Origin of the sequence: Paenibacillus sp. sptzw28 (genome assembly GCF_019550795.1) — a bacterium.
In the GTDB taxonomy this organism is placed as follows: domain Bacteria; phylum Bacillota; class Bacilli; order Paenibacillales; family Paenibacillaceae; genus Paenibacillus_Z.
The window spans coordinates 5,588,872-6,050,244 of sequence record NZ_CP080545.1 but is presented as its reverse complement, the minus strand read 5'-3'; the positions used below and the strand labels follow the sequence as shown (position 1 = coordinate 6,050,244).

Below are 461,373 nucleotides of genomic sequence, written 5' to 3'. Positions count from 1 at the left end.
GTTTTACACTGACCGGACTCGTTATTCCGGCTGCGGTTCTACCGCCTCGGCCAACTGTCTCTCCAGCTCGGCCGCATTTGTTTTCCGTTCGTCTTCCGACCAGCCCAGAATTTCCGCCATCGCAGCGGTGACCGGTTCCTTCCACTTGCGGACCCCTTCAATATTGAAGAACAGGTCGCCGGTCCGGCGGATAAAGAAATCGACTGGCTTTACTGCCATCTCATTGGCGATGGCGTACATAAGCTGTACCGCCACCGGTAGCGGCAGCCCGTACTTACCGATCCGTTCACGCGCCTCCTCTGCCAGTTGGAAGAGTGCATCGACGTTAGAGCCATAGCGCTCCGTCAGGAATTTCGCTTCCGCCTCGGAGAAGCCGCGTTTCACGCCTTCCCTAATCCTGCCGCTGACGAAGCGGGGGAAGCCGCTCGAACCGCCAACGTCGCCCCCGGAAATCGGGATCGTCCTGGTCATGCAGCCGGGCTGTGAAACCGCGTTTCCTTCCTGCAGTAGAAGTTCCGCAAGTTTGTCGACTACTGTCTCGGCCATTTTGCGGTAGCCGGTCAGCTTCCCGCCCGCGATGGAGAGGAGTCCGGAAGGTGAGACGAAAATTTCGTCCCTCCGGGATATCTCGGACGGCGACTTGCCCTCCTGCTGGATGAGCGGCCGCAGTCCGGCCCAGCTGGACTCGACATCCGCTTCCGTCAGCTTCTGCTCCGGGAACATAAAATTGGCAGCTTGCAGCAAGTAGCTGCGGTCTTCGGCCGTCATATGCGGATTTGCCGTATCGGACTTGTAATTCGTATCCGTGGTTCCGAAATACGTTTTTCCGTTCCGCGGAATGGCGAACACCATCCTGCCGTCAGGAGTATCAAAGTAAACTGCTTGACGCAGCGGGAAACGAGAACCGTCGAACACCAGATGGACGCCCTTGGTCAGCCGGAGAGTCTTCCCGTTCTTGGAACCGTCCATATCGCGCAGTTCATCGACCCACGGCCCCGTTGCGTTGACTATCTTCGCGGCGCTTACGGTAAACTGCCTTCCGCTGAGCGTATCGCGAATGACAGCGCCTGTAACCCGGTTATTATCGTCGTACCGGAACTCCTCGACGCGGGCGTAATTGACGGCCAACGCGCCTAGCTTCACCGCTTCCTTCATTACTTCAATCGTCAGCCGGGCATCGTCAGTCCGGTATTCGACATAGTAGCCGCCGCCCTTCAGCCCGTCGCGCCTCAGGAGCGGCTCTTTGGCGAGCGTTTCCCGCGCGCTCAGCATCTTGCGCCGCTCGCTCCGCTTTACGCCCGCGAGAAAATCATATAGGCGGAGGCCGATCGAAGTGGACCACTTACCGAAGGTGCCGCCTGCGTATAGCGGCAGAAGCATCCATTCCGGCGTCGTGACATGCGGCCCGTTCTCAAATACGATCGCCCGCTCTTTGCCGACCTCCGCGACTACCCCGATGTCCAGCTGTTTTAAATACCGCAGTCCGCCGTGCACCAGCTTGGTGGAACGGCTGGATGTCCCTGCCGCGAAGTCCTGCATTTCCACCAGCGCGGTGCGCAGACCGCGGCTCGCGGCATCGAGCGCGATGCCCGCACCGGTAATTCCGCCCCCGATGATGAGTACATCCACAGGCTCGCGTTCGATCTCTTCCAGCAACTGCAATCTGTTCTGAGCGGCGAATGCGCCGCTTGCTTTATTTATCATATCCATACGCCTCCTGAGCGTGTAAAATCTGTTATTATTGCGGTCGCCGAACCGGATGCTGCCGTCAAAGCAAAAAACCACGAAAAGCTGCTTCGCGTCTCATAAAGAGGACGGAAGCGGTCTTCGTGGTTTCTCCTGGTCTCCAACCGATATTAACTTATGGCGTTATTATAACACGAAACGTCATACAAACGCCATGGCTGCTTTTACCGCACGCTGCCAGCCCCCGTAGAGCGCTTGACGTTTCCCCTCGTCCATGGCGGGCCGGAACAGACGCTCCACCTGCCTCAGCCGGGCGATTTGCTCACGGCTTTCCCAGAATCCTACCGCGAGCCCGGCCAGATATGCCGCCCCAAGCGCAGTCGATTCATTGATGACGGGGCGCTCGACAGGGACACCCAGCAGATCGCTCTGGAACTGCATGAGCAGGTTGTTGGATACTGCGCCGCCGTCCACCGAGAGCGTCTTGAGCGGAAGTCCCGACTCCTCCTGCATGGCGGACAGAACGTCTTTCGTCTGATAAGCGAGCGATTCCAGCACGGCGCGCACAAAATGCGCTTTACTCGTGCCTCTGGTCAGGCCGAAAACCGCGCCGCGAACATCGCTGTTCCAATACGGCGTTCCCAGACCGACGAAAGCGGGGACGACGTAAACGCCGTCCGTGCCGTCCACCTCGGAGGCGAGCTGCTCGGATTCCTCCGCCGAGGCGATCATCTCCAGCCCGTCGCGCAGCCATTGAACAGCGGCGCCGGCGACGAATACGCTGCCTTCCAGCGCATATTCGACGCGGCCATCCAGCTCCCAGGCAATTGTCGTCAGCAGACCCCGGCTCGAGGCTATCGCTTGGTCGCCCGTATTCATAAGCATGAAGCAGCCTGTGCCGTATGTGTTCTTCACGCAGCCTTGCTCGAAGCAGGCTTGCCCGAACAGTGCCGCCTGCTGGTCGCCGGCCGCTCCGGCAATCGGCAGCGGATGCCCGAACAGCGCCGGGTCCACATGCCCGTAAAGCTCGGAGGAAGAGCGTACATCAGGCAGCATTGCCCGCGGGATTCCCAAGAGAGCGAGCAGGTCATCGTCCCAGCGACGCTCGTGAATGTTATACATAAGCGTACGCGAAGCGTTTGACGCATCCGTTACATGCACGCGCCCGCCGGTAAGCTTCCAGATCAGCCATGTATCGATCGTACCGAACAGCAGCTCGCCCCGTTCCGCCTTTGCCCTTGCTCCATCGATCTTGTCGAGCAGCCAGGCAGCCTTTGTGCCGGAGAAATAAGGGTCGATCAGCAAACCTGTCCGTGCACGAAACAGGTCATCATGTCCGTCTGCCTGCAGCTTCTCGCATATTTCCGCCGTCTGCCGCGACTGCCATACAATCGCCCGGTGAATGGGGCGTCCGCTGTCCTTCTCCCAGACGACGGTGGTTTCACGTTGGTTCGTAATTCCGATGCCGTCGATACGGTCTGCGGATATGCCCGTGTCCTCGAGCAGCTTCTTAACGACGTAAATTACCGAAGTCCAGATCGCATCGGCATCCGCTTCCACCCAGCCCGGCTCCGGATAATGCAGCATCAGCTCTTGCCTGGCGATATGGAAGATAGCGCCCTCCCGGTTGATCAGCAGGGCGCGTGTGCTCGTTGTTCCTTGATCAAGAGCCAGCATGTAACGCTCCATGCCGTCCCCTCCCATCTGTATAGGGTCTAAATGGTGTTCCAAAGCTCCCGCCGCGAGGTCGTGATTGCCGACGCTCCTGCCGCGATGGCCTGCTCCACGTCGGCAGGCGTACGAATGAGCCCGCCTGCTATGACCGGAATGCCTGTGCGGGTCCGCACCTCTTGAATCATATGAGGCATGACTCCCGGCAGTACTTCAATATAATCGGGCCGGATTTTCTCAACAAGCGCATAGGTTCTCTCCAGCGCGTCCGAGTCAATCAGAAACAGGCGCTGAATGGCAAGCAGGCGATTCTGCTTCGTCTTCTGAATGACGGCCGCCCGCGTTGAAATAAGTCCGGCCGGCCGAATCGACTGGCACAAAAATTCCGCGGCATATTCATCGTTCTTCAAACCGTCGATAAGATCCGCGTGAAGCAGTATCTTCTTGTCATGGCTTGCCGCCAAATCGACAATGCTTTTCAATTGGCCGAGATGGCCGCCGAGCAGCACCACATACGTATAAGGGGAGGCGAGAAGCGCCTCCACATCCTTTAATTTATGAACGGCCGGCAGAATCGGCTGTCCTTTGAACGGTATCTCTATCACCTTGATTACCCCCGCTTCGGCGGTTCTCCGCTGCTCTCCCGGATGGTCAGCCTAGTCGGCAGCACGATCTTCTTCGCGATGTGGCGCTTGGCAGTGAGCCGGTCCGCGAGAAGCTCTACCGCCGTCTCGCCCATATGCTCCATATGCACCTTCACAGTCGTAAGCGGCGGCTGCAGAAAAGCCGAGATCGCAATGTCGTTGTACCCGACGATCGAGATGTCGCGCGGTACGCGAAGTCTCGCTTCATGCAGCGCGCGAAGTGCGCCGACAGCCATTGAATCATTCTCGATGAAGAAGGCCGTCGGAAGCTTCTCACCGGCCAGAGCCGATTTCATCAGCTTATAGCCGTCCTCGGAGTAAAGGTTTTCTCCCGTATACACGAGCTCCGGGTCGTAAATACCGCGGGAGGAAAGCCACTGTACGAAAACAAGCTCGCGCTCGTCCTGAACCCGCTTGTTGTTGATGATGTTGTGGCCCCCGATATAACCGATGGACGTATGGCCGGCCCGGGTTAAGTAATCGAGCACTTCACCGACCGATTTCCGAAGGTCGATTACGACGGAGTCGAACCGGTTGTCGTCCGGAGAAGAGTCGACAAATACGATGTTCTCGAGTTGAGGGGGAAACCGTTCCAGATCATCCTGCTCGAACCGTCCGATGGCCACAATGCCGTCAAGCGGCTCTTCGCGTCCCTCGGTGAGGCCGAAGCCGCCGGCGGTAACGAACAGCTTAACCAGCTCCATCTGGCGTTGGAAGCATTCCTTCTCCACGCCCAGCCGGATCGCCAAATAATATGGATCGAGCATTTCCTCCTGCTCGGAGTACCAGTTCACCAAGCCTATGCGGTAGCGTTCCTTGCCGGTTTGCCCGCTTCGCTCCCGCAATGTCTTGTAATTCAGCTCCTGCGCGATTTCAAAAATCCGTTTGCGCGTATCGTCCGCTACCGATATATTGGGATCATAGTTCAGCACCCGCGATACGGTGGCTATGGAAACGCTCGCCTTCTGGGCGATATCTTTTATTGTAGCCATGCTATATATCCTTCCTGCGAGCCGTAAGCACGCGAGCGGCGTGCGGCACTAGAATAAAGGCCGTCCGGCCTCTACAATCCTGCTCTCATAAGGATTCAGCCGTTGGCCTTGAAAACTTTGAGTGTCTCCGGTATGGTTCAGCACGAACCAGACTTTGCGCTCTCCCGATTCCCGAAGCACCACTTCGACGCCTTTATCACTCTTAATATGCCAGATATCCCGTTCGTTGACAATAGAACGCGTGATTCGGTCAAGAATCTCCTCGCCCATGCCACCACCGATGTAATAGACGGTTCCACTGCCGAACCGGTTACGGGTCACCGCCGCCTCCGGGAAGAACGGATCATCGTATCGGTACAGAACTTCAGCCGTAGTCGGGGTCAGTAAATCGCGCCATACCTCGCAGGCCGAAGCGGAATCCTGCGCTGCTTCCCAGCCCGCTGCCGCGGGTACGACAGGGACGCTGCAGCCTGCCGGAATCGCCTCCGAGCCGCGTATGACAACGCCGCTCATCTCCGCCGCGTACCCGGGCAGCTCCATGCCGAAGTACACGTTATTGTCCTTGTCCCGAATGCCGGTGCGGAAAGAGAACACGACCGTCCCGCCGTCTCTAGCGAAAGTGGCCAGCCGTTCGCCCAGCGCCTTGTCAATCATCTGCAGGGCGGGTACCACGAGCACTTTATAGCCGCCAAAATCCCGCGAGACCGGAATCACATCGATGCGGCAGTTCAAGCTGTGAAAAGGTGTATAGAGCCGCAGCAGTTCGTTCCGAAAATCAAAAGCCCCGCTCTGCCGCTGAATGCGCCACGACCAAATGTTGTCGTAATCGTACAGAACGGCGACGTCCGCCTTAATTTCCGATTGCAGTACGTCCGCGTAAGGCCGGATGTCCCTGAAGACGGACTGGACTTCCTCGTATTTACGTCCGCGGCGGTTGTCGTGATCGACGATACCCATGCAGAACTGCTCAGCTCCGCGCGTCATGGCGCGCCAGCTGAAATAGAGAAGGTCCGAGCAGCCATGAGCGAACGCCTGCATCGACCACATTCGCGCCTGATTGGGACGCGGCAGATACCCGATTACATCATGCCCCTGCGCGCCCATCAGCTCCTCCACGATCCAGAAATTCGCCCCTTTCAGCCCCCGGTTGAAATCGTGCCCGAGCGCGATGGCCGCAGGCGTGATCGGTTCGGCGAGCCCGCCCCAGACCGGATAATTGTCGTAAGAGACGAAATCCAGCGCTTCGGCGTGCTCGGCATGATCGTACCATTTGTCAAAAAATCCGCCCGGCAGATTGGTGGTCACGCTTTGATTCTGGCCTTTTTCTTCCCGCACAATGGCCGCCATACGGGCGCCGAAACGGTTCACGGAATAGGATCGAAACCTTGCCCAGTCAAGCTGAAGGGCGGGGTTGTGAACGGTAATCGTCTTTGTCGGAAGCGGAATTTCGCTGAAGGCGTTATAGGTCTGCCCCCAGAAAATCGTACCGTAAGTCTCGTTCAGCAAAGCGATATCGCCGCCGAATTTCCGCTCCAGAAACTGCTGAAATCCCGAATGGCACTGATCGCAGAAGCACATGTCGCTGCCTTCGTGGCCGAATTCGTTATCGATCTGCCAGGAGACGACCGCCGGTTCATCGCTGTAATGCGCCACCAGCTTTCGCGTAATGAGCGAGCTGTAGCGGAAGTAAATATCCGAGTTGAAGCAGTACTGCCGCCTTCCGCCGAAAGCTCGTACGCCGCCCGTCTCATCCTTGGACAGAATGGAGGGGTGCTTCTTCGCCAGCCACGCCGGAAAGGTCGCGGTGGGAGTGCCGAACATGACAGACAAACCATTATTCTTCAGCTTGGCGATGACCCCGTCGAAGAATGAGAAATCAAACGCTCCTTCTTCTTTCTCCATCAGATGCCAGGAAAACTCGCCGATCCGCACCATATTGCTGCCCAGCTTCACGATCCCGTCGATATCCTCATCCATCAGTTCGGCAGGCCAATACTCCGGATAATAATCAACGCCTACAAACATAATGCTGTCTCTCCTTCACCCGTTGACGCATGAGCCCGCGTCTTTATCTATTTTTCATCATCCTATTCTTTGACCGCCGTACCAAGCATTCCAGATATGAAATGCCGCTGCAGGAGCAGGAAGAAAATTATAATCGGACCGGTTGCAAGCGTAACGCCCGCCATCACCTGACCGTAGTCGATCCGCGACAAGCCGAACAAGCTCGACAGCGCGACAGGCAGCGTGTACATTTCTTTCGACTGGGCGGCGATGAGCGGCCACAGGAAGCTGTTCCATTGATACATGAATAAGAAAATGGCCGTTGCAGCCAGCGCCGGCTTTACGGAAGGCATAATGATCCGGGAGAAAAGCCCCCATTCGGAAATGCCGTCGATACGGCCTGCCTCCATGATGCCGTCCGGGACGGCGAGCATGTTCTGCCGCATCAGGAATATAGCGAAAGGATAAGCCAGATTTGGCAGGATAAGAGCTTGATACGTATCCAGCCAGCCCCATGCCGCCATCATTTTGAACAGCGGAATGACAAGCGCATGGAACGGCACCATCATCGAGAGGAGAAAGATGCCAAAGATGATATCGCGGCCCTTGAAGCGGAATTTGGCAAAAGCGTAGCCAGCCATCGTACATATAGTTAAGCTGAGCGCCGTGTAAATGACGACTACTACCAGGGAATTGAACATGACGCGTCCAATACCGATCGCATTGTTCAGATTGACGATATTTTCGATGAGCTTGCCGCCCGGCAGCAGCACAGGCGGTTTGGCGAACACCTTGCCGCTTTCGTTAGTTGCGGCTACCGCCGCCCAATAGAAGGGGAAGAGCGAGACCAACGCGCCGAGGGTGAGCGCGGCATACAGCAGCATCGAACGGATATTTAATGTTCTCATTATTTATCCCCCGTTACTTTAAATTGGATAAACGACAGAACCGCGATGAGCACGACGATTACATAGGCAAGCGTCGAAGCGTAGCCGAAATCAAAATAACGGAAGCCCGTTTGGTACAGGTACATCCCGATCGTGAGCGTTGCGTCGCTGGGTCCGCCTTTCGTCAGTGTATATGGCTCATCGAACAGCTGCAGCGTTCCGATCGTCGAGAGGATGGCAGTAAAGAGAATAACCGGCTTCAGCTGCGGAACTGTTATACTGAAAAATTGCTTGATGCGGCTGGCGCCATCGATGCTGGCGGCCTCGTACAAGGACTCTGAAATATTTTGCATTGCAGCCAAATAAATGACCATGTTATATCCGGTCCAGCGCCAGGTCATGGCTAGAATGAGCGCCGCTTTGGCCCAAATCGGGTCGGAAAGCCAGGGCACCGCGCCGATGCCGACCTGCGCCAGAAATTGATTGATAATGCCGTCACCCATCAGCATGATCGAGAAGATGATGGAGTACGCCACAAGCGAGGTGACAGCCGGCATAAAGAAAGATACGCGGAAAACGCCCTTCAAGCCTTTAACCGCATTAAGCAGCGCCGCCAGCACGATGCCGAGGAACAGCATCAGCGGCACCTGCGTAACCATGATCACAAACGTATTCTTGAGCGCCGTAAAGAAAATCTCGTCGCCGAACAGCCGGGTATAGTTGCTTATTCCGGCGAAAGTCAGCTCGCCGCCGACGCTGGTCTGGAAGCTGAGCAGAAAAGAATAAATAATCGGGTAACCCATAAATACCGCAAACAGCACGAGTGCGGGGGTCAGAAACAGATAGGGGACATAAGCCTTCGTCCGCATAATGCGCCTCCTTCACCTTGCTTGGAAAAGAGCGAGAGATTTAGGCTTCACCTAAACCTCCCGCGTTGTGGGTGTGCAATTTTGTTAATCTAGCCGTTGTTAACAGTGCGCTTTGTGCGGTCGGCAAGACGTTTAGCCGCTTCTTTGAGCGCGTCTGCCGGGTTCTTGCCGTTGAACGCGTCGGCTTGCGCCTTAACAGCTTCGTCCAGGCCGAGCGCATAGTCTTTTGTATAATACGGCGTTGGAATATTCTTCATCTCGTCGCTGAACAGCTGCCAAATTTTCTGGTTGCCGAAGAAGGCAACGTCGCTTGTGAACAGCTTGGAGCTGTAAACGGACTGCAGGGAAGGGAACAGGCCGTGCTTATCCATGGCGATTTCCTGAACCGCGTCTGTCGTTGCGAAGTATTCGGCGAATGCATAGGCTGCATCGGCGTTTTTCGAGGACGATGGAATCATCCAGCTGCTTCCGCCAAGGTTGGCCGCGCGGTTGCCGCCTGCTTCGAAAGCCGGCAGCTGGAAGACGCCCCATTTGCCGCTCGTATCCTTTGCTTGGTCGGTGATGGTGCCGTAGTACCATGCGCCGAACGGTATGGTCGCAACGGAGCCGTCGACCGTCGCGGATACGGTGCCGTCCCAGCCGTTGACGTCTTTGACAAGGCCGGCGTCGCCCATAGCCTTGATCGTTTCGAGCGCTTTAACCACTTTCGGGTTGTTGAAATCGATGTTGCCGTCTTTGTCGAAGTAGAAGACGCCTTGCTCATTCATCATCATGCGGAACAGCGCGTCGTCTTTGAATTTGTCCGCCGGGAGGGCGAAGGAGCCGGTTTTTTGCTTAATCGTTTTGCCGGCTTCAATGAATTGATCCCATGTTTCGATCGTATCCGGGTTCACGCCCGCCTTCTCGAAAATATCTCTGCGGTAGAACATGCCCGTTGGGCCCGCATCGAATGGGAACGCATAGAATTTGCCGTCTTTGGAAGCCAGTTCCTTCTTGAAGGCCGGGAATTGATCGGCTTTGCTGTCAAAGCCTTTATCCGACAGATTCAGGAAACCTTTTGGAAAAGCGTCAAGATAACCTTGAATCCGGTCGTCCTCGACGAGGACGATATCCGGCAGACCTGCCCCGCCGGCAGCCAGGCCGGTAGACAGCTTGTCGTATACGTCCAAACGACCGATGTCTTCGACCTTCAGATCAACGTTCGGATGGTCTTTCTTGTAGAGCTCGAGAGCGCTGTTCAGCGCGCCGACGTTAACGTTCCAAGCCCACGCGGTCAGCTGTACTTTCTGGTCGGCGCCAGCTTCGCCTTTCTTTTCATTGGCCTGGCCGCAAGCGGAGATGGCGATCGTGATGCCAAGAAGCAGGACAAGCAATTTTGAAACTTTGAACATGGATTGGTTCCCCCTTATTGGTCATGGCTGCAGGTAAAAGTTTCACATTTTACCTGCAATTAATGAAAGCGTTTTCGGTTGCTGATTAATATTTTACTCTTTTTTTAGTAAAAATCAAGCGTTTTACTTTAATTTTTTTACTGTTGCGTTGGCAATGCATTGTCATGGTGGGCGAGATAGCCCTATTATGTGCGTTTTATCCATGCTTCATGTAGGCGCGGCCTTCTCAATAAAAATTCTGATTTTCCATACGCGGTCATACCCATTAAAGTAAGGAATTCTGAAACTTCTACATTATTTCAACGAATGGTGGGATACGATGATAAGAATCTATATCGCGGATCATGAAGATACGCTGCAATCAATCGCAAGTAGACACCATCTCCGTATTGAGGAGCTTATTTCTTCGAATCCGCATATAGCTGACCCCGATCGGAATATCGCCGGGAGACAAGTGAATATCCCGCTGCCGGCATCAACAGCTGCGAGATCATCAGATCATACTTTGGTCATTAACACTGATATTGAGGCAGGCCAAATTAATAGAAATATTTACGGTCATTTCGCCGAGCATCTGGGCAGAGGTATATATGAGGGAATCTGGGTAGGCGAAAATTCACCGATTCCCAACACGTACGGCATTCGAAACGATGTGGTGGAAGCGCTGAGAAGAATCAATATTCCGGTTTTGCGCTGGCCTGGCGGATGCTTTGCGGATTCTTACCATTGGAAGGATGGTATCGGGCCGCGGGAGTATCGTAAACGAACGATTAACGTTTTCTGGGGTCAGGTTATTGAAACCAATCAATTCGGGACGCATGAATTTATGCGGTTATGCGAGATGCTGGAATGCGAGCCTTATATCAGCGCTAATGTGGGAAGCGGTACGGTACAAGAAATGCAGGAATGGATCGAGTATATGACATGCCCGGAGGAATCTTCGATTGCGCTGCTGCGGAGAGCTAACGGCAGAGCTCTGCCGTGGCGGGTGAAATACGTTGCAGTGGGCAATGAAACGTGGGGCTGCGGGGGGAATATGCGGCCGGAGTATTCCGCGGATCTTTATCGGCGATACCAAACGTTCATCCATAATTATGGGGATAATGTCATCTATAAGATTGCCAGCGGAGCCCATGACACCGACTATCGATTCACCGAGGTGCTAATGCGTGAAGCAGCGAATCTCATGCAAGGCTTGAGCTTGCATTATTATACGGTTACCGGTACATGGGAGCAGAAAGGTTCGGCAACTGAATTCTCGGAAGATGAATGGTTTATTACCATGAAAAAGGCTCTGCTGATGGATGAACTCATCACAAGGCATGCAGCGATTATGGATCAATATGATCCGGATAAGCGAGTAGGGATGATCGTAGATGAGTGGGGAACCTGGTATGACCCGGAGCCCGGAACGAACCCCTTATTTTTATATCAGCAAAACACTCTGCGTGATGCACTGGTGGCCGGCATTACTCTGAATATATTTAATAATCATAATGACCGGGTACAGATGGCCAACATCGCCCAAACGGTAAATGTGCTTCAGGCAATGATTCTAACCGAAGGAGAGAAGATGATTGTCACCCCGACTTATTATGTGTTTGAAATGTATAAAGTGCATCAGGATGCGCAGCGGCTCGATATCCGTCTAGAGAGCGCCAAGTACGCGCATCATGGAGAGCAGCTGCCTCAGGTAAGTGTGTCGGCGTCGAGGAATCCGGCAGGGGAAATTCATGTAAGCTTGTGCAATATCAGTCCCCGGGATGAAGCCGATGTGAATGTGGAATTGCGCGGAAGGCCGGCAAGAGCCGCCGTCTCCGGAGTAATTTTAACGGCTGGGGATATGCGTGCGCACAATACTTTTGAACAGCCTGATACTGTTAAGCCGTCTGATTTTACCGGAGTGGCTTTGACTGACGAAGGGTTTGCCGTCGTTCTTCCTCCTATGTCCGTGGTTATGATAACGATTTTCTGACAATGGAAAACCAGTAAGCAAATATGCAGCACGTTTAAACTTACCTCAGCCGGCGCTGAGGTAAGTTTTGTTTTGACAGAAGGTGATATACCTCGATTGTTAGTACAGTAAAGAAAAGGACCAATTCCCCTCCATGGGCTTATTGAGCAAGGAGGGGAGCTTGAGCTGCTTCGCGGCCTCCTCCAGATAGTCCCCCCGAAAATTCAAGGTGCTCGTAACATTGTTTTCCGCCAGGTTGCAGAGCGTCTTCAAATCCTTTGTATAAGCGGCTGCGTCCCATCGGACCTCAGAACACAGATTGGCAACCATCTCGAGCGGGAAGCCGGTCGAGCGGGAAATGATTTTCGCGGCCTTGACGGGAAAGCAGCGCATGACCTGATGGGCCCGCAAATGCGCCTTTAAATACGCGGTTACTGCCCAGTCGTTGGCTTGCATCCAGCGGTCTTGAGCGACCAGCCCGGTCAAATAATCGTCATTCCATTCTTGGTCAAAGTAAATCGATTCCGCACCCTGCAGACGAGCCAAGCTGACATAAGGCTCCCACATAGCGCTCGCGCCTACATGCTGCAGTGTAATGCTGTCAAGGCTGTCGTTCATCTCCCGGTGAATAATGTGGATGTGCTGAGTTTCCAATGAAGTGAGCAGGCGCTTTAAACGATGCCCTGCGCTCGAGTTTACAACAGTGGATATGGTCTGATCGGAGAGATCGGTTGAAGTGCGGATGGAGGAACCTCTGGGCACGACGATCGAAATCCCTTTGCTGCAGGTTGTTTTTCCATCGAAAGCAAGGAGAACCGGTCTGAAATTTGGTAGCATTTGGGCAAGCTGCAGACTGACAATAATAGGGTAGTCGCCTAGAGAGGCAAGCTGAATGCTGCCGGCGATCATGCCCTCGACAAGCTCCAGACCGTTTGCGGCATCGTGCCACCGAACCGTATACGGGCGGGAAGGCTCGGCAGCGGCGATTTCTTCCTCGAACAAACGCATTTCCTTCACGATCAGTGCGCTCCACATATGCGCCGTGCCGCTTTGGTAGCCGATCGTAATCGTTTCGTTGCACGGCTCCTGGCCGGCTCTTTGAGCAGCCGGATCCAGGATACGGGAGTGGGAACGAATCCACAGCTGAACGTCTTCTTTGTGAAAGTATATTTCTTTTCCGATCTTGACGAAAGGCATCCGCTGCTGCTTCCGCCAACGGTCAAGCGTCGACCGGCTTACTTCGAGCAGATCCATTGCTTCCTGCAATGTCAATAAGTTTAACCGCTTATCTAACATGTCCATCGCCCCGTTAGACTGAAATCAAACTTCCTATAATCTATATTAATTTAGCGATGATTTATGTGTCAATTATATGTCAAGAAATATAACATTTATAATTACATTATGTGGAAATATTCGTCGATATTCATCATTGATCATCATATATATACCATCATATGTTATGCTAATTGACATCAAATATGAGCGGGTGCTACAGTCGAAATAAGGAACTTCCTTAATCCATCTATGAAACAAGGAGGCGCGGAAATGATCAATACACGTGAATATGAAACGGATGTCCTTATCATTGGCGGGGGGACGGCCGGAACAATGGCGGCAATCAAGGCAAAGCAGGAAAATCCCGATGCTGAAGTTCTTGTCCTCGATAAAGCGGATATTCGCCGCAGCGGAGCGATCTGCATGGGGATGGACGGTTTGAACAATGCCATCGTGCCGGGCAAGGCGACGCCGGAAGAGTATACGCAGGAGATTACCGATTCGAATGACGGTATCATCGATCAACGCGCCGTTTACCGGCAAGCGTCCGAGTGCTATGAGATCATCAAGCTGCTCGATTCATGGGGGGTGGATTTTGAAAAGGATGAGCACGGAGACTTTCAGGTTTACCGGGTACACCGGAAAGGCAGGTACGTGCTTCCTATGCCCAAGGCGAGCGATCTCAAGCAAATCCTTGCCAAGCACGTCAAGAAGAGCCGGTGCAAGGTCGTCAACCGGGTCATGGCGACAAGGCTGCTTACCAAGGGCGACCAGGTAATCGGCGCGCTCGGAGTAGATGTGATGAACGGAGATTTTATTATCGTTCGTGCGAAAGCGGTCGTTTGCACCACCGGAGCAGCGGGCCGAATGGGAACGACGGATTCCGGTTATTTGTACAGCACCTATGAGAATCCGACCAATACAGGTGAAGGGTTTGTGATGGCCTATCATGCGGGGGCCGAACTGACAGGCATCGAATGCTATCAGATCAACCCGACGATGAAGGATTATAACGGACCCGCTTGCGCTTATGTGGCCGGACCCTTCGGCGGTTATACGGCGAATGCCAAAGGGGAACGCGTCACCGGCTGCGATTACTGGAGCGGGGAGCTCATCATGAATATGTGGAAGATGGCCAACAAAGGCCAATGGCCGTTATTCCTGCGGATGAGCCATCTGGATGACAGTGTCATATCGAAAATAGAAGACATCCTGCACCAGAATGAACGTCCGAGCCGCGAGCGGTTCCACCAGAACCGGGGGCTCGATTACCGCGACCAAATGGTAGAGCTTCACTTTTCCGAGGTGGGGCTTTGCAGCGGGCACAGCGCCTCGGGGGTGCTTGTCAACCATGAAGCGGAGACGTCGCTTAAAGGCTTGTACGCCGCCGGCGACATGGCGTGCGTGCCTCATCAATACCTGCTCGGGGCACTTACCTTTGGCAAAATTGCCGGCGAGAACGCTGCAAGGTTCGCGCGGACCCAAACGGAATACGAGCCCGATCCTGCCCAGATCGAAGCGGAGCGGGAGAGGATTTACGCGCCGCTCGGCAATCCGGGTGGAGTGCCTCATCAGCAGGTGGAGACGAAAATCCGCCGCATTGTCACCCAGTATTTGATGCCGCCCAAGATCACGAACAAGATGGAGATGGCTCTGGAGAAGATTGAGCATTTCCGCAAGGTCGATCTCAAGCAGCTCGGCGCGAGGGATCCTCACGAGCTGGGCAGAGCGCTCGAGGTGCACAGCATCGTCGATTGTGCGGAGATGATGGCAAGGGCATCGCTTTTCAGAAAAGAAAGCCGCTGGGGATTTTACCACTATTACCTGGATCATCCGGAGAGGGATGATAAAAACTGGTTGAAGCGGGTTATTCTGAGGCGCGGTGCGAATGGAGAGATGACGCTTGGCACGAAGGAACTGCCTCTCTACATTCTGAGACAGGAGTTGGTCGTAAATGAATAATTGGTCCACCAATGTCATTTCGCAGCGTGTCGAAGCGGGAGTCATTATCGATAAGGACAAATGCATCGGCTGCGACATTTGTGTTCAAGTATGCCCAATGGGCATTCTTGCGCTCGATGAAAATAAAAAAGCGTATATGAAATACGATGAATGCTGGTACTGCACGCCTTGCGAGGTGGATTGTCCGGTCGATGCGGTCACGGTAAATATTCCGTATTTGGTCAGGTAACGGCTGCAGGCCGAACCGCCGGCAGGAATCCGCCGGCGGTGGCGCCGATAAGGGGGGGGACGACGATTCATGCCCAGAAAATCCGCCATCATCGCTTTATTCCTGCTGATACTGTTGGCACTGGAGGGCTGCGTAAAGCCAGACGGGAGTTTGGGTGATAATCCGGCTGCTTCAAGTGCGGGCGGCAGCCCTGCCAAGACGGTTAAAATAACGATCGGTTATCAAAGTCCGACCGCCCAAACATGGGGCGCGCTTATAATGAAAGACAAAAAAATATTTGAAAAGTATTTAAAGGAGGCCGAGCCGGATACGTCCTTTGATGTGGAATGGTTCGACGCTTCGGCTGGAACCGTCCTTAACAACAATATGATCGGCGGTAAAATCCAGCTCGCTTTCATGGGCGATATGCCTCTGCTTCTTAACGGTGTTAAGGGTTTGACGCAGTCCAATTATCATTCGGTGTTCCTGGCATTCGACGGGAAAGGGGTTATGGGCCGGAATCAAGCCATCATCGTCCCGAAGGAAAGTGGCATAAAGGATATTAAGGATTTGGCCGGTCATACCGTATCGACGCCGATCGGGAGCAGCGCGCACCGCATGCTTCTTGATGCTCTGAGACTGAATGGCCTTCTGGATAAGGTCAAAATTGTCGATCAGGGCGTGACGGTCGGCATGCAGAGCATCGAGCAGAATAAAATCGCCGCCCATGCCACCTGGGAGCCTTACCCCGGCTTGGCCGTCCAGAAAGGCGCAGGCAAAATATTGTATGACGGAGCGCAAACGAATATCGATTACCTCGATGGGATCGTAGCGAACCAGGATTGGGTTCAAGGCAATAAAGCATACACCATCGCATTCATGAAAGCATTGATTGAAAGTCATGCGTTCATAGTGAAATCTCCGGACGAGGCGGCGCAAATCTTCGAGCGGGAGAGCGGCTTTCCCCTTGAAGTTTGCAAGGAGATGACCAAGTCGATCCGATTCGATGCAGCGGTTTATGACCGCGACCTGAAAACGTTGGAGGGAAGTATTGCTTTTCTGCGCTCTTTGGGAAAGCTCGAGGAGGATCTGGACCTGAAGACGTTCATTAATACCACGTACCTGGAAGAAGCGGCGGCATCGTTAAAACGGCCATATTTGACGGAAGAACAGCGTAAATCGGACTACATCGCCGGAATGGAGTACTAAACCATTAAAGGACGGAGGAGTGGAGCATGGAATCCGTTGGAGTATCGACAGTTGTGAAAGAAGAGGACAACATTGCGTCTTTGGGTCGACGGGAAATCAGAGAACGAAAGGTTCATCGGCTGCTGTTTGATAACACGAAAAGCTATATGCTGCGGGTCGGATCGGTTGCCGTATTTTTGGCGGTTTGGCATATTCTCTCCACTTTAAACGTCATGTGGCCCCTGCAGTTTGGCAACCTGCCTACCCCGATGGAGGTTCTGCGGAAATGGCAGGAGGTCGCCATGAGCACCAATTATTACGTCAATATTATGTACAGCGTCTACCGGGTCTCGCTCGGGATTGTGCTTGGTCTGGTCTCCGGCGTACTGATGGGTATTTGGCTTGGACTGTCGGCAAGGGCAAACAATTCGATGTTCCCGACTTTTGAAATATTCAGACCTATACCGCTTATCGCGTTTTTGCCGATTGCCATGCTGCTTTTCAATACAATCGAAGGGGGCATTGTGTTTATTACGTATATCGGCGCCTTCTTCCCCATCTTGATTACCACGCGCAGCGCCATCAAGCGGGTTTCCCCCACACTGATCAACGCATCCAAATGTTTAGGCTGTCCGCCTGGAAAGGCGGTATGGATGGTCTACCTTCCGGCTGCCGCGCCGGAAATTTTTTCTGCGCTTACCGTTGGCGTGGGAGCCTCATGGATGGGCGTCATCACTGCCGAGATGATGGCCGGACAATACGGCGTCGGCTATTATACATGGGAAGCCTATCAGCTGATGCAGTATGACGATTCGATCGTCGGTATGTTCACGATCGGCGTACTCGGCTTTCTCTTCTCCGCCTTGGTCCGGCTGTTCGAGAAGATTTTCGTCAAGTGGAAGAACGTTTGAATGGAAGGGCGGTGACGAGCGATGGAAGTGAAAATCATGGGTGTCTCCAAGAGCTATCAATTGGGCTCGGATGTTCAGGTTCAGGCGCTGCAGCTTGTTTCCGAGACCGTCATACACGGGGAATTTCTGTGCCTGCTCGGGCCGTCGGGCTGCGGCAAAAGCACACTCCTCCGCTTGATTGCGGGCATTGAACATACCGGTGCCGGCCAAATCCTGTGCGGCGGAATTCCCGTAACGGGGCCGGATCCGAGCAGAGGCTTTGTCTTCCAGGATTACGGCCTGTTTCCCTGGAGAACGGTACGCCAGAACATTCAATTCGGTTTGGAGCTGAAGAAGGTTCCAAGACGGGAGCGTAAGGAAATATCCGATTATTATTTGAATCTGATGGAGCTCTCACACGCGGAGAGTTTGTATCCGGAACAAATATCCGGCGGAATGAAGCAGCGGGTTGCCATTGCCCGGTCACTTTGCCTGCAGCCGGACGTACTGCTGATGGATGAACCGTTCGGCGCTCTGGATGCCCTGACCCGCCTTAAGATGCAGGAAGAATTAATGAGAATATGGCAGCTCGAGAAGATTACGGTCATCTTCGTTACTCACGATGTGGAGGAAGCCTTGTATCTGGCCGACCGGATCGTGATTATGGCTGCGCGCCCAGGCCGTGTCAAGGAGGTTGTGTCTGTCCCGATCGCAAGGCCGCGGAGCCGAACGAGTCAGGACTTCTTGCATATTCGGGCCCAAATATACGGTTTTATGGGACTTGATGCCGACCACACCAAAGCCGCGATCTAGCACAGAGAATGAAGGACATTCGGGAGGAATGGGGTGCCGCAATGTTATCGAAACAAGCCGTATTGGATGCTTTGGGCCACCTGGTGGAACCGGAATCGAAACGCAGCATGACGGAGCTGAATTTGGTGACGGACGTGGTGATTAAAGAAAAGGATGTATATATGACGATGGCGATGTCCGATTCCAATGAGGCTGCCGTCGGCCGGATCAGGGAAGAGGCCTCAAGCGCATTGCTGGGGATGGGCATAGACCGCGTTCACATCCGGTTCAGAGCGCCGGTCGTCCGCGAACGTCCCGGTCCGCCGCACATTGGGACCATGCACAAAACGCCGGCGGAGCCTGTGCCTGTTCCTGGCAAGGATACGATCTTTCTCACCATCGCCAGCGGCAAGGGCGGTGTCGGCAAATCGACGGTAACGGCTAATTTGGCGAGAGCGCTGGCGGGAAAGGGGAAGAAGGTCGGCCTGCTGGACGCGGATATATACGGCTACAGCATACCCGCGATAATGGGAATACGGGAGCGTCCTTCATTGGACGGAGAAATGATCATTCCTGTTGAGGCATCCGGGGTGAAGGTCGCTTCAATGGGTTTTTTCAGCGAAGACAATGCTCCGGTTGTTTGGCGAGGTCCTCAATTGGGCAAAATGCTGCGGACTTTTTTTACTCTCGTGAAATGGGGCGACCTGGACTACATGTTGATAGATCTGCCTCCGGGGACAGGGGACGTTCCTTTGGATCTGCATGCCATCCTGCCGCAAAGCAAGGAGATTATCGTGACGACACCTCATATCAATGCGCTTCATGTAGCAGTCAGGGCGGGTGAGTTAGCGAGAAAAACCAAGCATGAAGTAGTAGGCGTCGTTGAGAATATGTCATACATGATGATCGATGGGAAGAGGAAACATATATTCGGAACAAAGGGAGGGGAACGGTTAGCCGGCCAGCTGAATACGAAGCTGCTTTCCAGCATTCCGCTCGAGCCCTCCTATGAAGAAAGTCCGGAATTGTATATGGAGGGTACTTATCTGTTTCATGAGTCCAGTCAGGCGGGGCAGCTCTTTGGCAAGCTGGCCGGGGAATTGATTATTACCATGCCTACTTCAGTCTGAACATGAAAGGTTAATGAGGTTAAGAGAGATGGAATCACGAGCAAAAAGCCCAGCGGTCAGCGTCAAGGAACGGCTGGTGGCATCATCCGCGGGGTCAGTGTCAGGCGGAATCATTTTTACGTTTATTATAGCGTTAATGGGCTATGGACTTATGGCTGTACCGGGATTTATTTATATAGGACAGCTTGCTTGTGCAATCATTATTGCTGTGGCTTACCGTCAAATTTTCGGATATCCGGAAAGAGTCCGCGCCGGTATTCAGTTTTCATCGAAAATGCTGCTGCGGCTTGCCATTATTCTCTATGGCTTGAAGCTCAATATCCAAGTCGTTGTCCATGAAGGACTCGGCCTGCTCGTACGCGACGCGGGAGTTATTATTTTCTCTATTCTGGTTACCTTAATACTGGCAAAATGGCTCAAAGCAGATTTCACCCTTTCGCTTCTGCTCGGGATCGGCACCGGAGTCTGCGGAGCGGCCGCCATTGCCGCCGTATCGCCCATTCTGAAGGCGAAAGATGAAGAGACGGCCATAAGTGCAGGCATTATCGCTCTGGTCGGATCCGTCTTCGCGATTGCCTATACGATATTGAGGCCTTACATGGAATTGACGGACATTACATACGGGATTTGGTCCGGATTAAGCTTGCATGAGATTGCACATGTCGCCTTGGCGGCGGCTCCCGCCGGAGAGGACGCGCTGGCCGTTGCCCTGCTGTCCAAGCTTGGCCGGGTATTCATGCTTGCTCCTGTTTGTATGATCCTGATGTACTGGAGGAAACGGACAGGAAAGCTTCAAGCGGGCTCAAAGATTGAATTTCCCTGGTTTTTGATTGGATTTATGGTCATGAGTTTTATCGGCAGCTACATACTCGGGAAGCATATTATCCTTCCGGATGCCCTCATAAACGGCATATCGGCCGTAACAACGTTTGCATTAATGATGGCAATGGTTGGACTAGGATTAAATGTATGCTTTAGGGACCTTCGGACGAAAGCTCTGAGGCCTCTTGCTGCCATGTTGATCGCTTCAATTCTTCTATCCGCATTAACCTGGGCGGTTCTGGAGCATCCCCTGAAATAAAAAAACCGCACAAGAGCGCGGTTTGGCAGGGGCTTGGAAGAATCATGAAGCGCCGAAATGGATGAAGCAGCGACAAGGTCAACCGTGTAAACACTGCGCGTTTAGTTGTTGACTCCCCGCTGTTGCGCCGGGCAAATTATGCCGGCGTTTTTCTTGTTCTGCCGCTTCGTACGAGCCAACGATGTGTGAAGAGCTCGGTGACCGCCAGAAGCGCCCCTATCAGGATTGCTCCAAAAAACGTGACCATCGCACCGGCGAACCAATTGGACACAAAATACACAATGAGCACCGATGCCGCAAAATCCAACCATGTGCTGGTCGATACTGTACCTTTCTTTAGAAGCCAGTATTCCATCATTGTACCGACTACGGCCAATATTAAACCTACAACGATGGGCTGATACAAAGCTGTATATCGAACGTTTGGTAAGATCCAGGCGGAAACAATTACGGCGATTGGACAAACGAAGATCTTTAATAATAAGCTTGTCAACGATAACCTCCCGTCTTTGCTTGAAGAAGCCAACAGTTATCTTAATGCATTTACATTATCTCTCCGGGCAGTTAATTTTATTAAAAAGCATGTAAACTCCACAGTTCTGGAAAGTCGCGTAGCTGGTCCGTTCGATGGAAGGACGGTAGTAACCATAACTATCGAGCGGCAAGCGATAAACGCTCCCCGCATCGAAGGACGGTCGTAACCGTAACTATCGAGCGGCAAGCGATAAACGCTCGCCGTTTCAGGCACCGCTTCGGCACAGGTACGCCGCCCGCCTCCATTGCAGGAGGCGGGCGGCCCTTTTCAATTATTCCGGATGATTGCCGGAGTCGCGTCCAATCTGGTAAGGCGTACTCACGCCTTCGTACATCAAATGCATCGTCATGCCAATGGCAGCATGCTGCAGATTGTGGCAGTGATCCATCCACAAGCCGGGATTGTCAGCGGCGAAGGCGACCTCATACCTGTCACCCGGCTGTACGTCGAGCGTATCCGACCACCAAGGCGAACCCGTGGCGTCTTTCCCATTGCGGGACAAGACCAGTACATGATGGCCGTGCAAATGCATCGGGTGATCTACAGCGCTCCGGTTAATAATCGTCGTCTTGATCAGCTCGCCTTCCTGCACCATAAGCGAAGGAGTGTTCGGGAAAACTTCACCGCCCAGCGTATATAGCATATCGAACTGTCCGTCGAAAAAACCGACCTTATTATCGATCACCATCGTAAATTCCTGGTCATACGTAGAGTCGGGCCCGAAGTGAACTCGCTCCGGACGCCCGTAATGGAGCGGATCAAATGTGGAAACGGGCTTGATTTCGGGAATGGCTCCTTCTCCGTTTGGGCTAAGGAGCATGCCTATCGAACCGCCGTGTCCGGCACTCAAGTATACCGGATGTTCAGGCATTACAAAGGTAAGATCATATCGGCCGCCGGTCGTAAGGACGAGGCGCGCATTTTCCAGCTCTCCTGGTTCATTCAATTCGGTTCCGTCAATAGCGGCTACACGAAACGGCGTACCGGCCAGGTCGTATATCTGACGCACCCAGTCGTCGGTATTGATCAAACGCATTCGGACCGGAGTGCCGGGTGCGACGTTCTTCTTCTGCACAGTATCAAAGCTGCCAATCGTCATGCTCGCCCCCTCCCAGTTGTGAGTGATAACGGTAATATCCTCGCTTTGATCGCCGTCCGAATCTGCAGGCTCCACGACCAGCGCTCCAAACAAACCTTTGCTCACCGCTTCCTTTGAATTCTGATGGGAGTGGTACCAGAAGGTGCCGACCTGCTCCGCACGAAACCGGTATGTGTGCGATTTCCCGGGCATGACGGCATCCTGAGTAAGACCCGCTACGCCGTCCTCGGCATTCGGCACGTCCAGACCATGCCAATGGATCGTTGCGCCATCCTCGATATCTTTGTTGACGAGCGTCACCTCTACCAGTTCCCCTTCTTTGAACCGAAGCTCCGGGCCTGGGATTTGACCATTATAGGTCCAAGCGTCGACCGCTTTGCCTGAGCTGAGCTTCACCGTTTTCCGCTCGGCGGTCAAGGTAATGCTGCGGTCGGGTTTACCATCGCGGGGCCCGGTAAGCGAGGCAACCGATAGCGCCGCAACTGCGGGTTCGTCTTCGGAATCAACGGGATGTCCTCCGTGCGCCGAATGCCCGGCATGTACCGATGGAGCCGCGCCGTTCCCGTAATCAACCGGTCCGCTCATCATATCAAGCGAATCCGGAAGGCGGCTGTTCTGCATCGCGAGAGTGAATGGAACCGCCGTAATGGCAGCCACGACGGTGAGTGTTGCCGTCCGGCGCAGCAGACGCTGCCACAACGGACGAAGAGCGATACGTACGCCGGCCTGTCTTAAAGCCTCAGAACGTCTGGCAAGAACGAACCAGCTCCATCCGCACAGAGTGAGAAAGATCAGAACCGGGATGCCGGCACCACCCCATTCGAACGGAAACGGCGGCCGGAAGTTGAAAAAGAACGCGGCCAGCCCGCCCCACATCGTCCATTTGAAAGGTGCGGCCAGCGCCGGATTGCTTGCGTGCAGTGTCCATTCGAAAGCTAACCAGTCTCCGGCTGCAGCGCTTGCCTCCAGACGTCGCAGCCGCTGCAGCTTGGGAATGGACAGAGCCCAGACCGCGATGACGGGAAAGATAATTAGCGGTAGGTGCAGCAGCAGCCGGTCGATCCAGAAAAGGGGCTCATAAGCAAGAGAGTAGGCCATGAATATATTCGCTCCCGCAGCAAGAGCGGCGGTTAATGTGACGTATACGGCCCAAGAAAGCAGCTTGCGCGGTCTGCGGCGTGCCGATTCGGCAGCGTCGATGAAAGAAAGGCGGGAAGCTTTTCTTCCCCCGATCCAGGCGAACAAAACCAGAAACAATAGCGAAATCATCTCTAAATTAAAGCTTAAGGTATACATAACCAATCCCCCTGATCGACATTTGCAAGTTTATTGTATCCGGGTTCGCAGGCAGGCGGCACCGTCAAGGGGTGTATCTTTCACCATCCTTAAGTCGGGTTTGCTGACTGGACCCGGGTCGAAGCATATATCTGCCAAGTTAATTTGTGCGGAATAGGGGGTAATAGGGATGGGCTGAGAATGTTCACCAATTGTTCTTTGCAATTGCTTTTTATGAGGAGTATGATTCATCTCATAAGTTGTATTGTTAAATCGCTGAATTCCTGATTGGAAGCGGGGGAACCATCGCGGGAAATTGCTTTTTCCTGCAGGGGTGAATCATGTGTCTTGCACATGTAAGGCGACTCTCACGCCCGAATCCGACAGCTAACCTCGTAAGCGTCAAGAGGGAGGTACCGGTATGCTTTTTTGCGCATGGTTGTTTGTTGATGTTTGAGGAAGCCGTGAGGAGGGATCATATTCCACGGTTATTTGCCGTCCCAATTCTTGAAAGTTTACGTGAATGCGAATCCTGCAGCTAGTCATGTTGTTAAGTTGTGGAGGTAAAAAGTGATGACAACCAACGCTTTAAGACGGCTTTTTCTCGGCCGACCGCTCAAATCAAGCGAGGCGGAAGCCGAAAAGATGCCGATGTGGAAGGCATTGCCGATATTATCTTCCGATGCCCTGTCGTCCGTCGCATATGGAACCGAGCAGATCCTTCTTGAACTCGCGACCGTCGGAGCATTCGCATTTTCCTTTTCTTTACCCGTCGCTCTGGCCATTATTCTATTAATCGGAACTTTAATCTTAAGCTACCGGCAGGTTATTGAGGCCTACCCTCAAGGGGGAGGCGCCTATATGGTGGCAAAAGAGAATCTGGGGATGACATGGGGGCGTTTAGCGGGTGTATCGCTGCTTATTGACTATACTTTAACCGTAGCCGTGTCGATATCCGCCGGAGTTCTGGCTCTTACCTCGGCCTACCCGGCTCTAGCGCCGGATGTGGTTCCGATAGGGATTATATTCATCTGGTTTATGGTATGGATGAACCTGCGGGGAACGTCGGAATCGGGGAGTGTCTTCGCCCTTCCCACTTATTTGTTCATCTTCTGCATGCTGTCGCTCGTCGGAAAAGGCTTGTTCGATTGGATTACCGGCGCAAGCGATATTAACCAGGCCGTTACGTTCCCGACCGCCATTCCAACAGGGTTGACATGGTTTGTATTGCTTAAAGCATTCTCGTCCGGCTGCTCGGCCGTAACGGGAATCGAAGCGATTTCCAATGCCGTGCCGCACTTTCGGACTCCTTCCGCGCAGAATGCGAAGCGGACAATGGTTACGCTCGGATTATTGCTCGCCGTCATTTTCGGCGGGGTAACCGTTGTTGCACTGGCCTATAACATCCAACCCGACCCTACGGGAACGAGTACCGTACTGTCGATGGTAGCGCAAACCGCATTTGGCCGCGGAGGAATGTATCTGCTTATTCAGCTTTCAACGATGCTGATTCTGATACTTGCCGCCAATACCAGCTTCAACGGATTTCCGATCCTGTCCTCGATCATGGCGCAGGATAAGAATTTTCCGCGCATGTTCAGCAACCGCGGAGACCGTCTGGCTTTCAATTACGGCATTATTACATTAGGGCTTCTGTCGACCGGCCTGATTATTATTTTCCAGGGGCAAACCGATCTGCTTATTCCTCTCTATGCCATCGGCGTGTTCTTGTCGTTTACCTTGTCCCAGGTCGGACTTGTATTGAAATGGTACAGGGAACGCAATCATAACTGGGTGAAGAAGCTGATCATTAACGGGTTCGGCGCTCTAGTCACCTTCGTCGTCGTTATCATCTTCAGTATAACGAAGTTCACGGAAGGCGCGTGGCTGGTCGTCATATTGACGCCCGTACTGCTCTATGTTATCACCAAAATAAGCAAGCACTACGAGAATGTAGCGAAGCAGCTGAAGCTGGACATGGACCAGCCCTTAGTGAAAAAAGAAACGGTCGTCATCATACCCGTTGCCGGCATTCATCAAGTTGTAGCATCCACCATCGCGTATGCCAAAACCCTGACGCCGAATATCGCAGCCTTCTATGTAGCTTTCTCCGAGGAGGAGGCCAAGAAGATGGAGGAGAAGTGGGAGCAGTGGGATCCGGGTGTACGGCTGGTCGTATTTGTCTCACGGTATCGCACGATATCCCGGCCGCTTCTTGAGTTTATTGACCGAATTGACAATCATTACGACAAGAATCATGTCATTACCGTGCTGCTCCCGCAATTTATCACTCATAAGTGGTGGCATAAGCTGCTGCATAACCAATCCGCTTTACGGATTCGTTCCCTGCTACTGGCCCGCAAGGATGTTGTCGTCGCCACTGTTCCGTTTCATTTACAAGACTAATGCCCAATAGGAAGGAAGAAGCCCAAGCGGATCCGCTTGGGCTTCTTTTCTCTACTAGCCATTCGGCCTAAGCTGCCAAGCGGCGTAAACAGCCGCTGAATCGGCTCATGCTGCATCAGCAGCGTCAGTGCCGTTACATAGAAGAAGCTGACCGAAATTCGGGCAATAAACTGCTGGTGGTAAACGATAAGCTCTTTGAAGAACTGAGGCGAGACCACGTCGCCTCTGATATCACGCGAGCAACACTTTATACGTTGCCGGACTCAGAAGGAGTCCCCGGCAGAACCGATCCGGAGACGGTTGCAGGGATGCAGTTGACTGATTGGAACAAAGAGATGCTAGAGCAAGGAAAAAGCGCAGGTTATCTGAGTTCCAGAGCGGAAAACTATTATAGCGCTAAGCAGTCGCGCGAGCGCGTTATATTAAATCAGTCACAGCATGATGCTGAAAGATCAAACGCCTCAAAAAACCCTCCCGACTTCTTGCTTGAAGGGAGGGTTTTTTGATTCTCATGTTCAAAGACGACCAGTTTAAACTTCAGGATAATCTCCCCAAAGCTCAATTGCATTTCCATCGGGGTCGTAAAACTTAAACGACAATCCTTGATAGTCGGTTAATTTACCAACCTTGATACCTTTATCTTTGAATTGTTGGTAAAGTGAGGGAATATCATCGGACACAGTAAACCCATATGTCGCTTGAACACCATTTGAGTAATTCATATGCGATGTAACTCTGCCTTCGTCGTTTGGAATTAAGAATATTCTCACTCCTGTTTCCGTTCTTAATTCCAGACAAATAGGGTCTTCTACAGCTAGTGTAAAGCCCAGATGTTCCGAGAACCACTCCGCTGACTGTTGAAGATTGCTTACGGGTATGTATTGATAGCTCATGTTAATTTGCACAGATATCGCCTCCGCATTGTTGGCATTTTCAGGCTTTCCCATAACCCAAACTGTCTTACAGTTTGTACATTTCGAACTTAATCTCAAAAGGCGAGCTCCGTTAGCTCAGCAGCGAATTCTTTCAAGATAGAAAAGTCTGAAATCAGGGGTAATCAAACGTTCTTTAAAAGCTTTATATCCTAATTTTTCATATATGGCGATATTCTTTGCACTTTTACTACCAGTAACAATTCATAACGGGCTTTCGGAAAATTCCCTTCAATTGCATTCATTAACATTTTGCCTATTCCTTTATTTGCTGCTTTTGATTAACCATGAGCTTGCCTATGTAGCATGTACCGTCTGCGTAATTCGCCCTTACGGAACCAATGATAGCGTCGCCAACCACAGCTTTAAGTATAGTGTGATCTTCAAACTGTTTTTGTAGCTGTTCGAGTGTTTGGCTCAACTTATCCTTTCTCGTCTACCGAAGTTGTTGTCACTTTCTATCAGGACTATCGTTACCCGTTAGCATTCCTGTACAGCGGGAAATTTCCGCTTTGTAAAAAAAACGAGCGCCTCGGTGCGATGGGAGTACGCAACGGGTCATAGCCCTTAAAATCCCATCTAGGAGGACGCTCTACTATGAAGTTTAAATCGCAGGCTAGACAAAATCAACTGATAGAAAAAAATACCTCTAAGCATTCGGTCGACAAGATCAACATCGGCTACTCAGTCCTCTACAACATCAAGGCTGCTAAAGCTTTTAACAAGAACAAAAGCCTGTTCTATGGTCTGTTGCACGATATCAGCAGCAGCGTGATCTTTGGCTAACCTAAGACCCTGTCCCGCCCAGAGCGACATATACTCCGGGTTATTCGCTTTGGCTGCCGCCTGGCGAATGTCTCTCGTCATTACGTTCTGAATCGGGTAGGCGGGAATGGTTCCCGGATAAAGACGCATGTCGTTCATGAAATTCGTGAGAATGCCACGCGCGGCTTTGCCCGAATATGCATTCGTGATTTCGGTGGAGTCTTCGTTTGACGCAATGATTTTCCGTTTATGCGCTTCATGGGCACCGCTCTCAGGGCTCGCCAAAAAAGCAGTGCCCATCTGTACTGCAGAAGCCCCTAATGCGAGGCTCGCAATAAGCCCACGTCCATCCATGATGCCGCCCGATGCGACAACCGGGACCGAAACATGATCTACAATTTGAGGAACGAGAGCCATAGTACCGATGAGTGCGTCGGTAGTGCTTTTTAAGAACGTTCCACGGTGTCCTCCTGCTTCGCTTCCCTGAGCCACAATCGCATCTACTCCGGCGGCTTGCAGCTGTCTGGCTTCCTCGACCGTCGTTGCCGTGCCAATGACGACGGTCCCAAGCTGTTTCATGGCTTGTATTACGTCCAGAGGCGGTATACCGAAGGTGAAACTAAATACCGGGACATTTTCTTCCAGCAATATTTGCACCTGCTCCTCGAACGACTCTGTAAACTTCGGGATCGATGGGTCTGGAGCAATGCTTAGCTCCGCACGATATTTATTAAGATAGTCGTTCATACCGGCGATTGTTTCTTCCGATGTACTCGATTGCTCGGGTACGAATAAATTCACGCCAAACGGACGATCTGTTCGTTGTCTGATCTCCCGGATTGCGCTGCGGATTTGTTCCGGATTTAAGTAACCTGCCCCCAGGCTTCCCAGCCCCCCGGCGTTTGAAACTGAAGCCACTAAGTCTGGAGTCGTGGGGCCGCCTGCCATCGGTGCTTGAATAATCGGATATTTAATTTTCAGCTTGCGTGTTAATTCTGTTTCCATCATCTTCAATCCTCCTGTTTACCTACTCTATCGACGTGTAGTCAGGACCTAGTTTAGGTTTAGCAGCTTATCGATGTGTTCACAAAAATCAAGGGATTAAGGTGCGTTGATTAGAAATCATTATTAGCGAAATCTGCACGTTAGCGGTCGATGCTTCATTTGCGATGCCATTTCGGAAAGGATTCGTTATCTTGGGCCAGCCATGGTTGCCTATGGGATTGACCCAATCGTTTGGTTTCAATCATTATTTCGATCTTTCCCAACTATCCATCTGTTACGTTTAACACCAGAATTCCTCAATCTTTCAACAAGTTGTCCTGTATGATGCTGGGCATGTCTTATCATATGTAAGTATAATTCCATTCTGTTAAAGGGTAACCAATCAAACCCTGAATCCGCATTTAAATCATCTTGAGTTATTTGATTTGGTGCCTCTGCCTTAATCTTTTCAAGATACTCCATAAGTTCTACCTTTGTATAGCTGTGTTCAATCTTCGGTGTATAGTGTGGGGGCCATGGAACTGGTCCCATAAATTGATATTCGTTTCTGGCTTTTTCCCAAGGTTTAAACATGTTTACTGCAGGACTCAGGTAAAGATCTGTAAAGAATAATGTGTGATAAACAATATGCCAATACTTGTTCTCGTACTCTTGATCATCCCACAAGCTATCTGGGCAATTCTTGATTGCGTCTTGAAGCATAGTTAAGGACGCTAGTTATTGCCTTCCTCATAGAGAGCCCTCACTTTCCGTTTTCAATTCCACATAATTTTACCACAAAAAAGTTGAGCGTTACGCTGGTCTGCCCGTTGAACGTAGTGAAGCTGCCTATCGATCCCGCGGCAGCTTCATTGAGCTCTCGTTTCCGTTAACTCCACGTTTCCCTTTAGAATAGTGAGACCCTGGCTTGAGCAAGAAAGCATTTAAGGACTCGATAATCTGCGGGTTGAGTGATGGAGTAAACCAACCCCTTTTTCTGTTCTTAATTAATTTGTGATTCATAGCTGGCCTGTGCTGGTGGCTCACTTTTCAGCCATGCAAGAATTAAGTCCGCAGCCTAGCTTTTAATAAATCGGCTGTTGATGAATGGGATTTCACTCGCGAGAAATATGCCACATACGCAAACCTCGCTCTTTTTTATCTGGCCACTTCGGAAATAGGAAGCGCTAAATCTACCTCTACCGGTGTGAGCATCCTTTCCTATCAACCGGAGAAAACAAACTAAATCCTATTGCAATGAGAGTGGCACTGAAGAAGCCTCCAAAACCACTGTGAAAGCTGGAGCTGGAGGCTTCATTTTATTATCAGCGCTGTGCAGCAGGGCACAGGTATTTACCAAAACTGCCACCTTGCAATCTACGATATCGGAATCGTGAATTCCACAATACCTTCGGCCGTTGGCGTATTATCCATATATATAACAACAGAATTTCCGCGAAGGAAGAACTTCTGATCGGCTTGAATTGTTTTGAACGGAGCATCAAGAATAAAGCTCTTTTCCTTAATTTGCTTCTTGATTCCGGCATTGATGATCTGGATATAGTCAGGTTTGCCGCCGAACGCTTCTTTAAGGGTCAGCTCTTTGCCCGTACCAAGGTCGAACGTGTGCGAATCGGCCGTATACGAGCCGTGTGCTCCCCCGCCATCGGAATATATTTTGGTGTAAAGACTCAACTTGTTATTACGGTTGTACGTAACCCAAACGTTCACTTCGTACTTGGCGTATGCTTTGCTCCCTGATTCGGATATCAATTTACGGCCTTCCTTTACATACCGTTCACTGTCGGCCTTAAGAATTGCGTTGATTTTCGCTTGAACGTCCGCATTCTTAAGGTCTTCCAGCTTGGCATATTGAACGGAGAGAAGGGAGTTGCCTTTACTCTCCTTAACGATTTCCTTCACGATCTTCAAGTGATTTTCAGCAGCGGGGTTAACCGTTATTACTTTCGACTTCGCATCGAAACCGGTGGTGAATCCAGTTTCATCCAGCAGAAAACGAAGCGGTAAATAGGTTGCGCTCTTAATAATCATTGGCGCCTTCCCGTTAACTCGAAGACCGTCGACCATATAATCGCTGCTTTTATTTTTCATTTCGATCGATTTCCCTGATTTGCTCACCGTTATATTCCCCGTCTTCGAGTCCCACTTCGTCGTCATACCCAAATGACCGCTTAAAAAGCGCAATCCAACGAACGTTTCACCGTCGATATAACCGGTAGGGACATTGAGCGTTTTGCCGTCTACGATAATCTTCATTGTTTTTAATTGAAGCTGCTGTTTCACGATGTGTGTTGTGTGAACGGCTGCTGCTGCAGCCGTGCCCGGAACGGATGCGGCTCCAAGGAGCAGGGCAGCCGCCAGAGGCGCTGACAGTAAAGCATGTTTGATGCGCTGCTTCGAATGTTTCTGGCTATTACTGTTTTCCATGTAATGGGTAACTTGTTTGTTTTCCATATTATTTTAGCCTCCTAATCGTTTAATAAGGTCATTGTAGACCGAATGAATGATTAGAAGGTTACAAAATAGTTAAAAGAAACGGTTATCCCGATATTTTAGTTCTTTAGTTACATATGAAGAATAATCGGGGTGGTATCCCCGGTTCCAGCCACTTTCATGATACGGAAGGATTCATTTTCGTGAGGTCCGTTTAACCTAGCCTGCCGGGAGTGCGTTTAACCTCGAAGCCTGCCGGGTCGTTGTAGCTGGGCAAGGTGTTTTCGTAATTAGTCGGCACTTGATCATCTGCTGCTTCGGAAGGCGAGCTATTAGCCGTAGTCTCCGGCAGTTCCCAACTTGCTTTCTCGCCTCGCTTCTTTTCTTCAATCACTTTGTCTTCGGATTGGGACATATCGTTAACCTCCTCGGGTCGATGTACGGATGTATTTTCACTCGTATTGTATCTATTCCGATTGGAACTTATACTTGCAGCAGTCCGTATGACGACCTCGTTAGCTTAGACGTAAATCTGTTAATATTCATAAATGATAGCGTTTGTTTACCGGGTATCCGTAAGTACGGCGGGGGTCTAAATGTCCAAACTAATATATTTCCAATTCTATTAACTTCCTATAAAATGGATAAGAAACCATCGTAAAAGGGGGATTTCCGTGTCATTCCATTACGGTCAACCGGAAGAAGTCGGCATGTCTTCGAATCGGCTTCAAATCGTCGAACGAACGGCCGAGCGGCTGCTCAGGGAAGGTATTTCACCGGCGCAGGTCATTGCCGCCGCGCGCAGAGGAACAATGGTCCTTCACAAAGCTTATGGAGTATCGGGCCCGGAAGCCGAAGCGCCTCCGCTCACGCTTGAATCATTATTCCCCATTTGCTCTATCACCAAGGTATTTACAGCCGCTTGCATTATGATGCTTGTCGAGGACGGCCTGGTCGGTCTGAATCGTCCGGTATGCGATTACATACCCGAATTTACCGGTGACGGTAAGCGGGAGATCCGCATCCATCACCTGCTAACCCATACCTCAGGGCTTACTAACGAAAGCACACATGAGCATGTAGAACGCAAAAGGGCACTGATGCCCGGTTTAAGCGATGATAAACGTTCCGATGCCGATTTCATGCAGCTTAGTTATGATTCCCCTATCTGCCGTCCGCCGGGTCAGGCCATGGCCTATTGCGGGTATGGCTTTGAACTCCTCGGCGAAGTCATTTCCCGGACCAGCGGCATGACGTATACCGAATTTGCCCGGACGCGGCTGTTCGAGCCGCTCGGTATGGACAGCACTTATTTCATCGTTCCGTCGTCGGAGCGTTATCGTCTTGTGCGGCGGCCATCCGATGCACCATGCGCGGAATGGCTTGCGAATGAATCGTTCCTTCAATCAGAATCCCCCGCAGGAGGCGCAATCTCGACCGCGCTGGATTTGGCGAAGTTCGGACAGCTCTTTCTGAATCGCGGTGAATATAATAGAAGCCGGCTGCTTGGTCCGGCTGCCGTGAGCGAGATGGTGAAGAACCAGATTCCGGGTATTTCTTCTTCGTATCGGGATGAATATTTTCCGGAAGCTTACTGGGGTTATGGTTGGTCGATTAACGGTGACAAGCGAGACGGAGGTGACCTGTTCAGCCCTTCCGCCTTCTCGCATTGGGGGGCGGCAGGACCATTTCTGTGCGTTGATCCGGTCTATGAGACCGTACATGTCTATATGAATCGAGCTCAACCACGACAGACCTTTTAAAAATATGTACGCCGACCTTATCAACAACGCCATTCTGGCGGCGATAACGGAACACTGACGCACGGAGCGACAAGAACATCCCGACCCTCACTGATGAGAGGAACGGGATGTGCGTTCGAGCCAGGGCGAGGAGTATTTGCCGGGTTAACTCGGAGGAGCTCCCTAGCCAAGTGTTGTGCGGGGAGAGCATTGGCCGTGCTCTCCTTTTTCTATTGCAAGCCTGGCATAACCCATGTTAGACGTTTAAGAGTATTGCCCTGCTTGCAGCTTGCGCCTTGTTACGGCCATTCAGAATAACAACACACGATTTAAAATGATATTAAATGCCAGATATTCAAACTTTCCTGTAAAAAGTTGTTCAAAGAATAGCTGCGGATGGCATCCAGTCTATTGGAAGGCCGAAAAGAGCAGAACTCAGGCGCTGTGGAAGGATGGGTGAGTAGGTGTGGAAGGATCAGGGCAAGCGAATGTCGTTGCGATGCCGGGTCAGGAGGAACGGAGCCTGCGGGACCGCGAGCTCGCGGAACGGGCGAAGCTTGGAGACACCGAAGCGTTCGGAGAGCTGATTCATTCGCACAGAGCCCGCGCCCGGCGCTGGGCGGAAAATTTGACGCGCGACCCCCATCTGGCCGACGACGTTGTCCAGGAAGCTCTCGTCAAGGCGTTTCTCCATGTCGGTTCGCTGGCGAATACAAGCCGGTTCCTGCCTTGGCTGCACCGGATTGTGCAGAATCAGGCAAATATGAAGCTGCGCCGCGGAGGTCCGTTCCGGCGGGAGCGTCCGATTGGCGGATGGGGGGAGCGGGACTTTGAAGGTTCCGGTAATGTGGATTGGGAGAACCTGGACAGCATTTTGACCCATCTGACCAAGGCGGCCGCAATGTCGGCGGCTCATGAGACCGACCCGGCGGAGCTGCTGATACGGAAGGAGCTGTACGAGACGATCCATGCTCTGCTGCACTGCCTGAACCGCAAGGAGCGGGGGATATTCGAGGCGCATTTCTTTCGGCAGCTGACACCGGATGAGATTGCCGCCCTGTACCACACGACCACAGGGTCCGTCTATACCTACCTCCACCGGTCCCGGCGCAAGCTTCGCAAAGCTCACGTCCGCGTCCTGCTTGGTCTTCCAAGCGAGAAAGGAGGAGCGGGAATGAATCAGGCGAGAATGGTTACCATGCCCGAGTGGCCGCCGGCGAAGGCAGCTTTGACCACCTTCGTCGATCGAATCGGCCACATGCTTGCAGCGATCGGCGATGAAAGACCGATGAGTGAATTAATGGGACTGTCGGGATTTGCCTTTCGTTTGAAGATCTCCAACCGGACGACATTCGCAGATGGCATCTTCATCTTTGACTGGCGGGAAACCCTTCGTACGTTCATGGAGGAGCTCGGTTATGAGGTTACCATGATCTGCGGCCAGCTCTCCGAAGCGCCGGTCCCGCTGCTAGCCGCGGCGGAGCGTTTTCCCGTCGTACTGCCGATCGAGGAAGCGGTGCTCCCATTCATCCGCAGGTATGTGGAGCTGGGAAAGCCCGTGCTGTATTTCGATACGCTCGCGACGCAGCCGCATGTCCACGAATGGGCGCTCATCTACGGCTATGACGATGTGAAGAGAGAGGTCTATGTAACTGACCTCATGCGCCCGGAGGGGAAGACGCTGTCCTATGATGACCTTGTGGAGAACCCGCTGCGCTTTATGGCGGGAATCGACGGCGGGAAAGACAACGGGCTTGCGTACAAGAAGCCGCGAGAGGTGGAGACGGCGCTTCGGCAGCTGCGCTTCGCCGTGAAGTATGCCCGTACGGGCTGCGATTATAAGCCCATGACCGTCTATTTGTCTTATACCTCGGGACTCGCCGCATATGACCGCTGGATCGGATTCATGAACAACCCCTCTGTTCTCCCGAACAGGTACGGAATGGGGCATTTGGCTGCCGTATATGCCGAAGCGAGGCGGTATGCGGCGGAATACTTGAGGACGGTACCGCTGAAAGGAGAACCGATGCGTCTGGTGCTGCTTGCTGCGGAAGCGTATTTGCAGGCGGCGGAAGCGCTGCAAACGCTAAGCCAAAAAGTGCCCTTCATCAGGAGTTCCACAGCACTTCCTCCGGAGACTCTCGCCGAGTGTGCGCTGCTTCTGGAGAAGGCCAAAGAGTTCGAAACAGCCGGAGTCGGCTATTTGGAAAATGCGTTAAACTTATGGGACCAGGAGGAGAAATAAATGAGTAAAACACAATTGCGGTATTTGACTCAATTCGAGCATACGGGTCATCTCATGAAGGCGAAAGAGACCTTCGAAGCGGCGCATCCGGACGTGGAAATCGTCGTTGAGCAGGCGGCCGATAATTTTGAATCGATGCGGGTATTCCAAACGGAACCGCCGGACATTATGGATTCGGGCGGCTGGTGGTTGTTTAATCAGAAAGGCGTGTTCATCGATTTATTGCCGCTTGTAAAGGAGACCCCGGGATTGGAAGCCGATTTGAACCCTGGCGTTATGCGTGTGGCGACCAAGGACGGTACGCTTCCGGGGCTGCCGGTCGACGTGTCGGTGCCTCTAATTCTGTACAAGAAGCAGATGCTGGATGAGGCAGGCATTCCCTATCCGACGGAAGATTGGACATGGGATGACATGATGGCCATGGCACGCAAGCTGACGCTTCGTAACGAAGCCGGTGTCGCAACGCAGTTTGGCTTTGCCACCGGGCCGGATATCGAGAATTACGAGCCATTCATTATGCGGAACGGCGGGCGTTATTTATCACCGGACGGTTCGACGGCGCGGGGGTACATCGACAGCGGCGAAACTGTTGAGGCGTTTCGAAAGGTGATCGAGATGTACCGTGAGCATCAAGTGACACGGAAGCCGGGAGAGCCCTCGGAAGCCGGCGATCTGCATCAGGGCTTTGCGCTGGTGTTTGGTTTTACGTGGTTTACCGGCGGATTGGAAGCGAATGGACTCGGCGACCAGTATGGCGTCGTCGGGCTGCCAGGCATGCCGGGCGGTGAAGAGGCCAACATGATCTATATGGGGGCCAGCGGCGTTACGACGAAGGCGAAGCATCCCGAGCTTGCGTGGGCGTTTCTGAGGCACTTCATACTGGATCAGCCGGAGAGCTTCAGGCAGCCCAGAACGCTGCCGATTACCCGCACGCTGGCGGAACAAAGCGGCATGAGCGGGCACCGCCTGTGGAAGCGCTATTTGAAGGAGCTTGATTCCGTGCAGGCGAGCGGCTTCTACATCAGCGAGAAGTGGAACACCTCCCGCCAGTTAATCAACGAAGATATACATAAGATGATTGTGGACGGAGCGGACGTGCGGCAAACGTTGAAGTCGTGGACAAGGTTTGCGTAAGAGACCGCTCTAAGTGATCAAAGTTACTCAATAATCAAGAAGACAGCCCTGGCCCATGAGGTCAGGGCTTGTGTTTGCAATGGCGTATGTTAACATTTAAATGATACAGAGCGGGGGCATTCCGCCCAGTTCAATAACAGGAGTGATTATAAATCGATATTTCAGCACAGGAAGTAGCCGAGTGGATGTTGAATGAATTGAAATCGACGGGCATTTTATATCAAAGCGATGCTGTTCGGTACATCAAGAGTAATTACGGAGAAGCATTCGTCTATGTAAATGATAATGGCAATGAATCAATCTCCAAAGAAGTTAAGAAAGCATTCAAAAAGCTTCACGGCGGGAAAGCGGCATGGGAGAGGGATGGCTTCTTCTGGGGCTGGACATGAGCCTCGGAGATGCATCGCAGTAGAGTAGATGGGGAGGGGAAACGACGTGGCTATTTTCAAATATAACACGGAAAGGCCGTTACGGGATGACCCGGACTTGTATCTGCAGTACTGGGGTAAGGAGGATTGCGTTCCAGGCCATGCTGTAGGGCCGGGCGTACGCGATTTGTATAAGGTGCATTTTATCCACAAAGGCAGAGGTATTCTGCGTATCGGGGAGCGGACATATTCGTTGTCTCCCGGACAAGCCTTTCTCATCTACCCTCATGTCGTCACTTACTATGAAGCGGACGGGGAACACCCGTGGACTTATTCCTGGATCGCTTTCTACGGTACCGAGGTTGCGGCGGCGCTGTCCCGGACGAGGCTCTCACCCGAGAATCCGGTCTTCCCGATGGATTTGAAGGCAATGCCGGGCACGTACGATCAATTAACGGAAGCGCTGGATCGCAAAGGCAATCGGGATTTCCGTTTCAAAGCGATTATGTATGATTTTCTATGCGCTTTAGTGGAAGCGGTTCCGGCATCTGAGAACGGGCGATTAAGCCCCAAGAAGCCGGACATGTATGTACACCAATGCATGGAATATTTCCACGCCCATTACAGCGAAAATATTTCGGTACGGCAGTTGGCCGCTTCCCTCGGACTCGACCGCAAGTATTTATCGGCGATATTCAAAGAAGCTTTATCCGTCCCGCCCCAGCAGTATCTCCTGAATTACCGGATGGAGAAGGCTTCCGAGCTTCTTGCGAAGGGCTGCTATACCGTGGGGGAAGTGGCGCGGTCCGTCGGTTATCAGGACGCTTTGCTCTTCTCGCGGATGTTTAAGAAGGTTAAAGGTATATCCCCTAAACATTTCTCGGCAGAACTCCGATAATAACGACATTATTCCATAAATATCATCCTTATTGATATGGGCTTGTCTTAATCCCTCCGTTACAATGAATATATAAATCAAGAGGAGGAATTAGAAATGCCTTATACTGCAAGCTCAGAAAGATATGACAATATGATATATAATCGCTGTGGCAAGAGCGGGTTGAAGCTGCCTGCGATTTCCCTCGGCCTGTGGCATAATTTTGGAGGCGGCGACGTTCTTGAGAATGGCAGAGCGATGCTGAGGAGAGCGTTCGACCTTGGCATTACCCATTTTGACCTGGCTAACAATTACGGTCCGCCCGCCGGTTCGGCGGAAGAAACCTTCGCGAAAATCATGAAGGATGACTTCACACCCTATCGCGATGAAATGATCATCTCCACCAAAGCCGGTTATTACATGTGGCCGGGACCTTACGGGGAATGGGGCTCGAGGAAGAACTTGATCGCCAGTCTGGATCAAAGCCTGAAACGGCTTCAGCTTGATTATGTGGATATTTATTATCATCACCGCCCGGATCCGAACACGCCGCTGGAGGAAACGATGGCCGCACTTGATCTCATCGTACGTCAAGGGAAGGCGCTATATGTCGGCATTTCCAATTACCGTCCGGAAGAAACCCGCGAGGCGTCCCGCATCCTGAAGCAGCTCGGAACGCCATGCCTGATCCATCAGCCGAACTATTCGATGATGTCGCGTTGGATCGAGGACGGACTGCAGGATGTTCTGGATGAGGAAGGGATCGGCTCGATTGTCTTCTCGCCTTTGAATAAAGGAATTTTGACGGACCGCTATTTAAATGGCATTACGCCGGATTCGCGCGCTGCCGGCCCAAGTGTATTCCTCCGTCCCGAGGAAATTAACGAGGAGAAGCTGTCCAAGGTGCGGCAGCTGAACGAGCTTGCACTGCAGCGGGGGCAGAAGCTGTCCCAGATGGCTTTGGCATGGGTGCTGCGTCGCGGCAGAGTCACTTCCGCATTGATCGGGGCGAGCAAAGTAAGTCAGATCGACGATGCGGTGGGTGCTCTGAATATGCTGGAGTTCACCGACGAAGAACTGCGCCGGATCGATGCCATCCTGAAGTAGAGCGGAGAAGAAGGAGGATCCTAGGAATGACGGATATCGGTCCTTTCATCGAATGTGTAAGAGGCACTCTCGCTGCCCACCAAAGCAGCCAGTCCGGCGGCGTGTACTCCCGTTTTCTGCACAATGCGAACAAGGCGGCAGAACCGCCGGATGTATACGGAACTGCCGACGCGGTGAATATTTTGTACACACTGGGCGATCTGCCGGTTGATTCCGGTGAGAAGGAGACACTGAAGGCGGCGCTTCAGGGATTTCAGGACCCGGAAACGGGAATGTTCTATGGGCTTCATCACCACGAGCTGCATAGTGCGGCATTTGCGATATCGGCATTGGAGCTTCTTGACGCCAAACCGGTTTACGCGCTTAGGAAAATAGAAGCCTTTCGCGAGAAAGAGAATTTGATCGCTCTGCTGGACCAGCTGGACTGGGTGAATGAGCCGTGGGGAGACTCGCAGAAGGGTTCAGGCATTTACGCCTGTATGGTATTATCCGGCTTAGTGTCCCGGGAATGGGAAGAGTGGTATTATGACTGGTTATGGGACGAAGCGGATCCGCTGACGGGTTTATGGAGAAAAGGCTGCGTGCCGACCGCCTCATCGCAGCTGAAGGGCGCTCCGCTGTTTCATCATATTGCAGGCAGCTTTCACTATCTGTTCAACCTGGCTTACCGGAATAAACCGATCCGTTATCCCGAGACGATACTCGATACCTGCATAGGATTGTACCGTGATGGCGGCTGGAATCACAGCGGCGAAGCGCTCTCATTCATGGAAATCGATTGGGTGTATACGCTAAGCAGCTGTATGAAGCAGACGGCCCACCGGTATGAGGAAGGGCTTGAGGTTATCCGGGAAACGGCCGCACCGTTTATCCGTTATATCTCGAGGCTGGGCGAAGAATCGGCGGAGCCGTTTGAAGATCTGCATACACTGTGCGGCGCGATAAGCGGATTGGCGGTTATCCAGCAGACGCTGCCGGAGCTCGTCCGGACCGGGAAGCCGCTGCAGCTTGTACTGGACCGGAGACCTTTTATATAACTCCGTGAATATTCACTGTCAGTGAACGGAAGGAAGCGGCTGTCGCAGGGTTAACCGGCGGCGGCCGTTTTTGGTTTGAAGGCTTGTCCGTGATTTTATTCTTTTAGCACAACAATCAATAGGCCCGCAGCTTCTCGAACTATCGGAAGATATGCTGCAGTATGATGTAAATAAGAGCAAACCAGGAGAAATTTCATTTATAAAGAGGTGTGTACTTAATATAACTGTATTTAAGGGGAAGAATATTCATCATGGCTGCAAATGAGAAGACGCCGGAAACTTCCGGCAAGAAATCAACGAAGTCCGGTCGTCAACAAGTATTGGAATTTCTAAATGATCTGGAGCATCCCTTGAAGGAAGAAATCGAGGAAGTTCGAAAAATCATTTTAAGCGCGAATGATTCCATTACTGAACATATTAAGTGGAATGCGCCGAGCTTCTGTTTCAATAATGAAGATCGTATAACCTTCAATTTACAAGGAAAAGGATTTTTTCGTCTTGTTTTTCATTGTGGAGCCAAGGTTAAAGATCATGCAATGAATAAACCTTTGTTTGAAGACACTTCAGGTTTGCTGGGTTGGGTAACCGCCGACAGAGCGATTATAAAATTAACGGATAGGCTTGACGTAGAGTCTAAGAGAGCAAAGCTTACCGAAGTTGTAACGGAATGGATAAAATTCACGGACACTAAGAAAGTTGTGTAAAAAAAGGAGCTTCTCCAAAGTGAGAGCAGCCCCTTCTATTGCCCTTATTTAACTTCAGATCCCTTTGCCCCCGACCGGACGCACCTTTATCGGCTCCACGCCTGCAATTAACGGTCTGCAGCGCTGAATCAATTGCAATACATTCTCATTTTTAAGGGATTCGGCATGCGCTTCTGCATCTGACCATAGCTCCGTCACCCATATGACATCCGGATCGTCTTCCGATACATTGATGATATACAATTCGCAGCCTTCCATAGAATCCAACTGATCGGCCGCCTCCAGCATCATTTTTACAAGAGCATCTCTCTGGCCTGGGTGAGCTGTTAATTTTCCATACATTGCGAATTTGTTCATATCCACCATCCTTTGTTGTTTTATTGGCGAGTTGCCGGTCTCATCGATTTCTTAACCACTTGAATCGTCTCCTGATCAAAGTGTACACAATTATTACTGACATATACAGTCAGCAATTTTTCAACAATCACTTGATATATTCTGCAATTAAAAGCAGTTAAGTTCCTTAAATTGTTAAACACCTTATTTTCACAAACCTAGCTTGTGTTAAAATATATGGGATATTAACAGCGGGAACCGATCAGAGACCGGATCGCTAATATAGCTCTCCGGTCTCCGCCCGCTACTATCACTGTATTCCGGATATGCCTGCAATTTCATCCGGTTGAAACTGATAGCTCTTCCCGCAGACATGGCAGACGATTTCGATCGACCGGCCTTCTGCGTACGCATCCGTTAGCTCTCTCTTGTCCAAGGCACGCAGCATTGGAGTAAGCATGTCCTTGGAGCAGCCGCAGAACAATCGAACGGGCTCCTTGCCCACGGCTTGCATGTCTTCGAAATTCGAGAATAGCAAATCGTGTTTGATACGGTCAATGAGCTCGATGGGTCCCCCCGGAAGCAGTTGAGCCATGACGCCGCGGCTTCGAACGATACTTCCCGAATGATCCATTTCGATAGATAAAGAAAAGAAGGTGGGCGTTTGCTCGCTTTGCTGAAAATAATACGACAGGTCGTCGACGATATTTCCATATGGCATATCGGTGATACCGGTAAACGTGCCGCCCATACCGATATCCTTCGTAATTTGCAAGCTTCCTCTAGGGCCTATCATTTTCTCGAGCGAGATATGTCGCAGATACTCCTGAGGCGCGTTCAATAATTCATCGCTGATATACCCGCGCACATTGCCCCAAGAATCGGCATCCGCGAAGATTTTGTAATCCGGGTGGCTTGTTTTTATTTTCAAACTGACTCGTTGATTGTCCTTCAAAATTCCGGTTAGCAGGCTCGCAGCAGAGACGGTCCTGCTCAATGCGACTCTCAGCACCGGGTACATTGGACGAGGACGCAGATTGCATGCCGTCCTGACGAGTTCCGTATTTTCAGCAAATAAAAGCCGGGCCTGACTACGATAAGCCAGGGCTTTGACCAAATAATTTTCTTCGTACATGATCTTCCTTTCCTGCTTTCTTTATAAATTTGTGTGTTTCCCGGGATGGAATTCAGTATAACTCCTGACGTAACGTCAGGTTCAACACTTAATAACGCCTTCGGAGGAGAAAACATCATGAGCGGTTGTTGGAAGGTGGGGGAGCTCGCCAAACGTACGGGTACAACAGTTCGAACGCTCCATCACTATGACCGGATTGGATTGTTATCCCCATCCCGGATGACCGAATCCGGGCATCGTTTGTATACGGATGCCGACGTAGTGAAGCTCCATCACATATTGTCGCTGAAGCAATTGGGCTTTGCTCTAGAGGAAATCAAAGCGATGATTCATAGCCCTTCTTTCTGTCCGGAGGAGATATTGAAGCTGCAGCTTTCGCGCTTGAACGAGCAAATCGGCATACTGGTGGAACTGAAAGATCGTACACAGAACATACTTGATTGGCTGCACTCGGGTCAGCCGATATCCGGCGAACAGTTTATGCTCGTGATGCAAATGATAAGAATGATGCAAAGCCCCCATTTTTCGAAGGGACTTGCTGATGAGCTGGAAAGGCGGAGCAAACGGACCGGGCTTAAGAAGCTGGAGGAGATCAATGCGGAAGGACAGATTCTGATAGCCGAATTTCGCAGCTGTCTAACTGGGGGAAAGCCGCCGGATGATCCGGATGTTGCCGAGTTGGCAAGACGCTGGAAGGCGCAAATGGATGCTTACGCCCCAGCGGATGCAGCCTTTGTTCAGGCGGCAGAGCGTTATTACGGCGAGAATCCGGAAGACGCGGCTGCCCATGGTATGGACAGTAACCTTTACACTTATATCAAGACGGCCGTATCTTTGATTGAAGAACGTTAAGGAGATTAGAGAAAAGTGCCCACAGCGCAATAATAGACCTGCAGTCATCTGCTTCAGGTCTATTATCAGATTTGCGAAAGGAGAGAAAGGACTAGCTATTTATTAAATCCAAGACCCTTTGATTAACATTATCCTTAAGAATACCGCCATGATAACAAATCAAGTTGTCAATATCGTAAGCTAAGAACTTTTTCAATGACTCTCTAGCCAAAGCATCATCTGTACAGTTGTATGACTCCACCAAACGTCCATTTTCAATCATTAATGCATCTCCTGCAATGAGAGTCTTACTTTGATTATGGTAAAGACTGATATGTCCCGGCGTATGACCTGGGGTACTAATCACCGTGAAACCACCGAACATAGGAAGCTCTTCTTCGTCACCAATAATTCGATCTACATTAGCTTTTGGAGGATTTTCAAAAAAATCAAGGATAGCCTTGCGTCTGTCTTCAGGTAATTGAGGAGGGATCGAAGAACTGATTTCATTTATGAATTCGGGTGTTATTTTAAGCTGTTTTTGACTTCCCTCGATAAAAGGCTTCTCTTCTGCGGCAGCCAGAACCTCGACCTTATGCGTGAATGCATTCAAAATCTCCGGTAAACCTCCAATATGGTCCAAATCTTGATGGGTAATGATAATTTTACTGAGCTTTTCAAAGGGGATGCCTAATCTTGTCATAGCTTCTTTCAAAACCGGCAGTTGGCCTGGGATCCCTGCGTCTATTAAGACCGCTCCATCCTTATCCCAGATGAGTGTAGGGTGATACAATTCAGGTCTTCCTCTAAAATTAGTTTCTATTTCTATCGTTTCGACGCCCATTGCTGCTTTCATGTTAATCATCTCCTTTTCTTATATGAAGTCAGTTTATCGTTGATAACTCATAACGTCTAATTTATTATAATAATCATAACCATGATTTAAATTTATGGATGGGGCGATAATAGCGTGGAACTTACACAACTGGACTATTTTCTGACCGTAGCCCGGCTGCAGCATGTGACGAAGGCATCTGAAGAGCTTGCGATTACACAACCGGCTTTGAGTCATTCGATCTCCAAGCTGGAGGATGAACTAGGTGTTCCGTTATTTGAAAGAAGCGGCCGAAATATTATCCTGACTCGCTATGGGCAAATGTTTACGGAATCTGTTAAAAGGGCTCTATATGAGCTTAATATGGGCAAACAGTCACTTGAAGAATGGTCCAATCCGGAGTCGGGTTGTGTCGTTATCGCTTATTTAAATATACTTGGCGCTGAGCTCATACCGAAACTCATCCGCGGTTTTCATCTTGACAACCCGAAAATCCGTTTTCAATTAATACAAGGAAATCACACCTTGATCAGCGGGCAAATGGAAGAGGGTCTTTGCGATCTAATGATCTCATCCGCCAGGCTGGAGTCCGATGCGTATGATTGGATACCATTGAGGACCGTTCCATTATTTGCGGTAGTCCCGGGTACGCATCGTTTGGCGCAGCAGGAGGAGATCAGCCTAATGGAATTGCAAGACGAGCCCTTCATTGAAGTGAAATATCACTGTGGACTGAAAACGTCGCTCGAGACATGTTTTAATAAGGCTGGTTTCATTCCAACCACCGCTTACGAAGCGGAAGATTTGATGACCGTAGCCGGCTTTGTAGCTGCCGGGCTCGGAATATCGTTGCTGCCCAAGACTAATGGTTTGCTGCTGGAGGGCTTGAAATGGCTGCCAATCAAAGATGAAGGCAGCTTTTGTGAAATCGGACTTATACTAAAGCGGGGGCGCTACCTGTCACCGGCGGTAAATCGGTTTTTAAATTATGTGCAGGCGACCATCAAATAAAGCTCACCTCCGGCTTGCCCGGTCTTTATAACTTCGGGAGAACGAGAGTGAAGGAGCTGCTTCGTGCAGCTCCTTTTTATTATGGTTTGAAAGCTTAAGCCGAAGCCCAATTTCGATCATCTCCTCCAACTCGGATTTTTAAACAAACATCTCGGTATTTTACCTGTAAAAGAAAGAGAGATAAGGGTATTATCTGGTTTGAAAGCGCTTTAAAACGGGCGAAAAATGATCCCTTCCTGAAAGGAGAGGAGGAGCCTTATTTAAATCCGCCGCTTCGGCTGTCTGTCCGTAGTTAATGGGCAACAAAGGCATCTACTAATTGTTATGAGAGAGTGAGGTCTATCCGTAATATGCAAAAAAAAACCAAACGATCGTTATCGATCATGCTCGCCATTCTGATGTTGTGCTTGTCCGTTTTTCCACCCGGGGCGCTTGGGCTTGTACGGGCGGATGCAGAGCCGCTAACGCTTAATTTCGATTTCGGCACAAAGACAAGCCCGGTACTGCAAGGTTATAAAGGTGTGAACGAGGAGCTGTTGTATACGCCGCAGCTGGGCTACGGCCTTGATGTGAAGGTCGCTTCCCGTTACCGGACGGGGACGACGTACGACGACATGAACGCCGATTTTATATTAGGGCTTGCCTACACATTCATGGTGGATATTCCAAATGGAGAATATGACGTAACGGTTTATTCCGGGGATATACTTGCCGGTACGTCCAGCACGAGGACGAACGTAACGATCGAGGGCGAAGCGAAAGGATCGATCAGCAGCCGCCAGGCTGTGACGAGCGCAACATACCGCACCGTGGTAAGCGACGGTCAGATGACGCTCGCATTCAGCGGAAGCGGAGTCGGCGGCTATCTCAACGGCCTTAATATCCGGCAAGTGGTGCACGTTCCTCCGTCCTCTCCGGCCGGCTTGTCGGTAACGGGGGTGACGGCCAGCGATGTCACCCTTCAGTGGAACACCGTTACGGATGCGGTATATTATAACCTGTACCGCTCGCCTTCGCGCATAGATTCATACGGTAAAATCGCAACGGTTACGGGAACGGTATATACCGATTCGAGCGTCACAACGGGCAGCAGCTACGGGTACAAGGTATCCGCGGTCAATGCAGGAGGCTTGGAATCTGCCCTCAGCGAAGCGGTAACTGCCGAAGTGAACGCCCCGGCGACTCCGCCGGCAGCGCCGACGCAAGTCGCGGTTACCAAGGTTGAAAGCCAGGCGGTCAGCCTGCAGTGGGCGGCATCGCCGGGTGCAGCGGGTTATGCCGTATTGCGCTCCGGCACGCAGGACGGTATTTATAACGAGATCGGCCGTACCGAGACAGCACTATATACGGATACGACGGCGGATACGTCGGTTCCTCAGTATTATCAGGTGCGTGCGTATAACGACTTCGGTATGTCCGAACCGTCGAATGTGGCGGCAAGCTCTGTCTATTATGCAGCGGATCCGCTTCCGGAGGGTCCTGCGTACAAGCTTGACTTCGGTCCCGGCGCAGTAGCCGACGGCTATATCCGTGTAGCCTCTACAACAGCCTATTCGCCCGAATTGAAATACGGCTTTGCCGATCCTTCCAAGGTCGGCTCGGTCGACCGCAATACTGGCGATCCGCTGAAGAGCGATTTCAGTGTGCCGGCCGACACTTATTTTATGGTGGATCTGCCGATCGGCGATTATAACATAGCGATCATAGCCGGCGACGAGAATGCCGCGACAGATATCGCAATCACAGCTGAAACGATACAGAAAGTGAATCCGACAACGAAAGCGGCCGGCGAATATTTGGAAATGTCCTTCGACATCGCATTGGTCGACGGCCAATTGAGGCTTGATTTCGCGGGCAGCGCTCCCAAGATCAACGCGATCGTCATTACTAAGCTGCCGGAGCGCCAGTCTGGCGAAATGCCGACTGTCTATATCGCCGGCGACTCCACGGTGCAGACGTATGATGAGTATTGGCGCCCGCAAGCCGGGTGGGGGCAGATGATTCCGCGGTATTTCTCCTCGGATGTTGCGTTCAGCAACCAATCGATAGGCGGAAGAAGCTCCAAATCGTTCATTGTCCAGGGACGGCTGGATACGATTCTGCGAGCGATCAAGCCGGGAGACTATTTCCTCGTCCAGTTCGGCCATAACGACGCGACGATCAGCGTCCCGGAACGATACGCATCCGTTCCGGATTATAAGAATTATTTGAAAACTTACGTTATCGGCGCCCGTCAGCGCGGAGCGACTCCGATACTGGTGACGCCGATGGGACGCCGCGACTTTAACGCGGATACCGGCAAATTTAACGTCAGCTTCGCGGACTATGTGGCCGGGATGAAGGAAGTCGCCGCAGAGCTGGATGTGGCGCTCGTCGATCTTAGCGCGCTCAGCGTAGCTTATTACGATTCGATCGGCCCGGCTGCGACCCAAGCCGTGTTCCTGTACGTCGAACCGGGTATATATCAGGCGTTCCCGAACGGCGTTCAGGACAATACGCATTTCCAGGAGTATGGCGCGATTCAAATCGCCCGCCTGCTGTCCGGAGGAATCAAGAATCTGGGACTTCCGATTTCCGCTTCGGTCCTGGATATCGAGCCTCCTTCGCAAGTACCGGCCAAACCCGCAGGACTTACAGCGAGCAGCATCAGCAACGCCACGGCCGTGCTGAAGTGGAACGCTGTGGAAGGAGCGGAGATCTACCGGATATACCGGAAGCTGTCAACGGATGCCGATTATGCATTGATCGGTACGGCAACCGTCCCGACTTCCAGCATCGGCGGTATGCTGGACGGCAAGGAGTATAACGTCCGCGTGTCGGCGGTCAACGGCCGCGGCGAATCCGAGCTCTCGGATGAGCTCCTGATCAAGACGAAGGAAGCGTCAATGAAATATGATTTCGGGCTTCCGACAAGTCCTGTCGCTGAAGGCTATACGGCCGTTACGACAAAAACGCTTTATTCGCCGGAGCTTGGATACGGTCTCACCTCGCTTGATGGGATGGCCGGCCGCGACCGAGCCATCGGTAATGATCTGCAGAGGGATTTTATATTGCGCGGCGGCGGCTTTGAATTTAAAGTCGATCTTCCGAACGGGATTTACTCGGTGAAGACAATTATCGGCGAAATGCTGTCGACAGGGTCTGCCAGGACGGCTGTTGTCATCGAGGGCAAAGACTACGGAATTGTCAGCTCAGGCAGAGGCTCGACAGTCGAGAAGGTCTTCAATCCGATAGAGGTGAAGGACGGGCAGCTGAATTTCAACTTCGGCAATAGCAGCGCGAGCGTCAATTCGATTGTCAACGGGCTCGAAATCACGGCAATTCTTCAGGCGCCGTCCAATTTGAAGCTTGACGGTATCACGCTCGATCCGGAGCATCCCTCGGCTCAGATTTCCTGGACGCCGGTAGAGGAAGCGGCGGTGTACCGGATTTATCGGCAGGTAGAAGGCGCAGGCAGCGCGGAGCTGCTCGGCAGCGTGCCGGAAGCGGCTTACATTGATACAACTGCCGATATCGGCTTGGATTATACGTATACGGTATCAAGTGTCGATAATGCGGGACTTGAATCTGTTATGTCGCTCCCGCTCGTAGTATCCATGACGGATCCGTCGCAGCCGGTCCCTTCAGTGCCGATTAATCTCACTCTGACGTCTATTGGCAAGAACGAAGTGACGTTTGCCTGGGATGCCGTGCCTGAAGCAGGACTGTATAACATTTACCGGGCGAAGAAAGCCGGAGGTCCTTTCCAGCTGATCGGCAAATCGCGGGAGACGTCCTTCTCCGACACTTCTGTGCTGACGACGATTCCGTTCTACTACAAGGTGGCGGCAGTCGGGCTCGGAGGCGTATCCGGGCAGTCGGAAAGTCTCGTAACCGAAGCCGTTACCGTCTTGAAAAGACAGATGGAATATATCGACCGCGCCTTAGTGGCGGTGAAGTCGGATGCGGGCGTTTATGTCGGGTGGAGGATGCTGGGGCTCGATCCTGACGGCATTGCATTCAACATCTACAGGGATGGAACGAAGCTGAACAGCCAGCCGATTACGGGAAGCACCAATTTTGTAGACACATCGGGAGAGGCTCAGTCCAAATACCGGCTCTATAAGGTGTATAACGGTATTGAGCAGCCGGTATCCCGTGAGGTTTCAGTGTGGCAGAACAATTACCTGGCAGTACCGCTTCAGAAGCCGGCCGACGACCTGACTAAAGACGGTCAGCCATATACCTATTCCGCGGGAGACGCGAGCGTTGGGGATCTGGATGGGGACGGCACTTACGAAATCGTGATGCTCTGGTCGCCATCGATCTCCAAGGATAATTCGCAGGCGGGGTACACGGGAATCGTTTATATGGATGCCTATAAAATGGACGGCACGAAGTTGTGGAGAATCAACCTCGGTCGGAATATTCGGGCAGGCGCTCACTATACGCAGTTTATGGTCTATGACCTGGACGGCGACGGCAAGGCTGAGGTCGCTTTCAAGACGGCCGACGGCACCGTTGACGGAATCGGCAATGTTATCGGCAAAGCCGATGCAGATCACCGAAACAGCTCCGGTTATATTTTGCAAGGCCCTGAATATTTGACGATATTCGAAGGGGCGACAGGCAGGGCGCTGGCGACGACCGATTACGATCCGCCACGCGGCGACGTAGCCGCATGGGGAGACGGTTACGGCAACCGGGTTGACCGGTTCCTGGCTGGAATCGCGTATCTCGACGGTGAACGTCCAAGCCTGATTATGTCGCGCGGCTACTATACGAGAACCGTGCTGGCCGCCTACAACTGGCGCGACGGCCAACTGACCAAGGTATGGCGTTTCGATACGAACGACAGTGGTCAATCAGGTTACACCGGGCAAGGGAACCACGCCCTGAATGTCGGCGATGTGGACGGTGACGGCAAGGATGAGATCAATTTCGGCGCGATGACGATCGATGACGACGGGACGGGACTCTATACGACAGGGCTCGGCCATGGAGACGCGCAGCATTTCGGCGATCTGGATCCGACAAGGCCAGGTCTGGAGGTGTTCGGTGTCCATGAGAATACGAACTCTCCATACGGACTGGAAGTGCATGACGCGGAAACCGGCGAAATTCTTTGGGGCGTTTATACGGGAAAGGACACCGGACGCGGCATGTCGGCGGATATTGATCCGCAGTATCCGGGAGAAGAGGTATGGTCGGCCACGATTACGAACGAGCAGCACATCCCGATCACCGGACTGTACAGCATAAAGGGCGATCTGATCAGCCAAACGATTCCATCGTCGACGAACTTCGGCATTTGGTGGGACGGCGACCTGCTGCGGGAGCTGCTCGATTCCAACCGGGTCGACAAATGGGATTACGAGAATCAGACGACGAACAACCTGTTTACGGCAGCGGGCAGCACCTCAAATAACGGAACGAAATCGACACCGGCCATTCAGGCCGACCTGTTCGGCGATTGGCGCGAAGAAGTGATGTGGAAGGCGTCTGACAGCTCCGAGCTGCGCATCTACACGACGACGGCGCCAACCGATTACCGGATCAGGACTCTGATGCATGACCCGAACTACCGCTTGTCGGCAGCCTGGCAGAACGTCGGCTATAATCAACCGCCTCATCCGGGCTTCCATCTCGGAGCGGGCATGACGGCTCCGGCTGCGCCGAGCATCTACTATGTGAATGAGCCTATACTACCGGTATCGGCGATTCAAGTAACGGCGGCGGACAATCTGACCGGTATTACAATCGGAGATACGCTGCAGATGCACGCGGCCGTTCAGCCTGAGGAAGCTAATGAACAATCAGTGACATGGTCCGTAGTGAGTCCGGATGGAACGGCGACGAATATCGCCACCATTGATTCCGGCGGTTTACTCCACGCGGTGGCAGCGGGCGATGTGAAGGTAGTGGCTTCAGCCAATGACGGATCCGGAGTCAAGGGAGAGAAGACCATCCGGATCATTTCACCGGTGACCGTTACGAACGGCAGGATTATTGTGGAGACATTGCCAATCAGCGGGGCAGAGGTCGCTGCAATTACGGCGCAAGCTCTGGAACAAGCGATTAAAACCGTCGTTGATCAAACGGTTACGATTCAAGTGGTTGCAGGCGGTCAAGGCGATAACGTCAAAGTTGCCGTTCCTGCGGCACCGTTCCGGACAACGGCGGGAGCAATGATCGACAAGTTAATTGTGGATACCGGCCAGGCGATTGTGAGTTTCTCGAAGGAATCGCTCGAAGGCAAGGTCGGACCGAACACGGAAATGCTTGAGCTTACCGTTTCATTGGTTGACGGCTCAGCGTTCCCTGCAGATGTGGAGCAAGAGATTGGCGGCAGCAAGGTCTATGACATCGGCCTCCGTATAGACGGGAATGATGTGAACAGCCTAACCGTCGACAAAGCGGTACAGGTGAAAATCCCTTATACGTTGGAACAGGGAGAAGAAACGAGTACAATCATCGTGTACCGCTTGGATGATACGGGAATGAGGACGATACGCGGAGCGAGATACGATAAGCAAAGCGGCACCATCGTCTTTATGACTGGCAGCTTCGGCATTTTCGCAGCGGCGATTGATAAGAAGTAATCAGTTAATTGGGACAGGAAGCGAATGTGTGTTAGCATTCGCCTCCTGTTTTTTTGAAAATACTATACTCTTCTTATATCATTCCCTTTGAGCGGTTGGTGCGCAGCATAATCCATTTCTGCCGGGGGGGGCGTAGCGAACGCTCAGCAAGCTTTCAGTTGGCTTTCATATAGACTTCATCTGCAGCTTCTACAGTAATGGAGAATCAATGAATCTATGCTTTGGAGGCTGTATTCATATGAAAACGACAAGGAAGCTTCATTTATGGATTGGTATAATATCATCGCTGTTTATTCTCATTCAAGCGATAACCGGTCTCCTGCTATCGGAGCCATGGTTGATCGGCGGCGAGACGCGGGACGGCGTTCCCCAGGTGGGAATCAGTCAAGGAGCGACGAGTTCGGCTGTCCAGCCCGGTACCGGCACTTCCGCCGATAGATCCGGCGGTACGCTTGCCCCGAGTGCCAGTGCCGACTCGAATGCTGCCGCGCAGCAGCAAGGTAATGCAAGGCCCTCCTTTAACGGCGAAGGCGGAATAGGAGGGCCGGACCAGAAAAGCAGCGGCCTGTTGGGCTTTGTCAAAGGACTGCATGAAGGAATGATCGCCGGCGGCAGCTACAAAATTTACGTTGATTTAACGGCCATCAGCTTGATTTTTCTGACCTCGACCGGAATTTTCTTGTCCATCCGCGTACTTAGAGCGCAGAGTAAACAGCGCCGAAAATCAAAAACTGCACAGACTGTTCCATCTGCGTCCTGACCGGACGTTAATAGCGTAAATCTTTATATTCGGACGAAAACACCCCGATACTCGCTAAAAGAGGTACGGGGTGTTCATTTTTGCAGGTGACTTGGATGAGGTCAGCTTTACATAGCGCCGATGATCAAACCCGCTAACAGATACGATACCAAGTGGTAGCCGATTGTGATGAGGTATAGCTGTATTCCTTTACCCTCGAACAAGTAGTTCATCCCGATTTTCACGGAAACGCTGATGCCGATCAGTAAGCCAACCGTCAATCCCGCCGTCATTGTCTTTTCGTCCGCGAGCGTCAGCAGCAGCGCTAGAATAAATGCGCCGGCCAGTGCGGTCAACGCCGTAAGAATGTACGTCACCGGACCTCCTCCGGACATTTCCTCCATCTTCTTGCCCTGCAGCTTGACCCATGCATTGCCGAACAGTACCGGCGAATACCACAAGAAACCAAGTACCATCGTGACAACCGTTGCGGCAAGAACCGCTAAAACATTTACTTCTGTAAAATCAATCATTTCGAGAGCCCCCTATTTGTTCTAATCTAAGTTGAAGTCTATCACACCATCCGTTAATCACAAGACAAGTAATCAGACCAAGCGCTTTCAAAACCTTTACGAATACGTGCACCCGGTCAACCGCCAAGCCAGCTCACATAATTTTCCGGTTAATGTGAAATAGTACTTCTGTGGCAGAAGTATATCGCGCAAACAACCAGACAAATAAACACCTATCGAGGCGGTGAATGAGATCAGGAAACAGATTAATTGGATCGCAGCCTTGTGTGCAGCCTTACTTTTCTGTGTATCTGCGCATGCAGCGGCAGCAGGCGGCACGTTCCATTTTGGATTCAAGAAAAGCGTTGGCGGAAAGCTTCCTTCCATCGGCCAGGAGGGGTTCAAGGACATTCTTCAAAGGCATGGCGCCATCTTTCTGGGGGATACGACGAAGAAAGAGCTTTACCTTACCTTCGACAACGGGTACGAGAACGGATTTACCGCTAAGGTGCTCGATGTTCTGAAGGAGAAGAAGGTGCCGGCGATATTCTTCGTAACCGGCCATTATGTCAAGGACCAACCGGAGCTGGTTAAACGCATGGCGGCGGAGGGACATTTGATCGGCAACCATTCGTGGAGCCACCCCGATATGAGCGGGATCTCGAGCGGCCAGATCGGCAATGAATTGGTGAAGGTGAAAGACGGCGTCACTCAGCTAACCGGCCGGCAGGATATGCAGTATCTGCGTCCGCCGCGCGGCATCTTCAGCGACCGGGTGCTCGCGGTAAGCAAGGAGCAGGGTTATACAAGCGTGTTCTGGTCTGTCGCTTATAAAGACTGGGATACGAAAGCCCAGAGAGGGTGGAAGCACGCCTACGACAGCGTCATGTCGCAGCTACATCCGGGCGCGGTCATCCTGCTGCATTCCGTATCCAGAGACAATGCGGAAGCGCTCGGCAAAATCATCGACGATGCGCGGGTGCAGGGATACGAGTTCAAAAATCTCGACCAGCTTGCGGTCAAAAACTATTAACCAAAAGGCATCCGCGAGGGTGCCTTTTTGTATGATACGAAAGCATCTCCCGGCTTGGGTTAGTATGTGGTATATTTGGTGCAAATGAGCAGTAACCTCATAATCCGAAAGGGCGATTAACGGCATGAAATTATTAGAACATAAAATCATCAGTGAAGGCCTTGTTCTGAGCGACCAGGTGCTGAAGGTCGATTCGTTTCTGAATCACATGGTCGATCCCGAGTTGATGCTTGCCGTCGGCCAAGCATTTGCCGAGCGGTTCGCAGGCAGCCGTGTCGACAAGGTGCTTACCCTGGAATCCTCCGGCATCGCCCCGGCGATCATGACGGCGCTCACATTGAAAGTGCCGCTTCTGTTCGCGCGGAAGCACAAGTCGCTGACGCTGAAGGACGACATCTATGTAGAAACCGTGTACTCCTTCACGAAGCAGCAGCACAATGAAGTAACGATCTCCCGCAAATTTCTCTCCCCGGGAGAAAATGTGCTCATCATCGATGATTTCCTCGCCCATGGCGAAGCGGCGTTCGGTATGGCGCGAATCGTGGAATCGGCCGGAGCGTCAATAGCCGGTATTGGTATCGTCATCGAAAAGTCGTTTCAGAGCGGAGCCGGCAGGTTGAGGGAAGCGGGCTACCGCGTCGAATCGTTGGCCCGGATCGCTTCACTGACTGACGGCAGGGTTACATTCGTTTCCGAATAATGCGTCCGGCACTGTATAGGGCACGTTCCACCATCATGGAATGTGCCTTTTTTCTATGCTGCGAAAGGGAGGTATACCGGTAATGCCCGGATCATATTCATCATTAAACCGGTTTCATTACTTTCTGGGGAAACGTGCTTTATTTTTCATCGGCATTAACGAAAACTCAAAACGGGCATGACTGCCGGTTAATAAAACCGGTTTAATATAAAACTTGTACATAATGTAACTTTTAGCAGGAGGTGGGGGAATAATTGGCAACGATCGACGATGTAGCCAGAACGGCCGGCGTTTCGAAGAGCACCGTATCGAGTGTGTTCAGCCAGAAGCGTCCGATCAGCAGAGAGGTATCCGAACGCGTTCTGGCTGCCGCCCGGAAGCTGAATTATAAACCGAATTACTGGGCGAGAAGTCTTGCGAACAAAACTACCCGCATCATTGGACTGAATATGCCGGGGGAACAGGTCAAGTTTAGTCTGTTTCATCTGTCGCTTATGAACGGCGTCTTAAGCGAGTGCAGCCCGAGCGGCTACCGGCTGCTCGTCAATGCGCTGCCCCATTCCTATTTGAACGAGGTACCGAACCTGGCTTCGGAGCCTGTGGACGGAGATATTTTACTGGACCCGAAGGAAGGGGACAACCGCATTGCCGAACGGATCCGGCAGAACCTCCCTTTGGTAGTCGTCGGCAGGCCGCCGGACGATTTCGAATCGAAAGTATCGTACGTCGACAACGATAACGTCGCGAACGGCCGGAAGGTGACGGAATACCTGCTTCTACTTGGGCACAAGCGGATATTATTCCTCAATGCTTCTCAGGGCAAAACCGTATCATCGGACCGGGGCTACGGATACCGCCGCGCGCTCGAAGCTGCCGGTGTGCCGTTCGACCCGCAGCTTCTTACCTATAAAGATCCGGAAGCGACTTCGTCCGCATTCGGGTACTCCGCCTCCAAGGAAATGCTGGAAAAGCATCCGGACATAACGGCAATCATCACCGATACCGACAAAATGGCGCTTGGCGTCTACAGGGCTGCCGCAGAGCTGGGAATTGCAATCCCGGATCAGCTGTCGGTTGCCGCCTTCAGCGACGATTCGGTATTCGCTCCCGAATTTAAGCCGCCGCTTACAGGAGTGAAGCTGTTCAGTGAGGACCTGGGCCGTGAAGCGGCGAAGCTGCTCATCGAGCAGTGTTCATCGGAGCATCGCACAGTGAAAAGAATACTGATTCCGACGGAACTGGTGGAACGGGGCTCGTGCGCAGGGGCGCCACGGGAAATAACAATTCACAGGAGGGATGAAGGATGAACAAATGGACAACACGGATTATGGCCGCGTCGCTGACGGCGCTGGCGGTTCTCACATCGGCATGCGGAGACGGCAATCAGGGCGCGGGTAATAACGGAAATAAACAACCGGCTCCGGTTGTAAACGATTCGGGAACCAAAACGGAAACGGAAACGATCGACCCGTTCAGGATGCCGGAGCCGATTGAGATCACGACGTTCAAGAGCGTAAGCGCCGGTGCCAAGCTGAATGCCGGCGACACAGTGGAAGACAACCAATACACCAGATATATGAAGGACAAATCGAATATCAGCTTCAAAATTTTATGGCATGCCTCGGGTCCGGATTACGATCAAAAATCAAAACTCGCCATTGCCAGCGGAGACTTGCCGGATATGCTGCTTGTCGACGAGCCGACGTTCCTGTCTCTCGCCGAAGCGGATCAAATTGAAGATCTAAGCGGCGTATATGAGAAGTACGCGTCACCTCTGACGCAAGAGCTGTACGCCTCAACGAACAATAAGGCGCTGGACAAAGCCACCTACCAAGGGAAGCTGATGGCGATTCCGAACATCAGCGTTCAGGCGGATGCCGCCAGTCTGCTGTGGGTACGCAAGGACTGGATGGATAAGCTCGGGCTGAAGCCGCCCGCTTCAGTCGATGATATAGCGACGATCGCGAAGGCTTTCGTCCAAGGGGACCCCGACGGCAACGGAAAACCGGATACGATCGGGTTAACCGGTTCCGATAGCGCATTGTCCGCACCCGGAAAGGCCGGCCACCACAATTATAAAGGGCTGTTCATGGCATACAATGCATACCCTTCAAATTGGATCAAGGACGGCTCGGGCAATATCGTCTACGGCTCTATCCTGCCCGAAACGAAGGAAGCTCTTGGTAAGCTGTCGGAATTATACGCTGCTGGCCTTATCGATAAGGAATTCGCTTTGCGCAAAGATCTCAATCAACCGGTTATCGGCGGTCAAGCGGGCATGTTCTTCGGACCATGGTGGTCGGCAGGATTATTGGCCGATACGATGACCAACGATCCGAAAGCCGACTTCGAGCCCTATCTGATACCGGACGCCAAGGGCGAATACAACAACCTGATGGTGCCGGTGAGCAACCGTTTCATCGTCGTTAAGAAGGGGATGAAGTATCCCGAGGCGGCTGTCATTTACGCTAATACATTCATTGCCGCCCAGCGCAAAACCGACCCGGATGCATTGAAACTGGACTTTACCGTGAGCTCCGAATACTGGCCGATCGGCAACGCCACATATGATTATGCGGACGCTGTGGAGAGAAAATCCGATTTGCTAAGCAAAGCGTTGAGCGGTGAGATCAAGCCCGAAGCGCTGAACCCGGAGATGAAAGACATGTACGATAAAGCGGTCGCCGACAAAGCGAATCCAAAGGCTGACCTGAAGCTCTGGCGCGGATACTACGGATATACGAAACCGGCCGAGCTGCTGAAGCAGCCCATGAACAGAGCTTACAGCGAATTTACGGCAACAACCAAAACGATGGAACGGAAGTGGGAGAATCTGCAGAAGCTTGAGAAGGAAACCTTTTTGAAAATCATCATGGGCGAGGAGCCGCTCGATTCCTTTGACCAGTTCGTCACTGATTGGAAAGCGCAGGGCGGCGACGAGATTACGAAGGAAGTGCAGGAGGAAGTCGGCAAATTACAAGGAAAGTAAACAGGAGAACCCACAATATGAACATGAAATCGTACCGCAAGCATTATCATCTGATGCTGCTGCCGGGCGTCATCCTGCTTATTATTTTTCATGTCATACCGATGTTCGGCATCGTGATCGCCTTTCAGGATTTTAAAATCGGCAGAGGAATATGGAACTCCGAGTGGATCGGTCTGGAAAATTTCACGTACCTGTTCGAAATCCGCGACAGCGGAACCATATTCTTTAACACCGTGTTCATCGCATTATGTAAAATCGCAGCACACCTCATCGTTCCGCTCGTCTTCGCCCTGATGCTGAATGAAGTCCGGGTCATGGCAGTGAAAAGATGGGTGCAGACCGTCGTCTATTTGCCGCACTTCATATCGTGGGTCATCCTGGCAGGCATCGTCATCGACATGCTATCGCTGAACGGGGTTATCAATCAGACGCTCAAATCGCTCGGAACCCAGCCGATCATGTTTCTCGCAAGCAACACATGGTTTCCCGCGATCGTGGTGGGCAGTGATATTTGGAAAGAGTTCGGTTTTGCCGCGATCGTTTACTTGGCCGCGCTTGCCGGAATTAATCCGGCCCTGTATGAAGCGGCCGAAATGGACGGGGCCCGCCGGTTCCAGCAGCTGCTCTACATTACGCTGCCGGGACTCGCAACGACGGTCGTCCTGCTCGCGACATTAAGCATCGGCAACATATTGAATGCCGGCTTCGATCAAATCTTCAATCTGTACAATCCGCTTGTCTACGATTCCGGAGATATTATCGATACCTTCGTATACCGGGTCGGTCTTGTTCAAGCGCAGTATGGACTAGCGACGGCCGTCAGTCTGCTCAAGTCCGCGATCGGTTTTGTCCTGATCGTGATCTCATACCGGCTTGCCTACAGATATGCAAACTACAGGATTTTTTGAGAAAGCGGGTGAACTTGTTGGTCCGGAATCGATCGCTCACCGCCCGTTTGTCCGAAATGCTGCTGCTCGCAGTGATGCTTATCATCTCACTCCTTTCGCTCGGTCCCGTGCTGCATACCCTCGCAGTATCGTTCAGCGATAACGCAGCTGCGGCCGGAGGCTTCGTCAAGCTTTGGCCCAAAGGGTTCACCTTGGAATCGTATAAAAAAATTATGGAGGAGCCGCATTTCATTAATTCGTTCTTCGTTTCCGTGAAACGCGTTCTGATCGGCGGTGCCTTCAACTTCGCCTTGACCATCCTTATGGCGTACCCTCTTTCGAGAAGCGGCAGGGAATTTCCGCTTCGCAACGTATACATGTGGTTTATACTGTTTACGATGCTGTTCAGCGGGGGAATTATCCCTTTATACTTAACCGTCAGGACGCTCGACATGTTCAACACGATATGGGCGCTTGTGCTTCCGGGTGCGGTACCGGTGTTTAACGTGATTCTGCTGATGAACTTTTTCCGGAATATGCCCAAGGAATTGAGCGATGCGGGATATATCGACGGGGCGGGCCCTTGGTACATGATGACCAAGGTGTTCGTCCCCCTGTCGCTGCCTGCGCTTGCGACTGTGACGCTGTTCAGCATTGTCGGCCACTGGAACAGCTTCTTCGACGGTCTGATCTTCATGCGCAGCGTGGAGAACTATCCACTGCAAACCTATATCCAGCAGCTTGTCGTGCAGATCAATCTGCAGGAGCTGGATTCCACGCAGGCGGAACTGCTGCAGAAGGTATCGGAGAAGACGCTGAACGCTGCGAAAATTATCGTTTCCATGGTGCCGATCCTGGCGGTATATCCGTTTCTGCAAAAGTATTTCATTCATGGAATCATGCTCGGATCCGTAAAAGAGTAACGATCGGGGGACGGTGGAAGATTGATGGATATGACCGTGATGACGTTCAATCTGCGTTATATAACGCCTAATGACGGGGACAATTATTGGCCGAACCGGATTCGCCGGGCCGCGGCCATTATCAAGGAGCACAGCCCTCTCGTAATCGGTACCCAGGAGGGCTATCATTCGATGCTGCTTGATCTGGAGCCGCATCTAAGCGACTACGGCTGGGTCGGTGAGGGCCGTTTCGGCGAACATGAGAACGAGCATTGTGCGATTTTTTACAATAAACGGGAGCTGGAGATCGCCGGGCACGGGCAGTTCTGGCTCTCGGAAACGCCGGATGTCATCGCTTCGAAAAGCTGGGACAGCTGGTTCCCGCGCATATGCACGTGGGCGCGTTTCGCGAGGCGCGATACTGGCGCTGTATTTTATGTGTACAACACTCATTTCGATCACCACAGCCAGGCGGCGCGGGATGAAAGCAGCAGAGTCATTCTGGAGCGAATCCACCGTGAGCGCAAGCAGAAGGACGTTCCGGTGATCTTGATGGGTGATTTCAACAGCGCGCCCGGGGATTTCCCGATTCGCTTACTGCGGGGGGACGCAGGAACCAGCGACGAAGCGGATACCGGGTTGATCGACGCTTATTCCATTATGGCGGGGGATCCCGGTCTGACCGCGCACAGCTTTGGTGGCGGCGAGGAGGGTGAGCCGATCGATTATATTTTCGCAACGCCGGAATTTCGGTTCACGGACGTTCTCATCGACCGCCGCGAAATAGAAGGAGGCTTCCCGTCGGATCATTACCCGGTGGTAGCGAAGCTTACAATGATATGATTGAATGTATGATTAAGAAGATCGCCTGTTGCCGGCCATTCGCCAGGTAATTGGCGAAAATTGGCGATTTATTATTTTAACCGCAGATAAATAAACACCAGCATCCAAAAAATACACCCTAACATAATATGTATTCCGCTTTCGGGAATTTCGTTTCCATTCCCGCTCAGCAGTATACCGGAGAAGAAACCAAGCACAATACTCACTATAATTTCCAACAATTTAACCTTCAAAGCTGAAACCCTCCTAAAGCCTTTGTCACTTTATTTCAATGTATTAATAAACTCACCCAACTCCTTGCTTTCAATCAAGAATTGCGAATCGGGGTCTAAATGGCTGACGCCTGTTTCAAATGTTTCTCCGCCCCAGAAGCTAAAATGATGAATACTTCCGTCTTTGAATAGCAAATTGATTACCCCTTTAGGAGTAGGTCCACGTCCAATTCGATTACTTGCTTTATATCTTGCTTCAGCCAGTAAATTTCATTTCCTTTCTCGTTATCAGAGAAAGTTGTCCCTGTCCCCTCATAGCTTATCTCCAAGATGTTATCCGTTTTCAAAGCATTTTTATATTGATTCCAAAGACGCTTATCTTTTTGGTTATCACTATTCCAGTACATAAAGGCTGCAACGAAGGAGATAGATAAGGTAAATAGAATCGTGATTATTAATTTGAGCTTTTTCAATACAAGCAGTCCTTTCAGTTATATATATACAAGCTTATCACAATCATCAAAATAAAATTAAAGGCAATATTTTCTCTTGAAATAGATCATATCCGCTATATTGAAAGTTTATTGGGTAATCCCTAACTTGAATAAAACATTCGAATCGGTTAAGTTGGAATTAAGACGAAACTAAAGGGAGGCGGACGGTTTGAAAGAGGTGCCGATGCCTTACGTCAAGGCTAATCAAGCCGGAATCGTTTTGTTCGTTATTGCGGCGTTTATTTTGGGACAGCCGTGGATTATTGCCGCGCTGTGGGTTATCCAAACGCTAGGACAGCTGCTCGGGAGCAGATTTAATTTGTTCGTGCGGATCGCTAAACCATTCCTTCACGTGGAAGGCCGTGAAACACAGTCAGCTGAGCTGCAGCGGTTCAATAATACGCTCGCTGTCCTGTTCTTGACGCTCTCGCTTATCTCCTTTGCACTTGGCTGGATCGTTGCCGCATACGTGTTCGCGGCTTTGCTGCTGGTTGCAGCCGGCGCCGCGTTATTGGGCTATTGCATCGGATGCACCATCTACTACCAGTATAAGAAAGCGCTTGCCTCAAAGCGGTAGAACCGGCCTTAGTGCAGCATTGAAGGCAGGTTCTTGGGGGAATCAATTTAACAGGCTCTATGGTCCACCTGGACACCCTCGCCGGTGTCTTATTTTTTTGCGTCCGTAATAGCCAATATAAGCTATAATGTATGCTGGAGGTGAAGCCGGTGAATTCGCAGCTTGGGACGGCCAATTACCGAATTCCGCTATTCTGCATCGTTACGCTTATATTCTGGTTTTCCATGTATACATGTGTTCCGATATTGACCGCATACGTGAAGGACCTCGGTGCCTCCAACAAAATGGCCGGACTGATCGTCGGGATGTACGGGCTTAGCCAAATGCTTCTCAGGATTCCGGTTGGCGTCGTATCGGATCGTATCCATAAGAGAAAAATGTTCATCGTGCTCGGGTTGATCTTTTCCGTTGTGGCGGGTATCGGCATTCTGCTGACCGACCATCTCACCTGGATTTTGTTCCTTCGCATTATTGCAGGCGCGGCAGCGGCGACATGGGTGGACTTTACGATTCTGTTCGCCAGCTATTATGCGAAGCACGAGACAACCCGCGCTATGGGTAATATAACCGTATTCAATTCGCTGGGACAGATGTTCGGGATCCTGTGCGGCGGATGGTTCGCGGATCAATACGGATGGGAGTCGGCGTTTCTTATAGGCGCGGCCGTCGGACTCGCCGGAACGTTCGCAGCGTTCTTCGTGGTCGAGAAATTTGAAGAAAACGAGCAGGCGATAACGCTTAACGGCATTAAGGAAGTAGCCGGGGACCGTATTCTGATGACGGTATCGTTCCTGGCGATCATCCTGCAGATTCTAACCTTTGCGACGGTCTTCGGATTTACGCCGGTATATGCCCAGTCGCTCGGCGCAACCAAGCTCGATATGGGTCTGCTGACCTTCTTCTCGACACTGCCTATCGCTCTCGCGTCCTGGCTGGGAGGGAAATACGCATCCCAATGGCTGGGCGAACGAAATGTCATTGTGCTCGGGTTTATCCTAACCGGAGTGTTTACCGTCGTTATTCCGTTCACCGGCTCGTTATGGATGCTAATTGTTACACAGGCTCTCGCCGGATTTGGCCGGGGCTTCACGATGCCTGTCCTGATGTCCCTCAGCATCAAGCATATGGAAACCGGCAGACGCGCGACGGCAATGGGTTTTTATCAGGCCATCTATGGGTTAGGAATGTTTATTGGCCCATTGTTTATGGGACTCGCAGGGGACTTACTCACCTTGAAGGAAGGGTTTGTGCTGGTCGGGATGCTTGGATGCATCACTGCACTGCTCAGCCATGTACTGCTCTACCGGGTGATGACTCCGTCAACCGCGGTGAACAGCAGCATGTAGGAAGCTGGACACTGCTTCAGCGCTAAATTGGACTTTATTTGCGGGTTTCCAGAACTTACCTGCAACTATCTCTCATCTGAAACGTATTACTGGGGTTGGTCCGAAAATGTTCCGATAAGATATTAAGAGAGGAAGATCTATACAATATGTCTCATGCGGAGCAAAACGGATGGCGTAAAGACATCGCACCTTATGAAAAACCGCGAGCGAAAAACAGTATCTGGCAGATCATTAATACCGTGATTCCCTTCCTGCTGATCTGGTACGCCGCGTATCTGACTTTATCGATTTCTTATTGGCTGACGCTTCCGCTGGCTGTCGTGGCCGGTGGGTTTCTAATACGGATATTTATTATTTTTCATGACTGCTGCCATAAATCCTTCTTTAAAAATCGGATAGCTAATGAGATTGTTGGGACGATTACCGGCATATTGACCTGTGTCCCTTACCGTCAGTGGCGTTACAGCCATTCGGTTCATCACGCGACGAGCGGCAATCTGGATAAACGGGGGACCGGGGATATTTGGACGCTCACCGTGGAAGAATATTTATCGTCATCCTGGCTGCGGAGGCTGACTTACCGGCTGTACCGCAATCCGCTGGTAATGTTCGGCATCGGCCCGATCTATGTGTTTCTTATCGATTACAGGTTTAACCGGAAGCGTGCCGACTCGAAGGAAAGAATCAACACATATATCACCAACTTCGGGATAGCCGCTATTGCAGGTCTGCTTTGCTGGATTATAGGCTGGCAGGCGTTTCTCCTCATTCAGGGACCGATCTTTTTAATTTCCGGTGCGGCCGGTATATGGCTCTTTTACGTTCAGCATCAGTTCGAAGAGACTTATTACGAAGAGGAAGACAATTGGGATTATGTAAAAGCGGCGCTTCAGGGCAGCTCGTTCTACAAACTGCCGAGGATCCTGCATTGGATCACCGGCAATATCGGCTTTCATCATATTCACCACTTGAGCCCGCGGGTGCCTAATTATTATCTTGAAACGGTGCATAACAGCAGTGCGCGTCTGCGGGATGTTCCGACCATCACCTTCTTATCGAGTCTGCGCTCGCTCCGTTTCCGCTTCTGGAGCCAGCAGAGCGGTAAGTTCATCGGATTCAAGGAATTAAATCGGCGCAAGTTAAAGGTTAACAATAGAGCGCCAAAGGCAGCAGGGGAATAAACCTGGCTGCCTGTTTTTTTGATATAATAAGAAATGCCGTTAACACAGGAAACAGGATGTGCTGAATGATAGATATCATGTCATATATAACCGAAGACAATCTCAAGGAAGCCATGGAACGGTACCGGTCATTCGGACCGCTTCCCGGCATCCTCTTGACGTTTCTAAAGTCGTTTATCCCGCCACTGCCGACCATTGTCATTGTGGGGGTGAATGCCGCGGTTTACGGCTTATGGCCGGGCTTCTTTTATTCGTGGCTCGGTATTGTAAGCGGGTGCCTGACTACTTTCCTCCTTGTCCGCAAGATGGCTGAAACCGCTTATGTACAGCGCTGGGCCCGAAAGCCGAAGGTGGAGAAAAGGCTGGAGTGGGTGCGCCGGAATGCGTTCAGCTATGTCCTTGTGCTAAGCTTCTTTCCCGTCGGACCCTTTGTCATTATTAATATCGCGGCGGCCCTTGCGGGCATGCGGCTAAGGTCTTTCCTGATCTCGGTGACACTTGGAAAAGCGGTGATGGTATTTGCCGTTTCATATATTGGACACGACCTCGCGAGGTATGCAGAACATCCGCTTCAGATCCTGTATGTCCTGCTATTCATAGTCTTCTCCATTTATGCATGCAGGAAAATCGAAGCCTATTTCGGAGGCAAGCCTTCGAATGTACTGGAGCAGGCGGAGCAAATTACGGATACCGGCGGAAAATCGCTGGAATAAAGCCAAAAAAGCACCCGAAAGGGTGCTTTTTTGCATCGTTAATGTTGTGCCGTACTCAGCGTGCACTTAAAGCTCGGGCTCGATTTTCTCTTCTTCACGCTCGTTATCCTCGTTGTTGTCCCGCACCGTTTTCTGCAGGACGAAGGAGGACATCGTAAGGAACAGCGCGCAGACCGCATAATAGCCCTGCACCGAAAGAGGTTGATTCAGGTTGTAAATGCCGATAAACATGGCCAATAACGCAGTTGTGAAAGCGATCCATGCCATGAAAGTGAAAGCCGTTGTGTTTCGTTTGCGCGTCTCGTGCTCATCCTCCATATTGTCGCGGACGACCTTTTGCAGAACGAACGAAGCCATTGTTAAATATAAAGCGCTGACTGCGTAATAGCCTTTGACGCTGAGCGGTTCCTGCAAGGTGTAAATCCCAATGAACATTCCAAGGAGAGCGAGGATGAACGAAGCCCAGGATAGAAAAGTAAACGCCGGTGTATTCCTTCTGCTGCGAGCGGTTTGCATAACCGATTCCTCCGTATATTTGAGTTGTGTTTAAGTCCTCGTCTTATGACCAGGTCATAATCTTATTCTAGCCAAATTGCAGAAGCTGAGTAGTACTATCTTTCCGTAGTACCTTAAGCGTTTCGCGGCAGGCATCAAAAAAAGACACCCGCCGATTGGCAGGTGTTCTCTCTTGGAGGACAAACAGTTATTTACCGGCGCTAAGGCTGCCTAGATCGATGAATGGCGTTGCGCCGCCTGTCACGCTCGGCAGCTTGCCGTCCCACTTCTCCAGCGCTTTCTCCTGCACCTCGATCTGCTTAAGCTGCACGAGCTCCGGGGTTACCTCCAGCTTCTTAAGCTTCAAGGACTCGGCTTCCGCCTGGGCCTGCGCGACTTTCTGCTTCGCTTCGATTTGGACCCGTTTCAAATCGTTTTCCGCCTTTAGCGCTTGCTGCTGGGCAACCTGCTTCGCTTCGATCGACTGGTTGAACGCATCGGAGAATTTGAAATTCACAATATTGATGTCATTAACAATCAAGTCGTATTTGGCTAACCGGGTTGTCAGATGCTCCCGGACTTCTCCTGCCACGACGTCCCGCTTTGCTATTAAGTCTTCCGCCGGATACCGCGCGGTGACCTCCTTTACGATCTCCTGAATCGCCGGACCCACGATGATGCTGTCAAAAGAGCCGCCCACATTGTTCATCAGATTATATGCCGCCGCTTTGTTCACCGAGTAGTTTACGGCCACATGAGTGGAGACCGGCTGAAGGTCCTTCGAGGAAGCGGAAGTATCCGTCTCCGCTTTCGTCACCTGAGTATTGACTTGAATGATCGTCTGGATAAAAGGGATTTTCATATGAATGCCGGGAGCAAGAATGTTGTCGTTTAATTTACCGAATGTTTTGTAAAGCCCGACATTGCCGTACTGGACAGTCGCAAAGCCGTTGAAGCCGATGATAACGGCAATAACCGCAACGACAGCGAAGGTGATGAAAGGCTTCACGTTCAGTTTGTTTGTTCTTGGATTTGTTTCCGGATTCATTCATACCCCTCCAATAAGTAGTTATCTGCTAATTTATGTAATACTACGGAGTTATACGCTGGTTCCGCAAGGAGGTAACAAGAAAATTTTGTAAAAGGGAGTAGTTCAGAATTATTAACTATTATGTAACATTGAGGTTATATAATCTAACATTAAAAGTTGAAAATTAATTGTAACAACCACTTTTTCCTGATAAAATCCTTATAGGTTTACTAAATCCATAGGAGAGTGGAGTATGAGAAAAAGAATAATGTTAACTATTATTACATTTACTGCGATTGCCATAGCGGCTGGTTGCGGTGCCAGGACTGATAATGGAGGATCGAACACCCAGGGGGCCGGATCTGCCGGTAACGGTAACAGCGGCATAACGTACATGATTGGAAGCGATGCGTCTTATGAGCCTATGGAGTTTATGGACAAAGACAAGATTACCGGCTTCGATATCGATTTCCTTGCTGCGGTGATGAACGAGGCCGGGCTTAAGTATGAGGTGAACAATGTTGCATGGGATACGATGCTGGAGAGCGTGAAGCAGGGGAAAGAATACCAGGCGGGAATCTCCGCCATTTCGATAACGGATGATCGCAAGCAGACGTTTGATTTCTCAATCCCTTATTTTGAATCCACCAACGTAATTATGGTAAAGAAAGGAAGCGGTATTAAGTCCGCTCTTGATTTGAAAGGAAAGAAGGTTGCCGTGCAGGGCGCGACCACAGCCGATACCCTAATGACTGAAATAATGGGCAAGGGTAATACGGATTTGAAAAGGTTCGACAGCAATGCCGTAGCCCTGCTGGAAATGGATAAAGGCGGCGTTGATGCCGTTGTCGCCGATATTGCCATCGTGAACGATTACATCAAGAACAACCCGGGCAAGAAGTATGAAGATATTTTGGATCCGGAGCATTTCCATCCGGAATATTACGGGATCGCTTATCCGAAGGGGAGCGAACTCAAGGCTAAGCTTGATCCTGTGATCAGGAAGGTGATCGAGAACGGCAAATACGCTGAGGTATATAAGAAATGGTTCGGTAAAGAGCCGAATACGGAAAACCTGCTGAACGCGAAGTAAGGCGCGGCAAGCATGCGTAATCGTCATTTTGCGCATGCTTTTTTCAATTTTACAACCGGAAAGGAAGGGCTGGATGGACTTTAGATTCGACATTATATTTGATTATGCCCCTCTTCTGTTGAGAGGTACCCTTCTGACGATTGGAATTTCCATTCTATCCATTATTTTGGGCTCGATGCTCGGCCTTGGAGTCGGATTCGGCAAAATGTCGCGTCGGTGGTATTGGCGCCTTCCGATGAACGGATACATCAATTTTTTTCGTGGAACTCCCTTATATGTTCAAATATTAATCGTTCACTTTGGACTCATTCCCATGATCTGGGGCGGCACCAATCCTATTATCGCCGCGGTTACGGCGCTCACCTTGAATTCGGCGGCATATACGGCCGAAATATACAGGGCAGGCATCCAATCGATTGACGCAGGTCAAACGGAGGCAGCCAATTCGCTTGGCATGACACGCGCCCAAACGATGAGATACATAGTTTTGCCGCAAGCCGTCAAGCGAATGATCCCGGCCTTCGGAAACGAGTTTATCGTACTCGTGAAGGACTCCTCTCTCGTAGCCCTTATAGCGGTCCCCGAAATTATGTATTGGAGCAACGTGATGAAGGGTCAGTATATCCGCGTATGGGAGCCGTACCTGAGCGCGGCTTTCATCTATTTCGTTCTCACCTACTCGCTCAGCAAACTGCTCATCTACTTGGAAAGGAAGGTGTATTAATCGTGCATCCGGTTATCCAGGTAAGCGGTCTTACAAAATCATTCGGATCCAATGTCGTGCTTAACAATATAGATATCGATATATACGATCAGGAGGTGGTGGTCGTTATCGGGCCATCCGGGTCCGGCAAATCAACGTTTCTCCGCTGTTTGAACCTATTGGAGCGCCCGGACAGCGGGGATATTCGGATTGAAGGCCAGTCGCTGATGGACCCAAAGGCCCGTATAAACGAAATCCGCACCGAGGTAGGGATGGTTTTTCAACAGTTCAACCTGTTTCCCCATATGAAGGTCATCGACAATATTACCATTTCCCCGATCCGGGTTAGACAATGGCCGGCTGATAAAGCGCGGAATAAAGCTGCGGAGCTGCTGCGAAAAGTCGGTCTTGCGGACAAGGCGGATGTGAACCCCGCATCATTGTCCGGAGGTCAAGCCCAGCGTGTTGCGATTGCCCGGGCGCTGGCTATGGAGCCGAAAATCATGCTTTTTGATGAACCGACCTCAGCCCTCGATCCGGAGATGGTCGGGGAGGTGCTGGCCGTTATGAAGCAGCTCGCCAAGGAAGGGATGACGATGGTCGTCGTGACTCACGAAATGGGATTCGCCAGGGAGGTGGGCGACCGTATCATGTTCATGGAGCGAGGCTGTATTGTGGAAGAAGGTACGCCGGAGGAACTTTTTGGACGTCCCAAGCATGAGAGGACCGAAGCATTCCTGTCCAAGGTGCTTTGAGCAATACAGCAGAATCTAGCCGCTATTACCGCTTGAATTACATCGGTGCGAAAGAATGCTCCAGGTCCTCAATGTGAGGGCCCTTTTTGTGACGGTAACCGGATGATCGGAGCTGAGCATAAGAAATTATTATATGAAACCGAAAACGTTTTATCTAAATGTTATATGAATCCGTGAATCCTTTTCAAAACAGCATTGACAACGCATGGATGCCACTCTATAATCACGTTTGTAAGCATTTACATTTCCCAATAACCCTCGAAAAACGCGTTGTTAAACTAAGAAATCCGAATAATACCCGAATTTGCCGAAAACGTTTTCGAAATGCCGAGCATCAGAGGAGATTTAAGCCATTACATAATACAATTACATTGGTTAGATTAAGGGGGGAGCTGTCTTGCTGCGCATTTTACGCAAATATACCGTATCCATCATAGCCGTCTGTGCCCTTATCATCTTTATAATTTGGTGGAGCCAGGGTAGAGGGTTCGACGATCAGGCGATGGCGGGAGTGCCGGAGTATAAGGACGCCGGTGGGCAATCGATGCTGGAGGAAGAATCGTATTATTCGAAGCTGGAGCCTTCGTTCCTCAAGTATTACGAATCGATGCAGTCTGAAGGCGTTACGGATACGAAAGGAATTAATTTGGTCATTCCAGCATCCCTGTATTCGGACATCGCAGGCACAGGCGCCAGTAAACAAACCGGCATCGGCAAGGAAATGGGAGAATCACTCGTTTTGTCTGAAGAGGACAGCTGGGTGGAGTACACCGTGGATATTCCGCAGGACGGCTTTTATCAAATGGGCATGACATACTACGCGATGGAGGGCAAACGGTCCTCGGTCCTACGCGATCTGAGGATCGACGGCAAGTATCCGTTCATTCAGGCGAAGAAACTGGAGTTTATGCGGATGTGGAAAGAAGCGGGGCCTGTATGGAAGGATAATCAAGGCAACGAATTTAATCCGCGCCAGGAAGAGGTGTCCGGGTGGCAGTATGCCGACTTCCGTGACTCCGAAAGCAAAGTGTACGAACCGCTGCGGTTTCATCTGACCCAAGGCAAACACACGATCCGCATGACCGCTATCCGCGAACCTGCTGCCATCGGCGAATTGCGTATCTTTTCCCCGGTACATATGGAGACCTATGCAGATGTAGAGAAGAGCTATAAGGAGAAGGGGTATAAGGATTCGAAAAGGCAGCTCATCAAAGTGCAGGCTGAAAGCGCTGTCATCAAATCGAGTCCGACGCTGCGCCGGATTGAGAACCGCGACCCGGCGACCGAGCCTTTCAATCAGCAGGGCGTTGGACTGAATACGTTCGGGGGCAGCAGCTGGCGAAGCGGCGGTCAATGGGCGGAATGGTCGTTCGAAGCTCCTGAATCCGGCCTTTACGAAATCGGTATCCGCAATGGCAGCTGGTTTCTGGATGGCATTCCGGTACAGCGCAAAATTCTGATCGACGGAAAAGTACCGTTCCAGGAGCTTAATGCGGTTAATTTCGAGTACAGCGGCAATTGGCAGCTCAAGAAGCTTGGCGGGAGCGGCGGCGAGCCTTACTCGTTCTACCTGGAGAAAGGCAAGCACACACTGCGGATGGAAGTGCAGGTAGGCGCCCTCGGTCAAATTTTCGAGAATGTGCAGAGCGTTTCACAGCGCATGTCGATGCTGAACCGCGAGATTATTTTATACACCGGGACGAATCCCGACCCGAACCGCGATTGGGAGCTTGGACGAAATGTGCCGAATCTGGTGCAAAGGCTGCACATGATGGCGCGGGATCTCGATGATTCAATCCACATCATGTACGAGCTTGGCGTTAGACAAGGCAGCTCGCAGATCAGCCCGCTCGGCATTGCCAGAGATCAGCTGCTTAATATGGCGGCGGAACCGGATACGATTCCCGGCCGGTTGAAGCAGATGTCAGATACGCAGACCTCACTCGGCACATGGATTAACGGACTGAGTCAGCAAGCGCTGCAGCTTGACTATTTCGTCATCAAATCGAAGGATGAGGCCTGGCCGAAGGTGAATGCCGGATGGTTTTCCAAAACGATGACATCGGCGCATGATTTTCTGCTCAGCTTCAGCAAAGATTACCGCGGAGTCGGTAACGTGTACGACAATGACAAAACACTTGATGTGTGGGTGTCTTACGGACGCGACTGGGCGGCTATCATCAAACAGCTGGCCGATGAGGATTTTACCGCGAATACCGGCATCAAGGTTAATATCAACGTCATCCCGGCGGGAGACAAGAACAAGCTGCTGCTCTCGACGACAACCGGTTTGCAACCGGACCTGGCGCTAGGCGTCGACGGACAGGTGCCAATAGATTTCGCCATCCGCAACGCTCTCGTCAATTTGAACAAATTCCCGGACTATGCGGAGACTGCGGGACGGTTCCGTCCCGGCGCGCTTATTCCGTACAAGTACAACGGCGGCGATTACGCGCTGCCCGAGAACCAGAATTTCAATATGCTCTTCTACCGCAAGGACATTATGGAACAGCTTGGCGTAACCAAAATTCCGGATACGTGGGAGGATGTTATGGATCTCATTCCGCTGCTGCAGCAGAAAGGGATGGACTTCTACTACCCGCATGCTCCGCTTAATCCGGACCTGGCGATCAATGAATTCTCGCCGTTCTTGTATCAGAACGGGGGCGATTACTACAAGGAAGACGGCAAATCGTCGAACCTCAGCTCTCCGGAAGCGATGCAAGCGTTCAAAATGTGGACCGGCTTGTTCACGAATTTCAAGATCAATAAGGACGCTAACTTCTACAACCGGTTTCGGACCGGTGAAATGCCGATTGGCATTGCCGATTATTCCACCTACGTGCTGCTCTCCACGGCCGCGCCGGAGCTGACCGGATGGTGGGGGATGAAGCCGATGCCGGGCATCAAGCAGGCAGACGGGCAAATCAACCGTTCAACGGGCGGCTTGGCTCAGACGGCAATTATATTTCAGCAGTCCGATAAGCAGGAAAATGCCTGGAAATTTGTGAAATGGTGGACCAGTGCCGATGTGCAGGAGCAGTTCGGCACCGAGCTCGAGGCCCTTCTGGGTGTCGAAGCGCGGTGGAATACGGCAAACGTTGAAGCGCTCAAGAGGCTGCCGTGGCCTACCGAGGACATCGATTCGATCCTTGAGCAGTGGAACTGGTTTAAAGAGCGGCAAATCGTGCTCGGCGGATACTACACGACCCGTACCGTCGCCAATACATGGAACGAAATCGTGCTGAACGGAAAAAACCAGCGCGAAGCGATCGAGGACGGCGTAATCGCCATCGACAAGGAACTAAACAAGAAACGCGAGGAGTTCGGTCTCGATACCGCGGCAGACCCCTCGAAGAACGGTGAAGGGGGGAAGGATAAATGAGCGAAACGACTGCAGAAATGACGGGAGCGGCTGTCAAGACTAAGTCCGCCGCTTCCGGCAAACTCGCTATCTTGTGGCGGGAGATGAAGAACCATAAAGTTTCGTATCTGTTCCTTGCTCCGTTCCTGATCATATTCACTTTGTTTACGATCGTGCCGGTGGCCACGTCTTTCGTGCTCAGCTTCACTTATTACAACATCGTTGAGCCTCCCAGATGGATTGGGTGGTCCAATTACAAGCTGCTGTTTGTCGATGACGACGTATTCTTAAAAGCAATCGTTAACACGATTAAATTCGCCGTCATCACAGGACCGGTCGGTTATACGATGGCTTTTCTGCTGGCTTGGGTCATTAGCCAGATACCGGTCAAATACCGCTTCTTCTACACGCTTTGCTTCTATACACCGGCAATTACGAGCGCTATTGCGATATCGGTCGTCTGGCTGTACATGTTTTCGGGCGACCGTTACGGACTTATCAATTATTGGCTCATCAAGCTCGGTGTTTTCAACGAGCCGTGGCTCTGGCTGCAAAGCATCAAGACACAATTGCTTGTCATGATTATCGTGTCTCTCTGGATGAGTATGGGAATCGGCTTTCTCGCCTTCCTGGCGGGACTCCAGAATGTCCCGCGCGATTACTATGAGGCCGGAGCGATCGACGGTATTCGCAGCCGCTGGCAGGAACTGTGGTACATCACGGTTCCGTCGGTCAAGCCGCAGCTGCTGTTCGGGGCGGTCATGCAGGTTGTTTCATCGCTGCAGGTGTTCGACATCAGCATTCAACTGCTGGGGATGCCGAGTGTGCTGTATGCGGGTCATACCGTTATGACCCATTTGTTCGATTATGCGTTCATCCGGTTCGAAATGGGTTATGCCGCCGCAGTCGCCGTCGTCTTGTTCCTCATGATGGTCGGTCTGAACCGCGTTATATTCAAATGGCTGGGCAGTGAGGAGTGAGCTTGCATTGATAGGAAATACATCGATTGTCAAGGGAAAACGGTTCGATCTGGGCGGTATGGCCCTCTATTTTTTTCTGACCGCTCTGGGGCTGCTTATGCTTGCTCCGCTCGTTTATATGATCTCTTCGGCGCTTAAGCCGACGGCTGAGTTATTCTTGTTTCCGCCGCGATTCTTTGTGGTTAATCCAACGCTTAAGAATTTTAAAGATCTGCTGCTTGCGACAGGAACGTCGATTGTTCCGTTCTCGCGTTACATATTCAACAGTGTCGTCGTTTCGACGAGCATCGTTATCGGCAGTATTATCATTGCCGCGATGGCGGCATATCCGCTCAGCAAGCACAAGCGGCTGCCGTTTAAGAAGACGATCTTCAACCTCGTGATTTTCGCGCTCATGTTCGCGCCGCAGGTGACGCAGATCCCGCAGTTCCTCGTCGTCAGCAAGCTGGGGCTCATGAATACGTATGTCGCGCTTATCGTGCCCGCTCTGGCCGCGCCGGTCTCCCTGTTTCTGATGAAGCAGTTCCTGGATCAGATTCCCGATGCGCTGATTGAAGCGACGCGGATTGACGGAGGCACGGAGTGGACGACGTTCTGGCGTGTGGTCATGCCGATGCTGAAGCCTGCATGGGCGACGCTCTCGCTGTTCAGCTTCATCGGCGCTTGGAACGATCCGTGGTCGGCGAATATTTATACAACCACCGAGAATATGAAAACGCTGCCGCTAGCGCTGCAGACATTAAGCGGCGGATACGGCGTCGTCGCCCGGGTCGGAACGGTGGCGGCCGCCAGCCTGCTGATGGTTATTCCAACTATAGTCGTATTCGTCGTCACGCAGCGAATGGTACTGGAAACCATGGCCCATTCCGGGATTAAGGAGTGAACCGACAAATGAGATCGTTACGAACGATAAGACGTGTCATTTGGCTCCTATGCGTAATGACTCTTCTGGCACCGGCTGCTGCATATGCGGAAAACCCGTACTGGGGCTACATTTACAACGATGACGGCGATCGCCCGTCACTCAACGGTTATTTGTATCAAGGCTCGATCGACGGCTTCGGAACCGAGATTGGAGTGTTCAAATCACCGGAGGATTTGTTTGTTGCCGCCGACGATACGATCTACGTCGTAGACAGCGGTAACAATCGCGTTATTCATATGGATATCGAAGGAAAAGTATTCGGGGTTTACGGCGACAAGGAAGGAAAAGGATCGCTGAATGCTCCTAAAGGTGTGTTCGTCACCAAAGAAGGGGACGTCTATGTAGCTGATACCCAGAACCGGCGCGTCGCCTTATTTGACGGAAGCGGCAGGTTCAAGAAAGAGTTCGGCGTGCCAGGCAGCCCGCTGCTGGGCAAAGACTTCGTCTATTCGCCTTCGAAGCTGATCGTCGACAAGCGCGGTTATTTATTCGTTTCGAGCGACGGTTCCAGCCTCGGATTAATGCAAATCAGGCCGGACGGCACCTTCGGCGGATTTTTCGGCGCCAACCATGTACCCTTCAGCTGGACGCGAGTGCTTGTGAAGCTGATTGCTACCAAGGAACAGCGCGAGCAGCTGGCCAGCGCCCGGCCGCCGGAGTTCTCGAATTTATTCCAGGACAGTGAAGGGTTCATCTATACGACAAGCCTGGGCATCCCGAAAAATCAGGTGAAACGGCTTAGCGCCGTTGGTGTCGATACGCTGAACACCGGCAAGAGCACGCGGTACGGCGACCTGTTCATGGCACAGCAGGACTTTGAACCCTTGAGCGATGCAATGGTTGATGTGACGGTGAACAGCACCGGTCTCATTACGGCGCTTGATCAAACGAACGGCGAGCTGTATCAGTATGATAAGCTCGGCAATCTGCTGTTTATCTTCGGGGGAATCGGCGAGCAGAACGGACTGTTCAAGACCCCATCAAGCGTGGCGGAAACGTCGGACGGAACAATTCTTGTAACCGACCGGACCCGGGGCCGAATCGATTTGTTTTACCCGACTCCGTTCGCGGACAAAGTGCACGAGGCCTCCCAACTGTATGTCGATGGCAAATATGAGGATTCAATGAAGCCTTGGCAGGACGCGCTGAGAATGAACAGCAACTATGACCTGGCCTATACGGCAATCGGCAAAGCGCTGTACAGACAGCATGAATACAAGGAAGCCATGGATTATTTCAAAATCACGCGTAAGCGTTCGGATTACTCGAACGCCTTGGCTGAGTACCGTAAAGTCGTCTTCCGCGAGCATTTCGGGCTGATTGCCACGAGTGTGATCGTATTGTTTATTGCCTTTCAGCTGCTGTTACGATATTTCCGGAAGCGGAGAAAAGCAGCCAAGGTAAGGCTCGCGGCCGCCGCTGCGATCGCCGGGAAAGGAGAGGGAATCAGTGGAAACCTTTAAATTGATGAAGCAGTCCCTCTTTCATCCTTTCGACTTCTTTTATGATATACAGTTCAATAATCGGGCCAAAGTACGAACCGCGCTGCTGCTGATCGCGCTGGCGTGCTCTGCACGACTTATAAGCCTGATGCTCTCGGGATTCGCCTTCCGTACCCGCGAGGCGTTCCAAATCTCGGTGCCGCTCGAGATCGCCTGGATTATCATTCCATGGCTGACCTGGTCGGTGGCGAACTGGGCAGTCTCAACGATTATCGACGGGGAGGGAAAGTTCAAGGACATCCTTGTCAGCAGCTCGTACGTCTTTCTGCCCTATATCATCCTTATTATCCCGATTTCGCTCATTAGTAATGTCTTGACGCTCAAGGAGCTTTCGATTTATGCGGGCGTCATGTCCTTCATTTATTTATGGATGCTCTATATGCTCATTCTCCAGGTGAAGATCGTGCACGATTTCGAGCTTGGCAAGACGATCGGGATTACGCTGCTGACGATACTGGCAATGATCATCATTTGGTTTATCGTACTGCTTGTGTTCGGCCTGGTGAGCCAATCTGCGCAGTTCCTGGTCGATATCTTGAAAGAAATCAAATACAGGTCATAGCTGGAGATGATCGATGATGAATCGAAAGAAAACGCTCAGGAGGAGATCCCGTATGAAGCTAAGCCGCAAGAAGAACCTGCTCCTGGCGGCCGTCGTGCTTCTATCCGCCGTATCCGTTCCCCTGTTCTGGGGTTTAGGCACATCCGGCAAATCTCAGGAGACAGCATCCGCCGCTCCGGCTGGCAGCGCGTCAAAAGAGGGCGGCGAGAGTCCGGCTGCCGTGCCTGCAGCGACTGCTGCGCCAGCCGCAGCAGAGGCGGCTGTGAAGCCGGCCGCATCGGGTGCCTCCGGCGGCACGGATGTGAACACAGGATCGGCTGCTAAGGCAGCTCAGGCGAATAAAACGCCCGTAAAGGCGACAAAGCTTGCTGCCCAGAACGATAAATATGAACTATATGTCAGCGAATCGGACGGACAAGTGCGAGTCGTGAGCAAGCAGTCGGGCAAGGAGTGGTTCAGCGCCCCTCCGCTCGACAAAACGGTGCCTCCGAACAATGTGAGGCTGATCGAAAGTCCGGTGACGGTCCGCTATACACAAGGCAAGAACATCGAAACGACATACCCGTCGAAGGCGAAAGCGAAGACGAACGTCAAAGCTATAGAATCAGGTGTCCGATTCGAATACGACATGGCGGAGCTGGGGATCTCATTTGCGCTGGAATACCGGCTGACGGATAACGGATTCGAGGCGAGAATTCCGTTCGATTCGGTGAAAGAGACCGGCGCAATCCGGCTCACCAGCATTGAAATGCTGCCATTTCTCGAAGCGGCGGATCCGGGCGAGCGGGGCGCTATCTTCGTTCCGGACGGATCCGGTGCCATTATGGCGTTTAAACCGGTTCGCGAGGGAACCTTCGAATCGTACAGCCAGTTTATTTACGGCGGCGACTATGCGTTCCAAACGAACATTTACGAGAAAGTCGTCAAGGTGAAGGAAGAGATGATGGCCAAGCCGCCAAGCGAGAAGATTGCGCTGCCGGTATACGGACTCTATAAAGAGGATAAAGGCTTTCTCGGCATTGTCACTGACGGTGACAGCAACGCAAGAATCAATGCGACTCCCGCCGGTATCCGCAATATTAATCTGTACCGTGCTGCAGTCGAGTTTTTATACCGGAATGAAGATATCATCTTCGTCGGCAAATCCGGGGATATCCCAATGATCGAGAAAAGCTTGATCGAGGGCGACCGCGCCGTACGTTACGTGCTGCTGGAGGATGATCAAGCGAATTATGTCGGCATGGCCAAAGCGTACCGCCTGTACCTGACGGAAGATCAGGGGGTAAAGCCGATCGAGACGGACCGCTCGAAGCTGCAGCTGCAGCTGTTCGGCGGCGGCACCCGCGATGAAATCATCGGGAGCACGTTCATCCAAATGACGACATTCGAGCAGGCAAGAACGATCGTCGACGGGTTCCTGAAGAAGGGCGTGACATCGCTCGAGGTGACATACGACGCCTGGTCGGACGGCGGCAAGTACGGAGAGCAGCCTAAGCAGTTCCCGGCGGAGGGCAAGCTTGGCGGGAACAAGGAATTGAAGAAGCTGGCCGACTACTTGAAGGGCAAAGGCATTGCGCTGTATTTGAAAGCGAATTATGTGAAGCCTTATACGACGACCGATGAGGTAAAGGCTTCCCGGGATGCGGTCAGGGGCCTCAACAATGAAGTGATGAAGGTGTACCGCCCTTGGCTGGATAACCATCAAATGTCAGGCGATACGTTCTATTTGTTAAAACCGCAGCGCGTTTTTGATCACTACATTTCGGAAGAGGCGGACAAATATGCCCAGGTCGGCGCGGACGGCGTTGTGCTTGAAAATATGGGCAGCACCGTTTACTCCGATCATGCTCCGTTCCCGCCGTTCCGACGGGGGCAAACAATCGGCATTTGGCAGAAGTCTATGGAGCTGATGCGTGAGAAAACAGGGCATGCAGCGACAGATTACGGCTTTGCCTATGCTTTCGGCCGGGTCGACCGGATCGACGGAGCGCCGATCGATTCCAGTCAATTTGTATATATGGATAGGGCCGTGCCGTTCTACCAAATCGTCGTCCATGGACTCATTCCCTATACGGCGGAGCCGTTCAACCTGCAGGACGACCCGCGCGTTCATCTGCTCCGGCTGCTGGAATACGGCGCTATGCCGAGCTATGAGCTGACATACGCCGATCCGTCCGAACTGAAACGGACCCCGTTCGATTCCCTGTTTAGCGGCCGTTACGATGATTGGACCGATCAGGCGATTGATGTATACCGCATTGTTTCGGATGTTGTCGGAAAAGTATCGAAACAGGCCATCATTGGTCACGAGCAGCTTCAAAAGAACGTATACCGCACAACATACGAGGACGGAACTTACGTAACCGTCAACTATAACCGGAAGCCGGTCCAGGTAGACGGCATGCAGCTTGAAGCCTATGGCTATTCCGTAACGAAAGGAGGCGGCGCATGAGGAAACCGTTCTCGATGAAAACCCGGCACTATTTGGAAGGTTATGCATTCACTTTACCGTGGTTAATCGGGTTTCTGCTGTTCATGGCCGTACCGCTCGGTAAATCTCTTTATTACGCTTTTCAAAGTCTTGAAGTGAAAACGGAAGGTCTAAAGGCGACATATGTCGGCCTGGAAAACTTCCGAAGGGCATTTACGGTGGATGTCGACTTTACCCCTAAGCTTATCGAGACAGTCGCATCGCTGCTCATCCAAGTGCCGCTCATTCTGATCTTCGCGATGTTCAGCGCCCTGCTATTAAATCGCAATTTCCGGGGGCGTATGCTGTTCAGGGGTATTTTCTTCCTGCCTGTCATTATCGCTTCCGGATCGGTGCTTACAAAGCTGCGCGAAGACGGAGCCGCAACGCTGCCGATTTTCGCGCAGTACGATCTGGCCACCCGGCTCACCGATATCATCCCGGTTCAGATCCTCCTGCCGCTCCTTAAAGCACTGGACTCGCTGACCGTTTCGATGTGGGACTCCGGCGTTCAGATTCTGATCTTTCTTGCAGGCCTGCAGTCCATATCGGTTCAACTGTACGAAGCGGCCAAGGTGGATGGCGCGACGCCCTGGGAAAGCTTCTGGAAAATTACGTTTCCGATGATTACGCCGATGATCCTTGTTAACACGCTGTTCAGCATCGTCAACTCGTTTACGAAACCGGGCAACGGCGTCATGGAGTACATGCAGACGGTGGTATTTCAAAATTTACAATTCGGATACGGATCGGCGCTTGGCTGGATCTATTTCATTATCGCGTTTGCGGTTATCGGCCTGGTTCTGACGCTGTTCCGTAACAGCCTGAAGGGAAGGGGATGATGACGTGCAAGTTAGCGATAAACCGGCCGGGGCCCGGCTGCAAAGGTTGGAATTAAGCCGCAAGAGGGCATTGACGATGGCGCCGGCGGTCAAACGTCAGAGTCGCACTTTCTTCTCCGTATTGTTTCATTATGTGATGCTGTACAGCCTTTCGTTCGTCTTCCTGTATCCCATGCTTTATTTGATCAGCAAATCGCTTATGCAGTCCTCCGATCTGACGGATGCGGCAGTGCAGTGGATTCCGAAGGAGTTGTCGTTTGACAATTTCCAGTACGCATACATCGATCTGAAATATATGGGTGCCTTCGTCAATAGCGTAGTGACCTCGCTTGTACCGGCCATTATCCAGATTTTCAGCTGCGCGGTCATCGGTTATGGCTTTGCAAGGTACCGCTTTCCAGGATACTCGATCATGCTCGGGCTTGTGCTCTTCACATTTCTGGTGCCGCCGCAAACGATTATTGTGCCGCTGTATATGTTTTTCAGCGATTTGAACTGGATCAACACTTACTTCCCGTTTATCGTGCCGCCGGTTCTTGGGCATGGTCTGCGGGGGGCGCTGTTCGTCCTGATTTTCTTGCAATTCTTCCGAGGGCTGCCGCACCAGCTTGAGGAAGCCGCGCGAATCGACGGAGCGGGGGCGTTCCGCACATTCTGGTCCGTCATGCTGCCCTTGGCGAGGTCCGCCATGCTGGTCGTCTTTCTATTCTCGCTCGTATGGCATTGGAACGACCTGTTTCAGCCGAATCTGTTTACGATGCTGTCCGATAAATTCAATCTGATGCAAAATCTGGCCGTTATGGACGGGCAGGGCGAGCAGGAGATGCAGCAGGGGCTCGGTACGTTGACCGTAAACATGGTAGGACTGGCGCCGACCTTCGCTAACCGTGTCATGGCGGGTTCGCTTATTACTATTTTACCCATGCTGCTTCTCTACCTGTTCACGCAGCGTTACTTCGTTGAGAGTGTGGAGCGCGCCGGCTTGGCAGGCGATTAATGCTCAAAGCTTGCCCGCGGCGGCGGACGCTTCTATGAGAGGGGGTGAGGCGGAGACGGCGGCTGCATCCGAAACCGCGTCTTCATTGGATAGGGCAAGGCAGGCTGCGGATTTTATAATTGTTTCAAGAGGGGAAAGTCAGTACTTCCAATAAGATGAATGAGGTGGACGTATGAAAAAGAGCTTTGTACTTATGCTTGTTTTTGTTCTTTCGCTTAGTTTACTGCTCAGCGCTTGCGGCGGCGGCGGCAATAAAACCGAAGAGGGTTCCAAGCCGGCAGCGGAGGGCGACAAGACCAACGCGAATAAACCGGCTGCGGAGCCGGCCAAGGAAGAACCGCCGGCAGATGCGCCGAAGGAGCTATCCGGTGAGCTTACAATCTGGACGTTTGCTACGAACACGATGGAGCCGATGAATGCGGCTTTTACGAAGAAATACCCGAATGTCAAATTGAATTTCCAAATTCTCAGCTGGGACGATATGCAGAAGAATTTGAAAACATCAATCGCTGCGGGTAACGGGGGACCGGACGTTGCGATGGTCGAAGGTAGCTTCATGTCGACGCTTAATACAAGCGAGGGCTTGGAAGACTTGCTTCAGGCGCCTTACAACGCAGGAGATCTGAAGAATAACTGGACGGAAGGAAACTGGAACCGCTGGCTGTCGCTCGATGGACAGAAGCTGCTCGGTTTGCCGTGGGATATGCCTCCAATGGCGACTTTCTACCGCTCCGACATCCTGGAAGAGAACGGCTTCCCGTCCGATCCGAAGGAACTGGCGGATTATATGGCAAGTGAAGAGAACTTCCTTAACATGGCGCAAGCTTTGAAAGCTAAAGGGATTTACATACTTGAAGGCAACACGACGATTATGGACATCTATACAGCGGGCAATGGATTCTTTGACCGCAGCCTGAATTATGTCCGCAATACGGACGAATATGCTCATGGCCTTGACCTTGCCAAGAAGGTGAAACAGCTTGGTCTCTCATTCAATAACAGCGCGTTCTGGAGCGATCCGGGCAAACAAGCGGTAGCATCCGGCAAAATCGCAATGGTGTATTACGGACCATGGATTCTGGGTTCGATTCGCGATGCCGCTCCCGAATCGAAAGGCAAGTGGCGCACGACGTCTCTGCCTCTCGGAACAGCTGCCGGCAACGGCGGTTCTACGCTCTCGATCCTTTCGCAAAGTAAAAACAAAGAGCTTGCGTGGGAATACATCAGGTTTACCCTTGCTACCGACGAAGGGGTGCAGGCGAATGTCGACAACGGCGGTTCCCCGGGCTATATCCCGGCGTGGTCATTCCCGACCATCTTGAACTACACAAACGACATGCTGGGCGATCAAAAACCAAACGAGATCTGGAACCCGATGACGCAAAAAATTCAAAATATTTGGGTTCAAACGCCGCTTGATAAGGATGCAGGCGATGTGTGGAACAAAGGCATTACGGATGCAATCGACAAGAACAAGGATTCGAAGGCGGCCTTGCAGCAAATCGCCGACGACATCGAGAAGAAAGTGAAAGTCGCCAAAGACGAGTTGAAACAAAAGCTCGGCGTAAAATAAGTAATAATGGGAGGGTCGTCAAGTGAAGACGACCCTTTTCTATTCAGTTATAAGACAGTATAAATATTTGGGCTTTCGTCATACCTGCATAAAAGAAGTATAATGATAGGAAATGTATTTTGCAGTTATCTGATTGTTGAGGTGAAGTGATCCCATGACTTCGATTACCGATGTGGCCAAGCATGCCGGAGTCTCTGTAACGACCGTTTCCAAGGTCATTAACAATTACTCGGACGTCAGCGCGAAGACGCGAAAGAAAGTAAACGAATCGATCAACCTGCTCCGTTACGAGCCCAATGTTGTTGCCCGGGGTCTAGTCAAGAAACGATCTTGGACAGTCGGTATCCTGCTCTACAATATTATGACCAACCCATTTGTTTCCGAGCTCATGGCCGGTATGAAGAAGTCGCTGGAGTCGAGCGGCTACGATCTTTTGCATCTCTCGGCAGATTTCAATAACCCCGAATATTCCGTCATTCGCCATTGCTCCAGCCGGAATGTGGACGGCATGGTCGTGTTTGGCATCGGACGAGACAATAAAATGTTAACGGATTTAATTGAAGCCGAGATCCCCACCATGTTTGTCGATACCGATTTGATCGGGAGACGGGCAGGCTATATAACCGCGGATAACCGCAGCGGCATCATGCAAGTGATGGAGCATCTTACTGGGCTCGGACACCAGAAAATCGCCTTTGTATCCGGTAATCTCGGGTATGTGGCCGGCCGCTCACGGTTTGAGGGGTATCAACAGGGGCTGCAGCAGTTTAAGCTTCCCTATTATGCGAATTATTTGGAAATTACCAGCTTTAATATTGAAGGCGGTTACTCAGCTATGCAAAATTTAATGAAGCTGAAGGACCGGCCGACAGCTGTCGTATGCACCTCAGACGTGATGGCAATCGGGGTGATGAATGCGGTGCAGAATGCAGGCTTGAAGGTACCGGACGACATTTCTGTTGTCGGGTTCGATAATACATCTTTCGCATCCATTGTGAAGCCGGGACTGACAACCGTGAACCAGAAGATTTTCGCTATCGGTGAGAAGGTTGTGAACCAATTAATCGATATGATCCGTAATCCGAACATCCTTCCGCCGGTTCTGATAGAACCTGTAGAATTGGTCGTGCGCGAGTCGACGGCGCCTCCGAGAAACGGAGGGGCGGATCTGTGATTCTTAATGAGAAAATCAAAGCGTCGGAGGTTCTATTAACCGGATTGAACGGAGAGGATCTGGGAGTTGTGCCGACAAGCGAGGCGCTCGCGCTGGCCAAAAAACTGAAGGTGGACCTCGTGTGCACCTCACTGATGAGCAGCCCCCCTCCGTGCAAGCTGATAAGCAGGGGAGCGGCCAAGCAGAACTCCTTAGCGGAGAAGCGGGAAGCTCAAAGGAAAGATCAGCCCGCCAAGGTGAAGGAGATTCGGCTTACGGCGAATATTGAAGAACACGATTATGATACGAAGCTGCGGCAGTGCGAGAAGCTGCTGGCATCAGGGAATGCCGTGCAGCTCGTTATCCGCCTGCAGGGTAAAGAGGGGCCGAAGGCTAAAGAACTGCTGGAACGGATGCTGAAGCATCTGGCCGCCTCCGGCAAGAAGGATACGGGCATACAGGTAAGCGGCAAACAAGCGGCGGTGCGGGTGAATCCCTTGTAGAGACCGCTCATACCAAAAAACCAGCAGCGTGCAGCGATTTTGTTGCCGCAGCTGGTTTTTTTTTGAAACAATTCGGCTGCAAGGTAGGCACTAGCCGTTTCCGTCTCGATAGCTTCGTTCCTTCATGCGAAGGATTCTATCTTTTATAGGAGTCCGTTTCCTTATTATCCGGCTGCGGATCGCCTCCGAACGCCCGCTGTACGTTATCAACCATCTCCTTTACGGCGCCGCTGACCATATCCAACGGACTGGAATCTTCGCGTTCCTTCGGCGTATTAATTCCTGCATCTGTATTGGAGGTATCGTTATATATTTCGTTATTTTCGTCATGTTCCGTTTGATCCTTACTCATGTGATTCGCCGCCTTCATCGTATTGGGATTGTATTAGTTTACCCCAAATAATTGCTGGGAAAACGGCTTATAAGGCATAAATACCAACAGCCAACTGAGATGGAGAAAAAAGGGAAAATAATTGTTGACAAAGATTCTGAACGGTTATATAGTTAGTTACACAAGTAACTAACCAATGTGGTGGTGTGGTGATGGGATTAGTTATCGATGAAGGACGCCCGATTTTCATGCAAATTGCCGAACGGATCGAGGATGACATCATTGAAGGGATTTTGCCGGAGGAATCGCAGGTTCCTTCGACGACTCAATTTGCAGCCTTCTACCAGATCAATCCGGCTACGGCGGCTAAAGGCGTGAATTTGCTCGTGGATCAAGGTATTTTGTACAAAAAGCGAGGGATTGGCATGTTTGTGGCGGAGGGCGCCCGGGCGGAATTGATGGAGAAAAGGAAAGAGCTGTTTTTCGAGCAGTATGTCGTGACGATGATCCGCGAATCCAAGAAGCTCGGGATCACGGCGGAACAATTGACGGATATGATCAAGAGAGGGGATACATCACAATGAATAGTGTTGTCGAAGTGACCCGGTTAACTAAGTCATACGGAAGTGCAGCTGCGGTGAATGAGGTCAGCTTTACACTGGAGCCGGATAAAATTTACGGCTTGCTCGGTAGAAACGGCGCAGGTAAGACGACAATCATGCATATGCTCACGGCACAGCTGTTTGCCACAAGCGGAGAGCTGAAGGTGTTTGGCGAAAACCCATATGAGAATAACCGTGTACTCAGCCGGATATGCTTCATCAAAGAAAGCCAGAAGTATCCGGACAGCTTTCGCGTTGTTGACGTGCTTGAGACGTCCGCAATTTTATTTCCCAACTGGGAGCGGGACCTTGCATATTCGCTGGCTGATGAGTTTCGGCTTCCGCTCAAGCGCAAAATGAAGAAGCTGTCCAGAGGAATGCTCTCCTCGGTCGGGATTATCGTCGGTCTCGCCAGCCGATCGCCGCTTACTATTTTCGATGAACCCTACTTGGGTCTTGATGCCGTGGCCAGAAGCTTGTTTTACGACCGTTTGATCGAAGATTATGCGGAGCATCCGCGAACCGTCCTTCTGTCGACACATCTGATCGATGAGGTTAGCCGGATCTTGGAGCATGTCATAGTCATTGATAACGGCAGGCTGATCATGAACGAGGACGCCGAAGCGCTTCGCAGCCGGGCGTTTACTGTTATGGGGTCGGCACCCAAGGTTGATTCCTTCACAGCTGGCAAAGACATCATTGACCGCTCACTGCTTGGTGGAATGGCTTCAATTACCGTTATGGGGAATTTGGATGCGCTGGACCGGAAGGAAGCCGAATTGCTGGGTCTGGAGATCGCTCCGGTATCCTTGCAGCAGCTGATCGTCCATCTGACGAACGGAAATTCCGAAAGAAAGGCGGCGAATGTACGATGAATCGAGCGGCAGGCGTATTACAAATGCATCTTCGCGACAAGTGGATGTGGTTCTATATTCCTTCGATCATTTTAATGTCCAGCTTTCTGGTGAATCTGATAATCGGCTCGCTAACTGAAGAACCGATATATACAGGCGGACTTTTCTCGATTCTGATATATATGCTTGTCGCCGGTATTCTCACCTTGACGCAAACCTTCCCTTTTGCACTCGGTCTGAGTGTGCGTCGAAAGGATTTTTATATCGGAACGGCCTCGATGATTGTACTGGCCAGTGCGGCCACGGCGATTCTGCTGCTCATCTTATCGCTCATTGAGAAATGGACGGATGCGTGGAGCACTGAGCTGCATTTTTTCAACCTTCCTTATTTGAGTGATGGTTCGGCTCCCCAGAATCTGTTCATCTTCTTTATTTTATTGCTGCACGCCTATTATCTCGGGTTCGCCATATCCAGCGTCCACCGGCGGTTTGGCCGGCTCGGCATGTATGTGTTCTCAATTGGGTCATTTCTCATCTTCACAATTGCAGGGTATTCGATTACGTTCTTGGGTTGGTGGGACAATATATGGATATGGGTGGCGGATCAAAATGCATTCGGGCTTGCTCTGTGGTTGATTCCACCAGTTGCCGTATATGCATTGACTTCCTATTTACTGCTTCGTAAAGCGACTGCCTGATATATACGAAGGCTGTCCCCATTCGGATACTGACCTGCAGGTTGGTCAGAGGGGCGGCCTTTTTCTTTTGCCGCCGACATATTAAATTTGTATCGCAAGCAAGCGGTATGATATAATCACCAGCAAAAATGAACTATACCGCGGAGGCATTGATGCTTAGTTTTGAACAAAAGCTTGCGATTATCGAGACTTTTCCCGAGCTGCAGCGGCGGGACGTTTCGCTTGGACGCGTCAACTTCCATTATGAAGAAAGCGCACACGATAAGAAGATCGTTGTCTTTCATCTGCACCCGAACGGCAATGGCTTCGTTTATGCAGGGCTGCTGCGGGGGTATGAGACCGACGAGAAGGGCTTCGTCAACATCCGTGAATTGGACGCGGATGCTCTGCGTGAGCTGATTGGCGAGTCGATCCGTTCGCTATCCATTAAAGTTCCGGAGGCGCCCGCGATAAGCAAAAGAAAGAAAGCAGCCCGGAGCGACGACGGACAGGGCGCGAGATGGACCGGTCCGGATAGTCAATCGCTGGACCTTAGACTTGAGGACGGCTTGTGGTACATTTACGCGGGCCTTAATCTGGAAATGGTTTTTGAAACTTATGAAGAAGCCGAGGAGTACTTGCGGGAAGAAGGATTCACGCAATGATTTGACGGCATTGATGCTGCAAATTGTTGATCCCGGTGGGTACTTTTAACGGCATAAAGAAACGAGCGTGAGAATCCTCACGCTCGTTTTCTTTATATGAGAGGTATATGCATTCCACCGGGAACGGATTTGCTGCGACTTTATTCCGCTGCAGGCATCCGTTTACGCAGCTGCTCCAGCTGCTCATTGATCAGAGCTTCCTTCGATGGATCGGCAGCTTGCTCGGAAACAGTGCCGGCTGCTGCCGGAGCGCCAGCATAGTTATAACCGTAAGGCGTTCTTCTCAGCTCGGCATGAGCTTCCCACTGCAGAATCTTCTCTTCCATGCGCTGAAACCCGCGCGACGCCGATCCTTCATCAAAGCCGCAGCTGAAGCTGGGCATCGCTTGATGGGTTTTAGCCGCCGTTTGCTGCACGCGGGTAATGAGCTCGTCGCGCTTCTTCTGCATGACGGACAGCTCCGCTTTGGCCTCTTCGATCCGGCGCGTCAGCTCGGCGATTCGGGACTTCGCGCTCTCGAGCCAGGCGCTATATTCGCGCGATTTCTCGGCGTAATGCAGCTTTGCCGCAAGGGCCTCCCGGGCGCTCGCCTCATAACCGGCAGCCATCGCCTCCAGCGCTTTCGCGTCGTACAGATCGGCAAGACGCGCCGCTTCCTCCGATTGCTGCTGAAATCCTCGAACCATGGCCTCCTGCTTATGAAGCTCGGCCTGCGCCGCATCGATTTCACCCTGCATATTGCGTACATAATGGTTCAACATCATCGCCGGATCTTCAAGCTTATCCATCAGCTCGTTTACGGCTGCTTTCGTCATATCGATAAGTCTGTTTAATACTCCCATTGTTCATTCTCCTTTGTTATGTCGGTTTGTTGACGGCTGAGCTAATTGTAATGGTTGAATCGAAACGGATCATAACCTGCGAATTCCTCGTAGGGCGCCTTGGGAACAATGACGCTGGCGACCAAGTAAATCAGCACGATGGTTCCCAAGCTGAACACAGCGAGTACGATCATGAGCAGCCTCACTATTGTTGAATCGATGCCGAGGTACTGGCCGATCCCGCCGCATAAGCCCGAGACCTTGCTGTCCGTTCTGGAGCGATATAATTTGTTCATCGCTTAAATCTCCCTTCAAATCATTCATCATTCGTCGTTTCTATAGCTTTATTCTAGAGCACAGGGGATTCTCGCAAAACGGTCCTGCGGCGGTTTTTGCTTCTGGGCTTTAGGCGGGGAAGGCATGCGACTTGAGGCCGCGCGGTACAAAAGATAACCGCCGATTTCATACCCTAGACCAGATCTAATGCCACCGGCCGCGTAACCGCCGGGCATGACCAGACGAGGCCGAAACCAATGAACTTCTTAATAAATACACGGTTGAAAAACAAACATCCAATTTAATAATTGCGGAAGCTATAGTTGATATGAGTTCAAATGTAAGCACATTCATTCGGGGAGATTGAAGCGTAAGCATGCGAACAGATAAAGGGACCCGCGAAGGGTCCCTTTCTTGGCTGTGGGAAGGATCAGGACTGCCCGGCCGCCGCCGGACGCTTCACGACATTGAAATTGTCGTCGATGAGCAGCCAGTTCTGCGGGAAGCTGAGGCCAAGCTTCCAGTAGCTGATCCCGCGTAAGCCGAGCTCCTTGAGCAAATTGAACTTGGCCTGGATCGAACGGGCGTCCTCGAACCAGACGATATGTTCTTTGCGGTTATCATCCCAATACCGGAAGAACGGAGCCTGCGCCTCGGTATCGTATTCGATCCTCGCATTGCGAGTGCGTGCAAGAGCGATGGCTTGCTGCGGACTGAGCGCTCTCGCATAGGGGCCGCCGGGGACATAAGGCAATGTCCAGTCGTAGCCGTACAGATTTTGACCCATCATGATCTTGGAAGCGGGCATTTCGCTGATCGCATATTCCAGGACATCCCTTACCGGACCGATTGGCGATACCGCCATAGGCGGTCCACCGCTGTAGCCCCACTCATACGTCATGATGACGACGAAATCGGCGATTTCCCCATGGGCCTTATAATCGTGAGCCTCGTACCATTCGCCTACCTGAGTTGCGCTTGTTTTGGGTGCCAGGGCAGTGGACATCAAGAATCCTTGTTGATGAATGCGGGCCGCCGCTTTGCGCAGAAAGCGGTTGTACGCTGCTCTGTCCTCCGGGCGCAAATGCTCAATATCGAAATGAATATCGCGAAAATTAAGCCGGTTGGCCGTTTCGATGATGGTATCCAGCAGCCGGTTCTGAATCTGCTCGTCAGTCAGAATAATCCGCCCCAGCTCGGCGCTGAATTGATCCTCTTCCAGATTGGTGACGACCATCATCAGGGTAACGTTGTTCTGCTCTGCAATTGTCCGCAGATTACCGAGCGGCGGCGCTGTCAATGTTCCGTCGCGATTGATCCGGAAGCTGAATGGAGCAAGGTAGGTCAGATGAGGCGCCGCCTCTCTCGCCGATTGGATGAGGGCAGCCGATACTGTGGTTCCCCGCGGTTCGATGTAAGCGTTAATTTCCGCACTGCGCTTGGGTACCGGCGGTATGTAGAGGCGTAAGCCGACGCTCAAGATTCCGCCGGGATCCAGCCTGTTAACGGATGCCAAGGTCGCTACGGTGGTACCGAATCGTTGTGCGATAGAGGTCAAAGTGTCTCCCGGCTGCACCCAATAATACCGGCCGACGATCGGTATGACGAGAGCCTGTCCGACAACGAGCGTATCAGCCGGGGATATTTCATTGGCTTCCGTAATATCACTGACAGGTATGTCGTAGGTTTGAGCAATTCGAAACAGCGACTGACCTGACTCTACAACGTGAATTTGCATTGTTTTCCTCCTTAGGGTTATTGCTTACTGCCCATTGCATCTCTTACATCGTATTCGTCTAAGCAGCGATGAATGTCTGGCTTTGATAAGGATTCGCCGAGAGTTTGGCCTTTTTCAAGCATGTACCATTGCGAAAAACTGCGAAAACAAGCGAAATTATTAGTAAAATTAATTTTTATTCACAAAAATGAAGGATTATTGCCGATTTTAACCAATTTGTTTATAATAAGACTATAGAAGGAGGTTGAGAAGATGGTTGAACTGAAGGATCGCGAACTCATTTTCGTATTTACAGGGCCGGACGGCTCCGGACGTAAGACGATTGCGGACAGCGTCGGCTCTACTCTTGGTCTTACGAAGGTGCTCTCTTATGCGACTCGCAAGCCGAGACCGGGGGAAGTTAACGGCCAGGATTACCATTTCATCACTCCCGAATTGTACGAGGCGCTCGATGCCAGCTGCGATTTCATCGAAAGCGTTACCATCAGCGGCAATCGTTACGGCCTGCGGGAGAACGACATCAGCCGCAGCTTCCAGAACAATGGATGCATCTATCTGATCCTTAATCCAGAGGGCGCGGAGATATTAAAGCAAACGTACGGGGACCATGTTATCCGGTTGTTCATTTACGCCGACCGGCAGACGGTCGAAGAACGGCAAAGAGAAGAGGGCCAGAGCGAGGATATCATCGCGGATCGCCTTAGTCATTACGAGACCGACATGGCCTACCAGTCGAAGTGCGAGCATGCCTTCGAAAATTACGATTTGGCTCATACGGTGTTTGAAATCACTAATGTATTAGAAGGCTACCTGCAGCGCGATTTGGTGGAGAGAGACTAGTCCTGACCAAGTGAATTCGTCCAAGGGGCCGACATCGGAGAAGACCTATATAAATGCTGTATGCTGAAATGTGCTTTCATTTACAATTGAGATACAATCTGGAGAACATAGCCCATGCCGGGAGATGTTCTCTTTTTATATAAGCTTTGAGCGGCAAGTGAAATAATTGGGATTGACAATATCTACCGTCACATTTTATTATATGAGTAAATAAATTTGACCGTGTAAAATGAATAGGATGTGTGAATGAAATGCAACAGTACTTTATTATTACCGATTACGACCAGCTGAAGGCGCTCAGCGACCCGTTTCGCATCAAAATACTGAATATGCTTATCGAGGGTTCTTACACCGGTCAGCAAATTGCGCAAGGCCTGGAGATCCCCCGCGCCAAGATCCACTATCATTTAAATGAGCTTGAGAAATTCGGTTTTATTAAGGTGATCCGCACGGAAGCCAAGAACGGCATCATTCAGAAATTTTACCGTTCGGTAGCCTACAGCTTCAGGCCCGCGGAGGACCTGCTTCCGTATGCCGTGGAAGTGGGCGACTACTACAGGCAAAGCATGCTTGAGGTGTTGAATCGGGCGCGGCTTCGCGTTATTTCAGCGCCGGAGGAAGCTTTTCAGAAAAACGATGAAAATCCGGACCGACGCCCACGTATAACGCTGCAGGCCGAAATACGCGTCAGGGAAGACCAATTTACGGACTGGCTTGTCCGCTTCCGCAGCCTGATCGATGAGTTAAGCGAGATGGAGGATAAGGAGGGCAGAGACGATACGAAGTGGTACTACTTCTCTGCATTAGGCTTGCAAATCGACGAGCCGCGTTTCGCGGTCTCTGACAACGATTCCGGGGAGTCTAAGGAGAAGAATACACGAGTTAATGAGGAGGAAGAAACATGATGGGAATGCACCCTTATCAATTTGAGCAGTTTCATCAAGCGCAGCAGGCGGAACAGCGGCATCGGCATAAGCATACTTGGCTCCTCGCGGATTTCAAGAAGCGCAGCCTGGAGGTAAGCCGCTTTTCCGTTCATTTTCGAAGCAAGAGGGATGATGAGCTGCAGCTCAAAGCCTATCTTGTGCTCGAAGAGATGCTGCAGCATGAGAATGAAGCGCTTCGTCTGCAGGCGGCCGAAATTGTACTGCATCGTTCCGGCCGAACCGGACTTAGGCGAGTTTTCGGCCGCTCCTGATTCCTGGCAGCATGAATTATCTTTCAGGGCTGCGTTGATGTCTTTCGGGAGGGATTATGTTGGAACAATATCATAAGCATCTATTTCACGCTGCTTCTCAAAAGTTTGGAATCTTGAATATTGATCCTCAAGAAACTCACTTTTCGGAGCACAGTTTAGTCGGTTCCTACGAGCTTGGGGGAGGCAGGGTGTTCCTGCGTATAACGATTTCCTCCCATAAACAATATGAGAAGGTCCTTGGAGAAGTCCATTTAGATACCATTCGTTCACTTCAAGTGCTGTAATCGGGGGATCCGACATTCGAACCAAGGGAGAAAACGATGAATAAAGACGCATCGGGATTTTTACAAAGTAAAGCATTCGCCGAGAAGAAAGTCACCTGGCTGGAACTATTTTACGATCTTCTATTTGTGGCGGCGGTTTCGAAAGCGAGTCATGTCCTGCTGCATGTCGAACACGGTTCGATACCGGTCGAATACTTAAGCAAATTCGTTCTTATATTTATTCCGATCTGGTGGGCTTGGGTCGGTCAATCTCTCTTTGTAAACCGGTTCGGAAGGGATGTCTTATCACACCGGATATTTTTGATTCTGCAATTATTTTTTGTATTGATAATGACGGCCAGCCTTTCGGTCGATTTCGATCAATATTATATTCCATTCTTGATTGGCTATCTCGGTTTAAGAGCGATGACGGCCATTCAATATCTTGCGGTGCATAAGAAAGAAGAAGCGCATCAAAAGGCCGCAGCCCGTTATTTGGGAAGCCGCTTTTGGATTGGTCTGGCGGTATCTTCTTCCTCGCTTTTTTTTGACTCGTGGATTCGATACGCAGTATTGTATGCGGGAATCATCATAGACATTTTGCTGCCGCTGATCGGCCGGAAGTACTTGGTGAAAAGCCCTATAAATACTCATCATTTATTGGAACGCTTCTCGCTGTTTACACTCATTCTTCTCGGTGAATCGGTAATCAGTATCCTTGCAGTATTGCAGTCCAGCCGCTGGACGTGGCACTCTGTTCTATTTGCGGCAATAACTTTTGTTTTAATCATTGCGATGTGGTGGCAGTATTTTGACAATGTGGAGAAGAAAGTGAACAAGACTTTAGAGACCGCCGGGCAAACCATAATATATGGCCATTTGTTCATTTATTTATCCATGTGTATGATCGCAGCGTCGATCCAATTGTTATTCTTGGAACAACTGAATTATTTGTTTATGTTATGCTTTGTTTTCGGGTCTGTATTGCTCTATTTTTTTTCAACCTTGTTGGTCTTCCACAAATATAGACAAGCACATCAAAGACTCGGGAAATATCATCTGGCGGTTTTATTAGGGCTGCTCGGCGTCTTTTTTACATTGGATTTGCTGCTCCTCGTCCCGAACTATTTGGTAATTGGAGAAGTGACGCTGTTCTTTGTTGTGTACGCTAAATTCACCACTTGAGCGAGCTGTCCGTCTGTTTGGATCTCGCTTCGAACCTGCCGCTCGCGGCGTCCATCATCCGGAGCTGACGCGCTGTTCATCCCATGCGGTTGCGGTACGTCCGCGGGGCGGCATCCACATATTTCTTGAATAAACGGGAAAAGTAGAATACGTCGGCATATCCGAGCATAGCGGCGATCTCTTTCACCGTTTTGTCCGTGTTAAGCAGCAGCTTCTTCGCCTCGGACATCTTGAGCCGGTGCATGAATTCACCTAGCGGGAAGCCTGTGTAATCGTGGACCATCCGCCTCAGCGTCGGTATCGAAATGTGATGCTGCGCCGCCACCGCGGCGCTGTCCAGCGGCTGGTAGATTGAATCTGACAGACCGTCGATCAGCTTGTGGATGAACAGGCTGCGGCTGCCGATTTCCGGCTGACGGGCGCGCACCGCCATTTCGTAAAGGAGTGACTCGAGCGTCAGAGCCGCACGATCCTGATTGGCCGGGACTCCGATCTCCATTAGTTTAAACACCATTTCCATTTTACTGAAGAAGGTATCCTCCACTCCGATCTGCTTTACCAGCCCAGGCTGAGGAAACCAATCGGTCAACCACTCGCGAATACGGTCCCCCTCGATAGAGAAATAGTACTCGTCCCAGAATCCATCCTCATCAGGGCCGTAGTGGAAGACAGTGTTTGGAAACAGGCAAAACAGCGAACCGGCCTCTACCGTTTGCCGAGGACCGATGCCCGCCTGATAATAACCCCGCCCTGAACTAATGTAAACAAACGCCCATCGATCGAAAATAGCGCTGTTTCGCTGGAGCGTCCTGCCAGGCAAATGTCCGGCATTGGCAACCGTCAGCGACTTGATCTTCAGCTTGCTCCGATCGACCATGCAGTCAAATGTTCGGATCGGCAGAGAACTGATCATATAATCCATGTATGTTGGCATTTCGTGCATTCTCCCTCAAGTCAGGCCGTGTTATTGTATGCATGAAGGCGATTTCTATCATGAATACCCGGTCCATTGTATTAATCATCATGTTCATGAATTTATTATATCCGCATGCAGACCTGCGGGGGAAGGGTAGGATATATGACAGCAAATATTAACAATGCGAAATTGAAAGTCGGAGTAATCGGCACAGGCTCGATTTCCGGATTGCATCTGGACGCGTACGCGTCGAACCCGGATGCCGCTCTTGTGGCAGTTTGCGACTTGAATGAGTCGCGGGCGAAGGAAGCGGCTGCGAAGTACGGTGCGTCCAAGGTATACACCGATTACCGTGAACTGCTCGCCGACCCGGAAATCGATGCCGTAAGCATTTGCACCTGGAACAACAGCCATGCCGAGATCAGCATCGCCGCGCTTGAAGCCGGCAAGCATGTACTATGTGAGAAGCCTCTGTGTAAGACGGTTCCGGATGCACTGAAGGTCGAGGAAGCGGTGAGCCGTGCGGGGAAGGTGTTTCAGGTCGGTTTTGTCCGCCGTTACGCCTCAAATACGGAGGTTTTGCGCCGTTTTCTTGATGGCGGAGATCTTGGCGAAATCTATTATGCCAAAGCTTCTTGCCTGCGCAGACGCGGGAATCCCGGCGGTTGGTTTGCAGATGCCGAGCGTTCCGGCGGCGGTCCGCTTATCGACATTGGCGTGCATGTGATCGATCTGTGCTGGTATCTGATGGGCAGGCCGAAGGTGAAATCCGTCAGCGGCAACACCTACCGGAAGCTTGGAAACCGTGCTCACATTCAGAATCTTTCCTTCTATAAAGCGGCGGATTATGACGCAGCGCTGAACGATGTCGAGGATATGGCCAACGCACTTATAAGGTTCGAGAACGGCGCTTCGCTGTTCGTCGACGTCAGCTTTACACTTCATGCCAAGAAAGACGAGCTGGCGGTCAAATTGTACGGTGACAAGGGCGGCGCGGAGATCGAACCGGAGCTCGCAGTCATTACAGAGCGGCACGATACAATTATCAATGTCAGCCCGCAGGTCGACCATGCCGGATTTGATTTTAACCAGGCGTTTGCGAATGAAATCGGATATTTCGTAGACAGCTGCCTCGGCCGGAAAGAGACGCTGAGCCCGGTACAGGACGGAGTGGAAATCACCAAGATCCTTTGCGCTATTTACGAGTCGGCCGAGAAAGGTACGGAAGTTCACTTTTGACGCGAGAGGGAGGGGATGCAGCACATGGTTAAATTGACTAATAAAATCGGTGTGATCGTCGACAGCTTCGGGATCGGAGTGCGTCAGGGATTAATCAAAGCCAAGGAGGTCGGCGCCGAAGGCGTGCAGATTTACGCCGTTTCCGGCGAGATGGACCCTGCCAATCTGTCGCCGCAGGCAAGACGCGAGCTGCGCTCTGTGATTGACGGACTCGGGCTCGACATTTCGGCGCTCTGCGGCGATCTCGGCGGGCACGGCTTCCAGGACCGTACGGCCAATCCGGTCAAAGTCGAACAATCCAAGCGGATTCTCGACCTTGCCGTGGAGCTCGGCACGAACATCGTCACGACGCACATCGGCATTGTCCCCGGCGACCGGGACGGAGCGATTTACGAAGCGATGCAGCAGGCCTGCGAAGAGCTTGGCCGATATGCGAAGAGCATGAATGCTTACTTTGCCATTGAGACCGGACCGGAAACAGCGGCGCATCTGAAGGGTTTCCTGGACACGCTAAGCACGAACGGCGTTTCCGTCAACTTCGATCCGGCCAATATGGTCATGGTTACGGGCGACGATCCTGTTCAGGGCGTTAAGACGTTAAAGGATTATATTGTGCATACGCACGTGAAGGATGGCAAGCGGCTTCGCGTTGTCGACCCGCGCAAAGTATACGGCTTCCTCGGCTACCAGGAAATGAGCCATGAGCACATCGCCGAAATGGCGGCGTCCGGGGCGGATTTCGAAGAAGTGCCGCTGGGAGAGGGTGGGGTCGATTTCAATGCGTACTTCGCGGCGCTGAATGAGATCGGGTATACCGGATATTTGACTATCGAGCGTGAGGTCGGCTCCAAGCCGGAGGTCGATATACGCCGGGCGGTCGAATTTATCAAGGGTTATCGCTAGTTCAGGTTAGCGGCTTCATATACCCCGAGAGAGCATCCCCAGGATGCTCTTTTTCTATGTGCGCCACGCGTGGCGATTAACCAGGTGGTAAAAGTCCACTGTGGTGGCTTGTAGTTGCCAACCACTAGCCAAGAGCAAGGGTGTCCATCGCGAGGTGAAATCTGAAGGAAGCAGGATGCAAAATTCCGACCCAAGGAACACGAACATCATCAGGCACAGGATATGGGATGAGTTTGCATAACAAAGCGAAGTCCGAGTTAACTACCCAGTGTAAATGATGTGGCTACATGGAAGGAAAGTGAATTGTCTTACCGTGGGAGGTCTGATGAACATCTTGAACTTCGCCGCACTTGTTTCCATTGTTTCTTAGTAGACTATGCGGATTCACCTCGAAATAGTTTAGCCACCCACGGCTGCTGTCTCATTCAAATATGATTGGAAACTCTAACAAGTGATTCGCCGACTGTTGAACAACTGGGTTCGCAGTACACTATTGGTTATTTCGGTCAAAACCCATTGTTAACGAAAGAGTTGATCTTTTATATATTTTTTTCTAAGAATTTTGTTATGAAAGGTATGACAATAATGATTATAGTTGTAATAATTTTATTCTCTAATGTGACGGTATTATAATAATGTTGGTACAGAAAAAAGAAGGTTACACTTGTCAGAATGCATTTGACAAATAGTAATGATTTTGTTGGTTTAAGAATCATACAAAGAAAATATATTGGTAAAGATAGGAATGAGAACCACAAGGTACAAAGAGTGGATAGTAAAAGCAATAACCAGTAGTATCTAACTAAACTCTTCACGGGCACTCCTCTTATTCAATACTTTTTGTCAATATGGCTCGGCGAATTGTTATATGCACTGTTGATTCGATAAGTATTATTTATTTTTCTAAAATGACATTCCTTTTCAGTTAAAACTAAATCATTATATATGAGCCTAAATTTCCAATTACCTTGTTCTATATACTGATTTATTTGAAATCCAAAATAAAAGATATTAGTGTTCTCTGGTCTAACTATTAGTTTTTCAAAAGTCATTACAGCGAGAGCACCGTTAGGTTCAATTAATTGAAAGTATATTATTGTGTCATGTTTAACGTTTTTAAGTTCAGCCCAAAAGCCCATAATCGTATCTATATTTGAAAAAGTACTCGCTTTCCCTATTGGAGAAAAATCTACGCTATTAAAATCTTTACAAAAATATGTATTGCCAACTGTAATCTTTTCATTGTCACTTATTTTTGAATTAAAATTTGAGTACCAATATCCATTCACCATGATTAATTCTTTAGATTTGTCACAGATCCAGTATGTTTCATTGGCTATAAAAACATAACATTTTATATCATCTGGTGATAACACATTAATAGTCCATGTCATATTGTCATTTGTTACCATTTTTTCGACAGTCTGCTGATGTTCTTTGTTTAAGAATAACAGATGTACACTATTTAAAGGTAGTTCGGAGTAAAAATAGAGTGATTTCGTCATGTTTTACCTCTAGAAAAGGCACACTATCACAGATGAAAATAGTGTGCCTCATTTTTTATTTACTTCCAGTGAAGTAGCTATAAGCTTTTTTGGCTAAATCAGCACCAGTTTTTACAACAAGTTCTCCTACCATACCAATTCCTGCACCCTTCACTGCATTTGCAACTGCGATTGGCTTGGGAACGCCGTTTCTGGCATCATTAATCGCACTTGCTCCCCCGCCACCAACTATTCCCCAGCCATTAACAATACCTTTTGCGCTGTTTTGCAGTGAATTTCCAACTTCAGTTGCTACTTTGTCTACAGTATTCGCTACTTGTTTTTCGATTTTATTAGCAGTATTTACTGTTTTTACTACTGCACTTACTGTTTTGGTTAGTACATCTCTAGGATTTATCCATGACATTTGGCCTATCATCCCTTCCGAAAGTAATGTCAATAGCTACGCGTAGCAATTATTTAGGAAAATTTTCTTAATTTATAGTACTACCTAAAACCATTTTTGTAAATAAGTAAAGCATTTGTCGAATTGCATTAATACACATCTAGTCGAATTGCATTAATAGACACATCTATTTATTATTAAATTTAAGCTACTCAATATTGATTTCACCACAATGCCTTTTTTACGAGGGGAAAATTAATGAAAAAATCAGAACAGTTCAAATCATTAAGGTTTTTATATTTTGCAATTGGAGCACTATTGCTTCTGACTGTCTCAGTAGCTCTTTCATTATTAAACATTAATAACGAAATATCTCAACATCTTTGGAACATTTACCAATTCGTATTGTACGGTACATGGGCAGGGTGGATGTTTTTCCATTTTAAGAAACTAGGTGTAATAGGAAAAGATTTAATTGGTGAAAATCTTAATGGACACCGATTTATAACTATTTTTCAGGCAACCATTATTATGGTATTTATTCATGTGTTTTCTTATTTAATTCAATTGAAATTTTTTAATTTTGGAACTAATTCAACTACAGAAATAAGTTTTAGAAATTTCTCGTGGAGGACGACGTCTGTTGAAGATATAATTAGTTTGCTGATTGTTCTCTTTATTGCTCCTATAATAGAGGAAATATACTTTCGTCGTGTATTATTGCAAAGATGGTCATCAAAATGGGGCCCGAAGAGAGCGATAATACTTAGTTCAATTGTGTTTTCATTGCTGCATGCAGATATACTTGGGAAATTTATATTTAGTATAGTACTATCTCTTTTAATTCTTAAGACTAATTCCTTACTCGTCCCTATAGTTGTTCATATTTTAAATAACCTCATATTCAGTATCACTCCTTTAATTATTGGAAGTTCTGTTGAGTTTATACTCAATACTTATATTAATTCAATTGTTATTGTAATCATTTTCGCCCTAATTTTTTTATATCTTAAAAGACTATGGACGACGAGCTTACCAGAATCAAATTATTAATCTCTATTCACATGGATGCCAGCTACAAAGATGTCGTAGGCGGAAGCGTTTTATATTGTTACTGACAATAAGTGCTTATGAAGCTGCAACACAAGGCTACCGCGGGACTGGCAGCCTTGTTACGGCGACGATCAGTATAACCCGACTCATCTAATGATATGTCCTATAATCATCATCACCAGACCAAAGATGGCAGCTCCTCGTTTCACGCCTTGGTTTGAACCCGGTTTCATAAATAAGCTGATGATAAATCCTAGCGGGATGGCAAGTCCGTTGATATAAGCTAAAAGTCCCGAGGAAAAAATATCTCAAAAACTTTAATGCCAACATTTCCTCGTCTTTTTCACGGTTTTTGTAGAGTAGGAATACGCCGATAATCAGAACCAAAGTCCAAAATAAAAAGTACATTATACCCCCCAAAAAAAACCAAATAAACTTTATTTACTCTATGCGCTGTTCGTTACCACAATACAATTGGTCCAAATTGTTAAGGCGTATGCAGTGGAAGAAATTGTTCATGTAAAGAGGTTCAGATAGCCATGCTAAACTCTTCTTATGAGATTCTCGGAAAGCAGGTCTGCCTCTTGAACCGATTTTTTAAATGGCTCTTTATGGCGCTTTTCCTCGTCATTATAGCACCTTTTGCATTACCTTTTTTTGTTTATGTAATCCAATTGATTCACTTCACAATTGAATTAATAATCAAAAATGAGGAATCTCACGACTTTCCACATTTTAACCGTCAAGGCGCTGCAGTGCTTGCCGATCTTGTGGTGCACGAATTGCAAAGACAAGGTGTGGACGGTTTTGCGAATTAATTTCCTGGTTGTTCACCCCTAATGATACTTAAAATGCTCGGCTGCCGGTCTGGAACCTAATTCCACCGCATAGTTGAAATTGTGATTGTTTAACAAAAAGATAGCGAATTAGAGCCGGGTCGCCTTGGGTCCGGCTCTTTGTTTTCGCTTTTATCGGATAAATCGTAAATTATTTTGGAGTCGGAGGAGCAGAGCGGAAATGTGTGATATAAAATAACATTGAGAAGGCGGATGGCGCAGTTTCAGTGTGGAGGCCAGATGGCAGCGTTTTCAGTAAATTAACGAACATTAACGTATCATGTAACATATAACGTTCGCATAAGCAAAACATAGGCAGGTTATAACAAACTCTTATCTAATAATTGATTGAAAAATACGAACTATTGATGTAAAGTAAGATTTATAACATGTTAACAATTATAACACGTAAATCGTCGTAAACTTTAAATGCAATTATATGTTACTTGTCATGTTAGATATCTTGAGTGGGGATGTGGCTTACATGAAGAAAAAATTAGTATTGATTGGCAACGGGATGGCCGGCGTAAATTGTATCGAGCAGTTGTTGAAGCTGGCTCCGAGCCGCTACGACATTACGATTTTCGGAAGCGAGCCGCACCCTAACTATAACCGGATTCTGTTGTCCTCCGTTCTTGCGGGCGACGCGGATATGAAGGATATCGTCATTAACGACTGGTCCTGGTACGAAGAAAACCATATAACGCTGCACACGGGGCAAACGGTAAATGCAATCGATACGCAGCGCAAGCTCGTGAGTACGGATGGCGGCATCAGCGTTCCGTACGATGAATTAATTATTGCAACGGGTTCACTGCCCTTCATGCTTCCGCTCCCGGGAGCGGACAAGGAAGGCGTCATCGCCTTCCGCGATATTAAAGACTGCGAGACGATGATCGAGACGGCGAAGAAATACAAGAAAGCGATCGTTATCGGCGGCGGCCTGCTCGGGCTCGAAGCCGCGCGCGGCTTGCTCAACCTTAACATGGAAGTATCGGTAGTCCATATCAATCCTTACCTTATGGAAAGACAGCTGGACCAGACGGCGGCGATCATGCTGCAGCGCGAGCTGGAACAGCAGGGGATGAAGTTTCTGCTTGCCAAGAACACCGAGCAAATTCTCGGTAAGAAACGGGTTACGGGCGTACGCTTCACCGACGGCCATGAAGAACAGGCGGACCTCGTTGTTATGGCGGTCGGCATCCGCCCTAACATCGCGCTTGCTAAGAGCAGCGGGGTAGAGATTAACCGCGGTATCGTGGTTAACGACTTCATGGAAACGAACATTCCGAACGTTTACTCAGTCGGCGAATGCGCCGAGCACCGGGGCATTGCATACGGTCTGGTAGCGCCGCTGTACGAGCAGGGCGCTGTCATCGCCAAGCGCCTGGCCGCCGTCGAAACCGAAGGCTATCACGGCTCGGTCGTATCCACGAAGCTGAAAGTATCCGGCGTAGACGTGTTCTCGGCGGGAGATTTCACGGACAGCACCGATACGCGTTCTATCCGACTGCAGGACGATCTGGCCGGTCTTTATAAGAAAATCGTTCTTAGAAATGGTAAAGTGGTCGGTGCGGTATTGTTCGGCGACATCTCGGACGGCTCCCGGTTGTTCAAGATGATCCGTGCCGGAGAAGACGTTACCGGCAAAGAGCAGGAAACGCTGCTCGGCGCGGCGGTCGGCGGCTCGGCCAAGTCCGGAGCGGATATGGTGGCCTCGATGAGCGACGATGAAATCGTCTGCGGGTGTAACGGCGTTTCCAAGGGTGCGATTGTTAGCGCCATTAATGATAAAGGCTGTGCCAGCGTTAACGACATTAAAGCCTGCACCAAAGCTTCAGGCTCTTGCGGCGGCTGTAAACCGCTCGTGGCCGATGTTCTGACTTATGTGCTCGGCGCGGACGGCGTGAAGACGGTCAAGGAAGGTATCTGCGGCTGCACCACGCTCGGACGCGACGAAGTTGTTGAAGCGATTCGCAGCATGGAGCTGACGACTTCGAAGGAAGTCATGAACGTGCTGGAATGGTCGAATCCCGAAGGCTGTTCCAAGTGCCGCCCGGCGCTCAACTACTATCTGGGCATGGTATGGCCGGAAGAGCATGAGGAAGAAAGAGAGTCCCGGTTCGTCAATGAGCGCAACCATGCGAATATCCAGAAGGACGGCACATACTCGGTCGTGCCGCGGATGTACGGCGGCGTAACGACGCCGGAGGATCTGCAGCGGATAGCGACCGTGGCGGTCAAGTACAACGTACCGCTCGTGAAGCTGACAGGCGGTCAGCGGATCGACCTGCTCGGTGTGAAGAAGGAAGACCTTCCGAAGATGTGGTCGGATCTCGATATGCCGTCAGGCTACGCTTACGGCAAAGCGCTCCGCACCGTGAAAACATGCGTAGGCTCGTCGTTCTGTCGCTTCGGTACGCAGGACTCGATCGGCATGGGCATCGAGCTGGAGAAAAGGTTCGAGCGGCTCAATACGCCGGCGAAGGTGAAAATGGCCGTATCCGGCTGCCCGCGGAACTGTGCGGAATCGACGATCAAGGACTTCGGCGTCGTAGCAATCGACGGCGGCTGGGAGCTGCATGTCGGCGGCAACGGAGGCACGAAGCTGCGGGCCACGGATCTGCTGTGCAAGGTGAAGACGGAGGAAGAAGTGCTCGAATGGTCGGGCGCCTACCTGCAGCATTACCGCGAAACGGGCAAATACGGCGAACGGACGTCGGAGTGGATCGAGCGTGTCGGTCTTGATACCGTCAAAGCCGCTCTCGACAAGAAAGAAGACCGGGACGCGCTGAATGATAGAATCGACAAGACGCTTTCTCTGATGCAGGATCCATGGAAAGAAATTATCGAGGAGCAGGAGCTTAACGCCACATTCGTACCGATTGTTTCCGAGACGACGGAATCGGTTCTCAAATAGAAAGGATGAGCATGCATATGAAACGGATCCATATCGGCAACATCACGGAAATCAACGAGAAGCGGGCGCGGGTCGTTAACATCGGCTCGCTCGAGATCGCAATCTTCAAGCTGACGGGCGGTGCGCTTAAGGCGATAGAGAACCGCTGCCCGCATAAAGCGGGTAAGCTCTCGGAGGGCATCGTGTGCGACCATCACGTATTTTGCCCGCTGCATGATTGGAAGATCGACCTGGAGGACGGACTTGTTCAGGCGCCTGACGACGGCTGTGTGACGACCTTCCAGACCGAAGTCGACGAAGCAAGCGGCGAAGTGTGGCTCCATATCGAAGAAGAACGCATCTTGGCATCCTAATCGAACAGGAGATCATAGATCCATGCGACAAAATAACATAGGAACCGCGTCCGCCGGAACAGGAACCGCAGGACGCGGTTCCGCGCTTGCCCTTATCTTTTCAACGTTTGCCATGATGGCCTCATTCGTAATTTGGAATGTCTTTCCGCCGATTGCCGGAAAAATTCAAGAGCTGTTTCAACTGACTACCGTTCAGAAAAGCATACTCATAGCGACACCTGTCCTGTTAGGATCGATTGTGCGCATTCCGATGGGAATTTATACCGACCGATTGGGCGGGCGTAAGGTTTTTGCGGTAACGATGCTGTTTCTTGCGCTGCCGCTGCTGCTCGCAGGATGGACCGATTCGTTCGGCTTCATGCTCCTTTGCGCGCTTATGATCGGGATGGCGGGAACGACGTTTGCGATATCGCTGACTTATGTTTCCCGGTGGTATCCGCCCGAGAAGCAGGGCTTTGTTCTCGGATTGGCCGGCTTGGGCAATATAGGAGGGGCAGTCGCCAGCTTCACGGTTCCCGTGATCAGCGCCAATTACGGTTTGTCATGGGTGTTCTGGGGCCTGGCTATCATGATCGTACTCGTGACGGTTATTTTCTGGTTCTTCACATCTGATTTGCCGGCGCCGGCACAACATAAAACATTCAAGCAATCCTTGTCCGTCCTTAAATTCAAATCGACATGGATGCTCTCGTTATTCTATTTCTTAACCTTCGGCGGGTTCGTGGCGTTCAGCGTCTATCTACCGACTTTTCTTAAGGAATGCTTCGGACTTACCGCGACGGACGCGGGTCTGAAGACAGCGGGCTTCATCCTGGTGGCTACCTTGATTCGGCCGTTGGGCGGCTATTGGGCAGACCGTATGGGTTCGCAAAAGGTTCTTGTTATTGTATTCGGCGGCACCGGACTCACGGCGCTGATGCTTGCTTTCTCACTGGAGAGTCTGCCTTATTTCAGTGTCGGGTGCCTCGTTACGGCTGCCCTGCTTGGTTTGGGCAACGGCGCGGTGTTCAAGATGGTACCGGAGGTATCGTCCGCGAATACCGGCGCAGTTACGGGGATTGTCGGCGCTGCGGGAGGTCTGGGCGGATTTTTCCCGCCGATTGTGCTCGGTCTCATTAAAAACGCGACGGGCGGATACATGCTGGGCTTCGTGCTGCTTATGGTTTTTGCCTGCGTTTGCCTATGGATGAACCGGCTGGCGGGACAGATGCGGCAGGAGCGGCAGGCTGCTGCAGCGGGATAACCGGACAGATAAGGTTTAGGTTTAGTTAAGGGAAGATGGAGGGTCTTATAAATCATGACTAAACAAAAATTGGTAGTAGTGGGCAACGGTATGGCGGGTGTCAGATGCGTCGAGGAAATCTTGAAGCTTGCACCGGATGCTTTTGATATTACGATTTTCGGAAGTGAACCTCATCCCAACTACAACCGGATCATGCTGTCCAAGGTGCTGCAGGGCGACACGACGGTTAACGATATTACGATCAACGACTGGCAGTGGTATAAAGATAACGGCATCCTGCTTTACTCGGGCGACCCGGTCATTGAGATCGATACGGAGCGGCGGCGGGTCATCAGCGAGAACGGACGGAATGTTCAGTATGACCGGTTGATTCTGGCAACCGGCTCGCTGCCGTTCATGCTTCCGCTGCCTGGAGCAGATCTTCCGGGGGTCACGGCTTTCCGTGATATTAACGATTGCAACACAATGATGGCGGCTTCCAAATCGTATAAGAACGCGGTCGTGATCGGCGGAGGTCTGCTCGGACTTGAGGCGGCCAGGGGTCTGCTCAATCTCGGGATGGATGTGCATGTCGTTCATATTTTTGATTATTTGATGGAACGGCAGCTTGATCCGACCGCAGCCAGGATGATGCGGCAGGAGCTGGAAAAGCAGGGCATGAAGTTTCTGCTGGAGAAGCATACCGAGCGCATACTCGGCAAGAAGCGTGCGGAAGGGCTGCTCTTCAAGGACGGAACGAAGGTCGATGCCGACCTGGTCGTCATTGCCGTAGGAGTTCGGCCTAACATCAAGCTTGCAGCCGACAGCGGAGTCGAGACTAACCGCGCGATTGTGGTGAATGACTTCATGGAGACCAGTGTTTCGAACGTTTACGCTGTCGGGGAGTGCGCGGAGCATCGCGGAATGGTTTACGGCATGGTCTCGCCGCTGTATGAACAGGGAAAAGTGCTGGCGAAGACCATTTGTGAAGCTGCCGGCGTGGAGCCTTATCAAGGTTCAATTCTCGCTTCGCAGCTGAAGGTGTCGGGTGTTGATGTCTTCTCCGCCGGTGAAATCCGCGATTCGGAAATAACGACGTCGATTAAAGTGTTCGACGGTATCAAGGGCACATACAAGAAAGTTTCTATCCGCGACAACAAAATAGTCGGTGCGGTACTGTTCGGCGACAGCAGCGAGGGGAACAAGCTGCTTGGCTATATCAAGCAGGAGGCCGACGCGTCGGTGCTTGAAGCGCAGGCAAGCGGCGGCGGAGCTGCAGATGATTCGTACATTTGCGCCATGTCGGACAAGGAAACCGTCTGCTCCTGCAACGGCGTGAGCAAAGGCGCGATTGTGGAAGCGATTCGCGGCGGCGGCCTCGAGACGTTCGAGCAGGTCCGCGAATGCACGCGGGCCTCAAGCTCCTGCGGCGGCTGCAAGCCGCTCGTCTCTGCAATTCTGGGCTATACGCTGGCGAATGCGGAGGAAGCCGAAGCGCCGAAGGAAACGATCTGCGGCTGTTCCGATTTCAGCCACGATGAGCTGAAGGAGGCTGTCCGAAGCGGCGCATTCAAGGTTGAGGAAGATGCGATGCAGCAGCTTGGATGGAAGCAGGCTGGCGGCTGCGCCATATGCCGTCCCGCGCTTCGTTATTATATTGGTGCAAGCGCTGCGGTTGCAGGTTCCGGTGCGGCGGCAGCGGCCGTTGAAGCTGCAGCCGCCGGAGTTTCCGGCGCTGCCGCTGCGGCTGGAACTGCCGAAGCTGCTGCACTGGCTGCGGCCGGGCTGGCTGAAGCTGCCTCATCGGCGGCGGCAAGCCGGCTTGCGGACGGAACGTATTCGATCGTTCCGAGAATGTACGGCGGACTGACCAGCGCGCAGCAGCTGCGGCGCATAGCGGATGTCATCGACAAGTACGGCATTCCGCATGTCAAGCTGTCAGGCAGCGGCCAGCTTGATTTGCTCGGCATTCCGCTTGAAGCGGTCCATGCTGTAGGCAGCGATCTGGCAATGCCGCTGGCTTCCGCCACTTACGGCAGGCCGGTGGAGACTGTTGCCACCTGTGCAGGTCCCGGCTACGACCGCAGTGCTGTGCAGGATTCCGTCCGACTCGGCGCATTGCTCGAGCAGCGGCTGGAAGGCTTGCAAATGCCTGCTTCTATCCGTATCGGCGTATCCGGCAGCCCGCTTCACCGGGCTGGGACACTTGCCAAGGATGTAGGCATCGTCGGAGCGCCCGGTGGCTGGGAGATTTATGTCGGCGGCAGCGGCAGCGGCGCGGGTCAGTTGAAGCAGGCGCAGCTGCTGTGCACGGAGCCGGAAGAGGTAGGAACGCTGAATATGGCGGCCGCCTTCCTGCAGTGGTACCGCGAAGATGCGAGATTCGGCGAAGCGACCTGGCAGTGGGTCGAGCGAATCGGCCTGATTGGACTTCGCGAAGGACTATTCGATGGGCTGCTCCGTCAGGGGCTGCTCCAGCGGATGGAAGCGCAGCGAGTGGTTAGCGCGGATGGCGGATATGGACAACAACTACAACAGCAGCCTGAAGCTGCTTCGATAAGGTGAGAGCTATGAATGGATCAGGCGCGGCGTCGATTGAAACGATAGAACCGGTTGTGATGGATACCCAGTGCCCGTTTTGCAGCGTGCAGTGCAAGATGCAAGTGATTGAGGAGCAGGATGCCATCACCCGGCATAAGTCATATACCGTTGTGCCGAAGCCTAACGCCGCATCGGAAGGGCGTCTGTGCATCAAGGGCATGAATGCATACCAGCACGCCTTGAACGGCGACCGCATCATGCAGCCGCTGGCCAAGCAAGGCGGCAGCTTCGTCCCCGTTTCGTGGGATGAGGCGTTTGATCTCATCGCGAGCAGATTGGGTGAGCTGCGCGGCGCCTACGGTAATGACACCATCGGCGTTTACGGCGGCGGGTCGCTTACGAACGAATCCGCATATTTGCTCGGCAAATTCGCCCGGGTTGCGCTCCAAACCCGATATATCGATTACAATGGCCGGTTCTGCATGTCGGCTGCGGCAGCCGGAGGCAACAAGGCGTTCGGCGTCGACCGCGGGCTGACCAACCCGCTTTCGGACATTCCGCTGGCGAAGTGCATCATTCTTGCGGGAACCAACATTGCGGAGTGCCAGCCTACGTTGATGCCGTATTTTACGAAGGCGAAAGAGAACGGCGCTTACTTCATCGTCATCGACCCCCGGGATACGGGGACGACGGCAATGGCGGATTTGCATTTGCGTGTGAAGCCGGGAATGGATGCGGCGCTTGCCAACGGCATCCAGAAGGTCATTCTGGAGGAGGGTCTTATTGACGCCTCCTTCCTGGACGCACGCACCAACGGCTTTGCAGAGCTTAAGGCGCATTTGGAGCAGCTCGACTTGAATGAAATAGCTGAGCTGACGGGCGTGAGCGTTGATAATATCCGCAAAGCGGCGCTCGCTTACGGCAAAGCCGCAACAGGTATGGTATTTACGGCGCGGGGTGTCGAGCAGCAAAGCGACGGCTACATGGCTGTTCGGGGCTTCCTCAATCTTGTGCTTATGACCGGCAAAATCGGCAAGCCCGGCTCCGGCTACGGCGCCGTAACCGGTCAAGGGAACGGGCAGGGCGGACGCGAGCACGGTCAGAAGGCAGACCAGCTGCCGGGTTATCGCATGATCGATAATCCGGAGGCCCGCGCTCATGTGGCCGGCGTCTGGGGCGTCGATCCGGAGGATCTGCCGGGTAAAGGCGTATCCGCATATGAAATGATGGAGAAGGTGCATGAACAGGCGATTCGCGGGCTGATTATCGTAGGCTCCAATCCGCTTGTATCGAATCCGAACGCGAATTTTGTGGAGGAAGGCCTGGGGAAGCTTGATTTTCTCGTTGTAGCCGATATGCTGATGTCCGAAACGGCGCGGCTGGCGGATTTGGTATTGCCGGTATCGGCGTATTTGGAGAACGAAGGCACGATGACCAATCTTGAAGGCCGTGTGCTGCTGCGTGAAGCGAGCCGTCCTGCGCCGGGAGAGGCGCGGCATGATTGGCAAATCCTATGCGGCATCGCAGAGCGCCTCGGTAAATCGGAATATTTCACATTTGAATCCGCGGAAGATATATTCAACGAGCTGCGGCTCGCCAGCCGAGGCGGCATCGCCGACTACTTCGGCATTACGTACAACCGCCTGCGGAAGGAAGAAGGCGTCTACTGGCCTTGCCCGTCTCTGGATGAGCCGGGTGCCGGGCGCTTGTTTGAGACTTCCTTTGCCCATGCAAACGGCAAAGCGGAGCTCACCCCCGTCCAGAACCATCTACCGGATGAGCAGACGTGCGATGAGTACCCTCTGAATATGACCACAGGCCGCGTGCTCACGCATTATTTGACCGGCGTACAGACCAGGAGAAGCCGCTCCCTGGCTGCGCGGGACATCGAATCGTTCGTAGAAATTCACCCGCGCGCAGCCCGCAGATATGGACTGGAGGACGGGGCGCTGGTGAAGCTTGAATCCAAACGGGGAAGCATTGTCGTCCGCAGCCGATTCTCCATCGGCATCCGTGAGGACACGGTATTCGTTCCAATGCACTGGGGCGATATTCAGAACGTGAATAAGTTAACGAATCCGGCGCTTGATCCAACCTGCCGCATGCCGGCATTCAAAGCTTGCGCCGTCCGTGTAAGCCCCTTATTTGCGGGACAGTCCGTAGATTAACCGTACAAATTATTGATTATCGCTTAGCCCCCTGCGTCGTCAGGGGGCTAATTTTGTTTCCGGAGAAAGGGCATGCGGTATTTTATCAGGTTAAGGAACAATTTGTCATTTCTTATCGTCTAAGTAGAAAATAGAAGAACGAGGTGGTATACAATGTTCCGGTTAGAACACTCACTACTGAAGCGCGGAGTTGTCATAGCGGTCGCAGCGGCGGCCGCCATCTCGCAGCTGTCGGCAACAGCGGTAAATGCCGGGGTCGATCCGCATACCTCATATGTAGGCAGCAATCTGGACTCGACAGTTGTCGTGCCGGCGGTGAAGCCGAAGTGGTCGCTTCTAATGGACAAGCCGGCGGACGACCCTGCCATGAATGAAGGGATGGTTGCCGCCGGCGACGGCAAATTATTTCTAATCCAGGGCGGCAAGCTTCTGGCAGTGCAGACGAAGACCGGCAAGAAACTCTGGTCTTACGGCAGCGATTTGAAGGCGCCGCTTATTTATGAAGCCGGCCGGGTGTACTCCGCATCGGGCAGCGGTGCGGTATATTCGCTTAATGCCGCCACAGGCAAGAAGGAGTGGGTATCGAACGTTCCAAGTAAAGGCGCATCGCGGCTCTATGCAGAGGATGGACAGCTAATCGCAATGAATGGGGATATTCAAGCTTACCGGCTATCGGACGGCACGCTGATATGGCGCGATAACTACAAGGAGGCCCTTCCCGGTCCCCTATTGTTCGCAGGCAATCGTGTGCTTGCGTCCAATGTGGAGTCCGGGGCTTACTCATATACGGTTCTGCATGCTTTTGACCGGACAACCGGTAAAGAGGTGTGGTCGAAACCGAACGTAAGCTTCCCAATAGCAGCGGACGGCCAATCCGTAACCGTACAGCGGCAGCAGACAATAATTGATAAAGGGATATTGACGACGCTCGACACTCTTAATCTACAATCGGGCAGCAGTGTCAGGACAACCGAGTACAACCCTGAGAATGTGGATTTGAGCAAGCAGGAATTTTATTCGCCTGGCAGTGCTTGGTTCAGCGGGGACGATGTATATATCACGATCGGTTCTAAGGTATACGGCTATCCGAAGGACGCGGATCCCGTTAAAGTGAAGAAGGAGACATACACCTCTCCGTCCGCAGGCGGCGATGTCAGATATGCGGCGGGTCCATACGAAGGAAGGCTGTTTTATAGCGATGGAGAAAGCATTTTCGGAGTAAAGCTGATCAATAAGTCCCCGGTGTTCTACAATGCCGGCCGGTCGAATCCGGTTGCCCGCTTCGATCTTATCGGCCATGGGATGTATATTGCGCAGACGGACGGCAAGCTGATCGCGATGGATTTGTTAAAGGCGGAGCCTGTAGCGCAGCTTCAAACATACGCCCGCGTGTTTGGGCCGACCTTTTCGGCTGACGGCATGATTGTGGTGCAGACTAAAGGCAAGCTGCTTGCTTTTCCGGAGCCGAATAGCCTGAAGGCGGCTAAATAACGAATTCGGCGTTGCAGTCATGATTCAGCCTACCTTTTATCCAATTGCCGTTTGACCTTGTTTAATTCCTCGCTTAACGTGTTTATCACTTGAGAGTGTGATTTTATTTGTCTCGCCATTTTCACAAAGGTAAATACGATCGGAATATGGATTTAACATTATTATGATTTTATTAATTGTTACAATTATAGTAGGACTTTTAAGCGCAGTAGTCTTTTTTCGGCAAATTCTAAATGGAAAAAATACATTAATAATAGAGATGGAAGCGAGGATCTGAAAATGGAGAGTTTTACGAAAAACAAGAAATCTAAAGCGATGATTGATGGCATGATCGAGAAGGCTTTTGCCGGTTTGAGAGCAATAAGTATTGAGGAACTATCGGAAGGTTTCTTCAATGCGGCCTACTTAATAGAGCTATCCAATGGCCAAGAGGTGGTATTAAAGATTGCACCGCCTGAAAATACTATTGTCATGAGTCATGAAAAAAATATGATGTTTAGTGAAGTACAGTCCATGCGGTTGGTCGCCGAAAAAACGGGTGTGCCTGTAGCATCCGTTCTTTTCTATGATAATAGTCATGATGTATGCGAAGCGGATTATTTCTTAATGGAGAAAATGCCGGGCAATAGCTATCATTCGCTGTTAAAGGAACTTAGCGAGGCGGAAAAGCAAAGCATTGAATATCAAATCGGTCAATATAATTCGCAAATAAATACGATTGTAGGAGATCGATTCGGTTATTTCGGTCAACCGGAGAAACAGGGCTCTGTTTGGTTTGATGTTTTTAAAAGTATCGTGCAAGATGCAATTCATGATGCGAATGCGCTCAATATTGATTTACATACGGATACTCGGAACTTGATGGAGCTATTGGACCGAGATAAGGTATATTTCGATGAAGTAACCAAGCCAAGGTTAGTTCATTGGGATTTATGGGCAGGAAATGTTTTTATTGAGAATGGAAAAGTGACAGGGCTCATCGACTTCGAGAGATGTTTATGGGCAGATGAGTTAATGGAAGTCGGATTCAGATCTTTTGCGAATAATCGTCATTTCCTGGGCGGATATGGCATTCGGGAGCTCGCTGATAAACAAAAGATCAGATCCCGATGGTATGATATGTATTTATTTCTGATTTCAGCGTTGGAATGCGATTATAGACGATATGATGACAGAGGTGTGTACGATTGGGCCATACGCATGATAAAAGAAGGCATTGAGTCCATAAACAACAACGATTTATAATGTTTATATCTTAGCAAAGGTCGTTATGCTAACGAGTACGATGAAAAAGCGCGGCAGTCTGACGTCATGTTTAGTATAAGTGACCGAAACAAAGATGAACCGATTATAAAGAAAGCTATATTCAAACCCATTTATATTGTGTAAAATACAATTGTACAAAACATAAAGGAGGTGGAAGCGATGAACATCTACGATTTCAGCGCACAAACAATCAAGGGCGAGCAAAAGCAGCTTGCCGATTATCGCGGCCAGGTGCTGCTGATTGTCAATACGGCGACGAAATGCGGCTTTGCTCCTCAGTTCAAGGAGCTTCAGCAGCTTTATGAGAAGTATAACGACCGCGGCTTCAGCGTTCTCGGCTTCCCCTGCAATCAGTTTCAGAACCAGGAGCCGGGCAGCGACAGCGAGGTTGAGCAGGCTTGCCAGATCAATTTCGGCGTCACGTTCCCGCTGTTCGCCAAGATTAACGTCAACGGGAAGGACGCGGACCCGCTGTATAAGTATATGAAGAGCAGGACGACCGGACTCCTGGGCTCGTCGATCAAGTGGAATTTCACCAAATTTCTCGTTGATGGGGAAGGGGAGGTCGTCAAACGTTACAGCCCGACTACCTCGCCGTTGAAAATTGAAAGCCGGATTCAGACGCTGCTGGGTTGAGAAGCGGATCCGGTCTGGACATAAGAACCTGAAAGTTTGCCCGGTTGGAAGCATAACTCGAATACGGCCCGGCCGGAACATAAGACCTGCCTGCCTCAGAGCTGCTGCTCCGGCACGATTCTCTCACTGTGCGTATAAACATTCATTTCAAGGCCCCGGATAAACCCGACGCAGGTGATGCCGAGGTCCGTGGCTAGATTCAGCGCCAGATCGGTGGGGGCGGATTTGGATAAGACGACGCCCACGCCTATCTTGGCCGCCTTCAGCACCACCTCGGAAGAGAGCCTGCCGCTGAAGGCGATGATATTATCGGCGTTATGAAGACGGTTCTGCAGAGAATATCCGAACAGCTTATCAAGGGCGTTGTGCCTCCCGATGTCGGTGCGCACCGCAATAAGCCCGGTTGGCGTGGACAGCGCGGCATTATGTACCCCGCCTGTGCTGTGAAACTCGGCAGAGCTTTCCTGAAGCCGCTGCATGATACGGGTGCATTGCGGCGGAGATACCCTGATGCGGCTCATCGAGGTCCTGGCGGTACGAACGTCATTGTGAAAATAAAACTGGCGGCTCTTGCCGCAGCAGGAGCCGATAAATCTCCGGGAGTAGTACTCTTTGCCCGACGATTGCTTCCGGTGAAGCTTCACATCGACAATGCCGCGATTCTCGTCGATGCTAAGCGACTCTATGTCCTTCGCAAGCCGGATAACGCCCTCGGATGCAAGGAATCCGAGTGCCAGCTCCTCCAGATCGGAAGGGGAGCAGACAATTGTAGCGAATTCTTCGCCATCAAGCCGTAAGGTTAGCGGATATTCTGCCGCGATCTCATCCTCCTGCACCGAGGAGACGAGATTATTGTATTTGCATATCGGCCATCGTGTCGTTATATCAGGCAGCAAAGCTTTACCTCCATCCCCGTCCCTCGGTTAAATTCAATTCGTTTCCGTCTCAAGCTCTGCAATGCGCTTTTCCACATAGCGGGTGTCTTTGAGGGCATGATAGGTCTCTGCTTTCTCCAGCACAGCCGCCGTATTATATTCCGGTATCCCGGCAAAAGGCTCATATATCCCTTTCTGCATGAGCACGTTGCCCTCCGGCCAGCAGAGCTCCAGATTGCCGGGCGCAACATCCGCAAGCTTCGCCCTGCCGTGAAAGGTGCCCAGCCGGTTGTAGAGCACGACAGCGTCACCGTCTGAAACCGCAAGCAGGTCCGCGTCCGCCCGGCTGATCAGGACGTCGTATCGGTCAGCGCTATTAAACGGATCGGTCTCGTCGTAGATCATGGAATTGAACTGTTTGCCCCTGCGGGTCGTCACGGAAAAGTATCCCTCGGGCCTGCGAAGTTCCGGAAGCTCTACCGGAATCAGATTGCCCCGGCCGTCCGGAGTCGGACAAACACCGTCCTCGCACAGCCAGGCGCCGCCCCATTGAAACACATCTCCTTTAGCTTTGAGATGCTGAATACCGTCATAATAAGGAGCGGCAGCAGCGATTTCCTCCCGAATGGACCGGGCATCCTTGAACGCGATAAGCTGCCGCTTCTCCGGATATACTCTGGCGGCTAGATCGCAGTATATATCCCACTCCGCGCGGGCTTCCGGCATTCTCGGGCCGGCAATCTCGGGTGAGAAATAGACCATTCGTTCCGTTGAAGTGGACGTTCCGCCACCCGGCTGCTCGTAACGGGTCATCGCGGGCAAGACGACGACCGCCTCGCGCGCATCAGCGAGCGTCGATGTGTTGAGCACGATATCCTGGTGCACCCGTAAATCAACTGCCTCCAAGCAGGCGCGGACAAATTCGGGCTCCGGCATCGTCTCCAGGAAATTGCCGCCCGATGTATAGAAAATCTTCAGCTTGCGCTCATGATCGCTTGGCAGCAGCGCGTTCTCCAGCGATACGCCCACGATATCTCCCTGCCATCGCGACAGCTGAAACCCCCAGATGCGCTCCATCCGTGCAATATCAGCTTCCTTGAATTCCCCTCCGGGGAGGCTGAACGGGTCGGCGCCCATTTCTCCCGAGCCCTGCACGCCGCTATGCCCGCGGATCGGCATCAGACCGCAGTGCTCGCGGCCGAGAAATCCACGCAGCAGCGCCAGATTGGCTACCTGCGATATGTTGTCCGTGCCGAAGCGGTGCTGGGTGAGCCCCATGCTCCATACGAATACCGCCGAGCCCGCGCTGGCAAGCAGCCCGGCAAATTCCTCCATGCGCGCCTGCGTCAGCCCGGATGACTTCTCAAGCAGCGCCCAGCTCTGACGCTCCACATGGACTCTTAGCTCCTCATATCCGTTCACATGCTCGCGCACGAAATCATGATCGATCGCTGAACCGGGACGGGATGTCTCCATCGCGAACCAATGCTTCATCACGCCGTGCATGAACGCGATATCGCCGCCGATATTCACCTGATAGAAGTCATCGGCAATCTTCGTCCCGAAGAGGGCCGATTCAGGAATCGAAGGTACCCAGTATCCATCCATAGCGGGTTCGCGGTAAGGATTAATGACGATAATCTTCGTCCCGCGCCGCTTGGCCGCATACATATATTTCGTGGATACCGGCTGGTTGTTCGCGGCCACGCTGCCCCAGAAGACAAGAACATCGGTTCCGATCCAGTCCTTATAATTGCAGCTGGATGCCCCTATACCGACGGAGCGTTTAAGCGCAGTCTTGGAGGGCGAATGACAAATGCGCGAAGCGTTGTCGATGTTGTTGGTCCCGAGAAAACGCGCGGTCTTGGCGGCCGTATAATACGATTCGTTCGTAATGCCGCGCGCGGTCAAGTAAAAAGCGAGCTGCCTCGGGTCGAGGCTGCGGATGCGTCCGGCGACGAGCTCCAGCGCTTCATCCCATGTCGCCTTGCTGAAGCGGCGTTCTCCTTTACGGCGGATGAGCGGGTAGGGCAGCCTGCCCAATTTGCGAAGCTGGGCGCTGTCAAGCTTCCGGAGCTCATCAATATCGGCGTGCAGGATATCGGGCTTTATCCCCGGCATCGTACTCAGCCGCAGCAGATTCAGCCGGGTCGTACACAAGTGGGGGCCATCCAGCGTCTGGTCGTACAGGCCGGCAACCCCGAGCGCGCAGCCGTCGCAAACACCCTGCGTCAATATGCGGTAAGCGTAAGGCAGGTTATCCCGATTATCGATCATCACCTTCATCGTATCGCGGATGTGATGCGGTTTTACCCGGCCGAGGCCGAATGGAATCCTGCTCACCCACAGCTTCGGGTCCGGCTTGCCGGGCAGCTTGATCGGACCGGAATGCTTTGTTTTACCCATTTTTGACCTCCAAGTAGGCCTCAGTATCGCGGCAGGAAATAAAAAAACCGCCGGGAGGGATTATTTTTCGGGAAGAAAAATTCATCGTCTCTTAGCGGTTAGTCTCCTGCAGGTTCGCTGCAATGCCGTTCAGTTCTTCCCTAATCTTAACAAGAAAGCGTATTCGTAGCAAGAACCTAAATCGATTCGCAATGCTCCTGATACAAGGGGATAAAAAATTGACAGGCGGAAAGCGCCTATAAAATTCTGACCCCCCTATATCAATTTTTGATAGGCGTACTTCTGTGGATAACAACCTTCGATGTCCCAGCTTTTTCTTGCTGAACTACCCGGCAGTAATGCGTAGTAGCAAAGGTTCAATCTGTTCTTATGATTTTCCACAATCGTTCAAGGAGATATTGGCTTTGGGCAAAAAGGTAGATTATAAAAAAGGTTATAAGCAACTTTATATGCCAAAACATTGCCGGAAATTGTGGAAGTGCCGCGGATGCCATTTTTTATGGTCAGTGGTTCCGGGGACTACCCATAAACAACGGATACGATGGGAGTTAAATTTGCCGCCTTTTTATTAGGGCGGTTTTCTTTTGGTCAAATATCAACATTATGGATGCTTCCTCAGTGCTCCGCCACGGTTAAAGTGTGCTCAAGCTTGGATACAGTCGCAGGCGATCCGGTATAAACGACCAGCTTAAGACCGGCGTCCGCGCCCGCCCGAAGCGTAATATAATTGAACTCCAGATGCCCGAATACCGGGTGGTTCATCTGCTTGTGACAATCCGGGGGTTCCATTACATGGCTGACGCCGAGCCGGTCACAGCCGCGGAAATCATTCCGCTCGTCGGCGGGACAATCGCCAAGGAGGCCTACGACAGGCCACTGGAGCATCCGTGGGACAGCACTGTCGATATTACGAAAATCCGCAGCGAGCTCGGTTATGAGGTTTCCAACGCTGCGCTTCGCTTCCGAAGCGGGCGCACTTTAGGTTCGGTAAATAACCATCAGGGCCGCATTATTGCGGCTCTTTTTTTGATGTTAGAAGGACGTGGCTTCCAGCCGAAAAAAATAAATTTCCCTCTGATTATGTCAGAAATCGGGTCCTGCTTAAGTCTATATAATAGACCGGCAGCCCTATCTATTGTCGGTGCAGTGTATTTGCAAATCAAATGATGAAAGGGTGTTGAGCGGGATGGCGGTTTATAGGGGTAATGGCGCATATTGTTATTCGAATTCTGTTTCCATGTTATTGTCAGCGATTGGTGAGGACATTTCTCCTGCCTTTATTGAAGCTGTGACCGGGTTCGCACTGGGAGCCTCTTTAGAGAGAAACGACATACTGTTTTTTGACAACTGCTTGAGCAGTCCCGAGAAGGGCATTAGTATTGCTTTTAAAACTTTAGGCTTCGACGTAATCGAGAAAGCGAGCAAGATTGATGAGCGAATTCCATTGGATGAATTAAGACAAGACCTTGCCCGTTCGCCGGTACTTCTGGGACCTCTCGATATGGGTTATCTTACTTATTTGCCTAATCACCGGTTTCTCGGGGGTTGCGATCATTATGTCCTGGCATTGGAGATGAATGAGACAGACATATTGCTGCACGATCCGGCAGGGTACCCTTTTGTGAGGCTGTCATTAGAGCAGCTGGAGCCTGCATGGAGAGCTGAAAGAATAGCCTGGAGCTGCGGCGCTTACCGCTATTGGACATCTCCGGTAAGAACCTCGAATCCTGATGCGGACGAAATTTACCAACGGGCTGTCCGTTTGTTTATATCTGCCTATAAGGAGCAGCATGTGGCAGCCGGCGAGCATAATATTGTGGGAAAAAGAGCGATATTGTCCAAGGCGGACCAAATAAGAAACGGCACCATTACAGACGGAGAAAAGGGGCATTTGCTGCATTTCGCTTTCTCATTGGGGGCGAGACGGGCGCTTGACTTCTCAAGCTTCTTCCAGGGGCGGGACGACGGGTTGGCAGAATTGAAAGAAGAGCAGGCAAGGCTGTTCGGGCAATGCCATACACTGGCAGCCTCCGACGATTGGGTGGGAGCAGCCGATATGCTTGAACAGCTCGCTCATATTGAGCAGGAAATTGAAACGGCGATCTTGGCTGCCGGTGGGAGCTGAACAATCACGAGGGCGAGGCTGCAGGCAGGCAACGGCAGCCTCCTTAACCCGACAAGGCAGAAAAGTTTAACAAAGGAACCAAGATAATCAGTAACAGAGCATCTCGGCGCCCGTCCGCGCCGTCACCCGCATTGGCGCAAGGTCCTTATAAGGACCTTGCGCTGATTTTAATTACGGACTTAATTTACCAAATTACGCAACTTTTTGGAGTTAGTTGAGTCAATACGATGGTGGCTGTTTCGATGCAGCGCGGATTATACATAACGTAAAGGAGTCGAGCATGAATCAAATCAGATGGTTGGTACAGGTATGGTTAGTCCTCATTCTTTTTGTCGGCGCCGTCCCCGCGCTCTCAGCGGAGACAGTCTCTTCGGACAATCAACTGGTTCTGAAGAAGAACAGCAAGTCGATGACGTTTAACGGCGGCAAAGCCCTGCAGGCGGCCCAGCCGCTGACGGTCAAGAACGGTTCCTCCTACGCGGCGCTCAACGGCCTTGCCGGCCCGTTCGGCTATAAGCTGTCGTATGCGGCGGCGACCAAAGAATCGATTGCGTCCAATGGAACGATCGAGCTTCGCTTCAAGCCGGGAAGCCGCACGATCATCTTGAACGGCTCGCCTGTGGAAGGCCCGGGTCCGACGTTCATCCTAAAGGGCTCGCTCATGGTTCCGCTCCGCATGTGGGCGAACCTGACGGGCAGCAAAATTTCCGTCAAGGGCACGGATACGGTCATTACCTGGAAAGGCGCGCCGAAAGCGGATTTCACGGTGCAGCCGGATGTGATCTACGCCGGACAGACGGTCGTCACCTATCTGGTGGACGGGGCTCCGTCCGTCATGGATCCGTCCAATGAGAACGAGGTGTGGGAAGGCCGCCAGGACGTGTTCCTGGAGTCCGGTCCGCATACGGTCACTCGCCGCGTGAAGAACGAGTACGGCAGCTGGAGCGAGCCTTACAGCGTCACTATCGACGTGCAGATGCCGAATCAGCCGCCGGTGGCCGATTTCATGGCCGACAAGCCTGTATACCGGATTGGCGAGCCGGTTCTGCTGACGGATACAAGCACTGATGACCGCAGCAGCATCAAGTCGAGCAAGTGGAGCGGTTCGGTTCCGACCGGATTTAAGCCCGGCGTTAAACCGCTTGCATACTTTGAGCCCGGGAACTATTCGGTAACGCTCGAGGTGCAGGATGAGGAGGGCTTGACGAATTCGGTCTCCAAGACGATTGCGGTCACGTCCGAGGTGCTGTATACGCAGGAGGAATTCGATCTGCTGTTCATGCCGGCCGGCGAGAAGTATGCGATGGATGGCTCCGAGGTGCTCCACTATCCGACGGTGACATACGAGTCCGTCAACGACCCCGCTCAGCTAGTGAACAGCAACAGTCCGGAGCGGTGGGTGACGACAGGCCTCGCTTACCGGTCGCAGCTGACGGGCAAGGCGAGGTTCCTGTTCTACAATGAGAATGCGACGGGCTACCGGGTCAAGATGCATCTGATCGCAACGAACACCAGCGGTCTCTCCGCGAAGGTCGGCGTCGGGGCATGGGGCCAGGGCGGACCGGATAAAATTTCAGTCAACTCCGGCAAGATGGCGGCGGTTCGATACCTGGACGCGGTGAACCGCAATACGCCGGTAACGTATACGACGCTTGCAGCCGGGGAATCGACGATTCTGCTGCCGGAGCTGTCGAACGTGCCGATCAAGCAAGGCGAAGTGTATTCCGCTTATGCGGACATCGTCTCGGATAAGGAAATTACGTACCGCATCGTCGTGCTGTGGGATACGGAGGACCCGAAGGCGCTGTTCGGCGCGCTCGATTCCATCCAGCCGATGCCGCGGGACACGGATGCGAATGGGAAAAATCTGCACGTCCGAGGTACGTTTTTCTACGCGGATCGCCACATCGAGATCAGCGAGACCCAGCTGGGACAATCGGCGGAACGGATTGTGCTGGGAGACAGCAAGGTCGATAAACTTCTGGACGGCATCGATGAAATGACGGGCAATCTGGAATACAATCATGGCAATTTCGGCGTACTATACCGCATGAGGATCAATGTTGCGCCGAACACGCTGATCGGGCTGAACGCGCGCGGCGGCGAATATACCGGCGCGTTCATCGTAAACGGCGGGCTCGTGCAGGTGACGAACACCAGCATTCTGAAGAATCCGAACGAGACGGTGGTTCTGTACCGCACCGGCGTGACCTCGGAGACGGTGGATATCGTCTTCACGATAGCCTCGGCCAGCAACACGCCGATCAATATAGTGTTCCTGCCGATGCCGGAGAGAAGAGCGTAAGCGGGGCGGTAAAGAAAGATAAGGGTTATTAACTTACAAGAAGTAAACAAAAATCACAGATGACTATCGGAGCAAGAATGTAAGTCAAGTTTATTGTGAAGAATACAAAGGCTGCCTCATGGCAGCCTTTGTTTCGTCGTTTCAGTTCATAGCTTTCAACTTGCGGATCCACGGGCCACCCTTCATGTATCCCCTTTAGTTAGAAAAAAATTATTTCTTTATTCTAAAATGGACGAGCCTTCCTGCTTCTAACCCCCGGGCTACGATAAACATAAACGCCGTTTTTTTCGTTCGTGTCGAAGGCATATGAAAAAAATTGAACTCCAGCGGCGACTTATTACGTATACCTATTGCGGGGCAAGTAAATTTTACTACCTAGAACGTTGTTGGCTGTCTTTACTTACCAAGGTGTTGAGAGGAGAATTCAAGTTGGAATCATTGTGGTTAGAGTATGCGTGGGCGTTACTCATTCTTATCGGTTTGGAGGGATTGCTGTCGGCTGACAATGCGCTCGTATTGGCGGTCATCGCAAAGCATTTGCCGGACGAACAGAAGAAACGAGCCATCAACTATGGAATCATTTTGGCCATTGTCTTTCGTTTTGCCGCTCTGTTTGCGATTTCCTTTATCGCAAATGTCTGGCAGGTGCAGGCAATTGGTGCGGCTTATCTTCTATACTTAGGATTAAAGCATATCATCCAAGCGCGGTTCGGCAAGAAGAATGAGAATATTCACGCGGACCTAAAGCAAGAAGCCGCAGGGAAAGGCTTTTACCCTACAGTAGGAAAAATTGCACTGGCAGACCTCGCCTTTGCAATTGATTCCATTCTTGCTGCGGTTGCGCTTGCGCTTGGACTGCCAGACTCTCCGCTTGGCGATTTCGGCGGTATGGACGGTGGACAATTTATTGTAGTGGTGCTTGGCGGAATTGCCGGCTTAGTTTTAATCAAATATGCAGCAACTTGGTTTGTAAAGCTTCTTGGTGAGCGGCCAGCGCTTGAGACAACGGCTTATGCAATCGTTGCGTGGGTTGGGGTAAAGCTTGCGGTAATTACGCTTGCCCATGAGGATATTGGGGTTTTGGATACTCATTTTCCACATAGCACGGGCTGGACCGTCGCCTTTTATGTTGTCTTGGTGGCGATAGCCCTTCTTGGGTGGTTTGCCCCCAGCAAGAAACCTTCTAAGGCAAACAATGCCTAATCGAAGAATCATCCTGAGTAGTTGAAATTGGGAAAATATCTTCGTAGTGTATTTACACCAAGCAATGAATAACACAAAACGCAGCTGATCGCGTTCGGATCGCTGCGTTTTTTTATCTGCGTATAAAAAACTTCTCCGTCCGGTGCAGATGTTCATTTTCAGCGCCTCCCACAAGGATATGTGCTAATATGGGTTAAAGCAAGGTGAGGACGTGAGCATGATCCAAGCGGCTGAGAACATAAGAAAGAGCCCCCTTCTATGGAGGCTGATTTTTGGCTTGAAGCTCATCTTTGATTTAGCTTTAACCGGTGTTTTTTATTTTGAACATTCGATTACGATTTTCTGGAGATTAGGCTTTGTTGTCATCTCACTGCTGATTTAAAGGATCAATTACTTACTACATTCCGGAAGAAAGTGCGGATATCACTTATCATTAAATCCGGCGCATCAATCGCTGCGAAATGAGAGCCTCTGTTGAATTCACTCCAATGCACAATGTTGTTGCTCTGCTCCGCATAACGGCGAATCGCAACGTCGGATTGCTCGAAGACGGCAACGCCTACAGGAGTTGGCGATGGAGCCTTGGGTGCCCAGGCAGCTGGATCGTGTGCTCCTTCATAATACATCCGGGCTGAAGAGTTGGCCGTTCCGGTCAGCCAGTACAGCATAAGATTGGTTAAGAAACGGTCCCTGTCAACAGCCCCCACATGATCTCCGAATCCATAGAACAATTCGGATGTCCAGGCGAGCAGACCGACTGGAGAATCATGGAGCCCATAAGCCAGTGTTTGTGGTCTTGTCGATTGAATCATGTTAAAGCCGAACCGCTGGCTCATAAATTGACCCAGACGCGCGAGTCGGGCTTTTTCTGCTTCTGTAAGTGAGGAGAGCACGTCTTCTTCAACCTGACCCATTGGGATGAAACCCATCGTGGCAGCGTTGACGTGGACGCCGGAAACTTGGTTTGCCGCTATGCGGCCTATTTCCGGGGCGATCATCGCGCCCATATCTCCACCTTGTACGCCGTAGCGTTCATAGCCCAGCCGATTCATTAATTCCACGAAGGCTTTGGACGCGCGGCCGGATGTCCATCCTGCCTCAGTCGTGGGACCAGATAAACCAAAGCCCGGAATCGACGGTATTACGAGATGAAACGCGTCTGCCGCATCGCCACCATACGAGGTTGGATCCGTTAGCGGTCCGATAAGATCCAGAAACTCAACTGGTGATCCGGGCCACCCGTGAATGAGCAGGAGTGGCATGGCATTCGGCTCAGGGGATTGGATATGGAAGAAATGGACATTAGCACCGTCAAGTGTAGTTGTAAATTGCGGGATCTCGTTAAGGCGTGCTTCCTGCTTACGCCAGTCAAATGCCGTTCTCCAATAGTCCGCCATCTCTTTCACAAAAAGAAGCGGTACACCATAATTCCATCCCGTTCCCGGAATCTCGTCAGGCCATCGTGTTAAAGACAAACGAAGATTAAGGTCGTCCAGCTCGGCTTGCGAAGTTTCGATTTGATAAGGGTGGATTTCACCTAAGCTTGAGTTAAGGGTATCAGACGTTTTCATGATTTAGTTCCTCCTAAAGTGTGTTGTTGACTTATATTCTTATTGTAGATCCCTCTCCCTGACAACAGTATGTCAGGAAGAAAATAGTAATTTCTGATAAGATAAAAGAAAGGCGATAGCTTCAACAGGGGAGAGATCGATTTGAAAATACAGCGTCTGCTTGGCATTACAATGGTGTTATTAAGTCAGCGCCGGGTTAACGCCCAAACGCTTGCGGATAAGTTCGAGGTATCGCTTCGGACGATTTATCGTGATTTGGAGACTATTAATACTTCAGGCATTCCTTTAGTCTCGTACACCGGAAACGACGGGGGATACGAGATCATGGAGCAGTTCCGTATTGATCGGCAAATTGTGACGTTTGACGATTTGCAGTCGATTCTGGTTGCGCTAAAGGGCGTGCAAGCATCGCTTAACGATCAGGAGATGGATGGTTTATTGGCTAAAATCAAGGCGCTAGTGGCGAGGTCGGAGCAAACCCAGATGGAAGAGGCAGGCGAAACGCTTATTTTCGATACGAACCTGTGGTATGGAGGCGGATTAAAGGACAAATCCATACTAGCCTCGCTGCGTCAAGCATCGAAGAACAGGACGGTTGTTTCATTCCTGTATACAAATACGGATGGAATCGGGGAACAGCGGGAGGTCGAACCTATTGGGCTTGCCTGGAAAGGCTACGCTTGGTATTTGTACGCCTACTGCAGGCTGCGCAATGACTACCGCACTTTCAGACTCTCGAGAGTAAGCGGCTTACGGGTCCATATGGAGCATTTCACAAACCGGGGCGTTCGAATGAGTGAGCTTGACGCGCGATGGGGAAATCAGGAGACCGGCCCTTCCGTACCGCTTTTGCTGCATTTCCGCTCCCATTTAAGAGTGCGGGTGGAGGAAGCCTTCGGTCTGGACAATGTCGAGATTCAGGAAGATGGGTCGCTGCACGTCAGAGTCAGCTATCCAAATAATCATTGGATGTACGGCATGATACTCAGCTACGGCCCGGATGTTCGCGTGCTTGAGCCTGCTTTTGTGGCAGACAGGATTAGAAACCAAGGGGAGCAGATAGCTAATAATTATAAGCATGAAATCGTCAGTCGAACCTGTGGAATGGAACGGACATAAACTTGAGTCAACTAGAGGATGAATGAATCCACCTGCTTGCGGGATTGCTCCAATTAACAATTTATGTTGTTGAACATACAGAGTGCTCGCTATGTTTTATCGGTGGGAGTGAAGGTGAGGGATTCGGGTGAAAACTACGCGGGAGACTATCATTCGCGTCTCGTTTCAGCTTTTTCTGAGAAAAAGCTTCAAGGAAGTTACTATAAAAGAGATCGTAGAAAACGCCGGAGTGTCACAAGGTGCATTCTTCCACTATTTTAAGACAAAAGACGAGTTGTTTCTCGAAATTGTGGAAAATGCTCTGCAGACTGTTCTCGAGGTACATTTGAGCAAACTCGACCGGAGTTCCCTTCACAATTATTATCATGACTATATCGAGTGGTTGACTGGGGAAGGTCGTGATTTCGATTTGAACTACTTCTCTTTGTTCTTTGACGCTTTAAAGCTGTTCCCGCATTTTCGGGAGAAGCTGGCTGAGACCCAACAAGAGGAGTTGGATGCTTGGGTGAAAGTAATTCACGTTGCCAAAAGCAAGGTGAAATCCTAACTTCCATGAGCAGCGAACATATTGCAAAGATGTTCGTTTCTTCTTCCGATGGAATCGGCATACGAAGCATCCTGGCAGGAAACGACGGCCTCTCGATGAAGCGTAATTTGTTGGAATTGTGGGATGGGTTTTATTCGGAGCTAAAAGCATAATTTTTTTAATCAAAACGTAGCGAGCACTCGGTATGTTTGCCAAATTTCTCAAAATGAGGAGGTTGTACCAATGAGTATCGAAATAAACAAAATTCATCATGTAGGGCATGTTGTCTATGAAATGGAAACGGCGTTGGAACTGTATCGAAAGCTAGGCTTCGTATGCCAGCCGCCTGCCTACCCGATGATGGCTGGGCAGGAAGGCGAGACACCTAAACCCTTCGGAGCGGCTAATGCGCATATCGCATTTGTTGACAATTTTATTGAAATCGTAACGGTCGTGCGGGAGGGTGGGAGAATTCCTGACGATGCCCATTTTGTATCGCTTTCGGCGCCTCCAACTGCACTCTCCCGAATCATCGCTTCGATTAACCGTACTGTTGTCACTATCTCTCGCTGTCTGGCTCGCTTCGAGGGAATGCATATTTTGGTCTTCTCCTCCTCCGATGCGGTCTCATCTGCGGCTCGTCTGGACCAGGAAGGAGTCGGACACGGAGGTGTTCTCACCGTGCAGCGTCCCGTGGAGACGTCGTCCGGTACGCAGCTTGTTCCTGTGCGCTTGCTCGAAATTGATGATGAACATGTTATCGAAGGACGGTTGGCATTCGCTGAAAATCCACCATTGGACGCTTTGCAGACACAGATCAAAACAGATCATCCGAATGGGGCAACCGAGTTAGTCGAAGCAATCCTGTGTACCGGGGATGGAGAATTCGATCCATGTGTGGCACGGTATCGACTTTATTTGGGAGTCGAGGCGCGAACAGAGGGGGAGGCACGCGTGTTTGATCTCGGCGGCGGGCGCATTACGATCATTCCAGATTCCCGTTTAACCGATCTGCTTCCGGGAGAAGCCCTCCCTTCTTTACCGGGATTTGCCGGATATACAGTAAAAGTGCGCGACCTTCACGCCACCCGTCGGCATCTTGAAGCGCACGGATTTCCGATGATCGAGACGGCGAGAGGAGATGTTGTTGTACCGGGCGCCTCCCTTCTCGGGACGGCTATTATTTTCAGGCAAGACTAAGTATTTGACAATAAATTTGGAGTTATGGGGGTTCTGCAGCGTTTACTGGGAGTAATACCTAATAAAGAGGAAATCACACAATAACAAAGAATTAATATGCAGAGAGAATGCTCCATTTCAGCTATTCTCCCTTTATCCTTTTATAAGGGGATCGTACAAGGTATGTTATTGGAAAAATTATTTCTTAACGTCCTTATCGTCTTAGCTCCAGTATTAGTGTATACAGCGTTTGGTGACCGATCGCGGTACTCCAAATCTCCTTATGCGATGGGCCTTTTGTATGGAATATCGTCTTCTCTATGCTTGATTTTCTCATACTACGCACTGGATTTATACTGGGATCTCAGATATGTCCCGCTTGTGATTTCAACGTTGTACGGTGGGCCGATTGCGGGTAGTATAAATTACCTAATGATCTTGGCTACCCGGACATATCTTGGCGGGGATGCGTTATTGTTTGGATTTATAAGTATTACGTTAGCGTTTTTGGGACCCTTATTATTCGTCAAGAAAATCGCTGGTCTAACCGGGCGCCGGCGAATAAGAGCGGTGGTCCTCATTTCCGTTTTCCCCTCAGTTGTAATGATGCTTATATTAATTTCATATACACTCCTTACGCAGGTTGAAAAGCCCTTGGATTTTGAGCCCATCCAAGCAGTTTTGCTTTTTGGATTAATTCAAACATTAGGGACTTGGTTATCTTGCACACTCCAGGAATTTAACTTTGAACGGGCTGTAATGAAAGAGGAAATTTGGCGGGCGGAAAAGCTGAAGACATCAGGTGAAGTCGCCGCATCCATTGCACATGAAATCCGTAATCCGTTGACCGTTGTTCAAGGTTTTCTACAACTCATGAGTGAAACGATTCTCGAGGGGAAAAATCGGAAATATTTGGAATTTGCGTTGGAGGAGCTTGCAAGAGCAGAGGTAATAATAGAGGATTATCTAAACTTCTCCAAGCCGAAATTGACAAAATATGAGAAGTTTTCTTTATCTGAGTTAATTGAGAATATCACTATACTGCTAACGCCGTTGGCAAGTTACAAAGGAGTACAGTTCGAGAGCCGAGTGGAGCAGCAAATTTATATGCATACCGACCGCGGTCAACTGCAGCAAGCATTAGTCAACGTCATAAAAAACGCGGTAGAGGCTTCAACGGAAAATGAGGTTGTACAAATAAAACTGGCACTACAAGGTGACCATGTTGAACTCAAAATAATTGACAAAGGTAAAGGGATGACCCCGGAAGAGGTCAAGCGTATTGGGACACTGTTCTATACTACGAAAGAAAGCGGGACTGGTCTCGGCACCTCTGTTGCAGTACGTATCATTAAGGCGATGAAAGGAAGCATAATTTATGAAAGTGAAAAAGGCAAAGGCACGGTGTGCACCATCTCTTTGCCGCTGGAAGTACAAAAAGGCTTGTGAATTCACTGATTTCCATCCGGCACCGGCGAATCGGAACCCGGCAATGGTTTAATCGCATAAACGCATTTCTTGCCGCCCTTCGCCTTGCATTCCAGCTGCTCCACTTCGGCGCCCAATAATTCGCGGAACAAGGACAATTCGCTGCTGCACGCTTTATTATATTGATGGGCAATGTCGTGAATGGGACAATTGTATTCCGTCAGCATGTAGCTTCCCGTTTGTGCATCCTTATGCCATTCCGCCATATAGCCCCGGTCATCCTGGATTCGCGCAAGCTGCTCAACAAGCTGCTCGAGCGAAGATCCCCGCACTCGCTCCCCGTAGTTCTCCTTAAGCCGTTCCTCCCTCCGGTCGAAGAGGAGATCGACGGTCTCTTCGCCCTGAAGGTCGCGGAGGTCATTCAGAAATCCCAATGAGATTTCCGCATAGTTGCGGGGAAATTCTTTCTCGGCGTCTCCGGTAAGAGAGTATGCATTGACGGGGCGCCCCATTGATTGGCGGATAAGCCGCGGCTCGATCAAGCGGTCCTTCTCCAGCGAGTGAAGATGCTTTCTGACGGCTATATCGGATATTTTCAAATGCTGCGCAATTTCATTGGCGCTCAAGGTGCCTTCTTTTTTGAGCATGTGAAGTATTTGCTGTTTGGTCGAAGCTTCCTTGGCCATTTTCTCTCACCTTCAATATCGTTTAAATTTCCTGGCTGATGCCTTTGCAATTAACTCTATTATAGTCCATAATTCGTCAGCCGCAAGAAGAAACGGCTCCCGCGCCGCACGAACCATAGCGTGAGGCCTTGAGCTTCGGTTCATGCGGCTTGAAGCGGCGCAGCCGTTTCTTCATCACCGGGAAAAGTCTCCGCCGTCACAGAATCAGATTCATATCGCCGAACTCGTGCCACAGATACTGCTGCCGGATCGCTTCCTTATAAGCTTCGGTAAGGGTACCCGGATCCATGAATGCCGACAACAAGTCCAAATGGCTCGCCTCCGGCTCGTGGAATCCCGTGATTAAGCCGTCCGCAACCTTAAGCTGAAAGGCTTCGTCGATCTGCAGGTTGGTCCAGCCCGACCCGGCAGCAAGCTCGCCTGAACCATCGACGGCGGTTTCCAGTGTCCGGACGACGGTAGTTCCCACGGCAATAACCCGGCCTCCAGATTGCTTCGCGCGTTTCACGGCAAGAACCGTTTCTTCGGGAACCGCATATTGTTCAAAATGGTCCTTGGGCTCCATATGCCATTTATCCCCCGGGATGTAGGACAACCCCGTATGAAGCTGCACATAAGCGATCCCAATGCCCTGCCGCTGCAGCTTGAACAGCAGCTCCCAGCTGAAAGCTCTTCCCGCTGAAGGCATTTCCACGGAACCCGGCACGCTTCCATAGATCGTCTGATAATAATCCAGGTCCCAAGGCTCGTGGACATATTCGTAGCGGACCGGTTCACCGAGCCGGTAAATCTGATCGTAGAGCATGGAGCCCGAGAGCGAAAACCGCAGCGTCACGAAAGGCTCGGCTGCGGCATATACGGATGCCTGAAGGGAGGGGGAGAAGCGCAGCACGTCGCCCAGGGAGATCCCGTCTTCGACAGCAAACGCTTCCCACGTCGACTCATCGATGCGTCTGGAGAGTCTTAATTCGACCTTCGCCTCCCGAAGCTCGCCGTCTCTCCTCCATTCCGCCTGCAGAACAGCAGGCAAGGTTCTGCTGGCATTCAACACAAGCAGATCGCCCGGCTTCAGAAACTGGCCGATATGATAGAATTTCGTGTGATGTGTGCCACCCGTTCTCCGGTCCAGCACCATCATTCTGACGAAATCCCGCCTCACGCCGCGGCGCTCCGGCGGCATCGTCGCATTAAGCGTGTCCGGCAATTCAAAGGTCATTGTGCTAGTGTTCATCTGAATTCACTCCGTTCGGATCGAATTCTTGCGCCGAGAGGCGCCGGCCATTAACGCCTTCAGACGCCTCTGAAGCGAGGTAGAGGAAGACCGGCACCACTTCCTGTGGATCCGCAAGCTCGTAATCGCAGTCCGGAACGGCCAATGCGTGCATACCCGTATCCATCTCGCCCGGATCCACCATATTGACCCGGACGCCGGTGTCCTTCACTTCATCCGCCCATATTTCGGTCAATCCTTCCAGAGCGAATTTCGAAATGCCGTACGCGCCCCAGCCTGCATAGCCGACGTTGCCCGCTTCGGACGTCACATTGATAATGGACCCGGCATTGCGCTGCAGCATGCCGGGAATGACCCGTCGTGTCACAAGAAAGGGACCAACCGCGTTTACCTGCAGTACGCGGGCGAAATCCTCCTCCGGGAAATCCAGCAGCAGCGGCATCGGACTCGGGCCGAGGATGGAAGCGTTGTTGATCAGGACATCGATACCCCCGAATGCGGATTCCGTCATCGCTACAAAACGTTCCACATCCCGGGCAACGGACATGTCGGCCTTCACCGCCAGCACTTCGGCGCCCAGCGCTTCCGCTTCATTCTTAACGGCCATTAGAGCATCTTCGCCTCTGGCGGATAGGGCGAGCTTCGCTCCTTGTTTGGCAAAGGACAGTACCAAGGCTCTTCCGAGTCCTCGGGAAGCCCCAGTTATCATCACGACTTGAGATGAAATGGTTGTCATAGCGGTTTGCTCCTCACATAATTAACTTTATGGTTATTTAAGTTATATAATACACCTTATTCTGAAAAGGTAAAGCGGGTGCGCGAATATTTTTTATGGCAGCGCTATTCTTTGAATAAAAGGATTGTTTTTAACGGCGAGATCATTCAAACTATTCACTGGAGCTTTCAGACAAAGACCTGAATAACGATCGGGACCTAAGGAGACAACGTTAAATGGAGAGAAAATGGATTTATTATCTCGGGCTTGCATTGGTTGCAGCCATCTGGGGGGCGAATTTCGGGGTAGCGCGGCTTGCGATGGACACTTTCGACCCGATTTTATTTGTATTCCTGCGTTTCGGGCTCGCGCTGCCGTTCTTCTTCCTGATACTTAAGCTGAAGGAAGGCAGTGTCGGCATACCGCTGAGAACAGCGCTGCAGCTTGCGGCAATCGGGCTGGTGGGCGTTACGGCGCTTGAAATTGCAGTTATGTATTCCATCAAATATACGACGCTTGCCAATTCATCATTGCTCAATGTTGCACCATGGCCGATATTCGCCGCTTTCTTCGCACCACTGTTCATGAAAGAGGGCATATCATCCCGTCTGGTGGTCGGCGGGGCTGCGGCGATGATCGGCGTCTGCTTCATCATCCTCGGCGGGGGACAGGGCTTTAACGTGTCCGTCGACAATATGGTCGGCAACCTGCTGGCATTTGGCGTCAGCATCATCGGGGCATTGTTTAACGTAGCATTGATGCCGCTTATGAAACGCTATTCTGCGCTTCGAGTGACCGCCTGGTTTATTTTGTTCGGTGTGGTTTTCCTCTTCCCGATGACGCTTGGCTCATGGGGGAAAGTGGCGTGGAGCTCACTGAACGTCGGACATTACTCGGCGATCGCTTACAATGTATTGTTCTGCACCGTTTTCGCATTCGTCGTGTGGAATGCATGCATGTTCAAGGTCGGCGCGGCGCGGGCCAATTTCTTCCGATATGTCGTGCCCGCTTCCGCCGTAATTGCAGGATATTTGTTATTCGACGAGCGTATTACAGGCTGGCAGCTTACGGGTGCCGTCTTCATGGCTGCGGGACTTATCTGGATCAGTCTGGAGCGTAAAAGGACGGTAATTGCCGCAGCATAAAATATATCCTCATCAGGAAAAAAGCCGCTTTGCGAACTTTGTTCGCTATAGCGGCTTTTACTTCTTTTCACTTTATTTGACCATGGCACCCGTTTTTTAAAATATTCCTTGACGGGTATATTCCTTATAGGGTATATTTAATTCAACAAAGAAACCGCATCACCAGAAGGAGGTTTCGGAATGCCAAAATGAAATTGACGATTCTGAACGGACTTGCCGATTCCAAGCGATTACAAATAGTAGAATTACTGAGTGACGGCCCGCTCAGTGCAGGCGAGATCGGGGAACGGCTTCGCATTCGACAGCCTCAGACTTCCAAGCATCTTCGTGTGCTGCTGGAAGCGGGGGTAGTGGAGGTCTATGCGGAAGCAAACCGCCGAATCTACCAGCTGCGCTTGGAACCGTTTCAACAACTGCATTCGTGGCTGGAGCGTTACCGCATCAAGTGGGAAGGCAAATTCGACAACCTGGAGCAGTTTTTGCAGGAATTGCAAAAGAAAAACAACACATAGGAGGAATCATAACATGGTACAAGGTCCGGAAATGAACAATACTATCACGGAAGTAAAAGGTCGCGAGCTGCGCATACAACGCAGTTTCCACGCACCGCGAGAGCTGGTTTGGCAAGCTTGGACGGAACCGAAGCATTTGATGAATTGGTGGGGACCCAAAGGCTTTACGATTACAATTCAGAGCATTGATGTGAAGCCAGGCGGATATTGGCGGTATGTTATGCACGGTGCTGATGGAACTAACTATGATAATGTCATTCGTTATATGGAGATCGTCTGTCCAGAGCGGATCGCTTACACCCACGGCGACAACGAGGATGAAGAGCAGTTTCGGGTAAGCGTTACGTTTGCCGGCAGCGGGACTACCACCGAGCTCACGATGCAGATGATATTCAAGTCAGATGAGGAGCTGGAGATGGCCGTCAAGCAATACGGAGCTATCGAAGGTGCTAAGTCGACACTGGACCGACTCGAAGAAGAATTGGCAATATTAGCTGAAGGAGGCGTGTAAGATGAAAAAACGTGTGATCATTTACTGGATTTTTACAGGACTGTTGGTCTTATTAATGGGGGTTGGCTCGATTCCGAACCTGATGTCTTCTCCCGAATCGGCAGCCTTATTCGAGCACCTGGGCTATCCGGCATATCTGCTCCCTTTCCTCGGTGTCGCAAAGCTGCTCGGCTGTGCAGCCATACTTGTGCCTGGGTACCCGAGAATCAAGGAATGGGCCTATGCGGGCTTAACGTTTGACTTGACGGGTGCCATGTATTCGATGATAGCCGTCGGCGATTCAGCCGTATTGTTTATCATCGGGTATGTACTCATTGCCGGTTCTTATCTCTACTACCATAAACTCGGCCGGGGCGTTACAGACGGTAAAGGATATACGAATAGTGCAGGGAATCACAGGAACTTGGCGTCCAGTCAAGCTAAAGCAGGATCAACAATAAGTTAGAGAGGGCACCAACGGCCGCTAGCTGATTAAGCTGGCGGCCGTTGGTGTCATATTTTTGCCGCAGCACTCTCCCACATTCTGGCTTTATAAGAAAAATCGAATGATTCTATAAAGAAGTGCAATGAGGGAAAAGCTCTCGAAATCGTTGACTCTCCGAATCTCATGTCATAATATATAACATATAAGGTACAGCGAACGAAAACATGAGGGAGTGCTTCCAATGAAACTGTTAACTATACTTACCGCTCTTTTTGCAATTGCAACAAAAGGTGAAAAGCATGACGAACATGTCAGCAAACTTAACGACTCGTTTGAGGGTAACGCACAATACTGGAGACCGGCTGCGGCGGTGCGAGCTAGACGGTAGTCAAACCGGCGTCAGGGTGAAGGGACCATATACTAATCATTTAATCCTTTTCCACCCAGAATTTGCTGCAAATATTTTTCAACCCTTGACTCTCGAGTTTTGGATTGTTTGGGTTCGGAAAAATAAAGAATGTATGCTCTTTGCCGTCCCGGCGTCAATGCTTCAAAAGCAGTTTTCAAGGCAGGGACTTCATCGAATTTATTTTGAAGCTCTTCAGGAATTGTGAATTCCGTCGTCTTCTTAAAATTCACTTCCAAACCGGCTTTTTCAACTTCAATGGCTTCATAAATATAGGCTCTCAAGGTGGCTTCCATTTCAACTATTTGTTGAACATTGGTGAACCGAATCTGGCGTGCCGCCTGTACATTCTCCGTTTGTTGGATTAAAATCCCATGGACATCCTTTAACAAGGCACCTTTGTGAAACAGAATCGCACAATATTCCTTAAAGCCATGTATTAAAACTATGTTTTTTTCCTCAAACGTGTAACAAGGATGCATCCACTTAAAGTCTTCGGTCAGTCCACAGTCAAGAACGATTTCTCTCAGCTTCTCAAATTCTTCCTTCCATGCTTTGGCTTTTCTTAAAAATCCGTCAACCTTAGGATTCGTTGTTAAAGTCATTCTTCTTCCTCCTCTAATAATTGTTTCAAACGCAGCATATTCGTACTCCAGAACTTGCTGTAGAAAGCGACCCAATCTTGAATTTCCCGGAGTGGAGACGCGTTCAGCCTAAATAGCGTTTCTCTGCCGACTTTTCGGTCATGTACCAATCCGGCCTCTTTAAGGATTGTCAAATGCTTCGATACCGCTGTGCGGCCCATTTGAAAATGTGCCGTTAATTCATGAAGCGGCATCTCCTTTGCCTCCGCTAACAGGCGAATCAGTCGGCGCCTGGTTGGATCTGCAATCGCGTCAAACACATCACGCAGCGGATTGTTTTCGTTCACAACACCCTCTCCTAACGTCTTTTTCAGTAGCAGAATCTAAGGGTGTACGAAGGGACCACCGTTTATTTCACCACATTCTTAAAGCTTGCGGCTCTTCGGGCGCATTGCCCACGAGGCGATATTGAGTGCAGCATATGAAAGGGGAAGGATAATATAAGACCCGTAATTACCATAATCGTTAGCAAACACATGAGATAAAGCCGCACCAGTCATTAAAAAGAAAATACCGGCGTGAACCCATTCTTTAAGCCGGGGAAAACCTGGCACGACGAGAGCGATGGCTCCAAGCACTTTCCAAATCCCGAGAATGGTCATGATGTATAATGGGTAACCAAGATTCGTCACTAACTCGACGTTTCCCCCATATTGCATCAGCTGCCCGATACCACTCATCATAACAGCTGCAGCGAGTAGTAATGTGACTGACCAATAAGCTATCATTTTCCCTCGCGGCTGGATTTGTACTGTCGCGGTTGTTTCCGTACCAATCATCGTACTCATTGAGTTTCCTCCTCATAATTGTTGATTCAAGTGAGCTATTTTCCTGCTTCAAATTTTCCAAATAACTGACTCCAATAGGACACCATTTAGTGACACTTTGATTATATGTCACCATTTGGTGTCCTGTCAACAACGTTTTTAAACCCCGCATGAAAACGTGAATTAGCATGTGTGACAATATTTTATGCCATCGGGCTTTCCGACTAAAGGTTAAAAAGCCTCGGCGCGATAATGCCGAAGCTTTCAGTTTTGGTGGGCGTGAGGACTGCTTGATTAATCTCATTCGGTTCTAGATAGCTGCCCTTCAGCTGAGCGAAGGGGGTGCCGCTCGGCAGCCCCTTTAGCACTCAACTATCGTTTTTCGTTAGTTTTATCCGCTTCGCATAATAACTATTCAAAGGACATAAGTACCTTAGTTGAAAAGACATTTAATTATTTCTGATCGTTTGCTTTTCCGCTCTCTTATTGATTATGATCCCTTGCATTTTGACAGATTTCTTAATAATGTGATCCCAATAAGGGGGCAGTTCACTCCCACCGTCCCACTATTGTCGATTTGAAATGTAATGAGGTCCATTCTAACATCAAGATGTGCTATCCGATGCAAGCCACTTTATTCAACTAACGTGCCCATTAGCTGAATAACCTTCCTGTTATTTAGATCAGCTCACTTCTTAGAATAATCATACAAGATATATCCTGTGTATCTTACATATAATCCATTTTGAATAAGTTTTTGATCTTTAAGCTGTATGCTAAAAGAAAAATCAGCATTCGGTCCATATCCAATCCCACCTATTGGTACCTTGTTCCTCACCTTATCATATAGGATTATCTCTCCTGATGATGGTGATGAGAAAGTTCCATCTTCATTAAACAACCCATTATACAAAAATTCTCCCGCCTTGTATTTCATGTTAAATGTTGCATGGAAACTAAAATATATGTCATTCCCACTAGTCCCTCTGTTCCATACATTGTCTAGAATAATAGTTGTGTTATGTATTTTAAGCAATTGTACGTTTAACTCTTTGCGCTCATTTGGTTTAAATGGAATCCAATCAGGCTTAATAAATACCTCTATTGGTACTTGTTCTTGTTGGTTGACGAGTGAGTAACCGTCGCGATTTGTAACGTTATCTAGTATGGCTTGTTGTGAATAATTCAAGTTGTAATATCTATAGAACATTAAAACCATGACTACTAATATTAAAGTAATTGCAAATACTTTTTGTCCATTATTCATAATCAACCTTCCTCATTCATGAATAAGATTACATTACCATTAAAATGAAAGCACCTACTTGTATTTTCCAATTATACGCTATACGTAAGTACAACGAATTTGTTGCGGTAAACTTCCAGTTAGTTGAGCGTCGTGCTTGTAATCTGCCAGCTTCATTTAGTGGAATATCACTCTGTCCCTGGGCTTTTCTCTCCAATATTCCAATTAGTCTCACTATGTCATATTAGACCAATACGTCTTCTTGTAATTATTAGAAATCAACTTAATAAGAAAAGGGACATATTCATATTCAATTTTCATGCCTGAAAATTGGTCGACCCCCGCTAAATTAGCGAGGGTCATTTTTATTCAATGGCATCGTATAAACCCGTCGAACGGACTGAACCCGCTCAAGGTATGTTTGTACGATGAATATATTCGTGTAACCTGATAGGTCTTCGATTCACTTGCACGAAAACAACGAAAGCCCTTGCCTCTCAATCGTCCTTGCGGTTCCAATGACCGCGCCAGTTTGAATCCGTGTTCCTTAAAGCAGCCGTGATAAAAGGAATGTGCTAACGGATGGGAGGAAATCCATCATAATAAAATCGGGGAAAACCAGAGGTTACACCACATATAGAAATCTATAATACCATATTTACCGTGTAATGTAAAGAGATGTTATCATTGCTTCCATTGTCCGGCATATGACGTTTGTCATACGCAAGATATTACATTCATGAATTACGGCAAGCGCCAGCTTTCGGTAAGATGAAATCAGATGAACGGTACTAAGCAAGCAGCTGAATTTACAGCGATAAAAACAAGGAGTGAGAGCCTAATGAAGCCAGCAATACAATTGGAGCGGGTCACGAAGGTATATAAAGGGAAAAGTGCGGTGGACAATTTGTCGCTGACAATTGAACAGGGCACTGTGGTTGCTTTGCTTGGTCCGAACGGAGCGGGGAAGACGACCACCGTATCGATGATTCTCGGTTTGCATCAGCCGACCGGTGGCAGCGTCAAGCTGCTTGGAGGCGATCCCCGGGATCAGCGGATTCGCGACCGGATAGGCGCGATGCTTCAAGACGTCAGCGTTATCGATAATCTTAAAGTATCGGAGACGATCGAGCTGTTCCGCAGCTACTATGCCAAGCCTCTTCCGCTTGAACAGCTGCTTCGCGTCTCAGGGCTTGAGGGCGAGAAGAATAAGATGGCCTCCGCACTATCCGGCGGCCAGCAGCGCCGGCTCGGGTTCGCGCTTGCGGTAGCGGGCGATCCCGAAGTATTGTTCCTGGATGAACCGACCGTAGGCATGGACGTAACGTCAAGGCAGCTGTTCTGGGATACGATCCGGGCCATGGCCGGCAGAGGCCGGACCATTGTGCTCACGACACACTATTTGGAAGAAGCGGACAGCGTAGCTGATAGAATTGTCGTCATTAATAACGGCAAGCTCATCGCCGATGGAACACCCAGTGAAATAAAAGCGGAAACGACGGGGCGCGTTATCTCCTTCACGGCCGGAGCCTCGGTTACGACGGAGTATCTCCTGGCAATACCGGGTGTTACCGACATCGAGTGGAGCGGCCGCAAGGTGAAGCTGTTCAGCGGTAATACGGACCGGCTCATTACTGCTCTCATTGAGAAGCGAGTGGAAATGCGCGATATTGAGATTCAAAGCGGTGGGCTGGAAGATGCATTCCAAGCGCTTGTACAGCAGGCAAATTAAATTAACGAGAACGAGTGGGAGGATGACGATTATGAATAACACATGGAAAGCGACACTAGCGCAGTGCAGAGCAGAGCTGCTGCGGACGGCTCGAAATAAACGGTTTGTATTTTTCTCGGTGGTTATGCCGGTTGCGTTCTTCTTTATTTTTAGCAGTACGATGGGGAATGATGCAAAAATCGGCGAGGTGGATTGGACCTCTTACTATCTCATGTCAATGACGGTTTACGGTGTAGTCGGCGCAAGCCTGACATCATTCGCGCAGCGGATTTCCAAAGAGCGCTCGCAGGGCTGGATCAGGCTGCTGCGCATTACCCCGCTGCCCACATGGTCGTATGTGTTCTCTAAAGTGGCTGCTCAGGGGATGATCAACCTGATTATTATCGTCATGATGTTTGTCATTGGCGGAATCGGCAAAGGCATTGATCTGTCCGCCGCGGCATGGGTGGAAAGCGGCCTGTGGATTTGGATAGGCGGATTTTCCTTCATGACGCTGGGCGCGCTGCTCGGCACGATGCGCAATGCGGATGCAGTGCAGGTGCTCAGTATGATCGTTTACATGGGACTGTCGGTTCTGGGCGGTCTCTGGTTCCCCACCGCAGCGATGTCCGGCACGATGCAGACCATCGCCAAATTCACGCCGACCTTCAGGCTCGGTCAAGGCGCATGGAATATAGTCGGCGGCGGTTCGGTAGATTGGGGCGGCGTCGCCATTCTCTCTGCTTACGTGCTGGTGTTTATGGTATTATCTTCATATATCATCAAAAAGCAGGAAGCGGTGTAATATGTCAAAAACGGGCGGGCGGCCTCGGACGGGACCGCCTATGCTTTTCACTTTAGTATGGTTGATTTATCTTGTATTTCCCATTTATAAAATGTTTAATTTGCCTTTCGAGCAACTGGCGGGGAGTCTGTTGCTGGTTGCGGTATTCATTGCCTTGTATGTTCACTGCTTCACGAAACGGTCATACCTGTTTACATGTGTTCTCATTCAACTGTTTATTATAGCTGTATTCTGTTTTTGGTTCGATCAAAGCTTTTTATACTTAGGTTTCTATTCCATGCCAATCATCGGGATAATGCCGACGAAGAAGAAAACGTTTATTTCCGTGACAGCGCTGATCGCTTTATTCGTGTTAGTTGGCTGGCACTACAAACTGTATGAGAACGGTCAAGCAATAATGCAGCTGCTGCCGTCAATGCTGATCATGCTTTATATACCGATCGCGCTCCGGATTAGCAGAAAATCGTATGAGCTTCGGGAGAAGCTTGTGCTGGCTAATGAAGAGATCGCGCGGCTCTCCAAAAGCGAAGAGCGTCAGCGGATATCCAGAGACCTTCATGATACGCTCGGGCATACGCTGTCGCTAATTACGCTGAAGAGCGAGCTTGCAGAGAAGCTGGTTACGAAGAACCCCGAACGTGCGATCCAGGAAGTGATGGATATTCAGAGCACTTCGCGCGCGGCCCTCAAGCAGGTCCGCGAGCTTGTATCCGGTATGAACGCGGTCACCATTCGCGATGAGTTGGTCAATGCAAAGCAAATTCTGGCCGCCGCAAATATCGAACTGAAGGTTCATGGTGATCTGACGGATGGGTCCGCTCCGCCGCTTGCCGATAATATTCTGGGAATGTGCCTGAGAGAAGCGGTCACCAATGCCGTGAAATACAGCAAGGCGCGGACACTAAAGGTAGACTGGGTGGAAGAACCCGGCCTCTTTAAGCTCGCCGTGGCCGATGACGGAGGCGGGACCGATGCGCCCGCAAGCGAGGGCTGGACCTTGGGCAGCGGCCTGCGCGGAATGAAGGAGCGGCTCAAGCTGGTCGAGGGCGAACTTGATTTTGACTCGGTGAAAGGCCGGGGTACGACCGTAACATTCACCGTTCCGAGGGTGACCAAATCGAACAAGGCAGGAGATCAAATTCAATGAAAGTAATTGTGGCGGAAGACCAAGGCATGCTTCGCGGGGCGCTAAGCGCACTGCTTGGTTTGGAGAAAGATATCGAGGTCGTCGGACAAGCGGAGAACGGCGAACAGGCGATAGCTTTGATCGAGTCGCTGGACCCGGACATTTGCGTGATGGATATTGAGATGCCGAAGATGACCGGGCTCGATGTGGCTGAGAGGCTCAAGGAACGTAAGCATCCCTGCCGTGTCGTCATTCTGACGACATTCTCACGGGCAGGCTACTTTCAGCGGGCAATGCGGGCAGGCGTCTGCGGGTTTCTGCTGAAGGATTCACCAATTGACGAGCTGGTCGCTGCGCTTCGTAAGGTATACAGCGGCGGCCGCGCAGTCAGTCCCGAGCTCGCGCTCACCTTCTGGGAGGCGGAGAACCCGCTGACCGAACGTGAGCGGGAAGTGTTGAAGCTTGCCGCTGGGGGATTATCGGCCGGTGATATCGGTAAGCAGCTGTATTTATCTGCCGGGACGGTACGCAACTATTTATCCGAGGCCATTCAGAAGCTGGAAGCCAAGAACCGCATCGATGCGATCGGCATTGCGGAGAAGAACGGCTGGCTTGTCTAATAACGGATGATAGTTCTCGGGGCTTCTTATAACGCGTCATCCGCCCAGTCGTCCGCCATGGATGAGGCAGGAGAATAGGGCAGCCTCAGCGCGCGCGCCGCTTGCGACAAATACGCCGGTTCCACGATCACTTGCACTGGGGTTCCATACGATGAACCGTCGAGCGCTGCAAGACGGCGCATCGTATCAAGGTCGCGCCCGTATGGCGCTGCATCCCAGCGAACGCGCGTAATGACACTTCCCGCGACATCCACGGGAAATCCTGTCGCGCGGTGGATGAGCTGCGCTGCGGCGAACGGCTCGCTTCGGATGAACCGATGCGCGCGGATATGCGCCTTCAAATAGGCGATAGCGGCGTCTTCGTTGGCCCGAATCCATTCTCCAGCGTGGACCGGCTAATTCCGAGCAGATCCATGGCTTCCTGCATTTGAATCAGGTTCAAGCTGCTGCCGCTCATCGAAGTTCCCGCCTTTCTGGCTGCAGGTCATTAAATTATATTATTCCGATCCGTTAAGTATGGATTAATATTATCATACAATTTACCCCGTTAATATTCAATATGATGCATGTAAAATAAATATCATCTAGCGGCTGGACAATTGCGGAACGACGGGTTAAACATGCTTATCAAATCCGAGTTATTTGGGTTATCGAAGGAACAAATAAAAGCCTTGGAACAGAGGTTCCAAGGCTTTTTCCAGTGACTATTTTTATGCAGAACTTATTCAACATCATAACAATCGGACTCGAAACAGTCTATATTTTTTTTAGAATTTTAGTTATATTTTTTACGAATTCAAACATGTTCTTAAGGAGTGAGTCGTTTGGAACAAGAACGGAAGAGTTTTCATATAAGCCGAGAGGATTTGGATGCCTATGTTCGGACAATCGCCGGCGACCGGTGCCGCCTCATGGAAGCGCGCAAAATGCGGGGAGGAGCGCAAAAGGTGGTTTATAAGCTGGAATGTACGGAAGGCTTGGCGTTTATCCTGTATGTTTGGGACCTCTCCATGAATTATTTTGAACAGGAGAAGCGGGAAAACGGTGAAACGGAAGAGTCGTACGGCAGCCGACAATTTGAGGCGAATACCGAATTGTTAACCCGATTGGGCATCCGTACGCCCGCTATTTATTATATAAACCACGAAAGAGACCGCTACCCCTTTGATTTTGCCATTGTGGAGTATGTTTCGGGGACGGATATCGCGGCCTATTACGATGCCGATCCCCGTATCCGGGACAAAGTGTTCGGAGAGCTGGCAGAGATGCTTGCCGTCATGCATTCGTGCAAAAGCCCGGTTCATGGCAGCGTAACGGCGGAGCCGCGGAAGACCGATTCTTGCCAGACGCTTATTTATAAAAATGCGAGACGGCAGTTATCCTATGCGTCACGTTATATGGATGATATCGCGCGGAATGAGAGTGAAATCATCCGGCGGTTCGACGATCTCCTGGCTGCGATCGAACCCAGGCACGAATTCGGGTTTATCCACGGCGAGTTAGGTCCGGATCATGTTTTCGTGAGCGACAGGCTGGAGCCGTATCTGATCGATATTGAAGGCTGTGAGTATTTTGACATTGAGCATGAGCACACCTTTCTCCAGCTTAGATTTCAAGATTCGATATACAACCGGTATTTGAAACATGCGGGTCTGGATCCGCATCGCATGAACTTTTACAAGCTGCATCATCATGTCTCGATCACTTCGGGAGGATTGAAGCTGCTTCACCGGGGATTTCACGACCAGGAGTTTGCCCGGGGGATCGCGGATTATAACAGCCGAATGGTGCTGCAAATGTTAGGACGGCAGCAAGAGTAAAAAATGGAACCAAATGGGTATCTTGCTCATTCCTCCTCATTCATGTTCAATGTTCGCCAACCGATTGACAGTCTGCCTTGGCCGATGCTAAAGTAAGGACCATAAAACCAAGTAATTTTATAGGAATTAATGCACTGTCTACCGGACCACCGGAGACACAGGATCATTATCGGACTGGGCAACGTCCGGAATGGCTCTCTGTGTCTCTTTTTAATTCTCCCTTACGAAAGGATGAATGCAATCAATGGAAACGAGAACGTATGAAACCGACGTGCTCATAATCGGGGGCGGTACGGCCGGGACGATGGCGGCGATCAAGGCAAAGCAGGCGCATCCGGAGCTCAATGTGCTTGTGCTTGACAAAGCGGACATCCGCCGCAGCGGCGCAATCAGCATGGGTATGGACGGACTTAACAACGCTGTCGTGCCGGGCAAGGCTACACCGGAGGAATACACCCTGGAGATTACCGAGTCCAATGACGGTATAATCGATCAACGCGCCGTCTTCCGGCAGGCGAGCGAATGCTACCCGATCATTCAGGAGCTGGACAGCTGGGGCGTCGATTTCGAGAAGGATGCCGAAGGCAACTATGAGGTATACCGCGTTCACCGCAAAGGCCGTTATGTGCTGCCAATGCCGAAGGCAAGCGATTTGAAGCTGATTCTGGCGAAAAAGGTAAAGCAGCACCGGTGCAAGGTCGTTAACCGCGTTATGGCGACAAGGCTTCTCACGGATGGCGCTCAAGTGGTCGGGGCGCTCGGGCTTGATGTGAATACAGGCGAGCTGGTCGTCGTCAAAGCGAAGGCAGTCGTACTGACCGCAGGTGCGGCAGGACGGATGGGACTGACAGACTCCGGCTATCTCTACAGCACCTATGAGAACCCAACCAATTCGGGTGAAGGGTTTGCGATGGCCTTTCATGCCGGAGCCGAACTCACTGGAATCGAGTGCTACCAGATCAACCCGACCATGAAGGACTATAACGGCCCTGCATGTGCCTATGTGGCCGGCCCGTTCGGGGGCTACACCGCAAACGTAAAGGGCGAACGGGTAACCGGCTGCGATTACTGGAGCGGCGAGCTGATAATGAACATGTGGAAGCTTGCCAACAAAGGCGAATGGCCGCTTTTTCTGAAACTGACCCATCTGGATGACGAGACGATCGGCAAGATCGAATCGATTCTTCACTATAACGAACGGCCGAGCCGCGACCGGTTCCATGCCGGACGGGGCAAAGACTACCGTACCGATATGGTTGAGCTGAATTTCTCCGAAGTCGGACTCTGCAGCGGGCATAGCGCCTCCGGCGTCCTCGTCAATCACGAGGCGGAGACATCGCTCCGAGGCCTCTACGCCGCTGGCGACATGGCCTGTGTACCGCACCAATACTTGCTCGGTGCGCTCACGTTCGGCAAGATTGCCGGCACGAACGCCGCCGCCTTCGCCGCTGGCGAGGCTCGGATCGAGCCGAATCCGGCGCAAATCGAAGCGGAGATTGCTCGGATAGAGGCTTTCTCGTCTCAGCCGAACGGCGTGCCGCATCAGCAGGTCGAATACAAGATCCGCCGGATCGTGACGCAGTATCTTATGCCGCCCAAGACGACCACGAAGATGGAGATCGCCCTTGAGAAAATCGAGCATTTCCGCCGGACCGATCTTAAGCTTCTCGGTGCCCGCGATCCGCACGAGCTGGGCAGGGCGCTGGAAATTCACAGTATCGTCGACTGTGCGGAAATGATGGCCAGAGCGTCAATGTTCCGCAAGGAAAGCCGGTGGGGCTTTTATCATTATTTCCTGGATTACCCCGAGCGGGACGATGCCAACTGGTTGAAACGGGTTATCGTCAAGAAAGGCGCAAACGGCGAAATAGAGCTTTCAACGAAGGAACTGCCGCCTTACGTGCTGGAAAACACAGAAGCGCTAGTCAAAGGAGGAACCACCGTATGAGCAATCATTCCGCCAATCATGTGCAGCAGCGCGTCGAAGCGAGCGTCATTATCGACCGTGACAAATGCATCGGCTGCGATATATGCGTACAGGTATGTCCGATGGGCATTCTCGCGCTCGACAAGGACGGCAAAGCGTATATGAAATATGATGAATGCTGGTACTGCACGCCGTGCCAGACAGACTGCCCGGTCGACGCCGTTACCGTCAATATACCTTACTTGGTGAGATAACTACCTTTCGATTGAAATGAGGTCACCTGCCTATGAGAAGTATTAATAAACTAACGGCAATTATATTCTTGTTTATCGCGATTCCCCTGGTGCTGCAGGGCTGCTCGTCAACCGGCGGAAGCAATAATGGTGCGGCTTCCGCCGCGGGTAAGGGCCAAGAATCGGTAACAATTACGATCGGCTATCAGTCGCCGACGGCACAAACATGGGGAGCGCTCATCATCAAGCACGAGAAGCTATTCGAGAAGCGTCTCAAGGCGCTTGCACCGAATGATAATGTAAAAGTCGAATGGTTCGACGCTCACGCCGGCTCAGTGCTTAATAACAATATGAACGGCGGCAAAATCCAGATTTCGTTCCTCGGCGATATGCCTTCCCTGCTTAACGGAGTTATGGGCATCACCGCGCCGAATTATCATTCCGTCTTCCTGGCGACTGACGGTAAAGGCGCCGGCGGACGTAATCAGGCCATCCTCGTACCGAATGGCAGCGATATCAAGAGCGTGGATGATCTCGCCGGCAAGACCGTATCGACGCCGATCGGAAGCAGCTCGCACCGGATGCTGCTCGAAGCGCTGCGGGCTAAAGGTCTCGTCGACAAGGTCACGATCGTCGATCAGTCCGTTACGGTAGGCATGCAGAGCATCGAGCAGAACAAAATCGCTGCGCACGCCACCTGGGAGCCGTACCCGAGCCTGATCGAAAGTAAAGGCATCGGCAAGCTGCTGCTTTCGGGCGAAGAGACGAAGATCGACTATCTCACGGGAGTTGTGGCAAATCTCGACTGGGTGAAGGCGAACAAGACGTATACGCTCGCCTTTCTGCAGGCGCTTGATGAGGCTCACACGTTCATTCAGGAGCATCCGAAGGAAACAGCGGATATTTTCCAGGAAGAGAGTAAATTCCCGCGTGACGTTTGCGAGAAAATGGTGCAAAACATCCGTTTCGACGCCGCGGTCTACAAGAAGGATATTGCGACATTGAAGGGCAGCGCCGAGTTTCTGAGCAGCATCGGCAAGTTGAAGAAGAAGCTGCCGCTGGAATCCTTTATCGACGACAGCTACCTGAGAGAAGCGTTGAAATCGCTCGGCAAGCCGTATTTGACCGATCAGCAGCTGCAGGGAGACTGGATTGAAGGGAAGGTTTATTAGTTATGTACACGGAGAGGGAGCAGGCACAATTAATCGTCCCGACGGGAAAAAGCCGGCCGGCTGCAGGTCGGAAGGGCCTTGCCGCTTATGCGGTACGGGCGGCTTCCGTCCTTCTCTTCCTCCTGATCTGGCATCTGCTCGTGCATTACAATGTCCTTTATCCGCTTCAATTCGGCAACCTGCCGAAGCCGCTCGAGATATTGGAAGCGTGGCGGATTGATTTGACGCAGGCTCAATACTACAAGGACATATGGATGAGCACCGCCCGCGTCGCTACCGGCATCCTGCTGGGTCTTACGCTGGCTGTTCCGCTCGGATTATGGATCGGATTGTCGCGGCGGGCAAGCGATGTGCTGTTCCCAAATCTGGAGCTGTTCCGCCCGATTCCGCTCATCGCCTACCTCCCGGTGGCGATGCTGCTGTTTCCAACGATTGAGAGCAGTATCATCTTTATTACGTTTGTCGGCGCGTTTTTTCCGATTCTTCTGTGCAGCCGCGATGCAGCCCGGAGAGTGTCGAATACGCATGTGCAGGCGGCCCGTATCTTGGGGTGTGGACCGGTTCGGGCCATCTGGAAAGTATACCTGCCGGCAATGGCCCCGGAGATTTTCACCGGACTTTCCGTCGGAGTAGGCGCTTCATGGATGGGGGTCATCACCGGAGAAATGATGTCGGGGCAGACGGGGATCGGCTATGAGACGTGGCAAGCCTATCATCTGCTTGATTACGATCAGTCGATTATCGGAATGTTCTCCATCGGCCTGCTGGGCTACGCTTCGTCAGCTTTCGTGCGCCTTATCGAGCGCGCCGTGATCCGCTGGAGGTAAACGTGACCGGTAGTAGTAGACAACGCCTGTCTCAGGGTAAAACAAACATGCAAAGAGGTGAATATCCGATGCTTATTGAAGTCGACGGCGTGTCCAAATCGTACCAGACCGGCTCGGGTCAGGAGGTAGAGGCGCTTCATCACTTATCGTTTCATGTAAAACCGGGTGAATTCGTCTGCCTCCTCGGTCCCTCCGGATGCGGCAAAAGCACGCTTCTCAAGCTGATCGCAGGCATTGAGCGCGCAGATTCGGGTACGATTGCCTGCGGCGGGGTTCAAGTGAGCGGACCATCAACGGATCGGGGTTTTATTTTCCAGGACTATGCACTGTTCCCATGGCTCACCGTACGTCAGAATATCGCATTCGGGCTGAAGCTGAAGCACCTTTCCCGTGCCAGGCTGAAGGAGACGGTCGAATCGTATCTGGAGCTTATGGGTCTGTCCGGCTCATCGTCCTTATATCCCAATCAGCTCTCAGGCGGCATGCGCCAGCGGGTTGCTCTTGCGCGCGCCTTATGCCTGAAGCCAAAAGTGCTGCTCATGGATGAGCCGTTCGCAGCGCTTGATGCGCTGCTTCGGCAGAAGCTGCAGGATGAGCTGGTCCGTCTATGGCAGGCCGATCGAATTACATTCCTGCTCGTCACGCATGACGTCGAAGAAGCACTCTACCTCGCGGACCGAATCGTCGTAATGAGTCCGCATGCAAGGGGGAATGTTACGACGCTGCCTGTCAAGCTGCCGAGACCGCGCCGGCGCGCCAGTCTTGAATTCGTGCAGCTGCGCCAGCATGTGATGCATCTGCTGGAGTCCGGAAGAGCGGAACTTGGCCGCAGCGCCGATGCCGAGCAGCCGCACGCTCTGGCGCTTCCCTGAATTGCTTCCCCGAAATCGGCAATGTTACAATGGGAAGAAAAACAGGATGGAGAGCGGTGCCATGATTCGTACACTCATCATGACCAAAGACCATCGGCTCATCCAAAATAAGCCGCTCCAGGAGATCAACCGGGAGCAAATCCAGTGGTTTTGGGCGGACTTCAACGAGCCGACAGAAGAAGAAGCGAAGCTGCTGGACGAGTATTTTAATTTTCATCCGCTTGCGATTGAAGATTGCTTCATCGACCTTCAGCGGCCGAAGCTGGATCATTACGAGGAGGTCCATTTCTTCGTGCTGCATGCGATGAATGAACTCACGCTTCGCGCGGAGGAAATCGATTTGTTCATTGGTCCGCGATTTCTCGTTACTTTCCACTGGAAAGCTATGAAGGAAATCGACGATGCATGGGCGAAGGTGCTCCGCAAGCCACGGCAGGAACCGCATGGTCCGCTGCACGCCGCTTATGTTGTGCTGGACAAGCTGGTCGATCAATATTTTCCGACGGTGGAAGCGATTGAAGATCAGCTCATCAGTTTGGGAATTGACAGTATGGATGAGCTGGAACAGGAGAAGCTGAAACAAGTTTTTGAACTACGGAACAAGCTGCTTAAGGCGCGCAGAACGATCGTTCCGATGCGGGAGCTGTTATACAGGATCTTAAATACACAGCGCATTGACGGACTGCATCATTATATTCCTTTCTTCACCGACATTTACGATCACCTGCTTAAGCTCTCCGAGATGGTGGACTCAAACCGTGATATGACCTCGGATATGCGTGACCACTACATGTCTCTTAGCTCGAACCGGATGAACACGATCATGAAGACGCTCACGGTCATCACGACGATCTTCATGCCGCTGACGTTCATCGTTGGCGTTTACGGCATGAATTTCACCAATATGCCGGAGCTTTCCTGGCACGACGGCTATTATGCGGTACTAATCGTCATGGGAACGCTCGGGCTCGGCATGTTTCTATGGTTCAAGAAAAAAGGCTGGTTCGACTAAAAAACAAGTGAATTGGTGAACAATTAAAAAATCTCCGGCGCAAGGAATATGCTGCCGGAGATTTTTATATCATTCCTCTGTATTACTTCAAGACATCGATGTGGATTAATTTCGAATCGAGTGTTGATAGCCATTCCCCGGCGTCTGTTTTCTTGAACGATGTAACCACGCTGAAACGGCTGTTTTGGAACTGCGGGCCGTTTATCTTCTCCACTTTCTGGACAATGTTAACGACAGCTTCCGTCCCTGTGTAATCGACAATACTTACTTTCTCAACGGTATATTTCAAGTCAAAGTGACTGAATAACTGCTTGACCGATTCAAGCATTTGGCCGAGTCCCGGCGTTTTCGGAACGAACGTGGCCTCATAGCCTTTCAAGTCTTCGTCATTGATGGTTTGGATTTGCCGGTCAACGAGTGCGGCGATCTTATCTTTGACCTCAGCAGGTACCTCTGCTTCATGACTTAGCACTTCATCCGCATTGAGAAAGTCCTGCTGCATGAGTTGGACCGAGTACAGCTTCCATTCCTTGTCGGCGCCACGGGTTAATGTGAACTTGCCGACCGATTCATTATCTAAATAAAAGCCCCCGCCTACCTTCTCGGAGTGCTGTTTGACGACCATTACTGCGGATTCCGGCTTTATCTCGGATACCTCGGTTATTTGGGAAGTGGTGCGGACTTTCGCCTTCGCCAGCTGCGATGCAGCCGTTTCCGCATACATCGCATAGAACGGAGACTTGGGATCGAGGGTGGACAGCATTCCTTGTACGTCCCCATTCAGCTCATACGCATTCTGTTTATCGAGGAATGCTTGTAAAGCTTGCTTATCTGCTTCAGTCGGTCCTTTACCTTTGATCAGGATCGTTTGCGAGGCTTGATTCCAATCAACCAGTTTGCCGGTGGCTTCTCCGACAAAACGCAGGGGAACCAATGTCCGCCCGTTCCTTGCAAGCAGCTTTATCTTTTGAGCCGCGGCTTTACCGTTAACTACAGCTTGTCCGGTCACAGCTTTCAGTATAATCGAGTCGGCACCGGAATGACCGGTAATTGTTTTGCTTTTTGCGTCATAGGCAATTGTGTAGCCGAGCGCCGTGAACAAGGCTCTAAACTCGACATAGGTGGAGTTGTTTGCCAAGACCGGAGATACATCGAATTTGACCTCCTTATCTTCTACCCATACCCGAATGGCTTTCTGCTGCGCTGCAGCCGATACGGTACCCGAGAAAGCAAGAACCAGCAGCAGGGTTACAAGAATGAATGCCTGGATTTTTTGCACAAATGGTGCTCCTCTCAACTTTTATAATTAGCTAAAGTCAATTATATGGCAGTTCCGGACCGTGGAACAGATGCCACGGGCGCATTAGTGGGGCTGTTAGGATTAATATTTCCTTAGAATTCCTCCTAAGCGGAGCGGAATGAACTTTTGTCATCGGGGGAACCTTATAATGACTTGATTTATGATCATTAGAAGGAGGACTCCTGAGATGGCCAGACGAGGCAGAAGAAACCACGTAGTACCGGGAGTGGGAGCGCAGATGAGCGCATTCAAGGCCGAGGTGATGCGCCGCCAGGGCTACGCAGTCGATCCGAGCCGGCCCGATGATGTGAAATACGAGGTGGCCAAATCGATTGGTGTACCGCTTGCCCCGGGAGATAACGGCGAACTGACCACCGAATCGGCCGGTCATATCGGCGGGGAAATCGGCGGCCCGATGGTTCGTGAATTGGTAAGGATCGCGCAGGAAAAGCTCGCGCGTGGGCCGCATTAACAATATGACAGTGAGACATTAACCGCATGAATTGATTCAATTCACCAAACGGTATAACCGGAGAGGGCGGCCCACTGTTCCGTATTGCTGCTCCTCGAGCGCAGTCTGTTCCTCTACCAGATAGGTGAGATAGATTCTCGTAGTTGTGAGGCTGACTCCGGCATATTTGGCGATTTGATCCGCGCTTAAGGGAGCATCCGCCTCGCTTAAGCATTTCTTGATTTTCTCAAGAGTGCGGATGTCGATACCTTTTTGAATATGGGCACCAACGGATTCCGTGCTCCTTATTTTCTTTAAAATCGTCTATCGTATCCCGGTTCAGGCGAATTGAATCGGAGAGCCGCAGTTTAAATTGAGCGTAATTGAATAAGATTGTTTTCAATTGCTTGAGTTCAAAGGGTTTGACAAGATAGTCGATAACGCCCAGACGAAAGCCTTCCTCCACGATCTCAAGCTCCTTCGCCGCCGTTATCACAATGACGTCGCAGGCTACGTTTTGCGAACGTATCGTCCGCAGCAGCTCGATGCCGGAGCGGTCGGGCAAATAAACATCCAGTAGAAGCAGGTCCGGCTCTGTTTGCTTCATCAGGGCAACGGTTTCCTCGTAATTATAGGCCGTACCGACCAATTTATAACCTTCCTGCTCGGATATGAATTTTCCATGCATCTTAGCAATCATGAAGTCATCTTCCACCACAACAACCCGCAGTAGTTTCTGAGCCAAGTCAAACCCTCCTTATTTGGGCAAACTCACTTTCAAAGCAGCTCCCTCAGCAGAAGAGAGCATGCGGATATCCCCGCCAGCCCGGGCTACCAACCGAGATAACAGCGCCAAACCGAAGCCTCTCCCCGGCCCTTTGGTCGTAACCCCGTCTTCGAAAATCCGATCTCCCAATTTGGGATCCACTCCTGGTCCCGTATCCCGAACCATAAGAAGGACCTCCGACGCTTGATCGCTGATAAAGACGGAAATGCTCTGATTTTGCAGTTCTGTTCTTGCATTTTTCATCGCTTCCAATGCATTTTCAATGGCATTGCCGAGAATGGTGACGATGATCTCCCGGTTCGGGCACAGCTCCGACACCCTCGATTCGGGCGTAATAGAGAGCTGGATTCCGAGCTCTTTGGCCCGGTGCAGCTAGGTTCTTCAACAAATATGCTGGCGAGTTACAATGTGGTCAAAGGCGGCAATAAGGAAAGCGATTACACACCGCTTCCGGTTGGCGCCGGGCAAACCTTGATTGTGGCGATGCAGAACAATCGGATCAACGCAGCCGTCACAAGCGAACCGACAGCTTCTCTGCTTAAGGACAGGAAGCTGGCCTTCACCTTCGTGGATATGAGCTCCAAAGAGGGTACGGAGAAAGCGCTTGGCGGCAAATATGCTTCCACCAGCTTCTACATGATGAACGATTACGTGAAGGCGCATCCGGACGTAGTGCAGAAGCTGGCCAATGCTTATGTGAAGACGTTGAAGTGGATGAACACGCATACGCCTGAAGAAATTGCCAACGAGGTGCCGCAGGAGTACTGGGCTGGCAATAAAGCCCTATACCTCGAAGCGCTCAAGGGACAGCTGCCGATGTTCACTACGGACGGAAAAATGCCGGCTGGCGTTGCTGAAAACGTGCAAAAAATTCTCTCCACCTTTAAGCCGGATGTGAAAAATGTAAAGCTGGACCTTACGTATACCAACGCTTTTGTCGATAAAGCGAATTAAACGCGGCTAAATTATGATACAATCCCGCTTCCACAACCTGTGGAAGCGGGATTGTTTGGTATCCGGGTCATTTGACGGGAAGACTGCAATTGCCAACTAGGCGGGCCGGAGTTCATTTTATTTTCATATCTGTCTGTTATGATGATGCTACCACTGACTACTAGGGGGCAGCCATTATGCAGGCCAATATTCTAGTCGTAGAAGACGATCATTATATTCAGGAATTAATAGCCGAATTTCTGCGCTCGCAGCAGTATGAAGTTAAGGTCGCGAGCGACGGAATCGAGGGATGGAATAAATTCCAGCAGCAGACATACGACCTGGTAATTCTGGACCTTATGATGCCGAACCTTGACGGATACTCGGTATGCAGGATGATCCGGGAAAAATCCGAAACACCGGTGATCGTCCTGACGGCGCTCGGCGAGGAGAAGGACCAATTAAAGGCGTTCGAGATGCATGCGGACGATTATGTGATAAAGCCGTTCTCATTCCAGGTGCTGATGAAGCGGGTGGAGGCTGTTCTGCGCCGGACCAGGAATGCCGTTAAACCGGAAGAAACGTTATTTGACGGCAGACTGCGGCTGGACGCGGATGCCTACAAGGTGTTTGTGGACGGTCAGCTGGTTGAGACGACGACCAAGGAATTCGATATCTTGAATACGCTCATCAGCAATGCCGGACGCATCATGACCCGCGATATGCTGCTGGATAAAGTATGGGGATACGATTATTTCGGCGACTCACGCATCGTTGATGCCCACATCAAGAATATCCGCAAGAAACTCGGCATTTCCGTCATTCGAACGGTCAAAGGAGTCGGGTACTCGCTTGAGAATGAACCGGCGGGAGCGGAAGGATGAGACATAGAGGGATTACGTTTCAAATCTTCACGGTTACGACTGTTCTGCTCGTCGTCTCCGCGCTGCTCATATACTTGACGCTGTACTTTATGCTGCCCAGCTATTATAAGTCTATCAAGCAGTCCCGGCTGGACAGCGGAGTGGATAAGCTTGTCACGGCAATTGACGGAAAGTCCTATTCGGAAGCGGAAGCCCTCATGCTGGAATTTGGCCGGGCTAATAATGCGGTACTGTTTCTGCGCGATGAGAACGGAACCATCATTCCTGTTAATCTGGTGCCTTTCGCGGGCGGCTACATGGGGGACAGCGCGTTTCCAAGACTGCGGAAGCTGATGCAAAATCAGGACTGGGGGGAGCGTTGGAGCGACCCGCCCGGAGGGCCCGGCGAGCCCGGCGGAGCCGGCTTGCGGGGAGGAGACCGCAACCGGACTTACACGGTGAGCCGGACGATTCATTTCACGGATAGCACAGATCCGTTCACGATATTGGTCGATGCGCCTCTGCAGCCTGTGGACGAGGCTTCGGAAGTGATTTTACGGTTTCTGCCCTACATGCTTATCGCCATTCTCTTTATTGCGATCGGGGGCGCTGCCATCTATTCCCGGCTGATCGCGAAGCCCCTGCTTGGGCTCAACCTCGTGGCCCGGCGAATGGCCAAGCTCGATTTCAAGGTGGCGGAGAAGACGCTTGAGCGCAATGACGAAATTGGCGAGCTCTCACGCAGTTTAAGCAAGCTGGCGATTAATTTGCGCTCAACGATGGCGGAGCTGCAGGATGCCAATGCGCAGCTTAAGGATGACATCGAGCGGGAGCGGGAGCACGAAGCGAAACGCCGCGAGTTCGTGGCGACGATTTCACACGAGCTGAAGACGCCGATTACGGCGGTGAGCGGGCAGCTTGAGGCTATGATCGGCAACGTCGGTGCGTTCAAGGACCGCGATACGTATTTGCGGCAATCCTATAAAATCATGAGAGAGATGGATAAGCTCGTCCATGAGATATTAGACCTGTCCAAGCTGGAAAGCCGGGATTTCCTGCCCCTCATGCGCGAGATCGATCTGACGGAGCTGGTCTGCGAGTCGATCGACAGCGTCAGTTATTTGGCAGAGGTCAAGGGAATGGCGATTGAGTACGACATGCCGCAGGAGGCAATCGTAATCGGTGATGAAAGACTGCTGGCAAAGGCAGTCTCCAATATTGTGTGCAATGCGGTGCAGTATTCCGGCGACGGAGAGCGGGTGGTAGTGCGGCTTACCGAGCTCGCCGGAATGGACGAAGCGGGAATGGACGAAGCTCCTTCGCTTCCGCAGAATACGGGGGATAAGGCGGCACCCGGCAGCGGCGCTCGGCTGCGGCTTGAAGTGCTGAACACAGGCGTACAGCTTGACGAGACCAAGCTGCCGCGGTTGTTCGAGCCTTTCTACCGCGCTGAACAATCGCGGAGCCGCACAACCGGCGGAAGCGGACTTGGGCTGTATATAGTCAGCAAGGTGCTCGATGCCCACGGAGCCGAGTATGGAATTGAGAACACGCCCGAAGGCGTGAAATTCATAATGGTGCTGCAGGCTGCGTAAGGACGGCTTGCAGCGCCTTTCTTTTATTGATCCCTTATAGTTATTGTGAATAAAGAGATAAGTATAATGTATTTCAACGCTCTGGATACAAGGTGTATAATGTAGTAAATTTCTTCCAAGTAAGAGGTGATGAAGATGGGTAAATTTTTCACGTCCATACTTCCCGAGCATGAAGCGTTTATTCGGAAGCAGCATATTTTTTTCGTCGGGTCGGCTCCTTTGAAGGCGGATGGGCATGTCAATCTATCCCCGAAAGGGCATGATGCGCTGCGTATTTTTTCGCCGACGGAAGTCGCCTATCTGGATTTGACGGGCAGCGGAAACGAAACGAGCGCTCATTTGCTTGAAAACGGAAGAATAACTTTTATGTTTATCGCTCTCGAAGGCCAGCCGATGATTCTGCGGCTGTATGGGACCGGCCGCGTCGTTCTGCCCGGTACGGACGAGTGGGAGACGCTAGCTCCCCATTTTGAAATGATGCCGGGAGCCCGCCAGATTATAACCGCCGCCTTGCATGCCGTGCAAACCTCCTGCGGCTACAGCGTTCCTTACTTCTCTTACGAAGGCGACCGCGAAACCTTGCGGAAATGGGCTGACACGAAGGGCGAGGAAGGCCTTACAGCCTACCGCCACGAGAAAAATTCTATCAGCATCGATGGTCTGGTAACGCCAATCGGCCGGCAATATTAGAAGTAAGCTGCAGCGGGTTGCGCATTGAGGGAGAGGCTCGGTCTGACGACCCGGCCTCTTGCTGTTTTTTCATGTATGATATACAAATGGGAAGAAGATGTACAAATCGGACAAGGAGATGATGGAATGTCTGTAGGCGTATTGGCACATTTACTGGGAAGCCTGCCTTACCGCGATCTGGCTGCGAAGGTCGGGTCGTTTGGGTTCCGGCATGTTCAGCTCGCGTTGTGGAAAGCGGTAAGCGACATTGATTTCAGCAAACCCGGCAAGCTCAGCCCCGGATTGGCGCAGGCGATCGGGGAGGAATTCGATAAACACGGCGCATCCGTGTCGGTGCTTGGTTGTTATCTGCATATGTTCGAGAGGAATGAGGAGCAGCGGCGGGTGAATATCGAGCGGTTCAAGGAGCTGCTCCGGTATGCCAGGGATTTCGGCTGCCCTACGGTGGCATTCGAGACAGGCGTCAACCCGGGAGGAGATTATACGGACCGGGATTGGGCTGTCATGAGGCTGGTACTGGAGGAATTGGCCGAGGAAGCGGAACGCTGGGGCGTATTCATTGGACTGGAGGCGGCGCACGGCCATCTCGTCGGTACGGCAGCCGAGCTTGACCGCATGCTGAGCGAAGTGCCTTCCAGTAATATCGGCGTCGTGCTTGATCCGGGCAATTTACTCGCGGAGGATAATTTCGAACGGCAGGATGAGTTTATTGAAGAAGCGTTCCGGCTGCTTGGCAGCAGAGTTATTGCCTGCCATGCCAAAGACCGGATCCTTACCGGGGACGGACGGCTGGTGACGGTTGCTCCCGGGCGCGGTCAAATGAACTATAAGCTCTATATGGATCTGCTCCGTCGGCATAAGCCGGGCGTACATATCATTATGGAAGCAGCCGCGGAGTCGGAGATGCCCGCTTCGAAGAGCTTTATTGAGACGCATTGCCTGGCCGCCGCCGCGAAAGAGTAATATTTTTTGCGGCCGAATTGAATAGAATATTGTAAAAGGAATAAGCTCAAGAGGACAAAGTGTGCGTCCGGACTGATGATGTGGAAAAGAGGTTTTACCGATGATCGTAGTTGTCGTATCTGACACGCATATGCCGAGGATGAGTAAGAAGCTGCCGGACCGTCTGGTCCGCGAGCTCAAGAAGGCGGATGCCGTCATACATGCCGGCGATTGGACGAAGCTGTCTGTCTACGAGGAGCTCAGCACCTTCGCGCCGACCGATGGGGTAGCGGGGAATAACGACGGGCCAGATATTATCGACCGGTTTGGCTACCGTAAAATACTGACTTTCGAGGGGTGCAGGATCGGTGTCGTGCATGGCCACGGAATAGGAAAGCGCCCGAATACGGAAGAGAGGGCTCTGGAGGCCTTTAACGGCATTAAGCTGGAGGCTGTTATTTTCGGCCATTCGCATATTCCGGTTCACAGGCTTGTAGGCAGCACTCACGTATTCAACCCTGGGTCGCCGACGGATAAGAGACGACAGCTGCGCTATTCTTTCGGAATCATGGAGATAATCGCCGGCAAACTGAGAGCCAAACATATTTTCTTCGATGACAAGTCCTGACCTCTCAGAAGCAAGACGATCATAGAACCGGGTTCCGACAGTAAAGAAAAACCGTCCCGGTCCGGGACGGTTTTCTTCAAATTAGAGGAAATAATCAATGCCGCGATTAAGCAAGCTTCAAGCGGATAACGTTCCAAGAGGCTTTGCCGAGCGTCGCTTCGATCCTACTGCCGTCTACTGCTGCGCTGCCGCGCGTATGAGGGGCGACGCGGTCGGGAGCATCAATCGTATTGGCTGCTTTCAAGTCGTCATGCTCAAGGACGATATGCTCGATAAGACGGCAATCGCCGAAGCTGCGCAGATCGACCTCAAGCGGAAGCGAATCGGTCAAGTGCCGGTTGACCGCGAAGACGGTTACTTCGCCCTTCTCTTCGTTGTGCACCGCGACCGATTCCAGGTATGGCACATCGGTATAGTCCTTCGCGTCATATTTCGGCGATTGAATAAGCGGGACAAGCGCCGTGCCGCGGCCGAAGATGCTCGCGTGCATGTATGGATAATAAATAGTCTGCTTCCAAGCCGCGCCGCCGTTTGCTGTCATGATTGGAGCGATAACGTTAACGAGCTGTGCAATGCATGCCATTTTTACACGGTCAGCCCGCTTCAGCATACTGATCAGCATACAGCCGACGAGCAGCGCATCCTCATGATTGTAGACATCTTCAAGCTGCGGAGGCGCAACGCTCCAGCGCTCGATTTGACGGTCGGCTTCGTTTGAATGGTACCAAACGTTCCACTCGTCGAAGGAGAGGTTGATCTTCTTCTTGCTGCGTTTCTTCGCCTGGACATAGTCTGCTGTGGAAATGACCGTATTGATAAATGAATCCATACCCATCGACTGCGCAAGGAAGTTCGCCGAATCTTTGTCGCGGTTGCCGTAATATTGATGAAGCGAAATATAATCCGCCTGCTCGTAGCACAAATCAAGGACAGTCGCTTCCCAGTCCGGGAAGGTCTTCATGCCAAGCGAGGAGCTGCCGCACGCGACGAGCTCAATGGTCGGATCCACCCATTTCATCACTTTGCCCGTTTCCGCTGCAATACGGCCGTATTCGGCTGCGGTTTTGGCGCCGATCTGCCAAGGACCGTCCATCTCGTTACCGAGGCACCATGTTTTGATATTGTGCGGCTGCTTGTAGCCGTGAGATGCGCGAAGGTCGCTCAAATAAGTGCCGGAAGGATGATTCGCATACTCAACAAGCTCCCGTGCTTCATTCGGACCGCGCGTGCCGAGGTTAACCGCCATCATTGCTTCCGTGTTCGCCTTGCGGCACCAATCCATGAACTCATTGAGCCCGAACAGGTTCGGCTCGATTGTCATCCAGGCAAGCTCCAGACGCTTTGGCCGCGATTCAACAGGACCAACGCCGTCCTCCCAGTTGTAGCCGGAAACGAAGTTGCCGCCCGGATAACGGACAATCGGCACATCGATGCCTTTAATCAGTTCCATTACATCGCCCCGGAAGCCCTGCTCATCCGCTTGCGGATGTCCCGGCTCGTAAATACCGCCATAGACGGCACGGCCTAAATGTTCGATAAAGGAGCCGTAAATCCGTTTATCAACTTCGCCAATCTTGAAATCCTTATCAACGATCATTTTAGCTTTGTTTGACATCATCTTCACCTCAGTGTTAAATTTATAAATGTATTAACTAATTAATAAAAAAAATCTGTACATCATTATTAAACACGATCGAGTAAGCGATTTCAAGCTTTTTTTATCACGGAATTGGATTTATAAATCTACTAATTGCTATTATAAGGTGGTTGTTGATTATGCTGCGAACGAATACTGACAGGAAGTGGCTTCCGCTATATGAAGCGCTGGCGAGCGATGTGCGTCTGCACATTCTTGAGCTGATCTCGGTAAATCCGATGAACGTTAAGGAGCTGGCGTCGGCACTTGGGCTTAGCAGCGCGATCGTGACGATGCACACCAAGAAGCTTGAGAAAGGCGGGCTAATCCGCACCGAGCTTGTTCGGCGGGGAGGCGGCACGCACAAAATATGCTCGCTGGCTCTCAGCCGGGTGGAGCTAACGCTGCCGCAGGGGGAATCGCAGGCGCGGGACTTTCAGGAGGTGTCTGTTCCCGTCGGCCATTACTCGCGCTTCGATGTACACCCGACATGCGGGCTTGCCACTCTCGAGAAGATAATCGGCCAGTATGACGACCCGCGGTATTTTCATGAGCCGGAGCGGATGTACGCCAAGATACTATGGTTTAGCAGAGGCTTTGTAGAGTACCGCATTCCGAACTATGTGCTGCCCAGTCAGGCGCTGGAGGAAATTGAAATTTCGCTTGAGATAGGGTCCGAAGCGCCCGGGGTCCGTGCCGATTGGCCGTCGGACATTCATTTCTATCTCAATGATACGCTTCTGGGGGTGTGGACAAGTCCCGGAGATTCGGGAGAGGGCCGCGGCAAGCTGACACCGTCCTGGTGGACCGTGAATCAGTATGGCTGGCTCAAAGTCATACGTATTACGGCAGCCGGTACGTTCATCGACGGGCAGCGGTTATCGGATGTCACGCTGCAGGATATCGTCATGGCACGCAATGAATGGCAGCTGAAGCTTGCGGTTCCCGAGGATGCGGTGCATATCGGCGGGCTTACGATATACGGGGAAGGATTCGGTAACTATAATCAGGACATCGTGTTCCGCACTTACCGGAGCACAAGCGGAGGATAAGAGTATACAAGAGAGGCTTGGCAGTCTTTATGCATTTGCCAGAATACAGCGAAGGACGTGTCGCATCACGGATGAGAGTCAGCCGAAGCAAAGACGGTAACGAGGGCAATAGCGCCATAAGCATCCCGGTTCCGGGGAAGTATGTATATGCCTCTGCTTGTCACGAAGATGAGGAGGAGCTGCACCGGATGGAGCTTATGGCATTGCTTGGATGTGAGCCTGCAGACGGCTGTACAGTGAGCGGCCGAAATATCGATCCGGGCCGCAGCCCTTTCATCCGCGCCAAGCTGACCGTCGCTGCAGAAGGGCCGGATATTGAAGCGGTCGCAGAGTATGCAGGCGGGCTGGAGCTTGGTGGCAGTACGTTCAAAGTAGTCTTCATGGAAACGGACAACGGCATTACATACGAAATGCGGCGGGAGGCCGAGAGGCAGATCGGCTGGCGGATTCGCGGCAAAGCGGAGATGCGGTCCCCGGATCGCTTGTATGGAGTCGCTTGCGTTCAGGGCCGTTGGTTGTTCGGCGAATATGAGAAGAGCGGTGCGCAGTGGCTCAAGCATAATTGGAAGCCGCAGCCGTATTCAACGGCCCTCGGCACGAGGGTGGCCCGTGCGGTTGTTAATATTGCGGTTCCGGTGATAAGCGGAACGCGGTTGATCGATCCTTGCTGCGGTATCGGTACCGTTGTGATCGAAGCGTTGTCCATGGGAGTTGATGTAACCGGCTTTGACAATAATCCGCTGGCTGTACGCGGTGCGCGGGTCAATCTCGCGCATTTCGGCATGCCGGATGTTGTCCGTCTTGCGGATATGCGAAGTCTTGAAGGATGCTACGATGCTGCGATTGTCGATCTGCCTTACAATCTATGCTCGGTGATATCGGCTGGCGAGCGGCTGGAGATGCTCGAAAGCGCGCGCCGGCTGGCCGGGCGGATCGTAATTGTCACGACCGGGAATATCGACGGCTCGCTTGCCCGGGCGGGGCTCGTTATCGAGGGCCGCTGCGTCGTGCGCAAAGGCCGTTTCGAGCGGCAAATCATCTTAAGCGGATAGATCGGCAACTCCAGGCTCTTTGCGAGCGCTGAACAAGATAGGCGAAGGCGACGCGCAGCTTGCCGCCTTTGACAAACGGAGACGGGAATGGTCGGTCAGTTGTCTGCGATTTATGAAGTTAAATCTTAATGGCGGTAATGATTTAAATATGCAAAATGGCGCCTGTCGAGCAGGCGCCATTTTGTTTGTCTCCCGTTTCAAGTTAAGCACGCTCGTAACCGATCGATAGCCGCGCCTCCAGCGCTTCTCCGGCAGGAAGCATAAACAGCTCGTCCTGGCGGTTCAATTCCCCGGTTAACGCCATCCACGGTTCAACGCATACAAACGGCTTTCCGTCGACCTGCCACAGCACGACATACTTGAATGCGTCGCTGTATGACAGACGGACCCGTCCGCTGCCATCGGGTCCCGGCAATGTTATCTCGCTGCTGCGGGCATCGAGTAAAGCGACGGATTCCTTCAAGCCGTGAAGGTCAATCTCGCCCCCGGAAATCGGTTTGACCACATTGTCATTGTAATCGAGGTAACGAGTCGCATCCGTACCGTAAATCAGCTTCTTCGAAGCCGTCCGGAAGTAAGGGTGAAAGCCCGCGTAGAAGGGCATCGCGCTGTCCGACCGGTTGTGATATGTTTGGCGAATGTGAAGCGTACCATCGACAAGCGCATACGTAAACAGGAGCTCAAAGTCAAAGGGATACTCGGCCCGGGTTCCATCTCCGCTCTGCAGCCGCAGCGTGACAGATGCCTCGCCGTCTTCTGAAGTCGTAATTACTTCCCAGGGCCGGTTGCGTGCCACACCGTGGTTTCGCATCGGGTATGTAACGCCGTTCCACTCGTAGCGGCCGCCCTCAAGCTGTCCGCAAATGGGGAACAGCACGGGATTGCCGCCTCGAATATTGGCGTCCGGGTCGGTGTAGGTTTCCGGGTCCAGGTAGAAGAGCTCTTCGCCGCTGAGCCTGCAGCTGATGGCAATGCCGCCGCGCTCCGGACATAGGATAACCGACGAACCCGTTTCCTTGTCGTTAAGCGTGTAAATCGTATAAGTATCCCTCTGTTCCAACACTTCATATCGAGTCATCTCTTACGCCTCCGGATAATAAATTTGACAATTATTAATGTGACACATCCATGAGCCAAGCATAACATATCGTCTCTTCTCTCTAAAGACTAAACGCTCATAATCCATGCAGTGATGCGCCCAATAATAGGAAGCCGCGGGGGCGCTTAATCAGGCACCCCTGCGATTTTTGTTTTTTGCCGATATCCGCTCGCATCTCGTCTCAAATCTGCGGGTATGACAAAATCGGTCATAACGCCTTGAACACCAGAATTCATGTACCGTTTGATTTGGCCGACGTCATTTATCGTATTAATGTAAGTATAAATTCCCTTCTTCCACAGTGCATCGACAAACTCGGCAGTGTACTTGTTCTCATCCATAACAACGACGCGAATCTCATTCCGACTGGCAAAGTCGACCACTTCGTCCATGGAATCGTTGTTCATATATAGCGTGTAAATATACTGCTTGAACGGGTATACACCGCTCACCGCCTCGAAATTATCCTCCCGGTAAAGCTGCGGAATGATCCGCCGGAGAACCTGCGGGTCAACTTCACTGGTTTCCCTGACGATTAATTTGAATATAGAGGCGGCTGTGAATGAATCGGGCTCCTTGGTATCAGTTATAAGCTGGACGTCGGGGTGAGCCGACATGAAACGGACTAGCTCCTTGAATGAAACGGGCGTATACCGGTGCTGGATCTTGGTTGCTTTAAACTTCGCCAGTGTCATCGGCCCGAGTTCTTGCGATTTCGGAACTGTCTGTCCCAGCACCGGATAACTGCCCGCCACCCAGTCATGACGAAGAACCAGATGGCCGTCCGATGTGACGACTATGTCCGTCTCAAAAACGCGGAGTCCGCTGCGGTAAGCCCTCTTCAGCGACTCAAGACTATTTGTACCCGGATATCCGCCGATACCGCCGAGCGCATGAGCAATCAGCGGATACCGCTGCGCCCAGTCGTAAGGGATGCTCTCGATTGCCGGATTTCTATATGCGATTTTCGTTAGAACGGGGTCAGTTTGCAGCGAATCATCAAGCTCCATCGAAGGTATAAGCTGGGCAAATGTGAACGGAGTGACGAGTAATGCAAGGAGCATAATGCCGGATAATCCATAACTGAAAGCTGTTTTCATAATGCGGGCCCTCCTGAATGCACTTTGGTTATGTACCATTGGACATATTCGTTGTTCCCGAACCACGAAAAAAGACGGCCGTTCGTCCGAATGAACGATAAGCCGCCTTACAGATTGCTGCATGGTATAACCGGAAAAATTATAAATTGGGCCATATTTCATGCGGTGAAACTCCGAGCTCGGCGGCGATAAGCTCCGCTGTAAGCCGCTGGGGTTTGCTGATCTTTCCGTTGCGCAGCTTGGAAATTGTCTGCAGCGAAATACCGGTATCCGATGCCAGCTGCTGTGCGGATTTGTTAGACCGCGCCATGAGCACTTTCAGCTGAACGGAGGAGTCCACCTCGACTGGAACAGGCTGCAAATCCGTTACGACAAAACCATAATGCTTCAGGCTGCCGTCGCCATTGAAGAACGGGCAGAACGTTGCGGTGATTTCCAATTGAAAGACATTTACGAGCATTTTCGTGCGCAGAGTGACGGTTTCGGTCTGATTGCGCGCGACGGACCGCTCTACAATGAACATTACCCGCTCCCGGTCATCTTCATGAATGAACTCAAACGCGCTGGAGTTCTCGCCTTGTAATTTGTAGTGTATGAGACCCGGAGAATTATGTATGAACCGGTCAATGTTAAAGTCGGGTGATACTATTCCCGATAACAGCACTTTCTTCGCTTTAGTCATCGTTTCGATCCATGAGTTGGCTGTTATGTCTTCCGCAATTAATAAAAGTGTGGACGGCACGGTCTTCTCTATCATTTGGCATGACAGATGCACGCGCATCTTATGTTTATAATGCTTCATCAGAAAACAGCCCTGCAGCTGGCCGTTATTCGTGTGCTGCCCGTTCCAGGCTGTAAACAGCAGAAGCGGCGATGTTCTGTAGAGCTCGGTTTCCGATAGCCCGGTGAGGCGGATAAACGATTCATTAGTATGAACGAACCGCAGCTCTTCACCCTCTCCTCCAACCATGATCGCCATTGGTAATTTTAACGCATTGAATATCGAATCGAATAATATCATTTTTTTGAGCGCATCCTCTAATTAAGTTTCTATCATGCTATATATAAGTTATTGATGAATAAAACTGGTTAAAAATTTAAACTTAGTTGCACAAAATGGTTATAAAGGCCGATTTTCCGGTCAATGGTAATGAATTCAGCAGAAATTACGGTTATAATCGAACTTTCTTATTATCAATAATTGACTCATAATAGTATATATACCTAAAATCGCCCTTTGAAACGAGAGGAACACCCGCATGAAAATTTGTCAAATCGAAAATTGCGATAAGCCTGTCAAAGCGAAAGATATGTGCGCGATGCACCATCAACGTTGGAGAAGGCATGGTGACCCGATAGTGACCAAAGTCCGCCAGCCTGCTCATCCTACTACCTGTCAATGGGTGAAATGCGAGAGGCGCACCCTCAGTAAAGGGTATTGCTCGAAACATTATTATATCAAGCGCATGCTCGGTTCCCAAGTCCTATAATTTATCAGAAAATAAGAAAAACTTATAATATACCTCATGCGAATCATTCAAGAGGCTTTCCGAAAGCAGTATCCAACTGCAGCGGAAAGCCTCTTTCTTGCTTTTGCCAATCGGATTAAAAAAACGTATCCTTACGTTAACGTTAGGTATATAATAAAGAAATAGGATTAAGCAATTATCACTCAAAGCAAAGGAGGGATGGAATGAACGACAAGAAGCGCAGCATGGAGGAAGTGACGGAGCGTCTCGGCGTTACCGCTCGTACGCTCCATTATTATGAAGAAATCGGACTCCTGCGTAATGTGGAACGGACAAGCGGCGGCCACCGTCTTTATTCGGAAGAGGTCATCGTGGAAATGGAGCACATTCTGCGATTGAAAAACGTACTCGGCTGCACCCTGCAGGAGATTCGTTCCATCATGGATGCTGATGAGCAATTGGCGACGATCCGGCAGTCTTACCAGCAGGAAACATCCGACGTTAACCGCACCGGCTTGCTGGACGAGGCCTCGGCGCTGCTGAACCGGCAAATAAGATTAATTGAAGAGAAGATAGCCGGCATGCAGGAGATGAAGGCCCGGTTCCAGCAACGTCTGGACAAGGTTGAGTCAATAAAATCACCGGTGCCAAATCAAGAATCGGAGGTAAAGCGGCATGAATGACAGAAAATGGTGGATACTATCGGTAACCAGTTTAGGCGCTTTGCTTTCTGCGCTCAATTTCAGCACCCTGATCATAGCGCTGCCCGATTTGATTAAAGGCCTTCACGCATCGGTGCTTCAGGCGATGTGGATTATGCTGGCTTACATGGTGGCTCAGACCGTCGCCGTACTGATGGCGGGCAGTTTGGCCGATCGCTTCGGGCGGAAAAGAATGTACATGTGGGGTATGATCGTATTTACGGTATTCTCGTTAATCTCGGGATTCGCTTCAAGCGCGCCGGTTCTTATCATATTTCGTGTCCTGCAGGGAATTGGCGGAGCCATGGTTATGGCTAACAGCACGGCGATCGTCGCCGACGCTTTTCCGAAGCAGGAGCTCGGACGTGCGCTTGGAGTCAATATCATGGTCGTCGCTGTCGGACAAATTATCGGGCCGGTGCTTGGGGGCTGGCTGACAACGGTATACGGCTGGCAGTGGACATTCTGGTTCAACGTTCCGTTCGGCATACTCGCCATCCTGTGGGGCATGTGGGCGATGGGGATGAAGGATGTCAAGACCGGCGGCGCAGCCAAAAAGTTCGATGCGGCGGGGTCGGTGCTTTATATGATCTTCATGACCGGGCTTCTGCTGGGGCTCACTTGGGGGCCGATTCAAGCGTGGGATTCCCCTGTGGTCTACATCTCATTCGTGGCTTTCCTAATTGCATTTCCACTGTTCTTGCGGATCGAGAACCGCCATCCTTCGGCGCTGCTGCATCTTCCGCTGTTCAGGAATGTTGTATTCTCCCTGGGAATTACCACCGCGACTTTGACAGGCCTTGCAAGGATGGCAGTGATGTTTATGCTCATTTTTTACTTTCAGGGCGCGCTTTCGTATGACGCGTTAATGGCAGGAATTCTTACTATTCCGCTGGCTGTGGGTCTGCTGATCGTTTCGCCGATCGCCGGCTGGCTCGGCGACCGTTATGGGGAGACAGCTCCGGCGACTTTCGGCATTGTGTTCAGCTTTCTTGGGCTTGTGGGATTCGCGCTCGATACGGGGCTGCATACACCATACTGGCAGCTGGCGCTGTGGATGACTCTCATGAGCATTGGATCCGGACTATTCAACTCGCCGAATTCGAGCAGCATCATGAACGCAGCCGGGCCCAAATTTCGCGGCGAAGCGTCAGGTATACGGTCGCTCACAGCAAATCTCGGCATGATGCTCAGCGTCGCATTTACAATACCGCTTGTAACTCACAGCATTCCCAAGGAGGCGATGCTGGCGATTTTCTCGGGGACGCAGGTCGGGCTGAAGAATCCCGCTCAATCATTATCGGGCTTCATTAACGGGCTGCATACGGTATTCTGGGTGATGGCAGCTCTGATGGTGCTGGCGTGTTTGCTTTCCGTTATGCGCGCGGGCCGAACCGGCAACCCGGGCAGAATGGCCCGGTAAGAGTGGTCAACAAACTTCCAGATACAGCTTTGTACCGTCATTGTATTGTAATATCGCGACATCGTATACCAGCTCGACCGACGCGATCCTTCGCCATTTTTTGCAGAAATCGAAGTTGTAATCCATTTCCTTCAGCTTGCGGTGAAGCAGCTCAAGGCAGTGCCTTTGCCCCGAAGAATAGTGAACGGGAACAGAGCGTTTCTTAAAGGTGATCGACGTCATCATTTCGTAGTACCTCCAATCCGGCTAAATGTAAACAATTCTAATTACCCTTATAGTACGTCTTCATGACAATATGGCGTCATGTGTCAGCGAGTGTAAGAAAGGGTAATGACCATAAGCGTATTTTCGGCAGGAACGTAGTCAGTTATCCTGAATATCGTAAATTTTGGTCTTATTTGCACATAAGGAGATATGGAAAGAACGACTGGAGCTGATGTACAATCAAACTAGGAAATTGTTACAGCCGGACCTATGGCAGGAGGAGTCGCGCTTGACGATTATCAAAGCTTTCTTCGCCAATCTCAGTCTACTCATTGCATTGGCGTACCTGTTCAACCTGGGCTATAAATATATCTTCCAACATACATCGGTCAAAATGAAATACGGCATCACGGTAGCTGTATTTATTGCTGCAGGATGGCTGGCTATGATATTCGGCTTCAAGGTAGAGGACATCAACCTGCTCGATCTGCGATTTGTGCCGGTCATCGTAGCTGTGCTCGTTTTTCCAAATCCATCGGCCATCGCAATAATCGGCTTTGGAATAGGGGTCGGACGGCTGTGTATGGGCCACGACGCGACCGGCTGGTCAGGCTTTCTGATGATGGTTGTAATCGGGTTTGCGGGCATGGGACTAAACGTATGGCTCAAACGTGTCAATTGGCGCTTTTTGTGGAAGGCGACGATAGTCGTATTTGGAATAAATGCCGTCGATGCCATAGGCGCAGGAGTATCGTTCCAGATCATAAACGTAATGCCGCAATATCGTCTATGGCATGACCTAGGCTTTTATGCGTTCCCGCTCAGGGTGCTTCTCAGCGGGCTATTCATTTTTATCATTCGCGATTTTCAGAAGGAGCAGCAGCTGGTAGACGATCTGCGGACGATGAACATGCTCCTTAGACGGCAAACGCGCGAACTGCGCCAAGCGAAGCGCGAGGTGGAGGAGAAAGCGCGCGAGCTGATGCTGGCATCCAAATACAAATCCGAATTTCTGGCCAATATGTCGCATGAGCTTAAGACTCCCCTTAATAGTATTATCTTGCTTTCGCAGCTTATACTGGACAATGAAGAGGGCCGTTTTGAAGGCGAAGAACTTCGTTACGCTGACCTCATTCATATTGCCGGAAACGATCTTCTGCAGCTCATCAATGACATACTGGATCTGTCGAAAGTGGAAGCGGGCAAGATGGACATCGCGTTCGAGCCTGTTTCCCTGCACGATCTCGTACAAATGCTCTACCAGCAGTTTCTTCCGGTCGCAGACCAGAAGAAGCTTGTGTTCGAGACGGAAATCACCCCTTCTGCGCCCGACACATTGCAAACCGACGCGCTGCGGGTCAATCAGATATTGCGGAATTTGCTCGTCAATGCTTTCAAATTCACCGAGAAGGGTTCTGTCAAGCTTATTGTGCGGCTTGAAGGGGGTTCCCCTACCGTCGAACCCGGCCCTCACGGGAGACGCCGGATCCGCAATTGGAACCCCGCCTCTTGGGGGCGGCCTGCGACCAGGCCGCACCCGCCCCAGCGGATTGCTTTCACGGTAACCGATACCGGAATTGGTATTGATACAGCCAAACAGCAGCTTATATTCGAAGCATTCCGGCAGGAGGACGGCGCTATTAACCGGAAATACGGCGGGACGGGCCTTGGTCTCTCCATCAGTCTGCAGCTCGCAAGATTGCTCGGGGGCTCGCTGACACTGCGCAGCGCGAAGGGGAAGGGCAGCTCGTTCACGCTGCATCTTCCCGTGCGGCCTCCTGCGGCCAAGGCGGAAGCGGAACGGCTGGAGAAAAGAACAGAATAGAACAAAAGCACGGTAGTTCAATACCAATTTTACCTGCACCCGGCAGCCTTCTATCCGTCTATAAATCGTTACAAAATATGAAAAAAACCCCGCTAGAAAGGTCTTGACTTCCTATTTGTTTTTGAGATATATTATAAAAGTCGCGTCGGCGACGAGAGATTGCTGGTGTAGCTCAGGGGTAGAGCAACGCACTCGTAATGCGTAGGCCGGGGGTTCAATTCCCTTCACCAGCACCATTCATAACCAATAACAGCGCGGTTCTCGGTCACGGGAGCCGCGCTTTTTAATGTTCAGCCGCAAGTATGTGTCCTCGCCGGAAGCGCCGGCGGGGTATTTTAGCATACGTATTTCCCAATTTAATAGGGCATCCGTCAGCCGCGGCATCAGCCTGCGGATATCCGGCGGGATTCAGATTATGCGAATGAGCGGGAAATACCGACCATACGAAGTGCAGGTCCTTTTCATAGTTTAATGTAAGCTCGTCTGAAAGGAGGAGGATCAAATTGTCAGCAAAAATGAAATTCAAAAATGTCAAGGTCGTTCGTAATAGCCGCAAAAGCGTGCGCATTTCGTCCGAATGCTGCAAGAAAAAGGATGGCGCGGTTGAAGGGATCCAGGATGCCGGTAAAGATCTATGCCACCTGTTCTGCATGCTGAAAGATGAGAGAGTCGCTGCCGCACTCGTCCGCGCTATCCGCTGCAAAAACAAGAAAGTAATTGAAGACTTGATTGGACCGAACTGTCATGTAGTCTGCTTCTTCCATCAGGGCAGATTATCTTGCGTTCGCATCAGCTGTGTATTCGGAGATTGCTGCGACGTTCGCATTACCTTTGATATCTGTGTTTCACAGGGTCAATGCGCGAACTTGCTGTAATCGTTTGCGGGCAGCTCACCTGTTCCGCCGGAGTCCGTCGTCGCCAATGTGCGGCGGCGGATTTTTTTGTCGATTAGCAGGGCTTCAAGCGGGAGGGCGAACGGCACGGATAGAGGGGGCTTAGCATAAAATGTCAATAAACAGGTAAACGGCGGGAGGGATAGATAATGCCGGCCATTCCAAATTTTCCGGCCGCGCTGCTCGATGAGCACAGGCACTGGCATCACGTAAATCATCATAACGATCCATCCGAGCTGCCCACTGGCTACGGCCGAATGTTTCTGGACTTTCATCGCCAGTATATCGCCAAAGCGCTGCGCTGGTACGAACAACAGGGATACGACATGGAGCTGGTGATGCCCTGGCAGGAAGTGCCCGAGCCTATTCGCCGCGCACCATGCTACGACATGTCGGCGGAGATGCGAATTCGTAACAATCCGCAATCGTTTCGCTCGGCGGATGAGCTTGGCTTATTTCTGGAGAGATCGAATTTACACGGGTGTCTCCACCAGGAGGCGGCAAGGCTGTTCCGCGAGCCGGACTTGAACGATTTTGACATAGCCACGCGGAGTACGGTGTTCTACAATATTCACGGGATGATCGACCAGTGGTATCAGCAGTGGGAACGTGCAATGGGGGTTCGCATAAACGGCCGTTCTTCCGATAAAAGAGCTCGGGCTGCCCGTGCGGCGGGCGGGCGGCGGCGCGCCGCAGAGGCAGACGCAGCAAGGCGTCCGGTTATGTATGCCGCAGCAAAGCGCGAAACACGCCTGCATAGTAAGCATATGGCCTTGTCACAAAGTCGGCAGCCGACACTTGCACCGAAGCCTCCTTTAACCCGTCTTCCGGGCATAAAGAAACGCCTGCTGCTGTCACAGTCCTGCGCCGTCCCTCGAACAAATCAATCATCGCTTCCAGTTCGGATTCATACACGCCGGCCACTTCCTCGGCCTGCAGCCGGAGTGAAGCGGGCGGGCCATCGTAAAGCAAACCGAACACCTCGCTGATCTCGCGATCGATGAAAGGGACACCTCTTGCGCTGCCTTCAGCTTCGTTTCGCGTTTCTCCAAGCGGGATCAGCATATCATACGCTGCCGATACCCCCAATTCTTCTTCCACTTCCCGAACCGCTTCCCGCATGGTCTCGCCTGCTTCCAGGTGACCTGCGGCGGTGATGTCGAAGCGGCCGGGGAAGGTATCTTTATCCGTCTGCCTCTGCTGAAACATGACGAGCCGGCGGTCTCCCTCGCGGCGGATCAGCCAACAGTGGAACGAGCGGTGCCAATAGCCTTTGGCGTGAACCTCGCTGCGGCAAGCCGTGCCGATCGGTTTGCCCGCGGCGTCGTAGATATCAAAGCGCTCCTCCCGGGGCCGGTCAAGACCGCGGCCGCTCATATTACGACAGCCCCTCTTGGACGCCTTCGGGTTCATCAGTCAAATGCGACGTGCAGTGGGCGCACCTTGTTGCCTTCACCGGAATTTTGGACAAGCAGTAAGTGCATACCTTCTCGGTAGGCTCAGCCGTATCCTCCGGATTGCTGGCTTGGAGACGCCGCAGCGTGTTCGCCCCTTTCACGATAAGGAAAACGCAGAATGCCACTATGGTGAAATCGATAATTACGTTAATGAAGCTGCCGTACGCAATTACGGCTGCGCCGTTTGTTCTCGCAGCTGCCAATGAGAGGGCATGCCCACCTTTTTCTGTTATTTCCGGATTCAAACTTAAATACAAGTCGGCGAAATTCATTTGGCCGAGCAGCCTGCCAATAGGAGGCATTATAATGTCGTTGACCATGGATGTGACGATTTTACCGAACGCTCCGCCTATAATAACGCCGACCGCGAGATCCAGCACGTTCCCTCGCACCGCAAATTCCTTGAACTCTTTTAAAATTTTCACCATCGGTACTTCCTCTCCCTAATGTAATACTCTCTATGCGATTCTCATTATACCTCAGAGGCGATTCGATAGAAAGACGTGCCGCTTCGCTATTTCAAAATGAGATTTCATGTCGCTCAAAAAAGGTTTTTCTGGAAAAATGTCGAAATTGTCACATTAAAATATATAATAATAGGTCATGAGGATAGAGATGAGCGAACTGATCGAGACTGAAAAATGGATATTCCTGCTGCTGGCTTTAGCTATTAATCTGTTTGCTTCTTTTACCATGTACATTATGATAGGCCATCTGAAGCTTGTTCGGATGCTGCGCCATTATTGGCTGCTGAGCGGAGCCGCGGTATACGGGCTGGGGCTGTGGATGAGCCACTTTATCATGCTGCTGGCTACAGACAGTATGATTATTATGGACTGGACATCAATCATCAAGGTAGCGGTGGTAATGATTTGCGCTTATGTCTCGTTCCTCCTGCTTGGTTCCAGAACCGACTTTTCGCTGAAGCTGCTGGCCAGCAGCATCATCATGGCCGCAGGAGCAAATTTCTTGAATTATTCTTCTCTGATGAGTGGCCAGATTCAGAATTTCCATATAAATTTCCAGCTTGCTTTCTTTGCGTTTACCGTCAGCTTCCTGGGGACCTCCTGGTCCTACTATTTGTTCGAGCGTAAGAATGGCGCCTATCTGATTCTGCCCGGCATGCTGCTTGGTCTGGCCGGCAGTGCGGTTCAGCTGCTTGGGCTTGCAGCGTTCACGGTTGAATACAGCTTCGTTCTAACGTCGGACCGGTTGAACGATTATATGAAGATGCTCTCCGTGGTACTTGGCATTGCCACACTGCTTATTTTCGCCTTCAGCCTTCTCGCGCGTTTCGTTGACCGGCGCTTCAATGCAATGAATGAGCGGTATAAGCTGCTGGTTGAGAACTCAATCGATACGATAGCTATTATCCGCGACGAACGCTGGGAATATATTAATGATTCGGGTCTTCAACTGTTCGAAGCGGATTACCAGACGGATTTGCTGGGGATATCGATTTATCAGCATCTGCAGCCCAAATGCCATGAAGACATGAGACGGATGCTTAAACTTACTGAGCAGGGTATAGGGCAAGCCCCGATCGAACTGGATTGGATGACATTGAAAGGGAAAATGCTCCATACCGAAGTGGTCCAAACCTGCACGAGGTTATCGGGGAAACCGGTGTTTCAAGTAATAATCCGGGATATTTCCGAGCGTAAGAAAAATGAAGAGCTGCTTATCAATTCGGAAAAACTGTATGTCGCCGGTCAATTGGCAGCCGGTATTGCTCATGAAATACGGAACCCGCTCACATCACTTAAAGGTTTTTTGCAATTGATTGCTTCAGGACGGCAAAACGGGAACGGGAAAAATTATTATGATATCATGAAGTCGGAGCTGAACCGGATCGAATCGATCGTGAGCGAGCTGCTTATGCTCTCGAAGCCGCAGATTTACGAGCTTGCCCATAAAGATATCCGGCATATTATAGGCGATACGATGACGCTTCTGGAGGCGCAGGCCATCCTGCACAACATTGAGATGGAATCGGCTCTGTGGGAGGAACCTCTCTGGGTGCGAGGAGTCGAGAATCAGCTCAAGCAGGTGTTCATCAACGTGCTCAAGAACGCAATCGAGGCGATGAGCGAGGGCGGCAAAATCATTATCACTTGCGAGCGGGAGGGAGACCGGATCGTCGTGCGCATCGACGACCATGGTCCGGGCATTCCCGAAGAGCAGTTGTGCAAGATCGGTCAGCCTTTCTACACGACCAAAGATAAAGGAACCGGCCTCGGTCTGATGGTCAGCTATAAAATCGTCCATAATCATCAAGGGAGCGTTCGGGCGCAAAGCAGGCTTGGTGTCGGAACGACATTCGAAATCATACTGCCCTATTCCCCTCCGGACATCTTCGAAACGGACGGCGCGGCCAAAGTCACGCCGATCCACCGGAACCGGCAGGAAGAAAGCTCGCTCTAGCTTCATGCGCGCTTGGCCGGTAACCGCAGCGGAAGCAGAGCGGTTGCCGGCTGTTTTTGCTTGCCCGGATATTCAGTTATAATAGCTTGAGGAGGCGATGGCAGCAGATGGCCGAACCAAGGAAAGAGATGTATGACGAGCCGTTCTTACGGCAATTTGGGGCGCTCGTGCGTTCGGAATGGGCGTCTTTCGACGATGAAAGGTTTGTTCAGCTCGTAGTCGGGGACGGTTGGGACCGGCTCGAGCTTAAGGGGAGGATCCGGCGCGTTACTGAGGCGCTCGGATCGACTCTGCCGCCCGGTTACGCCGAGGCGCTGGATGTACTGTTTGCGATCGACGAGCGATGCGTCGGCTTCCCCTTTATATTTTTCCCGGATTTTGTTGAAGTGAACGGGCTGGGTGATTGGAAGAGGTCGATGGAGGCACTGGAACGTTTTACTGCCCGTTCGACGTCGGAGTTTGCAATTCGGCCGTTTCTGGTTGCAGAGACGGAGCGGACTATGGCCCGCATGCGCGAGTGGGCGGAGCACGAGAACGAGCATGTTCGGCGTCTCGCCAGCGAAGGATGCCGGCCGCGCCTGCCGTGGGCGTCTGCGCTCACGATGTTCAAACGGGACCCTCGTCCGATAATGCCGATATTGGAGCAGCTGAAATGTGATTCGTCGCTCTATGTGCGAAAGAGCGTGGCGAACAATATAAACGATATTGCCAAGGACCATCCGGATATTGTGCGGGATGTCGCGGCGCGGTGGAGCGGTGAACATCCCTTGACGGATTGGATTGTCCGCCGCGGCTGCCGGACGCTGATCCGCCAAGCCGACCCGGTAACAATGGCCTTATTCGGATACTCCGGCGCTTCGGCAGCCGATGCTGTGGGAGAGGCGCGCATTGATGCTCAGCAGAAGTCCGCATTCATCGGCGGAAGCACCGAGCTGCGCTACCGGCTCGTATTTTGTGATACCGAGCCGCAGCGTCTGCGGATCGAGCTTGGGGTCGATTATGTAAAAGCAAGCGGGAGGGTCTCGCAAAAACGGTTTTTGCTGACTGACCGGACCGTTGCCGCCGGCTCTCAATTGGAAGGAAGCAAGCGTCTGGACTGGACGGATTTGTCAACCCGCAAACATTATCCCGGTCTTCACCGGCTGCACCTCACTGTCAATGGCGATCCGGTGGCCGAGACGGAAGTGATGCTTCTTGCACGGGGTGCGGGAGAAGAGGAGGTGCTTGGGACGACATGACGATCGGCGCCCGTGTATTAAAGACCGGCATGGCCGTTGCATTAGCCGTTTATTTGAGCGGACTGTTCGGCTTTCCGTCACCGATCATTGCGGCGGTCGCATCGATCTTTACGATCCAGCCGTCGATCTCCCGCTCGTGGCAGCAGGTTACGGACCAGCTCCAAACGAATCTGCTCGGCGCGGTCGTGGCAATCATTGCAGTCAAGCTCTTCGGAAGCACCCCCATTGCGCTTGGTCTTGTATGCATTATCGTCATATTGATCAGCATCCGGCTGCGGATGGAGAACACGATCGGGCTTACGCTCGTGACCGTCGTGGCCGTCATGGAAGCGACCGGAGAGGGATGGCTGTTCGCGTTGGAGCGTTTCTCGATGGTATTGACGGGTATGGCGGCCGCTTTCGTGGTCAATGTGCTTGTATACCCGCCGCGCCCGCGCAAGCAATTTATTGTACAAGTGCATGAAGCATACGGCCAGCTCTCGCTTCTGCTGCGGATGGCCATCTCCAACGAGATGAAGGAGGATGTGCACCGCGAGGAGAAGGAGAAGCTCCATGGAACGCTTCGCAAGCTCGACGAGCGGTATGTGCTCTTCGAGGAGGAGCGCTCGCTGCTGCCGCGGCGCAAGCTGGCCCGTGCAAGACAGCTTCTTCTGTCCAAGCAGATGATCAAAGCGCTGCAGCAGGGCTCCGATTTGCTCGATGTGGTGGAGGAGCATTATTTTGCCGCGCCGGGAGCCGGGGAATGGGCTCAGCAATTTGACCGGCTGATCGAGGAGCTGGCGAAGTATCACGAGCAAATCCTGCTCAAGCTCGAAGGCAAAATGAAAGCAAACGCGGACATCGAACCGGAAGAAGCGCGTGAAGCGCGGCTCGTTAAGCAGATCACGGCGTATTTGAACGAGAACCCCGACGAGCATAAGAGGCTTGTCTTCGTTGCGTCCGCGATATTCGAATACGCTTATCATCTCCGCAGACTTGACCGGGTCGCCGAACAAGTTCTTGAGCGGGAAGAAGAAGCGGCATCCGGAGCGGAAGCTTGAGCTCCGGCGTACAAATAAACGCCCTTTCCGTGCAGACATCACCTGCACGGAAAGGGCGTTTGCTTATTTATCGCCGCGGTCGATGTGGCCGCGGGGATGCTTCAGACTGGCTTCATTAGAGGCGTCATCGGCCTTCGGAACCAATCTCGGGTCGGTATGGCCTTTGTGATGGTTGTCAAAGTCCAGCTCGGTCAGTTCCCATTCCGTTGTTCCCAGCATCGGATCGGCCGGGAACACTTGTCCGCGCTCGAGCTTTTCCTCGCGGCCCCATTCATTCTTGTAGGTGCCGTCGACCTCAACCGGCTCGCCGGACATTGGTTCCATCTCGAAATGGCGCTGCTTTTCGCTCATTGTTGTTTCCTCCTTATATAGGCGCAGCCACGGAATCCGGGCTGTTAAAGCCCGTGCTTGGGAACGGCGCTGCGGTCGGCTTCGGATTGCATTTCGCTTGCCTTCTCTTTGCCTGTTCCCTTGCGGTCCGCCAAAGATTGAGCCTGGCTCGCTTTGCGCTGCCTGTTGGAAGGTTGTTCGCCCGACATCGTTGTGGCCTCCTGAGAAAAGTCTTGGTAAGGTTGACTTGGGTTCAACCTTGAGTACTTCTACAGTTTGCCGCAGCAGGAAGAATACTATGTGCGAAAGGTCTTAACTTGAGGACCGGACTACAGCAGCCGCAGCCCGCAGGAAGGGCACTCGGCATGCTCGTGCGTTACGGTTTCGCCGCAAGCAGGACACGGCTCGCTGAACGGCTCGTCGGCCCGGACGGGCCGCTCGCTTTTATGCTCATCCGCACCGGCATCGCTGGGCCGAAGGTGTGAGGGAGTTCCGAACAGCGCTTCGACGAACTCCCTCAGCTCCTTGTGCTTGCCCGAATCTTGAGTCGTCAGCCGAATGATAAAGACCATGGCTCCGATGAGCGTGGTAGCGAAGAGCAGGACGATTCCCGTAGCGATGCCGCTCATGACGCTTACAAGCGGAAGCATTCCATTTCGCAAATTCAAGCGGCACCGCCCTCCCCAGGAGTTACTTCGTCTGGTAGCGTGCTTCCAGCTTCTTTCCGCCAAACCACATCCCGGCAACCATCAGTACCGTCACAATAGGACGCCACGGTTCCTGCGCGATTTCGCTGATGTTGAAGCTGAGCAGCGAGACGCTAAGAATCATGACCGCCTTGCCAAGCGTAATGGCCAGGACGAACGAGCGAAACGGAACGTTGCTGAGACCCGAAACGACGTTAATGAGTGCTGAAGGCGAGAAGGGAAAGCACGCAAACAAAAATATCGGGGTAAACCCTTTATGCTCAATCCAGTCAAATACACGCGATGTCTTCGGAAACCGTCTCCGAATCCAGCTGCCGAAGCGTCGGCCGAGCTTGCGGGCAAGCCAGAACAAAATGATCGAGCCGCCGCATACGCCAAGCCATGAGTAGAGAGAGCCAAGCCAAAACCCGTAAATATTAGCGTTCGCTGCGACGAATACAAGCAGCGGCAGTATCGGTAAAAATGACTCCAGCATAGGCAAAAATATACCCGGCAGCGGACCGTAGGCCGAATAGCTTCTCAGCGTGCGCTGCAGATGTTCCAGATCAATCTGTTTAAGCTGATGAATCCAATCGTTGAACTGACTCATTATTTTCTAATCCCCCTGCTTATTTGCACCACTGGCGTTATCCGTGAATGCGCGGAACGGAAACCAAATGTAGAATAATCCGATTAAGATATAAAATGCTGCGCTGCACCAAATGACTGAGGGCTGTCCGTACCATGAGGCAAGCGTCCCGCCGACCACCGGTCCGATCATCCCGCCGATCCCTTCAACCGTTGAGAATATTCCCCATCCAAGTCCCTGCTGCATCGGCGGCACGTAATTGGCAAGCAGAGCGTTCCAAGCCGGAAGCAAGGCAGCATAGGAAAGACCCAGCACACCTGCCAGCAGCACGCTCTGCCATAGGGGCGGAGCCATGCCGAGCGCATACAACCCCGACCCTATACCGCCAAAGCCGATAACAAGAAACCATTTCTTCCCTCCTAGCTTGTCCGAGAGGCGCCCCAGCGGAATAAGGCCAAGCACAGTGAACACGCCCCCTGCAAGCAGCAGCATCGAATATTGCGCGCCGTTCAAGCCCAGGCGGTCCTCGGCGAAGCTTGGAAGGATCGGTACAAGCATTCCCGCACCCATCGTCTGGAGCACCATGCCGGGCAGCAGAAGCCGCATATGACGAAGCCGCTCAAACAGAACGGAAAATTGCTCCCGCACCGGCAGTGATGTCACTGCAGAGGATTGTCGGTTGCTGATGAACAGCGCGAGCCCCCAACAGACAAAGGACAGTGCAATCAGCAAATAATAAGTGATTTGCGTACTGTAGTCGAGCAAAATATTGGTCACAATCGGACCTGAACCGAGACCTACGAACCAGATTGTATAGAGAAAACCCATCTGCGTAGCACGCCGGTCCTCCGTCACTTTCGTCAGACAGACGATCCAGATCGGCGAAGTGCCGACTCCGTATAAAGCCGCAGCTACGATGAATATCCACGGCATGAATGAGAATTGAAACAGCAGCACGCCGGCAAGCGATGCCAGAAGGCCGGTATGTACGACAAAACGGATCGAGAAACGGTCCAGCAGATAGCCTATCGCCATTTTGAGCGCTGTATCTATCAAATAATGTGCGGTTATCGCCACGCCAATAATATCAAGCGTTAGGCCGAGCGTTTTTTCCCCGAAAATCGGAAGAAAGCTGATCAGCATAGCCCCGCGGACAAATTCGACGAAAAACAAAATAATCGAAAGCAGTACGATTTCCTGTGCGAACCAGCGATTACGTATCACAACTCACTCCTATTAATCCTTATTCGCAAATGCCGCTCCCGGGTGCATGCACGGGGCCGCTCAAGCGACCCGTATCATTGCGGGACAACGGAAGACACTCCTTCCATTATATGCAAGCTTGAGCAAAAGTCCAAGGCGATTGTGTCCGCGGCATTGATGCGCTGCAGACTCAGAATGGCTTTTTTGCTATTCATTAAACGGATCGGATCGTGAATTAGATTCATTATTTCATAAGAAAGCTGTTCCGGGGAATAGGTAATGACGGCGGCGCCCTTTTTTTCCATATACAGTGCATTGTTGCGTTCTTGACCGGGAACCGGCCGATATATGAAAATAGGCAGTCCCGCTGCCAGCGCTTCGGACAGCGTTACGCCTCCCGGCTTCGTTACAAGGCAGGTTGCCAGAGCCATCAGCTCATGAATCTGTTCCATATAGCCAAATATGCGCAGTCTGTCGGCCTCGGGATGGCCTTCGAAACTGCTGCGCATCGTTTGCGCGAGCGAATCGTTTCGTCCGCAGACAAGAGCGACGGTCACTGCCGGCTGTTCCAGGAGAGCCGCAACGATGGCGTTAATATTGGGGAGTAAGCCATGGGCGCCCGCCATAATAAGCACGACCGGTTTCCCGGCAGGCAGCCCATACTTTGCGCGCAGCTCCGGGTCCGGGGTGACCGTGCGGAACCCGCGCTTGAGCGGAATCCCGCTGACGCAGATACGGCCGTCGTGAATGCCGAGCGATATGAGCTCGCGCTTCATATCCTCTGTGGGCACATAGTAGCGGTCGATGTTGGGATGGACCCACCGCTGGTGGAGATCAAAATCGGTGACAACGGAACAGGACGGAATCCGCAGCCCAATCCGTTCTTTCATCGCAGGCATGGCCATCAGCGGGAACGTATGAATCACCGCATCGGGTTTCTCGCTCAGCAGGATTCGCCTCAGCCGGTCGCGCCCGAAAGAGTGGAGCCAGTTTGCAAACAGCGAATCGTGCTTCATCGGTTTGGTGCGGTCGTATACCCAGCCGTATAAGCCGGGAAGCAGGGTGAAGCTCTTCATATACACCCGGCGTGTCATTTCATTAATCCACGGGTGAGCTTCGGCCAGCAGATCGACGAGAACGGTCTGCTCCATGTCGCGGTCCGCGAGCGCATCGCGGATGGCCCGTGCGGCCTGAAGGTGGCCATCGCCGTAAGAGGCATACAATATCATGAGCTTCGGGCTTTTCGTTCCGGTCAGGCCAGTCATCTTGGGGCACACCTCCTGACATGAGTGTATAGGCTAATTGTAAACCGGGAATGAACGCCGCATAAACGGTGTGTAAGAACAACTTGGGACGCTTCACTATCAGTTTAACCTATGCAGCCCGAATTCTACGCATGCTCGGACATGAATCCCAAGCTGCAAGTCATTTCAGATAAGCAGATTGAATAGGAGCGGATCCTTGTTCAGCTCGAGAAACTGCAGCCCTTTCAGGCGCATACGCTCGACAAGAGGCTCGTAATCCCCGCGGTGCTTCAATTCGATCCCAACAAGCGCCGGACCGTTATCCTTGTTATGCTTCTTCGTATATTCGAACCGAGTTATATCGTCGTCCGGACCGAGCACCTCGTCGAGAAATTCGCGCAAAGCGCCGGCACGCTGAGGAAAGTTGACCATGAAATAATGCTTCAGCCCTTCGAACACAAGCGACCGTTCCTTGATCTCCTGCATCCGGTCAACGTCGTTGTTACCCCCGCTGACGATACAAACAACGCTTTTGCCGGCGATCTGGTCCCGGTAAAGATCAAGCGCGGCGATCGGCAGCGCGCCGGCAGGCTCGACGACGATCGCATTCTCGTTGTACAGGTCAAGCATCGTTGTGCAGGCCTTGCCCTCCGGAACAAGCACAACATCGTCCAGCAGCTCGCGGCACATGCGGAACGTCAAATCGCCCACACGCTTGACTGCGGCGCCGTCGACGAATTTATCAATGGTGTCCAGAGTGAGCACCTCTCCGGCATCGAGCGATAACCGCATCGACGGGGCACCCTCCGGCTCGACGCCTATCAGCTTCGTGCCCGGCGATACGGCTTTCACATAGGCGCCTACACCTGCGGCCAGGCCCCCGCCTCCGATGGTGACGAAGATGAAGTCGGGAGCGGCCTCGACGGCCTCCATAATTTCTTTGCCGATCGTGCCGTTCCCGGCAATGATCTTCGGATCGTCGAACGGGTGGATGAACGCGAGGTCGTCCTTGCGGCTGGCGGCGACCGCCTCGCTGAACGCGTCGTCGAAAGTGTCTCCGGTAAGGATAATTTCAACGTCGGGTCCGCCGAAGAAGGCCGCTTGAGTAACTTTTTGCCGCGGGGTTGTGCTCGGCATATAGATTTTGCCGGGTATGCCGAGCGCCTGGCACGAATAGGCGACGCCCTGCGCATGGTTGCCGGCGCTGGCGCAGACGACGCCGCGGGCAAGCCTCTCGGCCGGCAGCGACTTCATCAGATGATAGGCGCCGCGCAGCTTGAAGGAGCGGACTACCTGCAGATCCTCCCTTTTCAGAAGCACGCTGCAGCCGTAACGGGCCGACAATACCCGGTTATGCAGAAGCGGAGTGCGGGCCGCCACCTCTTTGACGTGCATTTGCGCTTGCGCGATTTCGGTTAACCCGACCGTATAGCCGGCAGAGTTCCTTGATTCGTTTGCCATTACCATCAGCCTCTCTCCTCTTAGTCATTCCCAATCGTTAGGTCTTCTGAATAACAAAAAAATCCCGCCCCTATAAGGGACGAGATTTATCTCGCGTTACCACCCTACTTCCGTCCGCTCTCGTAAATCAAAAAGAGGCTTTCGGCGCTTTGTCGCGTACAAGCATACGCGCTCCGTGTAACGGCGGATTCCGTCCGCGCTTACCTGTGCACCGGATTGCTGTCATATACACAGACCGGAATTGTTCGGCGCGGCTTCTTCGGGAGGATGCAGCATCAGGCGGCAAACGTCGGCTTTCAGCAGGACGCCGACTCTCTGGAGATTGCCATGACTCAAATGCGCGTGTTCCCATCTGCGAATTTTAATTTTCGGAATATTCTTGTTATACTCTCCCGCACTCTAATTGTCAATGAGGAATATTCAATATGCAAAATAATGAATTCGACTATTCAACCTATTCATCCGTTGGTATAGTAGAAATTGGAACCTCTTGGCTGATTTTTACATCGGCTGCTTCTAATTATGACGGGAGCGGTTAGTAGTTAGTAGTATTCGCAGGCGGTGAGAGATGATGAAGCCGGTACCCCGGTCGAAAGTTCGACTTGCGGCGGGAATGGCCTTTTTTAGATGGAAGCGGTATCTAAAATGGTGTTTCGGCGGCATCAGATTTGCCAAAACGTTCGCAAAGGATGACTATCCATACCTTGTATTTGTGCATGAAACGCCGACGCTGCGAAAGCTGAAGGACGTTGATATGTGGCTCCAGCACAACAAGGAGATCAATTTACAGTTGGCAGTAAAGCGGCTGGACGGGCTCATTATCCGGCCCGGTGAAACGATGTCCTACTGGAAACTGATCGGAAATCCAACCAGGCGAAAAGGATATGCTCCGGGTATGGTGTTATTCTACGGCGGGTTCAAACCGGGGATTGGCGGAGGCCTGTGCCAGCTGTCGAATCTGATCTACTGGATGACGCTCCACACACCGCTCACGGTGGTCGAAAGGCACCGCCACAGCTACGATGTGTTCCCGGATTCCAACCGGACGCAGCCATTCGGCAGCGGCGCGACATGCGCTTATAATTATTTGGACCTCATGATTGCAAACAGAACAGATTCTCCCTATCAGCTGAAGCTGGAGGTGAGGAATCACCGGTTGACAGGTGAATGGCGCGCTCTCACAAAACCGCTTCATACGTATGAAGTGTACGAAAAGGATCACCTGATTTCGCAGCAATATTGGGGCGGCTATGTCCGGCACAATACGCTCTTCAGGCGCGTCTATAGCAGGGACGGCCAGCTCGCAGGCGATGAATATATAACAGAGAATCATGCGCTGATGATGTATTCGCCGCTTTTGCCGGAATCTGTTAACAAGGTTCAACATTCATAGTGTTAACGATTTGGAAGGCTGGTTGGACTAAATAAAGCATTAAAAATAAGAAAGGGGTGGCTGGATATGCCGATTCAAGTAGATATGGAGCATTTCATGCAGGTCAGAACGGCTGTGGTTGAAGAAACCCTACTCGTCGGTTTCATAAGCCCGATCGGGGTTAAGGATGAGCGTCTTCTATTCGAGCATTTGAAAGAGAGGCGTGCCGAAATCGTCAATCTGCAGAGCGAGGACGAATATCTGGTGATTGTACCGGGCGGTCTGCTTGTGGCGGCGCCTGTGTCGGCCATTGCCGATGTGCCGGTGGGAATGGTCGGCTACACCATCCAGGCTGACGAGTATGCGGTGTTCAGGTTTGAGGAGAAGCATATTGCAGACTTTTGGGACTACTTCTGCAGCATCGATAATCAGGCGCTCTACAATTTGAATATCGAGAAACCGCGGTTTGAGATTTTCAATAAGGAGCTGCAGCCGAAGGGCGTGACCGAAATCTATTTCCCGACGCATGACCGGGAGGTAAAGGTTGTGGCGCTTGGCGAGATCAAGCTCGTCGGCATTCGGGTCGTATGCGAGACCGGCGAACAGTATGCGGAGGAGATCCCGGGTGCTTTCGCCGAGTTAACGCGCAGATTGGAAGAGATTCCGGGGCGCATCGAACCGGAGCGGATCATCGGCGCATTCTTCGTCAGCGACGAGTCGGCGGAAGAAGACGGGTATTGGGCATGCGTCGAGGTTGAGCAGTTCGTTTCCGTTCCGCAGGAAATGGAAGCCATTACAGTTCCGCCGCAATCTTATGCGGTTACGGTTCACCGCGGACGCGTAAATCAAATATCCAAGACGTATGAGCTTCTGCATAAGTGGATTGCCGAGAATGGCTACGAGCGAGTGCTGCGTGCGTGGCACTTGGAGCAGTATGAAAAGAGCGGTCCAGTTAAGGGCCCGGTAACGGCTCACCTGCACGACACGATTACGTTGGAATAGCGGATGAGTGATAATAACATTTGTTAACGATAACCGAATAGCTGGCGTTTTTCCATTATAAAGAGGGGGTCACAGAAAAATGCCGGAGTTGAACCGGACTCATGCCAGCCTATTTCGGCGTGAGAGGGCGTTCGCGCGCAATTGGCTGCTTCAAGCAGCTATTATCTTATATTTGGTCATTTGGGGGCTGCTGGCGGCCAGGCCATACGACCAATTTGACTGGTGGCTCGAAAACCTGCTTGTTGTTGCGGCGGCCGCTGGCTTTGTTTCTACCTACAGGCTCTTTTCCTTCAGCAATATGTCTTATTTGATGATAATCGGATTTGTCATATTACACACGATCGGAGCGCACTATGCTTATAATACGACGCCGGTGGATAAGTGGATAAACGGGATATTTCATAATGAGAGGAACCATTATGACCGGATTGTGCATTGCGCTTTCGGACTGCTCATTGCCTATCCCGTTCACGAATTCATGCTCAGAGTCGTCCGGATCCGCAAAAGCTGGACATATGTGCTTGTGCCGTGCATCATTCTGGCGATGGGCGCGTTCTATGAGCTTATTGAAATGTGGGTGGCGCTAATTCTGGCTCCTGAGAAAGGCGCACTGTTCCTTGGCAGCCAAGGCGATCAGTGGGATGCGCACCATGACATGGAGTTGGCGCTTTACGGCGCTGTGTTCGCAATGGCGTTTGCGGCGGTTCTCGGCCGCTTAAGAGGGGAAAGGAGTGTATCTCATGATAATGGATTATGAGAGACTGTATATGATTGGTAGTCTGCCTGGTTTTTCTCCACAAATTAGTCGATTGGTTTCAATGATGAATTATGCAAGATGGACAACACTCGAATCGGTAATTGGTTTAAGTGTTCCCCAACTGGATTATTTATCTGATGATCAATCCAATTCAATTGGATCTCTTCTTAAACATATTGCAGCAGTCGAATACGCCTATTATTTGAATACCATCGTAAAAAGGGAACTGACAGAGGCAGAACATAAGCAATGGGATGCAGCGCTGCAGCTGGGGGACAGAGGAAGAAAGGAAATAAAGAACAACCCTCTAAACTACTATATTGAAATATTCAATGATGTGAGAAGCATGACATTAAAGTCAATGTCCGAATTACAGGATGAATGGCTGGAGCAATCTGAAAATGAACCGCATTTAGGCAACCGATCGGTAAATAACTATTTTAAGTGGTTTCATGTTTTTGAAGATGAGATCAATCATAGAGGACAAATACGAATTATTCGCAAACGTATTCAGGCGGGCGAGTCCGTCAGATAACGCGCTTAAACTAAAAAACAAGTAGAGGCGGTTTGAAATGGAACATAGCTCAAAGAAACAAGATTCACCCGAGAACATTCAATGGAAGGGAGTCGAGTTTCTTAACTCGTCCATTGAGCAATTTAATATGAGTGGAACAAGATTTTGTGAAGGGGACTTATCATACTCTAACTTCCAAAGTGTCAGTCTCGAAGGAACGTCGGTCATGTATGCGAATATGAAAAACATGGTTTAAGCACGTTGACTTAAGTGGCTCGGCAGTACATGCAAGCAACTTAACGGATATGAAAGTCGAAGGCAATGCCTGGTGGGACATGACAATGAATGAGTGTGATCTTAAAATTTAATCACTCAAATTTAGTGAACACAAATATAGAAAACTGCTTGATTGACGGTCTGCGGATAAATGGCGTATCGGTTAAAGAATTGATTGAGAACCATCCGGACTACAAGCTCGACACACCGGCTGTTCCCAGAAAGAAGATTTATGATAGTAACCGAAAACGGGTAATAGACAGCCAAGGTTGAATACCTTCAGAAAACTTCGGTAAATCTGGTACATCTTTAAGATACTGCCCAAAAAAGAAGAAAAGAGGGAATCATATGCAGCTCAAATGGCTCGAGTGGGCAAAGCAAATTCAGGCGATAAGCCAAGCTGGACTAGCCTATTCAAAGGATATCTATGATCTGGACAGATTCGAGCAGCTGAGAGCTCTCAGCATTGAAATCTTAAATGAGTATACAGACGTTGAAAGGGACAAGATACGAGCTTTATTCGCAAGCGAAACCGGTTACGCGACTCCAAAGGTGGATGTACGCGGTGTTGTCTTTAATGATGGCAAAATATTATTAGTGAAGGAACGTACCGACGAGGCTTGGGCATTGCCCGGCGGATGGGCGGATATCGGGTTGTCTGCAAAGGAAGTGGCTGTAAAGGAAGTGAAAGAGGAATCCGGGTTCGATGTAATGCCTGTCCGGCTGTTAGGGATTATAGACAAGAAGTTTCATGACCATCCGCCTTCACCGTTTCATGTTTACAAAATGTTCATATTATGCGAAATTGTCGGCGGTGAAGCGATGGAGGGTATGGAAACACTCGAGGTTAAATTTTTTGAAGAGGATAAATTGCCTGCGTTATCCCTTGAACGAAACACGGAGAAGCAGATTATCAAACTGTTTGAGTTATATAGAAACCCGGATCAAGAGATCATGTTTGATTAATCCAAGTTAATAGGGAGCTGGCTCCGAACTACAAGGGAAATGCGGGCTTGCTTGATTTCTATTGCTGCTATGAAGTAGACCCCGTTGCCAATGTGCCGCATGGTATGGTACACATTCATTTACTGCCGAGAATGTATTCCGCCACACACTATAAAGGGCCGGCCGGCAGGACGTCAACGGCCTATGACTACACATCGGGATGGCTGCAGGAAAACGGATACTCTTATGACGACATTGATTATTACTTCGAAAAGTACGATGGGAAAACAATAAGAGATTCAGAGGATCAGCGCAATGAGGTCAAGATTTACTGCCCGGTAAAGAAAAGGATGTGAGCAAAGATGGAATTGATATTCGTCCGACATGGCCAAGGGGAGCATAACCGGGACATTCCGGACCGGTTAAATATTGAACATCCTCATCTGACTGACAGGGGTAAAGCTCAAGTGGCGGATCTAAGAGCTTCTTTTGATTTCAGCAATGAGGATATCTTTATTGTCAGCCCGACGGTGAGAACCATCGAAACCGTCAATATTCTCACTGACGGCTTGACTCAGCCCAAGAAATACATAAGCCCCGCAGTCGGCCCCAGAATGTTTCCTCAAGGTCCTGAATCGGCTGCATTCAGGTGTGACATAGCCCTTCCGAGAGCAAGAATAATAAATGAATATCCTGGCTTCATCGTGATGAATGACTTCAATGAACCGGTTTGGCTTGAAGGGATAAACGCTATTGAGGAGAAAAAATTCCAGGAGCTTGGACTGGGATTGATCAATTGGATTAGAGAGCAAGGGCTTGATAGAGCTGTTATTGTTGCGCATGATGGAACGATTAACAGCTATAGACAACTTCTCGGAGAACGGGGTCTGACAAGGTTGGATTTTCTGGGAGAAGCGGGAACATTTAAGGTCGCGTTATAATTAGATATGGTTCCAGTCGCTCGTCAATTGTCGGGTAGTTAAATATACATATCAAAATAAGAAACCCTCAGTGAATTATCCCTGAGGGTTAACAATCGAATGAACATAATAGTCGTTTCCCCTGTCTCAGCGGAAACGACGAAAGAAATTTCGTAAGTCTTCTGTTAACAAGTCAGGAACCTCCATTGCCGCGAAGTGTCCACCATGTTCAAACTCTGTCCAGTGTACGATATCATACTCTTGCTCAGCGAGACGACGTACAGGTAAAGCCAAATCGTGTGGAAAAACCGCCACTCCTACTGGTACTGGGCAGGGCATAGGGCGTCCCTTCGATTGGGCTGCGATGAGCTGGCTCTCATAATAAAGACGAGCTGTTGATCCAGCAGTGCCTGTGATCCAATAAAGCATTACGTTAGTAAGCAGACGATCGATTCCAATAGGATATGCTGGATCAACCCATTCCATAAATTTCTCTGCGATCCAAGCTAGTTGACCAACAGGTGAGTCGGTGAGCGCATAGGATAGTGTTTGCGGTCGCGTTGACTGAAGCACCCTGTGACCAGCAGGAGAAGCTAGGTAACGGTTCAACTGTGCAATTCTATCCTCATCTTCCTTAGACAGATTAGTAAGTTTATCATTTGGTTTTGGTATAAAAAATAGGTAGTTTAGATGAACACCACAGACATGCTCCGGATCGGCCGCAGCTAAGATACGAGAAATTGCTGAACCCCAATCTCCTCCCTGTGTTCCATATCGGTCATAACCTAACCGTCTCATCAACTCCGCCCAAGCAAGAGCAATCCGTTGTCCATTCCAACCATTCTCAGGAGTGGGACCGGAAAAACCAAAGCCAGGGATCGATGGAATTACCACATGAAAAGCGTTGGCAGGATCTTCACCATAAGCTCGTGGATCGGTTAATGGACCAATGATATCAAGAAATTCTACGATAGAACCCGGCCAGCCATGGGTAAGAATAAGCGGAAATGCATCCTTTTCGGGTGACCGAACATGCAAGAAATGTATATTTGCACCATCAATCATTGTAGTGAATTGAGGAAACTCATTTAACTGAGCTTCTTGTTTACGCCAGTCATATGAGGTACCCCAGTACTCCACTAACTCCTTCATATAGTCGAGTGGAACACCATCATTTCCTTCAATATCAGGTAACTGGGCAGGCCAACGAGTTTGGGTCAGGCGAGCTTGCAAATCATCTAGATCACTTTGGGGGATCGCGATGCGAAATGGACGGATTGAGGTATCCGTAAGTTCAGTGCTGTTGGAATTAACCGTTTTTAAGTGTTCCATCTTTTACATCCTCCTTCTCAAATTCTAATTTTTATAAATCCGTTTCACCATATATTTATCTCATTACTCATCCTGGATTGAAACCAGATGCTCATACTTGAGCCTTAAAATTTCAATGGCTCGAGTAACATCCTCATTAGAGGTTAAATAAACGGATACCCAACCGGAATCAGGATACATATGATGGGGCTGCGCACGCCCTGAGATTACCAGTTCATCGCGTAATGATTTCGGCAAAGTCAAGTCGACCAGGTGATCGCCATGCAAATGTCCGATTTCCTTACCTCTAAACCGAAATTCAATCCCGCCGAAGCGGTGTGGCTGCTGAGTTACCTCTGGCCATGTAAGCAATTGATCGATTAAATTTGCTGTTAACATCACATGTCTTCTCCTTTCAGCTTCTACACCCGTAAATTTGAATTTGTCCCATATTATATTGAAACACTTGAATTCCTGGTGCGGAATTGCAAGCGGTAGAACAACAAGATGCCCACATGCATTGCGGCAAGAACGAGATAAATATTGCTGAAGAGGTAACTATTCGGATCAACATGTAACGGATTCCAATTAACGGATGAACCATGCGCCGCTGCGCTGCCATAAACGCCAGCGGCTATTCCTTGGGATATAAAACTGATCATCGAGAAGAGCCCCATACCAACTCCAATTTGATCTTTGGGCAATGATCTCGAGATCGAGTTCGACATCGCAATTTGAAAGAAAGATTGGCCTACGTTCCCGAATATGAGAATGAATGAAATCCAAAGCGGCGAGATTCCTGTGAAGATTGACAGCAAGGCAAAGCAGGTAATTAAAGAGCCGGAAGCAACAGAGATCAGATAGGAGTTCCCTTTCAAATCCGCCAGTTTTCCGCCCTTTCGCCCTAGTATCGCGGAGGCTGCCGCAGCAGGAACCATGGCGAAACCAATCCAATTGGAACCCAAATGATACACTTCCGAGAGCAGGATCGGAGTTAACAAATATAAGGAAATGCCAATGCCGGCGATGAGAAATGCAAGCGTTAGTCCAATGGTGTACTGTTTGTTTCGAAACAATTGGGGCTGTATAAAAGCTTCTTCTGTCGCATGAATTCGCAGAATGAAGAGGATTAAAGCCGCTAATCCGAACACCAGATACCACCAGGTCAGATTCGTGACCCCCAGCAGAAGCAGCGTAATGGATGCAGCAAGTAAGATCCCGCCAAGCCAATCGAATTTGCGAGCAGCTTCTTTCACCTCATGCTCCAAATATTTGCGGTAAAGCGGCAGCAGCAGCAGCATCAACAAGGAAGGCAGAAATAGCCATCTCCAATTCGCAAAGCTGACGATAAGCGCGGAAATCACAGGCGCAAGAGCACTTCCGAGCGCAAGCCCGACGGCTGACATGCTTATTGCGGAGCCTCTCTTCTCAGGAGAAAAATACCGCACGGGGATAATGAGTGCAATCGCCGGGATAGCTGCGGCCCCCGCAGATTGCAGGCACCTTCCGAGAAGTGCGAATAAGAATGTTTGGGAAACGAGCCCGATTAGAGAACCCGCTGCAAACAGCGTCAGACCGAACGTCAATAGGCTCTTCAGTTGGAATCTGTCCGCCAGTTTCCCATAGGTCACGGTTCCAAACGCATAGATAAGCGTATAGGCGGATGACAGCCAGCTCACCTGAGCAAGGGTAAGATGAAACTCCTCGCTGATTTGCGGAAGCACAACGTTAAACATAAGGGCGCTCATCGATGACATCATGACGGTTAACATCATTAACCGCATTAAGATCAAACCTTTTTGCTGCTGTGAGTCAGAATTCAAGGTTAATCACTCCTCTCAAATATTGCACGCAAGTACATACTTTCATTATGCTTTATAAAAAAGCTAGGGGGTTAATGCCCTAGCGAATAATCGTACACTTTCTTCGATGAATTCGTCCAACGAGCCTTCTGAGATAAACTCTTTTGCGTTCAGACTGCTCATGAATGCGCCGTTATTCATCCACATGAACGACAACGCAGTCATCTCAGGTTTCGGCGTCGCGACCTTACCTTGTTCCGACATGGCGGTCAAATATTCCGTTAATAGGTTTTTCAGATGCTTCGGATGGCGCCCGGCCTCCTGAAGAACCTCCTCAGGGAGATTGCTGCTCCCTTTTTGCGCGATAGATATTAATTTTCTATTCCGGTTCATGATTTTATGATACGTTCGGCTGAGCGTAAGAAGGTCCGAATACAGATCCCCTTTGAGGCTTTCATTAAAAAGCTTTGTCATCTCTTCGCCATAATGATAGCGGCTAAATGCGGCTTCAAGCAGCTTAACCTTCGTTCCGAAATGGCGAAATAGCGTAACCTCATTGACTCCGGCAGCAAGGGCGATTTCCTTGGTGGTTGTGCCGTCATAGCCCTTTTCGGCCATGAGTTCGATTGTTGCAAGCAGAATCTTATCGCTAGTACTTAGATTGTTGGTCATTTGCCTACCCCTTTTGTGTGCAAGTGGTTGCTTGCATATTAAAATTGTATTCGAGTCTTGGTATAATGTCAAGAGCAGGAAACACGACAATTGAAAAATCAGCTTTTGACAGGTGCGGACATGAAATTTCATACAAGCGGCATGAACAGGTATAATAAGTGAACAAGGGTACATTCAGCCCCAAAACCTGCCTCTTATCGGCGGGTGGTTGCGTTCAATGCAACTGGCAATCAAAACATCGGTTGGGAAAGGCGGCGACGGAACCTGGAGAAGCAGGATAAGCGGAATCGAAAAAAAAAACCATGGTGGCTAATCGGCGCTGTCGGAGCATTTTTGCTGGGGAAAGGAAAGGCCCTCCTCGCTTTGTTGAAGTTCAGTAAATTCGGCAGCGCCCTCATAAGTATGCTGGTTACGATATGGGCCTATACGATCCTTTTTCCAATTCAAGTGGCTGTCGGGCTGGTCGCTATGATTTTTATTCATGAAATGGGACATGTGATCGCTGCGAAGAGAAAAGGTCTGCCGGTAACCGCTCCGGTCTTTATTCCTTTTTTGGGTGCATTGATTTTGTTAAAACGAAATCCTCGAGATGCGGTAACCGAAGCCTATATTGCCATAGGCGGACCGCTCGTCGGGACGATCGGCGCCGCGGCGGCGTTTTTAATCGGATGGGGGGCGACCCAGGCGGGATGGTCCGCCGAATGGTATATCCTGATTATCATTGCGAAGATCGGGTTTATCCTGAATCTGTTCAACCTGCTCCCGCTTCATCCGCTTGACGGTGGGAGAATCGCTACGGCGGTTACACGCTGGTTGTGGGTGATTGGTGTTATCGGGGGAGCATTGGCCATTATATATTTAAACGCCTGGATCCTCTCCATTTTCTGGGTTATGTTCGTGATCGATCTGTACAATAAGTATATTCGCCGCAGAGGAAACAGAGAAAAGGTCGTCGTACAGGGGAGTTTCGCTGTACCACTGCAGCCGCTGCTTGACCAGGGCTATTTCATTCCAGGCGAGGACCACCGGAGGGAACTCCCGTTCAACACGTATTCGACATTGGAAGGCAGGCAGCGGGTCGTGGTCCGCTGGGAAGGACTCGGTCTGGAGGGGGAGATAGAGCTGCCGCGGCAAACTCTTATCCGAAAAGTCGAGGTTATCAAAATCGTCCGGCAATTGAATGAAGAGGAGCCGAAACTCGCCATACATTGCGAAGTTACGGGCCAAGCGCATGAAAACATCGCTTACTATGACGTTCCACCTGCAGCGAGGGTTGGATTCGGTTTAGTTTACGGCGGACTGGCACTGTTTTTGCTGTATATGCTTTATCTAATAAGCCAGATGAACATCCCGACTGCTTTCTGAATCCAAAGACGTTTGCTTTGGCAATTTCCAAACACTTCGATAACCAAAAGAAGCCGCCAAGCGGCAGCTCCTTTTGGTTAATTGCGCATGAATAGCGACTTTGTCAGCTCGACCTTAACACCCTTAATCAGCAGCCAGAAAGCTAACGACAGCTCTCCAATGATACCTGGTATGGCTACAATCAGCAGGAATATCGTTTTGTAGTCAGTGTAGCCCGGGAGAAGAAAATGCGCAATACTGTCTATTACATATCCTGCGAATGCTATGACCAAGAAGATCCCGATGATTCTTGGCAGGTAGCCTCGTGACTTGATTATTAAATAACCAACGACCAATAAGTGAAATCCAAAAAGTACCAATCCAATGAGCCATCCATTGTTAAATGCACCAATCAGTAACATCACCTGAGCGTGCAGCTGATCTGTTGTGAATGCCGTCAGGTATTCAGCACCGCTTAGAAGCTGGAGAACATTCAAAAAATTGAATAAGGCTGCTCCAAAAATGGCGGTGTATACGAGCCTGAACAATGCCGCGAGCATCGCTAGATTCTTATTAATGGGTTTGAGTAGCACATACAGTGTCCAAGATACCAGAACATCAAGTATAAGCACGATCACAAATCCAATAAATCCACCCCGAAATAACATCTCTTTGGTCATGATGTTATTGGCAGTTGCGGCTGCATCACCCGGTACAATAAGGCCCTCAATAACGGAGAAATTGGAAAACATCGCAAGTACAGCCATAAGTAGAAGCCCCAGCCCTGTGGCTCTGGAATAAAAAAGTGGTGAAGCCTCGGTATTGCGGTTTGTCATTTCTAACCCCTCCTAATTTTCCTCAAACGAAAAACCCTCTTCCAAATGCCTTTCTCGATTTCAACGATGTCTGTGGTGTCACCTGGCTTTGTTTTTTACCAATTATTATAAATAAGTAAAGTATTGTGTTCATATTGTATTGTCAGCTTTACATTATGTCAAGTATAATTAACATGTGACAAAAAGAGGCTGTGATTTTAGCGGCATGAAATCGATTAAGCGTTAATAAAACACGTTCATGCCGGCAGGCTGGTCTGTAAATCTGCTGTCTCCGGGCGAACACAAACGAACATCATTATGATATAATCAAACAGTAAAATATGATCGGTTTCTTTTATCCCGATGGGCTTGATGATTCGCCGTCAAAGCCACCAAGGAGTTATCCAATGTTTGCTATTGAGCGCTTAAACAAAATTAAAGAAATCCTGTTCAAGGAAAAACGCGTCGATGTATACGAATTGAGCGAGCTCTTCTCAGTGACGGAAGTGACGATCCGCAGGGATCTGGACAAGCTTGAACAAATCGGCTTTCTTACGAAAATTTACGGCGGAGCTGTCCTGAAAGAGGAAGCCCTCGCGGTGGCAGCCGTCACCGAACCCGGCGAAGCCGCCTCCGAAGAAAAACGAATGATCGGCAAAATCGCTTCCCAAATGATTGAGGAAGGGGATGCCGTTTTTCTGAGTCCGGGCACGACATGCCTGGAAATTGCCCGCAACATCCGATCGAAGAAAATCACGGTGGTCACCAATGACGCTCTGATCGCTCTGGAGCTTAGGAACAGCCTTGGGATGAAGGTTATTCTAACGGGCGGGGATCTTATTCCATCCACCTCCACGCTTGTAGGGGGATTCGCACTGCAGACGCTGGAAGGCATTTTTATCAACAAAGCGTTCATCGGAGTCAAGGGCGTGAATTTTGACACCGGATATACGGTCGATAGCTATGAAGAAATGATGGTCCTGCAGAGCGTGAAGAAAATTTCGGGCGAGATTGTCATCGTGGCGGATTACACCAAATTCAACCGCACCGGCTTTGCCCGGCTGGGCGATTTATTGATGGCCCCCGTAGTGATCACGAACAAGCAGATTCCTTCCGAATACAAAAAATTCTTTTTCGAGAAAGCGGTCAAGCTTTACACCGCGTTTGAACTGGAATAACCCCCATGGTCCAAAACCATACAGATGATGGAAAGAGGGACAACGTTTGAGCCATCTGCTGGAAATGAGAAAAATCTCCAAGCAATTCAATGATAATCCCGTACTGAACGGTATCGATTTTACTGCCGATAAAGGACAGGTTCACGCGATTATCGGTGAGAACGGCGCGGGGAAATCCACTCTGATGAAGATTCTTGCTGGCCTCTTTCCTCCTGATTCGGGAGATATTTTGCTCGAAGGACGGCCCGTTGCGATTGGCAATCCGAAGCAGGCGCAGGAGCTTGGAATTGCCATCATTTATCAAGAGATTCACCTGTTCCAGGACCTGAATGTAACCGAGAATGTATTCATGCGGCGGGAGCCTCTGAAAAACATCAAATGGCTGCGTCTGATCGACTGGGATAAAGCCTATAAGGAAACCCAGAAGGTTCTCGATGAACTGGGCCTCTCTTTTCATTCCAAGGCGATTGTGAAGAGCTTGTCCATTGCACAGCAAAAGTTTTTGGAAATGATCAAGGCGCTGTCACAGAACGCGAAAATCATGATTTTGGACGAACCTACGGCAGCCTTCTCGGAGCAGGAAATCGAACTGCTGTTTAAGGTCATTCGTGATATGAAGAAATTAGGCGTATCCATCATTTATATATCGCACCGGGTCGAAGAAATTCAGCAGATTGCCGATACGGTAACTGTGCTGCGGGACGGGGCGGTCATCGAATCCTGCGGCGTCCGGGATATCGACAGGAATCTCATTGTGAAGGCGATGGTCGGCAAGGAGCTCCAGGACCGTTATCCGAAGCTTAAGGTGAAGATCGGGAAAGAAGCGATGCGCGTAGAAGGCTTGGGCTATCAAGGAATGATCGGCAATATCAATCTGGATGTCCGAAAGGGAGAAATTCTCGGTATTACCGGTCTAAGCGGGTCAGGCAGGCGCACGCTTGCGAAGGTGCTTGTCGGGATTCACGAGCCTTCCGAAGGAAAGATACACTTGAATGGGAAAGCGTTTACAAGGATGTCGCCCCATTTGGCCAGGCAAAACGGTCTTTGTTATGCGGCAGGTATTCACAACGAAGAAGGCCTGATCTTGAATTCGACGATTACGGAGAATATCACCCTCCCGAACCTGGAACGAATCTCAAGCGCCGGCTTCATCAAGAGCGGAAGAGAACTGCTATATGCCAAAGATTTGGTCGAACGGCTTGAGATCAAGGCGGACGAACGCGATGTCGTCACGAATTTAAGCGGCGGCAATCAGAAGAAGGTCATTTTGGCCAAATGGCTGTTTTCCGGCGCGAAGATTCTGATCATCGAGGAACCGACAGCCGGGATCGATATCGTTTCCAAAATCGATATATATAACATTATGAATGAATTAGTCTTATCAGGAGCCTCCATCATCATGATTTCTTCCGACCTTGGCGAAGTGATGGGTTTGTCCGACCGGATTGCCGTCATGTATAAGGGAGAGATTCGGAAAATCTTTTCCAGAGAAGAGGCGTCACAAGAACGGATATTATACTATGCATCGGGCGGTAAGTAACTCAATCGAAACCAAAAGGACACAAAAAAACGATAAAAGAAAGAGACGGGGTCATCTCTTTCTTCTTTTTTGCATAAATTTTATTATCAGTAAGCAGGAATTGTTATTCATGTGACGAAAATAATAAACAACGAAAACAAAAGATCATAAACAAACATCAAGGAACACGAATTCGATTTGGATTGGGGAGGCATTATGAGTGAATACATACTTGAATTGAAAGCGATTACAAAGACCTTTCCTGGCGTAAAGGCGCTTGATCAAGTTCATTTTCAACTAAAGGCCGGAGAGATTCATGCCTTAATGGGTGAGAACGGCGCGGGCAAATCGACGTTCATTAAAGTAATTACCGGTGTCCATTCGCCTGATGAAGGAGAAATGTATCTGAATGGGCAGAGAGTGGAATTTAATAACCCGAACGATGCGAAGAGAGCGGGGATCGCGGCTATTTATCAGCACATCACCTGTTATCCGGATTTGAGCGTCACGGAAAATATTTTTATGGGACATGAAAAAATCCATCCGAGAACGAAGCGCATTCGGTGGAAAGAGATGCACCAGGAAGCGGGGCGGCTGCTGCGGGAGCTCGGCGCAAGCTTCGATCCCAAAACACAAATGGGGGCGCTCAGCGTTGCCGAGCAGCAAATCGTCGAAATTGCAAAAGCGTTATCCGTAGATGCGAAAATCATCATTATGGATGAGCCGACGGCTTCTCTCACCCGGCGCGAGAGCGAGGAGCTATACCGTATTGCGGAGCGGCTCAGGGATCAAAGAACGGCCATTATTTTTATTTCCCACCGATTCGAAGACATGTACAGACTGGCAAGTAAAGTCACTGTGTTCAGGGACTCGAGATATATCGGGAATTGGAATGTCGACGAAATATCCAATCATGAATTAATCGTCGCGATGGTGGGAAGAGAAATCAACCAGCTGTTTCCGAAAAAAGAAGCGGCGATCGGCGAGGAAATTTTGCGTGTGGATGGACTGGGGTCAACAGGGTATTTCGCCGACGTGTCCTTCAGGCTTCGCAGGGGCGAGATTCTGGGCGTCACCGGACTTGTAGGCGCGGGCCGAACGGAAGTTTGCCAGGCGATATTCGGGATTGCTCCCTACGATAAGGGCAGCATTTACTTGAAGGGGAAAGAAGTGAAGCTGAGAAGCCCGCTCGAGGCCATGAAGTGCGGGATCGGGTATCTTCCTGAGGACAGGCAGAAGCAAGGCCTGGTGCTGCAGTGGGAAATAGGCAGAAATATCACGCTTCCGGTACTGGAGAAATTCGAAGCGAAGGGGACTCTTGATACAGGCAAAGAAGCGGAAGTTGCGAAGAAACTTGCGGAAAAGGTAAATGTGAAGGCAGGCAGCATTTACGATCTCGTAAGCTCTCTCTCCGGAGGGAATCAGCAGAAGGTTGTGTTTGCGAAGCTGCTTACGGCCGACCTGGATGTCATCATCCTTGATGAACCGACTAAAGGCGTGGATGTAGGCGCAAAATCGGCGATTTATGAAATGATCGGAGATTTGGCCTGCTCAGGATACGGCGTCATTCTCGTCTCTTCGGAAATGCCGGAGATTATCGGCATGTGCGACCGCATTATCGTTATGCGGGAGGGCAGAATCACGGGACGGATGGATCGCAAAGACGTCACGCAGGAAGCGATTTTACAGGCTTCAATGGCGGGCGTCGGTGGACAGCCGGCCATGGGCGCATCGGGATAATGTAAAAAATGGGGGCACGAATATGGCACAAGCAGGCTTGGAAAGAAAAACGGCAAACGGCAAAACGTTCAGAGGGCCGGAATTGCTCGAAATGATCGCGAAGTTCAGAGAGCTTGGGCTGCTCGGATTTATTGTCCTGCTTTCCGCAGCCGTCCAAATCAGAAATCCCAGCTTCCTGACGTGGGAAAACATCAATGATATGGCGACAAACACGGCAATTCTAAGCATTCTGGCGGTCGGGATGATGCTGGTTATCGTCACGCGAGGGATTGATTTATCGATTGGGGCGACGCTCGCTTTATCCGGAATGATTGCGGCGCTGGCTGTCTGCCGGTATCCGGAGCTTCCTCCGCTGCTCGCCATTCTAATCGGCGTCGTTGTCGGACTGGTGTGCGGCGTGGTGCTTGGTTTCCTCGTTTCGAAGTTCGGTATTCTGCCGATCATCGCGACGCTTGGAATGATGAATGTGTTTCGGGGGCTGACCTTTATGGTCAGCGGCGGCAAATGGGTAAGCGCCCATCAGATGCCGGCAGGCTTCAAAGGAATTGCAACCGGTTCCATTGCGGGAATAAACAATTTGATTTTCATCGCAATTATGACTTATATCGTCTTCTACTATTTTGTGAACCACACCCGAACCGGAAGGCAAATCTATGCAGTGGGGAGTAACCCGGAGTCCGCAACCGTGAGCGGAATCAATAACGGCCGCATTCTATTGCTTGTCTATTCCATTATGGGAGGCCTGTCCGGTCTGGCCGGGGTGCTCTGGGTATCCAAATTCGCTTCCGCCCAGGGTGATACCGCAACCGGTTACGAGCTTAGCGTCATCGCAGCTTGCGTGCTGGGTGGGGTAAGCATTGCCGGAGGCTCGGGCAAGATCTCAGGCATTATTCTGGGGGCTGTTCTTCTTGGCATTCTGAACAACGCGCTGCCGCTGATCAACGTTTCCCCATTCTGGCAAATGGGCATCCAAGGGTCCATTATTCTAGTCGCTGTATTGATCAATGCTTTGGTCAAGCGGGGGGTAGACCGCAATCATCTCATGAGGAGGAAAATATAAAGCCATGGAAACGAGAATTCTGACTAATAAGAGAGATTTTTCATGGAAGCGTTTCTTCCTACAGTGGGAATGGATGCTGGTCGTCCTCTTTATCGCGGTCAATATTATGAATATGAATTTGTCGGAATTCTATTGGAGCTACGAGAGTCTGCGGGACGCAACGATGACCTTTCTGGATAAATCGTTAATCGTTCTTCCGATGGTGCTGGTCATGATTCTCGGAGATATCGATATATCCGTTGCCTCAATCGTGGCGTTGTCTTCGGTCATTATGGCGGATTTATACAACTCCGGCGTTCCGATGCCGATCGCGATGATTGTGTGTTTGCTCATCGGAACATTGTGCGGATGGATCAACGGATTGCTGATCGTCAAGTTCAAGGAGCTGTCTTCGGTGATCGTGACGCTCTCCACCATGATCATCTACCGCGGCATTGCCTATATCGTTCTGGAGGATCAGGCCTCGGGACAGTTTCCCGATTGGTTCAGCTTCCTCGGTTGGGGTTATGTCGGAACGATTCCGTTCATTCTGATCGTATTCGCTGTATTTGCCGTACTTTCCAGTCTGCTGCTGCATCGGACAACATTTGGCAGGCGCGTCTACGCGATGGGCAGCAATATGACCGCTAGCCGTTTCTCCGGCGTTCAGGTCGACAAAATCAGGATCATCGTGTTCACCCTCGCCGGTCTTATGTCGGCGATAACCGCCCTATTCCTCACCTCGAGGATGGGCAGCACCAGACCCAATGTGGCGATGGGCTATGAACTGGACGTTATCGCCATGGTTGTTCTCGGCGGCATAAGCACAGCCGGCGGCAAGGGCAGAATGATCGGTGCGATTCTCGCCGTCTTTCTTGTCGGCTTTCTGCGCTACGGCCTGGGACTGGTTAATGTCCCAGCCCAGATGCTGCTCATCATTCTTGGAATGCTTCTTATCGTGGCTGTCATGATCCCGAAGATGAAATTCAGCCGGATCAAGCTGCGCAAAACGTAATACATGCAGTTTAACTGCAGGCCGAGCCGCGCATTTCGGTGTATAGAAGCCGGTTGAATTAGGTGCTGCCGGCCGGATTCGGGGCTTCCGATCGCAGTTGTCCCCAGATTCAATTCTTTAAAGGTAGAAATCTGGCTGACAAAAGGCGACCACTTACGTTACTCCAGCCCCGAATCGGCCTCTGCACCTTTTCACCGGACAACGGTTGCAGTGTACTGACAACCGAGCCGCCGTAACCTGGCGTCTAACGGTTGCAGTGTAACTGAAAACCGAGCCGCCGTAACCTGGCGTCTAACGGTTGCAGTGTACTGACAACCGAGCCGCCATAATCTGGCGTCTAACGGTTGCAGTGTACTGACAACCGAGCCGCCATAATCTGGCGTCTAACGGTTGCAGTGTAACTGTTTATGTATATAAAAAACAAAAGGTAATAAAGGGAGGAAGAAAAAATGAAAAAGGTAATATTTATGTGCTTGTCTATCGTACTCACCATGACCCTGCTCGCAGCTTGCGGAAGCGGGACGACCAACAAAGGCGGCACCGATACAGGGAGCGCCGATACAGGCGGCAAAAAGAAATTCGCCATTATCTTTAAAAACACCGGCAACCCATACGGTGAGAAGGAAATGGAAGGCTACAAGAATGCAATTGAAGAGCTGGGCCACGAAGCGATTCTGAAAGCGCCGGACCAGCCGACGGCAGAAGCGCAAATCCAGATGATTGAAGAGCTGATCTCACAAAAGGTGAACGCGATCGCGATGGTTGGGAACGACCCGGATGCTCTTCAGCCGGCATTGAAAAAAGCAATGGACCAAGGAATCAAGGTGCTCTCCCTCGATTCCGCCGTTAACGCCAAAAGCCGCATGGTGCATGTGAACCAGGCTGATCCGGAACGGATCGGCCGTGTCCAGGTGCAGGCAATTTCCGACATGATTGGCGGTTCCGGCCAGATCGCGATTCTGAGCGCAACTTCTCAAGCTACAAATCAGAACACGTGGATCGAGTGGATGAAGAAGGAGCTTGAAGACCCGAAATATAAAGATATCGAGCTGGTCAAAGTCGCATATGGCGATGATCTTCGCGATAAGAGCGTATCCGAGACCGAGGCGCTTCTCAAATCCTACCCGAACCTGAAAGGGATTATCGCTCCGACGACCGTCGGAATTGCAGCAGCAGGCAAAGTGCTGACGGACAAAGGACTGAAAGGTAAAGTTCACCTGACAGGGCTTGGTCTGCCAAGTGAAATGGCCGAATATATCGAAAGCGGCGTGTGTGAGTGGATGTATCTGTGGAATCCGATCGATGTCGGATATCTTGCCGGTTATGCAGCTGACGCATTAGTAAGCGGTACCATTACCGGAAAAGTAGGCGACAAGCTTAAAGCCGCTCGTCTGGGCGACAAGGAAGTCGTACAGGATGGAGACGGCACGCAAATCATGCTCGGCGATCCGTATAAATTCGATGCTGCCAATATTGCAGAGTGGAAGGCTGTTTATTAACAAAAAGAACTGTGAATAGCGTTACATACCCCTCAACTTCGAGGGGTTCTTTTCTTTTACAACTTATAAAGATAGAATTGTATTTATCTGGGACATAGGGTCCTGTTACAAGTATATTTTGCCAGAGGGGCGTGAAATATTATTCACCTGACCGATACCGAACTAATGAAAATACAAGCTAAAACGCTGTACGTGTTGAATGAGGAGAACCGGATTGTCGGCATTAATGAACCGGAGCAGGCAGGTGCTCCGTTACTTTTTATCGGCCGGACTAAGAAATCTATTGAATTCTATTATAATCACAACCTCCCGGAACATATCGTAAACGTTCTCAATCGGATTCTCTCCGAGTCAATCAATGTAATGGAGCTGTGCAGAGTTCTTGAGAAATACAGAAAGATTACAAGCATCTGGATGGGACCTGCATTTGTATGTCCATCAAACGATAGCCGCCAGAACATTGCTAATAACGCGATTGTCATGACCGAAAAAAATAGCCATTTTTTATCCAAATATTTTCCGGCTTTAATACCTGAGATTGAATTAAGAAGTCCCGTAGTCGGATTGATAGTCGATGGGCAAGCGGTGTCGGTGTGCAGTTGTGCAAGAAAAAGCGAGGCTGCTGCAGAAGCAGGTCTATTAACAATAGAGCAGTATAGAGGGAATGGTTACGCAGAGCGGGTTGTGGCGGAATGGATTCACCAAGTGCGGCAGGGCGGGTTAATACCTCTGTACAGTACTTCTTGGGATAATATGAGCTCACAAAGAATCGCGCAGAAGTTGAATATGGTTCAATACGGAATGGATTTCAGCATTACGGCGGAGCAATCTTTTGAAGCAAAAAGGAGGCCGTATGACAATTAAAGCGGTTTTTTTGGATTTCTATGGGACCTTGGTTCATGAAGATGACGATATCATTCCGCTTATTTGTGAAGAAGTAAGGATTAATGCTGCTGTTGAATGTTCGATTGAAGAAGTTGGACGATTCTGGTGGAAAACTTTCTCGAAGATGTTTCAAGACAGCAACGGACAAACGTTTCAAACTCAGCGCGAATTGGGTGTTAAATCTCTAGTGGAAACGATCCGGACATTCCAGTCCGAATGCGATGCAAGCAAGATCATTCAAAAGCAGTTCGACCATTGGAGAAAGCCGAATATATTCGCTGATACTCATGCTTTTCTCGAATTAATACGCCAGGAAAAACCCGTATATATACTGTCCAACATTGATTCCGATGATATCAGAGCGGCTATGGAGCATCTCGATATTTGGGCTGATGGCGTTATATCCAGTGAAGACGTCAGATCCTACAAGCCCAGACCGGAGTTGTTTCAAGAAGCGTTAAGACGATATAATCTGCAGCCCGGCGAAGTCATTCACATTGGCGATTCTATAGTCAGTGATGTTTACGGAGCCCAGGAAGCCGGGATTGATGCTGTGTGGCTAAACCGCAAGGGGAAGACCAAACCGGTGGACATCGAGCCCAAATACATATGTAAAAACCTGGAGGAAGTAGAGGTGATCCTTAAACAGTGAGTGAGATGCCGTATAATTTGCAAATTGAAAAGTTAAGTAATCTATTACAGCTTGGCGAGATAATTGGTGCTCCTGAAGCGCTGTCTGGCGGGCTTTTACACAGAATGTATGCTATTGAAACCACGCAGGGCAAATATGCAATTAAAGCATTAAACCCGCAAATAATGCTTAGACCTGCGGCCATGCACAATTTTACCAGGTCGGAACGAATTGCCAATATTGCAGCCGATCATATACCTGCTGTACCAGCTAAAAGAATTAACGGCACTTTCATGCATGAATTAGACAATCAGTTCTATCTTGTTTTCGATTGGGTAGATGGTAACAGTCTGAAACCTCGTGAAATCAATATTGTCCATTGTGAGAAAATAGGTGCCATTCTTGCGAATCTGCATATGACGGATTTTTCAGTGTTAGCCACCAGTAATAATTGGCCGGATCATACACAGCTAACGGATTGGAATTCCTATTTGCAGCAAGGACAAGAAAATAATACAGTGTGGGTTAACCTGCTCCTTGAAGTCATTGATAACCTATACGATTGGAATGCTCAGGCGAATGAATCAGCAAGACTGCTTGCATCAGAGAAGGTTATTAGCCACGGGGATTTGGATCCGAAAAATGTGATGTGGAACCATGACAATCCTATCCTGATTGACTGGGAGTCAGCCGGCCATATAAATCCAATGCAGGACTTGACTGAAACAGCTGTTTACTGGTCCGAAACTGAAACAGGAAACATTGACAAAGAAAGATTTTTAGCTTTCATCGGCGGATATAAGAAGAGATATGGAACACTTCAAGCAAACTGGAGAATGGTATTGGCAAGTGGTTTTTCAGGCAAATTAGGCTGGCTGGAATATAGTTTAAAACGGTCGTTATGGATTGAATGCACAGACCAGGAAGAACAGAAGATGGGGACTGAGCAAGTAACAGGAACAATTAATGCCATTAGGCGTTATGCGGAGATGATTCCTCAATTGGAATATTGGCTAAATAACGAGATGTAAATGACGGATATGGCATTATGGGTTATAAACGATAAAAAGGAAGTTTTCAATATGGATAACAGAATTGAAAAGATCAGAACTGAAGAGAGAAACTACCATGAAGCTTGTTACGAGAATTATAAGCTGTTTGAAGCCGGTTCATGGCTGCATAAGCCTGTGAAGACGGTAATGGAATACCTCGCAGCCTTCGATGACAGAGAATATTTATCCGTATTGGATCTGGGTTCTGGTGTGGGCAGAAACAGCATACCCATTTTTTAAAGACAACTTGTTGCTCAGAGTTGTCTTTTTTGTTGCAATTTTAGCGGGCTCTAAATATAATGACATCATACTGTTAATGTTACAGTATACTGTAACTACAACAGTTGACTGTCATAAGGAGTGAGGTCATTTGAATACCTATACAGCCAAACAGATTACGGACCAGCTTCGAAATGACGACCCGGAGATGAATTTACGAACCGTCCGGTATTATACACAAATCGGCATCATTCCTCCGCTCGAATTGGTTGGCAACAAACGTGTCTATACAGACAAACACCTTCATTTTTTTCGGGCGATTTTAACATTGTCGAGGACCGGAGAAACGCTTGCCTCCATCCAGGAAAAACTAAATGGCCTCACCATGGAAGATATCATAAGAATCGGTGAGAAGCTTACAATGTATAAACCAAATGGCATTCTCGAGAACGAAACTCATCAAGTTAGCGAAGACGTTTACCTTACGCTCAGTCCCCGGGTTTCTGCAGAACTTAGGCAAAAAATGATTGAAACAGTCTCTCAGCTTATTAAAGGGGACCGCGGCTCATGATAACGGTGAAATTAGAAAAATCCGTGATGGAAAACGAAGAGGGCATCAATCACATATGGATTCAATATCAACAGTTTCCCGGCGCTGAAGGTATAACCGGTGTTCGGATCAGTCTCCAGCTCCCCGAAGGAATGCATCGTTTGCCGAATATGAACGGCTATCCCGAAAACGAATTTGGCGCTATTGAAATGGGCAGCCCCATAAAAGGGAGTGATGTACTCATTGAAGTGTATACCGGTAAGGCTGTTCCCGGTGATAAAGGTGAAATTTCCGTCATTGTCGATTGCCGGGACGATACAGGTCAGCCGCAGCGGTACACTCATTCTGTCACCGTAAACTTCGTTAATGAGGATGAGATGAATGACTTGTTCATTGATGAAGAGGTCACCGGGCGAGTGAAACAATTGCGCCGCTCCCTTGGTGATGAATGGGAATTTACGATCATAAAACCGGTAACCATAGTGCAGTTCAATGAGTTGTCTGAGCTTGAGAAAAAGTACCGTATCGAATATTGAGCATCTCACTTGAGAGATTGGAGCTGATTGGAATGGTCACAAAACAAGACAGGTACACGGTCGAATATGTCTTCCCTTTCAACAATGTCGTCTTTTACCGCGATATTACGGCAAATGGAATAGAAGATGCCAAGGTACAAATTCAAGCTGCGCATCCGGATGTTATAATTCGCGCGGTAACGTTACAAGAAGAGGGTACTACAGTTTAATTGAGCACGAGTTCAAAAAATATTTTCTAATCAGTGTAAATTGGGCGAATTGATTCGTACGGAGCTTGCGCGTCCGCAGCACCAAGTCCCCTGTCACAGGAGAGCGCCCCGAGCAAAAATGAATTTTTCAGGGGTAACTAACTAATGTTGGTTTTTTTATGAAACGCTCGCACCCGTTGACTTTGCCGCCTGAGCAAACTACAATGTATTTATCTGTAAAATAGGAGAGATTTTGATGTCGGGGTTCGTTCTTAACTAAACAATTCCATACAAGAGGTTTCTGCAGTTCCATGAGCGGTTGCTTATCCAAGCAGCTCTTAATTTGTCATGGTCACTTCGGCATCCTCGGAATTAGTTAAGAACAACGGATATCATACAATGCCTTAGGTGTACACCTATCATTGCGCCCAATCCGTGCTGAGTTCAGTGCGGATTTTTGTTTTATCGGGCTCTTTTTTAGGCGTCTCCAAGCGAGGGCGGAGAATGAACGTTATGTTCATTTCTTCGCCCTTTTTCTGTTTTGCTGAATCGACATTTATCTGGAGGGATTGCGTGAAGAATTACATCGAAGAGGCAAGTGAAAATGTCCGGATTGAGGAGGGCTCCCGAATTATCGAACAGCTTCTGCTTGAATGCTATTTCGGTTTTGGTGTTTCAACAAAGGAGCTGGCACGCAAGACGCTGCTGCCGATACCGGTTGCAGCAGCAATTAAGAAGGAGCTGATCAAGTCGGGAGCCTTGGCACAAGACCGCGGGGTCTATTGCACCGCCCAAGGAAAGGCATGGATTGAACAGGAATGGGGATACCGCGGATTAAATAACAAGTTGCACCGGGAGCTTATGGCCGATGATGCTGCTTGGGGCTCCGAGCTCGCAGATCTATTGTCCCGGCTGGAAGAGCTGTTCCGTTTGCGTCCGCAAGTGAACGTGCAGATCGATCAATCGAAATGCACCCCTGAAACAAGCCTGCGAAGGGCAATACTTTGCCTCAGACAGCATTCACTAATCGGAAAACGGATATTGTGCGTTGGCGATGATGATTTGGTCAGTATTTCGATCGGCCTGCTGCTGCAGAGGTTATTTCCGGGTGGAGAGCATTCGAAGACGACGATTGAAGTTGTCGACATCGATGAACGGTTTCTTACGTTTATTCGAGATATTGCTGGCCCGGAGAAGCTTCCTGTCAAGTGCCGGCAAGTGGACCTGCGGCAGCCATTGCCCGAAGACCTGCATGACCAATTCGACTGCTTTTTCACCGATCCGCCTTATACGCTGCAGGGCATGACCCTTTTCGTTTCCCGGGGAATCAGCGCCTTAAAGAATAGAAAAGGGCTTCCCATCTTTCTGTCCTTTGCCCACAAATCGCCTGAATTCATGCTTGCCATGCAGCGTGAGCTGGTACGGATGGGTTTGACGGTCAATGCTACTTTGCCGCGTTTTAATGCCTATGAAGGAGCAGAAATGATTGCGAACCGGAGCCAGATGATTATTTTGAAGACAACGGAGCAGACGACCCAGGAATATACCGGGTTTTTCGCAGACGCGCTTTATACGGGTGAAGTGAAACGCACGATGCGCTCATACCGCTGTATCAAGTGCGGTGAATCGGTAGAAGTCGGCTTTCAGGGTCATATTTCCACAATAGAAGAACTCAAAAATCTGGGATGCCGCAGCTGCGGGAACGACACGTTCCATCTGGTCGATAAGAAGATTATTCAAATACCTGGCGAAACAAATAAATCGAATGACTAAAAGGGGCCGCGAGCCCCTTCGCGAAAGGAAGATTCCGATGATTACGAAACCATGCAAGATTGATGAAATACAGCATCTTATTGAAGAATATATTCAGACGCTGTCCTCGCCCTTTGACTCCTTCCTGGAGGAGCACATTCTAAAATCGGCGTTTTATATTGTTTTGAACGAGGAAATGGAGGTTGGTTATTATGCCGTTAGAGATGATGAGCTTCTTACCCAGTTCTATATCCGCAGGTCGGCTCAGAAGCATGCGCAGGCTATCTTTACCCAGGTGCTTGATAAACATGACCTGAATCTCTTATTTGTTCCAACCTGTGATGAGCTGTTTATAAGCCTGGCGTTAGACAAGGACATTACCATCAGGAAACAAGCCTACTTTTTTCAGGACAGCCAAGAAATTATACCTGCAGATGATTCATTGAGCGATGTTATTTTTCGCCTGGGCGGGGTAGATGACCTTAAGGATATCGAACGGGTCTGCTCCCGTGACTTTCCGGGAGACTATGACAAGTTGATCGAGAAAGGGGAGCTGTTCACTTATTATCGGGGGGCTGCGCTGCTTGGAATCGGCGTTTTTGAAAAGAGTTCCTTGCTGCCCGGGTTCGCCAGCATCGGTATGTGCACCGATGAAGCAGTCAGAAGGCAAGGTATCGGGCGAAGCATCATACTGGAACTGATGAAGTGGTGTTATGAACACAATCTGACGCCAATATGCGGCTGCGGGTATGATAACCATGCATCAAAGAGGACTTTGGAAAGTGCGGGCATGGTGACGAGAACCAGGCTGTTAAGAATAGAGATACAGTAAGGCGCAAGGTTAAAGTTCGTGTACACGAGTACGGCTATTTGACTATACCCGTTGACGAGTCTTAGAAGCAATTCTAGGCTCGTTTTTCTTTGAGTGTATAGTTTCGTTCAACTGACAGTTGCAACGAGTCTAATACAACACTTAACATACATATTTATTTGCTAAGTTTAAAAAGTGTGATAAAATCACTGTGTACAATTTTTACCAAAATTTGTTGTATCAGAGTGAGAGGAGATGATTGATTTGGATATCGATTTCTATAGGAAATGGGCTTGCCAAAAAATGATCGAATCGTCGCAAAGCAATATGTGGGAAGGACATTGGGCGTGTGCGGTTATAGCCTTGACTAATCTCTTGGAAGAAAAACTTGCACCTCCCTTGATGGAAGATTTGATACGTAAAAATCTTGAGAAAATTGTGGATGAACATGCTAACGAACAGCAGTATCGGGTAAGCAAGGAATACGATGGCTTTGCTGCTCAAATGATGAGGCTGCTTGTCCAAAATCACCATACATGCCATGCTCTTGGGCATGACGTGATTTACACTTACTATTTGCTGAGTACGCTATTGCGTTCCATAATTCCGGCATCTGTCGAATTGTTTGATGCCATGGAGAAAATTGTTAGAAGTTTCGCATCATCAGGTCCTGGTTTTGTTACTGTGAATGGGGAGAATATCGTCATTGATCCTAACGGCATACCAAATACAGGTTTAAGATTACAGTTGACTCCGGAGACTGTGCTTGACTTGTTCCATAACTTTCAGAGACCGCTGCGAATGGAGAAAGGCGATATGCAGTTGGGGCATATCCTGACGCATGGTCACGCTATTGTAGAACTGAAACAAGCTTATTGCAATGATGTGCACGACAACTTCGATCCAGCCTTTTATGCAAGAATCAACATCTTGACTTATGCAAATACACTTGAGCAAAATCGGGTTGAAGCCAATTCCGCTTTTACGGTAACCGAGTTGAATCCATTGAAACCTTCCTACTGGGAACAGGCATTAGCTGAAAGTAGGCATGGCCATCATTATAAATATGCATACAGTTATCTGAGACTTTGCCGGATGTCGGGCAGGAGTCCATCCGATTTTCGATCGTTTCAACGTATTCTTTGAATGTTTTGTGTTTAAAGTGAGTTAATACAGGAGCTCAATCGCAACCACTGGGCTGCTGCGGAGTGATCGATCAGATCCACCTCCGGCAGCCTTGTTCCGCGTTAAACCACATCTACGGAGAGGATATCGAGCGGTCCGTTGGCCACGGCCATCGAAAGTACTTGATAATTGGAAATCGGGAACATCGGGAAGCCCACATAGTAAGGGGTAATTTCGTACAGCTGAAAATAAACGACGAGCGATTTATCCGCCAAATAGTAATCCTGGTTTGGTTTGATGGCGGTAAAGCCGTTCAACAGAGGGAGGTCTCTTTGCCTGATTTGCTGGTTGATAAGACCGGAGAGTACAGCCACATAGCCGGAGCCGGGTTTGAACAGGTCGGATAGGTTGTAGGTCCGGCCTGTATTTATGTCAAAGGTCAGCGATTTTGCAACCGTAAAACCGTGTGCCATTGGCTTCGAATAGGCGTAGTTGCTGAGAATCAGGCTGAGAATGCCGCGTTCGTTCGTCTTGATTTCGTAATGGCCGGTAACCTGCATATTGGTGCCGGTTTGAACCTTGTTTTGCTCCTGCTGCATGTCATAGACAGTATTCAATATTGTCCGGTTAATTTGTTCCTGGATGTTCAGATTCGGCATTCCGATAACATGCGGATAGTAAATGGTTATGCCGAGCGAAATGATTGAGCCGGTTTGAATTCCTGCCGGGAACTGAAACGCCATGATTATACACACCTTTCTAATAAGTGCTGCGGATGATATTAGCCTATTCAATCGGGAAGACCAAGTTGATAACGTTTTTTTTGTTGACATGAATGTAAGGATATGGGATGATTGCTTAATTTATTTCTTTGGGTTGGGGGGATATGTCTGGAACCAGTTCAGTACGCCGAACGAATTATCGAGGAAGTGCGTCGCGTAATACTAAATCACACAAGTTCTGCGTTTATCGGGTTGATTGTCCAAGGGTCTGCCGTCAAAGGCGGATTTATTCAAGGCTGCAGCGATATAGATTTCATTCTTTATTTAGAAGACTCGATCCTAAATGAAGGGAAGAAGCTGCCTTTAGAGCTGTGTCTAGATATTCATAAGGATTTGTCCAAAATTAATGTAGAACCTTTTCGATACATACAGTTTAGCGTTCTCACGCCTCAGACCAATTCCTATTTAGGCCCTATAAAAGGCACCTATCGGTTAATTGCAGGGAGACTCCTTGTTCCAGAAGCGACAAGCGGGCAGCTGCTCACTGATGCTGTGAAGGCGTTAAGTGAATTAAATCCTGATAATGCGTTTGACCCACACCGGTTGTTTGACCATGGGGAGGACCGGATCGAAAGAAGTGCAAGGCTGTTATGCACCATCGTATGGCCGGTATTATTTCAATTGTTAACCGTTATTCACAAGGATGGCATTAAAATATGGAATCTGAGTAAGCAAGAAGCAATATCTTTGTTAGGAATGTGCTCCGCAGGAACAGCAATTCAATCCTTTCATCAAGCTTTACTTGATTACTATCCGCAAGAAAATTCAGTGGATAAAGCACTTGCAGTCATTCAAGAAGGTGTCTTTTTCCTGCGAGCTGCTAAACAACATTGGACGAACTGCCTTTCGGAGGACCACAAAGTGCGCGAGGATTTTAAGACGAGAGGAATGTGAACGATGGACAATGAGAGACTTTATCTAATAACCGACGTGGATGGATTTACTCCGCAAATCGGCAGATTGGTGTCGATGATGAACTATGCCCGGATGACGACACTGAATACGGTAAAGGGACTTACTACACAGCAGCTGGACTATCTTCATGATGACCAGAGCAATTCAATCGGCTCATTATTAATGCATCTTGCGGCCGTCGAGCTTGGCTACCAGCTGGAAACGTTTGAGAGAAGAAAACCGAATGCCGAAGAGCTTCAGAAATGGCAGCCGGCTTTCGAGCTCGGGGATTTGGGCCGCAAAGAAATAAAAGGTTACTCTCTGGATTTCTATATAAATGAGCTTGATGCGATGAGGCAAAGCACGCTTAATGAATTCCGGAAACGCAGCGATGAGTGGCTGTATGTGGAAAGTCCTTTCTGGGGCGGCAAGCAGGCGAATCATTATTTCATGTGGTTCCACGTATATGAAGATGAAATCAATCATAGAGGGCAGATGCGATGGCTGAGAAAAAGGGCAATTTCATTATGCTGATATAAGAGAGCGTAAGGGCGTATACCGGAAAAAGGTCTGCGTCCTTTTGTTTTAGAGCCCGGTTCGTCCCCATTATCCATGGTTAAGGATGGATAGTGAGAACGATGGGGGGATACGCATGGATTATATGTACATTACGGTCAAGCTGGTAACCGCATTTTTCGGGCTTTGGTTCATGACCAAGCTGCTTGGCAAGAAAGAAATCTCGCAGCTGACGCCATTCGATTTCATATCGTCGCTCATGCTCAGCGAGCTGGTAGGCAACACGATTTACGATAGAGAAGCAACCTACGGGGAGCTGATATTTGCGTTGGCGCTTTGGATGGCGCTTTCGCTGCTGCTGGAGCAGGTGGTGCAGTTTCTTCCTTGGTTATCTACTCCGCTTAGCGGCAGGCCGGATATTATCATCCGGGACGGGCGCATTGACGAGCGGGCGATGAGACGCAACAAGCTGGATATGCACCAGGTCGGCATGATGCTGCGGGAGCAAAATGTGTTCAGCGTACAGGAAGTGGCGTACGCGATATTCGAGACGAACGGCAATCTTAGCGTGCTTAAAACGTCCGCTGCCGACAGCGTTACCCGCGCGGACCTCCGGCTGACGGAGAAGCCGGTGCAGCTTCCCCGTATTCTTATAGATAAAGGATTTATCGAGAAGGAAGAGCTTCAAGAGATCGGCCGTGACGAAGCATGGCTGCTTCGAGAGCTGCAGGCCCAGGGAATTACGCATCTTGCCGACGTAATCTATGCGGAATGGTCGGAAGAAGACGGCCTCTATGTCCAGCGCAAATAGCTGGACTGCATGTCGAATATCGTGCGAGTGCCGATTTCACGCTCGGACCTGCCCGCCGTCTTCCTGCTCTATTCCCGCCCTAACGTCCCGAAAGAGTCTAGGTCGACCTTCGGATAAGACAGCTTCAACTCCTTCAATGATGAAACAATGATTTTTAGCACCAGATAGTCGCGGAACCAGCGGTTGTTTGACGGAACGATATACCATGGACACTGTTTTGACCCTGTACGGGCAAAAACATCCTCATAAGCTTTAAGATACGAGTTCCAGTATCTGCGCTCCTCAAGGTCGGACGGGTCGAACTTCCACAGCTTCTCGGGGTTCTCAATCCGCTCTTTAATCTTCTCCAGCTGGAATTCGGGGGAGATATGCAGGAAGATTTTAATGACCATAACGCTGCTGTCCTGCAGCAGCTTCTCGAAATGCCGGATATGCTTCATCCGGCTTGCCGCCTCTTCATCGTCAATAAGCCTGTGAACTCTTGTAATCAGCACATCCTCATAATAAGAACGGTTGAAAGCGGTCAGGTAGCCCTTGGCAGGCGTAACTTTGTGGGTGCGCCATAAAAAATCGTGGGATGCCTCGTCAGTGGTCGGTTTCTTGAAGCTCTCCGCCCTGAAGCCTTGGGGATTCAAGTTCGAGAGCACCTTATTGATAACGCCGTCCTTGCCGCTGCAATCCATACCTTGAAACAAAATCAGGATACCGTGCGTCTTCCCTGCAAAAAGCTTCTCCTGCTCCTCCTGCAGCTGCTCCTTCAGATGCGAGAATTCCTCTTGAACATCCTCCTTGCTGCGGAAGGAAGCGGTGTCGTCCGGATTGAAATCCTTCAGGTCAAGCTGCTGATTCTTGTCCAAGCGATATAAATCCAACATTGGCGCACGCTCCATTCATGGAATTGTGTTTATGAAGGTTAATCCCCCGGGTGGTGGACGTTGAATCACCTGTATTGTAACATTATGGCATAACGTATGATGAGAGAAATTGAGACAAGTGGGAGGATGAATGCTATGGAACAACTGCGATACCCTATCGGTGCATTTAAACTGGCGGAAAAGGCAGACGAAGAAGCGCGGAGAGGCTTCATTCGCGTATTGGAGCAAGCGCCTTCGCAGCTTCGGCAGGCGGCTGCCGATTTAACTGATGAGCAGCTGGATACGCCATACCGGCCGGACGGCTGGACGGTCAGACAGGTTGTGCACCATCTCGCGGACGCGGATATGAACTGTTATATCCGCACCAAGCTGCTGCTTACGGAAGACGAGCCTATGGTCAGACCGTTTGACGAAGAAGGCTGGGCTGAACTGCCTGACACGAAGAGCGCGCCGATCGAGCTCTCACTGTCGCTTCATGATCAGCTGCACCAGCGCTGGGTACTGCTCCTTAATTCGACGCCTGCGCAGGATTTCACCCGCGGATACCGTCATCCGAAGAACGGTCTGTGGACGCTGGATGGCGCACTGTCCTTCTTCGCTTGGCATAATCTTCATCACATTGCCCACATCACGTCGCTGCGTGAGCGGATGGGCTGGCAGGAATAGAGGCGAAGACGATGAACATTAATGGCATTAAGTTATTGACGCACGACGTTGAGGCGATGACCGATTTCTACGGTCGTTTGTTTGGACTGCCTATTACATCGAAAGGCGAAGCTGAAGTAACAATACAGGCGGGTAGTTCGGCATTAACATTTATTGCTGGAAATGATGATGAAAGGCCTTATTACCATTTTGCTTTCAACATTTCAGAGCATAAGATAGACAGTGCGATCCGGTGGCTGGAAGATAGAGAGCTTACGATTAACCTCATTAACGGTCAAAAGCAATACTATTCGAGTTCGTGGGATTCGGACTCGATCTACTTTTACGATCCGGCCGGCAATGTCGTCGAGTTTATCGCACACCACCGACTTAAATCCGATTCCGGCGGCGAATTTGATTTGACGGATATATTGTGCGTCAGTGAAATTGGTCTTGGGGTAACCTCTGTTCAGGCAACCTCAGAAGCTCTCTGTGAGCAATTCGGATTACAAGTTTATAGGAACAGCAATGAGGTGTTCATTCCGGTAGGAGATGCGCACGGGCTGATTATTTTATCCGGGCTGAACCGTGACTGGCTGGGCTCGGATAAGAAAGTGGAAGTTTTTCCGCTTGAAGTTACGATAGAGGCTCCGCGGGAAGCCGCGAAGACGTTCAGGCAGGGCTCATACACGATTCATACCGCTAAAGGAGACTTATAATGACAACCCATATTTACATGATCAGGCATGCGGAATCTCCGTTCGTGCATGGAGAAGAGAGCACGCGCGGTCTATCTGAAGCGGGGCATGAAGCAGTTCTGACTATAAATGAAATTATGCGTCCGGAGCAGGTCGACGTGGTGGTGTCGAGCTCGTATGAGAGAGCCGTGCTCACAGTGCAGGGCGTTGCCGATGAGCGAGGGCTAACCGTAACCCGCTTCGAGGAACTGCGGGAGCGGGCGATTGAAGGGCTCGACTACCGTACGGCCTGGGAAGAGCTCGAGGGCGCGATCAAGCAATCTTTTATCGATAAGGATTACGCTCTTCCAGGCGGCGAATCGACAAGACATGTGCAGGAACGGGCAATTCCGGTTATTCGCAGGCTGCTGCAGGAGTATGCGGGCAGGAAGATTGCAATAGGCACACACGGTAACATCATGACGATTATTATGAACTACTTTGACGAAAGTTACGGCTATGATTTCTGGAACAGTACGAGCAAGCCGGACATCTACCGATTGGATTTCGATGGCGAGCGGCTTATCGCGGTTAAGCGGTTGTGGGAGGCTTAAAGCAGATGGGTTTGAGCTTTCGGGAAATGACGATAGACGATTATGAAGCATCCTATTCGCTTTGGACCGAGACCGAAGGGATGGTACTGAGCGATGCCGATTCCAAGCAGGCGATTGACGGTTATCTGGAGCGCAATCCGGGCTGCAGCTTTGTTTGCGAAGAGGGCGGCCGGATCATCGGCACGATATTGTGCGGACATGACGGCAGGAGAGGCTATATTTACCATGCTGCGGTGCTGCCTGAGCGAAGGGGCCATGGAATCGGCAAAAGGCTTGTGGATCTTAGCCTGGCGGCGCTTCAGGCCGCAGGTATTATGAAGTGTCACCTGTTCGTGGTTGCAGATAATGAAATCGGCAGCAGGTTCTGGAATCGTGCCGGATGGATGAAAAGAGACGGCATTATTATTTTCTCCGCAAATACATAATATTGGGCAGGTGATGGTGTGAAGCGTCCGGATTTATTCGCACTGCTGCTTCTTGGTGCCGCCCTGCTGTGTATGTTGACCGTTTATATTACGCAGGGAGTAGTAGTAAGCCGCAATCCGTTTACCCCTATTGAAGAAAATCCGAATCTGACCGGCACCATCGTCCAAATGGACAAAAAGCTTGACAGTGTGCTTGTTATCGGAGGGCTATTAGAGGAAGACCGAACCATTCCGGTGAACGATCTGTTAAAGTCCGGCAAATATCCGAATGTATATTGGATAAGCAATGTAAACACGCGCCGGTTTCAACTCGGGGACATGGTTGATGTTTGGTTTAATGAAGCCCTGGATTCTTATCCCGCTCAGACATCAGCTGTAAAAATCAAAAAGACAGATTCTTAGGCGGCCTGTTGATATGGATGGATCACGACTTTTATTTGAAGAGAGTGGTACAAGCAAATGCGGCAACTACAAATTCAACAGCTGGATTGTTTGAATAAGGCCGAGATTATTCGGTTAGTGGAAGAAAGCGAGCGGGAAGGGTATCGTCATCTGAGGCGCTTGATTGATGTTTACGAGAGCGGTGCCAATCGTTTCGGCCGTGAAGGGGAAGCTTTGTTTGCGGCTGTCATGGACGGGGAAGTGATCGGAATCGGCGGCTTGAACAGGGACCACTGCGACCGGCAGAATGCCCCAGTTGGCCGGGTCAGGCGAGTATATGTGTCGCAGCTTCACCGCCGGTCCGGAGCAGGAAGGCGAATGATGGGCGCAGTACTTGAGTTGGCCCGGCAGCATTATGATTATGCGGTGCTTCGTACGTCAAACCCCGAGGCGGACCGGTTTTACAGGTCGCTTGGGTTTAGTGCGAGGACTGATGATGCAAGAGTGACGCATGAGATGAAGCTTTAATGCTTCCATTCCAGCGTTTTATCCGGATCTGTAATTATGCGTCCATAGTAATGCTTGGAATGAATATTGTGAATTTCGCTGCATGCCGTTCCCATCCTCTTGCGTATACAGGATGCGATCGGCTTTTTTGAAGCCGTTGTTCAAATAAAAGTTTCTACCAAGCCGGAAAATTAAGAGTAAATGATCTGTACGATGAAATTTCTCCCAAATAAATTTTCAAATTGGATTTTTCGCCTCAGATTTTGTTTGCCTCGTACATCTAGTAATCAGGAGGGGAAAACGATGGACTGCGCGTTAACGGACAGCGATTTGATTGATCGGGCGCGCGGCGGAGACCGGGACGCGTTCGGGGAACTGGTGCGCAGGCATCGTGCGAAGGCTTTCGATTGGGCGCGTAACGTGGCCCGCGATCCGCACTTGGCCGAGGACATCGTCCAGGAAGCGCTGCTGCGGGCTTTCATGCATTTCGGAACACTGGCGGACATGGACCGTTTCCTGCCGTGGCTGCACCGGATTGTTCGTAACGAGGCACTCATGAAGCTGCGCAAAGGGGAGAATTCAGGACGAGAGCGCACCTTCACCGGATTCAGGTCAGCGGGGGGAGAGGCGAATGGCGTCAATTGGTCCGATCTGGACAGCATTCTGCACTATATGTGCGGGCAAAAGGACCGGACCGGCGAAGGCGGCGATCCCTCCGTGCAGCTGGCGCATCAAGAGTTCCTCCAGACCATACGCCATCTTCTCCGCTGTCTCGCGGTGAAAGAACGGGCGGTTTTCGAAGCCCACTTCTTCCGGGAGCTGTCGCCCGGGGAAATTGCCCGCTTATTCGATACAACGACCGATAACGTTTACCAGTCGCTGGCCCGCGCAAGGCAGAAAATCCGGGAAGAGCGCGTACGTGTGCGCCTTCGGGAATATGTCACTGAACGAAGGGATAACGGCGTGCCCGAAAGGGCGGAGCTGCCGCTGAGGAAAGGGCCTCGTTCCGGTGAATGGAAGCGGTGCAAAACGTCATTCGCCGGTGCGGTCTATGCCGTGCTGCCATGCGTAGGGCAGGAAGGATACACGCTGACGGACGTTATGGGGCTGACGGGACAAGCGTTCCGGTTAACGATTGAGGAGGAATGCATCGACGTGACGGGACCGACGATGTATTTCTGGGAATCAAAGTTTCGGGACGGACTGCTTAACTTGGGTCTGGAGAGCGAGCATGCGGGCGACGGCGGTGCGCCTCCGTCGCCATTCATGCTGAACAAAGGAATTGCGCACATCAGGCGCTCCATATCGCGCGGGATGCCGGTCATTGCCTGGGATTTGTTCACGCCCGAATTCGGTATTATCTACGGTTACGACGACGCGAAGCAGCTGTTGTACGCAGAAGACGCGCGGGCAAAGAAAGCTATCCCATACGACCGGTTCGGCCGCGGTGCATCGGGCGGACTGTTCGTTCTTTCCATAACCGGTCAGACACCGTACAGCGAGTGGGACTACTGGGATTCGGTCCGGAATGCGCTCGATATGATCATCCGGCATGCATACGGGGAGATGACATTCGTCGGGTATGTGTGCGGGTTAGCCGCCTATGATTGCTGGAAGGACGCCTTTAATAGGCGCTGCGTCGATCCCTTGGGCAATGCGTATACCTTGGAGGTCGCAGTGGATGCCAGAAAGCATGCTGCCGAATTCGTGCGGGGGCTTGGGCGTAAGCTGACGGAAGAAGCCGGACGCACCGAAGCGGCGGCAGTCGCGGCCGAAGCCGCAGCACAGTACGAAGCTGCTGCTGCGTCGTTGGGAGAGTTGAGCCGGCTATTCCCGTTTCCCAAGGGAGGATCGCCCAATGATCCAGTGATGGCTGCCTCTGCAGTCGCGCTGCTGGAGCAAGCTCTAAACGCGGAAAAAGCCGGGGTTCTCTCGTTGGAACGGTTACATCGGTGTCTTGGTCTAATGTTGGAAGTAACGATGGGAGGGCGATAAAATGAACGCACAAACGGAGAAAATCATCGAAGGATACAAGTACCACGGGGGCAGAAGCAATCTGGCGAACATAAACGCCTATAGCGCATGTTTCAAGCATTGGGGCAGGCCGCATGTATATACGCCTTGGTTGTACGGGGCCATCGCCATACCTTTCATGTTCCGGGTCGGGGAGGAAGTCAACTCTGCGCCTATACTTAATGAATTGCCCCACGATCGTATCGTCGGGCTGCTGAACAATCTGGGCGTACGGATCGATGGTATAAGCGCTGTGGCGGAAGGGGACGAATTGAACCGGCTTCGCGAGGAAGCGTGGGCTGCGGCGCGGAGGGCGATCGATGCGGGTTATACATGCTTCGGCCGCGGGTTTTACTTCGATCACGGTGAGACAAGCGTCGTTCAAGGCTATGACGAGGCGTCATCGGCGTATGTGATCAGCTGCTGGCACGACACGAAATACATTCCTTGGCAGTCGCTTGGCGAGCGCGACGGACTGATCGATCTTCATTGGATGACGCCAGGCGGCGCCGCTGAAGACGACCGGCGTACGGTGCGCGATGCGCTGCGGCTTGCCGTGGACTTCGCCGATGGCAAGCTGACAGGCCCGAAGACGCGCATTGGCTCCGCGGCCTACGATCATTGGGCAGCCGAACTGCGACAAGGTACTGTGGACGGTTGGTTCTTCGCTTACAGCACGCACGAATGGGACACATGCCGCACGAACGGACACAAGTTCTTGCTTGAGGCGAAGCAGCGCCTTGGCAGCGGTGCGCCTGAAGCGTTGGACGACGCGATCGTATGCTTTGGCGCGGTTCGCGAGAAATTCAATGAAGTGTACCGGCTGTTCCCGTGGGAACAGCCGCGGGGATTAATTGAAGATACCGAACGCCGTTTGGAGGCCGCTAAACTGCTGGGTGAAGCGAAGCATCACGACGCAGCGGCCATCGAGGCGTTTCGCAATGTCGTTGAAGCACTGTAACCGTTATGGAATCTAAGTTTGGGTGGTGAGTTATATCAACAAAGTAATCTTGGAGCGTTACAGCTTCTCCGGATTTCATAAATCGCACGTCGGCGCAATCAAGTCATGTCTTGATTATTTAAATATCCCTTGCTCCCCAGCCTGGGTGTACGGCATGACCGGCAGCGCGTTCATATCGGTGATCGATAGAGATGTTTCCGCTCCTAATATCGGGGAGCCGGAAGAAGCAATGTTCGATCTTGCGCGCCATTTAGGGCTGGACATCGAAGGATACCATACCTTTGCGGATAAAGCCGGGTTTGAGCGGCTTCAGAGCGAAGTCTGGGATGCAGCGCGTTTCGCGCTCGATCAGGGATTGCCCGTCTTCGCCAAGGAGCTGGATCTGGGCAATGAAACGTCTGTCGTTTACGCTTATGACGAAGAAGGCTATTATACGCACTCATGGCACGCCGGGAGCGGACATGAAGGCTTCGATGACGTGATCCCGTGGACCGAGCTTGGCCGTAATTATTGCCCATGCGCTATGTGTAAAGCGAGAAAACGCAGCCGGGAATGGGCCAATGAAACGGTATATACCGGTGAACCGCAGGAGGGCGGTTTCATATCTCTGCATTGGGCATCCCTGACTGCACCATCCGACGACCGGACTGCGCTTAGAGCAGCACTTCGTTTTGCGCTTGATTTCTCGCGGCGCGAGACTTATGAATGGGGCGGGCGCACGTTTTATAGCGGACCTGCGGCCTATGACAGATGGATCGAAACGCTGCGAACCGATACGATCCTCGGGTTTTATATGGGTTATTTCGCAGACATAGGCCACGAAAGCCGCCGATACGCTCAATTGTTTCTGAAGGAGGCCAGCGAAAGGTTCGATGGTGCTTTTTCCGAAGAACTGCGCCTCGCCGCTGACCATTATACGTTCGTCCACGAGGCTTTTCGCTCCCTGGTCGACTTGTTTCCATGGAGCCAGCCCCACACGAGGATCGAAGATCCGGACCGCCGCCGGGAAGCGGTTGAAATATTGACCCGGATCAAACAGCTGGAGATGGAAGGGTACCGTAAGCTGGAGAACCTGCTGGTTATGTGAAGATAATCGCGAAAGGATTGTTTTGCAATGGACGCAGAAAACCGGATTGAACTGCTTGAGATTCCAGAGATAAGACTTGTAGGCTTATCGGTCACTTCATCCTTCAAGGGCCATCTGCCCGAACGAGTGGAAGCCATGAAGCAGGAATTCTATAAACGTAAAGGTGAGATTCCAAACGTCATCCATCCGGAGCGATACATAAGTCCGAGTTTTTCTTCGGAGGTTCTTTTTACTTACCTCATCTGTATGGAAGTCGAGGACCTCTCGGAAGTGCCGGAAGGGATGATCGGTTTTACGATCCCTCCGCATCGTTATGCGAAGACAAAGTCCACAGGCGATCCGTATCAAGTCATTCATGATTACTTGAATACCAACGGTTTACAAAACGACAATAGGGCCCTCGCTTTGGAAATATACTATTTTGATAAGCCCGTCTGGCCGGACGAGGCGGAAGTGCTTATTCCTTTGAAATAATGGAGGCGGCCGGGAATGTACGGACGGAATGACTGCCAAGACTGCCGAGCTCGGCAGTCTTTCTTTTTTGCATCCATAGATGCTCAGCAAACATTCAGATCAGGTTCATTTAAACTTAATATGTGCACGGCATAATGAAGACATGGATATGGACTTCTCAATAACAAACCTATTTAGAAGGGATGATTAATATGGCAAATAATATATGGTCTAAATGGCTGATCGGGTTATCAAGCGTAGCATTATTTACCGGATTTGTCGGCTTTGCATCCAAAAACAGCGAATCGCTGACACAAACGGAAAAGTTATCATCGTCAAGCGGCACGGTTCAAACATCGACTCAGGATGAATTGTCAAATCAGTGGATGAGTGACAATCAGAGCAGTAGTTCATATGGGGGAACGAACAATGACTCTGGCAGCGATATGAACAGTGACAGCTCGGTAAACAATCAAGGCAGCGGTTCTCAAGGAAACTTCACCGGGCGAATGAGAACGCAGGGTTCGTAACCAGGGGGTGTGGACATGCATACATTCCGAGCAATGAACACGGATTTTGTAACATCCGGACTCCCGGACCGGGCAAAAGCAAAGGCGGTGAGCTGGTTTGCTTTCGTCGAGCGCAACCTCAGCCGCTTTCTTCCGCAGAGTGAGCTTTCCGCACTCAACCGTTCCGCAGGCCGCCCCTTCCTCGCTTCTGCTCTGCTCTACCAGGCGCTTTCGGAAGCGGACCGGTATTACCATAAAACGGGGGGCTTGTTTAACCCTTACTTGGGCAGGATTCTTAACAATCTCGGGTACTCGGGAAGCTTTGAAACGCTATCCGATCAGAGGGAAGTCCGTCGTCAAGAAGGTCTGCTTAAAACACCGTTAACCGGCCCTCTTGCCCAATTGAATCCTGCCATGAAGAGCGTACAGCTTCTTCCTGAGGCTTCCGTCGACCTCGGAGGAATCGCTAAGGGATGGAGCGCCCATCAGCTGGCGCAAATGCTGCAGCGGGACGGTATCAGAACGGGCGCGATCAATGCCGGAGGAGATATTTCGCTCTGGGGAGCGCCACCTGAAGGGTTTGAGATCGGCGTGGCTGACCCCTATCATCCGGGAGAGGATCTGCTTACGCTTCAAATCCGGGGTTCAGCGGGAATTGCGACAAGCAGCACGATCAAGCGCCGCTGGAAGGATGATTCAGGCAATGAACACAATCATATCATTGATCCCCGCAGCGGCAGATCCGGCGCTTCTGACCTGGCACAGGTTACAATGCTTGCTCCCGACCTGACGGCGGCCGAAGTATACGCCAAATGCGTCCTCATTCTCGGTTCAAGATCGGGTATCGACTGGCTGGAGGAGGTTTGCCCGGGATATGCGGCGATAGGGGTCCTCAAAGACGGTTCACTTATATTCGGCGGGGACTTGTCGCAATACTGCAAGGAAGGAGAGCTGCGATATGAACGGATTTCTTGATGCCTTATCGGTCTGGTCCACGACGCGGGCTGCCGGTATAACCGCATACGTATTTCTATTCCTATCCACTGCGGCCGGAATCATAATGAGCCTTAAAATGCTAAACGGCCGCGCGAAATCCGTACTTCTCACCGTACATCAATCAAGCGGCTGGTTCGGTTTTCTGTTTGGCATACTGCATGGCAGCGTCCTGCTATTCGACAAATATGTAGGGTATTCGCTTGGCGAGCTGTTGTTTCCGTTCACATCGCATTCGCATCCCGTGTTAACCGGACTTGGTACATTGTCATTCTATATCGCTCTGATTCTGATCATCTCGTCCGATATGATGAAGCATCTAGGAAAAAAAGTGTGGCGGACCATTCATTTCCTGGCGTTTCCGGGATATTTCATGGGACTCATACATGGCTTTTTCATCGGAACCGACACGCAATATCCGTGGGTGAAAACCATGTACTTCGCTACGGCGGGCGCCGTCCTCGTTCTTACTCTGTTCCGGATCGCCGCTGTTAAGTTTGAACGGAGATCGAAACCGGCAGTCAATCTAAAACCGGATACGTCCTCAAATTGAGGCCTGCATAACAATAGATATGAGAGTCCGAGACCATCTCGATACACCGGTATCAAGCTGGTCTTTTGACTTGGAACATTATGAGAGGGGTTGAGAATTTAATTGAAACTGACTATACTAAGAGGAGAGAATGATTCTCATTACCAATAGAGGAGTGCTTATTTTTTTGGCGATTAGATGATAATGATTATCATTAACAAAAAGGCTTTTCTAATCCTTGGGAATCAGTCAAGTATCACTCATAACGCAATGGAGGAAACATGTCAGGTAGCACTGCTGCAAATGAAGCAACAAAAGTACGCTCGCACCCTTTTATTGCAGCTGTCATTTTGATTATCGGGACAGCGTTATTAGGCCTCGGATTAGCTGTTTCGATATCGGTCGGTGCAGCGGATATAAAGCTCAGAACGGTATGGGAGGCTGTCGTTCATTTTAATCCGGATATAACCCAGCAGCAAATCATCCATCAGCTTCGCCTGCCGCGCGCACTGGCAGGAGCTCTCGTTGGTGCGTGCTTTGCCGTAGCCGGCGCCATGATGCAGGGGATGACGCGCAACCCGCTTGCAAGTCCGGGATTACTTGGGATTAATGCGGGCTCCGCCTTCGCTTTAGCTGTGTGCTTTGCATTTTATCCCGGTATTCAGTTTAAATTCCTGATCTTGTTTTCCTTTGCGGGTGCTGCATTAAGTGCAGGAATTGTCTATGGAATCGGATCTTTGGCCAAAGGAGGCTTAACACCCGTACGGCTTGTCCTGGCCGGGGTTGCCGTTTCCGCGCTGCTCTCCGCGTTCAGCGAGGGGATTGCGATTTATTATCAAATCGGACAAGATCTGGCCTTTTGGTTCGCTGGCGGGGTAGCCGGAACGAACTGGACACAGATTCAAATCATGCTTCCGTGGATGATAGGGGGGCTGATTGGCGCTTTGATTTTGTCCCGTTCAATCACAGTGCTCAGCTTAGGAGAGGAAGTAGCTGCAGGGCTGGGTCACCGGACAGTCCAGGTCAAAGCTGCAGGTACTGTTATCGTGCTTATTCTCGCCGGTACGGCGGTATCTGTTGTAGGACCGGTAGGATTCGTAGGCCTTGTCATTCCACATGTCGCGCGTTTCCTTGTGGGCGTGGATTATCGCTGGATCATTCCATGTTCGGCCGTTCTGGGCGCACTGCTTATGGTGGTTGCGGATATTGGCGCAAGAATGGTAAACCCGCCCTTCGAGACGCCAATCGGAGCGATAACCGCGCTGGTCGGGGTTCCCTTCTTCTTATATCTTGCCCGTAAAGAGAGGAGGGAATGGTAGTGCAGCTGTCTCAGACGGAGCGAATGAAGTCCAGACGCTTTATCTACATAATGCTGATATTTACGATACTTATGATCGTATTGTTACTCATCAGTATGGATACAGGTTTAATCCGTCTTTCACCAATAGATGTTGTGAAAACACTGCTTGGGGCAGGTACAGCGAAAAATGAACTGATCTTGTTTGATTTTCGCCTTCCAAGAATTGTACTTTCCGTGCTGGTGGGAGCGGGACTCGCGGTTTCGGGCGTAATTCTTCAGGGCATATCCCGTAATGTGCTCGCTGACCCGGGAATTCTCGGCATAAACGCGGGAGCGGGACTCGCAGTTATTCTCTTTATTTCATTCTATTCTTCCAAAGAGGCCGCTCCGGTTTTTTTACTGCCTTTCTCCGCTCTGATGGGGGCGGGGCTGACAGCTCTGCTCATTTACCTGCTTGCCTTTAGAAAGGGGGAGGGCATAGCCCCGACTCGGCTTATTTTGGTGGGGATTGCCGTAGCTGCCGGTATCAGTGCTGTCATGATTGTCCTAACCACCCGCCTTGACCCAAGAAGCTTCCAGCTTGCGGCGATTTGGCTGGCGGGGAGTATTTGGGGGACGAATTGGAAGTTTGTGCTTGCACTGGTGCCCTGGCTGGTGATTTTACTCCCTTATGCCATTTACAAGGCAAGAGTATTAAACGTATTAAGCATGCATGAGCAAGCTGCAATTAGCTTGGGGACTGCAATTGAACGGGAGCGATTGGCGCTCATATCAACGGCGGTTGCCCTGGCCGGATCCTGCGTAGCTGTTGGCGGTGGGATCGGGTTTGTCGGACTCATCGGGCCCCATTTGGCGCGAAGGCTGGTCGGACCCAATCATCAGCACCTCATTCCGGCTTCTGCAATGGCGGGAGGGCTGCTTCTTATCGCTGCTGATACATTAGCACGTTACATTCTTCAGCCATCCGAAATTCCGGTTGGAATTGTAGTGTCGGTCATCGGTGCACCGTATTTTCTATATTTGCTGGCGAAATCGAAAGCTTAAGTCACACAAAAACAACTTAAGGATAGGTGAAAGTTCAACATGGGCATTTTACGAAAACATCTCTTTTCAGGATTAACTTTAATCATATTAAGTACAGTAATTCTCACTGCTTGCGGTACTAGCCAGGAAGCGGCAAAAGAAGTGAATACCGGCGCGAACGAAGGCCAGGCATCTTCGAAAAGGGTCATAACACATCTGGCCGGAGAAACCACAATTGAGGGCGAACCTCAAAAAATTGCCGTACTGGATTATCGTTTGGCTGATTCGCTGCTCGCTTTAGGCATCAAACCCTATGCCATGACCAGCTATATGGGAGAGACGAAGATAGAGTATATTGATGGGGACCCGTTAAAGGGTGTCAAAAACCTGGGAGATCAGCCTAATCTGGAAGCGATTCTGGAGGCTCAGCCTGATTTTATAATAGGACGTCAGGATGATAATAAAATTTATGATGATTTATCGAAAATCGCTCCCACGATCCTTGTACCGATTCACACGGACTGGCGTTTAAACTTTCGTGAACTGGCTCAAATGCTGAACAAGAGTAAGGAAGCTGAGCAATGGATTGCCCAGTATGACAAAAAGGCGGAAGAAGCGAAGAAAAAAATAAGCGGAAAGGTTGGCAAGGATGCAACCGCCCTGTATATGCGAGTCATGCCGAAGGAATATCGTATTCACGGACCTAACCAGGCGTTTGGCGCGACTTTAGCCCAGGATCTGGGTTTCAAGCCATTACCACAAGTCGAATCCATTAAGAAGTTCGAAGCTCTTTCCATGGAAAAATTGCCCGAACTGAATCCGGATTATATTTTCATCCAGGTAGGCGGTCCGGTCAAGGGCGGGGATAAAGCGGCAGAAAAGAAATATGCAGAGCTGACCCAAAGTCCACTCTGGAAAGACCTTAAGGCTGTAAAGAACAATCATGTTTACCTTGTTCCTTACTGGGTCATCAGCGATTACCCTAATATTAAAGATAAGTCTATTGATCTTGTTTTGGAGAAGTTGGGGTTGAGTTAATCGGATTAAATAGGGGTGGACGAAGATAATGAATAACCGGCTAGCGTAATCACGCGGGCCGGTTATTTTTTTTGGAGCTTTTACGGTAAAAGGTTCATTAAAAGGAAATTAACAGTATTTGTCGAATGATTTCCTTGTTATGATTGATTTCGTGAATATCGCTTATATTGAACTTTTGCGAAATTCGCAGAATAGTAGTTATGTGACATAATTGCAAAAGGGGAAAAAGCATATGAAAATAACTCATATAACAACAAAAGAAAAATGGGAAGAAGCAAGAACTAAGGGATATTATGATCATGAGAGTATAGAAAAAGAAGGGTTTATTCACTGTTCTTCGCCACAACAGGTATTGAAAGTGGCAAACAAATTATATAAAGGACAAGAAAAATTATTACTTCTTTTGATTGAGGAGAGTATGGTGAAATCCAATATTATATGGGAAGACCTTTACAACTTGAATGAACTTTATCCCCATATCTACGGTGTGATAAATATTGAAGCAGTCATAAATACATATGATTTTAAGCCAAGGGAGGATGGGAGTTTTCAACTACCTTCGGAACTTCGGGATAATAAGGATTGAAGGGCTTATGGAGTAGTTCGAAGAAGGCAATTACGTCAGATAACACCGCATTCACGCATCGGGCCATCCAGCCCTCGGTCCGCAAGGAGTGGTTTCGAAGAAGCTAATTCAGAGGACAACCCTGCACTGCCTAACCGCATCGGGCCGCTCCCGTTGGTCGCTTAAGGCAGTGAGGGTTCGTGAATACCAGAACGTTATACGACATCACTGTAATAGATACAGAAGACCTTATTTATGGAGTTGATTCTAGGTGCCAAAAACAAATTTAGATACACGTTTTATCGAAGCTTGCTCTAATCACGGCGAGGGAACCGAATCAGGAAATTACAAGAAAGCTAATAAAGCTGCTCACAAAATATTTGATATAGTCACAGAATTAAAAAAACAGAACAATTTAGAATATTTATTTAAGTTCATTGAACATGACAATGATTCAGTAAGGCTTTGGAGTTCGAGCTATCTATTAGATATTGATAATGAGAACAGAGCAATTGATACAATAAAGAAACTAATAGGGAAACCGAAGTCACTAGTATCTTTTTCAGCAAAAGTAACAATAGACGAATGGGAGAAAGGAACATTAAAGATGTATTTTAAAGATTAACTTTGTAAGAAGGTTCGAAGATGACAGTGGCTGCGTCGCTGACGCTCCTTGGTTCGCCCGAGGCAATGGCGAAGATGTAAGATCAGGCGAACAACCCTTTACCACCTAACCGCAATCGCGGCCGGGACTAGCGTCCCTTAAGGTGGTGAGGGTTCGTGAATACAAGAACGTTATACGAAACCTCTGGAAAACCATAAAATCAGGAGAAATTCTTGTTATGAATAGAGCAAAGTTACTCTTTAATACTTCTTTTACTTATTTGTTAATAATAATAGTTCTGCTGATTAGTGGTGGCATTATTGGTACACAGATAAAATCAACACTCTCAATCAGTGAACTATTTGGCTTTTCTAGTGAAGAGTATATTTTGGAAGAAAGATTTGATTATAGTGATGACATTATTGATTACTTTGCTGAACCGGATAATTATTCAGCTGAGTTGTATTATGAACTAGATCGAGCACAGTTGAGAGAGTGGAACTACCCAGAACCTTTCTTATTATATATTGGATTAATTCTTTTGGTACTATCGGTATCTTTGGTTATCAAGAATATAGTTAAATTAAAGAAAAAGTCTTTTAGAATAATTATTGTATGTCTCTTTACGCTGATATTTTTGTATTCTATGTTAATTTGGTCAGATCCATTATCTCTTTTTAATCAAGTCGTATTAAAGATAAGAGGCTATAACTTGTAGGCAAATCAGGAAGTCAGAGGCTTCGCATAACACCGCATTCACGCATCGGGGCATACGCCCCTCGGTCCGCGAGAAGCATTTTCGAAGAAGCTGATTCAGCGGACAACCCTGCACCGGCTAAGATAAGAGCTATCTAAGCCGGTGAGGGTTCGTGAATGCAAGAACGTTAGGCGAAACCCCTGCAAGAACAAAAACACTACATAGATCGGTTGTGATCTTTTGATAGATACCAAACTAGTACTTATAGAAGGATTACCTGGTTCAGGAAAATCTACGACTGCTCAATTTATCTCTAGATGTCTTTCTCAAAGTGGTATCAAGAATAAGTGGTGGTACGAAGAAGAGAAAGGACACCCTGTTTACTTATTTAATTCTGAAGAATCAATGCAGCAGACTATCGATAATCTTACCAAAGGGAATTATGAAATCATTATAAAGAAAGCATTAGAGCAATGGAGAGTATTCTCTGATTCATTACAAAATATGGAGGAGGTTGTTATAGTAGATAGCACCTTCTTTGGTTATTTAACTTGGACCTTGTTTCCGATGAATGCACCAATTGAGGATATTGAAAAATACTTACTCGAAGTTGAAGCCATTATCAGACCATGTAGGCCAATATTAATCTACTTTTATCAAAGTGATCTATACACCTCACTCAAAAAAATATGTGAGAGAAGAGGGGGAAACACGGCAGAACAATTTATTCAAAATGCGAATCAATCAAAATACGGGAAGAAACGAAATCTAACAGGTTTCGATGGGATGTTATCCTTTTGGAAGGATTATCGCAATTTTACAGACAATATGTTTGCAAAGATAAGTACTAGAAAGCTTTCAATTGAAAACTCCGAGGGCAGATGGAACGAATACCTACAACAAATTGTTAATTTTTTTGAGATAACAATTAATGAAAAGATGAATACTCCTTCAATAGAGATTGATCACTTTGTTGGGATTTATAATAACGATGAAACAACTTGTGAAATATATCGTAACGGCGATGTGTTATACATTGATGGCATTCAACAGATATGGCCGAATAGCAAACTTCTACCAAGAGAAGGAAATAAGTTCGAAGTTGAATCGTTGCCAATAAATATTACATTTGATTTGAATAAGCTATTTATTACCGGGCCACAATTATTTGACGGAAAAGTTGAAAAGATGTTAATGAAACAGGATTAATAATAATAGGTTAATTCGAAGAAGGCAAGGGCATCGCCTAACACCCGCATTCACGCATCGGGGCATACGCCCCTCGGTCCCCCGAGGTAATTGCAGGGAAGCAAAATCAGGGGACAACCCTGCACTGGCTAAGTCCGTCGGACCCGGCTCCCGCTGGTCGCCTTAAGCCAGTGAGGGTTCGTGAATGCAAGAACGTTATGTGAAATCGACAGAAATCCAAAATAAAACACCAGATTGGAGCCTATTACATGTTGAAAGAAGAGGACTTGAAAGTTGTTCAACTTTATAATGATGCACCGAAGGTACTCATGGAAGTTATAAACGGTTTAAGTGAGAAAAAACTGGATTTATCTAGAGGAGATGGGAAGTGGACCATCCGAGAAATTGTACATCATATTGTAGAGTGTGATCTAAACTATTTTCAAATAAATCGATATGCACTTGCAAATACCGGCGAGAAATTCATTTTTAATGAATTTGACGCACACATGTGGAATCACTCTATGAATCATAGTAAGAGAGCAATAAAAATTGAGGTACAACTGTTTTGTACAATTCGGGAATACATATCGTATTTATGTGAATCAATCCCCGATTCTTTGGATCGGATCTTAGTTCATCAGGATGGAAAAGCAACGGTTAGAGATGCATTAAATCATGATATAAATCATTCATATCATCACATTGAGCAAATAAAAGAAACAAGAAAAGTACATAACATATAAAGAGATTTTGAAAGTAATTCACTGAAGCTGCCGACATCACATAACACCGCATTCACGCATCGGGCTAACGCCCTCGGTCCGCAGAAGAAGACTCATTGGGAATCAGCGGACAACCCTGCACTGACTAACCGCGTCGCGGCCGTTCCCTTCGGTCACTTAAGCCAGTGAGGGTTCGTGAATGCAAGAACGTTACATGCAATTAGGGCAACAATATTACTGTAAGCGAATTCAAAAGTAGAAAGGATGACCTCCATGATTAAGGACGTAGTTATTCACCCTATTTTTAATCATGCTTATTCTTGTTCAGAACATCCAGAAGGGCAACTAGCCACTCTCGGTGATGCACTAGGAGTAGATTGTGTAATTCATAAATTTGTGGACGGTTGGATGAGAACTTATAAGGGAAACGGCTTAAATAATGAAGACTGGTATGTTTGGGGAGCTGATGTATTAGCTCCATTCGATGGAATTGTTGAAGAAGTCTATATAAATAATAATATAAACAATCCCGGTAATGTTAATCCAAGTAGGGCAAGTATGATCCTTTTTTCAACAGCCGATGGCATAAAGGTTTGTTATGCTCATGTAATGGATGTATGTGTTGGAATAGGTGATCACGTTAAAGCTGGTCAAGTGGTCGCGAAAGTCGGAAATAATGGATATTCCCGTCATCCCCATATTCACATTGGAGCATGGGAAGGTGATACGCCATTGCAAATTCGATTTGATCTGCAGGCAATGGGGAAGCAATATAGAGAACTCGGGGTAGAGCATTATAGTATGTAATTCAAAGATGGCCCCAACAGTATATAACACCGTGTTCCAGCTTCGCAGCTGTCGCCGCTCGGTCTGCCCGAGGGATTTCAAGGAAGCGGATTCAGGCAGACACATCGATTCCCCAAAGATAAGAGCTATCTAAGGGGAATCGACGTCAGTAACACGAGAACGTTATAGGAAATCAGCGCGAAACATAAAAAGCCAATCAAAGGAGATTATTAATGCATTTTTTGAATCTTTCTGATCTATCGGTTAACAAGATGACGGAAATATTTAATATTGCCGAAAAGCTCAAGAATAATAAGTTTGGAAAAATACTTGAAGGGAAAACTTTCGTTTTATTCTTTCCTGAATCTAGCATTAGGACTAGAGTAACATTTGAGAAAGGGATTAAAGATCTCGGCGGGGAATGTATTCTTTTTCCTCCCGAATCACTCAAGAAGAAAGAAGAACTTGCAGATGTTATTGGATATTTAAACAATTGGGTTGATGCGGTAATTGTCAGACATCCTGACTTTAATAACATGATTAGATTATCCGAACACGCATTAATTCCAATAATAAATGCAATGTCATCAGAAAATCACCCATGTGAAGTACTTTCAGACATATTTTCAATACGCGAGATTCGCCCGGATTTCAAGGAACTTACTTATACATTTGTAGGTCCAGCCGGCAATATAGTTAATTCTTGGGTTGAAATTGCAAAGGTTCTGGATCTTAAACTTTATCATGTTTGCACTACTGGCAATGAAATATGCAATGATGATCGGAACTATCATTTTTCAACTGACCTTGAAACTAAACTAGTTGGAAGTGATTTTGTACTTACAGATTCATTGCCTCTTGAATATCAAACCGATGAATATTGCTCACAGTTTCAAGTCAATTTCGAAAGAATGAAATTAACTAATGCAAATGCATTGTTAAACCCATGTCCTCCCTTTTTCAGGAATCAGGAAGTAAGCGAAGATGTCATTAACTCCAAATATTTTGTAGGCTATTCATTTAAGAAGAATCTGGTATTTGTTCAACAAGCATTAATAATTCACTGTCTGGGACTATTCAAGGAAGGCGCTGACATCCTATAACACCGCATTCACGCATTGGGCTAACGCCCTTGGTCCGCAAGGGGAATCTTGAGGAAGTAGTTTCAGCGGACAACCCTGCACCGGCTAAGATAAGAGCTATCTAAGCCGGTAAGGGTTCGTGAATGCAACAACGTTATAGGAAATCAGCGCAAATCAATAAACATAAAGGATGTAATGAAATGCTTGATTACATTTGGATCGATGACAAAACACCCATATTAAATCAGGTCAAAGATAAATTTAAGAATGCATTAATTATTACCAATCCTTTTATTCAAATGCCACAAGGTTGGACCAATAATAAAAGAATTAGTGGCCTTGAACATACGTATCCTACAAATGAGGAAATACTCGAGTATGGTAAACCTGTTTTGTGGGGTCAATTATTAAAGCAAACTGATCTTGAAGACTTAGGAAGATTAGCTTTAGCAATGAAAACTTACATTTCTGCATTAAATAAAGATTATGCAAGGAACGATTTAATGGAGAAACTTAAGCTAGGATTGACGGAAGATTTATATTTGCCGAACGAAGATAAGATTTCTCAATTCTTAATTCCAACTATACTTGACGTTTTTCGAGCAAAGAAAACTAATAAAATTCACTACTCAGATCCAATATTTGATACAAGTGGAGAATTACCAATAGATGATGTTACAATTCAAGACATTTATGAATTGGCACCAACCGAGATTATTATTACTGATGAGTCTAATGATACGGCATTTATGAGTGTATATGATTCGTTTATAACACTGATGTTAACCAATGATTCTAATATGGAAGAAATTGTTATTAATGTGGGCTGGGAAGCAATGAAATGCGATGATAACACCAGGATAAATTGGTATCTTAAGTAATAGACCGAACTGAAAGTGAATCGGGGAAGGCGCTGACATCCTATAACACAGCATTCACGCATCGGGCCATAAGGCCCTCGGTCCGCGGGAGGCATTTCGGGGAAGCTGAGTCAGCGGACAACCCCGCACCGGCTAAAATAAGAGTTATCTAAGCCGGTGGGGGTTCGTGAATGCGAAAACGTTATAAGAAATCCCCGAGAGCATATAAAATTGGAGGTATTTTCATGATTGAAGTTAAAATATTAAACTCCAATATAATTGGAGACGTAGAAAAGCTATTTGGATGTGATAAGGTTACCAAAGATTGTTGGTGCATGTGGTTTATTATTCGAGTAAAGGATTACCATGATAATGGTTCAGAAGGAAACCATGAATTATTTATGAATATGGTTCAAGATAGTAAAGATCCGGTAGGAATACTTGCATACATTGATGGAGAACCGGTAGGTTGGTGCGCAGTTGGGCCAAGAAAAAGATACATTCGAGCTATTAATACTCCAACCTTTAAAGGTAGAGATCCAGATGAGGATGCGTCGGTGTGGATGATACCTTGTCTCTATGTGCGACCGGATATGCGTAACAAAGGTGTGAGTCGCAGTTTAATCGAAAGAGCCATTGAACTGGCAAAAGAGAATGGAGCAAAAGCTGTCGAGAGTTTTCCGTTTTCGGGGACAAAAAAAAGAACTGGGGGAGATACCCAGGTTGGGGTTGAACCATTATTTGCTTCTTGTGGATTTGTGGTTATTCGGAAGCCAACTAACAACAGAGTAGTAATGAGAAAGGATTTATAAATATCTATAGTTTTGTTTGAGCTGGTAGGGCGTTGTTATCGTAGCTCAAGGAAGCCGAGGACTTCATCTAACAACGTATTCACGCTGCGGGCCTTCGCCCTCGGTCCGGTAGAGCATTTCGGGGAAGTATACGCAGCCGGACACAACTATTCCCCTAAGATAAGAGCTATCTAAGGGGAATCGACGTCGTGAACACCAGAACGTTAGGTGAAATCATTGCTTTATTTAAAATCAGGAAAACAGAAGGACTGATGATACGATGGCTGAATGGATAAATGGTGATTATTTTATTAGCACAGATAAGGCATTAATTGATCGCCACAAAGTTCACAGCTTTTTGTCTACTGAATCATACTGGGCTATGAATATACCTTTTAAAGCAGTAGATTTGATAATAGATAATTCGTTTTGTTTTGGTATATACAGTCTGGATAGTAGAGAGTTAGTTGGTTTTGCGCGAGTTGTAACTGATTTTGTTCGATTTGCTTATTTGGCAGATGTTTTTATTGTTCCGGATTTTCGAGGTCTAGGCCTGTCCAAATGGTTAGTAAAGACTATAGTGGAATATCCAGATTTTGGAGGTGTCCATTTTTGTCTAGGAACGAAAGATGCGCATACCCTATATGAGCAATATGGTGGATTCAAACTACTAAATGAGAATAAGACATGGATGACAATAAATACTGATTTAGAGAAGATTATTAGTAGATTTACTGAGAGTTAATTCGAAGAAGGCAATGACTTCACATAACACCGTATTCACGCATCGGGCTAACGCCGGGAGTCGTATATCAGGTAGAGTCATTAATGCCAGAGCATAGTAATTGTTTAGCAGTTTGTGTACATAGTAAAAGTAATTTAGAAGGGAGATATTTTATTGGAGAATGTTTTCCCATTGGAGATATCTGTATTATCTTCAAACGCACTTCGCGAGTTCATTTCAGGAGAATATTTTTCTCATGCCTTACTTGAATGTCGGCTATTTTATAGAGGTTTGCATGACATATATAGGGTTATTACAGGCAAAAAAGAATATTTCTTTAAGGTATACCGTCAAGGGATAAGAAGCATGGAAGATATTCAAGCAGAGGTTGATTTGCTCAATTTCCTAAAATTATCAGATATTGAAATCACAGCACCGGTTATAAAAAGTGATGGGAAATTCATTTCACGGTTTAACACTGCAAATGGAATAAGATATGGCGTATTATATACGTCAGTTGGAAAACATGAGTTTAACCAAATTGAGGAAACTCCAGAATTAAACGAGAGATTAGGAAGTTATATTGCTGCAATTCATAATGCTTGGGACAAATGTGAGCTTGAGATTAATCGATGGAATTTAGACGCACACTCATTTATAGATAAATCTATGAATGCTATAAGGCAATTCTCAACTATTCATGATTTTGACATGCTCTTTTTAGAGGAAGTTGCAAAGAATGTGAATGAGAAATTGGGAAATTTAACAATTGAAAGACCACAATATGGTATGTGCCACGGTGATATATATAGTGGGAATATCCGAGTAGACGCTAACAATAATCCTATCCTGTTTGATTTTGATTTCTGTGGGAATGGATGGAGAGCATATGATATATCAATGTATGCTTTCCCATTTGGCATGGGATGTGATGAAACAAAATTGATAAAGAGAGAAGAACGAAAAGATCAATTTTTAAATGGATATAACAAGGTTAGAGCAATGAGCGAAAGTGAAGTAAATTCTATTGCCCTCTTTATTCCCTTCAGAAGAATTTTTAATATTGGCACTCTATACATTTCTTATCTTCCAAATACTTGGGGAGACTCTGCTGTCATAAGAAATGTTGATGAAGATATTAAAATGCTTAAAAAATGGTTGGAATTAAACCCTATCTTTTAACACCGTGTTCCAGCTTCACTGCTGGCGCCCCTCGGTACGGTCCGGACCGAAGGTGAGAGCCAGGAACGGATTAGCCGGTCACATCCGAGAGGCTAATTGGTGAATGGCTTCGTCCGAATTTGAGCGCACCTTAAGCCACACGGACGTCGGGAACACAAGAAACGTTATAACAAATCCCCGTAATGTCCAAGAGACATTAAGAGCATGGAGGGATAAACTTGATCATACGACAAAGTAATAGTAAAGATATATCACAGTTGATTAAGATGAGATATGATTTTTCGATGGAAGATAAGGAACCTAACCCCGAATTATTTGACTCTTTTTATGATGAATGTCGATTGTTTTTCGAAGAGATGTATGAATCGAAGCGTTGGATAGTTTGGGTTGCTGAAGTAGAAAGTAATATTGTGTCACATGTTTTCTTGGAAATAATTGATACAGTACCAAGACCAGGACGAAAAAAATCTCCTTTTGGATACGTCACAAATGTGTACACCATACCTGAATATAGGTCGAAAGGTATTGGAGGCAAGGTTATGGTAGAAGTTAATAGATGGGCGAAGGAGAATGGACTAACATTCTTAATGGTTTGGCCAAGTGAAACTAGTGTGGATTTTTATGAAAGACATGGATTTAAACAAGCAGCAGAAGTAATGGAGAATCATTTAAAGGCATAGTGTAAGTAGCACTTCGGGGACGGGGACATCCTATAACTAAGCTGCGGAACAACTCTTCTAATTATCTCATTCTTTCAATGACAATGGTCTGTCGCACTGTTTGATCGATAAGATATTTAAGCTAGTGTGGTTTTTAGAAATAAATACCATTTAGGAGAAGTGATGTATTGAACAAATTTCTTAAATATTTTATAAGCATTTATCAGATTATTGGTGGGATAATGGGTTTTCTTTTTATTTATGTATTTAATTTTGTTATTAAGTTCAAGGTTAATGATAAAAATCCGTTTGCACTAGATAATAACTTCATTTTAATAATTGGATTGTTGATGTTTAGTTTATCTCTATTGGCCGGGATCCTCCTAATAACAAATAAAAAAATCGGGGTAACTACTTCATTAGTTAATCAATATCTTCAGGTTATTAATTTATCTTTAACTGGTTTTCAGTATAATTTTATCACCGGTATATTAATAAACCCCAAGTTAAGATTTGGTGGTGATCAAAGCATGATTGGATCCGATTTTATCGTCTTCAGTAAATTTAATTTATTTTTCAATTCTTACTCACAAGGTATTTCACTGACTCTTAATTTAATGCCAATACTATTGATTATTTTTTTATACAGAATGAATAAGAGGGTATTTGATAAGTCGTTTACATAGTAATGTGATTTATGAGGGGAATATAAAAATGGTTATTTTGATAAGTGGTATTAGCTGTACTGGTAAAACACTAATGTCCCAAAAATTACTTGAAAAATACAATATACCTTATCTTTCAATCGATCACATTAAAATGGGGCTGTATAGAGGAGACAGTAATTGTGGGTTTACACCACTTGATAGCACCGAACGAATTGGTGAGAAATTATGGCCAATAATTAAAGGGATTATCATGACAAATATCGAGAATGATCAAAATATAATTATTGAAGGTTGTTATTTACTTCCCCAACATATCAAGGACTTTGAAAAAGCATATTCTGAAAAAATCATATCAGTTTTTCTGGGTTTTTCAACAAACTATATTAAAGAAAACTTTACATCGAACATAGTAAAACATAGAAACGCGGTTGAAAATCGTGGCTTTCCTGAAGAGGGATCTGTTAATGAATATATTAATGAGCATGATGCATTTAGAGGAAAATGTTTAGAATACGATGTTGTGTACTTTGAAATTGATAAAAATTATGAAGAAGAAATAATCAAGGTTTATGATTTTATAGCGACTCAAAAACGTCGAATTGATAGCAAGCTCAAAGTAGGCGATAACAATTGACTGATCGGATTAGAAGCGATTTGAGACTTTATGTAATGGCACATCAGAATAAGTATAATCAAATACTGCATTACTTTGCATTCTTATCTGCCTTTCTTGCTTGGATCTTCGTGGTAATAAACTTATGGATTACTTTGATGCTAGCAATATTGCACTATGTGCTGTCATGGACAGGTCATTATTTTTTTGAAGGCAATAAACCGGCGATGATTAGATATCCAATAATAGGATTTTATGCGGGTTTTATCTGGTTTTTCATTAAGACATATGAATTAATCAGTAGAAGAAAAGTGTTAGGTAAAATTATAAATAAGGCGAAATAACAGAAGGAAATTGACTGTGAAAGAGAGTGAATCATGAAAATTGTTGATGTTCCATTCTTTACTACTGATTGGAGTTCCATTGAAGCGACGGAGCATGAAGGTACAACGGGTAAAGCTATCTGGAGAACAGTTGAGATCGGGAATGTTCGTGTACGGATGGTAGAATATACACCTGGTTATCTGGCTGATCATTGGTGTAGCCGCGGACACGTGCTGTTAGTTCTGGAAGGGGAATTGCAAACCGAACTGCAAGATGGCCGGATATTCTTATTGTCTCCCGGTATGACCTATCAAGTTGCTGATGATGTTGATCCACATAGGTCTTCAACTTTAACTGGAGCTAAGCTATTTATTGTTGATTAAATTGAGGTATTCCGATTTCAGGAACTTAGAAGGAAAAAATTTCACAACGAGGGTGATCTTATGGATGCATCGTATTTTCTTAGACATTTCCTTGCAGGTTTGAAATATCGCTGCACTAAAGCAATATCAAATGCGATGGAAGAATACCCGACTTATGAAGTCGGAAGTGGTGTAAGAAGCCCTCTTGAGATCTTATCTCATATTTCATATGTTCTTCGCTGCGCTCAATCGGTTTTTAATAACGACATTAAGTTACATATCGATCTGAAGACTTGGGAAGAAGAAGTTGAACAATTCTATAGAGACTTGGAAATATTAGATACATACATATCCGCGGGAATACCCGAGCGGGAAAGAATAGTCGAAAAGCTTTTACAAGGGCCTTTGTCAGATGCAATGACACATGTGGGACAATTAGCAATGATTAGAAGAATATGTGGAGATCCAATAACTGGCGAGAGCTTTTTTGATGCAGAGATAAGAGTATAAAAAGAAGATGATCTTGGAGACAAAAGCATTGACCATATCAAAGAAATCTAAGCTAGTTGAAATTAGTTGTTGCCGTTATTTATGACGTAGTTCGTACGCCACTGGTTCCTCTCCTTATTTTAAGGTAAATTTGGAAAAAAGGAGGAGATGCATGTGAAGAAAAAGGTAATGTTAGCTGTGGTGGTGGCGATGATGGGAGGGGCTGCGGTGGCGCCCACGATGATTGCTTCGGATGGGAAATTTCGAGCTGCGGAAGTTTCGATTGCGGTGGATTTGGACCCGGCTAACGCGACGGGAATGAGGATCGAAGGACTTACAGGTGACGAGCAGGGGCGCTTATACACGATCGATTTGGATTCGAGACGGTTGTTTCGCATCATACCCGGAACAGATGAAGTCGAAGAACTGACGATTCTTCCGAGACCCGCTACCGGCATGGCGTTCGATGAACATGGAAATCTGTATATAGCAAGCGGCGGAGGCGCGGGCGTGGATGGCGTCATTCTGCGTGTCTCGGCTGATACGCTGGCAAACGGCCCATTCGGGACCGGGCAAGTGGAAACGTTTGCCCAGGGTGTCGACGGGGCGAACGGGCTGGCATTTGACCGCGAAGGAAATTTGTACGTCAGCGGCGGCGCTACCGGCAATATTTACGTCGTCTCTCCGCAAGGGGAACGAACAGTGTGGGCCAGCGGGATTATTGCCGAGCGGCCTCAGCAGCTCATTACCGTCAACGGATTGGCTTTCGGCCGGGACGGAAGGCTGTACATAGCTAATACCAGCTCCGGCGAAATCAATCGCGTTAGGATCGAGAAGGACGGCACCTTTGGAGAAGTCGACCTATTCGCCAAGGATCACCTGCTTTATGGGGCGGACGGTATCGCTTTCGGTCCGGATGGAAACTTGTATGTGGCGGCGAACGAGCGCAATGCCATTGTGAAGGTGTCCCACGCAGGAAAAGTTACCGAGCTAACGGCAAATAACAATCAGGGACCGCTGGAGTTTCCGGCCAGCTTGCATTTTGTCGGAGATACCTTATATGCCAGCAACTTTGATATCGCTCGCGGAACCAATTCGCCGAGCCTGCCCGGGATCGGAGCCTCCATCGCGAAGATCGAATTGTTGAAGAAACACGGCGATTGGCAATGATATGGATCCAGTCAGTTCCAGCAAGCAAGGTTTGACCCGGCGAGGCTGCCTGAGAGTGGGCTTGGGAGGCCTCCCCGCATGACACGCGTCGAACCTCAGCCCCCGTCCGTAAGAAGGATTTTCGGGATAAGAAAGAAGAGGAAATGACTATGAAATCAGGACTTAAAGTCACAATACTTGTTGCTTTTAGTTTAGTTATTATTTTTGGTATCAGCGTATACATCAGCAAGTCGTATTATCCGAGTTTACCTTTTGAAGGATTATCGAAGAGGGAAGCACTCAAAAAAATAGAAAGTAATGATAATGCTGAATTGATTAAGCTGACTGAAGGAGCCACTTTTGAGTGGTATGCCTATAAAGGGAATCAACAAGATGGCAGTAAACAAATTATCAAGAAAATGGAACAAAGAGGATTTGTCTTTAGAGAACAATTAGGAGCAGGATATATTTTTCGAGATAAAGACAATGAAGTTAAGAAAGATAAAATTATTGAAAGCCAAATGTGGACTAGTAAGTATGTGCTTTATGAAGTGCCAAAAACATTAGACGACGACAAATAACCCAATTTACATCTAAGTCTTGGGTAAACGATAAATGCTATAGTCTACGCTTCATGCAGGTATATTTTTGTAAATCAGAGGTACTCTATTGTTAGTTTTTTACTGTACTTCATGCTAAAATAAGAGCCCCTGTAAGGAGGCTCTTCATGAAAAAGGTCATTTCTGGGACTGGGGGTCGGCTTTGACCTTCACCGGATTCTCATGCGGCAGTAAAAATTCAGGCGGTTTGCTTTTCTTTTTCGTCATTGGTTTTCACTCCTCGTTTTAGAATTATTATGCCTTCGGCAAAGGAGAAATAAAACAATGGGCAGCAGAGATATTAAAGTCTTGTCCCAAGAGATGCAGGAGCACATTGCCAGTGTGATCGATGGAATGAAATTTACGAAAAACTTTCGTTCCGCTACAGCGGAGGAATGGTACGTCTTTTTACCGGATTATAAGGACCCTGTGAGCGGCGGGGCAGCAGGTAAAGTGATCGTTCATTACGATCTGAGCGGTAATAAGGATGTTTTCATCAATACGACCGTGATCCTGGATGATCCGCAGCTGTATCTCCCGGAGCACCAGGCTCTCGTATATGAGATCAGCGAAGAGATCGTTAACCGGCTGGTCGGGTATGCGAATACGCTTCTGTCCGTACATTGCGGCGGTAACTCCTATCAAGCGGAATTTATCCAATAGACATTGCCCGAGCGGATGAAAACGGAAGCGCGATAGAAAAAAGCCTCTTTTCGTCCAAAGGGACGAGAGGAGGCTTTTTTCATGACTTCTTAACGCGATCTCGGCTGGAAGCGATCGACATTGTTGCCACGGTGTCGCGGTGCTTTATATGCCTGTCTTGGCTCCCGCTTCGGTGCATATTTTCGCCACTGGTAGATGGCGTACAGGAAGCGCGGTACCGATGTAAAGAAGCCCACGAGCAGCGAGACAAAGATCGCAAATACCAATGAATGAAAATTAGGGCCAATTACCTATAGAATTCCATTTTTAGACAAGATACAGTATTTACTGTGATGTATCGACAAAATCCTCAATAATCGAATAGCTCGTACGACAATAGCAAACCCACTGAAAAGTGGCGACGCAATGCTACAGGGGCTAATGCGGATCTACCAATACCGCGATGCCAGCCAGCTGCCGAATACGACGGAAACCTCCGTCTACTTTGATTCTTCATGTGGGCGGAGGTTTTTTGCATTCTGATATTGAAGTTTTTTGTAAGATACATGTTGAATGGAATACTTTTTATCTTAACCGGATGTCGATTGAACAAGGATTTTATCTAGATATGGGGGCGAGGAGATTCCCTGTGTGACAGGGGTGGGACGAGTACAAGAGAAGATTAGAATAAGAACAATCGTTTTAGCGGTGCAGGGCACAAACAAGTACATAGCCGACGTAAAGGCAAAATAAGTTTCTTCAGGAGGAATGAACAAAAGATGAAATTAAAAAATCGAAGAATATTATCTATACTAATGGCAATCGTTATGGTATTGACGATGATGCCTTTTCATCCGTTAAAAGCGAGTGCAGCGGAAACACTTAATCTAGGTACTCCTGTTCGATTATCCGGAACAACCTATCAGCTATCAAATGCTGCATTTGGAAGCATAGGTGTCGTTAACGCAGGGGGCGGATACTTTACCGTTGCTGTAAATAATGGCTCAATTGCTGTTGGGACTCTTCCAAGCGGTATTACCGAGCTGACTAATGGCATAACAATTAGTGGCCGTGTTACTGACAAATCTACGCCTGCAAATAGAGTGTTCAACTTTTCAAGTGGTAATACTTATGAAGAAATTCAGTCTGTTATTGGAAATATGACATTCACACAACCCGCAGGGCAAACCCAAAGTATCACAGTAAATGTAACGCCAGGGGCACCATTAGCCAATGGAAAAACATCTGTACGTACCTACAATGGACGTTATTTTGTATATGTGGAAAGACCGAGTACGATGACTTTTTACGATGCAGTGACTATTGCAACGAATAATAACGGACATCTTCTAGAGCCAACAGCTGATGCTGCTGGAGCTGCAGAAATGTTTGCGATTGCCAATATGTTTGCAGAATTTAAGACATCATATATAGGCAACTGGAACTTTATAAGCTTTATAGGCGCTACTAAAACAACAGCAGCATCTAATTGGTCAACTTTAGTTCTACCCGACCAGACAAGGTATGTATCAAACGCTCAGCCAACAGGTCTAGAGGCAACGAGTAATTTTGTGCCTAATGGAACCTATGTCCATCTTACACTTTTGCTAGACACCACTCTTAATAAAGTTGGCTACTTAGCCGTAAACAATACACACGGTGGCAGCAGCGCATTTAAAGATCCAGGAGTTATTGTTGAGTATAATTCCGGTTTCATTAATAACATCATCACTGCCACACAAGATGTTACGGTTCCCACGATGGGAGGCAGTGTAGCGATCAGCGGTGCAGCCAAGTTTGGCGAAACCTTGACAGCAGACTTATCAGGGGTCACGTATACCCCCAGCACGTCGGACAACGTGCCGACTTACCAGTGGTACCGAGATGGAGTCGCTATCACGAATGCGACGGGTTCAAGCTACATGTTAACCGCAGACGATATGGGTGCGGCTATCACCGTGACGGTCACCTCCGACGGTACGCATGCGACAGGCAGCGTAACGAGCGCGGCGACGGGTGCAGTAGCGGCAGCGGACGGAGCGGCGGCTCCGGCAGCGCCTGTAGAAACAAGTAAAACAACAACGAGCATTACGCTGCAGACAGTTGCCGGTCAGGAATACAGCAACGATGGCGGCGTAACCTGGCAGGATAGCCCGACGTTCAGCGGACTGACACCGGAGACAGACTATACGTTCGTGACCCGAGTGAAAGCGACAGCGACGAATAACGCGTCTGCTACCAGTGCGGGAGTAACAGTTCGTACATTGTCTAGCAACGCGGACTTAAGCGGTTTGACGTTATCGAGCGGCAATTTAAGCCCGGCGTTTACGGCAAACACAACAGACGGTTATACCTCAAGTGTGGCGAACAGCGTGAGCAGCCTTTCGTTAACCCCGACATTATCGGACGGCAACGCAACGGTAACTGCGAGCGTGTACAATAGTGAAGGCACGTACGGCCCGATTGACCTGACGAATGGCTCGGCGGCGGGCTCGCTTCCGCTAAGTGTGGGCGTCAACACCATTAAGGTCGTTGTGACCGCAGAGGATGGTACAACGAAGACGTACACCATAACAGTGACAAGGGCTTCGAGCAGCAATGCGGATTTGAACGGTTTGACGTTGTCGAGCGGTACGTTAAGCCCGGCGTTTACGGCAGGCACAACAGACGGCTATACTTCGAGTGTGGCGAACAGTGTTAGCAGCACAACTGTGACGGCAACGGTATATGATTCAGCACATGCGACAGTCACGGCGAGCGTGTATAACAGCGAAGGGTTAGTGACAGGTCCGATTACGTTGACAAGCGGCACAGCTTCCGATTCGCTGCCGCTGAGCGTAGGCATCAACACGATCAAGGTGGTCGTGACAGCGCAGGACGGCACGACACAAACGTACACCGTAACGGTGACGCGTGCATCTTCATCTTGGACGGGCGGCTCCGGCAGTATGGATACCGGTTCTAGTACGTCCGACAACTCATTGTCATTCCGTGTCATCGTGAATGGTAAAGAGTATGATCAAATCGCCACAGGTACGACAACCCAAGAGAACGGGAAGACCGTCCTGACGGCGACAGTGGATCCGGTCAAACTGGAAGCCCAGCTTGCGAAAGAAGGAGATAAGCCGACTATAATTGTGCCCGCTTCGGCGGTGAGCGCGGATAAAGTAACGGTGGTATTGACCGGCGAAATAGTGAAAGCGATGGAGAACAAGCAGGCGGTATTGGAAGTACAGACGGCTAACGGAAGTTACAAGCTGCCTGCGGCACAAATCGCGATCGATCACTTGGCGTCGCAGCTTGGCAGTCAACTGAAATTGTCGGATATCGTCATCCATGTCGTCATCGCGAAGAGCGATACGGCTAAGGTTCAACTCGCGGAAAGCATGGGGGAAAAAGGAAAGTTCACCGTCGTCGTGCCACCGGTCGATTTTACGGTGACCGCCTCCTATAATGGCAAAACGGTTGACGTAGACAAGTTCAATGTGTACGTTCAGCGGGAAATTCCGCTGCCAGACGGCATTGACCTGAGTAAGATCACCACCGCAACGGTGCTTATGGCGGACGGAACGGTTTATCACGTGCCGACCTACATCACCGTTCGTGACGGGAAATATAGTGCGGTCGTAAGCAGTTTAACGAACAGCACGTATACATTGATCTGGCACCCGATGACGTTCGCGGACGTAGCAAACCATTGGTCTAAAGATGCAGTGAACGATATGGCGTCCCGACTGATCGTGAAGGGAGTCAACGCGGAGCAATATAACCCGAACGCGGTGATCACGCGCGCAGAGTTTGCGGCAATTATCGTGCGGGCACTTGGTCTCCCTGAAAACGGGAAAACTGTGCCTTATGGTGATGTGAAGTCCAGCGACTGGTTCGTCGGCGCTGTGTCGAAAGCACAGGAGTACGGCATTATCAAAGGGTACGAGGACGGCACGTTCCGTCCAAGCAAAACGATTACGCGCGTAGAAGCGTTGGCGATGATCGCACGGGCGATGAAGCTAACGGGGCTCGATACGAACGTCAGCGGCGTTGACGCTGTATCCGTACTTTCCTCGTTCGTAGACGGCACGGCAGTAGATGCGTGGGCGAAGCAAGCAGTCGCGGCTGCAGTGAAGAACGGGCTGGTCAAAGGCTCCGAAGGGGGACTGCTGCCCAAGCGCAACATCACACGTGCAGAGACCGCGGTCATCGTTCAGCGGATGCTGATCAAGGCCAATCTGATCGATAACAAAAATTCCAAGTAGACAACGAAAGTGGTTTAAAGAAGGGCTATCCTGAGGCGAATACAAAGCTGAAGGACGGCCCTTCTTGCTTATTCATTCTTTCGCTGATAATGACTGGAATTATCTGGTTAAGCGATTGTAGAATCGGGGACACTTAAATGAATTAATGTATCTAATAGGGACTTCAATCTGAAGAAGGGGACTGCGTATAACGGTAACCTTTGACAAATCGGCCCCATACCTTTAAGCGCAGCATAGGTCAGTGTTTGAAGAAAATAAAGTATTAGACTGACAATGCTTCATTAAGTTAACGGCATGTTAGTACCAATAAGTGGTATTATATAGATATTAAACCCAAAGGAGATATCCTATTGTTACAACACAAAAAACCAGTGCTAAAAAAGCAAAAGTACTTAGGATTCTTGCTTATAATTTTTGGCATAGCCATTATACTTATTAAGGTTTCTTCAGGCCAATCGGAAGAGGTACGAATACTGTTCTATATCGGAGGCAATAGTGAGGGAGTCGGTCAATTCCCAGTTAAGGATGGGGTGGTTAATTATTCAGTAACCTTTGATAATCCAACCAAACGATCTTTTAAAATCTATACAATTGAACCTATTCTAACTGAAAAAGCTAAAAGTATATTGCTTGATAAAATAGTACCTATCGAAGAGGTAAAGAAACTGGAATCTGAGGAAAAAGTTGAATATAGCGGGCAATTTCATGTAAAAACCAGTGATTTAACGGAAGTAGAAATCCAAGAAATGATGCCTTTAATTAAAGGATATAGGGTGATTTTCAATCAACATGAAGAAATAATATTGCCAATCCCGAATATAGCCCAAAATGATTGAACTAACGGAAACGAAGCAGATTGTATTGGCAGTCTGCTTTCTTCTTTGAAGTAACGGGGAGGATAGTTCCAATGAAGAAAGCGGCGGACTCCGACTTATTTTCAAGTCCTAGTCCGCCGTTATTATGATCACACTATTTTGGTAAAACTATCACTGTGTGTTTCCTAGTAACAGAACCAAGTTTTACTATTATTCGCGTTCAACGTCTTTTCTTATTTTGCAAAAGACGAGAGTTCAGCTGCCGCTGCTTAACAGCTTCTGAATTTGTTCGTTCAATCTTGGAACAACCTCGAATAAATCCCCGACAATTCCGTAATCAGCGACGCCGAAGATGGGAGCGTCGGGGTCTTTGTTTATGGCGACAATAGTGCGGGATTGGCTCATGCCCGCGAGGTGCTGAATCGCGCCGCTGATACCGCAGGCGATATAGAGCTTGGGCGTGACGGTCTTGCCGGTCTGCCCTATTTGCAGCGCGTAATCGCAGTAGCCCGCATCGCATGCTCCGCGCGACGCGCCGACGGCTCCGCCGAGCGTCTGCGCGAGCGCTTCCAGCGGCGCGAATCCTTCCGCGCTGCGAACGCCCCGGCCGCCGGCGACGATGACGTCCGCTTCGGCGAGGTCGATACGGCCGCCCGTTTTGCGTACAACGGCGGCTATGGTGGTCCATAACGGGGGCGGGGTGAATGGTAGCGCCCGGATAACGCCCTGGCGGCCGTGGTCAACCGGCTCCGCTATGGGAAGATTGTTTGGGCGCACGGTTATAACCTGCGGTGCGCCCGGCAGGAAGCGCCGCCGCTCGAACGCCTTCCCGGCGTAGAGCGGACGCGTAAATATGGCGTCGCCGCCGTCCGCGATATCGACGGCGGTGACGTCTGCGATGTGGCCGCCCCGCAATGCGGCGGCCATGCGGGGCGCGAGCTCGCGCCCCGCGGCGGTGTGGCCGAGCAGGATCGCGCTCGGCCGTACCGCCGCAGCGGCTGCGCCGATGGCCGCGGCGTACGCCTCCGGCGCGAAGCGCGCAAGGGCGGGGTCGTCGATGACGTGGACGACCTCCGCCCCCGGGCGGCGAGCTCGGCGGCGGCTTCGCCGGTCGGCCCCGCCGCGCCGCCGCCTGCAAGGACGGCGTGCACAGCGCCGCCGTCCCCGGCCAGCTGCCGCGCGGCGCCGAGCGCCTCCAGCGCCACGCGCCGCAGCTTGCCGTCTGCGCACTCGGCATACACGAGTGCGACCTGATTACGGCTTTCCTTCATCTCCTCTCAGCCTCCTTAATTATGGAAATGCGTCCGGTGGACGGCTCTTCATTTGCTTTTTCAGCTTTGCATGCTCTAGTGGTACCGGCTGCCATATCTTCGTCGAGGAATGGCGGGTGCCTCAGTAACTTGTCAACAAGGAAAAACCTTGTAACAAGGAAAAACCTTGTATCAAGCCAAATTAGAACGTTTGACGACTCTGTAAGCAGGATATTCCTTATTAAAAGCTATATCCGAAACGTAGAAGGGCATATCGGGCGAGTTTAGACAGGAAAAACCTTCCTATGGCTCCGAAAAAAGAGACGGCACTGTTTGTAAGCAGGAAAGCCGCTTTCAATAGTTGCTGCCATACTTGTTGCGCTCCGCGTGCCTACTCACATCTGCAAGATGACATAAGCGGCTGCTTCCCGTTTAAGAACCCAGACTAGAAAATCTTCGCTTCATGCTGAAGCAGGTCTGCGAGCGCGGCCGCCTGCTCGGCTGGCGTGCCGCTCAGCTTCCTCCCTGCAGACCTTGCCGGAGGCGCGGTCAGTGCCAGCCGCTCGGTGCGCGGCTCCAGATCGACCGCCGCAAGCCCAAGCTCCGCAATCGCGATACGCCGCAGCGGTTTGCGCTTGGCTTTCATAATGCCCGGCAGGGAAGGGTACCGAGGCTCGTTGAGCCCTTGCTGGGCCGTAATTAACGCGGGCAGCGGAACCTCCACCGTCTCGAGGCCCCATTCCGTGTCCCGCTCCACGCGGACCAGGTGGTCCGCCATTGACGACACCCATGACGCCGCGCTTGCAGCCGTCCCGCCCGCAGTACTTCCCGCGCCCCCCGCAACGCTTTCCGCACCATCGCCGCCAGCCGGCCGGCCCGCTGCACTCGCTGTACCCCGTGCCCCACCAACAGAATTAGCGCTGCACAGCTCTACCTTAACGGCCGCCGAAGCGCTCGGGAGGCCGAGACGCTCCGCGATTTGCAGCGCAACGCTTCCTGCTCCGCTGTCAATCGCAAACAGTCCGGCGAGCACAAGGTCTGGCTGCAGCTGCTGAACTACCGCTGCGAGCGCCGACGCAACAGCGTGCCCGTCGTCCGGCAAACCTGCCGCATCAAGCAGTACGGCATCATCCGCCCCCATGGCGAGCGCAGTACGAAGCGCTTCCGCCGCACGCTCCGGTCCGCAGCTGACGGCCGTGACCGTGCCGCCATGTATCTCGCGGAGACGAAGCACCTCCTCCAGCGCATACTCGTCGTATGGATTAATAATGAACTTGACGCTATCCTCGGCCACGGCCCCGTTTACCAGTTCGATTTTTTCCTCCGTATCAAAGGTTTGTTTCAGCAATACAACCAGATTCATCGTCCATGAACACCTCCAAGCATGAAAACGACAGTCCTATTCCCAGTGCTACCATATGTTCGCGGACTGTCAAATAGACCGGAACGGCGAGCCGTGACATAGTCCTTGCGCCGCACAGTCTTCCAACGAGTAAAGGCCAGCGCAGGTCAGCACTCAGCTGCTCTTGCTCGCATGTTCGGGACAGAAGGATCATATACTGGAACACTCCGTACTTTTGTAAGCGGGTTACAGTTTGTCCGGCCAGGCGGCGTTTTTCGGGGCGCCAAATAACTCTAATCGTGATCGCAGCGGCATGAAAAGGAGGGATCGGCATTGGAGCCATTAAGCTCGCTTGATACGGCACAGCTGTGGCGATGGCTCATTTTTGCGGGAATGACTGCGGCGGCATTGTGGGCTTTTATGACCGTTGTCCTGAGACGGGTCGGTTATATACGTCTGGGGAAGCGCCAAGCTGCAGACGCAGCACGAAATAAAGAGCATGACCCAGTTCTCCCCTCAGACGATGCAAAATCATCCGACTCCCGGCGGGGATGGGAATGGGCGGCGCAGGTACTCGGCCATCGAAAGCTTCTAAAGGATATAAGGAGCGGGCTGCTCCACTTCGTGCTTTTCTACGGCTTTATCGTGCTGCAGCTCGGCGCCGCCGACATCATATGGAAGGGATTGACCGGTTTCGCCCTTCCGCTGCCTGCCTATGAATTATTCACGACGATTCAAGATGTGACGGTTCTGGCCGTCCTCCTTGCTGTTGTATACGCCGCATTCCGGCGGTATGCCGAACGGCTCGACAGACTGAAGCGCGGCTGGAAGCCGTCTATTGTCCTCTGGTTTATCGGCGGCCTCATGGCGACCGTCCTGTTCACACAGGCGTTTGAGAGACTGGAGCAGGCAAGCCCGGATAAGGCCGCTGCGGCAGCCGGTCCTAATCTTACTATGCTGGCTGAAGCTTCGCCGGCGGTTTCATCTCATACTGCGCCGTCCGGGTACGCGGGTGCGACTCCTTCAGCCGCCGCCCTTCAGCCATCGTTCCGCGGGGTCGATATGCTTTACCAATATATCGCGCACTATGCGCAGCAAATAAAACTGCGGGCATCGGATCCTTCGGATACCGTCTATGTCCCGTATGCTCCGGTATCATCCGGTTTGGCCGAAGCGATGAGAGACCTAGGCGTCACGCATGCAGCTGCAGGCGACCTCTACTGGCTGTTCTGGTGGCTCCATTATGCGGTGCTGCTCGCTTTTCTCGTTTATGTGCCGCAATCGAAGCATTTTCATATTTTTACCGCTCCGGTGAACCTATGGCTGCGCCGCCGATCGCCCCCGGGGGAGCTCGCGCCGCTTGATCTGGAGGACGAGAACGCGGAATCCTTCGGTGTCGGCGCAATCGAACAGTTCACGCAAAAACAGCTGCTCGACCTCTATGCGTGTGTGGAGTGCGGCAGGTGTACCAACGTTTGCCCGGCTTCGGGCACCGGGAAGCTTCTCTCGCCGATGCACCTTATTACGAAGCTGCGCGATCATCTCACCGAGAAAGGCGCTGCAATCACATCAAAATCGCCGTGGGTGCCTGCATTCGCCGCGGTCGGAGGCTCCTCCGGGAGGCAGATCGGTGCACATACGATGGGCAGCGTTATTCCGCTCTGGATGAACAATGAGGATGCTGCGAGCCGAAGAACATCTATCGAGCCGACGATGACCGCCCAGCGTCAGGCCTGGACCACGCACGCAGATGCGGCGGCAGAGGATGTGCAGCTTATCGGCGAGGTCATGTCCGAAGCCGAGCTGTGGGCATGCACGACATGCCGCAGCTGCGAGGAGCAGTGCCCGGTGGGTAACGAGCACGTCGATAAAATCATCGATATGCGCCGTTACCTCGTTCTCACCGAAGGCCGGCTTCCCGCGGAAGGCCAGCGGGCCCTGCAAAATATCGAGCGGCAGGGAAATCCGTGGGGACTGCCGCGGTCAGATAGGACAGCATGGATCGCCGCATACGAATCCGCCGCCGAAGCTTACGGAGGGAGGAGCCGTCCCGTGCGGACCATGCAGGAAGCGGCGCGGCTGGGGGAGCGCCCGGAGCTGCTGGTTTGGGCAGGAACAATGGGGGCTTATGATCAGCGCAGCCGCTCTGTCCTGTTTGCGCTCGTACGCCTGCTGCAGCACGCCGGCGTGCCGTTCGCCGTGCTTGGCGGAGAGGAGCGAAGCTCCGGGGATACGGCGAGACGAATGGGGAACGAGCTGCTTTTTCAGACGTTATGCAGCGAAAATATCACCGCACTGCAGCGGTACGGCATCAAGCATATCGTGACGATTTGCCCCCACACGTTCAACGCGATGAAGAATGAATACCCCGGCTTCGGACTGGGGCGGACCGTGACTGTGGAGCACCATACCACTATGCTCGACCGCCTCGTCGCACAGGGGCGGCTGCAGCCTGTTCACCGCGTTGACGAGCGCGTCGTCTACCATGATTCCTGCTACCTCGGCCGTTACAACGGGGTATACGATGCCCCGCGGCGACTGCTTCGCGCAATACCGGGCGTTAAGCTGCTGGAGATGGAACGGTCGCGGCAAAATGGCATGTGCTGCGGCGCCGGCGGCGGTCTCATGTGGATGGAGGAGCGCAGCGGCATGCGGGTGAACGAAGCGAGAGTGTCGCAAGCATTGGAAGTACGGCCGACAGTAATCGGATCAGCCTGCCCGTACTGTCTGACGATGATGGAGGACGGCGTCAAGCTGCTTGCGGCTGAAGACGACGTGAGCGCCAGAGATGTCGCGGAGCTGCTCGCGGAGAGCGTGTTCGGCAGCGGAAATTAGCAGGTTTTCACAGCTGACCGTGAACCGCGGAAAGCTGATCTCAATGAAAGCAACACTGCCGGGCCGTCCAGGAACGGGCAGAGAACCAGGCGCGGTAATGCTGATGCCGGGCGACAATCATTTCTTCATTCAGCACAATGAACCGAAAAAGGAGGGAGCCATTTGGAAGCAGCATCGCCACAGACACCGGTCCGCCGCGCAGCGGTAATCGGCTCCGGTGTCATGGGAGCAGGAATCGCCGCACACCTCGCCAACGCGGGTATGAGCGTGCTTTTGCTTGATGTGCCGCCTGCGGAGCTCACCGCGGAAGAAGCGGCAAGGGGACTTAAGCTTACCGATCCGCCTGTCCGCAACCGGCTGGCGGCCGGCAGCTTAGCCAGATTGGAGGCGGCGCAGCCGCCGGCATTGTACGATTCTTCATTTATCGGCCGGATCAAGGCTGGCAATCTCGAAGACGATCTTCACAGGCTGGGCGAAGCAGAATGGATCGTGGAGGCCGTGGTCGAACGGCTCGATGTGAAACGCGAAGTGCTCGCCCGCATTGAATCGGTGAGGCGACCCGGAACGATTGTCACGACGAACACCTCCGGGCTTTCGGTGGCGGCGATGGCAGAAGGCCGGGGGGAGCCGTTTCGAAGTCATTTTGCCGCAACGCATTTTTTCAATCCGCCCAGACATATGAAGCTCGTTGAGCTCGTACCGTCTCCGGATACGGATCCGGTCGTACTCGCCCGGCTCACCGATATTTGTGAGCGGCAGCTTGGCAAAGGCGTCGTTCTGGCCAAAGATACGCCCAATTTCATAGCTAACCGGATCGGCACGTACGGAATGCTTGTTACCATTGAGGCGATGCGCCGGTTCGGTCTGACCGTCGATGAAGTCGACGCCCTCACGGGTCCGGCGATGGGGCGGCCGAAGACGGCGACATTTCGCATGCTCGATCTGGTCGGCCTCGATACGCTGCTGCATGTGGTGGACAATGTGCGGGAGAGAAGCGAAGACGAGGCGGAACGCCAAGCTTTCGCAAGGCCGCCGGAGCTCGAAGCGCTTGTAGCGCGAGGGTGGCTCGGGGAGAAGTCGAAGCAGGGGTTCTTCCGCAAAATCAAACGTGCGGACGGCGGAAGCGACATCGAGACGCTTGACCTTGGGGCAATGACCTATGCGCCCAAGCGCAGCGTCAATTCGCCGGTGATTGAAGCGGCTAAAGCGGCGAAAGGCGCGGCGGCCAAGGTGAAGGCGCTGCTGTATACGGACGCGAACGACAAATACGCGCAGTTTGCCTGGTCCACCCTCAAGGATGTGCTTCTCTATTCAGCCCGGCAGCTCGGGACGATCGCGGACACGGTCGAAGATATCGACCGGTCGCTGATGTGGGGCTTCAACTGGGAGCTCGGGCCATTCGAGCTGTGGGATGCGATCGGGCTGGAGCGTTCAGTTCAGCGGATGAAAGCCGAGGGCGACGCAGTTCCGGAATGGGTGGATGCATGGCTTGCGGCAGGAAACCGGTCGTTCTACAAGACGGAAGGCATCCGGAGGATGTATGTCTATCGCGGCGAGTATAAAGCGGCCTGCGAGCAGCCGGATATCATCTCATTGTCGGCGCTTAAGAGCGCTGGTAAGGTTGTGCTCGGCAATACCGGTGCGAGCCTGATCGACATTGGCGGTGAGGTCGCATGTCTGGCGTTCCATTCGCCGAACAATGCGATCGGCGGCGATATATTGGCTGCGATCCGGCAAAGTGCTAATGAAGTAAGCCGCAATTGGCGCGGGCTTGTCGTGGCGAACGAAGGACGGCATTTCTGTGTCGGAGCGAATTTGATGATGCTGCTGATGGAGGCGCAGAACGGCGATTTTGACGAGATCGACGATATTATACGCCAGTTTCAGGACAGCATGATGGAGCTGAAAAGAGTAGACCGTCCGGTTGTCGCCGCGCCGCACCGGATGACGCTCGGCGGCGGAGTGGAGGCCTGCCTGCCTGCAGACGCGATAGTTTTTGCGGCAGAGACGTATTACGGCCTCGTCGAAACCGGAGTCGGCTTAATCCCCGCGGGCGGGGGATGTAAAGAGGCGGCCGGACTGGCGGCGGCACGCTCAGGTGATGGCGATGTGATGCCGCATCTCATTGCGCTGTTCGAGACGATTGCGATGGCGAAGACATCTACAAGCGGCTTTGACGTGAAGCGCATCGGCCTCATGCGGCCGCAGGACCGCGCGGTAATCCGCGGCGAGACGCGGATCGCGGAAGCGAAGCGGGTTGTGCTCGAGCTGGGCCGCGCCGGATACACGCCGCCGCCCCCTGGAGCGCAAATACGTGTAGCGGGCCGCGAGGGGCGGGCCGTGCTGCAGCTCGCAGTCGAGGCGATGAGGCTTGGCGGCCATATCAGCGCGCACGATGTGCGCATTGGCCGCAAGCTCGCGCACGTTCTTGCCGGGGGCGATGCGCCGGCCGGCGCTGAAGTGAGTGAGCAGTATATGCTCGACCTGGAACGCGAAGCGTTCCTCAGCCTTTGCGGCGAGCCGCTGACGCAGGCCCGCATGCGGAATATGCTTGCAACCGGCAAGCCGCTGCGCAACTGACGCGGATTGCAGGGTCAACTGATGAGAGGGGAGTCGTTCCATGACGACAATGAGTGATGCCCGCGATGCGGTTATCGTATCGGCAGTACGAACGGCGGTAGGCAAAGCGAAGAAAGGCAGTCTGGCCGATACGCGCGCGGAGGACCTGGGCCGCGCCGTGCTTGGCGAGGCCGTCAGGCGTGTGCCGGGACTTGCGCACGGCGATATCGAGGATGTTATCATCGGCTGCGCGATGCCGGAAGGCGAGCAGGGGCTTAACTTCGCCCGCATTATGACGCTGTATGCGGGGTTTCCCGTTTCGACGCCGGCCGTGACCGTGAACCGCTTCTGCGCGTCCGGCCTGCAGGCTATCGCCTACGCAGCCGAACGCATCCGGCTCGGTGAGGCTGACGTCGTTCTGGCAGGTGGGGTGGAGAGCATGAGCCATGTGCCGATGACCGGCTTTAAGCTGTCGCCTCATCCCCGGATTGCCGACTCCTCGCCGGAGATCTATATGGGTATGGGCCACACCGCGGAAGAAGTGGCCCGGCGGTTTGGCGTCAGCCGGGAGGCGCAGGATGCTTTCGCCGCCGACAGCCACCGCAAGGCCGCGGCTGCAGTAGCAGCCGGGCGGTTTGAGGGCGAGATCGTCCCGATGCAGGTGAGCCGGGAAGGCGTGGACGACAACGGCAGGCCGTGGGCCCGCGCGTTCGTGTTCGACAAGGATGAAGGCGTGCGTCCCGACACAACGACCGACGTATTAGCCAAGCTTAAGCCTTCATTTGCAAGGGAAGGCACGGTCACGGCCGGCAATGCCTCACAGATGAGCGACGGCGCGGCGGCGGTTGTCGTCATGAGTCGAGCCCGCGCCGAGGAGCTCGGGGTGAAGCCGCTTGCCACATTTCGTGCTTACAGCGTTGCGGGCGTAGCGCCGGAGGTGATGGGAATCGGCCCGATCGAGGCGATCCCCAAAGCATTGGCCCGCGCCGGAATCAAGCTCGAACAGGTTGATCTGTTCGAGCTGAACGAGGCGTTCGCCGCCCAGTGCCTGCCGATCATCGAGCGGCTGCAAATCAATCCCGCCGCCGTCAATGTGAACGGCGGGGCTATCGCGCTCGGCCATCCGCTCGGCTGCACGGGCGCGAAGCTTACCGTCTCGCTCCTTCATGAGCTTCGGCGGCGCGGCGGCGGCACCGGCGTCGTCTCCATGTGCGTCGGCGGCGGAATGGGCGCTGCAGGCGTTTTTGAAGTAACGCTTTAACTCAACACTTGTGAGCACGAAATAGTGCCACCGGTGCGACTAAATCGGCCTAAATCATTCAACCCGCATCCAACTCCCGAAATGGTTTTACGGCAGCAGAAGTGAAAGGAGTGAAAGGTATGGCGCAAACGATTCGCTGGGGCGGACGTTTTGTCGTTGATGACATGCCGCCGGAGGCGATGGCTACTCCGGAGGATTTTACCGAGGAGCAGCGAATGATCGCCGATGCGGCGCGAGCTTTCATCGCCGGCGAGATTCACCCCCGCGACGCCGAAATCGAAGCGCTCAACTATACATTGACTGTCGATCTTATGCGCAAAGCGGGTGAGCTTGGCCTGCTCGGCGCCGATGTGCCGGAGGCATATGGGGGCCTGGGACTGGACAAAGTGAGCTCGACGCTGCTGGCGGAAACACTCTCCGAAGCGTCTTCGTTTGCGCTGTCGGTCGGTGCACACGTGGGTATCGGCACACTGCCGATTGTTTTTTTCGGCACGCCTGAGCAGAAGCGGCGATATTTGCCGGACCTCGCATCAGCGGCACGCATCGCCGCCTACTGTCTCACCGAGCCCGCATCCGGCTCGGACGCGCTTGGCGCCCGGACCACGGCGAGATTATCGCCGGACGGCACTCATTATGTGCTAAGCGGCTCGAAGCTCTACATTACGAATGCAGGTTTTGCGGACCTGTTTATCGTATATGCCAAGGTCGACGGCGACCATTTTACCACCTTTATTGTCGAACGGGGTTTTCCCGGCTTCAGCGTCGGACCCGAGGAGCACAAAATGGGCATTAAGGGCTCTTCCACCTGCCCGATTTACTTTGACGATACCCCAGTTCCGGTCGAAAATGTGCTAGGCGAAGTCGGAAAAGGTCACCTCATCGCATTCAATATTCTGAACATCGGAAGGTTTAAGCTTGCGGCCGGCTGTGTCGGCGGTGCAAAAGAAACCATTTCACTGGCGGCCAAATACGCGAACATGCGAAAACAATTCGGCCGTGCCATCTCATCTTTCCCGTTGATCGGGGCGAAGCTCGCGGATATGAACATCATGACCTACGTAATGGAGAGCATGGTGTACCGCACGGCCGGGTGGATCGACGAGATGCTGCAGGCTGCGGAAGAAGCCGCCCGCCACGATTCGCCCGCGTCATCCGACGCGGCAGCTGCCGGAGTCACATCCGCATCATCCGGGGAAGCCGCTGCCGGAAAATCGCAGTCACCATCTGCCACCGGAGTGTCCTCCGCACCATCCGGCGCGGCAGCTGCGCCGCAGCCGGCGGGCCAAGACAACGGGTCAGGCGCAAGAGCGGCCAAAGCGATCAGTGAATATGCGCTGGAATGCTCGATCAACAAAGTGTTTGCGACCGAAGCGCTCGACTTCGTTGCCGACGAAGGCGTGCAAATCCACGGCGGGTACGGCTACATCCGCGAATACAAAATCGAGCGGGTTTATCGGGACTCGCGCATTAACCGGATTTTTGAAGGCACGAACGAAATCAACCGGATGCTGATCCCCGGCACGCTCATGAAAAAAGCGCTCAAAGGAGAACTTCCGCTGCTCCGAAAAGCGCGCGCCCTGCAGGCTGAGCTGCTGCAGCCCATGCCGCTTCCGCCGTTCGACGAACCGCTCGCCAAAGAAACATACCGCATTCAGCAGGCGAAGAAAACATTTCTTGCCGTAGGCGGGCTTGCCGTTCAGAAGTTCGGTCTTGCGCTCGAACAGCAGCAGGAGGTGCTCTGCATGCTGGCCGATATGATGATCCAGATTTTCGCAATGGAAAGCGCCAATCTTCGCAGCCGCAAAATGCTGAAGCGGGAAGCGTCAAGCGCTTCGATATCCGCAAAAACGCAAAATGCGATAGACATGACCGTTGTATTCGTTCAGGAAGCGATGGAGAAGATCGAGCGCTTAGCGAAGACCGCCCTCGCCGCTTTGGAAGAAGGCGATGCTCTGCAAACGCAGCTTTCGGTGCTGAAGAAGCTGATGAGATCCCCGCTCGCCGATACGGTCGCACTCAAACGAAATATAGCCGCTCGCGTCATCCGTAGCGAGCAATATACCTTGTAGCCAGCTGAAGCCCGGTCACAGCTGCTGACAACCGAGCCGCTAAGTACTACCGTCTAACGGTCACAGCTGCTGACAACCGAGCCGCTAAGTACTCGCGTCTAACGGTTGCAGCTGCTGACAACCGAGCCGCTCCAGTGCTAGCGTCTAACGGTTGCAGTGTTTCAATACGCAAAACTTTAGGGGTGAAAGAAATGGAACAAGTGCAAGGAGGTCCGTGGCACCGCCACTATCCACCGGAGGTTCCGCACTCAATCGAGGTTCCAAACCTTAACGCAGCCGATATATTGCTCCAAACCGCAGCTGCATACCCGAACCATGAGGCGCTCTACTTTTTCGGCAAAAAAACAACCTACCGCGAGCTGCTCGCGGACGTTCAACGTATGGCCGGCTGTCTTCAGTCGCTTGGTGTCGGCAAAGGCGACCGCGTTGCGATCATGCTTCCGAACTGCCCGCAAGCTGTTGTTGCCTACTTCGGGACGCTTCTTATCGGCGCGGTAGTTGTCATGACAAACCCGCTTTATGTAGAGCGCGAGCTTGAGCATCAGCTCGGCGACAGCGGTGCAAGCGTTATTGTCACGCTTGACCTTCTATACCCCCGCCTTGCCAGAGTGCGGGGCGAGTCGCCGGCGGAAGGTCCGCTGCCCCAGCTTCGACACGTGCTCGTAACTTCGGTGAAGGATGAGCTTCCTTTTCCGAAAAACCTGCTCTACCCCATTAAACAGCGCCGCTCCGGCCACAATCCGGTGGTTCCATACGGCCGATACGGAGTGGTCTCTTTCCGCTCGTTCCTCTCGAAGGCTCCCGCGATGCCTGCCGAAGTAAGTATCGATCCCGCTGTCGACATCGCGCTGCTGCAGTATACCGGCGGCACAACAGGGCTTCCGAAAGGCGTAATACTCACTCACCGGAACCTTATCGCCAATGCGTTTCAGACCGCCGCATGGTGTTATCGGATGAAAGACGGAAGCGAGAGGTTTCTAGCCGCGCTGCCGCTGTTTCACGTATTCGGCTTGACCGTTCTGATGAACCAGGCTGTACTGCGGGCAGGCACAATCATTTTACTCCCGCGGTTTGATGTCGGGGCGGTCCTTCAGGCCATACGCAAACAGAAGCCGACTGTCTTTCCTGGAGCACCGACGATGTATGTAGCGCTCATGCATCATAAAGACGTGAATAAATTCGATTTATCGTCAGTTGAAATATGCGTCAGCGGCTCAGCTCCCCTTCCGCTTGAGGTGCAGGAGAGGTTCGAGGCGCTCACAGGAGGCCGGCTTATCGAGGGCTATGGCCTGACTGAAGCGGCGCCTGTCACGCATGCAAATCCGATCTGGGGTACCCGCAAGATCGGGACCATCGGGCTTCCGCTGCCGGGAACGGATGTGCGGATCATCGATGTTGAAACCGGAGAGGAGCTGCCTTTTGGCCGAATCGGGCAGCTTCTGATACGCGGTCCGCAGGTAATGTCGGGCTACTGGGGGCAGCCTGAGGAAACGGCGGCGGTGCTTAAGGACGGCTGGCTCTATACAGGAGATTTGGCGGTGATGGACAAAGACGGTTTCTTCGCGATTGTCGACCGGATGAAGGACGTCATTATTGCAGGAGGGTTCAATATTTATCCGCGCGAGGTGGAGGAGGTGCTTTATGAGCATCCAGCCGTACGCGACGCTGCGGTTATCGGCGTGAAGGATCCTTATCGGGGTGAAACGGTGAAGGCATTTATTGTGCTTAAAAATGGCTGGAGCGTTTCGCACATGCAGCTTGACAGGTGGTGCCGGGATCGTTTGGCTGCCTACAAGGTACCGCATCAATACGATTTTCGCGACGATTTGCCGATGTCCATGATCGGCAAGGTGCTTCGCCGCAAACTGCAGGAGGAGGAATTGTCTGCGGCAGAATCCGATCATCCAAAGGAGGATAAGCCATGACCGAGCAATGGTTTATAAAGCAGGCTGACCAATCGGGCTCCATAACGAGGCTGGCGGAGGCGGCAAAGTCGACGTTCTGGGGCTATATCGGATGTGAGGTTGTTAAAGCCGAGGAAAATAAATCCACGATTTGCCTTGAGGTGCAGCCGCATCATTTGAACCTGTTTCAGCTCGTTCATGGAGGCGTTCTTGCCACGATGCTCGACAATGCGATGGCGCTTGTCGTCATGCAGGCATTTCCCGCCGAGAAAACGGTGACCGCTCAAATGAATGTTCATTATTTGAAGAGTGCGGGCCTCGGCGTCCTTACCTGCGAAGCGGAGCTCATCCACCGTTCGCAGCGCACGTTCACGCTTGAAGGACGTTTATATGGGGATGACGGGGAACTGCTTGTATGGGGGAGCGGGTCGTATCGTCGTTTATCGTAAATGTTACAATTTTGTTGCGGAGGGTACCTGAGATTGAAAGCGTTCTCTAATTGCCCTATACTTAACCTATATATGGAAATCTTTTTCCGGGTAAAGGGAGGACGCAAATTGGTCAGTCCATGGATAACGGTCAGCGTGATCGTATTTGGCATTATCGTTGCCGTCGTCGGCGTCGCTGCCTACTTACGCTTGTACAAAAAAAGCGGTTGGTCGCCCGTGCGCCCGCAGGAGCACATCGATGATCCCCCCATTAATGTCCTGCCGTCATCCGATCAGACCGCGGCGATAGATTCGACTGAAGACGACATTAAATGATTTTAATGGAATTGAAGCCGGTGTTCGCTTTTATATCGAGTTCAGAAATGTTATAATTGACTGACAAATGAAACAATTCAGATATCACCCATGAGTTCGCCTTGCATCAGCCGGATCGTTCGATACAGATAAAGTACCAGCCGCGGGTAAGCTTAAAGCCGTGCGCGTTCTCGTACATGAATTGTAAGGACCACAACCGATGATAGGGAGGGGATTTCATGGCTAAACGCAGCCACAATGAAGTCAAGGAAAGCCTCAAGGAGTTAACGAGAATTTTTCAGCCTAAGGACCCGCGCAAGTTTGTCAAACAATATATCCGCAAGTACCGGATTATGGGCGGATACGAGGACGAGCTGACGATGTTGGTTGAGAATGAGATGGGAAGACTTCGTTCCTCGGTTAGCTGAATATGTAATATCTGCCTTGCCCGTACGAATAGGGACAAGGCTTTTTTGTTTTCTAAAGGAGGGTTCAGCCTATGATGGAGTTTAAAACTCAGGAGCAAATCCGTCTCATTCGTAAGGCCGGGCGCATTGTAGCTGCGTGTCATCAAGAGATCGCTAAACGTATCAGACCTGGGGTGACAACAGCGGAGATTGACCGCTTCGTCGACTGGTACATGATGAATCATGGAGCGAAGCCGGCACAGAAGGGGTATAAAGGCTATCCATATGCAACCTGCGCATCGGCCAACGATGTCGTATGTCACGGGTTCCCGTCGGATACCCCGCTGAGAAACGGAGACGTTGTAACGATCGATATGGTTGCCGAAAAGGATGGCTGGATGGCCGACTCGGCATGGACCTATGCGGTCGGCACGATATCCCCGGACGTGGCGAGGCTCTTGAAGGCTACGCAGTTCGCGCTCTTCCAGGGGATCGCGCAGGCAAGAGCCGATAAACGGCTCGGCGATATCGGCCATGCGGTGGAGACTGTCGCGGATGAGGGGGATTTCGCTGTCGTCGAGGCCTTCGTCGGACATGGCATCGGCCGCCGCATGCACGAAGCGCCGCAGGTGCTGCACCGGGGGAAAGCCGGAAGCGGCAGGCGTTTGCGGGAAGGAATGGTGATCACGGTAGAGCCGATTTTCACATTGGGCAGGCCTGACATTATATTGGATGACGACGGCTGGACTGCCCGCACGCTCGACGGCGCGTGGTCCGCCCAATACGAGCATACGGTCGCGATAACGAACGGAGAGCCGATTATTCTGACACAAATATAACCTGTCGGTCGAAAAACGAAGAAGCCGCTCGGCTAGGAAGACCGAAGCGGCTTTTTCTTGGTGCGGCACAGAACCGAACGCCGATAACCGTCGGCGTTAACGGATCGTGTGTGGCATAGAACCGAACGCCCGATAATCGGCGTTAACGGTTCGTGCGGTTATTCATTCTGTTTTTTTCCTTTAAACATGACAATTAAACCTAACACAACAAGAGCGATGGCAACGGTGGTTTGCCCCATGAATTGAAAGCTGAATATTGTGCTCAGGGTGAATATCGTAAAAAAGGCGAGAGAGATTGTTCCGAGTATAAAGATCGGTACGAGAAGCCATCTGTTTCTGCGGCCGAACCAGTAAAATTCGAATAGCCCAAACGCTACGGCCAGTAGGAATCCGGGCCATAAATGCGACCACATATCGAACAGCATCGATATCTGGCAAACTACACCTCCCAGAAGCAAAATACCTCCGGGAATTAACAAACCGACGCCGCGTCGTTCCGTCGCATAAAAGTACATCCAGTGAAACAGAAGACCAAGCGGAATAACGAACATGCTCGGCCAGAAATAACCGATTAATTTCCCCGGTTCCATTACAGTCGTTCGGCTTGTAAATAGGAAAAGGCCGGCTAATACAAGCAAGACACCAAGCGGTGCTCTCTTACTCATTCTGTTCCCTCCGTCATTATGGATTTCGCTTCACTAATCGTATCACAATGAAACCCGTTCACAATTATCCTTTAGAATGATTTGTACTCCGTCTTAAGACTGAACAGCTTGGGCGGGAGATGAATGTACCCCGAAGCCATACTGGACAATTATGCCGGTTTGAAGGAAAGAATAAGATGCCCTGTCTAATTTTCAAGGAATAGTTGAGATTTTGCAAAATATTTTCTAAATACATAAGTTTATCATAGGATTTGCATCAGTTAATCTAGTTTAATATAGATAAATACGAAATTGGAAAAAGTATAAATGAAAATTGAGAAGATCGATTTCCCTAAGCTAAAAGCGGCATTACGGAAGGATGGCATGAACCGGAGGAAGAGAAATAGTTATGTAAGCTACACGATGTCGGAATACACCCTGCTAAAGGTCGCGAGAACCCCTATAACAGGGGATGTTCGTTCGTTATGATGATCGCAGGAGGGATCAAATGATGAGTAATCAACCATTGACGGTTAACATGCTTCGTTTCAACTATAAAGAAAATCCGGTCGGCATCGATCCTGCGCTTGCCCGGATCAGCTGGCAGCTGACGGCTGCGCCCGGGGCCAGGAATGTGGTGCAATCGGCTTACCGCATCCAATTGACGGCGGAGGATGAGACATTCAGCGCCGCTTCTGCCGATACCGGGAAGGTGAACTCGAATAAATCCGTGCTTGTTGAGCTGCCCGGATTTGAAGTGTCTTCACGAACCCGTTACTTTTATCGGGTCAAGGCTTGGGACGGGGAAGGAATCGAAACGCCTTGGAGTGAAACCGCTTACTTCGAGACGGGTCTGCTGAATCCGGCCGAATGGCAAGCGGACTGGATAACGGACGGTCTCTCGGCGGGAGACGACGGGTGGGATGCTTCGCCGCTGTTCCGCAAATCGTTTCACCTGAGAGGCGGCATGAGACGGGCGCGAATATATGCCACCGCCCGCGGTGTGTATGAACTGCATGTAAACGGCAAACGCGTCGGAGACGAGGTGCTTGCTCCGGGTTGGACCGAATACAAAACCCGGCTTCAGGTGCAGACCTATGATGTAACGGATATGCTACTCGGAGGCGAACGGAACGCGATAGGGATAACCCTTGGCAATGGATGGTATGCCGGGCGGTTGACTTGGAACGACGGGTTTCGTCTGAACCCGGAACGGGCCGCACTGCTGCAGCTTTATGTTACCTACGAGGATGGAAGTGAGCAGGTCGTCCCGACGGATGCGTCATGGCTCACAAGCGACGGACCGATCCGGAAATCCGAGATTTATGACGGGGAGCTCTATGACGCGCGTTTGGAAAAGCACGGCTGGTCGCTGCCGTATTATGACGATGAAGGGTGGAATCCGGCAAAGACGGGAAGCTTTACGAAGGAAACGCTGATCGCTCAGGAGAATATGCCGACCCGCGTCGTCAAGGAGCTGAGGCCAATTGGAATCATTCAAACCCCAGCCGGCGAAACGGTTCTCGATATGGGACAAAATATGGTCGGCTGGATGAGATTTACCGTATCGGGCGAATCCGGCGCTAAAGTGTCGCTGACCCATGCCGAAGTGCTGGATGCCGAAGGCAATTTTTATACGGACAACCTGCGCAAAGCGAAGCAGCAAATCGAATACGTGCTGAAAGGCGAAGGCGCTGAGACGTACCAGCCGCATTTTACGTTTCAGGGATTCCGCTTCGTGAAGGTAGAAGGCTATCCGGGTGAAATTGAACTGGATAACTTCACAGGCTGCGTTGTCCATACCGATATGGAGCTTACCGGATCGTTCGCATGCTCCGATGAGCGGCTTAATCAGCTGCAGCACAATATTGAGTGGGGCCAGCGCGGCAACTTCCTTGATGTTCCGACAGATTGTCCGCAGCGCGATGAGCGCCTGGGCTGGACCGGCGACGCCCAGGTGTTTATCAGAACGGCGGCCTTCAATATGAATGTGGCACCTTTCTTTCAAAAATGGCTTCGGGATTTGAAGAGCGAGCAGAGGGAGGAGGGCGGCGTTCCGTATGTCATACCAAACACTTTGAAGCTTGACGAGCATTCGTCGGCAGCCTGGGGGGATGCCGCAGTTATATGTCCATGGGTCAGTTATGTGAGCTACGGGGATATTCGTTTCCTCACCGAGCAGTATGAAAGCATGAAGGCATGGGTTGAATATATTCGCAAGCAGGGCGATAACGAGCTGCTTTGGAATACCGGCTATCATTTCGGTGACTGGCTGGGACTTGACGCGCACGAGGGCAGCTATGTCGGCTCAACGCCGACCGATCTGATCGCGACCGCGTTCTATGCTTATTCGACAAGTCTTGTGGCAAAGGCTGCAGCCTTGATCGGCAACAACGAGGATGCGGTGAAATACGAAGAGCTGCATCGCAGAATCACTGCCGAGTTTCAGCAGGAATTTATTACGCCTAACGGGCGGCTTGCGGGAGCCACGCAAACGTCTTACGTGCTTGCGCTCATGTTCGATCTTGCGAAGGAGCGGGACCGGGCCCGGTTGGCGCGTGAATTAGCCAAAAACATTGAGGACCGCGGTATCCATCTGGCCACCGGCTTTGTGGGGACTCCGTACCTCTGTCTTGTTCTGTCGCGTTTTGGCTATCACGAGCTCGCCGGCAAATTGGTCCAGCAAGAGGATTATCCATCGTGGTTGTATGCCGTTAAGAAAGGTGCGACTACGATGTGGGAGCATTGGGACGGTATTAAGGAAGACGGCTCGTTCTGGAGCAGAGACATGAATTCCTTTAACCATTACGCTTATGGCTCGATCGGGGAATGGCTATACCGCATCGTCGGCGGTGTGGATACAAGCGAGGATCATCCCGGCTACAAGCACTCGATTATGGCGCCGAAGCCATGGCGGGGTATCAATTTTGCCGGGACGTCGCATCAATCGCAGTACGGTGAAGTGGCGCTTCAATGGAAGCGCGACGCACTTGCCGGAACTATGAACATTGAGCTGAGAATTCCGGCGAACACAACGGCGAGCGTGGAACTGCCGTACGCGAAGCTCGCTACCGTACGCGAGTGCGGAATACCGCTTGGCGTAATGTCCGGTATCAGAGCGACCGCCGAGCAATTGGACGGAGCGGTTCGGGTCGAGCTGGGCTCTGGACAGTATTCGTTCGAATATCCCATTAAATAAAGGGAGGGTGCCGGCCGTTAGGCAGATCGGAGAGGGCCATGTGAGTACGTCCGGTACCCGCTTCAGCCTTCCCGGTTCGCGGCAGCCCGGTATTGCCGCGGCGTAACGCCGGTTTTCTTCTTAAACAGCGCGTTGAAATATTTCAGGTCTTGGTAACCGACCGCCGCTGCGATCCGGCTTACTTTGTCCCTGGTCAGGCGGAGCAGGCGGCAGCTCTGATCAATGCGAGCATTCTGCACATATTCGATGAATGTCATCCCGGTATGCTTCTTGAAGTTTCTTTGAAATTGCCGGTCGCTCATCCCAAGCCGTGAGGCCATATCTGCGATCTGAAGCGACATGCCGATGTTCTCTTGAATGTAGTCAGCCAGCTCCTTCATCGAGGAAGTCGCCTCATCCTCCGTCCGTTCCGGAATAACGGCACGATATACCATTACGAGCAGCTCTAACGTACCGGAGTATAACGAGGCGGTAAATCCGGGTCTGCGTGAGGTGAATTCAAGGTGGAGCTTGCGGAACAGCTGCTGTCCCTCCTCGCTGCGGTCGCGAAAGTAAACCCACTGTCCCTGCGCGTTCATATCCGACAGCTGCCGGTAGATTTCCGCCTCGACGGGGATAGTTTCAAGCAGCTGGCCCAGCATCTCTATTCTGAAGGTACAGTTATAAAGGATCAAGGGGCGGCCTTTGCCGGTCGACTGTGGCCGAAACACATGGGAGACGCCGATCGGAATGAAGAACATATCGCCGCGGGCAACCTGCATTTGCTCTTTGCCGATATAGTGGACGCCGGCCCCTTCGGTCACCATGCAAATTTCGATGAAATCATGAGTGTGCATCAGAAGATCGAAAGACTCATGGACCCGGTTAACATAGATCGGCGTCTCGCTCTCCGGCACGAGCGAGGAGAAGGGCAGCAGCCGCTTGCCGGTCGAATACCGGCCTTCAGCATTGGAAAACTCCTCAAACAATTCAACGTCCGACAATGAATCATCTGTTTTTTTCAAGCTGCTCAGCCTCCTCTATCTCCTGACTTGACCGGTGATCGGGACGGACAGCCGGCTTCTATTATTTCGATATGGTAAACGGGCCCGATTATCCAATGTATCTTCTCCTTACATGAACGCTAAGCTTTGACTTTATTACAATATACCACATGATGCAGCGGAGCACCTTGGCAAGCATTCTCCTGTTTTTGCACGCTGCAAAGCCTCTGCTTAAGAAAAAAAGCTGCCCCTCTTGGCCTGTAGTTTAGCCTCCTCAGGTGGAGCCGCACGCAAGAGAACCCGAGCAAGGGGGTGCCCGAGTTCACTTGCACTTCCGGCCCTACCGCCGGACCAGATTCTCGGAAACGCACTCGATCCATTTGCGGGCTATGATTTCATGGCCTGCAGGGGTAGGATGAAATCCGTCCCAGAGCCAATACGAGCAGGGCGCATTCTCGGCGGCGGAATAGAACTCTTGCTGCAAAGGAACATAGATGCTGCCCGTTCTCCGGGCAATTAATTTGGCGGCTTCCTGGCGCAGCGAAATTTCTTTGTTCCATTGCGGCCAATTGTCCGCCACCTGCCCCACCGGCAAAATAAACGGCTCGCACAGGACGGTTACCACTTCAGGGTTGGCCTGCCGCAATTCTTCGATCAGCAGCTCATAAACACGCCTATACTTGGCAGCTGATACGCCGGTCCCGTTCATGAATTCCAATAGGACATCATTGACCCCGACCAGGATGCTGACGATATCCGGTTTGATATTGACCGCATCCTCCTGCCAGCGTACATAAAGGTCTACAATCCGGTTGCCGCTGATTCCCCGGTTCACAAAGTTCAAGCTCCGGTCCGGGTGGTCGGCGCCTAAGCGGCTCGCGATCAGGTATGCATACCCGTGCCCCATTACATGATTCAGGTCATTATCTCTGCTTCGGTTGCCGTCTGTAATAGAGTCGCCTTGAAACAATATGGTTGAATGATGGGGAAACATATGTACCTCCAATTGGTAATTATTATTCAATATACAGCCGAAAAAGGGTTATCGGTATCTCTAGCGTAACAGCAGCGAAAAAGAGAAGCAAATCAAAAAAATAAAAGGTTTGCAAAGCTCGCTCAGCCGGCCTCACATGGTATATAATGGGCTCAGAAAGTTTCGTATTTTAATAGATTAAGCGGAATGGATGTGACTGCGGCGGATGGCTTCGCAAGGGGATATGAGGTTGTGGTACAAGCAGCCGGCAGGCGAATGGAACGAAGCGCTTCCTATCGGCAACGGCAGGCTCGGAGCGATGGTATTCGGCCGGGCTCATGAAGAGTTGATTCAGCTGAATGAAGATACGCTGTGGTCTGGTTTTCCGAGGGACAAGATAAATTATTCGGCGCTGGAATACTTGGAAACAGCCAGAAAACAGCTCATCAGCAAAGAATATGCCAAAGCCCAGGAAACGGTGGAACGTCATATGCTGGGGCCGGACAGCGATGCTTACCAGCCGCTTGGCGATTTGCTGCTGCGCATGCATGGGTCAGATGAAGTTGAAGATTATGAACGCGAGCTGGACTTGGAGACGGCCGTTACCCGTGTTTCCTACCGCTGCAAGGGAGTACGTTATATAAGAGAAATGTTCATCTCCGCTGTGGATCAGGTGCTTGTGGTCCGTCTTGAAGCGGATAAGCCGGGAAGCATTAATGCTTCGGCAGCATTGGAAACGCCGCACTTGTCCGCTGTCGAAGGGGCAGGCCCGCAGCTTCTGGTCATGCGGGGAGTCGCTCCTTCCAATACGGAGCCGGAAGTCATTTATGATGAAACGAAGGGAATCCGGTTCGAGGCTGGACTACAGGCCCACATTGAGGATGGACGCTGCGATATCGCGGGAGGGCGCGAAATCATAGTGACCGCCGCGAATGCCGTGACATTACTCCTATCCGCCGCGACAAGCTTTAATGGCTTCGCCAAGGACCCGGCGGAGGGTGGCGTCGATCCCTCCATCGCAAACGGGAAGGTGCTCGCCGCAGCCGGACAGCTCGGTTATGGGCAGTTGAAGGAACGCCATGTTACCGATTACCGGGTGTTATATACGCGTATGCAGCTGGACCTCGGGAGCGACAAGTCGGCGGAGCTGCCCACCGACGAACGGCTGAAGCGTGTCCAGGAGGGAGACGATGATCCGCAGCTTGCCGCTTTGTTTGCGCAGTTCGGCCGTTATTTATTAATCAGCAGCTCGCGGCCCGGCACGCAGGCGGCGAATTTACAGGGGATATGGAATAAAGATGTACGTCCGCCATGGAGAAGCAATTATACGGTCAATATTAACACGCAGATGAATTATTGGCCGGCAGAGCTTTGCAATTTGAGCGAATGTCATGAGCCGTTAATGGATTTTATCGAAGAATTAAGCGTCAGCGGAGCGAGGACGGCGCAGCTTCAATTCGGCTGCCGCGGCTGGACGGCCAATCACAATGTGGATCTGTGGAGATCCTCCAATCCGGTGGGCGGTTCGGCAAGCTGGGCGTTCTGGACGGTCGGCGGAGCTTGGCTGACCAGGCATCTGTGGGAGCGCTATTTGTTCACCGGGGATGAACGGTTTCTTGCTGAACGCGCGTATCCGGTAATGAAGGAGGCGGCTTTATTTTGCCTGGACTGGCTTGTCGAGGGAGAAGACGGATATCTCGTCACGAACCCATCGACGTCGCCGGAAAATTTCTTCATCGCGCCGGACGGCTATAAATCCGCGGTAAGTCAAGGGTCAACGATGGACATGGCGATCATTCGGGAGTTATTTAAGCACTGCATCGAAGCGGGCGGACGTCTGGGCATCGACGGAGAGTTCCTGTCCGAGCTCGAGGAGGCTGCAGCCAAGCTTCCGCCTTACCGGATCGGGCGTCATGGTCAGCTGCAGGAATGGCTTGAAGACTTCGAGGAGGAAAGCGCCGGGCACCGCCATATCTCTCATTTGTACGGATTCTACCCCGGAGACGAAATTGATTTATACCGTACTCCCGAGCTTGCGGCAGCGGTCAGAGCATCTCTCGAACGAAGGCTGGCCAGCGGCGGCGGCCATACAGGCTGGAGCTGCGCGTGGATTATTAACGTGTGGGCCCGTTTGGGAGACGCGGAAGCGGCTCACCGATATGTCATGACCCTGCTTCGCAAATCGACATACCCGAATCTGTTCGATGCCCACCCGCCGTTCCAGATCGACGGTAACTTCGGAGGTACGGCCGGCATCGCGGAGATGCTTCTCCAGAGCCATAACGGAGAAATTCGGCTGCTGCCGGCGCTGCCGATCGCATGGCCGACGGGCAGTGTGAAAGGGCTTCGCGCCAGAGGCGGCATCGAGGTCGATATCAGCTGGAAGGATGGGCAGCTTGTCGAGGCTGTGCTCAAGGCCGAGCTGGATTCCTCTTGTGTTGTGAGGACGCCGGTCCCTGTCCGGGTAACGGGCCAAGGCGATTTAATCGAAGTAAGCAGAGAGTCCGTCGGTCCGCTTGCACTGACACGATTCGAAGCGGCACAAGGTAAGACTTACGTTATTAGACGAAATTAAAATAAAGCTCCGTTCGGTTACGGGTAACGTAACAGAACGGGGCTTTTTGCTGCTCCCTGACAGGGAGAAGGTTGTTGTTAATGATGAGTCTTGACGGAAGCCCTCCTGGTGGACGCTGTCCCGAAAATAACCCATGACCAGGCGAAATATTTTTGAATGAAGGCTGTTATAAGCCAGGAAATACCTAATGCCGTTAAGAACATTCCGGCATTATAAAGATGGTATGAATAAGGATCTTCACTTGCGGATAGGTTCCGGTAAAACATTAAAACAGCCGGGTGGATGAAGTACACGCCAAAAGAGCTTGCCCCAAGCTGTGTGAATAAATATACGACACGGGAAGGGAACACATTGTATATCCACTTTGAGAAACGAAAAATAATCAACGCCGAAAGCAGGGTAAAACAGAACCACGTCGCTTGAAAAACGACTGAATCCGCCCAAATTTTATAAACAATTCCTTTATAGTTGATATGCACGTAATAAAAACCTAAGGCCGCCCATAAGCTTGAAGGCAGAATCCATAACGCCGCGGATTTTTTGCCGGACTCTGAATCTGCAGAAAACCAGGTGCGCAACATATCGAAGCGGGAGGCGATAACCGCGCCAAGCATAAAAAACGCGAAGTATGAAAGGAAGAAGCTTCCTGTCCTATGGAAGGCGTCCGGCAGCCACTTCATATGAACGATTATTTCCCTGTTCAAGATATAATACGACCACTGCACGATTGCGCCGATCCACAGCATGTGCCAATTCAACCGCTTGTTTCTCAGCAGTAATAACAAGAACGGAAATATGAGATAAAATTGAATAATGACAACCATGAAATACAAATGCGAATGGGCGCTGCCGGTTAACAGCTGGTATGCAAACATTTTGAGTGCCGTAAATGCGCTGTAAGCACCGCTTTTATAATTCAGCATGAAGTAAAACAGTGAAAATAAAAAGTAAGGTACGACGATGTTGGTCATTCTTTTTCTGTAGTAAGTGAGAATGGTCCGTTTATCAAGCGGTTTATCCTGATAGGTGTAAACCAGTACAAAGCCGCTTATAAAAATAAACAGCGGGACCGCAAAAATCGAAAATTTATTCAGAAACATATAAACGCCGTTGAAGGATAACGCGAGTGCCGGCTGCAGAGAAGCACCGCTTGTAGAATGGATCAGCACCACGGCAATCATGGCTATGGCTCGCATTATATTTATTTCCGGAACATGCTTTTTTTCACTCATATAGACTCCCCCGTCTTGGTAACTTTAAACGGAGCGGAGATTCTTTAAACTTTACTTGGCATTAAAGTTACGTTTTCTGTACATGATTATGGCTGAAGTGGAAAACACTAGTCAAAACATGAAGAGGCGGGTGATTCGCATGTGCCAAGCCATATCCATTACGGCAGAGGCTTCGGAGCTTACTGACCGGTTTCAAATCGAGAAAGTCCTGTTCTATACATCGAACCGTCACGAAATCAATCCGACCGAGTCGGTCTCGGCGATCTTCGAGCATAAGGAAAGCCGGGTGCTTGACGAATGCAGGTGGGGACTGATGCCATACTGGGCTAAGGACTCGCTTCGGATGGACTGCCGGACCATGCTGTGGAAGCCGATATTTGACCGGGTTATGAAGAAGCAGCGCTGCATTATTCCATGCACGGGGTTTTACGTGAGCAGGACTGTCGGCAAGGAGACGGAAAGGGTAAAGGTTACGATGCGCAGCGGGACGTTTGGAATCGCCGGTCTTTATGATATATTCCGCTCGGCTTCGGGTGAGGAAATGCGGACCTGCACCCTTCTAATGACCAGAGCCAATTGGCTCGTCTCCCCTTATCAGGAACTGATGCCGGCCATACTCGAGCAGGAGGATATAGACAAATGGCTCAAGAGGGATGTAGTCGAGCTCTCTCCTCTGCATCCGATGCTGCGGACAATGGACGCGGAGCGGATGCTCTCTATTCCGCTCTCAGCGGCCGGCGGAGCGAAGGTGGAGTTTCGTCCCGAGGTCATTTGACGGGTTTGATATAATAGGCGGCATGAAGCCTCACTCCTTAGTTTCGTAAAGGAGGGGGCTTTTTTTCACGCTTAATGATGTGTAATGTTAACCACCATAATTGAGTCTCCGTTTTCTATCCGGACCGCATCTGCGATAAAATTCCCCCCTCGGGGGAAAGCATGAAAAGAGTTTACAAAGATTTGGCGAACCCCTTTTCAACCTTAGCGGACATGGATTTAATTGTTACTCACAAACGTGTCATGGGAGGGGAAGGCCACGGCCATTCTGCCGCGGATAAGACGCAAGTTGCGTAGTATTGATAAAATAATTTCAATTGGCTAACAATTGTTCGGTTTACAAAAACCTTTCTTCATCGTATATTAGAATCACTAAATGTTTCCTCGGTGCAAATATGTGTCTTTAGGTTTAAAATTGTTCCCTATGGAAACATGGAAAGTGATTCAACGCCACACGTTTCTTGGTGCAAACTAGGATGACGAAATACTTGACTGGAGGGATTTTTCATGATGAATTGGTTGAGAAACAGTAGGGTAGCGGCAGGACTTTTGACTGTGTTGCGGCTGTATGTGGGATGGAAATTCATCTCGGCCGGGTGGGGGAAATTAACCAACGACAAACCGTTTGATGCTTCCGGATTTATGAAGGGGGCGATTGCCAAAGCGGATGGAGAAAAGCCTGTCGTTCAACAATGGTACGGGGACTTCCTTCAAGGCTTTACCCTGCCGAATGTGGATGTTTTTAATTTCCTGGTCCCATGGGGGGAGTTTCTCGTCGGTCTTACCTTGATCACAGGTACTCTCACGATGTTCTCGGCATTCATGGGCATCTTCATGAACTTCAATTTTTTGTTTGCCGGGGCGATTAGCCTCAATCCGAACCTAATCCTCATCCAATTTTTCCTCTTGGCAGCCGGGATGAACGCGGGCCGCTTTGGCGGGGATTACTGGATCATTCCCTGGGTTCGGAAATACGCCCGAGCCCTTTATCGGAACGAGCAATCTTCCGCACCATCCCGAACCACTAATTCGTAAAAAGCTGGTGTTAGAAGAAAATAAAGTAGTAGACTGAAAATTATCAAGACCTAAACTTAAGAAAATCAAATAACATAAAGGGTTCTACATATTATGCATGACTAATATGTGGAATACTTTATGTTTAATTATCGTAAACGACCAAAGAACCGCGATCCTTTATTGAAAGCTCGATCCTGTTGAATCTTTTATCGACGTCCTCGGAAGGTGCGGCGCAAATCCTCAACCCACTTGTCCGGAATTTCCCAGGGGATGAAGTGTCCACCATGTTCGTGGGCTGTGATGTTGACATGTTTATACCAAGGAGCCCGATCGCTGTCGAGAAAATTAGGTACGCGATTTTCGGTCGTGATACCCGGCGGATTTTCGTAGCCCACAAAGGTTATACCGGTTGGTGCCTCAATTACGGGCCAGCGATCATGAGCAGGTGTCCATGGATAACGGTTATTGTTCGCATAGACGCGCATCGAGGTTTCGATTGCGTTGTTTACCCAGAAGATTGTTGCGTGCGTAAGGATGTCGTCCCTTGTAAAGACATTCTCGACGTTGCCGTTATTGTCACTCCATTTGGCCCATCGTTCTAGGATCCATGCGAGCATTCCAACTGGCGAGTCGCTCAGTCCGTAGGCGAGTGTGCCGGGATCAAGAACGTGAACGGCGAGATGCGATGCGAAACGGCGATCAATCTCCAAAATCTGCGATCTGATTTTCTCAGTGATGTTGTCGGGAATGGGACGGCCTCCAGAGAAATCCCAAGCGCGATCTCCATTAAAAAAGCTCAGTTTTAGAGCAGACCCGATATGTATTGCGTAGAGCTCGTCACTATATTTGTGTCCCAGTTGACCGGTCACGAGAGCACCTACATCGCATCCCCCTGCCGCGTATTTCGCATAGCCGAGAGTATCGGTCATTAGCGTATGCCAGAGATCGGCAATTTTCCAATAGTTCATGTCCGGGTTGTTTGGCAGTGGCGCCGAGAATCCAAAGCCAGGAAGTGAGGGCACGATTACGTCGAATGCTTCAGCCGGATCGCCCCCGAATGCGCCAGGGTCCGCTAGTGGATCAATGACCTTGGACCAATGCCAGAACGTCCAGGGCCAGCCATGGGACAGGATCAATGGTACAGGGTTGGGCCCCACGCCAGGTTTACGCATAAAGTGCACAGGTACTCCGTCAACATCTACTTTATAGTGTTCGTAGGCGTTGATCGCCTTCTCGGATTTGCGCCAGTCAAACTCGTTAATCCAATAGTCGACGAGTTCCTCAAGGTAGTTCCGACTAACACCGTAAAACCAGTCATCATTACCGGCATCGAGAGGCCATCTAGTGGATTTTAAACGATTTTGAAGATCAGCAAGTAACTCATCCGATACGTAGATCGGACTCGGTTCAAGCACGAAAGGAGCTGTTGTCATAAATGTTCCTCCTTGTATTCGTTTGTTTCGTTCGACCACCCGGGTATGAACAATGGAAAAGGCAACCTCGGCGGAGACTATGAATCATTTCCCAGTTCGACCAGACGCCTCAATGCGGGTATTGCGGACGCAATTGCTTGTTTTTCTTCCAGAGTGAGCCCTTCCATGAATTTCGAAAGTTGCGCAATGCGATCCAATCGACGCGAATCAATAACATTTGCCCCCAGCGCGGTAATATGCACTTGAACGACTCGGCCATCATTTGGATCTGGTCGGCGCTCGACGAGCCCGTCACGTTCAAGTCGTGTCACCAGCTGTGTGACTGCCGACTGCGTAACTTGTTCATTAACTGTCAACTCAGTAAGCCGCATGGGACTCTTGAGGGACAACGTGTGCAGGACGGAAAGTGTAGTAAAGCTTAGTTTTTCAATTGACGGCAACCGAATGAAAATCCTCGTTAAATCTTCGAACACCATAGCGAAGTCGCTAACGTTCAACTCAGTCAGGTTATTTTTAGGTTCCATGAATAAAACTATATCACAAATTTATATAAGTTTCTAATGTAAATTTAGTTGACCAAGACTCCAACCAGATTAAAGACGTTGGGTTCACGCCCCCGTTTCAACGAAATCATGTTCTCTACTTGTGTCACTAACCTCCGTTAACTCAATGAATGCAACTAAAATTTTTCGTAGTAGGTGCTTGTAATTGTTGACAGCGTAAGTATTCAATCCTCTGGCGGATATTTGAATGGTTATATAAACTCGCTTGCGAGACACCCGATTCTTCTGATAGGCTATTGAAATTGATGCTCTTGTTGACTCGTAAGAGGCGTGAGATCGCCTGACCTACCTTCTCTAAGGTGCTTGCCTTCCGTTGGGCTTGGATGCTCTTCAGATGGGCTGTACGATCGTAATTAGCCATTTCCAGCACTCACCTTTCTTTTTACACGGTCTTGTCTACCGAAAATGATGTTGCCTTCTTGTTCTCCGAAGGCTGCGAGGAGAGGCTAAGCCCTCAATTTCTGAAATGGGCTTGGCAAAATCCAGCAAAACAAAGGCCAAAGATTTTGGCAAAACTTCAAAGTTTATCGAATGAAAAGAAAATAATCATCCTAAAGTCTCCGAATGACGTACGAGAATTTTTGGCAAGCGTGAAGTTATTGAAGTAACCGGAACGATTAATAAAATGCTTCAAAATAAAGGAGAGAAAGAACAAATGAAGGACTTCCTGCAGAACATCAGGGCCGTTTTCTTCGACCTTGACGATACGCTTTACGACCAATTGGAGCCGTTTCGGGCGGCCGTCGCCGATACCATGTCTCCAGAAACTGCCGCAGAGCTGGAGCTCGGGACGCTGTTCCGCAGAGTGCGCCACTACAGCGACCGGCTGTGGGACAGCTACAAGGAGGGGAAGCTCAGCCTGGAGGATGTACGGATGCAGCGGCTGATTCTCGCATTCGGGGAGCTTGGCATTGAAATGAGCAAGGAGACGGCGGCGGCCATTCAGTCCCGTTATTTGCAAGGGCAGCAGCAAATTATGCTGTCCTCGGGTGCGGAGGAGTTAATAGCGGCTCTTCGGCAGCGCGGTCTTGATGTCGGAATTCTCACCAACGGACCGGTAGATCATCAGATGGTCAAAATCCGTGCCCTTAAGCTGGACCGTTTAGTACCTAAGGACCGGATCTTTATATCCGACGCGGTAGGAATCGCGAAGCCGGACCCGCGTGTCTTTGAGCATATCAGCCGGGTTACCGGACATTTGCCAGAACACTGCTTATATATCGGCGATGCGTGGGAGAACGATGTAATCACCTCGCTGGAAGCGGGTTGGCGTGCAATATGGCTGAGCAGAAGAGGCTTCCGGCCCGATACCGGCCATCAGCCGGCTATGATTATTAGCGATTTGCGGGAACTGCTTGACCTTATCGTTCTATCAAATCATGAAGTAAGCCCCAAATAACTGTGTTTAATAATTAAATCCTTCGAACCATAAACAGATATCTCCCACCTCCTGTATAATAAAGGCGATTCGACATGATTCTACATATTTTTTGATCAATCTCGATAAGGCAAACCTGGTGAAAGCCAGTGACGCAAAGCTAAAGGGGCTTCTGCGGCGAAAGCCGCATGCCAGCCAGCCGCCGAAGGATGGTGATATCAGCGGAACCTTCCTGTCAGTATAGAGGGTTCTTTTTTGTTGTCGTGATGATAGAAGGAAAATATCAGATTTACAGGGTTTATGCTTACGATGCTGCGTTTTCTCCGAAAACGCCTGATTATGCTTACGATGCTGCGTTTTCTCCGAAAACGCCTGATTATGCTTACGATGCTGCGTTTTCTCCGAAAACGCCTGATTATGCTTACGATGCTGCGTTTTCTCCGAAAACGCCTGATTATGCTTACGATGCTGCGTTTTCTCCGAAAACGCCTGAGGAGGGTTATGTTCATGGGTCGAAAAAAATTAGCAAAAATCGCCGCTTCTGTTCTTTCCTTTGTCTTGATTGCGGCATGCTAATGATTGCTCCGGTTCTAGCAGCCACAACCTTCAGTGATGATTTTGAGAACGGTACCGCTGGCAATTGGACCGCTCAGAAGGGTACTTGGTCTGTTGTGAGAGACAGTGGTACTTATGTCTATTATCAATCCAGTATGAACGAGGGACGGGCAATGGCTGGAGACCAGTCATGGACGGATTATTCCGTTGAAGCCAAAGTTAAAGTGGACAAATGGAATGGCAGCAACCGCACTTATGTAGCCGGACGTTATAAAGACGGCAACAATTTCTATGCGGCGTCTTTATTTAACAGCGACGGAGGCAAACTGGAGATTCGGAGGAAAATAGACGGCTCAACCACAACGCTGTCAACGAAGGATTTTCCGCTTGCTGAGGGCACATGGTATACGGTGAAGCTTGAATTGAACGGTACAACGATCAGCATGTACATAGATGGAACCTTACAGTTAACGGCTAATGATTCAAGCTTGACTTCCGGAGCTGTTGGCTTGGTGGCTTACAAGACATTCGCCAAATTCGACAATGTCAACGTAACGGGCTATTACAATGAGACATCGCCGACTGAACCCGCTCCCGGGCCGGTGCCTGCCCCGACTGAACCACCGGCTCCAGCTCCTTCCGATACAGCTTCACCCGGCGTTTTCTATGTTTCGCCGGATGGATTGGACGGTAATTCCGGGACGCTGATCAGTCCGACTACGTTAAGCTCGGCTATCGCGAAGCTCCCGCCCGGAGGAGTGATCTACATGCGCGGCGGAACGTATTCTTATTCGTCGGAAATCAGGATTATACAGTCGAACAGCGGTACGCAGGACGCCAGGAAACAAATCGTTCCCTTCGAAGCGGAGAAGCCTGTGCTCGATTTTTCCTCGGAGCCTTACAGCTTCACCAATGTCGGAAGTAACGACAGGGGGATTCGAATCGACGGCAGCTACTGGACGATCAAAGGGCTCGAAATTAAAGGAGCCGCCGATAACGGTATCTTCGTATCAGGCCACTTTAACCGGATTGATAACGTCGACGTCCATAACAACCGGGATTCGGGGCTGCAGCTCAGCGCATACAGTTCGACAGCTCCGAGAAGCGAATGGCCCAGCAATAACGTAATCATAAACACTTACTCTCACGATAACTTCGATCCGGACAACGGAGAGGATGCCGACGGCTTCGCCGCGAAGCTGACGCTTGGGCCAGGTAATGTGTTTGACGGCTGCATCGCAGCCTACAACACCGATGACGGCTGGGATCTGTTCACTAAAACAGAAACAGGACCCATTTCACCGGTAACGATCAAGAACAGTGTTGCCCACCACAACGGTCAGACTTCATCGGGCGTATCGACAGCTAACAGCGACGGCAACGGGTTCAAATTGGGCGGCAGTCAAATCGCCGTAGACCATATAGTCATAAATTCCATTGCGTACCTGAATAAACAAGACGGCTTCACTTACAACAGCAACCCGGGATCGATTAAGCTCACCAATAATACGTCTGTGCGCAACGGGCAAAGTAACTTCAACTTCGCCGTTGGCACCCATGTGTTCATGAATAACATATCTTACAAGGGCGGCGCCAGCGATAAAATAAGCGGCACCGACGTACTGAAGACAAATGTCTGGTGGCAAAACAGTAAAAGTGTTAATGCAAAGGGACTTTCTGCCGGCGACGCCGACTTTATAAGCCTTAAGCCTGAATTAATCCGCAATGCGGACGGTTCCCCTAACCTCGGGAACTTCCTGAAGCTTGCGGAGGGAAGCGAACTGATCGGCTCAGGAACGCCGGACGGCACGAACATCGGCGCGTTCTTCCAACACTGAATTGTTACAGGGCGTTACACGAGTACATGGGGAAAGTTGAAAATAGAGTCATAAGGGGCGGCCGCGGCTGCTCCTTTTTCTCAGGCAACAATTCCGGATTATTTTCGTCTGAAAGAGTAGATGCTGCCATCTGTGCGGGAGGCGAAGCTTAATGCGTAAAAAATACTTGTTATTCGTATCGATGATTATGTTGACTGCATGCAGTTTGTTTTCCAATCATTCTGATTTGACCTTTCACGAGGCTGAGAAAGCGGGATATGTCGTATCAGGCCCTGGAGGGTTGTCTGGCATCCGGAAACTGGAGGAGTTTCATCAGAATGTTCAAAATAAGCTCAAGAGCCAAGTAAGCATCGCCCAATATACCGATGAAGGGGATCCGATCTATACTGATCTGGATTTTAATGGAGAGGCGATTAAATATACCTATGATAATTCATGGGATGCGTTCGGAGGACAAGGGAAAGGCGTCAGAACAGCAACCTGTAAGGCAATAATTAAACGCACCGGTCCTTATGGGGAGGCCAATGGAACGGTATATTTATTAAGTCAGTGTAACCGCGATATCGGATACAGCGACCCGGATAGAAAGGAATATTTCCTGTTATTTGTTCCGCAAATGCAATGATACTGCCGTGCCCGGCAGCTACACCAGCCCTGTACGCTCCCGTTCTGCAAGCATATCGGACGGCAGCTTGCCGACGGTCCGCTTGAAGACGCGGTTAAAGTAGGAGGGATCGCTGTACCCGAGATGGTCCGAAATCTCCTGCACCGACAGGTGGGAGTGGCTCAGCATATATTGTGCCGTCTTCATGCGCCTAAGGTGAACGTATTCGCTGATCGTAAGTCCCGTTACTTTGCGAAACAAGGCTGCCGCGTAATTGGGACTGACTCCGACGCTTGCGCCAAGCTCGATCTTCGTAATCTTACTGCGGTACTGCTCTTCGATAAACCGCTTCATTCGCTCGATATGCCGAATAGCCGACGGCGCCTTCGCACCCTCGTCCACCTCTCGGTTCACCGTTACGATAAGCTCTGTCAGCAGGGCATCGCACATCACCGTGAAATAACGGTCCTGCTCCGTCCACTGCTCGGCAAGCTGCAGCAGCTTATCCAGAAGCAGCTCCGGCATGTGGGTCATCCAGCGCAGCGGTTCCGTGCGGGCCAGAATGGGAAGAATCGCCGCAGCTTCCGCGCCGGAAGGACTGAAGCGGACCATCATGCTCTCGCGGATGCCGCCGTTTCCCTTCAGCTCGGAGGCGGGGACGCCTGCGGGAATAAGCAGCAGCTCGTTCTTGCGGCAGACGGCCGTTTGTCCTCTGTATTCGAAGCTGCATTGTCCGAAGCGCACCCAGATAAGCGTATAACAATCGGCGCCAAGCGTCCGGCGCTCCTGCCGAAGGATGCCTCGTTCCTGCCGAAGTTCAAAGATGTTAAACATAAGTGAAGCTCTCCGTTTCCGTTCTCACAGTACTATAGTGTAATTACTGTACTATAGTACATCGATCTTCCGCAATCGTTCTTTTACAATAAAGGAAGTGAAATACCCCATAGGAGAGTGTAACCACCGATGAAAAAGACACAAATCGTATGTACGATGGGACCCGCTTGTCTGTCTTCAGATATACTGGAGGATATGATCAAAGAGGGTATGAATATTGCAAGACTGAATCTTGCCCACGGCGAGCTTGACGATCACCGTCAGCGCATTATCAATGTTCGCGCTGTCGCTTCCAAGCTGAACATGCCGGTCGCAACAATGCTTGACATTAAAGGCCCGGAAATCCGCACAGGGCTGCTGAAGGAGCCGTCTTACTCGCTTAAGAGCGGAGAATTTCTGACGCTGACGACCGAGCAAATTAAAGGAACGGAGAAACGGATTTCCGTCTCCTATGATTTGGCGCAGGATGTGTCGATCGGCTCGCGCATCATGATCGACGACGGGCTGATCGAGCTTCAGGTCGTTCGAATTGAAGGAACGGATGTCGTGTGTGTCATTAAGAACGGCGGCGTAATCAAATCCCGCAAAGGCGTCAACCTCCCGGGTATCCGGACGAGCCTGCCTGGCGTGACCGAGCGCGATAGGCAGCACATTCAGTTTGGAATCGAAATGAACGTCGATATGATCGCGATGTCGTTCGTTCGGCGCGCGGAGGATGTGCTTGAAGTGAAGCGGATGCTGGCCGATAAGGGAGCAGCCCACATTCAGGTTATTTCGAAGATTGAAAACCAGGAAGGGCTCGACGAGCTTGCAGCCATTATTGAAGCATCCGACGGCATCATGGTGGCGCGCGGGGATCTGGGTGTAGAGATTCCGGTTGAAGATGTGCCTGTTGCGCAGAAGGTTATGATCGCCGCATGCAATCAGGCCGGTAAATTCGTCATTACCGCTACGCAGATGCTTGATTCGATGCAGAGCCAGCCGCGGCCGACCCGCGCTGAGACATGCGATGTCGCCAATGCGGTTTGGGACGGCACGGACGCCGTGATGCTCTCCGGCGAGACGGCATCGGGCTGTTATCCGGTGGAAGCCGTACGCACAATGGCGGCGATTGCAGTCAAGGCGGAGCAGTCCGCAGCGGCTTATGCGAAGAAAGATTTGATTGAAGCTTAGCTTATCGTTTAAAGTTAGTACAGGCGGAGCGCGCAGCGATGCGCGTTTTGCGATTTGCTAACGTTAGGCGGGAATCATATGCACGTATTAACGGTTGATCATATTTCAAAAAGTTACGGCGAGAAGGTTTTGTTTCAGGACGTGTCGTTCGGAGTGGAGATGGGCGACAAAATCGGAATTATCGGTGTGAACGGCACCGGCAAATCGACGTTTCTGAATGTCGTCGCAGGTTTGGAGCCCCCTGACTCGGGCTCTATTCTTGTTGGCGGCGGGGTGACGCTTCAGATGCTGTCGCAAAATCCGCCGTTCGATCCGGAGCTCACGGTGCTAGAGCATGTGCTGAGCGGCGATTCCAATCAGATGCGCGCCGTTCGGGCTTATGCCGAAGCGCTGCAAGCGCTTGAGCTGCTGCCGGGGGATAGCGGGCTGCAGGAGAGATTGGTGCGGGCCAACCAGCAGATGGATGAGCTGGAGGCATGGGGTATTGAGAGCGAAGCGAAGACGGCGCTGACGAAGCTTGGCATCGGACGGTTCGATGCCAAGCTCGGCACGCTGTCCGGCGGACAGCGCAAGCGCGTCGCGATGGCGGCGGCTTTGGTGCAGCCGGCGGATGTGCTGCTGCTGGACGAGCCGACCAACCATATCGATAACGAATCGGTCGCGTGGCTCGAGCAAATGCTTCAGAAGCGCAAGGGCGCGCTGATTATGATTACGCATGACCGGTATTTTCTCGATCGCGTCAGCAACCGGATTCTGGAGCTCGACCGGGGCCGGGCGTATTTCTATACGGCCAACTACAGCCGGTTCCTGGAGCTGAAGCTGGACCGGGAAGAACGCGAGGCGGCATCGGAATCGAAGCGGCAGAATCTGCTCCGCAGCGAACTGGCATGGATGCGCCGGGGAGCGAAAGCGCGCACGACCAAGCAGCAGGCGCGCATCCAGCGGTTCGAAGCGCTGCAGTCGGCGGCACCGGAGAAGGCAGGCGGGAAGCTCGATGTCTCGGTTGCCTCATCACGGCTGGGTAAGAAAATACTGGAGATCGACGGGCTGACCAAATCGTTCGAAGGCGGACGGCCGGTGATTCGCGATTTCAGCTATATTGCCGTGCCGGACGACCGTGTGGGCATTGTTGGACGTAACGGCCTCGGCAAGTCGACGCTGCTCAAGCTGATTGCCGGCAAGCTTGAGCCGGACGCGGGTACGGTTTCACTCGGGCCGACGGTACGGCTCGGCGTGTTCTCGCAGGAGCGGGAAGAGATGGACGACAGTCTGCGCGTCATCGACTATATCCGCGAAGGCGCGGAGCGCGTGACGACGGCGGACGGAACGACGGTGACGGCAGGGCAAATGCTGGAGCGGTTCCTGTTTCCGCCGGCACAGCAGTGGACGCCGATTGCGAAATTGTCGGGTGGAGAGAAGCGTCGGCTGCAGCTGCTGCGCGTTCTGATGGAAGCGCCGAATGTGCTGCTGCTCGATGAGCCGACCAATGATCTTGATATTACGACACTGACTGTGCTCGAGGATTATCTGGACGACTTTCCCGGTGTCGTATTCACCGTCTCCCACGACCGATATTTCCTTGACCGTACGATGGATCGCATCTTTGCGTTCGAAGGCGACGGGGTCATTACGCAGCATGTCGGGAATTTCTCCAATTATGAAGAATATGCCTCAGTCAGCGGAGGTGGCGGCGGCGGTGGCCAAAGCGCCGCTGCAGTGCGGAGCGGCATCGCGGGAGGCGGCAAAGCCGGAGCCGGAGAACGAAATGAAACATCAGCTCCCGGCGGCTTGCCGGGGAGCGACGGAACTGCCGGAAGCACAGCGGCAGGCGGCAGCGGGGAGACTCAGCGGTCCGTCAAGATGTCCTATAAGGAGCAGAAGGAATTCGAAACGATCGACGATGTAATTGCCGAGACGGAGGAAGCGCAGCAGGCGCTTGCCAAGCGGATGGAGGAAGCGTCGAGCGATTCGGCTCTGCTCCAGCAGCTGCTCAAGGAACAGCAGGAGCTCGAAGAGAAGCTTGAGCAGCTGATGGACCGCTGGGCGTACTTGAACGAGCTTGCGGAACGCATCGCAGCAAGTAAGAAAGGCTAATTCAGCTAGTCTACACCTCTTGCGCTATTCAAATTACGCGTCCGACTGTAAAATATAGTTTTAGACTAGCCGCTGACATTAAGCTAATTGGCAGATAGCCAAAAGGGAGTGTCCAGGAGTAGTTTGCCATAGTGGGAGTTGAAGGAAATCAAACGGGAGTAGCTGTTTCTACTCCCGTTTTTCGTCGTGCGCTTGAAGCATGTCTTTGCCGCAAGTTATTTGTATAGTACATAAAATATCTTGCACTTTTAATATGCTTAGGCTAGTTTTATGTGTCAACCGGAATGTCGAGAAACGAACCCGTTTGGTTTGATGTTCCCTATGAATTTGTATAAACCTTGGAACGTCATCCGTGACAGGGAAGGCAATCCGGTAGGAACCTTACTTACGGAAATTCCCCACTCCGGACCAGGATTGAAACTGGCAGAATAGAGCAGTGAACTTGTACGTGCCCCAAAAACGATTTCTTGGAAGGAAAATAGCCACATGTCAGGTCCAAATCCCAATGCAATATGCTGTCAGTGGACTCCAATTATAATAAAGCTGCCGGACAATCCCCGGCCTGATAAAATAACCACCAATTATGACAAGGGTTGTCACTATTAAAGGTTACACTATCAGAGAAAGATCAATCCTAAATGTTGAAGGAGCTGTATACTATGGAAGTGCAACTGAACCCGTATATTATGCTGGACGGAGGCGCTCGTGAGGCGATCGCCTTTTACGAGCAAGCGTTGGACGCGAAGGTGGTATTCAAGCAGACCTTCGGCGAAGCCGGACAAGCGGTGTCGGAGCAGGAGAGAGACCGAGTAGCCCATTCCGTCCTGATGATCGGAGGAGCGGTTCTGTTAGTAGCCGATACGGAACCGGGGGTCAGGTTCGCGCAGGGCAAGCAGGTAAACATCTGCATCACCATCGCCGATAAGGAGCAGGCCCAGAAGTATTATGAGGCGCTGAAAGAGGGCGGACAGGTCGATCACCCCCTGCAGGAGGTCTACTTCAGCCCCGCGTACGGAATGGTAACAGACAAATTCGGCGTCGCCTTCCAGATTTTCACGAAGAGGGCGTAATGGTGGTTTCGCCTTTGGGTTTTGCTACCAGGTAACGTTAGTTCAATGAAACAGCGACAGTCTAGGACTTTTTTCTTGTCCTTTTAAAAAAACGCGTGAAATGAAGAAATCAAATCTAATACTTTATTTTCACTGAACACTTCGCACAATGCCGGAAATTTAAAAATCCCGCCGCTCGCTGATACGAGTGGCGGGATTTTGTTAAAATATAAGAAAGTATAAGTCTCACGCTTATACTTTCTTATATTTCTCTGGAATGAAACGCGCTCCGCCGCCTAATGGACGGCACAGAACCAAGCGCGAACAGTAACGCGCTAATGGTTCGTGCGAAGCGCCAGCCGTTTCACCTTATATTACCGGTTAGGGAAAGCCCCTTCAGACAGTATCGATTAACGGCCGTTGAACGCTTTGAGCATCCACAGATGCTTTTCAAGCGACTTGTGAACGGCAAGCAGCATATCGGCGGTTGTTTCGTCGCCTTTCTTCTCGGCTTCCTCCATGCCTTCCTTCAGCTCGGCGGCTACCCCTGAGAAATCGTTGATCAGGGAGTCGACCATTTCTTCAGCGGATTCGTCACCGGTCGCTTCTTTCACGCTGGAGAGCTTCAGATGCTCCGTCATCGTCGCTACCGGCTTGCCTTCGAGTGCAAGCAGGCGCTCTGCGAATTCATCGACGACGAGCGTCGCTTCTTCATACAGCTCTTGAAATTTAACGTGCAGCGTGAAGAACTGATTGCCTTTCACATACCAGTGGTAATTGTGCAGCTTCACATAAAGAACGCTCCAGGTCGATATTTGTTTGTTCAAAATATCATGCAATTTTGTCATGTCAAGGCAGCTCCTTCGCATTAAATTGTTGTTTCTCTTAGGCTTCGATTACCTCTGCAATCGCGTGGCCGGTGCCTTCCGCCTCCAGCGCCTCCAAATACCGCTCGCAATCAAGCGCGGCCATACAGCCGCTGCCCGCAGCGGTTATCGCTTGGCGGTAGCTGCGGTCCTGTACGTCGCCGCAGGCGAATACGCCGGGGACGTTCGTTCTAGAGGTTCCGGGTTCGACGAGAATGTAGCCCTGTTCGTCCATGGTCACTTGTCCGCCGAGAAACTTCGTATTCGGCGTGTGTCCGATCGCTACGAATACGCCGTCCGCCTCGAGCAGCTGCTCTTCGCCGGTAACGTTATCGCGGACGAGAAGACCCTTCAGTCCGAGTTCGCCGGGCACGACTTCAAGCGGCGTGACATTAAGGCTCCAAGTGATTTTTTCATTTGCACGAGCCCGCTCCTGCATGATTTTCGACGCGCGCAGTTCATCGCGGCGATGAACAAGCTTCACGTCCGTCGCGAAGCGGGTAAGGAAAGAAGCTTCCTCCATAGCCGAGTCTCCGCCGCCGACTACGATGATCTTTTTACCGCGGAAGAAGAATCCGTCACAAGTTGCACATGTGCTGACGCCCCGGCCGATATTACCCTGTTCACCAGGGATGCCCATATATTTTGCCGAAGCTCCCGTGGAAATAATCACTGACTGCGCAATTATCGTGCCGCCGTTATCAAGCGTTAGTGTGAAAGGGCGCTCCGACAGGTCGGCAGCCTGCACCCACCCGGTTTGAAAACGTGCGCCGAACCTCTGAGCTTGCTTGCGCATGTTGGACATCAGCTCGGAGCCAAGAATGCCCTCCGGGAACCCAGGGAAATTCTCGACCTCTGTCGTCGTGGTTAATTGCCCGCCCGGCTGCGGTCCCTCCAGTACGAGCGGACTATAGCCCGCCCTCGCGAGATAGATGGCTGCCGTCAATCCGGCTGGCCCGGTTCCTACGATTACAATGTGTTCCATTATGGTGCTCTCCTCTCTTTAACCGCGCCTAATCTGGCTTGAACCAGATAATAATAAGTTGTAAATTAAAATTATTATAAATAAGTAAATAAGTCAATACCGAGTTTTGGAGCCGCCAAAAAAAACCCCCGTATTTCCGCGGACCCAAACCGCATTATTCTCACAATAAAAAACACGCCCCGGGCGCAACTAACGCTGCTTCAATGCGGCGCTGAAACGTGGCTGCCCGGAGCGTGCTATTATTTTCTTACAAACCGCCAACTCAGCCTTGAATTAATTTCACATAATACTCACGTGTGCGGGGCCCGTCGAATTCGCAGAAATAAATGCCCTGCCATCTGCCGAGAACAAGACGCCCGTCCACAATCGGAACGGTTTGCGAGGTGCCGGTCGTGATCGCTTTCAAATGAGCGGCGGTATTGCCTTCGGCATGCCGGTATTTGGGGTGCTCCCACGGATAAACTTCGTCAAGCCGCATCAGCACGTCGTGCTTCACATCAGGATCTGCGTTCTCCTGAATCGTTATGCCTGCCGTCGTATGGGGACAATAGATTACGGCGATGCCGCTCTGAATCTTCTCCTTGCTGACGATAGAGGCGATTTCACGGGTAATGTCGATCATCTCATCATGCTTCGAGGTACGAAGCGCCCGGTTCATAAGCAATGCGTTATCACTCCCTTGCAAGCAATGAGTCGCAATCGCTTATAGTTTGGCATGAATCCGGGGGAGGTGTCAAATTAATGAATGAGCGCATTTGTGAGGCCTGTTTGAAGTAAAATAAATGGTACGTTGTGAAAAATACGGTTATGATGAAAATAGACGAGTCACAGCAAGGGAGAGGAAACGAATATGACGGGTAAACGTGTGCGTAAAGCAATTATTCCGGCGGGAGGACTCGGCACGCGGTTCCTGCCGGCTACCAAAGCGCAGCCGAAGGAGATGCTGCCGCTCATTGATAAGCCGGCCATTCAATATATCGTGGAGGAAGCGGTCGCCTCCGGCATCGAAAGCATTATGATCGTCACCGGACGGAACAAGCGGGCGATCGAGGACCATTTTGACAAATCTGCGGAGCTTGAGACCGAGCTTGAAGCTCACGGCAAGGCGGAAATGCTCGAGCTCGTGCGTAGTATTTCGCATATGGCGGACATTTACTATACTCGGCAGCGGGAGCCGCTAGGCCTAGGACATGCTGTACTGTGCGCGCGCAGCTTCACTGAGAACGAGCCTTTTGCCGTGCTGCTCGGCGATGATATTTTGCTCTCTGAACCGCCGTGTCTCAAGCAGATGATTGACGTTTACGAGGCGGAGCGCTCGTCCGTCATTGCCGTAATGGAGGTGCCGTGGGACCAGACGCACAAATACGGCATTGTCGATCTGGAGGAAGGCGATACGCGGGGACGTGTGCGCGATTTGGTCGAGAAGCCGCATCCCGGCGAGGCGCCTTCAAATTTGGCGGTTGTTGGGCGATACGTGCTGGAGCCCGCTATCTTTAATTTGCTCGAGCGTGCGGAACCGGGCAAGGGCGGCGAGATTCAGCTTACCGACAGCCTGCAGCGTCTCAACTGGCAGTCTCCGCTGACTGCATTCCGTTTCGACGGCCGCAGGCATGATGTCGGCGATAAGCTGGGTTTTGTGCAGGCGACCATTGATCTGGCCCTGGACAGGGAGGATCTTGGCAGCGATGTGCGGGCATACTTGCTGCAGCGGCTCGGTTTATTTGTGAAGTGATGATCCGTTAATTCGGCATTAATTATTCATGGCGCGATTAATTAAGCCGCTTGCCCTGGCCAAATTGGCCGGCAGCGGCTGTTTGCATGTGCCACGGAGCTCAGCTTCGCCATACTGCGTAAGCCCGCTTGACTGTCACGACGGAGGTCCAGAACAGCAGCAGAGCAAATACCGGATGAAGCGCCGAGAAAATCGGGGCGACCTGCGACATGTGTACAGTTGCATACTGCAGCGCGATCAAGGCTGTCATCACGAGCGAGAACCACCTTACGGCACCGCGAACGCGGCCGAAGTAGGTTAGAATGAACATGCCCACAGGAAGCATTTCAAAATAGTGAATGAACGTAGAATGAGCTTTCCAGTGAGACGGGTTTACGAAGAGGGCCATGCCTGCCAGAAACACTTGGATGGCAACGCATACCGCGAACAAAAAGCCAAGCAATAACAAGGACAGGCGGATGTAGCCGAAGCCCGGCTGTCTGGCATTGCCGGATTCCGTTTCTTGAGCGGCCTCAGCTGCAGATGCAGGCATCAAAATTTCCTCCATTCTTATAATCATTGTGAAGATCATGTTAGGGGGAAATGCGTGTTTTGTCAAAAACAAAATGTAATTCATAAATTGCCGCTCGTTACCCGGCCCTTTTAATTATGTACGTACAAGTTTCGGGCATGATATACTTATTGCGTACAAGTTGGACATTGTGAATCGAGGTGCCGCGTGAAGGAACAGCTTCCGCCCAAGTATATACAGTTGAAAGAAGAGATTGTGTCGTGGATCGCCTCCGCCCAATTCAAAACTCACGATAAATTGCCGTCGGAGAACGAGATCGCCGCCCGGTTCGGCATGAGCCGCCAAACAGTTCGGCAGGCGCTTGGCGATTTGGAGGCTGAAGGCTGGCTCTACCGCTCGCAGGGCAAAGGGACCTTCGTCGCCGATAAGGCTGACGGCAGCTCACTTAAGGCGCCGCAAGGACTCACCATCGGAATGATGACGACGCACATTTCCGATTACATCTTTCCCACCATCGTGCGCGGCGTGGAATCCGCGCTTCGTCTGCAGGGCGGAAGGCTGCTGCTGGCCAGCACCGATAACGAGAAGGAGAAGGAGCGCGAGAGCTTGGAGTCGATGCTGCAGCAGCAGCTCGGCGGGCTTATCATCGAGCCTACCAAGAGCGCGGAAGGGAACCCGAATCTGGATTATTTTCTATCGCTTGAAGCGAGGAATATTCCCTATGTCATGCTGAATGAACGCTACAGCGATCTTGATGCGCCGTGCTTGAAGGTGGATGATGAGCTCGGGGGCTTCCGCGCCGCCGAGCATCTGGCGCAGCTTGGCCATAAGCGGATTGCCGGGTTTTTCAAAACCGACGACTTCCAGGGGGTGTACCGGATGCGCGGCTTCCTTCGCTGCCTGCGTGAGCGTCAGCTGAATCTGCGCCCCGAGTATCTTATCCGCTACACGACGGAAGAGAAGCGGACCAAGCCGGTTGAAGCGCTGGCGTCGCTGCTCGGACATGGTCCTGCCGAACGGCCGACCGCCATTGTATGCTATAACGACGAACTGGCCGTCCGGATGCTGGATGTCGTCCGGGGCAGCGGTCTGACGGTACCTGCCGACCTGTCGATGATTGGTTTCGACGATGCCACTTTGGCTACGGCCACTGAAGTGAAGCTGACGACGCTTGAGCATCCAAAGACGAAGATGGGTGAAGATGCCGTGGGTCTGCTGATACGTCTGCTCGAGCATAAAGGCGGCCTTGTGCAGGATATCGTTTACGAGCCGAAGCTGATTGTCCGCGATTCGACCGCCCCGGCTGCCGTCCTATAACTGCAACAACGTGGATTCGCAGGATGGTTACACGGCAGATTGAGCGGGCGATTGCCTCGGCTTTTGCGCTGCTATTCGTTGGGCCTGCCTTGTCTCCGGTATAACGAGCTTCCAAGAAAATATATCGTGACACACTTGTACGTACAAGTTATAATAACAATAGATTAGAGCTTACATGTCCGTGCAGCAGATTACGGGCATTTTTTATCGGCGAAAGGAGAGTTATGATGCTGGAATCATTAAAGCAGGCTGTCTGGGAAGCGAATATGGAGCTTCCTAAATATGGGCTTGTCACCTTTACCTGGGGCAACGTGAGCGGCATTGACCGCGAGAGCGGTCTTGTTGCAATTAAACCGAGCGGAGTTCCTTACGAGGATCTGCGTCCTGAGCAAATCGTAATTGTCGATCTGGAGGGCAATGTTGTGGAGGGAGAGCTTCGGCCGTCGTCTGATACGCCGACGCACGTCGCGCTCTACCGCGCATTCGAGGGCATTGGCGGAATTGTGCATACGCATTCGCCATGGGCGACAAGCTGGGCGCAGGCCGGACGTGCCGTTCCAGCGCTCGGCACGACGCACGGGGATTATTTTTACGGAGAAATACCTTGTACCCGCCCCATGACGGAAGCTGAGATTCAAGGAGCGTATGAGCTGGAGACCGGCAATGTCATTATCGAAACATTCGATAAAGGCGGAATTGATCCGAACCAGGTGCCTGCGGCGCTTGTATTCAGTCACGCCCCGTTCTGTTGGGGCAAGGATCCGCATAATGCCGTCCACAATGCGGTAGTTGTCGAGGAAGTGGCGAAGATGGCGCTTCATACCTTCCAGCTGAATCCGAACGTTCAGCCCATGGATCAGCATCTGCTTGACCGGCACTACCTGCGTAAACATGGTAAAAACGCCTATTACGGCCAGAAGTAAACGGTTTTTATTATAACTATTGTTATACGGCTGTATGCACCGGGTCTGGCTGCATTCATCGGCTGGCTATGCGTAATACTGTTCGCGCTTGCAGAGCCGGTATTGTTTATACAAAACCCCTGAGGAGGAAAAAACTTTATGAGCAGCAAGTATGCGATCGGCGTCGACTATGGGACGGAATCCGGGCGGGCGGTGCTGGTTCGTCTGTCCGACGGAGCGGAAATCGCCGAGCATGTGACGCCTTACCGTCATAACGTAATTGATGAGAAATTGCCGGAATCGGGTCTCAAGCTGGAGCATGACTGGGCCCTGCAGCATCCGGCTGATTATATTGAAGTGCTTACTCAATCGGTGCCGGCGGTTATGAAGGAATCCGGCATTGATCCTGCCGAGGTTATCGGGCTCGGGATCGATTTTACGGCATGCACGATGCTGCCGATCGACCAAGCCGGCCAGCCGCTTTGCTTCGATCCGGCCTACAAAGAAAATCCGCACAGCTGGGTGAAGCTGTGGAAGCACCATGCCGCACAGGACGAGGCGAACCTCATCAACGAGATCGCAGCCAAGCGCGGAGAATCATTCCTTCCCCGCTACGGCGGCAAAATATCGTCCGAATGGATGCTGGCGAAATCGTGGCAAATATTGAACGAGGCGCCTGAAATCTACGAGACGGCGGATAAATTCGTTGAGGCGACGGACTGGGTAGTCGGCCAAATGACGGGCAACATCGTGCGCAACAGCTGCACCGCCGGCTACAAGTCGATCTGGCATAAGCAGGAAGGTTACCCTAGCAGTGATTTTCTCAAAGCGCTTGATCCGCGGCTTGAGAACCTTGCCGAAACAAAGCTGCGTGGTGATGTACTTCCACTGGGCACCAAAGCGGGCGAACTGAACTCCGAGATGGCATCGCAAATGGGTCTGCCGGCTGGAATTGCCATCGCTGTCGGCAATGTCGACGCGCATGCGGCGGTTCCCGCTGTCGGCGTTGTAACACCGGGCAAGCTGGTTATGGCCATGGGCACATCGATCTGTCATATGCTGCTTGGTTCCGAGGAGAAGCAGGTGGAGGGTATGTGCGGAGTTGTTGAGGACGGAATCATCCCGGGCTATTTCGGTTATGAAGCCGGTCAATCGGCTGTCGGCGATATTTTTGCCTGGTATGTGGACGAAGCGGTTCCGGCATATGTGGTTGAAGCGGCGAAAGAGGAAGGCATCAACGTTCATGAGTGGCTGGAGAAGAAAGCGTCCGAGCTGAACGTTGGTGAGTCGGGCGTAGTTGCCCTCGACTGGTGGAATGGCAACCGTTCCGTTCTCGTCGATACGGACCTTACCGGTTTGCTGCTCGGCTGCACCCTGCTGACCAAGCCGCAGGAGATTTATCGGGCCCTGCTTGAAGCAACGGCGTTTGGAACGCGCAAAATCGTTGAAGCCTTCCACAGCAACGGCGTGGAAGTTAATGAGCTTTATGCATGCGGCGGACTGCCGCAGAAGAACCGCCTGCTCATGCAAATATATGCGGATGTGACGAATCGCGAAATTAAGATCGCTGCATCGAAGCAAACTCCGGCGCTTGGCGCGGCTATGTTTGGAGCGGTCGCCGCCGGAGCGGCCAAAGGCGGCTACGATAATGTTGTAGATGCGGCTGCAAGAATGGCCCGCGTCCGCGAGGAATCGTTTAAGCCAATTCCGGAGAATGTGGCGGTCTATGACAAGTTGTACGCCGAGTACAACCAGCTGCACGATTACTTCGGCAGGGGCGCCAACGATGTGATGAAACGTCTGAAAGCAATCAAGGAAGAGGCAAGTGCGCACTAAGCGGTCGGAATGACGATAAGGGCCTGATCAAAGCGGATGCTTTGATCAGGCCCTTATTTTTTAAAGAAATATCCTAAGGAGGCTTACGCCGCCTTATAAAATTCTCATCACATTATAAGCCTTTTGGCTATTCTCCCTGAAATTGCCCTGGGAATAAACAGTTAACCTTCTTGATTGACGTTCACTTCTTCTGCATTCTGTTCAATAAGCTCATAGTTGCTTTCTATTTCGTCGGCTCGCTGCGTATCCGTTTCAAACTCTTCATCTTCACGCGGAATTCCAGCTCCACGTACAACGAGCTCCAATCCGATCGTATCGCCTCTTTGTACAGGCAAGTAAAGAAGAGTTTCACGAATTCGACGGCCGTTGACGCGTACGATGGCGTCGATATTGCCGGTGACAACGACGCCGTCTACCGCCGCGATTCGACCGTTAGGACGGAACCGCACGGCACCCGTTGCGGCCAGCGCCTGATAAATCGTCATTCCGCGGAAATGACGTATCCTGTAAGATCGTGTGAGCCACGGGAAGAAGCGCCCTCCACTGATAAAGACGGTCACAATGTTCGGGAATGGCCCGGGTCCGGGACCAGGGAATGGCCCGGGGAAGGGACCGGGGAATGGCCCTGGTCCAGGGAATCCACCGCCGGGTCCGCCGAAACCACCGCCGAGAGCGCCGAATCCTCCACCGGGGCCTCCGAAGCCGCCGCCAGGTCCGCCAAAGCCGGCACCGGGTCCGCCGAATCCTCCACCTATGCCGCCAGGTCCGCCAAAGCCGGCACCGGGTCCGCCGAATCCTCCACCTATGCCGCCAGGTCCGCCAAAGCCGGCACCGGGTCCGCTGAATCCTCCACCTATGCCGCCAGGTCCGCCAAAGCCGCCACCGGGTCCGCCGAATCCTCCACCTATGCCGCCAGGTCCGCCAAAGCCGGCACCGGGTCCGCCGAATCCTCCACCTATGCCGCCAGGTCCGCCAAAGCCGCCACCGGGTCCGCCGAATCCTCCACCTATGCCGCCAGGTCCGCCAAAGCCGCCACCGGGTCCGCCGAATCCTCCACCTATGCCGCCAGGTCCGCCAAAGCCGCCACCGGGTCCGCCGAATCCTCCACCTATGCCGCCAGGTCCGCCAAAGCCGCCACCGGGCCCGCCAAAACCGCCGCCCATGCCGCCGCCAGGTCCGCCGAATCCGGCCCCGGGCCCGCCGAATCCTCCGCCCAAGCCGCCGCCTGGCCCGCCGAATCCGGCACCGGGTCCGCCGAATCCTCCGTCCATGCCACCGCCAGGGCCGCCAAAGCCGCCACCAGGTCCGCCGAAATCGCCGCCCAAGCCGCCGCCCAAGCCGCCGCCCAAGCCGCCGCCAGGTCCGCCGAAGCCGGCCCCGGGCCCGCCGAAGCCTCCGCCCATGCCGCCAGGTCCGCCAAAGCCGGCACCGGGCCCGCCGAAGCCTCCGCCAGGGCCGCCCAAGCCACCACCCGGCCCGCCGAAGCCTCCGCCCATACCGCCGGGTCCGCCGAATCCGTCATCAAAGTCACCGAAGCCACTGCCCATACCACCGCCGGGTCCGCCCATACCACTACCGGCTCCGCCCATACCACCACCGGCTCCTTGCCCCGGCGATGTCATCCCGCGTGCACCACCGCATCCGCAATCGCCGCCTGCAGAAGGTGGATAAGTAGCGTAGCCTCCCTGGGCCTGCTCGGGAATATACGAGTTATACCACATGTACACAGTCTCCTTTGCCTAAACAGATAGGTAAATGTCTCGGTTAAGTTTATGCGGCAATAGCCTATCCCGTGTGCAAGAGAATTCACTTTTTCACTGTAGATCGTCCATTATAAGCGGACTTCAATAATAAACTTGCAAGGGGTCGTATATTATAACTGTAGGAAGGAGGTGCTCGGATGGGTTATTATATCGAAGTAGAAAGAGGCGTCAAAATATATTTGGAGGAAGCGGGAAGCGGGAGGCCGGTTCTTTTCATTCATGGATGGCCTGTTAATCATAAAATGTATGAATACCAGTTCAACGTTCTTCCTAAGCATGGATATCGCTGCATCGGATTGGATTTGAGGGGGTTCGGTCGGTCGGACGCACCTTGGAGCGGTTATGAATATAACCGAATGGCTGACGATATTCGAGTCATTGCAGATACTCTCAAGCTCGAGAACTCCACTCTTATCGGTTTTTCCATGGGAGGGGCAATTGCGATACGTTATATGGCCAGGCATGCCGGGCATCGAATGTGCTCGCTTATTTTGGCCGCTGCTGCCGCACCGCTGTTTACGCGTCGTTCGGATTATCCGTACGGCATGTCCACGGAGGAGGTCGATGCGATAATTGCAGCCGCATACACGGACCGTCCGCAGATGCTGAGGGATTTTGGAGCAAATTTCTTCGGTGCACCGGTTAGCGAAGCTTTCATGAATTGGTTCCACCAGCTTGGAGTGGATGCTTCCTCTTATGGAACGATAAAAAGCGCCGAGTCTCTTCGTGATGAAGACCTGCGTGCGGATTTGGCGCATATTCAAGTACCAACCACCATACTCCATGGGAAGCTAGATAAAATTTGTCCATTTGCTTTTGCAGAGGTACAGCATAGAGGGATTCGAGAATCCAGGCTGGTTCCGTTTGAATATAGCGGTCACGGTTTGTTTCACGATGAATTGCAGAAATTCAATTACGAAACGCTCCTCGCCTTGAAGCAATCCTCAACCAGGCCGCGGTTTCAGTAGGTTTGCCGAGCTGTCGCACCGCCCATCGCACCTAAAAAGGAATGTGCATCATCATGTCGAATACATATATTACTCCTGGAAAGCTTGTATTCGGCAGAATCGCATTCGCAACAATCGTAACCTACTATCAGGCAATGCGAAGGGGGTTTTCACGTATGGCGGGACCTTTCATATTTGTATTTACCGGAACAAGCGGATCGGGCAGAAAGACGATCGCCCACCGTATTGGATCGGAGCTCGGCATTTATCATGTAGTTTCTTATACCACACGCGCACCTCGCGAGAAGGAGAAGCCGGACCAAGATTACCACTATATCTCGAGGGAAAGCTTCGACGAAATAGAGCGCCAGGGCAGCTTTATTCAGAAAGCGGTTATCGGCAGGGAATTCTATGGTATAAGGGATCAGGAGCTGAGGAGACCGCTCGAGCAAGGTAAGCATGTATATCTGATTTTAAACAGTGAAGGCGCCTCTTGGATGAAAAAGCTTTATGGCGCACAAGTAATCCGTTTATTTATTTATGTGGACAAAACAACGGTCCGGGAACGGCTAGAGAGCAAAGGTATGCCCTTCGATGTCGTGGAACGTTACATGGATCAATATACGGAAGAAGTCGTTTACCGCAAGCAATGCGAGCACGTCATCGAGAACCATGATATCAACAGGGCATTGGAACAGATCCGTACCGCGATACAATCGCATTTGTAATGAAGCAACTAATTTTCCAGCCTAAAAAAGAGAGCTGTAGCGGCTGTAAACCGGTAAATTACCGGCGGCAGTCGCTTTTTATCCGATTATTTTCAGCAAACATTTTGTGGTACAATCATCATTTCGACATTATGTTATATTTATTGACAAATAGTTGACATATATTTATAATTCACATTATATAACAAATAAAATAGAACGGTGCGACGGATTCACACCGGTGTGAATGCTAAAGGGCAATGAAGCTCTGCAAGCGCGTGGTAAGAATGAGAGGACGCCGTATCGTCCGGCTGATTCACCGTGCAGCTTGCAGGGCTTCTTTTGCATTCACAGCGGTTCTATCCGGATGTACTGCAATCATGGAGGGGGAAGACAGACTGTGCTGAAATGGGTAAGGGCCACATTATATGAAGAGATGAATCGTAATATGTCGAGACTTGCTTCCGGTGATTTCTCAAAGCAATTCGATTCAAGCGCCGGCAGCCGTTCACCGCTTATGTCGACAATGGGGAGAATGACGCGGGGGTTAAGATCGCTTATCCGAGTTGTTGAACGTTCGTCAAAAGGGCTAAACAAGCAGATGGAAGAAATGAGCGGAAACTCGGCTATGATTGCTGAGCAAGTGAGTGGTGTGACCACTACCATCAGAGAAATGGCCACAGGTATGCAGGACGCCTCGGGCCATGTTTACAATATGGCGGAGGAAATGGGCAGAATTCATGTTTTCCTTCAGGAGATCAATGTCAATAACCGCAGCGTTATCGAGACCGCCAGCCGCTTCTCACTCGAGGTTGCTTCTGGTAAGAGGGATACGGCATCGGCCGCGGAGCGGATGCACCAAATCTCTGCAGACACGTCGCTTGTAAATAACCGAATGAACGAGCTCGAAGCCGTGCTTGGAAAAATTTCCGAGATGACTGCTTTTATTCAAAATATATCGGACCAGACCCAGCTGCTTTCATTGAACGCGAATATTGAAGCTGCGCATGCGGGTGAGCAGGGCAGGGGATTCGCCATCGTCGCCAAGGAAATATCCAAGCTCGCTGCCATGACGAAGGCGGAAACGGAAGAAATCCATCAGTTAATAAAATCGGTCCATCAAAGCACGGAAGAGTTGAATGGATCCATTGATCGCATGAGGATTAATGTGGGCTTTGGTGAAGAAGCGATTCGCACAACGGTCATTAAATACGATGAAATGGATGGCGTTCTGAACGGTATCGTACATAATATGAAAGCCATCGACGGGCAATTGAACGGTGCTGCCGCCAGTACGCTGGCCATTACGGACTCGGTCAACCAAACCTCCGCGATGATCCAGCAGATAAGTGCAGGAAGTCAAGAGGTCCTGGCATCGGCTGAGGTCCAATTGCAGCACATACTGCAGCTGGATGGAAGCATTCAAGAAGCAGCGCGTAACAGTCTTTCGTTACGTTCGGTCGTCTCGCAATTCAAGCTGCCCAGCCGTGAAAGAAGCCATCCGTTGCAAAGAGAAACCGACCAATGGATGGAATGCGCCTTAAGTATAAGGGCCATCATGGTATCGATGATCGAGTCACGAGACAGTAAAGAGATCAAAGACTGGAATTTGAAGAAGATTGAGCAGGAGAAGCGGCTGTCTGGTATTGTAGAGGAGCTTGTAGCGAAGGTGGATGAAGAACGGGACAGAATGTACTTAGCCGCTCTCCGGAAAGCTTGGAACGATTTTGCCGAAGCAAAGGAACAGAATGCCAGATGGATGCTCGCGGGGGAATACGATAAAGCGAAAGAAGGGTTAGTCAATAAAGGACGGCTTCTCTTCAGAACGGCGATGGATGTCGCGGAAGAGTGGATGGAGCAGTTCAAACAGTAGCTGAGTCATGTTGGTGGATAGCTGGTGCTCCGAAGAGTATATAAACAAGAAGGACCACTGCTGGCTCGTAGTTAAGCCTGCAACGGTCCTTCTTCTGTTTTCAATATTGTTTATTACTTCGCAGCTTCGTAACGTTTGCCCACTTCGGACCAGTTAACAACGTTCCAGAACGCAGCGATGTAGTCCGGGCGCTTGTTCTGGTAGTTCAGGTAGTAAGCATGCTCCCATACGTCCAGACCGAGGATCGGCGTATCGCCTTCCATGATGGGGCTGTCCTGGTTAGGTAAGCTGTATACTTTCAGCTTTCCGTCTTTACCTACAGCAAGCCATGCCCAGCCGCTGCCGAAACGGGTTGCAGCCGCTTTTGCGAAATCTTCCTTGAACTTGTCGAAGCCGCCAAGCTCGCTTGCAATAGCGTCAGCAAGTGCGCCGCTTGGCGCGCCGCCGGCATTCGGGCCGATCGTTTCCCAGAAGAGGGAATGGTTCGCATGGCCGCCTCCGTTATTGCGGACCGCGGTACGGATCGATTCGGGTACACTATTCAGGTCACCGATCAATTCTTCAATGGATTTGTTTTGCAGTTCAGGAGCGGACTCCAAAGCCGCATTCAGGTTCGTTACATAAGCGTTATGATGACGATCGTGGTGGATCATCATTGTCGTCTCGTCGATGTGAGGCTCAAGCGCATTGTTCGGGTAGGGCAGTGCAGGCAATTGGTGTGCCATAGTTCAAATACCTCCTATAATATGTATTGTCTCTTTCCATTACCCATTATCCAACTTCTCTAATAATAAATCAACAAAAATGTTTAGAAAGTCTTCATTTCGCGATTTATTATGCAGCAGGAATTAGGATGGGCATTTGTACCAGACTTATTCGTGCCAATAACGAAAAAAAACGACCCCGAAGGGTCGTTTTTTGCATTGGATTAGTTGATGAATCCAACGTTGGTGAGGAAACGGGTTACCATTGTAGCTGCTTCAGCGCGGGATGCGTTAGCGTTACCTACCACTTTCGTGCTAGTTTGGCCATTAACAATACCTGCGTTTACTGCAACTGCAACTTCCGCTTTCGCCCAGCCGAGGCTGCCAGCATCCGTGAAGGCTGCCAATGCTTTGGATACTTCCGCATCCGTCAGCTTGACTTCCTTACCGGCATAGCTCATGGCACGAACGACCATGGCTGACAACTCTTTGCGGGTGATGTTCGCATTCGGGTTGAATTTACCTTTATCGTCGCCGAGGACGATTCCAGCCTCAGCAGCAGCTGCTACAGCACCTGCATACCATTTGCTGGATCCAACATCCGAGAACTTCGAAGTTGAACCGGTAGTTTCAAGACCGAGGGAACGAACGATCATAGCCGCGAATTCTGCACGAGTGATGTTGCGGTTAGGTTCGAACTTGTTAGCGCCCGTACCTTCTACAATCAACTTCGATGCAAGAGTTTGAACATATTCTTTTGCCCAATGTTTAGTCACATCCTTGAAGGATACGTCGTCCAATTGGATCACAGTGTATATGCTCGTGCTGTTGCGGTAAACAGTAGCGATCACGTTGCCACCAACAGTAGCGAAAGTAGCTGGGACGAAGCTCAGCTTTTTCGTTTCCGGATTGTACACAACGCCAGTCACCGTTTTGGAGTCAACTGCACCACTCACTGGAAGAGTACGTTTGAAGTATGTTCCCAGATTGTTGATTTGTTTCTCCTTACCGTTACCAACAGCTACGATTTTGAAGTCAACCGGCGTAGCCAATTGCTTCGCATCGATTCCGTATACAGCATTAGTTACCGCTTTAGCAGCGTCGCCGGTGAGTTTCTTCAGTTCTACACGGATAATCAGGTTTGCCAGCGTAACCCCGAGGGATTTAGCTTGCTCGTCCAATTTCAGTGCAGCGATCGGAAGCGTGATGGACGTACCGTCCGCCAGCTTGATCGTCAAAGTCTCGCCTTTGCTCAAAGCGTCAGCAGGAATTGTTACTACATCGGACTTCGATAGAATCGTTGGGTTCTTATCTTTCGCAAAGAGATCGCTAAGCAATGTGCCGTCTACTTTGCCGTTGTCATCAATAAGGACGTTACCACTCGGGAAGAAGAAACCGCCACCACTGTACGAGTTGTTGTAAACCCATTCAGTAACGGAGTTACCGGAGTAGAAGTACTTAAGCTGCAGCGGGAAGTATGTAGAGTAAGTTGCGTACGACACGTTAGAGCTGAAATTGTAGTTTCCATAGGTCGAGTATGTAGCATATACAGTGTCCAGCACCGTTGTGCCGTCAGACCCATAGACATAAACTACCACGTCATCTCCAGTATAAACATCGTCCGAAACATAAACTGTACCTGTCACCGTGCTACCATTATAAGTAACGTTGTTAAAGTTGGTTGCGGCGAAAGCAAGAACCGGTACAAGCATCGAAACGATCATTAAGGATGCGATAAGAGCTGCGGTTTTAGTCATAAAAACCTTTTTCATTTTTTGTTTTCACCTCCTTTCATGACAAGATTAGACAACCTGTCGAAAATCAATTATATAACAGGACTAGTAGGAAGGAAAGCCCTAATTTTGGTAATTTGCATTTTAATTACTAGAGAAAAAAGGAACCTATACCATTTTCACCTAGTTACTATTGTATTGCTGTTCCAATGCAGCTTGTTCATTGCTGTCAGCCTTTATTAATTTGTTGTATAAGTTATCATCACGTTGTCTCAGAGCTTCAAGAGAAGCAAGGTAGAAACGGACATTAATTCGGGTATTTGGATCGTTAAACTCTCCGTTGATATCTTCTCTTAATAGATTTATCGACTGTTGATACTCTTTTCTGAAGTAATAAATTTGTCCAATCGCTTGTCTCATTAGTGGAGAAACTTTGAATTCTCTGCCTTGAAGCTGTCCGGCTGGAAGTAATTTAAGACGTTCAATTCGATTCAATACCTCTTGATATAATTCGAGGGAGTGGTCCCATTTTATGTCGGTGTCTTTAGAATTTTTTTGTTTCTCGTTCTGACCGGCCAGGAAATATTCCATAATGGCTGCCTCATAGAAGTTCATATCCCAAGGAAATTTCGCAATTCCTTCGTCAAGTGTCTGTAACACCTTGTCCGTTTGCCCTTCATCTTTGAAGTAACGATATTCATCTAATATTAATGAACGATTGTAAGGTGCAAAAGGTTTCAGTTGATCGAGTAATCTTTTGTACTCCTGCCTATATTTTACGTCATGAGTAGTGTCGAACGCCTGCTGCATCCAGTTCATTTTTCTTAACGTATACTCAGGTTGATCCGGTGAAATGCTGATCGCGTGATCAATAGGCGGCAGAATTTCATTAAGCGGTTTTTTCTCGACAATCGCCATCTCCAGGGAGTGACGGTAACTGAGGTTCGCATCATATTCCCTGTACACCCAGAAGAACATAATAAGAGCAAGTATCGATAGCGAAGCAGGGTAAATCATCCGCCATTTGTGATCTTTGTAAGATGCAAAAGAGGTAATGACCAGCTTCGTGTGGAACGGTCCAAGCATTGCCCCCAAGGAGAGGAATACTAGAACGGCAAGGAAGCCATAGCTCATATCGAAATCAATCGCGCTGTGCGATAGAATCGAGATTGAAATGATAAAGAACAAGAAATGGCTGCCGCGAAGCTCCGGGTTTTTAATATAAGCTCTAATAAACAGATAATAGACCGTAACAAGAAAAGCAAGTAATAGGATCAGCCCGATCCAACCTATCTCAATCAAGGTTTGAAGGTAAAAGTTATGCGCCTGGTTGCTTGTATAGGGGTTGCTTTGATATTTTTCATACAAAACCGTCCAAGCACCGCCGCCGGCACCAATGAGAGGATAATCTGCAGAGACCTTTAAGGCGTCCCGATAAAACGTTTCCCGTTCCAGGACGCTATGCTGTTCAAAATTGATGGTTTCAATGCGGTTAGCAATGCTGGCTGGTAGCAAACTTCTAACTCCACTGCTTGTGAAGACGAGCGTAGCTGCCAATGCGCCGACTATTATGAATACAGCGGGAACCGCGACGAAGGACCATTTCGTTCGCCCGAGTTTCGCAGTTCTGTTTTCCAGCAATTTCAGCAGCTTGTCATGAGTCAATGTAATAACCGCTGCAACAAGAATGGATGCGCCTAGCAGTAGTCCCCATCCACTCAGAGGAAGATGGTTCCATATCGACATCGTTTTACCCTGACCTGAAGAAGGTTCTAGGATTTTGGAAATGCTATCAGAAATGGCCGTAATTTCGCTCAAAATAGCGAAAGATGAAACAATTGCGAGAAACATGTATATTAAGTATGATAATTGTTTGCCGATACGCAGGAAAGGAAGGATGATCAGCACAAGTACCGGAATGAATACAAGAGCGGCACGCGAGTATGTGAGCATGAATGATATCCATATCGGAACCAGCATAAAGCTATGAAGCGCTCGCCAGTACCACTGCTTCGTATGAACGGCGGAGAATAGCCCGCCCAAGAAAAGAGCCGCCAGAAAAGCCGCGTATGAGTTGGAATATTGGAATACGGATGTCAGACGATATCCGTTAGTGTCAGCCAGCCATAACGCGTTAGGGAAGTAAGCTTGACCAAGCAGATTCATTAAACCGTAAATGACAACAACATAACCGGATATTTGGATGGATAATTCAACAACTAATGTATTTAGTTTATTTTCCGTTATGTATAGACCGATGATGAAGAAGGCAGCCATCATGAGCTCAAGCTGCAGCATGAGCTTCGCATTGTGAACAGCAACCGCATTAAAGTACGACAAGAAGTACATAAAAGGAAGCACTAATACGAAGATTGATAGAAGAGATCTGTAATCCGTCAATCGCCAGGAACTGAAGAAACGAATACCGACAATAAGAAGAAGTAGGAATGCGTAGATCATGGATTCCAATAATGCACCTTCAAAATCGAAGGAAAACCCATTGAACAGTGCAATTTGAAACGGAAAAATAAAGAGGAATAGAGATACAGCTGCTAGTATTGCCCACTGGAGCAGGGAGATTTCGGATACGACATTTTTTTTGGATATCGACAAATCTTTTTTTTTCATTTCCTTAGGTGCTCCTTTGTGTTTGGAAAATACTATTATTTCATATCGCGTATTTTTTTATTCTAACAAATAGTATACGGTAAATCTAGAAGTGATGTTAACTTCACCCAAACGACAAAAAGTATCTTCCAATACCTATAAACCCCAGATATTCAATTAAAAGTTATTTGTTTGTTATGGTATAAAATTCGGAAATTTGGTAAACTTATTGAATTCATCCAAATAGAATTGAGCGCAACTTTAGCATCTTTTTTAGGTAAAATGCTAGAGACCATAATATAGAGAGCATATAATGTTACAATTTTTTTGATTCTTTGGTAAGATTGCGATAGACATTCGACATTATATTGGAGGATACGCAGAATTATGAAGATTCGCAAGGCAATAATACCAGCGGCAGGGTTAGGCACTCGTTTCTTGCCGGCAACTAAAGCCATGCCTAAAGAAATGCTGCCCATAGTGGATACACCTACTATACAATACATAGTTGAAGAAGCGGTTGCTTCTGGGATTGAAGATATCATTATTGTCACCGGAAAAGGTAAACGAGCAATAGAAGATCATTTTGATAATAGTTTTGAGTTGGAACATAACCTTAGAGAAAAAGGAAAGTTTGATTTACTAGACGAAGTACAGAAATCATCAAAGATGGCTGACATTCATTATATTCGCCAAAAAGAACCGAAAGGTCTCGGACATGCCGTATGGTGTGCAAGGAAATTTATCGGAAATGAGCCTTTTGCTGTCTTGCTTGGGGATGACATTGTTCGATCAGAAAAGCCATGTTTGCAACAAATGATAGAATTGTTTGACTATCATCAAAAATCAATTGTGGGCATTAAGCCTGTTCCGAATGAAGAAGTATCTCGGTATGGTATCGTGAATGGGGTAATGATCAATGAAAAGTTATACAATGTTTTGGAATTGATTGAGAAACCTCCTCTGAAAGTAGCCCCGTCGAATTTGGCGATTATGGGCCGATATCTTCTTACGCCTTCTATTTTTGATATTCTCTCCTCTCTGGAAGTTGGAACGGGTGGTGAAATTCAATTAACCGACGCGATTAGCCTGCTTGGTAAGCAAGAACGTGTACTTGCCTACCATTTTGACGGTATTCGGTACGATGTTGGCGAGAAACTCGGCTTTATTAAGACATCGATAGAATTAGCATTAGAACGTAAGGAATTAAAGAGTGAATTATTAGAATACTTATCAATTTTGCTGGAGAAAAAAGGAACGAGATGTTAAAAAACAAAGTCTTGTTAGTAAGTCCATTACCATTCACGAATAAAATGTCCGGACCTTCTATTAGATATGTGAATATGTATTTTCAATTAAAACAACACTTTCAAGTAACAATGCTTATCCCGTCGTATGATAGTGTAGAGAGTCAAGAACGTTGGTACCCGTTAAGTAACCCACAGATTCGTGCAATGGGTAAATGGGCAGACGTTATTATTGTTCAAGGAACAACCTTATTTCATTATCCTCTGCTGAAATCTTTGAATAAACCACTTGTTGTTGATTTATATGATCCTTTTATCTTGGAGAACTTGGAACTTCGTGGTAACGGGCTTGTTGATTCTACATTATATCAAATTGACATTGATATTCTAAAAGAACAAATAGTTTGTGGAGATTACTATATATGCTCAAATGATAGACAAGTTGATTTTTGGTTAGGTTGCATCGCTATTTTAGGTAAAATAAATCCTAAAACTTACAGACACAGTCACAATAGCAAGGAAATAATTGGTGTTGTTCCAATGGGGATTCCATCGGAAGAGCCTGAAAAAACAAACGATGTTCGTCGCCAATATGGCGTGAAAGAGAATGATTTCTTAGCAATATGGGCGGGTGGAGTATGGGAATGGTTGGATATTGAAACATTACTTCAGGCCTTTGTAATACTTAAGCACCGACATCCCTATATAAAGCTTTTAGTAATGGGAGCAAAAGAGGATGAGAAAATTACAGCATTCTGTAAAGACCACCAATTACTTGATAACAACGTAATATTGAGTGAATGGGTACCATACGAAAATAGACAGAATTACTTGTTGAGTTCCAATGTTGGAGTCATAACGCATTTCGATAATTTTGAGACAAGGTACTCGTATCGAACCCGTGTTCTTGATTATATTTGGTGTAATATTCCGGTGATCACTACTGAAGGAGATTACTTCTCTCAAGTTATTACAAAGAATAATATAGGAAAAGTTGTTAAGTTTAAGGATGCTAAACATATTGCCGACTCTCTTATCGATCTTTACCAAAATCCAGGCCTTTCCGTTACGATGAGAGAAAACATAAAGAATATGAAATCGGAGTTTTATTGGGAAAATACAATTAAGGATTTAATGAATTTCTGTTATCTACCAAGACGATTCCCATCTAAACGAAGTGGAGCTAACCTAACACGTACGATTGTTAAACCCATTCTTATGATAGCTAAAAAATTACTACATAAATATAAAAAGGTGATGAAATGAAGGGGATTATTAGGTTTTCCAAATCAATAAAACACAATAGGTACACCATCATTGGTATGGTAAAACGTGATTTAAAAACCAAATACGCCGGTTCATATCTGGGTCTATTATGGTCAATTATCCATCCGATAAGCCAAATTTTAATTTTTAGTTTTATTTTTTCGGTCGTAATGAGAATCAAACTGGGTCCAGAATTTACGGGAGTCAATTTTACTGTTTGGCTGGTTTGCGGTTTAATACCATGGCTATACTTTGTTGAAGTGGTGTCAAGAGCACCAAACACCATTATGGATAACGTGAATTTAGTTACAAAGATGAGGTTTAACAGTGAGCTTCTTTCTTTTAATTATCTTATCTCTGGACTGATTAACCATTTCATTTCCTTCTGTTTATTGCTGATATTTCTCCTGGCGAATGGAATAGATCTAAAGGCAACGGTATTTGTGCTGCCCCTTTACTTAGTGGGAATATCCCTATTCATGCTTGGATTAAGCTGGCTTCTTGCAAGTCTAACGGTGTACTTACGAGACATCGGACAGTTTATAGGAGTTGTGTTGAACCTCTGGTTCTATTTCACACCTATCGTCTTTCCATTTAGCGCCATTCCTAATGAATATAAAGTGTATCTAGAAATTAATCCTGTATTTTATTTAATTGAAGGATATAGAATGATACTGCTTAGCGATGAACCAATAAACTTTTATGGACTAATGTATTTATTTGCTGCAGGTATGGCCATGTTTTTGATTGGTGGTTTAATCTTTCGCAAGCTTAAATCCGGATTTGCTGATGTTTTATAGAGTTTAAATTATCATACATGCGAGGGAAGACTTATGGAATCTAAAATCAATGTTTCAGTTATTCTGCCAACCTATAATGGAATTGAATACATTGATGAAGTTTTAACAGCTGTATTCAGCCAAAAAACACAGTACAAATATGAAGTTATTGTCGTTGATTCCGGTTCGGTGGATGGTACTATTGAGATCGTCAAGAAATATCCGGTAAGATATTATGCCATTGATAAAAAGGAATTCGGGCATGGCAAAACAAGAAACTATGCAGCTAGTTTGGCCAATGGAGAATTCCTAGTTTTTATAACGCAAGATGCGACGCCAGCAAATGATTCATGGTTGGACGAATTAATCGCCGGTTTTCACTTGGACTCAGCCGTTGCTTGTGTATTCGGTAAACATATTCCAAGAGCGGATTGTAATCCGACAACGCAAAAAGATATAATCTATCATTTTAAAAACTTTTCAGTTACAAACGAGCCTTTGATTCAATATGTGGCAGATAATGAGGAGGGGTGGGAGCATTATCGCAACAACCAGGGGTGGATGGCTTTTAATTCTAACGTTAATTCAGCTTTACGCAAAGATGTATGGGAACAAATCAAATTTCGTGATGTGATCTATTCCGAAGATCAGTTAATGGGCAAAGATATTATGGAGAATAAATACAAAAAAGTATACTCACCTACTGCCTCTGTCATACACTCTCATAGTTATCCGTTAAACCAATATATTAAGCGTTTTTTCGATGAATACAGAGGTTTGGAGTTAACGCTCGGCTATATCGATCAAGTCACGTTATTAAGATTGATTCCTGCGAGTCTTAAGGCGACATATAATGATGCTAAATATATTATTAAGGAGTGCCAATATACCAAGAGGCAGCAGTTCTATTGGATATATTTCACATTTTGGCTTAATGTTTACCGAAGATTAGGGGCTTATTTCGGTGGAAGACATAAAAAAATGCCGCGTTTTCTGAAGCGAATGTTTTCGTTAGAAAAAAATGCAGGATAGCCTGGGGGAGAATATGTTTAAAAAGATACTTTATTTGAGTAAGCGGGCCGTATTTATATGGAAACACTCCGGTTTTAAAGCAATGATTAATATGGGGAAAAGCTACATTGCTAGAAGAGGGAAACCCGAAAATAATGTGGTGTCTGCCTTATCGGATGCATCACCTGATTTTTTTTGGAACTTTATCAAGGTTGATTTACAAAACAACCCATTTAGACCGCAAAGGATAACTGATAGCCGAAAGTTGATAATCAATTGGTTCATCCCGGATTTCGGTATAGGATCGGGTGGTCATATGACTATTTTTCGCATAATTCACTTTCTCGAAAAATTTGGACATGATAATCGTATTTATATTGTTGGACACACAAATTATTCTAATGGCCTTGACGCCAGAGACGCGATTAACCGCCATTTTATTTCCTTAAAGGCGCAAGTCGAACTGGGGCACCAAAAACCTAGAAATTGTGATATCCTTCTCGCTACTTCCTGGGTAACGGCCTACTATGTATATCGAGTAAATAATGCCAAGCAAAAAAGTTATTTTGTTCAGGATTTCGAACCGTCTTTTTATGCAATGAGTTCAGAGTTTGTGTTTGCGGAACAGACTTATAAGATGGGGTACAAATGCATAACGGCCGGACCTTGGTTGGCAAACATTATGAGGGAGAGATATGGTTGCGAAGCCGATTATTTTGAATTGGCATTTGAACCAACTGTTTATTATCCCAGAAAAATAGAACGAAAGAAGCAAACAATTGTCTATTACGCTAGACATGTTACTCCGAGACGTGGAGTTGAACTTGGCATATTGGCTTTGAGTATAGTCAAAGAACAGATTCCAGATTGTGAAATTGTCTTATTTGGTTGGAATGATTATCAAGGGATACCGTTTGAATATAAAAATGCAGGAATTTTAAACCACGAACAGTTAGCAATGTTATATAGCGAAGCAACTATTGGAATGGTATTTTCTATGACTAATTATTCTTTAATTCCGCATGAAATGATGGCATGTAAACTTCCGGTCGTCGAAATTAAATCAGAGTGTACACATACTGTCTTTACTGAAGGAGAAGCCGTATTGGCAGATTCTGACCCATTTAGCATCGCAAAAGAAGTTATAGCACTTCTTAATAACGAAGAGAAACAGAAACTTATGTCGGAGAAGTCTTATCAATATGTTCAACGTTTTAATTGGGAAAAATCAGCTCGTAAAATCGAGTCTATTATGAAGGGGAGTTAGTATGCAGGATATATCGATTCAGGTTTCTTCCTTGTCCAAACACTATAAGATGTATGCAACCCCCAAAGACAGATTAAAGGAAATGATATCCTTCAGTAATACGACCTATCATACCGATTTTTGGGCGCTTCAAGATATTAATTTTTTAGTAAGAAAAGGACAAACTGTAGGAATTGTAGGACAAAACGGCAGTGGTAAAAGTACATTATTGAAGATTATTGCCGGAGTATTGAATCCTACGTCAGGTAAGGTGAACATTAATGGTCGCATAGCTGCACTACTTGAGTTGGGGGCAGGTTTTAACGGCGAATTTTCGGGTCGAGATAATGTTTATTTAAATGGAGCTATACAGGGTTTTAGCAAATATGAAATGGACCAACGGTTTAATGAAATTGAAGCTTTTGCTGAAATTGGCCGTTTTATTGATGAACCCGTCAAAACTTACTCAAGCGGTATGTATGTCCGCCTAGCTTTTTCAGCTGCCATCCATATTGATCCTGAAATCCTAATAGTAGATGAGGCATTAGCCGTCGGCGACAGTCGGTTTCAAATGAAATGTTTTAGAAAGTTTGAGGAATTTCAAGAAAAGGGAAAGACAATCTTGTTTGTAACCCATGATGTTCAATCGGTAAAACAGTACTGCAATTATGCCTATCTTTTGGACAAGGGAAGAATTATTGACTCGGGTGAACCTAATCAGGTAGTTAATTCATATTATCAAATAATTTATGCTAACAGCGAGGAAATGGCTCAGATTAAACAAAAAGAAGAAAAGCCTAAAACATTGGGTACTATTCAAGAAACCCGCTATGGTACAGGTGATGGTGAGATACTTGATGTTCAATTTCTAAACTATGAAAATGAGAGCTTGGAGAAGGTTGAATCGTGCGAAACATGTACAATTCGTATTGTTGCGAAGGCAAATAAAGAATTGGAGTTCCCCATTATCGGATTTACAATAAAAACGATAAACGGAATTGAAGCTTTTGCTATAAATACCTATGACGAAAAGATTGTCATACCGCCTCAAGTTAAGGATGCTGTTTTTACAGTAGATTTTAAAACAAAATTGAATCTAGGAAAGGGAGAATACTTTGTTTCTTCCGGATTATCCGAGCGTGTTAATTTTGAAATAGTACCCGTAGATAGAAGACTTGATTTTAAAAAAGTTATAATCACTCCCAATAATATGAGTATAGGTATTGCAAACTTAAATCCCGAAATTCACGTTAACTCCAACCTAGGGAGCACGAGTAAACGTACCAATATTTTGTGAGGATGATATAAATGAGAATTTTATTTGTAACCCATCATCTGCAAGATTATGCTGGGACTGAGACTTACTTGTATACTCTTACTAAGAAGCTTGTCGAATGGGGTCACGAGATTACTATTTATGCCCCGCTTCTGGGTAAAATTAAGCAAAAAATTGAAGAAAATGGGGTATATGTTACGGATGACATTCTTGTGGCTAAGAATATCCGTCAACATGATATCATTCACTGTCATCATAATACGACTACTATTATTGCTAGAAAATACTTTCCCCATCTCCCGATTGTGGTTATGGTGCATGGGGTATTGCCTTTTCTCGAACAAACCCCAGAGATCGAACTTGGAATTAGCAAATATTTAGCTGTGAGTGAAGAGGTTAAAAATCATTTAAATAAAAGTGGTGTTACCAATGTTGATATTATTAATAATGCAGTTGATATTATCCGATATTCCCCGCTTACGCCAATCAATACAAAGCTAAAGAAGGTTCTGGTTTTATCGAATCACTTCGTGGACGAGATGAAAGAGAAAATTGAAGAAGCATGCAGGCGTTTGAACATAGAAGTTTTTCATATAGGATACCCAAATATGGTTTGGGATACTGAACACTACATTAACAAAGCTGACCTTGTCATTACCTTGGGACGGGGAGTTTTAGAGAGCATGGCTTGTGGAAGAGCTGTGCTCGTTTATGATATACACGGTGGAGATGGCATGATTACGGAATCTTTACTAGAAGAAAGTTTAAAGAATAATTTATCGGGTAGAAGGTTTCGAAAGGATTATACGGTTGATGATTTAATAGATATATTTCATTCATACCATCCAGAGATGGGGGAAGTGAATCGATCTATAATAATAGATAAGTTCTGTATTGACAAGCACTCAGAAAAGTTAATCGACATTTATAAAGAAACCATAGAGCAGTATGATTACTCAAATGTTATCAATGTACCGAATATAACCGACTATTTTTTCTTCTACCAGCAACAGGTTCAAAGCAAATGCCTTGAGTTAGATGTAAGATTAAATCGGGAAGTTCAACTAATGGATCAGATTAGAAACTTGGAGGTTCGTCTTGATGCATTTGAAGAAACGAATCATAAGTTAGAAGAGAAAAATAGATTGTCTGAAGAGACAATTCATGAGATGGAAGAGAAAAATAGATTGTCTGAAGAGACAATTCATGAGATGGAAGAGAAAAATAGATTGGTTCAAGATGAAAATAACGCTCTTAAACAAAATATTCAACAGATGAGCGAGAAATTAAAACAGTCCAAGTTCGATTTGGATACAGCAAACAGCCTAATAAACGAATTAAATAACGATTTAAACAAAATAAAATCCTCCAAAATATGGAGATATAGCACGCCTCTGAGGAAGCTAGTGGAGAAGGTAAAGAAAATATGAAGACTCAATTTCTCAATTGGCTGACTCGTTGGAAAAGTCGGAAAATCTCCAAATTAGTGGATGAGACTAATAATATTGATGGATTTCCGATTCTAATACATCCTAAATCCATCTTGACGAAGGGTGCTAAAGCAAGGCTTCTTGTCAGTGATATCCTTATAATCGGAACAGAATTTGGGTTTGCAAGCACTCCGGGTAAAGATCAATCCATTATCAACATTGGGGAGAGTGCCGAGTTGACTATTAGTGGAAAGGTTAATTTGGCACCTGGTGTTAGAGTAAAGGTAATAACCGGAGGGAAATTGAGTATCGGAAATAATACTCATGTTTCGGGATTTTCCAAAATATTTGCCTTTAAAGATATATCGATCGGGGAAAGCTGTATGATTTCATGGGATGTAACTATTATTGATTCTGATGTACACAAAATTGACGGTGTAGAGCAGATATGCGGGAGAATCATTATTGGTGATCGAGTTTGGATAGGACATGGCGCTTCAATTTTAAAAAATGTGAAGATAGGCGATAACGTTGTGATTGGTGCTAAATCGGTTGTGACAAAAGATATTCCGGCCAATTCGGTGGCAGTTGGTAATCCTGCAAGGGTCATCCAGCAAGGAATTACTTGGTCGCCCTAATATGGAAATTTCACTAATTAAATGTTTTACATAGGCATTAAAATTTAAATACAATGCGTGGGAGGCTGAAATTAATGAAAGGTATAATTCTTGCAGGCGGAACAGGCTCTCGCCTGTATCCACTCACCAAAATAACAAATAAGCACTTGCTTCCAGTAGGCAAATACCCGATGATTTTCCACTCAATTGCCAAGCTTAAAGAAGCTGATATTAATGATATCCTAATCGTCACAGGTAAAGACCACATGGGCGATGTGGTCAACCTGCTAGGCAGCGGACGCGAGTTCGGTCTGACCTTTACATATAAAGTGCAGGACGAGGCCGGTGGAATTGCTCAAGCGCTTGGAATGGCGGAGCGTTTCGTGAATGGCGACCAAATGGTTGTTATCCTGGGCGACAATGTATTCGATGACAGCATAGCGACTTTTGCGGATAATTTCCGGCAGCAAGTTAAGGGGGCCAAGATCCTTATTCAAGAGGTTCATGATCCGCAGCGGTATGGTGTGGCAGAACTCGACGGGGACAGAATCGTCTCGATCGAGGAAAAACCGCAGCAACCTAAAAGCAGCTTCGCTGTAACCGGAATATACATGTATGATAGCCGTGTATTTGAGATTGTACGGACGTTAAAGCCTTCCGGCCGCGGTGAACTGGAAATCACCGATGTTAATAATGCTTATATTGCTTCTAATGAACTCTCTTACGATATCCTGAAGGGCTGGTGGACCGATGCCGGAACACATGCATCCCTTACTAAAGCTAATGAACTGGCCAAAGATATCGTGTTCGGCGAAGAGTTCGGCAAACTTAAACTGTAAGAAGAATAGGTGAACTAATGAAAATCATACAAACGAATCTTCCTGGTGTGAAACTGATCGAACCTGCGGTATTCGGCGATCACCGGGGCTTTTTTCTGGAAAGCTACAATGAAGCGACTTTTAGAGCAAACGGTATTGAACACGCCTTTGTGCAGGACAATCATTCTCTTTCTGTTGAAACAGGCGTTCTCAGAGGCCTTCATTATCAGCTGAACCCTAAAGCCCAGACAAAACTGGTACGCGTAACGGCCGGTGCGATATATGATGTAGTGGTGGACATCCGCAAGGGTTCGCCTACGTTCGGACAATGGCAGGGCTTCATTCTTAGCACAGCGAATAAACGGCAGCTTCTTGTGCCGCAAGGCTTTGCCCATGGATTCTGCACGCTTGTGCCGAACTGCGAGGTTCAGTATAAGGTGGATGCTCTCTACTCGCCGGAGCATGACCGGGGTATTGCTTGGGATGACCCGGCGCTGGACATCGATTGGCCGACAGCTAGGCCTGTTTTATCTGAGAAAGATACGAAACATCCGGTTCTGGCTGAGGCGGAAACCAATTTTCTATATGAAGGGTGAGTTATAGCACGATGAAATTATTGATTACCGGTGGAGCCGGATTTATTGGCAGCAATTTTGTTCTCTATATCGCGAAGCAGTATCCCGATTACCATATTGTTAATGTTGATGCTCTGACCTATGCGGGGAACCTGGAAAATCTGCGTTCGGTCGAGAACCACCCTAACTACCGGTTTGTAAGGGCCGATATTGCTGACCGCCCTGCGATGGAGCCGCTATTCGCTGAAGGCATTGATATCGTCGTAAACTTCGCCGCGGAATCGCACGTGGACCGCAGCATTCTGCAGCCGGATATTTTCGTTCGTACGAACATTCTGGGGACGCAAACGCTGCTGGATCTCGCAAAGCAGTACAAGGTGCAGAAGTTTGTTCAGGTTTCGACAGATGAAGTGTACGGCACTTTGGGAGAGACCGGACTCTTTACGGAGGAAACGCCGCTGGCTCCGAACAGCCCGTACTCGGCCAGCAAAGCGGGGGCTGACCTGCTGGTCCGTGCTTATCACGAGACTTTCGGCATGGACGTCAATATTACGCGCTGCTCCAATAACTACGGACCTTACCAATTCCCGGAGAAGCTGATTCCGCTTATGATTCAGAACGCGCTGAACGACAAGCCGCTTCCTGTATATGGAGACGGCCTGAACGTTCGCGACTGGCTCTATGTGGAGGATCACTGCAGCGCAATCGATCTGGTGCTTCATAAAGGCCGCTCCGGCGAGGTCTATAATGTCGGCGGCAACAACGAACGCAACAATCTGCAGGTCGTGCGAACGATTCTTGCAGAGCTCGGCAAACCGGAATCGCTTATCTCATATGTTACAGATCGGCTTGGGCACGACCGCCGTTATGCGATCGATGCGGACAAAATTCGCACCGAGCTGGGCTGGCAGCCGAAATATGATTATGAGAATGGTACTAAGGCGACCATCCAGTGGTACCTGGACAATAAAGAATGGATGGAGCAGGTACTATCCGGGGCCTATCAGCAGTATTATAAGACGCAGTATGGTGAGCGTCTGGGTACGAATCCATGACAAGCCGCAGCTTGAAGGTACTGGTTACCGGCGCAAACGGCCAATTGGGTGCTGAGCTAGTCAACCTTTCGGCGGAAGGCTTCGACCTTCAGGGCTTCGGTCGTGATGCGCTGGACATTACGAACCTGAAGCAGTGCCGGGAAGTTCTAAGCGCCTATCAACCCGATGTTGTGATCCATTGCGCCGCCTATACCGCCGTCGATAAGGCCGAGTCCGAACCGGACGAGGCTTTTCGCGTTAATGCCGCCGGTACCCGTAATATCGCCTTGGCTGCAAGGGAAAGCGGTTCCAAGCTCTGCTATGTGAGTACGGACTATGTGTTCGACGGCAGGGGGACAATCGCATACAATGAAACCGACCCTACTAACCCGCAAACGGTATACGGCAAGTCGAAGCTGGCCGGCGAGCAGGCGGTGTCTTCGCTGCATGACCGCTATTTTATTGTCCGGACCTCATGGGTGTACGGTAAGTATGGCAATAACTTTGTGAAAACAATGCTTAAGCTCGCGGGCGAGCGCGATCAGCTGAAGGTCGTTGACGATCAGATCGGGTCGCCTACTTATACGCTGGACCTAGCGCATTTCCTGCTGGAGCTTGTTCGTACGGATTATTACGGCATTTATCATGCTTCTAATACAGGCGTCTGCTCATGGTTCGAATTCGCCAAGGCGATCTTCGAGGAGAGCGGCGCGTCGCTGCGGCTTGAGCCTTGTAAGACCGATGAATTCCCGCGTCCGGCTCCAAGGCCTTCTTTCTCGGTTATGGACCATTCGGCCATCCGGGTAAACGGACTGACAGACTTGCGGCATTGGCGGGACGCGTTAATACATTATCTAAAGGATGATAAGCAATGAACCGACGGGCGACTGCTAGCGTCTGCATCGTGACCTACAATAGTGAATCCGATATTGAGCGATGCATTCAAGCGGTACTGAGGCAGTCGCATCCGCCCGAGCGCATTGTCGTCGTCGATAATGCTTCATCAGATCATACCTGCGAAGTAGTGCGCCGCTTTGGGCCACCGGTCCAGCTCGTCGAGAATCGCGACAATGTCGGCTTTGCACCTGGGCAGAATCAAGCAATCGGACTTACGAATTCCGATTACGTGCTTGTCTTAAATCCGGATGTCGAGCTTGCACCTGACTACTTGTCAATCCTTATCCACTGGATGGAGAGCCATCCCGAGTTCGGCAGTGCGACCGGACAGCTGGTTCTGGCCTCCAATCCCGGTATTATTGACAGCACGGGCATCGATATGGGGCACACGCGCAGGGCATGGGACTGCGGGTCCGGAGAGCCGGTTTCGAGCTGGGGTGAATCCGGTGAAACATTTGGTGTATCCGGCGCGGCATGCGTTTATGCACGCAGAATGATTGAAGACGTCAGCCTGGATAGACAGTTCTATGATGAGTCCTATTTTGCATACAAAGAAGATGTTGACGTCGCTTGGCGAGCTCGGCTGCTCGGTTGGAAGTCATATTATCTGGCCGAAGCCAAAGCGCTCCACGAACGAGGCTGGAAGTATGAGGGACGCAGCAGCCGCAAACAAATTCCTTTGTTTCTGAGGCGCCATTCGTACCAAAACCGAATCTATACCATTATTAAAAATGAACCCGGTGGCTGGAGGATGCTTCTGTCTATTCCCCGGCTGATTGCGCTGGAAATCGCGCAAATCGGATACATAACGCTGTTCGAGCCCGGTTTATTGAAATGCTGGCTGGCAATCGTCCAATCACTGCCCCGGTTATTGAGACAGAGAGCAATTTTGCAACGCCGGATAAAAGAAAGAAAAGTAAAACTCTAGTAGTTCAGATGTTGGTTCTCTATTCTTTTTTTGATATAGTAGTAATAGATTCGACACCCGATACTAGAAAGTAAGGAATGAGAGACGAATGATCCGACAAAATCAACGGTTTCTAACCCAGATATATGTGCTTGCGGATCTGCTGTGTACCCTGCTCATGTTCCTGGCGGCATATTGGCTGAAATTCACCAGCGGCTTGATGACGCATTACAATACGCTGCCGTTCAATAACTATCTTCTCTGGGGCACGGTTTATTCTTTCGCCGCGGTATTGATCGGTTTCTATGTCCGCTTCTACGCGCCAAGACGAAGAAAGAGCTTCTCCTTCGACATTTTGAAAATCTTCCAGGTGCACGGACTCAGCTTCCTCGGCTTGCTGAGCCTGCTCTTCATTGCCAAAGAAGTACATATATCACGGGAGTTTCTGGCGATATTTATCGCGACTAACATTTCCGGCATGATCGCTTACCGGTATGCGCTTAAGATTATCCTCTTCAATCTCCGCCGCAAAGGCTTCAATAAGCGTTATGTTCTTATACTGGGCGCCGGTGCGGTGGGCCGCAGCTTCTACGACAGCCTCATGCAGCATCCGGAGCTGGGCTACGAGGTGATCGGCTTTCTTGACGATTATCAGAGCGGCCATGCCGATGCGCACAGCCACATGAAGCCCATTCTTGGAACGATGGACGACCTGGATAATATTCTCGACAAGTTCATGATAGACGAGGTTATTATTGCGCTGCCTTTGAAAGCGCACAAGAAATATGCCTTCATTATCGATAAATGCGAGAAAACAGGCGTAAAAACGCTAATTATACCCGACTTCTTCGACCTGCTTCCGGCACGGCCTTTCTTCGATAATTTTGCAGGTATGCCGCTTATTAATGTCAGGGACGTTCCCCTTGATGAGTTGAGCAACAGGCTGCTCAAACGGGCGTTTGATATTATTTTTTCGCTTATAGCAATCATAATAACCTCACCAGTTATGCTCTTTGTCTATATCGGCATCAAGCTTACTTCTCCGGGACCTGTCTTGTTCAAGCAGGAGAGAATGGGTCTTGACCGCCGTAACTTCAACATGTTCAAGTTCCGTTCGATGCACGTGTCCGATCCGGGTACGGCCGATACGCAGTGGACGACCCAGAACGATCCGCGGCGTACGCGGTTCGGGACGTTCATTCGTAAGACGAGCCTGGATGAGCTGCCGCAATTTTTCAATGTTCTTGCCGGACATATGAGTGTGGTGGGTCCGCGCCCGGAGCGCCCGTTCTTCGTCGAACAGTTCAAAGAGGAAATTCCGAAATACATGATCAAACACCATATCCGTCCGGGCATCACCGGTTGGGCGCAAACGAACGGTCTACGCGGCGATACATCGATCCACGAGCGGATTATGCACGATCTCTTCTATATTGAGAATTGGACCTTCTTCTTCGATTTGAAGATTATCGTCAAGACGGTTACGAAGGGTCTTATCAATAAAAATGCATACTAATATGGAAATGCTAATGCCGATGTCGATGCCGCACCTTGTTTCGGTCATTATTCCGACCTATAATGCAGGACCCTTATTCGGGGAGCTTCTGCTGAAGCTTCAGCGCCAGACGCTGGCGCCTTATGAAATCATCGTAGTTGACTCTTCTTCGACCGACGGTACAGCCGATGCTGCCAAACGTGCGGGAGCTCGGGTATTTACCGTACTGCAAAGCGAATTCGACCATGGAGGTACCCGGAACTATGCAGCCGGCTTGGCACGGGGCGATGTCTTCGTCTTTATGACGCAGGATGCTTTACCTTCTGACGACAGGATGCTGGAGGAACTGGTGAAGCCATTCGCAGACGAGAAGACGTCTTGCGTTTACGGAAGGCAGCTTCCGAGACCCGATGCGAATATATTGGAGCGTCTTTCCCGCGGCTTTAATTATCCGGAGCATTCAATGAAGAAAGATAAGTCCGACATCCCGCGGATGGGCGTCAAGACATTCTTCTGCTCCAACGTATGCGCGGCTTACCGCAAGGAAGTATTTTACGAGGCGGGTCGCTTTCCTGAACCGGTAATCTTCAATGAGGATTTGTTTTTCGCGGCAAAATGCATTCTCCAAGGCTACAGCGTCGCTTATGCGGCGGAAGCGCGGGTTATTCATTCGCATGATTACACCCTGAAGCAGCAGTTCCGGAGATTTTTCGACAACGGGGTATCCATGCGGAACAATGAATGGGTGTTTCAATATTCGGCAGTAGGCAGAGAAGGGTCCCGCTTGCTGCGGGCGCAGCTGTCTGCTCTGTATGAAGAGCGCAAATGGCTGTGGACGGTGAGACTGATCGCCGAATCGGCTGCCAAGTTTCTAGGATATCAGCTTGGTACAAGGTACCGGAGTCTGCCGGCAGCGCTCTGTATACGACTCAGTATGCACCGGAAGATTTGGGACAAGCTGGGCCCGTATGGACAGGCAAAAGCAACTTCGATGAAGCTATAACGAAGGCTCCGGATGAGAGGAATCCGGGGCTTTTTTATAGATCATGGAGCAGGGGAAGGAAATTTTAATCTTCGCAAGGAGCAGCTATCCGTTTCTTCTTTAAAACTGCAGATTTTGTCGACATTGAACAAAAATTCGTGCCGTTTCGTATCTGGTGACCCTTGCTCCATTAAGAAACAAGCGGAGCCAGTTGGGCTGCCCGAACGCTAGTATTGACACTAATTTATGACAAAAGGTAACGAAATAACAATGAAAACGCTTCCTATTAAGCGCTTTCAACAGCATTCCAGCTATTTTGTTAATTTTTTAAGGAATTTTTAACGTTTTAGAAGGAATTCGAACGAATTTGTCGTATTATTAATATTACCTAAATTTTTTATAATGCGAATAGAGGGGTTTGAGTTATGGACGTTCGTTCTTTCCAATTGTCCGATTACCAGCCTGTGATCCAACTGCTAGAAACCGTTTTGTCGGCCGAATGCTACGAGCAAACTATGGAAGCCTTTGCCCGTCAGCTATCATGGGACAGTGAATTGGTACTTGTGGCCTCTGTTGATAATGAGATTGCCGGGATCGTAATCGGTACAATCGACAACAACAAGGGTTACTATTACCGTATTGCCGTTCATCCAGAATTTCAGCGTCAAGGTATTGGCAAGTCATTGATCGGCTGCCTCAAGCAGCGTTTTGAGCAGCGGAATGTGCAGAAAATTTTGGTTACGATGGACGAGCATAACGAACCGATTCTATCGCTTTATGAATCGCTTGGCTATGCGACGACGGATTTCTTCCGCTCGTTTCAGAAGCTGAGCATCGTCGCAGGCTAACCTTCTCAATTATTGCAGTCTTATAAATTAGGAAAAGAATGGACAAGCATATCTTAGACGTCATTGATTTTGGCGCTCAGATATGCTTTTCTTATCATATAAAACTTCTATGGGAGCACCAGTGATGGAAACGTATCGTCCGAGTGTAATTAAGAGCTTCAAACATAACGGCCATCTGCACCGGATGTGGCTGGAAAATTGGCATGTTCCAAGCGAACTGCTCTCGGCGGCTCATAAGGCGGAGTCGATGCTTGTGTTCATCAACCGGCAAACACCTATCCATGAGGCCGACGGCAAGCAGTGGATCAGCCGTGTACCGGCTGTTTCCTTCTTTATTCCAGGGCAGTGGTATAATGTTGTGGGACTGATTGAAGAGAACGGCGTGCGTTATTATTGTAATGTCGCATCCCCGCCTTACTTTCAAAACAGCATTCTTACGTATATCGATTACGATCTGGATGTTATTGTGACCAAGGGCGGACCGGCGCTAATCGTGGATCAGGAAGAGTATGAAATTCATAAAGCCGCCTATCATTATTCGGCTGAAGTGAAACGCAAGGTGGCGGAAGGGCTCAAGTCGTTAATGGTGCGAATTGAAAGCGGACAAGCACCGTTCGATGATGAACAGGTTAACGCTTATTACGAGGCATGGCACAAACAGACAGGCGAGGTGTAACAAGCGTATGGATAATCATCCGGATTCGCTCCAAGGAACTGAGCCTGCCTCATTCGAGCCGCGCAAGCGCTCACATGCGGCGGTTAAATCGAGTATTCGGAAGACCGGGAAGCCGGAGAAAAGAACGGGGAAGAAATCGGATTGGCGTAAGGAATTGTGGGACTGGCTAAGGACTCTCGTCATTGCAGTCACTGTAGTATTGCTTCTTCATTTTTTCGTGTTCAACTTGTCGACCGTTGAAGGACATTCGATGGAACCCACGTTATACGAGAAGGAATGGCTCTTTATCAATAAATACTCATATCGGTTCGAATCGCCTGAACGGGGAGATATTATAATTTTGGAAGACCCTTCGGAAGAGCATGATCAGAAGGAATATCTGGTAAAACGTGTGATCGGCGTTCCGGGCGATACGATTGAGATTCGCGGCGGTCAGCTGTACCGTAACGGAGAGCTCGTTGTGGAGCGATACACCGACACGGAGATAGAAGACTTGGATTATGGGCCGGTTAAAGTCGGGCCTGATCATTATTTTGTAATGGGCGACAACCGTCACGCCCGGGCGAGCAGAGACAGCCGCTCGTTCGGTACCGTGCCGCGGGATCTTATCCGGGGACGGGCTGATTTTATATTGTGGCCGATTGCTAATTTGAATGCGCTGTAAGCGGTGGGAGTTGTAAATGTTGAAGGATGTCATGATTTATACGGACGGCGCGTGCTCGGGCAATCCGGGTCCGGGAGGCTGGGGGGCGGTATTGTTCTACGGCGCCCACCGGAAGGAAGCATCCGGCGCAGAGCCGGCTACAACGAACAACCGGATGGAGATCCGGGCTGTCATTGAAGCGCTTAAGCTGCTGAAGGAGCCGTGTAAAGCGTCGGTATACAGCGATTCGGCTTATGTAGTGAACTGCTTTCAGCAGAACTGGATTCGCGGCTGGCTTAAGAACGGCTGGAAAAACAGCCGCAATCAGCCGGTGGAGAACCAGGACCTCTGGAAGGAGCTGTGGTCGCTCATGCAGAAGCACACGGTAACCTACGTAAAGGTGAAAGGGCACAGCGACAACGAGTGGAACAACCGCTGCGACGAGCTTGCGCGCGAGGCGATTAAACGGTTGTAGATTGACGGCCAAAGCGGAAACTTGCCAAATTAGTGGCGAAGACAGGGTTACATACCTGAATTAAGTACATCCGTCAGTCAATAAGGAGGGGTTCGGGTGAACGGCAGCAGCGCAACATGGGAGAAGCTGAAAGCGGAGATGAAAGCTGCTGCGGCCGACCTCGGCATCGATAAAATCGGAGTCGCATCCGCCGATCCGTTCCGGGAGCTTAAACAGCGGTTGCTGCGGCACCGCGAGCTTGGGTATGAGTCCGGCTTCGAGGAGCCGGATCTGGACAAACGGACGGAACCGGCGCTCCTGTTCGACGACCCCCAATCGATTATTGCGATTGCGATCGCTTACCCGTCGAAGCTGCAGCAGGCGCCCAAGTCGGAGCCCGGGGCACGGCGCGGCATCCTTTCGCGCTCGGCTTGGGGCGAGGATTACCACAAGGTGCTGCGCGAGCGTCTCGGCAGGCTTGAAGACTGGCTGCGCGAGCGTGTGCCGGACTTCCGCTCCGAGAGCATGGTGGACACAGGCGCGCTGTCGGACCGTGCGGTCGCCGAGCGGGCCGGTATCGGCTGGATCGGTAAAAACTGCGCAATCATTACGCCGGAGTGGGGGTCCTGGGTGTACCTTGGCGAGATGATCACCAACCTTCCTCTGCCCCCGGATTCGCCGGTAACGGAGAGCTGCGGGGAATGCACGGCCTGCATCGACGCCTGTCCGACGGATGCGCTGGTCGGGCCGGGACAGCTCAATGCGCAGCGGTGTATTTCGTTTGTAACGCAAACCAAAGGCATTGTGTCGGACGAGCTGATGCGTAAAATCGGCAACAGACTCTATGGCTGCGATACTTGCCAGGTCGTATGTCCGGAGAACCGCGGCAAGAATTGGACGCATCAGCCGGAGCTTCAACCCGATAACGAGAAGGCGAAGCCGCTGCTCGTGCCGCTGCTCAAGATGGGCAATAAGAAGTTCAAGGAGCTTTATGGCGCCAGCGCCTCCGCATGGCGCGGCAGGAAGCCGATCCAGCGCAACGCCGTCATCGCGCTTGGGAATTTCAAGGATCCGAGCGCGGTGCCGTCGCTAACGGCTGTACTAGGCGATGATCCGCGCTATGAGCTGAGGGCGACCGCCGCATGGTCGCTGGGGAGAATCGGCGGTCCGGAGGCGACGAAGGCTCTTGAGCGGGCTCTCGGAGGCGAGAGCGATGAGGCTGTTGTGGAGGCGATTAAAGCGGCGCTGGCGGCTGCGGGAGCTACGAGCGCCGCTGTGCCGGCTGACGGAGCCGGCCGGGCCGAGAGGGAGGCAAGCCGTAATGAATGATATCATGTACTGGTCGGAGATCGAATCGCCCATCGGACCGCTTGTTTTACTGGCAACGGATGAGGGGCTTTGCCATGTCGATTTCGGCAGCTATGCCGACAGGGAAATTCCGCTTCGGAGGTGGGCTGACCGCTGGTACCCGGGGGACGGTACTCCATGGATTCACGGGGCGGAGCATCCGGTCATTAGCGAAACGACCGGCCAGTTAAAGCGATATTTTGACAGCCAATTGGATGTTTTCAGCGTGAAGCTGGATATCCGGGGCACTCCGTTTCAGACGAGGGTCTGGCAGGCGCTGCTGGATGTTCCGTTCGGCGAGGTCCGCTCCTATAAGAATATTGCCGAATCGATAGGGCAGCCCAAGGCAGTACGTGCTGTCGGAGGGGCCAACAATCGGAATCCGATCCCGCTTATTGTTCCTTGCCACCGTATAATCGGGGCCTCTGGCGACCTTGTCGGCTATGGCGGCGGAATGGAGATCAAAACCTATTTGCTGCAGCTTGAACGGTCAGAGGGGAAAGGGTGAGCAACATGAGATATATAGAGATGGAGTCGGTAGAACCGGGACATTTTCTCGGCAAAACGATCTATGCGACGAACGGAACGGTGCTGCTTTCCGCAGGGGTTCAGTTAACGGTGTATATGATTAGCACGCTTAAACGTATCGGCGTTACGAATTTATATATCCAGGATGCATTGACGCTCGACATTGAGCCGGAAGAAGAAATCCTCTCCGAGGAAACCAAACGCGCACTCATCCGCAGTATGTCTGAGAGCATGGATGCCATCAGATCGGGTAAAGACTTCAATTCCCGCTCAGTCAGCTTGGCGATAGACGATCTCCTTAATGATGTTTTAAATAACCGCGAAGTACTCGTTCAACTGAATGATATCCGCACGCGTGATAACGCCGATTTCGTGCATGCAATGAATGTTTGTATGATCTCTACCCTGCTCGGAGTGAACATGAATTTGAATCAGAATCAGCTTAAGGAACTTGCGATCGGCGCCCTTTTGCACGACCTGGGAAAGCCGGCGAGCGAGCCGCAGGATGGCGAGAGTGAACCGAAAAGGCACACGTGGAGAGGGTTTGAGCTCCTGAAGGCGAAGCGGGAGTTCAGCCTGCTTATCGCGCATGTTGCCCTTCAGCATCACGAGCATATCGACGGCAGCGGTGCACCGCGGGGACTTACCGGAGACCATATTCATTTGTACTCGCGGATTGTAGCGGTAGCCAACACTTACGACAATTTGCTGCAGAAGGAGCATGACGGCAAGCGTCTGAAGCCGCACATTGCTTGCGAGCAGATGCTCGCTATGTCGGGTAAGGAGCTTGACCGTGAGATACTCGTTCAATTTATGCGCGTCGTCTCCATTTATCCAAACGGGGTATCCGTCAAGCTCTCTACACGGGAAACCGGTGTCGTTGTCGGACAACACCGCGGTCTGCCGGGACGCCCGATCGTGCGCCTGCTGGAGCGTGAAAGCAATGACGCCATCGAGAGCAGGGAGATTGATCTGGCAAAGAGAAATACGGTGTTTATCGATCAGGTTCTGGGTTGACCCTGCGAGCGGATTCCCGGATTGCGGTTGGTAGTCTGGACATGCTATGATAGGTTGCAATATGAAATTTCAACAGATAAGGTTTGGTGAGAGAACGATGTGGACGACCATTATAATCTCGGTTGTGACGCTCATAGTAGGCGCCGTGGGAGGTTTTTTTGCCGGGGTTTATTATTTGCGCAAGCAGCTGGAGAAAATGCAAAGCGATCCGGAGATGCTTCAAAAGATGGCGAAGCAAATGGGCTACAATATGAACAAACAGCAGCTTCAGAAAGCACAGCACATGATGAAAAATCAACGGCCGGGCGGCGGACGGAAGTAGAATTGCCGCTTGTCAGGGAAGGATGCGAGTCAATTGGCGGGAAAGAAAGATTACGTCAATTCTGTCGTTTCGGATAACCACGCACAAATAGAATATCATATTAAACAGATTTTAAGCTTGATTGGGGAAGACGTCGACCGTGAAGGATTGCTGGAAACGCCTGCGCGCGTCGCCCGCATGTATGAGGAAATATTCGCGGGCTACGATGTGGATCCGCGCGACGTACTGGGCGTAACGTTCGATGAACGGCATGAGGAGCTCGTTATCGTGAAGGACATTGTTTATTACAGCCAGTGCGAGCATCATATGGCTCCTTTTTTCGGCAAAGCGCACATCGGTTATATACCGAGCGGTAAAATCGCCGGATTAAGCAAGCTGGCGCGTCTGGTTGAAGCGATTACGCGGCGGCTGCAGGTGCAGGAGCGTATAACGTCGCAAATCGCGGACATTATGGACGAGGTGCTCAGCCCAAACGGGGTTATGGTTGTTGTAGAAGGCGAGCACCTGTGCATGTGCGCCCGCGGCGTCAAGAAGCCGGGCAGCAAGACGGTGACATCCGCGGTTCGAGGAGAGTTCCGGAAGAGCGCCGCGCTGCGCTCGGAGTTCTTGTCTTTGCTGAAGCAGTAACAATAGGCGGTTCCCATAAGTCGCTGGCTTTCGCGGCAATAGGGGGCGGCCTTTTTTGTTTTGTTGACTAAGCAGAACGCGCGAGGGTATAACCGGCTGGCGCGAGGACGTGGGTTAGACGAGGCGAGGGTGTGGAAGGGGAGGAGAATGAGAACGGCGACAGGGACTATGACAGGAATGGTGTGGTGCTGCTGTCCGCTAGAACTTCCCTGCGATTTACGCTAGTGCATAAGAAAAGCCGCCCTGAAATTCAAGGCGGCATACGTTCGTTGTTAAACTGGTTATCGGATGCACCGAAATCGGAGTCATTTAGGAAACACGGCCTACGTCGTGACAGCCGGTTTCCAAGCGGCGTTAACCTGGCTTAAGAATAACGCGGCGCGTTGAATGTATTCCTTCGGCCGTGTTTGAAACAGCAGCTCGTGCTTGCCGCCCTGTACGATCCATTCGCGGGACAATGGGTTGTATTGTCCTTCTGCAATATGCTCGGCGGTCATGATGGGAGCTTTGGAGTCGTCCGTTCCGTGCATGATAAACAGCGGGATGGAGTAAGTGGTATGAAGGACCTGCTGCGCTGGGATTTGATTGAAATGTATTCCGGTCCAGAAGGGCAGCATCCACTCGATGAGCGGCATTGAAGGGAACCGGGGCAGATCCAGGTGCTGCCTCACGTTATTATACATGGCGTCCATGCTCGGCAGAAATAAGCTGTCTAGAATCATTGCATCGATTCGATCGGACGAATCGGTCTGGAGCGCAGCCTGCAGTGCCGTACCCCCTCCCATGGAGAAGCCCCAGACGATAACCTGGTCAGCCCCCTGTGAGCGTGCGTAATTGACGGCGGCGAGCAATTGCTGCGATTCTTCAACGCCTCCCGTTGCCGGCGAACGGTTTACTTCGGAGGCGTAACCGTAGTCGAACATCAATACATTATAATGCAGGCGATGTAGAAGAGCGGCAAGATCATACATCGGCACCCATGTCTCTTCGCGGTTTGCTCCGTAGCCATGGCTGAAAACAACCGTTCGTGTTGAGGGAGCCGGTGCCGCTGCTGTAACTGAAGCTCCAGAAGCGCCTTTGCCGGAGGCTTCAGCGGCCGCTGTGAGAGCGCCGGACTGTTTGCCGGCGGACACATTTGCGTTAGTGATCGGAACGCTGGCGGCGCCGGTTGTCGCACCGATATACCAACCGTGAACGATTGTACGTCCGCTCTTACTTGGGAATGAGACATCTTTGTAATCAAGTCCCTTGGCGAGTTTCGGGTTGGAAGTGATCGGGGCGACATAAGGGTGAGCGATAATCCACGCTACATAACCGTGGAAAGCAAGCACGGCGATCATCACCAGTGCGAGAAAAGCGGAAACGACTGCAAGCGCTGCATGCTTGCGGCGCGAGCTGCTATAAGCCTTACCCGCAGGTTGCGGCGCAGGCTCGGGGGAAGGGAGTAAACCGGGCGCGAAATTTCCACCGCCAGGCAGCATGGGTACGAGTGTTGCGCTCATGTTGGAATCCCCCTTTTAAGTTGTAGGTATGAAAACGCTTTATAGTTCTCTATTCCTATGGTATGGCTCAGACAGCGGCCTGTCAATGCATGTCGATATAATGTAAAGGTCCCGTAACGTGACTGTAAAATAAAAACAAAACAGACATGATTCACTTTACCGTAGAGCCGTTTTTAAGGTATACTAGGTGTAACTAAGTTTCACCTAATGAAACAAATAGGGGTGGATAACCATGAGCGAGGATGGAAAGTCGAATGTGCGCGCTGTCGAACGGGCACTTGATATACTGCTTTGCTTTGCCGACAGAAACGAATGGGCGATGACAGAAATAGCGGAAAATGTCGGTCTGCACAAAAGCACCGTTCATCGTATGCTCGCTACCCTTGAAGATAAAGGTTTTGTTATCCGCGACCGGGCTTCCGACCGCTACCGGCTCGGTCTGCGGATTTGGGAGCTTTCGGCGAATATGTCGGGAGCGGACGATCCTGCCATCGTATGTTTACCCCAAATGGAGCAGCTGAGGGATATGCTGGGCGAGACGGTCAGCCTATACCTTCGGGACGGTAATGAACGGATACGGATTCAGGCGGTGCAGAGTAACCAGGCAGTCCGCAGAGTGGCGCCGGTGGGCGCAAGGCTGCCTCTTTACGTTGGAGCATCCAGCAAGGTGCTGATCGCCTTTGAGGAGCCGGCTAAGCGCGAGGAGCTGCTGCATGACGCTTCGTGGCCGGCCTCTTTCGACACGAAGCAGTTTCTTGAGCAAATAGAGGAGATTCGCAAGCTTGGTTACGCCACAAGCATTGAGGAAAGAGAACAGGGTGCGGCTGCTGTTTCGGCGCCGATCTTCAACCGGGCTGGCAAGCTTGCGGCGGCTCTATCCGTCTCAGGTCCGGCAAGCCGGTTAACGCCGGAGAAAATGCGCGAGCAGGCTGCTGCGATTATCGAAGCGGCGCGCCACCTCGGCGCCATGCTGAAGTAGCGCCGGATTGCCCGGCCGGGAATTAACAACAAAAAGCACCGCAGTGTCCATGATGACACTCGGTGCTTTTTGTTGTTCAGACTAATGAATGGGTCACTGGTACTCCTCTAGCCCGGAAACGGAATCTGATAGTATGCCGTGAATAATCCGAGGCTGCAAGCGCCTGTTATACTGCTTTCTTCTGCTCTGCCTTTCATCGACTGCCGGATGGCGTTCGTTAACTGGCGGGATTCACCCTTCGGCCACGATGATTAAGTTGTTAGCAGGAAATTCCCGTTTACCGCAACCAACTGAGCTGAGCCTGAGACATCCTTGTAAGCAGCTTTTACCTGCTTAGCCGCTGCTTTCTCGAGCTGCCAGCAAAGGTCATGGCTGTTAGCGGCCGCCTGATGTCAGGCTGCAATCCGATTTCCAGCCGGTATAAGATGGCAAATCTTGAATAAGAAAAGAGCCGCGCTCTAAGCAGCGAATCAGCTTAGGGCACAGCTCTGGATAACAAATTACTTATTGTTGCCGGCGATCATCTGACGAAGTACAGCTTGGAGGATGCCGCCGTTGCGGTAATAGTCGACATCGACGAGGGAGTCGAGACGGACGATTGCCGGAAATTCGAAGGTGGTGCCGTCTTCGCGGGTAGCGTTGACATGTACCGTTTGTCCTGGCTGTACGTCGTTGCTCAGTCCGACGATGTCGAACGTTTCGCGGCCGGTGATGCCTAGCGTGCTCCAGCCGTGACCAGCCTGGAACTGCAGAGGCAGAACGCCCATGCCGACAAGGTTGGAGCGGTGGATCCGCTCGAAGCTCTCGGCGATAACGGCTTTGACGCCAAGCAGGTACGTGCCTTTAGCCGCCCAGTCGCGGGAGCTGCCCGTTCCGTACTCTTTGCCTGCGATAACGACGAGATTGTTACCTTTATCCTGATATTGCATCGAAGCGTCATAGATGGACATCACTTCATCCGTCGGGAGGTAGGTGGTTACGCCGCCTTCCGTGCCTGGAGCCACCTGGTTGCGGATACGGATATTCGCGAACGTACCGCGCATCATGACCTCATGGTTGCCCCGGCGTGAGCCGTAGGAGTTGAAGTCTTCTTTCGCAACGCCATGCTCGATCAAATATTTGCCTGCCGGGCTGTCTGCCTTGATGTTACCGGCCGGCGAAATGTGGTCCGTCGTAACCGAGTCGCCAAGCAGTGCAAGTACGCTGGATCCTTTAATATCGGCAATATCGCCGACATCGGGTCCGAGGTTTTCGAAGAACGGCGGGTTCTGAATATATGTCGAATTGCCGTCCCACTCATAGCTTTCGCCCTGAGGCACATCGATCGCGTTCCAACGGTCGTTCTGCGTAAACACATTTTCGTATTTGGCGCGGAACATTTCCGGACTCATCGCGAGACTGATCGTATCGGCGATTTCTTTGGACGTAGGCCAAATGTCCTTCAGATACACCGGTTGGTTGCTGCTGTCGTAGCCGATCGGATCGTTCGCCAGATCGATGTTGACCGTTCCGGCAAGCGCATAAGCGACGACGAGCGGCGGAGAAGCCAGATAGTTGGCTTTAACCTGCGCATGCACGCGGCCTTCGAAGTTCCGGTTGCCGGAAAGGACAGCCGCAACCGTCATATCGTTGTCGGCAATCGCTTTGCTGACTTCATCGGGAAGCGGGCCGGAGTTGCCGATACAGGTAGCGCAGCCGTAACCGGCTACGTGGAACCCAAGCGCCTCGAGCGGCTCGAGAAGATTCGCTTTTTTCAAATATTCGGTAACGACGAGTGAACCCGGGGTGAGCGAGCTTTTTACGTATCCCGGCTTTTTCAGTCCGCGTTCGACGGCTTTTTTGGCTACGAGAGCCGCTCCCAGCATAACGCTCGGGTTAGAAGTGTTTGTACAGCTGGTAATGGCAGCGATAACAACCGCGCCGGTTCCCATTTTGCTGACGGTGCCGTCCTTGTGCTTCACTTCGATCATTTCGTCGATTTTGCTGTCGGACAAACCGTAACCGCCTTTGTCGATCGGCGTGCGGATAATGCCGTTGAAGGATTCCTTCATCGCCGTCAGCTCTACGCGGTCCTGAGGACGTTTCGGGCCGGCGAGCGAAGGGACGATCGACGACAGGTCGAGCTCGACAATATCGGAGAAGACCGGATCCGGCGTCTGAGCGTCGCGGAACATGCCTTGCGCTTTGTAATACGCTTCGACCAGCGCCACTTGCTCATCGGTGCGGCCGGTATTGCGCAGGAAGGCGAGCGAGACATCGTCGACCGGGAAGAAGCCGATGGTTGCGCCGTATTCGGGAGCCATATTGGCTACAGTAGCGCGGTCCTCCAGACCGATGTTGGCAAGACCCGGACCGAAGAATTCGACGAATTTGCCGACAACGCCCTTCTTGCGGAGGATTTGCGTAACCGTCAAGGCAAGGTCAGTCGCCGTAGAACCCTCAGCGAGGCTGCCTGTCAAGCGGAAGCCGATGACTTCCGGCATAACGAAGTAGAGCGGTTGTCCCAGCATGCCGGCTTCCGCCTCGATGCCGCCGACGCCCCAGCCAACTACGCCAAGACCGTTGATCATTGTCGTATGGGAGTCAGTTCCGACAAGCGAATCGGGATAAACGACCGTTTCGCCGTCTTTAGTTTTCGTAGCGGCAACGGATGCCAGATATTCAAGGTTCACTTGGTGAACGATACCGGTGCCCGGCGGTACGGCACGGAAATTATCGAATGCCGTCTGTGCCCAGCGGAGGAAGCGGTAGCGCTCTTCGTTGCGCTGGAACTCGATGTTCATGTTGTACTCAAGCGCCTCGGGACTGCCGAACGCATCAACCATAACGGAATGGTCGATAACGAGGTCGACTGGAACGAGCGGATTGATTTGCTTCGGGTCGCCGCCCGACTTCTTCACGGTGTCGCGCATCGCGGCAAGGTCGACGACGACCGGTACGCCGGTGAAGTCCTGCAGAACGATACGGGCAGGGATGAAGGGGATTTCTTTGTCCTCGCGGCCATCGGCCCATGTTGCAAGCTGTTTGACATGCTCGCGCGTTATCGCGCGGCCGTCAAATTGACGGACAGCGGCTTCGAGCAGCACCTTGATGGAAAAAGGCAGCTTCGAGATTTTGCCGAGTCCTTGCTCCTCGAGTCCTTGCAATCGGTAGTAAACGTAGGGCTTACCGCCGACTTCAAGAGAATCGCGAACGGAGTAATCGTTTTGCTGTGTCATTAGTATGACGCCTCCTTATGCTTTCGTTACGGATGAAATGTGCGATTTCGCTGAGAGCCTGTTTGTTTCACTGCATGAAACACGATTTCAAAATCGCTCGATACTTTCAGTATAACGTTTTTTCGAGATTTAAGAAAGTATCAATCTTGCCTATTTTGGAAGAACATTTCTCGGTCTGTGCGAAATTACGGGCTGTTTCCTTTTGTCTTACATGAATTCGCTTACCGGCTCATATAATGAACCAACTTTGCCAGCTAACCAAAATCGGCTGCAGGGAGGGGAACAGTCATGCCGCATTCGCGAACGCGTACAGGCTCCGGAACCGGGCCGGGAAGAAAACAGGTCCGCACCGGCAGCCGTGACGCCGACAACAGCAGCGCAAGCATTAAGGAGCCTCCGCTTGAGGGGTGGAAAGCGGCGGTGCATGAATATGTAAAGCTGTACAACCAAGCGGAAATCGACCGTTATGCGCCGGTTTTTGACGGCTTTGTCACCGATGGCGATCATTTGTCCCGCTACACTCATCGGCTCTCAAGAATGCGGGAGCAGGAGCTGCTTCGCGGCGTTCTGCCTTCGCGCAGCGAGACGAGCGCCAAGCTTCTTCGCGTGAGCGAGTCCGGCTCCCTTACGGAGGCTGCGGCGCTGATTGAGCTGCGCATTAAACGTACGATCGAGCAGCGCGGCCGCGTATATACGGAGGACAGGTGCGAGCGCGAAAGGCTTTGGCTTACCGCCGATGGCGACGGATACCGAATCTCCCGAATCGAGCCTTTAGTCTCGGAGAGGCGGCCAAGGTACAGCATGTCCGAATCGTTTCCTTCACAGCTGGCGTATCCGCAGGATTACGCAAATGAAGGGATACCGCAATCCACACCTTATATAAATTATGACATTTTACCGAATTTCAAACATGGGCGGGTCGGAATTCGCTACAGACGGGATTTGGCCGCCGCATATGCCGACCGTTGGTGGAACGAACCGAATCCCGCCTATGAAAACTTTGAAGTGAACTGCACCAATTATGTATCTCAATGCCTCTTTGCAGGCCACGCGCCTATGAACTATACTGGTAGGAGGAATACGGGGTGGTGGTACCGTGGACGCAGCGGAGGCCGCGAAATGTGGAGCTACAGCTGGTCTGTGGCGGGAGCGCTGCAGCTTTATTTGTCCGGCCGCCGGCAAAGCGGACTCCGGGCCACCGCGGTTGATTCCGCGGAGCAGCTGTCGCTTGGAGATGTCATCATCTACGACTGGAGCGGGGACAACCGCTTTCAGCACAGCACGGTCGTCACCGCGTTCGATGCGGCCGGCATGCCGCTCGTCAACGCGAATACCGTCCCAAGCCGTCACCGCTACTGGGACTATAAGGACTCTTATGCCTGGACGGAACAGACAAGGTACCGCTTTTTCCATATTGCCGACGAGTTTTAATATGAACTTATGTATGAAGCATATCCAATAGTGGGAAATTATACGTAACCGGAGGATTAACCATGGGGAAGAAGGTTCGCGTCGGACTCGTTTACGGGGGACGCTCGGGTGAACATGAAGTATCGCTGCAGACTGCGCTTGCGGTCATGAAAGCTTTTGACTACAGCAAATATGAAATCAAACCTTTCTATATTACAAAAGAAGGCGAGTGGCGCGCAGGCAGTCCGCTCCTGTCGCCGCCTGACCAGGTGGAACTGCTTCGCCTTGCCGGGGGCGATGCGGCGTCCGGTACGGAAGCGCTCATGCCCGTCTTCACCGGGCTTTCGGACCGGCAGGCCGCCTCTGGCGGCACTGCACCGGCTTCCCCGGAAGGCAAGCCGATCGATGTCGTTTTCCCGCTGCTGCACGGTACGTTCGGCGAGGACGGCACGATTCAAGGGATGCTCGAAATGGCCGGCATCCCTTATGTAGGAGCCGGCGTACTGGCATCGGCAGTAGGCATGGACAAGATTATGATGAAGAAAGTGTTCGCTCAGGAAGGCTTGCCGCAATGTGTATTCCGCTATTTTAACCGGACCCAGTGGGAGAAGGACCCCGCCTTTTTTATTATGGAAATTGAAGTGGCGCTCGGTTATCCCTGCTTCGTGAAGCCCGCTAACCTCGGATCCAGCGTAGGCATATCCAAAGCGCGTAACCGAGAGGAACTGATCGCCGCAATCGATTATGCTCTTCGTTTCGACCGCAAGGTGATAGTTGAAGAATTCATCGACGCCCGCGAAATCGAGGTGAGCGTACTCGGCAATGACGAGCCGCGCGCATCGGTAGCGGGTGAAATTACGTCTTCAAGCGAATTTTATGACTATAAGGCCAAATACATCGACGGCAAATCGATGATGCATATCCCCGCGAACATCCCGTCCGAAACGGCGGAAGCGGTGCGCGAGATGGCAATCCGTGCTTTTCTCGCTATTGACGGCTCAGGACTCTCCCGGGTTGATTTCTTCCTCTGTAAATCGGACGGTCGTCTGCTTATCAATGAAGTGAACACGATGCCGGGCTTTACTCCTTATAGTATGTATCCACTCATGTGGAAGGAAAGCGGCATTTCATACATCGAGCTTCTCGACACGCTCATTCAGCTGGCAATTTCCCGCCATGCGGAGAAACAGCGCATTGATTATGGCGGAGGAAGTCCGGTCTAAGCGGCCGGTTTTCCATAATCACGGACCGCAATGAACCGGATAATACGGCGTATCGGTTCGGCGGGCAGAACCGATAGCGCCGGATTTACACGAGTCGTTAACACTCGCGGTTCTTGAAAAAAAACAAGGTATCTGAAACGGAGGTTGTACGGTGGGATTCGAAACGGAGTTCAACTCGGTATGCAAATTCAAATCCGCTCAAGAATTGTACGAGCTGCTTGAATACGGCCGGGGTAAAATGGTGAAAAGCGGTTTTCGTGTTTATCCGACCGGGCAAAAGGTAATTGCGTACACACCGGAGAATGACGCGATAGCGATCGTGAAGATCGTTGCTTCGATCGCAGAAATCAACTTTCAGGGCGAAGAAGTCACGCAGGTCGAGATGGAGCTTGTGCGCAAGCTGACCGAGGAAGAATCGCGCGTGCAGACGGATCTGGCCTTCGAAATGTTTTTCGGGGAACAGGCATGATTGTCCGCTTCGGCTTTGTCGCCATGAGTATGCTGCTGCAGAATGCTTCGCCGTCCAAAACGATGACGTATACGAATTTCGCGAAGCTAGCCGATCGTGAAGCGGCTCTGCGCAAGCTGGAGCGGATAGCCGAAGAAAACCTGAGAAACACATTGAGGCTGCTCAGGCACTGCTTTGCGCACGACATTATGGTATACCGGTTCTCATCCAAGCTTATTCCGCTCGTCACGCATGACGATTTGAAGGAATGGTCGCCTTGGGATGTCTTGGGACAACCGCTTGCCGATCTTGGCGCATTCGTGAGGTCCAAGCAAATGAGGGTCTCTTTCCACCCTGATCATTTCTGCGTTTTCAGCACGCCTCGTCCGGAAGTTTTGGTCAAATCGTGCGATGATCTAACCTATCATCTGCGTATTCTTGAGGCGATGGGGCTGGACGAGACGGCCAAATGCAACATTCACATCGGCGGGGCATACGGGGACAAGCCTGCTTCGGCGGAGCGGTTTGTGCGGCAGTTCGGCGATTTGCCTGTGCGCTTCAGAAGCCGCATCACGCTGGAAAACGATGACAAAACGTTTACCGCGCGCGAGACGCTTAATTCGGCCGAAGAAGTCGGCACCCCGATGGTGCTCGATCTCCACCATCATGCGGTAAACGATGGCGGAGAAACCGCTTCTTCGCTGTACAGCGAACTTTGGCCGCGTATCTTGCGGACGTGGGACATACCGCCCAAGGGGAATACAGATGTTCAGGCGAAGGAATCGCCCGAACGGCAAACGGCGGCCGACACGGCAGGACAAGCCGTCCCGCGGACAGCCGCAGTTGCCGCCAGTCCGGCCGAGGCGGACGCTTCCGCCGCCGACGACGGCTCCGGCCGCCGCGGCATGGAGGCGGGTGCAGCGGGCTCCTGCGGCAGCGGCGCAGAAGCTGGTGCGGCGCTCCCCGCGAAGCTGCCGCCTAAGCTGCATGTATCGAGCCCCAAGAGCGAGAAGGACCCGCGCGGCCACGCCGATTATGTGGAGGTGGAGCCTCTGCTCCGGTTTCTGCGGGAGACTGAAGGTTCGGTGGACCGGCTGGATTGCATGATTGAGGCCAAACAGAAGGACGCCGCGCTCTTCAAGCTTATGGACGATTTCCGGAGTTTGGAGGCGGCCGGAGAAGGCGTACGCATCATCGACGGCGCAAGCATTGAGGTGCTTTAACGGCCGGGAGCTGCAATTTATCTTGAATTTGGAACGTGAATGGGGTAATTTGGGTAACAGCAATGCATTCGATTCCCGAGAGGGAGAGGGGGATTTCGGAACAATGAACGGATTGTTAACCGGAAAAAATGTGCTTGTTATGGGTGTGGCCAATGACCGCAGTATCGCATGGGCGATTGCACAGTCGCTTGCGGCGCAGGGCGCCAGACTTGCTTTTACATACGAGAGCGACCGCGTGGAGGAGCGTGTCCGGAAGCTGGCGGACACGATTCCCGGCTCCGTCATTCTACCGTGCAATGTCACGGTGGATGAAGAAATCGAGTCGCTCGCTGCTCAGCTGAAGGAGCATTTCGGAGTTCTTCACGGCTTGGTGCACAGCATCGCCTTTGCCAAGACGGATGAGCTGGAAGGCATGTTCGTAGACACGTCGCGCGCCGGCTTTACCCTAGCGCATGATATCAGCGCTTATTCGCTGACTGCCGTCGCGCAGCGCGTTTATCCGCTGATGACCGAGGGCGGAAGCATCATGACGATGACTTACCTGGGCGCAGAACGGGCCCTTCGCAATTATAACGTTATGGGTGTGGCGAAAGCCGCTCTGGAAGCGTCGGTCCGTTATTTGGCCACGGATCTCGGGCAGTTCAATGTACGGGTTAACGCTATATCAGCAGGTCCGATCCGGACGCTCGCGGCAAAAGGCATCAAGGACTTTAATTCGATACTCCGCCAAGTCGAGGAGAAGGCTCCGCTTCGCCGGACAACCGAAGCCGCCGAAGTCGGCGATACGGCGATGTTCCTCATGAGCCACCTGTCGCGCGGGATTACGGGAGAGGTTATCTACGTGGACAACGGCTATAATATCGTCGGAGTCTAGATGCTGCTTGCACGGTTCGAACCGGCATCGTTTTGAAAGGATAGATATGTGTTTTTCGCTCCCCGGTTACCCGGGGGGCTTTCGTTTTCTTCAATCGAAAGTGTATATTTGTCAATAGATAGGGGGAGATATTTGACGACAAGAATGCCTGTCCCGAGGAGCGTTATGCCTTGGGAACAAGGCTGCATGACCGGTTGTAAGCCCGATATAGAAAAAGCTACGGAGGCTATTATTATGACACAATTGCTCGTGACCGGCTGCGCGGGGTTTATCGGCTTTCATGCGGCTGCAAGATGGCTTAAGGAAGGCGGATCGGTGATCGGCATCGATAATCTCGGCGACTATTACGATCCGTCGCTTAAACAGTCGCGGCTTGCCTTATTGGAGAAGATGCCCGGATTCACCTTCGTAAAAGCGGGCCTCGAGAATAAGGAGCAGCTGAGCCGGATATTCGAAACCTCCAGGCCGGAAAAGGTGCTTCACCTTGCCGCGCAGCCCGGTGTCCGCCACAGTATAGATAATCCTCATGCCTATATCGATGCGAATATTATCGGCTTTCTCAATGTTCTTGAAGCTTGCCGTAAATATGGAACCGGCCATCTGCTTTACGCTTCCTCCAGCTCCGTATACGGCGCTAATACGGCCATGCCGCTGTCAGTCTCGGGCAATGTCGACCATCCGGTCAGTCTATATGCGGCCACGAAGAAAGCGAACGAATTGATGGCGCATTCTTACAGCCACTTGTTCGGCATTCCGACAACGGGTCTGCGGTTTTTTACCGTTTACGGACCATGGGGGCGGCCGGATATGGCGCTGTTCAAGTTTACCAAGGCCATCATTGCCGGGGAGCCGATTACGGTTTACAACAATGGTCAAATGAAGCGCGATTTCACTTACATCGATGATATTGTCGACGGAATTGTACGGTTGATTCCGCATGCGCCGATGCCGGACCCGACATGGGACCGCAGCAATCCCGACCCTTCTTCAAGCTATGCGCCCTATCGGATATATAACATCGGTAATAATAAACCTGTTAAATTATTGGACTTTATCGCAGTTCTCGAGCAAGCTCTGGGCCGCAAAGCAATTATTGAATGGGCGCCGATGCAGCCTGGAGATGTCCTCGACACTTGTGCCGATATCGACCCACTGCGGCAAGAGATCGGCTTTGACCCGAGGACGCCGATCGAAGAAGGGATTCCGCGCTTTGTCGAGTGGTATTTGTCCGAATATCAGAAAGTGTAATACGGAAACTTATTTCGAGTCATATCGATCCGATTATGCACGTAGAATAAAACGGTTCTCCGGGAAAACTATATAATTGTCCGGTCATGTCTCGTATAATAACATATAATTAGCAGTGACTTCATTTTTCATCGCACACCGGAGGAAGGTACTAACAAAATGCTTGAGCTTGTTTTTCTCATTTTACTCGGGCTCGTCGCCGCGGTGTTCGGAAGCATCGTCGGCCTTGGCGGCGGCATTATCATTGTACCGTCGCTCGTCCTGCTCGGACCGCAGCTCACGGGATCGGAGATAGGGCATTCGACCGCAGTCGGAACCTCGCTTGCCGTATTGATTGTAACGGCTCTCGCTTCGACGCTTGCCTTTGCGAAGAAGAAGAGAGTCGATTTCCGCAGCGGCTGGCTGTTGTTCATTACGAGCGGTCCGGCGGCGATGATCGGCTCAGCGCTGACCAGTCATTTGAAGAATGGGGTTTTTCAGCTTGTTTTCGGAATCTTCATGCTGCTGATGGCCGGCCTGCTTGTCGCACGGGATTACTTGAAGCCGATTGTGCGTGAGTGGCCGGTGCAGCGGAGCTTCACGGATGTAAACGGAGTGACTCATACGTATGGTTATGCCCTCCTCCCTGCGCTGCTAGTAGGATTCTTCGTCGGACTCGTGTCCGGTTTGTTTGGAATCGGCGGCGGCTCTCTGTTCGTTCCCGTCATGGTGCTGCTGTTTCGTTTTCCGCCGCATCTGGCCACCGCGACCTCGATGTTCGTTATTTTTCTGTCATCGATCCTTGGGAGCGGGGTCCATATATGGCTGGGGGAAATCGACTGGCGGATTGTGCTCGCTCTCGTTCCAGGCGCATGGATCGGCGGCAAAATCGGCGCATATATCGCCTCCCGCATGACTGGCAAGGGGCTGCTTTGGCTGCTCCGCGTAACACTGGTACTGCTGGCGATAGAACTGATTATCGAAGGCGGGGTACAATTGTAACTGCTCGGACGAAAACCGGGCGAAACTTTGACCGTATGGCAACGTATAGTAGTAAGCAGAAAGTGAACTCATAGGAAAGTAGAGTGATAGACCGTGAGTCAAGAACAGAATGTCTCTGCAGTAGGGGGCAAAAGCTTTACCGCTGTTGCCATCAACTGTGCGGCCAAAGCTGGCGAATGGATTAAAACCAAACTTGGAAACCATACAAGCTTAGCGTTAAAATACTCCTCAAAGGACCTTGTCACCGAAGTGGACAAGGGGGCGGAGAAAATGATCCGAAGCCTGGTGCTGACGCACTTCCCGCATCATTCCTTTCTGGGCGAAGAAGGGGTCGAGCCAGGGCCGGAGGCCTCGGCGCGCGCGCTGCAAAGCGTCCGTGACGCGGAGTATCTGTGGATCGTTGATCCTGTCGACGGAACGACAAATTTCGTTCACGGCTTCCCGTTCTTCTCCGTATCCATTGCGCTTGCGCATAAAGGCGAGGTTATTGTCGGAGTTGTATATGACCCGATGCGTGATGAGCTGTTTGTGGCTGAAAAAGGAAAAGGCGCTTATGTGCATGGAAAGCGCTCTCAGGTATCGGAGGAAACGACGCTGGGGGAGAGCTTAATTGCCACCGGCTTCCCGCCCGACCAGCAATTTGCGCTGCCGCTGAATATGAAAGGGCTGCAGGCTCTTGTGCCGCAGGTACGCAATATCCGGGCCGGCGGATCGGCCGCCCTCCATATGGCTTATGTTGCGGCAGGACGATTAAGCGGGTTCTGGGAATGGGGGCTGAATGCGTGGGATCTGGCAGCGGGTTCGCTGCTTGTTTCGGAGTCCGGCGGACGCGTGTCCGACATTAAAGGAAACCCGTATGATCTTGGTGTAAGGCACGTTGCCGCGACGAACGGCCATATCCATGACGAGCTCATAAGCGTGCTTCAGAAAGACAATGCAGCCGGTTAATGACTTGAATGATGTGGTTAATCAAAGAGAGCGTTATCTCTTCTCCGCATGGAGACAGAGGGATACGCTCTTTTTTTTGTAATCAAAATGGTAAATTTGAGCTTGTTTTTATTCGATGTATCTGTTATATATAAACTATAACAGATATATCTTCTGAGGTTGGCTTGTCTCAGAGCCGGAATTGATGCTGGAAGGAGGTCAACATGTTCATCGAATTGGATCTACAATCAGATGTGCCTATTTATACTCAGATTGCGGAGCAGCTGGTGGAAGGAATCGCATCCGGAGAATTGAAGCCAGGCGAAGCGCTTCCTTCCGTACGCAGTCTGGCATCCGATCTGAACATCAACTTGCACACCGTGAATAAGGCGTATCAATCGTTGAAGCAGGAAGGCTTTCTGCAGGTACACCGGAAGCAGGGAGTAGTTGTACAGCCGGCGGGAATGCCCGATGTTACCGCCGCGTTTCTTGGAAAGCTGCGCAGACAACTTCGGCCATTGGCCGCGGAAGCGATTGTCAGAGGCATGTCGGAGGCGGAATTTACAGAAATTTGTCTAGCGGTTTACCGGCGCGATTATACGGAGGAAGGGGAGCTTCATCAATGACGAACGAGTTGTGGTTTTGGATTTCCGCAGGGGCGACTTATGTGACAGTGGGCTTGCTGCTGCTGCTTATGCCTTTTTTCGGCTCACACTCGGTGCTGTTCGGTGTTTTTGTGCCGGAGGAGTGTCGGCGTGATTTGCCGGTCAACTTGATTCGCCGCCGTTATATGGTTCGTTCGTTGGCGGTGATTGTGCTTGGACTCGCTGCCGGAGCTGCAATCGGTTGGTCGACGGAAGGGGCGCTGCAAGCAGCGCTGCCAGTAGCTATGGCGGTTCAAATCATTGGCACGACGCTGGTAATGGGGGCCGGCCACCGCAGTGCCATTCGCCTTAAGGAGGAGAAGGGCTGGGAAGAGCCCGCGGCTGCTCGCCGAGTTGCCAGTCTGCATTTTCGCCAGCGGAAGCTTTCGATCGGAAGCGGATGGTATGCGGTACATGCCGCTTTGGTCATTGTATCTGTCATCTCAGCCATCGTAGAGTGGGACCGTATACCGGATATATTAACGACTCATTACGGCATGGACGGACTACCCGACGGTTATGCAGCCAAAACGGTCGGTTCTGTATTCATTCTCAACCTCATTCAACTGTTTATGATCGGTGTATTCGTATTCTCCAATATAACGATACGGCTGGCCAAACAGCAGCTGGATCCGGACCGGCCGGAGGAATCGATGGAAAAGCAGCGGTTATTTCGCTGGACGACATCCGTTTTTCTGTTCGGATTATCGTTATTGATTATTGCTTTCTTCGGTTATATACAAGCGTCTATGCTGTATGGGTGGTCTATGGATTTACTAAAACGATTTGCAATGGCGCTGCCTGTCCTTCTTATCGGCAGCGTAACGGGCCTGCTCGTTTACCAGAAGCGGAGAGGCATCAATCAGACGCAGGGCGGCTTAACCGCGCCCGACCGCTATTGGAGGGCCTGGGGCACTATTTACTACAATCCGGAGGACCCGGCTTTGTTTGTAGATAAACGCTACGGAATCGGATGGACGCTCAATATGGCGCGTCCGCTCAGCTGGGTAGTGTTTGGTTCGACCTTGTTGGTTCCGGTCGCGATAATTGTCGTTACGGTAGTCGCGACCTCCTGATTGTCACGGCAGGGTCCTGTTATTTAAGCCCGGGCTATAAGTTCTGAAGGCGGCTCTGTTGTCGCAACGCCCTGCTGGTCATGAGGCCGAGTCCGAATTCAACCTGTCTGACATGCGCGGTCTCCAAACTCGAACATACTGCAAGTAAGCATAGGAACCAATAACAAACATCATAGCGACATATTGCGAGGCCAATGTTTCTACAGTCGGGAATATGCAGAACCATACTCCGGCCCATGCCGGTATATTCACATGAATAGTCGTGGTTGGTACCCATCCTGCAAGCTGCATCTCCTGAACGGTTTCGCCAACCATGACAAATAGAACGACTGTAAGCATGACTCCGGTCAGGATTAACATCTTTTTGTATGGAAGCTTCTGATGAGCGACGAAGGTAAGAACGCCTACAATCGCTGTGAAGAATAATCCGATGGACGCACCTATCAAAATAACATGGTTTCCGGCATGTAAACGCAGATTCTGAAGGAATAGGACAATCTCAAACCCTTCCCGGTATACGGATGTTAATCCGATAACAACGAGACTCCAGTAAGAGGAAACGGCAGTTGCATCGTTCGGTGAGTCGGTGATCTGACGCCGCTTTCGATTATGTAAAGAAATTAAAACAGATATACCCGATCCAACGAAAATGGGCTTCCACGAGTCCCTTTTCGACCGGATCAGACCAGCTGTTATTGCCATCAAGACAAGAATAGCCTCAAGTCCTTCGCGGAAAATGAGAATAGCGGTGTCTAATGTCGCTGCTGTCGGGGTTAAATTGCTCTTGCTCGGATCCGGGGCGCCGTCAGCCGTAATCCCTTGCCATACAAGCAGAGCCACCACTAAAAGCACCATCATGCCGATTGCACTTGCCGGACATAATCATACCTCATTCTTGTTTTAGTTAATAATGATAATCATTATCACTTAAAACAGGTATAAAGTCAAATATCGAAGCAGCAAGTGCAGGAATAAACAGTGAAAGTAACAAACTTTGCAATGACGTTGGAACACAGGTGGTTACAAAGCCGCTTGCACGGTAAAGAAAAGGCCATCCGGCGAGCCGGATGGCCTTGTGCCGGTGCGATACGGCCGGATGGGCCCTATTATCGGCCCTAGGCGAGTGGGATAAGGAGCATGTACCGGTCAGAGATTTTATTTTGTATTATTATTCATTTCGTTAAATGCTCGCTCAGCGGCCTCAATCGTCTCGGCAATATCCTGCTCCGTATGTGCCAGTGTGAGGAACCACGCCTCATATTTGGAAGGCGCGAGGCAAATGCCCTGTTCGAGCATTAGGCGGAAGAAACGGGCGAATTGCTCCCCGTCCGAGCGCTGCGCTTCGTCGTAATTTGTCACCGGATGCGGGCAGAAGTGGGTTGAGAATGATCCGCGAATACGGTTAATCGTGAGAGGGACTCCGTGTTTGCCGGCTGAATGCTGCAGCGCATCGGTCAGCCTGGAGGCAAGCGCGTCCATTCTGTCATAAACCCCTGGCGTTTGAAGCAGTTCCAGACACGCGATCCCGGCGGAGATCGAAGCAGGGTTGCCGGCCATCGTACCTGCTTGGTAAGCCGGGCCGAGAGGCGCGACTTGCGCCATAATCTCCTTGCGTCCGCCATATGCGCCGATTGGCAGACCTCCGCCGATGATTTTGCCCAGCGCGGTCAGGTCCGGTTCGATCGCTTGCTTGTCGGGAAATGTATCATACGTTTGAGCGCAGCCGTAATGGAACCTGAAACCGCTGATCACTTCGTCATATATGACGAGAGCGCCGGCATCCCGTGTTATGCGGCAGAGCCCTTCGAGGAATCCCGGAGCAGGCATGACCATGCCGAAGTTGCCGACGATCGGTTCAATCATGACCGCTGCGACGTCATCGCCCCAGCGTTCAAGAGCATGCAGCAGGCTGACAAGGTCATTGAACGGCACCGTGATAACCTCGCTGGCGATGCTTTCCGGTATGCCTGCACTGTCGGGGATACCGAGTGTCGACGGTCCGGAGCCTGCGGCGACGAGAACCAGATCGGAATGACCGTGGTAACAGCCGGCGAACTTGATGATCTTGCTGCGTTTCGTATAGGCGCGGGCGACCCGGATCGTTGTCATGACCGCTTCCGTCCCCGAGTTGACGAACCGAACCTTATCGAGCGATGGAATTGCGGCTTTCAGCATGCGTGCAAGCTCGATTTCCAGCTCCGTCGGCGTACCGTACAGCGTGCCGTTCTCGGCCGCCCGCGTGATCGCCGCGGTAATGTGAGGGTGGGCATGCCCGGTTATGATAGGACCGTAAGCGCACAGGTAGTCGATGTAACGGTTCCCGTCGACATCCCAGAAGTGAGCCCCATGCGCTCGCTTCATAAACACAGGCGCGCCACCGCCAACCGCTTTGAAGGAACGGGAAGGGCTATTGACACCGCCGACAATATGCTCAAGCGCTTCGGCATATAGCTGCTCCGAGCGTGTACGTGGAATGGACATGGAATGATCCTCCTAATATGTAATAAGCAAAAGCGTCCCGCCAGTGCCCGAATACCGGCATCGGTGACGGTTGGTAATTGAACTAATGAGCTCCGGCGGGCCGGATGAGTCCGAATAGTGGCACCGGTGCAATAAATCAGCTCCGGCGGTCCGTATGCGTGAGAATAGTGTTACCGGTGGAACTAAATGAGCTCCAGTGGCCCGTATGCGCTTGAATAGTGTCACAGGTGAAACTAAATGAGCTCCAGTGGCCCGTTGCGCGTGAAGAGTGTCATCGGTGCGACTAAATGCGCTTGCGACGAGTCATCGTGATAGCGCATTGACCGCTCACATGCGGTTGTCCCGCCATAACAAGCAAGACGGAGGGTGATTCGGGATCGAATCACCCTCCGTCTATTGTAAGACATTAAGACGCGACCGCCAATTACTTGCTGGCACTGCTGCCGCTGGCGGAGCTGCTCCCGCTGGCACTGCTTTCGCTTGCCTGGCCGCCGTCCGTGCTGTTCACAGACTGGGTGCCTGAAGAAGACGGAGCCGTCGAGTCCTTGCTGAGCTCTGATTTCACGTAAGCTAGAAGCTCCGCATCGTTCCGCACCGAAAGTACGGACGCCCCGTCAACTTTCTTATCGCCGATCAAGTCCATCGGCGGTACCTGCGCTTGTCCCGCCATATGGCTGTCGACGCCGAGCTGCGCAAGCTTAAGCATATCCGAAACTTCAAGGTTTGTTTCAATGTAAGGCTGTACGCTGTCCAGAATCTGTTTCATTCGGAGCAGGTTCCATCCCGATTTCAGCTTATCCGCGACCGCTGTCAGGAAATTGCGCTGACGCTCGGTTCGGGTGAAATCGCTCATCGCATCATGACGGAAACGGACATACATCAGCGCATGCTCTCCGTCGAGGTGCTGCATTCCTTTTTTCAAATGGATGTCGTACCGGTTGCCGTCGGCATTATCGACGTAGTTCATGTTCTTCTCGACATCATAGTCGATCCCGCCGATTGCGTTGATCAGCGATTTGAATCCTTCAAAATCGGTATAAACATAATATTGAATATTAAGACCAAGCATTCCGCCGATCGTCTTCATGGCGAGATTAGGTCCGCCAAGCGCCAAAGCCGTGTTAATCCGGCCTTCGCCATGTCCTTCAATAGGAACGTAAGTATCGCGCAATATAGAGAAGAGATGGACCTGTTTCGTTACCGGGTCGACCGAGGCAACAAGCATTGAGTCCGACCGGGCTGCATCATTTTTCTTCAAACCCCGGTTGTCGCCGCCCATAAGTAAAATGTTGACCCGTTCGGTTCCTTCCCATTTCGCAGGCTGGTCCGTTGCGGTCTCCTTAAACTGGCTAAACCGCGATTCGTCCTTCGACTTGCTGAATTTATCAAGCGACTTATATACGCCAACACCTTGATAGGCGGCGAATCCGACTATTACGGATAGTACAATAATTAATGGCAGCAGCCATGCTCTTTTTTTTCCTGTCTTCACCCGCGGCATCCTGTTCTGTTCCTCCTCATTGGTTCGTTATAATGGTATTCAACGGCCCACCCGTAACTATATGCATCCTCCGCTTTCACAAGGCGTGGAACAAAGCACAATAATGTGTCCTGTTAGCGTATCCGCCAGGCATTTAGCTTTCTCTTATAAATCAACCCGTTTACGCATTCTTTAATCTGTTGTAGTATTACATATCATAAAATTATAAAATGTAACGTCGTATAGAAGCAAGTTTTATCTGCTAGAATCGAAAAAGGCACTTATTTCCCAGGAAATGTCGAGGTAAAAGAAAGGGAGTACACGCTTATGTTGGCGATTGATGTCAAGGATTTGCGCAAGCAGTTCAATGTTCAAAAAAACCGTGAAGGCCTGGCCGGAGCACTTAAGGATCTGTTCAAGCGGGAATATAACGAAATCACAGCCGTGAAGGACATCTCCTTCCAGATACCCCAGGGCGAAATATGCGGTTACATCGGCGAGAACGGCGCAGGAAAATCGACTACGATCAAAATGCTCACCGGCATCCTGGTCCCGACCTCCGGTCATTTGAAAGTAAACGGCTTCGTACCCTACAAGGAACGCGAAAAGTTCGTTCGCGGGATCGGCGTCGTATTCGGCCAGCGCAGCCAGCTTTGGTGGGATATCGGCGTAATCGAGTCCTTCCGCCTGCTGCGCAAAGTGTACCGGGTACCGGAGGCGGAATTCCGCACACGGCTTGATGAACTAGTGGAGCGGCTTCATCTCGGCGAGCTGCTTAACCGTCCCGTGCGCAAGCTCAGCCTCGGCCAGCGGATGCGGTGCGAGCTTGTCGCATCCCTGCTGCACAACCCGTCGATCCTGTTTCTGGATGAGCCGACGATTGGGCTCGATATTGTGGTGAAGACGGAAATACGGGATTTTCTTAAAAAAATAAACCGCGAGCACGGCACAACCATCCTGCTGACCACCCATGATCTGCAGGATATCGAAGCGCTCTGTTCCCGCGTTATAATGCTGGATGACGGACGCATTATCTATGACGGCGGATTGGAGGAGCTGAAGTCGCGCTGGAGCAAGGGGCGGGAGATTCAGTTTCAATTCGGCGAGCTTCCGGAAATCGGCGAATTACGTCAGCTCACCAGCGGTTTGGATAGCGTGACCTGGTCGGTGGACAATGAATTGACCGCTACAATGTGGCTGCCTCACGAAGTGAATGTGTCCGATGCTTTGGCCCGTGTCGTCGGAGGCGGGGCTGATATCCGCGATATCAAAATCATGGAGACGAACACGGACGAGATCGTCCGGGAAATATACCAATCGGGCTCGGCTTCCCAGGAAGCAGCCGATAAGCTCAGCCAACCCGCAATCGATGAGGAACAATCCGCACTTCTTGATACCGCCGGTGCTAAGAACCTGGAAGACACGGTTTCAGACAGTGAAACTGCCGGCACGATAGGCGGGGAAGACGCGGATTCGGACAACAAAGCTGCCGGCACCAAGGCCGGGAAAGACGCGGATTCAGACAGCGAAGCGGTTGGTGGGCCTGATAACAAGAAGGAGCAGGTGCGTAATGACTAGCGCATATCTGGACCTTATCCGTATCCGTTTCCTTATGATGCTGGCTTACCGTGTGAACTATTACAGCGGCATCGTCATCTATGCGATCAATATAGGCGCTTATTATTTCCTATGGGAAGCGATTTACGGGACGCAGAAAATACTCGGGGGCTTTACGCTTGCTCAGATGACGACCTATGTAGCGGTATCGTGGATGGCCCGCGCTTTCTACTTCAACAACCTTGACCGCGAAATCGCAAGCGAAATCCGCGACGGCAGCGTAGCTATACAGTTCATCCGGCCGTATAATTATTTATTCGTCAAAATGATGCAGGCCTTCGGTGAAGGGATTTTCCGCCTGCTCCTCTTTATGGCACCGGGACTTGTTGTCGTCTGCCTGATCTTCCCGGTCAAGCTGCCGACCGACCCGGGAGTATGGGCGCTCTATTTTGTCATGCTGGTGTTGAGCTTTCTTATTAATACGCAAATTAATATGCTGACGGGACTGTTCGCCTTTTTCGTGGAAAATAACGAGGGGATGCTGCGGATGAAGCGGGTGCTCGTCGATCTGTTCTCGGGCGTAATCGTACCGGTGTCATTCTTTCCCGGCTGGCTCGCGATAGCAATGAAATGGCTGCCGTTTCAGGCGATCACCTATCTGCCGAGTTCTGTGTTCACGGGAAGAGTCGCGGGAGACGAAGCGCTGCGCGTGCTTGGCGTGCAAATCATCTGGTTCCTCGTGCTGATCGTACCGATCGCTTGGGTATGGCGGCAGGCGCGGTACCGGCTGTTCGTGCAGGGAGGATGACGCAAAAATGATGTTTTACTGGTCCTTATGTGTGGAATATTTAAAGAACTATGCGAAGACCAGGCTTGCCTACCGGATGGATTTCTGGGTCGAGGTGTTGTCCGACCTGCTCTTCCAGGGGGTTAACCTGATCTTTATCCTCATCGTGTTCCAGCACACGCCGTCGCTCGGCGGCTGGTCTGAGGCGGAGGTTGTCTTCGTATACGGCTTCTTCATGGTTCCTTTCGGAATTTTCGGAGTGTTCTTTAATTTATGGAACTTCGGAGAACGCTATATTATAAAGGGCGAAATGGACCGTATTTTGACCCGGCCCGCTTACAATCTGTATCAGGTGCTGCTTGAGAATATGGATCCGCCGTCCTTGTTCGGCTCCCTTGTCGGAGCGGTTATCATGGCACTCAGCTGGTCTGAGCTCGGTCTGCCCTTTGAAGCGCTTGACGTGCTGATGCTTGTCGTGTTCATCATTGGCGCAGTGCTGATCTACGGGGGAATGTACATTGCCCTGACGGCGATATCCTTTTACTCCGATGCGCCGACAGGCATTTTGCCGCTCATGTACAATCTCCAGAATTACGGTCGCTACCCGGTCAACATTTATAACAAAACGATCCGTTTCCTGCTGACGTGGGTGCTGCCGTTCGCTTTTGTCGGCGTTATTCCGGCATCGTATTTTCTCGGTCGGCACGAAGACGGATTATCGAGCTTGGCGCTTCTAACGCCGGTAGTCGGAATTGTTATGCTGTCGATCGGTCTAACGGTGTGGAATCTTGGGGTTAAACGGTACCGCGGCGCCGGTTCGTAAGCTGCTCGGCTGCAAGAAGGAAAGGACGAAACAATGGCTAAAATTAAGGCAAAGGCATTCGTAGGCAAAAAGGCGCCCGACTTCTCGCTTGAAGCGGCAGGCGGCCGTCAAGTGAAGCTCTCCGATTATATCGGGCAAAAGGTTGTGCTGTTCTTCTACCCGAAGGATCTGACTCCTGCCTGTACGCAGGAATCATGCGATTTCCGCGATGTCTATGCGGAGTTTCGCGAATTGGGCACAGTCGTGCTCGGTATCAGCATTGATACAGCTGCGACACATGAGCGGTTCGCCGCCAAGTACGAGCTGCCCTATGAGCTGCTGGCTGACCCGGAGCACAGGGTATGCGAGCTCTACGGGGTGTGGCAGCTGAAGAAGCTTTACGGCCGTGAATATATGGGCTTGGTCCGCTCGACGTTCCTCATTAACGAGAAGGGCAAGCTCGTACGCGAGTGGCGGAATATCAGAGTCAAGGGGCATGTTCAGGAAGTGCTGAAGGCGGCGCAGGAATTGAAATAGCGATGAAACGAGAAGGGCTGTTTCCCGGCAGGGGAGCGGCCTTTTTTGTATGCGAAAAAGCAGGAAGACCGGCTAAACGCATTAAAGCGGCCTCCGCTGTGTATGCGCCCCCAGAAGGAGTCGGAATGTCGACTTAAAACGGAGCCGACGTGATGCCGAATCGGGGGCTCGGTGCCGACTTGGTCTTGTTGCCCTCTTTGCTATTAATCTAGCAGGTGTAAAGATCGCGGGAACTGGAGAAACTGGTTGATAGAATCGCGTGATAGGGCGTTATGAAAGGACGTGAGCGGGAATGATTCCAAAACAATCGGCGGAAGAATGGCAGGCAGACGATTTTCCGGTGGAAAAGCAGCAGGATAGCTGGCCGGAAGCGGCGAGTCAGCTGCTTCGGCTGATGATGGCACGGGTGAACAGTGTGCTTCTCGGCAAAAGCGAGGTTGTGGAGAGGGTCTTTGCCGCGCTGCTTGCGGGCGGGCATGTGCTGCTCGAGGATGTGCCGGGCGTCGGCAAGACGCTGCTTGTGCGAGCCATCGCACGGGTTATAGGCGGAGAATTTCGCCGCATCCAGTTCACCTCGGATATGCTGCCGGCCGATGTCATCGGGGGGCTCGTATGGGATGGGAAGCGGGGCGACCTCGTGTTTCGCCAGGGCCCGCTTATGGCCAATGTGGTGCTGGCGGATGAAATAAACCGTACCCCGCCCCGTACGCAATCGGCGCTGCTGGAGGCCATGGAGGAGCGGAGTGTTACGGCGGACGGGGAAACGATGCGGCTGCCGCAGCCATTCATGCTGCTTGCGACGCAGAACCCGCTTCGCGACGACGGGACGTATCCGCTGCCGGAAGCGCAGCTGGACCGTTTTATGATGCGGCTGACCGTTGGATATCCGTCGGCGGAGGATGAAATTGCGATGCTGGAGGGCGGCGGGCATCGTCTTCAGCCTGAGCAGCTGCGGCCTGTAATCATTCCGGAGGAATGGCTGCGGATGCAGCGCGATGCGCAGTCGGTGCACGTGCATTCGGCCCTGCTGGCGTATGCGGTACAAATTGTGGGTACAACTCGAACCGCTGCGGAGCTGACGCTCGGAGCAAGCCCGAGGGCAACGCGGGACTGGGTTCGGGCTGCGCAGGCGACCGCATATGTTGACGGACGCCGGTTTGTTCTGCCCGACGATATGAAGGAGACGGCAGAAGAGGTGCTCGCTCACCGTTTGGTTATGAGGGATGCGGCTGCGGCGGAAGGGATAACGGCGGCGGATGTGCTGCGCCGGATCCTCGCTTCGACTCCGGTGCCGGCACCGTCCGGCGAAGGCGATCGACGCCGATGAACGGAAGAGGGAAAGCCTTCCGCGGCGCCGCAGCTTCGGTTCCGGCGGATGCAGCGGCAGTTAGTGGACCAGGAACCGGTGCTCCGGGTACCCATGTAAAAAGGGTGTATAAAACAGACGCTGCTCATATGAAAAAGAGCTTGGCTGTTGCAGTCGGAGACCGGAAGCCGCAGAGCCGCCATTTTGCGCGGCTTGTGCTTATCCTGCTTCTGGCGGCATGCGGCGCAGCTCTGCAATCACGGGGAGGCGCCGTGGAGTGGCTTCTGTTTGCCACTGCCGCCGCAATGGCGGTATGGTGTATCGTTATTCCATACGCGGCGGTTGGACGTATTACGGTCGAGAGGTCGATCGATGCGGGAGCACGGCTTGTGGACGGGGGAAGTATGATTGTCCGTTTGACAGTCCGCAGCACAAGACCGCTGCCGATGATGTGGGTATCGGTAAAGGAGGAAATCATAAATGCTTCGGAGGCGGAGGGCAGCCGACCTTCACCGCCTTTATTATTCCGTGCAATAGCACTTTCCTTGTTCAGCCGCAAACAAACAATAAGCTACACGGTTATGGGTCTGCAAAGAGGAGAGCTGCTGTTCCGTCCGGTTCGCATTACGGTCGGCGATTTGCTTGGCATGAGCATGCGAAGCTTCATTATTAGCACCGATGGCCGGGCGCTTGTAAGGCCGGTGCCGCCGCAGGGCGACCGAATAGAAGGCCTGCCGGGTTCTCTTGCCCGAACCAAACCGGTTCATAAACGGCCGATTGATTCAATCGGGGCTTCGTCGATGAGTGCTGCTGCGGCAGTGCGCCGTTCAGGTTCGGGGGTCCAGTCGCGGGTATACGTTCCAGGAGACCCGCTGTGGCGGGTTAATTGGCGTGCCATGGCGAGAGGGCTCGGCCTGCATACCCGCATTAGCGACGCCGAGCTGCCGGGCGATACGGTCATACTGCTCGACGCATCGAAGACTGTATATACCGGCGACGGACGGTTGTTCGATGCGAACGCGGGACGTGCCTGGCTCGCGGTGCGCAGCGCTTGGGAAGCGGGAAACGGCATCAAGCTGATCTGCACCGACCTCGAAGAAACGCGTATTCACATTCGGTCCGGAGACAGATCGGCGCTGCGAAATGCGGAAGAGCGGCTCGCCCGGCTGCGGGCGGATGGCGTGAAGCCGCTGGCAGAATGGCTGGCAGATATAACCGCCTCACTGCCGCGCGGCGCTGCCTTTGTTTGCTTCAGCGCCGTTCATTCGGACCTGCCGGACGGGGCGGCGGTTATGGGGGGAGCGGCCCGAAAGCCCGGAGATTTGACCGGCGCGAGCAGGGCCAGAGGGGGAAATTCATCGCTTGCCGCAGCTGAAGCCGGCAATAAAATTTATGGCAGCAGCTTGGAAGACTCGCCGGCCGGTCATATGTCATCTATTTATCACGCAGCAAGGATTGCCGGAGTTCGCGGAGCGCGGCTCTATATGTTGTTTTCATGCAGAGGAGCTGTTCCTTCGGATGCTGAAAGGCGGTGGCAGGAGCGGCTCAGTGGAGCCGGCTGCTTCGCCGGATTGCTTCCGGTTCCTGCTGATTACCGGAAGCAGCCGGAAATTGCGGAGGGAGTGGATCGCGATGCAAGCGCAGCAATCAGCTAGCCGAAGCGCTGGGAGAATACGGGAAATCGACAAGGAAGGCGCGGTCTTTTTCAATAAGAGTTCCCGGCGCTTCGTTACCAGCCTTCTGCTCTTTGGCCTTATGACGGAATGGCTGCTGCCGCTGGAGCAGTTAAAGGCCTATACGGAACTGTACCGCGTCGGCCCGGTTATTGCGGCGGTGGGCTGCTTTCTGGCCGTCGGACTATTAGTGCCTCCGGTTTGGGCGTCGCTGCTTCTTAACGGGGTCGTATGCGTCGGTGCGGTGCTGTATATGTTCAGCGTGCAATCCCCTTCTGCCGTCGATTCAATGGCGAGGCTGATCCAGGCGCTTAGCGGTGATGCGCTTCGCGTTATGGAGGGTCACCTGCAGCTAAGCGGTGAGACGCGGACGCTGCTGCTCATCATGGGGCTCGGCATGATGGCTGCAGCCGTGCAGTCGCTCGTCTGGCTCAGGCAGTGGGGACTCGGTTTAACGGCGCTTACCGCTCTGTATTTGCTCGCTTTATACGCCTTTCTCGGGATTGATGTGCTCCCCGGTCTGATTCGGGCATGCACGGAGGGTCTGCTGTTAAGCGCGCTGCTGACGCTTCCGAGAATCGAGCGGCTGCTTGGTGCTGTACATTCTGTCCGCTCCCGGAACGGCTCGGTAGGCGGATGGCCCGTGAGCTGGTGGAGCGGGGCGGCATTGGCAGCCGTTCTTCTAACGGCTGCGGGAGTGATTGCCCAGTGGGGAACGCTTCCGGCCGCAGGGCCTGCACCGTGGGTCACGGAAGCAGTTGATTGGGGAAAGACGCATTTGACCAAAAGCCGGACGGCCGCAGTTTCTCGCAATGACAGCATTAATGCGTTGAATTCGGGCGCAGTTCCGGGTACCGCCGGCCTGACCGGCTACGGATTCGATGACAGCCGGCTGGGCGCGCCGATTTCGCCGGATTCGACAGCGTTGTTTACGGTTTTATCTCCTGAATCGACCTACATGCGAGGTGAGAGTAAGGCTTTTTACAATGGCCAAGGCTGGGATCAGCCCAACCAGCGCATGGAGGAGAAAACGATAGCGGAGAATAAGGGTACGGCCGGAATGGAGGCGTCAAACAGCCCGGGTGCGGGTGGAGCGACAGCAGAACCTGATGTGGGTGCAGCGGGCGAGACGGGTCGTGTGATCCGTCAGACGGTGACGGCGGAATACCCGTCGCCAGGGTGGCCGTTGTTGACGGCGGGAGCGGATGCGCAGGTTGTCGCGCTTAACCCGGTTGTAGATGACAGAAAGGCGGCCTACCGATACAGGCTTAATACTGCAACCGGTGCCCTGTACCCTGCTGACGGCGAGCTCGTCAAGCAGTATACGATCGAGACGCGCATGCCGGATATGAGCGCCGATACGCTGCGGACTGTAGACGGCTCGGTTTCCGATCCCGCAGATATCGCGGAAGAGTATACACAGCTTCCATTATCACTGCCCGCTCGCGTAGGCGGGCTTGCCAAGGAAATCGCGGACGGAACGGGGGGCGGACGTTATGAGACGGTAAAGGCCATCGAAGCGTATTTACGCAGTCATTTCGCCTATACTCAGAAGGGCACGTCGGTCCCGGTCATGGGGGAAGACTTCGTCGATCAATTTTTGTTCGAACAGAAACAGGGCTACTGTGTTCATTTTGCAACGGCGATGACGGTCATGCTCCGGACGCAGGGCATACCCGCACGCTATGTAAAAGGGTTCGCCCCCGGCGAAGCCGGCGACGGGGGCGCGCTTGAAGGTACGCCGAGCACAGGCGGTGCAAACGCGAAGGCTTACACCCTGCGGGCAAGCGATGCGCACGCTTGGGTGGAGGTGTTTTTCCCGGGCGTCGGCTGGGTGCCTTTCGAGCCGACGCCGGGCTTCGCTGCGCCGGCGGGCGAAGCCGGCGGCGCAGGCGCAGCGGCATCGGCGGCCGATTCGGCCGATGCCGCGCAGCACGGGCTTGCCGCGGCGGCGGGCAATGCCGCAGCCCCGGTCGGCGCTGGGCGCGCCGCGGAGCGCGCCATGCGCGCGGCAGCGCAGCTGCAGGCGGCCGCGGTGCGGGCCGCCGAAGCCGCTATGCGCGAGGCGAATGCCCTCGCGCAAGCGGCCCGCGGCGCAGCGGCGGCCAGGCCGTGGGCCGTGGCCGCGCTGGCCGCGTGCGCCACAGCCGCCGCCGTGCTCTCGGCGGCGGCGTGGCGCAAACGCGAACGCTTCGCGTTCGCAAGCGCGCTGCGCCGGTACGGCAGCGCGCTTGATACGGGCCGGCTCACAGCGGCCCGCGGGCAGTTCCTCGCGCTCGCGGATGCGTGCTGGCGCGAGCTGTACAGGCGCTGCGGCGCCCGGCCGGCGCACAGCACCGCACGCGAATATGCGGCGGCGCTAGCCTTGCCGCCGCAAACCGCGCAGCTCGTGGCCGACTTCGTCCGCTGGGACGAACAGGCGCGGTATGACGCCGACTGGCTGGAAATGCCGACGAAGGAACAGGTCGGAGCATTTCTTTCCGCGCTGTCACATCAGACCGAGCCAAGGCGCATAAGCATCGGAAAGCAGCTGTAAACGCCGGAGTATGGTTTTGACTGATAATAACACGTGGTTCCCCCGAAGGGAGCAGGAACCAAAGCGATACCTGACAGAGCTAAGAACTTTCCTAAGTTTTTAAAGTCAAATCCGATAGAATAGAACCAAAATAAAAATCGCAGCGGCGCCTGGGACACGAAACTAGTCCTGGCCCACCGCTGCCGTTATTCGTGGAGCAGGGGAAGGTAACCGTCACAGGATAAGTATTAGTTCGCGGATGGTCTCCTTCCCTGATATCTGCTCAAGAATATTTTTGCGTCTATCCGGCGCCTTTGCGGGTTCGGGACATGCTTCAACGGCCTGTCCATATTACATTGATTTAAAAATATAATGGATGATGAAGATATAGATTCCGACCAAAAGAACCCTCAATCAGGAAGCTGATTGAGGGTTCTTTTTTGGTAGCGCCCAGCATGGGCGTCATCCCTATACTCCGTTGTTTTCTTTTTCCTTCTCCACCAGAAACTCCTCAGATGATTAGCTAAACACAATGCGGTCGCCTTTAAAATACGATTGACCCCCGCGGTTGATCGGATTGACCGTCCTGCCCGGCGGACGGTTGACTTTATAATAAAAGGGAACCTAGAAGAGGAGAGAGAGCCGATGCACAAGAGAAAGCTGCAGGCCTACATCTTTACGTTTCCCAGCGTATTGATAACGCTCGTACTGGGCATCTACCCCATTACATGGGCGCTTCGTTACATGCTCTATGATTATCCGGGCTTCGGTTAGCCCCGGTTTACCGGGCTGAACAATTTCTACCGGATCGCGAGGGACGAACAGTTCTGGCAGTCCGTCGTCAACACCTTCGTCTATGCCGGAGGCAAGCTCGCGCTGACGATCCCGCTGTCACTCATACTGGCGGTGATTCTTAACAGGGCGCTGCGGGGACGCCAGCTGCTGCGCGCCGTCTATTTCCTGCCGACGATTTTCAGCGCTTCGGTCATGTCCATCGTGTTCTATATCATCTTCAATTCCTATAACGGCATCATTAATCAGTTCCTGATGAAGCTGCATATCGTGTCCGGACCGATCGACTGGCTCGGTGCGAGCCATGCGATGCTGACCGTAATAATTACCGCCGTATGGGGCGCCGTCGGCAATTACATGCTGCTCTTCCTGGCCGGATTGCAGAGCATTTCGGACGATGAGCCGTCACGAAGCATGGGATATCGACATTTTCTATACTGAAAAAATGACGGCCGTTACCGATCTGCTGGACATGCAGCTTGATGAGATGGGGCCGCTGCGGGCGGTAATCAGCTTCGTTTGGAGGTATGGCAATTCCGTCATTCGCCAGAAAATGATCGTGTATGCGGGCAGCCGCCGAATCGATTATGATACGCATATCGATTGGCGGGAGCGGCGGCAGCTGCTGAAGGCAGCGTTTCCGGTCAACGTCCGGTCAACGGAGGCGACCTATGACATCCAGTTCGGCAATGTGAAACGTCCGACCCATTGGAATACGAGCTGGGATTACGCTCGTTTCGAGACGGTCGGCCACCAGTGGGCGGACTTGTCCGAACGCAGGTACGGCGTCAGCCTGCTCAATGATTGCAAATACGGTTACGACGTGAAGGACAACGTGCTCCGGCTGTCGTTGATCAAGTCCGCGATGGTGCCCGACGAAACGGCCGATCAGGGGGAGCATATTTTCACATATTCCCTCCTGCCGCATGAGGGCGACTGGTTTGCAGGCAGGACGGTGCAGGAAGCGTGGGCGCTAAACAATCCTTTGACCTGCGAGCCGGGAGAGGCAGACGGCGGAAGCTTCTCCATGTTCTCGTTGTCTGCGGACCATGTCGTGATCGACACGGTCAAGAAGGCGGAGGACGGGGAGGCGGTCAGCGTCAGGCTGCATGAGTTCTCGGGAGCCGGCGGACAGGCGGTGCTGCGAAGCGGAAGAACCATTGTCTCATGGACGGAGTGCGATTTGATGGAGAATGAGCTCACGGCGGCGGCCCCGGGTCCTGAAGCGGCTTTCGCGATCGCTCCTTATGAGATCAAGACGTTCATGGTCCGGCTAGCTTAATGGCCGGGCGGGTGGAGAAGCCCCGTTATTAGGGCATCAACGAGCGCGAGCCTGCACCTCATTCATCAGATGTTCAAGGAAAATATTGACATATGTCTTAGGAAGTGTATACTGAAAGTATCGATAAGTGAAGGGAGTGAGTACGCGCAATGACGAACGATATGAATGTTTTATCGAGATTCACCCTTCGTTGCCCCTCACTTCTACGGTTGGCGCTTTCCTGATGCCCGAGAAACGATGAGTCCAGGCGAACTAGAGGCCTGGGCTTTTTATTTGTTCGTGCCCAAGAAGCTGCGGGGGGTTAATGGACCGCGGCTTCTTTGTGCTGCTATAGAAATGTATAAGTATTTGCGATACTTTCTCTATAGTTCACATGGGAGGAACGTACTTCGCCGGAATAAGACGGCGTTTCGCTTCTTCCTGTGCCCGGCTGTTCCTCCCTGCAATTGTCAAACCGCCCGAAGTACGGCAGCGGCCACATTAACCAATGGAGGTTTTGCCGGAATGATGATGAAATTAAGTACGATGAAGAAGGTTATGGATACCGTGGATGCGGATTGGAGGAGCCCGCTGGCAGATCAGATCGCCGCACCATGGGGGTATGACCCGGGATCTGTATTGTGCTTGCGGTGCAGCGCGAACTTCGTATTTGTACTGCGCAAGGAAGGTCGGCTATATTTTCTGCGCTTCAACGATGCGTGCGAGCGGGAGCTCAGTCAAGTGGAATCGGAGATCGGACTTCTGCTCTATCTTCGCGATCAGCCCGTCCGGACCGCGCAGCCTGTGCCTTCGCGCAGCGGCAAGTACGTGGAGACTGTGCACACCGAAGTTGGAACGTATCATGCAGTTCTCTTCGAAGCGCTGCCGGGCGACCAGCTCGAGATCGAAGACCTCAATGCAGCGCAATTTCGCAATTGGGGGAGCGCTCTGGGCCGTCTTCATCACATTTTAAAAAGCATACCCGAATCGTTCCGCCGCAGCCGCTTGAGCTCGAGGGATAGACTTGAGATCGTCCGCGGCTTGCTTCCCGGCCACGAACAATCCGCCATAGCTGAGCTTCACCGAATTATCGATTGGGCGGAGCAGCTGCCTGTTACCGGTGATAATTACGGTCTGATTCATTACGATTTCGAATTGGATAACCACCGATGGGAGGGCCAAACGGTCGGGACGCTCGATTTTGACGATTGCTGCGCGCACTGGTATGCAGCGGACATTGCCAATGCTCTAGGAGATGTGTCCAAATATGAAGTCGATGTAAGCCATCCCGGGGTTAAAGCCTTTATAGAAGGTTATATTACGGAAACGCCGCTTGATCCCGATATGATCGCCGCGCTGAATTGGTTCAAACGAATGGATAACCTGTTAGGATTCGCCGACCTGCTTCGCGTTATAGATCTGCCCGACGCACCGGAAGATCCCGAATGGCTGAGCAAGCTTCGCAGCAAGCTGCTCGCCGCAGTCGACGGTTACCGGTCACACCTGGACACCTTCGAGGACTGATTATACAACCTTTGAATTACCGTTCACCTGAGCCAAGCCTTAATGCCGAAGTCCTTCCGCCTTGACTGTCCCAAACGCCGTTATATATAATTATCACATTGATTTGAGCGTATGCTTCCGAAACGGGATTGTTGCACCGTAGGATGGAAACTTGAAGTATCGCCAAAAGTCTTGAGGAGGCTCGGCATGGATAAGCCAAATGAAATAATCGTTGTCCTCGATTTCGGCGGACAATACAACCAATTAATCGCAAGACGTATCCGGGATTTGGGCGTATACAGCGAACTGCTGCCTTACAACACGCCGGTTGAGCGGATCCGCGAACTGCAGCCGAAAGGCATCGTGTTCTCGGGAGGTCCGGCAAGTGTTTATGAGGAGAAGTCGCCGCTCGTCGACCCGGCTATATATGATCTCGGGCTGCCGATCTTCGGCATCTGCTACGGCATGCAGCTGATGTCCCACCAGTTGAAGGGCAAAGTCGAGCGTGCAGGCAAGCGCGAATACGGCAAGGCCGATGTCGATTTCACAGCAGATTGCCATCTCGTACAAGGGCTCGAAAGCCGTCAAACTGTATGGATGAGCCACGGCGACCACGTCGTTCAGCTGCCTGAAGGCTTCCGCGTCGACGCGAGCACCGAGCATGCGCCGATCGCAGCGATGAGCCATGCGGAGCGCAAGTTCTATGCGGTGCAGTTCCACCCGGAAGTGCGCCATTCCGTATACGGCAATGAGATGATCCGTAATTTTCTCTATAACGTCTGCGGCTGCGAAGGCAACTGGAGCATGGAGACATTTATCGAAGATGCAATCCGCGATATCCGCAGCGAAGTCGGCAGCAGCAAAGTGCTGTGCGCATTATCGGGCGGAGTCGATTCTTCGGTCGTCGCGATTCTGCTCCACAAAGCGATCGGCGACCAGCTGACTTGTATGTTCATCGACCATGGTTTGCTGCGCAAAGGCGAAGCGGACAGCGTCATGGAGACCTTCGTCGGCAAGTTCGACATGAAGGTCGTGAAGATCGATGCGAGCGAGCGGTTTCTGGGCAAGCTTAGAGGCGTCGACGATCCGGAGCAGAAACGGAAAATCATCGGCAACGAGTTCATTTATGTCTTCCAAGAGGAATCTGCGAAGTTTGATGACTTCGAATTTCTGGCGCAAGGTACGCTGTACACCGATATCGTCGAGAGCGGAACGGCAACGGCGCAGACGATCAAATCGCATCATAATGTCGGCGGACTGCCGGAGGATATCAAGTTCAAGCTGATCGAACCGCTCAAGGCGCTGTTCAAGGATGAAGTGCGCAAGGTCGGCGAAGAGTGCGGCCTGCCGGAAGAGATTGTGTGGCGTCAGCCTTTCCCGGGTCCGGGTCTTGCGATCCGTGTGCTCGGAGAAGTAACGGACGAGAAATTGACGATCGTTCGCGATTCCGATGCGATTCTGCGTGAAGAAATCGCCAAAGCCGGCCTGAAGCGCGAAATCTGGCAGTACTTCACAGCGCTGCCGAATATGAAAAGCGTCGGGGTCATGGGCGATGCCCGCACCTATTCATACACGGTCGGTATTCGCGCCGTTACCTCGATTGACGGCATGACCGCCGATTGGGCGCGCATTCCGTGGGATGTGCTCGAGAAGATCTCGGTGCGAATCGTCAACGAAGTCGACAATGTCAACCGTGTTGTCTACGACATCACATCGAAGCCGCCGGCTACGATCGAGTGGGAATAAACAAACCAAATGCAGCTTGTCTCCGGTTATGGAGGCAAGCTGCATTTTTTTGAAAGTGGTAAGACATCCGACTTGAAAAAATTCTGCAATTGTTATTTACCATTTATGGATAATGTAACTTGTATTGGACTTCATCTTAATATTGTATACTTTTCATGATAAAATTGATCAACCTGGACAGAAAGCGTTCATTGAATTCAAATTATCAATATCTTTTTGGGTTGGAGGCGCCTCAGTCCATGAAAAAAGTAACGGTTATTATAGGAATTGTTTGTGCCCTTGTTCTAATAATGTCGGGTTGCGGGGCCCAAAATATGAAAAACTTCTTGATGTTATATTTAGATTAATTGGATAAAAAGTTAACCATGTTAAGAGGGCGATGGCCCTCTTAATTATTTTATTAGATACAAAAAAGGTGAGTTAGTCTTTTTGATCCTCTGTTACATAATCGATTCATGTTCTGACTGTCTCTTGCTTGAATTACTGTAAATAACAGAGCGTCATGTCCTATTTTTACTGTTGACTTTTTTGTCGAACGATCCTTAGAATAATAGAATCACTTATACAAACTGCATACCTTTTCGTATAATCTCAAGAATCGGCTTGAGAGTCTCTACGAGGTCACCGTAAATGATCTGGCTACGAGAAGCAAGAAATCGTTAGGCACGGGTAACGGTCCGCCGTGCCGCCTTTTCTTGTTTTGCGCGTAACCTGAGAGAGCATGCCGCCTATGGCATCATTTTCTTGGGTTTTGTTTGTTCTGAACACATTTTTTGGGGAGGGCTTTACAAAAATGGAAGGTTTCTTTCGTCTGAAGGAAAACGGAACAAATGTACGGACAGAGATTATGGCAGGCCTTACGACTTTCATGACGATGGCTTATATATTGGCCGTCAATCCGGGTATTCTAGGCGGTGCCGGCCTTAACGTCTATTCGGTCTTCCTGGCCACTGCACTCGCAGCCGGAATATTCACAATCGCGATGGGCCTCTTCGTTAATTTTCCGGTAGCCCTTGCGCCGGGCATGGGACTCAATGCCTATTTTGCAACGACGGTACTGGCATCGAAAGCGACCAATTCCCCGATTACTCCGGAAATGGCGCTTACAGCCGTGTTCATCTCGGGAATTATTTTTCTCATACTAACTCTAACTCAAATCCGCCAGATGCTCATTACCGCTGTTCCAGACAGCTTAAAGCATGCGATCACGGTCGGTATCGGGCTGTTCATTACGATTATCGGCCTGAAGAACAGCGGCCTGCTGACAGTCGGGGTCGAAACGGTCACTGATATTCCAAAGGGCGTATTTACGGATGTGCTTGGGTTTGAAACCGTATTTCACATGGGAAGCCTGGAGAATCCGAGCGTTTATTTAACGTTGATCGGCCTGCTGCTCATTGCCGTGCTCATGGTTCTCCGCGTGCCGGGAGCTATATTATGGGGGATTCTCGGTACTACTGTCGTCGCGATTATTACCGGAAACGTTAATGTCGGCGCCGCGTTCGAAGGCCAGTCGTGGGCGCCGAACTTCGGCGAGCTGAACTTCTGGGACTTCGACTTTGCAGGCGTGTGGCATACAGGGATCATCTCTGTTATCGCGACCTTCACATTCGTCGAGCTTTTCGATACATTCGGCACGCTGGTCGGGACGGCCAATCGCGCCGGCATTATGAAGGACCCCGAGAAAGGCAAGAAGCGGGTCGGCAAGGCGATGTTCGTTGATGCGATCGGTGTTAGCGGCGGAGCAATGTTAGGAACGAGTACCGTTACGGCCTACATCGAGAGCTCGGCGGGTATCGCTCAGGGCGGACGGACAGGTCTGACGGCGGTAACGACCGGCGTGGCATTCCTTGCTGCCTTGTTCCTGTGGCCCATTATTTCACTTATTCCCGGGTCGGCAACGGCTGCCGCACTAATCATCGTTGGTGTGCTCATGATGCAATCGGTGAAAGAAATCGATTTTCAGGATATGGTATATGCGATTCCGGCTTTCCTGACGATTGCGCTTATGCCGTTCACTTATAACATTGCTAATGGTATTTCATTCGGCATCGTGACGTATGTTCTGCTTGCTGCAATCGCCAATCTGGCAGGAAAAGCAAAATACAACATACACTGGCTCATGTGGATACTGGCCATTCTTATTATTGCACGGTATGCTTTTATCGGCAGCGAAGGTTAACATCGTGAATAGAAGGCAAAAAAGACAGCGCTGGACCGGGCGCTGTCTTTTTTGCATTTCTCATCAGATTTTAATATGGACGGATTATACTGTTGCCAAACACAATACGACCTGGAAGGAAGTGCGCCCAATGACCCGATTGCTGCAAGCGGTAAAGAGCTTACCGTTAACCGCTCTGCTTAGAGTATGTTTACTGGCGGTTATGACGCTGACTTCCGCAGCCCTCTTCATTACATTGTCCGACTCCTGGTCCCGGGTGCTTGCCGGTTCGCAGTCGCCCGGTTTCCAGCGGAGCTTGAAAGACATCGGCACATTAATCGCCAAACCAGCTGAGTTCGGCATATTCGGCGCCGCCGGCTACTGGGTGCTTCGTGAGCTGATTGGGCGGCTCAAGAGTAAACCGGCGTTTCTTCTACCGCTGCTCAGAAGCGTCATGCTGTTTCTAAAACGCAATCACACCTTTATAGGCTGGTTTATCCTTATTGTCGCAGTCAGCCACGGATGCTTCTTCCTCTTCATAGATCAGCACAGCACGAAGGACCTTATCACAGGCTTAAGCGCATTTACAGGCCTTGCCATAGTAAGCGGGCTGGGGATCTATTATTCCAGGGCCAGAAAGAAGAAGATACAATCGGCGATCCACAGGAAATGGCACTTCGCTGCAGCCGTCATGTTTATTGTGTTGTTTCTGATTCATCTTTACCTGTAAACCCCATATTTGATAATTTCGATGTATTCGTCGATTTCCTTTGCAACCGATTCATAGTGCGCGGGCATGTCCTTGTTCGTTGTGTACAACTGCATATATTTGTTGGATATTTGAGTGAGCATCATAATGGTCAAATTAAAGACACTCTCTCCGGAGACGCCTTCGCGCAGCGGCAGCGAGGAGACCAGTTCCCCCTTGAAGACTGCATGAAGAGAAAGAGGGTCCCCGAATGTTCGTTCATAATCGGCAACCATTGTCCCGATTTCGCTCTTAACCGGAACCGGGGGTTGAGACATCGTTTTTAGAACCAGCTGCGTTTCTTGGAAATATTGTATCGCTACACTTTGCTTTATAAGAATAATCGCCTTAATCCGCTCGAAAAAATCAGTCGTTGCGAGTTTATCGATTTGTTCCATCGTGACCTCGACGAGCAGCTTTAAACAATGCTCGAAGACTGCAAGAAACAAGTTTTTCTTGCTCTTGAAGTAGTGGAACAGAATGCCCTTCGAAATCCCTGCCCGTCCGGTAATCGTATCGGTAGAGGTGTTCTCATACCCGTTTTTGGAAAATTCATCGATGCAAATGGTCAGGATAAGCACCTTTTTCTCTCCGGGAAGCTTCTCGAAAGCTGGATACACTTCAAACACCTCTACTTTTTACTTTACCCGCTCTAAACGGAAATATCTTTTCGATTAAAATACCAGTGCGCGCTGAGCACTGACAGAACAATGATCCCGAGCATGATGCACAAATAGACCGGATCAAGCGCGTTATTCTTTATTATACCAGCTGCATCGACGTACTTAAACGGACTGACAAATTTGAGAAAATCAAGCTTTTCCGATACGCCTGCCATAATGCTGAAGAAGTATGTGACAAATACAAGGCCAAGCGATACCGAAACAACCGTTCTGCTTCTTCGCACAATGGCGGACAGCAGGAAGGAGACGCCGGCAAAAGTCAGATGCAGCAGAAACCCGCCTACAGCAAGCAGCGCGAACGTTCCGGCATCGACTCCAGAGTCCCTCCCGAATTGAAATCCGATCAGGCTGGCGGCCACAACGACAGCATTAAAGACCATTACATTGAGCAGGACGGCCAGCCATTTCTCCGCTGCGATCCGGGTTCGGGTGACCGGTTTGGAGAGCAGAAATTCAATTGTTTTCTCGGACTGCTCTTTAACTAAAATATTGGATGCCAGCATCGAAGCATAGATGCCGCCAAGCAAAGTCGTCATCATGTAGACTTCTACGGCATAGAAGCCAATTAAAGTACCGAAGTCGAGTTTATCCATGCCAAACGCTTTTTTCAGACCATCCGGATAGGCTTCGAGCATAGCGTCGAGGCCTTTCTGCTGCTCGGCCATCTGAGGATAGATGCTCAGCATGAGCAGCACGATGCCGCAGATAACGATGCTCCATATTATAAGACCCTTCAGATTTCTCTTAATTTCCCTTCTCAGAATCATACCCGTTCACTCCCGGTTCTTATTGATAATAATGCATGAAGATTTCATCCAAGGCGGGCTCTTCAATCCGAATATCCCTAAACGGAAGGTCCGCAATACGGTTAATTAGCGTTCTCATATCGCCGCTGTACATCAGCTTCAAATCGCTGCCTTGAACTTCCTGTCTGATGATGCCTTCGAACTGGAGTTCAAGCGTGTGAGGTTGATCAAGAGTTAAAGTAATGTTTTTCAGGTTATTTCTGATGAGATTATCTACGGTTTCGACTTTAATGAGCCGGCCTTCTTTAATAATGGCTACCCGGTCGCACATCTTCTGAACTTCGCTGAGAATGTGGGAGGAGAAGAAGATGGTCGCCCCTTTGTTCCGTTCTTCCGCGAGCAGCTCGAAGAAAGCATGCTGCATGAGCGGGTCGAGGCCTCCCGTCGGTTCATCGAGAATAAGCAGTCTGGGCTCGTGAAGGAGTGCCTGAACGATTCCGACCTTCTTCCGGTTGCCGAAGGAGAGGTCCTCGATCTTCCTGCTTAAGTCAAGATCGAGCCGCTGCGCCAGCTCCACCATTCTCCTCTTGCCGTTGTACTTGTGGAAGGCGGCCGAGTAGCTCAGCAAATCCGCCACCGTCATATCGTCGTAGTAGTGGACCTCGGACGGAAGGTAGCCGATGCTCTGTCTGATTTCCCTCGAGTGCTTCACGACGTCTTTCCCATAAATGGCCGCACTTCCGCTCGAAGGGTAAATCAAACCGAGCAGCGTTCGGATTGTCGTGCTCTTCCCTGCGCCGTTCGGACCGATGAACCCGAATACCTCGCCTTCAAGAATGGAGAAGGTCAAATCCGTAATTCCTCTGCTCTTATCGTATGTTTTCGTTAAGTGCCTAATATCGATGATGGCGTTCACGCGGCGGAGCCCTCCTTTGAATGGAAAATCAAATTGACTGGCCGGTCAATGTCATTCTATATCTCCATTGACTCGTCAGTCAATAGGTTTCTGAACAAGTACAAGGCTGCTGATCTCTTCAAAACGCCGGCAGCAATAATATGGGGTTGCGATGATCGGCAGCTTCCCGGCGGGTGAAACTGCCGACCATGACAAATACTATAATTTATGACCGGAAATAGTCCCGTCGGCAGGCAGTGAAAAAGCGAACTATAAATCAAATAAATCGCTTAATGTTCGTGTTTTCGCGTTGACAATCTGACATGGGATTGTTAAACTAGAAGAGAAAAAAGGTCATTTGTCGATTAATGATGAGCCTCGTATATCCTTGGGAATAAGGCCTGAGAGTATCTACCCGGAAACCGTTAATTTTCGGACTACGAGCCCATGAACAAAGAATCAGGTTGCCGCCTTGAAGGGGCAGCCTGCTGTTGTCTTTATCTTGAGGGAACACCTGCCCGCAGCGAGTGAATAAGCGAAGCCGGATGATCTCGAATAGGTAAGCGCGGAATTCTTTGCCTCAGCGGCTGTTCGTGTCCCGAAGCGTTCCAGGCGGAACCGGTGCTGAGGGACTTTTTTTTCGAAATATAAGAAAGTATAGGCTTCACGCTTATGCTGGGGCTTATATTCTCCGGAATGAAACGCGCTCCGCCGCGACGGCACAGAACCAAGCGCAACAGTAACGCGCTAATGGTTCGTGCGAAGCGACAGCCGTTTCACCTTGAAATATAAGAAAGTATAAGTTTCACGCTTATACTGGGACTTATATTTCTCCGGAATGAAACGCGCTCCGCCGCCTAATGGACGGCGTTCGGCCGTTTCACCTTGCTGGATTACACTTTATACAAAAGGTGGTTATAATCGCATGTCAGCGAAGGTGGGCGTCATTATGGGCAGCAAGTCCGATTGGGACACGATGAAGTTAGCCTGTGACGTCTTGGATGAACTGCAAATTGCTTATGAGAAGAAGGTCGTTTCGGCTCACCGGACGCCTGATCTCATGTTTGAATACGCGGAAACCGCCGCATCCCGGGGATTGAAAGTGATCATCGCGGGCGCAGGCGGAGCCGCACATTTACCCGGCATGGTCGCTGCAAAAACGATCCTTCCGGTTATTGGCGTGCCCGTCAAGTCCTCGAACTTGAACGGGCTCGATTCGCTTCTGTCGATCGTTCAGATGCCCGGCGGAATCCCCGTCGCTACTGTAGCGATCGGCAATGCAGGGGGCACGAACGCGGGACTCCTCGCAGCGCAAATCCTCGGCGCATTCGATCCGGACGTGCAGGCGCGCGTACAGGCCAGACGCGACCGGATTCAGCGCGAGGTGCTGGAAAGCAGTGAGACGCTATGAATAAAACGGCGAAGCGCGGAGCGGACTCGAAGGTGAAGGTTATACTGCCCGGCTCAACGATCGGTATTCTTGGCGGCGGCCAGCTTGGCCGGATGATGGCACATGCCGGAAGCGCAATGGGCTACCGTTTCGTCACCCTTGATCCGACTGCGGATGCGCCGTGCGGTCAGGTAGCGGAGCAAATCGTCGCGGACTACGACAACCGCGAAGCGGCCAGAGAACTGGCGAAGCGGGCGGATGTCATCACCTACGAATTTGAAAATGTCGATGCCGATGTCGCGGCTATGCTGATGAAGGAATCGTATGTGCCGCAGGGCAGCGAGCTGCTTTACACGACGCAGCACCGGCTGCGCGAGAAGCGTGCGATTGAGGCGGCCGGCGTGCAGGTTGCGCCGTACAGCGAAATCCGCAGCGCAGACGAGCTTCGCTCGGCGGTTGCCCGGTTCGGTTTGCCGTGCGTGCTCAAGACGGCGACCGGCGGCTATGACGGCAAAGGCCAGTGGGTGATTCGCAGCGAAGCGGAAATCGACGAAGCGTTCGAGACGCTCAGCCGCGCGCGCACGGAGCTCGTCCTTGAGCGGTTTATCCGTTTCGACAAAGAGCTATCCGTTATTGCGGCGAGAAATCCGCAGGGCGAAATCCGAACATTCCCCGCATCGGAAAATGTTCATGTGGAAAATATTTTACATCTGTCGATCGTGCCTGCAAGGATAGAGGAGTCGGTTCAGAGCGAAGCCCGGAGACTCGCGGCGCGTATTGCCGAAGGGCTTGGAGTTGTCGGACTTGTTGCAGTCGAGCTGTTCCTCACGGCCGAAGGGGAGCTGTTCGTCAACGAGCTGGCGCCAAGGCCGCATAACAGCGGGCATTATACGATGGAAGCGTGCCGTACTTCGCAGTTCGAACAGCATGTCCGCGCGATCTGCGGCCTGCCGCTTGGCGATACGTCTCTGCTGACGCCGGTCGTGATGGTGAACGTGCTCGGCGAGCACGTGGAACCGCTGCTTGAGCGCATGGCTGAGGCCGATCAAGCCGCGCAGCGGCTGGAAGTCGCGCCGAAGGTACACATGTATGGTAAGCATGAGGCAAAAGATAAACGGAAGATGGGCCATGTCAATGTGCTGGCGGCTGATGTCGACACGGCGCTGGACTGGATTTCCGAAACGAACATTTGGAGGGTATGACAAGTCATGTTAGAACGTTACAGCAGACCGGAAATGAGAGCGATCTGGACCGAAGAGAACAAATTTAAGGCGTGGCTCGAGGTTGAGCTTTGCGCGTGCGAGGCTTGGGTAGAGCTCGGCGTAATTCCACGGGAGGACGTTGAAGCGCTCCGCAGAAGCGCGACCTTCAACATCGACCGCATTAACGAGATCGAACTGGAAACGCGGCATGACGTCATCGCCTTCACGCGCGCGGTATCCGAAACGGTAGGTCCCGAGCGCAAGTGGGTTCATTACGGTCTTACCTCGACTGACGTTGTCGATACCGCACTTGGCTTTCTTCTGCTGCAGGCTAATACGATTCTGGAGCGGGATATCATCAATTTCATTGAAATTCTCCGCGGACAAGCGGTTGCTTATAAAGACACTCCAATGATGGGCCGTACGCATGGAGTGCATGCCGAGCCGACTACGTTCGGTCTTAAGGTGGCGCTCTGGTACGAGGAAATGAAACGCAATCTGGAACGTTTCCGTCATGCGGCAAACGGCGTACAGTTCGGCAAAATCTCCGGCGCTGTGGGCACCTATGCCAATATCGAGCCGTTTGTGGAGGAATTCACCTGCCGCAAGCTGGGTATTTCTCCGGCGCCGATCTCGACGCAAACGCTGCAGCGCGACCGTCATGCGGAATATATGGCGACTCTCGCGCTGATCGCGACGTCGCTCGACAAGTTCGCGACGGAAATTCGCGCTCTTCAGAAGAGCGAATTCCGGGAAGTGGAAGAGCCGTTCGCCAAGGGGCAGAAGGGGTCGTCGGCTATGCCGCACAAACGCAATCCGATCGGCTGCGAGAATATTTCCGGACTTGCCCGCGTTATTCGCGGCCATATGATTTCCGCATACGAGAACGTCACTTTGTGGCATGAGCGCGATATCAGCCACTCATCGGTCGAGCGAGTAATTTTGCCGGATGCAACGATGCTTCTCAACTATATGCTTAACCGTCTTGGCAACATCATTAAGAATCTCACCGTGTTCCCGGAAAATATGAAGCGCAACATGCAGCGCACATACGGCGTGCCGTTCTCCGGACGCGTTATGACGAAGCTGATCGACAAAGGCTTCAGCCGCGAGCAGGCATATGACACGGTTCAGCCTCGTGCTATGCAGGCATGGGAAGAGCAGCGTCAGTTCCGCGACATTATCGAATCGACGCCGGAAATTACCAGCGTTCTGTCGCCGGAAGAGATCGATGACGCCTTCAATCCGACATGGCACCTGAAGCATGTGGACACGATTTTCAAACGTCTGGAATTGATCTAACCTGCCGACCGGGCTGCGGATATCCCGCATGCATCTGCGGTGGCAGTGACAAGGGAGAGAGAAGATGACTGCACAAGCATTGTCGACTGCTGTTGATTACGTAAAGGCTCCGCTGCTTTATAAAGGAAAGGTGCGCGAGCTTTACGATCTCGGCGAGCATTACCTGATCGTCGTTACGGACCGCATCAGCGCGTTTGATTATGTTCTTGATCCGGCGGTACCGGAGAAAGGCAACGTGCTTAACCGTCTGTCGGCGTTCTGGTTTGAGCAAACGGCTGCAATTCAGACCAATCATGTCGTTCACACCGATGTGGCCAGACTTGGCGATCTAATTACAGAACCGGAGCTCTTGAAGAACCGGATCATGGTAACGAAAAAAGCGGAGCGAATCGACATCGAATGTGTAGTGAGAGGCTATATCACGGGCAGTGGTTGGAGACAATATGTGCAAACATCTGCAATCAACGGAATCAAGCTGCCCGCCGGCTTGCGCAAAAACGAGCGTTTCGAGCAGCCGCTGTTTACGCCTGCAGCCAAGAACGATGTCGGCCACGACGAAGACATTCCATTCGAGCGCATGCAGGAGCTGGTTGGAGCAGAGCTGGCCCTGGAGCTGCGCGAACACAGCATAAAGCTGTACGAGTTCGCCCGTGCATACTGCGAAGAGCGCGGCATTATTCTTGCTGATTGTAAATTCGAATTCGGACTTATCGATGGTAAAGTCATATTGATCGACGAGATCTTCACACCGGATTCTTCCCGTTTCTGGGCGGAAGAAAACTATGCATACGACATCGAAATCGACAGCATGGATAAAGAACCTGTGCGAGTATATCTGCTCGGCTCCGACTGGGATAAGAACAGCAAGCCCGACCCGCTGCCGCAGCATGTTGTCGATGAAACGACTCGCCGCTATGTTGACATCTACGAACGCCTGACCGGTGCCTCCCTATAGGAGCTGGCCTTTCCTACAATAAAACGCGGGGTAAGCAAAGATGCCCCGCACCTTATAAAACCGCGAGCTGCATATAGTCAGCGAGCGACTTTACTGCAACAGTGAGCTTTAGAAAAATGTTTCCACCGGAAAAATGAAAAGCTAATAGCGGAATGTCCGCCGGAGAGCGAAGCGATCGCCTTTGAAGCCGGGAAACAACATGTAATCGTTGTTCAAGTTTCCCGGGTTCAACAGCTAAAAGTTTTCGTAAGAAAACTCGCTTCGGAGCATCCGCTCAGGCGGACATTACCCGCGGTTTGCGGAATCTCATTTTCCACCCGATCCCCAAACATGTTCAGGAGGCGAACCACCCCATGAAAGCAACGGTTTACGTGACAATCAAGCAAAACGTGCTCGACCCGCAAGGCAGCGCCGTACAAGGCGCCCTGCACTCAATGGGTTTTGATGATGTGGGCAAAGTCAGGATCGGCAAATATTTGGAACTGGACCTGAACACAAGCGACCGCGCCCAAGCGGAAACCCGTTTGAAAGAAATGTGCGAGAAGCTGCTGGCCAACACGGTTATCGAAGATTACCGCTTCGAATTGGAGGGATAAACGATGAAGTTCGCTGTACTCGTTTTTCCAGGCTCGAACTGCGATATCGACTGCTATAAAGCGGTTGAAGACACAATCGGTCAAGAAGTCGATTACGTATGGCACACGACGACGGATCTGTCCGGCTATGACGCGATTCTGGTGCCCGGCGGTTTCTCCTACGGAGATTACCTGCGCTGCGGCGCAATCGCCAGGTTCGCTCCGGTCATGAACGAAGTGAAAAAAGCCGCTGAAGCCGGAAAGTTTGTACTTGGAATCTGCAACGGGTTCCAAATTCTGACGGAAGCGGGACTGCTGCCAGGGGCGCTTCGCCGCAACAGCGGTATGAAATTCCGCTGCCATTCGGCACTGCTTGAAGTTGTGAGCAACGAAACAGCGTTCACGAACCAGTACTCGAAGGGCGAACTGATCGACATTCCGATCGCTCACGGCGAAGGCAACTATTACTGCGACGATGCCACGCTCGCTCAATTGAAAGCAAACAATCAAATCGTGTTCCGTTATAAAGCGGGAGCAAATCCGAACGGATCGGTCGAAGACATCGCAGGGATCTGCAACGAACGCGGCAATGTCGTTGGTATGATGCCGCATCCCGAGCGTGCTGTCCATCAGCTGCTCGGCTCGGAAGACGGCAAACGGATGTTTACATCGATCTTGAATGCATGGAGGGAACAGAATGGCGCAGCAGTTAACAGCTAAGGAACCGACGCCTGAGCAAATCGCGAGTCAGCAGGTTTACAAGCAGATGGGCGTAACGGACAGCGAATACGAGCTTATTTGCGGTTTTCTGGGCCGCAAGCCGAACTACACCGAAATCGGCGTATTCAGCGTCATGTGGTCCGAGCACTGCTCGTACAAGAATTCCAAGCCTATTCTGAAGAAGTTTCCCGTTACCGGACCTCGCGTTCTGATGGGACCGGGCGAAGGCGCCGGTATAGTCGATATCGGCGATAATCAGGCGGTTGTATTCAAAATCGAATCGCATAACCATCCGTCGGCGATTGAGCCATACCAAGGCGCCGCGACGGGCGTAGGCGGCATAATCCGCGATATTTTTTCGATGGGAGCGCGTCCTGTTGCACTGCTGAACAGCCTGCGTTTCGGCCGCTTGGAGAATGAGCGCGTAAAATATATTTTTGAACACGTCGTCAGTGGTATCGCGGGGTATGGTAACTGTATCGGTATCCCGACGGTTGCGGGCGAAGTAATGTTCGACGAAAGCTATGAGGGAAATCCGCTCGTTAATGCGATGTGCGTAGGCCTCATCGATCACGATAAAATTCAGCGCGGCGTCGCTAAAGGCGTCGGCAACCCGGTCTTCTACGTTGGCCCGGCGACAGGCCGGGACGGTATCCACGGTGCGACGTTTGCATCGGAGGAGTTGACTGCCGAATCCGAAGCCAAGCGCCCTGCGGTACAGGTCGGCGATCCGTTCATGGAAAAGCTGGTCATGGAAGCGACGCTCGAGCTGATCGATTCCGGCATCGTCCTCGGCATCCAGGACATGGGCGCGGCGGGCCTTACCTGCTCCAGCGCTGAGATGGCGTCCAAGGCGGGCAACGGTCTTGAGCTGTATCTCGACGAAGTGCCTCAGCGTGAAGCGGGCATGACTCCATATGAAATGATGCTCTCCGAATCGCAGGAGCGGATGCTGTTCGTCGTTGAACCGCAGCATGAAGCGCAGGCGAAGGAAATTTTCGACCGTTGGGGAATCATATGTGCTAAGGTCGGTAAAGTAACCGACGATGGCCGCCTGCGTCTGTTCCATCAAGGCCGGGAAGTGGCGGATATGCCGGTAAAAGCTCTCGTTGACGAGTGCCCGGTTTACAATAAACCGTCGAAAGAGCCGGCATACTATGAACAGAATGCCAAGATCGATACGACGGCTTATCCGGAAGTAACGGATTTGACGGATGCGCTTAAGAAAGTACTGGCTTCTCCAACAGTTGCAAGCAAAGAATGGGTATATAATCAATATGACTATATGGTTCGCACGAGTACGGCGGTACAGCCGGGTTCAGATGCTGCAGTCGTAACGATTCGGGGCTCGCGCAAAGCGCTTGCGATGACCACTGACTGTAACGGTCGTTATGTTTATCTGGATCCCGAGGTTGGCGGCCGCATCGCGGTGGCGGAAGCGGCGCGCAATATCGTTTGCTCCGGCGCAGAGCCTCTGGCGATTACGGATAACCTGAACTTCGGCAATCCCGAGAAGCCGGAAGTATTCTGGCAGCTCGAGAAGTCGGCGGACGGCATGTCCGAAGCCTGCCGTGTTCTGGATACGCCTGTTATCGGCGGTAATGTCAGCTTGTATAACGAGAACGCGAAGGGCGCCATTTACCCGACGCCTGTTATCGGTATGGTGGGTCTGGTTCAGGATACGGACCATATTACGTCTCAAGGCTTTAAAGCCGAGGGCGATGTCATCATTCTGCTCGGCGAGACGAAGCATGAATTCGGCGGCAGCGAGCTGCAGTACGTACTTCAAGGCCGCACGGAAGGCCGTCCGCCGCAGATTGATTTGGCAACAGAGAAAAAACTGCTGAATACCGTGCTTGGCGCCATACGGCAAGGACTTGTCGCCTCCGCGCATGACTTGTCAGAGGGCGGACTGGCGGTAGCCTTGGCGGAATCCTGCATCAGCGGTAAGCTCGGCGCGGAAGTGAACGTGGCGACCGAGCTGCGTGCAGATGCAGCGCTGTTCAGCGAATCACAATCGCGTATTCTACTGTCGGCTAAATCGGACCAAGCTTCGAGGCTGATGGCATATTTGACGGAGCAAGGCGTACCGAACGTGCAACTCGGCGTCGTACGCGGCAGCGGACTGATCATCAACATCAACGGCAAACCGGGCGTTAACGCGTCGGTTGAGCAACTGGAGAAGGTCTGGAAGGATGCGATTCCATGTCTGATGAAGTGAAGCAGCTTCCCAAGCTGTGGACGGGCGCTCACTACAATGAGGGTATAGGGCGGGACGACATTTTCGACAAATTGCGTGAGGAGTGCGGCGTATTCGGGGTGTTCGGCATCCGGGATGCATCGTCTCTGGGTTACTACGGCCTGCACGCGCTGCAGCACAGGGGCGAAGAAAGCTCCGGAATGTGCGCGGTTGACTCCAAGAACGACGGGAAGTTCACTTATCACCGGGGTATGGGTCTTGTGAAGGAAGTGTTTGACAAGGACCGGCTTGATACGCTGCAGGGCGACCGTATAATCGGGCATGTCCGCTACTCGACAGCAGGCGAGAGCAAGCTTGCCAACGCTCAGCCGCTTGTTTTCAAGTACCGTGACGGCGATCTGGCGGTCGCAACGAACGGCAACATTGTTAATGCGCCTTCCATTCGGAAGGAGCTTGAGAACCAGGGCTCTATCTTTCAAACGACAAGCGACACCGAGGTTATCGCCCACCTGATCGCGCGGTCCAGCAAAGATTTTGTAACTGCGGCCAAAGAGGCGCTGCAGCGTATTATCGGAGGGTTCGCTTTTCTTATTATGACGAACAACAAGATGCTTGTCGCTTCCGACCCGCATGGCCTGCGGCCGCTGGTTATGGGCAAGCTTGACGGCGGCTATGTATTCGCGTCCGAGACATGCGCGCTCGAAACGTGCGGCGCCGTGTACGAGCGGGACGTTCAGCCAGGCGAGCTGCTTATTCTCGATAGCGACGGTCTTCGGGTCGACCGTTTCGAGATGATGGAGCGCCGCGCGACGTGCGCGATGGAATATATTTATTTTGCAAGACCGGACAGCGACATTAATGGCATTAACCTTCATTCCGCACGCAAAAGGATGGGGCAGAAGCTGGCGCTGGAATCCTTCGTCGATGCGGATGTGGTAACCGGCGTTCCCGACTCGAGTATTTCCGCGGCGATCGGTTACGCCGAGCAGACGGGCATTCCATACGAGCTTGGACTGATCAAGAACAAGTATACAGGTCGTACGTTCATCCAGCCTTCTCAGGAGCTGCGCGAGAAAGGCGTCAAGATGAAGCTGTCGGCCGTCCGCAAGGTGGTCGAGGGCAAACGCGTTGTCATGATCGACGACTCCATCGTGCGCGGCACGACGTCTCTGCGGATCGTCAACCTGCTTCGTGAAGCCGGCGCGACTGAGGTGCATGTTCGGATTACTTCGCCTCCATTTGCCAATCCTTGCTATTATGGAATCGATACGCCGGACCGCAAAGAACTGATTGCCTCTCAGAAGACGGTCGAAGAGATCCGGGCAGCCATTAATGCGGATTCGCTCTATTTTCTAAGTGAAGAAGGACTGATCGAAGCGGTTGGCCCTAACGAAGGCAAGAATGGCGGGATGTGCATGGCCTGCTTCAATAACGACTACCCGACGCCGGTCGATCCGACGTCTGAGAAGAGCTGCAGCTGCTAGTTTAGCGTTTCCTTCGAAAACGCCTAAAGCCTATGCTTACGGTGCAGCGTTTTCTTCGAAAACGCCAAAGCTTATGCTTACGGTGCGGCGTTTTCTTCGAAAACGCCAAAGCTTATGCTTACGATGCAGCGTTTTCTCTGAAAACACAAGCTTATGCTTACGAAGCAGCGTTTTCGGAGAAAACGCCTTAATAATTATCGTTTAAGGAGTGACCCAAGTGGCAGAAGCGTATAAACAAGCCGGAGTCGATATAGCGGCGGGAAACGAAGCGGTCGAACGAATGAAGAAGCACGTGAAAAAAACGTTCCGGCCGGAAGTTTTGACCGATTTGGGCGGCTTCGGCGCGCTGTTCGGACTGAACAAAGACAAGTACGAAGAACCGGTTCTTGTCTCGGGCACCGACGGTGTCGGCACGAAGCTGAAAATCGCATTTGCCATGGATAAACACGATACCATCGGTATTGACGCGGTTGCCATGTGTGTGAACGACATCGTCGTTCAAGGTGCGGAGCCGCTGTTCTTCCTGGATTATCTGGCTTGCGGCAAAGTGGTCCCCGAGAAAATCGAAGCGATTGTCAAAGGAATCTCGGATGGCTGCCTGCAGTCCGGCTGCGCGCTGATCGGCGGCGAAACGGCGGAAATGCCCGGGATGTATCAAAGCGATGAATACGATATAGCTGGATTTACCGTAGGTATCGTTGATAAAAAGAAGATTATCGACGGTTCAACGATTGCACCGGGAGATGTGGTCCTCGGGCTTGCGTCGAGCGGAATCCACAGCAATGGTTTCTCGCTTGTTCGGCGGCTGCTGCTGGAGAGCGGCGGATATAGCCTGAACGACACGCTTGCCGAGCTGGAAGGCAAGAAGCTTGGCGACGTCGTACTGGAGCCTACGCGCATTTATGTAAAGTCGGCGCTCGAGCTGATCAAACGGGTAACGGTCAAAGGTATGGCGCACATTACCGGAGGCGGCTTTATAGAGAACATACCGCGCGTGCTGCCGGAAGGAGTAAACGTCAATGTGGAATACGGCTCCTGGCCGATCCAGCCTATTTTCAAGCTGATGCAGGAAAAAGGCAGCATTACAAACCGTGACATGTTTACAACATTCAACATGGGTGTAGGCATGATCGTCGTCGTCTCTGCCGATCAAGCGGAGGAAGCGCTGCGCATAGCCCAAGAGCTTGGGGAAGATGCGTACAGGATCGGCAGCGTGACAGAAGGAAGCCGCATCGTAACCTTTACGGGAGCGGATGTGTAATGGCGGGTTTACGTATGGCCGTGTTTGCATCGGGGCAGGGAACCAATTTCCAAGCTCTTGCTGATGCGGCAAAACAAGCACGGCTCGACGGCGCAAGCCTCGAGCTTCTTGTTTGTGACAAGCCGGAAGCGCCGGTCGTGGAGCGCGCGCGGAAGTCGGGAATTGATACGATGTTGTTCCGTCCGAAGGAGTATTCTTCACGGGAAGCATACGAGATGGAGATTCTAGCCGAGCTTGCGCGGCGCGGCATCGAGTTAATTGTGCTTGCAGGCTATATGCGGATCCTTACGCCCGTTCTTGTCGAGCCTTATTACGGGCGGATGATAAATGTGCATCCTGCACTTCTGCCTTCGTTCCCGGGGATTAACGGGATTAAGCAGGCGCTGGACTACGGCGTGAAGGTAACGGGGGTCACGGTTCATTTTGTGGACGGCGGCCTGGACAGCGGGCCGATTATTGCACAGCGCACGGTTGAGGTGCTGGACGGCGACACGGAAGCGACGCTTGCGCCGCGCATTCATGCGGCGGAAAAAGAGCTGCTCCCTTGGGTCGTTCAGCGCATCGCCGCGGGCAAAGTTACGATTAACGGCAGGCATGTTACGGTAACAGCAGGTTAAGAAGCAGCCAGCATCCCGGTTAGTTGTAATGCAGATAGCAGAAATAGTGTCACTGACGTAACTACATGAGCGTTCTGTGTGATTTAAGGCACAGCTAACCTTAAGGGTATTAAATAGAACGCGGAACTTCTGGCTTGAGATTGCAGAGGTCGCGGATGTACTTATTCTTGGCACCAAGGCGGCGGGGGCAGAGCCGCATAACAACAATCGGGAGGTAAAACTTTTGGCTATTCGGAGAGCATTAATCAGTGTGTCGGACAAAACGGGCATAGTCGAGTTTTCAAGAGCGCTTGCGGGGCTTGGCGTGCAAATTATTTCGACCGGCGGAACGTCGAGTCTGCTTGAGAAAGAAGGCGTGCCGGTTGTCGGTATTTCCGACGTGACGGGATTTCCTGAAATTCTTGACGGCCGCGTAAAGACGCTGCATCCGGCGGTACATAGCGGGCTGCTTGCGGTGCGCGACGATGAAGAGCACCAGAAAGCGATGAACGAACTGGGACTGGACTATATCGACCTCGTTGTCGTTAACCTTTACCCATTCGCAGCAACGATTGCCAAACCGGACGTGACGTACGAGGACGCGATCGAAAACATCGATATCGGCGGTCCGACGATGCTTCGCTCGGCGGCGAAGAACCATGCATTCGTTACGGTTGTCGTGGACGCGGCCGACTACGGGACAGTCCTTGAAGAGGTGAAGGCGCAGGGCGATACGACGCTTGATACGCGCAAACGTCTGGCAGCCAAAGTATTCCGTCACACGGGAGCATATGACGCGCTGATTGGCGACTATTTATCAAAGCTCGGCGGCGAACCTCTGCCTGAGCGCTACACCGTCACATACGAGAAGGTGCAGGATCTCCGATATGGAGAGAACCCGCATCAGAAGGCGGCCTTCTACCGCAAGCCCCTTGCAGCAGAAGGCAATATTACAACTGCGAAGCAGCTGCACGGCAAAGAGCTGTCCTACAACAACATCAACGACGCGAACGCGGCGCTTGCCATTGTGAAGGAATTCAATGAGCCGGCCGTAGTTGCGGTTAAGCATATGAATCCTTGCGGCGTCGGCATCGGCAAAGACATCCATGAAGCGTACCAAAAAGCATACGCGGCGGACCCGACATCGATCTTCGGCGGCATCGTGGCGGCGAACCGGACGATAGGAGTCGAGACGGCGCAGCTGCTCGGCGAGATTTTTCTGGAAATTATAATCGCGCCGGACTTTACCCCTGAAGCGCTGGAGGTACTGACGAAGAAGAAAAACATCCGCCTGATGAAGCTTGGAGAGCTGCAAGCGGCAGCGGAGCGCAAGCCGGAATGGCTCGTAACAAGTGTTGACGGCGGCATGCTGGTACAGGAAAGCGACGTTCACAGCTTGTCTGCAGATGACATCAAAGTGGTGACGAACCGCAAGCCGACCGACGAGGAGCTCAAGCAGCTGCTTTTCGGCTGGAAGGTGGTCAAGCATGTGAAGTCGAACGCAATTCTGCTCGCAGCAGATAATATGACCGTCGGCGTGGGCGCAGGCCAGATGAACCGGGTAGGCGCTGCCCGCATTGCAATCGAGCAGGCGGGAGAGAAAGCGCAAGGCGCAGTGCTTGCATCCGATGCGTTCTTCCCGATGGGCGACACGCTCGAGCTTGCCGCGAAAGCCGGCATTACGGCTGTCATTCAGCCGGGCGGCTCGATCAAGGACGAGGAATCGATCGCGGTGGCCAATGCGAACAATATCGCGATGGTGCTGACGGGCGTCCGTCATTTTAAACATTAATAGAGGCTTCTGTGGTGAATGAAAAACAGGCTTTGTGCTCAGTGATTATGGGGAGGGTTTCCATTGCGGATTATGGTCATCGGCGGCGGCGGGCGCGAGCACGCCATCGTATGGGCGCTTAACAAAAGCGACAAAGTAAAGAAGATATACTGCGCTCCCGGCAATGCCGGTATCGCGGAGCTGGCGGAATGCGTGCCGATCCCGGTTAACCGGTTCTCGGATCTGATTCAGTTCACAATCGATCATGAGATCGATCTGGTCGTTGTCGGTCCGGACGATCCGCTTGCGGAAGGAATTGTCGATCCGTTCGAGGAGCAGGGTATTCCGATTTTCGGTCCCCGTAAGAATGCTGCTGAAATAGAAGGCAGCAAGATATTCATGAAAAACCTGCTCAAGAAGTACAGCATTCCGACGGCTAAATATGAGACGTTCACCGATTACGAATCGGCACTTGCTTACTTGCGCGAGCAATCCGCTCCAATCGTCGTCAAAGCGGATGGTCTTGCCGCAGGCAAGGGTGTTACGGTTGCGTATACGATCGAAGAGGCTGAGCAGGCGCTTCATAATATGATGGTTGGAAAAGTTTTCGGCGAGTCTGGGGGCAGTGTTGTAATCGAGGAGTTCCTTGAAGGGCAAGAAATGTCCATTCTGGCTTTTGTCGACGGTGAAACCGTCCGTGCCATGGTACCCGCACAGGACCATAAGCCGGTGTTCGACAACGACAAAGGACCGAACACCGGGGGTATGGGTACATACTCGCCGCTGCCGCACATCGATCCGGCACTTGTCGAAGACGCGATCGAGAACATCATCAAGCCGACTGCGAAAGCTATGGTAAGCGAAGGCCGGCCGTTCCGCGGCTTTCTGTTCGCGGGACTCATAATCACAAAGGATGGCGTGAAGACGATCGAATTCAACGCACGCCTGGGCGATCCGGAGACGCAGGTCGTTCTTCCGCGCCTCAAAACCGATCTCGTCGATATCATTTTGGCTGCGCTGAACGGCCGCCTCGACCAGCTGGACATCTCATGGAGCGATGAAGCGGCGGTATGCGTTATCGCCGCATCCGAAGGCTATCCGGCCTCGTATCCGAAAGGCCGGGTCATTACCGGCCTTGAAGCTGCCAAGGCACAGGGCGCGCTTGTATTCCATGCCGGTACGTCCGAGCAGGACGGTCAAATTGTTACCAATGGCGGACGGGTTCTCGGCATCGTCGGCCGCGGCCGTGATATCGCCGAAGCGCGTGCCAGAGCGTACGAAGCAGTATCGGCCATCCACTTCGATGGTATGCACTGCCGCACGGATATCGCCGCTAAAGCGCTTAAGGACTAGGCAGAGCAGGAACCACCAGTTCCCGTGTGGAACTCATGGAGTCAACCGAAGCGGACAAATGCGTAATTCGTTCTTAACACACAAGCCGTATCATCTCTCGTCTTGTGGTCATCATTTTTCTCTCGCGCCGCTGCCTGAAAACAGGCCGCGGCCTTTTTATTCTACTACTCGGCATGCACTAAATCCACGATCCACCTTCGAGGTATCCTCCGCCGGCATGTATCTTTATTTTAAACAAGGTTTCTTTGGATTTTCTCACTTTAATAATAGCCGTCCGGGAGTTAATATATGGGGACACACCAAATTACTCGCTCTAATCGGCATTCAGGCAGCGTACTCGCAGGCCGGATGTCGGGAAGGGGGCAGCTATGCCGCTCAGAAGAGTTTACCGGAATTATGTCAGCAACAATCTGTTCGTCAGGATGATTCTCATTTTCTCGGCAATTGCCGTGCTCACGATTGTAACGCTCTCCTATTTCACTTTTTATTTCATGTCCCAATCTATAGTCCAAAGCGAGCTCAACAACCAGAAGAACGCGATGGAAAGGGTCAATCGCTACATTAACGGCAAATACGAATCCGTACAATTAATGCTGCAAAATATTTATCGCGACCCGCAGCTTTCGGATAATGTGACCTACCTGCTGAAGCACTCCTTCCAGGATTACGTGAAGCACACGCTCGACCAATTCTCAAACAACGTCAACAGCTCCTCCGACGGGCTGGACTATTTCAGGAATATTATTGAGAATGACCCGGATATCGAGAATATCCTTCTGTACAGTGCGGAGAAGCAGTTCCTCTACGTGAACAGCCAACGCAATATATCCAAGCTGATCGATACGAATGCTTCCCGGTCATTCATCCCCGATGCTATGGCGCTCCAGAGCGGCAGCGTTTCGGTTCCCAATGAATGGGTACGCAAGGCCATCAAACAGCGGGAACCGAGGCTTTATTCTGTTCAAAGCGCCATTACCGACATAGGGACATTAAAAACCGTCGGGCAGCTCATTGTTTATTTCAATTCGGAACGAATTTCGAATGCGCTTTCAAGTTTTGTCAGCGATCTCCACGGTTATATACTTGTACTCGCATCGGACGGGCAGGTAGTTTTCGATTCCTCAGACAAGTATTACGGAAGTGTGTACCCGTATGCGGACAAGCTGAATACGTTAACCGGGTCGGGCAAGCTGGAGCAGGATTCATATATTTCAGTGCTGACGCCGAGCAATCTGGGCTATGTCGTGGTGGGAATCGCCCCGAAGCGGGAAGTCGCTGATTCCTACCGAACGCTGAAGAGGCTGATCATTATAATCAGCGCAGCTTGTATTCTAATAGCGGTCATTGTCCCTTCATTGTTTATCATTAATTACGCGAAACGGACGAATAAAATCATCCGCTCGATGCGGAAGGTGGAAACCGGCGATATGTCGGTACGGATCCAGGACTCGAAGGATGACGAGCTTGGACAAATATCCCGCGGCTTTAACAAAATGCTCGGCGAATTGACCCGTCATATCGACCGCGTCTATAAAGCGGAAATCAGGCAAAAGCATACGGAGCTTACTGCGCTGCAGGCCCGCATTAACCCGCATTTTCTGTATAACACGCTGGAAGTGATCCGAATGAGAGCCATCTCTCAAGGCATCACGGATGTAAGCGAGATGATTTACAGCCTGGCCGTCTTGTTTAAGAGCTTCGTCCAGCAGCGGACCGTCGTCACGCTCCGGGAGGAGACCGAGAACTGCCGCCGGTATTTGGAGCTGTTCCGCATCCGCTATAAGGACAAGTTCAGCTATCATATCGAATATGAGCCCGAGCTGGCCGACCGGAGGATAATAAAGATGTCGCTTCAGCCGATTGTCGAGAACTATATCATTCACGGAATACAGGCGGACAGGACGGATAATGTTATTTCCGTGCGTGCTGCCGAAGAAGAAGGAATAATCCGTATTGTGATATCCGATAATGGCACCGGCATCCCTCAGGATAAGCTGGATCGGATACTGCGTAGCTTTCACCTTCCCGAAACCGGCGGTGAGGAGAGCTCGCTTGGACTTCGCAGCGTACATGAAAGATTAAAGCTGATGTACGGGGAAAGCTGCGGCATAGAAGTGAAGAGCGAATCGTTAAAGGGTACCACGGTTATTATCTGGTTTCCAATCTCGGAAGAAGGAGAGAGCGGCGATGTATAAGACATTTCTTGTCGATGACGAACCTTTTATACTGGATGGGTTGTTCGATGCAGTCGACTGGTCTTTACACGAACTGGAAATCACCGGCCGCGCGGAGAACGGCAGGCAGGCGCTGGAGCTGCTGAGGGAAGTGCCCGCCGATATTCTCATCACAGACATTACGATGCCTCTCATGAACGGGCTCGAATTGATACGCGCCGCGCGCGAGTTCAAACCCGGCCTGAAGGTAATTATATTAAGCGGCTACAACGAATTCGATTATTTGAAGGAAGCCATGACGCTCGGAATTGAGAATTACCTGCTCAAACCGGTTAACTTTAAAGAGCTTAACGACACGCTTGCCAATACGATCATGAAGCTGAATGGTTCCGGGCTATACGGCGGGTATACCGAAGACGAGATCGATATATTGAGGGACAATATTTTATACCGTTGGATTACCGGGCGGATTGCTCCTGACGAGCTCGCAGGCAGAGTCCGTTTATTGGATATCCGGCTTGAAGGCTCCTATATGCTTGCGGCGATTATATGCCTGGATACGGACGGCGGCAGCGGCTTGCTGAAACCCGAGATCAAACAAAGGATTACACGAAGGGACAACGCGGTTTGTTTCTCGGATATAGAAGGGCGCAATGTCGTTGTATTTATGGCGGATTGTCCGCTGGAGTGCAAACGGGAGGCGCTTGATTTCCTGGCAAGCCTGCGGAAAGAAACGCCGTTCTTGTACCGCATCTCCTTGGGCACCGCTGAGCGGCTGGGGGAAGGTGAACGGCTAAGCTACGAACGGGCTCTAAGAGCGCAGGAATATTTTCTGATGCTCGGCCGCACGGACACCGCCGATGCTGAAACACTCCTTCCGGACTGGCGCGGTCAGCAGCCGCAGCTCCAAGTGGATTGGTCCGACTACGGCAGGCTGATGATGACGAAAGATAAAGCTGGGCTGTTAGGCCGGATAGAGGACGAGCTGCGGCGGATGCAGGTACAGGAGGGCGTTACGCCGGAGCTTCTCCGCGGTTTAGCCCTTGAGATCATGGTTTACCTGAAAATACAGCTCAAGGAGTTGAAGCGCTCTGAATCGTACGCCGGCAATCTGTACAAATCGCTATTCGAACAGGCTGCGAAAGCGATTGATATCGAACAGCTGATTGCCGCCGTTAAGAAGACGGCAGGCATGACGGTTGACGAATTGGTCCGGTCTGACAAAAGTCCGATTATTACTCAAATTTTGAACCATATTCAAATGAACTACCCGGAAGATATGTCGCTTAAATCACTCGGGCAGCAATATAATATTCATCCGGTTTATCTGGGTCAATTATTTCACAAGGAAACAAACGAGTCGTTCACCGATTATATCAATAAGTACCGGATTGAACGGGCAAAGAAGCTGCTGAGGGAGACGACCATGAAGGTCCAGGATATCGCCAAAGAGGTCGGCTATTGGGAAACGGGTTATTTCTATAAACAGTTCAAAAAATATGTAGGTATCTCGCCAACCGACTATAAAGGCTTTGGCTAAGTGTCCCAAGAATCGCTGAGGCTTAATAAAAGAAGGTGGGCAGGGCCCGCCTTCTTTCGATTAAAAAAATCAGAAAAGGTTACTGAACCTGTGTCGATACTCCCTGGTAGAAACGCAGCTGGGCAACTTTCAATCCGTTGTTATCGTAGTCCCAGTAATAATTTTCAAATCTGTCGTCGAACAGCGGGTAACGCTCCGGTTCTCCGTCGTTATCCGTATCCGCATAGACGTACAATAAATAGCCGGAACCGTTAACCCATGGGCTGGTGCCTGCCGTACGCGTTACCACCAATTTATCCTGGGAACAATAGGTATCGCCGGTATCGGGATCGGTTCCGCATGTATTGAAGGTTGCGCTGCCGCCCGGTTTACCCAAGGCGCGGACATAAACGGAATACTCGGTAGTTCCGTCGTTTTCAGGATCGGGGTTCGGCAGTTGATAAGCGGCTCCGTCCTCATCGGTACCGTTTGCATCGAGTACTTTGAATTCGCCTTCCTTCAGCCAAATTTTAGCATCTCCATACAAGGGAACAAATATTTTCGAGCCGCCGCTATTATCCATAGGCGCCTTTTTATTGTGAGGCACCCCGATAATATTCAGCGTATAATGGTCTCCGGACGGCAAGCCTGCGGCAGAAGCATTCGCAGCGAATGAAGCGGTTATCATAATGACAGCGGTTACAACAGCAAGCCATTTGCGTTTCATCATATTCCTCCTCGTTGTAAGAAATTTGTAATGGCCATTACATCTTTAAGATAGCACAGAAGCAAAGATATTTGGGCGAAATTCGCAAATATGGTTCTAAAGTTCCGGAAAGACACGAAATGAACAGCGGCAGCCGGGAAAATGGTATGGGCGCGCGGGTCTTTCGGGACTGGACCGATGCTCCCTCATTGGGCAGCTCTTTCACAAACCAGACGTTTATCTTTATTTTGAACATCATTTATTTAGTTTTTTCTCTATTTGTAAGTGTTTTCATAGGGTACTGTTAAGACAACGCCATTACGGATGGCAGAGAAGGCAGTATCAATTGGGAGGTATGACGGATGACAAGATCGAGAAGAGGCTTGGCGCTTGCCCTTGTGCTGATTATTTCTGTTGCGATGGTACTCGGCGCCTGCGGCAGCAAAAACGCGGATAACGGCGCCGGCGGGAAGACGGACACTACAGGAAACGCCGGAAAGTCGAATGAACCTGTCCAGTTGACCTGGTACACGATCGGCACGCCGCAGAAAGGCGTGGACAAAGTGATGGCAGAGGTAAGTAAATACACGGCTTCAAAAATCGGCGTCACCGTCAAAATGGTCATGCTGGACTGGGGCGATTACGACCAGAAAATGAAAGTATTAACCGCCTCCGGGACGCCGATGGATATTCTCTTCACCAGCTCGTGGGCGTTTGATTATGTCCAGAACGCAAGAAAAGGCGCGTTCGCGCCAATCAATGATCTGCTCAAGCAGTACGGTCAAGGCATCGTGAAGGCGCTTGACCCCGCGTTTCTCGAAGGCTCCAAAATCGATGGAAACAATTATGGCATTCCGGCCAATAAGGAGCTTCCGGCGCAGGAGGTATGGAGGTTCAACAAAAACCTCGTCGATAAATACAAGCTGGATATTAAAGGCGTGAAATCGCTTGAAAGCCTGGAGCCGCTGCTGAAGACGATTAAAGATAAAGAGCCGGATGTGATCCCGTTCGCGATCAACAAAGACTATATGCCTGTCGTGCCATACGACTATATTATCCAAAGCCTTCCGATGGCTGTAAGCCTGGACACGAAGGACTACAAGGTTGTCGACGTGCTGGAAACGCCGGAAATGAAGCAAGCGCTGAAGACGATGCACAGCTACTATAAAGCCGGCTACGTCTCGCCGGAGGCGGCGACCACGACCTCGCTTGACGACGTGCAGAAATCGGGCAATTGGTTCCTCGACCGCGCCGCGACCCAGCCGTTCGCGGACAACCTGTGGTCCCAAAGCTACGGGTATCCGATCGTCTCGACGCCGGCCAGCGACTCGGTCATATTCAATTGGTCGGTTATGGGATCCATGCAAGCGATCTCGGCAAACTCGAAGCATCCTGACAAAGCGATGCAGTTCCTGAACCTGCTCAACACCGATCCGGTTCTGCGCAACATGGTCGACTCCGGGATCGAGGGCGTACATTACAAGAAAACCGGGGCAAACCGGATGGAGAATCTGCCGGAAGCCAAAAACTACGATATGCCGACATTCTCGCTCGGGAATATCATGCTGACTTACTTGAATCCAGGCGATCCCGACGATAAATGGGAGCAGTTCAAGAAATTCAATGCGGAAGGCAAGCCGGCGCCGACGCTTGGCTTTAATTTCGACAGCTCGAAGGTGACAGGCGAGCTCGCCGCCGTTCAGAACGTAAAAGGAGAGTTCTGGCCTGCTCTGATGACGGGAACTGTGGATCCTGACGAATACCTTCCCAAAGCGATCGAGAAGTTCAAGGCGGCAGGTCTTGACAAGATCATCGCGGAAGCGCAGCGTCAGCTCGATGAATGGAGAGCGTCGAAGAAATAAACATTTCGGGGAAGCGGGGGAGGGGTGTATATGCCCTTCTCCTTAACCTTCGGAAGGGAGAGGACCTGCAATGAACATGCCTGGGCGCTTGTTGAAGGATATAGTGAAGAATAAAGCCATGCTCTTCATGGTGCTTCCCGGAACGGTATGGTTCCTTATCTTTTCCTATTTGCCGATGGCGGGGACCGTTATCGCCTTCAAAGAATACCGGTACAGTCAGGACGGATTTCTGGCGAGCATATTGGACAGCAGATGGGTCGGGCTGGATAACTTCAAATTTCTGTTCAGCACCGACGACGCGTATGTGATTACACGCAATACCGTTCTCTATAATGTCGCGTTTATCGTCCTGGGGTTGGTATTATCCGTGGCTCTGGCTGTCATCCTGGTCGAAATCGTCAACAAGCGGTTGTCGAAATTGTATCAAACGGCCATTTTCATGCCATATTTTCTATCCTGGGTCATCGTCGGTTATTTCGTCTTCAGCTTCCTTAGTATGGACAAGGGACTGCTGAACCAGATTCTGGCTTATTTCGGCGTCGAGCGGATCAACTGGTATGCCAGCCCGGGGTATTGGCCGTATATCCTTATTTTCGTAAACATGTGGAAGCTGGTAGGCTACAGCAGCGTCGTTTACTTGGCGGCCATCATGGGGATAGACAAGTCTTTGTACGAAGCGGCCATGATCGATGGTGCAAGCAAATGGAATCAGATCCGTCATATTACGATTCCGATGCTTGTCCCGCTGATGACGATATTGACCTTGCTTGCGATCGGCAGGATATTCTACGCGGATTTCGGGTTGTTCTACCAGGTTCCGCGCGATTCGGGCATGCTCTATTCGATGACAAATGTTATTGACACCTACGTCTACCGCGGACTGAAAACAACCGGTGAGATGGGCATGACCACGGCGGCCGGCTTATACCAATCGTTAGTCGGATTCGTGCTGGTCATTACGTCCAACTACGTCGTACGAAGATTCAACAAAGATAACGCATTGTTTTGAGAGGAGAGGAGGAGCAGTCATGCCGAGGACCAAAACCAGAACCCGCGATTTCCAGCGGTTGTCTCCGGTGTCGAATGTCGTATTCAATGTCATCGCGGCATCGTTCGCGTTCATCTGCGTCTTTCCCTTTCTGTTCGTCTTGATTATCTCTTTTACGGATGAAAGGACGCTCGCCAGGAACGGCTACAGGATCATCCCGAAACAATGGAGCCTCGATGCTTATCGCTATATCGCGGAAGCGGGGGATTCCATGCTGCGGTCTTATGGCGTAACGATCTTCGTCACGGTCATGGGCACGATTCTCAGCTTGATTTTCATCACGCTGTACGCCTATGCGATTTCCCGCAAAAATTTCAAGTACCGCCGATTTTTCAGCTTTCTGGCTTTCTTTACGATGCTTTTTAACGGCGGTCTGGTGCCGACTTATATCGTCGTTACTCAGCTTCTCCACCTGCAGAACAACATATGGGCGCTTATACTGCCGATGACGGTCAACGCCTTCTACATCCTGATCATGCGCACGTTCTTCATCACGATGGTCCCGGATGCCATCATCGAGTCGGGGCGAATAGACGGAGCGGGGGAGTTCCAGACCTTCATCCGCCTTGTGCTTCCGCTGTCTCTGCCTGGTCTTGCGACAATTGCGCTGTTCAACACGCTGGGTTATTGGAACGATTGGTTCAATGCGCTCCTCTATATCGACGATCCCAATCTGGTACCGCTGCAATCGATGCTTATGAGAATTGAAAGCAGCATGCAGTTCATTATGCAGAACTCCAGCAACGCGTCCTTGAATGCAGGCATTATTCAGAAAATGCCGCAGGAAACGTCCCGCATGGCAATGGTCGTGCTGGCAACCGGTCCGATCATCCTGGCTTACCCGTTCTTCCAGCGATATTTCGTTCAAGGCCTGACTATAGGCGCTGTGAAGGAGTGAACGGTTAAAGGCGCTCGAATCCATACTTTTCATGAAGCTCATCCAGTTTTGGATGAGCTATTTTGTTGTCATGCCGGGACAAGGCTATAATAAAACTATCCGGAATAAAGGGGATTAACTTAAGATGAGCCATTTTAATCCTACATCATACATAAGGTCCGTAGAGCTGCTGAGGAACGATGTTCCCGATTTCGACCGATATCCATTTAATCTGGGCTCAATTCGCGAAATGGACACCCTTCCTCTTCATCCGAAAGTTACTTACATCGTAGGGGAGAACGGTGCGGGCAAGTCCACTTTTCTGGAAGCGCTGGCGGTTGCTTGGGGTTTCAATCCCGAAGGCGGAAGTCTGAATTTCTCATTTTCCACCTTTGCCTCTCATTCCGAGCTCCACCAATATCTCCGCTTAGTGCGTGGTATACGTAAACCGAAGGACGGTTTTTTCTTCCGTGCCGAAAGCTACTATAATCTTGCCAGCAATATTGAGGAATTGGACCGGGACCCATCATCAGGTTCCAAAATAATCGACAGCTTCGGAGGCCGCTCTCTTCATGAGCAATCTCACGGGGAATCCTTCTTTGCTGCATTCATGAACCGCTTAAGGGGCAACGGACTGTATATGATGGACGAGCCAGAGGCCGCGCTCTCCCCATTTCGTCAGCTGTCCATGTTATCAAGGGTCCATGAACTTGTCTTAAAGCACTCGCAATTTATTATTTCCACACACTCGCCTATTCTTATGGCATATCCCGATGCCATCATCTATCAGTTTTCTTCAAATGGGATTGAAGCGGTCACGTTGGAGGAAACGGAGCATTTTACTCTGACGCGGCAATTTTTAAATAACCGGCACCGGATGCTGAAGGAGCTCTTTCGGGACGAAGAATAGCCAACATCAATGCCCGCTGGCCAAGCGAACGCTGTTTAGTATGAGCCGTTTGATAGCATCTGATCTGAAAGCATTGGCAGAGTGACCAGGATGCAGGTAGACCACCTTACCTAAACCATAATTGTGTTCCCACGCAGATGGCCATCTTTCCCCGTTGTATTCGTATTCGAGAAATACCGTACGGGGTGTGAACGGATCGAATTCAAACTGGTACGGTTCCTCATCGATGCTGAAGTCTTCCACCCCTTGAAGCAGCGGATGCTCCTTCATTGTTCGATAAAAGTGCAGCGATTGGTAAGGGGGGTGAGTGACAAACCTGGCACCCATCACCTGCAGCAGCTCGTAGCTGCCTGCCAACGAGATACCGTTATGAATGGCAAGCAAACCACCACCGCCCGCCACGAATTTCAGCAAACCGGCAATTTGCTCCGACGTAAGAGCTCGTGTCCAGATATCCGCATAAGAGATGCAAGCCGCATACTGAATGGTATCAAGAGACGATAAGTCATCATAATTCTTCGTTACCGTCAATTGAAATTCCCCTGCCAAAATCTGTTCTAACTCCTGCCGCACAGGCTCGAGAGGATGCCAGGCTCCCGAGTGATCGTCACCAATTAATAAAATGTGTTTTTCAGTCATTATAGTCAACTCCTCAAACTAACAGCGATGAAGGGAGTGGCTGGAGGGCCGGCTGATGTATATGCTTATTCCTCCACTATGGCGACCGGACGGGCCCAACCTCCGCTTGCTTTTTCCACTTTCACCGGAAAGCAGCAGACTTTAAAGCCGAATGGCCGTGGAATTTGGTCCAAATTGGCCAGCTTCTCGATCTGGCAGTATTCGTGGTCCTTCCCGACAAAGTGCGCGGCCCATAGGACGTCATCCCGCGGGTCTTGTCTGTATGATTCGGCTTGCAGGTTGAGCGGTATATCCCAGCCCCAGCCATCGGTTCCGACCACCTTGATGCCCTGATTCAGCAGCCAGCGCGTCGCTTCGGCCGACACCCCTGCGTGAAGGAACGCATAATGTTCATGGTAAAGCCGCTTGTCCGCATCGCACCGGATGAGAACAATATCAAACGGTTTGAGCGTGTATCCGATCCGCCCCAGCTCGGCGATAAGGTCATCCGTTGTGATCTCGTAACCTGGCGGCTTTGCGCTGAAATCGAGCAGCACACCGTCGGAATAAAACCATTCGAGCGGGAGCTCGTCTATCGTTAGTGCCGGCTGCCCTTCCGAAGTCGGCCAGTAGTGCCATCTCACCTATACCCGGAGTTCATGCTTAAATCCCGTTGTGTCTTTATTCCGTTATCTTTCGCGTTCGTCTCAGACCGGCTCATTGACTTTATTGGGTTGATTCATAACCAAATGAGAATATGTGATTCGACAACCTTCATCACTGGTTGGGGATTGCGCAACAACGCCCACCTTGATGTCCATGGAGCAATCCAGCCCAAAATATCGAATGGTTTCCCATTTTTCCCCATCCTCCGAGTAATAGAATGAAAAGCAATTTCCTGTTCTCACTATTTTTAGAAAGGGATCGCGCACTTCCACTTTGCACGAGATACAATCATCCGAAGTGGGGTTGGTGACGACGCTTATAATGGTGGGCGTGTTCTCGAAAAACTCGAAACAGAGTTTCGCCCAGTGGGATTCATCCGACATGATCATCAAGCATCCTGAGTCATAAGGGTCCTTCATTTCCACGGACAACCTTGTTTCCACCTGGAAATCCCCTTTGACTTGCTTATAGAGGAACGGGGCGGATGACCTCGTGGATTTTCCTGACGGGTCTATAAAGAAATCCGACTTAGGGGGCGCAATCACCTCTAAGGAACCATCCTGTTTAAAGCTCCAAGTGGCAGGCTCGTTCAGCCACTTCAATTCCGAGCCTAACGTGTTATCAACGCAATGATCGAACAGATTCAATGCCCTCACTCCTTTGTAATAAGAAAACGATTATTATCATTATATCAATTCCACAAATGGTTTAATAATCCTGCTCGTTAGCGCAGAAAGGCCGCCGGATATGCCGGCAGCTCGATCATCCTTTCTTTAGTTGTCCGATTCAGAACAAATTTTTCTCGCCACAGCGACCGCCCCTATGTTCTTGAAGCGGGGCTTCCCCGGCATAGGCTATTGCGGATCCTTCACGCGAAGTTTTACCCAGATCATATTAATAATATAGAGCCCGCAGACCGCGACCAGCATGCTGGGGATGCCGAATGCGGCGGAGCCGACGCCGCCGAGCAGCGGCCCGGCGAAGCTGCCGAGAAACGTGGCGCTTGCGGTGAAGCCGAATACCCGGCCGCGCTCGCTTGCCGGGGTCAGCCGCGCAACCAGCGCATTGGCTGTCGGCAGGATGCCGCCGATGAACAGGCCAAGGCCGAAGCGCGAGGCGATGAATACCCAAATATTCGGAGCGAAAGCCTGCGGAAGGAAGAAGAGTCCCGCCCCTGTCATGCAGATTGTCAGCACGCGGCGGTAGCCGAGCTTATCGCTTCTTTTCCCAAGAAAGGGAGAGGCGATCAGATCCGCAAGTCCGGTTACGGAGAAGGCAAAGCCCGCTATCGTGCCCAGATAGGCGGTACTGCCCGTCAGCTCTTTCATGTAGAGCGGTAAAACCGGCTGGATGCTCATCACCGAGAACTGAGCGAGAAACAGGACCGGAAACATCGAGTACAGCGCCGTCAGCTCGCGGGCTGAGCGGAACTGCTGGATCAGCGAGAGCTTCGGGCGGGCAGGGCGGCTTGATGCGTCGATAGGACCTTCTTTGATGAACAGCGCCGTTATAATGAATGCCGTCATCGCGAATGCGCCCGTGAGGAAAAATACAACACGATAGCTGTGTACGTAGTCAACCATAAGGCCGCCTGCCATCGGCCCGAGCAGCGAGCCGATCATACCTGCCGATGCCAGCCAGCCAAGGGCGAAGCCCAGACGATCCTCCGGAATTCGAGTTGCCACAAGAGCGTTCGCCGCTCCCGAGAATCCGCTGAACGCTCCCTGCAGCATCCTTACCGCCAGGAGCTGCCATACGGACTGCGTGAAGCCCATGACGAAGGTGAAGACAGAGATGGCCAGCGTTGAACGCATGACCATCAGCTTGCGGCCTTTACGGTCGGCGACCGCTCCCCACATGGGTGAAACAATCGCGGAAATGAGGAAGTTCGAGCTGGAAATGACACCGGCCCAAACAGCCACCTGGCGCAAGTCATGTACGCCGAGCTGCTCGATAAAGAGAGCAAGAAACGGTCCGGAGCTCGTAAAAGCCATCATTACGAGTCCCTGAACGACAGCCATTATCCAGAGTACATTACGCCATGAATGATCAGCCGGGGCGGGTGAGGAATCGGCCGGAGGTTCGTTGGAATCGTTCATTGCGCCGCCTCCACTGATGAGAGATAGTAATAAGTTTATCATGTAAGCGCGCAGCAGACTAATGAAGATTCATCTCTATTTTAGACGAATGGGGAGGGCGCCGGGCGTCCCAAGGAGGCCGTGACGCCGGCTCAGATGACTTTGCCCCTTTTTGGACATACTGGGAAGTTTGTCCAAACAAAACCCGGCAGTACGGCATAAGTTGTACTACTTCACAAAGTAAGGAGGTTATCACATGGGATACAGCTCGAAGAAAAATTTGAAGGTGAAAAAGGTCATCCTTGTCTTCGAAAAAATCAAGAAGTTTAAAAAAATCATAGTTCTCAAACCCAGAAAGCGCTAAGAACGGCCGCTTCGGAGTCAGAACCGGGCGAGTACAAAACCGGGAGTGATTTATCACTCCAAGGGTGAAGAGAGACTCTCTCTTCACCTTTATTTTTTGAATGCGGCAGCACTGAGACAGGCATGATCACCGCTCTGCGGCTGATGGCATATGACGGCTTTTCATATGAAATATTTTAGCTGACTATCGGAAAAACTAACCGGAAAAAGTATTAAAGAAGAGGTAGTCAATGACAGTGAAAAATAAAAACGCCATCATGCTGATGCTGTGTCTGAGCTTGCTTGTTACAGGCTGCAGGGCGGAACCCGGCCAGCGGATCAATCACCTGAAGGTCAAGTCGGAGATTACAAACAATGGAAAGCCCAAGCCTGTCGTCTTAATCATCCTCGATTCTTTAATGGACAAGCCATTGCGCAAAGCGATTGGGGAAGGCCGTGCTCCCGCATTGAAGTTTTTGATTAATAACGGGCGGTATTTTCCGCATGTCGTCAGTTCGTTTCCGACCATGTCCGTTACGATAGACAGCACAATATTAACCGGGACGTATGCGGACCGTCATCATGTACCGGGGCTTGTGTGGTACAACGGAAAAGACAAGCGCATGGTCTTCTACGGGAACGGCGCCAAGGAAGCGCTGAAAATCGACCAGCTGCAAGTATTTGTCGACGCGGTTTATCAGTTAAATCAGGTTCAATTGAGCAAAAACGTCAAAACGATACATGAAGAACTAGCTGAAAGAGGAATGGAGTCGGCCTCGATCAATGCCGTCGTTTTCAGAGGTAAAACGGAGCATACCTTGATTGTGCCGCCGACTTTAGCGGCCACCACTCGCTTACCGGGGCAGGTCAGAGTAACGGGACCCAAATGGCTTTCTTATGCGGCGCTTGCGCAGCAGGACCCGAAGAATATCCGGAATACCAGGGCCTGGGACAAATACGGAATGAACGACGAGTTTTCCGCACAAGAGACCGCTTTTCTTATTAAACAGAATAAACTGCCGAACGTTACCATTACTTATTTTCCGGAAAATGATAATACCCTCCACAGAAAAGGCCCGACTGAGCTCGGCGGCATCGAGAAAGCCGATCAAGCGCTGCAGGACGTGCTTAACGCTTACGGTTCATGGGAACTGGCTTTGAAGAATGCCGCATGGATCATCCTGGGAGACAGTGCGCAGAGCTATGTATACGAAGACCGGCACGAATCCATCGTGGATTTGAGGCCTCATTTGAACAGGTACAAGATCGCACAATTAAACCGGCCTGTAACAGCCGGGGACCAGATCGTAATCGCCGCTAACGAACGGATGGCCTATATATATTCGATAGATGCCAAGCTGGAGCTATCCGAGATTGTGGAGCTGCTCCAGAAGGAGGACAAGCTCGATATTATCGCCATGAAAGAGGATAAAGGGATTCTTGTGACCGCAGGGAAAAACGGTAAAACGTTTGTTTATCGTCCCGGCGGAAAATACGCGGATGAATATGGGCAATCGTGGACCTTATCGGGCGACTCCGGCCTCGTGGATATTTCGATAGTGAACAACCGCATCAAGTACGGCAGGTATCCTGACGTACTGGCGAGGTTATACGGCTCCGTGCATTCCCACGAAGGGAAATATGTCGTCGTTACATCAAAGCCCGGGTATGAAATCGTCGGCGAAAGCTCCCCTACCCACGACGGCGGAGGGGCGCACGGTTCGCTTCATGAACTGGACTCGCTTGTTCCATTAATCATTTCCGGAACGAATACCAGGCCCAAAACACTTCGCGCTGTCGATATTAAAGACTGGATTCTGAAGCTGTCGCACGGATAACGGGCTCGGACACGGACGAATACAAATCGATTTCGACCGCATATTTGGGCCTGCATTTGACCTCGATAAAAATTTTGCCGATATATTCTCCAATTATGCCTATCCCCAGCAGCTGCAGACCCCCAAGGAACCAAATGGAGATCATAAGCGAGGTCCAGCCCGTTTTCGTTTGTCCGAGCCACTTCTGAGTAAGAGCATAAGCGCCGGCTCCGATACTTACGGCGAGTAAAATAAAACCGAGAGACGTTACGAAACGAATCGGCGCCACGCTGAAGGAGGCGATGCCGTCGAAGGCAAACGAGAGCATTTTTCTTAAGCTGTATTTGGACTGTCCGGCAAAACGCTCCTTGCGGTCATAATAAACGTTCGTCGCCGTATAGCCGATTAAGGGGACTATCCCCCTCAGGAACAGATTCGTCTCGCCGTAACGGCACAATTCAGCTACCGCCCGCTTTGACATCAGCCTGAAATCCGCATGGTTCGGGATCAATTGAATGCCGAGCCGGGACATGATTCGGTAAAAACAGAGCGCCGACGTGCGTTTAAACCAGGTGTCGGTTTTACGGCTTGCGCGCACCCCATAAACGATATCGAAGCCTTCATGAAACTTGAGCACGAAATCACGAATGACGCCGATATCATCCTGCAGATCGGCATCGATCGATATGACGCAGTCTGAACGGGCGGCGGCGGCTTCCAGGCCTGCCAGCAGCGCTTTCTGGTGCCCGACATTTCTCGCCAGCTTCAAACCGGTAATTTCCGGATGGGCGGAATGCTCCGCTATAATCATGGACCATGTGCGGTCCTTACTTCCGTCATCCACAAACAACAGCTTGCTGGCAGCCGCAACGAGCTGCTCCCGTATCAGATGACCGAGAACCCCGCGCAGTTCCCGGAATGTCCGCGCAAGCACTTCCTCCTCGTTACAGCAGGGGACGACAATGGTCAGTACCGGTCGTTTCATTGTGAGCAGCCACCCTTCCAGCCAGTGTTATAACGCTTCGTATACATAGATGCGCCAAGCGGAATCGGGGTCGTCGAATACATTCAGCAGCCGCAGCCGGTTCGCGCAAGGATTCATTATCGGAATGGAGGAGAACAGATACCTGCCGCCCATCTTCTTGAATTGTTTCATGTTGAGCTGCAAGTGGCGGATCTTTTTCTTCGAGGTTTTCCGGTAATCGAATTTCTTGCCCAGTTCATCCACGAATATGTAGCACCTGCCGCCCCACGTATCGAAATACGTCTTCAGCGCGGCGTTCTTGTTTAATTCCTTTGCTATTATTTTACGAAACCGGTGTTTGTATGAAAGCGGATAGAAGTTATTGTACGTGTCGAGCGTGTAAAACCCGTTATACTGGGCGACGGCCGGGTGCAGACCGATGCTGGCTACCCTGTATTCGTTCACCGGCATCCCGATTGCTTCCCGTATGTCGGCGAATTGATTAACGGCGTAAAATTGTCTGAAGGTCGGAGCGTTCAGCTTACGGTAGACGATCTCGTCGTTTGACATAAATAGAACCGCGATTTGAAGGCAGAGTGATACAATGACAGTCCGTCTGCCGGTGCGGCCAAGTCTCCATAAGATCAAACAACCAAGCGCGAACCCGGTGTAGATGACCAATGGACGAAGAAAATGAAACCGCGCGAAATTGAACGTGTTCAGCAGGCTGATCTGTTCCTTGAGCGGCTGCCATGCCTTGTGAAACCAGAACGCATACCAGGCCGACAGCGCGAGGTTAATGCCGAGAAGAAGGAGAAACGCACGCTCCGTCCAGTCCCTGTTTCTTCGCCCCAAGATCAGGAGCAAGACCAATAACGTTACCGGCAGTATGACAAAGGTATGGATTGTGGCCGCATGGTGATGTCCGAAAATGAAATTTTTGAATGTCAGTCTGACGCTGTGGCCGAAGCCTAAACGCGAGGAGACAAACTCGTTCCGGCTTGTCGTTTCGTGCAGCAGCAGGGAATAGACGAGCCTGTATTCAATCAGCAGGAAAATTCCGGACATAAAGGCGATGCTGCCGAGAAACACCGGATTTAAGTCGCGTTTGACAATCAGATCGCGGAGCCAGAGCAGAAGAACGCCAGCCAGGAAGAAGAAAAAGCCGAGCACAATACTCGCATACAGCGGCAAAAGGCCGAGGGTGACCCACTCCCGCCATGAATGACGGCGAGCGCGGATGTTGAGGAAAGCCCATAATGCTAGCGGATGTCCAAGCGTGCTGAGCATGCCCGACGGCCAGAACGGGGTAAGGGCGAAGGCGGCCGCAACAAAAACGCGGATCGGCCATGCCTCAGGCTCCTTAACGAAGTGCGCCCTCAGAAGCAGATACATGCCGATAAACGCAAGGATGCGCGTAATTGTCTGGCTAAGCGCGTACGCCAGCATCGTAGGGAACAATGCGTGAAGCAGCACAATACCGCTAAATTCCGTGCCGAACGCATTGCGCGGCAGGCCGTCAATAATCTGCGGGATGGCGGCATTCACATTACCGAACCATTCTCCGCTTTGGACAAGCACCTTGTACCAGGCAATATTCGAATCCAAATTATCGTGCACCCGGATATGGGCGTCCTCGCCCAGAATAAACAGCGGCGATACATAAATGGCCAGCAGCAGCAATGCAAATGCTATAGCTTTAGATTCAGCGGTCGGCCGCGTTGCTTGATTCATGGTTCCTCCGTATTCTGACTAACGATCCATTAATATACTGCCCGAAAAGAGACCTGCATATTTTGTGAAAAAGTGCTAAGCCTAAAGGCTAGTTGTTTCAGAGGGGGGTGAGTACAAGTTGAAATACATACCGGATGTAAGAGGCTGTGCCCGCAGGCATGCCTTATTATATTTGGCAGTGCTGATGATTTGGCTGAAAACGTACTTCACGCACCGTTATTACTTTGAGCTTCCGGTCTCCGGCTGGTATCAGGAACTTATTCTCTTCATTAGCCCGCTCAGCTCCATATTGATTATGCTTGGTCTAAGCCTGGTGTTTCTGAGAAGCCGCTGGCATATCGCAATTATTATTGTGAGCGTGAGCTCGGGGATCCTCCTGCTGGCTAATGTGCTGTATTACCGGTTTTTCAATGATTTCATTACCCTGCCGGTACTGCTCCGTTCTACGCAAATCGGACAAGTGTGGGGCAGTATAGCCGACCTCCTGCGTCCGTCGGATTTTCTTGTATTCGCCGACACGGCAGCCCTGATCATCCTGGTGAAGGGCGGCGGCAGCCGCCGTGCCGTGATCCGCAGGCTGCACATCCTCTGCATGCTTGCGGCTGCCGTTTCACTGCTTTTGTTCAATTTGGACGCAGCGGAGAAGCTTCGACCCGGATTGTTCAGCCGCACGTTCGACCGTCAGCTCGTTGTGAGAAGCATCGGCGCCTTCAATTATCTCGTCTACGATACGGTCAACAGCGCGAGGATGAAAGCCAGAACCGTGGCCGCGGGCAGCAAGGATGTGGCTGTAGTGAAAGCTTATCTGGCCTCCGGCCGGCGCGACCGGGTCGACCCTGTAATGTTCGGGCTTGCCAAAGGGCGAAATGTGTTCCTGATTTCACTCGAATCGCTGCAAAGCTTCGTGCTGGACAAGAAAATAGGCGGGGAGGAAATTACGCCTTTCCTGAACGGGCTGGCGAAGGACAGCTTTTATTTCGACCGGTTCTACCACCAGACGGGCCATGGCAAAACCTCGGACGCCGAATTTCTGATCGATACGATGCTCTATCCGCTGCCGAGCGGGGCGGTATTCTTCACCCATGCCCAGAACACGTTTCATTCGCTGCCGAAGCAGCTCAAGGAAACCGGCTACTATCCAGTCGTACTGCACGGCAACAACAGGACATTCTGGAATCGCGACCAGATGTATGAAACTATGGGCTATGAGCGGTTCTATTCAGCGGAGGATTATAACATCGATGAAGAAAACTCCGTCGGGTGGGGGCTTAAGGACATTCCTTTCTTCGAGCAATCGGTGGGTAAACTGCGCGCACTGCCGCAGCCTTTCTACGCCAAGCTGATCACGCTGACCAATCATCATCCTTTTACGCTTAAGAAAGAGGATAGGCTGCTTCCGCCATTTGACGCGAATTCAAAGACGTTAAACCACTACTTCAATACAGTCCGGTATATGGATGAGGCTTTAAAGGATTTTTTCAAAGCGATTAAGACCGCGGGATTGTACGATAACTCTGTTTTTATTCTTTACGGGGACCACTATGGGATAGCGAGGAAGCACGGCAAAGCGATGGCTAAATTTCTGGGGAAAGAAAAGCTCACCGCTCTGGACCATGAACAGCTGCAGCGGGTTCCGCTTATTATTCACATCCCCGGAGTAAAAGGGAGAACAATTAGTACCGTTTCCGGCCAAATCGACCTTAAACCGACAATACTTCATCTGCTCGGTCAAGACTCCGTTCAGGGGCTTGGCTTCGGACATGATTTGTTTGCTTTGAACAAGCAGCAAATGGCCGTCCTGCGAGATGGGAGCTTTGTTACGGACCGTTACGTTTTCACAGGGAACAAGTGCTACAGCATATCGGACGAGGCAAAAACAGATCCGGCTCGATGCGAGCCCATGCGCGAAGAAGCGCAGAAGCAGTTGAAATTTTCCGACAAAATTATTTATGGGGATCTGAGCCGGTTTTTGAAGCATGAAAAAAGCTGAATTATAGTCAAACGAGCCGTACCTTGCATATGTTAAACGTAGGGTGAATGGGATGAAAAGGCTGAAGGAATATCTTCAACTCAATTTGTGGATTTTGCTGATGTGGGCGGCATTAGTGACCCATGACGGGGCCGTTAAGCCTTATGTCGGAATAGCTCTGGCTTATTTGTCGATAGTAGCCCTCATCAACATGCGGTCAATCAACCGCTATATCATCGGCGGCGAGGAACGGGATCGTTCCGATTAGTACAACTGGGCGGTCCGGGAAGCAATTCATGCTTCCCGGGCCGTTCTTGTTCGAATATAAGAGAACGTTTCTTGAAGGACTGCTTCTTACGGGGCCATTACCGTATGAGCGGAACAGTGTAACACTTTTGTAACGATTTATAGGCTTCTCTCCTTTACCATTATAGGTAGGATTCAGTGGGGAGAGAGCGGAATGAAACCAAGAGGCATTAACGGAAAGATTAAGCGCCGCCGGCTGCTTATGCTGGTGGCTGCTGTAGCGCTCACGGCGTTCGCGGCCGGCTGCGGCACGCAGAAAGCATGGAATTTGTGGGCGAATGACGCGGCGGGAGTCCAGTCGGATATAACTGGAATGCTCGGCGGCGGCAAGCATATCGTGAAGACGGCGCTTGCCGGAGCCGGCGTCTCCGGCGCGGATTCGAGCGGGCAGTCCGGTCAGAGCGGCGAAGGGCAAGGTGAACAGCCGGTTCAAAGTGAAACGGGCCTGGACGGCGCATCTCAAGAAGGGAAGGGCAGCGCCGGCGTGCCGGGTGACCCCGGGATGACGCAGCCCGCCGCTGTGCCGCTCACGAAGCCAACGCTGCCTGTAGTGCACTATGATGCCGCTCCCGGCAGCAAGCTCGCAGCGCTTACGTTCGATGATGGTCCCGATGCCAAATACACACCTGCGATTCTGGATATATTGGAGAAATACAAGGTTAAGGCGACGTTCTTCACGGTAGGCACGCAGGTCAAGAAATACCCGAATATGATGCGGCACATTGTCAAAGAAGGTCATGAAATCGGCAATCATACTTATCATCACGCAAATTTGACCAAGCTGGACAATGAGAAGATCGCGGACGAAATCATGTGGACGGATACGCTGATCAAGCGTGAGGTCGGCTTCGTGCCAAGGCTTGTCCGTGCACCATACGGTGCACTGTCGCCTTCAGTGAAAGAGATTATAAAGGACAACGGGCGCACGCTTGTCAATTGGACCGTCGATACCCGGGATTGGGCGGGCGAGACGGCGGCGGAAATACGGGAGAACGTGGATGAGCACATACATCCGGGTGGCATCATTCTCATGCACTCATTCGGGAGCAGCAACATTCACAACACCGTCGATGCGCTGCCGCTCGTAATCCAGGATTTGCACAAGAAGGGTTATACACTCGTAACGGTGGATGAATTGCTGTCCGCGAAGGAACAAGCACAGGCGGTGTCGAAGAAATAGGGAGCGGATGCATAACGATCAGCGCCCGGCAGCAGGTGTGTTACGGCGACGACGACTGGAAGGGACGCGATTAGAGAGATGAAGCGACGAGGATGGGCGCGGTGTGTGAAGCTGGTTATGCTGAGCTCCATATCCTTGCTGATACTGAACGGATGCCAGTACACGGCGACGCCCGCTGATTTGCTGCTGAATCCGAGGTCCACACCGGATAATGCGAAGCTTGCATCCGCAGTCCAGGATGCGCTGCCGCCCAGGGCGAAATTATCGCTTCCCGACCAGGGAGCATCGGATGCCGCGGTTAACAAGGCGGATGTAGACGGCGACGGGCAGCCCGAAGCGATCGTCACGTTCGTGAACGATAATGATACTCAGCAGGTTATGGTGCTGAAGCAAAGCGGCGGCGGCTGGAAGCCGTGGTTTACGTTCGCCGAGTCCTCGAGCTATGGAATCGACCTGGTAAGGACGATCGATCTGGATCATGACGGACAGCCGGAGGTATTGATCGGATGGGACCAGTACGGCGAGCCTCAGCACACACTTAACATTTATCATATTGAAAAAGGATACAACGGCGTTAAGCCGCCGGTACCGATCGCGGAGATTTCTTACGATACGATCGGAATCGGCGATGCGGACGGAGACGGGAAATCGGAGCTGGCGGTCATTAATTTGAACCGGGATCAAATGAAGGCTTCCGTTCAGATTAAGCGGATAGCGGGGAATACGGTCAGCGAGGCCGCATCCGCCCCCTTGAACGGAGCTGTGAATGGATATTACAATTTAGTGGTCGGCAGAATAGCGCCGCAGCGATACGGAATTATAGCGGATGCCGGTGTGGGCGCGCATTCATCCTACACCGTAATGCTGGCCTGGACGGGCGGCAAACTAATTAAGATCTACCCGCTGCCTGCGGCGAGCGGAGAGGTGACGGAGAACAACGCCCGTCAAACCTTTGGCGGAGACGGGAACGGTGACGGCATACTCGACATCAATGTAACTCGCGAGGCTCCCGGACAGAAGGAAGGGCTTCCGTACAGCGACCTGCTGTGGATCGAACAGTACAAGCAGTGGGAAGGCGGAGACCGCTTTAAAGTGGTCTCGGAGCGGTATGTGAATTCCGCGGAAGGATATGAGCTTCGTTTTCCGGTTGAATGGCGGGGCCGCTACACGATTCGCCAGTTTACCGAGGACGGGAACAATGAAATCGCAGTCGATTATTACCATAGATTTTCGGGCAGTCGCTCCGAATTGTTTGCCGTTCTCTCTACACCGGTTGCCGATTGGAGCGGGAAGGAGAAGCAGCTTCGGGATGAATCGCGCCATTATGCGATCTTGAGCAAGGCGGAAGGGTTTGTTTATGCGGCTGTGTGGGCCGCTGCTCCGTCCGGTTGGCCGGAGAGCGAGGAGCAGGAATACAGGCTGATGCTGCCGGATGAAGCAAAGCTTCGGAAGATCTTCAAGCTGCTGCCTTAGCAGGCGTGACCGATTATGATCTATGGAGGATGGAGAAGCAGGCGATGCGTATTTTGCTGCTCGAGGATGAAGAGTCGATCCGCGGATTTATCCGCATAAATTTGAAACGCAACGGCATGGACGTGACCGAAGCGGAGGAAGGCGAGACCGCTTTGGCACTGGCGGAGGAAGCTTCTCCTCCGTTTGATGTTGCGCTGCTCGACGTTATGCTGCCGACGATCAGCGGGTTTGACGTGTGCGGGAGGCTGCGCGAGCGCTTTCCGCGCATGGGCATCATTATGCTGACGGCCAAATCGCAGGAAGAGGACAAAATCCGCGGCCTGGAGCTGGGCGCGGACGATTACGTGCAGAAGCCGTTCAGCCCCGGCGAGCTGATCGCGAGGCTGAATGCGCTGCACCGCAGGATGATGCCCGGCGGTCTGTCGTCGCAGACGGAATCCGCTTCGCCGGATTCTGCGGCGAAAGAAGCCGGTGCGGCGGGCAATGACGCCGGGAGCCGCGGGGCGGGCTCTTCCGGCGGAGGCGGCGGTGGTGCGGCAGCAGGCGGTGCCCGCTTAACCGGAGCGAATGCAGGCCATGAGCCGCTTGCGGGCACGGGCGCCTTGGATAGCACGGCAGGCGGCGGTGCTGCCGGCAGCAGTGCCAATGCGGGCATGCCGGACAGCGGCAGTGCTGACGGCCGTACCGGGAAGAGCTCGCCGGATCACGGAGTTACCGGCGTCGGCGGTATGGGGACGGGCTCGCCGAATGGCGGCGCAGCCGGCGTCTACAACGATGCCGGGCGCGGGGAGATGCGCTGCGGACCGTTTCGCCTGTCGGCGGCGGAGCGCCGGTTGTGGAAGGTAGACGAGGAAATCGTACTTACGCCTACGGAATGGACGCTTGTCAAGCTGCTTATGGAGCGCGCAGGCGAGGGACTCAGCCGCGATGAGATTTTGAATGCGGTATGGGGGCGGCACTTTATCGGAGACTTGAAAATCGTGGACGTCAACATCCGGCGCATCCGGCAGAAAATCGAAGACGAGCCCTCCGACCCGCGCTGCATCGAAACGCTCTGGGGCTACGGCTACCGGTGGAACCGGAGCTATAAGCGATGAGAAGTCTCCGCACACGGATGGTGTGGAGCTACGGCGTACTGATTATGCTTGTCGTCGTAACGCTCGGCGCCCTGTTCGTAACGCTTGTATGGAATTATTATTACGGGAGCGCAGTCGCTTCCATGCTGCAGCGTGCCGAGACCGAAGCGGCTCTGCATAACCGGAACATCTCGTTCCAGCCGATGAAGGCCAAGGCGCAATATATGCTGCAGAATATGACGGAAGGCACGGCGCATCTGCAGCTTCTGGACTACGCCGGCAATATTGTGGTGGACAGCGACGGACTGTCCGGCAGCGGCAAAGCGCTGCAAACGCCGGACGTTCTTGATGCCATGGATGGCGGTACGGGGATATGGCGCGGAACCGATCCGCTCACGCATGAACGAATTGTCGCGGTGACGCTGCCGGTCAAGCAGGACAGGCATATCGTGGCGATGTTCCGTTATACCGCTTCGCTTGCGAAAGTGGATGAGACGGTTCGCAGTATGCTCTGGATTACTCTTCTGGTCGGTTCCGTCGTCGTGCTGCTGTTCTTCGCGATGAGCGTGCTTCTCGCGAACCGGATCGCCCGTCCGATCCGCAAGTTGACCCGTGTGGCGGAGCAGATGGCCGAGGGCGACTGGTCTCGCCGCGCCGAACCGCACAACCGCGATGAGATCGGCCGTTTGGCGGAGACGCTCAATACGATGGCGGCGGAGCTTACCCGGCGGGAGAAGCTGAAGAACGATTTTATTTCGTCAATCTCCCATGAACTCAGAACGCCGCTGACATCGATCAAGGGCTGGAGCGAGACACTCGCCGGCGACCCCTCAGATATCGAAGAGCTTATGCTCGGGCTCTCGATCATCGACCGTGAGACGGTGCGGCTGTCGGGGCTCGTCGAGGACTTGCTCGATTTCTCCAAGCTATACGCCAAGAGCATTGCCCTTCATCCGGAGACGCTGGATGTGCTTAAGCCGCTTCGGGAAACAATGCGGCAGTATGATGCGCGCGCGCAGCGTGAAGGAGTTAAGCTGTCGGGAATGTATGGCGATGAGCCGATGATGGTGGAAGCGGATGCCAACCGGCTTAAGCAGGTGTTTATTAACGTGCTTGATAATGCATTCAAATTTACGCCGGCCGGCGGGACGATCTCCGTATCGGCCGATAGGGAGCCGGAATGGGTGCGAATCGCCATAACCGACACCGGATGCGGAATTTCGCCGGAGGATCTGCCGCACGTGACGGAGAAATTCTACAAGGGGGGAAGTCTCCGCGCCGGGAGCGGCCTCGGACTTGCCATCTGCAATGAAATCGTCATGCTGCACGGCGGCGAGTTTCTCATCGGCAGCGTAGAGGACGAAGGAACGACGGTCACCGTCCGGCTGCCCCTAATTAAAGCGGTTGATACCGGGCCGGAATATAACGCGGAATAAAGGCGAGCCGCTCCGGTATATTCCGAATCTCCGATTGGAGCGGCATTGCCTGGTGATTCCGGTGCCCCGTACTTCGCCAAGCCTGGTTCCCCGTCATGGGGCATTGCGCCGTTACTGGCAAATTCACTTCTCATATATTGAGATATCGTAAAGGTATGGTCATGTCCTCTCTGTGCCTGATCTCCGATTGGAGGTAACGCCGGTTGAACAAACATCCGAAGAAAAGAAGTAAAATCATCGGTATCGGGAGTAAACGAATTGTATATGATCTGGGCAGGGGCTACGTATTGAAAGTGGCCAGAAGCAAATCCGGGATCAGAAGCAATAAGACCGAGATCTTAATGTATAAATCACGTTGGTCGAAACCAATACGCAAGTATCTCGCCCCGATCACCAATTATGGACATCGCTGGTTAACATGAAGAAGTATACCCGCAGGTTCCCTCTGACGAAGAGGTATATCCGTAAATACCGCAAGCTCAATTCCAGAATACGGAGAAAAGGAATCGTTCCATACGATATCTATTCCATGACTCATAGGAGGCCAAGCTTGACGAACTTGCGCCTTAATCATCACGGAAGGATCATCGTTATTGACTATGGGAATTTCATATTCCGGCGCAGAAAGAGATAACCGGTTGCCCTCTCGCAGAGAGGGACAAACTGAGTCCGCACCTTGCACGAAGCCGGAACGAGAACAATACTCCCAAGGACAGGCCCTACTCTTTATAAAATAGCTGATTGTGCTTCACGCATATGTACGTGACGGCCCATACCGCCCCGGCAATAAGCACGATTGCCAGCCAGTGGCGGGCAATCCACTCTATCCAAACAGGCATACCGCCTACCTCCTTTGCCGCGTTCTCCCGCTTTTTGGTTATTTTACACATCATTCGCTATTTTTATTTTCCGAAGCCGGTCTTTATCCAATGGGCTCCTCATTGTCCGCTTTTGGGTCAACCCCTTTTTCCCGTTCTGACGATCTTTACCGATTATTAATCATAGATGCACAATCTCTTAAAATTATCCCGAATCATATTTTGGTAGACTTGTTGTAGATTCGCACCCAGATTGAAGCTTCCCAATATGAAATACGGAGGTGCTTGGTTTGAATCAGCAAGGGTCATTCAAGGAAATGGACAGGAAGGAGTTCTTGCGCCTTGGCGGAATGAGTACGCTGGCGGTCGCGCTTGGATCGTCCGGCCTGCTGTCCTTCGGCGGCAAGGCGATGGCAGACGCGGGGCTTACCGGCGGAGTCATGGAAGGGTTCGCCGGTTCCGGCGGATACGGCCCGCTTGTCAAGGATCCGGGCGGCGTGCTCGATCTCCCGAGAGGCTTTCAATACCGGATTATCTCCGAGGAAGGAGGCAGGCTCTCGAACGGAGCGCCTATTCCGGGGGCATTCGACGGGATGGCGGCTTTCCCCGGCAAGCACAACACGACGATATTGGTCCGCAACCATGAGCTTATCAGCAACGCGGAGTACCCTGTGAACGGGAAAAATCCGTACGACCGGACGGCGGCAGGGGGTACGACCGCGCTCATTATAGGCGCCGATCGGAAGGTGCAAAGCGAATATATCGCCTCCTCCGGAACGATTCGCAACTGCGCAGGCGGAGGGACGCCGTGGGGCACCTGGTTGACGTGCGAGGAGACGAGCTCGGGCAAGCACGGCTATGTGTTTGAAGTCGATCCGCTGGACCCTGAGAACGAACGGTCCAGGACTCCCATTCGGGAGATGGGCTTCTTCTCGCACGAAGCCTGCGATGTCGATCCGTCCACGGGCATCGTCTATCTGACCGAAGACGCCAATCCGAGCTTTCTCTACCGGTTTATTCCAAACGACCGCAGCCAAAAGCCGGGAGCGCTGCAGAGCGGCGGCATACTGCAGGCAGCCGCTTTCGAAGAGCTTGCCGATCCGCGCGCGAGTGTGTTCAAGCCCGGGCAATCCTATGGCATCGTATGGAAGGATCTAAAGCCGGAAGAGGCTCACAATGATGCACTCGCCAAGGGCTGCATTCAATTCAGCCGGCTTGAAGGATCGTACTTCTCGGGCGGCGTCTTCTGGTTTGACGATACGTCGGCCGGTGAGAAGAAGCTGGGGCGCATCTATCGCTACACGCCTTCGACCAACACGCTCGAGCTGTTCTACGAAGCGTCGGATGCGAACGAGATGGAAATGCCGGACAACATCTGCATAACGCCGTGGGGAGACCTGTGGTTCGTGGAGGACGGCGGCGGAACGGATCGTCTGCTCGGGATCACACCGGAGCGGGAGGTGTATTTGTTCGCTGTCAACAGGCTCAATAATTCCGAGCTTTGCGGTCCTGCCTTCTCGCCCGACGGCAATACGCTGTTCCTCAATATCCAGGATCCGGGCATTACCTTTGCCGTTTGGGGACCGTTCAAGAACCGGAGCGCCGCCCGTCAACGGCAGATGAGCCACGCGGCTCCGCCGAAGGGGTTTGCCCCTCTCGTATCGGACAAGCTCGCCGCATACGCGGAGATCCAGGGCATGTCCTTACTGGAGGCGGCGGCGATGCAGCGGCATGGAGTGCCGGTGCTGTAAGCGCAGCAGGCCCGGCACGCTTTATAGCAGCCAGGCGAGCTACTTCACTACCCCGGCGTGGACCGTCTATTATCCCCTTTAAGTAAGCAGTGTGAGGTAAGCGCACTCAGTTTACTTGAAGGGGATTTTTTTTTCATGGGACCTTGGTGATTAAAAAAACTAAGCAGCCTTAGACCGGCTCATTACCGGACTAAGGCTGCTTAAAGCTGCTTCTTTAATGTTGTCTACTGGACGGGGAAAAGCTCAGCGGCTAAACAAACGGCAGCCTTCAAATAATGGGAAAGCTTCAATCCTTAATTAAAGGGTATGGTTTGCTCCGGCACATACCGGATTAACGATTCTTGATCAGGCGTGCGATATTCACCCACATGAGCTACAACGGACGCCTCCTCAACCCATCCGAAAGCCCAGTTCGATCGATTGATGTCTTTAAAATGCTGAATCACCTTTATATCACCGTCGACCAAAGGACCTCTCGATAAGCCGAGATTAATCAGCTTGGCCGCCTCATCGCGACGGAGATAGCGGTCCGGGTAGAATTTGTCTGCCTGACCATCGATAATATGCAGTGATTTCGCCGTTCCAATCGCATCTTCGGCCCAGTGGCCTTTAACATCGATGAAAGAAGGCAGCGATACAGGCTTGACTCCGCGAAGCCGAAGTATAATAGCGACCATCTCAGCCCGCGATATCGGCTCATTGGGGCGGAATTTACCATTGCTTCCGGCCATATAGCCCTCCTGTGTAACTTTAACGATATTCTCGTAAGCCCAATGACTCTTCGATACGTCCGCGTAGCGAACCGGCTCGTCCGGTTTCAACTTGAGATTTTTTACTCTGACGATGACGGATGCCGCTTCCGCCCGGGTCATGTTCGATGCCGGATGGAATTTGCCGTCGGGAAAGCCTTTGAAGAACGGCTGATCGGTCTGGCTGCCTATTGTTAATTGGATATCCGGTACACCAATAGACAACCCTGTGTCCAATACAACTTTCCCGTCGATTCCGAGCGGCAAATTCGTATCCAATTTGATCGTCCCGCCCGTTCCGGTGTTACCATCGGCCCCAATCTGCACATTAAAATCGAGTGCTGCCGCACCGCCTGCAGACAGACGGACAAGCTTCCACTGCAGCAGCCGCAGCTCCGCATTCCATTTAGCCTCTCCCGCCGAGAGGACTTCCAGACCTTCTGGGAGCTTGAGATCAATGGTGACATCGGACTTCGGCTCAGTGGTGTTGTTCCACACGAGCAAATGAAGAGACGCTTCTCCGCCCAAGCTCACGGTTGCCTGATCGGCGACAAGCTGGACACCCACATCTGCAAGAGACGCTTCTGCGCCTAGGCTTACGTTTGTCTGATCGCCGCCAAGCTGGATACCCACTTCCGCCTGCGCCTGCGCAAAAGCAGGGAAAGGTGCGCTCAGTAGGACGAGGATGCTTAGTGCAATAATACATGCACTAAAGGAAACAGATTTTTTCTTCACGCTAAACTCTCCTTTGAAAAATTTTCTAGTTTTCAAGTAATATACATTCGAGGGAGCTAATCCTTTTTTGTCCGTCTACAGAGAAAAAGATCATAAAATGTCGAATTTTTAAAATCGAACCATGGGTTTTTTTAGGAATACTTCTGCAATGCACCATCTCAAATCCGTTCAAATAAGATTGCCCTAGACCTTGCCGAGATTGCAAAGTGTATGGTTGTTTTTGACGGAATTGGTTCTGAAAGGGCTGCGCTCAATGATTACGCGGTATCGGCGCGGCGTACCCCTGCGTGACATTGCGGCTTGTATGAGCGGGATCAACGCGGTAAACTTAGTAGAGCCTGAGGCGGAAAGATCAGGGAAATGCCAACAATACAGCAAAAGGTGGCTTGCTCATGTTTGCAAAGAACCGAAAAACGCTTCGTCATGCCGCGGGAACGGGGATCGCAGCGCTGCTCATTATTGCGACCGGCTTCCTTGGAGGCTGCAGTGACCCGGCAAAGCCGGTAAGCGAAACGATGCCGCAAACCGAACAGACGCCGGCTCCAACCACGGAACCTGCCCCGGAGCCGACCCCGGAGCCCCCAGCCTTCACAGCACCGCTGACCGGTCTCAAGCAGGAGAAGGAAGCGGCTCTGAGGCCCATTGCCGTCATGGTCAACAACATGGCCCAGGCGCGTCCGCAGTCCGGCCTGCCGCATGCCGACATGGTGTGGGAGGTGCTCGCTGAAGGCGGCATTACGCGGCTGGTGGCGATTTATCAAAGCGATGAGTCGAACGATCCGATCGGCCCGATCCGCAGCAATCGTCCTTATCTTATCGAAATTGGCGATATGTATAACGCTGTGCTCGCCCATGCGGGAGCCAGTATGGAAGGCTACGAAATTTTACAGCATCAGGGCAAAGCCTATCTCGACGAAATCTCAAACGCCGGCGGCTATTTCTGGAGGGAGAAGTTCCGTAAGCCGCCGCACAACCTGTATTCGAATCTGGAGAAGCTGCGCGCAGGAGCCGCTCACAAGAAATATAAGGAGACGGTGGCGATACCGGCGTATCCATTCTCCGAAGCGGGTGCGACAAGCAGCGGCGCGCCGGCAACCAGTGTGGACATTCACTTCCTGCTGAAGAAGTATAAGGTTTCTTATTCCTATGACGAAGCCAGCAAGCTGTACGCACGCTCGATTAACGGGGAACCGCACACGGATTTGACGACAAAAGAGCAGCTGACCGCAACGAATATCGTGGTTATCGGGGCGAAGCACCGTACCTATGACGATTACGGCCGGCTTGAAGTCGATCTGAAATCCGGCGGTCCGGCGGTGCTGATCGAGCTTGGCAAAGCCGTCGAATGCACGTGGGAGCGGGGCGCTGACGGGGCCGTTCATCTGATGAAGGACGGTCAGGAGCTGCCTTTTGTCCCGGGGAAGACGTTCTTCCACATCGTGCCGTTGTCGCCTGCTTTCGCGGAGCATGTGACATACAGCTGAGAGCACGGTGCGATATATGCGGATAATAAAGAATGAAGGAAGCCGGGGAACCGCCCAGTTAAAGGGCCCCGGCTTTTATTCATGAAAACGGATAATTTCGGATGAGCCGGAAAACAATAGAAGTGCGGGCGGTTAAGAATGTGGTATTTTGGTGAAAGAAATTGAAAATAGTCATAAATCATTTACATTACCTTAACAATTGGCCGTTAACTGTGGTAAGATATTGTCTGTTTCATGTATTCAATCGGCAACGTTAATATGCACGAATGCGAAGGGGATACCGATGTTTAAGAAAAAAGACGTGTTTTTTACGACGCTGGAAGCAATGGCGGATACGATTCTTGAGGCTGTCCAGTATTTTGAGGTGAACGTGGCGAAGATTAGGGATGTCACGCAGTTCGCGAAAGACATGAAGGAGTACGAAACGAAGTGCGACCGCCATGTACATACGATTCTGACCGAGCTGAACAAAACGTTCATTACGCCGATCGAGCGTGAGGATATTATGGCGCTGACAACCTCGCTTGACGATGTTCTGGATGGCATTGAAGCATGCTCGTCGCGTTTTGAGATGTACCATATTGAGGAGCCGGACGAGTACATTACGCTGTTCGCCGAGAATCTTCTGCGCTGCGCTCAGCAGATCAAGAAGGCGATCTACCTTCTTTCCGAGAAGAAGCTTCTGGCGATCCGCGAGCCGGCTATTCATATCAATGAGCTGGAGAATCAGGCGGACGACCTGCTGCGGGTTTGCGTCAAGAGTCTGTTTGCGAACGTGACGGATCCGATCGAGCTTATCAAACGCAAGGAAATCTACGAACGTCTCGAGCAGACGACGGACTACTGCGAGGATGTCGCCAATACACTCGAATCCATCATCATGCGCAACAGCTAAGGAGTAGGTGACGAGCAGTTATGGATATATTAGTGTTGGTTGGCATTGTCATCTTTCTGGCGCTGGCGTTTGACTTTATAAACGGCTTTCACGATACGGCCAATGCGATCGCAACGTCCGTATCGACGAGGGCTCTGTCCCCGCGGATGGCGATTATTATCGCATCGGTCATGAACTTTACAGGTGCGATGCTCTTTACCGGCGTCGCCAAGAAAATCGGCAGCGGGATAGCCGATCCGGCTGCTCTGGATAACGGGGTGCAGGTCGTAATCGCAGCTCTGATCGCAGCGATTGCATGGAACCTCATTACATGGTGGTTCGGTATTCCGTCGTCCTCCTCGCATGCTCTGATCGGCTCGCTTGCAGGGGCTGTCATAAGTGCCGAAGGGTTTGACAAAATCAACGGCAGCGGGTTCATCGACATCCTAAAGGCACTTATTTTCTCACCGCTGATTGCATTTGCAGGCGGGTTTGCCGTCATGTGGATACTGAAGCGGATTTTCGCCAAGTCGAGCCCGCATCAAGTGAACAAAGGGTTTCGGACAGGGCAGGTGCTGACCGCAGCCTTCCAGGCATTCACGCACGGCACCAATGACGCGCAGAAAGCGATGGGTATCATGACATTCGCGCTCGTGGCGGCGGGCCTGCAGGACAACCTTGAGGTACCTTTGTGGGTTAAGGTATCGGCGGCGACGGCAATGGCGCTCGGCACTTCGGTCGGCGGCTGGAAAATCATCAAGACGATGGGCACGAAAATTTTCAAAATCGAGCCGATCAACGGGTTTGCCGCGGATATTACGTCCGCAACTGTAATCTTGACGGCAACGCTGACGCACATGCCGGTCAGCACGACGCATGTTATTACTTCGTCGATTCTCGGCGTCGGCAGTGCGAAAAGGTTCTCCGCCGTCAAATGGGGTGTGGCGGGAAGAATTATCATGTCATGGATCATCACAATCCCGATTACGATGATTCTCGCAGCGATCTTTTATCGCGTCCTCATGTTGTTTATGTAGAAAAGGGAAGGCTGAATGCCCGCAGGCGGCTTATCGCGCTGCGCGGGGCATTCAGCCTTTTTTTTGATATGGCAGGCAGAAAACTTGCTTCCACGCGTCTTGGCAGCCTCTTGTCCGCGCTTCGCTCATCGGCTGCGGCGCGAGCCTCTCACCCGCAGGGTCTAAGAGGAACGATCGGGCTATTAAGCAGGATTAATCAACTTACGCGCTGCAGGTCGAACTAAAAACACCAGTTAAGACTGAAAAACCTGCTAATCAGAGATAAATAATCATCCGGCGCTAGGAAAAGAACCGTGTAAGCAGGTAAAACCGTCCTAACCCGGTGCTAGCGCGTGTGAGGCGGTAAGTTAAGGCGGAAAATCATGCTTAGGCCCAGCGCAGTGCGCGTACCGGGACTGTTCCTGTTCCCGGTGCGGTTGGCCTGGGCCGGGCGGCTGGACAGTGCGGCTGGGGATGGTGCAGCGTGCAGCCGGTTATGTGGGTGCATAAGATGTATCGCACCGCCGCTGCCGCAGATGTTCGGCTCGCATAGCCGCCGATGCCGCGGGTGAGAGGCTCGCGCAGCGGCCGATGCTGCAATGAGGGGCTGGCCGCAGCAGCCTCCGGAGTGGATTAAGGGTACGCGCAGCGGCCGATGCCCGGATGAGGGGCTGGCCGCAGCAGCCGCCGCTGGCGCGGATAAGGGCTCGAGTAGTTTTTTCGGCGCGCACGAGAGGTTCGTGCAGCGGCCGAAGGAGTGGGTTCCGCGGCAGCTGCCGGAGCTGCGGGCTGAGCCGTTCTATAAACTCTAGCGTTTGCGCGGCTTCGTGCGGCGGCGCTGGCCGCCGGGTGTTACGCCTGCGCCTGAGCCTGTGCGACGGCGGCGTTTCCTGGGACGCGGGGCAGCTGCGTCGATACCGGTGTCTTCGGCTATCGTCGCGGCTGCGCCTTTTTTCCCGAGGGAGCCTGCGAGCACTTTAATGAGCGGGGCCATCTGCGACACACTGCTGACCACCTTCTGCACTTTCGTCATCGTGGAGACGATGCCGTCTATGCCGCCCATCCGGTCGACGATTCCTTTGAGATCATTAAGCGAGAAGCTGCTGCCGGATTTAGCCGGTGCTGCCGCCTGGCCGAACTGGCCGAACTGCTGCTCCGGAAGTGGAACGACTTCGCCGAATGCCGGTTGGATTTGAATGGACGGCGTATTCGATTGAAACTGCTGGAAGGGGGCCGGAGAGTTGAAACCGGCATTGTTATTGCCGCCGCCGAAGAAAGAATCTGAGATCCCGGGGAACATCCCCGGGTCCTGCATTTGGCCTTGACCGCCGAATGGCTGATTAAAGCTTCTTCTGCCGGTCGGGTCGTAGCGATATTTCACGCGATCACAACCTTTTTACGTTTTGATATTAGTCTATGGGATAGGCGAACATACTGATTGGACGAATGCCCTTTTTTTCGCATGAAATTTCCGCAGGTGCCGGGATTAATGAAGCGATAGGTGTGAGCCGGTTGTTTTTGGTGAAGGGGCAGCAGGCACTTCTATCCTGTAAAGCGTGAATACGGTGACGCTTGAAAAGTCATACGGAAACCGATACAATGAGAATATTAGTTCTGGCAGGGGTGAGACGGCGATGCAGCTTAAGAAGCTCAACGATAAGACGATCGACCAGCTGTTTGAGGCGGTTTTGACGCTGAAGACGGTGGAGGAATGTTATATTTTTTTCGACGATTTATGTACGGTGAATGAAATTCAGTCGTTGTCGCAGCGTCTTGAAGTGGCGCGGATGCTGGGCAAGGGCTCGACCTATAATCAGATCGAAGCGGAGACGGGCGCCAGCACGGCGACTATATCGCGGGTGAAGCGGTGCCTCAACTACGGCAACGACGGGTACAAAATGGCGCTGGAGCGCTCGGGGCGATAGCTTATGCTTATGAAGCCAGGGGTGCTTGTGATCAGCCACGGCTCGCGCGAGGCGGACTGGGTGCGGCTTGTGGATGAAGCGGTGGAGACGGTGGGCCGCTCGGTGCGGTGGCCTTTGGCGGGCGGCAGGGCTTCGGCGGCAGCCGATGAAGCGGGTAAGAAGGCGGCCCCGACGGATGAAGCGGGCGAGAAGCCGACTCTGCCGGGTGATGCGGATGGAAAGCTGGACTCGTCCGGCGATCCGACTGAAGGGACATTGGTTGACGACGGCTTACCGGTTCCCGTCGTTTCCTCGTTCCTCGAAATCGTAGAAGGACGGCTTATACAGGATGGAATTGATCGGCTCGAAGCGGAAGGCGTGACGGATTTATACGTCCTTCCGCTCTTTGTTTCGTCCGGCAGCACCCATGTGGACGATATTGCCCAGGCGTTCGGCCAGCCTCCGGTATCTGCGGAGCGGACGGGGGAGCTGGAGCCGTTCCGTATAAGCAGCCGAACTCGGGTGCATTTCGGAGCGCCGATCGACGACGATCCGGTTATTGCGGAGCTGCTGTACTCGAATATCCGCGAGCTGTCGGAATCACCTGCACGGGAATCGCTGCTGCTGATCGCGCATGGCGCCAGCGATGCGGTCTTCCAAGAACGCTGGCGTCGGGGGATGACCCAGCTCGCGAGGCGGCTGCGGGAGCTTGGCGGCTTCGCCCATGCGGAGATCGCAATGCTGCTGCCGGATGAGGCGGCGAGCAAGCTGCAGGCGCTCACGCAGCAGCGGCCGGATGAGGCGGTAATCGTAGTGCCGCTGTTTCTGAGCAGCGGATATTTTACACGAACGGTAATACCTTCAAGACTTGGAGAGCTTCCGTACCGATACAATGGCAGGGCGATGCTTCCGCATCCATGCGTGCTGCGATGGATGGAGCGGCAAATCGGACCGTGGCTTGCCGGGCTGGCGAGTGATTAGCGGTGATGATTGAAAAGTCGATTTTGGTGGTATACTTAGATATTTGGTAGGTATAAATGGAATAAATGAACGAGATAGGGAAGGTAGCGGGCGGTTCTACCCGGTAATCGGAAGCTGCGTTGCGGTTGGCGGCTCATAGACGGTTTGAACGTGCCGAAGGTGGTCACAATGTCTATAAAACGGGCGAGATTAATTTATAACCCGACATCCGGGAGAGAAGAAATTAAGCGGCGGCTGCCAGATATTTTGCAGCGGCTCGAGCGGGGTGGCATAGAAACGAGCTGTCATGCGACGATGAGCGAAGGCGATGCTACGATCGCGGCGGCGGATGCGGCTGACCGCGGCTTCGATATGATCATTGCGGCAGGGGGCGACGGCACCCTTTACGAGGTGATCAACGGGCTTGCGGTGAAGGAGTCGCGTCCTCCGCTGGGCATTTTGCCGCTCGGGACGACGAATGATTTTGCCCGGGCGCTCGGCATTCCGAAGCATTGGGAGTACGCGTGCGACCTCATTACTCAGCAGTACACGCGCTCAATCGATTTGGGGCAGGCGAACCAGCGGTATTTTATCAACATTGCGGGCGGGGGTTCGCTGACTGAACTCACATATGAGGTGCCAAGCAAGCTGAAGACGATGATCGGACAGCTCGCGTACTATATGAAGGGTCTGGAGAAAATGACCCGTCTGCGGCCGACCGAGCTTAAGCTCGAGGCCCTTGAAATCGGCGAAATTCATGAGGAAATTATGCTGTTCCTCATCTGCAACAGCAACTCGGTCGGCGGCTTCGAGAAGCTTGCGCCGGATGCGAGTCTCGATGACGGGTTGTTCGACGTGGTCGTGCTGAAGAAGTGCAACCTGGGCGAATTTATCCGGCTCGCATCGCTTGCGCTGCGCGGGGAGCATCTCAACGATCCGCACGTCGTACATTTCCAGACGAGAGAACTGGTGGTGACCACGCCGGATTATGTCCAGCTCAATCTGGACGGCGAATACGGCGGAACGCTGCCGTGTACGTTCAAGATGCTGCCGTCGCATTTGAACATTATTGTCGATGAGGCGGGCAATTCGACGTATCAATAGAATGGTGGCCGAATTGGCAAAAGGATGGGCGGACCGGATTTCCGGTTACCCGGTGAGATAGATGAAGCATGCAGTACAAGTTGAGGAAAAACGGAGCGATCAGAGCCGCATGAGTGTGCCAGTAAGCAAAAATGATGAAGTCGTCGTCGACATAGTCGGCTTGACGCATGATGGCGAAGGGGTAGGCCGTGCAGACGGCTTTACCCTTTTTATACAGGGGGCGCTTCCCGGCGAGCGCGTGCGCGTCAAGGTGTTGAAGGTGAAGAAGCAGTATGGCTATGCCAAGCTGCTTGAGCTGGTCGAAGCGAGCCCCGACCGCGTCGAAGCGCCGTGCCTGATCTTCAAGCAGTGCGGCGGCTGCCAGCTGCAGCACATGGACTACGCCGCGCAGCTGCGCTGGAAGCGTCAGCATGTGGTGGACAACCTGGAGCGGATCGGGAAGCTGCGAGTGGTTGCGAATGCTGGCGAAGGGGCTGGTGACCGAAATGATGCGGGGGGCGGATTGGCAGATTCGCATAATGGAAGTACAGGTACGGGCGCTCCTGCTGTTGTGGTGCATCCAACCATTGGAATGGACGAGCCTTGGCGTTACCGCAACAAGGCGCAGGTGCCGATGGGCATGGCAGCCGAAGGCGAGACGGCGATGCGCTTGATCGGCGGCTTCTATGCACAGGGCAGTCACCGGATTATCGATATGGAAGAGTGCTTGATTCAGCATTCGCAGAACGATGAAATCGTCGCACAGGTCAAGGCTATCGGCCGCGAGCTCGGTGTGACGGCCTACAATGAAGAATCAGGCCGCGGCCTGCTCCGGCATGTGATGGCACGAGTGGGGTTTGTTTCCGGCGAAGCGATGGTCGTACTTGTGACCAATGGGCAGCGGATCCCGCAGGTGGAGCGTTGGATCGAACGGATTCGCGAGGCAATACCGAGTGTGAAGAGTATCATTCAGAACGTGAACTCTCACAAGACAAATGTCATATTCGGCGATGAAACCCGCGTGTTGTGGGGTAGCGATGTGATCTATGACGACCTGGACGGCATTCGCTTCGCGATATCGGCGCGTTCGTTCTATCAGGTGAATCCGTCACAGACGGTGAAGCTGTACCGCAAAGCGGTTGAATACGCTGGATTGATCGGATCGGAGACGGTTATTGACGCTTATTGCGGCATCGGCACGATTTCGCTGTTTCTGGCGCACAGCGCCGGACACGTGTATGGCGTCGAGATCGTGCCAGAGGCGATCGAGGATGCACGCCGCAACGCGGCGCTGAACGACATCGCCAACGTGGCGTTCGAAGCCGGCGCAGCCGAGGTCGTTATCCCGCGCTGGCGGAAAGAGGGCATCGTGCCCGACGTCATCGTCGTCGACCCGCCGCGTAAGGGCTGCGATTCTGCGCTGCTTGAGACGATTCTTGCGATGCGCCCGCAGCGTATAGTGTACGTGTCGTGCAATCCGTCGACACTGGCGCGCGATCTGCGCGTGTTGGAGGATGGCGGTTACAGCACCATTGAGGTGCAACCGGTGGATATGTTCCCGCATACTACACATGTGGAATGCTGTGTGTTGCTCGTAAGAACACAGTGATTTAGATTCAGAGCCACATTTACCTATATCAAAAGCCCAATCCTTTGTGAGAGGGCTTTTCGTTATATAATAAGATGTATTAGCAAACATAACATCAATCTGGGTTTGGTTTAGATTTCCTATTATCGTGGAGGATATTGGAATTATATGACGAAATATTATGTCGTGGGATGTTGAAATGGCATTCAAGAGATTTAGTTGAAAGTTACTTAATTAATACGATTGTGATGTGATAGGTATGGGGAAGCAATTCAGCAAACTCTCTGATCATTCATTCAAAAAAGGCGTATTATATACACCATTTAATAGCAGTTTAGGAGATCAACTTTCTTTATCTCCATGGGCTATTGAGTGGTTACCAGAATATTTATGGTTGGCATTGATTCTAGAGCATTACGGCAGGGAAGATGGACTAAATTTAGTTGGCAGGATTGCAGGGGAATTATCGAAGATTGATAAGGAATTGAGCATTCCTGTTCTATCGAAGATATTTGAGCTAGAACCTAAAAAACAGAGGACTTACTACGAAGTAATATGTAAATGGGCTACTAGAGATGTATTATCCCCTCTAACAATAATATACCGTACAGATAAATATGCTCTCTTTTATGAGTATTTTTCAGACTTCGAAACATCAATAGATGAAAAAACTATTACCCTACAAAATGTAATTAAAAAAAATCTATTCCATCAAACAAATGAAGCTACAGATATTAGGTTTCTAATTTTATGGTTTAACGTTTTCGCTGATCGTATTCATTTTGCTAGAGGGATGGAAATAACAAAGGCATTAGTTGAGTATCCTAAACTATCTCATGACCATCCAGAAATGAGATTGTATCGCCCGCTAATTAGATCATCTGAAATGGCTTTAAGGTTTAGAGAAGATAACGGAGATTTTGCAAAACAATTTTGGCATAGTCTTGGGTTATTAACAAAGTGTAGAACTTTTATTATTGATTATGGTGAACAGGTAGGTGGAAGTATGTCTTTTTTAGAGGATGCCGTTAATACTATCGATTACTTAATGGCTAATAACAAAGAATCGCTACTTACGGACGAGAAATTTTCTGTCTGCTTGGGTATAGCAACTTATGCACTGAAAATTTATAAAGAAGTGATTGAAAGTCAAATTGGAGATGGAATCTTAGGTAGAAATGCCTTAAGGACTATTACAGAAGTGTATGTGACTTTGAAATACATGTCGTTAAAAGAACAAGACCAACCAGACATTTGGAAGGCTTTTAAGGAATACGGAATAGGCAAGTATAAATATGTGATTCTCAAAGCTAGAGAAGTTGAACCAGACCTCGAAAAACACCACTTTGCACTTCCTGTACTAGAAGCAATGCTTAACGAAGATAAAGGTGAAGAATTCACTAATATGGACACAAGGCTATTTGATAATCAAAATGTAAGAAAGAAATTTGAAGCCATTGGTGAAAATGATCTTTACGATCTTTATTATGAATATGATACTAACTTCACTCATGGATTGTGGGGGGCTATTAGAGAAAGTGCGATGATTTTTTGTGATAATCCTTCTCATAAATATCATACTGTCCCCGACATTACTTTTGAGCAGAAACTTAGAAGCGTGGAACATGACTGTGAGTATGTTCTGAAGAAACTATTTAATCAGTTATCTTCATTTTATGAATTTCCAGACTTCTTTATAGATAAGTATGGTGGTCTAGATGATTGAATTGAAGCCGATCGTTAAGATTCAAAAGGAATATTTAGACCTGATAAGTAAATATGTCGATTGCTTAACGGATGAAAAAACCACAAACAATGAACTGGCATATTTCTTTGAGGAAGTATCACTTTTTTGGCGTAGAAAACATGAGATAATTGACTTTTTTCTAAAGAAGATAAGTACAGATGATAAGTGTAGTTTTCTTGCAGGAGCAATGTATATTGATCTGAAAAATGATGGGCATTATGAATTCGCACCTTGTGGGCAATATCGTATATTTACAGATCCTGTCTCGAAAATGAGAACTTTCTTTTTAACCGAAAGCAGTGCGATTAAACAAAAGAGAGTAAGGGATTACTTAGTCAAGGTTGTAAATGATTGCATAAATGTCCTATCAGAGTACTTGAACTATTTCATAGTTCTACCTTTGGATGATATCTTCTCGGAAGATCAAGAAGATCGAATGGCCTTTTTAAAGAAAAGTTCTTACTCGTTTATCTCAAGCCTTTTTGTTAACCCCTGTGCAACAGAGGAAGAATTTTTAGATAAATATCATTCCCTTAAGGAGATAGAACAAGATATCAGAGCAGATTTACTTGATAAATTAATCCTCAATGATAAGAGTGATGTCTCTATTTCTCTGCAAGAACGAATTGAAAAGAATTTAAATGATACTCTGTCTCTTGATGTTTTAAGACAAAGGATGGGGGATGCAGAGATTTTTTTAATGGCAATAGGGCAGTTTTTCATGCAAGTCATGGATATTATTCTAATAACTATTTCATACAAATTAATACCTTTTGTTAGATCAGATGTAGTATTTAATTATTTATTAATTACGTATCCTATGATATCGGAAGATAAAGTAGCTGTTACCCTCTTAGAACAGACTACCATAGCTTATATATTTCAAAAGATGTACGGGAATTATGATTTTTCCTCCATCACATTTTCTGATTATCATTCCTATGTTTCCGAGAATCGTATTATCGATTCTGTGATTGAAAAGTCGCGGAGTAAGGGGAAAAGCGTTTTTGATTTGCAAATCAGTGAAATTGCTTCACTAATAAAAGAGGAATGTTCATCATTTTTACCTGCATAATTAAGAAAACAAAAAGAGCCACTATTAGTAGCTAGGTGATAGGCACGTCATATTCATTTTTTCACATTGTCTACGCTTGAGCTTTGTAAGAGTATCCAAAGTTTGAGTTGTCTATTACTTTCTTTCGGAAGAAAATATTGGTAAGATAATGATGTGGAAAGGGGAGAGAAGAAAGGGTCTGTCAAATCTTTTGTGTAAACTCTTTTCGTGCTTTCCCCCGAGGGGGAAATTTTATCGCAGATGCTGTCCGATGCGGTCCGGATAGAAAACGGAGAGCTGCAGCAGCATTTGACCCCAGTTTTGAACGCGGCCTGTCCATTTACGCGTAACATCCATGGTGGCCAGATAAAGCATTTTCAACAAGGATTCATCCGTCGGGAAGATGCTTTTTCCCTTCGTCACTTTGCGAAGTTGGCGGTGGTAACTCTCGATGATGTTGGTGGTGTAAATGAGCTTGCGGATTTCGGGTGGGTACTTGAAGAAGGTGGCCAGCTCATCCCAGTTATTGCGCCAAGAGCGAATGATGAGCGGGTACTTATTCCCCCAGGTTTCCTCGAAGCGATCGAGTTCGACGAGTGCCATTTCTTCCGTCGCTGCTTTGTAAATCGGCTTCAGGTCAGCTGTTACCTTCTTCAGATCCTTGTAAGAGACGTAACGGGTGGAGTTGCGGATCTGGTGGATGATACACTTCTGAATATCCGTTTTCGCGTAACAAGCCTGAATGGCTTGGCTGAAGCCGGTCAGATTATCGACACAGATGATAAGGATATCATGCACGCCCCGGTTCTTCAGGTCGTTTAGAACATTAAGCCAGAACTTGGCGGATTCATGCTCACCAATCCACATGCCCAGTACATCCTTGTTGCCATCCAGGTCGATGCCGATTACCATGTAGGCGGCTTTATTGACAATGGCACCATCTTGCTTCACCTTGAAGTGTATGGCATCCAGGAAGACAACCGCGTACACGCCTTGGAGCGGCCGGTTCTGCCATTCTTTAATCAAGGGAATGATCTTGTTGGTCACGTTAGAAATAAAGGTGGGAGAGACCTCAATCCCATACAGATTTTGCAGATGATCCTGAATCTCACGCGTGCTGACACCTTTGGCATAAAGGGCAATAATCTGATCTTCAATGCCGGTCACATTAGACTGGTGCTTCTTCACCACCAGGGGTTCAAATTCCCCTTGCCGGTCACGGGGAACGGCGATCTCCTGATCACCGTACTCGCTTACGATGGTTTTCTTACTCTTGCCATTACGACTGTTGGTCGTCTGCTTGTTCTGCATGTCGTGCTTCTCATAGCCCAGATGTTCATCCATCTCGGCTTCCAGCATCTCCTGCAGCGTTTCGGCAAACAGCTCTTTCAACGCATTCTGTGCATCCTGCGCCGAGACCAATTTATTCTCCTTGATGAACTGCCGGAGTTGCTGTTTCGTCCATAATCCCATGTGTTCTCCCCAACCTTTCTTCTACTTCCATTGTAATAGGTTTAGGAGTTTACACAATCTATTTTACAGACTCATGGCAGGACCTGGGATCAGTTTCCGCAGATTTAGTACATCGAGTTTATAAATGATCATTAGTGTACGGATTTCCCCTTGCCTATGTTAATAAAGTGCCGAGTTGTTTCAGGTTAGTTGTAGACAAGTCCACCTTTCATCAAAATAAGTTTACAAGTCAGTCGACCGAATTTCAGGCCCTTTCCCTGATTTTCTACTCGCTATTTCTATCCAACTGATAAACGAACAATACAATTACGTATTTTTTTGTATTATATTTTTATCTAATCGTATTTTCTGAATCATTGGGTTATCCTTTGAATAGATCTCGACTATAGCTGTGATCCAATTTTCGTCTTTATCAATGAGTCGGTCACCAAATATCCAAAGTCCTTTCTCATCCAACTCTCTAATCTGTTTGGTTAATTCGTTTTCATAATATATCCGCAACTGAAGCTAAGAAGTTTTGAGCAAGGTTTATTTGCTCATCATTGTTACAATCATGGTAATCGTATCCGTATTGATGAGCAGAGAAAATGATTTTACCCAGATCTCTGCCCTTTTCAATTCTACGGAGGAGTTTAACATCATTATCCTTTTCTGGGGTTTCCTTTTTATTTGATGTTTCATTGCTAAACATGTTTTCAAGTTCTTCTAGGTTTGAATCTAAGGCATTTAAAATAGAGAGTAATGTTGCACTCTCGGCTTTTCCAGTTGCCTCAATTCTTCGAACGGTTCTGTCGCTTACTCCTGAGATTTCTGCTAGTTGAGCCTGTGTCCAAAGTTTTAACTCTCGAAGTTCTTTGATTTTTAGTCCAATGTGCATATCACGACCTTCTTTCAATTTTTCTATTTGCTTTGATTATATACCTAAATCTTATTGTGTATAAGGTCAGCAATAGGAAAGCAATAGGAAAGTAATAGGACAGTTTCAGGACAGAATATTTCAACCTATCTCCAAGGCATTATTCAGCAAAAGCGTTAACGTTAATCAGTGTATTTAGGGTCTCATCATTTTAACCAAACGTTGAACTGGTTTTCAGCGGCAAACTTATTTTGCTCAAGGAATTTGGTTGGAGAGGGATGGAGGGGCTGAAAAACCTTGTGGGTCATGGAGTATGGGCGGTTGATGGAGGATTGGAGGGAGATTCAAACCATGGGGACATTGTAGGGATTTCAAAAGTGGTTTTGCATTTTTTGAAAATGAATGGCATTGGGGAAAGGGGATAGGTGAAATCCAGTTCTTTGTCCGCGATCACCATGCTCCAAAGATAGAAATCTCAAACAGGTCAATGATCAATTCGGGCACAAGCGAGGAGATCAATTATTAAAAGAAGCGGCTAACTTATTGAATGCTTATTCCACAAACGACGTATTCGTGACAAGGATAGGCGGCGATGAATTTGCGATTTTGATGACGAATGCAAGTAAGGAAAAGGGCAAAGAGCTGGTCGAATGTATCCAATCTGATTTAACGAACAGTAAGGAAATCGAGATACGAATGTCTGTCGGATATGCGTTTAATGAACCTCCGTTGAGGCATTAAAAGTAATGAATTACTCACTTCAAAACTGTGATGATTATACATCAAAATTTATGATTCTGCGTGATAAGGCTATACTTGAACAAGCGGTTAGCTTTATTTGAGCATAAAGACTTCTTTTACCAAGAAAAGATCAAGCACTCCTGTAAAAAGCAATTTTAGTTGACATAAAGCCTATAAAGTCGTACTAAAGCCTAAAAAGTCAACCTACGAGCCGAGCGAAACTCAGGTATTCTCTCCTATTTTCCCGCGGCTTTTTTCGTTTGAGGAGATGAGGGGAGAGGGCTTATGGGGATCGCAAGCCCCGCTCCGGCGTTTTAGGGGGAATGCAGGCGGGACAAAGGCTGAGGTCCGTTTTCATTCTTACTCGAACATTTCCTCCGATTTTTCCTCCGGTTAATGCTCGCCCTTTCCCCAGCTTTTCCTGAATCGTTAGCACGTCTATAAATTGCTTTTTGCCCCCGTTTTTCTCGATCAAGGGATGATCAGAACTTGTAATTTTCCTCCTAATTTGCCTGTAATTCTGATTCCGTCCTTTACGATACATAACTACTGGTATCTCCAATCAAGCAGCGAACTTCATTATGGTTCTTTCTCGGTAGCACTTTGTTTTTATTTATCGTTTTGGATAGTATGCTTAACGGCTTTATCAGCCACTTCGTTAAGCATCTGATGCATCATCTGAGCAAAGATCGGATTACCAAGCAGTTGTGCGAACTGATCTCCAGACGATAATTGTTTTGCAGTAGAATCCAGTAATTGGTTATTAATTTTTTCTCTCATCTGCATATTTGAATCATTTTGGTCGAGCCATTGACCAACAATAAAAGATACCACTGAGTTTACTGGAATACCATACCTATCTGATAAAGATTGCAGTCTATCAAATGTCTGTTTATTAAATCTAACTTGAATCCGTTGAATATCGTTTGTCATATTGATCTCCATTCACATTGCATTTTTGGTTCAAATTATAGCCAATTTGGCTAACTTTACAAATTATAATACAAAATCAAGCAATTTAATAGTTATTTTGACTTTGATATGTTAACATTTTTATAGTTGGAAATTTTGGATTAATGTAACAGATAAGAAGTTTATATGATAGAGAGTAAAGGGGAACTTTATGGCAATCGTAAATGAAGGACAATTATCTTTATTTGAGGAACAACAGATCAGCTCCGATATTAATTTTTTGCATGTTGTTAAAGAACTTCAGCCGATACATATGAGCATTGATGAACTTTTTAACCCTTCAATATATGAGGAACTTTTGGCAGTTACTTATGTCGCTTCTCCGAAATTCTTTTTCAATACAACGAAAAAGTTTAAGAAAATTAGCTTGGTCCTTGGAATTGAAGATGGGGATGTTGCTGGTCCTTTTGCATCTGGTCTGGAGACATTTCTCGATGTGGAAAGACGCATAAATTTTATTAAGTCTCTACCTCAGTCTGTACAGGAGAGTCTCTGTTCAAATCAATATCAGGTTAGATATGCCAAACAAGGATATTCGATTCACTCAAAATTTTATTTACTTAAGGGTCATAAAACAAATCGTGTAATTGTTGGATCGGCAAACTTTACCGAAAACGCCTTTCAAAGTAAAAAGCAATTTGAAGAGATAATGGTCTTTGATGATTCCCCGTTATTTGACGTTTATTTGGAACGATATCAACAGATACTCGAACAAACATCCGACTACATCCCAGAAACGATAAAGTCTAAGATTACAAAGGAACAAGTATGGATTGCCGATCCTGAAATGATGAAAGATATCCTCTTGGATGAAGTTATACGGAACAAAGTCATCATTCAGTTTTCCGAAGAGGAAATGGAAGCAATAAAGCTACTTCCTGATAAAATAGCGGTAGAAAAAGAAGAAGCAATCAAATATAAGCAAATAGTAGAGGTCGTCACGAAAAAAGATACAAAAACCGGAACATACAAGCTTTTACCTGTTGCCGAACTAAAACAAAAGGCAGTTTCAATTAAGACGATAATTTCTAAAACGCATAAAAAGTCGGAGGAACTGGATAACAGATTCAGACTGATTTATAACGATGCTACACATTTGCTCTATAGAGAAAACCCACAACAAGTTTCAGAAGAAACCCCCGATAATCAAGAGTTAGTACCTTTCTCTAAGCCAATTGAGAGTCAGGAAAAATTAATAAAAAACCTTGAGCTAATCAACAAATTCGTAGAAGCTTATGAACTGTTTACAGCTCGGGATGACCAGCGTAATCAATCAAGAATATGCGAAATCATTTTGTATAGTTTCATGGCAACGTATATATGGAAAATGCGTGAACATTATGCGACTGAAGAAGGACGCGAAAGCGTAAGGCGGCACTTTCCACCTTTTTTAATCATCGCCGGTCGATCAATGTCTGGTAAGACGACCGCTTTAGAGTTTATCGGGATGCTAATGGGAAATATGAAACCCTACATGCCTTATGAGCAGGTGAAGGATTCTAATATAATCTGGGACTATTTCCATTCAAGTAATGTTAATCCTATTCTAATTGATGAGATTGATCCGAAGTTCTTCACCAGTACCGCGGCCAAAAAAGGGGAACGACTTATTAAGTTTATAAGTAATGAACGCAGGGGCCATCATCCAGCTTTGATTGGCACAACAAATGCGACTGGCTTTGATGTTAACTCTCAAACTGCGATGCGGATATACTATCTCCAAATCGACAATACATTCCAAAAAGCATTAATGTCCAATTCGAGCAAATATTTAAGTGAGATCATGGCGAATACTGATGCGACTTTATTCCAAGATTTTAGTTTCCGAATGGCTCAATGGCTAAAAGATGGTAAGGAATTTTATACATCAGACGATTTTTTATACGTCGCTCGAGAGATTTTCAAGGGGTATTATTTAGAATGTGGTCTTGATATCCCGCCTTGGTTCCCGAATAAGAAATTTAACGATTATGACGAACGAGGGAAATTCATTTGGCGTGAGTTATTCCGTAGCCACCGACAATATTTTGATGTTCGGGAGGATAACTCAATATTTATAAACATTGATGAATTTGGAAACCAGACTAACAAAGATAAGTTAAATAAAATTAACTTTTTACCCCCGGAATGTATTATAGAGGATAGTCCGGTGCTCGTTATAAACAAGGAGCTATTTTTCAATTTTATCGAGTGGAATGAGAAGCCAAATCGTTCCATCCTTCAAAAATTAGCTGAATTATTTAAACCAAAGTGAACGAAGTGGTTAATGGATGTAGATGCCTTCAAGGTTAGTGATATCAATTCCATGTGAGGTTATTTTTCGCTTATTTGCCTAAAAACTTCTTTAACTTTTTCAAGAATTATAATCTATCGACAGATAATACTGTTCCATACAGCAGGAGCATTTGAAAGCATAACTTTTACATATTTGATATAGTTAGATTTTATGTAAAGCGTTGTTTAGGAGGGGATTTCACATTTGAGCAAAGAGATGATAAGAGATTTTATTCTAAATCATGATGAAATTCTTAAAAATAGAGATATTACATGCGGAGAGCTTGTAGGGTTAAAAGATAAATTCTATACGGAATGCATGAAAAAACCAAGGATTACGGAAGCAATTGTACTACGATGGATTCATTATTATTTAGGGATAGATCAAGCATTATATGAAAACGAGGTAGTAAAAGGGAACATTATACTCAGGTCTGAGAAAAAATATGTAGCAGAAATCGGGCGACAGACATTGGATATTTCCATTCTGTCGGGATATGAGTTGAAGATTGGAATATCAATCAAAGTCAGTTCTTCAACATCAGCTTATCTGGATGGAGCTGATTTTTCTAATCCGATCATTAAACGATACCGAGAAAAGTTTGTAAAAAGTAACGAGGAATACAATCGTAAGTATCAACTTGGGAAGAGAATTGGCGTCCCTACTCTCTTACAGGATATAGCGAGAATAGAGAACATACAGAATGCATTGGCAAACAGGTTTGAAGCAGTAACTATCATCTTTGAAGGAAAGAAGCCCAAAGACGAATTCTGGATCAGTGAATTTGAACATCTTTTCAATCATAAATACATATTTATTGCAGATACTCCAGCAGAAAAATTTAGGGAAGAGATCGTTTCTAAAATACCATCTTTTGTAGGTTTGGGAAATGAATAAACAAAACTGATTGGAGGTTAAAACAGTAATGAATATTCAGGAAATCATAGAGTACGAAAATGAAAGTACATATGTTGACTTTAAGAAGTTCCAGTATCATAACAATGAAGATTTTCTCAAAGATATCATGTCAATGTCAAATGCTGATATCGATATTAATAAGAGATATATCATTATTGGAATAAAACATTTACCTGATGGAAGAAAAGAATTTGATCCGATTGAGGGGAAAGAGTTTAAGGATGATTCTGATTATCAAGAGTTGGTGAATTGATTGCCTATGTTTCAATTTTATTTCTTCGTCAAGATTTTGAATATGGAAAAACGGGTCTACCATGTCGAACCCTTGAAGGCAGAGATGTCAGATGTAATGCTGGGAAGTATTTCATAAATAAACGATGTAAAAGAGCTTGTAATATGCAGGCTTTTTCAGTATTAGCAAAGAAATATATGATAAACGGGGAGGAGAAGAAGGGGTGTCATTATCGTTCGAGCAAAAGCTGGCTATTTTCGAGGACAGTCAGTACGGAATGGAAAGGTATTCGATCAAGCCGAATAAGACTAACTTTAGATACAAAGGCAAGGTCATTGTAAGGGAAATGAGGGAAGGAAGCCCCGTAGCTTATGTGTGGGGGAAAGATATCGCTGAATTTACGGATAAGTACAAAATTGATGAACGCGGCTGGATACTTGTACATGACTTCACTGAAAATGAAATCAGGGACTTGTTGGTACAGGTATTATTGATGAGGGATAAACTGACAATGCAGAAGAATAACGAGCGATAGGAGAAGAAGGATGCCTCAGAAAATAAACAATCGGATTAATTATCGAGATGTAATCTTAGCCGCTGTACGTGAGATCGTAAAGTGTAAAGGAAATAATGAGTTCGAGATTGGCGAGGTAGTGGATTACATGCTCAGCAAAAATCCGAATTTGAACGTTTCGACCATTCGGACACATGTTACATCCAGGTGTTGTGTCAATGCCACCGCAAACCATGCTGTAACCTATAATGATTATGAGCGAATTGGACGAGGAACGTATCGCTTGTTTGAAACAGGAGCCGGCGGCGGAAGAAAGCTATACTTTGTTGATGTAAACACCAGGAATAACGTTCTACTCGCATTAGAAGTAGAAATGCGGAATGAAGCAAATACGGAGCAGGTACGGTTCTTTGATACAAATCGAGGGCGTGGGTTTCAAGGCGAGGTATTGGTGAAAGAAGAAGATGGATTTGTCTTTCTGACGGAAATACGTGATATCATGACATTTCGAGTTGCAACCATCGAAGAATTCGATTTGTGCTGGCGTCGGTATGTTGAAGGAGAAGTGCCGAGATTTAGGACGGATGATGAACTGCATAGTTGGTACTATAACAGGTTTTTGGGGGATTGACGTAATGAGGCTTACTTTTTCAGTAAGGAGATCATAAAAGTGAACAGAGGAATTGCATTTCAGATTCCAAACGAGTACGGATGACATATCGCGGATAATTTGCACTCATTTCGACTGACCCTAAACAGCTTAAATCTGCTTCTGATCCTGAGAGAATTGTATTAGCATGGGGCGAGAAGCATCTTATTAAACAACGAAACAAAATGGTTGCTCGCGATTTACTTTCCAAAGGGCACGATCTATATTGTTTAGGTATTGCCGAATCGGGGCATCCCAGGCATCCTTCTCGGATGAGTCATAGTTTGGAATCACTACAAATTTATCAGCGAAAAGAAATAGCAGGTTCGTAACAGCAAAAAAATGCTTCGTTAATTATTGAAAAGACTAACGGGCAAAGGAGATCTAAAGTTCAATGAAGGCATCGGAAACAAATTTCTTGAAGTTTTTACAAGGTACAAAGCAGTTCATCATACCCATTTACCAACGTAAATATAGCTGGACAATTCAACAATGCCGCCAGTTGTGGAACGATATTGTTCGAGCGGCTAGTGAGGATCAAATAAAGGGGCATTTTGTCGGCTCGATTGTATATATCGAAAAGGGATTATATCAAATTTCGTCTGTCCCTCAATTGCTTGTCATTGATGGACAGCAACGGATGACCACGCTGACATTGTTTTTGCTAGCGTTAGGGAAAGCAATTGAAGAAAGTGGACAACCCTATGATATGACGAAAAAGAAAATTATGAATTACCACCTGGTCAATAGTGACGAAGAAGACGAATTATACAATAAGTTGATTTTAACGCAAAGTGACAAAGACACCCTCATCTGCTTAATTGCAGATAAAAAGATCCCCGAAGAATACTCTCAACGAGTGTACGAAAACTATACGTTTTTCCTGGATCAAATCAAGAAGAGTGAAATCGACTTGAACAAGCTCTATCAGGGAATTGCGAAGCTGATCGTCGTAGATATTTCCTTGGATCGAGACCATGATAACCCGCAGTTGATTTTTGAAAGCCTAAATTCAACGGGACTTGATCTATCACAAGCTGATTTGATTAGAAACTTTGTTTTAATGAAGCTCGAACCCAAAAAGCAAGAGGAACTATACAAAGAATATTGGCATCCAATGGAGAAGAGTTTTGGAAATTTCAATGATTCGGCACTTTTTGACCGCTTCATGCGTGATTATTTGACGGTGAAGACAGGGCGAATTCCAAATATTGAACAGGTGTATTCGAGCTTTAAAGAGTCCGTGTTTCAAAACAATGATCTGATCGTCCAGCAGATTGTTGAGGATATCTACCGATTCTCCAAACATTTCGTGAAGCTGGCGTTCCAGACCGAAAAAGACAAAGACATCAATCAGGTTTTGATGGATATCAATACATTAAAGGTTGATGTTTCCTATCCGTTCTTACTTGAGGTCTATGATGACTATGAGAATCAGAGGCTATCGAAGTCAGACTTTATCTCCATACTGAAACTGGTTGAAACCTATGTGTTCCGTCGAGCGATTTGTGGCGTCCCGACCAATTCCCTTTTGCGACTATTAGTAAAGAATTGAATAAAGAGAATTATTTAGAATCCGTATTTGCGACATTTTTACTCAAAGACTCGTATAAACGCTTTCCATCTGATGAGGAATTTGTACGTGAATTAACTATCAAAGATGTCTACAATTTCAGGAATCGCTACTACCTTCTTCGGAAGCTGGAGAATTTTAATCGAAAAGAAATTGTTGATATCGAGGCTTATACCATTGAACACATCATGCCTCAAAATAAAAACTTGTTGCCTGAGTGGAGACACGATTTGGGGGCAAATTGGGAAGAGTTACAAAAGACATATTTACATACGCTCGGCAACTTGACTTTAACACGATATAATTCCGAGCTGAGTGATCGACCATTTAAGGCAAAGAGGGACATGGAAGGCGGATTTGCCAACAGTCCGTTACGACTCAACAAAGGGCTTGTGAAGCTCGAAGCTTGGAATGAAGACGAAATTACAAAACGTGCTCGCTCACTGGCTGACCAGGCATTGCAAGTATGGCAGTTTCCACAGCTTCCGGAAGATGTGTCGTCGAAATATAGTAAAAAGGAATCCGATAATGAAGCCGTTACATACACCCTTGCAGATCACCCAGAGTTACAGGGGGAGATGCTGGCTTTATTCGAGGAATTAAGCAAGAGAATCTACAACTTGGATAGTGCTGTTCGAATGGAGTTCAAAAAACTTTACATTGCGTTCAAGACGACAACGAACTTTGTAGATATCGTGCCCCAGAAGAGCAGGCTTCGATTAAGCTTAAATATGGCATTCAATGAGATTCTGGATCCTCACGGCATTTGTAAGGATGTAAGCAATGTCGGACGTTGGGGCAATGGTGATGTAGAGATCGGGGTGTCTTCCGCTGATGAGATTGACTACGCTATGTTCCTGATAAAGCAATCCTTTGAGAAGCATCGCGACGAGGAATAAAAATAAGTCATGAATAATAGATTATTACGGACTTTTTGGGCGTTATTTTTCACGACTGCAGTTTGGCATTGGGAACCAATCGACTGGATGCCTAATTTCGAATGAGGATAAAATTGAGAAGTTACAAGAAGAAGTGAAAACGGAATGATTGTCTTGTATAAAGACGAATCGGGATTTCGCCATGCATTCTTCTCAAATAAAATAGAATCCTGGAATATAAGCAGAAATAGATGCTTTACTTGGGGAATGATGAATGACCCTAACATTCCAAAACTGACATTCGCAGGGTTAATTACCGATGACGACATACAAAATGTGATGGTAAGACAAAAGACATTAAATCAACAAGCAAAAATTGTTTCAACAGAACAAGGGAGATTTTGGTTTACCTATGTCGAGATTCTTGAAAATGCCGCTGGACAATCAGGAGACCCCTTAAAGATCGAAGCTTTATCAAGTGAAGGTAATATGATATCGTGGAAAAACACAAAAATGAGGTTGCCCTAGTTGAGCTATTCCAGCTAATAGCTTGTCAATATTTAATTAATCGATATGCGGAGTCGGCCGCTTACGGAACGGAAAGTGCTGCTTGGGCAGATCCTGACCGCGAACGCATTTTATTCGCCTGCATTTTCCATGGAAGACAGCGGGATTGCGTTATTTGATACGATTAAAGCGCATCATTTAGAGGGGATCGTTTCAAAGCGGAAAGATAGCGTATATGTTAGCCGGCGAAGCTGAAGATTATCAATTACCAGTACGTCGACGTTCAAATCGCGGCATATCGGAAGGATCAATTCGGATGGATGGTGCACTTGAATGGAAACCGGCGGGAGTTATCGAACTCGCGGTAACCAGCGCGCATAAGAAGGCGTTTTACGGCGTCGCGAAAACGATTGTGACTGGAGAGGATCGGAATTACGTCTACGTGCAGCCGCGGATAAAGACACGCGTACGATTTCGGAACTGCTATAAGAGGATTATTGCGATCGCCGGAGTTTGTTGAGTTTATCGTTTGATTTACCTTGGAAAAACGAATGTACACGAACTCCGGATGTAACGCTCTCCTTTAATGATTATAATGTCCTCTGTTATCTCCCTGACTGTTACGTTCTTCTTTATTTCGTCGATTACGCCACTTCCGATTAGCTCATTGTCCTGGAATACAAGAACCAGCTCACGCTCGGTTGCGGCCGTGAATAAATGAATGGATGAAGTTAAGGTTCGGAACCCTTTATAACGTTTCAATTGTTTTCACCTCATCGACGTAATTCGACAAATGGGGCGGAATTTCCTTTGTTGTCAGCCATTTTTTTGAACCTAAACCCATCTTTGTGTGATTGTCGTTTTTTGCTTTACTAAGTGCTCTAACAACTTAGGTGCAGTAGTAGCGGATTGAGGCATGGTCCCACCCATTATTTATTTAACATTTATTACAAAGTGTTAAATTGGAGAAATGCTTACTATTAGCCGAAAAATGGCTTCCAGTAAGCTTTTTTTATTTATTTTCGAATCCATTAAAAACTTGTATTTAACATTTTGATTCTATTGTATAATTTAGCTAAACATTTCGGGTCAGAGGAGGGTTACCCCTGAGACCATCTCAAGGTGCGAATACCGTTCAGCCAATCCGTGAAAGGTCTGCAAGATAAAAGGACTGCTCATACATCGATCTTACCGGGACTATTTTTTGTTCTTCATGGGTATTAACTCAGGCTTGAGGATCGGAGACATTCTGCCTCTGCGAGTATGCGAGGTGAAGGCGGCCACGCATCTTAAGGTACGAGAGAAGAAGACCGGTAACAGCCGTCGTATTTTAATAACGGATACACTTAGAAACGAAATTGAAAAGTATTGCCGGTCATTGGGGGATTCCGATTATTTGTTTCCTTCACGAAGTGGTGACAAACCGATTAGCCGCGTGCAAGCCTGGAATATTATTAATGCTGCTGCTCGGGATGCCGGCATTCAGGACTCGATTGGGACACATAGCATGAGAAAGACTTTTGGTTATCACTTTTATCAAAAGTATAAGGATTTGGCTTTGCTTCAACAAATTTTCGGACATTCATCCCAATCCGTGACAATGCGATATATTGGAATTACAGACGACATGATTGACCAAGCAATGCAAAGCTTTTCTTTATAAAATGAATAAATAGAAGTGAGAACTTTGTAACTATTGCTTGACCAGTTCGCGCACTTCTTGTCAGCTACGCTGGTACTACCCCAGTTAAGGGTACGAAGATTCCAATGTATCGCTACCAAATCGGAAAAACTAGAATTAAGATACCTTACCACCTCTACGAATATCATTTATTAAACTTTCTACCCTAATTCTTCCTCCCTCTCCAAACTCCGAATACAAATGCCGGAGAAAGTCAACGGTAAGGGCCGCCGAATCGATAAATGTGAACTCACAATCATCAGAGAATTTACAATTAACTATTCCTAATATGCCATTCCCTTTTAAAATCAGCTCGCAATTAAGAAATACACAATTCACAAATTCCTTATTATCAATAATAACCCGTTGTTGTTTATATATCTGGTTACTAATTGTCAGTTTTTCCTCAGTAACAAAAGAAACGTCCGATACATTTTTAGCAGAAATCCATCCAGCAAGTCCTGGTTCATTTTCAATATCCTTCAGCGATCTAAGTATTGCACTTTCTATTTCCGTGGCGTTATTTATATGCTTTACAACTTTGCTTTCGACAATATTTCTGAATTTATCCAATTTATCAACGTTTTGAACAAAATCTTGATAATCCATCGAAGTGATTTTGGATTGGATGGCACTTTTCGTTAGCACCAGAGCAAAACTTGGTTTTCCAATTTCTTGTGCATATCCATACTCCCAATGAGTATAGCTTTTATCGCCGTCTGGCATTAAACTGCCATATCTACCGCCTAAAATTAGCATGTACGCATCTGATTCATCAATCCATCTCTTTATAACTTCTTGTTGGGTTTTGTCCCCGGCATTAAATAATTCCATACCAGCAGGTATGTGACCGGCGCTTAATATAGCTGCGACTGCAGCTTGCCTTTCAGGAATTAGATCAGTAAATGTAGATGATACGAAAACCTGAAGTTTTCTCCTCATTGTCATCGCCTCTTTACTATAAATGTGATTACCATTTATTACATTTCGCCCCAATAGCGTCTGCTTGGGGCTATGCCAGTGTATAAGCAAATATTACCATGCGGTGTATTTCTTTTCTAGCTGAATTCTAATGTACGTTCTTATGAATTCGCTGACGTTGAATCGGTCGGCAATCATACGCTTCGTAAGACGTTTGTCCTGTATCCGCTTTTTATCCTTTACTCAACTCGTATTCTTCCCACAGCTGGGCTTCAAATTTTCTCGACCGTCCGCCGCAGTTTATCGAGCTGGGCAGATGTCTCTATGGGATGGTATCAGCTACGCTGGAACTACCTCGATATGGTGCTTCTCGAGTGACGAAATAAAGGGATTTCTCTTTTATCGTCGAAGCATTTCAGACGATCTTTCCACGGGGTTCTTATAGCGAACTCGGTGCAGCGGAAAACCACCGTGTAATTTCTTTTGATAGAAGGGACTTGATAAAGTGACATCTTCTCTACAAGAGAGTGCCGATTTTTATAAAGAACACATCGAACCTTATAGCCTTTTTAAGAGAGGTGATTATTTTAAGGGATCTTTTTTTCACTATACTGGAATCTTTGCCTTAGAATCCATTTTAACCAACAAATCATTCAGATTAACTAAATACGTTTTCTCAATGATCCAAAAGAAGTTGCCCATTCTATTGAATTAATTCAAAAATTTTTTAGAGATAATCATTGGCGCTCACTGAATCAAGAAATCTTTAATAGATGGTTTAATCAGATGAAAGGGTTTATTGAGGATAGTTATGTTTTGAGTTTATCGAAAATTCTGATTCGCTTGCATTATGGGGAATTTATTCAAAATTCGAAGGGTATAACTTTGAGATAAACCTAGAAGAGATTTTTCGTAAGCAACTTGCTGAGGAAAAAGTATACGCTAAAATTAATAATACTACAGGGCAAGAACAAAAGTGGTATCTTCAACTAGTAGACGACACTTTTTCATATTGTTCAGGTAATGTACAATATGACACAGATTACCAAAAAGAATTGATCTTCAAATTATTAAAAGCTCTAGATTTGTTAATACCAAAAGGAAATTCATTCCCCTTTTTTGATACATGGCTAGATGAGATACTTAATTCCATTTCGTACAACATTCAATTTTTTAAAAACAGTTCATTTTCTCAAGAAGAAGAATATCGCTTATTTTAACACTCAAAAAAAGACGGTACAGAAAATCGTTTGTAGAGTATCGTCCGCAGCACGGTGCATTCATCCCTTATATAACTCTTTTTTTCGAGGATAAATTACCCTTGCAAAGCATTACAATCGGACCAAGAAATAATATTGACATTGCAGAAAAAGGATTAAAAATGTTTTTATTGAATTTAGGGTATAAGGTTGGAAAACATCCAGGCCAAGTAAAGATAAAGAAGTCTGATATACCATTGAGATATTGAAATAACCTCCAAACAGTCTGGCTAAAAGGGGACCAGCCAACATTTTAGGAACGACAAGAGTGCATGTCCGCTAATGCTAAGCGATAAAACGGTCAAAATGCTGGCGCTATCCCTATAATAAACAGTGAAGAAGAACGATATTGAGCCCTCGGGTAAGATAGTTCAATATCGTTTTATCTCTTACAGTGGACGGGGGTTCTCTAAGCGAATCCCTTAGAACCTAACGAAAAGAGTGTCCATTATGGTGAAAAGCCTAACTATATTCGATCATTACTCTGAAAAAGAGAACAATGCGACCAAAGCCTTGATCGATTTACTTCGTCACTCGGAAACTCGTCTGACCCGCCTGTTCCTTTCTTCTTTATTGAAAATTTCCGAACTCGATCCCACTGGAGAGGACCGACATTATGACCTGCAGATTGGGCAGCAACTCCTTAGACCTCGGGGGTATGGATATGTGGTGGCCATCAGTGATGCCAAACGAGAATCGGTCGAAACACGAGTTTATACAGATCGGGGGAAGGATTCGATACCTGATGCACTGATTCAACTCAACAATGTAAGTCTCTTGATTGAAGCAAAGCTGGATGGTGCGAAAGTAGATCTTTCACAGATTAAAAACCACGAAGCTCGCTTTACAGAAGGCGAGATCATCCACGAACCAAAGTTTATCACCTGGCAGGAAATCCATTCATTCCTGAAGCAGATTCAAGATCGTTACCTTTATAACTGGAATGATGTGACTGCGTTCCTTCTAGGTCAGTACTTGTCTTATTGCGAGCATATGGGTTTTGTGTACGAAAAGGAAGAAAGTTTTATATTGGCCGACTTCATTAATCGCCCTAGTATACAAAGGGTGATAAAAGAGATCGACATCTACCTGAAGTCCCTGCCGGAAGTTTATTTCGAGGAAGACATTCGAGATTGTTTTGGATATAAACTGAGGCTGCCCAGCGGAAAGAAGACGCCGAAGTTTTTTTCGTCATCAAAATACAAAAAAGGGATCTACATCGCTCATTTGCTCGATAGCCAATCTGCGCTTGAATGGCAGGCTGAGATGGACTCTCGGTTTATTGGCAACCAAAAATATAACCACCGAAAAGCTCTAAGGGAAGTCCACATAAACATGGATTTGGTTGATGACATGTCGCAGATTAAGGATATTATTGATTTTGCTTATCAGGATCGAAGAAAGAAGTTAGCCATGAAATAACCACAGCTGCCGGCTCACAAGAGGTGACCGTAGTGTGAAGCAAAATATGCTGGATTTCGTGTCATTGAAACAGAATCCATTTATGTACTGCAGCGATCGTTCCACCTTTTGGATTATACTTCTTACATATTGATATTTCGAAAAAGAGCAGAAGTGGAGGAACCAAGTATATGTTTTTTTCTAAAAAGAAAGTTATAGAGAAAGCGATTGTAGAACCACAAATAACAGGCCTCGACCAAAAATTAGAAGCCATAATCCGCTATACACATATTTACTCGGGGTTTTATTATGGAACATTGAGTAAGCAGTTTCCAGCTTTTAAGGAAGTGGCTGACGATTACTCATTCGCTTTTATGGAGTTGTACACTGTATCAGCATTGGGCGTGGCTCTGCACTCTCCATCTATTTCAGAGAGTAACTTTTACGGAAATATTCTTAACGCAATAGAAAGACAATTACCCAATTACTTTGAGAATAGTGGGAATAATTTGTATAAAAATGTTATAGCCTGCATTGATTTTTATAAGAAATTTACGATTGACTTAATCACGAGTGGATACAATTTCTCTGATATTCCTGCGTATTGGTTGTTACATAATTTTAACGTTTACAAGGATTTTGAGAACGATTATGGACTAATAAGTGAACTTGGGAATGAACTGACGAACCACTACATCTACATATTTGAGGATTCATGGAAACCAAGAGAAATGAACCCATTGGATTTGTTAGAAAGTTATAGATAGGAACGGACACGAAATGGTCAAGCAGGCGATCGGCCGTTTTGAGGCGAAGGTCTATACGGTGGTTGCGGCGAGACGGTATGGATCCAGAAGAAAGCGAAGTCGGCACCACTATAGTGAACATACATTCGGTGTATAATGAGATCATACGTTCTCAATCGGAGGGATTGAAATGTCACTTGAAAACGTTATTGGCCGCATCGTTAGAATCGTGTACAACATTGACCAATGGTCGTAGCCGAATAAAATATAGCGGCAGTTTCAACATGAAGACTGCCGCCGCGAATCATAAGGATAATTAGTCAGTTTTAATAAACGGTTTCAGCAGATCTGAAATTTCCTTTAACTGTTCGGGATGGTTTTTTAGCAACCAATCGACTTAAAATGCACCGTTTTTTGGTTTACTGTATGTATAGTCTTCACTGACAAACTTCTTAATCATATCATCTAATACCTTACTGCCTTTAATGTCACTGGCTGGATCACTAATCAGCCCCTCTGGAAAGTATTTTTTATCAGTAATCATCTTCAAACAATGTTCAATAAATGCTTCGATTTGCTCAACAGCTACTTGCTGGTTAAAAACTTCTTTTAGGAAGAACTGAATAGCCTGTGGATGTAATAAATAATTTTCAAATTCACGTTTCATCAACAAAACAATACGTTCTTCGTTGTAGTGTTTCTTTAATGTATCGTATTTTCTTTCATCCCGGTCTATAAAAAATAAATGCGGGATAGGTTGAGTAGAGATACAACTAAAGAGTTCATCATAAACCCTGGCATTGGAAACCATTGCTTTTTCTATCTTAAACTCATCTCCAGTACCCTTTAGACTGACTAGACTGTAGTTGTATCCAACTTGTGGCATGCCGAAGTGTTCCAGTATTTTAGGCAGTTCATTACGTTCCGTTGGACCTTCAACAAATATAATCCTATCAGCAAATGCAAAGTCACTGTTATGGATCCCTAATTCTTCAACTATAGGGCCGACCTCTTGGATTTTAAAGTAATTTGATCTCCCTTCTTTATTTTTGACAAGGTAAATGTTTTTTTCACACGGGTAATTTACTAAAATATGCGAGTGTGATGTGAACACAAAATGATGATTACTTTGTAACGTAGATAAATCGTAAACTGATTTCTCAGCTGAGGGGTGTAGGTATGAATTCGGTTCATCAAATAGTATCACTTTGCTATCTTGTTCACTATGAATCAGGGTCAAAAGTATTAATACATGATAAAAACCACTGCCACATTCTTGAATCGGAATGGTTTGCTCCCTACCTTTAAACTTGATCTGTATGTTCGTAATCACAACAGAGTGGTTATCTATTGTTTCCGGTGATACCCGTTCAACCTCATTAAAAATAGAAGTGAAAGATTGAACAACTTTGTTAAATAACTCAAATTTATTCGTAAGCAGAGTAAGTAAATGTGTGTGCAGCTTTGCTGCAGTTATATCGTAAGCGTCCCATCACGTACAACTAGCTCCATCTCCATCTAAGACCAAAAGTTTTGCGATAACTATCCCATAACGCGACAAGTAATCGGAAGCATAGATGACCATGGCAAATAAGGCTCGAGCGCCTCTGGATTTTGTGAATCCGGAAGCTGCGGAAGCTGCTCGAACAGGTACTTTAAATATTGAAATGGAAGAAGTCCGTTTTCCTTCGCCGTCTCGATGACGCTGTAGATCGCCGCACTTGCCTTCGCGCCGCGAGGCGTATTCGCAAATAACCAGTTCTTTCTCCCGATTACGAATGGCTTGATCGAGCGCTCACTGCGATTATTATCGATCTCGAGCCGACCATCCTTCAGGAAGGCAGTCAATTTCTCCCACTGATTCAGGCTGTAAGCAATCGCTTTTCCAACCAGACTCTTCGGCAGTGTTTGAGAGCGCTGTTGCTTGAGCCATACCGAATAAGCCTCCAGGATCGGAAGGCTTCGCTTCTTTCGCTCGGCATATCGTTCTTCTGGCGAAGCATCCTTCAGCTCGCGTTCAATATTGAAGAGAGCATTGCAGTAAGCCAGTCCTTGACTAGCTACCGAATCCTTGTTACCTCTCGTCGCTGACGGGGCTGCTTTCAACGCTTCATCGTATTTACGCCGCGCATGTGCCCAGCACCCCACAAGAGTCACACAAGGAACCTTATGATAGCCCGCATAACCATCGACATGCAGGTAACCTTTGAACCCGGATAAGAAGATTTGTGGATGCTCGCCGCCACGTGTCTTCTGGTAATCGTAGATGACCGCCGGCGCTACACCGCGTCCGGTGCGATACAGCCACAAATACGAGGACGATTGAGCAGACTTCCCAGGTTCACGCAGCACCTGCAGTGTCGTCTCATCTGCATGAAGCACATCCTGCCTTAGCAGATAAGCTTTCATCACGGAGACCAATGGCATGAGCCATTTCTGTGCACCATAGATCATCCAATTCGCCATCGTCTGACGAGATAACGTGTATCCAAGACGCGCGAAATGCTGCTCTTGCCGGTATAACGGCAAGCTGTCGACGTATTTCTGGCTCATAACGTAAGCCATGCTCGACGGTGATGCCAAACTTCCCGGATAAACAGGTTTTGGCATCGCAGCTGTGACGATCGGGGTTTCAATATCTTCACGTTCACAATGACGGCAGGCATACACATTTCGCTCGTGACGGATGACCTTCACTTGTGGCGGTACAACGGCAATTTCATTGCGCGTCTCTGTACTCATCTCGTGAAGGAACCCACCGCAGCACGCACATACTTGCTCGCCTTCCTCCAGTGAATAGGTGATTGTTTCTACTGGAAGCTTGGAGAGATCCTCTGTTCGCTTGCCGGATGATTTGCGCCGCTCGTAGGTAATTTGTTCAGACCGCGGCTCTTCACCAGCAGGTGCTGCAATCATTTCGGCTTCGTTGAACAACGGGAGTTCTAATTGATCCGGATGCGTCTGCTCACTGGAAGCACCGAAACGCTTCTTCTGCGCTAAGCGGAACTGCTCTTCGTACCATTTGAGCTTGGCCGATAGTTCGATGATTTGTTGTTGTAGGGATTCGATGGTTGGCGTATCTGCATGTTTTTCCATACTTTACTCATTAGATAGAAAAAACCCAATCCCTGTAAGGGCCTATGACGAAATGATTACAAAGATGTGTCTAAATGACGGTAACGGCATTAACCTTGGGATGGGCTTGCCGCTGGCTAAGTGAAAGACCATCCAGCAGCCAGCGAAGCTCCCTGCTGGAAATGGCTACTACTTCTTCCTTGCCTGTAGGCCATTGAAATCTGCCACGTTCTAGGCGGCGATAGTAAAGCCAGAACCCATTGTGATCCCAATATAGAATTTTGAGCTTGTTGCATGCCCGGTTACAGAATACGAATAAGCCGGAGTAGAACGGATTCAGACCAAAGCTTTCCTGAACGATGGCAGCAAGTCCGTCGATCGACTTGCGCAGATCGGTGGAACCACAAGCAAGAAACACACGCTGATTGCTTGGAAAGGTCAGCATGGTGAAGTAAGCGCGTGAATCACTTCGCGCAAAAGCATGGGGTCAAAGCCGGAATGAAGCTCGATACTGGCTTCACCGATATGAAGGATTAGAGAAGGAGCAGGAGAAACGCTGCCAGGTGGATCTACAGTGGCAAGAGGTACAAACTGTACGGGAGAAGTCTTTGGATCTGGAGTAGCTGAGGATGATACACGCTTTATTTTGTACAGCCAATATTTCAATTGTTCGACAGAACAATGATTTGCGGAGCACCAAGCTTTCATCGTGAGGCCACTTGCCCGATAGGCTGCGATGCGTGTGTGCCAATCTTGTCTGCGTTGTTCTTTGGCATTCATGAGTTACCCTCCGTATTCAGGTTAATCTCATGATCTCATAGCTAGGTTAGTAGTTGAAGGTGTGGAGAGTTTGACGCTTACTTTTATATTAGCAAAAGAAATGGTAGTCAACAGAGCCGCCATTTCTTTTGTATAATTATTTTGCTCGCCACAGGTTATACTTATAGTATTCCAGTCGAAACAACGGGATGACCATATTGCAGAGGTATAAACCTGAATTTCGAAAACGTCGTTATTTTTGATTTGACAACCCACATCTCCAATTAATCCAATAATCACCATCAACTAACGGCATCTTACCTACAGTTCATGAGCTTTCGAAATTCAGGATAACAAACTTATCCAGGTGGGGGAGTACAATATGTCGTTGCATGAGTGCCCCGAGGAGCGTTTGATGCTCAAGGAAGAATCCTGTATTAAACGACATATGGGAGACTATATAAATTTAGAATTGTTTGGTCGTTCGCTGGCATGTCGGTAAGCGACTCACTTACGGGATTGCGCCAGGTCTTAATCTCACCTGCAAAAAGTCTTCTTGTATTCTCCCTATTTTTAAAACGTATTGAGCAGAACATCTCGAGGAGTTATTTGCTGCGGCAGATGTTTAGAGTTTCTTACAGTCTGTCGTATATAAATTTTATAATTGTATTGTTCAGATGGTTTAAGAGAAAAGAAATCATCTGTCATCGTTAGGACTAACTGACTTCGGTAGGAATAATTTGGGTTTCTGCAATATATGGTTCAAAGTTTTTACCGTGGTCACTGAAATGATCCTGAATCGAACGGACGATTGCTCTGTAAGCGTCAAACTCTTCCCACCTTCAACCACTAGGCTAGCTATGAGATCATGAGATTAGCCTGATTACGGAGGGTATCTCATGAATGCCAAAGAACAACAAAGACAAGATTGGCAGGCACGCATCGCAGCCTAGGACAAGTGGCCTCACGATGAAAGCTTGGTGCACTGCAAGTGGTGATAAGTTGGTGTTCATCCATTTATGCATATGCCCGGCTGCTTTCCCTAGCGTGAACATCTGGGAAGAATTCGCTTATCCAGCCTGGATATGCCTTCCTTGGCTAGCCCCAGTTATGGTGTATTCAACATCTCTTGCCGTCCAATAAGTACATTCGCCCTTATAGCACATTACAGGCTGGCAAGGAATCCCTGCAATGTGTATTTGATTTTGCAGCTTTAATGCTTGACGTGTCCTTCCATTGTTCGTTTATTCCGTATTTTATCGTGCACTTTAACAAAAAGCTCTCCTTGGTCGGACATCATAAGCCAACAAACGTTCCCATGGTTCCAATCTACTGGCACAGTTGAATCTACACGGATCCCAAACTTTATTTTCATAGATCACTAGAAGTAAGAAACCAGAAACGACCTGGATTTACAGGAAAAAACCAGCATAATTCCCAATAATAGGGAATAATGCTGGTTTTTTTGTTTCGTGCCTTTAGCTTCTCTGCCAAACCATGAGTTCTTCAGTGGGCTCGTTTACAGTACGGGAATCAACTCTTAAAAGAGTCTTAGCTCTTTTTTAAAGGGTCCTTGACTATGGGGTACAGATTAGACCTCTCGGTCGACAGGCATTTTTCATTTAGTAGGTGATTTTTCCTGTTACAGTAATTTCTTTCTTTTTACTGTCCCATTTAATCGTTTTTCCCAATGCAATTACAGCATCACGCAGTGGGAGTAGAATGTGACTATTTTTTGAAATTGTAGAATTTTTCATTGTGCTGTACTTCGAGGATTCTACGCCTTCTTTAACGGTGATCATTTGAATTTTTTTAGAGTTTTTATACCAGTAAATAGATTCGTCAGAATTACCTTCTTCTGAAAAATGAGTTATAAATCCCACCTTTTCTTTATCTTCATAGCCCCAGTCGTTTAATGCCCCCATCATATCGGTTAGCACATTAATATTGACATAAGCATGACCATTAATGAGTGTAAAATCTTTTTGTTGGTAGGATTCACCGTTAGCTGTTAAACGGGGGGAATCAGCTGCAAACGCGGTTGTAGTTAATAATGCCACTGCCGATATTACAACGACTAAAAGCGATGCTTTAAACACTACTTTTTTAAACATAATCTTCACCTCAATAAAAATTAATAAATTTTGTACGATTCCGATACAGGATTAGAGCCAGATTTAATATAATCAATACTTCCACCATGGCTCCACGTCTCATTACTTAATCCTGTAACTTCACTTGGGAAGACAGCAACAGTTCCATCATTCTTAAGAAACTTGAAATCAAACCACTTAGCATACGAGGTAAACGGAGTTTTAAATTTAGTAGTCGAGGTTGGCGAATTATTTATTGCAATTGAAACGACACGTTTAACCCTAACATTCGTAGTCGGTTGTCCTGTAACTGTTATATCATAAAATGTTGTTCCGCCGACTAAAAATCGAATTCTTAAAACTGACTCAGATGTTTTATAGTATACTTTATAACTTGAGATTACTTGTCCTGCTGTTTGTGGATGTCCAAAATCATAATAATAACCCCGAGTCGAGTTGGTGTGACCATCACCAGTGTTATCAGTATGACCCTGTTCTACTCTAAAGTATGGAAACCATCCTTTTCCTTGAGTACCCGAATAAGAATGGAATCCAGCCTCAACATAACTTCCAATACCTGTATACATAAGTGCAGACTCACCATCCCCCTGAGCTGTGGCTGCATCATATGAGGGGAGCATTACACTGGTTGCAAAAGTACCTGTATAAGCACTTGTATTTGCGGGAGTAGTTTGCCTGTTAAACGCCCCTGTTTCATATCCAGCCGGATTGTTAGAGTTAGTCAACAACACGAATGGTGTTACGGCTCTTTTGCTTGAGAATTGTTTAGACAATGTGAATAATGTAGGTAGTTTAGTCGCCGACATTGAAGTTGCAACAGAAGTGGATTCTACAGACGTTTCCGTTACATATTTTAGTCTATCTTCAACATTACCCTCAACAGAACTGATAGCTTCGCTAATTTTCCCTTCGGCATCCGCAACAACCTTTACAATTTCAATGTTTTTAAGAGATTCAACTTCATTAATCACATTATCTTTAACAGAATCACTTTTCAAATCATTAGTGAGTTCAATAGATGTCTGTGATAAGTCACCTGCAGATATTTCTGTGTTACCATTAAGCGTTAATACATCATTGATGGCTTCAAGTCTGATCTGCTCCAATTCGTTACTGACGTCACCTTGAACTAGGCTAGAGTCTGTTGCTGCAAAAGAAGTAAGAGGTACTGCCAACGATAGAGCCATTACTGTAATTGCCATGAAACCGATCTTTCTCACTTTCATTCCTCCATGTGTTGTTTGTTTCCAAATCGTTCCTTATTAAAATTATCAGAATTCAAATAAAAAGGAATGAACTAAAAGAACCAAGTTTATAAACTGGTACCCCTAGGTAAAGCAGATCGCGAAGCGTTATCGCAAAATCTCTGTTGAACATCACCCACCCCAAAACTGGAGAAGATGCTTCCTTTGTCAGAACACGACGTACTCGTAAGATAAAACCATTAGCTCTAATGTCGTCACTAGCATCAGAACAGTACTGTGTAGCATTATCGACGTAAGCGTCACATAACCTCGAACTAGTCCATTACTATCCCATAACGCGACAAGTGATCGGAAGCAAAGATGACCATGGCAAATAAGACTCGAGCGCTTCTGGATTTTGTGAATCTGGGAGCTGGGGAAGCTGCTCGAATAGGTACTTTAAATATTGAAACGGAAGAAGTCCGTTTTCCTTCGCCGTCTCGATGACGCTGTAGATCGCCGCACTTGCCTTTGAGCCGCGAGGCGTGTTCGCAAATAACCAGTTCTTTCTTCCGATCACGAACGGCTTGATCGAGCGTTCACTGCGCTTATTATTGATCTCGAGTCGGCCATCCTTCAGGAATGCGGTCAATTTCTCCCACTGATTCAGGCTGTAAGCAATCGCTTGTCCAAACAGACTCTTCGGCAGTATTTGAGAGCGCTGCTGCTTGAGCCACACTGAATAAGCCTCCAGGATCGGAAGGTTTCACTTCTTCCGTTCGGCATATCGTTCTTCTGGCGAATCATCCTTCAGCTCGCGCTCAATATTGAAGAGAGCAATGCAGTAAGCCAGTCTGAGTGAAAGTCCGTCCAGCAGCCAGCGAAGCTCCCTGCTGGAAATGGCCACTACTTCTTCCTTACCTGAAGGCCATTGAAATCTGCCACCTTCCAGGCGGCGATAGTAGAGTCAGAACCCAGTGTGATCCCAGTAAAGGATTTTGAGCTTGTTGCATGCCCGATTACAGAATACGAACAAGCCGGAGGAGAACGGATTCAGATCAAAGCTTTCTTGACCGATGCCGGTGTCAACTGCAAACGAAAATTACCCAAAATCGGCACTTGAATTTTCCCCATTAATTGCAAGGTGAACGCCCCCAAGGGGGCGGCGAAAATTGGTTCAGTTTGTTTTTTCATTTTCCGTATCAGGTCGAAAAAAGCCTGCCTTTTTCTTTTCTTTGATGCGGTAGCTCTCCCCCTTAATGTTAATCGTCGTGGAGTGGTGAAGCAGACGGTCGAGAATCGCTGTAGCTAAAACGGAGTCACCGAAAATCTCTCCCCAAGCACCGTAGGACTTGTTGGAGGTGAGAATGATGGAGCCGGTCTCATAGCGCTCGGCAATGATCTGAAAGAAAAAGTGCGCTGCCGTTTCGTCCATCTTGCGGTAGCCGATCTCGTCGATGATCAGCAGATTTGGCTTGATGAGCGCCTTCATCTTTTGTGTAATCGTGTTGCTCAGATGCGCTTGCTGCAGCGTCTGTACCAGATCGTGTGCGGTGGTGAAATACACCGTGTATCGCCGTTTAATGGCTTCTAGTGCAAGTGCCACGGCTAAGTGCGTTTTACCCACGCCGGGTGGCCCCAAAAAGATCAGATTCTCTTGGTGCTCCACAAAGCGAAGCGTTGCCAGATCCCGGATTCGCCGTTCTTCGACCGATGGTTGGAACCCGAATTCAAACTGATCAAGCGTTTTGTGGTACGGCAAGTGAGCCATTCGGGTTTTCATGCGAATAAAGCGGTCATGCTTGGCAGAGAGCTCCTCCTGCAGCAGCCCATCAAGAAACTCCAGATACGTTCGGTTCTGGGCAGCGGCCTCTTCGGCATGTTGGTGCAAAATATCGGGAATCCGGCTCCATCCGAGATGCTCGAAAGCCTCCTGCAAGCGTTCGGTCACGACCATCATTGAATCACCGGCCTCATCCAGAAACTGCTCGTAGACCGACAGGTCGCGTTGAGCGACGTCAGGCAACGCTTGCTGCACGAGGTGCGGCAGTGGGAGCTGCATGGGTTTGCCGCCTGCTGCACGGATGCCTTCGGTATGCTTCCTATCGAAGATGACCTCGCGATGTCCGGCGGCTTTGTTGTGTTCGGCGATGAGCTTGTTCTGTGCGAAGATTCGGATACGTCCGTTACGTTCATCCTGGACCTCCACCACTTGACCCACATACCGCCAAGGCACCGAATAGCGGTTGGCCGCGTAGGAGATGAGCGCGTCAGCGGCTACCTTGCGGGGGTGCCGCTCCGCTTCATCGAAGAGTACGAGATTAAAGCTTTTCAGGCCCTCCTGCAGCAGGCGCTGCTGCGGCACTTCATGGGTGGTGCCATGGATACGAATATTGGCAACGGTATCGAGCCATAAACGAGCCTGAGTGTTGAGATCGGTTAAACCGGTAAACGTACGTATCCTCGGCCAGAAGTTTTTGCGTACATATCCGACGCCGTTTTCCACTTTCCCTTTGGTGCGCGGACGGTACGGGGCACAGCGTCGGAGCAGAAACCCGTGATGGGCGGCAAAACGGGCGAACCGTTCGTTCCATAGAGGATGACCCTGTTTATCTGTACCGGTGACCACCGTTTTCATATTGTCGTAGAGTACCGTTTCTGTTCTTCCGCCGAAGTATTGCATGGCCCGGACATGGCAGCCCATCAGGGTATCTAATCTTTCGTCTTCCGTATATTCCAGGTACATCATCCGGGAGTAGCCGAGCACCATGACAAAAGCATACAGCCGCTTAGCTTCACCGTTCCACTCGACTTTGAAGTAGCCCCAATCGACCTGCGCCTGTTTACCAGGGGGCGTCTCGAAACGTTCGGTCGCAGTAACCGGATCTGACCCGGGTACCCTTTGGCTTTGATTTCGTCGAATAGCACAGCCGCATTCAGGCAGCCTTCTTCCATACGGGAATGGATGTAGTCTTGATATGGCGCTAGGATGCTCGGTTTTGATTTTTGGCGTTGATAGGATTTGGGTCCTTCTTCACGAAGCCACTTGTCAATGGTCTTCCGGTCTCGGCCGAGTTCCTCGGCAATCTGCGTCTTATTCATACCTTTTTGTCGCATGTGTTGGATCACGTAAAACTCCCCATTCTTGATCATTGTCTCTCTCCCCCGTAAGGAAGAGTATCTGCCGATTATGGGGAATTTTCAAGTGCCGTTGTTGGGGATTTTACCACTGCCGTTCACACCGGCAAGCCCGTCGATCGACTTGCACAGATCGGTAGAACCACAGGCGAGAAACACACGCTGATTACTTGGAAAGGTCAGCATGATGATGTAAGCGCGTGAACCACCTCGCGCAAAAGCTTCGGGTCAAAGCCGGAAAGAAGCTCAATACTGGCGTGTATTCCTGATTGAGGTGAGAGATGCCTGATATCAAGCTAATTATGGAAATCCTCACAGATGAGTATATCCCGGCATTCAAAGAACGTCGGGGAGTCATGGACAAGCCTTCTAGGGGTGTGTTATAGCATATGTTGATAATGTTTGGTTCCTCAGTTCTCACACTTATAGACTGGTTAATGGGAAACATCTTGATTGTTGTTCAGCAATGGAAATTGTGGAGAGAGTCTGGATAAAGCCAGACTCTCTTTCATATTAATTCCTTACCAATACATAAACATCCGTCTCCAATACTCCAGCGAACTGCCATCCTTCATTGCCCAAATAATTAAGTGTAAATAATAGCTATGCGTCGATACGATCTTCTAATGGTGATGGACCGATACCTCGTTGCAGTACCCACATCGTTGTTCCATTACTATAAATTCCTTTTAAAAATGCATGCTCAATCATATTAATCTCCCTGTTTTGATAGGTTGTATTTCATTATTTATATAATTGTACAGTAGAGCTTGTCGTCAACTTTATCCTTAGTTGTAATAAATATGACCAGCCTAAAAAATGGATAGTTTATTAAATCCTAATCGGTAATTAATACGTTTCCATCTCGGTCAAGATCTTTACGGTATCCTGGAATAGAGGAAGCAGTGGTGCTAGAATGTGGTATAAGAGGAGACATAATTAACTTGAACCACTTACTTCCGAGTGAACAGTTTTTGCAGGTTATCGATTGGGTGGCAGAAGGATGTCAAGTATCAAATACGCTCCGCGCCGTAAGAAACAAAGAAAGAAAATACCGTTTGAGAGCGATTGGAGAAGTTGATCGAATGAAAACAAGAGTAAATGGATATTGTTAAAACGGCTTTATACGAGAGCAGTAACCATTCTTTCGGATGCTGGAGAAACAAATCCCTAAAGAGGATGATAAATAATCCTTTAAGGTACTTACTCACATTATTTCGGAAATCATTCAAGAGCAAGCTGTCATTGAATGGACTCAGAAAGAGGATGTGAAACAGCAAATGCGACAGAAGACCAAACGTCAACTTCGTGTGAGTAAGTGCTCTAATGAGGGGCTGGAAAGCTTTAACACTGCAAATCATGGAGTTAGCGGTGGTATACTATCAGAAATAATGGGGGGTAGGCATGAAAATTCTTACCTGGAATATTTTGCGAGGGGGCTCGATTTCAAGATTGGTTCGTATCATTCATTCGGTTGTCAATCATGGCCCTGATGTTATTATCTTGACTGAGTTTTGGGAAGGAGAAAAGGGAGAAAGAATAAAGTCCCATGGAATTCAGGACTAAGGTCGCTTAATTGATCTTATTTATTTCTATTGTCTACTTGACGGAGTGCAGTTCAAAATAACGGCAGCCTGTTCAGATCGGCAGCGGAGCTTCTGGGCGGACAGGTCTCGTGGGTTGGCCTGGCACAGAAGGTTTACCTATACAAGTGATTCACAATTACAAAAGGAAACTCCTCTCAAAAGAGCTTCCTTTTGTAATCAGGTACTATTTATCGATATACAGCCTCTTGTTCTTTTTATCTAAAAAAACCTCTACTCCTAATAACGTTCTAAACTCTCCAGCCGTTATATACGTTACTTCGGATTTTTTTTCAAAATCCTTCACAATTTCACCATTTATAGTAGGTGCTTTCTTGATTTTGTCGTAACCTACAGTTAGTCCCAGCGAGTCTGAGATTACTCGGATTGGTAAATAAGTCTTTCCTTTGAAAATAAGACCTTCCCCAACCAACTGCCCATTGACTACAATTTTAACATATGGGTTATTTAATTTTGAGGCATCTTTGCATGCACAGCCAATGCCAACATGATAGACGATTTCGCTTGCTTTCGATTTTGGTAAAACTATCACTGTGTGTTTACTAGTAACAGAACCTAGTTTTACTAGTATTGAAGCTTTACCGATTCCAACTGCTTTAATACTTCCATATGCAGGAACCGTGATAACACTTGTGTCTGAAGATTCCCAAGTAGCAAATTCGGTTACGTAAGAGCTATCGCCATTTTCGTAGAGAGCACGGGCATTAAGTTCCATATTATTTTCAATTACGATTTTAATGGGGTCGGCACTGGAATCCAAAACACCTGGAACAATGTCGATACTTTTAGGCGCTGAGACTGAAATGCTTGCGGAAGATGCCGCATAAGAGTCTGTAAAATAGATTGTGTAAACTCCTAAACCCATTACAATGGAAGTATAAGAGAGGTTGGGGAGAACACATGGGATTATGGACGAAGCAGCAACTCCGGCAGTTCATCAAGGAGAATAAGTTGGTCTCTGCGCAGGATGCACAGAATGCGTTGAAAGAGCTGTTTGCCGAAACGCTGCAGGAGATGCTGGAAGCCGAGATGGATGAACATCTGGGCTATGAGAAGCACGACATGCAGAACAAGCAGACGACCAACAGTCGTAATGGCAAGAGTAAGAAAACCATCGTAAGCGAGTACGGTGATCAGGAGATCGCCGTTCCCCGTGACCGGCAAGGGGAATTTGAACCCCTGGTGGTGAAGAAGCACCAGTCTAATGTGACCGGCATTGAAGATCAGATTATTGCCCTTTATGCCAAAGGTGTCAGCACGCGTGAGATTCAGGATCATCTGCAAAATCTGTATGGGATTGAGGTCTCTCCCACCTTTATTTCTAACGTGACCAACAAGATCATACCCTTGATTAAGGAATGGCAGAACCGGCCGCTCCAAGGCGTGTACGCGGTTGTCTTCCTGGATGCCATACACTTCAAGGTGAAGCAAGATGGTGCCATTGTCAATAAAGCCGCCTACATGGTAATCGGCATCGACCTGGATGGCAACAAGGATGTACTGGGCATGTGGATTGGTGAGCATGAATCCGCCAAGTTCTGGCTTAATGTTCTAAACGACCTGAAGAACCGGGGCGTGCATGATATCCTTATCATCTGTGTCGACAATCTGACCGGTTTCAGCCAAGCGATTCAGGCTTGTTACGCGAAAACGGACATTCAGAAGTGTATCATCCACCAGATCCGAAACTCCACCCGTTACGTCTCTTACAAGGATCTGAAGAAGGTAACAGCTGACCTGAAGCCGATTTACAAAGCAGCGACGGAAGAAATGGCACTCGTCGAGCTCGATCGCTTCGAGGAAACCTGGGGGAATAAGTACCCGCTCATCATTCGCTCTTGGCGCAATAACTGGGATGAGCTGGCCACCTTCTTCAAGTATCCACCCGAAATCCGCAAGCTCATTTACACCACCAACATCATCGAGAGTTACCACCGCCAACTTCGCAAAGTGACGAAGGGAAAAAGCATCTTCCCGACGGATGAATCCTTGTTGAAAATGCTTTATCTGGCCACCATGGATGTTACGCGTAAATGGACAGGCCGCGTTCAAAACTGGGGTCAAATGCTGCTGCAGCTCTCCGTTTTCTATCCGGACCGCATCGGAGAGCATCTGCGATAAAATTTCCCCCTCGGGGGAAAGCACGAAAAGAGTTTACACAAAAGATTTGACAGACCCCCGCATAATTTTCAACAGTCTTTCCTTTTTCATCAATGAGTACCGATTTGCTAGTATTTACATTAATAGACGTGTTTTTTTTTCGAAAGGTCATCCTTTACAGTCAAGGCGAAAGAAAAAAATTTTTCAGAAGAAGGTTTATAATTTTCCCTTCTTTAGCATTTGCAGTTAATACAACCTCTTGCTTACCATCAAATGGATTTAAGTCTACTGGGTATGGGAAGTCGGTCGTGTAATCATCCGTACTATACTCTGCATAATTATTAGCGACATAATACATGTCACCTCTCCATACATTCTTTCCCAATGTATCATCAAATCGAACAGCACCATCAGTAGTGAATACATTTTCATCATAACTTAACACGATTTCGGTTGACTTAAGCGTAGCACTAGAGCCTGTTACTCCAACACTAACCCAGAAACTCTGGCCAGGAGCTAAAGATTCATATTGGCTACTGACATTAATACTTACCTCTGATGGGCTTGAAGCCGATACTGCGCTGACAAATAAACCAAATAGAAGTAGGCATGTAACTAAAACTGGCACCACTTTTTTCATCTGTGTCATCCTCCGTTGAATCTATTTATTTCTATTCCTAAATATCGGTAAGAAAGAAGTTAATGTTAATATTTTGTAGTATGATTAATTAGTTCCAGAGCAGAGTCTGATTGAGTTGCTTGTAAATAGAATAAATAAAAAATAATCCCTATGAGCCTGGAATTCGCGGGGATTTCATTTTTAGTTATTGTGAGAAATATCCTACGTAACATGGCCACATTAGAATGCACCAGTACACGTATGGAGCTATTTGTCTTGTACGATTGTATCGGAAAATGTCTCACTTCTAAATTTATCAATGGTGCAGATGGTTCCGGTGGTAACTACTTTAAGAAATAATTAAGAAAATCACACCTTTTTTATTAAAGAATCTATTATAAACTTTCTACATCAATATAAGGACGGTGACAGCAGTATGGATCAATTAATAAATAAACTACGCTTGAAATTTTTGTACATATCTTTTGGAAGTATATTAATAAGTTCATTTATTTCATATCTATCATTTCAGGCAACAAGTATAATTTATGAAAATATCGACCATGGTTCAATATATGTGAGAATCTTTAATTGGATAATAAATCATATCGGTCTGACACCTACAGTGATTGTTGCGGGAAGTTTTCTTTTTCTACTATTGTTTTTTTATCGATCAAATAAAATTGGTGATGATCTAAAAGATTTGTTAGCAGGAGTACAAGAGAATCATCGTGTTCGTATTGATTTTAGTGATAAATCCGAGTTAATAGATTCAATAAATCAATCCATATTGTCCTTGGAAAAGTCGTTATTCATTATTTTACAAGGAAATAAATATACCGAAAACGATGAGGAAAAAACTCGTATTTACCTTGATGATTCGTATATTCACCTCTTAAGTTTACAAAAACAATTAATAGATTACGTTAAGGAAAAGTTTGAGAATGAATACTTTATTGTTTAAGAATAAAGAAAAAATTAGTCGGCTTATTATTAGAAGAAAAAAAGTCTATTTAGTTTTTGATATTTCTGTAGTTGCAGTATTTATATTTGTAAGTGGATATCTCTTTTTTGATGCCACAGGAAAATATATTTTTCAAAGTCACCTAAAAGAAATGGATATAACGTCACCAATCATTACAACCGATCGAAATGGAGAAGTCATAGAATCTTCAACAGAAAATGGCAACCAAGACAAGGCATCACTTAAACAAATGCCCAAACTACTTTTATATGCATTTATTGCGACAGAAGACCGTAGATTCTATAAACATGAAGGAATTGATTGGATTGGAATAACGAGAGCATTTGGGAATAATCTAGCTAATCTAGAAATTGTCGAAGGCGGTAGTAGTATTACTCAACAGCTTGCTAGAACGTTATTTCTTTCAAATGAACAAAGTTTTAATCGCAAAATAATCGAAGTTTTCATTGCTAAAGCTTTGGAGAGACGCTATACAAAAAATGATATTCTCGAATTATATTTAAATCATATTTATTTTGGAAGACAACAATATGGAGTTAAGGCCGCGGCCAAAAGGTATTTTGGAATTAATGACTTGAACCAATTAAAACTTTGGCAGATCGCTTCATTAGCCGCCATTCCCAAAGGGCCATCCATCTATAACCCAGTAGATAATTATAAGAAAAATAAAGAAAGAAGAAGCGTTGTACTTAAGTTGATGTATGAGCAGGGCTACATAAGTAAAGATCAGATGATAAAAGCGAAAAGCGTTGACTTTTTACCACCACCACCAAATCCCAAAAAAAGTATTAGTAAATATGCGGCCTATACAGATTATGTTTTTCAGGAAGCAGAAAAAATAACTGGATTAACAAAAAAAGAACTTATGCAAAGTGGCTATACTATTGTTACTGGTTTGGATAAAAACTATCAACAGGCAGCAGAGAAGGCTTTTAATAATCCTGCTAATTTTCCTAAGGATGGAAAAGATCAAAAAATTCAAGGCGCCACTGTAATATTAGAAAACAATACAGGTGAGATAAGAGCAATTGTTGGTGGAAGGGAGTATGTAGAGGGTGGTTGGAATCGAGCAATACAAAATTCACGTCAACCGGGGTCGGCTTTCAAGCCAATTATTGTTTATGGTCCTGCTTTACAATCTGGTAAATATACTCCTCTGTCTATCCTTCAAGATAAAAAGACTAGTTATGGTGATTATCAGCCTTCAAATACAGATGGAAAATATCTAGGTTCCATAACGGTGTCTCGGGCAATACAAGACTCCATAAATTCTCCGGCAGTCTGGCTACTTAATGAGATTGGATTGGATTCTGCAATACAGTTTGCAGAAACGTTAGGGATAAAACTGAGTGAACAGGATAGTAATTTAGCGCTGGCTCTAGGCGGTACAAGAGAAGGGATATCGCCACTTTTGATGGCACAAGCTTATAGTGTTTTCGCAAACAAGGGAGTTTTTAATGATGCGCATGCAGTTAAACTCATAAAAGATAAGACAGGAAGAATCATTTATTCTTATCACCTGAAAAATAAACAAGTCATTTCTAGACAGACAGCAGACGATATGACTAAGATGCTCATTAATGCAGTTAACAATGGTACAGGCAAAAAGGCTAGAACTAATCATTGGGTTGCGGGTAAAACGGGAACCACTCAGCTGGACATTAGTGGTGTACCTAAAAAGGCTAATCGTGATTTATGGTTTGTAGGATACACTGAAAAATTATCAGCAGCTGTTTGGATGGGTTTCGATAAGAGTAACAAAGATAATTATATGACAGAAAATAGTGGTGTAGCTGCTCATATGTTCTCGTTAATTTTAAATCAATGTGAGTAATGTTGAAGTCTATAGCCTAAAAATGTAATATTATGATACCTATAAATAATCAAGAGAGGAACAGGGTTCATGAGTAGTCAGTCTATTCTTCTAGTTGATGATGAAGCTGAAATCGTTCATTTAATGAAAATTTATCTGCAGAACGAAAACTTTCTTCTATTCACTGCTCAAAACGGTAGTGAGGCTCTAGAAATATTAAAAAAGCATACAATTGATTTGATTGTAATGGACGTTATGATGCCAATAATGGACGGAATTGAAGCATGCATGAAGATGCGGGAGAAGCATAACATGCCGATAATATTCCTTTCTGCTAAAGGTCAAGAAGTAGATAAAATAAATGGATTAAGCATTGGTGCCGACGATTATGTAACAAAACCATTCAGTCCGTTAGAGCTAGTGGCACGCATTAAATCCCATTTAAGAAGTTATAGCCGATATACATCATCTCAGCAAACAAATTTTGACGAAATTGTTATTGACGATTTGAAAATTAATATTGCTACCCATGAAATAATGCGTGAAAATGAGGTTATCCAGCTTACTCCCAGGGAATTTTCTATATTGGAGCTTTTAGCTCGTAATCAAGGTATTGTTTTTAGCATTGAACAAATATACGAAAAAGTGTGGAAGGAGGCCTATTTAGAATCGAATAATACAGTGATGGTACATATTCGAAAAATTCGAGAAAAAATAGAAGTCATTCCTCGGAAACCCAAATATATAAAAACAGTCTGGGGCATTGGTTATAAGATTGAGAAACAGAAGAATTAAAGTGAGGGGTATAATTGGAAAAAAGATTGTTCACGACCTTCCTATGGAAGGTTCTATTTTCTATTTTAGTAAGTTTAGTTTCTTTAGCTCTTGTACTATCGTGTGGTTATTATGTAACTGCTCTGGTTCTGTGGTTTAATCCATCTTCTTCTGCATTCGTTACTTCATTGTTGAGATGGATCATTAATAATATTGGCTCAACACCAATCATGTCAATAGTAGGTGTCCTTCTCTTTTTTGTTTTCTTTTTCTTTTTCTCACGAAACATATTAAAGTATATTGAAGAAATTACTTTCGGTGTTGAAGAGATAGCTCGAGGTAAATTAACACATAGAATACCAGTGAAATCTGAAGATGAATTAGGCATCGTAGCTAAAAGTATAAATCAGATGGCGGAACGTTTAAAGCAATCAATAGAAGAAGAGAGAAGCGCCGTTAAGGGGAAAAGTGATCTAATCACGGGGGTATCACATGATTTGAGAACACCACTAACATCTATAATCGGCTTTCTTGAGTATATAGAGAATGATAAATATATGAATGAAGTTGAACTTCGATATTATGTAAACATTGTTTATGAAAAATCTCTTAATCTTAAGAAACTTATTGATGACTTATTTGAATATACTAGACTGACAAGCGGTGAAATTCAATTGGAATTTGAAAAACTTGATCTATCTGGTTTGTTACGTCAACTTATAGAAGAATTTGTGCCATTGCTTGAACAGGCGAATATGAAGTATCACATCAAGGGACCTTCTGAAACCGTATATATTCAAGCAGATCCTAATGAACTTGTTAGAGTATACGAAAATTTATTTACCAACGCTATCCGTTATGCGAAGGATGGAAAACAATTAGATATCAGCATTACTTCAGTTGATGATTATGTAGTTGTAAACTTTACAAATTATGGACCCCCCATTCCAGAGTCAGATCTACCATATATTTTTGATCGTTTTTACCGTGTCGATAAATCTCGTACAAAAAGCTCCGGGGGGAGCGGACTTGGTCTTGCAATAACAAAAAGTATTGTTGAGAAACATGGAGGATTAATATGGGTGAAAAGTAATAAAAAACAAACAGAATTTATTACTCAGTTCTTAAAACGGTGAAATTATACCAATTGTATACAATTCTCTTTCCTCAAGAGTCTTTTATTTTAAATTGCTAAGTCCAGATATTTTTATATTTTTTTTCTTTACGAGATCTCTTAGCCTGATATGTGTATTCAACAACAACCTAGGCTTTTTTAACTTACACCTTGGATAAATATAAAATACTAGAAATATGTCATTTGGATAACTAGTGACAATATAATATGCATACCTTTAAAAGTCAGAAAGTATTAATAATTTCCTGAGATCGAGGTTTTTCGACATTTATCGCTATTTACAGTCCGTATTCAGTCATGGTAATATGTGGTTTGTCAATCTAAATTCGACATGACGAATTTTACTTCACAAAATAGGTAGTTAGATGGTATAATATAAAATTTTATCTTCTTATGAGGGGACTTCAATGGAACAGACAGCTAAGTTGGATTGGCATAATATTTGGAATACACATAAAAAAGAGCTTTTCAGATATATCGTTAGAATAACCGAAAACTACATCGACGCTGAGGATATATTACAGGATACCTTTGTGAAAGGATATTTATATTTAGAGCTCAATAAGGGGGAATTGAAAACTGACTCCATTATCCCATTATTTAAAAGGATTGCCAAAAATGTTTATTATGACTATTGCAGAAAACGGAAAAGAGAATTACTATCAAATCCATTTGTTACCGATAATTGCAATATCGAAGAAAAATCCCTAGCCAAATTAGAGTTAAATAGAATTTTGTCTAGTCTACTATTTAACGAACAAAAAGTAGTTACGTATAGATTGATTTATGGATATAGTATTCGCGATACTGCAGCAATATTAAACAAAACTGAAGGATCAGTAAAATTAACTTACTTTAGAGCAATAAAAAGAATTAAAAAATATGCAAATTAAACATATATTTTTTTTGCCTTTATTGTTAAAAAGTCCTATAAAATAAAAATAATAGACTGTATTACATAAAATATATGAATTATTTTGGTTTTGTTCTTTTAGTCGGAAGGATAAGAATCATTTTTAATTTTGAGGATAGTGATATAAATCAGAAAAATTTTATAATCTAATAAATAACTTAAGGAGTAAAGCGATGAATATTAGGATTTTTGCTATTTTCTTATGTCTATGTGTTTTGCTAGGAGGATGTCAATCTGAAAATCTGGTAGAAGAGAAGAAAGAGATCACAATTCTTTATAGTTCTACAGCGGATTTTTATAAAGATTACGGTTTTGTTATCGATAAGTTTAAGGATATCGAATTTAGGGTGGTTGAATTTACGCCACAACTTGGAAAAGGCGTCTGGAAAGCTATGAAATATGTTCCTGCTTCAAATAAAGATTGGGATTCAGAATTATATTTGAAGCTTGTCAGAGATACAAAGCCTGATATTTTGTTTTTTCCATCTTCAATATATTCATCTTTACTAAATCAAAATATGTTAACTGACGTGTCTCAATACGTAAATGAAGGTAACTTTAATGGAATAAATTCGAATATTACAGAAGCTATTAAAGAGATGGGAAATGGTAGTTTATATGCGTTAGCAGATACAACGAGCTCTCAAGCTTTATTCTATAACAAAGAAGTCTTTGAGAAATATGGGATTTCAGAACCGACTAACCAGATGACGTGGGAAAGTGTTTTGGAACTAGCAGAACGATTTCCTTCAGACGGAAAAATAACGGGTTTATATCTCCCTTTCTATGATGCAGCAGATTTATTACTTGTTATGGGAAAAGCAGAAGGTTTGAAATGGTATGACTCTTTGAATAAAACCGTCTTGTTTGATAATCCATCCTGGAGAACTATTTTGGATAAAACAATTACATTTTATAAACATGGTTCAGGAAATTCCGGAGATGATGTGCTATCGGAATTGTTCATGAATGGTCAGATAGCCATGACACTTAATACCTACCATTTCACCAAAGAGCTAGAAAGAAGTACTAAGAAAGTAAATTGGCAAGTTGTGAGTGAGCCAGTAGACCCTAACAATCCTGGGGTTAGTCATACGATAAATTTCCAATATTTAAATGGGATTTATGTTGAAACAGACGATACTGAAAATAGTCAGGCAATTTGGTCTTATATTAATAGTGAGGAAGCTGCGAGACTAAAAAATAACTTAGCTTCATCATTGTTTACCCAACCGGTTCGTGAATCATTGATCAGTGATGATGACAATCGCAATTATAAAGCCTTTTATCAACTAAAGCCTAAAGTATTGAATGAATTAAATAGAATACCGCTATCTATTGAAAATGCTGTGCTAGGTGCGATTAACAACATCCTGCAACCAGCTATAAACAATGAGTTAACGATTGATCAAGTTGTTCAAAAACTACAGGAGGATATTCAAAATGTCATTCAAGCCAATAACCCATGATTATAAAGTTAGACTAATAGTGTTGATTTCTGTAATTCCATTCCTCGTGTTCATACTATCAGGTTGTAATCTTCTACAATCGTCATCAGAGGAGGTTGATAAATCTACTATCCCAGATACTGAAGTCACAGTTTATTCGACATTCGATGATGAGTATTTTTACACATTCTATGGCAATTACATCTTACAGAAATACCCGAATATTAAATTTAGACTTATTAAATCCACAAGTAGTAGTTCTGAAATAGCAGTGGAAGAAATTAAGAAGTATAAACCGGATCTAGTTATTACATGGAATAAGAATTTCCAGAAGCTAAAGGATTTGGGATCACTTTCAGATTTAACGACCTTCATTAATTCGGATGAAATGAATCTTGAGAATTATTATACTGAGATGATTGCTTCTCTTAAAAATGATTTTGGTCAATTAAACGGTTTAGCTCCATTGGTTAATGCCTATGGAGTTTATTACAATAAAAATTTGTTTGACGTTAATAAGGTTGCTTATCCGACCGATAGAATGACCTGGGATGAGATGCTTCAACTAACTATGAGATTTACAGGAACTGATACGCTGGGTATGGAGGGACTTAGCCCTGCGAGTTTGTTACGGCACATAGCTAGAACTAAGGGATGGAAGATTGTTGATGAACAGCGTAATGAACTACTTTTTAATCAATCCGCATGGACTGAAGCAATTACAATGGTATTGAATACGTCCCGAAACAATAATGTTCAAAATAACAGTGATCTCTTTCTCCAAGGAAAGTCAGCAATGTATTTTGGAATGTTAGATATGGTTCCAAAGCTTCAGCAACAACAAGCTTTTACATGGGGAATAGTTACCACCCCAGTGGATGCAGAAGCAAGAAATCTTAATTCAGAAATATTTTTTAATGATATTTTTTGTATCCCAAATGATGCAGTTCAAAAAGAGGTAGCATGGGAAATTATTAAAGCTGTGATGAGTGAAGATGCTGTATCCTATCTGCAAAGAAATAGTAATACAGGCGCTGTATCAACATTAAAGCAACACATGAATCAGTACAATGGTGTTGATTTGACAACCTTATGGCAACAAGAACTAGATACAAGGCCTTATTTAAGTGATAAGCTGTCGACTACTTTTATTGACAGTTTTGATTCGATGCTTGACTCGGTAATAACATTAGCTCTTCAAACAAATATGTCTCCGAAAGAATGCTTAAATAAAATTGTGGAGCAAAGTAAAGTAATCTATCAAAATGAATTAATTGATTCTAAGCAGTGAACTGATATTAATTATCAAATGAAAGAAGGTTGTTTTGGTGGATGGATTAAAAACAGTGAATAGTGAAATTAGTCCTTGTTCGTTTTCAAGCTGGGATAAAAGAATAGTAAAATTGCCTGAAAAAGGAACGCAAGTTTTATTTTTTATATCATTGCATTGCTTGCATTGCATAGATTTCACCCCAAGTTTATCAGAGATAGAGCAGGAATTCCCTGATTTCAACTTCATTTTATTTTCAACTGGTGATGAAAGTGATAGTCAAGTGATGTCTGAATATTTTAATTGGAAATTCCCCATTGTGCATCTAAATAAAAGTGATATGGAACGATTCTTTAATATAACAATGTTGCCATACGTGATTGTTATTAAAGACAGCATTGTTAGGGTCTCAGGTGTTGCTTATAACAAATCTGATTATATGAAGCTTGCTAGTCGAATAGTTGAGTAGTTAAAAAAGGAAGGTATATATATTATTGGAATGCAATAATTAAACAAGCGTTGAAAAATTTAATGCATAATGTTTTCATAATTTCTTTAACTCTATAAAGGAGGTGAAAGAAATGGCATGTTCTTGCCCAGACTCGACCTATACGAAGACGCTTTCGGACCTAGGAACAGCATGTGTTAGGGGTGCATGTACTTCGGGAAGCAATACGTATACAAAAATCCTCAAAGCATACAAAACGATGACTTGCACGAAAGATGGCCACGCGACTACATCAGCATGTGAAGTTAACGCTGGATGCTGCGCGTAGTCTGCTCCTAAACTCTATAAGGAGGTGAAAGAAATGGCATGTTCTTGCCCAGACTCGACCTATACGAAGACGCTTTCGGATCTAGGAACAGCATGTGTTAGGGGTGCATGTACTTCGGGAAGCAATACGTATACAAAAATCCTTAAAGCATACAAAACGATGACTTGCACGAAAGATGGCCACGCGACTACATCAGCATGTGAAGTTAACGCTGGATGCTGCGCGTAGTCTGCTCCTAAACTCTATAAGGAGGTGAAAGAAATGGCATGTTCTTGCCCAGACTCGACCTATACGAAGACGCTTTCGGATCTAGGAACAGCATGTGTTAGGGGTGCATGTACTTCGGGAAGCAATACGTATACAAAAATCCTCAAAGCATACAAAACGATGACTTGCACGAAAGATGGCCACGCGACTACATCAGCATGTGAAGTTAACGCTGGATGCTGCGCGTAGTCTGCTCCTAAACTCTATAAGGAGGTGAAAGAAATGGCATGTTCTTGCCCAGACTCGACCTATACGAAGACGCTTTCGGATCTAGGAACAGCATGTGTTAGGGGTGCATGTACTTCGGGAAGCAATACGTATACAAAAATCCTCAAAGCATACAAAACGATGACTTGCACGAAAGATGGCCACGCGACTACATCAGCATGTGAAGTTAACGCTGGATGCTGCGCGTAATTTGTTTTAATTAATCAAGATATGGGGAAGAGTGCAACGCTCTTCTCCATATATTTTCCATTATACCCTACATTTTGCACTATACTTAGAATAAGCAGAATCGGCTCAAATGGTACCAAATTGATTTTTAAACGTTAGTAATGGGGTGTTGTTATGTTTGAAAGAGATATGGAACATAGAAAGTTCTTTAAATCTATACAAGTAGAGTATGAGGTGGGTATTTTTCTACCTAACGAAGTATTGTTATTACGTGAGGGTACTCCAACTGATTTATCCTGGCTTAAAGACACAATGAATGGAAGTATATTGTTTTTTCTTAGTCACTATTGTGAAGCATGTGACGCCGAAGTTGTATTAGAAGCGATTAAGAAATACCCTGAATTTTCATATATTATCTTTTTTGAAGGCCCTGTGAACCCTGTTTCGAATTATAAGCAACTCCTTGATGAGAGAAATGTTAAATTATATTCTTTTCACATTGATCAAATAGAAAATAGTTTGAAAGTTCAACTAATACCTTATCAATTAGTTCTTAATAAAGTTGGACAAGTTATTACTGCCGGAATTATTAACACACTCCCGATGATCGAAGATCTTATGCTGCCTTTACTAAGAGTTATGGAGAACAATAAATGAATAGAATTAATAAAGTGATCGGAATGATGGCCGATTCATTCATCAAAATCTACAGGATAAGTCCACTGACTGTTATTCTAATGGTGACTGTTACAATAGTAGGTGCGTTTTACTCTTACGTAAATATTTATTTCTCTAAAATCATACTTGATTCTATAGTGGAAATGAATGAGAGTGTGATTATATGGGGTCTATGTTTGTTTGTTGGGTTTCAATTATTAAAACTTATAATTGATTTTTTTTCCTCTTTGCAAATTGTCAAGATGAGTATTAACTTCTCAAAAAAAAGTGATGAGGAAATGATTGATCAGAACGCAAAAATGGAACTTCTAATTAAAGAGTTTCCTTCTTTTCAATCCGAATTCGCGTATTTAAAATTTGCGAATAATAAAATATATGAGAACTATCTGAATCTAATTGAATTTATAACGCAATTAATTGTTTTGATGTCACTCATTAAATACTTATCGGAAACATTTATTCTTTTTAGTATTTTAGCAATGGCAGTAGGCGTATTAAAAGGAATAATCAACTTAACAACTGTAAAAAAGAGGGTTAAGCTTAATGCAGAGATTGAATCCAGCCTAATGAAACCAATGTATTATTATAATTTATTAACCGGTGTTGATACTCAAAAGGAGATAACACTATACTCAACTACAAATTATTATAAACAAAAATGGAAAGAAGAGCTGGATAAAATTGATTTCAAAAAAGTATGCTTAGAAAAAATGGAAAAAATAACCTACGCAAGTAAGGAAATATTGACTATTGTAAATTCAGCGGTGGTCGTTGTACTACTAGTCTATTTAATAAAAAAACAACAAGCATCTGTCGGCGACTACATCGCAGTTACAATGGCCGTTACCATTATTATTAATGTTATTTCCAGCCTTATTGAAGGTTGCATTAAATGGTTTGAAAACTTACAGTATTCAGAAATGGCAAACGATATGAGAGCAATAATAGCTGAAAAAAGTGTTGTAAAAACTACTTATGATAAACTGCCTTTTAGTTTTCAAAATAGTATTAACTTATCGAATCTTAACTTTACGTATCCCAATAGCCAGAATGTTGCTCTATCAGAAATTAATCTTTCAATTAATAAGGGAGAGACGATAGCTGTTTTAGGAGAAAATGGATCAGGTAAAACAACGTTAGTGAAATTATTACTTGGATTGTATAAGGTTGAAGATAATTGTATCTTTTACGATAATGTTCCAATAAATAAATTTGATGTGAATAGCCTATATCAAAAAACAAGCGCAATTTTTCAAGATTACATTAAGTATCAAACAAATGTCCGAGAAAATGTTGCCGTCGGTGATATTTCACAAATTAAAGATGATGGAAAGCTTGAATCCATTTTAAAGAGAGTAGTATTCGATAAAGATTTGCCACATGGTTTGAATACAAAACTTGGATTCATCGATCAAGAATCGATTAATTTGTCGGGAGGTCAATGGCAGAGATTGGCGTTGGCGAGAGTATTTGTTAAAGATAATCCAGAGATTATTATATTTGATGAACCGACTTCTGCCATGGATCCCCTTGCTGAAATGCGGATACTTAATGATGTTTTAGAATATTGCAAAACGACCACAACGATAATGATATCGC

Annotated in this window: 423 protein-coding genes, 1 tRNA gene, 14 pseudogenes and 5 riboswitches (1 of these 443 only partly in view); of the genes and pseudogenes, 312 read left to right on the top strand and 126 right to left on the bottom strand. The window is 49.9% G+C overall.

Annotated elements, in window-relative coordinates:
* Positions 1 to 21: 21 nt before the first annotated feature.
* From KZ483_RS28050 to KZ483_RS28015, 8 genes are all read right to left on the bottom strand, one after another.
* Positions 22 to 1,704, bottom strand: coding sequence for a glycerol-3-phosphate dehydrogenase/oxidase (locus KZ483_RS28050; RefSeq protein ID WP_220350755.1), 1,683 nt, complete (start codon positions 1,702 to 1,704; stop codon positions 22 to 24).
* Between the two features lie 183 nt (positions 1,705 to 1,887).
* Positions 1,888 to 3,375 (bottom strand): glycerol kinase GlpK, encoded by a 1,488-nt coding sequence (glpK, locus tag KZ483_RS28045; protein WP_220350754.1) that lies wholly within the window; start codon positions 3,373 to 3,375, stop codon positions 1,888 to 1,890.
* A gap of 26 nt (positions 3,376 to 3,401) precedes the next feature.
* Positions 3,402 to 3,953 (bottom strand): glycerol-3-phosphate responsive antiterminator, encoded by a 552-nt coding sequence (locus tag KZ483_RS28040; RefSeq protein WP_220353744.1) that lies wholly within the window; start codon positions 3,951 to 3,953, stop codon positions 3,402 to 3,404.
* A gap of 14 nt (positions 3,954 to 3,967) precedes the next feature.
* Positions 3,968 to 4,993 (bottom strand): LacI family DNA-binding transcriptional regulator, encoded by a 1,026-nt coding sequence (locus KZ483_RS28035; RefSeq protein WP_220350753.1) that lies wholly within the window; start codon positions 4,991 to 4,993, stop codon positions 3,968 to 3,970.
* 48 nt (positions 4,994 to 5,041) lie between these two features.
* Positions 5,042 to 7,018 (bottom strand): beta-galactosidase, encoded by a 1,977-nt coding sequence (locus KZ483_RS28030; RefSeq protein ID WP_220350752.1) that lies wholly within the window; start codon positions 7,016 to 7,018, stop codon positions 5,042 to 5,044.
* A gap of 62 nt (positions 7,019 to 7,080) precedes the next feature.
* Positions 7,081 to 7,905, bottom strand: coding sequence for a carbohydrate ABC transporter permease (locus KZ483_RS28025; protein WP_258881471.1), 825 nt, complete (start codon positions 7,903 to 7,905; stop codon positions 7,081 to 7,083).
* Positions 7,905 to 8,753 (bottom strand): carbohydrate ABC transporter permease, encoded by an 849-nt coding sequence (locus KZ483_RS28020; protein WP_220350751.1) that lies wholly within the window; start codon positions 8,751 to 8,753, stop codon positions 7,905 to 7,907. Before KZ483_RS28020 ends, KZ483_RS28025 begins: the two co-directional genes overlap by 1 nt.
* Positions 8,754 to 8,842: 89 nt before the next feature.
* On the bottom strand, positions 8,843 to 10,144 hold the full coding sequence (locus KZ483_RS28015) for an ABC transporter substrate-binding protein (protein WP_220350750.1): 1,302 nt from the start codon (positions 10,142 to 10,144) through the stop codon (positions 8,843 to 8,845).
* Between the two features lie 319 nt (positions 10,145 to 10,463).
* Between KZ483_RS28015 and KZ483_RS28010 the strand changes: the two genes are divergently transcribed.
* Positions 10,464 to 12,119: an alpha-L-arabinofuranosidase C-terminal domain-containing protein gene (locus KZ483_RS28010; protein WP_220350749.1), complete on the top strand. Its 1,656-nt coding sequence runs from the start codon at positions 10,464 to 10,466 to the stop codon at positions 12,117 to 12,119.
* Positions 12,120 to 12,218: 99 nt separating this feature from the next.
* Here the strand turns inward: KZ483_RS28010 and KZ483_RS28005 are convergent, their stop codons facing one another.
* Complete coding sequence (locus KZ483_RS28005; RefSeq protein ID WP_220350748.1) at positions 12,219 to 13,400, bottom strand: helix-turn-helix domain-containing protein; 1,182 nt, start codon at positions 13,398 to 13,400, stop codon at positions 12,219 to 12,221.
* Between the two features lie 246 nt (positions 13,401 to 13,646).
* On the opposite strand from KZ483_RS28005, the gene KZ483_RS28000 reads away from it, so the two are divergent.
* The 7 genes from KZ483_RS28000 (at position 13,647) to KZ483_RS27970 (ending at position 20,627) form a co-directional block, all read left to right on the top strand.
* Complete coding sequence (locus KZ483_RS28000; protein WP_258881470.1) at positions 13,647 to 15,338, top strand: fumarate reductase/succinate dehydrogenase flavoprotein subunit; 1,692 nt, start codon at positions 13,647 to 13,649, stop codon at positions 15,336 to 15,338.
* Entirely contained in the window at positions 15,331 to 15,567 is a 237-nt protein-coding gene (locus tag KZ483_RS27995) for a 4Fe-4S dicluster domain-containing protein (protein ID WP_220350747.1), read from the top strand. The genes KZ483_RS28000 and KZ483_RS27995 overlap by 8 nt, the downstream gene beginning before the upstream one ends.
* A 69-nt stretch (positions 15,568 to 15,636) precedes the next feature.
* A complete protein-coding gene (locus tag KZ483_RS27990) occupies positions 15,637 to 16,755 on the top strand; it encodes an ABC transporter substrate-binding protein (protein ID WP_220350746.1) in 1,119 nt (372 codons plus the stop codon).
* A 26-nt stretch (positions 16,756 to 16,781) separates the two neighbouring features.
* The gene (locus tag KZ483_RS27985; protein ID WP_258881469.1) at positions 16,782 to 17,645 is read left to right on the top strand and encodes an ABC transporter permease; all 864 of its coding nucleotides are present in this window, start codon (positions 16,782 to 16,784) and stop codon (positions 17,643 to 17,645) included.
* A 21-nt stretch (positions 17,646 to 17,666) separates the two neighbouring features.
* Complete coding sequence (locus tag KZ483_RS27980) at positions 17,667 to 18,437, top strand: ABC transporter ATP-binding protein (RefSeq protein ID WP_220350745.1); 771 nt, start codon at positions 17,667 to 17,669, stop codon at positions 18,435 to 18,437.
* A 41-nt stretch (positions 18,438 to 18,478) separates the two neighbouring features.
* Positions 18,479 to 19,546: an Mrp/NBP35 family ATP-binding protein gene (locus KZ483_RS27975; RefSeq protein ID WP_220350744.1), complete on the top strand. Its 1,068-nt coding sequence runs from the start codon at positions 18,479 to 18,481 to the stop codon at positions 19,544 to 19,546.
* A gap of 28 nt (positions 19,547 to 19,574) precedes the next feature.
* Entirely contained in the window at positions 19,575 to 20,627 is a 1,053-nt protein-coding gene (locus KZ483_RS27970) for a YeiH family protein (protein WP_220350743.1), read from the top strand.
* Between the two features lie 136 nt (positions 20,628 to 20,763).
* Here the strand turns inward: KZ483_RS27970 and KZ483_RS27965 are convergent, their stop codons facing one another.
* Positions 20,764 to 21,120 (bottom strand): hypothetical protein, encoded by a 357-nt coding sequence (locus KZ483_RS27965; protein ID WP_220350742.1) that lies wholly within the window; start codon positions 21,118 to 21,120, stop codon positions 20,764 to 20,766.
* 313 nt (positions 21,121 to 21,433) lie between these two features.
* A complete protein-coding gene (locus KZ483_RS27960; protein WP_220350741.1) occupies positions 21,434 to 23,557 on the bottom strand; it encodes a multicopper oxidase family protein in 2,124 nt (707 codons plus the stop codon).
* 243 nt (positions 23,558 to 23,800) lie between these two features.
* Positions 23,801 to 23,954, top strand: a riboswitch (cyclic di-AMP (ydaO/yuaA leader).
* 155 nt (positions 23,955 to 24,109) lie between these two features.
* Between KZ483_RS27960 and KZ483_RS27955 the strand changes: the two genes are divergently transcribed.
* Positions 24,110 to 25,942 carry an APC family permease gene (locus KZ483_RS27955; protein WP_220353740.1) on the top strand — a complete coding sequence of 611 codons (1,833 nt, stop codon included), beginning with the start codon at positions 24,110 to 24,112 and terminating at the stop codon, positions 25,940 to 25,942.
* Here KZ483_RS27955 and KZ483_RS27950 read toward each other — a convergent pair.
* The 6 genes from KZ483_RS27950 to KZ483_RS27925 all read right to left on the bottom strand — a co-directional run bounded on the left by KZ483_RS27950 (position 25,939) and on the right by KZ483_RS27925 (position 31,492).
* Entirely contained in the window at positions 25,939 to 26,160 is a 222-nt protein-coding gene (locus KZ483_RS27950) for a DUF418 domain-containing protein (protein ID WP_220350740.1), read from the bottom strand. The genes KZ483_RS27955 and KZ483_RS27950 overlap by 4 nt on opposite strands.
* A gap of 312 nt (positions 26,161 to 26,472) precedes the next feature.
* Entirely contained in the window at positions 26,473 to 26,889 is a 417-nt protein-coding gene (locus tag KZ483_RS27945; RefSeq protein WP_220350739.1) for a VOC family protein, read from the bottom strand.
* 669 nt (positions 26,890 to 27,558) lie between these two features.
* On the bottom strand, positions 27,559 to 28,647 hold the full coding sequence (locus KZ483_RS27940) for an NAD(P)H-dependent flavin oxidoreductase (protein ID WP_220350738.1): 1,089 nt from the start codon (positions 28,645 to 28,647) through the stop codon (positions 27,559 to 27,561).
* Positions 28,648 to 28,881: 234 nt separating this feature from the next.
* Positions 28,882 to 29,346, bottom strand: a complete 465-nt coding sequence (locus KZ483_RS27935; RefSeq protein WP_220350737.1) for a DinB family protein — start codon at positions 29,344 to 29,346, stop codon at positions 28,882 to 28,884.
* Between the two features lie 654 nt (positions 29,347 to 30,000).
* On the bottom strand, positions 30,001 to 31,098 hold the full coding sequence (locus KZ483_RS27930) for a stalk domain-containing protein (RefSeq protein ID WP_220350736.1): 1,098 nt from the start codon (positions 31,096 to 31,098) through the stop codon (positions 30,001 to 30,003).
* 193 nt (positions 31,099 to 31,291) lie between these two features.
* Entirely contained in the window at positions 31,292 to 31,492 is a 201-nt protein-coding gene (locus KZ483_RS27925) for a hypothetical protein (protein WP_220350735.1), read from the bottom strand.
* Between the two features lie 259 nt (positions 31,493 to 31,751).
* Between KZ483_RS27925 and KZ483_RS27920 the strand changes: the two genes are divergently transcribed.
* The 8 genes from KZ483_RS27920 to KZ483_RS27885 all read left to right on the top strand — a co-directional run bounded on the left by KZ483_RS27920 (position 31,752) and on the right by KZ483_RS27885 (position 40,291).
* On the top strand, positions 31,752 to 32,840 hold the full coding sequence (locus KZ483_RS27920) for a serine hydrolase domain-containing protein (RefSeq protein ID WP_220350734.1): 1,089 nt from the start codon (positions 31,752 to 31,754) through the stop codon (positions 32,838 to 32,840).
* A gap of 445 nt (positions 32,841 to 33,285) precedes the next feature.
* On the top strand, positions 33,286 to 35,064 hold the full coding sequence (locus KZ483_RS27915) for an RNA polymerase sigma factor (protein ID WP_220350733.1): 1,779 nt from the start codon (positions 33,286 to 33,288) through the stop codon (positions 35,062 to 35,064).
* Positions 35,065 to 36,198 carry an extracellular solute-binding protein gene (locus tag KZ483_RS27910; protein ID WP_220350732.1) on the top strand — a complete coding sequence of 378 codons (1,134 nt, stop codon included), beginning with the start codon at positions 35,065 to 35,067 and terminating at the stop codon, positions 36,196 to 36,198.
* A 152-nt stretch (positions 36,199 to 36,350) separates the two neighbouring features.
* Positions 36,351 to 36,587 (top strand): DUF6953 family protein, encoded by a 237-nt coding sequence (locus tag KZ483_RS27905; protein WP_220353739.1) that lies wholly within the window; start codon positions 36,351 to 36,353, stop codon positions 36,585 to 36,587.
* A gap of 46 nt (positions 36,588 to 36,633) precedes the next feature.
* Entirely contained in the window at positions 36,634 to 37,464 is an 831-nt protein-coding gene (locus KZ483_RS27900; RefSeq protein WP_258881468.1) for an AraC family transcriptional regulator, read from the top strand.
* Positions 37,465 to 37,560: 96 nt separating this feature from the next.
* Positions 37,561 to 38,550, top strand: a complete 990-nt coding sequence (locus KZ483_RS27895) for an aldo/keto reductase (protein WP_220350730.1) — start codon at positions 37,561 to 37,563, stop codon at positions 38,548 to 38,550.
* A 26-nt stretch (positions 38,551 to 38,576) separates the two neighbouring features.
* Positions 38,577 to 39,587 (top strand): hypothetical protein, encoded by a 1,011-nt coding sequence (locus KZ483_RS27890; protein ID WP_220350729.1) that lies wholly within the window; start codon positions 38,577 to 38,579, stop codon positions 39,585 to 39,587.
* A 251-nt stretch (positions 39,588 to 39,838) separates the two neighbouring features.
* Positions 39,839 to 40,291: a DUF1801 domain-containing protein gene (locus KZ483_RS27885; protein WP_220350728.1), complete on the top strand. Its 453-nt coding sequence runs from the start codon at positions 39,839 to 39,841 to the stop codon at positions 40,289 to 40,291.
* 54 nt (positions 40,292 to 40,345) lie between these two features.
* On the opposite strand, the gene KZ483_RS27880 is transcribed toward KZ483_RS27885, so the two are convergent.
* Together KZ483_RS27880 and KZ483_RS27875 are read right to left on the bottom strand one after the other, a co-directional pair.
* Positions 40,346 to 40,648 carry a putative quinol monooxygenase gene (locus tag KZ483_RS27880; RefSeq protein ID WP_220350727.1) on the bottom strand — a complete coding sequence of 101 codons (303 nt, stop codon included), beginning with the start codon at positions 40,646 to 40,648 and terminating at the stop codon, positions 40,346 to 40,348.
* Positions 40,649 to 40,937: 289 nt separating this feature from the next.
* Entirely contained in the window at positions 40,938 to 41,762 is an 825-nt protein-coding gene (locus tag KZ483_RS27875; protein ID WP_220350726.1) for an Hsp33 family molecular chaperone HslO, read from the bottom strand.
* Positions 41,763 to 41,879: 117 nt separating this feature from the next.
* Here KZ483_RS27875 and KZ483_RS27870 point away from each other — a divergent pair, with 117 nt between their 5' ends.
* Positions 41,880 to 42,614, top strand: a complete 735-nt coding sequence (locus KZ483_RS27870) for a MerR family transcriptional regulator (protein ID WP_220350725.1) — start codon at positions 41,880 to 41,882, stop codon at positions 42,612 to 42,614.
* A 91-nt stretch (positions 42,615 to 42,705) separates the two neighbouring features.
* Here the strand turns inward: KZ483_RS27870 and KZ483_RS27865 are convergent, their stop codons facing one another.
* Positions 42,706 to 43,449, bottom strand: coding sequence for an MBL fold metallo-hydrolase (locus tag KZ483_RS27865; RefSeq protein ID WP_220350724.1), 744 nt, complete (start codon positions 43,447 to 43,449; stop codon positions 42,706 to 42,708).
* A gap of 114 nt (positions 43,450 to 43,563) precedes the next feature.
* On the opposite strand from KZ483_RS27865, the gene KZ483_RS27860 reads away from it, so the two are divergent.
* From KZ483_RS27860 to KZ483_RS27850, 3 genes are all read left to right on the top strand, one after another.
* Entirely contained in the window at positions 43,564 to 44,439 is an 876-nt protein-coding gene (locus tag KZ483_RS27860) for a LysR family transcriptional regulator (protein ID WP_220350723.1), read from the top strand.
* Positions 44,440 to 44,789: 350 nt separating this feature from the next.
* Positions 44,790 to 51,020, top strand: a complete 6,231-nt coding sequence (locus KZ483_RS28975) for a rhamnogalacturonan lyase family protein (RefSeq protein WP_309568620.1) — start codon at positions 44,790 to 44,792, stop codon at positions 51,018 to 51,020.
* 238 nt (positions 51,021 to 51,258) lie between these two features.
* Positions 51,259 to 51,780 carry a PepSY-associated TM helix domain-containing protein gene (locus tag KZ483_RS27850; protein WP_220350722.1) on the top strand — a complete coding sequence of 174 codons (522 nt, stop codon included), beginning with the start codon at positions 51,259 to 51,261 and terminating at the stop codon, positions 51,778 to 51,780.
* Positions 51,781 to 51,887: 107 nt separating this feature from the next.
* Here KZ483_RS27850 and KZ483_RS27845 read toward each other — a convergent pair whose 3' ends face one another.
* Complete coding sequence (locus KZ483_RS27845; protein ID WP_220350721.1) at positions 51,888 to 52,292, bottom strand: DUF1761 domain-containing protein; 405 nt, start codon at positions 52,290 to 52,292, stop codon at positions 51,888 to 51,890.
* A gap of 262 nt (positions 52,293 to 52,554) precedes the next feature.
* On the opposite strand from KZ483_RS27845, the gene pdaA reads away from it, so the two are divergent.
* The 7 genes from pdaA to KZ483_RS27810 all read left to right on the top strand — a co-directional run bounded on the left by pdaA (position 52,555) and on the right by KZ483_RS27810 (position 59,625).
* Complete coding sequence (gene pdaA, locus KZ483_RS27840; protein WP_258881794.1) at positions 52,555 to 53,304, top strand: delta-lactam-biosynthetic de-N-acetylase; 750 nt, start codon at positions 52,555 to 52,557, stop codon at positions 53,302 to 53,304.
* A gap of 124 nt (positions 53,305 to 53,428) precedes the next feature.
* Positions 53,429 to 54,004, top strand: coding sequence for a xanthine phosphoribosyltransferase (locus tag KZ483_RS27835; protein ID WP_220350720.1), 576 nt, complete (start codon positions 53,429 to 53,431; stop codon positions 54,002 to 54,004).
* Positions 54,005 to 54,258: 254 nt separating this feature from the next.
* Positions 54,259 to 55,311: a LacI family DNA-binding transcriptional regulator gene (locus KZ483_RS27830; RefSeq protein WP_220350719.1), complete on the top strand. Its 1,053-nt coding sequence runs from the start codon at positions 54,259 to 54,261 to the stop codon at positions 55,309 to 55,311.
* On the top strand, positions 55,308 to 56,993 hold the full coding sequence (locus tag KZ483_RS27825) for an extracellular solute-binding protein (protein WP_220350718.1): 1,686 nt from the start codon (positions 55,308 to 55,310) through the stop codon (positions 56,991 to 56,993). The genes KZ483_RS27830 and KZ483_RS27825 overlap by 4 nt, the downstream gene beginning before the upstream one ends.
* Positions 56,994 to 57,010: 17 nt before the next feature.
* Positions 57,011 to 57,901 carry an ABC transporter permease gene (locus tag KZ483_RS27820; RefSeq protein WP_220350717.1) on the top strand — a complete coding sequence of 297 codons (891 nt, stop codon included), beginning with the start codon at positions 57,011 to 57,013 and terminating at the stop codon, positions 57,899 to 57,901.
* 17 nt (positions 57,902 to 57,918) lie between these two features.
* Positions 57,919 to 58,803 (top strand): carbohydrate ABC transporter permease, encoded by an 885-nt coding sequence (locus KZ483_RS27815; protein WP_220353736.1) that lies wholly within the window; start codon positions 57,919 to 57,921, stop codon positions 58,801 to 58,803.
* 24 nt (positions 58,804 to 58,827) lie between these two features.
* Positions 58,828 to 59,625 (top strand): endonuclease/exonuclease/phosphatase family protein, encoded by a 798-nt coding sequence (locus tag KZ483_RS27810; protein WP_220350716.1) that lies wholly within the window; start codon positions 58,828 to 58,830, stop codon positions 59,623 to 59,625.
* A gap of 71 nt (positions 59,626 to 59,696) precedes the next feature.
* Here KZ483_RS27810 and KZ483_RS27805 read toward each other — a convergent pair whose 3' ends face one another.
* Together KZ483_RS27805 and KZ483_RS27800 are read right to left on the bottom strand one after the other, a co-directional pair.
* Positions 59,697 to 59,858: a hypothetical protein gene (locus tag KZ483_RS27805; protein ID WP_220350715.1), complete on the bottom strand. Its 162-nt coding sequence runs from the start codon at positions 59,856 to 59,858 to the stop codon at positions 59,697 to 59,699.
* Positions 59,859 to 60,037: 179 nt separating this feature from the next.
* The gene (locus KZ483_RS27800; protein ID WP_220350714.1) at positions 60,038 to 60,310 is read right to left on the bottom strand and encodes a hypothetical protein; all 273 of its coding nucleotides are present in this window, start codon (positions 60,308 to 60,310) and stop codon (positions 60,038 to 60,040) included.
* A 199-nt stretch (positions 60,311 to 60,509) separates the two neighbouring features.
* On the opposite strand from KZ483_RS27800, the gene KZ483_RS27795 reads away from it, so the two are divergent.
* From KZ483_RS27795 to KZ483_RS27780, 4 genes are all read left to right on the top strand, one after another.
* A complete protein-coding gene (locus KZ483_RS27795; RefSeq protein ID WP_309568685.1) occupies positions 60,510 to 60,908 on the top strand; it encodes a DUF4395 domain-containing protein in 399 nt (132 codons plus the stop codon).
* 149 nt (positions 60,909 to 61,057) lie between these two features.
* The gene (locus tag KZ483_RS27790; RefSeq protein WP_220350712.1) at positions 61,058 to 62,254 is read left to right on the top strand and encodes an MFS transporter; all 1,197 of its coding nucleotides are present in this window, start codon (positions 61,058 to 61,060) and stop codon (positions 62,252 to 62,254) included.
* Positions 62,255 to 62,400: 146 nt separating this feature from the next.
* The gene (locus tag KZ483_RS27785) at positions 62,401 to 63,435 is read left to right on the top strand and encodes a Delta(5) desaturase DesA (protein WP_220350711.1); all 1,035 of its coding nucleotides are present in this window, start codon (positions 62,401 to 62,403) and stop codon (positions 63,433 to 63,435) included.
* 65 nt (positions 63,436 to 63,500) lie between these two features.
* Positions 63,501 to 64,148 carry a TVP38/TMEM64 family protein gene (locus KZ483_RS27780; protein WP_258881467.1) on the top strand — a complete coding sequence of 216 codons (648 nt, stop codon included), beginning with the start codon at positions 63,501 to 63,503 and terminating at the stop codon, positions 64,146 to 64,148.
* A gap of 66 nt (positions 64,149 to 64,214) precedes the next feature.
* Here KZ483_RS27780 and KZ483_RS28825 read toward each other — a convergent pair whose 3' ends face one another.
* The 3 genes and pseudogenes from KZ483_RS28825 to KZ483_RS27770 form a co-directional block, all read right to left on the bottom strand.
* Positions 64,215 to 64,466, bottom strand: coding sequence for a YiaA/YiaB family inner membrane protein (locus KZ483_RS28825; protein ID WP_397376235.1), 252 nt, complete (start codon positions 64,464 to 64,466; stop codon positions 64,215 to 64,217).
* A gap of 15 nt (positions 64,467 to 64,481) precedes the next feature.
* Positions 64,482 to 64,664: pseudogene (locus tag KZ483_RS28820) on the bottom strand (YiaA/YiaB family inner membrane protein); the annotation flags it as partial.
* 187 nt (positions 64,665 to 64,851) lie between these two features.
* Positions 64,852 to 65,691 (bottom strand): prohibitin family protein, encoded by an 840-nt coding sequence (locus KZ483_RS27770; protein ID WP_220350709.1) that lies wholly within the window; start codon positions 65,689 to 65,691, stop codon positions 64,852 to 64,854.
* Between the two features lie 235 nt (positions 65,692 to 65,926).
* Between KZ483_RS27770 and KZ483_RS27765 the strand changes: the two genes are divergently transcribed.
* The 14 genes from KZ483_RS27765 (at position 65,927) to infC (ending at position 83,095) form a co-directional block, all read left to right on the top strand.
* Complete coding sequence (locus KZ483_RS27765; protein ID WP_220350708.1) at positions 65,927 to 66,766, top strand: basic amino acid ABC transporter substrate-binding protein; 840 nt, start codon at positions 65,927 to 65,929, stop codon at positions 66,764 to 66,766.
* 73 nt (positions 66,767 to 66,839) lie between these two features.
* A complete protein-coding gene (locus KZ483_RS27760; protein ID WP_220350707.1) occupies positions 66,840 to 67,490 on the top strand; it encodes an amino acid ABC transporter permease in 651 nt (216 codons plus the stop codon).
* A gap of 2 nt (positions 67,491 to 67,492) precedes the next feature.
* Positions 67,493 to 68,224, top strand: a complete 732-nt coding sequence (locus KZ483_RS27755; RefSeq protein WP_258881466.1) for an amino acid ABC transporter ATP-binding protein — start codon at positions 67,493 to 67,495, stop codon at positions 68,222 to 68,224.
* A 397-nt stretch (positions 68,225 to 68,621) separates the two neighbouring features.
* Positions 68,622 to 71,609: an extracellular solute-binding protein gene (locus KZ483_RS27750; protein WP_220350705.1), complete on the top strand. Its 2,988-nt coding sequence runs from the start codon at positions 68,622 to 68,624 to the stop codon at positions 71,607 to 71,609.
* Positions 71,606 to 72,568: a carbohydrate ABC transporter permease gene (locus tag KZ483_RS27745; RefSeq protein ID WP_258881465.1), complete on the top strand. Its 963-nt coding sequence runs from the start codon at positions 71,606 to 71,608 to the stop codon at positions 72,566 to 72,568. The genes KZ483_RS27750 and KZ483_RS27745 overlap by 4 nt, the downstream gene beginning before the upstream one ends.
* A gap of 7 nt (positions 72,569 to 72,575) precedes the next feature.
* Positions 72,576 to 73,451: a carbohydrate ABC transporter permease gene (locus tag KZ483_RS27740; protein ID WP_258881464.1), complete on the top strand. Its 876-nt coding sequence runs from the start codon at positions 72,576 to 72,578 to the stop codon at positions 73,449 to 73,451.
* Positions 73,452 to 73,459: 8 nt separating this feature from the next.
* Complete coding sequence (locus KZ483_RS27735; RefSeq protein ID WP_220350704.1) at positions 73,460 to 74,956, top strand: hypothetical protein; 1,497 nt, start codon at positions 73,460 to 73,462, stop codon at positions 74,954 to 74,956.
* Positions 74,943 to 75,557 carry a YIP1 family protein gene (locus KZ483_RS27730; RefSeq protein WP_220350703.1) on the top strand — a complete coding sequence of 205 codons (615 nt, stop codon included), beginning with the start codon at positions 74,943 to 74,945 and terminating at the stop codon, positions 75,555 to 75,557. The genes KZ483_RS27735 and KZ483_RS27730 overlap by 14 nt, the downstream gene beginning before the upstream one ends.
* 52 nt (positions 75,558 to 75,609) lie before the next feature.
* Positions 75,610 to 78,009 carry a DUF5696 domain-containing protein gene (locus tag KZ483_RS27725; protein WP_220350702.1) on the top strand — a complete coding sequence of 800 codons (2,400 nt, stop codon included), beginning with the start codon at positions 75,610 to 75,612 and terminating at the stop codon, positions 78,007 to 78,009.
* Positions 78,006 to 78,869: a carbohydrate ABC transporter permease gene (locus tag KZ483_RS27720; RefSeq protein ID WP_220350701.1), complete on the top strand. Its 864-nt coding sequence runs from the start codon at positions 78,006 to 78,008 to the stop codon at positions 78,867 to 78,869. Before KZ483_RS27725 ends, KZ483_RS27720 begins: the two co-directional genes overlap by 4 nt.
* A gap of 4 nt (positions 78,870 to 78,873) precedes the next feature.
* Positions 78,874 to 79,866, top strand: a complete 993-nt coding sequence (locus tag KZ483_RS27715; protein ID WP_220350700.1) for a carbohydrate ABC transporter permease — start codon at positions 78,874 to 78,876, stop codon at positions 79,864 to 79,866.
* Between the two features lie 172 nt (positions 79,867 to 80,038).
* On the top strand, positions 80,039 to 81,439 hold the full coding sequence (locus KZ483_RS27710; RefSeq protein WP_220350699.1) for an extracellular solute-binding protein: 1,401 nt from the start codon (positions 80,039 to 80,041) through the stop codon (positions 81,437 to 81,439).
* Between the two features lie 154 nt (positions 81,440 to 81,593).
* The gene (locus KZ483_RS27705; protein ID WP_220350698.1) at positions 81,594 to 82,613 is read left to right on the top strand and encodes a LacI family DNA-binding transcriptional regulator; all 1,020 of its coding nucleotides are present in this window, start codon (positions 81,594 to 81,596) and stop codon (positions 82,611 to 82,613) included.
* Entirely contained in the window at positions 82,610 to 83,095 is a 486-nt protein-coding gene (gene infC, locus KZ483_RS27700) for a translation initiation factor IF-3 (protein WP_220350697.1), read from the top strand. The genes KZ483_RS27705 and infC overlap by 4 nt, the downstream gene beginning before the upstream one ends.
* A gap of 136 nt (positions 83,096 to 83,231) precedes the next feature.
* Here the strand turns inward: infC and KZ483_RS27695 are convergent, their stop codons facing one another.
* Positions 83,232 to 83,447, bottom strand: coding sequence for a hypothetical protein (locus tag KZ483_RS27695; protein WP_220350696.1), 216 nt, complete (start codon positions 83,445 to 83,447; stop codon positions 83,232 to 83,234).
* A gap of 191 nt (positions 83,448 to 83,638) precedes the next feature.
* On the opposite strand from KZ483_RS27695, the gene KZ483_RS27690 reads away from it, so the two are divergent.
* The 4 genes from KZ483_RS27690 to KZ483_RS27675 all read left to right on the top strand — a co-directional run bounded on the left by KZ483_RS27690 (position 83,639) and on the right by KZ483_RS27675 (position 86,224).
* Positions 83,639 to 84,010 carry a GntR family transcriptional regulator gene (locus KZ483_RS27690; RefSeq protein WP_220350695.1) on the top strand — a complete coding sequence of 124 codons (372 nt, stop codon included), beginning with the start codon at positions 83,639 to 83,641 and terminating at the stop codon, positions 84,008 to 84,010.
* Positions 84,007 to 84,903, top strand: coding sequence for an ABC transporter ATP-binding protein (locus KZ483_RS27685; RefSeq protein ID WP_220350694.1), 897 nt, complete (start codon positions 84,007 to 84,009; stop codon positions 84,901 to 84,903). The genes KZ483_RS27690 and KZ483_RS27685 overlap by 4 nt, the downstream gene beginning before the upstream one ends.
* The gene (locus tag KZ483_RS27680; protein ID WP_220350693.1) at positions 84,900 to 85,580 is read left to right on the top strand and encodes a hypothetical protein; all 681 of its coding nucleotides are present in this window, start codon (positions 84,900 to 84,902) and stop codon (positions 85,578 to 85,580) included. Before KZ483_RS27685 ends, KZ483_RS27680 begins: the two co-directional genes overlap by 4 nt.
* Before the next feature lie 152 nt (positions 85,581 to 85,732).
* Positions 85,733 to 86,224 (top strand): hypothetical protein, encoded by a 492-nt coding sequence (locus KZ483_RS27675; protein ID WP_220353732.1) that lies wholly within the window; start codon positions 85,733 to 85,735, stop codon positions 86,222 to 86,224.
* A gap of 140 nt (positions 86,225 to 86,364) precedes the next feature.
* On the opposite strand, the gene KZ483_RS27670 is transcribed toward KZ483_RS27675, so the two are convergent.
* The 3 genes from KZ483_RS27670 to KZ483_RS27660 all read right to left on the bottom strand — a co-directional run bounded on the left by KZ483_RS27670 (position 86,365) and on the right by KZ483_RS27660 (position 89,059).
* Positions 86,365 to 87,066, bottom strand: a complete 702-nt coding sequence (locus KZ483_RS27670; RefSeq protein WP_220350692.1) for a PspA/IM30 family protein — start codon at positions 87,064 to 87,066, stop codon at positions 86,365 to 86,367.
* A 41-nt stretch (positions 87,067 to 87,107) separates the two neighbouring features.
* Positions 87,108 to 87,341 (bottom strand): PspC domain-containing protein, encoded by a 234-nt coding sequence (locus KZ483_RS27665; RefSeq protein ID WP_220350691.1) that lies wholly within the window; start codon positions 87,339 to 87,341, stop codon positions 87,108 to 87,110.
* A 410-nt stretch (positions 87,342 to 87,751) separates the two neighbouring features.
* The gene (locus tag KZ483_RS27660; RefSeq protein ID WP_220350690.1) at positions 87,752 to 89,059 is read right to left on the bottom strand and encodes a glycoside hydrolase family 18 protein; all 1,308 of its coding nucleotides are present in this window, start codon (positions 89,057 to 89,059) and stop codon (positions 87,752 to 87,754) included.
* A 252-nt stretch (positions 89,060 to 89,311) separates the two neighbouring features.
* On the opposite strand from KZ483_RS27660, the gene KZ483_RS27655 reads away from it, so the two are divergent.
* The 5 genes from KZ483_RS27655 to KZ483_RS27635 all read left to right on the top strand — a co-directional run bounded on the left by KZ483_RS27655 (position 89,312) and on the right by KZ483_RS27635 (position 92,545).
* Complete coding sequence (locus KZ483_RS27655; protein WP_220350689.1) at positions 89,312 to 89,899, top strand: guanylate kinase; 588 nt, start codon at positions 89,312 to 89,314, stop codon at positions 89,897 to 89,899.
* A gap of 251 nt (positions 89,900 to 90,150) precedes the next feature.
* Complete coding sequence (locus tag KZ483_RS27650; protein WP_220350688.1) at positions 90,151 to 90,804, top strand: ArsR/SmtB family transcription factor; 654 nt, start codon at positions 90,151 to 90,153, stop codon at positions 90,802 to 90,804.
* Positions 90,801 to 91,097 (top strand): hypothetical protein, encoded by a 297-nt coding sequence (locus KZ483_RS27645; protein WP_220350687.1) that lies wholly within the window; start codon positions 90,801 to 90,803, stop codon positions 91,095 to 91,097. Before KZ483_RS27650 ends, KZ483_RS27645 begins: the two co-directional genes overlap by 4 nt.
* A gap of 56 nt (positions 91,098 to 91,153) precedes the next feature.
* On the top strand, positions 91,154 to 91,381 hold the full coding sequence (locus KZ483_RS27640; RefSeq protein WP_220350686.1) for a hypothetical protein: 228 nt from the start codon (positions 91,154 to 91,156) through the stop codon (positions 91,379 to 91,381).
* 36 nt (positions 91,382 to 91,417) lie between these two features.
* Entirely contained in the window at positions 91,418 to 92,545 is a 1,128-nt protein-coding gene (locus tag KZ483_RS27635; protein WP_220350685.1) for a low temperature requirement protein A, read from the top strand.
* A 76-nt stretch (positions 92,546 to 92,621) separates the two neighbouring features.
* Here KZ483_RS27635 and KZ483_RS27630 read toward each other — a convergent pair whose 3' ends face one another.
* Complete coding sequence (locus KZ483_RS27630) at positions 92,622 to 93,479, bottom strand: helix-turn-helix transcriptional regulator (RefSeq protein WP_220350684.1); 858 nt, start codon at positions 93,477 to 93,479, stop codon at positions 92,622 to 92,624.
* Between the two features lie 144 nt (positions 93,480 to 93,623).
* Between KZ483_RS27630 and KZ483_RS27625 the strand changes: the two genes are divergently transcribed.
* A complete protein-coding gene (locus tag KZ483_RS27625; RefSeq protein ID WP_220350683.1) occupies positions 93,624 to 94,700 on the top strand; it encodes a Gfo/Idh/MocA family protein in 1,077 nt (358 codons plus the stop codon).
* Positions 94,701 to 94,724: 24 nt separating this feature from the next.
* Positions 94,725 to 95,603 (top strand): sugar phosphate isomerase/epimerase family protein, encoded by an 879-nt coding sequence (locus KZ483_RS27620; protein WP_220350682.1) that lies wholly within the window; start codon positions 94,725 to 94,727, stop codon positions 95,601 to 95,603.
* An 830-nt stretch (positions 95,604 to 96,433) separates the two neighbouring features.
* Here the strand turns inward: KZ483_RS27620 and KZ483_RS27615 are convergent.
* Together KZ483_RS27615 and KZ483_RS27610 are read right to left on the bottom strand one after the other, a co-directional pair.
* Positions 96,434 to 97,108, bottom strand: coding sequence for a hypothetical protein (locus KZ483_RS27615; RefSeq protein ID WP_220350681.1), 675 nt, complete (start codon positions 97,106 to 97,108; stop codon positions 96,434 to 96,436).
* 55 nt (positions 97,109 to 97,163) lie between these two features.
* Positions 97,164 to 97,514, bottom strand: a complete 351-nt coding sequence (locus KZ483_RS27610; RefSeq protein WP_220350680.1) for a hypothetical protein — start codon at positions 97,512 to 97,514, stop codon at positions 97,164 to 97,166.
* A gap of 237 nt (positions 97,515 to 97,751) precedes the next feature.
* On the opposite strand from KZ483_RS27610, the gene KZ483_RS27605 reads away from it, so the two are divergent.
* The 10 genes from KZ483_RS27605 (at position 97,752) to KZ483_RS27560 (ending at position 111,979) form a co-directional block, all read left to right on the top strand.
* A complete protein-coding gene (locus KZ483_RS27605; protein ID WP_220350679.1) occupies positions 97,752 to 98,546 on the top strand; it encodes a CPBP family intramembrane glutamic endopeptidase in 795 nt (264 codons plus the stop codon).
* Between the two features lie 584 nt (positions 98,547 to 99,130).
* Positions 99,131 to 99,364 carry a hypothetical protein gene (locus KZ483_RS27600; protein ID WP_220350678.1) on the top strand — a complete coding sequence of 78 codons (234 nt, stop codon included), beginning with the start codon at positions 99,131 to 99,133 and terminating at the stop codon, positions 99,362 to 99,364.
* A 502-nt stretch (positions 99,365 to 99,866) separates the two neighbouring features.
* Positions 99,867 to 102,302, top strand: coding sequence for a nitrite reductase large subunit NirB (gene nirB, locus KZ483_RS27595; RefSeq protein ID WP_220350677.1), 2,436 nt, complete (start codon positions 99,867 to 99,869; stop codon positions 102,300 to 102,302).
* Positions 102,303 to 102,319: 17 nt separating this feature from the next.
* Positions 102,320 to 102,655, top strand: a complete 336-nt coding sequence (nirD, locus tag KZ483_RS27590) for a nitrite reductase small subunit NirD (protein WP_220350676.1) — start codon at positions 102,320 to 102,322, stop codon at positions 102,653 to 102,655.
* 112 nt (positions 102,656 to 102,767) lie between these two features.
* Entirely contained in the window at positions 102,768 to 103,898 is a 1,131-nt protein-coding gene (locus KZ483_RS27585; RefSeq protein WP_397376234.1) for an MFS transporter, read from the top strand.
* 54 nt (positions 103,899 to 103,952) lie between these two features.
* On the top strand, positions 103,953 to 106,442 hold the full coding sequence (gene nirB / locus KZ483_RS27580; RefSeq protein WP_220350674.1) for a nitrite reductase large subunit NirB: 2,490 nt from the start codon (positions 103,953 to 103,955) through the stop codon (positions 106,440 to 106,442).
* A 5-nt stretch (positions 106,443 to 106,447) separates the two neighbouring features.
* Entirely contained in the window at positions 106,448 to 108,586 is a 2,139-nt protein-coding gene (locus tag KZ483_RS27575; protein ID WP_220353731.1) for an assimilatory nitrate reductase catalytic subunit NasC, read from the top strand.
* Between the two features lie 153 nt (positions 108,587 to 108,739).
* Entirely contained in the window at positions 108,740 to 110,077 is a 1,338-nt protein-coding gene (locus KZ483_RS27570; protein ID WP_220350673.1) for a PQQ-binding-like beta-propeller repeat protein, read from the top strand.
* A 279-nt stretch (positions 110,078 to 110,356) separates the two neighbouring features.
* Entirely contained in the window at positions 110,357 to 111,322 is a 966-nt protein-coding gene (locus KZ483_RS27565; RefSeq protein ID WP_220350672.1) for a phosphotransferase family protein, read from the top strand.
* Between the two features lie 180 nt (positions 111,323 to 111,502).
* Positions 111,503 to 111,979, top strand: coding sequence for a glutathione peroxidase (locus tag KZ483_RS27560; RefSeq protein ID WP_220350671.1), 477 nt, complete (start codon positions 111,503 to 111,505; stop codon positions 111,977 to 111,979).
* A gap of 95 nt (positions 111,980 to 112,074) precedes the next feature.
* On the opposite strand, the gene fdhD is transcribed toward KZ483_RS27560, so the two are convergent.
* The 3 genes from fdhD to KZ483_RS27545 all read right to left on the bottom strand — a co-directional run bounded on the left by fdhD (position 112,075) and on the right by KZ483_RS27545 (position 116,022).
* Entirely contained in the window at positions 112,075 to 112,875 is an 801-nt protein-coding gene (gene fdhD, locus KZ483_RS27555; RefSeq protein WP_220350670.1) for a formate dehydrogenase accessory sulfurtransferase FdhD, read from the bottom strand.
* A gap of 33 nt (positions 112,876 to 112,908) precedes the next feature.
* Positions 112,909 to 115,260 (bottom strand): FdhF/YdeP family oxidoreductase, encoded by a 2,352-nt coding sequence (locus KZ483_RS27550; RefSeq protein WP_220350669.1) that lies wholly within the window; start codon positions 115,258 to 115,260, stop codon positions 112,909 to 112,911.
* 615 nt (positions 115,261 to 115,875) lie between these two features.
* Positions 115,876 to 116,022: a hypothetical protein gene (locus KZ483_RS27545; protein ID WP_220350668.1), complete on the bottom strand. Its 147-nt coding sequence runs from the start codon at positions 116,020 to 116,022 to the stop codon at positions 115,876 to 115,878.
* A gap of 30 nt (positions 116,023 to 116,052) precedes the next feature.
* On the opposite strand from KZ483_RS27545, the gene KZ483_RS27540 reads away from it, so the two are divergent.
* The 4 genes from KZ483_RS27540 (at position 116,053) to KZ483_RS27525 (ending at position 120,893) form a co-directional block, all read left to right on the top strand.
* A complete protein-coding gene (locus KZ483_RS27540; protein ID WP_220350667.1) occupies positions 116,053 to 116,427 on the top strand; it encodes a hypothetical protein in 375 nt (124 codons plus the stop codon).
* 70 nt (positions 116,428 to 116,497) lie between these two features.
* Positions 116,498 to 117,385: a hypothetical protein gene (locus KZ483_RS27535; protein ID WP_220350666.1), complete on the top strand. Its 888-nt coding sequence runs from the start codon at positions 116,498 to 116,500 to the stop codon at positions 117,383 to 117,385.
* Positions 117,386 to 117,665: 280 nt separating this feature from the next.
* Positions 117,666 to 119,690: a stalk domain-containing protein gene (locus KZ483_RS27530; protein WP_220350665.1), complete on the top strand. Its 2,025-nt coding sequence runs from the start codon at positions 117,666 to 117,668 to the stop codon at positions 119,688 to 119,690.
* A 429-nt stretch (positions 119,691 to 120,119) separates the two neighbouring features.
* Entirely contained in the window at positions 120,120 to 120,893 is a 774-nt protein-coding gene (locus KZ483_RS27525; protein WP_220350664.1) for a TerC family protein, read from the top strand.
* A 386-nt stretch (positions 120,894 to 121,279) separates the two neighbouring features.
* Here the strand turns inward: KZ483_RS27525 and KZ483_RS27520 are convergent, their stop codons facing one another.
* Positions 121,280 to 122,464 (bottom strand): epoxide hydrolase family protein, encoded by a 1,185-nt coding sequence (locus tag KZ483_RS27520; RefSeq protein WP_220350663.1) that lies wholly within the window; start codon positions 122,462 to 122,464, stop codon positions 121,280 to 121,282.
* A gap of 141 nt (positions 122,465 to 122,605) precedes the next feature.
* Here KZ483_RS27520 and KZ483_RS27515 point away from each other — a divergent pair, with 141 nt between their 5' ends.
* From KZ483_RS27515 to KZ483_RS27495, 5 genes are all read left to right on the top strand, one after another.
* Positions 122,606 to 123,583 carry a helix-turn-helix transcriptional regulator gene (locus tag KZ483_RS27515; RefSeq protein WP_220350662.1) on the top strand — a complete coding sequence of 326 codons (978 nt, stop codon included), beginning with the start codon at positions 122,606 to 122,608 and terminating at the stop codon, positions 123,581 to 123,583.
* 127 nt (positions 123,584 to 123,710) lie between these two features.
* Positions 123,711 to 124,130: a TetR/AcrR family transcriptional regulator gene (locus KZ483_RS27510; protein WP_220350661.1), complete on the top strand. Its 420-nt coding sequence runs from the start codon at positions 123,711 to 123,713 to the stop codon at positions 124,128 to 124,130.
* A 5-nt stretch (positions 124,131 to 124,135) separates the two neighbouring features.
* Entirely contained in the window at positions 124,136 to 124,282 is a 147-nt protein-coding gene (locus KZ483_RS27505) for a hypothetical protein (RefSeq protein WP_220350660.1), read from the top strand.
* Positions 124,283 to 124,352: 70 nt separating this feature from the next.
* On the top strand, positions 124,353 to 125,309 hold the full coding sequence (locus KZ483_RS27500) for a VOC family protein (RefSeq protein WP_220350659.1): 957 nt from the start codon (positions 124,353 to 124,355) through the stop codon (positions 125,307 to 125,309).
* A 96-nt stretch (positions 125,310 to 125,405) separates the two neighbouring features.
* The gene (locus tag KZ483_RS27495; RefSeq protein WP_309568619.1) at positions 125,406 to 126,737 is read left to right on the top strand and encodes an ATP-binding protein; all 1,332 of its coding nucleotides are present in this window, start codon (positions 125,406 to 125,408) and stop codon (positions 126,735 to 126,737) included.
* A gap of 2 nt (positions 126,738 to 126,739) precedes the next feature.
* Here KZ483_RS27495 and KZ483_RS27490 read toward each other — a convergent pair whose 3' ends face one another.
* From KZ483_RS27490 to KZ483_RS27480, 3 genes are all read right to left on the bottom strand, one after another.
* A complete protein-coding gene (locus tag KZ483_RS27490) occupies positions 126,740 to 127,402 on the bottom strand; it encodes a helix-turn-helix transcriptional regulator (protein WP_220350657.1) in 663 nt (220 codons plus the stop codon).
* Between the two features lie 196 nt (positions 127,403 to 127,598).
* Positions 127,599 to 128,633, bottom strand: coding sequence for an S-adenosylmethionine:tRNA ribosyltransferase-isomerase (locus KZ483_RS27485; protein WP_220350656.1), 1,035 nt, complete (start codon positions 128,631 to 128,633; stop codon positions 127,599 to 127,601).
* Complete coding sequence (locus KZ483_RS27480; RefSeq protein ID WP_220350655.1) at positions 128,623 to 129,369, bottom strand: SDR family NAD(P)-dependent oxidoreductase; 747 nt, start codon at positions 129,367 to 129,369, stop codon at positions 128,623 to 128,625. Before KZ483_RS27480 ends, KZ483_RS27485 begins: the two co-directional genes overlap by 11 nt.
* Before the next feature lie 215 nt (positions 129,370 to 129,584).
* Here KZ483_RS27480 and KZ483_RS27475 point away from each other — a divergent pair, with 215 nt between their 5' ends.
* The 4 genes from KZ483_RS27475 (at position 129,585) to KZ483_RS27460 (ending at position 131,961) form a co-directional block, all read left to right on the top strand.
* On the top strand, positions 129,585 to 130,493 hold the full coding sequence (locus KZ483_RS27475) for a DMT family transporter (RefSeq protein ID WP_220350654.1): 909 nt from the start codon (positions 129,585 to 129,587) through the stop codon (positions 130,491 to 130,493).
* A gap of 188 nt (positions 130,494 to 130,681) precedes the next feature.
* Complete coding sequence (locus KZ483_RS27470; RefSeq protein ID WP_220350653.1) at positions 130,682 to 131,005, top strand: ArsR/SmtB family transcription factor; 324 nt, start codon at positions 130,682 to 130,684, stop codon at positions 131,003 to 131,005.
* Between the two features lie 13 nt (positions 131,006 to 131,018).
* On the top strand, positions 131,019 to 131,516 hold the full coding sequence (locus KZ483_RS27465; protein WP_220350652.1) for an SRPBCC family protein: 498 nt from the start codon (positions 131,019 to 131,021) through the stop codon (positions 131,514 to 131,516).
* 1 nt (position 131,517) lies between these two features.
* The gene (locus KZ483_RS27460) at positions 131,518 to 131,961 is read left to right on the top strand and encodes a DoxX family protein (RefSeq protein WP_220350651.1); all 444 of its coding nucleotides are present in this window, start codon (positions 131,518 to 131,520) and stop codon (positions 131,959 to 131,961) included.
* Between the two features lie 399 nt (positions 131,962 to 132,360).
* Here KZ483_RS27460 and KZ483_RS27455 read toward each other — a convergent pair whose 3' ends face one another.
* The 4 genes from KZ483_RS27455 to KZ483_RS27440 form a co-directional block, all read right to left on the bottom strand.
* Positions 132,361 to 132,951, bottom strand: coding sequence for a YdeI/OmpD-associated family protein (locus KZ483_RS27455; protein WP_220350650.1), 591 nt, complete (start codon positions 132,949 to 132,951; stop codon positions 132,361 to 132,363).
* Entirely contained in the window at positions 132,948 to 133,277 is a 330-nt protein-coding gene (locus tag KZ483_RS27450; protein WP_220350649.1) for an ArsR/SmtB family transcription factor, read from the bottom strand. The genes KZ483_RS27455 and KZ483_RS27450 overlap by 4 nt, the downstream gene beginning before the upstream one ends.
* 78 nt (positions 133,278 to 133,355) lie before the next feature.
* Positions 133,356 to 133,778 carry a DoxX family protein gene (locus tag KZ483_RS27445; protein ID WP_220350648.1) on the bottom strand — a complete coding sequence of 141 codons (423 nt, stop codon included), beginning with the start codon at positions 133,776 to 133,778 and terminating at the stop codon, positions 133,356 to 133,358.
* A gap of 667 nt (positions 133,779 to 134,445) precedes the next feature.
* A complete protein-coding gene (locus tag KZ483_RS27440) occupies positions 134,446 to 135,024 on the bottom strand; it encodes a hypothetical protein (RefSeq protein ID WP_220350647.1) in 579 nt (192 codons plus the stop codon).
* Between the two features lie 820 nt (positions 135,025 to 135,844).
* On the opposite strand from KZ483_RS27440, the gene KZ483_RS27435 reads away from it, so the two are divergent.
* From KZ483_RS27435 to KZ483_RS27420, 4 genes are all read left to right on the top strand, one after another.
* The gene (locus KZ483_RS27435) at positions 135,845 to 136,735 is read left to right on the top strand and encodes an ABC transporter ATP-binding protein (RefSeq protein WP_220350646.1); all 891 of its coding nucleotides are present in this window, start codon (positions 135,845 to 135,847) and stop codon (positions 136,733 to 136,735) included.
* Positions 136,736 to 136,766: 31 nt separating this feature from the next.
* Positions 136,767 to 137,519, top strand: a complete 753-nt coding sequence (locus tag KZ483_RS27430; RefSeq protein WP_220350645.1) for an ABC transporter permease — start codon at positions 136,767 to 136,769, stop codon at positions 137,517 to 137,519.
* Positions 137,520 to 137,796: 277 nt separating this feature from the next.
* Positions 137,797 to 138,666, top strand: coding sequence for a sensor histidine kinase (locus KZ483_RS27425; protein ID WP_258881463.1), 870 nt, complete (start codon positions 137,797 to 137,799; stop codon positions 138,664 to 138,666).
* Entirely contained in the window at positions 138,663 to 139,265 is a 603-nt protein-coding gene (locus KZ483_RS27420) for a response regulator transcription factor (protein WP_220350643.1), read from the top strand. Before KZ483_RS27425 ends, KZ483_RS27420 begins: the two co-directional genes overlap by 4 nt.
* Positions 139,266 to 139,291: 26 nt before the next feature.
* Here the strand turns inward: KZ483_RS27420 and KZ483_RS27415 are convergent, their stop codons facing one another.
* Positions 139,292 to 139,606, bottom strand: coding sequence for a hypothetical protein (locus KZ483_RS27415; protein ID WP_220350642.1), 315 nt, complete (start codon positions 139,604 to 139,606; stop codon positions 139,292 to 139,294).
* Between the two features lie 483 nt (positions 139,607 to 140,089).
* On the opposite strand from KZ483_RS27415, the gene KZ483_RS27410 reads away from it, so the two are divergent.
* From KZ483_RS27410 to corA, 7 genes are all read left to right on the top strand, one after another.
* On the top strand, positions 140,090 to 141,085 hold the full coding sequence (locus KZ483_RS27410) for an aminoglycoside phosphotransferase family protein (protein WP_258881462.1): 996 nt from the start codon (positions 140,090 to 140,092) through the stop codon (positions 141,083 to 141,085).
* Positions 141,086 to 141,329: 244 nt separating this feature from the next.
* The gene (locus tag KZ483_RS27405) at positions 141,330 to 143,033 is read left to right on the top strand and encodes a fumarate reductase/succinate dehydrogenase flavoprotein subunit (RefSeq protein ID WP_220350641.1); all 1,704 of its coding nucleotides are present in this window, start codon (positions 141,330 to 141,332) and stop codon (positions 143,031 to 143,033) included.
* The gene (locus tag KZ483_RS27400; RefSeq protein WP_220350640.1) at positions 143,030 to 143,266 is read left to right on the top strand and encodes a 4Fe-4S dicluster domain-containing protein; all 237 of its coding nucleotides are present in this window, start codon (positions 143,030 to 143,032) and stop codon (positions 143,264 to 143,266) included. Before KZ483_RS27405 ends, KZ483_RS27400 begins: the two co-directional genes overlap by 4 nt.
* A 32-nt stretch (positions 143,267 to 143,298) precedes the next feature.
* Positions 143,299 to 144,417: an ABC transporter substrate-binding protein gene (locus KZ483_RS27395; RefSeq protein WP_220350639.1), complete on the top strand. Its 1,119-nt coding sequence runs from the start codon at positions 143,299 to 143,301 to the stop codon at positions 144,415 to 144,417.
* Between the two features lie 2 nt (positions 144,418 to 144,419).
* Positions 144,420 to 145,244, top strand: coding sequence for an ABC transporter permease (locus KZ483_RS27390; RefSeq protein ID WP_220350638.1), 825 nt, complete (start codon positions 144,420 to 144,422; stop codon positions 145,242 to 145,244).
* A 47-nt stretch (positions 145,245 to 145,291) separates the two neighbouring features.
* A complete protein-coding gene (locus KZ483_RS27385; RefSeq protein ID WP_258881461.1) occupies positions 145,292 to 146,116 on the top strand; it encodes an ABC transporter ATP-binding protein in 825 nt (274 codons plus the stop codon).
* A gap of 61 nt (positions 146,117 to 146,177) precedes the next feature.
* Positions 146,178 to 147,128: a magnesium/cobalt transporter CorA gene (gene corA / locus KZ483_RS27380; protein WP_220350637.1), complete on the top strand. Its 951-nt coding sequence runs from the start codon at positions 146,178 to 146,180 to the stop codon at positions 147,126 to 147,128.
* Between the two features lie 82 nt (positions 147,129 to 147,210).
* On the opposite strand, the gene KZ483_RS27375 is transcribed toward corA, so the two are convergent.
* Positions 147,211 to 148,407, bottom strand: coding sequence for a stalk domain-containing protein (locus KZ483_RS27375; RefSeq protein WP_220350636.1), 1,197 nt, complete (start codon positions 148,405 to 148,407; stop codon positions 147,211 to 147,213).
* A 208-nt stretch (positions 148,408 to 148,615) separates the two neighbouring features.
* Between KZ483_RS27375 and KZ483_RS27370 the strand changes: the two genes are divergently transcribed.
* Positions 148,616 to 148,900, top strand: a complete 285-nt coding sequence (locus tag KZ483_RS27370; protein ID WP_220350635.1) for an alpha/beta-type small acid-soluble spore protein — start codon at positions 148,616 to 148,618, stop codon at positions 148,898 to 148,900.
* A 36-nt stretch (positions 148,901 to 148,936) separates the two neighbouring features.
* Here KZ483_RS27370 and KZ483_RS29250 read toward each other — a convergent pair whose 3' ends face one another.
* From KZ483_RS29250 to KZ483_RS27360, 3 genes are read right to left on the bottom strand one after another with little or no spacing between them, the layout of a single operon-like run.
* Positions 148,937 to 149,074, bottom strand: a complete 138-nt coding sequence (locus KZ483_RS29250; RefSeq protein ID WP_397376233.1) for a hypothetical protein — start codon at positions 149,072 to 149,074, stop codon at positions 148,937 to 148,939.
* Positions 149,075 to 149,126: 52 nt separating this feature from the next.
* Positions 149,127 to 149,624 carry a response regulator gene (locus KZ483_RS27365; RefSeq protein WP_220350634.1) on the bottom strand — a complete coding sequence of 166 codons (498 nt, stop codon included), beginning with the start codon at positions 149,622 to 149,624 and terminating at the stop codon, positions 149,127 to 149,129.
* A 12-nt stretch (positions 149,625 to 149,636) separates the two neighbouring features.
* Positions 149,637 to 149,984: a sensor histidine kinase gene (locus tag KZ483_RS27360; protein WP_220350633.1), complete on the bottom strand. Its 348-nt coding sequence runs from the start codon at positions 149,982 to 149,984 to the stop codon at positions 149,637 to 149,639.
* 48 nt (positions 149,985 to 150,032) lie between these two features.
* Here KZ483_RS27360 and KZ483_RS27355 point away from each other — a divergent pair, with 48 nt between their 5' ends.
* From KZ483_RS27355 to KZ483_RS27330, 6 genes are all read left to right on the top strand, one after another.
* Positions 150,033 to 150,620 carry an ABC transporter substrate-binding protein gene (locus KZ483_RS27355; RefSeq protein ID WP_220350632.1) on the top strand — a complete coding sequence of 196 codons (588 nt, stop codon included), beginning with the start codon at positions 150,033 to 150,035 and terminating at the stop codon, positions 150,618 to 150,620.
* Positions 150,621 to 150,793: 173 nt separating this feature from the next.
* Positions 150,794 to 151,483: a response regulator transcription factor gene (locus tag KZ483_RS27350; RefSeq protein ID WP_220353728.1), complete on the top strand. Its 690-nt coding sequence runs from the start codon at positions 150,794 to 150,796 to the stop codon at positions 151,481 to 151,483.
* Positions 151,480 to 153,057, top strand: coding sequence for a sensor histidine kinase (locus KZ483_RS27345; protein WP_220350631.1), 1,578 nt, complete (start codon positions 151,480 to 151,482; stop codon positions 153,055 to 153,057). The genes KZ483_RS27350 and KZ483_RS27345 overlap by 4 nt, the downstream gene beginning before the upstream one ends.
* A gap of 135 nt (positions 153,058 to 153,192) precedes the next feature.
* A complete protein-coding gene (locus KZ483_RS27340) occupies positions 153,193 to 153,747 on the top strand; it encodes a pyridoxamine 5'-phosphate oxidase family protein (protein WP_220350630.1) in 555 nt (184 codons plus the stop codon).
* A 126-nt stretch (positions 153,748 to 153,873) separates the two neighbouring features.
* Positions 153,874 to 154,710, top strand: coding sequence for a sugar phosphate isomerase/epimerase family protein (locus KZ483_RS27335; RefSeq protein WP_220353727.1), 837 nt, complete (start codon positions 153,874 to 153,876; stop codon positions 154,708 to 154,710).
* A gap of 100 nt (positions 154,711 to 154,810) precedes the next feature.
* Positions 154,811 to 155,317, top strand: coding sequence for a metallophosphoesterase family protein (locus KZ483_RS27330; RefSeq protein ID WP_220350629.1), 507 nt, complete (start codon positions 154,811 to 154,813; stop codon positions 155,315 to 155,317).
* A gap of 106 nt (positions 155,318 to 155,423) precedes the next feature.
* Here KZ483_RS27330 and KZ483_RS27325 read toward each other — a convergent pair whose 3' ends face one another.
* On the bottom strand, positions 155,424 to 156,935 hold the full coding sequence (locus KZ483_RS27325; protein WP_220350628.1) for an arabinosylfuranosidase ArfA: 1,512 nt from the start codon (positions 156,933 to 156,935) through the stop codon (positions 155,424 to 155,426).
* A gap of 158 nt (positions 156,936 to 157,093) precedes the next feature.
* Here KZ483_RS27325 and KZ483_RS27320 point away from each other — a divergent pair, with 158 nt between their 5' ends.
* Positions 157,094 to 158,005, top strand: a complete 912-nt coding sequence (locus KZ483_RS27320) for an ArsR/SmtB family transcription factor (RefSeq protein ID WP_220350627.1) — start codon at positions 157,094 to 157,096, stop codon at positions 158,003 to 158,005.
* Between the two features lie 29 nt (positions 158,006 to 158,034).
* On the top strand, positions 158,035 to 159,057 hold the full coding sequence (locus KZ483_RS27315) for a TRM11 family SAM-dependent methyltransferase (protein ID WP_258881460.1): 1,023 nt from the start codon (positions 158,035 to 158,037) through the stop codon (positions 159,055 to 159,057).
* A gap of 202 nt (positions 159,058 to 159,259) precedes the next feature.
* Here the strand turns inward: KZ483_RS27315 and KZ483_RS27310 are convergent, their stop codons facing one another.
* From KZ483_RS27310 to KZ483_RS27300, 3 genes are all read right to left on the bottom strand, one after another.
* Complete coding sequence (locus KZ483_RS27310; RefSeq protein ID WP_220350626.1) at positions 159,260 to 160,135, bottom strand: aldose epimerase family protein; 876 nt, start codon at positions 160,133 to 160,135, stop codon at positions 159,260 to 159,262.
* Between the two features lie 146 nt (positions 160,136 to 160,281).
* On the bottom strand, positions 160,282 to 161,256 hold the full coding sequence (locus KZ483_RS27305) for a phosphatidylinositol-specific phospholipase C/glycerophosphodiester phosphodiesterase family protein (RefSeq protein ID WP_220350625.1): 975 nt from the start codon (positions 161,254 to 161,256) through the stop codon (positions 160,282 to 160,284).
* A gap of 139 nt (positions 161,257 to 161,395) precedes the next feature.
* The gene (locus tag KZ483_RS27300; protein WP_220350624.1) at positions 161,396 to 162,277 is read right to left on the bottom strand and encodes a helix-turn-helix domain-containing protein; all 882 of its coding nucleotides are present in this window, start codon (positions 162,275 to 162,277) and stop codon (positions 161,396 to 161,398) included.
* Positions 162,278 to 162,949: 672 nt separating this feature from the next.
* Here KZ483_RS27300 and KZ483_RS27295 point away from each other — a divergent pair.
* Positions 162,950 to 163,408, top strand: a complete 459-nt coding sequence (locus KZ483_RS27295; RefSeq protein WP_220350623.1) for a helix-turn-helix domain-containing protein — start codon at positions 162,950 to 162,952, stop codon at positions 163,406 to 163,408.
* Complete coding sequence (locus KZ483_RS27290) at positions 163,401 to 164,849, top strand: MFS transporter (protein ID WP_220350622.1); 1,449 nt, start codon at positions 163,401 to 163,403, stop codon at positions 164,847 to 164,849. The genes KZ483_RS27295 and KZ483_RS27290 overlap by 8 nt, the downstream gene beginning before the upstream one ends.
* A 6-nt stretch (positions 164,850 to 164,855) precedes the next feature.
* Here KZ483_RS27290 and KZ483_RS27285 read toward each other — a convergent pair whose 3' ends face one another.
* Positions 164,856 to 165,074 carry a hypothetical protein gene (locus KZ483_RS27285; protein ID WP_220350621.1) on the bottom strand — a complete coding sequence of 73 codons (219 nt, stop codon included), beginning with the start codon at positions 165,072 to 165,074 and terminating at the stop codon, positions 164,856 to 164,858.
* 268 nt (positions 165,075 to 165,342) lie between these two features.
* Here KZ483_RS27285 and KZ483_RS27280 point away from each other — a divergent pair, with 268 nt between their 5' ends.
* From KZ483_RS27280 to KZ483_RS27270, 3 genes are all read left to right on the top strand, one after another.
* Positions 165,343 to 166,878, top strand: a complete 1,536-nt coding sequence (locus tag KZ483_RS27280) for a sensor histidine kinase (RefSeq protein WP_220350620.1) — start codon at positions 165,343 to 165,345, stop codon at positions 166,876 to 166,878.
* Positions 166,879 to 167,039: 161 nt separating this feature from the next.
* Positions 167,040 to 167,114, top strand: a tRNA-Thr gene (locus tag KZ483_RS27275).
* A gap of 279 nt (positions 167,115 to 167,393) precedes the next feature.
* Positions 167,394 to 167,753 carry a hypothetical protein gene (locus KZ483_RS27270; protein ID WP_220350619.1) on the top strand — a complete coding sequence of 120 codons (360 nt, stop codon included), beginning with the start codon at positions 167,394 to 167,396 and terminating at the stop codon, positions 167,751 to 167,753.
* On the opposite strand, the gene KZ483_RS27265 is transcribed toward KZ483_RS27270, so the two are convergent.
* The 3 genes from KZ483_RS27265 to mscL form a co-directional block, all read right to left on the bottom strand.
* On the bottom strand, positions 167,732 to 168,046 hold the full coding sequence (locus tag KZ483_RS27265) for a hypothetical protein (RefSeq protein ID WP_220350618.1): 315 nt from the start codon (positions 168,044 to 168,046) through the stop codon (positions 167,732 to 167,734). The genes KZ483_RS27270 and KZ483_RS27265 overlap by 22 nt on opposite strands.
* A 445-nt stretch (positions 168,047 to 168,491) precedes the next feature.
* Positions 168,492 to 169,148 carry an NUDIX hydrolase gene (locus KZ483_RS27260; RefSeq protein WP_220350617.1) on the bottom strand — a complete coding sequence of 219 codons (657 nt, stop codon included), beginning with the start codon at positions 169,146 to 169,148 and terminating at the stop codon, positions 168,492 to 168,494.
* 1 nt (position 169,149) lies between these two features.
* Positions 169,150 to 169,656, bottom strand: coding sequence for a large conductance mechanosensitive channel protein MscL (mscL, locus tag KZ483_RS27255; protein ID WP_220350616.1), 507 nt, complete (start codon positions 169,654 to 169,656; stop codon positions 169,150 to 169,152).
* A 187-nt stretch (positions 169,657 to 169,843) separates the two neighbouring features.
* Between mscL and KZ483_RS27250 the strand changes: the two genes are divergently transcribed.
* The 3 genes from KZ483_RS27250 (at position 169,844) to KZ483_RS27240 (ending at position 173,930) form a co-directional block, all read left to right on the top strand.
* Complete coding sequence (locus KZ483_RS27250; protein WP_220350615.1) at positions 169,844 to 171,652, top strand: ATP-binding protein; 1,809 nt, start codon at positions 169,844 to 169,846, stop codon at positions 171,650 to 171,652.
* A 107-nt stretch (positions 171,653 to 171,759) separates the two neighbouring features.
* On the top strand, positions 171,760 to 172,890 hold the full coding sequence (locus KZ483_RS27245) for a DNA alkylation repair protein (protein ID WP_220350614.1): 1,131 nt from the start codon (positions 171,760 to 171,762) through the stop codon (positions 172,888 to 172,890).
* On the top strand, positions 172,887 to 173,930 hold the full coding sequence (locus KZ483_RS27240; protein ID WP_220350613.1) for an FUSC family protein: 1,044 nt from the start codon (positions 172,887 to 172,889) through the stop codon (positions 173,928 to 173,930). The genes KZ483_RS27245 and KZ483_RS27240 overlap by 4 nt, the downstream gene beginning before the upstream one ends.
* Positions 173,931 to 173,993: 63 nt before the next feature.
* On the opposite strand, the gene KZ483_RS27235 is transcribed toward KZ483_RS27240, so the two are convergent.
* From KZ483_RS27235 to ilvA, 7 genes are all read right to left on the bottom strand, one after another.
* Complete coding sequence (locus KZ483_RS27235) at positions 173,994 to 174,281, bottom strand: transposase (RefSeq protein WP_220350612.1); 288 nt, start codon at positions 174,279 to 174,281, stop codon at positions 173,994 to 173,996.
* A gap of 44 nt (positions 174,282 to 174,325) precedes the next feature.
* Complete coding sequence (locus KZ483_RS27230; protein WP_220350611.1) at positions 174,326 to 174,469, bottom strand: hypothetical protein; 144 nt, start codon at positions 174,467 to 174,469, stop codon at positions 174,326 to 174,328.
* Between the two features lie 120 nt (positions 174,470 to 174,589).
* Positions 174,590 to 174,928 carry a hypothetical protein gene (locus KZ483_RS27225; RefSeq protein WP_220350610.1) on the bottom strand — a complete coding sequence of 113 codons (339 nt, stop codon included), beginning with the start codon at positions 174,926 to 174,928 and terminating at the stop codon, positions 174,590 to 174,592.
* Positions 174,929 to 174,950: 22 nt separating this feature from the next.
* Positions 174,951 to 175,556, bottom strand: coding sequence for a TVP38/TMEM64 family protein (locus tag KZ483_RS27220; RefSeq protein ID WP_220350609.1), 606 nt, complete (start codon positions 175,554 to 175,556; stop codon positions 174,951 to 174,953).
* 6 nt (positions 175,557 to 175,562) lie between these two features.
* Complete coding sequence (locus tag KZ483_RS27215; RefSeq protein ID WP_258881459.1) at positions 175,563 to 176,759, bottom strand: MFS transporter; 1,197 nt, start codon at positions 176,757 to 176,759, stop codon at positions 175,563 to 175,565.
* Between the two features lie 74 nt (positions 176,760 to 176,833).
* On the bottom strand, positions 176,834 to 178,003 hold the full coding sequence (locus tag KZ483_RS27210) for an MGDG synthase family glycosyltransferase (protein ID WP_220350608.1): 1,170 nt from the start codon (positions 178,001 to 178,003) through the stop codon (positions 176,834 to 176,836).
* A 165-nt stretch (positions 178,004 to 178,168) separates the two neighbouring features.
* The gene (gene ilvA / locus KZ483_RS27205) at positions 178,169 to 179,443 is read right to left on the bottom strand and encodes a threonine ammonia-lyase IlvA (protein ID WP_220350607.1); all 1,275 of its coding nucleotides are present in this window, start codon (positions 179,441 to 179,443) and stop codon (positions 178,169 to 178,171) included.
* A 571-nt stretch (positions 179,444 to 180,014) separates the two neighbouring features.
* On the opposite strand from ilvA, the gene KZ483_RS27200 reads away from it, so the two are divergent.
* From KZ483_RS27200 to KZ483_RS27170, 7 genes are all read left to right on the top strand, one after another.
* Positions 180,015 to 180,836, top strand: coding sequence for a VanW family protein (locus tag KZ483_RS27200; RefSeq protein WP_220353724.1), 822 nt, complete (start codon positions 180,015 to 180,017; stop codon positions 180,834 to 180,836).
* Positions 180,837 to 180,902: 66 nt separating this feature from the next.
* Positions 180,903 to 181,817 carry a GyrI-like domain-containing protein gene (locus tag KZ483_RS27195; RefSeq protein ID WP_258881458.1) on the top strand — a complete coding sequence of 305 codons (915 nt, stop codon included), beginning with the start codon at positions 180,903 to 180,905 and terminating at the stop codon, positions 181,815 to 181,817.
* A 79-nt stretch (positions 181,818 to 181,896) separates the two neighbouring features.
* Positions 181,897 to 182,574, top strand: a complete 678-nt coding sequence (locus KZ483_RS27190) for a DUF2238 domain-containing protein (protein ID WP_220350606.1) — start codon at positions 181,897 to 181,899, stop codon at positions 182,572 to 182,574.
* Positions 182,558 to 183,109, top strand: coding sequence for a DinB family protein (locus KZ483_RS27185; protein WP_258881457.1), 552 nt, complete (start codon positions 182,558 to 182,560; stop codon positions 183,107 to 183,109). Before KZ483_RS27190 ends, KZ483_RS27185 begins: the two co-directional genes overlap by 17 nt.
* Positions 183,110 to 183,712: 603 nt before the next feature.
* Entirely contained in the window at positions 183,713 to 184,330 is a 618-nt protein-coding gene (locus tag KZ483_RS27180; protein WP_220350605.1) for an NUDIX hydrolase, read from the top strand.
* A 47-nt stretch (positions 184,331 to 184,377) separates the two neighbouring features.
* Positions 184,378 to 184,665 carry an effector binding domain-containing protein gene (locus KZ483_RS27175; RefSeq protein WP_397376135.1) on the top strand — a complete coding sequence of 96 codons (288 nt, stop codon included), beginning with the start codon at positions 184,378 to 184,380 and terminating at the stop codon, positions 184,663 to 184,665.
* A 6-nt stretch (positions 184,666 to 184,671) separates the two neighbouring features.
* On the top strand, positions 184,672 to 185,250 hold the full coding sequence (locus KZ483_RS27170; RefSeq protein WP_220350604.1) for a histidine phosphatase family protein: 579 nt from the start codon (positions 184,672 to 184,674) through the stop codon (positions 185,248 to 185,250).
* Between the two features lie 126 nt (positions 185,251 to 185,376).
* On the opposite strand, the gene KZ483_RS27165 is transcribed toward KZ483_RS27170, so the two are convergent.
* The 4 genes from KZ483_RS27165 to KZ483_RS27150 form a co-directional block, all read right to left on the bottom strand.
* Positions 185,377 to 186,561, bottom strand: coding sequence for an epoxide hydrolase family protein (locus KZ483_RS27165; RefSeq protein ID WP_220350603.1), 1,185 nt, complete (start codon positions 186,559 to 186,561; stop codon positions 185,377 to 185,379).
* A 63-nt stretch (positions 186,562 to 186,624) separates the two neighbouring features.
* Positions 186,625 to 186,939 carry a luciferase domain-containing protein gene (locus tag KZ483_RS27160; RefSeq protein ID WP_220350602.1) on the bottom strand — a complete coding sequence of 105 codons (315 nt, stop codon included), beginning with the start codon at positions 186,937 to 186,939 and terminating at the stop codon, positions 186,625 to 186,627.
* Between the two features lie 53 nt (positions 186,940 to 186,992).
* Complete coding sequence (locus tag KZ483_RS27155; RefSeq protein WP_258881456.1) at positions 186,993 to 188,363, bottom strand: MFS transporter; 1,371 nt, start codon at positions 188,361 to 188,363, stop codon at positions 186,993 to 186,995.
* Between the two features lie 63 nt (positions 188,364 to 188,426).
* Positions 188,427 to 189,014: a TetR/AcrR family transcriptional regulator gene (locus KZ483_RS27150; RefSeq protein ID WP_220350601.1), complete on the bottom strand. Its 588-nt coding sequence runs from the start codon at positions 189,012 to 189,014 to the stop codon at positions 188,427 to 188,429.
* 366 nt (positions 189,015 to 189,380) lie between these two features.
* Between KZ483_RS27150 and KZ483_RS27145 the strand changes: the two genes are divergently transcribed.
* Positions 189,381 to 190,379, top strand: coding sequence for a site-2 protease family protein (locus KZ483_RS27145; protein WP_258881455.1), 999 nt, complete (start codon positions 189,381 to 189,383; stop codon positions 190,377 to 190,379).
* Positions 190,380 to 190,456: 77 nt separating this feature from the next.
* Here the strand turns inward: KZ483_RS27145 and KZ483_RS27140 are convergent, their stop codons facing one another.
* Positions 190,457 to 191,194 carry a DUF4386 domain-containing protein gene (locus KZ483_RS27140; protein WP_220350600.1) on the bottom strand — a complete coding sequence of 246 codons (738 nt, stop codon included), beginning with the start codon at positions 191,192 to 191,194 and terminating at the stop codon, positions 190,457 to 190,459.
* A gap of 386 nt (positions 191,195 to 191,580) precedes the next feature.
* Between KZ483_RS27140 and KZ483_RS27135 the strand changes: the two genes are divergently transcribed.
* The 16 genes and pseudogenes from KZ483_RS27135 to KZ483_RS27060 all read left to right on the top strand — a co-directional run bounded on the left by KZ483_RS27135 (position 191,581) and on the right by KZ483_RS27060 (position 206,933).
* Positions 191,581 to 192,351 (top strand): DeoR/GlpR family DNA-binding transcription regulator, encoded by a 771-nt coding sequence (locus KZ483_RS27135; protein ID WP_220350599.1) that lies wholly within the window; start codon positions 191,581 to 191,583, stop codon positions 192,349 to 192,351.
* Positions 192,352 to 192,397: 46 nt separating this feature from the next.
* Positions 192,398 to 193,891 (top strand): sugar ABC transporter ATP-binding protein, encoded by a 1,494-nt coding sequence (locus tag KZ483_RS27130; protein WP_258881454.1) that lies wholly within the window; start codon positions 192,398 to 192,400, stop codon positions 193,889 to 193,891.
* A gap of 195 nt (positions 193,892 to 194,086) precedes the next feature.
* Entirely contained in the window at positions 194,087 to 195,610 is a 1,524-nt protein-coding gene (locus KZ483_RS27125) for a sugar ABC transporter ATP-binding protein (RefSeq protein WP_220350598.1), read from the top strand.
* 22 nt (positions 195,611 to 195,632) lie between these two features.
* Positions 195,633 to 196,670: an ABC transporter permease gene (locus KZ483_RS27120; protein ID WP_220350597.1), complete on the top strand. Its 1,038-nt coding sequence runs from the start codon at positions 195,633 to 195,635 to the stop codon at positions 196,668 to 196,670.
* A 4-nt stretch (positions 196,671 to 196,674) separates the two neighbouring features.
* Entirely contained in the window at positions 196,675 to 197,664 is a 990-nt protein-coding gene (locus KZ483_RS27115) for an ABC transporter permease (RefSeq protein ID WP_220350596.1), read from the top strand.
* A 449-nt stretch (positions 197,665 to 198,113) separates the two neighbouring features.
* Positions 198,114 to 199,163: a rhamnose ABC transporter substrate-binding protein gene (gene rhaS / locus KZ483_RS27110; RefSeq protein ID WP_220350595.1), complete on the top strand. Its 1,050-nt coding sequence runs from the start codon at positions 198,114 to 198,116 to the stop codon at positions 199,161 to 199,163.
* Between the two features lie 165 nt (positions 199,164 to 199,328).
* Positions 199,329 to 200,027 carry a GNAT family N-acetyltransferase gene (locus tag KZ483_RS27105; RefSeq protein ID WP_220350594.1) on the top strand — a complete coding sequence of 233 codons (699 nt, stop codon included), beginning with the start codon at positions 199,329 to 199,331 and terminating at the stop codon, positions 200,025 to 200,027.
* Positions 200,017 to 200,700 carry an HAD family hydrolase gene (locus KZ483_RS27100; RefSeq protein ID WP_220350593.1) on the top strand — a complete coding sequence of 228 codons (684 nt, stop codon included), beginning with the start codon at positions 200,017 to 200,019 and terminating at the stop codon, positions 200,698 to 200,700. Before KZ483_RS27105 ends, KZ483_RS27100 begins: the two co-directional genes overlap by 11 nt.
* Before the next feature lie 5 nt (positions 200,701 to 200,705).
* The gene (locus KZ483_RS27095; RefSeq protein WP_220353717.1) at positions 200,706 to 201,710 is read left to right on the top strand and encodes a phosphotransferase; all 1,005 of its coding nucleotides are present in this window, start codon (positions 200,706 to 200,708) and stop codon (positions 201,708 to 201,710) included.
* Between the two features lie 51 nt (positions 201,711 to 201,761).
* Positions 201,762 to 201,965, top strand: a pseudogene (locus tag KZ483_RS27090) (class I SAM-dependent methyltransferase); the annotation flags it as partial.
* A gap of 136 nt (positions 201,966 to 202,101) precedes the next feature.
* On the top strand, positions 202,102 to 202,521 hold the full coding sequence (locus tag KZ483_RS27085; protein ID WP_220350591.1) for a MerR family transcriptional regulator: 420 nt from the start codon (positions 202,102 to 202,104) through the stop codon (positions 202,519 to 202,521).
* The gene (locus tag KZ483_RS27080) at positions 202,518 to 203,036 is read left to right on the top strand and encodes a hypothetical protein (protein WP_220350590.1); all 519 of its coding nucleotides are present in this window, start codon (positions 202,518 to 202,520) and stop codon (positions 203,034 to 203,036) included. Before KZ483_RS27085 ends, KZ483_RS27080 begins: the two co-directional genes overlap by 4 nt.
* 32 nt (positions 203,037 to 203,068) lie before the next feature.
* On the top strand, positions 203,069 to 203,245 hold the full coding sequence (locus tag KZ483_RS27075; RefSeq protein ID WP_220350589.1) for a hypothetical protein: 177 nt from the start codon (positions 203,069 to 203,071) through the stop codon (positions 203,243 to 203,245).
* A 552-nt stretch (positions 203,246 to 203,797) separates the two neighbouring features.
* Entirely contained in the window at positions 203,798 to 204,997 is a 1,200-nt protein-coding gene (locus KZ483_RS27070) for a bis-aminopropyl spermidine synthase family protein (protein ID WP_220350588.1), read from the top strand.
* Positions 204,998 to 205,034: 37 nt separating this feature from the next.
* Entirely contained in the window at positions 205,035 to 205,808 is a 774-nt protein-coding gene (locus KZ483_RS27065) for a GNAT family N-acetyltransferase (RefSeq protein WP_220350587.1), read from the top strand.
* A gap of 243 nt (positions 205,809 to 206,051) precedes the next feature.
* Positions 206,052 to 206,933, top strand: coding sequence for a hypothetical protein (locus tag KZ483_RS27060; protein ID WP_220350586.1), 882 nt, complete (start codon positions 206,052 to 206,054; stop codon positions 206,931 to 206,933).
* A gap of 101 nt (positions 206,934 to 207,034) precedes the next feature.
* Here the strand turns inward: KZ483_RS27060 and KZ483_RS27055 are convergent, their stop codons facing one another.
* The gene (locus KZ483_RS27055) at positions 207,035 to 207,655 is read right to left on the bottom strand and encodes a DUF3298 and DUF4163 domain-containing protein (protein WP_220350585.1); all 621 of its coding nucleotides are present in this window, start codon (positions 207,653 to 207,655) and stop codon (positions 207,035 to 207,037) included.
* 111 nt (positions 207,656 to 207,766) lie between these two features.
* Here KZ483_RS27055 and KZ483_RS27050 point away from each other — a divergent pair, with 111 nt between their 5' ends.
* The 3 genes from KZ483_RS27050 (at position 207,767) to KZ483_RS27040 (ending at position 209,915) form a co-directional block, all read left to right on the top strand.
* Positions 207,767 to 208,588 carry a hypothetical protein gene (locus KZ483_RS27050; protein ID WP_220350584.1) on the top strand — a complete coding sequence of 274 codons (822 nt, stop codon included), beginning with the start codon at positions 207,767 to 207,769 and terminating at the stop codon, positions 208,586 to 208,588.
* A gap of 3 nt (positions 208,589 to 208,591) precedes the next feature.
* A complete protein-coding gene (locus KZ483_RS27045; protein ID WP_220350583.1) occupies positions 208,592 to 209,122 on the top strand; it encodes a DinB family protein in 531 nt (176 codons plus the stop codon).
* A 118-nt stretch (positions 209,123 to 209,240) separates the two neighbouring features.
* A complete protein-coding gene (locus KZ483_RS27040; protein ID WP_220350582.1) occupies positions 209,241 to 209,915 on the top strand; it encodes a DUF421 domain-containing protein in 675 nt (224 codons plus the stop codon).
* A gap of 68 nt (positions 209,916 to 209,983) precedes the next feature.
* On the opposite strand, the gene KZ483_RS27035 is transcribed toward KZ483_RS27040, so the two are convergent.
* Entirely contained in the window at positions 209,984 to 210,790 is an 807-nt protein-coding gene (locus tag KZ483_RS27035) for a PPK2 family polyphosphate kinase (RefSeq protein ID WP_220350581.1), read from the bottom strand.
* A gap of 135 nt (positions 210,791 to 210,925) precedes the next feature.
* Between KZ483_RS27035 and KZ483_RS27030 the strand changes: the two genes are divergently transcribed.
* The 38 genes from KZ483_RS27030 to KZ483_RS26845 all read left to right on the top strand — a co-directional run bounded on the left by KZ483_RS27030 (position 210,926) and on the right by KZ483_RS26845 (position 243,746).
* The gene (locus tag KZ483_RS27030; protein WP_220350580.1) at positions 210,926 to 211,456 is read left to right on the top strand and encodes a YfiT family bacillithiol transferase; all 531 of its coding nucleotides are present in this window, start codon (positions 210,926 to 210,928) and stop codon (positions 211,454 to 211,456) included.
* 11 nt (positions 211,457 to 211,467) lie between these two features.
* Positions 211,468 to 212,154, top strand: a complete 687-nt coding sequence (locus KZ483_RS27025) for a VOC family protein (protein ID WP_220350579.1) — start codon at positions 211,468 to 211,470, stop codon at positions 212,152 to 212,154.
* Positions 212,154 to 212,726 carry a histidine phosphatase family protein gene (locus KZ483_RS27020; protein WP_220350578.1) on the top strand — a complete coding sequence of 191 codons (573 nt, stop codon included), beginning with the start codon at positions 212,154 to 212,156 and terminating at the stop codon, positions 212,724 to 212,726. Before KZ483_RS27025 ends, KZ483_RS27020 begins: the two co-directional genes overlap by 1 nt.
* A 5-nt stretch (positions 212,727 to 212,731) precedes the next feature.
* Entirely contained in the window at positions 212,732 to 213,151 is a 420-nt protein-coding gene (locus KZ483_RS27015; protein WP_220350577.1) for a GNAT family N-acetyltransferase, read from the top strand.
* A gap of 18 nt (positions 213,152 to 213,169) precedes the next feature.
* A complete protein-coding gene (locus KZ483_RS27010) occupies positions 213,170 to 213,553 on the top strand; it encodes a DUF3221 domain-containing protein (protein WP_220350576.1) in 384 nt (127 codons plus the stop codon).
* 90 nt (positions 213,554 to 213,643) lie between these two features.
* Complete coding sequence (locus KZ483_RS27005; RefSeq protein WP_220350575.1) at positions 213,644 to 214,060, top strand: GNAT family N-acetyltransferase; 417 nt, start codon at positions 213,644 to 213,646, stop codon at positions 214,058 to 214,060.
* Positions 214,061 to 214,342: 282 nt separating this feature from the next.
* A complete protein-coding gene (locus KZ483_RS27000) occupies positions 214,343 to 216,034 on the top strand; it encodes an RNA polymerase sigma factor (RefSeq protein ID WP_220350574.1) in 1,692 nt (563 codons plus the stop codon).
* A 1-nt stretch (position 216,035) separates the two neighbouring features.
* Positions 216,036 to 217,013 carry a hypothetical protein gene (locus KZ483_RS26995; protein WP_220350573.1) on the top strand — a complete coding sequence of 326 codons (978 nt, stop codon included), beginning with the start codon at positions 216,036 to 216,038 and terminating at the stop codon, positions 217,011 to 217,013.
* A 25-nt stretch (positions 217,014 to 217,038) separates the two neighbouring features.
* Entirely contained in the window at positions 217,039 to 218,100 is a 1,062-nt protein-coding gene (locus tag KZ483_RS26990; RefSeq protein WP_220350572.1) for a hypothetical protein, read from the top strand.
* A 27-nt stretch (positions 218,101 to 218,127) separates the two neighbouring features.
* A complete protein-coding gene (locus KZ483_RS26985) occupies positions 218,128 to 218,574 on the top strand; it encodes a GyrI-like domain-containing protein (protein WP_220350571.1) in 447 nt (148 codons plus the stop codon).
* Positions 218,575 to 218,765: 191 nt separating this feature from the next.
* Positions 218,766 to 219,083: a hypothetical protein gene (locus KZ483_RS26980; RefSeq protein ID WP_220350570.1), complete on the top strand. Its 318-nt coding sequence runs from the start codon at positions 218,766 to 218,768 to the stop codon at positions 219,081 to 219,083.
* A 15-nt stretch (positions 219,084 to 219,098) separates the two neighbouring features.
* Complete coding sequence (locus KZ483_RS26975; RefSeq protein ID WP_220350569.1) at positions 219,099 to 220,037, top strand: FAD:protein FMN transferase; 939 nt, start codon at positions 219,099 to 219,101, stop codon at positions 220,035 to 220,037.
* The gene (locus KZ483_RS26970) at positions 220,021 to 220,608 is read left to right on the top strand and encodes a ferric reductase-like transmembrane domain-containing protein (RefSeq protein ID WP_220350568.1); all 588 of its coding nucleotides are present in this window, start codon (positions 220,021 to 220,023) and stop codon (positions 220,606 to 220,608) included. Before KZ483_RS26975 ends, KZ483_RS26970 begins: the two co-directional genes overlap by 17 nt.
* Before the next feature lie 260 nt (positions 220,609 to 220,868).
* The gene (locus KZ483_RS26965; RefSeq protein ID WP_220350567.1) at positions 220,869 to 221,906 is read left to right on the top strand and encodes a FecCD family ABC transporter permease; all 1,038 of its coding nucleotides are present in this window, start codon (positions 220,869 to 220,871) and stop codon (positions 221,904 to 221,906) included.
* Positions 221,900 to 222,931 carry a FecCD family ABC transporter permease gene (locus tag KZ483_RS26960; protein WP_220350566.1) on the top strand — a complete coding sequence of 344 codons (1,032 nt, stop codon included), beginning with the start codon at positions 221,900 to 221,902 and terminating at the stop codon, positions 222,929 to 222,931. The genes KZ483_RS26965 and KZ483_RS26960 overlap by 7 nt, the downstream gene beginning before the upstream one ends.
* 39 nt (positions 222,932 to 222,970) lie before the next feature.
* On the top strand, positions 222,971 to 223,948 hold the full coding sequence (locus KZ483_RS26955) for an ABC transporter substrate-binding protein (protein ID WP_220350565.1): 978 nt from the start codon (positions 222,971 to 222,973) through the stop codon (positions 223,946 to 223,948).
* 232 nt (positions 223,949 to 224,180) lie between these two features.
* Complete coding sequence (locus KZ483_RS26950; RefSeq protein ID WP_220350564.1) at positions 224,181 to 224,534, top strand: DUF952 domain-containing protein; 354 nt, start codon at positions 224,181 to 224,183, stop codon at positions 224,532 to 224,534.
* A 250-nt stretch (positions 224,535 to 224,784) separates the two neighbouring features.
* On the top strand, positions 224,785 to 225,138 hold the full coding sequence (locus KZ483_RS26945) for a hypothetical protein (protein ID WP_220350563.1): 354 nt from the start codon (positions 224,785 to 224,787) through the stop codon (positions 225,136 to 225,138).
* A gap of 217 nt (positions 225,139 to 225,355) precedes the next feature.
* The gene (locus KZ483_RS26940; RefSeq protein WP_220350562.1) at positions 225,356 to 225,835 is read left to right on the top strand and encodes a hypothetical protein; all 480 of its coding nucleotides are present in this window, start codon (positions 225,356 to 225,358) and stop codon (positions 225,833 to 225,835) included.
* A gap of 219 nt (positions 225,836 to 226,054) precedes the next feature.
* Positions 226,055 to 227,023 carry a P-loop NTPase family protein gene (locus KZ483_RS26935; protein WP_220350561.1) on the top strand — a complete coding sequence of 323 codons (969 nt, stop codon included), beginning with the start codon at positions 226,055 to 226,057 and terminating at the stop codon, positions 227,021 to 227,023.
* A 248-nt stretch (positions 227,024 to 227,271) separates the two neighbouring features.
* On the top strand, positions 227,272 to 227,748 hold the full coding sequence (locus KZ483_RS26930; protein WP_220350560.1) for a DinB family protein: 477 nt from the start codon (positions 227,272 to 227,274) through the stop codon (positions 227,746 to 227,748).
* A 252-nt stretch (positions 227,749 to 228,000) separates the two neighbouring features.
* Entirely contained in the window at positions 228,001 to 228,534 is a 534-nt protein-coding gene (locus KZ483_RS26925; protein WP_220350559.1) for a M23 family metallopeptidase, read from the top strand.
* Positions 228,535 to 228,746: 212 nt separating this feature from the next.
* On the top strand, positions 228,747 to 229,616 hold the full coding sequence (locus KZ483_RS26920; RefSeq protein ID WP_220350558.1) for an ornithine carbamoyltransferase: 870 nt from the start codon (positions 228,747 to 228,749) through the stop codon (positions 229,614 to 229,616).
* A 122-nt stretch (positions 229,617 to 229,738) separates the two neighbouring features.
* The gene (locus tag KZ483_RS26915; RefSeq protein ID WP_258881452.1) at positions 229,739 to 230,476 is read left to right on the top strand and encodes a DUF2711 domain-containing protein; all 738 of its coding nucleotides are present in this window, start codon (positions 229,739 to 229,741) and stop codon (positions 230,474 to 230,476) included.
* A 224-nt stretch (positions 230,477 to 230,700) separates the two neighbouring features.
* The gene (locus tag KZ483_RS26910; RefSeq protein WP_220350557.1) at positions 230,701 to 231,267 is read left to right on the top strand and encodes a GNAT family N-acetyltransferase; all 567 of its coding nucleotides are present in this window, start codon (positions 230,701 to 230,703) and stop codon (positions 231,265 to 231,267) included.
* 259 nt (positions 231,268 to 231,526) lie between these two features.
* Positions 231,527 to 231,991, top strand: coding sequence for a GNAT family N-acetyltransferase (locus KZ483_RS26905; RefSeq protein ID WP_220350556.1), 465 nt, complete (start codon positions 231,527 to 231,529; stop codon positions 231,989 to 231,991).
* Positions 231,992 to 232,144: 153 nt separating this feature from the next.
* A complete protein-coding gene (locus KZ483_RS26900) occupies positions 232,145 to 233,152 on the top strand; it encodes a phosphotransferase enzyme family protein (protein ID WP_220350555.1) in 1,008 nt (335 codons plus the stop codon).
* Between the two features lie 218 nt (positions 233,153 to 233,370).
* The gene (locus tag KZ483_RS26895; RefSeq protein WP_220350554.1) at positions 233,371 to 233,832 is read left to right on the top strand and encodes a GNAT family N-acetyltransferase; all 462 of its coding nucleotides are present in this window, start codon (positions 233,371 to 233,373) and stop codon (positions 233,830 to 233,832) included.
* Positions 233,833 to 233,999: 167 nt separating this feature from the next.
* Entirely contained in the window at positions 234,000 to 234,497 is a 498-nt protein-coding gene (locus KZ483_RS26890) for a hypothetical protein (protein WP_220350553.1), read from the top strand.
* Between the two features lie 28 nt (positions 234,498 to 234,525).
* Positions 234,526 to 235,113: a P-loop NTPase family protein gene (locus tag KZ483_RS26885; protein WP_220350552.1), complete on the top strand. Its 588-nt coding sequence runs from the start codon at positions 234,526 to 234,528 to the stop codon at positions 235,111 to 235,113.
* Complete coding sequence (locus KZ483_RS26880) at positions 235,110 to 235,436, top strand: Mpo1-like protein (protein WP_220350551.1); 327 nt, start codon at positions 235,110 to 235,112, stop codon at positions 235,434 to 235,436. The genes KZ483_RS26885 and KZ483_RS26880 overlap by 4 nt, the downstream gene beginning before the upstream one ends.
* A gap of 33 nt (positions 235,437 to 235,469) precedes the next feature.
* Positions 235,470 to 235,799, top strand: a complete 330-nt coding sequence (locus KZ483_RS26875) for a DHCW motif cupin fold protein (protein WP_220350550.1) — start codon at positions 235,470 to 235,472, stop codon at positions 235,797 to 235,799.
* Between the two features lie 60 nt (positions 235,800 to 235,859).
* Positions 235,860 to 236,288 carry a hypothetical protein gene (locus tag KZ483_RS26870; RefSeq protein ID WP_220350549.1) on the top strand — a complete coding sequence of 143 codons (429 nt, stop codon included), beginning with the start codon at positions 235,860 to 235,862 and terminating at the stop codon, positions 236,286 to 236,288.
* Between the two features lie 153 nt (positions 236,289 to 236,441).
* On the top strand, positions 236,442 to 237,437 hold the full coding sequence (locus tag KZ483_RS26865) for an SMP-30/gluconolactonase/LRE family protein (RefSeq protein WP_258881451.1): 996 nt from the start codon (positions 236,442 to 236,444) through the stop codon (positions 237,435 to 237,437).
* A gap of 149 nt (positions 237,438 to 237,586) precedes the next feature.
* Positions 237,587 to 237,997 (top strand): hypothetical protein, encoded by a 411-nt coding sequence (locus KZ483_RS26860; protein ID WP_220350547.1) that lies wholly within the window; start codon positions 237,587 to 237,589, stop codon positions 237,995 to 237,997.
* Between the two features lie 339 nt (positions 237,998 to 238,336).
* Positions 238,337 to 238,678, top strand: coding sequence for a hypothetical protein (locus KZ483_RS26855; protein WP_397376232.1), 342 nt, complete (start codon positions 238,337 to 238,339; stop codon positions 238,676 to 238,678).
* A 367-nt stretch (positions 238,679 to 239,045) separates the two neighbouring features.
* Positions 239,046 to 239,139, top strand: a riboswitch (cyclic di-GMP riboswitch).
* Positions 239,140 to 240,417: 1,278 nt separating this feature from the next.
* On the top strand, positions 240,418 to 242,910 hold the full coding sequence (locus KZ483_RS26850; protein ID WP_220350545.1) for an S-layer homology domain-containing protein: 2,493 nt from the start codon (positions 240,418 to 240,420) through the stop codon (positions 242,908 to 242,910).
* 350 nt (positions 242,911 to 243,260) lie between these two features.
* Positions 243,261 to 243,746: a hypothetical protein gene (locus tag KZ483_RS26845; RefSeq protein ID WP_220350544.1), complete on the top strand. Its 486-nt coding sequence runs from the start codon at positions 243,261 to 243,263 to the stop codon at positions 243,744 to 243,746.
* A 234-nt stretch (positions 243,747 to 243,980) separates the two neighbouring features.
* Here the strand turns inward: KZ483_RS26845 and KZ483_RS26840 are convergent.
* Positions 243,981 to 244,996: pseudogene (locus KZ483_RS26840) on the bottom strand (electron transfer flavoprotein subunit alpha/FixB family protein).
* A 424-nt stretch (positions 244,997 to 245,420) separates the two neighbouring features.
* On the bottom strand, positions 245,421 to 246,338 hold the full coding sequence (locus tag KZ483_RS26835; protein WP_220350542.1) for an electron transfer flavoprotein subunit beta/FixA family protein: 918 nt from the start codon (positions 246,336 to 246,338) through the stop codon (positions 245,421 to 245,423).
* Between the two features lie 312 nt (positions 246,339 to 246,650).
* Between KZ483_RS26835 and KZ483_RS26830 the strand changes: the two genes are divergently transcribed.
* The 10 genes from KZ483_RS26830 (at position 246,651) to map (ending at position 258,934) form a co-directional block, all read left to right on the top strand.
* A complete protein-coding gene (locus tag KZ483_RS26830; RefSeq protein ID WP_258881450.1) occupies positions 246,651 to 249,152 on the top strand; it encodes a (Fe-S)-binding protein in 2,502 nt (833 codons plus the stop codon).
* Positions 249,153 to 249,195: 43 nt separating this feature from the next.
* On the top strand, positions 249,196 to 249,360 hold the full coding sequence (locus KZ483_RS26825; RefSeq protein ID WP_220350541.1) for a hypothetical protein: 165 nt from the start codon (positions 249,196 to 249,198) through the stop codon (positions 249,358 to 249,360).
* 14 nt (positions 249,361 to 249,374) lie between these two features.
* Positions 249,375 to 251,732, top strand: coding sequence for a 3-hydroxyacyl-CoA dehydrogenase/enoyl-CoA hydratase family protein (locus KZ483_RS26820; protein WP_220353714.1), 2,358 nt, complete (start codon positions 249,375 to 249,377; stop codon positions 251,730 to 251,732).
* A 40-nt stretch (positions 251,733 to 251,772) separates the two neighbouring features.
* Positions 251,773 to 252,972: an acetyl-CoA C-acyltransferase gene (locus tag KZ483_RS26815; protein WP_258881449.1), complete on the top strand. Its 1,200-nt coding sequence runs from the start codon at positions 251,773 to 251,775 to the stop codon at positions 252,970 to 252,972.
* Positions 252,973 to 253,091: 119 nt separating this feature from the next.
* Positions 253,092 to 255,041 (top strand): acyl-CoA dehydrogenase family protein, encoded by a 1,950-nt coding sequence (locus tag KZ483_RS28815; protein WP_258881448.1) that lies wholly within the window; start codon positions 253,092 to 253,094, stop codon positions 255,039 to 255,041.
* 191 nt (positions 255,042 to 255,232) lie between these two features.
* Positions 255,233 to 256,966, top strand: coding sequence for a long-chain-fatty-acid--CoA ligase (locus KZ483_RS26805; RefSeq protein WP_220350540.1), 1,734 nt, complete (start codon positions 255,233 to 255,235; stop codon positions 256,964 to 256,966).
* A complete protein-coding gene (locus tag KZ483_RS26800; protein ID WP_220350539.1) occupies positions 256,963 to 257,394 on the top strand; it encodes a PaaI family thioesterase in 432 nt (143 codons plus the stop codon). The genes KZ483_RS26805 and KZ483_RS26800 overlap by 4 nt, the downstream gene beginning before the upstream one ends.
* 108 nt (positions 257,395 to 257,502) lie before the next feature.
* Positions 257,503 to 257,709, top strand: coding sequence for a hypothetical protein (locus tag KZ483_RS26795; protein WP_220350538.1), 207 nt, complete (start codon positions 257,503 to 257,505; stop codon positions 257,707 to 257,709).
* A 218-nt stretch (positions 257,710 to 257,927) separates the two neighbouring features.
* A complete protein-coding gene (locus KZ483_RS26790) occupies positions 257,928 to 258,116 on the top strand; it encodes a hypothetical protein (protein ID WP_220350537.1) in 189 nt (62 codons plus the stop codon).
* Between the two features lie 71 nt (positions 258,117 to 258,187).
* The gene (gene map, locus KZ483_RS26785; RefSeq protein ID WP_220350536.1) at positions 258,188 to 258,934 is read left to right on the top strand and encodes a type I methionyl aminopeptidase; all 747 of its coding nucleotides are present in this window, start codon (positions 258,188 to 258,190) and stop codon (positions 258,932 to 258,934) included.
* Between the two features lie 158 nt (positions 258,935 to 259,092).
* Here the strand turns inward: map and KZ483_RS26780 are convergent, their stop codons facing one another.
* Positions 259,093 to 259,599 (bottom strand): hypothetical protein, encoded by a 507-nt coding sequence (locus tag KZ483_RS26780; protein WP_220350535.1) that lies wholly within the window; start codon positions 259,597 to 259,599, stop codon positions 259,093 to 259,095.
* A 487-nt stretch (positions 259,600 to 260,086) separates the two neighbouring features.
* Between KZ483_RS26780 and KZ483_RS26775 the strand changes: the two genes are divergently transcribed.
* Positions 260,087 to 262,777: a family 78 glycoside hydrolase catalytic domain gene (locus tag KZ483_RS26775; RefSeq protein ID WP_258881447.1), complete on the top strand. Its 2,691-nt coding sequence runs from the start codon at positions 260,087 to 260,089 to the stop codon at positions 262,775 to 262,777.
* Positions 262,778 to 262,839: 62 nt separating this feature from the next.
* Here KZ483_RS26775 and KZ483_RS26770 read toward each other — a convergent pair whose 3' ends face one another.
* Positions 262,840 to 263,781 carry an AraC family transcriptional regulator gene (locus KZ483_RS26770; protein ID WP_220350534.1) on the bottom strand — a complete coding sequence of 314 codons (942 nt, stop codon included), beginning with the start codon at positions 263,779 to 263,781 and terminating at the stop codon, positions 262,840 to 262,842.
* Between the two features lie 319 nt (positions 263,782 to 264,100).
* Complete coding sequence (locus KZ483_RS26765) at positions 264,101 to 264,784, bottom strand: SGNH/GDSL hydrolase family protein (RefSeq protein ID WP_258881446.1); 684 nt, start codon at positions 264,782 to 264,784, stop codon at positions 264,101 to 264,103.
* Between the two features lie 193 nt (positions 264,785 to 264,977).
* Here KZ483_RS26765 and KZ483_RS26760 point away from each other — a divergent pair, with 193 nt between their 5' ends.
* Positions 264,978 to 267,308: a glycoside hydrolase family 95 protein gene (locus tag KZ483_RS26760; RefSeq protein ID WP_258881445.1), complete on the top strand. Its 2,331-nt coding sequence runs from the start codon at positions 264,978 to 264,980 to the stop codon at positions 267,306 to 267,308.
* A gap of 77 nt (positions 267,309 to 267,385) precedes the next feature.
* On the opposite strand, the gene KZ483_RS26755 is transcribed toward KZ483_RS26760, so the two are convergent.
* Positions 267,386 to 268,540 (bottom strand): acyltransferase, encoded by a 1,155-nt coding sequence (locus KZ483_RS26755; protein ID WP_220350532.1) that lies wholly within the window; start codon positions 268,538 to 268,540, stop codon positions 267,386 to 267,388.
* Between the two features lie 55 nt (positions 268,541 to 268,595).
* Here KZ483_RS26755 and KZ483_RS26750 point away from each other — a divergent pair, with 55 nt between their 5' ends.
* Together KZ483_RS26750 and KZ483_RS26745 are read left to right on the top strand one after the other, a co-directional pair.
* Positions 268,596 to 269,315, top strand: coding sequence for an SOS response-associated peptidase (locus KZ483_RS26750; protein ID WP_220350531.1), 720 nt, complete (start codon positions 268,596 to 268,598; stop codon positions 269,313 to 269,315).
* Positions 269,316 to 269,821: 506 nt separating this feature from the next.
* On the top strand, positions 269,822 to 270,349 hold the full coding sequence (locus KZ483_RS26745; protein ID WP_220350530.1) for a DoxX family protein: 528 nt from the start codon (positions 269,822 to 269,824) through the stop codon (positions 270,347 to 270,349).
* Between the two features lie 188 nt (positions 270,350 to 270,537).
* On the opposite strand, the gene KZ483_RS26740 is transcribed toward KZ483_RS26745, so the two are convergent.
* The 3 genes from KZ483_RS26740 to KZ483_RS26730 all read right to left on the bottom strand — a co-directional run bounded on the left by KZ483_RS26740 (position 270,538) and on the right by KZ483_RS26730 (position 272,688).
* Positions 270,538 to 271,764: an epoxide hydrolase family protein gene (locus tag KZ483_RS26740; protein WP_220350529.1), complete on the bottom strand. Its 1,227-nt coding sequence runs from the start codon at positions 271,762 to 271,764 to the stop codon at positions 270,538 to 270,540.
* Between the two features lie 77 nt (positions 271,765 to 271,841).
* A complete protein-coding gene (locus KZ483_RS26735; RefSeq protein WP_258881444.1) occupies positions 271,842 to 272,288 on the bottom strand; it encodes a MarR family winged helix-turn-helix transcriptional regulator in 447 nt (148 codons plus the stop codon).
* A gap of 142 nt (positions 272,289 to 272,430) precedes the next feature.
* Entirely contained in the window at positions 272,431 to 272,688 is a 258-nt protein-coding gene (locus tag KZ483_RS26730; protein ID WP_220350528.1) for a DUF6262 family protein, read from the bottom strand.
* A gap of 264 nt (positions 272,689 to 272,952) precedes the next feature.
* Between KZ483_RS26730 and KZ483_RS26725 the strand changes: the two genes are divergently transcribed.
* The 4 genes and pseudogenes from KZ483_RS26725 to KZ483_RS26715 all read left to right on the top strand — a co-directional run bounded on the left by KZ483_RS26725 (position 272,953) and on the right by KZ483_RS26715 (position 276,723).
* Positions 272,953 to 273,726, top strand: coding sequence for an HAD family hydrolase (locus KZ483_RS26725; RefSeq protein ID WP_220350527.1), 774 nt, complete (start codon positions 272,953 to 272,955; stop codon positions 273,724 to 273,726).
* A 98-nt stretch (positions 273,727 to 273,824) separates the two neighbouring features.
* Positions 273,825 to 273,912, top strand: a riboswitch (cyclic di-GMP riboswitch).
* Positions 273,894 to 274,805: pseudogene (locus tag KZ483_RS28970) on the top strand (LamG-like jellyroll fold domain-containing protein); the annotation flags it as partial. (Overlaps the previous riboswitch by 19 nt.)
* Before the next feature lie 57 nt (positions 274,806 to 274,862).
* Positions 274,863 to 276,098: a right-handed parallel beta-helix repeat-containing protein gene (locus KZ483_RS26720; RefSeq protein ID WP_258881788.1), complete on the top strand. Its 1,236-nt coding sequence runs from the start codon at positions 274,863 to 274,865 to the stop codon at positions 276,096 to 276,098.
* Positions 276,099 to 276,249: 151 nt separating this feature from the next.
* Complete coding sequence (locus KZ483_RS26715) at positions 276,250 to 276,723, top strand: DUF4362 domain-containing protein (RefSeq protein WP_220350525.1); 474 nt, start codon at positions 276,250 to 276,252, stop codon at positions 276,721 to 276,723.
* 18 nt (positions 276,724 to 276,741) lie between these two features.
* Here the strand turns inward: KZ483_RS26715 and KZ483_RS26710 are convergent, their stop codons facing one another.
* Positions 276,742 to 277,536, bottom strand: coding sequence for a helix-turn-helix transcriptional regulator (locus tag KZ483_RS26710; RefSeq protein ID WP_220350524.1), 795 nt, complete (start codon positions 277,534 to 277,536; stop codon positions 276,742 to 276,744).
* A 129-nt stretch (positions 277,537 to 277,665) separates the two neighbouring features.
* On the opposite strand from KZ483_RS26710, the pseudogene pyk reads away from it, so the two are divergent.
* The 3 genes and pseudogenes from pyk to KZ483_RS26695 form a co-directional block, all read left to right on the top strand.
* Positions 277,666 to 278,697, top strand: a pseudogene (gene pyk, locus KZ483_RS26705) (pyruvate kinase); the annotation flags it as partial.
* Positions 278,698 to 278,787: 90 nt separating this feature from the next.
* Positions 278,788 to 280,803, top strand: a complete 2,016-nt coding sequence (locus KZ483_RS26700) for an ABC-F family ATP-binding cassette domain-containing protein (RefSeq protein WP_220350522.1) — start codon at positions 278,788 to 278,790, stop codon at positions 280,801 to 280,803.
* Positions 280,804 to 281,462: 659 nt separating this feature from the next.
* The gene (locus KZ483_RS26695; protein ID WP_220350521.1) at positions 281,463 to 281,873 is read left to right on the top strand and encodes a VOC family protein; all 411 of its coding nucleotides are present in this window, start codon (positions 281,463 to 281,465) and stop codon (positions 281,871 to 281,873) included.
* Between the two features lie 389 nt (positions 281,874 to 282,262).
* On the opposite strand, the gene KZ483_RS26690 is transcribed toward KZ483_RS26695, so the two are convergent.
* The 3 genes from KZ483_RS26690 to KZ483_RS26680 form a co-directional block, all read right to left on the bottom strand.
* On the bottom strand, positions 282,263 to 282,700 hold the full coding sequence (locus KZ483_RS26690; protein WP_220350520.1) for a Dps family protein: 438 nt from the start codon (positions 282,698 to 282,700) through the stop codon (positions 282,263 to 282,265).
* Positions 282,701 to 282,737: 37 nt separating this feature from the next.
* A complete protein-coding gene (trxB, locus tag KZ483_RS26685) occupies positions 282,738 to 283,703 on the bottom strand; it encodes a thioredoxin-disulfide reductase (protein WP_220350519.1) in 966 nt (321 codons plus the stop codon).
* 262 nt (positions 283,704 to 283,965) lie between these two features.
* Complete coding sequence (locus KZ483_RS26680) at positions 283,966 to 284,361, bottom strand: secondary thiamine-phosphate synthase enzyme YjbQ (protein ID WP_220353708.1); 396 nt, start codon at positions 284,359 to 284,361, stop codon at positions 283,966 to 283,968.
* 192 nt (positions 284,362 to 284,553) lie between these two features.
* On the opposite strand from KZ483_RS26680, the gene galU (KZ483_RS26675) reads away from it, so the two are divergent.
* Positions 284,554 to 285,435 (top strand): UTP--glucose-1-phosphate uridylyltransferase GalU, encoded by an 882-nt coding sequence (gene galU, locus KZ483_RS26675; protein ID WP_220350518.1) that lies wholly within the window; start codon positions 284,554 to 284,556, stop codon positions 285,433 to 285,435.
* Between the two features lie 100 nt (positions 285,436 to 285,535).
* Here galU (KZ483_RS26675) and KZ483_RS26670 read toward each other — a convergent pair whose 3' ends face one another.
* On the bottom strand, positions 285,536 to 285,967 hold the full coding sequence (locus tag KZ483_RS26670; RefSeq protein ID WP_220350517.1) for a DUF6220 domain-containing protein: 432 nt from the start codon (positions 285,965 to 285,967) through the stop codon (positions 285,536 to 285,538).
* Between the two features lie 186 nt (positions 285,968 to 286,153).
* Here KZ483_RS26670 and KZ483_RS26665 point away from each other — a divergent pair, with 186 nt between their 5' ends.
* From KZ483_RS26665 to KZ483_RS26655, 3 genes are all read left to right on the top strand, one after another.
* On the top strand, positions 286,154 to 287,263 hold the full coding sequence (locus KZ483_RS26665; RefSeq protein ID WP_220350516.1) for a GntR family transcriptional regulator: 1,110 nt from the start codon (positions 286,154 to 286,156) through the stop codon (positions 287,261 to 287,263).
* Positions 287,264 to 287,490: 227 nt separating this feature from the next.
* Positions 287,491 to 288,186, top strand: coding sequence for an L-ribulose-5-phosphate 4-epimerase (gene araD / locus KZ483_RS26660; protein ID WP_309568684.1), 696 nt, complete (start codon positions 287,491 to 287,493; stop codon positions 288,184 to 288,186).
* 138 nt (positions 288,187 to 288,324) lie between these two features.
* The gene (locus tag KZ483_RS26655) at positions 288,325 to 290,001 is read left to right on the top strand and encodes a ribulokinase (protein ID WP_220350515.1); all 1,677 of its coding nucleotides are present in this window, start codon (positions 288,325 to 288,327) and stop codon (positions 289,999 to 290,001) included.
* A gap of 161 nt (positions 290,002 to 290,162) precedes the next feature.
* Here KZ483_RS26655 and KZ483_RS28965 read toward each other — a convergent pair whose 3' ends face one another.
* The gene (locus KZ483_RS28965) at positions 290,163 to 291,722 is read right to left on the bottom strand and encodes a hypothetical protein (protein ID WP_220350514.1); all 1,560 of its coding nucleotides are present in this window, start codon (positions 291,720 to 291,722) and stop codon (positions 290,163 to 290,165) included.
* Between the two features lie 179 nt (positions 291,723 to 291,901).
* Between KZ483_RS28965 and KZ483_RS26645 the strand changes: the two genes are divergently transcribed.
* The 3 genes from KZ483_RS26645 (at position 291,902) to KZ483_RS26635 (ending at position 295,291) form a co-directional block, all read left to right on the top strand.
* Complete coding sequence (locus KZ483_RS26645) at positions 291,902 to 292,732, top strand: alpha/beta fold hydrolase (protein WP_220350513.1); 831 nt, start codon at positions 291,902 to 291,904, stop codon at positions 292,730 to 292,732.
* A gap of 53 nt (positions 292,733 to 292,785) precedes the next feature.
* The gene (locus KZ483_RS26640; protein ID WP_220350512.1) at positions 292,786 to 293,439 is read left to right on the top strand and encodes a guanylate kinase; all 654 of its coding nucleotides are present in this window, start codon (positions 292,786 to 292,788) and stop codon (positions 293,437 to 293,439) included.
* Between the two features lie 379 nt (positions 293,440 to 293,818).
* Positions 293,819 to 295,291, top strand: a complete 1,473-nt coding sequence (locus KZ483_RS26635; protein ID WP_220350511.1) for a methyl-accepting chemotaxis protein — start codon at positions 293,819 to 293,821, stop codon at positions 295,289 to 295,291.
* A 113-nt stretch (positions 295,292 to 295,404) separates the two neighbouring features.
* Here KZ483_RS26635 and KZ483_RS26630 read toward each other — a convergent pair whose 3' ends face one another.
* The 3 genes from KZ483_RS26630 to KZ483_RS26620 form a co-directional block, all read right to left on the bottom strand.
* Complete coding sequence (locus KZ483_RS26630; protein WP_220350510.1) at positions 295,405 to 296,016, bottom strand: superoxide dismutase; 612 nt, start codon at positions 296,014 to 296,016, stop codon at positions 295,405 to 295,407.
* Between the two features lie 203 nt (positions 296,017 to 296,219).
* On the bottom strand, positions 296,220 to 297,767 hold the full coding sequence (locus KZ483_RS26625; RefSeq protein ID WP_220350509.1) for an S-layer homology domain-containing protein: 1,548 nt from the start codon (positions 297,765 to 297,767) through the stop codon (positions 296,220 to 296,222).
* A 144-nt stretch (positions 297,768 to 297,911) separates the two neighbouring features.
* On the bottom strand, positions 297,912 to 300,356 hold the full coding sequence (locus KZ483_RS26620; protein WP_220350508.1) for an O-antigen ligase family protein: 2,445 nt from the start codon (positions 300,354 to 300,356) through the stop codon (positions 297,912 to 297,914).
* Positions 300,357 to 300,722: 366 nt separating this feature from the next.
* Here KZ483_RS26620 and galU (KZ483_RS26615) point away from each other — a divergent pair, with 366 nt between their 5' ends.
* From galU (KZ483_RS26615) to folE, 24 genes are all read left to right on the top strand, one after another.
* The gene (gene galU, locus KZ483_RS26615) at positions 300,723 to 301,604 is read left to right on the top strand and encodes a UTP--glucose-1-phosphate uridylyltransferase GalU (RefSeq protein WP_309568618.1); all 882 of its coding nucleotides are present in this window, start codon (positions 300,723 to 300,725) and stop codon (positions 301,602 to 301,604) included.
* A 185-nt stretch (positions 301,605 to 301,789) separates the two neighbouring features.
* Positions 301,790 to 302,848, top strand: a complete 1,059-nt coding sequence (locus tag KZ483_RS26610) for a glycosyltransferase (protein ID WP_220350507.1) — start codon at positions 301,790 to 301,792, stop codon at positions 302,846 to 302,848.
* Complete coding sequence (locus tag KZ483_RS26605) at positions 302,845 to 303,648, top strand: ABC transporter permease (protein ID WP_220350506.1); 804 nt, start codon at positions 302,845 to 302,847, stop codon at positions 303,646 to 303,648. Before KZ483_RS26610 ends, KZ483_RS26605 begins: the two co-directional genes overlap by 4 nt.
* 33 nt (positions 303,649 to 303,681) lie before the next feature.
* Complete coding sequence (locus KZ483_RS26600) at positions 303,682 to 304,659, top strand: glycosyltransferase family 2 protein (RefSeq protein ID WP_220350505.1); 978 nt, start codon at positions 303,682 to 303,684, stop codon at positions 304,657 to 304,659.
* A 13-nt stretch (positions 304,660 to 304,672) separates the two neighbouring features.
* Complete coding sequence (locus KZ483_RS26595) at positions 304,673 to 305,905, top strand: glycosyltransferase family 4 protein (RefSeq protein WP_220350504.1); 1,233 nt, start codon at positions 304,673 to 304,675, stop codon at positions 305,903 to 305,905.
* 1 nt (position 305,906) lies between these two features.
* Positions 305,907 to 307,181 (top strand): ABC transporter ATP-binding protein, encoded by a 1,275-nt coding sequence (locus KZ483_RS26590; RefSeq protein ID WP_220350503.1) that lies wholly within the window; start codon positions 305,907 to 305,909, stop codon positions 307,179 to 307,181.
* 11 nt (positions 307,182 to 307,192) lie between these two features.
* Positions 307,193 to 308,590 (top strand): glycosyltransferase family 4 protein, encoded by a 1,398-nt coding sequence (locus KZ483_RS26585; protein ID WP_220350502.1) that lies wholly within the window; start codon positions 307,193 to 307,195, stop codon positions 308,588 to 308,590.
* Positions 308,587 to 309,228: an acyltransferase gene (locus tag KZ483_RS28800; RefSeq protein WP_258881443.1), complete on the top strand. Its 642-nt coding sequence runs from the start codon at positions 308,587 to 308,589 to the stop codon at positions 309,226 to 309,228. The genes KZ483_RS26585 and KZ483_RS28800 overlap by 4 nt, the downstream gene beginning before the upstream one ends.
* Before the next feature lie 74 nt (positions 309,229 to 309,302).
* Positions 309,303 to 310,046, top strand: a complete 744-nt coding sequence (locus KZ483_RS26575; RefSeq protein WP_220350501.1) for a sugar phosphate nucleotidyltransferase — start codon at positions 309,303 to 309,305, stop codon at positions 310,044 to 310,046.
* A gap of 17 nt (positions 310,047 to 310,063) precedes the next feature.
* A complete protein-coding gene (gene rfbC, locus KZ483_RS26570) occupies positions 310,064 to 310,621 on the top strand; it encodes a dTDP-4-dehydrorhamnose 3,5-epimerase (RefSeq protein WP_220350500.1) in 558 nt (185 codons plus the stop codon).
* Positions 310,622 to 310,632: 11 nt separating this feature from the next.
* Positions 310,633 to 311,655 carry a dTDP-glucose 4,6-dehydratase gene (gene rfbB / locus KZ483_RS26565; protein ID WP_220350499.1) on the top strand — a complete coding sequence of 341 codons (1,023 nt, stop codon included), beginning with the start codon at positions 310,633 to 310,635 and terminating at the stop codon, positions 311,653 to 311,655.
* Positions 311,652 to 312,509 (top strand): dTDP-4-dehydrorhamnose reductase, encoded by an 858-nt coding sequence (gene rfbD, locus KZ483_RS26560; protein WP_258881442.1) that lies wholly within the window; start codon positions 311,652 to 311,654, stop codon positions 312,507 to 312,509. The genes rfbB and rfbD overlap by 4 nt, the downstream gene beginning before the upstream one ends.
* Positions 312,506 to 313,459, top strand: coding sequence for a glycosyltransferase family 2 protein (locus KZ483_RS26555; RefSeq protein ID WP_220350498.1), 954 nt, complete (start codon positions 312,506 to 312,508; stop codon positions 313,457 to 313,459). Before rfbD ends, KZ483_RS26555 begins: the two co-directional genes overlap by 4 nt.
* Before the next feature lie 88 nt (positions 313,460 to 313,547).
* Positions 313,548 to 314,954 (top strand): undecaprenyl-phosphate glucose phosphotransferase, encoded by a 1,407-nt coding sequence (locus KZ483_RS26550; protein ID WP_220350497.1) that lies wholly within the window; start codon positions 313,548 to 313,550, stop codon positions 314,952 to 314,954.
* Entirely contained in the window at positions 314,944 to 315,936 is a 993-nt protein-coding gene (locus KZ483_RS26545) for a glycosyltransferase family 2 protein (RefSeq protein ID WP_258881441.1), read from the top strand. Before KZ483_RS26550 ends, KZ483_RS26545 begins: the two co-directional genes overlap by 11 nt.
* Before the next feature lie 404 nt (positions 315,937 to 316,340).
* Positions 316,341 to 316,763: a GNAT family N-acetyltransferase gene (locus KZ483_RS26540; protein ID WP_220350496.1), complete on the top strand. Its 423-nt coding sequence runs from the start codon at positions 316,341 to 316,343 to the stop codon at positions 316,761 to 316,763.
* 124 nt (positions 316,764 to 316,887) lie between these two features.
* On the top strand, positions 316,888 to 317,439 hold the full coding sequence (locus KZ483_RS26535; protein ID WP_220350495.1) for a DUF402 domain-containing protein: 552 nt from the start codon (positions 316,888 to 316,890) through the stop codon (positions 317,437 to 317,439).
* A 7-nt stretch (positions 317,440 to 317,446) separates the two neighbouring features.
* Entirely contained in the window at positions 317,447 to 318,103 is a 657-nt protein-coding gene (lepB, locus tag KZ483_RS26530) for a signal peptidase I (RefSeq protein ID WP_220350494.1), read from the top strand.
* A 19-nt stretch (positions 318,104 to 318,122) separates the two neighbouring features.
* Positions 318,123 to 318,557, top strand: a complete 435-nt coding sequence (gene rnhA / locus KZ483_RS26525; RefSeq protein ID WP_220353702.1) for a ribonuclease HI — start codon at positions 318,123 to 318,125, stop codon at positions 318,555 to 318,557.
* A gap of 138 nt (positions 318,558 to 318,695) precedes the next feature.
* Entirely contained in the window at positions 318,696 to 319,865 is a 1,170-nt protein-coding gene (queG, locus tag KZ483_RS26520) for a tRNA epoxyqueuosine(34) reductase QueG (RefSeq protein ID WP_220353701.1), read from the top strand.
* A complete protein-coding gene (locus KZ483_RS26515) occupies positions 319,858 to 320,391 on the top strand; it encodes a methylated-DNA--[protein]-cysteine S-methyltransferase (protein ID WP_258881440.1) in 534 nt (177 codons plus the stop codon). Before queG ends, KZ483_RS26515 begins: the two co-directional genes overlap by 8 nt.
* 5 nt (positions 320,392 to 320,396) lie before the next feature.
* Positions 320,397 to 321,428, top strand: a complete 1,032-nt coding sequence (locus KZ483_RS26510) for an HD-GYP domain-containing protein (RefSeq protein WP_220350493.1) — start codon at positions 320,397 to 320,399, stop codon at positions 321,426 to 321,428.
* Between the two features lie 61 nt (positions 321,429 to 321,489).
* Complete coding sequence (locus tag KZ483_RS26505) at positions 321,490 to 321,750, top strand: YneF family protein (protein WP_397376134.1); 261 nt, start codon at positions 321,490 to 321,492, stop codon at positions 321,748 to 321,750.
* A gap of 33 nt (positions 321,751 to 321,783) precedes the next feature.
* Positions 321,784 to 322,377, top strand: a complete 594-nt coding sequence (gene folE / locus KZ483_RS26500; RefSeq protein ID WP_220353698.1) for a GTP cyclohydrolase I FolE — start codon at positions 321,784 to 321,786, stop codon at positions 322,375 to 322,377.
* A 323-nt stretch (positions 322,378 to 322,700) separates the two neighbouring features.
* Here the strand turns inward: folE and KZ483_RS26495 are convergent, their stop codons facing one another.
* Positions 322,701 to 323,879, bottom strand: a complete 1,179-nt coding sequence (locus tag KZ483_RS26495; protein WP_258881439.1) for an alpha/beta hydrolase — start codon at positions 323,877 to 323,879, stop codon at positions 322,701 to 322,703.
* A 232-nt stretch (positions 323,880 to 324,111) separates the two neighbouring features.
* Here KZ483_RS26495 and KZ483_RS26490 point away from each other — a divergent pair, with 232 nt between their 5' ends.
* Positions 324,112 to 324,858 carry an IclR family transcriptional regulator gene (locus tag KZ483_RS26490; RefSeq protein WP_220350492.1) on the top strand — a complete coding sequence of 249 codons (747 nt, stop codon included), beginning with the start codon at positions 324,112 to 324,114 and terminating at the stop codon, positions 324,856 to 324,858.
* A gap of 500 nt (positions 324,859 to 325,358) precedes the next feature.
* Here the strand turns inward: KZ483_RS26490 and acnA are convergent, their stop codons facing one another.
* Positions 325,359 to 328,076, bottom strand: coding sequence for an aconitate hydratase AcnA (gene acnA, locus KZ483_RS26485; protein ID WP_220350491.1), 2,718 nt, complete (start codon positions 328,074 to 328,076; stop codon positions 325,359 to 325,361).
* A 288-nt stretch (positions 328,077 to 328,364) separates the two neighbouring features.
* Between acnA and KZ483_RS26480 the strand changes: the two genes are divergently transcribed.
* From KZ483_RS26480 to KZ483_RS26435, 10 genes are all read left to right on the top strand, one after another.
* Positions 328,365 to 329,507 (top strand): amidase domain-containing protein, encoded by a 1,143-nt coding sequence (locus KZ483_RS26480; protein WP_220350490.1) that lies wholly within the window; start codon positions 328,365 to 328,367, stop codon positions 329,505 to 329,507.
* Positions 329,508 to 329,569: 62 nt separating this feature from the next.
* Positions 329,570 to 330,709: a D-alanine--D-alanine ligase gene (locus KZ483_RS26475; protein ID WP_220350489.1), complete on the top strand. Its 1,140-nt coding sequence runs from the start codon at positions 329,570 to 329,572 to the stop codon at positions 330,707 to 330,709.
* Positions 330,710 to 330,860: 151 nt separating this feature from the next.
* Positions 330,861 to 331,178: a hypothetical protein gene (locus tag KZ483_RS26470; RefSeq protein WP_220350488.1), complete on the top strand. Its 318-nt coding sequence runs from the start codon at positions 330,861 to 330,863 to the stop codon at positions 331,176 to 331,178.
* Positions 331,175 to 332,380, top strand: coding sequence for a UV DNA damage repair endonuclease UvsE (gene uvsE / locus KZ483_RS26465; RefSeq protein WP_220350487.1), 1,206 nt, complete (start codon positions 331,175 to 331,177; stop codon positions 332,378 to 332,380). Before KZ483_RS26470 ends, uvsE begins: the two co-directional genes overlap by 4 nt.
* A gap of 103 nt (positions 332,381 to 332,483) precedes the next feature.
* Positions 332,484 to 333,254: an enoyl-ACP reductase FabI gene (gene fabI, locus KZ483_RS26460; protein ID WP_220353696.1), complete on the top strand. Its 771-nt coding sequence runs from the start codon at positions 332,484 to 332,486 to the stop codon at positions 333,252 to 333,254.
* A gap of 234 nt (positions 333,255 to 333,488) precedes the next feature.
* The gene (locus tag KZ483_RS26455) at positions 333,489 to 334,502 is read left to right on the top strand and encodes an NAD-dependent epimerase (protein ID WP_220350486.1); all 1,014 of its coding nucleotides are present in this window, start codon (positions 333,489 to 333,491) and stop codon (positions 334,500 to 334,502) included.
* 159 nt (positions 334,503 to 334,661) lie between these two features.
* Positions 334,662 to 335,483: a sulfite exporter TauE/SafE family protein gene (locus KZ483_RS26450; protein ID WP_220350485.1), complete on the top strand. Its 822-nt coding sequence runs from the start codon at positions 334,662 to 334,664 to the stop codon at positions 335,481 to 335,483.
* 93 nt (positions 335,484 to 335,576) lie between these two features.
* Positions 335,577 to 336,431 (top strand): inositol monophosphatase family protein, encoded by an 855-nt coding sequence (locus KZ483_RS26445; RefSeq protein ID WP_220350484.1) that lies wholly within the window; start codon positions 335,577 to 335,579, stop codon positions 336,429 to 336,431.
* A gap of 203 nt (positions 336,432 to 336,634) precedes the next feature.
* Positions 336,635 to 337,036 carry a GntR family transcriptional regulator gene (locus tag KZ483_RS26440; protein ID WP_220350483.1) on the top strand — a complete coding sequence of 134 codons (402 nt, stop codon included), beginning with the start codon at positions 336,635 to 336,637 and terminating at the stop codon, positions 337,034 to 337,036.
* Positions 337,033 to 338,130 carry a DUF1648 domain-containing protein gene (locus tag KZ483_RS26435; RefSeq protein ID WP_220350482.1) on the top strand — a complete coding sequence of 366 codons (1,098 nt, stop codon included), beginning with the start codon at positions 337,033 to 337,035 and terminating at the stop codon, positions 338,128 to 338,130. Before KZ483_RS26440 ends, KZ483_RS26435 begins: the two co-directional genes overlap by 4 nt.
* Before the next feature lie 78 nt (positions 338,131 to 338,208).
* Here the strand turns inward: KZ483_RS26435 and KZ483_RS26430 are convergent, their stop codons facing one another.
* From KZ483_RS26430 to KZ483_RS26420, 3 genes are all read right to left on the bottom strand, one after another.
* Positions 338,209 to 338,988, bottom strand: coding sequence for an FTR1 family iron permease (locus tag KZ483_RS26430; protein WP_220350481.1), 780 nt, complete (start codon positions 338,986 to 338,988; stop codon positions 338,209 to 338,211).
* Positions 338,989 to 339,285: 297 nt separating this feature from the next.
* Positions 339,286 to 340,611, bottom strand: coding sequence for a glutamate-1-semialdehyde 2,1-aminomutase (locus tag KZ483_RS26425; protein WP_220350480.1), 1,326 nt, complete (start codon positions 340,609 to 340,611; stop codon positions 339,286 to 339,288).
* Positions 340,612 to 341,035: 424 nt separating this feature from the next.
* Positions 341,036 to 342,112: an LCP family protein gene (locus KZ483_RS26420; RefSeq protein WP_220350479.1), complete on the bottom strand. Its 1,077-nt coding sequence runs from the start codon at positions 342,110 to 342,112 to the stop codon at positions 341,036 to 341,038.
* A gap of 306 nt (positions 342,113 to 342,418) precedes the next feature.
* Between KZ483_RS26420 and KZ483_RS26415 the strand changes: the two are divergent.
* From KZ483_RS26415 to KZ483_RS26365, 13 genes and pseudogenes are all read left to right on the top strand, one after another.
* Positions 342,419 to 343,456: pseudogene (locus tag KZ483_RS26415) on the top strand (ATP-binding cassette domain-containing protein); the annotation flags it as partial.
* A 205-nt stretch (positions 343,457 to 343,661) separates the two neighbouring features.
* Positions 343,662 to 344,456 carry an ABC transporter permease gene (locus KZ483_RS26410; protein ID WP_220350478.1) on the top strand — a complete coding sequence of 265 codons (795 nt, stop codon included), beginning with the start codon at positions 343,662 to 343,664 and terminating at the stop codon, positions 344,454 to 344,456.
* Between the two features lie 10 nt (positions 344,457 to 344,466).
* A complete protein-coding gene (locus KZ483_RS26405; RefSeq protein ID WP_220353695.1) occupies positions 344,467 to 345,258 on the top strand; it encodes an ABC transporter permease in 792 nt (263 codons plus the stop codon).
* Positions 345,259 to 345,291: 33 nt separating this feature from the next.
* Positions 345,292 to 345,774, top strand: a complete 483-nt coding sequence (gene bcp, locus KZ483_RS26400) for a thioredoxin-dependent thiol peroxidase (protein WP_220350477.1) — start codon at positions 345,292 to 345,294, stop codon at positions 345,772 to 345,774.
* Between the two features lie 292 nt (positions 345,775 to 346,066).
* Complete coding sequence (locus KZ483_RS26395) at positions 346,067 to 347,101, top strand: AAA family ATPase (protein WP_220350476.1); 1,035 nt, start codon at positions 346,067 to 346,069, stop codon at positions 347,099 to 347,101.
* Positions 347,098 to 348,735, top strand: coding sequence for a DUF58 domain-containing protein (locus KZ483_RS28795; RefSeq protein WP_258881438.1), 1,638 nt, complete (start codon positions 347,098 to 347,100; stop codon positions 348,733 to 348,735). The genes KZ483_RS26395 and KZ483_RS28795 overlap by 4 nt, the downstream gene beginning before the upstream one ends.
* Complete coding sequence (locus tag KZ483_RS28960) at positions 348,713 to 351,289, top strand: transglutaminase-like domain-containing protein (protein ID WP_309568683.1); 2,577 nt, start codon at positions 348,713 to 348,715, stop codon at positions 351,287 to 351,289. The genes KZ483_RS28795 and KZ483_RS28960 overlap by 23 nt, the downstream gene beginning before the upstream one ends.
* 624 nt (positions 351,290 to 351,913) lie before the next feature.
* Positions 351,914 to 352,459 (top strand): annotated as a pseudogene (locus tag KZ483_RS28785) (carbohydrate ABC transporter permease); the annotation flags it as partial.
* Positions 352,458 to 353,342 carry a glycoside hydrolase family 38 C-terminal domain-containing protein gene (locus KZ483_RS26385; RefSeq protein ID WP_309568617.1) on the top strand — a complete coding sequence of 295 codons (885 nt, stop codon included), beginning with the start codon at positions 352,458 to 352,460 and terminating at the stop codon, positions 353,340 to 353,342. The pseudogene KZ483_RS28785 and the gene KZ483_RS26385, both read left to right, overlap by 2 nt.
* A 504-nt stretch (positions 353,343 to 353,846) precedes the next feature.
* On the top strand, positions 353,847 to 354,845 hold the full coding sequence (locus KZ483_RS26380) for a phosphotransferase enzyme family protein (protein ID WP_220350474.1): 999 nt from the start codon (positions 353,847 to 353,849) through the stop codon (positions 354,843 to 354,845).
* Positions 354,846 to 355,031: 186 nt separating this feature from the next.
* Entirely contained in the window at positions 355,032 to 356,570 is a 1,539-nt protein-coding gene (gene guaA / locus KZ483_RS26375; RefSeq protein WP_220350473.1) for a glutamine-hydrolyzing GMP synthase, read from the top strand.
* Positions 356,571 to 357,131: 561 nt separating this feature from the next.
* Positions 357,132 to 357,232, top strand: a riboswitch (purine riboswitch).
* A 131-nt stretch (positions 357,233 to 357,363) separates the two neighbouring features.
* Positions 357,364 to 358,752 carry an NCS2 family permease gene (locus tag KZ483_RS26370; RefSeq protein ID WP_220350472.1) on the top strand — a complete coding sequence of 463 codons (1,389 nt, stop codon included), beginning with the start codon at positions 357,364 to 357,366 and terminating at the stop codon, positions 358,750 to 358,752.
* Between the two features lie 130 nt (positions 358,753 to 358,882).
* Positions 358,883 to 359,461 (top strand): hypothetical protein, encoded by a 579-nt coding sequence (locus KZ483_RS26365; protein ID WP_220350471.1) that lies wholly within the window; start codon positions 358,883 to 358,885, stop codon positions 359,459 to 359,461.
* Here the strand turns inward: KZ483_RS26365 and KZ483_RS26360 are convergent.
* From KZ483_RS26360 to KZ483_RS26350, 3 genes are read right to left on the bottom strand one after another with little or no spacing between them, the layout of a single operon-like run.
* Positions 359,452 to 360,099, bottom strand: a complete 648-nt coding sequence (locus KZ483_RS26360) for a TetR/AcrR family transcriptional regulator (RefSeq protein WP_220350470.1) — start codon at positions 360,097 to 360,099, stop codon at positions 359,452 to 359,454. The two genes, KZ483_RS26365 and KZ483_RS26360, sit on opposite strands and share 10 nt — an antisense overlap.
* A gap of 32 nt (positions 360,100 to 360,131) precedes the next feature.
* The gene (locus tag KZ483_RS26355) at positions 360,132 to 360,929 is read right to left on the bottom strand and encodes an ABC transporter permease subunit (protein WP_220350469.1); all 798 of its coding nucleotides are present in this window, start codon (positions 360,927 to 360,929) and stop codon (positions 360,132 to 360,134) included.
* Positions 360,930 to 360,948: 19 nt separating this feature from the next.
* Positions 360,949 to 361,824, bottom strand: a complete 876-nt coding sequence (locus KZ483_RS26350) for an ABC transporter ATP-binding protein (protein ID WP_220350468.1) — start codon at positions 361,822 to 361,824, stop codon at positions 360,949 to 360,951.
* Between the two features lie 337 nt (positions 361,825 to 362,161).
* Positions 362,162 to 362,263, top strand: a riboswitch (purine riboswitch).
* Between the two features lie 465 nt (positions 362,264 to 362,728).
* On the opposite strand from KZ483_RS26350, the gene purE reads away from it, so the two are divergent.
* The 14 genes from purE to KZ483_RS26280 all read left to right on the top strand — a co-directional run bounded on the left by purE (position 362,729) and on the right by KZ483_RS26280 (position 380,326).
* Positions 362,729 to 363,214 (top strand): 5-(carboxyamino)imidazole ribonucleotide mutase, encoded by a 486-nt coding sequence (gene purE / locus KZ483_RS26345; protein ID WP_220350467.1) that lies wholly within the window; start codon positions 362,729 to 362,731, stop codon positions 363,212 to 363,214.
* Entirely contained in the window at positions 363,211 to 364,395 is a 1,185-nt protein-coding gene (gene purK / locus KZ483_RS26340) for a 5-(carboxyamino)imidazole ribonucleotide synthase (protein WP_220350466.1), read from the top strand. The genes purE and purK overlap by 4 nt, the downstream gene beginning before the upstream one ends.
* Before the next feature lie 6 nt (positions 364,396 to 364,401).
* Positions 364,402 to 365,697, top strand: coding sequence for an adenylosuccinate lyase (gene purB / locus KZ483_RS26335; protein WP_220350465.1), 1,296 nt, complete (start codon positions 364,402 to 364,404; stop codon positions 365,695 to 365,697).
* Positions 365,698 to 365,761: 64 nt separating this feature from the next.
* Complete coding sequence (locus tag KZ483_RS26330; RefSeq protein WP_220350464.1) at positions 365,762 to 366,652, top strand: phosphoribosylaminoimidazolesuccinocarboxamide synthase; 891 nt, start codon at positions 365,762 to 365,764, stop codon at positions 366,650 to 366,652.
* Positions 366,653 to 367,005: 353 nt separating this feature from the next.
* On the top strand, positions 367,006 to 367,248 hold the full coding sequence (gene purS / locus KZ483_RS26325) for a phosphoribosylformylglycinamidine synthase subunit PurS (protein WP_220350463.1): 243 nt from the start codon (positions 367,006 to 367,008) through the stop codon (positions 367,246 to 367,248).
* Positions 367,249 to 367,251: 3 nt separating this feature from the next.
* Positions 367,252 to 367,947, top strand: a complete 696-nt coding sequence (gene purQ / locus KZ483_RS26320) for a phosphoribosylformylglycinamidine synthase subunit PurQ (protein ID WP_220350462.1) — start codon at positions 367,252 to 367,254, stop codon at positions 367,945 to 367,947.
* Entirely contained in the window at positions 367,925 to 370,168 is a 2,244-nt protein-coding gene (gene purL, locus KZ483_RS26315) for a phosphoribosylformylglycinamidine synthase subunit PurL (RefSeq protein ID WP_220350461.1), read from the top strand. Before purQ ends, purL begins: the two co-directional genes overlap by 23 nt.
* Positions 370,153 to 371,631 (top strand): amidophosphoribosyltransferase, encoded by a 1,479-nt coding sequence (purF, locus tag KZ483_RS26310; RefSeq protein WP_220350460.1) that lies wholly within the window; start codon positions 370,153 to 370,155, stop codon positions 371,629 to 371,631. Before purL ends, purF begins: the two co-directional genes overlap by 16 nt.
* 217 nt (positions 371,632 to 371,848) lie before the next feature.
* Complete coding sequence (gene purM / locus KZ483_RS26305) at positions 371,849 to 372,892, top strand: phosphoribosylformylglycinamidine cyclo-ligase (protein WP_220350459.1); 1,044 nt, start codon at positions 371,849 to 371,851, stop codon at positions 372,890 to 372,892.
* On the top strand, positions 372,892 to 373,509 hold the full coding sequence (gene purN, locus KZ483_RS26300; protein ID WP_220350458.1) for a phosphoribosylglycinamide formyltransferase: 618 nt from the start codon (positions 372,892 to 372,894) through the stop codon (positions 373,507 to 373,509). Before purM ends, purN begins: the two co-directional genes overlap by 1 nt.
* 223 nt (positions 373,510 to 373,732) lie before the next feature.
* The gene (gene purH / locus KZ483_RS26295; protein WP_220350457.1) at positions 373,733 to 375,280 is read left to right on the top strand and encodes a bifunctional phosphoribosylaminoimidazolecarboxamide formyltransferase/IMP cyclohydrolase; all 1,548 of its coding nucleotides are present in this window, start codon (positions 373,733 to 373,735) and stop codon (positions 375,278 to 375,280) included.
* 63 nt (positions 375,281 to 375,343) lie between these two features.
* On the top strand, positions 375,344 to 376,612 hold the full coding sequence (gene purD / locus KZ483_RS26290) for a phosphoribosylamine--glycine ligase (RefSeq protein ID WP_220350456.1): 1,269 nt from the start codon (positions 375,344 to 375,346) through the stop codon (positions 376,610 to 376,612).
* A gap of 368 nt (positions 376,613 to 376,980) precedes the next feature.
* Complete coding sequence (locus KZ483_RS26285) at positions 376,981 to 378,807, top strand: sensor histidine kinase (protein ID WP_220350455.1); 1,827 nt, start codon at positions 376,981 to 376,983, stop codon at positions 378,805 to 378,807.
* The gene (locus KZ483_RS26280) at positions 378,800 to 380,326 is read left to right on the top strand and encodes a response regulator transcription factor (protein ID WP_220350454.1); all 1,527 of its coding nucleotides are present in this window, start codon (positions 378,800 to 378,802) and stop codon (positions 380,324 to 380,326) included. Before KZ483_RS26285 ends, KZ483_RS26280 begins: the two co-directional genes overlap by 8 nt.
* Positions 380,327 to 380,405: 79 nt before the next feature.
* Here KZ483_RS26280 and KZ483_RS26275 read toward each other — a convergent pair whose 3' ends face one another.
* Positions 380,406 to 381,035 (bottom strand): hypothetical protein, encoded by a 630-nt coding sequence (locus KZ483_RS26275; protein ID WP_220350453.1) that lies wholly within the window; start codon positions 381,033 to 381,035, stop codon positions 380,406 to 380,408.
* Between the two features lie 338 nt (positions 381,036 to 381,373).
* On the opposite strand from KZ483_RS26275, the gene KZ483_RS26270 reads away from it, so the two are divergent.
* From KZ483_RS26270 to KZ483_RS26255, 4 genes are all read left to right on the top strand, one after another.
* Positions 381,374 to 382,873 carry an ABC transporter substrate-binding protein gene (locus tag KZ483_RS26270; RefSeq protein WP_220350452.1) on the top strand — a complete coding sequence of 500 codons (1,500 nt, stop codon included), beginning with the start codon at positions 381,374 to 381,376 and terminating at the stop codon, positions 382,871 to 382,873.
* 70 nt (positions 382,874 to 382,943) lie between these two features.
* Complete coding sequence (locus KZ483_RS26265) at positions 382,944 to 383,882, top strand: ABC transporter permease (RefSeq protein ID WP_220350451.1); 939 nt, start codon at positions 382,944 to 382,946, stop codon at positions 383,880 to 383,882.
* Positions 383,883 to 383,901: 19 nt separating this feature from the next.
* Positions 383,902 to 384,819 (top strand): carbohydrate ABC transporter permease, encoded by a 918-nt coding sequence (locus KZ483_RS26260; RefSeq protein WP_220350450.1) that lies wholly within the window; start codon positions 383,902 to 383,904, stop codon positions 384,817 to 384,819.
* A 124-nt stretch (positions 384,820 to 384,943) separates the two neighbouring features.
* The gene (locus KZ483_RS26255) at positions 384,944 to 385,708 is read left to right on the top strand and encodes an AAA family ATPase (protein ID WP_220350449.1); all 765 of its coding nucleotides are present in this window, start codon (positions 384,944 to 384,946) and stop codon (positions 385,706 to 385,708) included.
* Positions 385,709 to 385,714: 6 nt separating this feature from the next.
* On the opposite strand, the gene KZ483_RS26250 is transcribed toward KZ483_RS26255, so the two are convergent.
* The 4 genes and pseudogenes from KZ483_RS26250 to KZ483_RS26235 form a co-directional block, all read right to left on the bottom strand.
* Positions 385,715 to 386,347 (bottom strand): ThuA domain-containing protein, encoded by a 633-nt coding sequence (locus KZ483_RS26250; RefSeq protein WP_220350448.1) that lies wholly within the window; start codon positions 386,345 to 386,347, stop codon positions 385,715 to 385,717.
* Between the two features lie 65 nt (positions 386,348 to 386,412).
* Positions 386,413 to 386,964: pseudogene (locus KZ483_RS26245) on the bottom strand (cyclase family protein); the annotation flags it as partial.
* Positions 386,965 to 387,033: 69 nt separating this feature from the next.
* Positions 387,034 to 387,639: a DUF1349 domain-containing protein gene (locus KZ483_RS26240; RefSeq protein WP_220350447.1), complete on the bottom strand. Its 606-nt coding sequence runs from the start codon at positions 387,637 to 387,639 to the stop codon at positions 387,034 to 387,036.
* A gap of 207 nt (positions 387,640 to 387,846) precedes the next feature.
* Positions 387,847 to 389,091 carry an MFS transporter gene (locus KZ483_RS26235; RefSeq protein ID WP_258881437.1) on the bottom strand — a complete coding sequence of 415 codons (1,245 nt, stop codon included), beginning with the start codon at positions 389,089 to 389,091 and terminating at the stop codon, positions 387,847 to 387,849.
* Positions 389,092 to 389,663: 572 nt separating this feature from the next.
* Here KZ483_RS26235 and KZ483_RS26230 point away from each other — a divergent pair.
* A complete protein-coding gene (locus KZ483_RS26230; RefSeq protein ID WP_220350446.1) occupies positions 389,664 to 391,250 on the top strand; it encodes an alkaline phosphatase family protein in 1,587 nt (528 codons plus the stop codon).
* On the opposite strand, the gene KZ483_RS26225 is transcribed toward KZ483_RS26230, so the two are convergent.
* A complete protein-coding gene (locus tag KZ483_RS26225; RefSeq protein WP_220350445.1) occupies positions 391,216 to 392,214 on the bottom strand; it encodes a glycosyltransferase family 2 protein in 999 nt (332 codons plus the stop codon). The two genes, KZ483_RS26230 and KZ483_RS26225, sit on opposite strands and share 35 nt — an antisense overlap.
* 27 nt (positions 392,215 to 392,241) lie before the next feature.
* Entirely contained in the window at positions 392,242 to 393,927 is a 1,686-nt protein-coding gene (locus KZ483_RS26220; protein ID WP_220350444.1) for a DUF6044 family protein, read from the bottom strand.
* Between the two features lie 118 nt (positions 393,928 to 394,045).
* Between KZ483_RS26220 and KZ483_RS26215 the strand changes: the two genes are divergently transcribed.
* The 9 genes and pseudogenes from KZ483_RS26215 (at position 394,046) to KZ483_RS26175 (ending at position 403,936) form a co-directional block, all read left to right on the top strand.
* Positions 394,046 to 395,917 (top strand): LTA synthase family protein, encoded by a 1,872-nt coding sequence (locus KZ483_RS26215; protein ID WP_309568616.1) that lies wholly within the window; start codon positions 394,046 to 394,048, stop codon positions 395,915 to 395,917.
* A 52-nt stretch (positions 395,918 to 395,969) separates the two neighbouring features.
* A complete protein-coding gene (locus KZ483_RS26210; protein ID WP_220350443.1) occupies positions 395,970 to 396,164 on the top strand; it encodes a hypothetical protein in 195 nt (64 codons plus the stop codon).
* Positions 396,165 to 396,356: 192 nt separating this feature from the next.
* Positions 396,357 to 397,382 carry a polysaccharide deacetylase family protein gene (locus KZ483_RS26205; protein ID WP_220350442.1) on the top strand — a complete coding sequence of 342 codons (1,026 nt, stop codon included), beginning with the start codon at positions 396,357 to 396,359 and terminating at the stop codon, positions 397,380 to 397,382.
* A 105-nt stretch (positions 397,383 to 397,487) separates the two neighbouring features.
* Entirely contained in the window at positions 397,488 to 398,855 is a 1,368-nt protein-coding gene (locus KZ483_RS26200) for an FG-GAP repeat domain-containing protein (RefSeq protein WP_220350441.1), read from the top strand.
* Positions 398,856 to 398,899: 44 nt separating this feature from the next.
* Positions 398,900 to 399,262: pseudogene (locus tag KZ483_RS26195) on the top strand (response regulator transcription factor); the annotation flags it as partial.
* A complete protein-coding gene (locus KZ483_RS28955; RefSeq protein WP_220353692.1) occupies positions 399,260 to 399,952 on the top strand; it encodes a winged helix-turn-helix domain-containing protein in 693 nt (230 codons plus the stop codon). The pseudogene KZ483_RS26195 and the gene KZ483_RS28955, both read left to right, overlap by 3 nt.
* Entirely contained in the window at positions 399,949 to 401,367 is a 1,419-nt protein-coding gene (locus KZ483_RS26185; protein WP_220350440.1) for a sensor histidine kinase, read from the top strand. The genes KZ483_RS28955 and KZ483_RS26185 overlap by 4 nt, the downstream gene beginning before the upstream one ends.
* Before the next feature lie 203 nt (positions 401,368 to 401,570).
* Entirely contained in the window at positions 401,571 to 401,789 is a 219-nt protein-coding gene (locus KZ483_RS26180; RefSeq protein WP_220350439.1) for a hypothetical protein, read from the top strand.
* A gap of 686 nt (positions 401,790 to 402,475) precedes the next feature.
* Entirely contained in the window at positions 402,476 to 403,936 is a 1,461-nt protein-coding gene (locus KZ483_RS26175; protein ID WP_258881436.1) for a PhoX family protein, read from the top strand.
* 293 nt (positions 403,937 to 404,229) lie between these two features.
* Here the strand turns inward: KZ483_RS26175 and KZ483_RS26170 are convergent, their stop codons facing one another.
* Entirely contained in the window at positions 404,230 to 405,420 is a 1,191-nt protein-coding gene (locus tag KZ483_RS26170) for an S-layer homology domain-containing protein (protein WP_220350438.1), read from the bottom strand.
* Between the two features lie 392 nt (positions 405,421 to 405,812).
* Here KZ483_RS26170 and KZ483_RS26165 point away from each other — a divergent pair, with 392 nt between their 5' ends.
* The 3 genes from KZ483_RS26165 (at position 405,813) to KZ483_RS26155 (ending at position 408,815) form a co-directional block, all read left to right on the top strand.
* The gene (locus tag KZ483_RS26165) at positions 405,813 to 406,904 is read left to right on the top strand and encodes a DUF3048 domain-containing protein (protein WP_220350437.1); all 1,092 of its coding nucleotides are present in this window, start codon (positions 405,813 to 405,815) and stop codon (positions 406,902 to 406,904) included.
* Between the two features lie 283 nt (positions 406,905 to 407,187).
* Positions 407,188 to 407,799 carry a DUF47 domain-containing protein gene (locus tag KZ483_RS26160; RefSeq protein ID WP_220350436.1) on the top strand — a complete coding sequence of 204 codons (612 nt, stop codon included), beginning with the start codon at positions 407,188 to 407,190 and terminating at the stop codon, positions 407,797 to 407,799.
* A 20-nt stretch (positions 407,800 to 407,819) separates the two neighbouring features.
* The gene (locus KZ483_RS26155) at positions 407,820 to 408,815 is read left to right on the top strand and encodes an inorganic phosphate transporter (protein WP_220350435.1); all 996 of its coding nucleotides are present in this window, start codon (positions 407,820 to 407,822) and stop codon (positions 408,813 to 408,815) included.
* A gap of 366 nt (positions 408,816 to 409,181) precedes the next feature.
* On the opposite strand, the gene KZ483_RS26150 is transcribed toward KZ483_RS26155, so the two are convergent.
* A complete protein-coding gene (locus KZ483_RS26150; protein WP_220350434.1) occupies positions 409,182 to 409,394 on the bottom strand; it encodes a hypothetical protein in 213 nt (70 codons plus the stop codon).
* Here KZ483_RS26150 and KZ483_RS26145 point away from each other — a divergent pair.
* Entirely contained in the window at positions 409,394 to 409,606 is a 213-nt protein-coding gene (locus tag KZ483_RS26145; RefSeq protein WP_220350433.1) for a hypothetical protein, read from the top strand. The genes KZ483_RS26150 and KZ483_RS26145 overlap by 1 nt on opposite strands.
* Here KZ483_RS26145 and KZ483_RS26140 read toward each other — a convergent pair.
* Positions 409,603 to 410,175 (bottom strand): hypothetical protein, encoded by a 573-nt coding sequence (locus tag KZ483_RS26140; RefSeq protein WP_220350432.1) that lies wholly within the window; start codon positions 410,173 to 410,175, stop codon positions 409,603 to 409,605. The genes KZ483_RS26145 and KZ483_RS26140 overlap by 4 nt on opposite strands.
* A 253-nt stretch (positions 410,176 to 410,428) precedes the next feature.
* Here KZ483_RS26140 and KZ483_RS26135 point away from each other — a divergent pair, with 253 nt between their 5' ends.
* The 6 genes from KZ483_RS26135 (at position 410,429) to KZ483_RS26110 (ending at position 417,151) form a co-directional block, all read left to right on the top strand.
* A complete protein-coding gene (locus KZ483_RS26135) occupies positions 410,429 to 410,719 on the top strand; it encodes a YerC/YecD family TrpR-related protein (protein WP_204820683.1) in 291 nt (96 codons plus the stop codon).
* A gap of 3 nt (positions 410,720 to 410,722) precedes the next feature.
* Positions 410,723 to 411,679: a sirohydrochlorin chelatase gene (locus KZ483_RS26130; RefSeq protein WP_258881435.1), complete on the top strand. Its 957-nt coding sequence runs from the start codon at positions 410,723 to 410,725 to the stop codon at positions 411,677 to 411,679.
* Between the two features lie 168 nt (positions 411,680 to 411,847).
* A complete protein-coding gene (locus tag KZ483_RS26125; protein ID WP_220350431.1) occupies positions 411,848 to 412,762 on the top strand; it encodes a diacylglycerol kinase in 915 nt (304 codons plus the stop codon).
* Positions 412,763 to 412,823: 61 nt separating this feature from the next.
* A complete protein-coding gene (gene rlmD, locus KZ483_RS26120) occupies positions 412,824 to 414,350 on the top strand; it encodes a 23S rRNA (uracil(1939)-C(5))-methyltransferase RlmD (protein ID WP_397376133.1) in 1,527 nt (508 codons plus the stop codon).
* A gap of 238 nt (positions 414,351 to 414,588) precedes the next feature.
* On the top strand, positions 414,589 to 416,055 hold the full coding sequence (locus tag KZ483_RS26115) for a DUF5677 domain-containing protein (protein ID WP_220350429.1): 1,467 nt from the start codon (positions 414,589 to 414,591) through the stop codon (positions 416,053 to 416,055).
* Positions 416,048 to 417,151 carry a hypothetical protein gene (locus KZ483_RS26110; protein WP_220350428.1) on the top strand — a complete coding sequence of 368 codons (1,104 nt, stop codon included), beginning with the start codon at positions 416,048 to 416,050 and terminating at the stop codon, positions 417,149 to 417,151. Before KZ483_RS26115 ends, KZ483_RS26110 begins: the two co-directional genes overlap by 8 nt.
* Positions 417,152 to 417,382: 231 nt before the next feature.
* On the opposite strand, the gene KZ483_RS26105 is transcribed toward KZ483_RS26110, so the two are convergent.
* Both KZ483_RS26105 and KZ483_RS26100 read right to left on the bottom strand, forming a co-directional pair.
* Positions 417,383 to 418,603 carry an IS256 family transposase gene (locus KZ483_RS26105; RefSeq protein WP_220350355.1) on the bottom strand — a complete coding sequence of 407 codons (1,221 nt, stop codon included), beginning with the start codon at positions 418,601 to 418,603 and terminating at the stop codon, positions 417,383 to 417,385.
* 484 nt (positions 418,604 to 419,087) lie between these two features.
* Positions 419,088 to 419,480 (bottom strand): helix-turn-helix domain-containing protein, encoded by a 393-nt coding sequence (locus tag KZ483_RS26100; protein WP_220350427.1) that lies wholly within the window; start codon positions 419,478 to 419,480, stop codon positions 419,088 to 419,090.
* Between the two features lie 462 nt (positions 419,481 to 419,942).
* Between KZ483_RS26100 and KZ483_RS26095 the strand changes: the two are divergent.
* Positions 419,943 to 420,200: pseudogene (locus KZ483_RS26095) on the top strand (diguanylate cyclase domain-containing protein); the annotation flags it as partial.
* Positions 420,201 to 420,809: 609 nt separating this feature from the next.
* Here KZ483_RS26095 and KZ483_RS26090 read toward each other — a convergent pair.
* A complete protein-coding gene (locus KZ483_RS26090) occupies positions 420,810 to 421,133 on the bottom strand; it encodes a hypothetical protein (RefSeq protein ID WP_220350426.1) in 324 nt (107 codons plus the stop codon).
* 190 nt (positions 421,134 to 421,323) lie between these two features.
* Between KZ483_RS26090 and KZ483_RS26085 the strand changes: the two genes are divergently transcribed.
* From KZ483_RS26085 to KZ483_RS26040, 11 genes and pseudogenes are all read left to right on the top strand, one after another.
* Positions 421,324 to 423,426: a phospholipase D family protein gene (locus KZ483_RS26085; RefSeq protein WP_258881434.1), complete on the top strand. Its 2,103-nt coding sequence runs from the start codon at positions 421,324 to 421,326 to the stop codon at positions 423,424 to 423,426.
* Positions 423,427 to 423,651: 225 nt separating this feature from the next.
* Positions 423,652 to 424,344 (top strand): hypothetical protein, encoded by a 693-nt coding sequence (locus KZ483_RS26080; RefSeq protein WP_220350425.1) that lies wholly within the window; start codon positions 423,652 to 423,654, stop codon positions 424,342 to 424,344.
* A gap of 28 nt (positions 424,345 to 424,372) precedes the next feature.
* Positions 424,373 to 424,618 carry a hypothetical protein gene (locus KZ483_RS26075; protein WP_220350424.1) on the top strand — a complete coding sequence of 82 codons (246 nt, stop codon included), beginning with the start codon at positions 424,373 to 424,375 and terminating at the stop codon, positions 424,616 to 424,618.
* A gap of 202 nt (positions 424,619 to 424,820) precedes the next feature.
* Positions 424,821 to 425,132 (top strand): hypothetical protein, encoded by a 312-nt coding sequence (locus tag KZ483_RS26070; protein WP_220350423.1) that lies wholly within the window; start codon positions 424,821 to 424,823, stop codon positions 425,130 to 425,132.
* Positions 425,133 to 425,142: 10 nt separating this feature from the next.
* Positions 425,143 to 425,742 (top strand): DUF7669 domain-containing protein, encoded by a 600-nt coding sequence (locus tag KZ483_RS26065; protein ID WP_220350422.1) that lies wholly within the window; start codon positions 425,143 to 425,145, stop codon positions 425,740 to 425,742.
* A 107-nt stretch (positions 425,743 to 425,849) separates the two neighbouring features.
* Positions 425,850 to 426,092, top strand: a complete 243-nt coding sequence (locus KZ483_RS29245) for a DUF1643 domain-containing protein (protein ID WP_220353688.1) — start codon at positions 425,850 to 425,852, stop codon at positions 426,090 to 426,092.
* Positions 426,093 to 426,154: 62 nt separating this feature from the next.
* Positions 426,155 to 427,315, top strand: a complete 1,161-nt coding sequence (locus KZ483_RS28775; protein WP_258881433.1) for a DUF262 domain-containing protein — start codon at positions 426,155 to 426,157, stop codon at positions 427,313 to 427,315.
* Positions 427,312 to 428,232: a GmrSD restriction endonuclease domain-containing protein gene (locus KZ483_RS28770; RefSeq protein ID WP_258881432.1), complete on the top strand. Its 921-nt coding sequence runs from the start codon at positions 427,312 to 427,314 to the stop codon at positions 428,230 to 428,232. Before KZ483_RS28775 ends, KZ483_RS28770 begins: the two co-directional genes overlap by 4 nt.
* A 144-nt stretch (positions 428,233 to 428,376) precedes the next feature.
* On the top strand, positions 428,377 to 428,739 hold the full coding sequence (locus KZ483_RS26050) for a hypothetical protein (protein WP_220350421.1): 363 nt from the start codon (positions 428,377 to 428,379) through the stop codon (positions 428,737 to 428,739).
* 295 nt (positions 428,740 to 429,034) lie between these two features.
* Positions 429,035 to 429,238, top strand: a complete 204-nt coding sequence (locus tag KZ483_RS26045) for a hypothetical protein (protein WP_220350420.1) — start codon at positions 429,035 to 429,037, stop codon at positions 429,236 to 429,238.
* Positions 429,239 to 429,824: 586 nt separating this feature from the next.
* Positions 429,825 to 430,381, top strand: a pseudogene (locus KZ483_RS26040) (site-specific integrase).
* A gap of 135 nt (positions 430,382 to 430,516) precedes the next feature.
* On the opposite strand, the gene KZ483_RS26035 reads toward KZ483_RS26040, so the two are convergent.
* Positions 430,517 to 431,341 (bottom strand): DUF4062 domain-containing protein, encoded by an 825-nt coding sequence (locus tag KZ483_RS26035; protein WP_220350419.1) that lies wholly within the window; start codon positions 431,339 to 431,341, stop codon positions 430,517 to 430,519.
* Positions 431,342 to 433,020: 1,679 nt separating this feature from the next.
* On the opposite strand from KZ483_RS26035, the gene KZ483_RS26030 reads away from it, so the two are divergent.
* Positions 433,021 to 434,001, top strand: coding sequence for a hypothetical protein (locus KZ483_RS26030; protein ID WP_220350418.1), 981 nt, complete (start codon positions 433,021 to 433,023; stop codon positions 433,999 to 434,001).
* Between the two features lie 170 nt (positions 434,002 to 434,171).
* A complete protein-coding gene (locus KZ483_RS26025) occupies positions 434,172 to 434,747 on the top strand; it encodes a hypothetical protein (RefSeq protein WP_220350417.1) in 576 nt (191 codons plus the stop codon).
* Between the two features lie 376 nt (positions 434,748 to 435,123).
* Here the strand turns inward: KZ483_RS26025 and KZ483_RS26020 are convergent, their stop codons facing one another.
* The 14 genes and pseudogenes from KZ483_RS26020 to KZ483_RS25960 all read right to left on the bottom strand — a co-directional run bounded on the left by KZ483_RS26020 (position 435,124) and on the right by KZ483_RS25960 (position 447,465).
* A complete protein-coding gene (locus KZ483_RS26020) occupies positions 435,124 to 436,167 on the bottom strand; it encodes an ATP-dependent nuclease (RefSeq protein ID WP_397376231.1) in 1,044 nt (347 codons plus the stop codon).
* Positions 436,168 to 436,268: 101 nt separating this feature from the next.
* Positions 436,269 to 437,822, bottom strand: coding sequence for an IS66 family transposase (gene tnpC, locus KZ483_RS26015; protein WP_220350416.1), 1,554 nt, complete (start codon positions 437,820 to 437,822; stop codon positions 436,269 to 436,271).
* A 70-nt stretch (positions 437,823 to 437,892) separates the two neighbouring features.
* Positions 437,893 to 438,246: an IS66 family insertion sequence element accessory protein TnpB gene (tnpB, locus tag KZ483_RS26010; protein ID WP_220350345.1), complete on the bottom strand. Its 354-nt coding sequence runs from the start codon at positions 438,244 to 438,246 to the stop codon at positions 437,893 to 437,895.
* Positions 438,240 to 438,581: an IS66 family insertion sequence element accessory protein TnpA gene (gene tnpA, locus KZ483_RS26005; protein ID WP_220350344.1), complete on the bottom strand. Its 342-nt coding sequence runs from the start codon at positions 438,579 to 438,581 to the stop codon at positions 438,240 to 438,242. The genes tnpB (KZ483_RS26010) and tnpA overlap by 7 nt, the downstream gene beginning before the upstream one ends.
* A gap of 1,601 nt (positions 438,582 to 440,182) precedes the next feature.
* Entirely contained in the window at positions 440,183 to 440,674 is a 492-nt protein-coding gene (locus KZ483_RS26000) for a copper amine oxidase N-terminal domain-containing protein (protein WP_220350415.1), read from the bottom strand.
* A 20-nt stretch (positions 440,675 to 440,694) separates the two neighbouring features.
* Positions 440,695 to 441,894: a hypothetical protein gene (locus KZ483_RS25995; protein WP_220350414.1), complete on the bottom strand. Its 1,200-nt coding sequence runs from the start codon at positions 441,892 to 441,894 to the stop codon at positions 440,695 to 440,697.
* 310 nt (positions 441,895 to 442,204) lie between these two features.
* Positions 442,205 to 442,711 (bottom strand): annotated as a pseudogene (locus tag KZ483_RS25990) (transposase); the annotation flags it as partial.
* 60 nt (positions 442,712 to 442,771) lie between these two features.
* A pseudogene (tnpB, locus tag KZ483_RS29240) lies at positions 442,772 to 442,894 on the bottom strand (IS66 family insertion sequence element accessory protein TnpB); the annotation flags it as partial.
* A gap of 17 nt (positions 442,895 to 442,911) precedes the next feature.
* On the bottom strand, positions 442,912 to 443,052 hold the full coding sequence (locus KZ483_RS25975; RefSeq protein WP_220350412.1) for a hypothetical protein: 141 nt from the start codon (positions 443,050 to 443,052) through the stop codon (positions 442,912 to 442,914).
* Positions 443,036 to 444,223 carry an IS21-like element helper ATPase IstB gene (istB, locus tag KZ483_RS25970; RefSeq protein WP_397376230.1) on the bottom strand — a complete coding sequence of 396 codons (1,188 nt, stop codon included), beginning with the start codon at positions 444,221 to 444,223 and terminating at the stop codon, positions 443,036 to 443,038. The genes KZ483_RS25975 and istB overlap by 17 nt, the downstream gene beginning before the upstream one ends.
* Before the next feature lie 33 nt (positions 444,224 to 444,256).
* Positions 444,257 to 444,694, bottom strand: a pseudogene (gene istA / locus KZ483_RS28765) (IS21 family transposase); the annotation flags it as partial.
* Complete coding sequence (locus KZ483_RS28760; protein ID WP_258881783.1) at positions 444,604 to 444,960, bottom strand: hypothetical protein; 357 nt, start codon at positions 444,958 to 444,960, stop codon at positions 444,604 to 444,606. The pseudogene istA and the gene KZ483_RS28760, both read right to left, overlap by 91 nt.
* A gap of 99 nt (positions 444,961 to 445,059) precedes the next feature.
* Positions 445,060 to 445,182, bottom strand: coding sequence for a hypothetical protein (locus KZ483_RS28755; protein WP_258881431.1), 123 nt, complete (start codon positions 445,180 to 445,182; stop codon positions 445,060 to 445,062).
* 1,584 nt (positions 445,183 to 446,766) lie between these two features.
* Positions 446,767 to 447,465 carry a hypothetical protein gene (locus KZ483_RS25960; protein ID WP_220350411.1) on the bottom strand — a complete coding sequence of 233 codons (699 nt, stop codon included), beginning with the start codon at positions 447,463 to 447,465 and terminating at the stop codon, positions 446,767 to 446,769.
* A 35-nt stretch (positions 447,466 to 447,500) separates the two neighbouring features.
* Between KZ483_RS25960 and KZ483_RS25955 the strand changes: the two genes are divergently transcribed.
* Entirely contained in the window at positions 447,501 to 448,721 is a 1,221-nt protein-coding gene (locus tag KZ483_RS25955; protein WP_220350410.1) for an IS256 family transposase, read from the top strand.
* A 160-nt stretch (positions 448,722 to 448,881) separates the two neighbouring features.
* Here KZ483_RS25955 and KZ483_RS25950 read toward each other — a convergent pair whose 3' ends face one another.
* Positions 448,882 to 449,340 carry a hypothetical protein gene (locus tag KZ483_RS25950; RefSeq protein ID WP_220350409.1) on the bottom strand — a complete coding sequence of 153 codons (459 nt, stop codon included), beginning with the start codon at positions 449,338 to 449,340 and terminating at the stop codon, positions 448,882 to 448,884.
* 415 nt (positions 449,341 to 449,755) lie between these two features.
* Here KZ483_RS25950 and KZ483_RS25945 point away from each other — a divergent pair, with 415 nt between their 5' ends.
* The 10 genes from KZ483_RS25945 to KZ483_RS25900 form a co-directional block, all read left to right on the top strand.
* Complete coding sequence (locus KZ483_RS25945) at positions 449,756 to 450,283, top strand: hypothetical protein (protein ID WP_220350408.1); 528 nt, start codon at positions 449,756 to 449,758, stop codon at positions 450,281 to 450,283.
* Positions 450,264 to 452,138, top strand: coding sequence for a transglycosylase domain-containing protein (locus tag KZ483_RS25940; RefSeq protein ID WP_258881430.1), 1,875 nt, complete (start codon positions 450,264 to 450,266; stop codon positions 452,136 to 452,138). Before KZ483_RS25945 ends, KZ483_RS25940 begins: the two co-directional genes overlap by 20 nt.
* A gap of 69 nt (positions 452,139 to 452,207) precedes the next feature.
* Complete coding sequence (locus KZ483_RS25935) at positions 452,208 to 452,912, top strand: response regulator transcription factor (protein ID WP_220350407.1); 705 nt, start codon at positions 452,208 to 452,210, stop codon at positions 452,910 to 452,912.
* A 14-nt stretch (positions 452,913 to 452,926) separates the two neighbouring features.
* Positions 452,927 to 454,027: a sensor histidine kinase gene (locus tag KZ483_RS25930; protein WP_220350406.1), complete on the top strand. Its 1,101-nt coding sequence runs from the start codon at positions 452,927 to 452,929 to the stop codon at positions 454,025 to 454,027.
* 406 nt (positions 454,028 to 454,433) lie between these two features.
* Positions 454,434 to 454,919, top strand: coding sequence for an RNA polymerase sigma factor (locus KZ483_RS25925; RefSeq protein WP_220350405.1), 486 nt, complete (start codon positions 454,434 to 454,436; stop codon positions 454,917 to 454,919).
* A 193-nt stretch (positions 454,920 to 455,112) separates the two neighbouring features.
* A complete protein-coding gene (locus KZ483_RS25920; protein WP_220350404.1) occupies positions 455,113 to 456,408 on the top strand; it encodes an ABC transporter substrate-binding protein in 1,296 nt (431 codons plus the stop codon).
* Positions 456,383 to 457,678, top strand: coding sequence for an ABC transporter substrate-binding protein (locus KZ483_RS25915; RefSeq protein ID WP_220350403.1), 1,296 nt, complete (start codon positions 456,383 to 456,385; stop codon positions 457,676 to 457,678). Before KZ483_RS25920 ends, KZ483_RS25915 begins: the two co-directional genes overlap by 26 nt.
* A gap of 37 nt (positions 457,679 to 457,715) precedes the next feature.
* A complete protein-coding gene (locus KZ483_RS25910) occupies positions 457,716 to 458,126 on the top strand; it encodes a TlpA family protein disulfide reductase (protein ID WP_220350402.1) in 411 nt (136 codons plus the stop codon).
* A gap of 1,144 nt (positions 458,127 to 459,270) precedes the next feature.
* Entirely contained in the window at positions 459,271 to 459,753 is a 483-nt protein-coding gene (locus tag KZ483_RS25905; protein ID WP_220350401.1) for a hypothetical protein, read from the top strand.
* Positions 459,750 to 461,373 carry the 5' portion of an ABC transporter ATP-binding protein gene (locus KZ483_RS25900; protein ID WP_220350400.1) on the top strand. 173 nt of this gene lie beyond the right edge of the window, so 1,624 of the gene's 1,797 nt are visible here — the first part of the coding sequence; its start codon is at positions 459,750 to 459,752; the stop codon falls past the right edge of the window. Before KZ483_RS25905 ends, KZ483_RS25900 begins: the two co-directional genes overlap by 4 nt.

Coding starts and splice junctions, on each gene's coding strand:
- KZ483_RS26730 (WP_220350528.1), bottom strand. CDS start 272,688: ATGGCTAATTACGATCGTACAGCCCATCTGAAGAGCATCCAAGCCCAA.
- KZ483_RS28760 (WP_258881783.1), bottom strand. CDS start 444,960: ATGAATAAGACGCAGATTGCCGAGGAACTCGGCCGAGACCGGAAGACC.
- KZ483_RS27955 (WP_220353740.1), top strand. CDS start 24,110: ATGACAACCAACGCTTTAAGACGGCTTTTTCTCGGCCGACCGCTCAAA.
- KZ483_RS26940 (WP_220350562.1), top strand. CDS start 225,356: ATGAATAGAGCAAAGTTACTCTTTAATACTTCTTTTACTTATTTGTTA.
- KZ483_RS27620 (WP_220350682.1), top strand. CDS start 94,725: ATGGTTAAATTGACTAATAAAATCGGTGTGATCGTCGACAGCTTCGGG.
- rhaS (WP_220350595.1), top strand. CDS start 198,114: ATGAAAAAGGTAATATTTATGTGCTTGTCTATCGTACTCACCATGACC.
- KZ483_RS27315 (WP_258881460.1), top strand. CDS start 158,035: ATGCATTTGCCAGAATACAGCGAAGGACGTGTCGCATCACGGATGAGA.
- KZ483_RS27195 (WP_258881458.1), top strand. CDS start 180,903: ATGCCGATTCAAGTAGATATGGAGCATTTCATGCAGGTCAGAACGGCT.
- KZ483_RS27100 (WP_220350593.1), top strand. CDS start 200,017: ATGACAATTAAAGCGGTTTTTTTGGATTTCTATGGGACCTTGGTTCAT.
- KZ483_RS27445 (WP_220350648.1), bottom strand. CDS start 133,778: ATGAGTACGATGATTGGTACGGAAACAACCGCGACAGTACAAATCCAG.
- KZ483_RS26535 (WP_220350495.1), top strand. CDS start 316,888: ATGGAAACGTATCGTCCGAGTGTAATTAAGAGCTTCAAACATAACGGC.
- tnpC (WP_220350416.1), bottom strand. CDS start 437,822: ATGGAAAAACATGCAGATACGCCAACCATCGAATCCCTACAACAACAA.
- KZ483_RS26235 (WP_258881437.1), bottom strand. CDS start 389,091: ATGAACGATTCCAACGAACCTCCGGCCGATTCCTCACCCGCCCCGGCT.
- KZ483_RS26160 (WP_220350436.1), top strand. CDS start 407,188: ATGTTTAAGAAAAAAGACGTGTTTTTTACGACGCTGGAAGCAATGGCG.
- KZ483_RS27935 (WP_220350737.1), bottom strand. CDS start 29,346: ATGCTTCAAGACGCAATCAAGAATTGCCCAGATAGCTTGTGGGATGAT.
- acnA (WP_220350491.1), bottom strand. CDS start 328,076: ATGACACAGCAAAACGATTACTCCGTTCGCGATTCTCTTGAAGTCGGC.
- KZ483_RS26970 (WP_220350568.1), top strand. CDS start 220,021: ATGAACGGATTTCTTGATGCCTTATCGGTCTGGTCCACGACGCGGGCT.
- KZ483_RS27505 (WP_220350660.1), top strand. CDS start 124,136: ATGAGCAGCGAACATATTGCAAAGATGTTCGTTTCTTCTTCCGATGGA.
- KZ483_RS25925 (WP_220350405.1), top strand. CDS start 454,434: ATGGAACAGACAGCTAAGTTGGATTGGCATAATATTTGGAATACACAT.
- KZ483_RS27670 (WP_220350692.1), bottom strand. CDS start 87,066: ATGGGAGTATTAAACAGACTTATCGATATGACGAAAGCAGCCGTAAAC.
- corA (WP_220350637.1), top strand. CDS start 146,178: ATGATTCGTACACTCATCATGACCAAAGACCATCGGCTCATCCAAAAT.
- KZ483_RS26690 (WP_220350520.1), bottom strand. CDS start 282,700: ATGACAAAATTGCATGATATTTTGAACAAACAAATATCGACCTGGAGC.
- KZ483_RS28050 (WP_220350755.1), bottom strand. CDS start 1,704: ATGATAAATAAAGCAAGCGGCGCATTCGCCGCTCAGAACAGATTGCAG.
- KZ483_RS26815 (WP_258881449.1), top strand. CDS start 251,773: ATGACGACAATGAGTGATGCCCGCGATGCGGTTATCGTATCGGCAGTA.
- KZ483_RS27880 (WP_220350727.1), bottom strand. CDS start 40,648: ATGAACAAATTCGCAATGTATGGAAAATTAACAGCTCACCCAGGCCAG.
- KZ483_RS27075 (WP_220350589.1), top strand. CDS start 203,069: ATGGTCACAAAACAAGACAGGTACACGGTCGAATATGTCTTCCCTTTC.
- KZ483_RS27040 (WP_220350582.1), top strand. CDS start 209,241: ATGGATTATATGTACATTACGGTCAAGCTGGTAACCGCATTTTTCGGG.
- KZ483_RS26515 (WP_258881440.1), top strand. CDS start 319,858: ATGAATGATATCATGTACTGGTCGGAGATCGAATCGCCCATCGGACCG.
- KZ483_RS26260 (WP_220350450.1), top strand. CDS start 383,902: ATGCCGAGGACCAAAACCAGAACCCGCGATTTCCAGCGGTTGTCTCCG.
- KZ483_RS27260 (WP_220350617.1), bottom strand. CDS start 169,148: ATGAGCGGCCGCGGTCTTGACCGGCCCCGGGAGGAGCGCTTTGATATC.
- KZ483_RS27765 (WP_220350708.1), top strand. CDS start 65,927: ATGAGAAAAAGAATAATGTTAACTATTATTACATTTACTGCGATTGCC.
- KZ483_RS26735 (WP_258881444.1), bottom strand. CDS start 272,288: ATGGAACCTAAAAATAACCTGACTGAGTTGAACGTTAGCGACTTCGCT.
- KZ483_RS27665 (WP_220350691.1), bottom strand. CDS start 87,341: ATGAACAAATTATATCGCTCCAGAACGGACAGCAAGGTCTCGGGCTTA.
- purL (WP_220350461.1), top strand. CDS start 367,925: ATGGCGCAGCAGTTAACAGCTAAGGAACCGACGCCTGAGCAAATCGCG.
- KZ483_RS27650 (WP_220350688.1), top strand. CDS start 90,151: ATGCAACAGTACTTTATTATTACCGATTACGACCAGCTGAAGGCGCTC.
- mscL (WP_220350616.1), bottom strand. CDS start 169,656: ATGGTGAAAATTTTAAAAGAGTTCAAGGAATTTGCGGTGCGAGGGAAC.
- rlmD (WP_397376133.1), top strand. CDS start 412,824: ATGAAGCATGCAGTACAAGTTGAGGAAAAACGGAGCGATCAGAGCCGC.
- KZ483_RS26645 (WP_220350513.1), top strand. CDS start 291,902: ATGGGTTATTATATCGAAGTAGAAAGAGGCGTCAAAATATATTTGGAG.
- KZ483_RS27015 (WP_220350577.1), top strand. CDS start 212,732: ATGGGTTTGAGCTTTCGGGAAATGACGATAGACGATTATGAAGCATCC.
- KZ483_RS27095 (WP_220353717.1), top strand. CDS start 200,706: ATGCCGTATAATTTGCAAATTGAAAAGTTAAGTAATCTATTACAGCTT.
- KZ483_RS27425 (WP_258881463.1), top strand. CDS start 137,797: ATGCCAATCATCGGGATAATGCCGACGAAGAAGAAAACGTTTATTTCC.
- KZ483_RS28020 (WP_220350751.1), bottom strand. CDS start 8,753: ATGCGGACGAAGGCTTATGTCCCCTATCTGTTTCTGACCCCCGCACTC.
- KZ483_RS28025 (WP_258881471.1), bottom strand. CDS start 7,905: ATGAGAACATTAAATATCCGTTCGATGCTGCTGTATGCCGCGCTCACC.
- KZ483_RS26875 (WP_220350550.1), top strand. CDS start 235,470: ATGAAAATTGTTGATGTTCCATTCTTTACTACTGATTGGAGTTCCATT.
- KZ483_RS27385 (WP_258881461.1), top strand. CDS start 145,292: ATGCAAAGAGGTGAATATCCGATGCTTATTGAAGTCGACGGCGTGTCC.
- KZ483_RS25950 (WP_220350409.1), bottom strand. CDS start 449,340: ATGAAAAAAGTGGTGCCAGTTTTAGTTACATGCCTACTTCTATTTGGT.
- purK (WP_220350466.1), top strand. CDS start 363,211: ATGAATAAAACGGCGAAGCGCGGAGCGGACTCGAAGGTGAAGGTTATA.
- galU (WP_220350518.1), top strand. CDS start 284,554: ATGACGGGTAAACGTGTGCGTAAAGCAATTATTCCGGCGGGAGGACTC.
- KZ483_RS27645 (WP_220350687.1), top strand. CDS start 90,801: ATGATGGGAATGCACCCTTATCAATTTGAGCAGTTTCATCAAGCGCAG.
- KZ483_RS26590 (WP_220350503.1), top strand. CDS start 305,907: ATGCAGGATATATCGATTCAGGTTTCTTCCTTGTCCAAACACTATAAG.
- KZ483_RS26035 (WP_220350419.1), bottom strand. CDS start 431,341: ATGAGGAGAAAACTTCAGGTTTTCGTATCATCTACATTTACTGATCTA.
- KZ483_RS27080 (WP_220350590.1), top strand. CDS start 202,518: ATGATAACGGTGAAATTAGAAAAATCCGTGATGGAAAACGAAGAGGGC.
- KZ483_RS26905 (WP_220350556.1), top strand. CDS start 231,527: ATGGCTGAATGGATAAATGGTGATTATTTTATTAGCACAGATAAGGCA.
- KZ483_RS27115 (WP_220350596.1), top strand. CDS start 196,675: ATGGAAACGAGAATTCTGACTAATAAGAGAGATTTTTCATGGAAGCGT.
- KZ483_RS27570 (WP_220350673.1), top strand. CDS start 108,740: ATGTTCCGGTTAGAACACTCACTACTGAAGCGCGGAGTTGTCATAGCG.
- KZ483_RS27370 (WP_220350635.1), top strand. CDS start 148,616: ATGGCCAGACGAGGCAGAAGAAACCACGTAGTACCGGGAGTGGGAGCG.
- KZ483_RS26780 (WP_220350535.1), bottom strand. CDS start 259,599: ATGAGTAAGAGAGCACCGCTTGGTGTCTTGCTTGTATTAGCCGGCCTT.
- KZ483_RS26495 (WP_258881439.1), bottom strand. CDS start 323,879: ATGAGCGCAACACTCGTACCCATGCTGCCTGGCGGTGGAAATTTCGCG.
- KZ483_RS26385 (WP_309568617.1), top strand. CDS start 352,458: ATGAGCCGTCACGAAGCATGGGATATCGACATTTTCTATACTGAAAAA.
- KZ483_RS26480 (WP_220350490.1), top strand. CDS start 328,365: ATGCCGCATTCGCGAACGCGTACAGGCTCCGGAACCGGGCCGGGAAGA.
- KZ483_RS27845 (WP_220350721.1), bottom strand. CDS start 52,292: ATGATTGATTTTACAGAAGTAAATGTTTTAGCGGTTCTTGCCGCAACG.
- KZ483_RS27390 (WP_220350638.1), top strand. CDS start 144,420: ATGTACACGGAGAGGGAGCAGGCACAATTAATCGTCCCGACGGGAAAA.
- fabI (WP_220353696.1), top strand. CDS start 332,484: ATGAACGGATTGTTAACCGGAAAAAATGTGCTTGTTATGGGTGTGGCC.
- KZ483_RS26800 (WP_220350539.1), top strand. CDS start 256,963: ATGACCGAGCAATGGTTTATAAAGCAGGCTGACCAATCGGGCTCCATA.
- KZ483_RS26125 (WP_220350431.1), top strand. CDS start 411,848: ATGTCTATAAAACGGGCGAGATTAATTTATAACCCGACATCCGGGAGA.
- KZ483_RS26805 (WP_220350540.1), top strand. CDS start 255,233: ATGGAACAAGTGCAAGGAGGTCCGTGGCACCGCCACTATCCACCGGAG.
- KZ483_RS27495 (WP_309568619.1), top strand. CDS start 125,406: ATGCAGAGAGAATGCTCCATTTCAGCTATTCTCCCTTTATCCTTTTAT.
- rfbD (WP_258881442.1), top strand. CDS start 311,652: ATGACAAGCCGCAGCTTGAAGGTACTGGTTACCGGCGCAAACGGCCAA.
- KZ483_RS27785 (WP_220350711.1), top strand. CDS start 62,401: ATGTCTCATGCGGAGCAAAACGGATGGCGTAAAGACATCGCACCTTAT.
- KZ483_RS27295 (WP_220350623.1), top strand. CDS start 162,950: ATGAACGACAAGAAGCGCAGCATGGAGGAAGTGACGGAGCGTCTCGGC.
- KZ483_RS26255 (WP_220350449.1), top strand. CDS start 384,944: ATGAGCCATTTTAATCCTACATCATACATAAGGTCCGTAGAGCTGCTG.
- KZ483_RS26885 (WP_220350552.1), top strand. CDS start 234,526: ATGGTTATTTTGATAAGTGGTATTAGCTGTACTGGTAAAACACTAATG.
- nirB (WP_220350677.1), top strand. CDS start 99,867: ATGAAGAAAAAATTAGTATTGATTGGCAACGGGATGGCCGGCGTAAAT.
- purS (WP_220350463.1), top strand. CDS start 367,006: ATGAAAGCAACGGTTTACGTGACAATCAAGCAAAACGTGCTCGACCCG.
- KZ483_RS26025 (WP_220350417.1), top strand. CDS start 434,172: ATGTTTTTTTCTAAAAAGAAAGTTATAGAGAAAGCGATTGTAGAACCA.
- rfbC (WP_220350500.1), top strand. CDS start 310,064: ATGAAAATCATACAAACGAATCTTCCTGGTGTGAAACTGATCGAACCT.
- KZ483_RS26695 (WP_220350521.1), top strand. CDS start 281,463: ATGGAAGTGCAACTGAACCCGTATATTATGCTGGACGGAGGCGCTCGT.
- KZ483_RS26775 (WP_258881447.1), top strand. CDS start 260,087: ATGATGAGTAATCAACCATTGACGGTTAACATGCTTCGTTTCAACTAT.
- KZ483_RS26545 (WP_258881441.1), top strand. CDS start 314,944: ATGCATACTAATATGGAAATGCTAATGCCGATGTCGATGCCGCACCTT.
- KZ483_RS27530 (WP_220350665.1), top strand. CDS start 117,666: ATGAATCAAATCAGATGGTTGGTACAGGTATGGTTAGTCCTCATTCTT.
- KZ483_RS27865 (WP_220350724.1), bottom strand. CDS start 43,449: ATGAAAGCAGCAATGGGCGTCGAAACGATAGAAATAGAAACTAATTTT.
- KZ483_RS27030 (WP_220350580.1), top strand. CDS start 210,926: ATGGAACAACTGCGATACCCTATCGGTGCATTTAAACTGGCGGAAAAG.
- KZ483_RS26540 (WP_220350496.1), top strand. CDS start 316,341: ATGGACGTTCGTTCTTTCCAATTGTCCGATTACCAGCCTGTGATCCAA.
- KZ483_RS27910 (WP_220350732.1), top strand. CDS start 35,065: ATGAGTAAAACACAATTGCGGTATTTGACTCAATTCGAGCATACGGGT.
- KZ483_RS26090 (WP_220350426.1), bottom strand. CDS start 421,133: ATGACAAACGATATTCAACGGATTCAAGTTAGATTTAATAAACAGACA.
- KZ483_RS26620 (WP_220350508.1), bottom strand. CDS start 300,356: ATGAAAAAAAAAGATTTGTCGATATCCAAAAAAAATGTCGTATCCGAA.
- KZ483_RS27695 (WP_220350696.1), bottom strand. CDS start 83,447: ATGAGTAAGGATCAAACGGAACATGACGAAAATAACGAAATATATAAC.
- KZ483_RS27235 (WP_220350612.1), bottom strand. CDS start 174,281: ATGAGCGAAAAGCAGCGCCATTTCGAGATGGAACCAATGTCCGGCGAG.
- KZ483_RS27895 (WP_220350730.1), top strand. CDS start 37,561: ATGCCTTATACTGCAAGCTCAGAAAGATATGACAATATGATATATAAT.
- KZ483_RS27395 (WP_220350639.1), top strand. CDS start 143,299: ATGAGAAGTATTAATAAACTAACGGCAATTATATTCTTGTTTATCGCG.
- KZ483_RS27440 (WP_220350647.1), bottom strand. CDS start 135,024: ATGAATAATGGACAAAAAGTATTTGCAATTACTTTAATATTAGTAGTC.
- KZ483_RS26655 (WP_220350515.1), top strand. CDS start 288,325: ATGAGCAGCAAGTATGCGATCGGCGTCGACTATGGGACGGAATCCGGG.
- KZ483_RS27585 (WP_397376234.1), top strand. CDS start 102,768: ATGATGGCCTCATTCGTAATTTGGAATGTCTTTCCGCCGATTGCCGGA.
- KZ483_RS25940 (WP_258881430.1), top strand. CDS start 450,264: ATGAATACTTTATTGTTTAAGAATAAAGAAAAAATTAGTCGGCTTATT.
- KZ483_RS27535 (WP_220350666.1), top strand. CDS start 116,498: ATGTTATTGTCAGCGATTGGTGAGGACATTTCTCCTGCCTTTATTGAA.
- KZ483_RS26250 (WP_220350448.1), bottom strand. CDS start 386,347: ATGACTGAAAAACACATTTTATTAATTGGTGACGATCACTCGGGAGCC.
- KZ483_RS26225 (WP_220350445.1), bottom strand. CDS start 392,214: ATGAAACGACCGGTACTGACCATTGTCGTCCCCTGCTGTAACGAGGAG.
- KZ483_RS26135 (WP_204820683.1), top strand. CDS start 410,429: ATGCAGCTTAAGAAGCTCAACGATAAGACGATCGACCAGCTGTTTGAG.
- KZ483_RS27220 (WP_220350609.1), bottom strand. CDS start 175,556: ATGAGTCAGTTCAACGATTGGATTCATCAGCTTAAACAGATTGATCTG.
- KZ483_RS27960 (WP_220350741.1), bottom strand. CDS start 23,557: ATGTATACCTTAAGCTTTAATTTAGAGATGATTTCGCTATTGTTTCTG.
- KZ483_RS28960 (WP_309568683.1), top strand. CDS start 348,713: ATGCAAGCGCAGCAATCAGCTAGCCGAAGCGCTGGGAGAATACGGGAA.
- KZ483_RS26105 (WP_220350355.1), bottom strand. CDS start 418,603: ATGGGATTATGGACGAAACAGCAACTCCGGCAGTTCATCAAGGAGAAT.
- KZ483_RS27270 (WP_220350619.1), top strand. CDS start 167,394: ATGAAATTCAAAAATGTCAAGGTCGTTCGTAATAGCCGCAAAAGCGTG.
- purF (WP_220350460.1), top strand. CDS start 370,153: ATGTCTGATGAAGTGAAGCAGCTTCCCAAGCTGTGGACGGGCGCTCAC.
- KZ483_RS26510 (WP_220350493.1), top strand. CDS start 320,397: ATGAGATATATAGAGATGGAGTCGGTAGAACCGGGACATTTTCTCGGC.
- KZ483_RS27680 (WP_220350693.1), top strand. CDS start 84,900: ATGAATCGAGCGGCAGGCGTATTACAAATGCATCTTCGCGACAAGTGG.
- KZ483_RS27930 (WP_220350736.1), bottom strand. CDS start 31,098: ATGGAAAACAAACAAGTTACCCATTACATGGAAAACAGTAATAGCCAG.
- KZ483_RS26450 (WP_220350485.1), top strand. CDS start 334,662: ATGCTTGAGCTTGTTTTTCTCATTTTACTCGGGCTCGTCGCCGCGGTG.
- KZ483_RS27980 (WP_220350745.1), top strand. CDS start 17,667: ATGGAAGTGAAAATCATGGGTGTCTCCAAGAGCTATCAATTGGGCTCG.
- KZ483_RS27140 (WP_220350600.1), bottom strand. CDS start 191,194: ATGACAAACCGCAATACCGAGGCTTCACCACTTTTTTATTCCAGAGCC.
- KZ483_RS27835 (WP_220350720.1), top strand. CDS start 53,429: ATGAAATTATTAGAACATAAAATCATCAGTGAAGGCCTTGTTCTGAGC.
- KZ483_RS27035 (WP_220350581.1), bottom strand. CDS start 210,790: ATGTTGGATTTATATCGCTTGGACAAGAATCAGCAGCTTGACCTGAAG.
- KZ483_RS27300 (WP_220350624.1), bottom strand. CDS start 162,277: ATGATATTATTCGATTCGATATTCAATGCGTTAAAATTACCAATGGCG.
- KZ483_RS26975 (WP_220350569.1), top strand. CDS start 219,099: ATGCATACATTCCGAGCAATGAACACGGATTTTGTAACATCCGGACTC.
- KZ483_RS26710 (WP_220350524.1), bottom strand. CDS start 277,536: ATGTTTAACATCTTTGAACTTCGGCAGGAACGAGGCATCCTTCGGCAG.
- KZ483_RS27500 (WP_220350659.1), top strand. CDS start 124,353: ATGAGTATCGAAATAAACAAAATTCATCATGTAGGGCATGTTGTCTAT.
- nirB (WP_220350674.1), top strand. CDS start 103,953: ATGACTAAACAAAAATTGGTAGTAGTGGGCAACGGTATGGCGGGTGTC.
- KZ483_RS27290 (WP_220350622.1), top strand. CDS start 163,401: ATGAATGACAGAAAATGGTGGATACTATCGGTAACCAGTTTAGGCGCT.
- KZ483_RS26860 (WP_220350547.1), top strand. CDS start 237,587: ATGAAATCAGGACTTAAAGTCACAATACTTGTTGCTTTTAGTTTAGTT.
- KZ483_RS26640 (WP_220350512.1), top strand. CDS start 292,786: ATGTCGAATACATATATTACTCCTGGAAAGCTTGTATTCGGCAGAATC.
- KZ483_RS26085 (WP_258881434.1), top strand. CDS start 421,324: ATGGCAATCGTAAATGAAGGACAATTATCTTTATTTGAGGAACAACAG.
- KZ483_RS26725 (WP_220350527.1), top strand. CDS start 272,953: ATGCTTCAAAATAAAGGAGAGAAAGAACAAATGAAGGACTTCCTGCAG.
- KZ483_RS27890 (WP_220350729.1), top strand. CDS start 38,577: ATGACGGATATCGGTCCTTTCATCGAATGTGTAAGAGGCACTCTCGCT.
- KZ483_RS26760 (WP_258881445.1), top strand. CDS start 264,978: ATGAGGTTGTGGTACAAGCAGCCGGCAGGCGAATGGAACGAAGCGCTT.
- KZ483_RS26835 (WP_220350542.1), bottom strand. CDS start 246,338: ATGAATCTGGTTGTATTGCTGAAACAAACCTTTGATACGGAGGAAAAA.
- KZ483_RS27250 (WP_220350615.1), top strand. CDS start 169,844: ATGAGCGAACTGATCGAGACTGAAAAATGGATATTCCTGCTGCTGGCT.
- KZ483_RS26985 (WP_220350571.1), top strand. CDS start 218,128: ATGGACGCAGAAAACCGGATTGAACTGCTTGAGATTCCAGAGATAAGA.
- KZ483_RS26790 (WP_220350537.1), top strand. CDS start 257,928: ATGGCTAAACGCAGCCACAATGAAGTCAAGGAAAGCCTCAAGGAGTTA.
- KZ483_RS27990 (WP_220350746.1), top strand. CDS start 15,637: ATGCCCAGAAAATCCGCCATCATCGCTTTATTCCTGCTGATACTGTTG.
- KZ483_RS27885 (WP_220350728.1), top strand. CDS start 39,839: ATGGCTGCAAATGAGAAGACGCCGGAAACTTCCGGCAAGAAATCAACG.
- KZ483_RS26410 (WP_220350478.1), top strand. CDS start 343,662: ATGACTAGCGCATATCTGGACCTTATCCGTATCCGTTTCCTTATGATG.
- KZ483_RS28795 (WP_258881438.1), top strand. CDS start 347,098: ATGAACGGAAGAGGGAAAGCCTTCCGCGGCGCCGCAGCTTCGGTTCCG.
- KZ483_RS26220 (WP_220350444.1), bottom strand. CDS start 393,927: ATGAATCAAGCAACGCGGCCGACCGCTGAATCTAAAGCTATAGCATTT.
- KZ483_RS27420 (WP_220350643.1), top strand. CDS start 138,663: ATGAAAGTAATTGTGGCGGAAGACCAAGGCATGCTTCGCGGGGCGCTA.
- KZ483_RS27025 (WP_220350579.1), top strand. CDS start 211,468: ATGAACATTAATGGCATTAAGTTATTGACGCACGACGTTGAGGCGATG.
- KZ483_RS26625 (WP_220350509.1), bottom strand. CDS start 297,767: ATGAAAAAGGTTTTTATGACTAAAACCGCAGCTCTTATCGCATCCTTA.
- KZ483_RS26425 (WP_220350480.1), bottom strand. CDS start 340,611: ATGTCCATTCCACGTACACGCTCGGAGCAGCTATATGCCGAAGCGCTT.
- KZ483_RS26555 (WP_220350498.1), top strand. CDS start 312,506: ATGAACCGACGGGCGACTGCTAGCGTCTGCATCGTGACCTACAATAGT.
- KZ483_RS26475 (WP_220350489.1), top strand. CDS start 329,570: ATGGGGAAGAAGGTTCGCGTCGGACTCGTTTACGGGGGACGCTCGGGT.
- KZ483_RS27685 (WP_220350694.1), top strand. CDS start 84,007: ATGAATAGTGTTGTCGAAGTGACCCGGTTAACTAAGTCATACGGAAGT.
- KZ483_RS26575 (WP_220350501.1), top strand. CDS start 309,303: ATGAAAGGTATAATTCTTGCAGGCGGAACAGGCTCTCGCCTGTATCCA.
- KZ483_RS27825 (WP_220350718.1), top strand. CDS start 55,308: ATGAACAAATGGACAACACGGATTATGGCCGCGTCGCTGACGGCGCTG.
- KZ483_RS27640 (WP_220350686.1), top strand. CDS start 91,154: ATGTTGGAACAATATCATAAGCATCTATTTCACGCTGCTTCTCAAAAG.
- KZ483_RS27310 (WP_220350626.1), bottom strand. CDS start 160,135: ATGACTCGATATGAAGTGTTGGAACAGAGGGATACTTATACGATTTAC.
- rfbB (WP_220350499.1), top strand. CDS start 310,633: ATGAAATTATTGATTACCGGTGGAGCCGGATTTATTGGCAGCAATTTT.
- KZ483_RS26275 (WP_220350453.1), bottom strand. CDS start 381,035: ATGATGAAACGCAAATGGCTTGCTGTTGTAACCGCTGTCATTATGATA.
- KZ483_RS27325 (WP_220350628.1), bottom strand. CDS start 156,935: ATGATGTCAAACAAAGCTAAAATGATCGTTGATAAGGATTTCAAGATT.
- KZ483_RS27320 (WP_220350627.1), top strand. CDS start 157,094: ATGCTGCGAACGAATACTGACAGGAAGTGGCTTCCGCTATATGAAGCG.
- KZ483_RS28815 (WP_258881448.1), top strand. CDS start 253,092: ATGGCGCAAACGATTCGCTGGGGCGGACGTTTTGTCGTTGATGACATG.
- KZ483_RS27940 (WP_220350738.1), bottom strand. CDS start 28,647: ATGATGGAAACAGAATTAACACGCAAGCTGAAAATTAAATATCCGATT.
- KZ483_RS27400 (WP_220350640.1), top strand. CDS start 143,030: ATGAGCAATCATTCCGCCAATCATGTGCAGCAGCGCGTCGAAGCGAGC.
- KZ483_RS26285 (WP_220350455.1), top strand. CDS start 376,981: ATGCCGCTCAGAAGAGTTTACCGGAATTATGTCAGCAACAATCTGTTC.
- KZ483_RS27345 (WP_220350631.1), top strand. CDS start 151,480: ATGAGACATAGAGGGATTACGTTTCAAATCTTCACGGTTACGACTGTT.
- KZ483_RS27335 (WP_220353727.1), top strand. CDS start 153,874: ATGTCTGTAGGCGTATTGGCACATTTACTGGGAAGCCTGCCTTACCGC.
- KZ483_RS27340 (WP_220350630.1), top strand. CDS start 153,193: ATGGGTAAATTTTTCACGTCCATACTTCCCGAGCATGAAGCGTTTATT.
- KZ483_RS28825 (WP_397376235.1), bottom strand. CDS start 64,466: ATGGAGGATGAGCACGAGACGCGCAAACGAAACACAACGGCTTTCACT.
- nirD (WP_220350676.1), top strand. CDS start 102,320: ATGAAACGGATCCATATCGGCAACATCACGGAAATCAACGAGAAGCGG.
- KZ483_RS27635 (WP_220350685.1), top strand. CDS start 91,418: ATGAATAAAGACGCATCGGGATTTTTACAAAGTAAAGCATTCGCCGAG.
- KZ483_RS27875 (WP_220350726.1), bottom strand. CDS start 41,762: ATGTACGAAGAAAATTATTTGGTCAAAGCCCTGGCTTATCGTAGTCAG.
- KZ483_RS27485 (WP_220350656.1), bottom strand. CDS start 128,633: ATGAACACTAGCACAATGACCTTTGAATTGCCGGACACGCTTAATGCG.
- KZ483_RS27735 (WP_220350704.1), top strand. CDS start 73,460: ATGAGATCGTTACGAACGATAAGACGTGTCATTTGGCTCCTATGCGTA.
- KZ483_RS27565 (WP_220350672.1), top strand. CDS start 110,357: ATGGAGAGTTTTACGAAAAACAAGAAATCTAAAGCGATGATTGATGGC.
- KZ483_RS26130 (WP_258881435.1), top strand. CDS start 410,723: ATGCTTATGAAGCCAGGGGTGCTTGTGATCAGCCACGGCTCGCGCGAG.
- KZ483_RS26270 (WP_220350452.1), top strand. CDS start 381,374: ATGACAAGATCGAGAAGAGGCTTGGCGCTTGCCCTTGTGCTGATTATT.
- KZ483_RS26610 (WP_220350507.1), top strand. CDS start 301,790: ATGGGTAAATGGGCAGACGTTATTATTGTTCAAGGAACAACCTTATTT.
- KZ483_RS27180 (WP_220350605.1), top strand. CDS start 183,713: ATGCAGCTCAAATGGCTCGAGTGGGCAAAGCAAATTCAGGCGATAAGC.
- KZ483_RS26430 (WP_220350481.1), bottom strand. CDS start 338,988: ATGATGGTGCTTTTAGTGGTGGCTCTGCTTGTATGGCAAGGGATTACG.
- KZ483_RS27550 (WP_220350669.1), bottom strand. CDS start 115,260: ATGGGTAAAACAAAGCATTCCGGTCCGATCAAGCTGCCCGGCAAGCCG.
- KZ483_RS26435 (WP_220350482.1), top strand. CDS start 337,033: ATGACGAACGAGTTGTGGTTTTGGATTTCCGCAGGGGCGACTTATGTG.
- KZ483_RS27305 (WP_220350625.1), bottom strand. CDS start 161,256: ATGAAAACAGCTTTCAGTTATGGATTATCCGGCATTATGCTCCTTGCA.
- KZ483_RS26370 (WP_220350472.1), top strand. CDS start 357,364: ATGGAAGGTTTCTTTCGTCTGAAGGAAAACGGAACAAATGTACGGACA.
- KZ483_RS27170 (WP_220350604.1), top strand. CDS start 184,672: ATGGAATTGATATTCGTCCGACATGGCCAAGGGGAGCATAACCGGGAC.
- KZ483_RS25935 (WP_220350407.1), top strand. CDS start 452,208: ATGAGTAGTCAGTCTATTCTTCTAGTTGATGATGAAGCTGAAATCGTT.
- KZ483_RS27720 (WP_220350701.1), top strand. CDS start 78,006: ATGAGGAAACCGTTCTCGATGAAAACCCGGCACTATTTGGAAGGTTAT.
- KZ483_RS26850 (WP_220350545.1), top strand. CDS start 240,418: ATGGGAGGCAGTGTAGCGATCAGCGGTGCAGCCAAGTTTGGCGAAACC.
- KZ483_RS26205 (WP_220350442.1), top strand. CDS start 396,357: ATGAAACCAAGAGGCATTAACGGAAAGATTAAGCGCCGCCGGCTGCTT.
- KZ483_RS26230 (WP_220350446.1), top strand. CDS start 389,664: ATGACAGTGAAAAATAAAAACGCCATCATGCTGATGCTGTGTCTGAGC.
- KZ483_RS26420 (WP_220350479.1), bottom strand. CDS start 342,112: ATGCCGCGGGTGAAGACAGGAAAAAAAAGAGCATGGCTGCTGCCATTA.
- KZ483_RS27545 (WP_220350668.1), bottom strand. CDS start 116,022: ATGAACCACCCGGTATTCGGGCATCTGGAGTTCAATTATATTACGCTT.
- purB (WP_220350465.1), top strand. CDS start 364,402: ATGTTAGAACGTTACAGCAGACCGGAAATGAGAGCGATCTGGACCGAA.
- KZ483_RS27265 (WP_220350618.1), bottom strand. CDS start 168,046: ATGAAAGTCCAGAAACATTCGGCCGTAGCCAGTGGGCAGCTCGGATGG.
- KZ483_RS27520 (WP_220350663.1), bottom strand. CDS start 122,464: ATGAAAACGTCTGATACCCTTAACTCAAGCTTAGGTGAAATCCACCCT.
- KZ483_RS26365 (WP_220350471.1), top strand. CDS start 358,883: ATGACCCGATTGCTGCAAGCGGTAAAGAGCTTACCGTTAACCGCTCTG.
- lepB (WP_220350494.1), top strand. CDS start 317,447: ATGGATAATCATCCGGATTCGCTCCAAGGAACTGAGCCTGCCTCATTC.
- KZ483_RS27405 (WP_220350641.1), top strand. CDS start 141,330: ATGGAAACGAGAACGTATGAAACCGACGTGCTCATAATCGGGGGCGGT.
- KZ483_RS26280 (WP_220350454.1), top strand. CDS start 378,800: ATGTATAAGACATTTCTTGTCGATGACGAACCTTTTATACTGGATGGG.
- KZ483_RS27745 (WP_258881465.1), top strand. CDS start 71,606: ATGAGCGAAACGACTGCAGAAATGACGGGAGCGGCTGTCAAGACTAAG.
- KZ483_RS27430 (WP_220350645.1), top strand. CDS start 136,767: ATGAATAACACATGGAAAGCGACACTAGCGCAGTGCAGAGCAGAGCTG.
- KZ483_RS27470 (WP_220350653.1), top strand. CDS start 130,682: ATGAAATTGACGATTCTGAACGGACTTGCCGATTCCAAGCGATTACAA.
- KZ483_RS28015 (WP_220350750.1), bottom strand. CDS start 10,144: ATGTTCAAAGTTTCAAAATTGCTTGTCCTGCTTCTTGGCATCACGATC.
- KZ483_RS25960 (WP_220350411.1), bottom strand. CDS start 447,465: ATGGGTTTAGGAGTTTACACAATCTATTTTACAGACTCTTATGCGGCA.
- KZ483_RS26700 (WP_220350522.1), top strand. CDS start 278,788: ATGCACGTATTAACGGTTGATCATATTTCAAAAAGTTACGGCGAGAAG.
- KZ483_RS27925 (WP_220350735.1), bottom strand. CDS start 31,492: ATGTCCCAATCCGAAGACAAAGTGATTGAAGAAAAGAAGCGAGGCGAG.
- KZ483_RS27770 (WP_220350709.1), bottom strand. CDS start 65,691: ATGAATCCGGAAACAAATCCAAGAACAAACAAACTGAACGTGAAGCCT.
- KZ483_RS28775 (WP_258881433.1), top strand. CDS start 426,155: ATGAAGGCATCGGAAACAAATTTCTTGAAGTTTTTACAAGGTACAAAG.
- KZ483_RS27045 (WP_220350583.1), top strand. CDS start 208,592: ATGGACAATGAGAGACTTTATCTAATAACCGACGTGGATGGATTTACT.
- KZ483_RS28000 (WP_258881470.1), top strand. CDS start 13,647: ATGATCAATACACGTGAATATGAAACGGATGTCCTTATCATTGGCGGG.
- KZ483_RS26505 (WP_397376134.1), top strand. CDS start 321,490: ATGAAATTTCAACAGATAAGGTTTGGTGAGAGAACGATGTGGACGACC.
- KZ483_RS27125 (WP_220350598.1), top strand. CDS start 194,087: ATGAGTGAATACATACTTGAATTGAAAGCGATTACAAAGACCTTTCCT.
- queG (WP_220353701.1), top strand. CDS start 318,696: ATGAAAGCTGCTGCGGCCGACCTCGGCATCGATAAAATCGGAGTCGCA.
- KZ483_RS27675 (WP_220353732.1), top strand. CDS start 85,733: ATGCTTAGTTTTGAACAAAAGCTTGCGATTATCGAGACTTTTCCCGAG.
- KZ483_RS25945 (WP_220350408.1), top strand. CDS start 449,756: ATGGATCAATTAATAAATAAACTACGCTTGAAATTTTTGTACATATCT.
- KZ483_RS26825 (WP_220350541.1), top strand. CDS start 249,196: ATGAAAGCAACACTGCCGGGCCGTCCAGGAACGGGCAGAGAACCAGGC.
- KZ483_RS27455 (WP_220350650.1), bottom strand. CDS start 132,951: ATGACTTTAACAACGAATCCTAAGGTTGACGGATTTTTAAGAAAAGCC.
- KZ483_RS26630 (WP_220350510.1), bottom strand. CDS start 296,016: ATGGCACACCAATTGCCTGCACTGCCCTACCCGAACAATGCGCTTGAG.
- purN (WP_220350458.1), top strand. CDS start 372,892: ATGGCGGGTTTACGTATGGCCGTGTTTGCATCGGGGCAGGGAACCAAT.
- KZ483_RS27185 (WP_258881457.1), top strand. CDS start 182,558: ATGATAATGGATTATGAGAGACTGTATATGATTGGTAGTCTGCCTGGT.
- KZ483_RS26855 (WP_397376232.1), top strand. CDS start 238,337: ATGCAGGAGCACATTGCCAGTGTGATCGATGGAATGAAATTTACGAAA.
- KZ483_RS25920 (WP_220350404.1), top strand. CDS start 455,113: ATGAATATTAGGATTTTTGCTATTTTCTTATGTCTATGTGTTTTGCTA.
- KZ483_RS27975 (WP_220350744.1), top strand. CDS start 18,479: ATGTTATCGAAACAAGCCGTATTGGATGCTTTGGGCCACCTGGTGGAA.
- KZ483_RS26380 (WP_220350474.1), top strand. CDS start 353,847: ATGATGATGAAATTAAGTACGATGAAGAAGGTTATGGATACCGTGGAT.
- KZ483_RS26155 (WP_220350435.1), top strand. CDS start 407,820: ATGGATATATTAGTGTTGGTTGGCATTGTCATCTTTCTGGCGCTGGCG.
- KZ483_RS27105 (WP_220350594.1), top strand. CDS start 199,329: ATGAAAATACAAGCTAAAACGCTGTACGTGTTGAATGAGGAGAACCGG.
- KZ483_RS27850 (WP_220350722.1), top strand. CDS start 51,259: ATGAAAACGACAAGGAAGCTTCATTTATGGATTGGTATAATATCATCG.
- KZ483_RS27540 (WP_220350667.1), top strand. CDS start 116,053: ATGGCTGACGCCGAGCCGGTCACAGCCGCGGAAATCATTCCGCTCGTC.
- KZ483_RS26870 (WP_220350549.1), top strand. CDS start 235,860: ATGGATGCATCGTATTTTCTTAGACATTTCCTTGCAGGTTTGAAATAT.
- KZ483_RS27020 (WP_220350578.1), top strand. CDS start 212,154: ATGACAACCCATATTTACATGATCAGGCATGCGGAATCTCCGTTCGTG.
- KZ483_RS26680 (WP_220353708.1), bottom strand. CDS start 284,361: ATGAACCGGGCGCTTCGTACCTCGAAGCATGATGAGATGATCGACATT.
- KZ483_RS28800 (WP_258881443.1), top strand. CDS start 308,587: ATGAAGACTCAATTTCTCAATTGGCTGACTCGTTGGAAAAGTCGGAAA.
- KZ483_RS26820 (WP_220353714.1), top strand. CDS start 249,375: ATGGGAGCAGGAATCGCCGCACACCTCGCCAACGCGGGTATGAGCGTG.
- KZ483_RS27820 (WP_220350717.1), top strand. CDS start 57,011: ATGAACATGAAATCGTACCGCAAGCATTATCATCTGATGCTGCTGCCG.
- KZ483_RS27970 (WP_220350743.1), top strand. CDS start 19,575: ATGGAATCACGAGCAAAAAGCCCAGCGGTCAGCGTCAAGGAACGGCTG.
- KZ483_RS27725 (WP_220350702.1), top strand. CDS start 75,610: ATGAAGCTAAGCCGCAAGAAGAACCTGCTCCTGGCGGCCGTCGTGCTT.
- KZ483_RS26910 (WP_220350557.1), top strand. CDS start 230,701: ATGATTGAAGTTAAAATATTAAACTCCAATATAATTGGAGACGTAGAA.
- KZ483_RS25915 (WP_220350403.1), top strand. CDS start 456,383: ATGTCATTCAAGCCAATAACCCATGATTATAAAGTTAGACTAATAGTG.
- KZ483_RS27000 (WP_220350574.1), top strand. CDS start 214,343: ATGGACTGCGCGTTAACGGACAGCGATTTGATTGATCGGGCGCGCGGC.
- uvsE (WP_220350487.1), top strand. CDS start 331,175: ATGATTGTCCGCTTCGGCTTTGTCGCCATGAGTATGCTGCTGCAGAAT.
- KZ483_RS26980 (WP_220350570.1), top strand. CDS start 218,766: ATGGCAAATAATATATGGTCTAAATGGCTGATCGGGTTATCAAGCGTA.
- KZ483_RS27245 (WP_220350614.1), top strand. CDS start 171,760: ATGGCCGAACCAAGGAAAGAGATGTATGACGAGCCGTTCTTACGGCAA.
- KZ483_RS26585 (WP_220350502.1), top strand. CDS start 307,193: ATGAGAATTTTATTTGTAACCCATCATCTGCAAGATTATGCTGGGACT.
- trxB (WP_220350519.1), bottom strand. CDS start 283,703: ATGGAACACATTGTAATCGTAGGAACCGGGCCAGCCGGATTGACGGCA.
- KZ483_RS27655 (WP_220350689.1), top strand. CDS start 89,312: ATGGTTGAACTGAAGGATCGCGAACTCATTTTCGTATTTACAGGGCCG.
- KZ483_RS27615 (WP_220350681.1), bottom strand. CDS start 97,108: ATGACGAAATCACTCTATTTTTACTCCGAACTACCTTTAAATAGTGTA.
- KZ483_RS26995 (WP_220350573.1), top strand. CDS start 216,036: ATGAACGCACAAACGGAGAAAATCATCGAAGGATACAAGTACCACGGG.
- KZ483_RS27330 (WP_220350629.1), top strand. CDS start 154,811: ATGATCGTAGTTGTCGTATCTGACACGCATATGCCGAGGATGAGTAAG.
- KZ483_RS27575 (WP_220353731.1), top strand. CDS start 106,448: ATGAATGGATCAGGCGCGGCGTCGATTGAAACGATAGAACCGGTTGTG.
- KZ483_RS26595 (WP_220350504.1), top strand. CDS start 304,673: ATGTTTAAAAAGATACTTTATTTGAGTAAGCGGGCCGTATTTATATGG.
- bcp (WP_220350477.1), top strand. CDS start 345,292: ATGGCTAAAATTAAGGCAAAGGCATTCGTAGGCAAAAAGGCGCCCGAC.
- KZ483_RS26405 (WP_220353695.1), top strand. CDS start 344,467: ATGTTTTACTGGTCCTTATGTGTGGAATATTTAAAGAACTATGCGAAG.
- map (WP_220350536.1), top strand. CDS start 258,188: ATGATGGAGTTTAAAACTCAGGAGCAAATCCGTCTCATTCGTAAGGCC.
- KZ483_RS27480 (WP_220350655.1), bottom strand. CDS start 129,369: ATGACAACCATTTCATCTCAAGTCGTGATGATAACTGGGGCTTCCCGA.
- KZ483_RS26355 (WP_220350469.1), bottom strand. CDS start 360,929: ATGATTCTGAGAAGGGAAATTAAGAGAAATCTGAAGGGTCTTATAATA.
- araD (WP_309568684.1), top strand. CDS start 287,491: ATGCTGGAATCATTAAAGCAGGCTGTCTGGGAAGCGAATATGGAGCTT.
- KZ483_RS26715 (WP_220350525.1), top strand. CDS start 276,250: ATGCGTAAAAAATACTTGTTATTCGTATCGATGATTATGTTGACTGCA.
- KZ483_RS27065 (WP_220350587.1), top strand. CDS start 205,035: ATGATTACGAAACCATGCAAGATTGATGAAATACAGCATCTTATTGAA.
- KZ483_RS26185 (WP_220350440.1), top strand. CDS start 399,949: ATGAGAAGTCTCCGCACACGGATGGTGTGGAGCTACGGCGTACTGATT.
- KZ483_RS28975 (WP_309568620.1), top strand. CDS start 44,790: ATGCAAAAAAAAACCAAACGATCGTTATCGATCATGCTCGCCATTCTG.
- KZ483_RS26740 (WP_220350529.1), bottom strand. CDS start 271,764: ATGACAACAGCTCCTTTCGTGCTTGAACCGAGTCCGATCTACGTATCG.
- KZ483_RS27190 (WP_220350606.1), top strand. CDS start 181,897: ATGCCGGAGTTGAACCGGACTCATGCCAGCCTATTTCGGCGTGAGAGG.
- KZ483_RS27490 (WP_220350657.1), bottom strand. CDS start 127,402: ATGGCCAAGGAAGCTTCGACCAAACAGCAAATACTTCACATGCTCAAA.
- KZ483_RS26925 (WP_220350559.1), top strand. CDS start 228,001: ATGATTAAGGACGTAGTTATTCACCCTATTTTTAATCATGCTTATTCT.
- KZ483_RS26755 (WP_220350532.1), bottom strand. CDS start 268,540: ATGAGTGAAAAAAAGCATGTTCCGGAAATAAATATAATGCGAGCCATA.
- KZ483_RS27460 (WP_220350651.1), top strand. CDS start 131,518: ATGAAAAAACGTGTGATCATTTACTGGATTTTTACAGGACTGTTGGTC.
- KZ483_RS26920 (WP_220350558.1), top strand. CDS start 228,747: ATGCATTTTTTGAATCTTTCTGATCTATCGGTTAACAAGATGACGGAA.
- KZ483_RS25975 (WP_220350412.1), bottom strand. CDS start 443,052: ATGAAAAAACAAACTGAACCAATTTTCGCCGCCCCCTTGGGGGCGTTC.
- KZ483_RS27690 (WP_220350695.1), top strand. CDS start 83,639: ATGGGATTAGTTATCGATGAAGGACGCCCGATTTTCATGCAAATTGCC.
- KZ483_RS27465 (WP_220350652.1), top strand. CDS start 131,019: ATGGTACAAGGTCCGGAAATGAACAATACTATCACGGAAGTAAAAGGT.
- KZ483_RS27435 (WP_220350646.1), top strand. CDS start 135,845: ATGAAGCCAGCAATACAATTGGAGCGGGTCACGAAGGTATATAAAGGG.
- KZ483_RS27560 (WP_220350671.1), top strand. CDS start 111,503: ATGAACATCTACGATTTCAGCGCACAAACAATCAAGGGCGAGCAAAAG.
- KZ483_RS27710 (WP_220350699.1), top strand. CDS start 80,039: ATGAAAAAGAGCTTTGTACTTATGCTTGTTTTTGTTCTTTCGCTTAGT.
- KZ483_RS27200 (WP_220353724.1), top strand. CDS start 180,015: ATGAAGCCGGTACCCCGGTCGAAAGTTCGACTTGCGGCGGGAATGGCC.
- KZ483_RS26455 (WP_220350486.1), top strand. CDS start 333,489: ATGACACAATTGCTCGTGACCGGCTGCGCGGGGTTTATCGGCTTTCAT.
- KZ483_RS27120 (WP_220350597.1), top strand. CDS start 195,633: ATGGCACAAGCAGGCTTGGAAAGAAAAACGGCAAACGGCAAAACGTTC.
- KZ483_RS26960 (WP_220350566.1), top strand. CDS start 221,900: ATGGTAGTGCAGCTGTCTCAGACGGAGCGAATGAAGTCCAGACGCTTT.
- KZ483_RS26550 (WP_220350497.1), top strand. CDS start 313,548: ATGATCCGACAAAATCAACGGTTTCTAACCCAGATATATGTGCTTGCG.
- KZ483_RS26930 (WP_220350560.1), top strand. CDS start 227,272: ATGTTGAAAGAAGAGGACTTGAAAGTTGTTCAACTTTATAATGATGCA.
- KZ483_RS27475 (WP_220350654.1), top strand. CDS start 129,585: ATGGAGAGAAAATGGATTTATTATCTCGGGCTTGCATTGGTTGCAGCC.
- KZ483_RS27135 (WP_220350599.1), top strand. CDS start 191,581: ATGTTTGCTATTGAGCGCTTAAACAAAATTAAAGAAATCCTGTTCAAG.
- KZ483_RS27705 (WP_220350698.1), top strand. CDS start 81,594: ATGACTTCGATTACCGATGTGGCCAAGCATGCCGGAGTCTCTGTAACG.
- KZ483_RS27210 (WP_220350608.1), bottom strand. CDS start 178,003: ATGACTGGCCTGACCGGAACGAAAAGCCCGAAGCTCATGATATTGTAT.
- KZ483_RS28010 (WP_220350749.1), top strand. CDS start 10,464: ATGATAAGAATCTATATCGCGGATCATGAAGATACGCTGCAATCAATC.
- KZ483_RS26440 (WP_220350483.1), top strand. CDS start 336,635: ATGTTCATCGAATTGGATCTACAATCAGATGTGCCTATTTATACTCAG.
- KZ483_RS26915 (WP_258881452.1), top strand. CDS start 229,739: ATGCAACAACGTTATAGGAAATCAGCGCAAATCAATAAACATAAAGGA.
- KZ483_RS26965 (WP_220350567.1), top strand. CDS start 220,869: ATGTCAGGTAGCACTGCTGCAAATGAAGCAACAAAAGTACGCTCGCAC.
- KZ483_RS27165 (WP_220350603.1), bottom strand. CDS start 186,561: ATGGAACACTTAAAAACGGTTAATTCCAACAGCACTGAACTTACGGAT.
- KZ483_RS27945 (WP_220350739.1), bottom strand. CDS start 26,889: ATGGGAAAGCCTGAAAATGCCAACAATGCGGAGGCGATATCTGTGCAA.
- KZ483_RS27810 (WP_220350716.1), top strand. CDS start 58,828: ATGGATATGACCGTGATGACGTTCAATCTGCGTTATATAACGCCTAAT.
- KZ483_RS27780 (WP_258881467.1), top strand. CDS start 63,501: ATGATAGATATCATGTCATATATAACCGAAGACAATCTCAAGGAAGCC.
- guaA (WP_220350473.1), top strand. CDS start 355,032: ATGGATAAGCCAAATGAAATAATCGTTGTCCTCGATTTCGGCGGACAA.
- KZ483_RS26330 (WP_220350464.1), top strand. CDS start 365,762: ATGACTGCACAAGCATTGTCGACTGCTGTTGATTACGTAAAGGCTCCG.
- KZ483_RS28035 (WP_220350753.1), bottom strand. CDS start 4,993: ATGGCTACAATAAAAGATATCGCCCAGAAGGCGAGCGTTTCCATAGCC.
- KZ483_RS27285 (WP_220350621.1), bottom strand. CDS start 165,074: ATGATGACGTCGATCACCTTTAAGAAACGCTCTGTTCCCGTTCACTAT.
- KZ483_RS27660 (WP_220350690.1), bottom strand. CDS start 89,059: ATGCAAATTCACGTTGTAGAGTCAGGTCAGTCGCTGTTTCGAATTGCT.
- KZ483_RS26265 (WP_220350451.1), top strand. CDS start 382,944: ATGAACATGCCTGGGCGCTTGTTGAAGGATATAGTGAAGAATAAAGCC.
- KZ483_RS26000 (WP_220350415.1), bottom strand. CDS start 440,674: ATGTTTAAAAAAGTAGTGTTTAAAGCATCGCTTTTAGTCGTTGTAATA.
- KZ483_RS27995 (WP_220350747.1), top strand. CDS start 15,331: ATGAATAATTGGTCCACCAATGTCATTTCGCAGCGTGTCGAAGCGGGA.
- KZ483_RS26165 (WP_220350437.1), top strand. CDS start 405,813: ATGTTTGCAAAGAACCGAAAAACGCTTCGTCATGCCGCGGGAACGGGG.
- KZ483_RS26045 (WP_220350420.1), top strand. CDS start 429,035: ATGGATGGTGCACTTGAATGGAAACCGGCGGGAGTTATCGAACTCGCG.
- KZ483_RS26210 (WP_220350443.1), top strand. CDS start 395,970: ATGAAAAGGCTGAAGGAATATCTTCAACTCAATTTGTGGATTTTGCTG.
- tnpA (WP_220350344.1), bottom strand. CDS start 438,581: ATGAATGCCAAAGAACAACGCAGACAAGATTGGCACACACGCATCGCA.
- KZ483_RS26145 (WP_220350433.1), top strand. CDS start 409,394: ATGAGGGGCTGGCCGCAGCAGCCTCCGGAGTGGATTAAGGGTACGCGC.
- purQ (WP_220350462.1), top strand. CDS start 367,252: ATGAAGTTCGCTGTACTCGTTTTTCCAGGCTCGAACTGCGATATCGAC.
- KZ483_RS25955 (WP_220350410.1), top strand. CDS start 447,501: ATGGGATTATGGACGAAGCAGCAACTCCGGCAGTTCATCAAGGAGAAT.
- KZ483_RS26950 (WP_220350564.1), top strand. CDS start 224,181: ATGAAAATAACTCATATAACAACAAAAGAAAAATGGGAAGAAGCAAGA.
- KZ483_RS28030 (WP_220350752.1), bottom strand. CDS start 7,018: ATGTTTGTAGGCGTTGATTATTATCCGGAGTATTGGCCTGCCGAACTG.
- KZ483_RS28965 (WP_220350514.1), bottom strand. CDS start 291,722: ATGTGGTATAACTCGTATATTCCCGAGCAGGCCCAGGGAGGCTACGCT.
- KZ483_RS27605 (WP_220350679.1), top strand. CDS start 97,752: ATGAAAAAATCAGAACAGTTCAAATCATTAAGGTTTTTATATTTTGCA.
- KZ483_RS26050 (WP_220350421.1), top strand. CDS start 428,377: ATGATTGTCTTGTATAAAGACGAATCGGGATTTCGCCATGCATTCTTC.
- KZ483_RS27625 (WP_220350683.1), top strand. CDS start 93,624: ATGACAGCAAATATTAACAATGCGAAATTGAAAGTCGGAGTAATCGGC.
- KZ483_RS27055 (WP_220350585.1), bottom strand. CDS start 207,655: ATGGCGTTTCAGTTCCCGGCAGGAATTCAAACCGGCTCAATCATTTCG.
- KZ483_RS27985 (WP_258881469.1), top strand. CDS start 16,782: ATGGAATCCGTTGGAGTATCGACAGTTGTGAAAGAAGAGGACAACATT.
- KZ483_RS27760 (WP_220350707.1), top strand. CDS start 66,840: ATGGACTTTAGATTCGACATTATATTTGATTATGCCCCTCTTCTGTTG.
- KZ483_RS27150 (WP_220350601.1), bottom strand. CDS start 189,014: ATGACCAACAATCTAAGTACTAGCGATAAGATTCTGCTTGCAACAATC.
- KZ483_RS26490 (WP_220350492.1), top strand. CDS start 324,112: ATGAGCGAGGATGGAAAGTCGAATGTGCGCGCTGTCGAACGGGCACTT.
- KZ483_RS26110 (WP_220350428.1), top strand. CDS start 416,048: ATGATTGAATTGAAGCCGATCGTTAAGATTCAAAAGGAATATTTAGAC.
- ilvA (WP_220350607.1), bottom strand. CDS start 179,443: ATGGCAAACGAATCAAGGAACTCTGCCGGCTATACGGTCGGGTTAACC.
- KZ483_RS27870 (WP_220350725.1), top strand. CDS start 41,880: ATGAGCGGTTGTTGGAAGGTGGGGGAGCTCGCCAAACGTACGGGTACA.
- purE (WP_220350467.1), top strand. CDS start 362,729: ATGTCAGCGAAGGTGGGCGTCATTATGGGCAGCAAGTCCGATTGGGAC.
- KZ483_RS27630 (WP_220350684.1), bottom strand. CDS start 93,479: ATGCCAACATACATGGATTATATGATCAGTTCTCTGCCGATCCGAACA.
- KZ483_RS27230 (WP_220350611.1), bottom strand. CDS start 174,469: ATGTCGGGCGAACAACCTTCCAACAGGCAGCGCAAAGCGAGCCAGGCT.
- KZ483_RS27160 (WP_220350602.1), bottom strand. CDS start 186,939: ATGTTAACAGCAAATTTAATCGATCAATTGCTTACATGGCCAGAGGTA.
- galU (WP_309568618.1), top strand. CDS start 300,723: ATGAAGATTCGCAAGGCAATAATACCAGCGGCAGGGTTAGGCACTCGT.
- KZ483_RS27610 (WP_220350680.1), bottom strand. CDS start 97,514: ATGTCATGGATAAATCCTAGAGATGTACTAACCAAAACAGTAAGTGCA.
- KZ483_RS27240 (WP_220350613.1), top strand. CDS start 172,887: ATGACGATCGGCGCCCGTGTATTAAAGACCGGCATGGCCGTTGCATTA.
- KZ483_RS26075 (WP_220350424.1), top strand. CDS start 424,373: ATGAATATTCAGGAAATCATAGAGTACGAAAATGAAAGTACATATGTT.
- KZ483_RS26100 (WP_220350427.1), bottom strand. CDS start 419,480: ATGCACATTGGACTAAAAATCAAAGAACTTCGAGAGTTAAAACTTTGG.
- glpK (WP_220350754.1), bottom strand. CDS start 3,375: ATGGAGCGTTACATGCTGGCTCTTGATCAAGGAACAACGAGCACACGC.
- KZ483_RS26065 (WP_220350422.1), top strand. CDS start 425,143: ATGCCTCAGAAAATAAACAATCGGATTAATTATCGAGATGTAATCTTA.
- KZ483_RS26395 (WP_220350476.1), top strand. CDS start 346,067: ATGATTCCAAAACAATCGGCGGAAGAATGGCAGGCAGACGATTTTCCG.
- KZ483_RS26955 (WP_220350565.1), top strand. CDS start 222,971: ATGGGCATTTTACGAAAACATCTCTTTTCAGGATTAACTTTAATCATA.
- KZ483_RS28755 (WP_258881431.1), bottom strand. CDS start 445,182: ATGCTGACCTTTCCAAGTAATCAGCGTGTGTTTCTCGCCTGTGGTTCT.
- KZ483_RS28955 (WP_220353692.1), top strand. CDS start 399,260: ATGATGCCCGGCGGTCTGTCGTCGCAGACGGAATCCGCTTCGCCGGAT.
- tnpB (WP_220350345.1), bottom strand. CDS start 438,246: ATGCTGACCTTTCCAAGCAATCAGCGTGTGTTTCTTGCTTGTGGTTCC.
- KZ483_RS26600 (WP_220350505.1), top strand. CDS start 303,682: ATGGAATCTAAAATCAATGTTTCAGTTATTCTGCCAACCTATAATGGA.
- KZ483_RS26745 (WP_220350530.1), top strand. CDS start 269,822: ATGATGAATTGGTTGAGAAACAGTAGGGTAGCGGCAGGACTTTTGACT.
- KZ483_RS28005 (WP_220350748.1), bottom strand. CDS start 13,400: ATGGACATGTTAGATAAGCGGTTAAACTTATTGACATTGCAGGAAGCA.
- KZ483_RS26605 (WP_220350506.1), top strand. CDS start 302,845: ATGAAGGGGATTATTAGGTTTTCCAAATCAATAAAACACAATAGGTAC.
- KZ483_RS25905 (WP_220350401.1), top strand. CDS start 459,271: ATGTTTGAAAGAGATATGGAACATAGAAAGTTCTTTAAATCTATACAA.
- KZ483_RS26115 (WP_220350429.1), top strand. CDS start 414,589: ATGGGGAAGCAATTCAGCAAACTCTCTGATCATTCATTCAAAAAAGGC.
- KZ483_RS26670 (WP_220350517.1), bottom strand. CDS start 285,967: ATGCCTGCATCTGCAGCTGAGGCCGCTCAAGAAACGGAATCCGGCAAT.